A 461,373-nucleotide genomic window follows, 5' to 3' on the forward strand; every position below is an offset into this window, starting at 1 on the left:
TTTGCGGCGCATGTCTTTATGGCTGTCGAGGGCCATTTCAAATGCCTTGCGTATTTCTTTCTTGTCGCCCTTTTGTAAAGTTGATTTCGAAGCACGCAAAAGGGCACGATACCGCTTGAGGATTTCCTGTTTTTCTGCCTCTAAATCAATTACTAAAGTGTTCTTCATTTGTATTTTCTAGGTAAAATTATCGTATTTTAAGCTATAAAAGATTATATTCGATTATCGTTGAAACGAATATATAAAATTAGCTTTAACTTTGTACTAGGCATAAATTTATGAAATATTCACGTCTTTTTATTCTGATTATTGTCATGTTTCTTGGCACGGCCGTGAAGGCCCAGGAAGCAGGAACGCCTCCAATTTGGCCAAAATTGGGTAAAAACGACACCATCCGCGTAGCGGCTACCAACGATAACGGCTACATGATACCTTGGATTGGCCTGCAGGAAGTAGTAATTTATGGCCAGCGCATTTGGAAGTCGGCGGCCGACCAAGCAGCCTACAACCGGTTAAAATACAACGTTTTAAAAGTAATGCCTTATGCCCTGTTTGCCAAGCGCCGCTACGAGCAACTGGAACGCGATTTGGCTACAGTTGCCGACAAAAAGGAGCAGAAACGATTGGTTAAAGAATGCGATGCCGAAATTAAGCGGATGTTCAATACCGAAATCAAGGAACTGACGATTACCCAGGGACAGATCCTCACCAAACTGATTGACCGCGAAGTGGGGCGTACCACTTTCGACATTGTGAAGCAAACTAAAGGGGGCTTTGCGGCGTTTTCTTATCAGTTGATCGCAAGAGTGGTTGGCCATAATCTAAAAAGTACCTACGATGCTTCGGTAGACCGGGATATTGAGTCGATTATTGTCAGCTCGGGCTATTACCAAAATTAAATCCATGAATCCTGACCAAACCATATACCCATTTAAAGTGAAGCTGCTAAATGGGACCGAAAAAACATTAGCAGATTATAAAGGAAAAGTATTGATGGTGGTTAACACCGCTTCGGGTTGCGGCTTTACGCCACAGCTTAAAGAACTCCAAGAACTGCGTGAAGCCTACCAAGACAAAGGCTTTGAGGTTTTGGGTTTTCCATCAAACGATTTCGGGAAGCAAGAACCGCTAGACGGCAGCGCCATTGGCGAGTTTTGCGAAGTCAACTATGGCGTTCAGTTTCCGATTTTCGAAAAAATTATGGTAAGAGGGAGCCATGCGCATCCTTTGTTCAAGTTTTTGAGCGATAAAAAGCTGAATGGCAATCTGAGTTCTACACCCAAGTGGAATTTCCATAAATACCTCATCGACAAAAATGGTAAAGTGGTTGATTATTTTTATTCCTTTACCAAGCCGAACGCTTCGAAGGTGAAAAAGAAAATCCAGCGCCTGTTGGAAGAGAAATGATTGGGGGAGAGTGATTGAATGAAAGAATGATTGAATGACTGAATGATTCAATGAAGGAATGAGGGGAGGATTGAATTGAGAGAATTGCATTCACACCTTTAAAATCCAATCCGTCAAAACTATAAAATATGAAGTTAGATATACTTGTTTTTGCCGTGCATCCCGATGATGCGGAATTAGGCTGTTCTGGAACAATTTTAAAACATATTGCCTTGGGCAAGAAAGTGGGTATTGTTGATTTTACCCGTGGCGAGCTGGGTACCCGTGGCTCGGCCGAAATACGTGATGAAGAAGCCGCTGAATCGGCTAAAATACTGGGATTGCATGCCCGGGAAAATCTTAGGCTAAAAGACGGCTTTTTCAAGAACGACGAAGCCCACCAGCTGGAAGTGATTAAAATGGTACGCAAATACCAACCCGAAATTATCCTGACCAATGCCTTGCACGATCGTCATCCAGACCATGGAAGGGCGGGAGATTTGGCCAACGATGCCATATTTTTGTCGGGCTTAAGGCGGATTGAAACCACACTTGATGGGCAAAAGCAGGAGCCTTGGCGTCCTAGATTGGTATTGCAGTACATACAAGACCGCTACATCGAGCCTGATATCCTGGTTGATATTACCGAGGTGATGGAGCAAAAAATTGCTTCGATCAGGGCGTTTAAAACCCAATTTGATAGTCCGGATAACAGCGAGCCTCAAACCTATATCTCGTCGCCCGAGTTTTTGGAGGCCGTCATTTCGCGGGCCCGCGAGTTTGGCAAAAGTATTGGCGCCACCTATGCCGAAGGCTTTACCTCGAGAAAACTGTTGGGCGTAACCAACCTTTTTGAATTAAAATAGAATACTTCCTTAACAAAAAGGCCCGATCTGCATTGCAAATCGGGCCTTTTTGGTGTTGTTAAGCTGTTAGTAGCCTGGATTTTGTACTAAGCCTTTGTTGGCGCTCATTTCGCGATCTGGAATTGGGAAAACCAATTTGGGACTGTTGTAAGGAAATGCGCCGATTGAACGTTTGGTACGTTTGTAATCGTGTAGCCTAAAGCCTTCGAAAGCCAGCTCTTTGTCGCGTTCGGTTAAAATAATGTCTAACGTAGGCACAATGGTTCCTAATCCTGCTCTAGCCCTTAAGGCATTGATATCGTCGGCAGGCGTAGCGCCAACTGAGGTGCCTAACCTAAAATTGGTTTCGGCGCGGACCAGGTATTGTTCTGTAATTCTGCATACCGGTATGTTGTCAAAGAAGTTGTACCATTTTCTGGTAAACAAGCCCGATTTTGCACCATTGCCATCGTAAATCATATCGGTTCTACGCTTGTCGGTGGTGCTGTACGAATTGTAAAAAGTGGTGTTGATGCTGGCATCTCCACGGCCAACCTTACCGCCAGTCGAGTTCAGGTAGCTCGAATAGAAAGTAGCCAAACCATCATTTGCCGAACCTGCATTACTTTGGTCGTTTTGCTGGATTTCGAAAATGCCCTCGTTAGAGTTTTTTACCCTAAAAGGAGTTTCCAGCGAAGCGGTAATCAGGCTGTACGGGCCATTAGTGATGATGTCGTTTGACAAGTCGCGGGCCAACTGGAATTTGCCTTCCTGCAAATAAACCCTCGCCAAAAATGCCATGGCGGCGTATTTGTCGTCTACCGCGCTTAATTTGGTGATAGCGGTTTTTAAATCGTTTTCAACGGCAGTATACACATCGGCTACGGTGCTGCGCGGAATGTTTTTAATCACATCGTCGGTTGTTTTGATGGCCTTGGTCATAATAGGCACGCCAAGATTGGTGTTAGGCGTAGTCGGATCATACGGCAAAGCCCATAGTCTTACCAATTCAAAGTGCATAATGCCACGGATAAACAGGGCCTTGCCTTCGATTACATTTTTGGTATTGGCATCGGTTACTACATTTAGGGCGCTAAGTACCGTGTTGGCCACATTAATGGCTTTATAGGCAGAATTCCAGGTACGGCCCACATCGGCATTCGTTGAAATGATCGATTTGTTAGAGATGTCCCTGTAAGTACTGAAAGAACCAGTCCAGTTCAGGTAACCGTCGTTTGCATAAAGATCGGGGATAAAAACAAGGTTGGTTCCGTATAAATCGCCGGTGGCCAGTACCGTATAGGCGCCTATCAGTGCATTTTGCACGTCGGCCGTGGTACTGAGGGCCACATCAGAAGAAATAGACTGCTTAGGCTGTATATCTAGTTCTTTTTTGCAGGACGTGATGCCTAGTAGGAACAGGCCTGCAATCAATATATTTTTATTAAAGCTTTTCATAATTCTAGTTTTTCATCAATTAAAATCCAACATTTAAACCAAAAGTAATGGTGCGTGCCTGAGGCGGGGTATAGAAATCGTGCCCAAGCTGTACGCTGCCCGCAAAAGTGGTATTGATCTCTGGATCGTAGCCGGTATAATGAGTGATGGTAAATGGATTTAAAGCAGAAACATATACCCTGAGGTTCTGCATTTTATATTTCTTTATAAAAGCCTTAGGTACGTTGTAGCCCAAAATGATGTTTTTTACCCTCAGGTATGAACCTGATTGTACATATCGCGAAGATGGCCTGGTACCGTTTGATTCGCCGAAGCGAGGCTGCGGGATGGAGGTAATCTGTCCAGGGGTTCTCCAGTAGTCCATTTGATCAACGGTTTGGTTATCGAAATAATCGCCGTTTGCCGATTGGAAACCGCCTGCTGCGTTATACAGATCGTTGCCATACACAAACTGGGTTTGGATATCGAGGTCGAAGTTTTTGTAAGAGAACCTGTTGCCAAATCCGCCAAAGAACTTCGGATTAGGATCGCCGATTTTTTGGTTTTGGGCTGCGCTGTAGTCATTGGTGGTGGCGGTGCGACTGGCATCTACGTAGTAAAGCGCATCGCCATTGGCAGGATCAACTCCGGCATAAGCCTTGCCATAGAAATAGCCAAACGGCTCGCCTTCCGAAATTCGGCCCAAATACCTGCCGCCTGGAAAAATAGGCTGGCCAGCCAATCGGGTAATCTTGTTCCTGTTGAACGAAATGTTAAAAGAGGTTGACCATTTAAACTCGCCAACAAAGTTTTTGCTGTTGAGGGAAATTTCCAAGCCTTTGTTTTCCAAGTCGCCAACGTTTTGGGTAATCGAAGTAAAGCCGTTGGTGGCCGGAATAGGTACGTTTAGCAAGAGGTCGGTGGTTTTTTTCTTGTACACCTCGAATGAACCGCTTAAACGGTCGGCAAACAAGCCAAAGTCTAAGCCAAAGTTAAGGTCGGAAGTATTTTCCCAGGTCAGGTTAGGGTCGCCCAGCTGGTTAGGTAATGTGCCCGCCACACCGGCATAATTTACGCCTCCATATAAAGTACGCGAAGCAAAGTTGCCGATTTCGGCATTACCGGTTAAACCGTAGCTGGCTCTCAGTTTCAACATCGAGATCCATTTGGCGCCTTTCATAAAATCTTCTTCATTCATGATCCAACCCAAAGAGCCGGCAGGGAAAGTTCCGTATCTTTTGTTGCTGCCGAACCTAGAAGAACCGTCGGTTCTGATGGAAGCACCAACCAAGTATTTTCCTTTGTATTTGTAGTTGGCCCTAGCCAGGTAAGAAACAAAAGTATAGGCCGTTTCGAAAGAACTACCGGCCGATATTTTAGCTGCACTGGCAATTTTTTCAAAACGATCAGAAGGGAATCCGGTACCGGTAACTGTTCCGTACCTGAATTTGGTATCTTGGAAAGTAAAACCAACCAAGGCATTCAGGCTGTGGTCTTCATTAAATGCCTTGTTATAGCTCAGGGTATTATTGGTGTTAAAGTTGATGGATTTGGCCAGATAATTATAGCTATAGCCTGCGGTACTGCCACCGTCTTGGGTTTTGGCACCAAGATACTGCTCTTCTTCCAGGTTGTTGAAATCGAAGCCGTACTCGCTTTTGAACACCAAATCGGGGGTGATTTTTAAGCCGGCATAAGCGGTAGCCAATGTTCTGTAGGTAGTTGACAAGTTGCTGCCGTTTACCTGATCTATCAAGCCGTTATAATATACGGTGTTGTTGTTCAGCTCGCCAGTAGCTGGATCGTAGATCGGCTGGATAGGAGGCAGGGCATTCAACTGCAAGGGGTTAGAGAAGAGGTTGTCATTCGATACCCTGTTATTGTCGGTTTTCGAAATGTTGATGCTGCCGCCCAAGTCGAGTATTTTAAAGGCTGTATGGTCTATGGTAACCCGGCCACCTGTACGTACAAAGCGGTTGCCGATAATAATACCATCGTTGTTGTTGTAGTTGCCCGATACCATAAAACGGGTTTTGGCATCGCCGCCGCTTACATTGATATTGTACTGCTGGTTGTGGCCACGCCTAAAGGCCGCATTGGCCCAATCGGCATCATAATTGGTATCCCAATCGTTTACGGCATTGTTGTCGCCCCAAAATTCGGAAGCATTGGCATAACCATCATAGCCTACGTTTTTGAGCGATTCTTCAAGCAGTTGCCTATATTGTGCCGCATTGAGGAACTTGCCTTTTTTGGTGGGGTCGCTAAACCCTGCAAAATAGCTCAGATCTACCTTGGTTTCACCTGCTTTCCCCTTTTTGGTGGTAATGATCACTACCCCATTAGATGCCCTGGCTCCATAAATGGCCGAAGCGTAAGCATCTTTCAGTACCTCCATCGATTCGATATCGTCTGGATTGATGGCCGCCAAAGGATTGTCGGGTTCGGTATAGCTGCCCAAGGCATCGGTTACCACTGGTACACCATCTATTACAAACAGAGGTTGGTTGTTGGCCGAAATAGACGAAATACCACGCACACGGATTTGCAGGGCCTGACCCAGCTTACCGCTGCTCGAGTTTACGAAAACGCCAGGCGCATTTCCCTGTAGCGCACTTTCGATGGTGGTTAAAGGTTTGTCTTTGATGTCGGCTACGCCAAGCTTGGCAATAGAGCCGATTACATCTCTTCGGTTTTGCGTACCGTAGCCTACTACGACCACTTCGCTAAGATCGGAAGCCTTTTCTCTTAAAGCAACATTCATGGTATTTGACGACCCGATAGGTTCTTCTTGGTCGGTAAATCCCAGATATTTGAATACCAAAAATTTTGCATCGGCATTTACCGAGATGCTGAAGTTTCCGTTGACGTCAGTCTGAACGCTTTGCGCGCTGCCTTTTACCGATACAGTTACCCCGGGAATTGGGTTTTTATCGTTATCGCTGGTTACCTTACCGGTAATGGTTCGGTTTTGGGCCATGGCAATACTGCTCAGACTGCAGATGATTGCACACAGCAACAGTAGTCTTTTTTTCATAAAGGTTCAAGTTTTTAGTTGATGATTCCATATAGTTTAGTTATACAATTTACAAAAAAGTAGTGACAAGAATGTTACACTTGTTAAAATGAAAAGAAATTGAACAACAAAAAGGGGTGAAATCTGTTATCCATCTTAAAACCCCTTGTTATGTCCAATTTTTTCTCTTCCGTAAAAAACGCCTACAAACTTTTCAAATCTGTAGATTTTGACCAGCTTAATGCCCTGTCAAAAAAGGTGAATTTGGCACAAATGCTCGAAGCTGCCGGAAACCTGAACGAAGAACAATGGCAGGGATTGATGAAATTAATGTCGACCCAAAGCAAAAAGAAACCTTTGCCAGCCATAGAAGGCGATTTTTACCATTTGGGAGATGAAGCGCTCAAAGATTCAGACCGGGCTTTGCAGTTGGAGGTACGCGCTTTTTTAGAAAAGGAAGTAAAGCCGCTGGTCAACCAATATTGGCTCAAGGCCGAGTTTCCTTTTGAGCTGATCCCGAAAATAGCCACCTTGAATATCTGCGGACTCACTTACAAGGGTTATGGCTGTGCCGGTAAGTCCAACTTGATGGAAGGTATTTTAGCCATGGAAATGGCTAGGGTTGATACTTCGATGTCTACTTTTTTTGGCGTGCAAAGTGGCTTGAGCATGGGCTCTATCTATTTGCTGGGCTCTGAGGCACAGAAACAGGAATGGTTGCCCGATATGCAGCAGTTCAAAAAAATAGGCGCTTTTGGCCTTACCGAGCCCGAAGTAGGTTCGGGCGCTGCCGGAGGCTTGGGCACTACGGCTAAGCGACAGGGCGATAAATGGCTATTGAACGGCCAAAAGAAATGGATAGGCAATGCTACGTTTGCCGATGTAACCATCATCTGGGCCAAAGATTTAGACGACCATCAGGTGAAAGGCTTTTTGGTACGAAAAGGAGCCCCAGGTTTTACCGTAGAAAAAATAATGGATAAAATGGCCTTGCGCATTGTGCAGAACGGCCTGATTACTTTAACCAACTGCGAAGTAGACGAAGCAGACCGCCTGCAAAATGCCAATTCGTTTAAAGATACGGCCAAGGTGCTGCAAATGACCAGGGCAGGAGTGGCCTGGCAGGCGGTAGGTTGTGCCCGTGGCGCTTATGAGGCCGCTTTGGCCTACACGCAAAAACGCAAACAGTTTGGACGGCCCATAGCCTCCTTTCAATTGATTCAAAACCACCTGGTCGAGATGCTTTCGAACCTAACAGCCATGCAAACGCTGTGTTTCCGCTTGTCGCAGCTGCAAGATCAGGGGATGCTGACCGATGAGCACGCTTCGTTGGCCAAGGTTTTCTGTTCGATGCGTACCCGCGATATCGTGAGCCGGGCGCGGGAAGTAATGGGAGGCAACGGAATTTTGCTGGAACATGATGTGGCCAGGTTTGTGGCCGATGCCGAAGCCATTTATTCGTACGAGGGCACCAAAGAAATCAATACATTGATTGTAGGCCGGGCCATTACCGGTTTTTCTGCATTTGTTTAGTCCATGAAAAGCACTGTAAATTGATAGAGCGTTGCTAGCTAACCTTCCTGAATGCCAAATTGTGAAATTTAAGGCCTTTTGGCATGGGTAAAATTACGATTGGCGCCTGCTCCATGTTTTTTCAGCATTTCTTCTTTCTTAATAAATTTCGTTCAGCGATTTTTTTCAATCCTAATTTTCGTAATCCGATTGCGCTAGGGTACATAAAACGTTTTAATAGTTTTATTTAAAAGAATATTAATTGTTGTTTGTTGTCGGTTGTGCAAACATTTAGGGGGATAAAAATAGATGTTCAGCATAAAATTTGGCTCAAATATACATTTTAAGGGTATTTGACAAACGTTTGCGTTAACTGAATGATTAATTCCATTTCCTTTTAACTAATTAGGACTGTTTTATTTTCTCAAACAGAAAGGCTACACCGGCGAAAAAAACACAGTTGCTAAACAAGGTCTGCAAAAAATGCAATGACTGGTCATTGTCAAAAAATCGAACATATTTTTCTGCTTTTCCTACTAAGTTGTTCAGTGCCAATGTGGTAAAAAGGCAAGGGCTTGGCCTGCACTGCTGAAGCTATTTTAGCTAAAACCGAATAAATATTAACAAACGTTTGCGTAGTGTATGATGAACACAAAATTGTTTTTAATAAACAAATTGCATTATCAAACGAAAGTAAAATAACTGTCGATTAAATATAAAATAACAGTTGATGCACTTCCGATTGAGAGCAGTACTACAAACCAACCAACCAACAACCAACCAACTTAAACCAACCAATATGAAGAGAAATCTACTTTCCCGCCTTGTGCGCCTTTTGATTATACAACCTCGGTTGAGGCCCGTGTATAATTTCCAGCTCCTGTAGCCGTACCAACCTTAAAAGAGCTACTGGTTCTTTTTGATTACGATCCACTTATTAACCAACAATAAAAATGACTAAAATTTTTACGTGCATTTGCTGTTTCTTTTTAGTAGCTGTTTTTGGACCGAAGTCTGTACGCGCCAATCGTTCAGATGACCGCGTTGCCAAGGCATATTTTGCTTTCCAACAAGATACGTCCAAAAAGGTAAAAGCTACCTATTCGTCAACAGCCGATACCATCGGCCAAATGATCAGAACTTTACAGAAGTTCAAAACCAACCGCGACACCATCAATGTGCGCTCGTCGGCACCGGTTCCGAATCTGTCCCTGCAACAGATTATCAAAGGAAACCTTGCCGGCGTATACGTACAAGAGCCAAACGGCGAGCCGGGAACCGAACAAAGTATGATTGTTCAGGGTGCCTCTGGTCTTTTGTTCTCTAAAAAAGACATTTATGCCTTGCAACCAGCTGTCTATTTAAATGGCGTGCCATTGGTTCAAGACAATCCTTTTGCATTCGATATCCAAAAATACGATTACAATAGGGTTGGACCGGCTACCAACCTGCTTTCACAAGTGAGCATTGACAACATTCAATCGATTGTTGTGGTAAAAGACCCTTATGAATTGGCCAAATTGGGTCCGAATGCCGCAAACGGTGCTATTTATATTACAACCAAGAATGCCAGGGCTGGAGTTAGGGACATCAGCCTCAATTCTTATTTTGGTTATGTAGCCGCACCAAAAGTAAATACCGTGAACGGCGTTTACGAAAACAACTTCAGAAAACCGTTTTATCAGAAATATGCCACAGCCAGCAATTATGCCAGCTACGCTTCTTATTTGAGGGATTCGACCAACACGGCTTACTACGGCCCTTCTAACTGGAACGACCTTTATTATCAAAGTACGCCTACCTTTTCGGCCGATTTGGGAATTACCGGTGGCAGCGACCGTGCCAACTTCAGGTTTTTTGGCTCGGGTACTAAAAATGCGGGCAATGCCGACGATACCAACATCGACAGGTACAACTTGTTTTTTGGCATCAACATGGCTCCGTATAAATGGCTTACCGTATCAAGTACGGTAAATACCGCCCGTTTAGACCGCAACAGGAACAAAAGCTTAAGAGATCGTTTTGCAGAAACCAGATACATTCCCGATTTGAGCAGTCCGCTTTCGCCAAATGCTTCTATCTATTCGGGTTATTTGCAGGAAAGTGCACGCAACGTTGACGACAACCGCTCTAACATTTTAAATGGCAACCTGAGCCTGAGCGCAAAAATCAACAAAATTGTAATTTCTACCAGCTTGGCTTTCGATTATAACGAAGGCATCCGCGATTATTTTACACCATCTACCTTAATGGACGGCGTAAGTTACGTGTCTAACTATTTTGGTTACAGCCAACGTTTGTTGCTCAACAACTTTGCTACTTATAAATACGAGATCAATGCTAAACATACCATCGATTTCGAAATCGGACAGAGCTTTCAGGGCGATACCTATAAATACAACTATGCCAGGGCCTACAACGGACCAAACGACTATGTAAAATTGAACATTGTAGATGGTAACGCTGGCAGCGGCGATTATTTAAATACCTTAGACGCCAATGGCTTTTATGTATTCAGGTATATCGATAAGGAAAGAAACAACCTGTTTTCTTTATATGCTTCGGCAAAATACAAATACAAGGATCTCTTAACCCTAAGTGCCTTGGTGAGAAGAGATGGCTCTTCTAACGGACAGCCTAACAGCAGATGGGTAACTACTCCGGCCTTTAATGCCGATTGGAACCTGAAAGAGCAGTTTTTGAAAGGCAATAGCATTTTTGACAAATTGCATGTAAGCGCAGGCTGGGGCCGTACGTTGCGCATTTTCCAAGACGACCGCTTTGCTGCCGGTCCACAATACCGCTCGGAAAACGGCTGGTTCGAAGAGCCGACCATTCCTGGCTACGGTGGCCGTTTAGGGATCAACAGACCTTACGACAGTGGCTTTATCGGCTACAACATCAGCCTTCCTTATGCAGAGCGAACCAATCTGACTATTGATGCAACCACCCTCAAAGGCAGGTTAAACGCGGCGCTTACCTTGTATAACCGCAATGATAAAAACCAGGTTATCGGAATGCCGGTGCCACTTGAAACCGGTTACAGTGCCAACTACCAATCGGGTATGGACATCAATAACAAAGGTGTAGAGCTTTTGGTAAATGGCGTGGTCATCGATAAGCCAAAATCGCTAAGCTGGAGCACTGGCATCAACATCAACTATAACCGTAACGAACTGACCGCATTGCCTAACGGTGTAAAAGAGCTGATTTATAACAACGACAATAAATTGGTAGTGGGCAAACCGGTAGGCAGCTATTGGCTATACACCAACAACGGCATTTACAATACCAATGCCGAAGTTCCGGCCGGAATGACTTTTAACGGTATTCCGATGAAAGCCGGCGATCCGAAATGGGTTGACTACAACGGCGATAACAAAATAGACAGCAAGGACAAAATATTGACCGGAAACAGACAGCCGAAATTTGTTGGCGGATGGAACAATACCTTGAGCTATAAAAACTTCGACCTGAATTTCAATTTCATCTTTGCCTTGGGCCAAAAATCGATTAATCAGTATGAAGCCACCAAATATGGTTTCGTAAACCGCGAAGCTGGCAACGACATCAACTCGGTAAAAGAGGTTTCGTCGTGGCAGACATTCAGCAATGAAAAATCGTACCCGATTTATAATCCTTGGAGCGATGTAGATGCCTACCGTACCGATCAGGATTTGTTTTTGGAGAATTCTTCATACCTCAAACTAAGGTCGATAACCCTGGGCTACGATTTTGGCAAAACGGTGCTCTTTAACAATAATGGCAAGGGCGTGAGAAGAGCTTATCTCTATGCTACGGCAATGAATTTATTTACCATCACCAAGTTTACCGGCGTTGATCCAGAACTGGTTAACTACAACGGCTACTACGATGGTGCCAATCTAACCATTCCAAGAACATTTGTACTGGGCTTTAAATTGGATTTGTAAAAATAGGAGGCGTTGCGATGGCTTCATCGGCGCTGCAAAAAAATAATAAACAGATGAAAAATATGATCAATAAAAGGAACGGTTTTTATCAAATCTCTATTGGAATGATGTTATTCCTTATTGGTTTGGGCAATTTCTCCTGTAAGAAGATTGACGATGTACAGTCGACCAGGCTGGCCACCGAAGAAACCAATTGGAAAACCTTAGAAGATGCCAAGGCCAACTTGCTGTCGGTTTACGGTTTGATCCGTTCGGCCACTGTGTCTGACAATACGCACTGGCTGATGGGCGATTTGAGGCAAGGCGATTTTGCCATTACCAATCGTGCCGATTTAAAGGCCATTGTAAACGGTCAGCTGAATGCTTCTTATCCGGTAATGAACAGGATTACCAACTGGAGAAGGTTTTATGCAGCCATCAATGCCGCTAGCTTGTTCATTGAGCGCTCAAAAGAAATCTTGGCACTCGATCCGCGATATACGCAACTGAACAACAACGTAGATGTGGCCCAAGCCCGAATGATCAGGGCCTTTGCCTACTTCTATATGGTAAGGATCTGGGGCGATGTGCCTTTGCTTACTTCATCGCACGATGGCGAGTTTGTGAAGGTGGCCAGAACATCAAAAGATAAAGTATTGGCTTTTTGTACCAACGAATTGTTGGCGGCTGCACAAGTGGTGCCATTCAGGTATGGCGGTACCGATCCGATTATGCCGGGTTTATATTATGGTGCCAACTGGCCAAGCTGGAACGGTATTGTGTTTACCCGTTTGTCGGCCTACATTATTTTGGCTCACATTGCCGCTTGGCAAGGCAACTATATCGATGCCGCCAACTATTCGAAATTTGTGCTTGACAACCAGTCGACCCAGTATTTTGTGGATGGTGCCAACCCGCTCGACTACATCGATATGGCGGCCTTAACCGAAAACCAGAACAACTATAGTCCGTTTGCCTACAAGAGGGCAACGCTGATGGTAGGTTTCCCATTCGAAGCTGGTAACGGATTATCGACCTCAAACGGCCATATTGAACAGCTTACTTTGGCTGCGCCATATATTCCGAAAGTACAGCCAGAAATGTTTGTGCCTAAAGACAGCATCCTTAAAATATTTACCGATCCGAAAGACCTTCGTTTCAGCATTGACCCAATCAGTGGGCTGTATCGGAAAAACTATTTCACCAATTTCGAATCAGAGCAGCCTGTTTTCAGCAAAATCAAGGTTATCTACCCAAGCAATACTGCAGGAAATGTAACCTTGTTCAGCTCGTCGATGGTGTTTAGCCGTATGGAAGAAATCACCTTGCTAAGGGCCGAAGCGCTAGCCGTATTGGGGCAACGTGAAGCGGCCATCAACGCATTGAACAAAGCGGCCAACTTAAGAGGCCCGATCGTTTACTTGTCGGCTTCTTCTAAAGACCTGATCGATGCCATTTTCGAAGAGCGCAGAAGAGAATTGATGGGCGAGGGCTGGAGATGGTACGACATTGTAAGGTACAACAGGATCAAAAACAGCAACGGCGTTTTTGCAACCAAGAACGGCGTACCGATGAGCTTTAAGCAATTCGAAGCTGCTGGTGGCATCTACTGGCCGGTATCGCAAGATGTAATCAATGCCAACTCGTTGATTACCCAAAATCCTTATTGGCAATAGTTAACAGATTAAAAGAGATATCAGATGAGAAATACATTATATAGAAATTGCGCATTTGTTCTTTTAGGACTGTGCAGCCTGTACATGAGCGCCTGCAAGAAAAGCGAATCGGAATATTACAACTATAAAAATACCGTTCAAACCTTCAATGGTTCGGCACTCGATTACCTTAAATCGCAGCCCAACACCTTCGATTCGTTGCTGCTGGTTTTGAACCGTATTCCGGTGTTGAGAGATTCTGTGGCCAGCGGCAAGGTTACCTTGTTTGCGCCGGTAAACAAAAACTTTGAAGCCTCTATCAAATACCTGAATATGCAACGCAAGGCAGAGGGTAGGCCACCGATTTATTTGAGCACGGCCGATATTAACGAATTGGGCTTCATGACCTGCAAATACATCATCAGGGGCAACCGAACCACCGATGCCTTTGCCAGCAGCGTAGATGGCTTGCTGCTCAACTCGATCATCATCAACTACCCGATGCAGATCAGGTATGTAAGGTTGAGCGCTTCGGGCTATCAGGGCGGCGGACCAGCTGTACTTAATTTCAGCGACACACACGGTTCTAACTTCGAGGATTTCTGGACCACGACCACCACCAATGCCGTAAATATCAAAACCAACAATGCAACGATCAACATTCTTTCGCCGCTGCACAACTTTGGTTTTAGCGAATTCACAGACAGATTAGACCAATAGCTTAAGATGATGAAAAATACGAGATACCTATTCCAAGTATTGCTAACCTTAGCGGGAGGCAGCCTACTTTTTTTATCGTGTAAAAAAAATCTGCCAGATGCAAGATTATCGCTATCTAACGATACCCAGTTTACACAATACATTTACCAGCCGGTTTTGGGCAGGAATACCTTGTTCAGCAACAATTTCCAGTATGGCAACTCAAGCAGGCCATTGGATTTCAAGATCGTGAACATGCGTACGTTTACCGGCGAACCGGCTCCCGAGCTGACCAATTTTTATCCGGTAACGGTTTGGAAAACGGCTTACGATGGTACAGAGAAATCGCTGGCCGAGATTGAAGCCAAACGTACGACCGAAAACCACCAGTTGTTTGAAATCAGGCCGCATTCTGGCGAGTTCTTGATGTGGGGCGCCGCCAATTCGAACATGGTTAAGGCCCAGCCAGATTCGGGCTATGTGTTCGATGTGGAGATGTCGAACTCGGGTGGCAGGAAATATTTTCAAAAGTTCCGTTTGATGCCTTTGCGCGAACGTCCGTATGAGCCTTCTAACCTCGATCCGATTACGGGCCAGGCCACTTCGGTATCGGTTAACCCTACCGGGATGAACATTACAGGTACCAGAAGCGGACAGCCATTGAGCTCTAACGACGTACAGGTGCTGTTTAACAAGGTTGGTAACGGCAACAGCGTGAAGTTCAAATTTGTAGACACTTTGTTCAACCCGATCAATCCAGACAAGTTTGCCGCTACCGATTGGAGCAATGTAGTACACGGATTTAACATGGTTAAAGATGCTTCTGGCGCAAAATACGACGTGGCTTATCCAATTCCTTGTACCAGCTATCCTACCAAGTACACCACCTCGTCGGGCGACCAGGCCAGGGCGGTGTTCAGGTTTAACAGACAGGCTTTTGGCAACGTGCAGCAGCAGTGCTTTATCGCGCTCAACTTCAATATTTACCAAAAAGGCGACTGGGAGATCACCTTCTGGTTTAAGCGCGACAAACCAAAATTCGATAATGATTAATGAAAACAAATAGATCACCACAAAACATATTTCCAATGAAGTATTTTTACAGCATAGCTATTTTATTGATTTTTGGTTTTCAGCAAGTTGCCTTTGCCCAGCAAAAAATCGCAGTAAGCGGCGTAGTTCTTGATGGCAGCATGAAATCAAAAGAAACCATACCCGGCGTTAGTATTATTGCCGATGGAAAGGTTGTAGCACAGACCGATGCCGATGGCAAGTTCAGGGTTACCGTTTCGCCCGATGCAGAATTATCTTTTAAATACATTGGCTATAAAACCGCAGTGGTTAAGGTAGCCAACAGAACCAATATTACCGTAACCCTAAGTGCTGATAATACCACGCTAAAAGAGGTAAACATTACTTCGGCGGGTTACATCAGCAAATCGAAAACGCTCTCTACGGGATCAAGCGTTAAGATTTCGGGCAAAGAGCTACAAGGCCAGCCGGCCGGCGACGTGATTTCGCTTTTGCAGGGTAAGGTGGCAGGTTTGAATATCCAGAACAATACCGGTGCACCTGGTTTCAGGGGTTCGGTGGTTATTCGCGGTATTTCCAATATTAGCCTATCCGGATCGGGCAACAGCACTTTCTTAACTCCAACTTCGCCATTGTATGTAATTGACGGGGTGCCGGTTGACGACAATACCAATTATTCTTACGGATTTCAGCAAGCTGGTCCGGGTGTTTCTCCGGCCTCTCAAATTCCTGCAGAAGACATTGAGGATATCGAGGTATTGAAAGATGCGGCAGCAACAGCACTTTACGGCTCGCGTGGTGCCTACGGGGTAATTTTGATCACCACCAAACGTGGTAATTCTAAAGTGCCAATTGTACGCTACAGCGGTGCGGCTTTCCTTTCTACTGTGCCACAGCTCCGCTCTGTAATTGGCGGTAAAGGCGAACGTTTGCTCAGGATTGACCAAATTATGCGTTATGACACTACGGCCAACCATGCCATAGGCTTGATTAATGGTACGCCGTTTTTGGCCGACAGCTTAAACGCCTATTACAACAACTCTACCAATTGGCAGTCTTATTTCTATCGTCCAACGTTTAACCAAACCCATAACCTTAACGTTTCTGGTGGCGATGTGGCCTTTAACTATAAGGTAGCCTTGGGTGTATACGACGAAACAGGTATCCAAGAAAATACCGGCTATTCTCGTTACAACGTGAACATGAACATGACCTATAACCCCACCCGAAAGTTCAAGCTGATTGGCCAGTTGAACAACTCCATACAGAAGCAGCAGACGGGTAGTGGCAACGGATTGATTAACAGTGGGGTGGCCTCCGGGGGCAATTCGTCGTCGCTGTTGCCGGCGCCATCGCTCTATTCGTCGGTAAACTCGGTGTTGGGGGCCTTAAAAACAGATAACGACAACAAGATCTTAAATACTTTTGCGACGATTAATGCCGAATATGAGCTGATCCCTAATTTAAAGCTGGCTACCTTCTTAAACTATACCAACCAGTCGAGTACTAAAGACAACTTTTCTCCAGGTGCCTTAAACAGCAACCAATCGCAGTACTATACCTACAACGACCGTTCTACCAAGTTGTATAACCGTAACCAGTTGCAGTACGTGTATTCGATCAAGGAAAAAGACGAAGATGCACACAACTTTACCGTGTTCGCCTTTACCGAGCTTAACTCTTCGTTCTTCAAGGCCGACGCCATTTTGAACCAAAGAGGGGTAAACGACCAATTGCGCGGTCCGTTAACCAACATGACCGATTACCTGACTTCGTTGGGTGGAACGATAGACTACAACGATTTTAGGTCTATTGCTTTTGCCGGTCAGTTCTCTTACAACTACAAACAGAAATACGTATTGGACTTTAACTACCGTGCCGATGGAGTTTCTACCAATGGTCCGAACACTGGATTTAAACGCAGCCCAGCCGTTGCTTTGAAATGGAACTTCAACAAAGAAAAGTTCATGGAAAAACTAAAATGGCTTGACTATGGCGATATCCGTTTGAGCTACGGCTCTAACATCCAGCCGGTAGGAAGCATTTACGATGCCTATGGCCGATACAATGCAGGCGACAGGTACAACAATTCAAATACGGTAATTCTTGAGTTGGGCAGGTTGCCTAACTTGAGCCTGCAGCCAACCAAGGCTACTACCTATAACTTGGGTTTCGACCTTGGTCTTTTCCAAAACAGGTTCTCGGTAGCTTTTGATACCTATTACAAACAAAACGACAACATTTACCAAGAGAAAGCCTTGTCTGGAACCAACTCGTTTCAAACCATTGCTTCAAACGAAATCAGCAACGTAAACTATGGTTGGGAGTTTCAGGTAACTGGTCGCCCGTTAAGCAACAGCAGTCCATTTAAATGGAGCTTGTCGGCAAGTTTGGCCATCAACCGCGAGGTATTGGCGGCTTTGCCGGATAAATTGCGCGAGAAGATCTATGAAGATGCCTCAAGCTTGGATCAGGATACCTATTACCGTTTAGGTCTGAACTCGCTTTCAAATTACCTGTTCAATACCAAAGGTGTATATGCCACCAACAAACAGGTGCCGGTTGACCCGATTACAGGTTTGCCTTACCGTGTAGGTGCCAACGGAAGACTGAACTATTTCAAAGCAGGCGATCCGATCTTTACCGATTTGGATGGTAACTATGTATTGAACGATTACGACAAGGTAATTGCAGGTAACTCGCAGCCACAGGTTACTGGTGGTATTACCTCATTCTTGCAGTACAAAAACTGGAGCTTGGAAATCAATGCCTCTTTCACCTTCCAACGCGACATTTTGAACAATGCCTTGGCTAGTCAGTTGTTAAACTTTAACAATCCAACCGCCCTAGGTGCTTTGGTGCCACTTTCTGAGTATAACTATTGGTTGGCCAATGGCGATGTAGCCAAATATGGTAACCCATTGGATTTCATTAGGTCTGGTATCATCAATCCGTTCAGGTATTCGCAAACCTTGTTTCAGGAAGATGGATCGTACTTTAAGCTGAATGCGGTAAAGCTGTACTACAGCCTGAACCAAAAGTTCACCCAGAAATTTGGCATGAACAGGGTAAGCTTAAACTTTACGGCCTCTAACTTGGGCTTCATTACCCGCTACTCTGGCCCTAACCCTGAAAACGTAACGGCTTTGGGTAGAGATAGCTCGGGTGGCTATCCGCTGTCTAAGCAGTTTGCATTTGGTTTAAACATTGAGTTTTAATCTTGGAAATTATGAAAATGAAAAATATTAAATATGTATTGGCACTGGCAGCTTTGTTTATGGTGGCGCCAGGATGTAAAAAATTCCTTAACGTAACGCCAATAGATGCTTTGTCTGGAAATAATTTCTGGCAAACCAGGCAAGACGTTGAAGGTTTTACCAATGGTCTTTACACCAGGTTGAGAAATAAAGTGGCTACGGGAAGCGACCGTATGTTCTTTCCTGCGCTCGACATCAGGTGTAACTTTGTAAAGGTAATCAGCATGGAGAGCAGCGGTACCAACAGTTTTAATAATCTGATCAGCAATAACCTTAAACCGGTAATTTCTGGTACCACCAGGTACGATAATGCCCTAAAGCAGCTGATGGATTGGAAAGGCTTTTACGATATCGTGGCAGCCGCCAACATCCTGTACACCGAAGTAGACAAGGTTCCGTCAAGCAACCTTTCGCAAACTGATAAGCTACGTTATAAAGCCGAAGCTGTTTTTATGCGTAACTTGGCCTATTTGTTCATTACCAAATTGTATGGCGATGCGGTTTATTATACCGAAGCCTATCACAGTACAGCTTTGCCACGCAGTCCGCAGCTTGAAGTGCTTAACAAGTGTATCGCCGATATGTCGGCTGCCAAAAACAATTTGCCAACGGCTTATTCAGACGTGTCGCTGAGCGGCTTCAGGCCAACCAGGGCCAGTGCAGTAGCTTTGTTGATGCACCTGAACATGTGGGCCGCCGCCTGGGACACAGCCGATAAGAGCAAATACTATAAAAACGTACTCTTGCTAGCCGATGAAATGGCTACCTACACCAATTACAGCCTATTGCCGGTAACTACAGAAAATACCCTTAAAATTTTCAAGGGCCGTAGTTCCGAAAGCTTGTTCTCGGTGTTGCAGGAAGCCAACTATGGCGAGAGCTTTGCGTTAACGGCCAACTATTCTTACTACTTCTCGCATTATCCTTACCAAGGAACCGTGTCGAAAACAGCTAGTTTCCTGTCGTACGATAAAGATTACATCACCAAACTGTTCCCGGGAGGTACGCCCGATGCCAGGTTAACCACTTGGTTCGAAAACTATGGCGCAGACAACGGAACCTTCCAGTTCAAAAAATTCATCAATACCTATACAACCGGTACCGGTTCGTCTATATCGATTACCAACGACGACAGTGCGGTTATTTTCAGGTTGCCAGATGCCTTGTTATTGGCCGCAGAAGCCGCTGCCGAATTGGGCAACGAAGATGCAGCCAAAGGCTATGTAAACCAAGTACGCACTGCGGCGGCTGCACCGTCAATTACCTCAACAGGCGAAGAGCTAAAAGCCGACATTTTTAAAGAAAGATGCAGGGAATTGATAGGAGAGGGCCAGTTTTTCTTCGATTTGGTACGCACCAAAAGAGTTACCAATCCAGATTTCTCTAAAAACCCGATCAGCGTAAGCAACTTTAATGCGGGTGCCTGGACTTGGCCTTTAACCATCAGCGCCACCGAACGTACGGCAAACCCTTATTTGGTTGGAAATAATTTTTGGAATTAAAAGCGATATAGAGATGAAAATGCAAAACAGAAATAAAACACTATTGTTGATGCTGGTGTCGGCGTTATTGCTGATGGCCAGTTGTAAAAAATATTATTTTGATACCGGTGTGCACGATGCCAAATACAACGGCACCATATTGCAATACCTCAAATCGAAACCTGCCTTGTTCGATACCACCGTTAGGGTAATTAACCTGGCGGGAATGAATGACGTAATAGACAAGGAAAACGTAACTTTCTTTGCGCCGCCCAGCGGTTCGATATTCAAGTCGATTAAACGCCTGAACATTTACCTGCGCACCACTGGCAAAGACACCGTTTCAAAACTGGAGCAGATCAAGCCGGCCGTTTGGAAAAACACGCTTTCGCAATATGTTTTTAAGGGTTCGTATTTACTGAAGGATTACCCGCAGCGCGATACGCTTTCTTATATCGCCTATCCGGGTCAGGGTTATGCTTCTTATGGAGGCAGGATCATGAACATCGGCGTTATTTTTAACGACGCAGGTGGTGTAGCCTATGCAGGTTACCGTCAGTTGTATCTGGCCTATATTCCCGATTTGTCTAATCCGCAGGTAGCATTGGTTAATATTCCGGTAGCTACGTCAGATATCCAGCCTACCAATGGCGTGCTGCATGTACTGAACAGGAACAAACATAATTTTGGCTTCAACACCGATACGTTCATTGAACAGGTTGTTTCAGCCGGAATATTACCCCCAGGTCCATAAATCAATTTTACGTAAACTCATCAGAAAATGTTAAATTCTATCAAATATAAATCTGCCTTAGCCATTTTAAGTGCGCTGGTGCTTGTTTTGGCGGTTTATTCTTGTAAAAAAGAAACACAGCTGGCGCCAGACCCTTATGCGGGCGGCAAGCAGCCATTGGGCATTACCTTTATCTCTAAATCTACGGATCCGGATATCGTTACTGCAGGGGCAACACTTAGTTTAAAAGTAAACGGGTTAATGAAGTTCAAAGACAATTTTAAGCTTTATGTGAACGAAATCGAAGCCGAAGTAGTGAACTATACCGATACTACCGTTTCGTTTAAAGTGCCACTCACCGCAAGTACGGGTAGCATGTGGATTACCGCGCAGGGCCAAAGCTTTTTCGGACCGATTGTTAAAGTAGGGGGCAAGGTGGCCGTAGACGATCAGTTCAAAATCGTGAATGGCGCATCGAATAGCAGCGGCGCAAGTACCGTTTTCGATATCGAGCAGCTACCTACCGGCAGGTTCTGGCTTGGTGGCGCCTTCAATAACTTCGAACTCAAAGGAACCGACAAGGTGCCTAACGGTGGCATTGCCCAAATTGATGCTGGCGGTACTTACATCACTACCGATATCAATTTTGGAAAAGGTGCTGGCGGCGGTTTCAAAACCATTTACTCCATCAACAGGATTACAAGCGGTGCGCAAAACGGGAAATATATCATTGCCGGAAGTTTTACCAGCTACAACTCTACCAGACCCAACAGGCAAACCCTCAATAACATTGCAAGGTTAAATGCCAATGGTACATTAGATACGATCAAAACTGCCGATAAAGACGCCGCAGGAAATTCGTTGGTGCCAATTGTAAACCCTAAACCAGCAGAAACCTGGAAAAATGGCGATACCGTTTCGGCCTTTAATGCCGGAGTTGACGGTACCGTTAGAAAAACCTTTGTATTTGGCGAGCAGATCTACATCATCGGCAATTTCCAGAACTTTAAGCGCATGTACATTCCAAATTCTAGCTACGACGAGAAAGTTTACGACGTAACCAAGATGAGGCAATTGGTAAGGGTAAATTCGGACGGAACGATGGATTCTACCTTCCACTACAATAAAACTACCCGTCAGAGTGCGGCAGGAGCCAACGGTGCCATTATGGATGCCATGATGCAAGCCGACGGCAAGCTGATTTTGGTAGGCAGCTTCAGTACGTTTAACGGCGTACAGGCCAACCACATCGTGCGTTTGAACCTCGATGGCAGCGTAGACAATACCTTCGCGGCAGGTACGGGTGCAGATAACGACGTGTATGCGATCAGGTACAATGCCACTACCGACAAAATTATGCTCAGCGGCTCGTTTGCCAGTTTCAACGGCAAGCCTCTATCAGGTTTAGCCCTGCTCAATGCCAATGGCAGCAATGTAGCCACGTTTACTACGCAGGCTGTTACAGGTGGTATAGCCACTTTTGCGGGCCAGCTCAACAATGGCAAAATATTGGTGGCAGGATCATTTACCAAATACGGCGATTACCTGCGCCAGGGCTTTATGGTCTTAGAAGCAAACGGGCAGTTGGCCGTGGGCTATAACAATACAGGTGGTTTCCAAGGACGTGTTTACGATATGATCGAAACGCCGATGGCCAGCGGATCGCAGGTCATCTTGGTTGGCGATGTATTGAGGTTCAATACCATATTGCCTCACAACGTACTTAGATTGATCATTTCAAATTAACCTCTTAATTTATACGGTTATGAAAAAAATTATAAAATCGGTTTTTAACTTCAAAACATTGGGCATGGGATCCCTATTGGGTTTCATTTTGCTGAACGCGGCCTGTAACAAAGATTTCGATAACGTGCTGCCGCAAAAGTTTAAGAACGATACGGCTGGAATTGGCAACAATGCTAAAAAAGTGCTTTACATTATTGTAGATGGCATGCGCGGCTCGGTAGTAAGGTCTATCGCGCCACCTAACCTAAGCCAGGTAACCAGCAAGGCCATTTATTCTTACGACGGTTTGGCAGATTATCAGCTCAATCCAATTACCAATGCGGCGGCATGGACCACCATGACTACCGGTGTTGACTATACCAAGCACAACGTAACCAGCGAAAGCTTTGCTGGCCTTAACGTGCAGAATACGCCAACTATTTTTACGCGATTGAAACAAAGTTTGGGTAATATCAGAACAGTTTCTTTTGCCTCCACAGCAGCATTTAACGATAACTTGGCAGCGGATGCCAGCTTAAAGCAAAACTTTGCCGACGATAAATCGGTTAAAGATGCAGTGGTAGCCGAGTTGACCACCAATAACCCATCGATGCTGGTGGCCCAATTCCATAGCGTAGAAACCGCAGGCGCAGCAAATGGCTATACCGAAAGTGTGGCAGCCTATACTTCGGCCATTACTACTTTAGATGGCTATATTGGAGAGATATTGGCCGCATTAAGGGCAAGAAGCACTTATGCTGGCGAGAATTGGCTGGTTGTAATTGCCTCAAACAAAGGTGGTGCAAGCGTTTCGGGCGGTTTGCCAGGCTCTAATATCTTTAATGATGCCTCAAGAAATACTTACTTGGCTTTCTATAATCCAAAATTCAGTCCTACGCGTGTAGACCAGCCCAACATCAACAGCTTGCCTTATTCGGGTTTTGCGCCAAACTTTTCGGGTAACAACAGTGCTTATACCGCTGCGGTGGCCAGCAACAATACCCTTGGCGATTTTGGTACAAGCGGCGAATTTACCGTAATGGTCAAAGTGAGAATGGACCACGCTTCAACCTCTTATCCTCCATTTGTTGGAAAAACACCCGATTTTAAAAGTGGTAGCGGTACAACCGGCTGGGTTTTCTTCTCGGCAGGAGATACCTGGACCATGAAAGTGTCGGGTACTGGAACCCAGATTGCTGGCGATAAGGTAAGAGATGGTATTTGGCATACCTTGGCCATGCGTATCTATAACAATGGTACACGCAAAGCTAAAATTTATACCGACGATAAGATGAGTGCCGAATTGAACCTTGGAACAGCCAACATGTCGGCACCAACCGTTCCGTTTACCATTGGCCACATCAACTCAACCGAATCAAACGGAACCATCAACGTGCTGATCAAAGACGTGGCCATTTACAACATTGCCATTCCGGAGGCCGATTTGATCCCTTACATGAGAAAAACGGTAAAACAGCCAACCGATTTATATTACAGCAATTTGATCGGCTACTGGCCATGTGATGATAATCAAGGAAGTGTAATCAGGGAAGCCTCTGGTAAAGGTGTCAACCTCAATTATGTAGGCGCGCCAAACTGGAAATCGTTCAGCGATATTTCTCCATACATCTCTCCAGAAATTTCGCAGGCCGCTTACCAGGCCGTGCCTAACGGTGTTGATATTCCTGTTCTGATTTACAACTGGATGAACATCGCCGTGCCATCGCAATGGAATTTGATGGGCAAGCTTTATGCACCAACAGTTAATTATTCAACCAAATAATAAAATGCTATACGATGAAATTTAATCATTTAACTAAATTGTCTGTGCTGATTTTATTATTGGCCACAACAGCCTGTAAAAAATACGGCTACAATATTCCCGATGGCTATACCGATAGTTCAGGTAATGTAGCCAACGGCAAAATAGACACCAATATGGCGATTATCGACAAATCGATGTACGCCAAGGCACGCGTGTTTCCTGGTTTGGTAGACCAGTCTGAACCACGTGTAAAAGATGCCAAGTTTACCTTGGATCTTAACTTTACCGATCAAACTTCTGATAACCTGCGCATCAGCGTAGCGCCTCAGCCTCAGTTTAGTACAGGCTACTATGCGGCACCCGGCGAATTGTTAAAAATCGTAGTTCCAGCTGGCATACAGGGCTTGGGTATTCAAATTGGTGGCCAAACCGATAACTTGGGAGGCAAATATCCTTTGCTTAGGGATCCTGTAATTTTTACCCGTCAGCAATTATATCCGGGTACCAACTACATCCGTAACCTTTATGGCGGTACCATTTATATTAATGCGAGCTTTGCCTATCCAAATCCGGTAGAGTTTACCATTTCTGGTGCCTGTGTTTCTCCAGATTTTATCCTGGGCCAAAGCATCGATGCCGATTGGGTTGCGAAAGTTAAAGCATCGCAGGTTCCTTGGCTCGAGTTTAGGAGCAAGCGCGTAATTTTCTTGATGCCTAGGGATAAGGTTATAGCTACTTTCAGCTCATCAGAGCCTTTAACCAACCCAACAGCCGTATTGAGCAAATGGAACGATGTATTTGAATTGGACTACAACGGTTGGATGGGCTTATCAGACAATGCCGCCGATATCAGGGACAGGAGTCCGCAGGGTGCTTGGAGAGGCGTATTGGATATCCAGCTATCGGCTGGCTATGGCCACTCAGGTTTCCCGTTTGTGGGTACCAACGATGCCGAATGGTTCAGTGCCTTTTCGAGCTTGAAGAAAATTTCGACCAGCAACGGCATGTGGGGCAGTTACCACGAATTTGGGCATAACTGTCAGCAAGGCAAGGTATGGAGCTGGAGCACTTTGGGCGAAACCACTAACAACCTGTTTAGCTTTAAGGTAGCCAACAGGATTGGTGCCGATTACAACATCCTGCATCCGGCTGTATCGAGTGGCTTCCCGCAGGCTATTGCCTATGCCAGCGGAACCGGTACCAAGAATTTTGATTTGGATGCCGCCATGAACGATCCGTTTAAGCGCATGACGCCTTTTGTACAGATTTTCGAGAAATACGGCTATGGTGCGATGACTTACCTTTATTCGCAGGCCAGACACGCCGAACGCTTAAACACCAGCGATATCACCATGCACAATTTTGTGTACGAAAAGCTGTCTGATTATACCCAAACCGATTTGGCCTCGTTCTTCGATGCTTGGGGTATTTTGATAAGCGATCCGGTAAGGGACAAAGTTGCGGCTAAATACCCGGTATTGGCTACGCAGATCTGGACTTACAATCCGTTGAACAGAACAGGTGGTACTGGTGCAATTCCACCAATAGTTTATCCTTTCGTGTCGAGCATCTCAAACAACCAATCGTCAGAAGGTTCCCCAGCCAACCTGTTAGATGGCAATACTGCAACTTATTGGCACTCGCAATATAGTCCGGCATTAACCAATGCCACGGCTTTCCCGATCAATATCGTGTTAAAAGTGGGCAGATTACCAATCCAGGTAAAAGGTGTAACGTTAACACAACGTCAAAACAGCAATTCTTATGCAAAAGACATGGAAGTGTTTATCAGTACAGATGGGACGAACTATACCACCATGGGAACATTTACCTTGCCTAACAACAATGCCAAATTCGACTATAATTTTCCTACGGGCATTCAAACCGCTAGGTACGTAAAGTTGGTCATCAAAAATCAATATACCACAGCCAATACCTATACGTCATTGTCTGAATTTAATATCATTAAACCTTAACCGAAATGATGAAAAAATATTTCAACTATACACTTTTGGCCGGTATTTCGCTTTCGGTATTGGCTATTGCGGGTTGCAAAAAATATGATAATCCACCACCTGTATTCGAAGAGCTGAAGCCGATTAACGACGTGCAGCGAAAAGTGCTTGTCATCAGCATTGATGGTGTTACCGGCAGCGAAATTAAAGCTATTGCGCCAACCAACGTGGCCACCTTGCAGCAAACTTCCAAATATTCGTACGAAGTGCAAAAAAGTGGCATAGCTACCGATGCCTCTTCATGGGCCAGCATGGCTACCGGCGTAAGCTACGCTAAGCACCAAATTGGTACCGAAACTTTTGAAAGATTGGCCGATCCAACCGGCGACGACCATGCTCCGGTAACTTCGTACAGGAATGTTTTAGACTACATTACGCAGTTTAAAGCAACCAAAACTGCGGTGGTAACACCTTGGTCAAATCTTCGCTATTACCTTAGAAATGCAGATTTTGCTCCAGTGGTAAGTACAGATTTAGCCGTAAAGGATAGTACGGTTAACATCTTGAGCAAACAGGATAATGTAGGTGCCATCTTCGTCAACCTTAGAGATGTGGAAGTGGCGGGTGCCAATGGCGGATTTTCGGCCAGCAATGCCAATTATAAGAATGCCATCGTAAAAGCCGACGAGTATGTAGGCAATATCGTAACGGCCTTAAAAGCCAGAAAGAATTACGCCAAGGAAGATTGGCTGATTATTGTGACTACGAACCATGGCGGTAGCAGTACCAATCCGCAGTCCGGATTTATCATTGCTTCAAACCCAAGGCTTAAACAGGAGGAACTCAAAAAAAGAGGCTTTAATACGGTTTTGTTTAATGGAACCACTATTGGCGCGAGTGTGAACAATGATAATGGTCTTTATGATTCTGGATCAAATAAGGACTTTACTGTACAAATGCAAGCTAAATTTAATGTGGATACTTATTATGTGGGCTTCTTATCAAAAAGTACTGCCATTAATAGTTCTACACAAACAGGGTGGATGTGGTTTCAAACCGATTCAAAAAAATGGAACGTTTCTTTTGGTGGTGCCAACAATGGTTCAGGTATTGGCAGACAGGAAATTGGTGCTGGAGGCGTAGTTTTTGATGGCAACTGGCATACCTTAACCATGACCGTGAAATACGTAAATAGTACGACCAGAACAGCAACCATTTATACTGACGGAAACCAAAATACGTCGATCAACATCAGTAACCATAAAAATTTATCTACTCCAGAGAAGTTAACGCTTGGCTATAAACAGTTTTCTGGCGGTACCGGATTGAGCTTTCAGGGTGCAGAACTCATGTATTTCAACACCGCACTTGATGCGGCTACCATCAAGGCAAATGTAGGCTTGAAAGATGTGACCCAACACCCTAATTATGCCAACCTGATTGGTTATTGGCAGAATAATGAAGGCACCGATGCCTACATTGCCAATAAAGCGCCAGGAGGTTACGATATGTTGTTGTATGGTGCTTATACCTGGAAAGCAATGGGTACAGATGTGCCAGCTTCGGTTATTGCCGACCCAAATGCGACCGGCAAGTCGATCGCTTTAACACCAACTACCGTGGGTGCTAATATGTTGTATTGGATGAAGATCAAGATCCTGCCAGATTACGGTCTGGATGGCAATCCGTTCTTGAACCAATTTGAGTTAGAATTTTTAAAGTAGTTTAAAAATAAATTTAGGTAAAAAAGTAAAGCCCCGACCAATTGGCCGGGGCTTTTTTATGGGTGCGTACGAGGCAATTTACAATTGAGGCAATATTTTTTCCATCACTTCCATACCCTCGTCTATATGTTTTGGCTCGATACATAAAGCGGGACGGAAACGAATGGTTTGGTTGCCACATCCTAAAAACATCACGTTGTTGTCCATGCCTTTTTGGATAAAGCTGTTGCGCATTTCCTTGCTCGGGAAATCGAAGGCGCAAAGCAGGCCTCGGCCACGTACATTGCTCATTTGACTGTGTTTGGCAGCCAAAGCCTCCAGTCTGTCTTTCAGGTAAGCACCAACTTCGGTTGCGTTTTTGCACAGCTGGTCGTCGTGTACAATGTTCAGGATTTGCGTAGAACGAACCATGTCTACCAAATTGCCACCCCAGGTAGAATTGATGCGCGAAGGCACTTTAAATACGTTGGTTTCAACTTCTTCCACTTTTTTGCCTACCAAAATACCGCAAACCTGCATTTTTTTGCCAAAAGCAACAATATCTGGTCTTGCTTTCTCACTAAAATGTTCGTGGCACCAGAATTTGCCGGTCAGACCAACGCCGGTTTGCACCTCGTCGAAAATCAGGAAAGCCTCGTTTTCGTCGGCCAATTGGCGAAGCTGGGTTAAAAATTCTTCGCGCAAGTGGTTGTCGCCACCTTCCGATTGGATAGGCTCGATGATGATGGCGCAGATATCGTCTTTATGGTCGGCAAAGGCTTGCTTAACCTGGGCAATTGATATTTCTTCGGTTGAAATAGCCGTTTGAAGATTTTCGCCGCTTAATGGGAATTTTACTTGGGGTACCGATACCCTTGGCCAATCGAATTTGGCAAACCATTTGGTTTTGTCGGGCAGAGTATTGGTTAGGCTCAAGGTATAGCCCGAGCGACCATGAAACGCTTTTTCAAAATGCAGTACCTTAAATCCCTTTTCTGCGGTATAGCCTTTGGCAAAATTTTTCTGCACTTTCCAGTCCATGGCCACTTTAATGGCATTTTCAACAGCTAAGGCGCCACCTGCAATAAAAAAGGCATGTGGCAGGTACGAAGGGATGCCAACTTTGGCAAAAGTGGCTACAAATTCGGCATATTGCTGGGTGTAAACATCAGAGTTAGAGGGGTTGGCCAGCGCCGCCAATAAAAGGTTATGTTTAAAGGCTTCGTCGTTAATCATTTTCGGATGATTATAGCCCAAGGGAACCGATGCGAAACAGGTAAAGAAATCGAGCAGCTGGCGCTTGTATTTAGAATCGTAAATATAAGCACCGTTGCTTTTCTCCATATCGTAGGTCAGGTCGAAACCATCGGCTAGGATATGTTGCTGCAAAGTTTGGGTTACTTGGTCTGGCGCTACACTAAGTTGATACATAAAATTTATATTTTGGTGTTGTCCAAAAGTAACGAAATGTGCCAAATTATCAAATCTGGGCACTTTTTTGAGAAAAAGGGCAAAAACTAGGTTTAAACTGTTTAAAGTATGATTCTAGACAAAAAGCAAAATCGGACTAAACATATGTGGAAAACTTTTTGGGCAGATTCGCGCTTGCTAACCGCTAAGTAAGGCAGAGAATGGGTTTGTTTGATGGGTTAAACCATTAAGGAATTAAGAGCTTTGCGAGTTTGAGCATCAACTATGGGCCATCAACTATAAACCATCAGCCATTGACTATCGGCTATTAGCCAGAAGCTAGGAGATGGCCTTGTAAAACGCATCCTTGTAAACATCGCCTAGGGCGATAACCTGATCGGCAATGTAAATGCGGTTGCGTTCAATGCTGCTGATTTTGTTTAGCGCTACGATAAACGACTTATGCACCCTCAAAAACTGAGTGCTAGGCAACTGTTCCTCGGTTTTTTTCATGGTTTGCAAACTGGTAATCTTTTCAGTGTGGGTACAAATAACGATGTAGTTTTGCATCCCTTCTACATAAACAATATCGGCTGTATTTACCCGTACCAATTTGTATTCGGTCTTCACAAAAATATGATCTGTTTCTTTTTCGCTTGGTGCAGTTAATGCTGAAGACTGGCTGTCTGTTGCGAGTGCCTTCAGTACAAATTGGGCCTTTTCGGCGGCTTTATAAAACCGTTCGAAAGAAACAGGTTTCAGCAAATAATCTATCGCGTTGTTTTCAAATCCTTCCAAGGCATATTCGCTGTAGGCCGTGGTGAGGATAACCTGACATTTGGTCCCAACAATCTTCATAAACTGCAGGCCGCTCAGTTCGGGCATCTGAATATCGAGAAAAATCAGGTCTATGCCACCCTCCATTACCTTGTTGAGCGCTTCGAGCGGATCGGTGGTACTATGCACCAGTTCCAAAAAGGGCACTTTGGCTAAATGATGCTTTAATACATCAATGGCAAGGGGCTTATCATCAACAATGAGGCAACGGATCATAGCGCTATTTTAAGGTCGATGGTAAAGGTACTATTTTGTTGGTCAATGCGCAGTTGGTGCCTTTGCGGATAAATCAGTGCCAGGCGCCTTTTTACGTTGGCCAAGCCTATGCCTCCGGTTTTGTCTTTGCGCGAGGTATTGATCTTGTTTTTGACAAGCATGCTAAATTGTTTGTCGGCAATGCTCAATTCAATTTGGATAGGCTCGTCCGCCTCCTTAAAAACACCATGTTTAAACGCATTTTCGATAAAGTTGATTAAAATAAGCGGTGCAATTTTTTGATCTTTCACCTCGCCTGTAACCTTAAAATTGATGAATGATTTTCCTTTTTGCCCCATGCGTTGCAACTCGATTACATTTTCCAAGTAGGCAATTTCCTTGGCTAGGGGCACATCCGCATCGTCGCTTTCGCGCAACATGTAGCGTAAAAGTTCAGACAGTTTGAGCAGGGCTTCGGGGGCTTCTTCGCTTTGCTGCTGCGCCAGCGCATAAATATCGTTAATGGTATTGAACAGGTAATGCGGATTAACCTGCGATTTGAGAAAAGCCAATTCGGTTTTGAACTGTTCTTTTTCGGCAATTTCCTTCTCCATACGCAGGGTTCGCCAATCCATCAAATAGCTGAGCAAAAGCGCCAAAAAGATGTTGAGGAAGTTTGAACTCAGCACCACCATGGCCGCAAAAGAAAAAGTGAGGTCGAGCTCGTAGCTTTTCCAACCGATTAAGGGGAAAAAATGCTGTTCGAGATAATAATAGAGCGGCGTAAAAACAAGTATGGCGCCTACGAGGGAAACGATGTATTTAAAAATGTTGCCTTTTTTAAGGAACAACGGAATAAGCAACAGGTAATTGACATAGAAAAAAGCCGCTGCACAGGCCGTTTGGATCAGCTTAACCGGCAAAACAATCCGTAGAAACAAACCCCACGCAATTTGTGTGCCCAATACGCCGGTACCCAAGGCTACCAACAGCACCTGTACGAACACCAATAGCCAATAGCCGATGTGCAAATAAATGAGGGTTTGTTTCTTCATGTGCTAAAAATAGGCTAAAAACGATGGGTTTGTCAAATGGTTTATATCAAAGGCCAAATTTCATTGACAAAAGGCCCAATCATCCACACTTTAAGCCTAGGCCCTAAAAAAGCTTGTCGTCAACAAGTTTTAGCCTCTTGTCAATCGCTTTTGTGGCGAGGTTTCAAACCTTTCACCTTTGAGGCATCAACAACAAAATAAACAGATGAAAAAGCAACTCCTAATTTTCTTTACGGTTTTAAGTCTAATGGCGAAAGCGCAAACAAGCTCTCAACAAGCCAAAAACATCCAGAAGTTTATCCAGGTATGGGGATTGATCAAGTATAAATCGCCACAAGGCATTGCCGGGAGCTTCGATGCCGACAAGGTTTTTCTAACAAACATGGCTTCGATAAGCCAAGCAGACGAAGCATCTTGCAACGAACAGCTGTTGGCCCTGTTAAAGGAAAATACAGCGGGTGTGGTAAAGCCTGATCCGGTGGCTGACAAATCCTTATACCTTAACCAAAATTTGGATAATCGTTGGATCAAAGCCTATCCCAAAAACCTGCAGTGGGCATTGCAGCGGCTTATCGATTATCGCAATGCAAGTGGCAAGCACCATTATATTTCTACAACGGGAAAAAATGATGGACTGGTGCCCAACGAAGCTGCTTATGCCGACTACGATTTTAAAAATGAAGCTATGAATTTGCTGGCCTTGGCCAAAGCTTGGGCGGTTATCGAGTATTTGTTTCCCTACAAATATGTAATCGGCAAAAATTGGCAAGCTGTATTGGTCGAATCTATTCCGATGTTTAGGGCTGTTGATTCGAGAATGACTTATGAAAAAGCTGTGCTGACGCTCGAAAATGCCATTAACGACACCCATGCGGCCGGTATTTTAAACCAATTGAAAACCATGCCCCAAATTTTTAAGCTGGTTTATTATCCGCCGTTCGACTATGAGGTAAGCCAATGGAAAATTGTGGTGAAAGATATGCTGAACGATTCGCTGGCCCAGGTTTCGGCCCTTAAAAAAGGCGATCAGATTTTGGCCATTAACGGCATCAGCAGTGAGCAATGGCTCAAAGCGCATAGTGCCTTGCTGCCTGCCTCGAACGATGCCATCAAACAACGCCATTTATCAACCGATTATAAGGGAAGGGCTTTCGCTTTTGCCGATTTGCCCGCCAAAACCTTGGCTGTAAAAGTGCGGAGAGGCAACAGCCTGTTGAACCTGCAGTTAGAAATGCTGGAACGGCGCAATTCCAAACAGGTAGAATTGATCAATACTTATTTCAGGGCAAAGTATAATGCTGAACAGGCTTGGAAAGGTTATGAAGAATTAGATGGGCAAATAGCCTTGATCAGGGCAGGGCGCTTTTATGAAAGGAGTTTGCCACAAGATGAAGAGGCTGAAATAACCTTTTCGAAACAGCTGAAAAGCAAAAAGGCCATCATTTTCGATATGCGCGAATACCCACAGGCTCCCGGACTGTTTTATTATTACCTGCCCAAGGCCTTGGGCAAACCCGCTTTTAATTTTGGTCGCTACTATCGTTCGGCTTTGCAAAATCCAGGCGCATTTGTAAGCGAAGAGGCCGTAGAAACCTTCATGAGCAAAGACATTAAACCCATAGGCGATTTGTACAGTGGCCAAATCATTATCCTAACCAGTCAAAACACACAAAGCATGGCCGAGTGGTTTAGCATGATGCTGAGGCAGTTTAACAAAAATACAGTGGTTATAGGCAGCCAAACTGCCGGTGCCGATGGCGACGAAAAGCAACTGAATTTACCGGGTGGCTATCAGTTTGTTTTTACGGGCAATGGCATTTTTTATCCAAACGGAAAGGAAACACAACGAATAGGCATTATTCCAGATATCGAATTTAAGCCAACAGCAACCGAAATTGCTTCAGGTACCGATGCACAATTGCAAAAGGCACTTAACTACATCAACAAAATTAAGTAAACACAAATGCTCACCTTAAAGCTAGCCCAACATTTGGGTTAGCTTTTCTTGCATACCCCAAATACCCAATAAACCACCGGTGTGGATAGCCAATATTTTATCATCTTTTTTGAAGAAACCTTTACCGGCCAAATCGTTGATGGCAAAGAACAGCTTAGCGGTATAAACCGGATCTACCAACAAGCCCGTTTGACTTACAAAAGCGGCCATAAACTTTAAAAGCTGAGGCGTGGTTTTGGCATAGCCACCAAAATGGTAATCGGTATGTAGGGTTAGCTGGTTTAAATTGGATTCGTATTTGGCTATCTCATCGGCTATAAAATCGCCGTTTTTGAGTACGGGAACTACGTGTAGTCGAGTGGGGAGCTGTTGTGCATTAATTCCTTGCAACAGGCCGGCTGCGGTAGTGCCCGTACCAGCCGCGCAAAAAATATGGTCGTAGGCTAGGGGCAGTTCATCGATGATGGCTGCGCAGCCCCTTACGGCTTCGGCACTGGCTCCGCCTTCGTCAATAAAATAGGCATCTTCTTGATGGAAAAAATGTTTGTCGAACAGGCTTCGCTTGTCTTGGTAGCTTTCCCTGTCTACAAAAATCAGCTGCATGCCGAATAGTTTGCAGAGCAGGAGCATTTCGTTCTCAACAGCTTCACCCCGAACAAATGCCGTAGCCTGAAAACCATGCCTTGAGGCCGCGGCGGCTGTAGCCACCAAATGGTTGGAATAAGCGCCGCCAAAGGTTACCAGATGCTTTTGGCCCCGTTGCTGGGCATCGGCCAGGATATATTGCAGCTTGCGCCACTTATTGCCAGAAATATAAGGGTCGATCAGGTCGTCGCGCTTTACCCAAATTGGATGGAGGTGCTCAAAATGAATGGCCTGAACCGGACTGTAAATCTGCATAACAAAAAAAGCTCCTCCAAAGAGAAGCTTTTTTATCGAGGTTTTAAAATTTTAGGCTATTTGCCAAAACCAAAGCCTATACCTACGTTGGCATAGTCGTATTTGGCCGTGGTGTAAGAACCGTAAATCCTGAAAAAGGCCATATTAAGCTGAAAACCTAGAGAGGCCCTAAATCCGTCCAAGTTATTTTTGATGGAAATAGGATCGGTATAGGTAGTAGTTTGATTGGGATTGAGTACCGTTGGGGTAGAAAACTCGTAATTGCCCAAAGCTTTTAGGCTAGACGACGAACTGTTGTAGCCTACGCTGGCAAAAGGAGTAAAGAACAAGATTTTTTTAGAGATAATGGCTTCGCTATTGAAACCGTTAACCTTGATGTCGAGCTCTTGGTTCGAGTTTTGCGCATTGGTGTTTACATGCAGCGGCAAGCTGTAGTTTAGGCGGGTAAAGCCCAAGGCAACGGCAATGTCGAAAGGCATCAGCTTTTGGCTTTTGCCCATCAAGAGTGGAAACAGCTCCACTTTGGCACCCGCACCAAATAGGTCGATTTTTCCGGCATCGCTACCCAATTTTACTTTGGGTACATAACGCAAAGACACATCGATGTTTTTAGGCAAGCCCATGGTGAGCTGTATTTGTGGCGAAGGCACAAAATGGATGCCTGTACCTTGTGGCAGTTTAAAGGTTTGAGTGGTTGGTGTTCCGTTCGAGTATATCTCCATGGTGGCGCCTTGCTTGTCGTTGCCAAAAGCGGTAGGGCCTGTACTAGGGCCTCCCGTAACCGGTTTGATGTTCTGCAGGCCAAGCGTATTCACATCGTAGCTGCGATCGGCCGTAGGCACAAAGGCTGCGGTAGCGGTAATGCGTAGGTCGAAGCGCAAAAATCCTTTGCTCTTGGCGGTAGTGTTCCAGCCCGAATTGAGGCCTACACCCAATCCTTTGAACAGGGGATTCATGTAAGCGTTGATGAGTTTGGTCGCATCTTCGGGGCCCGATTTAAATAAGCCTTCTACATCTTGCTGGGCCAGTAGCCTGACCGGAAATAAAAATGCGCTTAGGATAAATAAAATCTTAAGCGCAGCTAATTTTGTTTTCATTTTTTTCTATATCTGTTTGGTTTTAAGGCCGAAAGTATATCTTTCTAATCAGATAAGGAAAAAAGTTTAGAATAATCTTAACATTTTGAGTAAAGTTTTTCATGCGCCCGCCTATTAGTTCAGTTTTACAACGGTATGTCAACAAATAGCGAGCCAATTTGTTTTTTTCGGGATTATCAAATTGTTAATCCTATTTTTGCACCATGGAGAACCATCAAATTGAGCAGGAAGAAGAGCAGGATCTATTTGAGCATTTTAATATTGTTGTTGATAAAGGACAGTCGCTGTTGCGTATTGACAAGTTTTTAATGCACCGGATAGAGAATGCCTCGCGGAACCGTATTCAGAATGCCATTGATGCGGGCAATGTACTGGTGAACAAGAAAACAGTCAAATCGAGCTATAAAGTAAAGCCCTTCGACGAGATTTCCATCGTATTTGCCCATCCGCCACGCGATACCGAGGTTTATCCAGAAAATATTCCGCTTAATATCGTTTATGAAGACGACGATTTGCTGGTGGTGAACAAACCTGCCGGCATGGTGGTACACCCTGGTTTTAACAACTATACTGGTACTTTGGTCAACGCCTTGGCCTATCATTTTGAGCAGCTGCCTACCTTGCCTGGCAACGACGGCAGACCCGGATTGGTGCATCGCATCGACAAAGATACTTCTGGCCTTTTGCTCATCAGCAAGAACGAAATCACCATGACCAAACTGGCCAAACAGTTTTTCGACCATAGCATTACCCGTAAATATGTGGCCCTGGCCTGGGGCGATATTGAAAAAGATGGCAGGATAGAAGGCTATATTGGCCGAAGCCTGAAGAACAGGATTGTAATGGACATGTATGATGATGAAGAAAAGGGAAAATGGTCGGTTACCAATTATACGGTGCTCGAGCGCTTGGGCTATGTAACGCTGATCAGTTGCCAGCTGGAAACAGGTCGTACGCACCAAATTAGGGCGCACATGCAACATATCGGCCATCCGCTGTTTAGCGATGCCAATTATGGTGGCGACAAGATTTTAAAGGGAACCACGTTTAACAAATACAAACAGTTTGTGGCCAATTGCTTTGAAATCATGCCACGTCAGGCCCTGCATGCACAAACCTTGGGTTTTATCCACCCGAGTACCCAAAAATACCTAGAATTTGAAGCCCCTTTGCCGGCTGATTTTGAGGCTGTTTTAACCAAATGGCGTAACTATGCCCAACAAGCTTAACCCATGATGTCGTCCTACATTTTGCATAACGATGAATTTTTTGCGGCCGATGAAGCGATCATCAAGGCGAGCAACCGTGCATTTAAGTTCGGCGATGGCTTGTTCGAGTCGATGCGCATGTGCAATGGCAAGCTGCAATTTGCGGCTCTGCATGCCGATAGGCTACGGGCTGGAATGAAGGCTCTAAAAATGGAGGGCTACGCTTTGCTCGACGATTATTTCCTGAAACAAAAAACAGCCGAACTGCTCAAAAAGAACAGGCTTAATGGCAATGTGCGTTTCAGGTTGGCGGTTTACCGCGATGGTGAAGGCCTGTACACTCCGCAAAGCAACAAGATAGGCTATGTATTGGAAGCCATGCCTTTGGAAGGACCTTTTTATGAACTGAACAAAAAGGGACTGATTATCGATGTGTACGACGAAATTGCCAAGCCCATTAACAAATTGGCCAATTATAAAACCAGCAATGCCTTGCTCTATGTGATGGCGGCGCTTTTTCAGAAGCAACACCGCTTAGACGAAACCTTGATTTTAAACCAAAACGGGTTTTTATGCGAGAGCATGAGCTCGAATGTATTTGTGGTTTACCAAAAACAGATCTATACACCGGCGCTATCAGAAGGTTGCGTAGCGGGCGTAATGCGCAATGTGGTGCTGCAGTTAGCCAAAACCCATCAATTGCCCTTGATAGAGGCACAAATTAGTCCGGAAATTTTAAAGGAAGCCGAGGAAGTATTCGTAACCAATGCCAGCAGTGGCATACGTTGGGTAATGGGCTATGGCAAAAAACGCTATTTTAACGAAGTAGCCAAAATGCTGAACGAAAAGCTGAATGCCTTGATTGTTTAGTTGGTTCATTGGTTCATTGGTTCATCAGTTCATTCGTTCATTGATGCATTAGTTTATTGGTACGCTAGCGTGTTTCATTAAGAAAAGCTTAAGCTATTGACCCTTTAACCCTCCACCTTCCATCCTTTAACCTTTTTACCTTCTCGTCCATCCTATATTTTACAGGATTAAATTGCGGTTAGTCAAATATTCCTCGTAGAATTTTAGTATTATTGGTTATACACAAAATGAACCGATATGAAAAAATTACTCATCATCGTTATGGCCTGCTATGGCCTAAACGCTCGTTCGCAGGTGAACGAAAACAGAAACTACCTGTATCTCTATTCCGATTCTACCATTTATGCACAAAAAGTACGCTTACGGCCTAATTTTTTAGGCAATTGGGTATTGAGTGCCGATTCGAGAAGCGTACCGACAGCACAGGTCAAATTCTTCAACAATGAAAGGGGCTTCTTTGCCAACACCCGACAGCTCAACTTTTTTGGTGAAGCATCGTTTGCCGAAAGGATTATCGAAGGAAAAATCAACCTTTACCAGCAGGTTATTTATGAAGATGTGCTTTACGAGGGGGTCGATTATCGATTTAGTGGCTTTAGGCGGGAGCCGGTCAGCAAGCGTATGTTCTACAACAAGGGCTTTGCCGATTTGAAAAGGGTCAATTATGCCAACCTGAGCACCGATATGGCCGATAATCCGCAAAGTTTGGACCTGCTTAAAAGCTACAGGAAAAACATGAATACCGGCACGGCGATGTATGTAGCTGGGGGCGCTGCCATTCTTGCGGGTGTAATTACCTTGGTAGCTGGCGATCCCTTTAAGCAAAACGGCAGTACCAACAGGGGCATGCCGACCTATAAAGATCGCAGCTATACTCCTAGCTTTGTATTGCTAGGATTGGGTACGGGTTTAAGCGTGGGCGGTTTTCTGATCCAGCGGTCGGGTGCCAGAAACATGGAAAGGGCTATCGACAATTATAACTATAACCGATAGTTTTTTGGATAACAGGCAGTGTCATTTCGGCCTGTCTGTTATCATTTAAAGGCGTATGCCTCGTAAAAATTCTTCGATCGGCATGCGCTTTTTACCTTCATATTGGATGTCGGTTACCTTTAAAAAGCCGTCTTTGGTGGCAAATTTCAAGAAGGTTTTGCCATCGGTTAAAAAAGCACCAGCAGAAATTCCGGGTTCTTTTTCTTCCAAAACAGCGCCGAATATTTTTAGAGCCTTGTCGTTAAAAGTGGTAAAAGCGGTAGGGTAAGGGCTGAGGCCTCTAATGTGGTTGTAAACCGTTTGGCTAGGCTGGTTCCAATCGACCTTGCAAAATTCCTTGAAAATTTTGGGTGCCATTTTAAGCTCGTCGCTTTCTGGCTGCGGTATCTCGTTATAATCGTTGGCTTCGATGGCCTTTACAGTCCTCACCAATAAATTAGCACCCAAGTCCATCAGTTTATCGTGCAATGAACCTGCACTTTCGTCGTCGGTAATGGCTACGGCATCCGAAAAGATGATATCGCCGGTATCAATTTCGTGTTTCAAGAAAAAGGTGGTTGCGCCACTTTCCTTTTCGCCATTAATGATAACGTGGTTAATAGGAGCTGCGCCACGGTATTGGGGCAGTAAAGAGGCGTGCAGGTTAATGGTGCCTTTGGGTGGCATGTTCCAAACCACTTCGGGCAACATCCTGAAAGCCACCACCACTTGCAGATCGGCCTTAAAGGCCTTCAATTCTTCAATAAATTCTGGATCTTTTAGTTTCAGAGGCTGCAATACTGGAATCCCTTTTGCAACAGCATATTTTTTAACAGCACTTTCGCTTAGTTTTTGTCCACGACCGGCAGGTTTGTCGGCGGCAGTTACTACGGCAACAACGTCAAGTCCGGCCTGTAGCAAGGCATCTAAAGAAGCAACGGCAAATTCGGGCGTACCCATAAAAACTATTTTCATCAGAATGTTATTTATGCTCAGCAACCGAAAACCGGGGCTGTTCCATACAAAAATAACTAAAATTCGTTCAAATTTCTCTTGTTTCTATGGTTTCAACCGAAGAAGTACTCCTGCGTTTTTTGAAAAAGGCGAATAATGATTAAAAAAATTATTTGCTACTCAAGCCCGCAAAAGCCTTTTCGAAAGTAGGCAAATCAAGCCCTAATAACTGGCCTTGTTTAACCACGTAGCCCGTTAGCGATTCGAGTTCGGTTTGTTTGTTGGCCATAAAATCGCGGTGCATGGAAGAGGTAGCTGTATCGGGCAGAGATTCGTAGTGCGCCATCGACTTGTCCATAATAGCTGCATCAACGGCTATGCCTTTGGCCTTGGCTAGGGTAGTGACTTCGGTAATCAGCTGGGCCAAGGTTTCGCGGTTTGTTTGTAGCAATTGCCCAACGGGTTGGTCAAAATAGGACGTGGCCGTAGCCAGCGACGAAAGAAAAATGAATTTCTGCCATATGATTTTCGAAATCGTGGTGGTAAGCGTGGCTTCAATGCCGGCCTCTTGCAGCAAATGTTCAAGCTTGGTAAGCCGTTCGTCTGTAACCTGCTCTATGCCAAAAAAAAGTTTCTGCTGATGGCCAATGTTCTCTACCACGCCGGGTTCTTTGATCGCCGAAACGATATACACGCAACCCGAAGCCACAGTGGTTTGAGGCAACAAGGTCCTGATTTTTTCGGCGCCTTCAATGCCATTGAGTAGTGGCAATATTAGGGTTTGTGGGCCAATGCAAGGTTTTAACTGGGCAATGATTGTATCTAGGTCGTAGTTTTTTGTACAAATGAGCACATAGTCGGCCAAGCCGATTTCGTTGGCTTTGTCGGTAGCCAGGTAGGGTTGGGCAATGAACGATTCTTCGCCTTTGATGACCGTTAAGCCTCGTTCCCTGATTTGTTCGAGATGCTGACCACGGGCAATAAAAGATACCTGAATAGCGCTGTTGGCGTATTTTTTGGCCAATAGGCCTCCAAAATAACCACCAACCCCACCAATGCCTGCAATAACTATTTTGGTTTGATCGGTCACTTTAACAAGGGTTTAGCACGGTTAATAACTTACTTTTGGAGCGCTTTTTTGATAGGAAAAACAGGTTGCTGAAAGGTAATTGTTCCCTTGTCCGCAACTTGCCTGTTTTATGGATAGAGCAAGTATTTTTTACGCATCTGTTTGTACTTGCTTAATCCGGGTTCCCAGCTTGCGCGGATTTCTTGTTCAGATTTTCCGGCAATGAGTTGCTGTCTGAAGGTATCTACGCCAACCAAGCGCTCAATAGTGCCCATTTCTTTGCTCAGCTTGCTGTTAAAGAAATCTTCTTTCTTGGGCGAGGCTTTGTACAATTCGATCATCCAGCTTAGGTTTAACATTTTTGTCTTCCTAAAGTTTGAAGTATCGTAATTTCTCAGGTCAAGTCCGTAGCAAACCTGGTCTTGAAACAAAGGCGTTTCGGCCATGCCTTTGATACTGGTTGGGGTATAAGAGAACGAATAAATGCCTTTGTAGTAAGGGGCGCCTACTACGGTAAAGGGAAATTGTGTGCCACGGCCGTGGTTGAGGTAGGTGCCTTCAAACAAACAAGTGCTTGGGTATAACAAAATAGCTTGCGCCGTATTGAGGTTGGGCGATGGTTTTACCGGCAGCTCATAAGGCATATCGTGATTGTAATTGGCATTTTTAATGATGTACAGCTTGCATTTGAGCTTGTCTTTGAGCCAGCCTTCGCCATTTAGCATTTGGGCATATTCGGCAACCGTAAGGCCGTGTACAATAGGAATAGGCTGCATGCCAATGCCAGATTTGAAACGTGGATCCAAAATCGGACCGTCTACATAAAAACCGTTAGGGTTAGGCCGGTCCAAAATCATCAGCTCCTTGTTGTTTTGGGCACAGGCTTCCATCACATGTTGCAAGGTGTTGATGTAGGTATAAAAGCGTACGCCAACATCCTGAATGTCAAAAACCATGATGTCTATATCCGCCAGTTCTTCTTTGGTCGGCGTGCTGTGTTTGCCATATAGCGAAACCACTTTGATGCCTGTTTTGGTATCAACGCCATCGTCGACATGAACGCCAGCACTGGCATTGCCTCTAAAACCGTGTTCAGGGCCGAAGATTTTTACAATATTAACGCCACGTTTCAACAGGCTGTCTACCGAGGTCTGCTTGCCAATTATAGATGTTGGATTAACCACCATGCCAACGCGTTTGCCTTTTAAAAGGGGCACATATTTTTCGGTTTGTTCGGCTCCGGTTTTCAGTCCGGGTTTTTCGGCAGCTTTTTTTGCCTGGCGTTCTTGTGCGCAGGCACCTAAGGTTAAAACGGCAAATACGAAAGTAAAAACAGCAGCAAACTTCTTCATTAATCAGGTTTTTTAAAGATTTATGTGCGAGTTCAAAATTGAATCAGCACTTTTGCTAAGTTACAACTTATTACAAAACTTGAATATAGAATATTTCATTGCGAGGCGGATGGCCATCAAATCTGAGCGGACTTTTTCGAAGCTCATTGTGCGCATAGCGATTGCCGGCGTGATGCTTAGCCTCGCCGTAATGATTCTTTCGGTAGCCATTATCAAGGGGTTCAAAACCGAAATCCAGGACAAGGTTCGGGGCTTTATCGGCGATGTGCAGATTTACCGCTTCGATTTAAACGGCTCTTTCGAAAAATCGCCTTTTGTGCCCAACGATACCACGCTCAGGTACCTCAAAAACAATAATGCCTTGGCTTCCTTTTATCCCTTTGCCACCAAACCGGCCATCATCTCGGCCAATGGCGAGGTAGAGGGCATCAATTTTAAGGGGGTGGATGCCAGTTACGATTGGCGGTTTCTGAAAAAGCATTTGGTGAGTGGGAGCGTCCTCAACTTTGCCGATAGTGGCGCCAACCAGATCATGATATCGAACTATACGGCCAATCGCTTGAAGCTGAAAACTGGCGATAGTTTTCTGATGCATTTTGTACAGAATCCACCCAAAAAACGGAAGTTCAAAATTGTAGGCATTTTCAGTGTGGGTATCGAGAATATCGACAAGAACTTTGCCGTTGGCGACATCAATATCATCCGGAGCGTAAACAATTGGGCCCCCAACCAGATGGGTGGGATTGAAGTCAAGGTGAAGGACTTTTCGCAACTTAAAACCACCGCCGACGATGTTTATGCCAATTTGGAACTCAAGTTGCGTTCGCGCTCGGTAAAGGAAAGCACGCCCGAAATCTTCAACTGGCTTTCGTTGCTGGATGTAAATACCAAGGTACTGCTGGTTTTGATGATGATTGTGGGCGTAATCAATATGGTAACGGCTTTGCTGATTATGATTTTAGAACGTACTACTATGATTGGCTTGCTTAAATCGCTGGGCATGGCTAATGTGGGCATCATGAAGATTTTTCTGTACAATGCCATCTACCTGGTGGGCATAGGCTTGATACTGGGCAATATTTTGGGACTTGGACTGGCCTTTTTGCAACAGTATACGGAGGTGTTTAAACTCAACCAAACCAATTATTACCTTTCATACGTGCCTATAGAAGTACATTTTATTGATGTGCTGCTGCTCAATTTGGCCACCATCGTGGTGTGTTTCTTGGTATTGCTGGTTCCATCGTTGCTGGTAAGTAGAATCAGTCCGTTAAAGGCCATTAGGTTTAAATAGGCTTGTTGGTATTCTTCACCAACGGTTTTAGCTAAATACTTGATGAAATAGCTTGTTGGTGAGGAACACCAACAAGGGCAAGCCGAGGAAATGAGGTTTAAATAGGTAAGCCTCCGTTGGTGTTCTTCACCAACGTTCTAGCTAAGTACTTAATGGTAGGCTTGTTGGTGGGGAACACCAACAATTGCAATAATAATTTCAATATGAGGCTTAAATAAATATGCCTCCGTTGGTGTTCTTCACCAACGTTCTAGCTAAACACCTAATGGTAGGTTTGTTGGTGGGGAACACCAACAATTGCAATAATAATTTCAATATGAGGCTTAAATAAACATGCTCCCGTTGGTGTTCTTCACCAACGATCTTGCTAAATACGTAATGGTAGGCTTGTTGGCGAGGAATACCAACAAGGGCAAGTTGAGGAAATGAAGTTTAAATAAGCAAGCTTCCATTGTTGTTTTCACCAACGGTTTAGTTAAATGCTTGATGAAATAGCTTGTTGATGAGGAACACCAACAAAGGTAAACCAAGGAAATAAGGTTTAAATGAGTAAGCTTTCGTTGGTGTTCTTCACCAACGATCTTGCAAGGTTGTTAAGGCAATACTAACCCTTTTTATCTATTTTCAGGTTCTTGGCCAGGCGATCTATAGCCTGTACCATTCTTTCCACTTTGGCTTCTTCGTTTTTGGCACCGTCAATCCAGCTGATAAAAGCCTGTTGTTCCTCCTTGTTGCACTTTTGGTAGGTTTTAAGGGCAAGCGGTTCATCTTCAAGACATAGAAGAAATTCTTCTTCGGTGCTGAGTGCGCTTTCTGCCAGTGCAACAGTGTCGCTGTACAAAACCAGGTCTACCCACGCACCCGCTTCTTTGCCAATGCGTTTCCTGATTTCGGCCTTCACCGGTAAAAACAGGCTGCCGTTTTTCATGGGCATCAGGTTTACATTGTCGAGCTGGTAGCTGTCTATCCAGCCGCTGATTTTAACCATGCCAAAATAGCCTCTTTTTTCTTTCGGTATTTCCGAAATTACGATAAACGTCCAGCCACCTTTGCCCGGCATTTTGTTTAAAAGGTATTTCTGGTTGATGATTTCGTGTGGCATTTTGAAAGGGGTTGGCCAAAGGCTGAACGAAGTTCCGAAAAAATGCCACGAGATGGAAATGTTTTTTTGGAGTGAAGCACAGGGTACCAATTAACCTATTAGTGGGCTCCATTAACGTTTTCTTAACCTTTGGCTTACCCTTAACCTAATATGGGGCTCCTAGCTTTGGGCAATTTTATTTCCCATTGTGATGAAGAATATTCTATTTTCCCTATTGTTGTGTTGTGGTTTGTCGGCGATGCTTAAAGCGCAAGAAAACCACGTGATTGTAATCAGCGTTGATGGCCTGAGGCCAGAATTTTATATGGATCCGAACTGGGCCATGGTCAATTTGCGCCAGGCCATGCAAACGGGTTCTTATGCCCAAGGCGTTCGTGGTGTTTTTCCAACAGTTACCTATCCTTCGCATACCACCATTTTAACGGGCGTAAAACCATCAAAACATGGTATTTACTACAACACGCCCGTAGAACCATTGGGCATTAGTGGCAAATGGTACTGGGACTACTCGAGCATTAAAGTGCCCACCATTTGGAGTGCGGCCAAACAGGCTGGTTTAACCACGGCTTGCGTAGGCTGGCCGGTAACGCTAGGTGCGCCTATTACCTATAACCTGCCCGAATATTGGTATCTGCCCAAAAACAAAGGCGAGCAAAACGACGAAATCAAGGCCTTGGCCGATGTAGCCAATCCCAAAGGTTTGTTTGAAGAAGTACAGGAACTTGCCACGGGCAAACTGGGCCAAGGCGGAGCCGATTTGGACTATTATTCGAGCGACGAAAACAAATCGCGCATGGCTTCTTACCTGATCCAAAAATACAAGCCTTCGTTTTTGGCCATTCACATTGCACAGGTTGATCATTTTGAGCACGAAGAAGGCAGAGAGGGGCCAAAGGTAAGATCGGCGGTAGCTGGTGCCGACAGGGCTATCAAAACCATTATCGATGCAGTAGAAAAAGCCGGCATTAAAAAGAACACCACCATTATTGTAACTGGCGACCATGGCTTTGTAGACGTGCATACCCAAGTAACGCCTAATGTGCTGCTGGCCAAGGCCGGTTTGTACGATCCTGCCAAAAAAGACAGCTGGAAAGCCTATTTCCATGCCAGTGGCGGCTCGGCATTTTTGCATTTGAAAGATCCAAAAGACAAGGCTACGCTGGATAAAGTCAAATCGATTTTGAACGGCTTAACAACTGGTCAAAAACGTTTGTTTAAAGTGGTAGATAGGACCGCGCTCGACGAGGTAGGTGCCGATCCGAATGCCGCATTGGCCTTAACTGCCGAACAAGGCGTTTCTTTTGGCCCATCGGCCGAAGGCGAGCTGGTTAAACCTGGAAAAGGAGGTACGCATGGCTACTTCCCCGATTTTAAGGAAATACAAACCGGATTTGTCGTTTTTGGCAAAGGCATTAAACCAGGCGTAGTGATCCCACAAATGGGCGAAGAAGACATTGCACCCATCATTGCCAAACTTTTGGCCTTCGATTTCCCATCGGCTGATGGTGTTTTGTACCAAGGTTTGTTTACGAAGTAATTTCTACCCAATCCTTGCTTTGCAGGCCTGCAAACTCCGATCGCAGGGGCAGGTCGAGGTAGGGATAGGTTACTTTAGAAAGGTATAATCCGGTAGGGTGGGCAGGCTCTAGCAAGGCCGGTGGCGTTTTGTTGATCAGGTAGCTTTCAAATTCGGCTACGCTCAATTCGTTCCGGCCAATTTTAAGCAACTTGCCCATAATAATCCTGATCATCTTGCTCAAAAATCGGTTTGACGAAATATGGAAACGGACATGTTCGCCATTGGCCGAGCTGAATAGTTTGGCATCGCGTACGTAGCAGAGCGTATGTTCGTTTTTGTCGGGCGAAGTGCAAAGCGCCCTGTAATCTTTGTACTGCGGCAAAAGATTTGTCGCTTTTTTCATTTCGGACAAATTCAGGTCTTTATGTCGGTAAAAAGTACTTTGCTGACTTAAAAACGGGTCTTTGTAGGTATGCAGGTAGTAGTCGTACTGGCGTTGCACGGCATCGAAGCGGGCATGGCGCTTTTCTTCAACCTTAATGATGTCGAAAACGGCAATGTTGTGTGGCAATATGGTATTGAGCCTGAATTGGAGGTCGTAATCCCATTCATAAGGCAGGTCTACATGGAAAAAAAACTGACTGGCGTGTACTTGCGAATCGGTTCGGCCACAACCCACAACGGTGAGGGGTGTTTTAAAGATCTGGCTGAGCTTGAGCTCGATGACTTCTTGTATGCTGTTCGCTTTGGGATGTTTTTGCCAGCCATTGTAGTAATGGCCATTGTAGCCGATGTGGAAGAAATATCTCATGCCCCGCAAAGATACACTGATTTTTGACGAGTAATAGCCACAGCCTAATAGATTTTGGTATTATAAATCTGTTAAGCTGTGGCAAAAAATATCCTATTGGCTTTATGCTTCTAGTTTTACTAATTTCTTTAAAGCCAAACTGGAACCATAATGCAAGCCATCGTGCGATACGATAAACGTGACTGCATCTTTAACGCTTTGAAGGCTTAGGCCCGGATAGGTAGAAATGGTGTAAGGCGAATAATTGTCGAATTTGTTGGTTTTAAGGTCGGCTTCCAACTGGTCGATGGTACTGAGCAGGTAAGTCTTCATCTGGCTTATTTCTTCATCGCTGAAAGGCCTTTCAGGCTTAGAGCCATTTTTGTAAAGGTCGATCAGGTGTTCTTCGATAACGAAAGGATTGCCTGATAAGCGGTAGCATAAAATTTGCTGACTTACCACCAAATGGCCAACCTGCCAGGCCAGGTTGTTGTTAAAGCCTTTAGGGATGTGGTTCAACTCTGCTGTTGTAAGATCAGCGATAGTGCTCAGTAATTTGTTGCGCGAGGCGCGGATAACTGCTATGATTTTTTCCATTGTTTTTTAATTGTTAAGCATGGGTTTAAAGCGATTGTCTTTGTTTCTCAGGTCCAAGCCGCCTTCGTATACCGATTTGAGGTTGACCAAATAAAACGACCAGCCTCCGTGGCAGCCTAAACGGATATATTTTTTGCTGTTATCGTCGGTAGGGATATTCTTTTGGGTGAGGGTAACTACAGTATATTCGTTTTCTTCGGTTAATGTAATGTTGACGAGGCAGCTTCCGGCAAAGGTAAATTCAAAAAAAGTCTTGCCGTCGGCTTGTGTTACTTCGCCTTTCTCCATATCCTCGTAAAGAAACCAGCGCCAAACGTAGCGATTGCCAACTGTAGCCAATTGCGTGGCATCGATAGGCTGATTGTCGGCGGCCAAATAATCGGCTTCGCTTAAAAACCATTTTTCTATTTCTTTAGTAGCCCAGGCCTTGTAAATGGCTTGCCTATCGGCCTTAATGGCTATTCGGAGCGTAAAAGAGGTCCAGTCGAAATTTTCCATTGTTTATTTTTTAGTTTTTGTTTTTTTGCCGTTTCCCAGCCACAGTAGCCCATCGATAATCATTTGGTTTTGAATATCATTGTCGAAGGTGTAGGATAAGGTTTTAACATCTTTGCCGTATTTGTGTTCATAGTCCATATCGTTGTGGCCCATGTTTACGTAAATCATCTTGTAGTTTTTATTGCTCCATACCACCGGATAATAGCCGTTGTGCCAAATTTCATGTGCTTTAGGGCCCGTGCCCAAAGGGAAACTGGTCGAATCGATGCTGAGCAAAATATCGATATCGGGGTTTTTGCGCAGGTCTTTTTCCCATCTGTACCACTCGTTGGGTTGCGATGTAAAGGTTTCGGGTAGCTTTTGGGTTGCCGGATGTTTGCGATTAACCCTCAAAACGGCCGAAGTTGGTCGCCAAGTGTTGCTGCCGTATTGACCAGAACCTAAAAATTCGTTGTGGTACCAGTTCCAATTTTGTTCGTAGGCAGAAGGAGTGAGGGCAAAGGCCGAAAAGTGGAAGCCCATCCATGCGCCTCCGTTTTTCATATAGTTTTCGAAAGCAAGGCGTTGTTCGGGTTTTTCTGGCCGGGTGTCTAAAAAGAGCACGACTTGGTATTTGGCTAGAAATGTCGCATTTAAATTGTTCCAGTTGGCGGTAGAGTCGTAAGTGAAGCCATATTTTTCGGCCATTTTAGGAAACCACTGGTTGGCTTCGTGTACATAGCTTACATGGGCCATGTCGTTTTTGCCGGTGTAAAAGGCAATCACATTGAATTTCGATTTTTTTTGCGCATAGATACTGTTTACGGAAAGGATACAGCAAATAATCAGGGCAAGGGCTAACAGTTTGTTTCTGGAGGATCGTAGCATACGTGAATTGGGTTAAGTTGATAAAATAAAGATACTGTTTTGGCGCATCAAGAACGAGAACAAATAAAAAAGCTTGCCACCTTAACGATGGCAAGCTTATGATGCGGTTTTTTTGCTATTTGGCGTTTTTAACGTAAGTGTTAAGCCAAGTGTTCATTTCCCAAAGCATGTGCAGGATGTTTTCCTTGCCACGGTAGCCATGTGCTTCGTAAGGCAGGAACACGAAACGCGTAGTGCCGCCAAAGCCTTTAATGGCATTGAATAAACGCTCGCTGTTGATCGGGAAAGTACCTTGGTTGTCGTCCATTTCGCCGTGGATCAATAAAATTGGTGTTTTGATTTTATCGGCATAGCTAAATGGGCTCATTTCATAGTACAACTGAGGCGCTTCCCAATAGGTACGGTCTTCGTTTTGGAAACCGAAAGGCGTAAGCGTTCTGTTGTAGGCACCGCTGCGTGCAATACCCGCTTTAAACAAATTGGTATGTGCCAACAAATTGGCCGTCATGAAGGCGCCATAGCTGTGGCCGCCTACTGCCATGCGGTTTCTGTCGCCCACGCCCATTTCGCTTAATTTGTTGATGGCCGCTTCGGCGTTCAGTTTCAGCTGCTCTACAAAGGTATCGTTAGGTTTTTTGCCGTCTTTGGCCACAATCGGCATTTCGGCATTGTCTAAAATGGCGTAGCCTTGGGTTACAAAAAATAATGGTCCACCAGAGCTGATGGTGGTAAACCTGTCTTGAGAACCACGTACCTGGGCCGCGTCGGTAGCCGAGTTGAACTCGCGTGGGTAAGCCCAGATCAGTACAGGCAATGGTCCGTCTTTGTCTTTGTTATAGCCTTTTGGCAAATACAAATCGCCGGTCAAATCAATGCCATCGGCACGTTTATACGAAATTTTTTGTTTCATAACCCCATCCAACTGCGTATAAGGATTGGTGAAATTGGTAATCTGTCTGTCGGCAACGCGCAAAATCAGGTTTTTGATGAAATAGTTTGGTACCTCTTTTTGACTTTCCCTGCGGGTAAGCAATACCAGTTTTTGAGGATCTAAAACATCGGTTACCATTTCGAAAGATCCCGGTTGGCAGCGCCATAGGATTTCCGATTTTTTGGTGGCCAAGTCAAATTTGGCCAAGAAAGGCAAATCTCCCTTTGCCGAAGCGCCCGTAGTGTTGTTGAGCAACAATTTGGTGCCATTGTCGGTGGTCAGAATTACCTGGCGACCGTATTTGTTCTTTTCGGTAACTGGCATGCCCGGATTGTTGTAGGCATCGGTGGTATTCAGTTCGTACAAGGTTTCTAAAGCTCCGGTACTCGGATTAAAACGGCTTAATTTCGACACCTGTTTGATCCTCGAATTTTCCCTTACCAAAGCCAAAGAAGCATTGCCCCAGCTGATGCCACCATAACGCATCTTGGTTTTTAAAAGCTCTTTTGGCGTAGCGTTAAAAGGTGCCGAAAGCGATAAAACCTGATCGTGGTATTCTACATTCTTTTTAATCAAGCCACTGTCTAACGGAACGGCCCATACAATGGTAGCAGGTTCGTCATCGCGCCAATCGAAACCTCTTGGCACATTCTGAACGTTATCGTTGCCCGATGGACGCACTTCGGTTGAAGGCAAATCGGCCAGTTGCTTAACCACTTTTCCAGTCCTGTCGGTAATGTTTACTACCGAAGGGAAGCCTCCCGCCGAAACCAGGTAAGAAAAAGGTTTTTTAATGGTTCTAACCATCATGTAGTTTTTGTCGGGCGAGAGCGAAATACCGCTGTAAATGGCTGGCTTGCCAATTGGGGTTTCTACGCCACCTTTGTTTTGCACCAGCTGTGAAGTGGCAAAAAACTCGAATAATTGCTCATCAAACGGCGATTTGATCAAATCCTGCAATGTAGCACTTGGCGCAGCCTTGCCCAGGTTTTCCTGAATGGTTGGCCCTTTTGGCGTAAGCGTACGTTTTGGTGCTAAGCTGGCGGCTTTGGTGGCTACGCGGTAAAGCAGCGTATTGTCGTCAACCCAGGTAGCGCCACCACCCATAATGGCATTGATGGGCTGTTTGTTGATTTTGGTTGCCTTGGCCGTGGCTACGTCGATTACGTAGAGATCAACCCGGTTTTGGGTAGTCTGCGTAAAGGCAATTTTGGTTTCGCTTGGGCTCCAGCTTACGTTGCCTGCATACAGAGGCGTAGGCAAGCCGAGAACCGTGGCCGTTTTACCTGTTTTAATGTTTTTAAGGGTGAAATTGTTGATAAACGTTTGCCTGCTGGCCGAGTAGTTGTTCGGATTGATACGCATGCCGGCAATGCGATATTCGGGCATGGCCAGCTCCTCCACAGAAGGGTAAGAGTTACGTTCGCTGAACAGCATCCATTCGGCCTTGCTGTCTATGCTTACGCCTGGCGTTGGCTTGGCCAGCAACAGATCGGCAATTGCTTTTGGAGGCATTTGGTAGCTCACGGCATCCTGCGCATAAGCACTTCCGCCAAGGGCAATCAAGAATAAATTGAGTAGTAGTTTTTTCATCAGCTTTAAGTTGTTTTTAATGTTGATGAAGCAATCATGCGAAATTGTGCACGATGTTTCATTTGAATAAGGATAAGTTTTCGGTTAGAACCCGCCAAAACAGGCTCTTAAACTTACACATTGTTTAAATGATTATCAATTTGTATCAAAAATTTGATGAAATCGGCCTAAGGTTAAATCCGTTGCTTATATAAAGCACCAAATAATTTTGATGGCCTGTAACTAAAAAAGGCTGGCCTGTTCAAACCATTGAAGAACAGGCCAGCCTCTTGGGAAGGAATCGTTAGCGACTCGACTTCGGTTTGTAATGAATAAGCTCTAGCATTCTGGCGAGCTCTTTTTTCATGTCATCTGACAGTATCATGATTATTTGTGCAAGGCTTTAGTGCCTATACTCCTATAAATAGTGCTGTACAAATAAAAATGACTGTTTTTTAAAAACTTTTTTTGATTTCCTAAATCTTGGTTAACGAAAGTCGGGCACTTGATGGTATTTGTGGCATGTTTAGCTGCGGAAAGGGACTAATGTCTTTGAGTTGGATGATGTAATTGGTGCCATTTAAAGTAATTGGTGCCAAATCTTTCTGTCCGTTGGGTACAGCACCGCCGATGTAGAGATTTAGGTTTTTTTCGGAGCCTATGCTCAGGTCTTTGATTTTGAGTGTTACCATTCCGTAGCCTGCTGAAACGCAATCGGCATTGATCGGGCATCGGCTGTCTTGTACGGTGGTTAAAGCAACCGTTACTATAACGTTTTCTCCTTGTTTAAACTCGTAGGTTTGGGCTTGGCTTACCATAAACTGGGTAGAGAGATCGGCAGTTTTGTCTTTTTTGCAGGCGATGGCCATAATCAGCAAGAAAAGTGCAAATAAGCTTCCTGGAAGCGGGTTTTGTTTCAATATTTTCATCGGGTTCGGATTTAGAGTTTGCTTAGCCTGAGCTGAACGGTTTTTTCGGTGGTATTAATACCTGGATATGGAGTAATGTCGCTGAGCTGGATGATGTAATTGCTGCCGTTGATGTTGATCTTGGCCATATCCTTTTGCTCTTTGGGCAGGTTGTAGCCAGTGTATAAGGTCAGCTTTTTTTCTTTTGCAATGCCCCTGTCCTTAACCGTTAGGGCTACTTTGCCCCATCCTGCAACCGCACAAAAGGCATTGGGTGGACAGCGCGTATCTTCGATGGCGGTTACGGCAAGCTGAACGGCCGTTTGACCGTTGGGCTGCAGTTCAAGGGCCTTGTTGTTGGCAATGGTATAATTGCCCGAAAGATCGGCAGCCTTGTCTTTTTTGCAGGCCAGCAAAGCAATGGCCATGGCAAAGGCCAGCAAGCCGCTTGCAAAGATTTTTTTCTGTGGGGTTTCCATAGTTGGGGTTTATTTTTTCTTACCGGTAAAATTGAACCGGAGGTTAAGGCCTGCCGTATTGATTTTGAGGTTTTTTTCGCCCATGCTGCCAATGGTTGGCTTAAAATAAGGCTCGAAAATAATGGTATTCCTGCCGATGCTTTGGCTAAGTCCTATTGCAATAATCGCGCTATTGGCAAAATCGAAGCCCTTAAATTTGCTCTCCTCGGTTTGTTTTTCAATGGGAACGCTTTTAACAAAAGCAGCCGAATTTTGAACGGTATAGTCATAAGTATAACGTTGTAATAAATAGGAGTTGGAATTGATACCAGTTGCCAGGTAAAAATTCTTCTTTTTGCCCGGATAGAACTTAACCGTAATCGGAATGTCTATGCTCAGCAATTGGGCATTGACCTTGATGTCGCTGATGCGGCTTTCGCTGCTCATCACATTGTAGGCCATGGCCTGGCTTGAAACGTCGCTGGCCAAGCTCCGCGGAACGGAATTGCTATTGTCGTAAGAAAGCCTGTTCTGGCTGAGGCCGGCACCCACGCTTACCGATATGTTCGGGCTCACCTTGATGTTGGCATTTACCCCGAAACCTGCATTAATTTTGGCCGCATTATTGGCGTAATAGTTTACAAAAGTGCCGGTATACACATCGAAAGAATTGCTAAGTTCCTGCTGTTTTTCTTCTTTTTTGTGGTTGCTGCTGGCCATCAAAACCTTGCTCTGCTCTTGCAAAAACTCTTCGGTGGTTTTTTTCGGAGGCGTATTGTCTTTGGGCTGCTTGGCCGGCTGGTCGGTTACCGCGGCAATAACAGATTGGTTTGCTACAGGATTTTGGGCTGGCTGATTGGCAATAACCTGTTGCGGAGATGTTACATTTTTCGAAATGCTATCTTTTTGCGCCAGTGCCGCATTGACTGGCACAATGCTTGGATTTTCTTTGGGGTTTTTCGCCATTTGATGAGCAAACCTTAAATCCTGATTTGGCGAGGTTCTTTTTTGCTGACCTGGCTTTGGCTTGGCTACAGTTGAAGCGCCTTCGGTTTGTACAGGCGAATTTGGGCTTAAGGTATTGTCGGTTTTGTAATCAGGTTTTTCTGTTTTTGGTGTTTGTACCAGTGGATCGTTGTGTTCTGTTTTTGGGGTGTTTTTTTGCGTAAACAAGAAGAGGCCAGCCACTACCAAAATAGAGGCCGCAATGCCCGAAAGCCACCAGATAGGCAGTTTTTTGCTTGGGGCTTCAGGATATTTTTTGCGCAGTTCGGCCCAGCCGTTTTCACTTAGGCCATCATCCACATCTTCAAACAGGGCTTTAATATGCCTTGTTAGTTCTTCATCTTGCTGCTTCATCGTGTATAAATTGAATAATTGCTCAATAAACTCTTCAGGGCCTGTTTGGCCCTGGTCAGGTAAGTTCTCGACGAGCTTTCGGGGATATTCAGCATCTCCCCAATTTCTTTGTGGCTGTAGCCGTCTATTTCGTATAAGTTAAAAACCAAATGTTGCGTTTCGTTCAGGTTCTTCATCAGGTGCAGGATGTCTTTGGCCGAAAGCTGGTCGATTGCCGAATGATAGGTGGTCTGTACTTCGGTATCTACCATCTCTATCGCCTGATTGAAGCGCATGTTTCTTCTTTTGTGGTCTAGTGAAGTATTGACCAATATTTTCCTGAACCAGGCCTTGAAATCGGCGTCTTCCCTGAAAGTATGCAGCGATTTAAAAACCTTGATAAAAGAATCGTTCACCACCTCTAAAGCATCCTCCTTATTGATCAGGTACCTCGAAGCTACCCCCAAAGCGTAGCCATAGAACTGTTTGTACAGCAATTCCTGAAACTGCAGATTTCCATCTTTGCAGTTCCTCAATAAGTCGTTAAGAGGAGTTGCCTGTGGCTGGGCCATTTATTATCTGATGCGCTTTAAACGATATTGGTAAAGTTTGTTTCCATTTTCTGCCGTATAAGGCAAAGAACGGGTCAAAATTAAGCTATCTCCCTGGGCTTTGTATGTAAATAAACCGCTTAAAATCAAATTCCAGTCAAAATCGGCTGTCCATATATTTTCGTCATTGAAATTTACCATGGCATCGGTCGAATTCATGAATACAAAGGTACCACTGCCACCTTTAGCACCTTTTAGCGTTTTGTATTTTCCGTTGCCAAATAGAATCTTAGATTCATAATTCGTCTTTTTTCCGTCAATCCTAACGATGAAAGAGCCTTCATAGGTGCCATTAAACACTTCCGTACCTTTTTCTTTTTTACAGGCTGAAAAAGTGAAGACCAGGATAAGTAGGTAGATTAGTTTTCTCATATATGGTTGGTTTTATTAGCTATACGCACATGGAGCCCTAAACGCTACAGGCTTTTCTAAAAAAGAACAGATAGATGGACCGTATTTGGCCAGCCTACCCTTTATATTTTGTAAATTTGCCGTTCAATATTACAATGGTGTCTTTAGAACAACTCAAATTAAGCAAGCCTTTGAACTCGGTAATGACCGAACTGGGCTATTTAAATGCCAAGGAAATACAGGCTAGAAGCATGTCGCGCATTATTGGCGGACAAGATATTATTGCCGTAGGGCCAGAAGGTGCGGGTAAAACCACTACCTATGTGCTGGCTACTTTAATGCGCATCAAATATGGGTTCGAAGAAGCGCCAAGAGCCCTGATTTTGGTGCCTACCAAAGAAAAGGTAGAGGAGGTGATGGCCCAGTTCGAACTACTGAATAGGAACCAAACCATCCGTATTGTAGGCATCCATGCCGATAACAGCATGGAAAACCAGGTAAACGAGCTGACCGATGGCTGTGATATCGTAGTGGCCGTTCCGTCGAGAGCTAGGGCGGTTTACTTGAAACTGGGCCTCAATACCAATAAAATCCAGCTGATGGTTATTGACGATGCAGCCGAAATGGTAAAACAGGGCATGCAACTGCCGATTAACGAACTGGCCAACAGCATCCAAAAATGCCAGCACCTGGTGTTTACAGAGGTGATGCACGAAAAGCTGGAAAAAATGATCAGCGCCTTTATGCGTTTTCCAACTTTGATAGAGGTAGAAGACCTGGGCGAGAACCAAGTAGAAACCCAACCTCAACTGTTGTATCAGGTGCCTAATTTCAGAACAAAGCTCAACCTGCTCAACCTTTTGCTTAAAGACAGCGAAGTGTTTGACAAGGTAGTCGTTTTTGTAAATACCCGACTAACCGCACAAACTTTGGCCAAAGACCTTTTTGATGGGAAGGCCAGCGATATTTTTGTATATAAGCCCCTGTTTTTTGACGAAGCCGGTTTTGACGATGTCGAAGCGTTTAAGGCAGAACCCAATGCCCGAGTGCTGATTGTAGCCAATGAAATGTTAAGCGATTTTGATTGGAAAGGCATTCCGTTTATATTCCATTTTGAGTTGCCTGCCCAACGAGAAACCTATCTGCAGCGCATTATCAAGCAACAGGATTCGGAGGAGGTGATGGCCATTACTTTTGCCACCGATCTGGAATTGCCCGAAGTACGCAAAATAGAACAGTCTATTGGTCAGAAATTAGAAATAGCCGAATTGCCAGATGATTTGCTGATTGAAGAAACCACCAAGGAAAATGCTTCAAAAAAGCAACTGAGCAAAGAAGAAGCCGAAGAGGAAGCTTTTCGCAAAGCGGCCTTTCACGAAAAGAAGAAAAGCAATGCCAAAACCAGCAATTTTGGTGCTGGCGAAAAAGCCGTGATGAGCAAAAAGAAGAAGCACGGATAAGAGATCATACTTTCGAAGTTTTTAAAACTTCGAAAGTATGGCGCAATTTATTTTTTAATCGGCGATTTGCGTTGCCTTTTTGGCCATTTTATCTAAATATTTGCTTGGAAAAATGGCGTGGTTATTCTTCACCATTTTTTCCATCAGTTCCTTAACATGGGCCTGTACTTTAGCTGGCAAACTGTAAAAAGTTAGGTCTACCTGTGTTTTTCTTTCGCCATCTAATACGCCGTTCTGGTGCCTGATGGCCGATTTTTGTCCTTTGTAGTAGACTAAAATCTTCAAGCGGCCATCATCGTAGCCATTATTGCCAAAAGTGCCGTACACCACAATCGGCTCAATCAAGCCATCGCCATCCAAATCGGTAAACTCGCAGTATTTGGTCCAGAACCAGATGGAACTTTCGATGGTTGCGCCCTTGGTGTCAGGCAGTTTAAAATCGTTGATTTCCCATTTTTTGGTCGCAACCCCTTTATCTACTTTAAAGTTAAAGGCTTTGATGGTATTGTTGATGGTGTCTTTAGCCTTGATCTTGTCCGAACTCTCTGAAAGCGCCACGTAATAGGTGCCACTTTTGTCGCTATAGGTATAGGCCCTAAAAATAGGGAAGTTGATGAGGTTTTTCTTTTTGAAGGCCGGCGTAAAAAAATCGTCGGTTTCGGCTTTGGTCAGGGTATGGCTATGGGTGCTGTCGCTTTGCGCACTGGCCTGTAGCATCAAAAAGGCCATGCAAAGGAGAACGTACAATTTTTTCATGTGGATAGGTTAAGTACGGTAAATTTAAAGTTTTTTGGCCTCGTTCCAATATACGTCCATTTCGGCCAGGGTCATGTCTTGCAGGGCTTTGCCGTTTTCCTTGGCCTTGCCTTCTAAAAACTGGAAGCGCTTAATGAACTTTTTGTTGGTTTTTTCGAGCGCATTTTCGGGATTGATGTTGATGAAACGGGCATAATTGACCAACGAAAAAAGCAGGTCGCCAAATTCGCCCTCTGCCTTTTCGGTATCGATGGTTTCGTTTTCGGCAATGTTAAACTCGTCCTTAAATTCTTGTAGCTCTTCTTCAACCTTGGCCCAAACTTGTTCTTTTTCTTCCCAATCGAACCCTACGCCACGCGCTTTTTCCTGTATGCGGCTGGCTTTAACCAAGGCCGGCAATGAGCCCGGTACGCCTCCTAAAACAGATTTATTGCCTTCTTTAAGCTTGAGCTGTTCCCAGTTGCGTTTTACATCTTCTTCGCTGTTCACCTCTACATCGCCATAAATATGCGGATGCCTGCTGATGAGCTTGTCGCATACGCCGTTGAGCACATCGGTAATGTTAAACTGGTCGGTTTCGCTGGCAATGCGCGCATAAAAAACCAGGTGCATCATCAAATCGCCCAGTTCTTTTTTCACTTCCTGCATATCGCCATCCAAAATCGAATCAGACAGTTCGTAGGTTTCTTCAATGGTCAGGTGCCTCAGGGTTTCCATGGTTTGTTTTTTGTCCCAAGGGCATTGTGCGCGCAAGGTATCGAGCACGGTAAGCAATCTTAAAAAAGCGGTATCTGGACTTTGGGTAGCTGGTGGCGGAATATTGGCAGGCATATTAGTGGATAATGTTGAAAGTAATCATAATCGTGGTGAGCAAAAGTACGATAAGTCCGAACAAAAACATGATATCGGCGAAACGTTCCATTTTCTTGGCGTGCAGCGAAGTGCTCTTCATGCTCAAAAAAGAAAGCAGGCAGCTGGCCATAAACGAAATAACGGCCAGCGCGGCGCCTTCGTCTATGTAGGTGGACTGGCTGAGCTTTGAAATCTTGACTGAAGTGAGCACAATAAAGCAAAATCCCAGTAAATTGGCCGATGTGCTGAGGATGTGTGGCGATTTGCTTTCGTTTTCTTTCATGTTATTCGGCTTCTTCGAGCTTTATTTTTTTGGTTATTCTGTAAACTTTTCGCTTGCGCGGATGAGGTTTCTGCTCCTCGCCGAGTAAAAGTCCCCATGGGGTAAGGCCATCAACCCTTTCGAAAATGATCTTGAGCATGGCCAAATAGGGAATACATAAAAACATACCCGAAATGCCCCAGATCATTTCGCCCACTACAATGCCAATAAAGGCAAACAGCGCATTTATTTTTACTTTCGAACCAACCACCAAAGGCATCAGCAGGTTGCCGTCTATGGTGTGCACGCCCACAAAAGCCAAAATCACAAACAAGGCTTTGGCTGCGCCGGCGGTGGCAAAGGTGATGAGTGCGCTAATGAGCAAGGCAGTAGAAATGCCCAGGTAAGGAATGATGTTGAAAATACCGGCAATGAGGCCCAATAAAATGGCATATTTTACGCCCAGCAAAGAAAGGGTAGTGATCATGAGCGTTGAAACAATCAGCATTTGGAGAAAAAGCCCGGTGATGTACTTTTTGATGATCCACTGTATTTCCCTCACAATTTCGGTTACTTTGGTTTTATGTTTTTCGGCAAAAACAGTCGTCAGGAAAGTAAACAGCAAGCGCCTGTAATTCAACACGAAAAACGTAAACAATAAGGTAAACGCCAAAAACAGCAGGCTCGAAGAAATGGTAAGCAGGGTAGAGCCCACCAGGGTTGCGCCGGTAGCCAGGGCTTTTTCAGCGCTGTTGCTCAGGTAGGCCTCCTGATTGGTGGCATTGACATGGAAAGTTCTCGAAATCCAGTGTTGTATATCATGAAAAGCGGCGGTCAGTTGTTTAACCAGCAATGGCCAATCGGCCCAAAGCTCGCTCAGTTGCGTGCCAAAAAAATACATGATGCCATAAATCACGGCAATCATCACAATCACAGATGTGATAGAAGACAAGCCACGTTTAAACCTGAGCCTGCGTTCTAAAAAATTGGCCAAAGGCAACAGCAGAAAAGCCATGAGCAATGAAAAAAGCAAAGGCGATAGCAGGCTTTTTCCCAAAATGGCCAAATAGCCGATCATGATAATGGAGAGGAGTGCCAGCGCTAGCCGGGCGACAAAAGGTAAGGAAACTTCCTTCATAGCTGGTAAATTTGAAATAAATATAGATGAAAATTCAGTAGACTGAAAAGAGTTGTTGGTTTGGTGAATCTTTTTTGCTACTTCAAAACAGCTAAGTGCAGCGAATGGTTTTGGTAAAGCTAAAACTGGCAATTGCCAATGAAGCTATTCCTTAATCGCCCTGATCATTTCTCTTTTGCCCGGTGCGCCAGGCAATTTTTCGATACGCATGCCACAGGCTTTGAGGGCTCTTTTTAGGTTTCCGGTGATGGCATAGCTCACAAAAACGCCTCCCAATTTGAGGAAGCTACATGCGTGGGCAATCAGCTCGTTGGTCCACATTTCGGGTTGGTGCCTTACCGAAAAAGCATCGTAGTATAACAAATCGAATTGCTGATTGGTGTTAAAATCGGTCAGGGTAGTATGGGCAATGCTCAGACTGCAAAAGCTAGAAAGTTGTTGTTTGCTTTGTAGTGCCTGTTCGTAATGGCTTGTAAATTCTTGCCAGCTTGTTGCCGGAACATAGTCGTTGTAGCCCGTTTGGCTAATGGTAGCTAAAGGCAAGGGAAATGCTTCGATACCGACATAATTGAGTGGTTGCTGTTGTTCTTCGCAATGGGCCTTGCTTAGGATGAAATTCAATCCGGTGCCAAAACCAACCTCGAGCACACTGATGGCCTGACCCTGATTTAAACCGACGGCAAATTTTAATCCAGCCTCGATAAAAACGTGCCTGCTTTCTTGCAAGGCGCCATGGGCAGAGTGGTAGTGCTCGCCAATGGTTTCGTTAAACAAGGTGTTGGAGCCATCGGCGGTTTTGGTTAAGATATTCATATTGCAAAGTTGCTAAAAAACAGTCGTTATCGATTATCTTTAGGGTATGAATATAGAAAGCTTTAGAACGTTTTGCCTCAGTTTGCCTGGAACAACCGAAGGCATGAAATGGGAACATCTTTGTTTCATGATCGAAGAAAAGATGTTTGTGATTATTGCGTTGGAAGAGGGAAACAGCTTTTCTACCAAATGTGAACCGGAAGAGTTTGAGGAACTGACGGTAAGAGATGGTATTCATCAGGCTTCGCACATGGCCAAGAGGCAGTGGGTACAGATTGATCGTTTGGATATCCTGACGGAAGAAGAATTGAAGAAGAGGGTGTTGACATCAAGGGCACTAGTGTTAGCTAAGTTGCCTAAAAAGATACAGGAGAAGTATAGATAATGTTAGCCACAGCTTAGCAGATTTTGGTTGGTTTCGGGTTAATAAATGAATTAGATAATTAAAAATAATCCTTTACCTGTGGCCGTAGATGTAAATAGGGTTAGCCACAGATTGACAGATTTTGGTTGATTTCTGGTTAATAAATGAATTAGATAGCTAAAAAATAATCCTTTAATCTGGGGCTTTGAGTATAAATGATGTTAGTCGCAGATTAATAAATTTAGCTTTTGGTTAAATAAATAAACTAAATAGCTAAAGATATAATCCTTTAATCTACGGCTGTGGAATATGAGTAAAGTTTAGGCTTTTGCTTCATTAATTTTTCTTATCTTGTTTTTATCATCTCTAAAGCCCCTTATTTTTTAAGCTATGGCAAGAGATATGTACCAATCGGATTTTTACCCGCTCCAGGATGAAACTTACGAATTGATAGGCATTGCGATGGAAGTTCACCGCATTTTAGGTAGCGGTTTGTTAGAAGTTGTGTATAAAGATGCAATCGAGTATGAATTACGTCAAAGAGGAATTGTATACCAGAGAGAGAAGGAGTTTTTAATCGCCTATAAGGACATTATTCTTCCGCATGTTTTTTATGCTGACTTTCATGTTTACAACCGGATTATTCTTGAAGTAAAATGCAAGGCCGGAATTGTAGAAGAACATTATGCCCAAATATTGAATTACCTTGCCGTTTCTGGGATGAAAGTCGGCCTTATTGTAAATTTTCATGCAAAGTCGCTACAATATAAGAGAGTAATTAAGTAGCCGGGTAATGTTAGTGACAGCTTGATAAATAAAATTATAATCCTTTAGTCTGTAGCTGAGAATATAAATGGCATTAGCCACAGATTGACAGATTTTGGTTGGTTTCTGTTTAATAAGTGAATTAGGTAGCTAAAAAATAATCCTTTAATCTGTGGCCGTAAATGTAAATAGGGTTAGCCACAGATTAACAGATTTCAGTGCCCTGCTCACTAACTAGAATATAATTTTTTAATCTATGGCCCATTAAGTTGATGCTATAAAAAAAGCCTCCTAATTGTTCGGGAGGCTTTTGTTTTGTTTAATGTTTTACCAGAGTCTTATTCTATCTTCTGGTTTTTTATAGAGTTTATCTCCAGGTTTCACACCAAAAGCATCGTACCAGGCATCCATGTTTACAGGAGCGCCAATGGTTCTGTACGGGCCCGGCGAGTGCGGGTCGGTTTTGATCAATTGGGCGGCCGCTTCTGGCAAAATATTGCCTCTCCAAACCTGGGCCCACGATAAGAAGAAACGCTGATCAGGGGTAAAACCATCGATTTTTTCGTTGCTTTGGCCTTGTTTGGTCATTTTGAAGGCGGTATAGGCCGCATTTAAGCCACCTAAATCGCCAATGTTTTCGCCCATGGTCAATTTGCCCAAAACGTGAATGGTATCAACCACCGTGTAAGCGCTGAACTGATCGCCCAAAGCTTTGGTTTTGGCATTGAATTTTGCACGGTCTTCGTCGGTCCACCAGTTTTTAAGGTTTCCTGATCCATCGTACTGGCTTCCGGTATCGTCAAACCCGTGGCTCATTTCATGTCCGATTACCGCACCAATACCGCCATAATTCACCGCGTCATCGGCATTTGGGTCGAAGAACGGGAACTGCAAAATTCCGGCAGGGAACACGATTTCGTTCATGGTTGGACTGTATGAAGCATTTACCGTTGGAGGCGTCATGCCAAAACGGGTACGATCAACTGGTTTGCCCAAACGGTTTACCATTTCATTGTAGCCCCATGCACCCGCATTGCGCAGGTTTTGGAAATAGGTGCCCCTGTTGATCACCAAGCCATCATAGGTTTGCCATTTGGTGGTGTAACCCACTTTAGGCGTAAAGGCATGGAGTTTTTCTAAAGCTTTTTTCTTGGTGGCATCGCTCATCCAATCCAAGTTGTTGATCCTGATTTCGAAAGCCTTGCGCAGGTTTACAATCATTTGGTCCATGCGCACTTTTGCATCTGGCTTGAAATATTTGGCCACGTACAATTGGCCTAACAATTCGCCAATGGTGCCATCGGTTAGGGCCGACATGCGTTGCCAGCGTGGGGTTTGTACTTTTTGTCCGGTTTGTGCCTGGGTAAAGGCAAAGCTGGCTTTTACAAAAGGCGAGCTCAGGTTATTGGCTGCGCCTTTTAATACGTTCCATTCCAAATAGGTTTTCCAATCGGCCAACGGAACCGAAGTTAGCATGCCGTTCAGGTTTTTGAAGAAAGAAAGCGAGTTAACCAATACCGTATCCTGGCCATTTACCTTAAGCTTAGGCATCAAGGTTGTCCAGTTGATGTTTGGCGTGATTTTGTTGAATTCGGCAACGGTCAGCTTGTTATAGGTTTTGTATTGGTCGCGCATTTCGATGCGACTCATCTGGATTTCGGCCAATGCCTTTTCCAGTTTGAAAACAGTTTCGGCTTTTTGTGTCGCCACAGCCTCGGTATTGCCAACCAAACTGAACAGCTTCACCATGTAAGTATGGTAGGCTGCCCTGATTTTTTGGCTTTGTGGATCATCTTTTAAATAGTAATCGCGATCGCTTAAAGTAGTACCGCCCTGCGAAACGTTAACCAGGTATTTGGTTACGTTTTTTCGGTCTTGGCCAACCCCAAAACCAAACATGCCACCGCCAACACCCGAAGTGCGCATATAGGCAATTTGGTCTAAAAGCCCCTGTACGTCTTTTACTTGTTTGATTTTTTCAAGATCGGCTTTGATCGGCGTATAGCCCAGTTTTTCGATGGTCACACTGTCCATGGCGGCTGCGTAGAAATCGCCAACGCGTTTGGTTACCGAACCTGCATGTGCATTTTTGTCGGCCGCTGCCGCTTCTACCAAGCCTCTTACCGCTTGGGCATTAAATTCGCGGAGTTCGTTAAAAGATCCCCAACGTGTTTCTTTGGCCGGAACAGGGTTGTTTTTGATCCAGGTTCCGCTGGCATACTGATAAAAATCGTCGCCCGGCTTCACACTCAGATCCATATTTGCAGGGTCGATGTATTTTTTGGGTGCGTTCTGCGCCGAAGCCACAAAACTGCCCGCCAGGATACCCGCCGCCGCAAAATAACTTTTCAATTGAATTTTCATACTTTATGGGATATAATTAAAGATGAAAATTAAGAATTACCCAATAAACTAAGGCATGATAATAGAAATATTACTTGTTGAACCAGTAATAGATTTTGCTTAAGCCAATTTTGCGGAAAATGTCAATATTAAATATTGTTAATCTGAACGATTTCATTGTTTTAGCTTTTATATTTATTTAACATATTTTAACATCTTTTATTGTATGGCGCTAAAAATCAGTGATGAAAAAGCCACTTTTTAGTGATTTAATATGTAATTTTGAATAATTCTAAATTAGAAATGGAAAAACACGAACATCCTCCACATACAGACGGCTGCTGCAGCCATGAGCAAACGCACAGCCACGATGATGGGCACGACCACGACCATGGCGATGCTTCATCCATTAAAACCTATTTGCCGGCTATCTTAAGTTTGGTGCTGCTATTGAGCGCCATTGCCTTCGATCATTTTAAACTGGTTTTTTTTACGGGTTACTTGCGTACGGGCTGGTATTTGCTGGCTTATGCCATTGTGGCCCTTTCGGTGATTAAGGAAGCCGTACTTACGATAGCCAAGGGCGATATTTTTACCGAGTTTTTATTGATGTCGCTGGCCACCATTGGCGCTTTGGCCTTGGGCGAATACCCTGAAGCCGTAGCTGTAATGCTGTTTTATACCATCGGCGAATTGTTTCAGGGTGCTGCGGTCGATAAGGCCAAGCGAAACATCAAAGCCCTGCTCGATGTAAGACCCGATCTGGCCAACGTACAACGCAGCGGCAAATTCGAAACCGTAAAGCCCGATACTGTAGCCATAGGCGAAACCATACAGCTCAAAGTGGGCGAAAAAGCTCCGCTGGATGGCGAATTGCTGAGCGATAGCGCCAGCTTCAATACGGCTGCCCTAACGGGAGAAAGTACGCCAAGAACCATTCGCAAAGGCGAAGCGGTGCTGGCAGGTATGCTCAATCTCGATCAGGTGGTTACGCTAAAAGTAACCAAGAAGTTTGCCGATAGCGCCCTGTCGCGTATTTTGGAGATGGTGCAGAACGCCACTTCGCGCAAAGCCAAAACAGAATTGTTCATCCGCAAGTTTGCCCGTGTGTACACGCCCATCGTTTTCTTTTTGGCGGTAGCATTGGTGGCTTTGCCTTATTTCATCGTGGCCAACTACGATTTTCAGACCTGGTTGTACCGGGCGCTGGTGTTTTTGGTGATTTCATGCCCTTGTGCCTTGGTTATTTCTATCCCTTTGGGCTATTTTGGTGGCATTGGCGCAGCTTCTGCCAACGGTATCCTGTTTAAGGGTTCTAATTTTCTCGATGTAATTACCCAGCTTAACGTGGTGGTGATGGACAAAACCGGCACGTTAACCCAAGGCGTATTCAAGGTAAAAGAAGTAAAGGCCGAAATTGACGAAGCTAGGTTTATGGCCTTGTTGGCTTCTTTAGAATCGCAGTCTACCCATCCCATTGCCAAAGCCATTGTAAGCCATTATGGCGATAAGCAGCTGTTGGCTGTAACCGAAGTGAAAGAAATTGCGGGCCATGGTTTAACAGCGCTTATCGATCAGCAACAGGTAGGTGCAGGCAATGCCAAGCTGCTCAAAAAACTCAATATCGATTATCCTGATTTTATCAACGAACAGGTAGAAACCATTGTGCTGTTGGCTGTGGATGGCAAGTATGCGGGTTACGCCATTATTGCCGACGAAGTAAAAGCCGATGCTAAGCAGGCAGTTGACGAGCTGCATGCCAACGGGATTAAGCAAGTGGTGATGTTAAGTGGCGATAAAACGGCCATCACGCAGAAACTGGCTAAAGAATTGGGTATCGACCTGGCCTATGGCGATTTGTTGCCCGAAGATAAGGTAAGCAGGTTGGAAGAAATCAAAAAAGACCCGGCAAACCAAGTGGCCTTTGTGGGCGATGGCATTAACGATGCACCCGTACTGGCACTTAGCGATGTGGGTATGGCCATGGGGGCCATGGGTAGCGATGCAGCTATTGAAACGGCCGATGTGGTGATCCAAAACGACCAGCCGAGCCGGATTGTGACGGCTATTAAAATTGGCAAAGCGACCAAGCGTGTGGTTTACCAGAACATTGGATTGGCCTTTGCGGTCAAAGCGGTGGTGCTTGTTTTGGGCGCCGGTGGCCTTGCAACCATGTGGGAGGCTGTTTTTGCCGATGTTGGCGTAGCATTTCTAGCGATTTTAAATGCAGTGAGAATTCAAAGGATGAAATTTTGAATTTGCTATTTATTTTAGTAAATTTGGTTTGTGAGCGAGCATGTTAAATATAAAACCCCCGATGATAACGAAAAGGTGTGGCAGTTCAATGATATTGACCTGTCGCTAACCTATAGCTATGCCCATTACCTCAACTGGCTTTTTGATGATCGCGTAGAACTGATTAAGGGCAAAGTCTTTAAGATGAGCCCTGCGCCATCGCGCCTGCATCAGGAAATTTCGAGAAACCTGTTTCTTCCTATCGCCAATTTCTTAAAAAATCAGCCCTGCAAAGCTTATGCGGCTCCTTTCGATGTCCGTTTTCCCAAAGAGAGCAAGGCCAACGAGGCTATTTATACCGTATTGCAACCCGATATCTGCGTGGTTTGTGATAAATCCAAGCTCGATGATAAGGGCTGTATCGGCGCTCCTGATCTCGTTATCGAAATCCTTTCGCCGGGCAACAACAAAAAAGAACTGTTGTACAAATACCAAATTTACCAAGAGTTTGGCGTAAAAGAATATTGGGTGGTAAGCCAAAGCGATCAAACCGTTTTAATCTACAGTTTAGTCAATGGCCATTACCAGCCTTCAAAAATCTATACTTTAGGCGAGTTTGTAACTTCGAGCGTTTTGCCGGGCTTTGGCCTCAACCTCGACGAAGTATTTACTGATTTGTAGGCAAATCCTGTCCAAATTGCAAAAGGTAGCCGTTATTGTCGTAAATGGCAAACTCGCGCATGCCATAATCGAAATCTTCTAACGGGTAGCAAACATTGACCTGGTCTTTAAGCTGTTCCCAAATTTCATCCACGTTAGGCGTATTGAAATAAAAAGAACCCGTAAAAACAGCTTTTTCAAAACCGATATGTTCATTGGGCAGACTTACAAAGATTTGCACTTCGTCTTTTTGCAAACAGGCCCAAAAAGTGGGCTCGTCAGTTAGGCAGGTAAAACCGAGCGTTTGGGTGTAAAATTCGATAGTTGATGCAAATTGGTTGGTATAGAGGAAAGGGGTTAGTCGATCAAGTTTCATGTTGAGCTTTTAGTTGTACTAAGCTACAAAATTGTTCGAATAACACTTGCGAAGTTTTTAGAACTTTGCAAGTGTTTCTCTCGCTTTTCTGCTTTAAAAATTCCTGCCAAAATCGTATTTTTGTAGTTTAATCGACACAAATATACATGAGCATTTCCACAAAATACGACCCTACGGCCGCAGAAGACAAATGGTACAGCTATTGGCTAGACAAAAAGTTTTTTCATTCAACACCCGATGAACGTGAACCTTATACCATCGTTATTCCGCCACCAAACGTAACCGGCGTATTGCACATGGGCCACATGCTCAACAACACCATTCAGGATGTACTGATCCGCAAGGCCCGTATGCAGGGCAAAAACGCTTGCTGGGTAGCTGGAACCGACCATGCTTCTATTGCCACCGAAGCAAAGGTGGTAGCCATGCTTAAAGAAAGGGGCATCAGCAAAAAAGACCTGAGCCGCGAGGAATTCTTGAAATACGCTTGGGAATGGAAAGAGAAATACGGGGGCATTATTTTGGATCAGCTCAAAAAACTGGGTGCCAGCTGCGATTGGGACAGGACCCGTTTTACCATGGAAGAGGATTTGTCTGAAGCAGTAATCGACAGTTTTATCCATTTGTACAAAAAAGGCAATATCTACCGTGGCGTACGCATGGTAAACTGGGATCCGACAGGCAAAACTGCCGTTTCCGACGAAGAGGTTATCCGCAAAGAGGTTAACCAGAAGCTGTATTATATCAAATATGAGGTAAAAAGTGAAGGCGAGCCTTCAGCCTTTCTGACCATCGCCACAACGCGTCCGGAAACCATCATGGCCGATAGTGCGATCTGTATCAACCCTAACGACGAGCGCTATACGCATTTGCATGGCAAAAAGGTTTTTGTGCCTTTGATCAATCGCGAAATTCCGATTATACAAGACGAATATGTGACCATGGAATTTGGTACAGGCTGCCTAAAAGTTACGCCTGCGCACGATTTGAACGATTATGAACTGGGCGTAAAACACAAGCTTCCGGTTATCGATATCTTGAACGATGATGGTACTTTAAACGATAAGGCTGAAATCCTGATTGGCGAAGATCGTTTCGTGGCCCGTAAAAAAATTGCCAAAGTGCTTGAAGAAAGCGGGCATTTGGAGAAAGTGGAAGACTATAAATCGCAGGTAGGTTTTTCTGAGCGTACCGATGCGGTTATCGAGCCCAAACTTTCGCTGCAATGGTTCAGTAAAATGGACCAGCTGGCCAAACCAGCCTTGGAAGATGTGCTGAATGGCGAAGTAAAGCTGATTCCAGAAAAATTCATCAACACCTATCGCCACTGGATGGAAAACGTGAAAGATTGGTGTATTAGTCGCCAATTGTGGTGGGGACAACGCATTCCGGCTTGGTATTTCCAGCATGAAGAGCCGGTTGTAGCCAAAACAAAGGCAGAGGCTATTGAAGAGTTGATCAATCGCGTACCTGAGCGTCGCGAGTGGTCTGAGGAATCGAAGGCAGGCTTTAGGAAACAAGCTGAAGAGTTTATTACACAGGACGAAGACGTGGTTGACACCTGGTTTTCGTCGTGGTTATGGCCGATTACGGTTTTTGATGGTTTTAAAGATCCTCAGAACAAAGATTTCAACTATTACTATCCAACCAACGATTTGGTAACTGCGCCGGAGATTTTGTTCTTCTGGGTGGCCCGTATGATTATGGCTGGACGTGAATTTACTGGCAAAAAACCATTTACCAATGTTTATTTAACCGGCATTGTTCGCGATAAATTGGGCAGAAAAATGTCTAAATCGTTGGGCAATTCACCCGATCCGATTGGACTGATCGAAAAATACGGTGCCGATGGCGTAAGGGTAGGCATGCTGATGTCTTCGCCGGCTGGTAACGATTTGATGTTTGACGAAGCTTACTGCGAACAAGGCCGTAACTTTGCCAATAAAATCTGGAATGCCTTCCGCTTGGTAAAAGGCTGGGAAGTTGACGAAACTTTGGCCAATCCAAATCAAAAAGCTATTGCTTGGTTCGAAAGCCGTTTTAGCGAAGCTTTGGCCGAAATCGAATCGAACTTTAAACAGTATCGTTTATCAGAAGCCTTAATGGCAACCTATAAATTGGTATGGGACGATTTCTGTGCCTGGTATTTGGAAATGATCAAGCCTCAGTACCAACATCCGGTTGATGCGGAAACAAAAAAAATAACCATCCAGTATTTTGAGCAGATTTTAAGATTGTTGCATCCTTTTATGCCTTTCTTAACGGAAGAGTTGTACCACGACGAGCTGTTTGGCGAGCGCGCCGAAATGGATTGTTGCATCGTAGCCGATTATCCGGTTATTGGACAGGTTAACGAGATTTTGCTTAAAGAAGCCGAATTGGTTAAAGGACTGGTTTCAGAAATCAGAAATGTAAGGAATAAGCGCCAGATTTCGCCAAAAGAAGCTTTGCCATTGGCTATTAAAGTTAATTCTGGCCTCGATTATAAGGCTTGGGAAAACATCATCTTTAAATTGGCCAATATCGAGCAAATCGAGTTGGTTAATGATAAGGTTGCAGGTGCGGCCAGCTTTATGGTGGGCAACGACGAATTCTTCATCAGCCTAGGTGGCAATGTAGATGCCGAAGCAGAAAAAGAGCGCTTAACCAAAGAATTGGAATACCTGCAGGGCTTCCTGAAATCGGTTGACGCCAAGTTGAGCAACGAGCGTTTTGTACAAAATGCAAAACCTGAAATCATTGCCAATGAACGCAATAAAAAAGCCGATGCCGAATCTAAAATTGCAATCATTACCGAGAGCCTAGCGGCTATGGAGGCTTAGTATGAAAAAAATAAAATTAGGTCTTGCAGGTTTGGCTTTGTGTTTTGTGGCCTGCCAAAGTAACCAGAAACAGCCAGAAAAGGTCGATACGTTGCTGTTGGACACTACGATTACGGAAGATGTAGCAACACCGCCTCCTCCAGTTTCGGGTAGCGAGACGAGTCTGAAGCCAAACCCGAATGCCATTTTGGTAAGTTGCGATGGGGTAGGGAAGATTACTTTTGACGATACCTACGAAACGATTGAACGCAAGGCCGGCAAAGCGAATGTAGAACTCGATTCTATGATGGTTAACGGTGTGTTTCAGCATGCTTTTGTTACCAAAGTTTGGAAAGGTACGGCCGGAGAGCTTACCATCAATTGGCAGGAAAGCAAACCTCCCTATCAAACCATTCAGAATATTATTATCGATAAACCTGGCACCACTTATGTGTTGCAGAATGGCATTAAATTGGGCAGTTCGCTATCGTTGTTTAATAAACTGAATGGCAAACCGGTAATGCTGATTGGCTTTGCGGGCAAAAATGCTGGTACTTTAATGAGCTTTGACGGGGGCAACCTGATGGCGCAGATTCCTTGTGTGAGGGGAGTTTTTGCCTTGCCTCCGATGAAATCGCACCCTAAAGAGGTAGATGCGGTACTGACGCCAAACTTGGTTCAATCTGACCAAACGGCTTTTAAGATTTACGATCCTACATTGGTTAAAATCATTATCAACTCAAAAAGATAAGACATGAAGAAACTAGCAATTATGCTTTTGGTAGCCGTTTTGGCTGCTTGTTCCAACAAAAAAGCAACAGAGAACACCAATAGCTCTACTATTTTTATTGAGCAAAAAGTAAACGAATTTATTGCCGAAAATCCAGATTGGACCAAAGACCAGGCTACCCAGGACGCCACTACCGATAAGTTTAAGCATTGGGCCATAAACTTGAGCAACGAGCCGGAGTTTTTGAAGGACATGCCCTTAAAGCTCAAAAGCTTAACCGATACGTTGGTAAGCGGACAAACCTTTAAGCTGGCCACTTTTGTGGGTTATAATGACAACGCCAGGCCTAAAGGCTCGCTGTTAAATTACATCCAGCTTCAAATAAACGGTATTATGCCCGATGATATCGTAAAAACCGTAGCAATCGACAAGAATTATACGCTTACCGGCAACTTGTATAAACAAGGCAAAAGAGCCGATGTAAAGTTTGTGAATGTAGCCGACTTTAAAGGTTATGACGTTGGTAAATACACTTTCTCTATTACGGCGGTAAAGCCATTGTAGTTTACAACAGGTTTTTGCCACAGATTGACAGATTAGTTTTGGAAAGCCAGGGTGTTAAGCCTGTTCGTCAGTTACTTTTATAAGTTAACAATTCCTTTAGTCTTTTAGCTTTAGCCTTTGGTCTTTTACCCACGCATCAGTTGGTGTTCTTCACCAATTCGGATTTGAGTATTGTTTTAGCCACAGATTGACAGATTAGTTTTGGAAATCCAGGGTGTCAAATCTGTTCGTTAGTGGTTTTCCTTCCACAGATTAACAATTCCTTTAGTCTTTTAGCTTTGGCCTTTGGTCTTATTACCGCGCATCAGTTGGTGTTCTTCACCAATTCAGATTTGAGTATTGTTTTAGCCACAGATTGACAGATTAGTTTTGAAAATCTAGGACTGTCAAATCTGTTCATCTGTAGCTTTTATCGTATAGGTTAAATAATGCCTTTAGTCTTTTAGCTTTAGCCTTTGACCTTTATTGTAATTAAAATATCATTGCTCAGGCTATTAATTCTGAATGAAAAATCTTATTATTGGTTAGGTTAAAACGTTTAATCTGTCTAACATCAACTTTTCACTCATTCATTAAGCGTTCTGAGATGGATAACACTAGAAGAACATTTATCAAGCAATCAGCATTGCTTGCAGCCGCTACTTATGCCGGTACGCTCAGTACAAGCGCAAAAAGCTATAACCGCATTATAGGCGCCAACGATCGGGTTCGTGTAGGTGCAGTCGGGTTTTCGGATCGATTTAGGGAAACGCTTTTTCCCTGTTTTCAAAACCACTACAAAGAACTGAATTTTGACCTGGTTGGTCTTTCCGATCTTTGGGCTTACCGCAGGGATCTGGGTACCGCCTTTATCAAAGAAAAAACGGGAAGCGATATCAAAAGCTGTCGCAACAACGATGAACTGTATGCCATGAAAGACTTGGATGCGGTCATTATCAGCACGGCCGATTTTCAGCATGCCCTGCATACCATAGAAGCCGTAAAAGCCGGTTGCGATGCCTATGTAGAAAAGCCCTTTGCCGAAACCATGGACGATGCTAAAGCGGCCTTGAAGGCGGTAAAAGCCAGCAATAAAATTGTACAGATCGGTTCGCAGCGCCGCAGTGGCGAAAATTATAAAAACGCAGCGGATTATATCCAACAGGGTAAATTTGGAGCCATTACAGCCGTAGATTTGGTATGGAATGTGAACCAGCCTGGGCGTTGGCGCAGACCTGCCCTGGTAGCCAAACTCAAACAAGAAGACATCGATTGGAAACGCTTTTTGCTCAACCGTCCGGCCGATACCTGGGACCCTCGTAAATATTTGGAATACCGTTTGTTCTGGCCTTACTCGTCGGGTATGCCTGGCCAATGGATGTCGCACCAAATTGATACGGTGCACTGGTTTACGCAACTGCATCATCCGCGTAGCGTAGTGGCCAACGGTGGCATCTACACTTGGAAAGACGGTCGCAAAAACTGGGATACCATGGTGGCTGTATTCGATTATGGCAAGCCCGATACTAGCGATGGCTTTCAGGTTACCTTTACCTCGAGGATGCAAAACAGCGTAGGCGATGTAGGCGAAGTGTATTATTCGAACGGTGGAGAGCTCAACCTCATCACCAATAAAGTTTCGCCAAAAGGAGGCTTGGGCGAGAAGGAAGCCGCGGCTATGGGTATGAAAGCCAATTTATTAGGCAATTTCGACCTTTCTAAAACTGAGATCAAGACAGCTACCGGTGCTAGCATGGGTGGCGATCCTTTAACTTCGGGCCACATGCGCAACTGGATGGAATGCATACGCAGCCGAAAAACGCCAAATGCGCCGGTTGAAGCAGGTTACTACCATTCCATAGCCAATATCATGACCAATGCAGCGGTACATACCGGTGCAAAAGCCACTTTCGACGAGCAAAAACAGGAAGTAATGGCCAACGGCAAGATTTTCAAATACTAAATCCAAATATCTACCTATCATTGATAACCCCAATATGATGAAGCTGAACACGATTACCTTAGCACTTTCCCTGCTTGGCCTAACCACGGCTGTACAAGCACAGAAATCTACCCCTTTGTTTGATGGCAAAACCCTAAATGGCTGGAAACCCATTGTGGGCTCGGCGCCTTATGCCATAGAAAACGGCATGATTGTAGGCACGATGGCCAAAGGTTCGCCCAACTCTTTCTTGGTAACCGAAAAAGAATATGGCAATTTTATTTTAGAGCTGGATGTGAAACTGGAAGGTACCGAAACCAACTCGGGCATCCAAACACGTAGTCATTTTAACCCTGCCGGCAACCAAGGCAAAGGCATGGTGTATGGAAGGCAGGTTGAAATAGACCCGTCGGCGAGAGCTTGGACCGGCGGTATTTACGACGAAGCCCGCAGGCAGTGGCTTTATCCGTTAGAACTTAACCCGAAAGCCAAATCGGCTTACAAAGTAGAGGAATTTAACCATTATAAAATCGAATGTATCGGCAACGAAACCAAAACCTGGGTAAACGGTATTCCGGTGGCTTATGTGATCGATACGGTTGATAAAACCGGATTTATCGGCTTGCAGGTGCATGGCATTGGCAACAACCTCAAACTGGATGGCAAAAAGGTGTATTTCAAGAACATTCGCATCCAAACCGAAAACCTCAAGCCAGAGGCCTTTCCAAAGGGGATTTATACCGTTAATTTTACACCCAATAGCCTGTCTGCCTACGAAAAAGCCAATGGTTATAAGTTGTTGTTTGATGGTAAGACCAATGCAGGTTGGGTTGGAGCCTATAAAACTGCATTCCCGGCAAAAGGCTGGAGCATTGCCAATGGCGAGCTAACGGTATTGCCATCCGATGGTGCAGAATCAACCAATGGTGGCGATATCGTGACCAAAGAGGAGTTTTCGGCCTTCGATCTTTCATTCGATTTCAAATTGTCTGAAGGTGCCAATAGTGGCGTAAAATACTTCGTTACCCTGTCTGAAAAAAATACCGGATCGGCCATAGGCCTCGAGTATCAGGTGTTAGACGATGAGAAGCATCCGGATGCCAAATTAGGCAGGGATGGCAACAGAACATTGGCTTCGCTGTACGATTTAATTACCGCTAAAAAAGAAGCCCGTTTCCTGCATCCAATCGGCGCTTGGAACAGTGGCAGGGTAGTGGTTTACCCGAACAACAAGGTAGAACATTACCTGAATGGCGTAAAAGTATTGGAATACACCAGGGGATCTGAAGAATTCAGGAAACTGGTAGCCTTGAGTAAGTATAAGGTTTGGAAAGATTTTGGCGAAGCGCCTAAAGGGCATCTCTTGTTGCAGGATCATGGAAATCGGGTGAGTTTTAGAAGCGTCAAAATCAAGACTTTGTAATGCGCCGTCGTACTTTTATTCAAAAATCGGCCCTGTTGGGCTCGGGTTTGTTGCTGTCTGATCGTTTGATGGCCAACTTGGTGGCCGAACCTATTTCCATGGCCATGATTGGCTGTGGAGATCGGGGCAAAGGCGTGCTTTCGGTTATCAAAGCTATGCCCGAGCTCTTTAAAATAAGTGCTTATTGCGATGTGCTCGATTTTAGGTTGGCCGAAACCAAGCCTTATGTGCCGGCATCGGCCGAGGCGGTAAAAGACTACCAGCAAATTCTCGACAATAAAAATATCCAAGCCGTATTTATTGCGGTGCCCTTAAACCAGCATTTTAAAATTGCAAAAGATGCCGTGCTGGCAGGTAAGCACGTATATGTAGAGAAAACCATGACCTACAATGCTAGTCAGGCACTCGAATTGAGGAAACTGGTTAAGCAATACCCCAAACAGGTATTTCAGGTGGGCTACCAATATCGCTATTCGCCCCTGTATTTTAAGGTAAAAGAAATGATCCAGAGCGGCTATATCGGCAAGGTTTCGCAGATAGATTGTCGTTGGGACAGAAACGGCAATTGGCGCAGGGCAGTGCCCGATCCGAGTTTAGAAAGGCAGATCAACTGGCGCATGTACAAGGAATACTCTGGCGGACTGCCTGCCGAACTGCTTTCGCACCAAATCGATTTTATCAATTGGGCATTCGAAACACAGCCCAGCGAAATTTTGGGAACCGGAGGGATTGACGTCTTTAAAGATGGTCGTGAAACTTATGATAACGTTCAGGCCGTTTTAAGGTACAAGGAGGCAGGCATGATCGGTAATTTTGGGGCTACTTGTGGCAACGCGCACGATGGCTACCTGTTTAAAATCAAAGGTACTAAAGGCACGGTTTCTCTGCTCACCAACACGGGTGTGTTTTATCCCGAAAAGGCTTTGGCCAAAGAACTGGGCATTGTAGATGGCGTAACCAGCGCTACCAAAATTGCACCCAATGCCGACGGTGGGATCCCTATTTTAGACAAGCCTACCATAGACGGAACCAATTATGCCTTGAAAGCTTTTTACGAATCGGTAACAGCAGGCAATATGCCCGTTTCAAACATCGATACAGGCACCAAGGCCGCTATTTGTGTGTCCATGTGCAACGAAGCCATATATTCGGGGCAGCGCCAGCTTTGGAAAAAGGAATACGATTAATAGAGGCTGTTTACAGTGCTTGATAATTGGGTAGCTCGGCCACAAACAAAAAACGGCCGTTGCTATGGTCTATTTGTGCATGGTAATGCTGCAGACCGTTGGTTACCACCAGCCAAGGTGCTTTATAAACCGAGTTGTAGCGTGCCGCTTGATCGAAAGTAGCCTGTGTAATGGCCACCGATGGTGCTTTGCATTCGATAACCATCAGTTTTTCGCCAGCAGTGTTGTAAACTAAAATATCGCTTCTTTTACGCGTTTGGTTAAGACTGAGGCCTCCTTCAATTTGGAGCAATGCGGTAGGGAAGCCCTTTTCCTTCACCAGAAAACGGATGAAATGTTGCCTTACCCATTCTTCGGGCGTTAACACCAAATGCTTTTTGCGGATTTCGTCGAAAATAAAATAGGTATCCTCTTTTTGCGTAATCTTAAAAGGGTGGGGTGGCAAATTAAGGGGCGTAGGGTTAAAGGGCATTTTTCAGTTCTCGGTTTCCGGTTGGAAGTTTTCAATTCTCAGTTAACAGTTCTCAATTCCCATATCTCACATCTCAATACGCAATACTCAAATCTCACCGACAAATATACTACCTCAAATCTAATTTAAATCGTAATTTTACGGCAATGAGCGCGGTTGATATCCTAAAAGACTTAAAGGCCAGAAAATTCAGGCCATTGTACCTGTTGCAGGGCGAAGAACCCTATTACATTGACCAAGTGCTTGATTACATGGAAAAACATGTGCTGAGCGATGGCGAGAAAGGCTTTAACCAAACGGTACTTTATGGCAAAGACACCGATATGGCCACCATTTTAAATGCAGCCAAACGCTACCCGATGATGGCCGAATACCAGCTCATTATGGTGAAGGAAGCGCAAGACCTGAAATGGGCCAAAGAAACCGAAGGCAGCAGCAAGGAGGCCGAAGTAGCGCTCAATTATTTTGAGAAGCCCCTGCCGAGCACTATTTTGGTATTAGCCTACAAGTATGCCAATTTCGACAAGCGCAAAAAAATTTACAAGGCTATTGCCAATAACGGCGTGGTTTTTCAGTCGGACCCGGTTCGCGATTACAAATTAATGCCTTGGATTGAAGACCATATCAAGGAAAAAGGCTACAAAATTGCTCCTCAAGCGGCTGCGCTAATGGCCGAATACCTGGGCACCGATTTATCTAAAATTGCCAACGAAGTAGAGAAGCTTTGTTTGAACATCAGCAAAGACGCCACGATACAAACAGACGATATCCAACGTAATATTGGCATCAGCAAAGAGTACAATGTATTCGAATTGCAAAAGGCGTTGGCCACGCGCAACGTGCTCAAATGCAATCAGATTGTGAACTATTTTGCCGATAATCCCAAAGCCAATCCCATGGTGATGGTGATGGCCAATTTGAGTGCTTATTTTACCAAAATCCTCAAATACCATTACCTGCCCAATAAAAACGATGCGGCCAAAGAACTGGGCGTAAATCCGTATTTTGTGAAAGATTATGAAACGGCTGCCCGGACATTCAGCATCGGAAAAACTTTCGACATCATCAGCATACTCCGTACCTACGATTTAAAAAGCAAGGGTTTAGATAGCACCGGAAATACGACCGACGGCGAACTGTTAAAAGAAATGTTGTTTAAGATGATACACTAGTTTATTGGTTCATTAGTTCATTGGCTGATTGGTTATTGTTAAATTGCTAGCTGAGAACTGCCAACTGGAAATTGGTTCATTCAAAACTCACCCATTCTCTAATTCACTCATTTAATCATTCACTCATTCAATTATCCCCATGCTAAAAGGACTTCGCACTATCGTTTATCACGTTAACGATTTAGAAAAAGCCAAAGAATGGTACCAACAGATTTTTGGCATCACGCCTTATTTTGATGAGCCTTTCTACGTAGGCTATAACGTTGGTGGTTTCGAACTCGGCCTCGATCCAGATCCTTCGAGCTACCAAAACGGCAATCAATCCATTACCTATTGGGGGGTAGACGATATCAAGGCAACCTTCGAAAAGATAGAAACTTTAGGTGTTAAGGTACACGAAGCGCCTAAAAATGTGGGTGGCCCGATTTGGGTAGGCAGCATTTACGATCCATTTGGCAATGTAATAGGCTTGATCGAAAATCCGGAGTTTGAGGGGTAAGTCTATAGTCCATGGTCTATAGTCCATAGTCAACAGTCTGTAGTCTATATGCTTTACAGATTAACAATCCAGCAATCCCACAATTTAACAATTGGACAATCCAACCATTAAGCAATTGAACAATTAATCACCCTCAAAGTCAAATCCCAACGGGTGATTTTCGCCTAAATATTTCTAGACATTGTAACTACAAAGTTATTGGCATGGCGATATAATTGGCCCTTGGGTCATTTATATTTACTTGTCAATTAACTTATTATTACATGAAAAGAAATTTACTAACCATTTTACTGGCAGTGGGCGCTATTACCCTGACCCAGGCACAAGTAAGGCCACAAGGCGGTGGCGCAGCCGATACTACCCGTAGGGCACCAGGCGCTGCCTTGGGATCGGGCGTAAGGGCACAGCCTAAACCTTATAACCAGGTGATTACCGATAAGGCACTTACCCGAAAGGGGATGATTACCACCCACAAAATTGAAGACAAATACTATTTTGAAATTGCCGATACCACTTTGGGCAGGGACATTTTGGTGGTAAGCCGCATTTCAAAATCGGGTACCGAAGTTCGTGCGGCGCAGGGCTATGCCGGCGATGTGATCGGCAGTACGGTAATCCGTTTCGACAAGGGGCCTAACAACCGCATTTTTATGCGCAAAATCAGTTTCAAAACGTACAGTCCGGATAGTACAACGGCCATGTACCAGAACCTGAAAAACTCGAGCATTCAGCCTATTGCGGCTTCTTTTAACGTGGCGGCCTACTCGCCCGACAAAAACGGCAGTGTGATTGATGTGACCGATTACATCAACAGCGACAACGATATTTTCTATTTCAGCTCGCCAATGGCCAAAACCCGTTTCAGGTTGGGTAGTCAATTGGCCGATCGCAGCTATATCCAAAACATCCGCAGTTTCCCAACAAACGTAGAAATCAGTACGGTTAAAACCTACAGCTTATCGGCGGCAACTACAAGTGGTTTTGGTGGCGGTGCGCCTGCTGCTGCTGGCGGTGCCGGTGGCTCAACAGGATCTGCAACCATAGAACTCAATACTTCGATGGTAATTTTGCCTAAGGTACCGATGAAAGCCCGTTACGCCGATCCGCGTGTAGGCTACTTTACCGTGGGTTATACCGATTTCGACCTCAATCCGCAAGGAGTGAAGGAAATCGATTTGATCAAACGTTGGAGGTTGGAACCAAAACCTCAGGATTTGGCCAAATACAAACGTGGCGAATTGGTTGAACCGGCTAAACAGATTGTGTATTACATCGATCCGGCTACGCCAAAAAAATGGGTTCCTTACCTCATTGCCGGTATCAACGATTGGCAAAAAGCTTTTGAGAAAGCCGGCTTCAAAAATGCCATCGTAGGCAAAATGGCGCCAACCAAAGAGCAGGATTCGACTTGGAGCATAGACGATGCACGCCATTCGGCCATTGTTTATAAGCCTTCAGAAATTGCCAATGCCAGCGGTCCGAGCATTTCCGATCCACGCAGCGGCGAAATCATGGAAAGCCATATCAACTGGTACCACAACGTCATGAAGCTGGTGCACGATTGGTATATGATCCAAACGGCTGCGGTTGATCCGAGGGCGCGCAAAGTTACTTTTAGCGACGAACTGATGGGCGATTTGATCCGTTTCGTTTCTTCGCACGAAGTAGGCCATACCTTGGGCTTGCTGCACAACTATGGTTCAAGTTCAACCGTGCCGGTAGAAAACCTGCGCAACAAAAAATGGGTAGAAGAAAACGGCCACACGCCTTCTATCATGGACTATGCCCGTTTCAACTATGTGGCGCAACCTGAAGACAACATCACCTCGAAAGGTTTGTATCCGCGTATTGGCGATTACGACAAATGGGCCATCGAGTGGGGTTACAAATACCTGGATGGAAAAGGCGCAGGCGATGAAACGGCTACCTTGAATAAAATGGTGATCGAATCGGCTAAAAACAGACGTTTGTGGTTCGGTACCGAGTCTAATCCAGATGATCCGCATTCGCAAAACGAAGATTTGGGCGACAACGCCATGAAAGCCAGTGATTATGGTATCAAAAACCTGAAAGTAATCTTGCCCCAATTGCCTGCCTGGACCAAAGAGCCTAACGAGGGCTACGAGAATTTGGCCAACATGTATGGCCAGTTAACTACACAATTTGGCCGCTACATGGGCCACGTAGCCAAAAATGTGGGCGGTATTTACGAAAATCCGAAAACCGTTGAGCAAGCGGGCTCAATTTACGAACGCGTACCTGCAGCCACGCAAAAAGAGGCCATGGATTTCTTGAACAGGCAATTGTTTGTAACGCCAAAATGGATGTTAACCCAATCAATTTTGGATAACATTGACCAAAATCCATTAGAGGTTGTTTCGAGATTGCAAGGCTCTACCTTGAGCCGTTTGTTGAGCAGCAATACCTTGAGCAAACTGGTAGCGGCCGAAGCTACGGATGGAGCCACGGCTTACAAAATTACCGATTTGTTTGGCGATTTGAACAACTCGATCTTCACCGAGCTGAAATCAAACGCTACGATCGATGTATACCGTCGCAACCTGCAAAAAGCCTATGTTGATAAGCTCATTGCCATTGTTAAGCCAGCTGCGCCTGCTCCAACAGCGGTTAATGCCGTTTTAACCGGCAGGGGAGGCAATATTCCAACTGGTTTATCGGCTTCGCAAAGCGATGTGGTATCGGTGGTTAAAGGCCAATTACGCGATTTGGATAAAACCATCAAATCGGCAGCAGGTTCGCAAGGCGATACCTTAAGCAAATACCATTTGCAGGATTTGTCAGACCGCATCGAAGCGGCGCTCGACAGCAAAAAAGACTAAGCGTTTTTTAATCCATAAAAAATCCCCATCCTAATACAATCAGGATGGGGATTTTCTGTTTTGGTGTTTTAAGGATTGCTGTCTAAAACCCAGGTTTCAGCTGTTTTTAAGACGGTATCTTCTCCAGCAACAGGCTTTACAACAACATCAGGTGTAATTTTGCCGATGTACTTTTTCATATTGCGATCGGCAACATACGAACTGGCCAGGTACAAAAAGGAGCCGTCTGGAAGCGGATAGCCCGTATTGGCTGTGGTATAGCCTCCGCTTTGCTCGCCAAACAATTTGGCATTCTTTTTTCCGATAAACGAAACAGTGGTCATTTCGCCGCTGCTGCTGGTCCTTGGCCCAATGAGCACGGCTACCTTGCTGTTGGGGTTTTTGAGCTCGTAAGGCTGATCTATCTTCACGGTAATGCCTTTGCCGGCGCCTTCGCCTTCTTTGGTATAGTACCATGGGGTTTTACTTTTGCCTTTAACAAAGTAGCCCAAGGTTCCTCGGCCTATAATTGGGCCCAGGCCTGCAATCATGGGGTGCATGTTGCCGCCGGTGTTCGGGCGCAGGTCAACAATCCAGCCTTTGATAGTATTTTCAGTATCCAGTTTTTTGATAAAGCCCTGTATCTCGTTGGCAAAAGCCTTGCCTGTTTCGGTATCGGTAGAACCATAGCTGGGCACCATAATGTAACCAATATGATTGTCGAGCAATTTAAAGGTAGGTTTTTGCTGACTGGTGTTGCCGCTTGCATATTGCTGTGCTGCTACTTTGGGCTGAAAAAAAGAATGGTTATCGCCGGCTGCCCGTAATTTTTGCAACATAAAATTGGTCAGCATCTGTGCATCGGCAGTGGTTTCCAGGCCTTTGCCCAACTCTTCGATATCGGCATTGATGGCCCCCCAGTTGAGCGAATCCGTATAAATAGAGTTATCTTTAATAATGGCATTAACTACCGCAATATAGTTTTTCACTTCTTTGCTGGCAGGCTTGCTATTGGCTTGGGCGCTTTCAAACGCAATGTCGTCAAACCAAGTTGATCCGGCCCCCATCGAATAGCCTCCTAGGACTAGCCTTTTAGCCGTTCTGTCTAAGATCAGGGTCATCGAATATTTTTTCCAGTCGTTGGTTCCTTTTACAGGTTCGTTTTGGCTTCCGAGGTTCACAAAGCCAACGCTTTTGTTCTTGTCGTCCCAAACCTGGCACCAAATGGCCGCGCTGCCCATCAGGTTTTCGGTCTTGAGATAAACGCTGATGGTTGCCCTTGAGGTTTTGTCGAGGTTGAGTGGGATGGTTTGCGAAAAAGACGCAAATTTGCTAGGTTCTACGCCTTCGTTGGTGCTGATTTTTAACGAAGAACTGCCCGAAAATTTAATGTTATCGTCTATTTGAACGGTTGAACCGGGTATTTCTTTGATAGCCCAGCTTTCTGGCCATTTGGCATTTTCCTTTTTCTCATCGAAAGAAGTGTTTTTGATTTGGGCGAAAGCCGTTAAGCCGATGAGCCCGAGTAAGGAGGTAAGTAGTGTTTTTTTCATGCGTTTAGTAGCTTTGGTATGAAGACAACGTCTATTTCTTAGAAATCTTTTAGCCTGATTTGTTACGATAAAAAAATGCCCCAATTCTGTGACAGAAAAGGGGCGAAGTATGAGGGCAGATCGTTTTGTTTAATGCGAAGCCAAATATTCGTCGAGGTTCTCTAGGCCTGCGGTAAAGCCTTCTTTAAAGCCCATGCCGATTATGGTGTTCATGTCTTCTTCCTTGTCGAAGGTAATTTCGATGTAAACCTTGGTTTCGTCGCCTTCGGCCTTGAAATTCTTGTCCCAGTGCATGATTGGAAATTCAAGATTAGGCGTACCGTTTTCATCGCAAAAACCCGCCGAACTGTTGATGTGGCTTTCTGGATTTACGGTGTGGTAATCAACCTTGCACCAATGGCGTTCGCCTTCTGGACCCACCATGCAATAGAGCCAATGGCCGCCGCTTTTGCAGTCCATGGTTTTGGTTTCGGCCTTGAAAGGCTTAGGTGCCCACCATTGGTCCAGAATTTCGCTTTCGGTCCAGGCCCTCCATACGGTAGCTAGGGGAGCGCCGAACGACCTGGTTACGGTTAGTTTTTTGTTTTCGGTGTCTTTTGAAAAAACAGCTTCTCTCTTTGTCATGATTTTTTAGGTTTTAAATTTTCCAATAAGTTGTCTAGTTGTTCGAAACGCGTTTCCCAAAGTTTGCGGAACTGCTCCATCCAAAGGTCAACTTCTTTCATTTTCTGAGGGTTGAAATGATAATAGATTTCCCGCCCATTTTGTTTTTGTTCAATGAGCTGGCATTCGTTTAATATTTTGATATGCTTGGATATGGCCTGCCGGGTACTGTCGAAATTTTCGGCAATGGCATTGGGGGTCATGGCCTGCAGGGCAAGTAGCCCAATAATGGCGCGGCGGGTAGGATCGGCAATGGCCTGAAAAACATCTCTTCTCATGGTATATCTTTAATTTGCAACCGTTCAGTTGCAAATATAAATGCAACCGATCGGTTTCGCAAATATTTTTTGAAAAGATTCTAGATGACAGGTGATTTTAACCGCCTAAGGCACCTGAGCATGGCGAAAATTAGGATAGGCAAGAGGTCTTGTGGTTAATTAAAGGCGTTTCAAAATTTGATAAATTCTTCTTTTAAATGTTTTGATACGTTGATCCAATTTGTAGAATTTGTTATTTTGAGTTTGACGTCGCATTCAGTTTCGATGACATGGAGAATATGTCGATATCAATCTAAATACGTCCATTCCCTAGGTTTGGGCGAATAGAGAAAATGACCATTGCTATCCCAATGAACTTCGGTAGCACTTCTGTAAATAAGGACAAAAGATAGCTTTTCGGGTTTGATGTAAAGTCTTTCTAATTTGTCAATCCCAATTTCTAGAATGTTTTCTACTTGCATCAGAATTAGTTTTGTTGCTTTTAACTGTAGATATCTTTTTGTCAAAAATAGATTAATTCTAGCTAGTCAGGTAAAAAATGCTCCATTCAGAAAAAGCAATTCGTAAAAGACGCATTGCTTTTCTATTTTAGAAATATGTGAAAGCTGTGCTTGCATTTGCTATTTTTGTAGGCACAGTGCGAAAGGATAGCTTACCTTACTTTCGCTAAACGATAAAAACACATTTAAAACAAGTATAATGCAATATTGGCTAGTCAAATCGGAACCTTTTAAATACAGTTGGGAGAAATTTAACCAAGACGGACGTACCTTTTGGGATGGCGTACGCAATTTTCAGGCGCGCAATAACCTCAGGGCCATGCGAGAAGGCGATTTGGTGCTTTTTTACCACAGCAACGAAGGCAAAAATGTAGTAGGTATTGCCAAAGTAGTGAAAGAAGCCTATCAAGACCCAACCACCAGCGATCCGAATTGGGTGGTAGTCGATTTGGCGCCGGTACAAAGTTTGGCTAAGCCAGTGAGCCTGGAACAGATCAAAGCAGAAGAAAGCCTTAAAGACATTTCTTTGGTGCGCCAGGGTCGTTTGTCGGTGATGCCTTTAAAAGCAACAGAATTTGATAAGATTCTCGAAATGGGAAGCTAGTGCAGTCTTTAGTCTTTAGTCGATAGTCCATAGTCTTTAGTCGATAGAGCATAGTGTATTGACAGATTACCTTTCAAAAAGTGGAAGGAGTTTTCAATTGGCAATTTTCAGTTGGCAGCTCTCCATTGAACAATCCAACAGTTTAACAATTTAACAATGGAGCAATCGAAAACAATCATCAATGCATTTCCGAAATCTTTTTCTTGCTGGTCATTAAGCCGATGCTCATGATCAAACTGGTGCCCAGTACCACTACAAATAAGAAAGAAGTGCCAATTTCGGGCAGTTTCATGCTGGCAGGCAAATTATAGTACAACAAGATGCTGATTAGTCCGCGAGGCGTAACAAAGCCTTCAGGCATCACGTTTTCCCTTCTAAAGAGCAACAAATATACAAACCTGATGACGTAAATGCTCAGCAAAATCAGAAAGCCATTAACCAGTACATTTTGGTTGTTCAGTTCGTAGATGTTAATGGTAAAGCCAAATATCACGAAGAAGAAGGTACGGATAATAAAGGCACTCTCGGCCGAAAGCTGATGCAACTGGGACAGGTCCTTGGCCAGGTTTTCGTACAAAAACACCGTTCTGAACCAGGCATGTCTAATGGTATCGGCGTTGTTTAAAAAGAGGCCAAAGGCCAAAATCAGTACCAGTGACGAAAGGTGGTGCGATTGTCCGATGGCATAAACCAAAATCAGGATGGAAATAATCAGGAAGAACTTGATGTGGTGCGAAATCCTGCCCATCAGGTACAGCAAAAATATACAGGCGATTACCGAAAATATAATAACGATGGCCATGTCGAGGCCCAAAGTGGCAAAAGAACTGGCCGAAATATGGGGATTGGAAACAGCAAAGTTGAAAATGATAATGCCCAAAATATCCGAAAAAGAGCTTTCGTAAATGATAAATTCCTTACTCTTTTTGCCCAGTCCGGCAACAGAGGGAATGGCAATGGCCGAGCTGATGACGCTAAAAGGTACGGCATTAACCAAACAGAGGTAAAGTTCCTTGTCTGTTACTTGATAAATGATAAAGGTAATGCAGGCAATGGTAGCCAAAAGGATAAAAAAGGCCGAAAAAAAAGCACCTTTGATGATTTTGTTCTTCTCGCGGTCGTATTTAAGTTCCAAAGAACCCTCAAAAACGATTAAAATCAGCCCTACGGTGCCCAAAGTGGGTAAAATGCGCAAGAAATTGAAGGTTTGCAGGTGCAGGTTATCTACCAGCAGGCGTAGGCCGATGCCCAACAGCAGGAGCAATAAAACCGAAGGCAGCTTGGTTTTGCTGGCTACCAAATCAAACAGATAGGAGAAGATTACCAATCCGCTTAAAATAATCAAAGTAGTGTAGGTCGTCATGCCGTTTTCGTTGTTAAGCCGACCAAATGGTCAGGATTTATTCCTTAAAAAATAGGGCCTTGAGTTCGCTAGCGTCGTTGGGTTCCATTTTGCCGCCTAAGATTAAACGCAATTGCCTGCGGCGCAAGGCCCCGTTAAACAATTCGATTTCTTCGTTGGTTTCTGGTTTCAACTCGGGCACAGGGATGGTTCTGCCACTTTGATCAACCGCTACGAAAGTATAATAAGCTTCGTTCGACTTCGCTCTGCTGCCAGAAGGGATGTTTTCTGCCCAAACGTCTAAACGTACCTCAACCGAAGTGTTAAACGAACGGGTAACCTTGGCCTCAATGGTAATTACATCGCCCAGTTTAATGGCCTGTTTAAAGGAAACATTGTCAACCGAAGCCGTAACCACAATCCTGTTGCAGTGCTTTTGTGCCGAAATAGCCGCCGCGATATCCATCCAATGCAACAAACGTCCGCCCATTAAATTGTTAAGGGTGTTGGTGTCGTTGGGTAATACCAGCTCGTTCATGATCGTGAACGAATCTTTAGGGCTTTTAGCTTTTATACTCATAATGGCTGCAAAAGTAGATAAAAAAGATGGATTTTATTGTATTTTTTGGCAAAAGCCATCCGTCTAATTATGGTAAAGAAAGGCGAAATACTTGTTTGCCAAGCCTTAAATTGCTAAAATAGTATACCGTTTAAAACATAAGCCACTCTTTCCTGTTACCCTTATTTAGCCTTTAAAAATATGCAAAACCCAACGCTGATCCAGTATTTCCATTGGTACTACAATGAAGCCGATAATTTGTGGACGAAAGTAAAAAAAGAGGCTGAAAATTTGGCCACCATGGGCATCACAGGACTTTGGCTTCCGCCTGCCTATAAGGGCACGAATGGCACTTTTTCTATAGGCTACGATACCTATGATTTGTTCGATTTGGGCGAGTTTGACCAAAAAAACAGTACGGCCACCAAATATGGCACGAAGCAAGAATACCAACAAGCCATCGAGGCTTTGCACCAACATGGTTTGCAGGCCATTGCCGATACCATCTTTAACCATAAAGCCGGGGGCGATGAGCTTGAAAAGGTGAGCGTAAGACGGGTAAACAAAGAAAACAGGAACGAATTTACCTCTGATGTGTTCGAAATCGAGGCCTGGACCCGGTTTACCTTTCCGGGGCGCAAAGGCCAATATTCCGAATTTATTTGGGATCACCGATGCTTTAGTGGCGTAGATTGGGCCGAAGACCTGAAAGAATCGGCGATTTTTATGATCGAAAATGGCTATGGCGAAGGCTGGGAAAAAGTACCCTCCAACGAATTGGGCAATTACGATTACCTGATGTTCGACGATATCGATTTTAGGAATCCTGCCGTACGCGAAGAGCTTAAGTATTGGGGCAAATGGTATTACGAAAACACCAAGGTTGATGGTTTCCGCCTGGACGCCGTTAAACACATCTCGCCCGATTTTCTGATCGAATGGATGGACGAAATGGAGCAGGAATGTGTCCGAAATTTCTACTTTGTGGCCGAAAACTGGGATATTCAAGATGTAAGCGATCTCGATCAATACCTCGAAATTACCGGTGGCCGCACCCAGCTGTTCGATTCGTTGCTGCACCATAACCTTTACCTGGCTTCTACCGAAGGCAAGGATTACGATATGAGCCGTATTTTTGAGAATACCTTGGTAGGCAATAGGCCCGAACTGGCCGTTACTTTTGTGGATAACCATGATTCGCAACCGATGCAGGCGCTTGAATCCTTTGTCGATTATTGGTTTCGCCCCTTGGCTTATGCACTGATTTTATTGCGTGTGCAAGGTACGCCCTGTGTGTTCTTTACCGATGTGTATGGCGCCAGTTATGAAGACAAAGCGCAACATATCGATTTAGCTACGGTTGCCGAATTGCCAGTTTTGCTAAAAATCAGGCGCGATTTGGCCTATGGCGAACAGCAGGATTACCTTAACCATGCCAATTGTATCGGCTGGACCCGAACCGGCGATGCCGAACACGAAAACTCAGGTTTGGCGGTGCTCATGTGCAACGGCGACGAAGGCTTTAAGGAAATGCAGGTAGGCAAGGCTTTTGCGGGTCGGGTTTTTGTAGATGCCTTGGACAAAAGACAAGAGGAAATTACAATTGACGACAATGGAAATGCCACTTTTCTGTGCAATGCGGGCAGCGTAAGCGTTTGGGTGCCCAAAGAGGCCATGGCCTAAGCTATCAGCAACAAATGGTGTCTGTAGGCTTTGGAGCTTCGGTCTGTTCTTCCTTTTTTTGTTGGTTCTTGATTTCGATCGAGTTGTTTTTTTCGTCAATGGCGAGCCAAACAATGCCGGTACCGATCAAGGCGGTAATGACGACTATCCAGGTAAACGAATTCAATATCTTTTTGGTGAATTTGTAGCCTCCGCCAGGCAGGTAAGGACTTTTCTTATGTGCTTTGTTGTAAGCATCGATGTCGAATTGGAAGGGCGCTATGCCTAAAACAGAACGTTCATAATGATATTCTTCCCGATGGATTACATACTTGGAGTTGCTCTGGTCTATTTTCTTTCGGGTAGCTCTCGTAAAATGCAAGGCGATGCCAATGATCAATAAGCTTATCATGCCCGAGCAAATGAGGTAGGAGGTAGGATTGATTTTGGTGCTCAGCGTAATAAAGCTACCTATCAGGCCTCCGAAAATGATGATGGTGGTTTGTAAAATGGTTTTGAGTACGCCAATGGCATCTTGCGTGTGCGCAATTTCGGCATCCTGGTTGGCGCGCATGCCATCAAATGCCTCACGCTTATGGGCAATATGGATATCTATTTTTGCCTGGTCATCAGCAACAAGTTTTGGGATGTCGGCAGATTCTTTCTTTTTAGTCATGGACTTTAAGCGCTAAAGATCGCACCTAAAATAACAGAATAGCAGTAGATTTGACAGTCTGGAAATGCTCTATTTTTTTACATTTGAGATGTTGGCAAAGCCGATCAGCTCATCCCAACGGCCACCTGGTTTGCGGTAATAGGCCAGTATCTGATAGGTGTTGCCGGTTTCGAAAAAAGAACCCTCAAAAACGGTATCGTCAAATTTGCCGTTGCCATCAACCCAAACGTATTTGAAGTCGTAAACGCCTTGTTTTACCTTGATGTTGCCGTAAAAGCGCTTGCGACTGGTATCGTAAATGAGCCTGCTGTCTTCGTTGATGGCATAATTGTTAAACCGGCCAACTACATAGGCATTGCCTTTGGCGCTTGGCGGAACTGCGCTTAGGGTAAAAAGCACATTGGCATAGTCGCTATCGGTAATGTTATCGCGACCGTCTTGGTTACGTACAAAAAAATCGCCGTTTTCGTCAAATTGGTTGCTGTATCGGGCAGTACCGGTGGCCTGGTCGGCAAAAAGAATCACATTAATGGAGGAGTCGCGGTAAATATCCTGCACATGCTCGGCTTTGTACCTAAAGCTCCTGATGTCAAATTTGCGGAACTCGTTGCCTGCCCAAAACTCGTTGGTGCCCAATTCGTTGTAGGTGAGGGCTCCGGGTTTTACAAAGGCAGGTTTGGTATTGATAACGGCGGTTTGCGGAATACCGTTTTGCATCACCACCGCCTTTACCTGCAGGTAAGGGTTTTGGATAGCCATTTGATGAAAAATGCTAAAGCTTACCCGCTGTTTGCTGTTGCGAAATTCTACCTGACTGCTTGGCAGCAACTCGGCACCGATATTGGCCAAATTGTCAACAACATAAAAGCGTTGCGTAATGATTACGTTTTCAGGCTTGTTGCTCTCATAAACCTTGAGCAGGTAATTGCCACTTATTTTAGGCTTGATCTGCTCGTTAGGCAAGGAAATTTGATAATGCGTAAATTTCTGTAGCGTATTAAAGGAATAGCGATAACCAAAAATGATATCCTCCTTAAACGATTCTACGTAATCGAGTTGGTTGAGGTTAGATGGCTTCCAATCGTAGGTACAGTGCTCAATGCTGTAGCTGTAGTTTTTGTTGCCACCACGCAAGTCGTCAAAGCCAAAAGTGAGTGTTTCGCCGGTGCGCAATGTAATCACCGGAAAGGATTGTTCTTTTTTGCTGTTGTAGCATTCAACCGTTTTGATGAATGGCTGATAGATTTTATTGTCGTAAACTACGCTTGCATTTTGGGCAAAAGCGCTTGTGCATAAAACGATTATAAAAGCTATCAGGCCTAATTTCTTCATCAAATTGTCTTAAGATTCGAGTTCCATGATTTCGGCTGCTAGTTCTTCCCATACTTTTTGGGCATGGTCTAGCAAGGCTTTTTCGGCCAGGTAATGTTTATTCGCCTCGTCCAGTTTATGCTGGTTCGAAAATATTTCTTCTTTGGCCAGTTCGGCTTCTGCTGCCTTTACGCTTATTTCGAAAGCGGCAATTTCCTCTTCGGTTCTGCGTAGCTTTTCGTTCAGCTTTTTCAATTGCTGCTGAGCATTGGCAGGCGCGGGTTCGGCCACTTTGGTTTTCTTTTCTTCGCCCGTTGGCTTAACCGGAATAGGTTTTGGCGCCGGAATAACACGTTTACTGTTCCACTCTTCGTATTCGGCGTAAGTGCCTGGATATTCCTTGATCTTTTCTTCTTCGATGAACCAGATTTTGTTGGCCACGTTGTCTAGGAAATACCTGTCGTGCGATACGGCAATAAAAGTGCCTTCGTATTGTTGCAAGGCCTGAATAAGGATGTTAACCGACTGGATGTCCAAGTGGTTGGTGGGCTCATCCAAAATCAGGAAATTCGAATCGGTGGTCAGCGATTTGGCCAAGGCTACCCTCGATTTTTCGCCCCCAGAAAGCACCCTGATTTTTTTGAATACGTCATCGCCGGTAAACAAGAAGCAACCCAAGATTGAACGCAACTCGGTATCGGTATGTTTTGGCGCAAAAGCCTGCAATTCTTCTAAGATGGTATTGTCTAGGTGCAGCGATTCCAATTGGTGCTGCGCAAAGAAAGTCGTGGTTACGTTATGGCCGGTTTCGCAAGAACCTTCAAATTTCTCGGTGCCCGCAATCATACGTAATAAGGTCGATTTACCTTTACCGTTGGCGCCAATCAGCGCAATTTTATCGCCTTTTTCGATTACCGCATCGGCATGCTCCAAGATATCGATGTTCGGATAGCTTTTAGAGGCATTTTCGATGCGCACCACATGGCGGCCCGAGGGTTTGGTAAATTTAAAGCTGAAGTTTACCGTTGGATTGTCGTCGTCAACATCTTCTACACGTTCCATTTTGTCGAGGGCTTTCATCCTCGATTGAGCCATTTTGGCTTTGCTGGCCTTGGCCTTAAAGCGTTCGATCAAACGTTCTTCCTGCTTGATTTTGGCTTGCTGGTTTTTAAACTCGCCTCTTTGGATCTCGCTGCGCAAAGCTTTTTCTTCCAAGTAGAAAGAATAGTTGCCCGCATAAACGGTCAGCTTGCCTTTGCGCGATTCGACGGTTTTATTCACGATTTTGTCCAAGAAATACCTATCGTGCGAAACGATGACAATGGCGCCTTCAAAACCGCCCAAATAGTTTTCGAGCCATTTGATGGAAGGCAAGTCCATGTGGTTGGTCGGCTCATCCAGCAAGAGGATATCGGGCGTTTGCAACAGGATTTTGGCCAGCATCACGCGCATACGCCAACCTCCCGAAAAGGTATTCAAAGGGCGTTGCTGATCGGCGGTGCTGAAACCCAAACCCGCCAAAATTTCATTGGCGCGGTATTCGATGTTATAGCCATCAAGCGCCTCGAATTCTTGTTGTTTGTCGCTCAGTTTATTTAAAACCTCCTCGCTGTAATCCGTTTCGATTTTTTTGAGGAGTTCTTCAATCTCGTCGTGCAGTTGGTTCTGGCGCTCAAAAGCCTCCATAGCCACGTGCAGAATGCTGTGATGCGAATCGTACGACAACAAATCCTGGTTCAGGTAGCCAATCTTGATGTCTTTCGCCATCGAGATGCTGCCCGAAGAAGGTGTGTATTCGCCCACAATAAGTTTAAGCAAGGTAGATTTGCCGGTTCCGTTTGCACCAATCAATCCCACACGGTCGCCTGGCTTAATGTGCCAATCGGCTTCGTCATATAAGGCCCTAGAGCCAATTAAAAAAGTTAAATCGTTTATAGAAATCATTTCGGCGCAAAAATACAAATTAAATTGGCTAATTCCCGATTGCTTTAAAGGTTAAAATTGCTTTGATAGCTAAATTGTTAGCTTAGTAAACTAATCGCCAATCGCTATACGCCTTACACTTTACGCATTACGCTCTGCTCCATACGCACTACACAAAAATTTGGAATTTAAAAAAATGTTCCTACCTTTGTACTGTAATAAAAATAATTACAGAATGAACAACGGAAGATTCTCCATCGCATTGCATATTCTGGTCTTGCTCGACAAGGCCCAGGGCGAATTGGTATCGTCTGAATGGCTGGCGGGAAGCATCAACATCAATCCGGCCATGGTACGCAAAGAGCTGATCAGTTTGCGCCAACACGGCTTTGTGCAAAGCAAGGAAGGCAAAAACGGTGGCACCACCTTGGCCAAAAAGGCAAGCGACATTAGTTTGGGAGCCATTTACGAAAGCGTAAGGCAGCTGTCGCTGTTGGGGCATCAGAAAAACACGCCTAACCCGCGATGTCCGGTAGGCAAAAATATCAATGCCCATTTAGACGGCCTATACAACGATACTGAGCGCGTGTTGATCGATCAACTGAACAAGCAAAGCCTGGCCGATTTTAGTGCCAAGTTCGTCTGATATTTTTTTAAATAAAACTGTAACAAAATTATTTACAATATAAAATCAAAAACAATGAAAGTAGCAGTAATAGGGGCCACAGGTTTTGTTGGCCAAAACTTAACAGCAGAATTGGCCAATCGTGGCCATCAGGTAATTGCCATTGCGCGTAACGTAGGTTCGGTAGCTCAAAACGATCAGGTAACGGCAAAAACCGCCGATGTAAGCGATGTTGAATCTTTGGCCGATGCCTTGAAAGGTGCCGATGTAGTGGTAAGCGCATTTAACGCAGGATGGACCAACCCAAATTTGTATGCCGATTTTATCAAAGGATCTGAAGCTGTGCAAGCGGCTGTAAAAACGGCTGGTGTACCTCGCTTAATCGTGATTGGCGGTGCCGGAAGTTTATTTATTGATGGACACCAATTAGTAGATGGTCCTGATTTTCCGGCCGAATACAAAGCCGGCGCAACGGCAGCCAGGGATTATTTGAACATCCTTAAAAACGAAAAGGAAATCAACTGGACCTTTTTTAGTCCGGCCATAGAAATGCATCCGGGTATTGATACCGGCCGTACCGGCAATTACCGTTTGGGTTTAGAAAATCCAGTGTTCAACGCCGAGGGCAGAAGCATACTTTCTGTACAGGATTTAGCGGTTGTTATTGCCGACGAGGTAGCGAGCAACCAGCATGCCAAGCAAAGGTTTACCGCGGCCTACTAAAAATAAAAAAGCCAGCTTCGCACCTAATGAAGCTGGCTTTTTAAAGTTTCCCTGTGTTTAATTAAAAGTAGATGCACTGCGAATCTTCTTCAGAGTAGCCATCCTTGCCTGCGCAATAGCTAGCCCAACTGCTGGGGCTGCAATCAGGTACGTTAACCGGGTCGCCAATTAAGGCTACATATCTGGTACGGCAGTACATCACTGCCCGATCGCCGCCAATATGGCTGATGGTTTCGCCATCGCCGCCCATTACGTTTTTCATTTCAGCTTTGCTGAGCAAATTTACTTTTTTCATGTGGAGGGTCTTTGTTGAAGTTGTTGCAAGGGTATGCGCCATTGCTCGCTGTTGAACATAAACCAATTGTTCCTATGTAAAATCTAACTTATCCAAATGTTCTTTCATTTCAAAGCGACGGAAACGGATGTAAAAAAATAGAGCATTTTGCCGATTTGTGCAGATTTTTTTTTTCTTCAATAAAAGACAACAAAATCGTTCTTATCTTCGTTGCATGTATCGGCTAGTCAAACCTGTATTTTTTAAGTTCGACCCAGAAAATGTCCACTATTTTGTGGTTAAACGTCTTAAATGGTTCCACGATTATTTTCCATTGGGCAAAACCATTCTGCGCAGCAGTTTTGATATCCATTTAAAGGGATTGGAACGCGAGGTTTTTGGCCTCAAATTCAGAAATCCGGTGGGTTTGGCGGCAGGTTTCGACAAAAATGGCGAATATGTGGAGGCCCTGAGCAATCTGGGCTTCGGCTTTATCGAAGTAGGAACCGTTACGCCATTGCCTCAGCCGGGCAACGACAAGCCGCGGATGTTCAGGTTGGAAGAAGATGAAGCCCTGATTAACCGCATGGGCTTTAACAACAAAGGGGTCGACGTTATGGCCGAACGCCTGCGTTTATTGAAACAAAAAGAGCCTCAAATTATAGTAGGTGGCAACATTGGCAAAAACAAGAGTACGCCAAACGAAGATGCCACCAGCGATTACATCAAGTGCTTTGATCGTTTGTTTGATGTGGTTGATTATTTTGTGGTGAACGTAAGCTCGCCCAATACACCCGGATTAAGGGCTCTGCAAGAAAAAGAACCGCTTAAGGAACTGCTCCATACCTTGCAGCAACGCAACCGCAAAAACGATATTTCGAGGCCAATCCTGCTTAAGATAGCCCCCGATTTAACCAACGAACAATTGGACGATATTGTGGAGATTGTAAAGGAAACCGGCATTGCCGGCGTCATTGCAACCAACACTACGATTGACAGGAACGGCTTGTACACCGAAGAAAAGCTGAAAAGCGAAACCGGTGGTTTGAGTGGCAAGCCTTTGGCCAAAAGATCTACCGAGGTTATCCGTTACCTTTCCGAAAAATCGAATAAATCATTCCCGATTATTGGGGTAGGAGGCATCCACTCGCCGGCCGACGCCCAAGAAAAAATAGATGCAGGCGCTGCTTTGGTACAGCTGTATACGGGTTTTATTTACGAAGGGCCTGGGCTGATCAAGAGAATCTGCAAGGCTTTGGCTTAATTATTCGCGTGGCTTAAATTTTTATTCCCTTTTTCTCGGCTAATCAAAACTGGTCTTGTTGCCTGCCAGCTGATTTTTTAGGACCAGATAGGTAATAGCAGACCCAAAGGATTATTTGTTGATTTTCTTGATCGCTTTTTCAACGCGCAGGCGCTTGCTGTCTTTTTCAATTTCGGGCAAACGTGCCGTTAGTGTGCTGACGAAAATGCTTTTGTTTTGTTGGTTGATAATGGGCAAGGCATTTTCGGCATACATGGGCAACTGGTTGGTCGGGCACTTCAGCAGCCTTTCGTTTAACAGGGCAAAAGCATCGTCGGCATAGGTAGGCACAGCACAAAGCTTGATTAAAATGCCTACGCAGTTGTCGTTTGTAATGACCGAGCCTTTATCTGCACAGGCAATGATTTTAGGCAGGGCCTGATAAACCGCTTTTAGGTTTTCGTTGGCCACGGCATTTAAAGCTGTCATGGCACCCCATTGCAGGCGGTTGTTTTTATGGTCGAGCAGGGCCAGCAAAGCCTCGATGTGCGGGGCAACGAGTTTAGGATTCAATTTGCCGATTTCATCCAGGGTTTTGATGCAGTCGCTCTGGATATCCTTGTTTTTGTGGTGGAGGTTTTCTACCAATATCGCCACGGCCTTTTGATCGCCATTGGCTACAATCTGTTGGGCTAATTCCTGATTGGGAACTTCGTCCCTTCTGCCTAAAGAGGAGGCTAGTTGTTCGATTATTGACATGTTTGTTGATTTATTATTAGTTCATTGGTCACTGTTCTATAGCTGCTCATCACAAGACTATTGACTTTAGACTTCAGGTACTTGACCAGGCATCCATCGGCCATTTTCTTTGGCTATATCAATTGTTTTTTGCCCATGCTCGGTCATCAGGCCTTCGCTGGTCAGCCTAGCCACGCGGTCGCGGTTAGATTGGCTCCAGTTGCTTCTGGGCTTGCGGGGCGAAAATCTTTGGTAAAAGCTTTCCTCGCTTCTTTTGTTGGTTAAAGAATCTATCCAGCCGAAACATAGGGCTTCCTCAACCGATTCGACATAGCTTACGCAAGGCGTTTTGCTTTTTTTATGGTAGAGGATGAGGCATACTTCTACAGCCGACTGATTGTTTTGTGCCAACCAGTTGCGCCATTCCTGTCGGGTTTTGGCATAAAAAGTAGCTACGCCTCTATTGGTTTCTGCTGTATTTTCCATTGGGTTTTGATGAAATCGTCAAGCAAAAATAAAGGTGCTACTGACAACCCTATGGCAGACCTATTTTGTAGTGGAGAAAAAATAGCGATTTGCTATTTCGGCTCCTCTTCAAGGCCAATCATCCAGTTGATGCCGAATTTATCGGTCAGCATGCCAAAATAGGCGCTCCAAAAGGTCTGGCTCATCGGCATGGTTGCCTGTCCGCCAGCGGCAAGCGCATTGTACAGGCGGTCGGCCTTGGCTTGGCTATCGGTACTGATCGAAATGGAGAAATTGTTGCCCTGGGTAAAGTTCGGCGACCACACATCGTCGGTATCACTGCCCAAAAGAAAAGTTTCTTTGCTGATGGGCAGGGAAACGTGCATGACCTTTTCGCCTGCTTCGGCTGACATTGGTGGCATCCCTTCTTGTGGCGGCATGTCTTTGAAAAAGCCGATAAACTGAAACTCGCCACCAAAAACCGATTTGTAAAACTCGAAAGCGGCTTTGCAATTTCCCTTAAAAGTGAGGTATACGTTTACTGTTGTCATTTTTTTAAGTTTGATAGGTTAAGATAAGAAACTTTGTTTTCAATTAGATGAATTTCGCCTTTTGAAACAAAAAGCTCGTGCCTTACGCCCTTAAACAATACTAATGAGGAGAAGGTTCAGGTAGCGATTTCTTTGAGCCATGCCTTGGCTTGCTGGGCATCGGTAAAGCTTTTCATGGGTATGGGAGGTTTTTTGAGCCTGAACAAGATATTCATGATGAATTTAGACAATCCCGGTTGGGCAACCATGGCCATAGCCGAATAGATTTCCGGCAGTTTGGCCGCAGAGAATTTTCTGGTTTCGGCATCGGGTACCGGCGAGTTTTTTAAATAGATGAGCAATGGAACGGGCTTGTTGTTGGTCAGTTGCTTAACCAGCTCCACGTTAGCGGCAATTAAGGGTACAGTCCGTTTAATGCTTTTCGACAGTGAAACCAAAATTCCGTCTTCGAACCAATAATCGGCAATTTCGCCTTTGATAATTTCTTTGTCTGTGGGGTAATGCTGCATTGTTTTGAGAGGGCGATTTGTTGCTTGCCAAGTTCAATAGCCTAAAGTTAAGCTTAATTTTTGAAGTAGGAGAGTGGCATTCCTGAACGGGGTGTTGGTTTAAAAACACAAAACGCACCCATAAGCAATTATAGGTGCGTTTCAAGTCTTTGTGGTTTGTTGTCAATGCGGAAACTTATCGCCCACCAGGTTAAGCTGTATGCCGTGCTCCAGATAGGCCTTGGCGCCGTCCAATACCGTGGTAAAGCCTCCGGTATTGTCCATTACAGCTTTAATCAGTTCGTCGGCATTCAGATCAAAGCCGTAATTCTTGATTTCTACATAAGTGGTATCTTCCGTTACTGCCGTAAATTCATAATCGACATTGACAGCGGGCTGGCCCCATTGGGTGGCTATTTTCTTATTGGCAATGATTTCTTTTACCGAAACCTCGTTGCTTACCTTGTACATTTCCCATTCCCAAGTAACGGTTTTGCCTTCTTCCAGCTTGCCCGACGATTTGGTGAACCAGAATTTGGTGGTGATGGCGGGATCGATAAATGCCTCAAAAACTTCTTTTGCAGGCTTTCTGATCAGCATCTGCGTAACAATGACTACTTTTTCCATGGTTAATCAAATTAATTTTGCTCAGGTTCAAGATAACCTTTTAGTGCGGTATGTAAGAAATAGGTCCAGCCTTCCACAAAATTGTTTTTGGCAAAACCAGGTCCGTTTTCGGCGATGGTTTCCAAACCGGTGTGCGTAATTCGCAGCAAGGTTTTTTCGCCTTGGTCAAAAAGCTCCCAGCTTACCACAGAATTGCCTGGGTAATTGTCGTAACGCCAGCTGTAAGCTATTTTTTTGCCTTCTTCTACCTCGGTTACTTCGCAGAGGTGCAGGTATTGCGGGCCTTCTTCCGGTCCGCCCATAAAATCGAACTTAAAGCCAACTTTGGGTTTGAAGTCCTTGAGCTGGAAATACCAGTTTCTCATTTCGTTTACATCGGTAATGGCTTTCCATACTCTGTCGGCTGGTGCGGTAAATGTTCTTTCTACAATGACGGGTTTGTTGCTCATGGTTGGTTTTGTTTAGGGTAAATACTAGGGTTTTTGGTTGAGGTGTCTTTCCAGGTCGTCGAGTTTGTTGTTCCAGAACGTTTGGTAGCGCGCTATCCAATTGGCCACTTCCTGCAGCTTTTCGAACCGCATTTCGCAAAATCTTTCGCGGCCATCCTGCCTGATGTTGAGCAGGCCGCATTCGTTCAATATTTTGATGTGCTGCGAAATGGCTGGTCTGCTCATGTCGAAATGATCGGCAATGGCGTTTAGGTTTAACGATTGAAAAGCGATTAGGTTTATAATTTCTCTTCTAGTGGGGTCGGCAATGGCCTGAAAAACATCTCTCCTCATAATTATGTAAGCGTTTGCTTACAAATATATGTGTAAGTATTTGCTTACGCAAGTTTTATTTTAAGAAAATAGCTGGGGCATGGAGAGCATGTGTGGGATTTGCAAAAAAAAAAAGCATCCTAGAGTAATCTAGAATGCTTTAAGTCTTTTTTAAAAAGAAAACTGACTAAGCTTTAGCTTCTAATTGAGCCAAGATAGCGTTGTTTTTAGCCAATTGGTCTTTTGTAGATTGCTTAGAACGGCTTCCTAACTCTAAGTTAGTAGCTAACTTTAGGTTTTTCACCTCTAAACGAGAAACAGTTTTATTGTATCTGTCTTTTCTTTTTAATCTTGTTACTGCCATGGTAATGCGCTTTATTTCTTTTAATTATTTTAATCTTGAGGTCGAGAGCGGATTCGAACCGCTGTACAAGGTTTTGCAGACCTCTGCCTAGCCACTCGGCCACTCGACCCTTAAAAATTCAAGGTTGCAAAGTTAATAATTAAAAATTAGGGTTCAAAGCAAATTGAATTTAATTTTTTATTAGGAGGGTTAAAATGCAACAGAAAGTTTTGGCGCCAGTTTAGCCTCGTTTAATTTCGGAGCAAAAAATAGCAGCGCTTACCGCTACATTTAACGACTCTGCTTCGCCAATGCGCGGAATGGTAACCGGAATGGTGATTTTGTTTAACAGGGCCTGGCCAATGCCATGTCCTTCGTTGCCCAATAAAATCAGCCCTTCGTTGCCCCAATTGGTTTGGTAAATGTTCTGTCCGTTAAGCAGGGCGCCAAAAACCGGCAATTTGGCATTGGCCAGGAACGAATCGAGCGGGGTATAAATCACGTTGACCCTGCATAGCGAGCCCATGGTCGACTGTACGGTTTTGGGGTTGTAGGCCTCCACGGTATTTTCCGAACAGATTACGTTTTTAATGCCAAACCAGTCGGCGGTGCGGATAATGGTGCCGAAGTTTCCCGGATCCTGGACGTCGTCTAAAACCAGCGAAAACTGGCCTTTTAACGTAGCTATATCCACTTCCTGCTTGGTGGGAATATAAACCAGCGCCAAAACGCCCTGCGGATTTTGCAAGGTACTAATCTTCTCCAGTTCAGCGTTGTTTACCTCAAATAACTTTATATTTGCGAGATTTTTGGGCAACTGGGAAAAGTAGGCGGGCGTATAATAAATGCTGTGGATTTGGTAGCTTGAGTTTATGAATTCTGTGATAGATTTTATACCTTCAATCATAAAAATTCCGCTTTCTTTGCGGTACTTCTTCTGATGTAGCGATTTTATAAAACTGATTTGAGATTTTGAAAGCATACAAATACAACTATAGGCAACAGGTACAAATTACTGCAATATTACTATTTATTTTGGTGTTTGTGGCAGGATGCTCCTCAACAAAGTACATCGAAGACTACCAGTCGATCGTTAAAAAAGTTGAAATAGACAGTGTAGGCAAGGCTTTCGAAGAGCAGGCTTATAACTATGTGCAAAAAGACATCAGGCCGGCAGGCGGTTTGGGCATCAATGTGGCCATCTACAACATGTTCAACACCAAAAACGGCAAATACAAAACCAGCAACATCAAGCCTTTGGGTTCGCCACCGCCTATTTTAGACAGTACGCTGGTCGAAATTTCGCGTACGCAGATCGAAAAGTACCTGAAGAGCAAGGGCTTTTTTAAGGCCAAGGTCAAATCGCAGATCGACATCAAAAACAAAAAGGCCCACCTCAAATTTATTGCTGATCCAGGTCCGGCTTTTATGGTAAACAAGCTGAGTTACCAAATACCTGATACCGCCGTAAAAAACCTGTATTTTTCGCATAAGGTCTTGTTTACGCACCTGCATGAAGGCATGCAATACGATGAAGATTCGTTGGTTTATGAACGGGAGCAGATTTATCAGGTGATGCGCCAAAACGGATATTTTGATTTTGTGAGGCCCTATGTGCGCTATGAACCCGATTCGGGCCTAAACGCGAGCAAGGTAAACGTGAAACTGATTATCGACAACCCCATCGACAGCCTTTACACCAAACATAGAGTTTATACCATTGGCGAAACCAATATCATTATTGCTCCAAATTCTGATGGTTTTACCGATTTGGATAAGCTGGGCGATTCGCTCAAAGTGAAAAGAACGATCCGGGGAATCAAATTTACCGATTTGTCTAAACGGTTTAGGCGAAACCCCATTGTGCGCTACGATTTTTTAAGGGAGGGCGAAATTTTCGATATCAGCAAGGAACAGCTCACCTATGATAGGCTTTATCAGCTCAACGTATTCAAAAACGTAAAAATAGATTATACCAAACCTAAAGACAGCAGCAATAAAGTAGAACCGGTATTGTTGTTAACGCCACAAAAACGGCGGAGCAACCGGATAGAGGGCGAGATCCCTTTTAACGGCGGTACGGTTGGCTTTAACTTGAGCAATACGTATACCGACAATAACTTTCTGAAAGGTGCAGAGCGTTTCCAGTTCCAGATTAAAGGTGGTTTGCAATCGAGGACAAACGGTGGCAAGTCGATTTTTTCGGATATCTACCAGCGCGATTTTTCGGTAAGTGCCAGTTTGAGCGTCCCCCGATTGATGGTGCCTTTCGGTATTCCGATGATGGGCAAAAACGGGATGCCTTATACCACTATTTCTACTAGTTATCTGTATGCCTTGCAAAAAGACATTGCGGTAAGGCGGATTTTTATCAATTCCATTTCTTACGATTGGGTAGAAACCAAATCGAAGCTCCACTCGTTAACCCCGTTAAACTTTGAATATCGTTTTGGTAACGTTCTCATCGATACCAATAGTTCGAACCCCAATGCCGAAGTGAACAAAAAACTACTGGCTAATAACTTTTATAATATTTATCTGCTAGGCAGAAAGGATTTTACGCTTGGCGTAAAATATACCTATTCGCTTAATGCAGATAAGCTGTTAGACAATCGGTCTTTTGTTTATTTCAGGGGCAGCATTGACATGGCGGGTAACCTCTTGCAGTTGGCCACCAGGGCTTTGGGCAATAAACACGATCCAGCCAAAGGCGATTTCGGAACCGTATTCGGTCTGCCGTTTAACCAGTATGTACGCCCTGAAATCGATGTGCGTTGGTATAAAAACATTGGGGTAGACAAGCAGTTTGTGGCCAGGATCAATGCAGGTATCGGCTATGCGTATGGCAACTCTACCACCATTCCTTTCGAAAAAATGTTTTATGCCGGTGGCTCGAGCGGTATCAGGGCATGGCAAGCCAGAACGCTGGGACCAGGTAATTACAACAGGTCTGTTTTGCAGACACCAGAGTTAAGAAGCGCGCTTTTTGGGTTGGACCAGTTGGGCGAAATGCGCATTGAGAGCAACTTTGAATACCGGACCATGCTTACCAACAAATTTTTTGGTGGCAAGCTTAAAGGAGCCGTATTTGTGGATATGGGCAATATTTGGAACCTTACCGACGACGAACTGCAGTCGGGGGCCAAGTTTAAACTGAAGGATTTCGGAAAGCAGATTGCCATTGGTACGGGCGTAGGCTTAAGGTACGACGTACAGTTCTTTGTGTTCAGGTTCGACCTGGGCCTCAAAGTAAAAGATCCGCAGTTTGAAGGCAGCGAGCAATGGGTAATCGGCAAATTCTTAAGAGGAGGCAGCGATTTTAAAGCCCAATACAACATCGCACATAGTCCAGACCGCTACCGCTTTATGCAATACAACTTCGGTATTGGTATGCCGTTTTAGGGGGTTGGTTCATTGGCTCATTAGTTCATTGGTTCATTGGTTCATTGGTTTATTGGGGTGTTGAGCTTAACTGTCAACTGCCAATTGCTAACTGTGAACTGCCAACTGAAAACTGCCAACCATGAACTGTAAAGTCGCTAAATCAAATTCTTCAGGTAGTCAAAAGTAGTTTCGAAGAAAGTAGAGATGTTGAGGCCGTTGCTGTAGCTGAAGAAGAAGAAAACCAGCAACAGAATAATGGCTATATAAATGAAACGCTTAAAGGCAAAGGCCAGGATAATAATAATCAGAGGGATAACGATCAAGAATATCCTGCTGATGGTAAAGGGATTGAGGTCGCCGTCTTTTTTGTACACATACAACAGCTTGCTGTGCGTGCCGTTGTCGTTTTGGTGCTTGATGTACACAAAAGTAGATTTGTCTATCTGCAAGGGAATAACGGCCACGCCACCGTTAAAGCTCAGCGATTGGGTAAAGCCACTGATGCTGAACGTGTAAACGCCATTGATGTTTTCTATCGGATTGCCCAACGAATCGGCCGCAATAATGGCCAGCTTGCTGTTTTTTAACAGACTTTCCTTAACCAAGAAATTATTGATATCGGTATGCTGCGCAAAGCAGGTACCCGAAATAAAAAGAAGCAAAGCAGCAAGCAGGTTTTTCATGTCTAATGTTAAAGCCAGTTATTCTAAAGATCGTTTGTTGTAGATGAGATACCCTAAATGTAGCAAAACGCCGTTTCTTTTTGCAGGATCGTCATATAAATTATAGCTGAGGCTTATCGGGCCAACAGGGGTGTGATAAACCAGTCCGGCCGTGCCTGCATAATGCCAGCGCCTAAAGGCCTTTGCATATTTTACCTCCTGCAGACCGGTTTGTTCAAATTCCTTGTAAGGCAGGAATAAGTAGGCCTCTAGTCGCAAATCAAGATTTCTTTTGATGTTGAATACGTTTTTGAGCCCTCCCGCGGCGTAGCTCGTTGCCCTGAACTTCTCCAGAAAAAGCGATCTGCTGTCTTGAAGCGGATAAAAAGCCGGAGCCGCCAGCAAGGTAGAATAGTAGTTGAAATAAAGCGGTTGCGAAGAAATCACGCCCTCTACCAAATAGCCCAAGGTATAATGTTTGGTATGGAAAAAGTAATGTTCGTCGCTCAGCTTCAGATGAAACCATTCCCTAAAAGTACGCTCAATCTCCAAACTCCTCGTAAAGCTGGTATTGCTTCTGAAAATGTTGCCAGGCGTATAGTTTTCCTTGCCGGTGGTAAAGTTTACACTGAAGAAAAAACTGTGGCCACGGTCGGCATATTGCTTGCGGTTCAACGAGTTCTGCTCAAAAAGCACGCTTGTTCTCAGTCCGTTAAAAACAGTTCTGTCCAAAACATCGCCAACCTGAAAGGTATTGGTAGGGCTATAGCTGTCGTTGTTGTTGATGAACGAGCCTATCAATGTAATTCTGGCATTGCGGTTTAAAGGCATGCCCAGTTTGAGGTCTATTTTCCTGTCGCCCTGTTCTACATAGGTAGGATGGGGGTTTTCGATAAAAATTTGGCTGGTATTGTAGTAGTTCCAGTGGTTGTAGGTGAGTTCGGTTGCCAAAAATAGAGGCAGGCCAGAAGGATAGTCGACACGGCCGCTTACCTGGGCCGATTCGTAAAACCTGCCCGAATAGAAGTTGGCCCCAAAAGTATAAGCCTTACGGTTCAGGTAGTTGTACTGCAATCCCAAGTAAACATTGCTGATCGGCCTTGAAGAAATATTGCCTCCAAAATCGATCTTGAAGCTTTTTTTAGGTCGGGCCACAATTTCGAAAGTATAGCTGTCGGTAGGCGGATTGTAGCTTATTTTGGGATAAACGGTTTCAAAAGTTTCGTCGGCCACCAATTTGTAATAGCCCCTTTTGATATCGGTGAGGTTAAAGGTAGTCTGGTCGCTTTTAAAAAGCCTTTCGATATATTTTTTCTGTTGCGAGTTTACCCCCGAAACCACCACGTTGCTAAAAATCATGTCGGGTTTGCGCTGGTTAAAGTCCATGCGCTTGGTCAGGAGCTCTTGGGTGCTTACCCTCCTGGCAATCTTGCTTTTAATGCTTTCCATTTCGGCCATGGTTGCATCGTAGCCACGTTTGATGAGCTCGGCTACAGGCACAAAATTGGTCGAGCTGAAATTTGTCAGGTCCGGCTGGATGTAGGTGCCGTTTTCGCCCACCAAGGTAGAGTCGGACTTGGCCAAAAACATATATACCAAAAAGCGGTTCAGCAGGCGGTCGTCGTTTTTGGGGTATTCGTTAAATGTTTTGGACGATACGTTTGCACCGATAATGAAATCGGGATTGAACTCCTTTTTCATCACGTCGGCCGGAAAGTTGTTGTAAATGCCACCATCAAATACATATTTATCATTCAACTTAATAGGACGGTAAATCAGCGGAACGGTCATGGTGGCTCTTACTGCTTCGGCCAAATTGCCGTTGCCCACCGTAATGCTCTGTTGCGAAAGCACATCGGATACCATGCAGCGATAAGGCACGAAAAGCTGGTCGAAATTGTCTTTGGAAATGGCTGATGCCTGCGAAAACAACTCCATCAGCGCAAAATTAAGCGGAATGTCGTTAATAAGGTTAGACCTGAAGCTCAGCCTAAGGCTAGTATCTATGGAAAGCTTGGCGGTAAGCACCGAAGCATTTGGACTTGTTTTTTGAAAATAATAGCTGTAATCGCTTTTGTAACGGCCGTTTACCCAATCCTGAAAATCGGCGCTCAAGGCAATTTTCTCCATTTGGCTTGGCGAGTAGCCCGCGGCATACATGGCGCCGACAATGCCACCCATCGATGTACCGGTAATGTAGTCGATGGGAATGTGGTTTTCTTCCAAAGCCTTTAATGTGCCAATATGGGCTAGTCCTTTGGCGCCTCCGCCACTAAGTACCACGCCAACTTTTTGCGCCTGGACTTGCAGTGCCAAAAGTATGAAGAGCAAAACATATAGCTTTTTAGGGTCCATCACCCTATAAAAATATTGTTTTTCTTTCAAATTAATTCAAAAGCGAGATGGAATAGGTTAAATAAGACGCAAAGCTGACCCAAAGAATATAAGGTACAAAGAGCCATCCCGCTGTTTTATCTATGCGGTAAAAGATAAAGGCATTGATGATGATGGTTAACAACAAGAGGCCGATTTCAATCAAGGCAAAGCCGATTTGGTGCTGGTAGAAGAACAAATAAGACCACATGAGGTTAAGCAGCAGTTGCAGGATATAAATGCCGACTGCCCATGAATAACCCATGGTGGTTTTGCGTTTTTTCCAAACTAGGTACGAAGAAATGCCCATCAGGATATAGAGCAGGCTCCAAACCGGACCAAAAACTGCGTTGGGCGGATTAAAGGCAGGTTTGTTGATGGTCAAATACCAGGTTTTGACGGAATCAAGCGTAAGCATGCTGCCTAAAAAGCCAACAAACAAGGGAATAAAAAGGCAGATGAGAAAAGGAACAAATTGGAATTTACTGGTTTTCTTAGGCATGAGCTAGTTTTAATTGGTTAATAGCTAACAAACCAAAAGAAACGTTGTTTTGTAACAAAATTGAAAATTAATCGAGCCAGATTAAGGGATGCCTTACGGGTAAATTTCTAATGATTTCCTCGTTTTTGGGGTTATGTTCGGCTGCTTTCCAGGTGTTTAGCCAATCTTTTTGCTGATAGGCCATCGCGCCAAACAAAATCGATGGCTGGGCTACCGGCCAGCTTTCCCAATGCATCACGTCTTTGGCATAAGGCCATTTGTCTTTGTCGGCCAAAAATGGGTAAAGAAATGCAATCCCTTTTTGTATGCCAAGTCCATCAGCAGTTTGGTAATGCCACAAATTATCTTGTGGGGTACTCAGCAATTGGCAAATGGTAGCCAGGGCATCGAGGTTAAAAATCGAGTAGCCATAAGGTTTGGTGCGTTTGAGTTCTAAAGGCAGGCTGCCGTCGCTGGTCATTTGTTGGGGAAGGATTACCGTTTTGTAGCGTTCCTTGCAAAAATCGATCAGTTGCTGGTTTTGGGTAAATTTGGCAAAACAGGCCACCTGCATTACCCAGCAAGTGCCGTGGTTATTTTTGGCGTTCATTTCGTCTTTGCCATATTGGTGTGTAGTAAGCCATTCCAGATATAGGGCAAACCAGTTTTTGGCACCATTAATCGTTTGCTTTGGCAAAGCCTTTGATTTTTGCATGGCCAACATGCCCTGTACCACTTCCATCAATTGGATGGTGTCGATAATGCCGATGCCCCGCCCGGTGGCCACCCCTTTAATGGCTTGGGCATACAACAGGTTGGGGTTCATCTTAGTGTTGGCATTGATAAACCAGGCGTTGAGGTGCAATACGGCCTGTTTTACATAGTTGTCGTTGCCCGTAAGTTGGTAGGCCGATGCTAAGGCACCGATAATCTGGCTAAACCTGATCATAGCCTGACGGTGCGCTACAAAATTCTGCGGATTGGTAAGCCCATCTTTTTGGATATAGGCACCATTCGGGTTCTCGGGATTTGGCCACCAATAGTCGCCTTCCGAATAAAAATCGTGCAAACCGCCAGCGCTCCGCTCGGCGCGAAATGCGGTAACGGTAAGCGGTTTTTGCTGCATGGCCCAGTTGGCCTCTTTTAAAACCTGTTGGCGAAGGGTAGCCGTGATTTCGCTTTTAAAATCGTCGCTTTTAAAACTGCTGCAGACCAAACCAATTGCCATAAAAATTGTTAGGTAAAATCTACGAAAACCGGGCTTCGGCACAAAAGATGGAACAAATTTCATTTTAAGGGTTTTTTGGTAGGCCATGAATAAAAATGCGTATATTTCGTAAATATCTAATTAATTAAATTAAAAGAAAAATAACCCTGTTTCGGCATATAAACCAATGAACTACAAGCGCCTTCAAGAAGAAGTTGAAAAACACGTGCTGGCCTATTTCAGTACGCACCACGACGAAAAACTTGTTTACCATAACCTAGACCATACCCAAGATGTGGTAAAAGCCACCGTGCAGATTGTCAATCACTACCAGCTAAACGACAAGGATTTTTTTATTGTTTATACAGGAGCCTGGTTTCATGATACCGGCTATTTTGAGGCGCCCACTAACCACGAGCAGAAAAGTGCAGAACTAGCAGGCGATTTTTTGAAGGAACATGAAGTGCCTGCCGAGGTGAGGGATGCCGTGGCGCAGGTGATCTTGGCTACCAAAATGCCCCAAAAACCGACCAACCAGCTCGAGAACATTTTATGCGACGGCGATCTTTTTCATCTGGGTGGCGAAAATTTCAGGAAAAAGGGCAAGCTCATGCACAAGGAAGTAGAGCTGCTTTACAACAAACACATCAGCAAAATAGAATGGCGCAAAAAGGACATCGCCTTTCTCGAAACGCACCAATACCATACCGATTACTGCAACCTGTTGCTGAACGATCAAAAAGCCAAAAACCTAGCCAAGCTCAAAGCCAAACTGATTGAAGACGAAGCCGAACTAGGTTTGGCCAATATCAACGAGGCAATTGCCGACGAAGCTCCAAAACAGGAAAAACTGCGTAAAAACAAAGACAAGGAGCGGCCTGACAAAGGCATTGAAACCATGTTCAGGATTACCTCGGGCAATAACCAGCGCCTTAGCGATATGGCTGACAACAAATCGCAATTGCTCATTACCGTTAACTCTATCATCCTGTCGCTTATTGTGAGTTTGGTGCTCAGAAGGCTCGAAGACAATGCCTTTCTCATCGTGCCCACCTTTATTTTGCTCATGGTAGCGCTTTCGTGCATTATTTTTGCCATTTTGGCTACCAGGCCTTCCATTCCCAATGGGGTATTTACCGATAACGACCTCGATCGCAAAAAGGTAAACCTGCTTTTCTTTGGCAATTTTTATAAAATGGCTCTGCAGGATTATTCGAGGGGAATGGTGAAAGTGATGAACGATAAGGAGTTTTTGTACGGCACGCTCATTACCGATGTGTACTCGCAGGGCGTGGTGTTGGGGCGCAAATACAAACTGTTGCGCACGGCTTATAACATTTTCATGTACGGATTGATTACGGCGGTGCTGGCCTATGTGATTTCTTACGTTGCTTACGGTAAATTAGACTAAAAATGCCCGATACCAAAGTTGAAGATGCTTTTTTTGATAGAGATTTAAGCTGGCTTACCTTTAACCAAAGGGTGCTGCAGGAGGCCGGAAGAACCACCGTTCCTTTGCTGGAACGCATCAAGTTCCTGTCTATTTATTCGTCAAACCTCGACGAGTTTTACCGCGTGCGCATGCCGGTGCTCTTGGCCTTGGCCAAATTGCGCAAAAAGGAAGACAACAGCGTTAATGTAGACGAAAGCCTGCTCGACAGGGCCAACGAGGCCATTCAATTGCAGCAACAGGAATATGGCAGGATCTTAAAAACAAACATTATTCCCGAACTGAGAAGCCACCATGTGCAGCTCATTTACGACGAAAAAATACCCGTCCAGCTGGATGAAGAAATAGAACGCTACTTTCTGAGCCAGGTATTGGCTTTCTTGCAGCCTGTTAACCTTGCCGAGGCCAAATCTTCTTTCTTCCCCAACAACAACGAACTTTACCTATTGGTTAACCTGACCGTGGGTACGCAGGAAAAGACTTTTATCCTGAACATTCCATCCAATGAGCTGCCTCGCTTTTATAAGGTGGCCAAAGGCGATGAAACTTTCATCGTTTTTTTAGACGATATCATCAGGTGCAACCTGAAGCGCCTGTTTAAAGAGGCTACCATTACGGGTTGCTTTAGCTTTAAGATTACCCGCAACGCCGAAATTGACCTGAAAGACGAATATGCTGGCAATTTGGCAGAACAGATCGAGAACCAGTTGCAAAAACGCGACTTCGGTTTGGCCACCAGGTTTTTATACCAGCCCGGTATACCACAGGCTACGCTCGATTTGCTCACCGAGAAGCTGAACCTGCAAAATGCCAACCTGGTTGAAGGTGGCTGCTACCACAACCTGAAGGATTTTTCTTCGTTCCCGGTGAGCATGGCCAGTTTATCAAATGCTTCGTGGCCTAAAATTGCCTATCCGCCTATCGTAAAAGACCAATCGATTTTTGATCAGATTTTGGCGAAAGACATCCTCATTAACCCGCCGTACCAATCGTATGATAGCGTATTGCGCTTTTTTAACGAGGCCGCTACCAATGCCGACGTAGCGGAAATCTATGTAACGCTTTACCGCGTGGCCAGCGATTCGAAAATTGTAAATGCCCTCATCAGCGCGGCCAAAAACGGCAAAAAGGTTTTTGTGTTAGTTGAGCTCAAAGCTCGTTTTGACGAAGCCAATAACATTAAATGGGCCAAGAAAATGAAAGAGGCCAGCGTGGAAATCATTTACAGCGTAACCGCGCTAAAAGTACATGCCAAAATTGCATTGGTTAAAAGAAAGATAGGTTTGAGGACGGTTTATGCCGGACTTTTTGCCACCGGAAACTTTAACGAAACCACGGCCAATTTTTATACCGACCACATCCTGATGACGGCCCACCAGGGCATGCTCCGCGAAATGGAACTGGTATTTATTTTTCTGGCCAAAAGAGAGAAGCCAACCAATCCAGATCTAATCAAGTTCAATTACCTTTTGGTGGCCCAATTTAACCTGCAGCAGGCCTTTTTGGCTTTGATAGACCGCGAAATAGCCCAAGCCCAACAGGCAAGACCCGCTTCTATCATTATCAAATTAAACAACCTCGAAGAAAAGATACTCATTGGCAAACTGTACGAAGCCTCGCAGGCCGGTGTCAAAATACAGCTCATTGTACGCGGAATTTGCAGGCTCGAACCCGGCGTAAAAGGCATGAGCGAAAACATTACAGCCAGAAGAATTGTTGACCGTTACTTGGAACATGGCAGGGTATTTGTCTTCCACAATGGCGGTAAGGAAGAGATTTATTTGGGCTCGGCCGATTGGATGAACAGGAATATTTACCGTAGGATTGAGGTTTGTTTTCCGGTTCTCGACCAAGAGATTAAGGATGAAATCAAATCGATGATTAACCTGCAACTGGCCGATAATGTACAAGCCGTGGCTTTAGACAAAGACCTGAATAACGTTCCGATTGTGGCTAAAGGCGAACCCGAGCAGTCGCAATACCGTATTTATCAATTTTTAAAGAGTAAGTATGAAGAACAGCATCGCTAAAAGATATGAGTTGTTATGGGTAGCGCTGGCTTTTTTGGCCACCATGCAGCTGTCGTGCGCGCAAACCAAAAGTAAGGGGCCGGCAAGTCCCCCGGGCTACGACCTGAGCAAACCCAAAAAATACAATATGCCCGATGTGTTGCAGGAAATATCCGGAATTGCCTTCGACAAAGGCGATAACAGGATTGTTTATGCCGAACAAGACGAGGAAGGCAAGATTTTTCGGCTGCCCTTAGGTTCTAAAAACGAAAGCGCTACCAAGTTTGCCGGCAAAGGCGATTATGAAGACATTGCCATTAGCCAAGGTTGGGCCATTCTGTTAAAAAGCAATGGCCATTTATATACTTTTCCGCTCAGCGAAACCCAAAAGCCAGAAGCGGCCAACGTGCAAAAACTAGAGAACATGTTGCCAAAAGGCGAGTACGAAGGCATGTTTGCCAATCAAAGCACTGGCGATTTATATGTGCTTTGCAAAGATTGCAAGGTAGACCGTGGCAAAAAACAAGCTAGTGGCTATATTTTTTCGCTCCAAAAAAACGGTACGGTCAAACCCAAAGGCACTTTTGTGGTCGATGCCAGCCAGGTAGACAAATTATCTGGCAAAAGAAAGGGTATTTTCCATCCTTCGGCCTTGGCCATGAACCTGAAAACCAACGAATGGTATGTGGTTTCGAGTGTAAACAAGGCGCTTATCGTTACCGATGCCAACTGGAAAATCAAAAACGTATATCACTTGAGTTCGAATATATTTAACCAGCCCGAGGGCATTGCCTTTGACAAGGATAACAACCTGTACATCTCTAACGAAGGCAGCGAAACCCAGCAAGGCAATATTTTGAGGTTCGATTATAAAAAACCTTAAATTTATAGCAACAACCATTTTCTGTTAACGTTCAAATAGCCAGCATGTTGAAAAAAGTTACCCTATCTGTTTTTTTATTGTTTGCAAGCTTGTTTGGCCTGGCCCAAGAAGAGGTAAAGTACCGTGTTATTTTAATTGGTGATGCCGGCGAAATGAATACCGGCCAAATGGAATCGCTTAAAAATGCAGCCAAACATGTCATCAAAGGCAAAACAACCACGCTTTATTTGGGCGATAACATTTACCCAACGGGAATGGCCATTCCGGGTTTTGGTGATGAGCAGGAAACCATCAAAATATTGCAGTCGCAGTTTCAGCCCATGCGCGATGCTGGTGCAGCGGTTTTCTTTGTGCCAGGCAACCACGATTGGGACAAATCTGGTCCCAACGGATTGGCCAAGATCAAAAGGCAGAGCGAATACCTCGAATCGCTGGGCGATCCTTTGCTCAAGCTCATTCCATCCAACGGTTGTCCAGATCCCATCGCCATCAGGCTAACAGATAAACTCACCATTATTGCCTACGACAGCGAGTGGTGGCTTTTTCCCTACAATAAACAAAATCCGGCAGCCGATTGCGATTGCCAAACCAAAGATGCTGTAATTACCCGCATGAACGATTTGATGGAGCAGAACCGCGACCGGATGATTTTGTTGGCTTCGCACCATCCATTTCAGAGCTACGGTGCGCACGGCGGTTATTTTACCTGGCGCAACCACTTGTTGCCCTTAACCTTGCTCAACAAAAACCTGGTTATTCCTTTGCCGGTTATCGGTTCGGTTTATCCTTTTTTGCGCTCTACCTTGCTAAGCCCTGAGGATTTAAACCATCCGCTGTACAAAGACATGATCAAAAGCGTGAACAGTGTTTTCGGCGAGAAGCCAAATGTGGTGTATGTGGCGGGGCACGAACATGGCCTGCAGCTGATCAAAAGCAAGCAGTTGCAGATTGTAAGTGGTGCCGGTTCAAAATGGTCGCCTAATAAAAAAGGCAAAAATTCGCTTTTTCACGAGTATCGCCAAGGCTACGTTATTGCCGATCAGTTGCTCAACAACGATATGCGCTACGATTATTATGTGTATGCCGATACTGGCGTAGTGAAGGTTTTTAGCTATACCCAGCCCTACAAAGAGGTGGTGGCGGCCAAAAAGAACGAGTATAAAGTAATTAAAGCCGACAGCATCAGCATCAAAGTCCATCCTACCTACGATAGTGTGGGCAAACTCCACCGCTTTTTATTTGGCGAAAACTATCGCAAAGACTACGCCATGGAAACCAAATTTCCGGTGTTGCGTATTTCCGAGTTTAAGGGAGGCCTAAAACCTACGCAATTGGGTGGGGGCAACCAGTCGCGCTCGTTAAGGCTCGAAGATAAAAACGGCAAGGAATGGGTGCTCAGAAGCGTGGAGAAATACCCTGAAGTGTTGTTGCCACAGGGATTGAGGAATACGTTTGCCAAAGACATCCTGAAAGACAACATGTCGGCCCAACACCCTTTTGGCGCCTTGGTGGTGCCTCCTTTGGCCGAAGCCGTTAACGTGCCCCATAGCAACCCGATTATTGCCTGGGTATCGCCAGACCCTAATTTGGGCGATTATATGAATGCCTTTGCCAATACGCTTTGCCTGCTCGAAGAAAGAGAGCCTTTGGGCAATTCAGACAATACCACCAAAATGTTCAAGAAGCTAGACGACGACAACGACAATACCTACGATGGTGCCTTGTTGTTGCGCGCGCGTGCGCTGGATGTGATGCTGGGCGACTGGGACCGCCATGAGGACCAATGGCGTTGGAAGCCTGAAAAAGGACAGAAAGGTTCAAAATACCTGGCTGTGCCGAGAGATCGCGACCAGGTTTTCTTTAGTTCTGATGGTTTTATCCAGCGTTATGCCCAAGGTTCGTCGTTTTTGCCGATGATGCAGGGCTACGAACGCAACATTAAACGCATCAACTGGTTTTTATGGGAAGGCAGGGCCATGAACAGTCGTTTGCTGTCGCAGTTTAGCGAAGCCGAATGGAACCAAATCATCAAGGATTTTTGCGCCAAACTTACCGACGATGTATTGGAACAGGCCTTGCGCAGGTTGCCCGAACCTAACTATACCTTGCGCCATGATCAGTTTCTCAAACAAATGAAAGAGCGTCGTGCGGCACTGCCGAAACTGATGAACGAATACTATCATTTCTTTAACCGCATTGTCGACATCCAAACCAGCAACAAAAACGAGCGGGTAGTGATTACCGATTCTGCCGATCGGCACCTGAAGATCCAGATCCATAAAATTGCCAAAGACGGCGATATCAAGGAAGAAATCTTTAGCCGTACTTTCGATCCGAAGGTAACCCAAGAAATCCGTTTGTACGTAAAAGATGGCAACGACAGCGTTATTTTGAACAATAAAAGTTCTAACATCAAATTGAGGATTATTGCCGGAGGAGGCAAAAAAATCTACGATGTACAAAATGCCAGCAGGAGCGTGCAGCTTTTTGGCCTCAAAAACAAGAAATCGACCTTTGCGGGCAATGACGTAGGCAAGCTCAACAAAATACTTTCTACCGATACTTCCAATGTATCTTATTTGGGCAAAGACCTGTACAGCCGCTATTCGCTGTTGCTCAATGCGGGCTTCAATGTTGATGATGGCTTGCTGATGGGCCTGAACTATAAAATTACCAATCCGGGTTTCAGGAAACAACCCTATGGCAACCAACAGAACTTCTCGTTTCTGCACTCGTTTGCTACTTCGGCTTTTCGTTTTAACTACAGTGGCGACTGGCTACAGGCCGTAGGCAAAGCCGATTTGGTGTTGAAAGCCGATGCCTTTGCGCCCGACAATACCCAGAATTTTTTTGGCATGGGCAACGAAACCACGTTTAAGAAATCGGGCAACGAAGTGAAGTATTATAGGGCCAGGTTCAGTATCTACCAGACCGAGGTATCGCTCAGGTGGCGCAGGCCGAAATCAACCTTCACCGTGGGGCCTATTTTTCAGTTCTATAAGTTTGACCAAGAGGACAATGCCGGCAGATTTATCAACAACACGTCACAATTGCACTCTTATGATAGTTTAACCGTTGATAAAGACAAACTTTACACCGGCGTAGCAGTCAACTTTACCAATAATACCCGCGACAACGAGATTTTGCCGACACTGGGCAGCTACACCGATTTTAAGTTGGTGGGCTACAAAAGCCTGAACAAATATGCCAGTTCCTTTGTGCAGTTTACAGCGAATATTGCCTTGTACAAGAACTTGGACGGCAGGGCTAAATTTGTACTGGCCGATCGTTTTGGTGGCGGTATTACCATTGGCAAGCCTTCGTTTTACCAGACTTTGTTTTTGGGCGGACAGGGCAATTTGTTGGGCTACAGGCAGTTTAGGTTCTCTGGTCAGCATAGTTTTTACAACAACTTGGAGCTGAGGGCCAAACTGGGCGATTTTGTAAGCTACGTGCTCCCGGGTCAGGTAGGCCTATTGGGATTTTATGATGTGGGCCGCGTTTGGAAAACCAACGAAACCTCAGACTTATGGCACCACGGCGTAGGTGCCGGTGTATATTTTGCCCCAGCATCCCTAACCATTTTTAGGTTAGTGATGGGTTATTCGAAAGAAGGATGGTATCCTTATGTTTCGATGAACTTTAGATTTTAATTAACGAGAGATGAATACCAATATTATTCAGATCAACAGAAATGAATGCGTAGGCTGCCAGGTAGAATTTACCCTGTCGTTCAGGCCTTTGATTGCCTACCTCAAAAACAGGCTCAAAACCGAACAGACTTTAAAGGCAGAGTTTTATCGCTTTTTGCTCGAGAAGATAGAACGCGAAGAAGCGTTGAGAAACGATATCCAGGTAGAAGAACTGGGCAAGTACAAAGACACGCTCGAACTGATTTTTACCATCCTCACGCCTTTAATGGCCAACGAAAAAGACCTGTTTTGGGCATTGAGTACGCCTGTGCCCGACAAGATTTTTTTCAGCACTGATTCTTTTTACGATTTTCTGTCCTTCCACATTGAAGAAAAGCGCCAAAACGGCGAAGAATATCCAGCATCGAAAGAAAAGCAGCAGATGCAGTTTATTTACCGGATGATTCTGGAAAGGTTTTACAACTATACTTCCATTTCACGACACGAAATCCTGCATTCGTACACCAATCCGAAAACAAACCTTACACAGTACTACAACATCAATGCCGATACCCAGTTTATCGATATCCAGTACGACGGCGAACTGCCCGAACTCAATTTTGAGCAGGTAGCCAGCCTCATCCAAGACGGTACCGAGGTAGAGCTCTTGCAAAAGATCCTGCCACTCAGCAAATTCAGGTTCGACGGCTTTACGGTAATCTCGCTAAGCGATGTAACCCTGCAGCATTCTATTGACGGCATCCGCAATGCCCTGGTTAACCATACCTACGAAAACGAGGCCTATGAGCATGTAATACAGGCCCTGAAAACCCTGGCTGGCGATGGGCATATCGAGTTTGGATTGCTGCCTTTTTTGGTGGTAAACGACAAATTTGTGTTCGACAACGAGCAGAATTCGCAAAGCATTCTCCTCAATTCGGGCAAAAAATACAACTTACAGGAAGAATCGTTTTATGCCTTGGTGAAGGAATATCAAGACAATCCACGTCCGGTTTTTTTCAATAATCTCGACGATGAAAAGATACAACGATTTCCCTTTCTCGAGGTGTTGAGGAAAAACGGTATCCATTCTTATTCGTTCCTGCCTGTTTTTTACAACAACCAGCTGGCCGGGGTATTAGAAATCTACTCGACCGAGAGTTTGGAAGTAGATGAGAAACTGTTGTCGCGTTTGCATTCGGCCATGCCTTTGCTGGGCCAGTTGCTGCAATACCGCATCGAAGAGTTCAATGCCAAAATGGATGCCGTGCTGAAAGACAAATTCACTGCCCTGCAACCCTCGGTACAATGGAAATTTAACCAGGTGGTATGGGATTTCCTGAAAATGAGCAAAGAGAAAAAGAAAGCGGTCGAGATAGAAACGGTTACCTTTAAAGACCTTTATCCGCTGTTTGGTGCCATCGACATCCGCAACTCGACGGTAGAGCGCAATTTTGCCTTGAAAGAAGACCTGAAAGTGCAACTGGCCATGCTGATTGAAAGCCTCAACGGCCTGCGTGCTATTGTTTCACTCGATTTGCTCGATAAGATTTTGTTCAACTGCAAGGATTGGCTTAAACGGATCGAAGAGTTCATCAGCTCGAGCGAAGAAACGCTGCTCAACGAATTTCTGGAACTGGAGGTTTATCCGGTATTAAAACATATCGAAAAAGGCCATCCGCAGGCTGCGGCCTTGGTGCAGCAATATTTCGCGGCGATTAATCCTGCCGATGGCATTGCTTTCGAAAACAGGAGAACGCTCGAAACTTCCATGCAGTTCATCAATACTTCCGTTAGCGAATATTTGGACGAAGCCCAACAGGCTTTGCAGGCTACTTATCCCTGCTATTTTGCCAAATTCAGGACCGATGGGGTAGAATACGACATTTATATTGGACAGGATATCGCGCCTGACATACCTTTTGATTTGTTGTACCTCAAAAATATCCGTTTGTGGCAATTAACGGCCATGGTAGAGGTGGCGCGTTTAACCAATGGATTGGTGAGCCAAATGCCAAGGGCTTTGTTGACTACGCAACTGATTTTTGTCCACTCTAACCCGATTGATATCAGTTTTAGGAATGACGAGCGCAGGTTCGACGTAGAAGGAGCTTATAACATCCGCTATGAGGTAGTGAAGAAAAGGATAGACAAGGTTTTGGTAAAAGGCACTAACGAACGCCTGACCCAACCCGGCAAAATTGCCCTGGTTTATTTCAATGCCTACGAAGCCAACGAGTACCTCGAGTATATCAAGTATCTGCAAGAACAAGGCTTTTTAAACAACGACCTCGAAACCCTCGAATTGGAGGAACTGCAGGGCGTAAGCGGGCTCAAGGCGCTGCGGGTAGGGGTAAACTACATGTCCTGCGATTTTTACGACGAGCAGTGGACCAAGCTGAAAAAGACCATCAAGAAGAGCCCATTGAAGAAAGAGAAGGCATAGGTTTTGTTAGATTTGATTTGTACACCTATAGGCAGACAATTTCTATTTGGTTTGCCAAAGAAAGGGAGTATGAATGACCCTTTGGATAAGGAGAGTATAAAATAATGAGCTTTAATGAAATACTATTGCTTTTAATAGGGATGGCCTCTCTTTTATCTTGTACTTGGCTATTGTTCCATATGTTTAGAGAAACGAAAGAAGGATATAAAAGTGGTTTTGGCAATGATATAAAAATATATGTAGGATGTATTTTCGGAATTATATTGGGGATTGTTTTGATATTTAAATCGTTGTTCTAAAAAATAATGCTCCTTAAGCCAACAATAAATCAGCGATGAACAGAGCATTCATAAAAGATATAGAAAAACAGTATATAGATGCAGTTAAATTTTATGAAGAAGAGATAAGGGGAAGCAATGTTCCTGATGTTGATTGTTTTATAAATTTAGCTTTTTTGTATTGGTCTTTTGCAACTGAACAAATTGAGTTTAATGATCCTAATAACATACCTGATGAATGGAGTGTAATTGGAGAAAAGAACTTCTTGCCGACGATAGATAAGGGTTTGAAAAATTATCCTGATCATTTAGAGCTGGTTTTTTGGAGGCGATACCTATCTCATAGACTTTATTTTACATCTGATTTCACGGAGAATGATTGTAAGGCTATATTGGAAACGAACAGAAACCAAGGTGTCCTGGTACCTTATTTTTTTCTTTACTTATTTGATAAAGAAGCTTATGCTGATGAAATAGTTGAATTGAGGAGGGTATGTAATGAATTGCCTACTGCGAAAAATCTTTATATCAGCACTTTTATTGGGAAGTGATTTCTACATCTTCCTAATTTGTCAGGATTTGCCAATCTACCGGAAGGTAGGCAATCTCAAATAGAAGAAACTATTAGCTTGTTTGTCGGCCATAGGTTTACAGATAATCGATTTCAAGGATAAATTTCATCCAAAAACCTCCTTTTCGCCCATCTAAAGCCCATTTAATTTTATCTGACAAATAAATGATATGCATCATCAAAATCATTTCTACATTTGCTTAACGGTGTTAGATTATTTTATATCATTTAACCGGCCATGGGAAGTAAAGAAAGAATCCAGCGACAAAAAGAAGATACCCGCAAAGGGATATTGGATGCGGCCTTGCAGATTGTGAAGCACGAGGGTTGGAATGCGCTGAGCATGCGGAAGATCGCAGATGCCATTGAGTATACCGCGCCTATTATTTACGAATACTTCCCCAACAAAGAAGGCCTATTGATAGAACTGACCCGCCAAGGCTATGCCATTCTGGGCAAAAAGATTAAAAAAGCCCAAGACAGCGAAACCGAACCGGCACAGCAACTGGAAGCCATGTGGATGGCCTACTGGCAATTTGCCTTCAACTGCAAGGAAATGTACCAGCTGATGTACGGTGTTGACATGAACTGCTGCGAGCTCAAAAAATCGTTGCCCGAAGCAGAATATACAACCAAGCTTTTTTCAGATGCCATCGACAAGCTCGTTACCAAAGAGCCGCGACCAGAAGATATCATCTGTTTAAAATATTATACTTTTTGGTCGGTTATACACGGCCTGATATCGATCAACCTAACACAAAAAGGTACCAACGAAGAAATTAATCAGCAGATTTTGAGGGGCGCTATCCAGGCGATTATCAGAACCATCAACGATTAAAATTTTTTCGACTTCTACTTAACACTGTTAGATTAATTTATTAACGTAAAATAAACATTCAAATCCCAATAATCATGCAATATATCTCCAATTTCACTCCGTTACTTAACAATGTTAAGTTATCTAACTATGTTAGATTTTTTGCCTTAGCTACAGTCTTGTTCTTGGCAAGCTGTGCAGGCAAACAAGAGCAGGCCCAGGTTGCCCAAGCTCCGTCATTACCTGTAATTACCATTAGCCAAGGCTCTCAAGAAACATTTGTTGACTATCCGGCTGCTATAGAAGGTGCTGCCGACCTAGAAATCCGCCCGCAGGTTTCGGGTACCATAGACCGTATTTATGTAAACGAGGGCCAGTTGGTGAACAAGGGCCAGTTGTTGTTCCAAATTTCGCCATTGCCGTTTAAGGCCCAACTCAATAATGCCAAAGCCGCTTTGCAGGCTGCACAGGCTGCGGTTTTAAATGCACAGTTGGAAATAGATAAGCTTACCCCATTGGTACAGAACAAAGTGGTTTCTGCTTTTCAATTGCAAACGGCAAAAACTGCACATCAAATTGCGGTAGCTAACGTAGAACAGGCTAAAGCCAGCGTAAACAATGCCCAAATCAATTTGGCTTATACCGAAATCAAGGCACCCATTAGCGGTTACATTGGCCGCTTGCCCAAAAAACAAGGCAGTTTGGTTGGTCCGGCAGATCCAGAAGCGTTAACCAACCTTTCCGACGTGCACGAGGTACATGTGTATTTTTCTTTGGCCGAAACCGATTTCATCAATTTCAATGCTAAATACGAGGGCAATTCGGTAAACGAAAGGCTCAAGCATTTGCCTCCGGTTTCGTTGGTCTTGGCCGACCAGACTTTATATCCTGCCAATGGCAAAATAGATATGGTTGATGGCCAGTTCGACAAAACTACCGGCGCCATTACTTTAAGAGCCAGTTTTCCTAATGCCAAAGGCGTATTAAGATCGGGCAACACCGGCAAGGTAAGGTTGGGCATGGCGCACAACAACGTGTTGTTGGTTCCACAGGCATCGACCATCGAAATACAGGACAAAGTATTTGTATATGCCGTTGGCAAAGACAACAAAGTAAGCAAACGTCCCATTAAGGTGCTGGGCACAAGCGGTACCAATTATTTAATACAAGATGGCCTAAAATCGGGCGAGCAGATTATTGCCAAAGGTTTCGAGAGCTTAAAAGAAGGCGACTTGATCCAGCCAGAAATCAGCAAACCCGTAACTGCCTATAACGCTACAAAATAAGACAAAATTATGTTCAAAATATTTCTAAACAGGCCGGTACTCGCTACGGTCATCTCTATCCTATTGGTTATACTTGGGGTTTTAGGGCTGTCTAAATTGCCCTTGCAGCAATTTCCTGATATAGCGCCACCGGCGGTTCAGGTCATGGCTTTCTACCCAGGTGCCAACGCCGAAACGGTATTACGTTCGGTAGCGCCATCGCTGGAAGAATCCATCAACGGTGTCGAAAACATGAGCTATATGAGCTCTACGGCCAGTAATGATGGTTCGTTGGTCATTACCGTTTATTTTAAATTGGGTACCAATCCCGATCAGGCCGCTGTAAACGTACAAAACCGCGTGGCCCAAGCCACCAGCCAATTGCCTGCCGAGGTGGTGCAGGCCGGTATTACCACAGCCAAGCAACAAAATAGCTTGATTATGGTGGTCGATTTGTTCACTGACGATGAGCAAAACTACGACCAGACTTTCTTGGCCAACTATGCCCAAATCAACATCATTCCTGATATTAAACGTATTCCGGGTGTAGGCTCGGCAACCATTTTTGGTGGTAACAAAGACTACTCGATGCGTATCTGGCTCAACCCTGCTAAAATGGCGACTTACAACCTGACGCCAAAAGAAGTGATGGGCATTATTCAGGATAAAAACCTGGAAGCGGCGCCTGGCAAGTTCGGCGAGAGCAGCAAAGAGGCTTTCGAATACGTGATTACCTACAAAGGCAAGCTCAACAAACCAGAAGAATATGGCGATATGGTGATCAAAGCCAATCCCGATGGTTCGGTATTAAGGTTGAAAGACTTGGCCAGAATTGAATTTGGGGCCTATTCGTACACCAACTTCACCCGTGTAAACGGCAAGCCCGGGGTTAACATCGGTATCGTGCAGCTGGCGGGCTCCAACTCGAACGAAATTCAGATCGCGATAGACAAGCTGATGCAAAAACTATCAAAAGACTTTCCGAAAGGCGTAAAACATCTCATTTTATACAATACCAAATATTCGTTAGACCAGTCTATCGATCAGGTAATCCACACCTTAATCGAGGCATTTATCTTGGTGTTTATCGTGGTTTTTGTGTTCCTGCAGGATTTCAGGTCGACCCTCATTCCAGCCATAGCTGTGCCGGTGGCCATTTTGGGAACTTTCTTCTTTATGTGGATTTTTGGTTTCTCTATCAATCTGCTTACCCTGTTTGCATTGGTGTTGGCCATTGGGATTGTGGTAGATGATGCCATTGTGGTGGTAGAGGCGGTTCATGCCAAAATGGAACACCGGCATTTGCCTCCTAAAGCGGCAACGGCTTCGGCCATGAGCGAGATTACCGGTGCCATTATTTCCATCACCCTCATCATGTCGGCGGTATTTTTGCCGGTAGGCTTTATGGAAGGCTCAACAGGCTTGTTTTACAGACAGTTTGCCTTTACCCTGGCTATTGCCATCGTCATTTCGGCGGTAAATGCCTTGACTTTAAGCCCTGCGCTGGCGGCCTTGTTCTTGAAAGAGCACAATCCGGCTACTGGCGAAAAGAAAACCTTTAAGCAGAAATTCTTTGCTGGCTTTAATTCCGGTTTCCAAAAAATAACTGATCAATATACCAACGGCCTTAAATTTCTAATCAAGTTCCGTTGGGCTACCATGGTGGCATTGGTTGCGGTAATTGTGGCTACAGGCGTGATGATCAAACGTACGCCATCGGGTTTTATTCCTTCAGAAGACCAAGGTTTTATCGCTATTTCGCTGTCGATGCCTGCCGGTGCTTCGTTAGACCGTACAACGGAAGTCATCAAGCAGTTGGAGGGTATTTTGGGATCGATGGAATCGAAACAAACCTTGATGGGACTTTCTGGTTTCAACATGCTCACCCAGTCGTCGAGCCCTTCGTCGGGTGTGGCTTTTGTATTGCTGAAACCAACCAAAGAGCGCGGAAAAATCAAGGATATCGATGGCATTATGGGCGAGGTACGACAAAAACTGGCCGCCATTAAGGGTGCCAATTTCTTTGTGTTCACTTTCCCAACCGTGCCGGGTTTCAGTAACATTGACGGTTTAGATATCGTATTGCAAGACAGAACGGTAGGCAAACTGGACAAGTTTAGCGAAGTTTCGTCCAATTTTATTGGCGAGTTGATGAAACGCCCGGAAATTGCGGTAGCCTTTACCTCGTTCAGGTCTGATTATCCCCAGTTGGCCATGGAGCTTGACGAGGTTAAAGCGGCCCAGCTAGGCGTAAGCGTAAGAGATATCCTACAAACCATGCAGGCCTATTTTGGTAGTGCCCAAACTTCCGATTTCAACCGTTTTGGCAAATATTACCGCGTGGTGGTACAAGCCGATCAGGAAGACAGGGCCAATCCGGCAGCCATGGATGGCGTGTTTGTCAAGAACAACAGGGGCCAAATGGTACCTATCAATACCTTGGTGAAATTGACTCGGGTTTATGGTCCAGAAACGGTATCACGTTACAATCTGTTCAGTTCCATCGGCTTAAATGCCATTGCCAAACCGGGTTACAGTTCGGGCGATGCCATTAAAGCGGTAGAAGAAGTGGCTGCCAAGCATTTGCCGGGTGGTTATAGCTACGAATTTTCGGGGATGACCAAAGAAGAGATTTCTTCGGGCGGCCAGTCGGTGGTTATTTTTATCCTGTGCCTGCTGTTTGTTTATTTCTTGTTGTCGGCGCAGTATGAGAGCTATATCCTCCCTTTTTCGGTTATCTTGTCTATTCCAACCGGTATATTCGGCGTATTTGCAGCTATCGGTTTTACCGGTATCTCTAACAATATTTATGTGCAGGTAGCCCTGGTGATGCTGATTGGCTTGCTGGCCAAAAATGCCATTCTGATTGTAGAATTTGCCATCCAGCGCAGAAGAGCCGGACAAACCCTGCTGTCGTCGGCCTTGGAGGCGGCCAAATTGCGCTTGCGCCCGATTATCATGACTTCTTTGGCCTTTATTGTAGGGATGATCCCGATGATGAGGGCTACAGGTCCATCGGCATTGGGTAACCACTCCATCAGTATCGCAGCCGCTGGCGGGATGCTTTCGGGGGTACTGCTTGGCGTATTCTTTATTCCGGTACTTTTTATCCTCTTCCAGTTTTTACAGGAAAAAATCACGGGTGCGCCTACAAATGTGCACCACGAAGAAAATCATCATTTAGTTCACGATGGAAAATAACCAAACTACCACGCAAGAGCCTTCGCCACTCGAAGAGTTTTTGCCCCTCGTTTCTTCATGGTTGAAGAAATGGTATAACTAAAATTAGTATAAATAACAGATGAAAATATTGATAAATAGCTTTTTGGCCCTGCTGATTTTGGCCATAAGCAGCTGTAGCCTCACCAAAAACATCGCCAACCCCATGAAGGATGTGCCGATGAACTTTAGGGATGGCAATACAGATACCAACAGCATCGGTGCGTTGCCGGTAAAGGATTTTTTTGCTACGCCGACCATCCGCAATTTGATTGATAGCGCCTTGTTGCGAAACATCGACCTACAAATGGCACTGAAAAACATCGAGGCCTCGGAGCTGATGCTGCAAAGGGCAAAAATGGGCAATGTGCCCCAGCTGAACCTACAGGTTACGGCCAGTTCTAACCGTCCGTCGGATAACAGCTTGAACGGATTGAGCACTTCGCAGTTTTTAAAAACTACACATATCGAAGATTTCAATGCCAATTTAGGCTTGAGTTGGGAAGCCGATATTTGGGGCAAGATCAAGAAACAAAAGGAGGCCGCTTATGCCGGTTACCTGCAATCGGCCGAAGTAAAGAAAGCGGTGCAGACCCGTATTGTAGCCGAGGTGGCTACGGGCTTTTACCAGTTGCTGATGTTGGATGCGCAATTGAAAGTGGCGCAGCAGAATATCGAGCTGAATACCAATACACTTAAAATGATCAAAATGCAGTTTGATGCCGGTCAGGTGAGCTCGTTGGCCATTCAGCAGGCTGAAGCCCAGTTGCTGAACGCTACTCAATTGATCCCGCAGCTTACCACAGCCATCAGCATTCAGGAAAACGCGCTGAGCGTATTAACCGGCAAGTTTCCAACGGCCATTGAGCGTGCGGCTACTTTAGCACAATTAACCGTTCCCGATCAGTTGGCCGTAGGGGTACCCGCAAATTTGTTGAGCATTAGGCCTGATGTAAAAAGCATGGAATTGGGCCTGAGAATTGCCAATGCCAAAGTGGGCATAGCCAATGCCATGATGTACCCCAGCCTAACCATTTCGGCCAGTGGAGGTTTAAATTCTTTTAAGGCCAGCAATTGGTTTAACATTCCGGCATCGTTATTTGGCGTAGTGGGAGGCGGCATTACGCAACCTATTTTTCAGCGGAAGGAATTGAAAACCCAGTTCGAACTGGCTAAAATAGAAAGGGAAAAATCGGTGTTGCAGTTTAGACAGACCGTCATTGGGGCCGTTGCCGAAGTTTCGAACGAGCAGGCCAAGTTGATCAATCTCAAAAACGAATATGCCACCGTGCAAACCAGGGTGCAAACCTTACAGTTGGCTGTTAAAAACGCAGACCTGCTCTTTAAAAGCGGGATGGCCAATTATTTAGAGGTAATTACCGCCCAAGGCAATCTGTTAAGAGGCGAATTGGATTTAACCACCATTAAAACGGCACAGCTTAATGCCGGTGTGGCTTTATACCGTGCATTAGGCGGCGGTTGGCAATAGGCATTTAATCATCACACAATAAAAACCATAGCTTTTCGCTATGGTTTTTTTGTTTAACCCTGGGTTAATTAAATTCTAGAAAATATAAATTATATTGGCTAGCGATTTTAATCTACCTAAACCAACAAAATGAAACATCGATTACCAATGCTGACAGCCCTGCTGCTCATTGTTATGGCTAATGTGGCCAACAGTCAAAACCTTGTACCCATTAAAGAAGTCGACAATACCATTGTACAGCCCATTAACTGGACGCGATTTAAGAAAAAAATACCTCATGATGACTTGGCCAATACCGTAAAAGCTACGTTGTTAAATGTCAATAAATTTGCACTTGGCGCTTGGTATCGCGACCTTAAAAAGTACCAGACAGATTCGACGGGTTATCTCGACCTGAAAAGCAAATCGAAGGTAAACGAATACAGGTATCGTTTCCCTGCCGGAATGGCTTTTGGCTTGGCTATCGCTATCAAAACCGGCATATACGACCCTAAAGTAACAGGTCAATCGTTACAGGAAGCTCAAGAAAAAGCAGTTCTGATGATCAAATCGGTTGCCTACGACCATAAAATCAATGCTACGCGAAGTGTTTGGGGTGGGGATTGGCAGGCCGCCCACTGGGCTTATTATGCCGGATATGGCGCTTGGCTTTTATGGGAAGATTTTGCACCGAAAGACCAGTCCAATATCATCCGGATGATTGTGGCCGAAGCAGACCGGTTTTTGCCAACCAAGCCACTTTATTACAAGGATAGTACTGGAAAGGTAATCTTTAAGGGAGATTCCAAAATAGAAGAAAATGCCTGGAATGCAGAATTGCTGTATTTGGCGGCCGAAATGATGCCAAAGCACGCTCATGCCGGTAAATGGCTTTATAAAGCGGCCGAGTACCTCATTGCTGCCACAGCTTTGCCTTCTGATTTGAAGAATTCCAAAATCATACACGGACGTCCGGTAAGCAGCTGGGTAGAGGGTTATAATGTAGAAGAACCGGGGTTTGTGATTAACCATGGCATTATTCATCCTACTTATAATGCACTCGCTTCGATGATCAATGCACCGATTGTGTTTTCGTTGGTTGGGAAGCCGACACCCGAAGCCGCCCGGTTTAACCTTGATAAAATTTATTACTCGGTAACTTCCTATCGCTTTTCATCGCCTCCTTACAAGGCTCCTGGAGGGACCATGTATCAGGTTGGTAGTCCCGAGGTTTATTACCCAGAGGGTTCTGATTGGGGTTTAGGGGTTTACGATACCTATGCCAATCTCGATATTGCCGCTTTTACTTACGGTTGGGATGATAAAGCGCTTAACCATAAAGGAAAATATTGGGCAAAACTGCACACCGATAAAGTATGGGCACAGCAGCAACGCTTTGCCGATGGGCATACCTATACCGGCGATGACGAAAACAGCTATCCGGGTAGGGAAGAAGCTATTGCCACCAGAATGGCCTCGGCTTGGATGACCATGTGGCTACAAAAACAAGTACCGGCAGTTTATGACAATAAACCCATTGAGCAATAAGTGCATTTGCTTTTAAATTGTCGTAATTTGACAAATAAAATGAGGAGGCTAAAATCAGTAGAAATATGAAAATCTTTAAATATTCGATACACTGTTTGTTGTTCTTGCCCGTGTTTGCCTTTGCCCAATTGGCGAAAGTAGAGAAGGTGATGGATTCATGCATCAATCAGCGCAACTTTAACGGGGCTGTGCTCATTGCCAAGAACGGCAAAATCGAATATTTGAAATATACGGGTTTGGCCAACAGGCATTACGATATCAAGTACGGCGAAACCACAAGGTATCAGATTTGGTCGCTCACCAAAACGTTTACCACGGTTTTGATAATGCAACTTTATGAGCAAGGCAAAATCAACCTCGATTCTACGATTTCAGCCTATATTCCCGATTATCAGGGAGAAGGAGCGAAAAAAGTCACGGTCAGAAACCTACTTACCTACAGCAGCGGCCTGTTCCATAAAGACATCAGCACCCCCGAAATGATCCACGAAGCCTACAACAAAACCATTTGGGGCCTCGACGACTTCATTAAAAGATACCTTTCCGAAAAATTGATTGATACGCCGGGTACCAAGTTCTCGTATAACAACGGCGATTTTATATTGTTGGGCAAGATTGTCGAAAACCTTTACCACAAATCCTTTGAGCAAGTGTTGAGGGAGAAGATTTTGATTCCGTTGAAAATGACCGAAACGGATTTCTATCACCACGATGACATCGTCAAAAACATGGATGAGGGTTATTCGCCCCGCGAAAACAACGTGAAGGAAGTTTACATGCCCACAAACGTATACATTGATAATTTTTACTCGGCAGGTGCCATGTATTCTACGCCAAAAGACCTGCTCAAATTTGATCAGGCCATTTTCAACCATCAGATCCTCAAAAAGGAAACCGTACAGCTCATGACAACTAGCTACCCGAAACTGGGCGATGTAGCCTTTGGATTTTGGGTTTATCCGATGAAATTTGGCAAGGTAGAAACCATTTTAGCCGAAAGACAGGGTGGAGGCTATGGACATACGGCCAATTGGGTACACTTAATTGATAAAGGACTAACTTTTATACTCATTTCCAATACCACCGAAATAGACGAGCTGAACAAAATGCGGATGAAGGTGATCGGCGCTTACCTGGGGCAATAAACCCTAGGCTTTGACCAAAGCGCTCCTTATTTTTTGCATTTGACGAGCAGGAAGGGCTGGCTTTCTTGAATGGGAATGATTTCGAACAGTCCGTAAGGGCCAAATTCTGCGTGGACCGATTCTTCGTCATAAAAGAACATTTGCACGCCCTCGAATATTTCATAGCGGTCTTTGCTTAAAAACTTGCCTTGTGCATAGGTAGGAGCTGTTTTGGAAATGGCCGTAAATACCATATAACCATGCTCGGCTAGCTGGTTATAACAATCGCTGATGAGTTTTTTTCGGTCTTTGTCATCCAGCAAATGGATGAGGGCGTAGCAAAACAGGCCATTGTATTTGTTATTGTCGAAAGGCATGTCGGTTACCGAACCCTGATAGATGTTCATGGCTGTTCCGTAGTGTTTTCGAGCCATTTCGATAGCTGTTTTTGAAATTTCGATACCGGTTACGGCCATGCCGTTAGCTACAAAAAGCTGGGCATTGCGTCCGTAGCCCACTCCAGGAACCAATACGTTTTTTACTGATTTTTCAAGAAAAAAGTCCTTGGTCAGTACGGCCGATTGTGCAGGTTCGAAGCCCCACATTTCCTGTTTTTCGCTAAAGGCCTTTTCCCAGAATGCGGGTTTTTCGGTTTCGTTTGCCATGAGTTATTGCTATGATGTTGCATTTGCAGTTTAGGAAGAAACCTTAAATATTTGAAAAACTTGTCCTAACTTGTTGAAATAATCGCTTGGAGCTCTGTTTCGAGGTCGGGCAATTTAGAAACGATGATATCCCAAAGATGTCATAGTCTACACCAAAATAATCGTGGATTAACCGGTTACGCGTATTTGACATTTTTCGCCATTCCACGTTAGGATATAGCGATTTAAACTCGGGGTCAACTTTGGCGCTAGCTTCGCCGATAATTTCTAAGCTTCTGATAAGGGCTCTTGATAGTACAGGGTCGTTAACCACATGATCCTTTTCCTTTCCTTGAGTTGCACCAAGTACAAAGGAAACCTCATCAAGCATGTGTTTGAGCAACTCTATGTTAGATGGCAACACGTTCAGCTTGTTTTAGGATGTGTGAGCCGATGTATTTATTCAAAGACTGTGGAGTTACCACTTCAACTTTCCTGCCTAACAAATCCTCTAAAAAGAATGATAGTTCCATAAAATTATCATAGTTCTTCTGTTCGGGAACAAAATCAACCAAAAGATCTATGTCGCTTTCTGCATTGAATTTTCCAGTAACAAACGAGCCAAATATACTTAGGGTCGAAACACCATAAGATTTCAACTTCTGGCCATTGGCCTTAAGCAATGATATTAACGTCCGTTTATTTTGAACTGCAGGTTGCATAATACAAAGTTACTAAATTATCACCATTGTAACCATTGTTAAAAGGTTAAGGCATAATCGAAAACTTTCTTAAACAAAAACCGCCTCTAATTTCCATTAAAGACGGTTGAATATTTTAAGTGTTCCCGAAGGGATTCGAACCCCCATCATCAGAACCGGAATCTGACATTCTATCCATTGAACTACGGAAACAGAATTGGCAAATATAGCTAATCTGCTGCTTAATTTGCTCATCGCTTTTAAAATCGTCGCTTAAAATTGCCATAATTTTAGAGCAAAGCCCAAAAAGCAGTTTGATTTGGCACTGGGGAATGTTTCGGTTTCTTAACTATTATTTAACCTCAAAAAGGATATTTTGAACCGATTATAGTTTGCATTCTGAAAAGAAAAAGCCATTTTTGCAAAAAAAAGACGGAATAGATTGCTTATGTAAATTTAAAATTTAACGGATTATGGAAGAACTGCTAGTAGAAGAAGTGTTGCAACTAATAGAAAATGAGAGCGATAGGCAGTTAAAGGCGTACCTGAACGAGCTGAATATATCCGATGTAGAACAGCTCATCGACGAACTTCCACAATATGCCGTTAAGTTTATAGAAACCCTTTCTACCAAAAGGGCAGTCAATGTATTCCGTATTCTCGATTTCCCGACGCAGGAAAGGATCATCAAAAAACTGCAGAGCAACAAACTGACCGAAATCATCAGGCAACTGCCTCCCGACGATAGGACGGCCTTACTGGGCGAACTGAAGGGCGATGCAGTAAAAAAACTGCTCATTTTGCTGCCCGACAACGACCGGATCGAAGCCCTACACCTGTTGGGTTACGAGGAAGACAGCGTAGGCCGTTTGATGACCCCCGATTTTATTGCGGTTAAAACCGATTGGACGGTTAGCCGTGTGCTTTCGCATATCCGTCGTTATGGCAAAAACTCCGAAACCATCGATGTGGTGTATGTAATTGACAAAGACGGTGTACTGCTGGATGATATCAGGATCAGGGAGATTTTATTGGCCGATCCCGAAATGCGTATCGGCGATTTGACCGATAACAGGTTGATTTCGCTCAACGTAAACGACCCGCAGGAAGAAGCCATTAACGTGTTCAGGATGAACAACCGGGTGGCCCTGCCTGTGGTCGACGATCAAAATATCTTGTTAGGTATTGTAACGGTTGACGATATTTTGTGGATTGCCCACGAAGAATATACCGAAGACATGCAGAAAATAGGGGGTACCGAGGCTTTGGACGAACCTTACCTCGATATGCCGATTTTTAAGCTGGTCAAGAAAAGGGCAAGCTGGCTAATCGTGCTCTTTTTGGGCGAAATGCTTACTGCAACGGCCATGCAACACTTCGAGATCGAACTCTCCAAAGCGGTGGTGCTTTCTTTGTTTATTCCACTGATTATGAGTAGCGGAGGCAATAGCGGTTCGCAGGCTTCAACGCTGATTATACAAGCCATGGCTTTGGGCGAAGTAACCTTGGCCGAATGGTGGAAAGTAATGCGTCGCGAAATTGTTTCCGGACTTTTGCTGGGCGTAACCTTAGGAACGATAGGCTTGGTCAGGATTGTTTTGTGGCAAAGCCTCCATATTTACGATTATGGTACGCATTGGTTCCTGTTGTCGGTTACCATTTTCTTTACGCTGATTGGCATAGTACTTTGGGGAAGTTTGATAGGCTCGATGATGCCGATTATCATGAAAAAACTGAAGCTCGATCCGGCCACATCTTCAGCGCCTTTTGTAGCCACCATGGTCGATGTAACCGGTATTGTCATCTATTTCAGCATTGCGGTGCTGATTTTGAGGGGAACGTTGCTTTAGTTCATAAGTTCATAGTCTTTAGTCGATAGTCCATGGTCTATAGTTTATGATGCATAAATTATGGCGAATTTCTAGACAATCAGTCTTTGCATAAAAAAATCCCATAGGCAGTGCCTACGGGATTTTTAAATTAGTTTCCTATTGGTGTTGTCGTTAACAGGCTTTAGGTTTATACGTTAAACCTGAAGTGCATAATGTCGCCATCTTCCACTACGTAGGTTTTTCCTTCTACGCCCAGTTTTCCGGCTTCTTTACAAGCATTTTCTGAACCTAGTGTTACAAAATCGTTGTATTTGATTACTTCGGCACGGATAAAGCCTTTTTCAAAATCGGTGTGGATTACGCCAGCCGCCTGTGGAGCGGTAAAGCCTTTGGTAATGGTCCAGGCCCTTACTTCTTGCACACCAGCGGTAAAATAGGTGTACAAGTCCAGTAGGCGATAGGCGGCTCTGATCAATTTGTTAACGCCCGATTCGGTCAAGCCTAAATCGGCCAAAAACTCCTGGCGCTCTTCATAACTCTCCAATTCGGCAATCTCCGATTCGATTTTTGCCGAAATCACCAAAACTTCTGCATTCTCGTCGGCTACGTTTGCTTTAACTAACTCCACGTATTTGTTGCCGGTCACTACCGAGCCTTCGTCAACGTTACAAACGTACATCACGGGTTTTTGGGTCAATAGGCCCAAATCGCTGATGAAATCGAAATCTTCTGCTTGCAAAGGAGCGGTACGAACCGATTTTCCAGTTTCGAGGTGTGCTTTCACCACGCTCAAAATATCAAAGGTCTTTTTGGCGTCTTTATCGGTTTTGGCTTGTTTTTCTACTTTTTGGATGCGTTTCACCACAGTGTCCAAATCTTTAAGCTGCAATTCGGTATCGATGATTTCGCGGTCGCGGATAGGATCCACAGAACCATCAACATGGATCACATTGCCATCGTCAAAGCAACGCAGCACGTGGATAATGGCATTGGTGGCTCTAATGTTGCCCAAAAATTGGTTGCCCAGTCCTTCGCCTTTCGATGCGCCTTTTACCAAACCGGCAATATCAACGATTTCGATGGTGTTAGGTACCACTTTTTGCGGATTCACGAGCTCGGCAAGCTTGGTTAAGCGATCGTCGGGTACGGTAATTACGCCCACATTGGGCTCGATGGTACAGAACGGAAAATTGGCCGCTTGTGCCTTTGCGTTAGATAAACAGTTAAATAAGGTTGATTTACCCACATTTGGTAAGCCAACTATACCACATTGTAATGCCATTTATGTTTTGATTTACGATTATTGTTCAGTTTTTCAGTTAGCAGTTCTTGGTTGATTGGTTTAGAAAATAAATATCTTCCACCTCCCGTCTTTTCACCCTGCTACCTTTCACGGCCGCAAAGATATTAATTTTTAAGCCCTTTCCCTAGTGTTTTGTAATGGGCAAAAATTAATTATGCTTATCTTTGATTGTAAATCATAATGCCCAAAATAATGGAAAACGAAGAATTAACTCCTGAATCATCAACCCACCCGCAGCTGATTGTAAGCGAAGAAATGCGCAGCTATCTTTATGAGATGGCCAAATGGGCTACCTTTTTAGCGATCGTAGGCTTTGTTTTTACAGGACTAATGGTCGTTAGTGCTTTTACCATTGGAGCCGCTGTGGGTACAAATCCAGAATTAGCCTCCTTAAAATCTATAGCCGCATTGGGGGGCGCGGGTCTTACCCTGGTTTGCCTGTTGTACGCCTTTGCTATTTTTTATCCAAGCCTGCTGCTTTTCAAATACGCTTCGCGTGCTAAGTTAGGGGTTTTGTATGGCGACCAAAATAGCCTGAACGAGGCTTTGTTGAGGTTGAAATCGCTGTTCAAGTATTGGGGCATCATGACCATCGTGCTGATTGGCTTTTATATCATTGCGCTATTTTCTACCGTAATGACGATGAAAGGTTAGCCGAAAGCCCACATTAGCCTCAAAAATTTAAGATGCAAAAAAAATCCCTCAATGTGACTTGAGGGATTGTAAATATTGGTGGTTCTTAGTAAGAAAAATCGTCGTTTTCAGATTTGGTTACGTTATATTCTGCGTTTTCAGAATATTCGTAGCGTTTTTCCACAACTTCCTGATGTGATTTGATGTAATCGATGGTTTCTGACAGGCCTTCGGTGAACTTCTCGAAATCTTCTTTGTATAAAAAGATTTTGTGTTTCACAAAAACGCCGTCTTCCAATCTTTTTTTGCTTTCTGTTAAGGTAAGGTAGTAATCGCCTGAACGTGTCGCTTTTACATCAAAAAAATAAGTCCGTTTACCTGCTCTTACCTTCTTGGAAAAAACCTCTTCTCTCTCTTTGTTGTCAAAATCTCCCATTGTTGTGTGTAGTGTTAGTTTTAGGTTGTCGTAAATATAAAGCAATAATTGTCAAAGTTCAAAATAGAATAACGCAGTTTTTGGTTTTAGTTAAAAAACTGAACTTTATGCTACACGCATGGGTACGGGCGTTTTTTACGGCGGATTAGCTGTTTTCTTCTTCCAATAGTTGGTTGTCGTACATTTCGGCGTAGGCACCCCCTAAATCGAGCAGTTGCTGATGCGTGCCCTGCTCAATAATCCGGCCTTCGTCGAGCACAATAATTTTGTCGGCGTTTTTGATGGTCGATATGCGATGCGCGATCAAAATACTGGTTTTGCCTTTCATAATGGCGCCGAGGTTGCCTAAAATTTCTTCTTCGGTTTTGGTATCTACCGCCGAAAGGCAATCGTCGAAAATGAGGATTTTGGGTTCTTTGATCAGGGCCCGTGCAATAGAAACCCGCTGCTTTTGTCCCCCAGAAAGCGTTATGCCTCTTTCACCCAACATGGTTTCAAATTTAAGGTCAAAATCGATGATATTCTGATAAACGGCTGCATTTTTCGCGGCCTGTTCCACTTGTCCGGGCTCAACTTGGTCTAAGCCAAAGGCGATGTTGTTTTTGATGGTATCCGAAAACAGGAAAACTTCTTGGGGCACAAAGCCTACCTGGTTGCGGTAGCTGTGCAGGTTTAGGCCCTTCAATTCGTTGCCATCGATCTGTATGCTGCCCGAGTCGACGTCGTACATGCGCATAATCAGGTTAGCCAAGGTCGATTTTCCGGAGCCGGTTCGGCCAATGATGGCTAAAAACTGTCCTTTCTCTATCTCAAAGCTTACGTTTTTAAGCGCTTCGATGCCGGTATCGGGATAGGTAAAGCTCACGTTTTTAAAGCTGATCTTGCCTGTAAAGTCTTTTTCTACAGTGTTGGCCGAGCTGATATCGGGCTTCAATTGCAAAAATTCGTTGATGCGCTTTTGCGAGGCGGCCGCGCGTTGGATAAGCGTAGTGACCCAGCCCAACATGGTTACCGGAAAGGTAAGCTGGTTTACATAAACGATAAACTCGGCAATATTGCCCGCCGTAATCGAACCCTCGATTACCTGCTTGCCTCCAATGTACACGGTTAGGGTAGTGCTAAGCCCCACGAGGAGGAGCATCGACGGGAAGAAAAGTGCTTGTACTTTAACCAAACCCATCGAATTGTTCTTGTACGATTGGCTTTCTTCGGCAAAAACATCCTGGGTGTGGTCTTCCCTAACGTAAGATTTGATGACCCTGATGCCCGAAAACCGTTCCTGTACAAAACTCGACAGGCGCGAAAGCTGTTCCTGTATCTTTTCGCTGCGCTGGTTGATGATGGTATTGACATAATAAATGGTCAGTACCAAAATGGGGAGGGGCAACAAACAGTAAATGGCCAAAGTGCTGTTTACCGAAAACATGAAATAAATAATCAGGAAAAACAGTACCGTAGTATTAATGGTATACATGATGGCCGGACCAACATACATCCTTACCCGGTTTACGTCTTCAGTAGCGCGGTTCATCAAATCGCCGGTATTGTTGCGGCGGTAAAAACCGAGGCTCAGCTTTTGGTAATGCGCATAGATTTCGTTCTTCATGTCGAACTCGATGTGCCTCGACATGAGGATGATGGTTTGGCGCATGAAGAAAAGAAAAAGCCCGCGCAACAGGTAAAGCACCAAAATAAGCGCGCCAAAAAAGAAAAGGCTGTTGCTGAAAATATCGTACATCACCTGCTGGCGCTCAAAGCCGTTGCAGAGCTGGTAAATGGCAATGTTCTCGGTAATGAGGTTAAAGGCATGTCCAACCACCTGTGCCGGAACGACCCCAAAAATGTTGGATATCACCACGAAGATCACCCCCGGAATAATCCACCATTTGTATTTGTAAAAGTATTTGTTTAGAAATAGGAGGTGCCTCATGTATAGGCAAAGTTAGCCAAAAGACTTTTCTTTTTTTCGCACTTTACATAAAAACAACGTAAAATAATGGTTTTTTTGTTTTAATTTTGTCCGTATCATTTCAAGAAATTTGTATGTCTGGTAACAGTACTATCGTTCCTTCAGTTTTAGACCAATTAAGTGCATCAGGCCACAAAAAAGTGGTTTTTTGCAATGATCCAGATACCGGATTAAAAGCCATTATTGCCGTACACGACACCACGTTGGGCCCTGCTTTGGGCGGTACGCGTATGTGGACCTACAACTCTGAGGCCGAAGCGCTGGAAGATGTGCTGCGCCTTTCTAAGGGCATGACCTACAAATCGGCCATTACCGGATTGAACCTGGGCGGCGGTAAAGCCGTGATCATCGGCGACCCGAGAAAACAAAAAACAGAAGCTTTAATGCGCAGCTATGGCCGTTTCATCAAAAACATGAATGGCGAGTTCATTACGGCCGAAGACATGGGGACTACCACCAGGGATATGGAGTACATCCGCATGGAAACCAATTATGTTACCGGCGTTCCCGAATCGTTGGGTGGTGCGGGCAACCCTGCGCCATATACGGCAAAAGGGGTGTTTTTGGGCATCAAGGCTTGCGTTAAGGAAGTTTTTGGTACCGATATGCTGGCCGGAAAATCGGTGGTGGTACAAGGTATTGGCAACGTAGGCGAACATTTGGTAGAACTGTTGCGCCAAGAAAACGTAGAAGTTTACATCAGCGATATCAACCAAGACCGTTTGCAGGAAGTGGCTCGTAAATACAAGGCTAAGCCGATTGATGCCGACAAGATATTTACCATTGGAGCCGATATCTATGCGCCATGCGCCTTGGGGGCAACAGTAAACGACAAAACCATCAAAACCATGAAATTTGCCATCATTGCAGGTTCGGCTAACAACCAGCTGGCCGATGAGCAGGTACATGGACAATTGTTGCTGGAAAAAGGCATTTTATATGCGCCAGATTACCTGATCAATGCCGGTGGCCTGATCAACTGCTATGCCGAACTGACCGGTTTTGGCAAGAAAAGAACCATGCAACTGACCGAAAATATCTACGACGCTACCCGCGAAGTGATCAAACTATCAAAAACAGAACAAATTCCGACCAATTTGGCTGCCAGCCGCATTGCCGAAAAAAGAATAAGCGACATCAAAAAAATCAAATCCTCATATTAATTAAACGGTAAAAATACCAATCGTTCTTACATTCATGTTAAACAGAAGGCACCTCCGAATCAAAGTCCTGCAAAATATCTTTGCTTGGCACATGACAGACAAAAAAGACATTGTAAGCAATCAGAAAAAACTGATGCAAAGTATCGACAATGTTTATGAAATGTATATCCGTATGTTGGCCCTTTTGGTCGACGTAACCGAATATACCGCCCACGATGCACTGGAGAGAGCCAACAAGCACCTGCCAACTGCCGAAGATTTGAGCCCGAACCAAAAACTGCTGCACAACAGGTTTGCGGTTATCTTAAAAGAAAACCCAGAATATGTTTCGGCCGTAAACAGGTATCAGGTAAACTGGTTTGCCGATCCGGAATTGGTTAAATCGATCTTCAACAAGCTGAAGACCACCAAAGAGTACGAAGCTTATTTGGCCGAAGAGGCCGAAGAAACCCTGGAAAGCTCGAAAGAAATCATCAAATTCATCTTCCGCAAGCTCCTGCTCAAAAACCAAAATATCATCCAGGCATTTGAAGACAAGTTTATCAACTGGCCGGTAGATAGGGAAGTGATGCAGGGCATGATTGCCAAGACCCTGAAGAACTTTACTTTCGAAGATTCGTTCAAGAACAAGTTGACGCCAATCAGCGCCGACTGGGACGAAGACAGCAAGTTTGTGAAAGACCTGTTTGCCTATACCCTTAAAAACGACGATAAATATCAAGAACTGATTGCCGAGCGCACCAAAAACTGGGAATCGGAGCGTATCGCTTTGATGGATACCATTTTGATGAAGATGGCTATCTGCGAGCTGATGAATTTCCCGTCAATTCCGGTCAAAGTAACCATCAACGAATACCTGGAGCTTTCAAAAGATTACAGTACGCCGAAAAGTAATTCGTTTATTAACGGTATCTTGGACAAGATTTTGAACGACCTGAAAAGAACAAATAGTATCAAAAAAATTGGCCGTGGCCTTATAGAAGACTAATATCCATGAAAAGATTATTGATCGCTGCCTGTGTGGTAATCGCTTTTACCGCCTGTAACAGAAGCAAATCTGATACCATTGAACAAAAAGCAGAAGCGAGTGGCGTGTCGGCTACCGGTGCACCAACTGTGCCTGCCGCCGATGCACCCAAAGTGAAGTTTGAAAAGGAGATTTTCGATTTTGGACAAATTACGCAGGGCGAAAAAGTACATTATGAGTTTAAGTTTAAGAATGAAGGCAAAACACCGCTGATCATCACCAATGCCAGTGCTACTTGCGGTTGTACGGTTCCAGAATATCCTGATGGACCGGTAAAACCAGGCGAAGAAGGCGTCATTAAAGTGGTGTTTAACAGCGAAGGCAAAATGGGCATGCAGGATAAGGTAGTTACCCTGATTTCGAATGCAAATCCCGACATCCCGAAACTGCACCTGGTAGGCGAAGTGAAAGCGAGGCCGTAGTTAGCAGTTTACGGTTAGCAGTTTTCAGTTGGCAGTTTACGGTTTGCAGTTGTATAAGTTGCCACTTTAACAATCCAACAATTTAGCAATAGAACAGTTTCAACAATAGAACAATTTAACAATAAATCAATTTTAACAATTCAACAATAAAACAAAAATAATGACATCAACAGTATTATTACAAGCAGCCGGTAACCAGCTTACGGGTATGGTTATTCCGATGGTTTTGATCATGATCGTTTTTTATTTCTTCATGATTAGGCCACAGGTAAAAAAAGCCAAAGACCACAAGAAATTGGTAGAAGAACTTAAAATCGGCGATAAAATCGTAACTACCGCTGGCATTCATGGCAAAATTGTTGGCAGCAACGATACTACTTTTTTGATTGAAGTAGAAGGCGGTACCAAAATCCGTTTTGATAAAACAGCCATTTCTTTAGATGCAACCAAAGCTGCTGCGCCTAAAGCATAATTGTTTTTGAATGATAAAAAGCCGCTCTTCCGACAAAGGGGAGCGGCTTTTTTTGTATTTTTACCTCCATGCCATTGATCAAGCTAAATAAACTGGAAAGAAAGCGTTTGGGAACGCTCATTGCCTGTTTAATCTGTGCCATAGGCGCTTGGCTGTTCATGGCATTGAATGGCAAGTACAAATACGTAGCCAAAACGGAGCTTCTGTATAAAGACGAGCCTCAGAACAAGGCGTTTAAGCCTTTGCAACCTGATCGGGTTAACCTGCAGGTAGAAGGAACGGGCTGGCAGCTGCTGTTTTCGCGCCTGCGCATCAAACCCCAATCTATTACCGTAAGCTTAGAAAAGCTCAACAATCGCAGTTACATCCTGTTTTCAGACCAGCTGGAACAGATCAATAAGCAATTGGAAACCTCGCAAAGGGTAATTTCGGTAAAGCCGGATACGCTTTATTTCGATTTTTCTAAACGCACCATTAAGCGCATTCCAATTAAATTGGTGTCCGACCTCAGCTTTGTAAAGCAGTATGGTATTGCAAGTCAGGTACAGCTTACGCCTTCGTACGTTAATATTTCTGGTCCGCAGGAAGAACTGGCCAAAATTAGCCAATGGTATACCGATACCCTGAAACTGGCCGATTTGCAACAAACCGTCAATACCCGGCTAGCCATTAAGCAAACCAATTCTAATAATGTAAGCGTTTATCCCAGCAGCGTTGGGGTAAAAATACCGGTTGATGAATTTACCGAGAAAACGGTTGATGTGCCCTTAAAAATCATCAACAACAGCGATTATTACGATGTAAAGCTTTATCCCAAGAAAGTACAGGTCACCTTCATGGTGGCGCTTTCGAGCTATCAGGAAGTGGATGAGGATTTTATAGAGGCTACTTTAGACCTTAACGAATGGAAAAACCTGCATCACGATAAACTAACCGTCAAACTGACCCGTTTTCCCGAATATTGCACCCTGGTAAAGGTGGTGCCGCGAAAAATCAATTTTATCATCGAAAAATAATGCTGAAGATAGGAATAACAGGTGGCATCGGCAGTGGCAAAACCACGGTTTGCAAAGTATTCGAAACCTTGGGCATCCCGGTTTTTTATGCCGATACCGTAGCCAAAGAGCTCATGGTAAGCGATCCTATTTTGATAGCCGGCGTCAAAAAGGCCTTTGGACAGGAGAGCTACGCGGCAAGTGGTGCACTCAATAACAAGCATATTGCGCAGATCGTGTTTAACAATCAGACAGAACTCGATAAGCTCAATGCCTTGGTGCATCCGGCCGTATTCAGGGCTTTCGATAGCTGGGCAAAAAAAGTGCCTTCAAATGTTCCCTATACTTTAAAAGAAGCGGCTTTGTTGTTTGAAAGCGGTTCTTATCAAATGTGCGACAAAAATATACTGGTAACGGCGCCGCTCGAGCTTAAACTGGCCAGGGTCATGCAACGCGATGGTGCTAGTCGCGAACAGGTATTGGCCCGTATGGATAAGCAATGGAGCGACGAGCAAAAAAGCAAAATGGCCGATTACTTTATCGGAAATACCGAGCATCAATCCATTATCCTGCAAGTATTGGCGCTTCACGAACAGTTTTTGAAGCTTTAATCATCCACACATGTCAAATTCTGTTGCAATTCTCAACGATTTTATCGTTCAAACCAAAATTGGCCTCTTCTGTAGCTACGGCAACTTCTACCTCGATCCAAAAGAACCTGTGGTGGAAGCGGTTATTTCGCACGCCCATGGCGACCACGCGGTAAGTGGCAATCAAAATGTTTATTGTACGGCGCCCACCGCGGCTTTTATGCAACACCGTTATCGCAAATTTGCGGCAGCGCACTTTCATTTAAAGGCCTATCACGAAGTTTTTAACCTCAAGGGCGTAGCCATCAGTTTTTATCCGGCCGGACACATGTTGGGCTCGGCACTGGTATTAATGGAATACAAAGGCGTGAGGTATCTTTATACCGGCGATTACAAGCTGGAGGCCGATTCGACCTGCGAGCCTATCGAATTGGTGCAGGCCGATGTGCTGCTGACAGAAACTACATTTGCCACTGCCGAAACCAAACATCCCGATGCGGTTGAAGAAATCAAAAAACTGAATGCGGTGGAGGCCAATATCATGCTGGGTGCCTATGCCTTGGGCAAGAGCCAACGCCTCATCGCTTTGCTTAACGAGCACTGTCCGCAAAAACGCATTTTGTTGCACCATAGTATCATGCCCTTTGCCCGGTTATACGAAGAAATGGGCGTTAAGCTTGGGCAATATGAAGTGTACGACAGAAAGGTGATGAAGCAAAATCAGGCCAATATGGTGTATATAGTGCCTCCAATGGTATACAATAGCTACTTCAGGGCAATCAATGTCATCAGGGTTTTTGCAACGGGATGGAAAAATCTGCAAAAAAATAACGAAATTCAGCTCTACATTTCAGACCACGTAGATTGGGATGCAATTTTAGAGACGATAGCTGCCGTAAAACCTAGAGAAGTATGGACCACCCATGGCAGCGGAACAGCGTTGCAAACTTACCTCGCACCAAAATTGGTCGTTAAATTGCTTAATCAATGAGAGAAGGAACCGACTATTATCTTAACGAAGATGGGTTAATGGTTTTTACGGCCGAATATCACCTTAAAAGGGGGTATTGTTGTAAGAACAAGTGTAAGCACTGCCCGTGGAATTATGGGAAAGATAATAGCCGAAAAAGAGCTTCTGCTACCCAGTTTGAAAAACGCGATCCAAACCATGCAACTACAAAAGGAGATTAAGGCTTCAAAATTTGAAAATGTTTTCCAGCAGGCACTGGTTAATCTGACCTATACCTATTTTTGGAGCAGCCAGAAAGTAAAAGACATGCTGAATGTGTACGACATTACGCAGCAGCAATTCAATGTGCTCAGGATATTGAGAGGGCAGCACCCAAGCCCCTCTACCATCAACCTCATCAAATCGAGGATTTTGGATAAGATGAGCGATACATCCAGAATCGTTGACAGGCTTATTCAGAAAGGCTTTGTTGAAAAAACCGTCAATGTACACGATAAGCGTGCCGTGGATATCATTATTACAAGCAAGGGGCTGGCCCTGTTGCGAAAAATGGATAAAGAAGTAGATTTTTCTACTTTCATTGTCAACAGCCTTACCGAAGATGAAGCCGAACAGCTGAATGTTTTGCTCGACAAAATGAGAGGCTAGTGCCCGTGTCCGGCGCTGTAAAAACCAATTAAGGCAATCCCGATACCTAATAGTACGGCCAGCATTTTACGTTTGTTGATTTTGTGGTCGGCACTCGATTCGAAAAGAATGGTGGTAGAAATGTGCAGGAATATGCCAATTACAATGCCCATTATCTTGTTGTAGTAAGGTTCCATGCCGCTAATGCTGCCATTGCCGAGGCTGGTACTGAAATAATAGCCTGCTGGAGCCATAATGGCAAATAAAACAATGTAAAAGATTATTCCCTTGGCCTTAAAATGGTTTTGCATCAAGATGCTGGCCAAGGCAAAGGCCGCTGGGATATGGTGCAGGGCAATGCCGAAAATAAGTTCATTGTTGGGGTCTTTGGCCAAAGGCATACCTTCTAAAAAAGCGTGCAGGCAAAGGCTGATCATAATGCCCCAGGGAAAAACGTGTCCATCGTGGTGCTTATGGATATGGCCATGTTCTACGCCTTCCGAAAACTGCTCCAAAAATATCTGCAGCAAGAAACCGATCAGGATAAATATGCCGATTTCGCCCTTGTCGCTGCCACTGTAGGCATCGGGGATCAAGTGAAGCACGGTAATGGCAAAAAGGTAGGCCCCACTAAAGGAAAGGATAAGCTTAAGCAGTTGCGACTTGTCGTTTTTGACCATAAAAATAGCTGTCCCTCCAAAAAAGGCACAAAAAAACAAAACAAGGAACTTCCAGATTTCCATTACTGCGCAGGTTTAATTTTTTGGTAAATAAAAAAAGTAAAAAAGCCAATAGAAGTACCCAAAAGCGCACCTACAAAAGTATCGATAGGGTAGTGTACGCCAACATATACCTGTGCAAAGCTAACCAGCAGGGCCCAGGCCAAGCCCAAAGGCAAAATAGGTTTCCATTTTTTATAGAATAGGCAAATCAGAAAAATGGCAATGGCAAAGTGGTTGGTGGCATGCGACGAGGGGAAGCTATAGCCGCTGCCGCAAGGTACCCTGTGGATGATATCGTGAACCAAAGTAGGTTCGTTGCAAGGCCTGAGCCTGGCAACGGCAGGTTTTATGAGCCTCGAGGCAATCAGATCGCCCATGGCAAAGGTGGCCAAAATCATACCGATCATGTAATAACCGGTTTTTTTGTATTGCCTGATACAGAAAACAACAATAAACAGGTATAATGGCGACCAAAAGAAACGATTCCTGACCAAAGGCATCAGCCAGTCGAAAAAATCATTGCTTAGGCCACGATGAACTTTTAAAAAAAGCTCGGCATCAAACTGTTGCAGTGTTTCGATCATGCTTTTTTGCAAATGAGGATTAACCGGTCAGACTTCATCTCGTCAAAAGGATCTAAACCATAACTGCCAAAAGTTTCGGTAATCACCAAGCCGCTTTTTTGGAACATGCGTTCAAAATCGGCCAAAAAGAAAGCCTGTACGCGCTCCTCAAAAGCGTATGTTTTCAGGCGGTGCTCAAAGTTGATATGCTTGATGATTTTGCCTTCCGATACGAATTTTTTAAGGTGGAATTCGATGCCGTCAACCGTTTTGGTTTCTTGGTGGGTCAGGTTCTTGATGATTTTTTGCGTATTGAAATAATCGATTACCAAGGTGCCATCGGCTTTCAGTCCCTTTCTAAATGCCTTTAGCGCATTCACATGGTCTTTTTCGGTGTCAAAATAGCCAAAGCTGGTAAACAGGTTCAGGGCGATGTCGAAATAGTTGATGTAAGACAGCTTGCGCATGTCGTGCACGTAAAAATGAAGGTTTTTCTGCTCAAACTGCTGCGCATATTTGATGCTCTGTTCAGAGAGGTCAATTCCGGTTACGTCGTAGCCTTTCTTGTTCAGGTAAATGGCATGGCGACCACGGCCGCAGGCAATATCCAGAATACGGCTATTGGCTTCGGGCCTCAAATGGGCGGATAGATTGTCTATTAAAAATTCGGCCTCCTCATCGTTACGTTGACTGTAAAGGATGTGATAATAAGGAGAATTAAACCAATGTTGAAACCATTTACGCTGCATTACGCTATTTGTTGACGTTTTTTGATAAGGCAAATATAGTATTTGTAGAACAGCAAATCTGATTTTATTTCTCAAAATGCAAATCAGTTGCTTTTAAAAATTACCTTGGCATGTGTTTAATTGGCATTCATTAGGCAAAAAATTACTATTTTTGGAAAAATCTACAACCTTGACATTAATAAAATCTATTTCTGGAATTAGAGGCACCATTGGCGGAAAGGCCGGCGATGGGTTGACCCCAATCGATATTGTTAAATTTACGGCCGCCTATGGTTCGTGGGTGATTAACAAAACACAAAACAAAAAAATCGTATTAGGCCGCGATGCCCGCATTTCGGGTACCATGGTTAATAATTTGGTAATCGGTACCCTGCAAGGCCTCGGCATTGAGGTGATCGACCTGGGCTTGTCAACCACGCCTACCGTTGAAATTGCCGTGCCGCTCGAAAAAGCCGGAGGAGGCATCATTTTAACGGCCAGCCATAACCCAAAACAATGGAACGCGCTGAAACTGCTGAACGAAAAAGGCGAGTTTATCAGCGATGCCGACGGCAAAGAAGTATTGGAAATGGCAGAAAATGCCGATTTCGCTTTTGCCGATGTCAATGAACTGGGCAAGGTAACACCGAACGATACTTACCTACAAAAACATATTGATGCCATTTTGGCTTTGCCGTTGGTAGATGTAGCTGCCATTAAAAAGGCTAATTTCAAAATCGCCATCGACTGCGTAAATTCTACCGGTGGTATTTTTGTGCCGGCTTTGTTGAAAGCCTTGGGCGTTGAAACCGTTTATGAACTTTATTGCGAACCAAACGGCGAATTTCCGCACAATCCGGAGCCTTTGCCAGAGCATTTGACCGAAATTTCGAAAGTAGTGCAAGCCAAACGTGCCGATTTGGGCATCGTGGTAGATCCTGATGTTGACCGTTTATGTTTTGTAAACGAAGATGGCAGCATGTTTGGCGAAGAATATACCTTGGTAGCCATTGCCGATTATGTGCTTAAAAATACACCGGGCAATACCGTTTCCAATCTTTCGTCGACCCGTGCCCTGCGCGATGTAACAGAGAAAGCCGGTGGCCAATACAACGCTGCTGCGGTAGGCGAGGTCAATGTGGTGAACCAAATGAAGGCTACCAATGCCATTATTGGTGGCGAAGGCAATGGAGGCGTAATTTATCCAGAATCGCATTATGGCAGGGATGCCTTGGTGGGTATCGCCCTGTTTTTGTCGCACCTGGCCAAAGTAGGCACGACCATTTCAGTGTTGAGAAGCTCGTATCCGGCTTACCATATTTCGAAAAACAAAATTACGCTTACCCCAGAAATGGATATCGATGGTTTGTTGCTGAAGGTACAAGAGAAGTACAAGAGCCAGCCACACAGCACCATCGACGGGTTAAAGATAGAGTTTGAAAAAGAATGGGTACATTTGCGCCGTTCGAATACCGAACCGATCATCCGTATTTACAGCGAAGCCGAAAACGAAACTGTGGCCGAGAATTTGGCCAACAAGATCATTACAGATATTAAAGAAATATTACAACTCAATTAATACCAAGCCAAATGAAAAGGGTTTATTTAGATAATGCGGCCACTACGCCTTTAGATGAAGCAGTAATTGCCGAAATGACCAATGTAATGCAGAATTTCTACGGAAATCCATCGGCTATACACGCATTGGGACGCGAGGTAAGAACCTTGGTAGAAAAAGCAAGGAAAACGGTAGCCGGACTTTTGAACGCATCGCCTTCCGAGATTTTCTTTACTTCTGGAGGTACCGAGGCTGATAATACAGCCATTCGTTGCGGCATTGCCGCTTACGGAATTAAACATGCCATTACTTCTAAAATTGAGCACCATGCCGTTGAGCATACCTTAAATATGTTGCTAAAGGATGGGGTAATCGATAAATTGAGTTTTGTAAATATCGATAGCAAAGGCAATGTCGACTATAACCATTTGGAAGAACTGTTGCAGACCAATGGCCGTACTTTTGTATCGTTGATGCACGCCAACAACGAGTTGGGTACATTGACCGATATGGAGCGTGTAGGCGATATCTGCGAAAAATACGATGCCATTTACCATGCCGATACCGTGCAAACCATGGGGCACTATGTGCACGATGTACGCAAGCTGAAGGCACACTTTATTGTTTGTGCTGCGCACAAGTTGCACGGACCCAAAGGTGTGGGCTTTTTGTATGTAAACAGCAATATCAAAATTCCGCCAATGATTTACGGTGGTGCACAAGAGCGTAACATGCGTGGGGGTACCGAAAACGTGTACGGCATTGTAGGCTTGGCCAAAGCCTTAGAAATTGCCTATGCCGAAATGGAAGCCCACCAAACCCATATCCAAGAACTGAAAGACTATTTAAAGGCACAACTGATTGCCGAAATACCTGGCGTAGCCTTTAATGGCGAAACCGATGCCGACAAGAGCCTTTATACGGTGCTGAACGTTTCTTTCCCTGAAATGGACATGGCCGATATGTTGTTGTTCAACTTGGATATCAATGGTATTTGTGCATCTGGGGGCAGTGCCTGTTCGTCGGGATCGAATATTGGCTCGCACGTATTGAACGGCATCAAGGCCGATCCTAACCGCCCAGCCGTACGTTTTTCTTTCAGCAAATACACCACCAAGGAAGATTTGGACTATGTGATTGAAAAAGTGAAAATGGTGGTCAAGCAAAGCGCCTTGGCTTAGTTGCCCAACAAACTGATTATCATTTCATGAAACGCTGTATTGCCTGTTTGATCATTGCCTTGAGCTTATTAGCAGGCAACAGCAGTTACGGGCAATCTGCGCTGGTGGCTAAAGTGTTGGCGCAGCTCCAAATAGAGAGCAACCAATGTAACGAAGAGCTGATAGCGGAAAAGCCATTGCCTTACCATAAAGAGTTGTCGGTAGTTGTGATTCCGAAGTATAACGAAAAGGAGGAAGAATTCTTTTCGCTCGATAGCTATATCCTTGTGGTCAATAACCAAAGCGGGAAGATCATCAGCAAATACTTTGAAGAAGGGACAACTAATGGCTGGACGTCGGATGCCGTAAGGCTGGAAAGCATTTTTATTGATACAGCCCCTTACAAGGTTAAAGCCGGCGTAAACGCATTTGCCATTAAACTTGCTTTTAGGGGAAGTTCAAATCCCAACCCTTACAGCAGCGAGCTGATTTCTATTTTCGAGCCTAGGGGTGCCAAAATCAAGTGTCTGTTGAAGAATTTTGACAGTGAAACCTCGACAGGAGAGTGGGATATGCACTGCGCAGGCGAATTTAACGAAGAAGTGAAAACATTAAGCTTTTCAAAGACTGTTTCGCAGGGCTACTACAACATCATCGTCAAAAACAAAATCAGGCATATAGTGAGCACCAAGGTAAACGATGATTGTAAGAAGAAAATAACTTCGAAAACAACTACAAAAATATTAAGGTTTAAAAACGGAATGTACCAATAAGTCTAAATATTTAAGACAAAAAAACCTCATAGTAATCGACTATGAGGTTTTTTTGTGGGAATGAATTTGTTTAAAAAACGGTATAGTCGCCCGAGGCATCAATTGGGCCTGTAGTTTCTAGCAGACTGATCTGAAAATCGTTTACGGTGATGGTTGATGCCGTTGCAGAAGCCGACGAATAGGTGAAGCCGGTTACATGAACATCGGGACTGTCAACACCAATTACAGTGTTCGTACCAGTGCGGAAAGAGATTAAAAATTCCCAGCCATACATCGGATGCGTTCTAGATCCCTGAAGAATTATTTTCTTCTTGGTAATCATGCTGGTTTTGGCAGAGGCTGCATAATTGGGCATCAATACGCTTGAAAGCGCAAAAAATAATGCCGCTAATAAAATTAACTTTCTCATCGTTTTAGTTTTAGGTTAATAATTAAACAACTGTTATACAAGTTAACGTTTAATTATTAAATGCAGGGATTTGATTTGATAATGAACAAGATAGCTGTTGTGGCTGTTCATTTTCTGTTCAGCAAATTCACGAAGGATTTTGGTGGCGGTGCTTGCCAATGATTTGCCAAACAAAAACCCTGCAATTTATGGTTACGGGGCTTTTGTGGTTAGGGTTTTATCCTTTTAAGCCTATTGCCTTCATCTGTCGATGACAGGCTATAAATACGGGTTACGTTAAGGCTATCGCTTACATAAAGCCTGATTTTAAAATCGCCGATGGGATTCTCGCTTCTTCCAAGTATGGTGCCTTGTGCGCTGCTTAAATAATTGCCTAGTTGCGGCCGGTCAATTTCCCACTTGATGTTGCTTTCGCTTCCATCATTTTCAATTTTGAGGATGGTTGCCGGTATGCCGAAGTTCCTGATGTTGACGATAACGTACTTTCTTTGGTAGGGATGCTGTATAATTGGGCTTAAATCGGGCTGGAAATGATGGCTTACGCCATTGATTTTATAAAAGCCCATTTCGGGTAAACGGATGCCTTTGATCTGGTCTTTATCGCCTTTAACAGCTTCTATGAGTTCTTTCTTGCTCAATGTGATGCGAGGTAAAGTGTCTTTGTTCTTCAAATAAAACGCTTCGATTTTTTCTTTCCGTTCAACACCCTCCGGATTGACTTTAATTGCCGTAAAAGTGATTTGGCTGGCTTCTATTTTTTCTGGCTTCAGGTAAACGGTGCTATAATAATCGGCATTGCTGGTCGCTTTGATAAAATCACTGGTTTCGAGGTTGCTGAGCTCATCAATCAGTTCGTTTTGTTCTCTTTCTATCCGGTCGGTATAGGCTTTGGCCATGCGGTACGAACGTATTTGGTGGGCAAAAAACTGAAGTCCGACCATGAAGACAATCAATAATGGAATAAGCAGGAAATATAGACCAGGTTTGGCTACGGCCTTTTCTTCTTTTACCACGGATGTATCCGACCACCTGTCGTGCCAGCCAGTCCTCGAAAAAGCAAAAGAAAAGGGCTCAAAAGGAATGTATCTGCAAAGGGTTCGCAAAAATGTAGTCTTGAAATCTAATTTGTTGCCCTCATTTTTAATAACCCTCGTACCTGTAAGCAGCTTGCCGGCCGAAGTTTGAAAAGCCAGTTCAAAGCCGAGGTAATAAACAAACCTGAAAAGTCCTGCTATAAAAAAGAACCCCATTCTTTCGCCAAGCAGATCGGATAGCGATAGGGCGGCTTGCTTTACCCATTCTATTTTGAGCAGGTAACTGAAAAGTGCAAAGAGCAAGAGCAGGGCTACAATGGTATCGATCAGAAAATTGAATAGCCGTTGTCCGGCTGAAGCAGCCACATAATAGTTCTCGTCATATTTTTCGCTCTGTTCGGTTTTTAAGGTCTTTTGTTGGTTGAAATAGCTAAGCATGCGAATGGCAATCCAAACCCACAGCACATGGCCAAGCATAAGAACAATGGTCGATAGGTTAAATTGATAGAACAGCTTTGGCAAATTGCCTATAAAGAGCGAAAGCCTGTAGCCAAGGATAACCGCAAAAGAAAATCCGAGCAATCGGGTTTCTTTGCCTTTGTAGGCCAGGTAAACGAATGCCCCGATCAACAGCATTAAATTGATAAGCGAGGTAATAGGGATGTCTCTGATGGCTCTAACGGTGCTGTAGAAATCGAAAGCCACCAATAGGTTTTCAATGATCCAGCTCAAGGGGAAACTTGGCAAATGTACACCCACATCGGCAAGAATGCCAAATACGGCCGTAACAAGGCACAATAAGGTAATTCTGGTTCTCATCTGTTTGGTTTGTTCAAACATAAAGATTTATTTGCTTTTTAAGTAGTCGATGTCCCCACCCTCAAACAATGCCCGTTCTTAAGTTGTTATAACCTTACATCAAAGCATAGTTGTTATGGAAAATTACAATGAAAAAAGGAGAACGGTTAAAAACGACCTGATAGACGTTGATGCTGAAAAAGATATGCCGAGAAACGAAGAAAACATTGAAAAAAACAGTTCTTCGAACATCACCAGCAAATTTGAGAAAAAACACGGGCGTACCAACCAGGCCTTTGGCGATGGACACGAACCTGGCACTATTCCAGGCAGTGGCGTTTAATCAGAATATTTAACTAAATTTAAACCACGGGATTTTACTTTCGTGGTTTTTTGATTTTCATCCTCATGCACAGAAGACAATTTATCCAAAACTCGGCATTGGCTTTAGCCATGCTCGCCTTATACAGGACAGATCTTTTTGCCAGCCCTAGCTGGGCACGCGCCTATGAATTTAAAGCCTTGCGCAACGATATTGGCATTTTTACCGAACAGGGCGGTACCATTGCTTGGTTAAACGGCAACAGTGGCTTTGTAGTGGTCGATGCGCAGTTTCCAACTACGGCACCTCATGTGATAGAAGAGCTCAAGAAACTGGGCGACAAGCCTTTTAAATACCTTTTAAATACGCACCACCATGGCGACCATACAGCCGGCAATATTTCGTTCAAGGGCTTAGCCGAACATGTGGTAGCCCATCAAAATTCGGCGGTTAACCAAAAATTGGCGGCCGAAAAGTCCAATAGCTTGGATAAACAACTGTTGCCCGATACCACTTTTGGCAAAGGCTGGAAAGCGCCGGTAGGCAAGGAAAAAATCAGTGCCTATTATTATGGCTCTGGCCATACCAATGGCGATGTGGTGTACCACTTCGAAAATGCCAATATTGCCCATGTTGGCGATTTGGTGTTCAATCGTCGCTATCCTTACATCGACCAAGACAATGGGGCGCATATTGGCAATTGGATCAAGGCCTTAGACCAAATTAGCAACCAGTTTGATAACGATACGCTGTTTATTTGGGGCCATAGCCTCGATCCTGAAAAAGTAACCGGCAATAAGGCCGATATCAAGGCCTTTCAAAATTACCTGCAGTCGTTGCTGACTTTTGTAGGGGGCGAAATCAAGGCCGGTAAAAGCAAGGAAGACATCCTGAAAGCGACCAGCATACCCGGCGCACCCGAATGGAAAGGCGATGGCATTGCCAGAAGCTTAACGGCCGCCTACAAGGAGTTGACTACGGGCTAGGTGTTGGTTGGTAGTCCATAGCCCATAGTTCATGGTTTATAGCTAATGGGCTATTGGTTATTCAGTTTTCTTAGAGGGATGTGTGTAAGGTAGTAAGCCGGTGATTTCTTCGATAAATTTTCGGTTTTCAGTTAACATTTAACAATTTGTCAATTAGCAATTCAACCATTTAACAATTCAACCGTCCCAACAATATCGCAATAACAACAATCCATCAATTAAACAATCACCCCAAGAACACCAAATTTAGCTGCAATTTATAAACGTTCTATATTGAAAATTGATGGGCTATTTTGTTGATTTTAAGGAAAATCAATGCGCTGGGCAAGTATATTTGTAACACGTAATTTACTTTGTTATGGACGATTTCCTCGCCGCCCGTTCACAGATGGCCCTTTCGCTGGGCTTCCACATCATTTATGCTTGTATAGGTATGGTGATGCCGTTTTTTATGGCGGTTTCGCATTACAAATGGCTTAAAACCAACAATGAAGTTTACAGAAACCTAACCAAGGCCTGGAGCAAGGGCGTAGCCATTTTCTTTGCAACCGGAGCCGTTTCGGGTACCATGCTGTCTTTTGAACTGGGATTGCTCTGGCCCAAATTTATGGAGCATGCAGGGCCTATTTTCGGCATGCCTTTCTCTTTAGAAGGCACAGCCTTTTTTATTGAGGCTATTGCCTTGGGCTTTTTCCTGTACGGATGGAACAAACTGAACAAGTGGTTTCACTGGTTTACCGGAGTTGTGGTTGGTGTAAGTGGCTTGGCTTCGGGTATTTTGGTGGTAGCGGCCAATGCCTGGATGAACAGTCCGGCGGGTTTCGATTATGTAAACGGTCAATACCTCAATATCGATCCCATTCAGGCCATGTTTAACAAGGCTTGGTTTACGCAGGCCTTGCACATGTGTTTGGCTGCGTTTACAGCTACGGGTTTTGCAGTAGCCGGTGTGCATGCACTTATGATCCTGAGGAAGCAAAATCAGGAGTTTCATTACAAGGCTTTCAAGATTGCTGCGGTTTTTGCCACCATTGGGGCTTTGTTGCAACCGATTAGTGGCGATATTTCGGCCAAAGATGTGGCCAAAAGGCAACCAGCCAAATTGGCGGCCATGGAAGCCCTTTATCATACCCAAAAGCCGGCACCTTTGCTCATTGGCGGTATCGTTAACGAAGAAAAGAAAGAAGTAAAAATGGCTTTTGAAGTGCCTGCGGCTTTAAGCTTTCTGGCACATGGCGATTTTAAGGCCGAGGTTAAAGGCCTCGACAAAATCCCCGAAAGCGAACATCCACCGGTAGCTGTAACGCATTATGCCTTTCAAATGATGGTGGGCATAGGCAGTTTATTGGTGTTGCTATCGCTTATTTATTATGTGACCTTATGGCGCAAAAAGGCCATTATCGATCGCCGATGGTTGTTAAAACTCTTTGTGGCCGCTATTCCGCTAGGTTACATCGCTTTGGAAGCAGGGTGGGTAGTTACCGAGGTAGGTAGGCAGCCATGGATAATTTATGGTGTGATGAAAACCAAAGATGCAGTAACGCCAATGCCGGGTATTGCCTGGTCTTTTTACTTGTTTACGGCCATCTATGCTTCACTTAACCTGATTGTGATCTTCCTGCTTTACCGGCAGATCAAAATGGTACCAATCTTATACAGTCAACAACCTCAAGAACAATAGCCATGCAGTATGTAGTCATTTCTTTCTTGTGCCTAGCTATTTTGCTTTACTTTTTGCTAGGTGGCGCCGATTTTGGAGCAGGCATTATTGAACTTTTTACCTCGTCTAAAAACAGAAGTAAAACCCGTAAAACAATGTACCATGCCATTGGTCCGGTTTGGGAGGCCAACCACATGTGGCTCATTATTGCCATTGTGATTCTGTTCGTGGCCTTTCCGCTCATTTACAGTACCATGTCTATCTACCTGCATATTCCATTGGCCGTGATGCTCATCGGCATTATTGCCCGCGGAACAGCTTTTGTATTCAGGCATTACGACGCGGTAAAAGACCAGATGCAGGAGGTATACAACAAGATTTTTGTGTATTCGAGCTTTATTACGCCCTTGTTTTTAGGCATTATTGCAGGTAGCGTACTTTGCGGACAAATAGACACTGACCCACATAATTTTGTACAGGCCTATATTTGGGGATGGCTTAACCTTTTTTCGGTGGCCGTAGGTCTGTTTACTGTGGCTTTGTGCGGCTTTTTGGCGGCTATTTACCTCATTGGAGAGTGTAAGGAAGAGGAAGATAAAAAACGCTTCATCAAAAAGGCGAAATTCATGAACGTAGCGGCCGTGTTGTTTGGTATCGTTGTTTTCTGGGCAGCCTATTCGGAAGGTGTGCCTTTGGTTAACTGGGTATTTGAAAACCCCGTAGGGCTTGCAGCGGTAAGCTTGGCCAGTCTTTCGCTGGTTTTGTTATGGTATTTGTTGCTCAAGGGCAAAACAAAGGTATTACGTATTCTGGCGGGTTTTCAGGTGACCATGATTTTATTGGCCATCAGTTACGCGCACTTCCCTAATTTCATCAGGCTCAGAAATGGGAGCGCCATTTCGCTTTACGAGGCTATAGGTCCGGCAAAAACAGTTCAAACCTTGGGTTGGGCCTTGTTATTGGGCAGTTTACTCATTCTGCCGTTTTTAGGCTACTTGTTTTATAAATTCCAGAAGAAAGAAGAATAGTAAGAAGACTAAAGACCAAAGCTGAAAGCATAAAGATGGATTTTTCGATCATCCATAATGTACTCTTGGCTTTGGTCTTTAAGCTTTGGTCTTTCTGAGTTGGTCGGGATGTGGCATCCGATTATCTAAATAATAGAGCCGGATTTGAAATCCGGAGTTATTTTAGTCGGGAAAGCATTTCCCGACTAGCATTTATTTAATTGGCAAAGGAAAATGTGGTGAATCCAGTTTGCATCTTGCTTTCGACTTTCTTATGTTTTTGTTTTCTTTGAGTTGGTCGGGATGTGCCATCCCGATCGTTCTAGCTTTGGATTTGCAATCCAATCATAAAACCGACTTGAAAGCCAGACTTAATTTAATCGGGAAAGCATTTCCTGCCTGGCCATCTATGTAACTGATGAGCGAAAATGCGACTAATTTACCTTCTGCCTTTATTCCTTCCCGCCTTCTACCTCTTCTCCACCTGCATCAAAGCCTCGTCTTTGCCATCTACATAGTTTTTAATCGAATAGCTTACCGCTACATCAGGTTTTAAAGGTCCTTTTTTGCCTTTCCATCTTTCCCAATATTTGGTAGAGTAGGCCACTATGATTTTCGATTTGTGCAAAGCAAATCCCCTCACCTCGCCATAACCATTAATCAGGCCTGCACTGGGTTGGCCAACAAGGGTAATGTTCAGGTTTCTTTTCAGGTCAACGGCATTCATCACAGCCGATGAAAAGGTCGTTTTGCCAATCAGCACGAAAAATTTGTTCTTTTGGTTAAGGTAGCTTGATTTGATTTGTTCCATAAAAGGCCTTAAAATGCCCGAATTTCCACCACTGTTGTAGCGGAGGTCGAGCACAATTTTTTCGGGCTTGTATTGATTGATGCTGGCAAACAGCTCGTCGTTGAATTTGGCAAAAGGGTAGTTTGGCATTTCCCTGCATTCGCCATAGTTGAAATACAGGATTTTTTTGTCGGCGCTATAATCGAACCAGTAATTTCCTTCTTTTCTCTTTGAAAGTAGGCTATTGCCCGACCTGACCAAAGGCAGTTTCGCAGCATTTTTGCCGGCTACCGAAGCAATGTCTGCTTTTGCTGTTTGGCCTTTGGCTGTATTAAAAACAAAGGCGACTTTGGAATCATCGTCAATAAGGCCTAAACCTTTAAGCAATACCGGATTGTTGAGGTAATGCACCAGATGGTCGTCAAAATAAGAAGGGTTTTCATGCAGGATGATTTCCTTGAAACGGGTAATCACTTCGCTTACCGGATGGCCATTTATGCTTTCCAGCTTGCTGTTCAACAGTGAGGCATGAGCCGAATCGATGCCTGTTACAAACAATCCTTCCTTAAAAACCTCGAACTGGATAGGCAGGGTTTTCGTAAAATCGACCTCTATAAAAGTATGCTCGTCGCCTATAGATACGGTCAATCTAAACAGTTCGGCTACAAAGCGATCCCAATCGAGGGAGTTAGACCTCATTAAAATCAAATCGACCTTGTTTTCGAACTGGGCCCGGTTTATTTTGGCAAATAAGTTGGTATGTTTTTCGGGAAGCGTTTTTTTCAGGAATTCGAGGTCTTGTACAAAATCTTGCTTAGTAAGGGATTGCGCCCAGCTGCCAAAGCTGCACAAGGCTAAAAATAGGATAGGGAGTATTGTTTTTTTCATGATTAGGTTTTGGTTATCCAAAAGACAAGGCTTTTGTGGAAACGTTGCACCCAATAGCCGAAAAATTAAAATTTATACTTGCCCATTTGCTCGTCTACCTTCAAATAAGCTGGCAAGGCGGCCGAGCCATACCAATTGAACAGTTCGGCATCCAATAACTTGGCCTTTACTGCCGGATCTGTAGCCAGCATTTCTTTGGCTTCGTCCAGCGATTTGGTGTTGAGGATAAAAATGCCCCTATAGCTCTTGTCGTTCTTGCCCAAAGGCCCGGCAACAATGAGCTTGTGCTGCTGTACCAGTTTGCCCATATTGGCCATGTGTCCGGCAAAGAGGCTATCGGTTTTGGCTTTGGTTTCGGTGGTATTGCTGCCGGTTTTGAGGATGACCAATACATACATCTTCATGCCGTAATCGTCGGCACCATACTCTTTTGCTAGTTTTTCATTGTATTTCGGATTGGCCTTTTTCTCTTGGGCACCTACATAAGCACAGGTACACATCAGCAACGTGGCTAATAAAATTCTTTTCATGGCGGTTATTTAGATTTTAGTTCTAGTCCAAGTTTTTTTCCTGCATCCATTTGGCCAGTTCGGCTTTTAGCGCTTCGCCCATTTTTTTCTGGTTGGCAGGATCCTGTAAAAAAGTCTTGCTCACCCCGTTGTCGCCAATTTCCAGTAAAACCCTGTATTTGGCGGTATTGATGTTTTCGTCGAGGCTATAAAATGCCTTTTTGCCCGTAGTTTTGCAGGTGTAATCGTTTCTTCCGGTCGAGCTGTCGAAAAGAACGCCACGGTTTTCCAGGTCGGTGGCCTTGCTGATGGCCGCGATTAATCGTGCGGCCAATTCCTTGTTTTCGGCTTCCTGGGCATCGCCTTCGTGTATATAGCCCCAAATGGCGTGGCGCTTGGTGCCCCCGTTGTTGTGCACGGCGATAAATACGGTTGGCTTCAATTTATTCGATTCCTGCAATTCGTAGGCGTAACCAGATATTTTGCCGTCTATAATGGCCGAAGTATGCTCAATTACGGTATTGCTGCCTAAATCGGGATGGTGGAGGCCCTCTTGGTGCAGGCTCCAAACCTTGTGCTCGTTTAAGGCTGGTTTGCTGGCCATGGCACCTTCTATGATGTCGTTACAGGTGGCCGCTTCACTAAAATCGGTTCCGGTATCGGTTTGGTGAGAGGGTTGCCATACCACAACAGTTTTAGGCCTCAATGGCACGTGGCCAAGACTGGTGCAAAGGGCTAAGCCCAAGGTGGCTAGCAGTAACTTGTTCATAAAAGGGCGATTTGGTGAAAACTAAAGATAGCAAATCTCCAAATATGCTGGCAAAGAAAAAGCCCGATCGTTTGACCGGGCTTTTTTATGGTTTTATTTGGTGGCTAATAATTTACATGCAATGCAGCAATTTAGCCATTCAACAAGTGAATTAATCTCAATTAATTCTTCATCATTTTCAAGAAAGTAGCCAATTTGGCTTTCATCTGTCTTCTGTCTACAATGAAATCCAAAAATCCGTGCTCCAATACAAATTCAGAGGTTTGGAAACCTTTAGGCAGGTCTTTTTTAATGGTTTCTTTGATCACGCGCGGTCCGGCAAAGCCGATCAAAGCGCCTGGTTCGGCAATGTTGATGTCGCCCAGCATGGCATAAGAGGCCGTTACGCCGCCGGTAGTTGGATCGGTAAGCAAAGAAATATACGGAATTTTAGCTTGGCTCAACAAGGCCAATTTAGCCGAGGTTTTAGCCATTTGCATCAAAGAAAAGGCTGCTTCCATCATCCTGGCACCGCCTGATTTGGAAATCATGAGGAAAGGCACCTTGTGTTTAAGGCTGTAGTCGATAGAGCGGGCAATTTTCTCGCCTACTACCGAGCCCATCGAACCGCCGATAAAAGCAAAATCCATACAGGCAATCATGATTTCTTCGCCGTCAATTTTGCCGTGTGCAGCCCTGATGGCATCTTTTAAGCCTGTTTTGGCTGTGGTTTCCACAATTCTTTCGGTATAAGGCTTACTGTCAACGAAGTGAAGCGGATCGCCCGAAGTCAAGTTGCCGAAAAGTTCGGTAAACTCGTTATTGTCGAAAAGAACCTGGAAATATTCTTTAGAACCTATTCTGAGGTGGTAGTCGCAGTAGTGGCAAACGTACTTGTTTTCTATCAAATCTGCGCTGTGGAGTGCTTTTTTACAGTTCGGACACTTGTTCCACAAGCCGTCTGGCGCTTCTTTTTTTTCTTCTGTTGAGGTACTGATCCCCTTTTTTTCTCTCTTAAACCAAGCCATGTTACTTTTAAAAAATGCGAGTACAAAGAAACAAAAAAATATTTTAAGCGGTAGTTTTAATTTCGCCTAAATATAATTTGTGCAAGTAGCCCAGAACGCGAACAGCTAAATCGATTTTAAAATCACGTGGTCGCGATTTTTGTTTTCAAATAGAAATTGTGCTTTAAAATATAATTGTATATTAGCCGATGATATTGTAAAAAGTACACTAAGTTAATTGTTTAATACCGTTCAGGTTTAAGCGGTATTTTTTAAAATTTTTGCTAAATTCGAAAATCAACAAAACAAATATAAAATGAGTTTAAAAGGCTATAAAGGCGTAATTTACGGAGCAGCCGTTCAGGAGTTGTTTGAACAGGCTAAAAAACATCAATTTGCATTGCCAGCGGTAAACGTAACGGGTACCAACACCATCAATGCGGTAATGGAAACGGCAAAAGCGGTAAACTCGCCGGTAATGATCCAGCTTTCTAATGGTGGCGCGCAATTTTATGCGGGCAAAACCTTAAACAATGATAACCTGAATGCTTGTGTATTGGGTGCGGTTTCTGCAGCCAAACACGTTCATTTATTGGCCGAGCACTATGGCGTAGCGGTAATTCTGCATACCGACCATGCCGCTAAAAAATTGTTGCCTTGGATTGACGGCCTTTTAGACCATGGCGAGAAATTCTTCGCCGAAACCGGCAAGCCTTTGTTCTCGTCGCACATGTTGGATCTTTCTGAAGAACCGATCGAAGAAAACATGGAAATCTGCACCAAATACCTGGAGCGCATGAGCAAAATGGGCATGACCATCGAAATCGAGCTGGGCGTTACCGGTGGCGAGGAAGATGGCGTAGACAATAGCGATGTAGACAGCTCTAAACTCTATACCCAGCCTTCTGAAGTGGCTTATGCCTACGAAGAACTGAGCAAGGTGAGCGACAGGTTTACCATTGCGGCCGCTTTTGGTAACGTACACGGTGTTTACAAACCAGGAAACGTAAAGTTGCAACCGATTATCCTGAAAAATTCGCAGGATTATGTGAAGGAAAAATTCGGTTTGAGCGCCGAAAAACCTATTAATTTCGTATTCCACGGTGGTTCTGGCTCTTCTCAGGAAGAAATTAGGGAAGCCATTTCTTATGGTGCCATCAAAATGAACATCGATACCGATATGCAATGGGCATTTTGGGAAGGCATTTTGGCTTATTACAAAAAGAACGAAGCCTATCTGCAAGGCCAAATCGGCAACCCAGAGGGCGAAGATAAGCCGAATAAAAAATACTACGATCCACGCGTTTGGTTGCGCAAGGGCGAAGAGGAGTTTGTAAAACGCCTAACCGTTGCCTTCGAAGATTTGAACTGTATCAACGTACACGAAAAATTGTAAACGGCAAACATTTCGCCAGCTAAAATGTTTAAAGAAAGCGTGACAGTAGAATTACTTGTTGCGCTTTTTTTATGCCCATATTTATTTGCAAATTAGTACTGCAAAACCCTTGCCATGAAAAGTAGAAAAAAGAAAAGCAATCTGTTTGAAGATTTTGCCAATGCCGCTACCCGTTTTACCGGCAGTTCTTATGCTTTTTTAGCCGCTACGGCCATTGTGGTGATATGGGCGGTATCGGGACCGATTTTCAATTATTCAGAAACCTGGCAGCTGGTGATCAATACCGGAACCACAATCATTACTTTTTTAATGGTGTTCCTGATCCAGAAATCGCAAAACAAAGACAGCAAGGCCATCCAGCTGAAGCTGAACGAGCTCATTGCCGCACACGAGCAGGCCAGTAACCGCATGGTTGATATCGAAGACCTGACCGAACAGGAACTGGACCAGCTGCACAAGTTCTATGCAACATTGGCTGTATTGGCCAAAAAAGAAACGGATATCCACTGCTCGCACTCGATAGATGTGGCTGAGGAGCTGAACGAACTGAAACTGCTGAAAATCAAAGGCACTAAAAAAGATAAAAAAAATGGACACACTTCAAGTACACAAAGCAACAACTAAAGAAGAACTGGAAAAGGTTTTCGCTATCCGTAAGATCGTTTTTGTACACGAACAGGGCTGTCCGCCAGAACTGGAATGGGAAAACGAAGATGTATCGACCCATTTTCTGGCTTTATCAGACCATCAGCCTTGTGGCGCCTGCCGTTGGCGCAAAACCGATAAGGGTTATAAATTGGAGCGTTTTGCGGTGCTGAAGGAGTTTAGGGGACAAGGGGTTGGTCGCGCCCTGATTGCCACCGCGCTTGACGACCTACCACCCGATGCCAATTATATTTACCTCAATTCGCAGCTGGATGCCATGAGCCTTTACGCCAAGTTTGGTTTTGTTGCCGAAGGCGAACAGTTTGAGGAAGCCGGCATACAGCATTTCAGGATGGTGAAAAAAGTTTAGTGTGAGGCACCCCGTTTTTCATCATTTTTGACCTTGTTGAGGTAGCTGAATACCCACTTTCTTTTAGTTTTGTCGGCCAAGGAGGCTTGTAATCCTTAAATATAGCCAAATGCCAGAAGAAAATAGCAAATGGTTAATGAAATATCTTGCCCGAATAAGCCATGGCATCCAACCATTTTTCTAGATCGAGACTTAGGTTTTCGCCTTTCGATTGCAAATAGGCCATCAAGTCTTCGGTGGCCATGTTGCCCGTCAGGTCGTCGGTAGCCATAGGGCAGCCACCAAAGCCTTTTAGGGCACTATCAAAACGCTTGCAGCCAACTTCGTAAGCGGCTTCAATCTTTTCTAGCCGAGTTTGAGGCGTACTGTGCAAATGGATGCCGATTTCGGTTTGCGGAAAGCTATTCATCAATGCCGGCAAAATGGTTTTGATTTTTGCTGGCGATGAAACGCCTGTAGTATCGGCCAATGCCAGGATTTTAACGCCTCGATTAACCAGTTCGTGGGCCCAATGCTGTACGATTTCGGTATTCCACTCGTCGCCATAAGGATTGCCAAAACCCATAGAAAGGTAAACAACCGCAGTTTTGTGATGCTGGTCGCATAAATTAAGCATTTCTTCAACCGTATGGAGCGACTGGGCAATGCTCGAGTTCGTATTGCGCTGTTGGAAGGTCTCAGAAACCGAAAAAGGAAAGCCGAGGTAAGTAATGGCCTGATGCTGAACGGCTTCTTCTACGCCCCTTAAATTGGCTACAATGGCCAATAGTTTAGACTTGGTATGAGCCAAATCCAGTAAATCTAACACTTCTCGGGTATCGCGCAATTGCGGAATGGCCTTTGGCGAAACAAAACTGCCGAAATCGATGGTGTCAAAGCCTACCTGTAGCAGCAGATTGATGTATTTGGCTTTAACTGCGGTAGGAATAAAATCGTGCAGACCTTGCATGGCATCGCGTGGGCATTCTACAAGTTTCATGGGCTAAGGGTTATAAGGTTGGAATGTTGTAATGTTGGGATACGGTCTGTAATTAATGTTGCTTTTTCAGTCGGCGATTAAGCTAATAAGCCAATCAGCTAACTTTTTTGGTCTTCTGCTTCGAGTTTGTCGGCTTTTACAAATGGCCTGATGATTAACCGAGTGCCTCTGTCGTAGCTAAAATAGCTCCAAACCCAGTTTACAAAAACCACCAGTTTGTTTCTGAAGCCAACCAAGGTCATCAAGTGCACAAACATCCAGGTAAACCAGGCAAAAACGCCCTGAAAACGGATTTTGTTGATGTCGACAACGGCACGGTTGCGGCCAACAGTAGCCATGGCGCCTTTATCAAAGTACTTAAAGTCTTCGGTGGGCTCGTTGTTGATGATGTGCATCAGGTTTTTGGCCAATTGCTTGCCCTGCTGGATAGCGGCCGGTGCCACTCCCGGATGGCCATTTGGGGTTTCATCGGTAATCATGGCCGCCACATCGCCAATGGCATAAATATTCTGATAACCCTCTACGCGGTTAATTTTATCTACTTTTAAGCGATTGCCACGTACAATTTTCTCGGTATTGAGGCCATCGAGCACCACGCCTTTTACACCGGCACTCCATATTACGGTTGAGGAGGCAATCGTCCGCCCGTCAACAAAAGAAAGCACCTTGCCGTCGTAAGCCTGTACGCGGGTTTCGGTGTACACGGTTACGCCCAGTTCTTCGAGAAAGGCCTTGGCTTTTTGCTGCGCCTGTACAGACATGGCGCCTAAGAGCTCAGGCGAACCTTCCACCAGGTAAATGTTTACTTTATGGATATCCAGTTCGGGATAATCGTTTTTCAGTACGTGTTTTTTAAGTTCGGCAATGGCACCGGCAGTTTCAACGCCTGTTGGTCCGCCGCCAACTACCACAAAGTTTAACAGTTCGGCTTCCTGTTCTGGCGTTTTGGCGATGAGCGAAGCCTCTAGGTTCTGCAAAATGAGGCTACGCAGGTTTAAGGCTTCTGGAATAGACTTCATCGGCATGGCATTGTGCTCTATTTCGGTCTGCCCAAAGAAATTGCTGGTTGATCCGGTAGCGATGACCAGATGGTCGTATTTGATTTCGCCAATGGTGGTTAACAGGGTGTTGTTTTCGGGAATTACCTTTTCTACTTCGGTTACCCTAAAAGTGAGGTTTTTTTGTCCCTTGAATATTTTTCGGATAGGAAAGGCAATCGAATCGGCCTCCAGTCCGCCAGTAGCCACCTGATAAAGCAGGGGTTGAAAAGTATGGTAGTTGTGCCTATCGAGTATAGTAACCTCTACGTTTTTCTTACGGAGCTTTTTGGCCAGCTCTATGCCACCAAAACCGCCACCAACAATGACTATTTTCTGCTTTTCGTTGTTCATATCTGATAAACCCATGAGCTTCGTATTTAGTTTAGCAAATATAGAAGATACTTTAGCATTGTTGCTTAAACCAGTTTAAGAACAGCGCGTTTATGGTAATTTGATTGCAACAAAAAAGGCCCCGAAATTTTCGGGGCCTTTTGAATATGTTTTTCAACCTATTTTTTCTTTTCGTCTTTCGACAAGTCGATTACGATAGGAGTTGAGATACACAATGATGAGTAGGTACCGATGATACGTCCGATTAACAAGGCAAAGATAAAGCCACGGATGCTATCGCCACCAAAGATGAAGATAACCATCAATACGAAGAATACCGTTAATGAGGTTAGGATGGTACGGCTCAAGGTGCTGTTCAAGGCAAAGTTGATCAGGGTATTGCGCTCCTCGCCATATACGTCGGCTTTGCCAGTTTCGCCCAATTTCTCACGGATACGGTCAAACACAACCACGGTTTCAGTCATGGTATAACCCATTACCGTTAAGATGGCGGCGATGAAATCTTGGCCAATTTCCAATGGGAAAGGCAACACGCCATCCAAAATGGTGTAGAACGAAAGTACCAACAATACGTCGTGGAACAAGGCGATAACCGCACCCAAACCATATTGCCATTTTTTGAAACGTACCAAGATGTAGATAAACATCACGATACACGAGAACAAGATTGCTCCGTAAGCGCCATAAATAATGTCGCTGGCAATGGTAGGCGTTACTTTTTGTGAACTTTCGATGCTGTATTTTGCACCTAGTTCGTCCAAGCCTTTTCTCAAAGCGGTTTCAACTACTTTATCAGCATTTTGATCTTGGTCGTTGATATGGAAAGGCGTGGTAATTTTTAACGAGTTGTCGGTTCCGGCTGTTTTGACCAAAGCTTCTTCGCCATCGAAATTAGTCGTCAGCTTTTTAGCTACGTCTTCGGTGTTCATGGCTTTGTCGAACTTCACCATGTAGGTTCTGCCTCCTTTGAAATCGACACCTAAGTGCAGACCGCCGTTTTTAACATAGAAAACAACACCTAATACGATAATTAGCGAAGAAATGATGTAATAAAGCTTTCTGCGTCCAACAAAGTTGAAGGCAATGTTCTTGAATGCATTTCTGGTTACGCTGTTATCGAAAGAAATCGATGCTTTTTTGTTTAGCAAGCCTTCAAAGATGACGCGAGAAATGGCTACTGCCGCGAACAATGAAGTTACAATACCTACCATTAAGGTTACAGCGAAACCACGAACTGGTCCTGTACCGAAAATAGCCAGGATAAATCCGAGGATGAACAAGGTTACGTTAGAGTCGATGATAGACGACATGGCGTGTTTAAAGCCTGCTCTAATGGCCACGGCAGTGCTCTTGCCATGGGCAAGCTCTTCACGCACACGCTCGAAGATCAAGATGTTCGCATCTACCGACAAACCGATGGTCAATACGATACCGGCAATACCAGGAAGGGTTAATACCGCATGGAAAGCGGCCAAAATACCCATGATAAAGAACAAGTTGATTACCAAGGCCAAGTTGGCAACCCAACCCGCTTTGTTGTAGTACATGGCCATAAAGGCTAAGATTACAATAAAGGCAATGATGAACGAAGCCAAGCCGCTGTGGATAGCTTGCTGACCCAATGAAGGACCTACCACGAAATCTGAAACGATTTTGGCAGGAGCAGGCAATTTACCGGCCTTTAAAATGTTGGCCAAGTCTTTGGTATCTTCTTGGGTAAAGCTTCCAGAGATAGAAGAAACACCGTTAGGGATTTCGTTCTGTACGGTTGGAGCTGAATATACGGTGTTGTCTAATACAATGGCAATGGCTTTTTTGTTGCTTGGATCAGCTGCGGCGTCGGCAGTGATTTTTTTCCATTTGGTAGCACCTTCAGAAGTCATGAACATGGTTACCTCTGGTCTGTTTTGCTGATCGAAATCGGCACGGGCGTTGGCAATCGCATCGCCGCCCAAATCAGGTTTGCCGTCTAGCGAAGTTACTTTAATGGCATAAAGTTCGAATAGTTTAGTGCCAGTTCTAGGCTTGGCGCTCCACATGAACTTCATGTTGCTAGGAATAATTGGCTTTACTTCGGCTTTGGCAAAAAAGGCATTTACTTTAGCCGTGTCTTTTTGCATGGAAATACCTACTACGGCACCAGGAATAAACGACATTTGGCCAGCTTCATTAGGCGCTACTGCAGGCTGCAATAAGGCAAACAAAGGGTTCTTTTTAGCTTCGTTAATTGCTTTGGTGGCTTTAGAAGTATCGGCAGTATTGCCTTTAGTAGTTAAACCAGCCAATTTACCGCCTTTTTTGGTGGTATCGCCGGCAACGGCAAGCGTAGTGGCAACCGTATCTTTAACAGCAGCGGCCAAGGTTTTGTTGATGTTATCCAAAACGCCATAAGTTTCGTCGTTTTGGTAAACTTGCCAGAACTGCAATTCGGCCGAACCTTGCAATAGCTTGCGTACACGCTCTTTGTCTTGGATGCCCGGCATCTCGATGAAGATACGGTTCGAACCTTCTTGCTTCTGCATGTTCGGACTTACCACACCAAAACCATCAATACGGCTACGCAAGATGATGAACGAACGGTCGATGGCGCTGTTGGCTTCTTTAGACAAGTAGTTTTTTACTTCAGAGTTGCTCGAGTTGCTTTTTAAAACGGTCGAGTTATCTTGGTTGGCAAAGAAATCGGCCAATTTTCCGTTAGGTACAAGTTTTTCGTATTCGTTAACAAACAAAGAGATGAAATCCTTTCCACCGGTGTTCATTTGTTGCTGTGCGTTTTTCAATGCCTCGTTAAAGTTGGCATCGGTAGGGTTTCCCGCTAAAGATTTGGTCAGCTCTGCCAACGAAATCTCCATGGTAACGTTCATACCACCTTTTAAGTCAAGACCAAGGTTGATTTCCTTGCCTTTTACTTGTTGATAGGTTAGGCCTAAACCCGGATAAACCGGAACGGTAGCCATCGAATCTAAATAGGCTTTTTCCTTAACGGCATCGCCTTTGGCATACTCTTTGGCTTTTTTCTCTACATTATAAGTAACTAGATTAAACGAAAGTGAATACAGACAGACAATACCCAATAGTATTGCCATAAATTTAATAAAACCTTTACCTTGCATTTGTTTGACTTTTGTATATAATTTTTTCTATAGTATGCTGTTTTTAAACAAGTCGGCAAATCTAATTATTTTTTTAAATAATAGGACTTCTTATTGTAATTTTATTAAGGAAGCTTGGCTATAGGCGTTGCAACGTTGAAAAAGTATAGCTCAGGGCGTTTTTTTCGTCGGGCGAGTGGCTTTCTTTCTCGGTTTCAGCCCATTCGTTTGCATTAATTTCGGGGAAAAATGCATCGGCTTCGAAAGATTGGTGCACCGTGGTGAGGTAAATTTTTTGTGTCAAAGGCAAAGCCGCTTTGTAGATTTCGGCACCGCCAATTACAAACACTTCATTTTCTGCAGTACACAGGGCAAGGGCTTCACTAAGGCTGTTCACTACTTCTACGCCTTCGAGTTGCAAGCCGTTTTGGCGGGTAATTACAATGTTGCGCCTGTTGGGCAAGGGTTTGCCGATGGAATCGTAGGTTTTACGGCCCATAATAATGGTATGCCCCGAAGTTATTTGCTTAAAATGCTTGAGGTCGGCCGGCAGGTGCCACAGCAACTGGTTGTTTTTGCCGATGGCACGGTTTTCGGCTATGGCTACGACTATAGATAATTGGTTCATTGGTTCATTGGTTCCTTGGTTCACCTGGTCTGCTAGGCCGACGGGTTTCTGCCAATGTATTTAATATATGCGTTTAACTTAAAATGGATAGTTTCTAGCTCTTTTAAAAGTACATTATAGTTGTCCTCATCAACTAATTTTCTATACTTCATCTTCCTCAAAAAGGATTTGGTTTCTACTATTGAACCTCGGCTATAATAGCAGAAGTTCTTGTTTTCCTTGTAATGAAAGCGACCATAGCCTTCAGCAATGTTGGCACTTATTGAGTCGGCGGCATTGCAAACTTGTTTGCCAACGGTGTCTTTTGCAAAGAAATCCCATTTCATGGTGATATCCCAAATTTTGTTCGAGAAATCTTCGGCAAGCAAATAGACTTCTAAATCTTCAATTTTATGATAGCTCATACCTTTTAATTTTAATAACCGAATCGCTGTAGGGTGATTATGATTAATAAATGGGGATGAACATATATTTTTAATTCATGTAGGCACTAATGAACTAGTGAGCTCATGAACTAATGAACTTTTTTATACCGCAACAACGCCTTTAATATGCGGATGTGGATCGTAATCTTTTAAGGTGAAGTCTTCGTATTTAAAATCGAAAATGTCTTTAACGGCTGGGTTGATTTCCATGGTTGGCAATGGTCTTGGTTCTCTGCTCAGTTGTAACCTCGCTTGTTCAATGTGGTTGTTGTACAGGTGGGCATCGCCGAGGGTATGGATAAAATCGCCGTACTGCAGGCCACATACCTGAGCAACCATCATGGTCAGCAGGGCATAAGAGGCAATGTTGAAAGGTACGCCCAAGAAAATATCGGCGCTGCGTTGGTACAATTGGCAGCTCAGTTTGCCTTCGGCCACATAAAACTGAAAAAAGGCGTGGCAAGGCGGCAAAGCCATGTTTTCTACTTCGGCTACGTTCCAGGCCGAAACAATGATCCTTCGCGAATCAGGATTGTTTTTGATCATGTTTACGATCTGGCTGATCTGGTCGATCTTTTCGCCATCGGGCTTAGGCCACGAGCGCCATTGCGAGCCGTAAACCGGACCTAAATTGCCTGCTTCGTCGGCCCATTCGTCCCATATCCTTACGCCGTTGTCTTTGAGGTATTTGATGTTGGTATCGCCACTCAAAAACCAGATGAGCTCGTGAATGATAGATTTGAGGTGCAGTTTCTTGGTGGTTACCATCGGGAAGCCCTCTTGCAGGTTAAAGCGCATCTGATAGCCGAAAACGCTAATGGTGCCTGTGCCGGTACGGTCGTGCTTCTGCGTGCCGTGATCGAGCACATGCTGCATCAAATCTAAATACTGTTTCATCTATTTGTTTTTTGTTTTAGCCATCAGATGGAGCCTTTGATGATTAAAACAACTGTTTAATCACGGCAGGTTCATCAACTACAAAGTTAAGCAATTTAAGAGCCTTTGTGCCTGATGTTTTTTTAACATGGGGTCATTTTTCCAATTCGCGAAAAAATAAATTAGCTTTGGCTCTCCAATAACCGTGATTATGCTTAAAAAAGTAGTGCTTTCTTTTGTGGGCTTATTGTTGGCTTCGGGTGTTTTTGCACAATCGCCAAAAGCACTGCAATTGTCTGCCGCTGCCTTGGCCTTAACCAAGCAAAAGGTGGTTTATGATCCTGCTTATTTTAAAATTCCCTATCCCAATGGCGATGTGCCTGCCGGAAAAGGCGTTTGCACCGATGTGGTTATTCGGGCTTACCGTACCTTGGGCACCGACCTGCAAAAAGAAGTACATGAGGATATGAAGCGCAATTTTAAGCTTTATCCCAAAGATTGGGGACGCAAAGAACCCGATCCGAATATCGACCATCGTAGGGTATACAACCTGATGGTGTTTTTTGCCAGAAAAGGAACTAAACAGGCCATGAGCAAAAAAACGGAAGATTACAAGCCGGGCGATATCGTGTGCTGGAACCTGAGCGGCAATATTTCGCATATCGGTTTGGTGGTCAATAAAAAATCGGCCGATAACAAAAGGTACCTCATTGTACACAATATCGGCAACGGGCAAGAACTTTCAGACTGTCTGTTTTCGTGGAAAATCATTGGCCATTACCGGTATAAAATTTAAAATCGTCAATTTAAATGCTCGCTTTTGCCAATGCCAAAATCAATCTAGGACTGCTGCTTACCGAAAAGAGAAGCGATGGCTACCACAATTTGCAAACCGTTTTTTATCCGGTTAGGCTGCATGATGCGGTAGAACTGCTTGATGCCGAAGCAACTTTTTGCACGGTTAAAGGGATTGACATACCCGGCGATGCGCAGGATAATCTTTGTTTAAAGGCTTTTAAACAATTGCAGGCCGATTTTGGCTTGCCCAACCAGCAAATCGTGTTGCTGAAAAACATACCGGTTGGCGCGGGCCTTGGAGGCGGTTCGGCCGATGCGGCCTTTCTGATCAAGCTGGTGAACGAAAAGTTTAAACTGGGCTTAAGTACAACAAAAATGGAGGATTACGCGCGGGCCTTGGGTGCCGACTGTGCTTTTTTTATTGCCAACAAGCCGGTATATGCCACTGAAAAAGGCGATCAGTTCGAGGCACTAGAAATGGATCTTTCCAACTATTTTATGGTGCTGGTTAAACCGCCGGTACACGTTTCGACAGCCGAAGCCTACCGCAACGCTAAAGTAAAACAGCCTGCGGTTTCGCTCAAAGAGTTGATACATTTGCCCATCAGCCAGTGGAAAGAGCAAATATTTAACGATTTTGAAACTTCTGTTTTTGCGCAATATCCGCAAATTGACGAAATAAAAACAAAGCTTTACGCCGCAGGTGCTACATTTGCGCTGATGAGCGGTAGTGGTTCATCGGTTTTTGCAATTTTTGAACAGCCGGTTTCCCTGCCCGAACTCGAGCAAGAGAATGTGGTTTTTTACAATGTTTAAGAAGGTAAAGGGTTGAAGAAGGAGGACTGGAAGGTGGACGAAATTCAGACTATCAACCCCAGACTATAAACTATTGGCTATTGACCATCGACTATGAACTATCAACACCCGATAATAACACAATATGGAAATTAATCTCAGCCGCAAAAGCGGGAAATTCAATTTTGAAGCCGTAAACGAAAACGGATTTACGGTGCAGTTAGATGCCAAGCCTGCCATCGGTGGCGAAGGCAAGGGTTTTAGGCCTATGGAAACGCTCTTGGTTGGCTTGGGTGGCTGCAGCGGCATCGACATCGTTAATGTGCTGACCAAACAGAAAGAACCTTTAAACGACATTAAAATCAATATCAAGGCTACCCGCAAGGATGAAGAAATGCCTCCGATTTTTGATGTGATCAATATCCATTTCGACTTGTATGGCGACTTGAGCGTGACCAAGGTAGAAAGGGCCATCCAAATGACTTTTGATAAATACTGTTCGGTTTCCAATATCCTGAGCCGTTCGGCAACCATAAATTTTACTTACGCCATTAAATAAAGCTGTAGTGCCGTAAACGCTTTTCGCAATACGCTCTACGCATTACTCAATACTCACTATGCTATACGCAACACCCATTACCCAATCATGAAAAACGAAAATTTTGAAACCATAGCCATCCGCACCCAAACCGAAAGAAGCAGCCACAAAGAGCATTCGGCACCCATTTACCTCACATCGAGCTATAAATTTGACGATGCCGAAGAAATGCGCGCACTTTTTGCCAACGAGAAGGAAGGCAACGTTTACAGTCGCTATTCGAACCCGAATACTTCTGAGTTTATCGAAAAAATGTGCCTTTTGGAAGGTGCCGAAGACGGCTTTGCCACCGCAACAGGCATGGCAGCCATTTTCACGACTTTTGGTGCCTTTTTAAAAAATGGCGACCACATTGTGTCTAGCCGTTCGGTTTTTGGCTCAACACACCAATTGCTAACCAATGTTTTCTCTAAATGGGGCGTGACTTTCGATTATGCCGATTTAGACAAACCCGAAGATTGGGAAGCTTTGATCAAGCCCAATACCAAGATAATTTTTGTAGAAACGCCGTCAAACCCGGGCATCGACATTATCGACTTGGAGTTTTTGGGTGCTTTGGCCAAAAAACACAATGTGCTTTTGGTGGTTGACAACTGTTTCGCTACGCCTTATTTGCAACAACCGATTAAATTGGGGGCACATATTTCTATCCATTCGGCTACCAAATACATCGATGGGCAAGGCCGTGTGCTAGGAGGCATTATTTTGGGCAGTAAGGCACTTGTTACAGAAATTGTTGCATTTGCCCGTCACAGTGGACCATCTTTGTCGCCTTTTAACGCCTGGATTTTGTCGAAAAGTTTAGAAACGCTTGCGGTTCGCATGGATCGCCATTGCGAAAACGCCTTGAAAGTGGCCGAATATTTAGAGAAACATCCTCAAATCAAGTTGGTCAAATATCCGTTCCTGCCATCGCATCCGCAATACCAGATTGCCAAAAAGCAGATGAAACAGGGTGGAGGCATTGTAACCATCGTGGTAAAAGGCGGGGTTGAAGGTGCTCGCAAATTTATGGACGGCCTGAAAATGTTTTCGATTTCGGCCAACTTAGCCGATACCCGATCTATCGCTACGCATCCGGCAACGAGTACGCACAGCAAGCTTACCGAAGAAGAACGCAACATCGTGGGCATTGAGCAGGGCTCTATCCGTCTTTCGATAGGTTTGGAGCATATTGATGATATCCTGGCCGATATTGAGCAGGCTTTGGCTTAGTTCATGGGTTAAATGATTTCAACAAAAATACAGTGCCGGGTTTCGATCCGGCATTTTTTGTGAAAAGTGGTCGATGGTCTATCGTTAGAAACCATTGAGTTTTGTGTCCTTTGCAAGATTTCCTATCCGGCTTTGGTCTTTTGCCTTTAGACTTTTAGCTTTACTTAACATGAACGACTGCGAATTTATCATTTCAGAGCTTCAATCGTTGTCAGACCCGGCGTACCGTCAAAAAATGCTGCGTTTTGGTATCGATAACTCAAAAGCTTTGGGCGTAAGCATGCCCAAGGTGAGGGCGCTGGCTAAGCAGATCCGTAAAAACCAGGCCTTGTCGCTCGAGCTTTGGGAAACCGGAATTCATGAGGCAAGAATTTTGGCCACCATTATTGGCGAGCCCAAATTGGTCAACGAGCAACAGATAGATCGCTGGACAAACGATTTTACCTCTTGGGATGTATGTGACCAGGCCTGCGGCAATCTGTTCGTCAGAACGCCTTATTTTAAGCCGAAGGTTTTTGAGTATGCCAAAGCTGAAAAGGAATTTGTGAAGCGTACGGGCTTTGTGCTCATGGCCGAGGCGGCCGTTCATCTCAAAAAAGAGCCCGATGAAACTTTTTTGGAGTTTTTTCAGCTCATCGAAAGGGAAGCCTGGGATAACCGCAATTTTGTGAAAAAAGCCGTTAACTGGGCATTGAGGCAAATGGGTAAGCGCAATGCTCGGCTGTATTATCATGCCATTACCACCGCCGAAAACATCCTTGCCCAACAGAACAAAAAAGCCAACTGGATTGCGCTTGATGCCCTGAGGGAGTTAAGAAGCAAAGGACCTAAGGCAGAGCCGAAAGACTAAAGCGGAAAGACCAAAGGTGGGTTGAGGGTTGAAAGGTGGAAGGATGGAGGGTAAAGAGGTAGAAGGTAAAAAACGAGTCTAATACATTTGTTAAGTCGCTAACTTTCTGACTTCCAGCTTACTGACTATAGGCTATCAACTATAGGCTTCCTAACTATGGACCATCAACTATGGACTATGGACTATCGACTTCCGACTAAAAGACTAAAAGACTAAGAAATATAATCCCGATCTTCGTCGCTCAAGGTAGATTTGTTCTCCACGGGCTGATGCTTTTCTATTTCCGTATCGTAGCTGCTGAGGGTTTTCTTCGGCCTTCCGGCAATAAAGCCTAAAATAAAGCCAATCAGGATGCAAACTCCGATTACGATGAGCTTTGAGATGTACACCTCTTTTCCGATGATGAAATCGAAGGGAACGGCCTCTCTATTGATGAGCAAAAATGTAGTTAACAATGCGGTAACAACGATGATGAAGATGGTTTTTGCTTTCATAAGTTTAAAAACTGTAGTTGAATATAAACTCTAAGATAGGGTTTTGGTTGTAAACTTTGTTCACAAATACGGCTCTTACGCCCAAATCTATAACAGGCTGATAGCGCAAAAGGTTTAGGCTGCTGCGCAATTCGAGGCCAAAAGTCTTGGGTTGTGCCAGATTGGTTTCAGTGCCGATGTTTTCATAATGGCTAAAAAATCCGCCCCTCAAGTTGCGGATGTAAGCAAAAGGCCCAATTTCAGCATCCGGAAAGGCAATCGGAAAACGGTAGTTAAGCAACAAGGTGTTTTTCAGTTCGCTCCTGGCCCTGATTTGTCCGTAGCCATAAACCGTCGCAATTTCGGTATTGCCTTTCAGTACCCCGCTGCTTTGCTGGTAGTTGAAGCTGGCCACGAATGAATGGTTTTTCAGGAGGCCGGGAAAGTAAAGCGCACTTTCGAAAGCAATCAGGTCGCCGTTAAGGTGCTGGTCGAAGGGCTGGTTGTAGTAGCTAAGCGTAACCGATTGTGCCCATTGAGGCGCTACATTGCGCTCGGCGGCCCGTAGACTATGGACAAAGCCCAAACGGTAGCTCATCGGGAAATTAAGTGTTTTGCTGAAAATGGCGGCTTCCTGCGGCGCAAAATTCCTTTGGGTAAAGCTCGTTCCCACCTCTCCCAAAAAACTGTAGTTGTGGTTGTAGGCATTGATGCTTAGCGGAACGCTGGCTTTCAGTTCGAGCCTGTTTTCGCGCCAGTTGGCCTCTTGTATTTGTCCGGCAAGGCGATAATAGGCCAGGCGCGGACGGTTCCTGAAAGTAGCGCTCAGTACCGGATAAAGGCTTTTGTAGGTCAGTCCGGCATTGTATTCCAGTTTTCTTAAATCGCTGTGGTAGCTCACACCGCCAAAAAAATCGACAATGTTGAGCAGGTCGTTCGATTTGAGTGCGATGCCCAGCCTGTCGTCGTCGTCAACCGTTGGACTGATGCTGTGAAACGAAAAAGCATGGGCCAGCGGACTGTAGGTGGTAGAAGTGTAGGCGCTGTCTGGAATTTGCCTAAAAACATCGCCGGTATTTTCCTGTTTTTCGGCAGCTTCGCCAAAATATACAAAATGGTTGGGCTGCACTTCTTTTGGCTCGATTGGAGCTGTTGCAATCTCGTAGCCCATCAGTTGGTAGTTGTTGAAAAATATCGATTGGCCATCGTTGCTCGGGCTCGGATTAAAAGCGCCGTATTTTGCTGACGTTAGCGCCACGATTTTTTTATCGGCAGGCATAACCCCATAAATGTTGTCAAGTCCGCTTAGATGGGCGTTAAATGCGATTTTATCGCCAATAAATACCGGCCTGCTCAACTGCTGATTCGTTTCTTTGATCAATTGCACGGTTTCGCCCTTTTCATTAGCTAGCCAAAGCGACTTTCCTTTTTCGCTTACGCCAACCCAGCTCCGCTGCGAACCGTCGGTATTGAGGGCCGGGGTTTGCAAAATCAGATTTTCGGGATTGCTGTAGGTCTTCGTTATTTTGCCGCTGGCCACATCGATGGCCACCAGATTGAAGTTGTTGCTCAGGTCTGCCTGTACGGCCAGCAATTTTTTTCCGTCGCCCGAAAGTGTTGGCGAAAACAGCCTCGTCCTGAAGGTAAGCTGGCGTCTGGTCTTGGTCGAAAAATCGTAAAGGCAAACCACGCTGTAGTTGCGTTGCTTGTAGCGGGGGTCGTACCTGATCTCATCCCAAACCAGCAGCTGGTTGGCATAGCTGAACCAGGGCTGTTCCTGATAGCCGATTTTGAAAAGTTTTTGCTCGCTCTTGTCGGGGTTCAAAACCACAAAACCAGCCACCTCGTCCTTGCTCTGTTTAAGGGTTAAAAGTTGTTGGTTGGGCAGGGCAGTTGGTAGGTAGTAATTGGTGGCAATTTTCGATGGCCGGTTCAAACTTTTGTAATCGCCGTGTGGGGTCTGCTCGTCTTGCCTTTGCCAATCTTTTTTCAGCTGCTCCAAAACATGCGCGTAAAATTTTTTGGTATTGTAGCCCGTGTATTTTTTCAGGCTCTGCGAAAAAGGGTAGAAGCGGAGTGGCCGATGGTGGATGTCGGCGAGCAGACTGTCGACGATTCCTTTTCCAAATTCTTGGCGTAGCTGCGAGGTGAGCAGGTAGCCCAATTGGTAGTAGCCTGGGGTCTGGTCTTTGTTCGATCCGAAGTAGGCTTTCGAGTAGGAAAAATTTTGTCCGCTTAGCAGCGAAGTTCTGAAAGGCATGATCCACGAAGGTTGCCTGCCACGGCCCGCGTGGGTAAGCGAAGTTTCGGTGCTCACCGCATCGCCTTCGAAGAACCAAGTTGGGATGCTTGCCCCCAAATAGGCGAAGTAGATTTCTTCCGGAAAAGGGTGGGCCTGGCCTCTGGTTATTTTGTCGAATTGGGCCACGTGCCTAAGCTCGTGGACGGCTAAATTATTGAGCCAATCCTGACTGTCAAATTGCTGGGGTGGGGTGGTGTTGAATTGCGACTTTTTGGGGGCCAGTTGAACGAAGCCATTGGCAATGGTTCCGCGGTTCTGAAACACGATGGGGATGCTCGTTTTTTGTCGGTCAAAATCACGTCCAACATAAGGGTAGATATAGGCGATGGTATTGGCCATTCTTTGTGCTTCTTTTTCGAGTTCGCTCGGATAGATAAGCCGGAAGCCGTTGCTGTTAATTTGGCGCCATTTTACACTAAGTGGATTTTGTTCGCTGTCGAAAATCTGCGAAAAACCATGAAGTGAAATAAAGCTTAAAGTTATAGTAGTTAATATATTGATTTTCAGTTTATTTAATTGTTTATTGAGCTTCATTATGGTTTTATGCTAAAATTTTTAGTTTTTTAGGATTTTGTTTGGGGGATTTATTTTAAATTTTAATTCAACTTAAATTATTTAAAATATTGATTTATATTGTTTTATGTGAAATATATAAATCAGGTTTTTGTGATGAAATTTGTATGTGTTTATGCTGTTTGATGTGTTTTTTAACAGCTTTAAAGAAATCAGAGAACGTTTTTAAAACTTGCTATTAAGGTACACTTATTCCATCGGATTTTAAGCAAATTTTTTCGTTAATTTTTTAAACATGTATACGTTTCTTCACACTCCTACCCTAGAGCTAAGTTTGTAAAATGGATGAAAAATCGCTAGAAAATGATGCCTATTTTTGTCAGTGAAGGCAGGGTGTTTGGATTAGTTTTTGAATTGAAAACCTCATGCCGAATAGCTTTAAAATCTCGTATTTTTTGGATGGTTTATTTGGGTCTTCACTGACAAAAAATAAAAGCTAAAGCCTGTTTTTTGAGGTCTGAAATCGAGTGCTTTTTGGGGTGGTGAAACTGAGTTTTATCAGATGTTTTTTAGTAAAGAAAGGGTGAGCGAAATTTGTTGAATGTGCCGATTTTTAAAGGCGATTTAGTCGCTTTGCTAAAGCGGAAATGGAACGGAAATTGGGATTTACTGTTTGGGTTTTAAGGCAAAAAGTTGGTGCGGTCTGACACTAGGTGTTATCGTTTGTACTTCAAAAAGTGAGTAGCTTGAGATGAGGGATTCAGGTAAAAGATGGTCTTTTAGGTGGGGCTTTAAAGGACGGATTTGGCAGGTAAAATGGCTGGATATGACGATTGATTTTCGGGTAAATAACGGCTTTGGGCGGACGTAAAACATGGTAAAAACGAGATGCCATGACGACGTTTTTTAGTCAAAATGAGGGTTGTTTTGTAGGGTAAACGTTGCGATTTTTTAGGGGAAAAAGTGGTTGCCGTGGTGAAGAAATGATAAAAAACAGCTTATAAAGCAACGTTTTTAAGTAAAAATAAGCCTCATATCGGCATTTCCTGCCGATATTTTGACGTAAGTAATTCTTTTTTCGAATAAAACCGGGCTAAAATCGGCACTTTAAATGGCCTTTTTAGAGCGATTTAAAGGAAGAATGTCACGAAATCCAGCGGTTTTTCTGCCTAGATATGGGGTTTTTGCGAGAAGAAAAAGGATAGAAATCAGGCCTTGTTGCGACGGTTTTTATAGATGGGATAGATGAAAACAGCAGCTAAAATAAGCAGGGAACCAAGGTAAAAACCACCGGTCATCTGCTCTTTCTGGCCGAATAAAATAAAGGCCAAAACGATGCCGTAAACGGGTTCCAAATTGGTAATCAAAGCCACCCTAAATGCCGATAAAGTTCGCATCACCGACACTCCCGCAACGTAGGCTAAAGCCGTACAAACAGTGCCTAAAATCAGCAAATAAAACCAGTCGGTTAAGCTTAAATTGAAGGTTTCTGTAAGCAGGCTTTTATCGAATAAACGGTAGATGCTGATCCAGAAAAAGGCACCGGCAAGCTCGTAAAATCCAATGATGCTGGGGTTGTTTTTCTGCACCAAAGTAGAGTTGATGGTAGAAAAAAAACTGGCTGCAACTGCCGATAGCAAGCCGAAAATAATGCCAGTGGTGTACTTAGTTTCGAATTTAAAGATGAGATAAATGCCCAAAATAATGAGCAATCCCACAAAAATGTCGCCTTTAGAAATGGCATGTTTTTTAATCAAAGGCTCTAAAATGGCGATGAAAAGCGTAACGGAAGACAGGCAAATAAGGCTTACCGAAACGTTGGCTACCTTGATGGAATGGAAGAAAAAGATCCAATGCGTAGCTACAATACTGCCTGTAAAAAAGAATTTGAGAAACTGTGTACGCGTTACCCTGATATCGGTTTTGCTGAGCTTAAAATAGGCAAATAGCGTAATGGAGGCAATTAATACCCTGTACCATACCATTTGTACGGCGCTGATGGAAATTAAAGCACCCAGAATGCCTGTAAAGCCCCAAACAAAAACGGTAAGGTGTAAAATTAAGAGGTTTCGGTTGTCGTGATTAAGTGTTTTAAGGCTAGGTTTCATCTTATTTTGGTGCTCTTCGCAGCAAATATAAGCCTAGTAAACCAAAAAAGAGCGTAGGCAAAATCGTTGCGGCCAAAGGAGGCAGTCCGCCCTTGGTCGAAAACATCTTGGCAAACTGCGTCAAAACGATATAGGCAAAACTCAAAATAATGCCGATTCCGAGTGGCAAGCCCACGCCGCCACGTACTTTTCGAGAAGATAAGGCTACGCCGATTAAGGTCAATACAAAGGCCGATAGAGGTTGCAGCCAGCGCTTGTATTGCTCAAAAAGCAGGTCGCTCATAATGCCAGAGCCCCTTATTCTTTCTTTTTTGATCTTGTCTGAAAGTTCCTTGTTGCTCATGCTTTCGAACACGTTCTGGTAGGCCGAAAAATCGTTGGGCCTCATATCCAGAACCGTATCTTTCTGCTTGTTGGTGGCATAAACCATCGTTTCCTTCAGCCCATCTACATTCCTGATGGTGTAGTTGCTCAGTTTCCAGCTTCTTTTTACCGAATCCCAGGCAATCTGCTCGGCCCACAGCTTTTTCTTCAGGACATCGCCTTTAAATTTATCTAGCGAGAAACGGTAGCCGATATTGGTCTTATTGTCGAAATTATCGATAAAGATATAGGTATTGCTATCCACTTTCATGTGGATCCCGGTTTTGATATAAGGGTCGTTTTTGTTCACCACTTCGTTTTCGAACTTGTTTTTGATCCTGTTGGTGTAGGGCAATACATAGAGGTTAGACAACAGGTTGAGCGAAAAAATGATGAAAGCCGAGATAAAATAAGGCCTTAAAAAGCGATTAAAGCTTACGCCGCCACTTAAAATAGGCACGATTTCGGTCTGGTCAGCCATTTTAGCCGTAAAGAAAATTACCGCAATAAAATTGATCAGGGGCGAGAGCATGTTTACGTAAAACGGTATAGAACCGGCATAATACTGCGAAATCGTTTGCCAGATGCTCATGTTGTTCTCCAAAAAATCGTCGAGTTTTTCCGAAAGATCGAAGATGACAATGATCACCACAAAAATAACCAGGGTATAAACAAAGGTGCCCAGGTATTTGCCAATGATGTAGCCGTCGATAATTTTAATGCGCTGCCTGATGAAGTTCATTACAATTTATTCCCTAATATACTCACCATTTTATTCTTCCAAGCGTAAAACTCGCCCGAAATGATTTTTTCTCGTGCTTCTTTAACCAGCCAAAGGTAAAAATGCAGGTTGTGCAAAGAAGCAATCTGTGCGCCCAGCATCTCTTTCGAGTGCATTAAATGCCTTAAATAGGCTTTAGAATAAACTTGGTCGGCCAGTAAATCGCTTTCGGCATCGATTGGAGAAAAATCGTTAGCCCATTTCTTGTTGCCGATGTTGATGATGCCGTTTCGGGTAAACAACATGCCGTTTCGGGCATTTCTGGTCGGCATTACGCAGTCGAACATGTCAACGCCAAGCGCAATGTTCTCCAATATATTAATAGGAGTGCCCACGCCCATCAGGTAACGCGGTTTGTCTGTAGGCAGGATATCGCAAACCACTTCGGTCATCGCATACATTTCTTCGGCAGGTTCGCCTACCGATAAACCGCCAATGGCATTGCCTTCGCGACCCATCGAAGCAATAAATTCGGCCGATTTCACCCTTAAATCCTTATAAACCGAACCCTGAACAATAGGAAAAAGCGTTTGCTCATAGCCGTATTTAGGTTCGGTGGTGTCTACGCGCTCGCAGCAACGTTTAAGCCATCGGTGGGTCATGTTGAGCGAGTTGGCCGCGTATTTGTAATCGCAAGGGTAGGGCGTACACTCGTCAAAAGCCATGATAATATCAGCGCCAATGCTTCTTTGGATGTCCATGGCGTATTCTGGCGTAAACAAGTGCTTAGAGCCATCAATGTGCGAACGGAAAGTAACGCCTTCTTCCTTGATCTTGCGCACTTTGCTCAGCGAATACACCTGATAGCCACCGCTGTCGGTTAAAATAGGCTTGTCCCAGCCAATGAATTTGTGCAATCCTCCGGCGGGCTCTAAAACCTCCAATCCCGGTCTTAGGTATAAATGATAGGTATTGCCCAAGATGATTTGGGCTTTGATATCTTCTTTAAGTTCTTTTTGGTGCACTGCTTTTACCGTTCCGGCAGTGCCTACAGGCATAAAAATGGGGGTTTGTATTTCGCCGTGGGCAGTGGTAATCACGCCCGCCCTGGCTTTGGATGACGGGTCTTTGGCCTGTAAATCAAATTTCATGCTGTTCTGTGTTTTGCTGGCCACAATGGTTTCGTGGCCGGGTATTCCTCTTCAAAAATCCGACAAAAATAGCAAGAATATTCCTTTTTATGGTCATTGCGCCGTGTTGTTTTGAAGCTGAGCTAGAAACAACGTTCAAAACCTTCAATAATTATGCGTTTTTTGAACATGGCCTTAATTTTTTATCAACATCAAGCTGGTTTACAGATTAAAAATGAGAGCTTTGCTAGCTTTCAGAAATACCATCGTGGAATTAAATATATTAGAGATTAGCCTGCTCGGCGCTTTTGTTTTTTGTTTTTTGGTCCAGCTCTATTTTAGCTTGTTTGTGCATGCCAAACTGGCCAGCTATAAAATAGACGAGATCCCTGAGCGCGCGGTTAATCCCATTAGTGTTATTGTATGCGCCCGCAACGAAATCCAGAACCTGGAAAAATACCTCGCAAGCATTCTAAATCAGGATTATCCCCAGTTTGAGGTAGTTGTAGTAAACGACCGCTCGTGGGATGGAACCGGCGATTTTTTAGAGCGATTGGCCAAGCAGCATAGCCATTTAAAGGTGGTTACCGTGGCTGAAGGCGAAAAGTTTATTGCCGGAAAAAAGTTTGCCGTTACCATGGGCATTAAGGCCGCCAGCTACGAATGGCTGGTATTTACCGATGCCGATTGCGAGCCTGCGTCGGCCCATTGGCTTATGGGCATGCAGCAACCGGCTGATCAAAACATTGAAATTTTGCTGGGCTATTCGCCTTATTTTAAGAAACGGAGCCTGCTAAACTGCCTGATTAGGTTCGAAACTTTTTTTACGGCGGTTAACTACCTTGCCTTTGCCCTCAAAGGCATGCCTTACATGGGTGTTGGCCGAAATATGGCCTACAAAAAATCGCTTTTCTTTAAAAACAAAGGCTTTGCAACGCACATGCACATCCCTTCTGGCGATGATGACCTGTTTGTAAACGCTCATGCGCATGCGCATAACACGGCTATCCAAATTCATAAGGAAACACATGTTTGGAGTGAGCCTAAAACTTCTTTTTTTGATTACCTGCGCCAAAAGAAGAGACACGTAGGCGCTGGCAAGTTCTACAAGCCCAAACATAAATTCGTTTTATCGTTGCAGATTGCCGTACAGTTTTTGTTCTATATAATAGGTATCGTGCTGTTGTGCCTGCCGGCTACGCTGTATTTGGGTATCGGTATTTTTGCGTTGAGCATTATCATCAGAAGTTTTGTTTATCCGCGCCTGCTCAAACGCCTCAATTATGGCGAATTAAGCTGGTGGTTCCCGCTATTGGACCTCATCTTGTTTGTTTTTCTGGTGCTTAATGCCTTTCTGTCTATATTTGTGAAAAAAGTAAAGTGGAAATAAATCGCTGATCATGTCTGATATTAAACCAACCATCGTTTTCAAGTATTTTAAAAACCTTACCGACAAGCAGATCGCCCAGTTTGAGCAATTGTACGATTTGTACAGTTTTTGGAATGCGCAGATTAATGTCATTTCGAGAAAAGACATCGACGAGCTGTACGAACGCCACATCCTGCATTCGCTGGGCATTGCCAAGTTCTGTACTTTTAAAGCGGGCGAGAAAGTGCTAGACGTAGGTACGGGAGGCGGTTTTCCGGGTATTCCTTTGGCAATCTTGTTTCCTGAAACGCAGTTCCATTTGGTTGATTCGATTGGGAAAAAAATCAAGGTGGTTACGGAAGTGGCTGCCGCATTGGGCCTGAATAATGTAAAAGCGAGCCATTTAAGGGCCGAGCAGGTAACTGATCAATATAATTTTGTAGTATCGAGGGCGGTAACGCGTTTAATCGATTTTTACCCTTGGATACGTGGCAAATTTGCCAAAGAAAACATCAATGCCATCCAAAACGGCATCCTTTACCTCAAAGGCGGAGATTTGACCGAAGAAATCAAGGAATCTAAACTGAAGGCAGAACTGCATCCGCTTTCGGCTTATTTTGAAGAAGATTTTTTTGAAACCAAATATGTGGTGTATATCCCACAATAATTAAGGTTATTTAATGAAAAAAGCCCGTACCGATTTTATCCGTGCGGGCTTTTTGCTCATGATTTGTTTGGTTTTAAGGCTGGTTTTTGGTCGGAAGCAATTCTAAGGTGATGGGTTGTTTTGCCTCTTTTTTGGTTTCTTTTACGCTAGGCTTAACCGTAATCCGTGGGGTTTGCTGGTCGACCTTTGAGCCAAGGTTTTGATATACCTCTTTGCCTAGAGCGCTTTTTAATCTTTCCTGAGGCTCTTTTACCGTAATTGAATATGAGACTTTCGAATCTGGTTTAGTGCTCTGAAATGCCTGTTCAGTGCCCATTGCTGCAATCTGTTTTTCTTTGGCCGACTTGATGTAGAGCTGTTTCATGGCATTGTCTGGGTCTGTACTGGCTATGCTTACGCTTGGTAAGGCCGCTACTTTAGCCTTTAAATCCGCTTCGTCGTTGTTCCCTTTTTTATCCTCTTTAATTACAGGAGGTGGAAACTTGATTACATCACCTTCTTTCAACTTGATTGGCCTTGCTTTACGTGCTTTTGCTTTGCTAGGTCGCTCCTCAATTGGGGGTGGTGGCGTTACTTGATCGGCTTTAACAACCGGGGGCGGAAATTTTACGCTGTTTTTGGCATAGGCTGGTGGCGGTTGAACGGCAGGTGGTCTTGGGAGTGTTACTTTAGTAAAGTATTGAATGTTTTTTCCGGTGATTTCAACGGCGCCATTTTGCCCTTTGTCGCCGTATTTGGCAATAGCCTTTTCTCTTGATAGATTTTTGATGCTTTCGGCATTAGAAACCCCGTAAAAGGTTGACAGGTCTTCTACTGCTTTGCCATTGATTAAAATGTATCTTTTTTCTCGTAGAACAGGTTTTCTGGTTGTTTTGTCTATCCCATACCTTGTATAAAACTTATCATCGGGTTTAACGATTGGTGGCGGAAACCTAACTTGGTCTTCTTTAACAGTTGGGTTTTCGCGCACCGGTGGCGGTACCAATTCCAAGTATTTAAGGTGTGTTCCAGTAATTTCTACGGCGCCATGTTTGCCTTTATCGCCATATTTCTTCACTGCATTGGCTACGTTAAGGTAGCTAATGCTATTGGCCTGCGAAACACCATGAAACTTGGCTACATCTGCAACGGGTTTGCCATTAATGACGATGTGCCTTTTGTCGACAATAACTGCGGTTTCACCCTTCGATTTGGAATACTCGTTTCTTGGATAGAATGTTTTCCCTTCTGATTGCGCAGGTTCTTGTACAGCCACGGTTTCCACTACTTGGCCTTGAGCAGCTTTATTTTTCTCCGGAAATAAATCTACATAGCCATAGTCTTTGGTAAAAGCCATCGTCGAGGTACAGAGCATTGCGCCACCCAAGGGGAGGGCCAACAGCAGCTTGAGCCTGGCCCAACTCGTTGTTCTCTTTTTGTTTAACATGTTAATTCTCCTTTTTAATATTGATTGATTGAAAATTTGGTTCGTCAGTTTTTGGGGCACAATGCCAAAGGAGTTTTCGATCAGAAACATCACATAATCGTGTTTCTGCTGATTGTTGGTGGTGCTTAATTCGTCGGCAATGTATTCGTGCAGTAGCTTAATATCCTTTTTGATGAAATAGATAATCGGATTAAACCAGCATACGATTTGCAACAGCTCAAAAAACAGCACGTCTAAGGTGTGCTTTTGCTTGATGTGGACGAGTTCGTGCTTCAACACCACCTGTTTTTCGGCCATTTGCGGGTGGATAAACAGAAGGTTGAAGAAAGAAAACGCCTCTTTTTCGTCCTTTAATTCTACAATGGTAAAGCTTTTATTGTAGTGCTTTTTCGCGTTGATGGATAGTTTTAAAATCTTAAGGATGGCCAGTAGCAGCTTAAATGCAAAGCAAATGGCTATACCGATGTAGAAAATATAGAAGTAGTCGGTAAGCTGGAATGTAGGCTCCAGCTTTGCCACCGGTTGTAAGGCAACAAGATTAACATCCTGTACAATTGCTACTTCTTCATAGGGAAGGCTGGGCCTGAGGTAGCCTATTTGCAAGATGGGCAGGGCAAAGGCCGTAAAGCTGCTCGCCAACAGATAATAGCGGTTGCTGTTGTAAAAAGTCTGGTTTTGCAATAACAAACGGTAAAATCCGTAGAAAATGATCAGGTAGAGGTTTGCCTCTAGCAAATAGTACAACCAGTCCATGTTATTTGTTGTTTTTAAGTTTTTCGGCCAATGCAATCAGCTCGTCGAGCTCGTTCATGTCCATGTTTTTTTCTTTCACTAAAAAAGAAACCAGGCTTTGGTAGTTGTTTTCGAAATAATTGTTCATCACCTTGTCGAAGGCAAAATGCTTGTACTGGGCCTCGCTGATGAGCGGAAAGTAGATGTGCGTATTGCCTATGGCCTTATGCGAAATAAAGCCCTTGGTTTCTAAAACCCTGATTACCGTTGATACCGTATTGTAAGCCGGCTTTGGCGGATCCATCTTGTCGATCACGTCTTTTACAATGCCTTCTTGCATTTCCCACAAAATCAGCATCACCTGCTCTTCGGCTTTTGTTAACTCTCTCATTCTATTGTTTGCTTATTACTTAATCTAAATTTACCACTATTTTTATAGTTAACAAACTATTTTTATAGTTTTATTGTAATTTACTGATTTATAAGGTAATAAAATTAATTTATTAATCTGGAATAATTCATTATTTTAGATTTAATGAGTTTAACGCATCAAATTGCACTAAGCCTGATCAAAGGTGTAGGCCCTATGTTGGCCAAGAATCTGCTGTTTCATTTCGGCAGTGCCGAAGCCGTATTCGCGGCCTCCAAACAGGAGATTAAGCAGGTTGAGGGCATAGGAGAAAAGACGGCTCATGCAATTTTGGCAACAAATGCGTTGGCTCTTGCCGAGAAACAGCTCGAGTTTATCCAAAAGCACAATATCAAGGTGTTGTTTTATCGCGATGAAGCTTACCCTAAACGGTTGCGAAATTGTTATGACGCCCCCTTGCTGCTTTATTATAAAGGTACTGCCGATCTAAATCATCGTCGCATCGTAAGCGTAGTGGGTACGCGCAATGCCACCGCATATGGCAAACAGCTTTGCAAGCAACTGATCGCCGCTTTGTTGCCTTATGATGTACTGGTGGTAAGTGGCTTGGCTTTGGGCATTGATGCAGCGGCGCATAAAGAAAGCCTAGCGCAAGGCTTGCCTACGGTGGGTGTGCTGGCGCATGGCCTCGATCGTATCTATCCGGCCATCCATCAGGAACTGACCCAAAAAATGGCTCGGCAAGGTGGTTTATTGACCGAGTTTTTACCGGGCACCAATCCCGATCGGGAGAATTTTCCGAAACGGAACCGCATCATTGCCGGCATAAGCGATGTGACCATTGTGGTAGAAGCCTCGATTAAAGGGGGTGCCCTGATTACGGCCGAATTGGCCAATTCGTACAACAGGGATGTTTATGCCTTTCCGGGAAGAACAAGCGACGAATTTTCTGAAGGCTGTAATTTTTTGATCAAAACCAATCGGGCGGGGCTGATCAACCATCCGCGCGACCTGATTTATTACCTGGGCTGGGACGATGAGCCTGTAGCCAAAAAGGAAATCCAAATGCCCATACCATTGAATAAGGAAGAACAGGTTGTTATGGAGTTGTTACGCGAGGGGCCAATGAGTACCGACGAGCTTGCTATCCAATCGGATACGCCTCAAAGCAAGCTAGCCATGGTGCTGCTTACCCTCGAAATGCAGGGAATTCTGATTTCGCTACCAGGCAAAATTTACAAGCTGGCCTAATTTTATAGTATAATTGTCTACCGATTTTATAGATTATGAAATAAAATTTCTTAAAACGGCTGATTAAAAAATAATGTTCCAAATAAATATTAGTTTATAAAATACTAATCGTCATTGCGTAATTTTGCGACATGTGGTATAACAATATTTTAGAGACCATCGGCAATACGCCTTTGGTTAAATTAAACAGCATTACGAAAGAAATACCGGCAACTGTACTGGCCAAAATCGAGACGACCAATCCTGGCAACTCGATCAAAGACCGTATGGCGGTAAAAATGATAGAAGATGCAGAAAAATCAGGCAAACTGAAACCTGGGGGCACCATTATTGAAGGTACTTCGGGCAATACAGGCATGGGTCTGGCTATGGCCGCCATTATCAAAGGCTATAAATGTATTTTTACCACTACCGACAAGCAATCGAAGGAAAAGGTTGATGCCTTGCGTGCCTTTGGGGCCGAGGTGATTGTTTGTCCAACCAATGTTGATCCCGAAGATCCACGTTCTTACTATTCGGTTTCATCGCGTTTAGAGCGTGAGGTGCCTAATTCGTGGAAACCTAACCAATATGATAATCTTTCTAATAGCCAGGCGCATTACGAGCAAACCGGCCCTGAAATTTGGGCACAAACCGAAGGCAAAATCACTCATTTGGTGGTTGGTGTAGGTACCGGCGGCACTATTTCGGGTACTGGAAAGTACTTGAAAGAGAAAAACCCTAAAATAAAGGTTTGGGGTATAGATACTTATGGCTCGGTGTTCAAAAAATATAAGGAAACCGGCATTTTAGATAAAAACGAGATTTATCCTTACATTACCGAAGGCATTGGTGAAGACTTTTTGCCGCAGAATGTAAATTTTGATGTGATTGATGCCTTTGAAAAGGTAACAGATAAAGATGCGGCGTTAATGACCCGCGAAATTGCGCGCAGGGAAGGCATTTTTGCAGGCAACTCGGCGGGTGCAGCCATTGCCGGATTATTGCAACTTAAAGATTCGCTGAAACCAGACGATGTCGTTGTGGTTATTTTTCACGATCATGGTAGCCGTTACATGGGTAAAATGTATAACGAAGATTGGTTGCGCGAACGTGGTTTCTTGAAAGACGAAAAACTAACGGCCCGCTCTATTTTGGCCAAACGTTCTAACCAGGAGGTGGTAACGCTCGATTGCGAGAAAACGATTATCGAAGCCATCAATATCATGAAAACATTGAGCATTTCGCAGCTTCCGGTTACGCAGCAAGGCATGGTGATTGGCAAGGTAACGGAAAGCAATGTACTGGATTCGTTGCTGGAAAATCCATCGCTAAGGTCGAGCCCAGTTAAAGAAATCATGACGGCTTCTTTGCCCTTTGTAGACCTGAATACATCGATAGACAAAATTTCGGCCATGATCAATAAAGACAACAGTGCCGTTTTGGTAGAAGACGAGCAAGGCAAATTCGAAATCATTACCCAATACGATATCATTGAAGCTATTTCAGGTTAATTATCCCGTAAATAGTTTACTTATGGAATAAAAAAGCCCCGAATGTAAATTCGGGGCTTTTGTTTTAAGGTTTCCATCCTGGTTTGGCTAGTTTTTGGGGGCTCAAATTTGGCCTTTAACGGATTATAAATCCGCAGTTAGTTTAGTCGGGAAATGCTTTCCCGACTAGTTTGATAACAATTCCCCTCCACTGGAGGGGTGCCTGCAAGGCGGGGTGGTCTTTTGTCTCCTGGCAGGAGGGTGGTGTTTTTTATACTTAAGAGCAATACAAGACAAACACTTGCGAAGTTTTTAAAACTTCGCAAGTGTACGCTCTAAAACTTCACAAGTGTAATCCAAAAAGAAAGCCCCAACAATATATTGCTGAGGCTTTTTTTTATGTTTTTTTACGATTAATGGCTTGGTCCAGAGCCTTCAACGCGCTTGATTTGTGCGCCAAGGGCACGCAAGCGGATGTCGATGTCTTGGTAGCCACGCTCAATTTGCTCGATATTGTAAATGGTCGAAGTTCCTTCGGCAGACAAAGCTGCAATCAGCAGGGAAACGCCGGCGCGGATATCGGGAGAGGTCATGCTGATGCCTCTTAATTTGTATTTTTTGTCGATACCGTTTACCGTGGCACGATGCGGATCGCAAAGAATAATTTGTGCGCCCATATCAATCAGTTTATCCACAAAGAACAAACGGCTTTCGAACATTTTCTGATGGATAAGCACTGAGCCACGTGCCTGAGTAGCTACCACAAGCACAATGCTCAACAAATCAGGCGTAAAACCTGGCCAAGGGGCATCGGCAATGGTTAGAATCGACCCATCGATAAAAGTATCGATTTCGTAATGCTTTTGCGAAGGGATATAAATATCGTCGCCACGGCGCTCTAGTTTGATGCCGAGCTTTTTGAAAACTTCCGGAATAACACCCAATTCGTCGTAGCACACGTTTTTGATGGTGATTTCAGACTCGGTCATGGCTGCTAAACCAATAAAAGAGCCGATTTCGATCATATCAGGCAACATTCTGTGCTCGGTACCGCCTAGTTTGGTTACGCCTTCAATGGTCAGGAGGTTAGAACCAATACCCGAAATTTTGGCACCCATGCGGTTCAGCATTTTGCAAAGTTGCTGCAAATATGGCTCACAGGCTGCATTATAAATGGTGGTAGTGCCTTTAGCTAATACCGCTGCCATTACAATATTGGCTGTCCCGGTTACCGAAGCCTCATCTAAAAGGATATAAGCTCCTTTTAAATTGGTGGCATCTACGTTGAAAAATGCTTTTTTAGAGTCGTATACAAATTTGGCGCCCAATTTCTCGAAGCCTAAAAAGTGGGTGTCCAATCGGCGACGGCCAATTTTATCGCCCCCTGGTTTAGGAATGGCCGCCTTGCCAAAACGGGCCAAAAGCGGACCAACAATCATGATGGAGCCACGCAAGCCACCGCCTTTTGCCTTGAAAACGTCAGACTGGAAGAAATCCAAGTTGATGTTTTTGGCTTCGAAGGTATAAGTGTCTTTGTTCAGGCGTTCTACGGTTACGCCCAAATCGCCCAAAAGTTCGATCAGTTTGTTTACATCCTTGATATCGGGAATATTGCTGATGGTTACCTTTTGGTCGGTTAACAAAACGGCAGATAAAATCTGAAGCGCCTCGTTTTTAGCTCCTTGCGGAGTGATTTCGCCCTTTAATTTCTTGCCACCTATAATTTCGAATGCATTCATCTTTCTAGTTTTTCTTATCTGGATTTAACAAAACAGGGTTGGCATCGTGTTGCCCGCCCAATTTTGCCTTTAACGTTAGTGTCTTTGTTTAGTGTTGTTGTTGCGACCTTTATTGTTGCGGTTTTTGTTGTTGCGGTTGCGGTTATTGTTGTTATTGTTCGATCTGTTGGCCTGTGGCTTAAACTCTACCTTGTTCAGGTTTACGTTTTCTTCCAAAGCCAAAGCCCCGCCCGAAAGGTCTTTGAGGTTTTTGAGGATGGTTTCGTCGGCCACATTGTCCTTGTTCCACTGCACATAGGCCATTTTCATGAAATTGGCAATGCCTTGTACCATGGCCGATTTACGCTCCGGATTTTCTTCTTCCATCGCTTTCGAAATCAGTTTTTCCACTGTTTTGCCATAGTGTTTATAGGCGATTTTTTGTTGCGGATAGCCAATATGCTCAGGCTTAAACTGCGAATCTTCTGGTGTTGGTTTAGGATATGGGCTGTCTACATCGATTTTATAATCGGAAATGATGTGCAAATGATCCCATAATTTATGCTTAAAGTCGGCCACATCGCGCAAATGCGGATTTAAAAAGCCCATCAGGTCGATTACGGCCTGTGCATATTTATTGCGCTCCTCTTTGGTCGGCAAATCGATAATGTACTTAACCATGTTTTGTACATTACGGCCATATTCTGCTAAAATGAGGTCGCTACGGGTGGTGTTATAATCGAAATTCATTGTTATTTTTTGAACGCTAGCTCTTTAGTATGAGCCATTTGGCGCTTTATTGGTGTAAATGATGGACAAAGATAATTCTTATTTCACAATTCGCAATTTAGCAAATTTTAGTAATAATTGTTTGTTGCCCAAGCCTTGAAAAAATACGGTCGCTTTTACATCGGGCAAAGTGCCTTCGAGGTTCACGATTTTGCCAAAACCGAACTTTTCGTGTTCTACGTCCATGCCGTTTTGAAACTCGTTGGCGGCGTTTGGTGTAAAGCCTGCCGTCGGTACGTGCGCTTTTGGTAGCATAGCCGTGGTTTTTGGCCTGATTACCGTAGTGCTTTGGCTAGGTTTTGGTGTAAATTCACGTTGTTGGCTCCAGGTTTTGCGCTCGCTGTCGAAACTGTTTTCGCCGAAGCTGTTTTTGGCGGGTTTGGCTATTTCGAGCTCTAAATACGAAGGATTGATTTCGTTGATGAAACGGCTCGGTTCGCAAGAGGTTAAAGTGCCCCAACGGTAACGCGAAGTGGCGTAAGTGATGGTCAATTTCTTCTCGGCACGTGTAATGGCCACGTAAAACAGCCTGCGTTCTTCTTCCAAGTCGGTTCTTGAGGTTAGCGACATTTGCGAAGGGAAGAGGTTTTCTTCCAAACCCACAATATAGACGTTTTTAAACTCCAAACCTTTGGCCGAGTGGATAGTCATTAACGAAACCGTGTCTTTGTCTTTGTCGTCCTGACGGTCGTCGTTGGTTAACAAGGCAATATCCTGCATAAAAATGGCCAGGCTTCTGTCTTCAATGTCTTCGCGTTCGGCAAATTCCTTGATACCGTTCAGCAATTCTTGGATGTTTTCGTAGCGGCTGCGGCCTTCCACGCTGTCGTCGTTGTGCAGTTCTTTTAAAATGCCCGAGTGCTGTGCAATGTAAAGCGCGGTTTCGTAGGCATCGAGTTTTTTCGACTCGGCCGCAAAACTTTGGATCATCGTGGCAAAATCGCCCAGCTGGCCGGGTACGCGGCCGTCTAAATACTGATGCGGATTACAAATCACCTGCCACATGCTAATGTCGTGCTGGCCGGCTGCCGCAGAGATTTTCTCCAAGGTGGTATCGCCCAAGCCACGGCGAGGGTAGTTGATGACCCGTTTAATGGCTTCTTCGTCGGCCGGATTGAAGGTAAGACGGAAATAGGCAATCAAATCCTTAATTTCTTTGCGTTGGTAGAAAGAAAGGCCACCATATATTTTATAAGGCACATTGAGTTTGCGCAAGGCTTCCTCCATGGCCCTGCTTTGGGCGTTGGTACGGTATAAAATAGCAAAATCCTTATATTCCAGGCCTTTGGAAGTACGGTCTTGCACAATAGATTCGGCTACAAGCTTGCCTTCTTCGTTATCGGTAAAAGCTCTTGAAACCTTGATCCTGTCGCCTTTTTCGTTGTCGGAAAATACGTTTTTCTCCAACTGGTTTTTGTTGTTGGCGATGATGCTGTTGGCCGCTTCAACGATGTTTTGGGTAGAGCGGTAGTTCTGCTCCAGCTTGTAGACCTTTAAATCGGGATAATCGCGCTCAAAGTTGAGGATGTTCTGGATGTTGGCACCACGGAAAGCATAGATACTTTGGGCATCGTCGCCCACTACGCAAATGTTCTGGTGCGCGGCAGCCAGTTTCCTGACGATGGTATACTGCGAAAAGTTGGTATCCTGATACTCGTCTACCATCAAATACTTGAATTTGTGTTGGTATTTGTTTAAAACGTCGGGATGGTCTTTGAGCAGGATATTGGTTTTGAACAACAAATCGTCGAAATCCATAGCGCCAGCCTTGTAGCAGCGTTTGGCATAGGTTTCGTAAATCTGGCCCAGCAAAGGACGTTTATTGCCGCTATCTTCAGCCTGAATCTGGCTGTTTTCTTGATATTCGGTATACGAAACCAAATTGTTTTTGGCCGATGAGATGCGGTTATACACGATATTGGCGGCATAAAGCTTATCGTCGAGCTGCATTTCTTTCAAAATGGTGCGGATTAGGCTTTTGCTATCGTCGGTGTCGTAAATGGTAAAATTAGATGGATAGCCTATTTTTTCGGCTTCCACGCGCAAAATCTTGGCAAATACCGAGTGGAAGGTACCCATCCAAATGTTTTTGGCCTCGCTGCCCACCACCTTGCTGATACGCTCGCGCATATCTTTACTGGCTTTATTGGTAAAGGTAAGCACCAAAATATTAAAGGCGTCTGTACCTTTTTGTATCAGATGTGCTACTCTATAGGTAATTACACGGGTTTTGCCTGAGCCTGCGCCGGCCACAATCATCACTGGTCCCTGGGTGTTTTCTACTGCTGCTCTTTGCTGCGGGTTTAATCCTGCTAAGTAATCCAAATCGGCTCCTGTTTTAAAGCCCAAAAATAGCAAATTATGCGCGCTTATGAAAAGGTGTTGGTAAGTTAAGCGTAAACACTTGCGAAGTTTTTAAAACTTCGCAAGTGTTGCCACATTAAAACTTCGCAAGTGTACTATGCTAAAACTTCGCAAGTGTTGCTACATTAGAACTTCGCAAGGATATCAGCTAAAAATGTGCGTGTATGCCAAATGTTGGCGTAAAGTTTTCGAGTGCCAGGCGCAGGTTGTTGGTTTTGGGGTAATTATAGCTCGAATTGGCGTCGTAATAGTTTTGGTGGAAAAACGATATTACTGGAAACGAGAACTCGATGCCCAGCTTGTTGTTGAAAAAATAGGCCACGCCTGGGCTCAGGCTGGCGCCGATTCCTTTCAAACGGCCGCTGTTTCTGATCACGTAGCCATCATCGTCGATTAATTTGGTGCTGATGACCTGAAAAGCAAGGTTAGCCTGCCCGAAAATCTTCCAATGTTCTTTGATATCGAAGTACTTGCGGGCAAAGGCGGCGATGCCAAAATTGAATTCCCTGGGGCCTGATGCATTTTCGTAATAACCTCCTTCTTCGTTCCATCGCGTGTAATCTACGCCATGTAGCTTAGACAAGCTTAACGGAAATTCGACACCCAGCGCAAAGTTTTTGTTAAGGAAATAGCCGATTCTGGGGGTAACGGTAAAATTGTTCAGGGCACTGCTTTCGCCTTTTGTTTTTGAGGTGCCAAAGCTCAGGCTGCCTCCGGCTAGGCCCTGACCTCTGTCTGTTTGGGCCCGCGTACCCCATGCAAGGGTGCATAGCAAAGCCATTAAGATAAGTTTTGGTTTCATTTGGTTGTGTTTTGTGTGTAATCAATTATAGCAAATTTTAGGCCTAAAAACAAAAAAGGCCAAGCAATGCTTGGCCTTTAAAAATATGGAAGAAAGATCAGTAGCCTTTGGCGCTTTGGGCGGCTTTTAGGTTGGGGTTTTTATCCAATGCTTTTTGCGGATAAGGCATCCATACAAATTTGGCCTGCCAAACACGGGTTTGCACCGGACTATTGGTGATATCGTAAGTGGTTTTCATAACGTTTTGGGCAATGTTCCAACGTCTGATATCCCAGAAGCGCTGCCCTTCGGCGGCCAATTCGATCCTGCGTTCGTTGCGGATCAATGTTCTGAGCTTATCCTTGTCGTTATAAGTGGCTTGGTTCACTGCTGGCATGCCGGCACGGTCGCGGATATCGTCTAAAGCGGCATAAATAGTAGCATCTGGTCCGCTCAATTCATTCTTCGCTTCAGCATAAGAAAGCAGGATTTCTGCATACCTGATGATGGCAAAATCTTGCTCTCCATCCCAATCGTTGGCAATGTAAGCCGGATCTACCAGTTTTTTAAAGTTATAGCCGGTTACGCTGTTGTTGCCGCCACCTTTGCCCCAGGCAAATTTGTAGCCATTGTTGAAACGGCCCCAAGGTGCACCTGGAAACAATACGCTGGCATATAAACGGGTATCCCTGTTTTTGAACTCGTCGGCATAGGCCGCATTTGGGGTACCGTTGTTGTAATTGGTGGCTCTGGTAGTAGCGCTAGGTGGCGTAAAAGTATTTCCTGTTTTATCCCAATAGGCATTAATCAATTCTTGGGTAGGAGTGATAGAGCTCCAGCCACCCAAATCGCTTGGCGGGAAAAGGGTTCTCAGACCGTTGCCGTAATCGTATGAAGAATTGGTGATGTTTTGCGAAACCAGGATGATTTCTTTGCTGGTGAGCTCGTTGGCTGCCCAAAACTGCTGTTCGTAGCTGGCCAAGCCCTTGTAGAATTTGTCTTTCTCGGCATCGTTGGCAAAAGTTACATAAGGGCTGAAATCATCTTTCAAATCATCGGTAGTAAGCGTGGTTTTTCTGTACAAGGCATAACCTGCACCCATTACTTTTTGGGCACTGGTTACTGCATCGGCCCATTTTTGATAATGTAGTTGGATTCTTGTTAACAGTGCCCAGGCGGCACCACTGGTAATCCTGCCGGTTTCGGTGGTAGCGCCACCCGCATAGCTTGCAGGGAGGTCAACCAAGGCACTTTGGATTTCGGCAATGGCAAAATTGATGACATCGGCTTCTGGGGTTGGCGCTATTGCAGTTTCCTGCGGATCGGTATACGAAGTTTTTAGCAAGGGAACAGGGCCGAACGTTTTGGCCAATTCGAAATAGGTGAAAGCCCTCAACACCCTAGCCTCGGCAATGAAACGTTTTTTCAGGGCATCGCTCATTGGCGCTTTGTTGATGTTGTCTAAAAAGTAGTTATACCTGCGGATATAGATGTAACGGCTGTTATAACCTTGGTCTAGTGTGGCATCGACATTGCCCGCCGCAATCGGGGTAGCATTGCTTTCCCAAGGATATTGGGCATAGGCATTATCTGAAGCACCGTCGTCATAGGCATAATTAAAGGCATTGTTTAAGTAGCCGTAACATCCGTTTAGGGCTAATTGCGCATCTTTTTGCGATTTCCAGAAAGAACTGCTCGACAACTGGTCTTGTGGCACAAAATCGATGGCCGATTTCTTGCACCCGCTCAACGAGTAGGTGGCAAGGGTTATCATTGATATATAGAATATTTTTTTCATGGCTATTTACAGAGTTAGATTGATACCAAACGAATAAGTTTTTAATGAAGGGTATGACGCACGCGAAGATGGAACCTCTGGGTCAAAATCCTTCAGCCTTTTATCGCCGCGGATGGTGAACGGATTGTTGCTTGAGGCATATACCCTTAAGCCACCGATTTTAAGCTTGCTGGTAATGTTTTTTGGCAGACTGTAGCCTAGGGTAATGCTCTTGATCCTGAAATAATCGGCATTGAATAACCAAAAATCAGACTGTTTAAGGTTTTGCGTATTATCGGCAGAAATCAACACCCTTGGATAAGGCGCATTCGGGTTTGGATTTTCTTTGGTCCATCTTTGCAACACATACGATTTTACGCCGGCACTGTTAAAAAAGGCTTGCGAAGCTTCCGATTCAAGATAAACTTTGACATCGTTTACGCCTTGGCCAAGCAATGAAAAATCGAAGCCTTTGTAGTTGGCCGATAAGTTGATGCCGTAGATGAAATAAGGAACATCGTTGCCCACGATCACGCGGTCGTCGCCATCGATCTTGCCATCGCCGTTTTGGTCAACGTATTTAATGTCGCCAGCTTTGGTACCGGTCGATTGGAAAGCGTGTTGGGCTACTTCAGCATCTGAAGCAAATAAGCCGTCTGATTTCCACATGTAGAACGAACCGATGCCATAACCCACGCGGTTGATGTAATAGCCACTAGGAGGGGTTTCGTTTGCGCCACCCAAATCAATAATTTTATTCCAGATCTTGCTCACGTTGCCACCAACCGAATAGCTGAAATCGCTGATTTTGCCATTGTAGTTTAACGAAAGCTCAAAGCCCCTGTTTCTAACCTTGCCTAGGTTGATGGAGGGAGCTTGATTTTTAGAAGGATTGTTATCTACAATCAGACCTGCTTCGTCAGGAATGCTTGGGTTTTGCAACAAGATATCCTTGGTTAGGCGGTCAAATACATCAGCCTGAATGGTTAGCGAGTTGAAAAGTGTGAGGTCTACGCCAATGTTGGTGGTATTTACTTTCTCCCAGCTCAACAAAGGATTGTACAATTTGGCAGGAAACACGCCATCTTGTTTGCTTTCGTCTAAAATTGAGCCCGTTCCGGTAGTTAAGCCGTCGTAGAAATCGTAAGAGCCTACGTTGTTTACGTTACCCGACTTGCCCCATGATGCACGCAGCTTCAATTCGGTAATGGATTTGATATCCTTCATGAAATCTTCCTGCGAAATACGCCAAGCGCCCAAAAACGAAGGATAGGTACCCCAGCGATGGCCTGGTGCAAACTGTGAAGAAGCATCGGCCCTAATGGTCGATTCGAAGATGTATTTATTGTTATAAGTATAATTTAACCTGCCGAAATAAGATTCGAAAGCACGTTGGTCTATGCCTCCAGAAGCCGTTGTGTTTAACGGATCGGACGAACCGCCGTTAATGGCGTTCAAATCGTTGTTTACGAAATTCTTGCGGATCGTTCTGATGGTGCGGTTGTTGGTGTTTTCATACGAACTACCGGCCAAAATTTTGAAATAATGTTTATCTATCGTTTTCTCGTAGGTTACCGTTGCCTGTGCCAATAAACGGCCAATGTTTTGCCACGATTCGTCGAGCTGGTTGGTGGTAACTGCCGTACTTGCAATCGGAACCCCTGTAAAATAGTTAGGAATAGGGTTCATGGTGCTGGTGAAGCCACTGTTTAACGAATTATAAAAGTTATAAGAGAAGAGGCCCGAAATGTCGAGGCCTTTAATTGGGGTATACGTTCCGGTTAAGTTGCCAATAAAACGATTGGTATAGTAAGAACTTCTGCCGCCTTCTTCTAATTTACGTACGGTATTTCCGGTAGCCAGGGTGGCATCGATCAGGCCGCCGTTTACGCTGCCCCAATTGCCGTTGCTTTGCCTGTTTACCAATAAAGGCACCTGTCTGGATAGCGACACGAAGTCGATGTTGCCTTTATCGTTGTTAAAACCATCTCTGATGTAGGAAATGTTGGTTCCTACCTTGAATTTTTCGCTAACCTGCGCGTCGATGTTGGATCTGAGCGAATAGCGCTTGAGGTCTTTGCCCGGAATCAACGAGTTTTGATCGAAATAGGCACCGCCAAGGTAATACCTGATTTTGTCGCCACCCGAAATATTGATAGCATGTTCCATCATCGGTGCGGTTTTCCTTAAAGTTAAAGCGTACCAATCGTTGTCTGGATAGAGATCAGGGTTAGAATGGTTTTGGATCTGTGTTAAGGCCGTTTGCGAGAAAATAGGCGTTTTTCCAGCATTGGTGGCCGCTTCGTTGCGTAAAATGGCATAATCGTAAGAACCTACAAAATCGGGCAGGTAGGTGGCCGATTGGGTACCATAATAAGCATTGTAGTTGATCCTCATGGCGCCATTGCCTTTTTTTGTCGTCACCAAAATTACACCATAAGCAGCCCTTGAGCCGTAGATGGCCGCGGCCGCGTCTTTAAGCAGGGAAATGTTTTCTACATCGTTGGTGTTGATACGGGCAAAATCGCCAGCCGAAACAATCACGCCGTCTACTACATAGAGCGGTTCGGAAGTACCCAAGTTGCCGCGCCCCCTAATGTTGACCGAGCCCAGGTCGCTGCCCACATCGCCAGGTGCCGATTTAATGGCCACCCCAGGTACTGCGCCCTGTAAAGCATTGGTTAGGGAAGTAACTGGTCTGTTGATGATGTTTTTGGTGTTTACGGTGGCCACCGATCCCGCCAAACTCACCTTCTTTTGTGCGCCGTAGCCCACTACTACCACTTCGTTTAAGTCGTTGGTCGAGCCTTGCAGCATTACATTGATTTCGGTTTTGTCGCCTATGGCAATATCTTGGGTAATAAAGCCGATAAACGAGAATGTTAAGGTAGAATTGGCAGGCACGCTGATGAGGTACTTGCCATTTGGATCGGTGCTAACACCGGTCAAGCTTCCTTTGATCTGGACACTTGCGCCGGGTATCGGCAATCCATCCTTGTCTTTTACGGTGCCGCTTACCTTAACCTGTGCGTAGGTTAGGAGCGAGAAAATAACGAGTAAACCCGTTAAAATCATCTTTTTTGATAGATTTTTTTTCATTGGAATAAGTTTAGGTTAGTAAGGCTGTTTGCGCGCAAACAGCCCTTGGAGAATTAAGGTATAACCTAAATTTTGGATTGAAACGAGCCAAGCCTACGCAAACGATTGAGTAAACCAAAAGGCAATTGTCTTAATTTTTAATTAAGGAAAGGCTAGTGAGCGAATATTAGCAGAAATGCAATTTTGATTAGCGTGACTACTTTTTTAGTTGTTTTGATGGCTAAATCGTTTTTCTAAGTTTTACGCAAACGATTGCGATTGGTTAAAAGCGTACAGGCTAAGGTTTACATCCATTCTTCGCTGCCACTCTCTAACTGGTAAAGCCAGTAGTTAACCAGCTGTTTGATTTCGGTGTAGTTGCCATACTTAAAGCGGATAATACCGGCTGCAGTATGCAGGTGCAAATGCCCAACATCTACGCTTTTGTGCCAGGGAAACTGAAAGGTGGTGATGGACTGTATCTTGTGCGAAAACACGATTTCATTCGAAATGTCCCAAATTCCCTTTTGTTTCACAATGAAATCTTCACTAACCCTTAAGCGGTGCTTGGTGTAGCTGATATAAATCATCAAAAGCCCAACCACAAAATAGGCAATGGCCAGCGGGTAAAAAGGCCACAATTGCGGCATATTCGAAGCCAATAACAGATAAATGCCAACAGGTATGACGAGGTTAAAGAAAATGGGCAGATTTAAAAACCTGAAATTTGGAATAAAGAGCTGTCCTTGAGGGGGTGTTTTTCCAAGGATAAGTTGTAACAATGCCTCTTTTTCGGCAAGGTTGCAACCCGGAACTTCCAAGTTGGATTTGTGGAGCTCCTTTTCGCTCTGTTCCTTGCCGGCATGCGCCTGCCTGAGCGTCAAATTCATGAAATTGAACTTTTTCTGAAAGTAGTTTTGGCTATAGGCAGTAATCTGCACCTTTTTGGGGCTCAGTAGCGTATGGTTGCGCGAAAAAAGTCCGGAAGCAATCAGCAAGGAACCGTTTTGTTTGCTGATCTGAAAATCAAAATACTTTACAAAAGTGCGGATAATGTTGGTGGCCAATAGGATAAAGAGTACCAAAACAATTAGCAAGCTTACCGAAAAAGCCGTAATTCCCTTTTCCAGTACGTTTTCTACCTGCCCGTTGTCGGTATCGAAAGCCTTGAGCAGTTCTTTGATGTTGTGGAAAGCCGCAAAGGCAAAACCGATAAGCAAAGCCAGGCTCCTGCCATAATTAGAAGTTAGGCCTACCTTGAACAAAGTGCCAGCGCTTATTTTAAGTAGTGGTACTGCAGGGGCAGGAGTGGCAAGTTCTTCTGTTTCATGGGGGTGTACACTCGGCTTGTGATTAAGCAGCTTTTCCTTTAAATGGTAGGCGCTTTGCTCGTCAATGGCCTTAATGCCAACCTCCTTGCTTTCGGTGCCCGCGGTATCAATATGCAGACTGTAAATACCGATTACCTTTTGCAACAAAGACTGGTTAATGTTAACCTGTTGTATCTTATCAAGCTGTATGGTGAGCTGGGTACGCTTAAAAATGCCCTTGTTAATCACGAATTCCTGCTTGGCCTCATCTAAAAAGAAGGTAAATCTGCGGTAGCTCAAATAGCCAAACACAAGCGAAATAACCAATATAGCGCCAACTAAAATCACAAAATATAACATTTGTTTGTAGTCGGTCTTAAAAACCATGAGGGCAATTGGCACGATAAGCGCCCTGATGATCTGCTGGAGCATATTGCCGGTCATGATGATGATGCCCGTTACCGATTGCCGCTGTGGCTGACTAAAATCCTGGTTCATTGTGCTTCGGTTGCAGGGGTTTCCATTAAATCGAGGCGTTTAACCAATGCTTCTTTAATCACCCTGGCTTTGGCTATCGGGATGCCCGCAATGTGCATGTGGCCGCTCTGTCCGCCAGCGGTAAACAGCTGCAGGGTAGCCAATCCGTACATCCTCGAAAAAAGGCCTTCTTCCAAAGCCACGTGCTGTATCCTGTTTAAGGGGATAATCGTAGTGGTTTCGGCAATGATGCCACTTTTATACATGATGTCTTTTTCGCGCAGGGCAAAGCCTCTCTTTTTAAAGCTGGCACGGTAAAGCACAAATAGCAAAATCCAAAACAAAAGATAGGCGATGCCAATGGGTAGAAGGTAGTCGCGTATTTCTTCATTAAAGAAGAAAAGAACTGTCAATGCACTGCTTAGCAATACCAAACAGATCAGCAGGTTGATCAGGATAATCTTCCAATAGCTGGCATGCGGTGCATTCAACTTGGTTTCTTCGTATTTGGGCAGTTGATCTAAATCGATCGTTTCGTTTGCGAAATTGAGCATTGCAATAAGCTAATGAGGTTTGTTGGGCTAATATAGCAATGAAAATGAAGAATAAGATGCCTAACGCACCACGATCATCTTTTTTGTAGCCGAATACTGGCCCGATGAGGATACGATTTTGTAGATGTAAATGCCGGGAGAGAGATAGTGCAGGTCTAACTGTACGGTATGCTTGCCGGTATTCAGGTATTCGCTTAGTACGGTTTGCACTACTTTGCCTTGCAGGTTGTAAATCTTGAATTCTATTTTGTCCGAAGCCGGCATTACAATGTCGACCGAAGTCAAGTCCCTGCCAGGGTTGGGATAGTTTTGCGTAACCACGAACTGCAAAAAGCGCTCGGCAATAATTTTGTTGATGGTATCGAAAAGTACAAAACTGATCAGCCTATTGCCCCTTGCGTTAGGGTGGATGGCATCCTGGTACAAGGTAAAGTCACGGCGCATAACCGCATTGATATCGGCCAGATAGATGTTATATTCTTTAACCAGCTTCTTGTAAATGTCGTTGATGAGCCTTACCTGTACGTTTGCCCTTCTCAAACGCGCATCTTGGCGGTCGTCGAAGTTTTGCAACGTACACACAATGGGCACCAGGTTCTGGTTCAGCGACTTGACGATAAAAGTACGCATGTTAGCCTCTGTTTCGGCTATTTTTTGTTTGCCCGCCTCAATATCTAGGGCATCGTTGGCCCCCATTAAAATAACGATAAAGCCGGTTTTGCCAAAAATGGCGTTGTCTATCCTCAACAGGCCTTTGCCGGTGGTTTCGCCCGGAACGCCGTATTTCTGTACGTTGATGGTTTTGCCGGTATAGCAGTTTAAGAAATTGGTGGTCAGGTACGACTGAAAATCCAAGCCATTTACGCCTGCGACCGTGCTTGCGCCAAAGGTGACCACATTTACGCTGTCTTTAGCATAATATTTGGCAGATTCCGGACAGCTGGCACCAGTAATCTGGGCAGTTGAACGGAAACAAAAACCTAATAAAATTGCAAAGCATAGCGCTAATGCCCGAAATCTCATCCCTTTTAAATTATTATAGCGCAAAAATAAAGCTATTCGGCCACAAATATATAATTATTACAAATGCTATTTATAAGCTTGATTTACTTTTAGTTAAAGTTGACAATTAAGCCAGATGGCAATTGTTTTTTAGCAGGCTTTGGCAAAAAGCATATATTTGTTTAAAAATATAAATGATATGCAAGAAATCAAGAATTATGTTGAGGCGAATAAGCAACGCTTTTTAGACGAGCTTTTCGAATTATTGCGTTTTCCATCGGTAAGTGCTGATCCAAAATATAAAGGCGATGTTTTAAAAACGGCCGATTTTGTGGCGCAAAAGCTAAGAGATGCCGGTGCCGATAAAGTAGAAATCTGCGAAACTGCCGGTTATCCAATCGTGTATGGCGAAAAAATCGTTGATGCCAGCTTGCCAACGGTACTGATTTATGGCCACTACGACGTGCAACCACCAGATCCGCTCGAACTATGGCATACGCCGCCTTTTGAGCCTACGGTACGCGATGGCAAAATCTATGCCCGCGGTGCCTGCGACGACAAAGGACAATTCTACATGCACGTCAAGGCATTTGAGCTGATGATGCAAACCAATACTTTGGCCTGCAACGTTAAATTCATGATTGAAGGCGAAGAAGAAGTGGGATCGGCCAATCTGGGCATCTTTGTCAAAGCCAATGCCGAGCGCCTAAAAGCCGATGTGGTGTTGATTTCTGATACCTCGATGATCAGTATGGAAAACCCATCGATCGAAACCGGTTTGCGTGGCTTGGCTTACATGGAAGTAGAAGTAATTGGCCCGAACCGCGACCTGCATTCTGGTGTTTATGGAGGTGCAGTGGCCAACCCGGCTACCATTTTGTGCAAAATGATTGCTTCGCTGCACGATGAGAACAACCACATTACCATTCCTGCATTTTACGATAAAGTAGTTGAACTGAGCGATGAAGAAAAGAAAGCCCTCAATTCGGCGCCGTTCGATTTAGACGAATACAAAAAAGACTTGGATATCAAGGCCGATTGGGGCGAAAAAGGTTATTCTGCATTAGAACGTACCGGCACTCGCCCAACCTTGGAGGTAAACGGCATTTGGAGCGGCTATATTGGCGAAGGTGCCAAAACCGTATTGCCAAGCAAGGCCAATGCGAAGATTTCGATGCGTTTGGTGCCTAACCAAAACTCCGACGAAATCAGCGAGATCTTTACCAAGCATTTCGAGAGCATTGCGCCAGACTATGTAAAGGTTAAGGTTACTGCGCACCATGGCGGCGAGCCGGTGGTTACCCCAACCGATAGCGTGGCTTACCGTGCGGCCGAAAAAGCCATCGAAGACAGCTTTGGCAAAAAGCCAATTCCAACCCGTGGCGGTGGCAGTATTCCAATCGTGGCTTTGTTTGAAGATGTTTTGGGCATTAAATCGGTATTGTTCGGTTTTGGCTTGGATAGCGATGCCTTGCACTCGCCAAACGAAAAGTACGATATTTTCAACTATTATAAAGGCATAGAAACCCTGCCTTTGTTCCATAAATACTACGCCGAATTAAGCAAATAATCGGCAAACCATCATGTGAGCTAGCCGTTTCTGTATGATGGTTTAAATTAACCTGAAACCTCATTTAAATGATATACGATTTAAGTGAGGTTTTGTATTTTTAGTCCATGCCTCCAGTCAAAAGAAAAACAGTAAGAAAACCGCAACCAAAGAAGAAAAAAGGATGGTCGCTCCACCTTAAATTTGCCATTGCGGGCTTATTGCTCATTCTTTTGTCGCCGTTTTATTATGGCTACATCCTAAAAATTGCCAGTGCTACCTGGTATTGGTTGCGCCATCCGGGCGAAGACAAAAACTACCGGACCTACGAAAGCTTCAACATCAAAATTCCTAAAAAATACACGATCCACGGCATCGATGTGTCGTATTACCAAGGGCGCATCGATTGGCAAAAGGTAAAGAACATGGAAGAAGACGGCGTCAAGGTTTCTTTTGCCTTTATCAAAGCTACAGAGGGGTTGTTGATTGTGGACCCCTGTTTTCAGCGCAACTGGCGCGAAGCTCCCAAAGCTGGTCTAAAAGTAGGTGCCTATCATTTTTTCAGACCCAAAAAATCGGGTTTATGGCAGGCTAATTTCTTTTTGCAGACGGTGAGTATCGAAAAAGGGGATTTGCCTCCAGTGGTCGATATCGAAAGCCTCGATGGCGTATCGCCGGCACAGATGCGCAAGGAACTGAATGCCTTTATCATCCAAATAGAAGACCGTACCAAGGTAAAACCGATTATTTATACCGGCCTGAAATTCTATCAAGACTATTTGCAGGGCTATTATCAAGATTATCCATTTTGGGTGGCCCATTACCATCAGCCCAAGCTTAGGCTCAACGAAAAAGACTGGAAGTTTTGGCAACATTCAGACAAGGCGCGCATCAACGGCATTAACCATGTAGTCGACTTCAACGCCTTTAACGGCGATAGTTTGGCTTTTGACAGACTGCTTAAAAAGTAAAAGCAGGTTGCCTACCTGACGGATAAACAAGCAAATCTACACAGGCAAGACCTAAATGGTCCATTTCTCGCAGGTATCCAGAAATTTTTGGTCGGCATCGGCACCAATACCTATGCTTTCCGGCACGTCGAGCATAAAGCCGTCGTAGGTGAGCCCACCAGTTACCGGGTCTACCAAATGTCCCAATAGGCAGGTATCGAGGTCGAAAAAGACTACATTGGGGCTAGCCAAGGCAAAATGCAGGTTGGCCGTAAGCGCAATGCGACTTTCGAGCATGCTGCCAATCATACATTTTACACCTTTTTGCAAAGCTTCTTCATGTATTTTTTGGGCTTCTAAAATACCGCCAGATTTGGCAAATTTAATATTCAGGTATTCGCAAGCCTGTGCATTGATCAGTTTGCGCGCATCATGGTGGTTATAGCAGCTTTCGTCGGCCATAAGTTTAATGGGCGAGTTGAGATTCAGCTCGGGCAGGCGATCGTCGTACCAGGTACGCATCGGCTGTTCGCAGAATTCTATGTTTTGCGACTCGAGTTCGCCCAAAGCCAGCAAGGCATCGTCAAAGCTCCAGCCCTGGTTGGCGTCCAAGCGCAACACCATTTCGGGGCCAACCGCTGCCCTGATCTGTTTGACGCGTTCGATATCATCGTGCACTTTTTTGCCCAATTTGATTTTGAGGATTCTGCAACCGTTCTTTTGGTGCTTCAAAGCCATCAGCGACATTTTTTCGGGCGTATCGATCCCAATCGTCATGTCGGTTTCTATCGCACGTTTGTGCCCGCCCAAAAATTTGTACAGGGGCAAGCCTGCATTTTTGGCTGCAATATCAAACAAAGCCATGTCGAATGCACTTTTAATAGTTGCATTATGGTCGGCATAAGCCAACAGGTCTTGCATGCGTTCCGGTATTTCGAGCGGGTTTTTGCCTTTCCAGATCAGCGCAAAATCTTTGGCCATCGCGATGCAGGTATCTTGGGTTTCGCCCACAATCATCGGAAAAGCCGAACATTCGCCAATGCCATAAATGCCCGAATCGGTGTAGATTTTAACCAATACATTCTGCGCAAAGTGCATGGTGCCCGTAGCAATTACAAAAGGCTCCATCGGTATGCTGAAACGGTAGATTTCGGTGTGGGTGATTTTCATTTTTTTAGGTACTGGACAATCGCTGTAAGATTTGGGAACTAATGTAAAAAACAAAAACTAAATAGAAACAGGTTTGTAGATAATTGATAGCTTTACACCTTAAATTGTGACAATTGCCATAATTTATTGCCTCACATTTCGTATCCGTTAGCTCAAACCCATGCATAAAGAACCCAATAGCCTGATCAACGCTTCGTCGCCTTATTTGTTGCAACACGCCTATAACCCGGTACAATGGTACGAATGGGGGCCAGCGGCCCTGGCCAAGGCCCAAGCAGAAAACAAGCTGATTTTGGTGAGCATTGGCTATTCGGCCTGCCATTGGTGCCATGTGATGGAGCATGAAAGTTTTGAAAGCCATGAGGTGGCCGAGGTGATGAATCAGCATTTTGTGTGCATTAAGGTAGACCGCGAAGAAAGACCCGATATAGACCAGATTTACATGCTGGCCGTACAATTGATGAACGGCAACGGAGGCTGGCCACTAAATGCCATCTGCCTGCCCGATCAGCGCCCTATTTACGGAGGTACCTACTTTAGAAAGCCAGATTGGATCAATATCCTGCTTAATTTGGCTGCTTTGTGGAAAGACGAACCCCAAAAGGCAACCAACTATGCCCAAAGATTGACTGATGGTATTCAGCAAGCCGAACAGATTATTCCTTTTCAGGGCAAAATCGATTTCTCGCCAACCCAACTCGCCGAAATTATAGAACCTTGGAAACGACATTTCGATATTACCGAAGGCGGCTACAACCGTGCGCCAAAGTTTCCGCTGCCCAACAATTGGAGTTTTCTGTTGCGTTATGCTTTTTTAACGCCCGATGAAGCGGTTTTTACGGCAGTTTGCACTACCCTAGAAGCGATGGCAATGGGTGGCATTTACGATCAGATAGGAGGCGGTTTTGCCCGCTATTCGGTCGACGACAAATGGCATGTGCCCCATTTCGAAAAAATGCTTTACGATAATGCCCAGCTCATTGGGCTATATGCCGAGGCCTATCAGTGCCTCAAGTTCCAACCCTTTGTGCAAGTGATTGTTGATACGATTGATTGGGCCTTTAGAGAGATGAGCGCACCAAACGGCCTGTTTTATTCGGCTTTAGATGCGGATAGCGAAGGGGTAGAAGGCAAGTTTTATGTATGGGACAAAACGCAATTCGACGAAGTAGTTGGCGAAGAAGATGCGGTTTTGCTGGCCGAATATTTTAATGTAACCGAAGCCGGCAACTGGGCCGAAGAGGAAACGAATATCCTGAGAAGAACGCTTAGCGATGAAGTGATCTTGGCCAAATACGGAATAGATGAAGCAACCTTGTGCGATAAAGTGGCACTGGCCAAGGCCAAGCTACTCGACGAAAGGAGCAAACGGGTAAGGCCCGGCTTGGATGATAAATGCCTTGTGGCTTGGAACGCCATGATGATTAAGGCTTTGGCCGACACTTCCCAAATATTAGACCATGAATTGTATTACGAACGTGCTAAACAGGCGGCAACTTTTATCCTGAGCGATATGGTGGCGCCAGGCGGTGGTTTGTACCGCAACTACAAGAACGGAAAGGCCAGCATTTCGGGCTTTTTAGACGATTATGCCTTTATGATCGAAGCGCTGATTGCCCTTTACGAAGCAGATTTTAACGAGAAATGGTTGGTTGAAGCCAAGATATTGACCGATTATGTGTTGGCCAATTTTGCGGATCCAACAAACGATATGTTCTTTTACACCGCTGGAAACGGCGAAGAGCTCATTGCGCGTAAGCACGAGGTAATGGATAATGTAATTGCGTCCTCTAATTCGGTCATGGCCCAAAACCTGCAAAAACTGGGATTACTTTATGACGATGAAGCCTATAACCAAAAAGCATCGGCCATGTTGGCTGCGGTATTGCCGAGAATCAAGGCTTACGGTTCGGCCTACTCCAACTGGTGCATCCAATTATTGAACGAGGTGCACGGCCTCAACGAAATTGCCCTAACCGGCATGACCATCGAAGCTGTGAAAAAAGAATTAAATGCCCAATATATTCCGAATAAAATGATGTTGGGTGGGGCAAAAAGCAGTCTTCCCCTTTTAGCAGGTAAGCTGAGCGAAGAAACGAAAATATACGTTTGTCGAAACAAGACCTGCCAGCTGCCGGTAGCTACGGTTGAAGAGGCGTTAAAATTGATCAATTAAGACAAAATGAATATCAGGTCAAGTCCAGTGCTTTTGTTAGGATACTTTCTTAGTCTTTATTTCTGTTTTATCCTACCTTATCAATTCACTTCGTTGTAATAATTAAAGGGCTATGAAACAGGCTCTTTGTTAATTGGAAATTCAATTATTTAATCATTGATTAAATTCCATTTTTGGTTATGGAAAATAACATTGTTTAACATCTGATTCTTTGAAATGTAACAGATTTAATACGATATTCAATAACCGAAAAACCAATAAACTATGAAAAACAACGCTCTCATGGCCAAGCTATGGCCTGTCGGGTTATTCAAGCCCCTGAACTATCTTGGATTTATCCTCCTGTTATTTGTGTCGATTTGTATTGGCTCTTGTAAAAAGGACTTGCTAGTACCGTCAAAAAAAATAGTAGAAACCAAGGAAAAGATCCAAAACATCAGCTACAACGAGTTTCTGTCATCCATCAACCTTGACAAGATGGGTTCGCTAAAGCCTGTCATTGCCAATGCGGGAAATGCGAAGAATACAACGATGTCGGTTGGAGAAACTGGACTTAGTTTCGTGTTGGATATGGGGAATGTAAAGAAGCTCGTGCTGGGCGATACCGTAAGCTATGTTTTGGCCTTGAAACCCAAGACACCCCGAGCCATACATTTCGAGAATATTACGATCCAGACTGTTGGCGGAAATACAACGGCTTTCCTAACCACTTATATTCCAACCAAGGAATGGATAGCCGACTGGCACGGCCAAAAGCATCTCCCTTTTAAGGGCGAGATATATGCCAGTAGAATCAATCTCGCTGACTTTCCACAGCTTAGGGAACAAACCAATACCCAAGGCTCTCAGGGCAAGGTAATGTCTGCGGGCACATCCCAGGTTCTTATAAACAATAACAAGATTAGTTTGTTGCCGGGGGAATGTGAGATATATGATGTTTATGTTGTTACTGCATATCCCTGCAAATATGGACATTGGACTAGGGCTGAATGTAATTATTATGACACCTATGGGAATTGGGAAGTTCGCTCAGACGATTATCCGCCAGGCTATAATATAAGTGTTACAACAGTTGTAAATTGCGCACCTCCAAACTCTCCACCTACGGGCGATGGCGGTGGAGGTGGGGGTGGTGGCACTACCCCAAATCCGCCAGGAGGCTATGACCCATGTGGCAGTGGAACTCCAATGCCTGTTGTTTCAAAAGCGAATGGAAATGGTTTGTTGAAACTTGCCGGAGTTCCGCCAACTGATTGTGATGGGGGTACTTTACCACCAGTTTTGGAGCCAGAACAAAGTTTTTTTTACTCTGATGAGGAAGTTGAAGAAATCGTAAATACGATGGCCGACCCCATAACCGGAAATGGGATAGAGCTTTACCTCATATTGAAATATAGAAATTCCAAAACAATCAATATGAGCAGGTACAGTGTTGCAAGTAGTAGCATTGAAATAGGTGATTATACATTAACACCACATTATGACCAAAACAATAAATTGGTGTTTTATGCCGGTAGTCGATTGGCTAGTACGGTGAGAAATGGTATAGAGTATATCATTAGACCAGACCAAGTCAATAATTTTAGAAACAATGTCAAATATTATACGAGCGCTGCTGACTTAGTTTATATGAATGGTATTCCTGATAGAGGAATGATCCAGATGATGTCAGGAGATCGGATTAGTGGATTATTAAACTTATGGGGCGAGGCATTAAAATCCCCTTTCTATTGGTCATATTTAATAGATTGTTTTCTTATTTCCCCAAGTCACCCAAATGTGCGCTCTGCTGTGGAAGAGTCTATTCCCGCTGGAGCCTCATACACGAAATCTACATTGGAGATTGGACAACAAATGCATAGAAACTACAAGTTAGCCGACGTAAAACCAGGGCTTGCTATTAAAGAATATAGACTTCCAAGTGGTAAACGAATTGACTTTCTTGATATTGAAAATGCAACAATATATGAGCTTAAGCCTAATAACCCTCGTCAAATAACAGCTGGGAATAAGCAATTGCAGGAATATCTAGAAGAACTACAAAGAATGCCTCAATTTAGTGGCATTAATTGGAAAAAGGTTTTAGATTTATATTGATGATGGATAGTAAAGAATTTAAAAACGTTTTTGACGAAGTGGCAAAGTCTCATGGTTTTTCAAAGGCTTTTGGGGCTTGGTTTAAAGAAAGCCCTGAGGCTATTTTAGTGCTTGAGCTTCAAAAATCAAAATTTGGAGATTATTACGAGTTAAATATCAAAATATTTGTCCAAGGAATGTTTGGTAACACTCATCATATTAATAAGAATTTAGCCAAGAAAGAAATGGGTGATATATTTACTAGACAACCTCAAGAGTTTAGTAGGATTCTTAATTTTGATGAGCCTATAACTGATGAAAAGAGAAAAGAAGAATTGGAAAGGCTGTTTTTAGATTATGTTAATTCTTTTACAAATAAGGCCTTATTTAAAGCCGGAATAAAAGAATTAGCAGACCATGGGTTAGTTTTTTTGCTTCCAGCTGTAAAAGAGCAGTTGTTGAATCTTAATTAATAAATCAACTTGAACTAGATATGAAGATAAATTTAATAGCTAGTTTTCTATTATTGTTGTCTTTTCTTTCTCAAGAAAAGCCTTTGAGTGAAGTAGTTCATATTACTCCACCTAAGAAAAGTGAAAGCATGGATTGGGTTGAGCATTACAAGTATATGCTAAAGAACTATCGAAGCTCTCCGGCAATGGATGGAACGACCAAATGCTTTAATAAAAATGGAATAATCATAACTTTTTGGGATAATATCTTATGGGATGATTATTTAAAAAAGCAGGTCAAGAATCTTTCAGAAATGAAGGCCTCCAAATTAGAGACATTAGAGGAACTCGGTATGAGTAATGATATAGACAAGGCAGAAATTATTAAAGTGAACGATATTGGATTTTTTATTAGCTGCACCCATGTTGCTGGTGATGAATATCGTTACAATTTTGATTCTGAATATAGAAACTACAAATCTATAAGCGGTAGAGTAGTATGCAAGAAGCAGGATCGAAAAAAGGCAGAGAAAATTTTCAATGATCTACTAAAAAGCATAAAGTTTAAATAAAGTACATCACTAAACTTTACTTATTACATAAATGAAAATACTGAAACTGTCTATTGTGATGAAGAATCTGGTTGGATTTGTACAGGCAATCCAGAAACTTAAGGAAGAGGTGTAGAGTTTATTGTAAATTGTATTGCATTTATTGATGATTACGATTATTTAACTTGAATATGGATAAAACCTGTTTATTATAGAGCTTTCTATAAAATAATAAAATAAGCCTAATTATTAGTTTAACATTATTTCTTTCCCTCTTTTATGAAAAGCGGGGTATTTGCCCACCAAAGAAGAACAGATAAATGAATTGAAATGAGTTTTATCCGAACCTAGAAGCCCTCATCTTTATCTCCTGCTCGGTTGAGCTCGTCGATGCGTTTTTTGATACTTGTGATGATTTCGTCTTCCTTGCTTTTTTTAGGTTTCATAACTGCTTTCATTTCGGCCCTGAACTGTTTTTCGTCGAGGTCTGATCCAGCAACAAATAGGTTTACCAAGAGGCTTTCGTTGGTGGCGACAATGTTTACATAAACGGCTCTCATCAAAACGATCGACATGGTGATGCACGCCAATATCGTTCTCATGCTTTCTGTGGCATAAACCAGTTGAAAAATCGCAATTACGCAAAATACAATCGAGTATATCCTGGTAAACCACACGGCGTACTTCCGGTCTGGCGATATTTTGCTGATTTTGCGAATCAAGGTCGTTACGATGAAAACCAAAAGATCGTTGATGATAAAAATGGCCAATAGGTTGGCTATGAAAAACAAAAAATAATAGAGTGATTGGCTAATGGCAGGCTGGTAGGCATCTACTTTTTTGAATAACCAAAAGCCAAGCTTAAGCAGCAGGTAAAACTCTATGGTGATGAACACGAACATCGCCAATGAATACAGCAGGTTTTTCATTCCATTCATCTTTGTTTTTTATTCGGGTGTTTCGGCGGTTAGGAATAATCAAACCGATAGGCTAAGATAAGTGGATTTTGACATTGTTTTCTTCCTGTTTCTGATTCTTGTCGCTTTTCCTGCAACAATTAATGATGGTTTTTTGTTAGCCTAATAATTAACCTATATTTGCCGAAATAAAACTTGCCAACTGCCTGTATTACGGTTGCCGGCAGTAGAATTTATAAATTAAAACAAAACAGAACAGAATGAATATCAATTCAAACACCGTAGTGTCTATCACTTATGAGTTGCACACTACTACACCAGAAGGTCAGCAAGTTTTTGTTGAAAAAGCAAACGAAGAGAACCCTTTAGTGTTCTTGTTTGGCGTAGGCATGATGCTGCCAAAATTTGAAGAGCATTTGCAAGGCTTAAAAGCAGGCGACGAGTACAGCTTCGAGCTTTCTCCGGCAGAAGGCTATGGCGAAATCGATCCAGCTGCCCACGTTGATTTGCCTATCGATATGTTTAAGGAAGCCGGAGGCGATTTGCCAAGTGTTGGCGATGTAATTCCGTTGCAAGACAATCAAGGTAACCATTTCCGTGCAGGTGTAACCGGTGTTCACGAAGAATATATTTCGGTTGACTTGAACCATCCAATGGCTGGCAAAAACCTTATTTTTTCAGGAAAGATCCTAACCGTTCGCGAGGCAACTGCCGAAGAATTGAGCCACGGTCACGCACATGGTGCTGATGGCCACTCAGGTCACTAGGCTGTCCTCATCAACAAAAAGGGCGTTGAAATCATTTCAACGCCCTTTTTTATATAGTTTTTTCTTAATTATGTTTGTCGGCCTTGCCGCATTTGTCGCAAATGCCATAAGCAATTAAGCTAATCGTATTGGCCGTAAAACCATCAGGAATGTTGATGGTAGGCACTTTGGTTTCCAAACAATAGATTTTATGGCAATTGGTGCAATTGAAATGCAAATGTTCGTCGTGGTGGTGGTGTGCCGTGCAGGCCGACGAGCAGATGGCATAATTGGCCGTGCCGTTAAAATCGATAATGCGGTGCAGAATGCCCTTGTCTTCGTAAGTATTGAGAATACGATATAAGGTTACCCGGTCTATCTCCTTGCCCAATTTCTTTTCCAAATCAGGTTGCGAAATGGCTGCTTTGTCGGCCGCAATCTCTTCGAGCACACGCACCCGTTGACGCGTGTTTTTGAGTTGGTTTTCCCTTAAAATATCTACAGGATTTCTCTTTTGCATGGTTATAGTGCTTTGCCTGCCATTAAACTTATCGGCGGACTGTCCATGGCATTGGCCGTGCTTAATTTCAAGGTTCCTTTAATTTTTACCGTTTGGTAGGTGAATTTAATGGGTTCGGTCAGTTCAACCATCACCATAATCGGCACGCCGTTTTTGCCGCAAAAGAAACATTGGTTAATTGGTAGCGTAGAGAGCATGAATTTAGTTTGTTTCATGCCGTCTTTAATCGGCACGATATAGCCTTCCAATTCGAAGGGCTTGTTGGCATGTTTTTTTATCTCGTTTCCAAAAATGGCATACATCTCGGTGTCTTTAACGGTTTTAAAGTCAACGCTGCCTATAATGTCCCAGTTTTCTGAAATGATCTGATCGCTAGGATCGTGTTGCGCCTTGGCTGCAAATCCGAAGCCGGTTAATAATAAAAGAATGATGCTTAGTTTTTTCATCTGTGGTTTTTAGTTTTTGGCAAGTATTTTAGAAATATTAGAACGGTAAGCCTGTAAGGCCGGTATGATCGCTGCAAATATACCGATAGCCAGCCCAGTAAGCAAGAGGTAGCCCTCGGTAGGGATAAAAACCAGTCCGCTGAGCTTGGCCTGGCTGCTTTCCTGGTAATGGGCAATCAATTCTAGTGCCAAATGGCCCAAGCCCATGCCTACGATGGTACCTATAACGGTCAAGATCAATCCTTCGAGGATAACAATGACAAATAGTTTAGTTCGCGAGGCGCCCAAGGTACGCATAATGGCCAAGTCGTAGCTTCTTTCTTTGAGCGAGTTGTACAGGTTTACAAATACGCTGATGGCCGCGATGAGCATAATCAAGATGGCAAACCACTGCAAGGTATCAACGCCAACCCCAATCAAAGAAAAGAGACGGGTGCTCTCCATTGCTGGTGAGGCCGATTGCAAATTGGTAGCCTGGTTCACCATTCGCGGAAACATGACCACCGACATTGGCGAGCGGTATTGGATCAGTAACGAAGTAATTTCCTGACCCTGAATTTCACTTGTTGGATCGGGTGTTGGCGCATCGTGATGTTCGTGCGCACCCGCTTTTTCGGGTTCTTCGTGCATTTTCCAAACACTGGCAATATTGGTCAAAATCAAATTTTCGGTTACATTGCCCTGTGGCGCCAAAATACCTACTACTTTATAGGCGTGGTCTTTGTGCACATCGGAGTTGTTGGTTAGACCATGTGCCCCGAAAAAAGTATCGCCTACCTTTAAATTTTGGTTTTTGGCCACTGTGGCGCCAATGGTGGCTTCTAAATCGGCTTTCCAGAATTTTCCGTCCTGTACCTTTAATTTGTATAGGCTGATGAAGTTGGTATCGGTTCCTACAATGCGCACCCCGTTGTAGTTGTCGCCCAAGGCTAGGGGCGTAGCACGTTTTACAAAAGGATTATGCGCCAGTTCATTCGCCTCCTTGAGCGGAATATTACCCGTAGGGAAGTCGATGTAGTAGATGCTGCTTAAAATGAGCTGCAAAGGACTGCCTTTGGCCCCAACTACCAGGTCTATATCTTTTGAGTTGTTGTTCAGCTTTTCTTCAATTTGGGTCGAAGCCAACAGCAAAATGGTCAAAATACCCATACCGAAGGCAATGAGCATGATATTTAAGGCCGATGAAAGCGGTTTAGCTGCTAAACTCTTCCAACTTATTTTAAAAGGGCTCATGTCAGGTCGTAAGTATGGGTAAAGGCATCTTTCACTCGTTTATCGTGGGTGGCCACAATCAGGGTAGCCTGGTTTAAGCCCGATTGTTGCAACAGCAGCTCAAGCACCGCTTCAGCATTCTTGTCGTCGAGGCTCGAAGTAGGCTCGTCGGCAATTAACAAGGCAGGTTTATTGATAACGGCCCTGGCAATAGAAATGCGCTGCAGCTGTCCCTGGCTCAGTTCGTTGGGATAGGCGTTTTTTTTGTGCAGCATATCCAACGATTTCAGTACCTCGTCAATACGTTTGTGGTTTTCGGGTAGTTTGGCAAAACTTTGGGCCAGCAATAGGTTTTCGGCTATGGTTAGGCTTTTGATGAGGTGTGGCCTCTGGAAAATAATACCGATCTGCCTGCCCCTAAAACGGTCGAGCGCCTTCGGCGAAAGTTGGTAAATAGCAGTGTCGCCTATGCGCACTTCGCCGGCAGTAGGTTTTAAAATGCCCGTTAAAATATGCAACAGGGTGGTTTTGCCACTGCCAGACTGGCCCAGCAATAGCCATTGCTCGCCGTTGTTAATCTGCCAGTCCTTAAAACTGAGCTGTTGGTTGCTATTGTAGCTATGCGCTACAGCTTGGATTGAAATCATTTAATAAACAAAAAGACCATTGAGCCTTCCGCTTACAAAAATAGTATATGCAATTAAATTGCATTAAAAATTGTGTAAAGGATTTGCTACTGCCTGAATAAAAAAATCCCATCAGGTTTTAATCCGATGGGATGTATAGCTTCAAAGCTTGATTGCTTATTTATACATTTCTTCGCGCTGCTTGGCTACATCGCTGTTGTTGATGTACTCGTCGTAAGTCATCAATTTATCGATGATGCCGTTAGGCGTAATTTCGATGATGCGGTTGGCAACAGATTCGGTCAAGGCATGGTCACGAGAAGTGAACAACATGGTGCCTTTAAAATCGTTCATGCCGTTGTTTAGGGCGGTAATCGATTCGAGGTCCAAGTGGTTGGTTGGCTCGTCGAACATCAGGAAATTGGCTTGTTGCAACATCATTCTTGAGAACATGCAGCGCATTTTTTCGCCTCCCGAAAGCACTTTTACGTTTTTAAGCACTTCTTCGCCCGAAAACAACATACGGCCCAGGAAGCTCCTTACAAACTGCTCGTCGGCATCGGTACCCGAATATTCGCGCAACCAATCGACCAGATTTTCGTTCTTGCCTTCAAAATAAGTTGAATTGTCGTTCGGGATATCAGCGGTGCTGATGGTTACGCCAAACTTGAATTCACCGGTAAAATCTTTGTCGTGGCCTGCCAAAATATCGTAAAAGGCAGTAGTAGCCAAGCTGTTTTGTGATAAAACGACAATTTTATCGCCCTTGTTCACCATAAAGCTGATGTTTTTGAACATCACTTCGCCATTGGCCGTTTTGCTCAGGTTTTCTACCTGCAAAATCTGGTCGCCAGCCTCACGGCCTGCATTGTTGAACATAATGGCCGGATATTTTCGGCTCGAAGCCTTGATTTCCGAAATATCGATCTTATCCAATGCTTTCTTACGCGAAGTAGCCTGTTTAGATTTAGAGGCATTGGCACTAAAGCGCTGGATAAATTCCTGTAGCTCTTTTACTTTCTCCTCTAGTTTTTTATTCTGATCGCTGCGTTGTTTCAGGGCCAATTGGCTCGATTCGTACCAGAAAGTATAGTTTCCGGTATAAATGCTCATCTTGCCAAAGTCGATATCAACGATGTGCGTACAAACGGCATCTAAAAAGTGCCTATCGTGGGAAACCACCAAAACAATGTTCTGGTAGTCGGCCAGGAAGTTCTCTAGCCAGGCAATGGTATCGATGTCCAAATCGTTGGTAGGCTCATCGAGCAACAGGATATCCGGGTTTCCGAACAAGGCCTGGGCCAAAAGCACGCGTACTTTTTGGTTACCATCCAATTCCTTCAGCAATTTGTAATGGTGTTCTTCTTTAATGCCCAAGTTGCTCAACAGGGTAGCGGCATTGCTCTCCATGTTCCAGCCGTCTTTTTCGGCAAAAAGGTTTTCCAGCTCGCCGGCGCGTTCGCCATCTTTCTCCGTGAAATCTTCTTTCAGGTAAATGGCGTCTTTTTCCTTCATGATGTCGTACAGTTCCTTGTGACCCATCATAACGGTTTCGATGACCGAAAATTCGTCAAACTCGTAGTGGTTCTGCTTTAATACGGCCATGCGCTCGCCGGGCGTAAAGGCTACGCTACCGGTAGTGGCACTTACATCGCCAGAAAGGATCTTGAGGAAAGTAGATTTACCTGCGCCATTGGCTCCAATTACACCATAGCAGTTGCCATGGGTAAACTTAAGGTTAACTTCTTCAAAAAGAGTACGTTTACCATAACGCAGGGATAAATTAGAAACTGAAATCATGTTGCTGAAAAATAAGCTGCAAAGGTACGTATTTTTTTTGCTTATACCTAGGCTTTTGCACTTTGCAAGGGATTATGGCCAACAAAAAAGGCAACCTTTTTGAGATTGCCTTGCTATGATGGATTTTAATGTCTAGTTCCAGTTGAAACGTCTATGGCCGTCGTTGTTTGAGAAAGAAATCTCGGTAGCCACTTTAAATTCTGAAGCCACACCTTTACCTTCGTACATGGCAGGAACCCAGTCGATTACAAAAGCCTTGCTTTTTCCAGATACGCTGATGCTTCTTTTGATTTTGTCGAAAATGTAGTTGACCTGGTATTTTGCCTGTCCGTTGGCATCTACTTTAGCCACGATTTCGAGGTTGGTTGGGGTAGCGTACTGCATGTGGGGCTGCGGAAAAACATCTGAAATCTCTTTTTTAAGGAAAGAAACATATTGATCGAGCGGACATACCGGAACGCTGATGCTTGCATTTTTTACTGCTTCAGGATTTTTGTCCACAATAACGATTTCGGCTTTTTTGATGGCCACGGTGTCGATGAACAAAATCTTTTTCTGGTCGTAGTTATATCTTAAAAAAAGGCTTTTATCGCTGTTGAAGCAATACCAGTTGCCCGTTCTTTTGTTGTCGGTATAGCTGCCTCTAATGGTTACATTATCTTTGGTGTTCTGCACAGAATATGCACCATGTAATTCGTTTTTTTCGTTAACGTGATAAATCAGTTTAGAGTCATCAATGAGTTTAGCTTCTTTCTGGATACCATCGATTAAGGTGAAAGAAAACAGAGAAGCTCCCAGAACCAAAGAAGACAGAATTAAATTTTTCATTTTTATTTGGGTTAGTTTAGTATTTAAAGTTACTTATTTTAGCAAATCCAAACAAGTTTTATGGATAAAATTGAATTGAAAACTATTTTGGCCCAAACCATTGGCAAAGAAAAGGTAGTCTACTTGTCTAACATCGTTGCAAATCACCATATTCCAGTTAAAGAGCTTATCGACCTTACTTTTGATCGCGATGATAAAGTTTCGTTCAGGGCGGCCTGGATATTGGAAAATGTTTACGTTGGCCGACTGGAAGATTTTTTGCCCGCTACAAGCTATTTTTTGACACGTTTTGCTTCGCAAAATAACCTTTCGTGCAGGAGGCATTACGGCAAGATATTGGCCCTCATGACCAAGAAAAATGCACCAAAGGCCATTAAGGATATACTTGCGCAACATAACTTAGATTCTTTGGTCGAAACTGCATTTGCCTGGCTTATCGACGAGGAAGTTCCGGTGGCCATCAAATCGCATGTGCTCAATATTCTGGCAAATTTAAGCGCAAAGCAAGATTGGATCAGGGACGAACTGCTCCAAACGATGGATTACCTGGTAGACAAAGAGAGCATTGCCTTTTTTGCCAAAGTAAAACAGATCAGGAAACAGCTGAAGGCTAGTTCATAGTCAATAGTCCACAGTCCACAGTCAATAGTCGATAGTCCATAGTCGGTTTACAGCTATGATTGAGCAATCAAACGATTTAACAATTCAGTAATCAGGCAATTCAACAGTTTAACAATTTCACAATTCAGCAATTCAACAATTAACAATACAAAGATAAATCGCACTAACGAAATGCCTATTTTTGGACCCATGAACAACACATACGAAATCATATCAAGAATAATTAAAAACCGCAGGAGCATTTTTCCGGCAAGCTATACAGAGAAGGAAATCCCGGTTGAAGTCATTGAGCAGATTTTGGAAAGCGCCAATTATGCGCCTAGCCATAAACTTACCCAGCCGTGGCGTTTTACCGTAATCAGAAAAGGAGGAAAGGCCAAATTGGGCGAAACCCTGGGCCAGCTTTATCAGGCAAATGTGCCAGCAGAAAAGTTTATGCAGAAAAAATACGACAGTTTTGGCGAAAAAACGGCTCAAGCTTCGTGTATTTTGGCTATCAATATTCAATTCAGTCCCGATAAACTGCCTGCTTGGGAAGAAATTGCCGCCACTGCCTGCGCCGTTCAAAATATGGCATTAACTGCCGAAGCCTTAAACGTAGGTGCTTATTGGAGTTCGCCACCATTGATCGATCATTTAGGCGATTTTTTGGGATTAGCGCCAAACGAAAAATGCTACGGACTGTTTTACATGGGCTATCACGAAGAAGAGTCGCGCGAAGCCAACAGAACCCCAATGGCCGAAAAAGTAACCTGGATTGAGGGGTAGTCGATAGTATACAGTCCACAGTCGATAGTCCATAGTCTGCAGTCGATAGTTGATTATGGTTAATGGCTGTCGCGATTCCTAATTTTAATCGGTAAAAGCTGATTAGCTGCTAACCTTCCAACTTTTCAACATTACAACATTCCAATCTACCAACTTAACATTCGCATGAGCATCAAATCCTCCTTATATCAACTGTGTTTAGCTTTTGTAGAAAAACGTATAGAAACAGCCAAAACTGCTTTGCAACAGGCAAGGGAGGCCAGTAACGATGATACCAAAAGCAGTGCGGGCGATAAGTTCGAAACCAGCAGGGAAATGGCGCAACAGGATATCGAGCGCAATATGCGACTGCTAAGCGACGCAGAGGAGCAACTGAAAGGTTTGGAGCTGATTAAGGAACTGGCGCCAACCACGCAGGTAAGAAACGGCAGTTTGGTATACACCGACCAGGGCAATTTTTACATGAGCATCAGCGCCGGACAATTACAGCTCGACCAAACGGTTTATTTTGCCATTTCGGTAGCATCGCCTATAGGCAAATTGTTTGTCGGCAAACAGAAAGGAGAGCAAGTAGATTTTAACGGCAAGCAATACCGGATTGAAGCGATCTTATAATTAACTTTAAAGTTCGCACTAGGCCAAGAATGGCCTGCAAAACTTTGGAAGTAAGTGCAAATCGAAGTGCAACACTTCCTTTTGTCCTGTCGAAACAAGCAAGGGCGCAGAAGTGAAGCAATTAAGCCAGTTACTTGGCCACTAACAATCACACGACTTGGTCTTGCGCAACAGCAGCGTAGATTTAGCAGTTGCAACAAAGGTTTGCCTCCTTGAATTTTTGGTCAATTTTGTTTCAAGACAAAAGGACTAGCCCGCCGGCAATGAGGCATGGAAAGTAATTAATTAGAATAAAACTTCTTTCTTGTATAAAAAAGCCCCCCGATTTTACATCGGGGGGCTTTTTGTTAGAAACTATTCTTGATGCTGTTGCTCAATGTTTTTGGGCTCCAATAGCCACTGGCAATAATCCTTCTGATGGTAAACAACGGGTCTTTCTCGTCGCGTTTGGTCGCTAACTGAAAAGCCATTCTGAAACCACGTTTTTTAAGTTCCGGGATGCCTTCTGCGTTCCACAAGCCAAAAGGGTAGGCAAACTCGGTCATTTTTTTGCCCGTAATTTCTTCCAGTTTTTTGGTAGGCTTGTCCAACTGTTCTTCCCAGTCTTTGCCGGCATATTTTTTAAAGTTTTTGTGGTCGTAGGTATGGCTTCCGATCACGTTGCCTTCGGCTGCCAATTGCTTGATCTGGTCGGCGCTCATGTAATCAACAAACTTTCCTTTTTTGCCAATAGAAACGGTCATGATAAAATAAACCGCTTTGTAGCCGTATTTCTGCAAGGTTGGACGAACAACTGTAAATTGGTCAAGGTCGGTGTCGTCAAAAGTAAGCATGATCGGCTTGCTAGGCAAGGGTGCGCCGGTATTGAGGTAGGCGTAAAGCTGGTCTGGCAAAATGGTATGGTAACCGCTATCGGCCAGCATTTTGATCTGGTCTTTAAAGTTTTGGATTTCTATAATATAGTCTTTGCCCACTTTTCCATCGGTTGGCCTCCAGTTACGCACCTGGTGGTAACACAAAATAGGCACTTGTTTGCGCGCCAAAATGGTTTTGGCATCGGCTACTTTGATATTGCCGGTTGCTGTTTTAGGGGTAGTATCTGCTTCAGGACTGGTTGCCTGTGCGTTTGCTGTACTGTCGCCTCCGGCCTTGGTGGCGCTTGGCTGCGATTTGGATTGGCAGCCTAGGGCTAAAATCAGCGAAGCTGCCAAAAGTGATAAGAAAGTTTTTCTCATGGTTAATATTTATGTTACAAAACTATGAAAACGAGAGGGATTTGATGACAAAATTTTTAGGGTGTGGATAAAAATAGGTGATTGGTGACAAAAAAATAGGCGAATCCCAATTTTCCCATCTTTTTTACAATTAAAACTATGGCCAACAGCACATTTTAGATAAATTAGGCGCTTCAATTTATCAATCAACTATGTAATGAAAAAACTTTACTTCCTTTTGTTTTTTGTTTCCCTGTTGGGCGTACAGGCTTTTGCGCAAACCAAAACCATATCGCTAACAGAAACTACCCCCGCTCCTGAAAGAGCAAACTATCAAGCCGCTGCCCGTTTCTCGCCAAATAAGTTGAGGAAAATTATTTATTCGACGGCTGTAGATCCGCATTGGCTCAAACTGAGCAACCGTTTTTGGTACCAATACGAAACACCAAACGGCAAACAATGGTATATTGTAGAGCCGGCTGCCAGAAGCAAAAAAATGCTATTCGATCCAGCCAAAATGGCGGCGCAGATTACCATGATCATCCGTGATCCTTTTGATGCGCAACACCTGCCTATCGAAAACCTCAAGTTTGCCAAAGACGAAAAAAGCATCACTTTCGAAGTGAGAAGCACAACCGACGAGGTAAAACCTGACAGAAAAGATAAAAAAGCAGCCGATTCGATGCAAAAGAAAATCTATTCTTTCAACTACGAACTGGCCAGTCAAAAATTGACCGAAATACCCAACTACCAAAAACCTAAGGCCAAACCTTCTTGGGGCTCGGTAGCGCCCGATTCTTCGGCCATTATCTTCTCCCGCAACTACAACCTGTATTGGATGGACAAAGAGAACTACAAAAAGGCGGTTAAAAACGAAGAAGACAGCACCATTGTAGAGCATCAATTGACCAAAGACGGTGTAAAGTTCTATTCGTACGGTAGCGACGGCGACGGCGAAAACAACGAAGAAAACATCAAAAACAACAAAAAAAGACGTGGTGCTTATGTATTGTGGTCGCCAGATTCGAAGTATTTTGTTTTAGACAGGACCGATTCGCGCCAGGTTAAAGACCTTTGGGTCATCAACAGTGTTTCGGCCGGTCGTCCAACTTTAGAAACCTACAAATACCAGATGCCAGGCGAGAAAGAAGCGCCGATTGACGAGTTTGTGCTGTTCGATTTTGCCAAGAAAACCTACAAAACCATCAATACTACTGCTTTTAAAGACCAAAGCATTTCGGCTTGGGGCAAAGAATCGCTAAACAAAGACCGCGATAACGAGTTCCGTCCGTCTATTTGGTTGGGCGATAACAGCAAGTTCTATTTTGCCCGCACCAGCAGGGATTTGAAACGTATCGATATCTGCACCATCGATATCAATACTAGTAAGGTAACCACCTTGATCGAAGAGCGTTTCAATACTTATGTAGAAGTACAACGTCCAGGTTTGATTGATGGAGGCAAGGAAATTATCCATTGGAGCGAACGCGATGGCTGGGGCCATTTCTACCTGTTTGATGGCAATGGTAAATTGAAAAACCAGATTACTTCAGGCTCTTTCCACTGCGAAGGCATCGTTAACATCGACCAGAAAAACCGTGTGCTTTACTTTACGGCCAATGGTCGCGAAGCGAAGGAAGACCCTTATTACCTACATTTGTACCGTATCAATTTTGATGGTACAGGCATGAAATTGCTGAACAGTGGCGATTTTGACCATCAAGTAAACATGAACGACGAGAACAAGTTCCTTGTCGATAACTTCTCTCGCGTAAATACCGTTCCTAAATCTGTTTTGTTGGATAATGAAGGCAACAAGGTGATGGATTTGGAAACTGCCGATTTGTCTTTGCTGATGGCTACCGGTTACAAGTTTCCTGAGCCTTTCAAAGTAAAAGCCGATGATGGTGTAACCGATTTGTATGGCGTCATGTACAAGCCTTTCAACTTCGATCCGAACAAGAAATATCCGATTATCGAGTACGTTTACCCAGGCCCACAAACCGAAGCGGTAAACAAATCGTTTGGCCGTGCCATGGACCGTGTTGACCGTTTGGCACAACTGGGCTATATTGTAATCACTGTGGGTAACCGCGGTGGCAACCCGGCGCGTTCTAAATGGTATCACACTTATGGCTATGGCAACCTGCGCGATTACGGTTTGGCCGATAAAAAAGCGGCAATCGAGCAACTGGCCGATAAATATTCGTTTATCGATGCCAACAGGGTAGGTATTACCGGTCACTCGGGTGGTGGTTTCATGTCGACTGCGGCTATGTTGGTGTATCCGGATTTCTTTAAAGTGGCAGTTTCGGCGGCGGGTAACCACGATAACAGCATCTACAACCGCTGGTGGAGCGAAAAGCACCACGGTGTAAAAGAAATTGTTTCAGCCAAAGGCGATACCACTTTCAAATATTCGATCGACAAAAACCCTGATTTGGCTAAAAACCTGAAAGGACATTTGTTGCTGATGCACGGCGATATCGACAACAACGTACATCCGGCCAACTCTATCCGTGTAGCCAATGCCTTGATCAGGGCTGGCAAAAGGTTCGATTTTATGATCGTTCCGGGTCAGCGCCATGGTTTTGGCGACATGACCGAATATATGTTCTGGCGCTTGGCCGATTATTTTAACAATTACCTGCTCAACGATTTTTCTCAGTCTGTAAACGTAAACATTACCGAAATGGACAGGGAAGTGGAACGTAAGCAATAACATCAACAACAATAAGCCTCGAATTTTCGAGGCTTATTTGTTTTAAAACCTTATTTTAGGTATTCCTTAACTCGCTAAACACATGAAAAAACAATTACTTGTGCTGTCGGTAGGCATGCTGGCTTTGGCCTCCTGCCAATCGTCAGGTCAAAAATCGGCAGGTATAGAGGCCGATTCGGCATCGCTCAAAGCCATTAACGATTCTGCCTTTGCCAAACACATCGCGGTGCTGGCTTCCGACGATTTCGAAGGTCGCAAACCATTTACGGCCGGAGAAACCAAAACCATCAATTACCTGAAAGGCGAATTCGAAAAACTGGGCCTGAAACCGGGCAATGGCGATAGTTATTTTCAGGAAGTGCCTATGGTTGATATCAAATCGACCCCAGCCGGAGCCATGATGATTAAAACCGTTGCCGGTAATACAGGTACGGCTTTAACCTACCTCGACGATTTTGTGGCTGCTACCCGACATGTAACCAACCAAGTAAAAGTAGAGAACTCGGAAATGGTTTTCGCCGGTTATGGCATCGTGGCACCTGAATACAAATGGAACGATTACGAAGGTTTGGATGTGAAAGGAAAAACCGTTGTGGTGATGGTAAACGATCCGGGTTTTTCAGATACGACCTTGTTTAAGGGCAAAACCATGACCTACTACGGCCGTTGGACCTACAAGTTTGAAGAGGCAGCCCGTCAAGGCGCTACTGGAATTATCATCATCCACGATACGGCGCCGGCAAGCTATCCTTGGAGCGTAGTGAGAAGTGGCTGGTCTAAATCGAAATTGTATTTAGCAGCGAAAGACAACAACAGCTCGAGGGCATTGATGGAAGGTTGGATTACCCAGGATATGGCGAAAAACCTATTTAAGCTGGCCGGAAAATCGGAAGATTTGATGAAACAGGCCGGCAAACCAGGCTTTAAACCAGTCGATTTGGGGCTCAAAGTATCGCTAACCATTAACAATACCATCAAAAAATCGGTTTCTAATAATGTGGTGGCGGTTTTGCCGGGCACCAAGCGAGCTGATGAATATTTGATTTATTCGGGCCACTGGGACCACCTGGGCAAAGGCGAGGCCATTAATGGCGATTCGATTTACAATGGCGCGGTTGACAATGCCACCGGAACAGCGGCCTTGTTGCTCCTGGCCGATGCCTTTAAAAAAGCCAAGCACCAACCTGAGCGTTCTATCTTGTTTATTGCCTTAACAGGCGAGGAGCAGGGTTTGTTGGGCTCAGAATATTATGCTTCGCATCCTTTGGTACCAGTAAACAAAACGGTTGCCGATATCAACATCGATGCGATGGAAGCTTCGGGCATGACCAAAGATATTGTCGTAGTGGGCTATGGCCAGTCCGAATTGGAAGATTACCTGGCCGAGGCTGCCAAAAAGCAAGAGCGCGTGGTAGCCAAAGATCCTAACCCGTCTGCTGGTTCGTATTTTAGGTCAGACCACTTCAATTTTGCCAAAGTAGGTATTCCGGCATTGTACACTGGCAACGGTATTAACAATGTAAAACACGGCGAGGCCTGGGGCAAGGCGCAGCAAGAAGATTATACCAAAAACCGCTATCATGCACCTGCAGATAATTTTGAACCTGCCAAATGGGATTTTTCGGGTATGGTGGCCGATTTGAGGTTGTTGTTTGCTGTGGGCTATCGTCTCAGCAACGAAAGTACTTTTCCGGGATGGAAAGAAGGCTCCGAATTTAAGGCCATCAGGGCCAAGAGCATGAAATAGAAATTACGTAAGTATATGATTAACCCCTCGTTTATTGCTAAACTGAGGGGTTTTTTATACAGAGTAATCAAAAATGAAAATTAAAACCGATGCTCGGATTGAATGAGTCGGTTGCAAAGGTGAACGTTTCGGTAGTTGGAACGCTCAAACCATTCGATACATCCTTTGGCTTTGTCTTGCGGTAGCTGGCCAATGGGAAGCTAAATTCGATAGCCCATTTTTTGGATGGGAAAAAGGCAAAACCTGGCGATAGGGCAGCGCCGTAAGAAGTTAGTTTATAGCTATCTTCGCTGCTAGAATTTATCGGAGCGCTATAGAGAGAATGGCTAACCGCTTTGCCAAAACCAATGCCAAGGTTAAACTCGCCAAAGAATTTGAACTTATCGGCTACATCAACATATTTTCTTACAAAAGGTTCGATGCTGAAGACATGCTGCTTAGCGGTTTGTGTGGCCAAAATAATAGCCGAAGAAGCGGTATTTACCGTGTTAACTGTCGATTTGCTACGAGAATAGCCAGCCCCGAGGCCAATGGCCCAATTATCGGCAACAAGATAGCCAAAACGAGGTACAATGTTAAAAGCCTCTGCTTTTTGTTCAGTGCTAAAAGTTGGACTGGTGGAAACGATTTGGTTGTTTTTATTGGAAGTAAATCCAATTGAACCGTTGATAAAGCTTTTTCCTTTTTCTGTTTGTGCGCTTGCGCCATAGGCCAAAAGGCACAGCGCGGCCATGATGAATAATTTAGGTTTCATTTGTGTGTTTTTGTGTTAACCAAGTTTAGGCATAAAAAATGAAAAACAACTATGGATGTAGTTGTTAAATCTTTAACTATCTGTAAATCAGATTAAAAATTTTCGGTTATATTTTTATGTCCGTACACTAAGCCATGAGGAGAAGCAAATTGGCCCAAGTTTATTTAACCGTAATTTTGATGGCCTTAAAGCCAAAATTCCCCTCGGTATCGGTTCCTTCCAGCCATGCGGTATAAGTGCCTTTGCGGTCGCTGGCAAAGAAATGGGCGTTTGCCTCTCCGTTTTTATCGGTAACGATGTTTGGCATCCAGTACAAGGTGGACCGAAGGTCGGGTGTTTTATTGGTTTTGTTGGCTACGGTATATTTCGGGCTGTAGAAAATTTTGTTGTCGCCATAGGGCAGGGGCTTATAGATATACATGTTGGCCGCTTTTTTGAGGAAGGGGCCAGAGCCGGTTTTGGTGGTTATTTCTATAAACGCATATTCTGTATCATCCATCGGATTTAAAAATTGCATGCGGTACCGACCTGCATTTCGGGCGTGTTTCATAATCTCTATGCCCTGTACATCTTCGGCTGTATAATAGTCGAGGTAATATTTGAGGTGCTGGTAATGCGCATCGGTAATCGGCCAATCGGAAGGAGAGTAGAAGAAATCTACATCAACGCCATCGATAACCAGCTTTACAAGGGCAAAATTGACCATAAATTCTTTGATGTTGGTTCTGCGCTTAAAGCCCATCCTAAAGCCCTTTACGTTCTCTTCCAATACATTGAGCAACGTTTTTTTATTCAGTTTCTCCAAATCGGCTTCAGAAAAGGTTTGGTCTGCCTCGCCTGGTCCATTCAGGTTTTTAGAACTTTTGACTACTTTTTTGCCCGTTATTTTAACCTCGCGCAAGCCAATGCCACCACCTCGGTAGGTAGAAGCCTGTCTTTGGCTCGTAATCATTTGCTTGCTGGCGCTATCCGGGGTTTCTGGCATGGCCGTAAGGGGTACGATTGGAGCTGCAAGGGCTATAGCTGGTCGTTTAAATTCATTCATTTCGATGCCTAAAGTACCCCTGTTGCCTTTGGCATTAAGTGCTTGGATTAAAAAAGACAAGCTGTCCATTGCCGGAAAATTCCTGAACACAAATTCTCCTTTGTCGTTGGTTACTGTATCCATGACCATAAAGCCTTTGCGGGTGCTGAGCAGGGTAATCTTCCCTTTTGCAATGGGTTTATTGGTGATGTTGGTTACTTTGCCGCTTACCGTAAATTCGCTTTCGGCTTTAAATGTTGGCTTTTTGTTCAGGTCCCACTGGTAACTCACCCAGCCTTGGGTAAGCATGAGCGCTTCGAGTTCTTCTTGCTGCTGTGCGTTTGAAACATTGAAGTAATGGCCTGGGTTTTCGATTTCGCCTTTCAGGTCGGAACTCAGCAGCAGGTAATTCAGGATATTCTGGTCGTTTAAACTGTCTTTTTTCACCTGTCCGTCGTCGGTAACGGCCAAAGAAAAAGAACCCGCAATGGGTTTCCCGCTTTGGTCGGTTATTTTAAGATGGATCGGGATGCTATCTCTCACCGTAAAACTTTGGTTTGTGGCAGTCATTTGTACCTTAAGTTCGTCGTGATGATTGATAAAGAAATTGCGCTCGTTCAGCGTTTGTTGCTGCTCGTTTTGAACCAAAATCTGGCAAACCCCAGTAGGGAAGATGTTTTTGGGCACCCGAACAATTTTGTAGGTAGAATTGGGCTTGATTTTGGCCAAGAAACACAATACGCCCCTCGACTGGCCTAAAATGGTAAGTTCTTGGTTGGGCAGATCTGAAAGGATGGAGATACCGATCGAATCGCCGTTCAGGTTATTGTTTAGCCTGAGCGTAATGCCATTGGGCTGTGTTTTAGGCAGGGGCTGACTGCCATTGCCAATGGCTGATTTGTAGTTGGCTACATAAATTTCGCCGGTTTTGGGGGTAAAATCAAAATAGCCCATTCCCATGCTGTTCGATTTGAAGGTGGCCACTTTCTGCTGTTTGGAATCCAGAATGTCGCCCTCTACAATGGTGCCCTTGCCATTGATGTTGAGAGCCTTAAAGGCAAGTTTTTGTTGACGTTCGGCAATCCAGGTGCCACCTTCTGGCAAAAACTGCAGGTCGATTAACGGTTTTTTACTGCTGTTCGGGGCATTGCTCTTGGCGTTTTGCGTTTTGGCCGTCGCTGTGCTTGGGCCGGTTGGCTGCGTTGGGGCAATATCCAGAATTTGGATTTCTTTTTTAAACAGAAAGGTATCGCCAAAGTTCTGCATCCAGTTGGTGTAGGCCCTAAAAGTATAGGTACCCGCTTCATATTTGTTGGGGTCGATGGCCAAACCAGCCCAGGTTAAGCCGTATTGCGTAGGCAGACTCACCGTTTGCACCACCTGTCCTTTTTTATCGATCATGTCTACATAAATCAATGCGCTGGTTGTTGAATAATTGAGCAAACTGGCGTTAATCAGGTAGCCCTTAAACCAGATGGTATCGCCCATGGCATAAACCGGCTTGTCTAATTGCATGTACAGTTTTTCTCTTGGCGCCGCTTTGCGTACGCTGTCGTACTGCACCATTTCCTTGTAGTTGATTTGTTGGGCCTGGCCCGATAAACTGATAAAGAACAAAATCAGAGATAGGAGAAAACGGCTATGTTTGGTCATGGACTATGGGATGTATCAAACTAAAATACAAAATTGTTTATGATTTTTTGATGAAGAACACTTGCGAAGTTTTTAAAACTTCGCAAGTGTATCTCATGCTTTTGCTGGTGTTTTCAATGGCAAATTTGTCAAAATTGAAATAGGTAATGTCGTTGGTGAAGAACACCAACGATAGCGCGTGGTTTTTAGCCTGCAATTTAACAAGACTGCCTGCGGAGAATACCAATGATGACTATAAATCCAGGAGGATGCTTTTGCTGGTGTTCTATAATGGCAAATTTGTCAAAATTGAAATAGGTAATGTCGTTGGTGAAGAACACCAACGATAGCGCGTGGTTTTTAGCCAACAACTTAACAAAACTATTGGCTAAGAATACTGGCGATGGCTGTAAAGGCTATGGAGGGTTTTGGTTCACTTTTAGCTTTTGCTGGTGTTCTTCACCAGCAAATTGAGGCAACTCTCTTGTGGAGAACACTTGCGAAGTTTTCAAAACTTCGCAAGTGTATCTCGAAGTATAGCGCATCAAAAAGCCCTTCGGGAGATTTCCCGAAGGGCTTGCTTTTAAAATAGCTGGAGGATTTTAATCCGCTTTTTCGTTTAAGAAAACAAACTGATGGTCGAACATGTCGAGTTTGATTTTACTTTCCTTGTCAACGGTTCCGGCCAAAATAGATTTAGACAATTCGTTCAATATTCTTTTTTGGATGACACGTTTTAAAGGTCTGGCGCCAAACTGTGGGTCGTAGCCCAATTCGGCCAACCAATCGAGGGCTTCTTCGCTGGCTTCGAGGGTAATGCCCATCTCGGCCAAGGTTTTTTGCACCTGTTTGAACTGCAGGGCCACAATATCCCTGATTTCTGTTCTGTTGAGTGGAGTAAACATGATCAGCTCGTCGATACGGTTCAAAAACTCCGGACGGATGGTTTGCTTCAAAAGCTCAAACAATTCGTTTTTGGTTTTGGCAATCACTTCATCGCGGTTTTCATCGTCCAGGCTTTTGAAATTATCCTGGATCAGGTGCGAACCGATGTTCGAAGTCATGATGATAATGGTATTCTTAAAGTTTACCACACGGCCTTTGTTGTCGGTTAAACGTCCATCGTCAAGTACTTGCAACAAGATGTTGAATACATCTGGGTGCGCTTTTTCGATTTCGTCGAGCAACACCACCGAATAAGGTTTGCGCCTTACCGCCTCGGTTAGCTGGCCACCTTCATCATAGCCTACATAGCCCGGAGGCGCTCCAATCAATCGCGAAACGGCATGTCTTTCTTGGTATTCGCTCATGTCGATCCTGGTCATGGCGTTCTCGTCGTTGAACAGGAATTCGGCCAAGGCTTTGGCCAGCTCGGTTTTACCAACACCAGTGGTGCCCAAGAAAATGAACGATCCGATGGGCTTGCGTTTATCCTGCAAACCGGCACGTGAGCGACGGATGGCATCGGAAATGGCCTCAATGGCTTCTTCCTGACCAGCCACGCGTTTGTGTAGCTCATCTTCCAAGTGCAATAATTTTTCACGCTCGCTGGCTACCAGTTTGGTTACCGGAATGCCGGTCCAACGGGCTACCACGCCTGCAATATCGTCGGCAGTAACCTCTTCTTTCAGCATTCTGCTGTCGCTTTGCTGGCTTTCCAAATCGGCTTTTAGTTTTTCAACCTTATCTTGAGCCTCTTTGATTTTGCCATAACGGATTTCGGCTACGCGGCCATAATCGCCGGCACGTTCAGCCTGCTCGGCTTCCAGTTTGTACTGCTCGATCTGCTCAATCTGATTGTTTACCGCATCAACCAAGTCTTTTTCGCCTTGCCATTTGGCTTTAAACTCATCGCGCTCGGCCGAAAGGTTGGCAATTTCTTCAGAAAGCTCTTTTACTTTTTTATCGTCTTTTTCGCGTTTAATGGCTTCGCGTTCAATTTCCAAGCGCATAATTTCGCGGTCTAGGGCATCTACGTGCTCGGGTACGCTGTCCATTTCCATACGCAGTTTAGAAGCCGCCTCGTCCATTAAGTCGATGGCCTTGTCGGGCAAGAACCTATCGGCAATATAGCGTTGCGACATTTCTACGGCGGCAATAATGGCTTCGTCTTTGATCCTCACCTTGTGGTGGGTTTCATAGCGTTCTTTCAAGCCACGCAAAATAGAGATGGCATCTTGGGTATCAGGCTCCTCAACCATTACTTTTTGAAAACGACGCTCTAAAGCTTTGTCTTTTTCGAGGTATTTTTGGTACTCGTCCAGCGTGGTTGCGCCAATGGCACGCAATTCGCCACGGGCCAAGGCTGGTTTTAAAATATTGGCCGCATCCATGGCACCTTCGCCACCACCTGCGCCAACCAAGGTGTGAATCTCATCGATAAACAAGATGATATCGCCATCGCTTTGCGTTACCTCTTTCACTACGGCTTTTAAACGTTCCTCAAATTCGCCTTTGTATTTGGCTCCTGCAATCAAAGCGCCCATGTCTAAAGAGAATACGGTTTTCGATTTCAGGTTTTCCGGAACGTCGCCTTTAATGATCCTAAAGGCAATGCCTTCGGCAATGGCGGTTTTACCAACACCAGGTTCGCCAATCAGGATAGGATTGTTTTTGGTACGGCGCGAAAGAATTTGGATCACACGCCTAATTTCTTCATCGCGGCCAATTACCGGATCGAGCTTGCCGCTTTCGGCATACTCATTCAGGTTGCGGGCATATTTGCTCAAAGCCTGGTAGGTTGCCTCGGCATTTTGGTCGGTTACCCGACTGTCGCCACGCAATTCGGTAATGGCTTTTTTAAGGTCTTTTTCGGTTACGCCCTGATCTTTCAATAGTTTGGAAGTAGAGTCGTTAACGGCCAAAATACCCAATAAAATATGTTCTACGGCCACAAATTCGTCTTTAAACTCTTTGAGGTAAGACTGGGCTTTTTGCAGGGCCGAGTTGGCTCCCGACGACAAATAAATATCGCCACCAGAAACCTTTGGTAATTTTTCTATAGCGGTGTTGAGGTTTTGTTCCAACACGTTAAGGTTCACGTTCAGTTTCTTTAAAACATAAGAAACTACGTTTTCATCAACCGATAGCAGACCTTTTAACAGGTGTGCTGTTTCGATAGCCTGCTGTTGATTGCCTTGTGCTATTTCGGAAGCCTTTTGTATGGCCTCTTGTGCTTTTATGGTAAAGTTGTTGAAGTTCATATTCCCTTTTAAATCAAAACAAATGCCATTGCCGTTTTGCTTCACCAATCGGAAATTTTGTCGCTATGTTTCGGTTTTTATTGACTAATTGTCTGTAAGTTAGTGATTTATACTGAAAAAATGTCTTGTTTTTGGCAATTTACCGAAGTTCTAGGCGATGGTTTCCGGCAGGTAACCTGATCAGTCCCGCTTGGACGGGTTTGCCGTTTAAATAGGCTGTCTGTGTTTTGGCTATCGGAATATCGACACTTGCCGTTGCATTGGCCGGAACCACAAAATGATAGGTGAGTTGCTGTCCTTTTTTCTCCCATCCCGACACAATTTGACCATAGGGACCATTGTGCGTAGCTTCAAAACTTTCCAATCCTTCAACTACTTGAGGTTGCAGCAAAATATGCTGGAAACCCGGTTGCGTTTCGTCGGGCTTGATGCCTCCAAGCGATTTATACCACCAGGCACCGATTTCGCCAAACATGATGTGGTTGAGCGAAATATCGTTTTTCGATTGGATGTTCCAGTTTTCGTACAGTGTAGTGGCGCCGTTTTCAATCCACCAGCCCCAGCTCGGAAAGGTTCTCTGGCTGGCCAGTTGATAGGCAACCTCGCCAAAACCATTATTACTCAACGCCGACAAGATGGCCTTGGTGCCCAACAAACCTACGTCGAGGTGGAAGTTATCTGCTGCGACCCGTTTGGCCAGGTTTTCGGCTACGCGGTGCTTTAGGTCGTCGGGAACCAAGCCCCAAAACAAAGGCACGCTCAGCTCGGTTTGTAGTCCCGAACCATACAGGCCTGTGGCACGGTTGAGGTATTTGGCGTTAAAGGCATTTTTAATTTGAGCCGCCAGGACCGAATATTGCTGATAGTCGGCAGTTTTACCCAAAATTTTTGCCGTTTTGGCCAAGATCAGCGCATCGGCGTAATAGTAGCAGGTAGAAGTAAGCTCGACCGGCGATACGGATTTTACAGGTACCCAATCGCCCAAGCCCCAAGTGGTTAGGCCACTTGGATAGGTTTCGTTAATATGGTTTACATAACGGCGGATATTGTCGTAATTGTCTTGCAGGATTTTTGTATCGCCGTAAAACAGGTAAATGTTCCAAGGGATAATAGCAATGGTACTGGTCCAATCGGGTCCGTTGCCCCATTCGTAACCCCAGCCGTCGGTAGGGATAATGGAAGGCAAAACCCCATTAGGCTGTTGTTCATCGCGATGGTCGGCCAGCCATTTTTCGTAAATGGTGATGCCGTCAAAGCTGTACAGGCCGGTTTCTATGGCAATTTGCGCATCACCAGTCCAGCCGTTTTTCTCGCGTTGCGGACAATCGGTAGGGTAGCCAAAAAGATTAGACAGGTAAGAGTTATTGGTGGCAAACTGTAATTTTTCGATAAAAGGATCGCTGGCTTTGATGCTTCCTGCCACGGGTACGTCGCTGTGCATAAAATAGCCTACCAAATCTTCTTTAACCAATCGAATAGGGACACTGCTGCTGACCTCTACATATTGAAAACCCTTGTAATTGAAATGAGGCATGAAGCTTTGTTCGCCTTTGCCGTTTAAAATGAGAATGTCGGTTTGGAATGGGTCTTTATCGTCGGTAGGGCGGTAATGCACATCGATATTAGACAAGTCTACATGCCCGTTGGGATAAAGTCTTTCGCCATGTTTGAGCTTAACCACGGTGCCGGCAGGACCATGCAGCTTGATTTTGCTCACGCCCGAAATATTGCGCCCCAGATCGAAAACATAAGTGGTATCGTCAAATTTTTTGAGGCTAATGGCCTTGATTTCTTCTACGTTGCGTACCGGATGCATGGCTTGGGCCACAATTTGTGAGGAAGGTGCAGAACGGAAAATGACGTTTTTCCATTTGCTATCGTCGAAACCAACCGTATTCCAGCCCGCTTGCTCCAAACGCGAATCATAATGTTCGGCCGTATAAATGCTGTTGAAAATGATAGGACTGAGGTCGGTTTTCCAATCCTTGCCCGATTTAATGATTTCTACGCTGCCATCGGTATAGGTAATACGTAAATCCAGGCAAAATGTGGGTCTGTTGCGCCAGGGAGCACGGTCAAAATACCATACGGCCGTCGATTGATGATTGTACCAGCCATTGCCCAACAACACACCAATGGCATTTTTTCCTTGCTGAAGCTGCTGGGTTACATCGTAGGTTACGTATAAATTCCTCCTGTCGAAACGCGTGTACATCGGGTCGAGCCTGTGGTTGCCTACCTTTTGCCCGTTGAGCGAGAGTTCGTATAAGCCTGCGGCAGCGATGTAGGCCCTGGCCGATTTGATTTGCTTTTTAGCTTCGAAAACTTTCCTGAAATAGGGAGCAGGTTTAAGTTTGGCGTTCTCATTATCGGCAATCCAGGCGCCCTGCCAGTTTTTGGAGTTCATCATGCCCATTTCGAAGCTGGCTATTTTTACCGAACTGGATTTCTTTTGGTGCTGGTCGGCGATATCAATCCGCCAATAATATTTAGTAAAAGGTTTTAGTTGCGGGCCCGAATAAGATTTGAGCTGTGCACTGGTCTGTAGCCATCCGGTAGTCCATACATTGGCTTTGCCTTGTGCCAAAGCCAGCGAGTCAGTACCCAGCATTAACCTGAAGGCAGTTTGTTTGGCGCCGGTTCTGGTATCGGCCATTTGCCAGGTAAAACGCGGATTGGGGTTGTCTAATCCAATCGGATTAACCAGGTATTCTGTTTTTAGCGCAGTTGCGGTAAACGATTGGGCATAAGAATTGGCCATAAAGCTGGGAAAAATGAGCAACAGGAAAGTATGGAGAAATCTTGACGGCATGGCAATAGGTTTAATTTCTAACTAAGGTATTAAAATTTATGTTCGGCAGCGAGATTATCCCAAACAACTAAAAGTTTAGATTAAAATTCTTATATTTAAGTGCCTAACTATTAACGATATGAAAAAGCGTCTCTTTCTGCCGGCACTTGTTGCAGTTGGTTTTATAGCGTTGTCTGGTTTTTTGCTCAAAGACGACGGGCCATTAAGCTCCTTTATCGAAAAGCTTGAGCAGTACACCAGTAAAAATCCGCAAGAAAAAGTGCATCTGCATTTGGATAAACCGTATTACAGCATTGGAGAAGACATTTGGTTTAGTGCCTATGTGGTTAATGCCGAAGAAAACAAGCTATCGCTTTTAAGCAAGGTGCTTTATGTAGACATTGTTGATGAAAAGGGGAAGGTTAAAAAAACACAGGTGCTTCCTTTGGAAAACGGTTTGAGCAATGGCAATATCGATCTTTCTGATACCACGTTTAGGGCAGGAACCTATCAGTTGAGGGCATACACCAATTGGATGCGCAATTTTGACGACGCCTTTTTGTTCAGGAAAGAAATCAACATCGGCGATGCGCTTTACGATAAGGTAATGGCCGACACCAAGTTTGAGCTGAACCCAAGCCCCAACGGAACCGCACTAAAAGCTACGCTCAGCTATACCAATTTTGACAACGAGCCCGAAATTAATAAAGAAGTAAGCTACAACCTGGTTTACGAAGGCAATAAATTGTTTAGCGGCACGGGCCGAACCGATAGCAAAGGTATAATTACCGTAAATTATAACCTTAAAAAAGACTATACGCTTAGCAAATTGTTGCTCAATACGGTGTTTAACAAAAACGATGCGATCAAAGTAGCCAAAACTGTTGCGGTAGTAAATCAGGCCAAAACAATCGATCTGCAGTTTTTTCCGGAAGGAGGAAATTTGGTCAGCGGAATCCGCTCGAAAGTGGCTTTCAAAGCGGTTGACGAAAACGGAATGGGCACGGCTGTTGAAGGCTATGTACAAGATAAGGAAGGTAAAAAGGTGGCGGCCATCAGTTCAGAACATTTGGGCATGGGACTTTTTGCTTTTACGCCTGTGGCAGGGCAGCAATATACGGCTGTAATTGCTAAAGATGGCGAGCAAAAACGCTATCAGTTGCCTCAAGCCATGGCTACGGGCTATGTGTTGAGCTTAAATCATTTGGACGATGAAAACCTGTTGTTGCGCATCAATTGCTCGCCAGCATTGGCACAAGATAATGAAGTAATTGTGGTGGCGCAGTCAAACGGCATTATCAAATACACCACCAAAATCAAGCTGGATAAGGAATCGGTTTCTTCCAAATTGCCTAAAAACATGTTGTCTGAAGGCATTGTGCAGTTTACGCTTTTTACCGCCAACATGTCTCCCTTGGCCGAGCGATTGGTATTTGTTCATCGGAATGATGGTCTTCATGTGAAGTTTAGCACGCCTAAAGAAAGCTATGGCAAAAGAGAGCAAGTTGACCTTGCCTTGCATGTTGAAGATGCCAAGGCAAATGGAGAAGTGGGCAGTTTTTCGGTATCGGTGGTTAACCAAGACAAAGTGAATCAGGTAGAAGATAACGAAACCACCATTTTGTCTAACCTGTTGCTAACTTCCGATTTAAAGGGAAACATAGAAAAACCCAACTATTATTTTACGGCCATCGATGCCACCAAAATCAGGAATTTAGACCTGCTGATGCTTACCCAAGGCTGGCGCAGGTTTAAATGGAGCGATGTGATGCAGCCAGAAGGCCAAGCCAATTTCAAGTTTAATGCCGAAGCCAGTTTTGCCATCCACGGTACCATTGTGAACCTCAATAATAAGCCTATTCCTTATGGCAAAATCAACCTGTTTGTACCCAGTACCTTGTTGCTGATGGATACGGTGGCCGATGCCAACGGCCGTTTTGTGTTCGATAATTTGGTTTTTCCGGATAGTACTACAGTGATTTTACGCGCCAAAAATGCCAAAGAGCGCAATAATGCTCAGATCTTGATCGATAACAGAGTAGGCTTTTCAAGTTTGCCCTTGGCTAAAACCAATGGCGCAAAAGATGCCGTATTTGTAAGCTACCTTGCGGCTGCGCAGCAAAGATTTAGCGAAATGGGCAAATATGGTTTGATTAATGGCAGCATTTTGCTCAAGCCGGTAGAAATCAAGACTTCCAGAAATCCACCTATTTATAAATCGGCGCTTCCTGCTATCAGTCCACCCGATTATACCATAACGCCAGATAAGCTCCAATCCTCCACCAATGTGCTCAACTTTTTTACGGGTATGGCTGGGATTTCAGTGAGAAGCAATATCATTTATGGACGTAGAAAAGCGATGGAAGGGCCTATGCTGTTGCTGTTGGACGGAAGGCCAATTAAAGATGCCACCATGATCGATCCCAGTACTTTGGCCGGCATACAGATCGTTAGGGCAGGGGCTTATTCTTCGGGCATAGGACTAAATCTGCAGGAACCTGCTGATCCGGTTGTCGATGGCCCACAGTATAAAGGCCTTACCAACGTGATGAGCTCGGCTTATGGAATTGTATTTTTTACCACCGATTGGAGGGCCAAACCAAAACCGGCTTTGGGTTTAAGCAGACTAAAAGCCGGCTATACCTTAACCAAGGAGTTTTATGCGCCTGTCTACGATGTGCCTGAACAGCATAAGGAAATGGCCGATCTGAGGTCGACGATTTACTGGAAACCCGACCTGATTACCGACGATAGGGGCAATGCCCACCTCAAGTTTTTTACCGCCGACGAGCCGGGCAAATACCTGGTAACCTTAGAAGGAGTGGGGCTAAGCGGACAACTGGTTAGAAAGAACTACAGCTTTACGGTAAAATAAAATGCTAAAGTTTTGAAGCCAAGTTGTCAATACTGTTTTAACGATAAATTAACTACAATATTTAACCTGTTTCTCAACCATTATGAAAAAATCACTCTTTGTTGTTGTTGCCTTTATCAGCTTAAGTGTTTTTGGTGCATTTGTGGCCAAAGACGACCTGCTTGATTCTTTATTGGAGAAACTGGAGCAGTTTACCGCCAATTCGCCCCAAGAAAAAGTACACTTGCATTTAGATAAGCCCTACTACAGCGTGGGCGACGATCTTTGGTTCAAGGCCTATGTGGTTAATGCCGAAGAAAACAAGCTTTCGTTGCTGAGCAAAGTGCTCTATATAGATGTGGTTGATGAAAATGATTCGGTCAAAAAAACTTTGGTGCTGCCCCTGGAAAATGGTTTGGCCAACGGCGATATCGATCTCTCTGATACGGTATTTAGCGCCGGAACCTATCAGCTCAGGGCTTATACCAATTGGATGCGCAATTTTGACGATTCCTTTTTGTTCAGGAAAGAAATTACCATAGGCGATGCATTTCATGACAGGGTATGGGTTGATACCAAATTTGACCTCAGTCCAACGGCCAACGGAACTTCGCTAAAAGCCACGCTGACCTATACCAATTTCAACAACGAGCCCGAACGCAATAAAGAGGTCAGCTATAATTTGATTTACGAAGGCAACAAGCTGTTTAGCGGCACAGGCAAAACAGATAGTCAAGGCATAATTACCGTTAATTACAACCTGAAAAAAGACTATGCTTTTAATAAGCTGTTGCTCAATACCCTGTTTAACAAAAACGATGTGGTTAAGGTAGCCAAAAGCACACCTGTAGTAAGCAGCGTAAAGGCCATTGATGTGCAGTTTTTTCCCGAAGGTGGAAATCTGGTCAACGGTATCCGTTCGAAAGTGGCCTTTAAAGCGGTTGACGAAAACGGAATGGGTACAGCTGTGGAAGGCTATGTAGAAGATAAGGAAGGCAAAAAAGTGGCAGTCATCGGTTCAGAACATTTGGGCATGGGGCTTTTTGCCCTAACGCCGCTTGCAGGCGAGCGCTACACTGCCGTAGTTGTTGCCGATGGCATACAGAAACGCTACCAATTGCCCCAGGCGGCTACAAAGGGCTATGTATTTAGCCTAAGTCATTTAGACGATGAAAATTTGATGATGCGCGTAAACTGCTCTTCAGATCTGGCTCAGGATAATGAGTTTGTGGTGGTTGCCCAATCTAATGGGATGGTTAAATACACCACCAAAATCAAACTGGATAAAGGAACGATTTCTTCTAAATTGCCGAAAAACGAATTGCCAGAAGGCATTGTTCAGTTTACGCTCTTTACGCCAGACATGATGCCTTTGGCCGAAAGATTGGTCTTTGTTCGTCGAAATGACGGTTTAAAGGCTGCCATGAGTACCCCCAAAGAAAGCTATGGCAAGAGAGAGCAGGTTAATCTGTCGCTCCATGTAGAAAACTCCAAGGCAAAGGGAGAAGTAGGCAGTTTTTCGGTGTCGGTGGTTAATCAAGACAAAGTAAACCAGATCGAAGATAACGAAACGAGTATTTTATCTAACCTGTTGCTTACTTCCGATCTAAAAGGAAATATAGAAAAGCCGAATTATTATTTTACGGCTGTTAATCCCACCAAAGAAAGACAGTTGGACTTGTTGTTGCTTACCCAGGGTTGGCGCAGGTTTAAGTGGGAAGAGATTATGCATCCAAATGGCCAATCCCATTTAAAATTCCGTCCAGAGGAAAGTTTTGCCATCAATGGCACCATTGTTAACCTCCACAACAAGCCCATTCCTTATGGCAAGATCAACCTGTTTGTGCCCAGTACCTTGCTGTTGCTAGATACGGTGGCCGATGCCAATGGCCGTTTCGTATTTGACAACTTGTTTTTTCCGGATAGTACCACGGTTATTTTACGCGCCAAAAATGCCAAAGACAGAAACAATGCACAGATCTTAATAGATAACAGGGTAGCCTTTGCGAGTTTGCCAAACGAGAGGCCGAAAGGAGGCGCAAAAGATTCCGTATTGGTCAAATACCTGGCGGCTACCGAGCAACGTTTCAACGAATTGGGAAAATATGGCTTGAAAAACGGAAAAATCATGCTTAAAGAAGTGGTGGTTAAAACATCCCGAAATCCGCCTATCTATAAGTCGGCATTGCCCACAATTACACCAGCCGATTATACCCTTACGCCAGATAGGCTGCAGACTTCGGGCAGCGTAGTTACCTTATTGATTGGAATTCAGGGCATAAATATCAGGCATAATGTTATTTATGGCCGAAATAAAGAAATAGAAGGCCCCATGTTGCTTCTGTTAGATGGAAATCCGATATCGGATTTGAGTGGCGTCGACCCCAGTAATTTGGCAGGTATCCAAGTAATTAGAGGGGGACTTTATGCTACGGGCGTAGGACTTAACTTAAAATCACCTTCAAATCCTGTGCTTAGCTTGCCCAAAGGAAGATATTTATCGAATGAGATGTCGGCTAGGTTTGGAATTGTATTCTTCACCACCGAATGGAGGCCAAAACCTAAACAACCCCTTGGGTTTAGTAAATTAAAAACTGGATATGCCATGGCCAAAGAGTTTTATGCGCCCGCCTATGATGTTGCCGCTCAAAACAAGGATATGGCTGATTTAAGGTCGACCATTTATTGGAAACCCGATTTGATTACTGATGAAAAAGGCAATGCCAACTTCAAGTTTTTTACCGCCGACGAGCCGGGCAAATACCTGGTTACTTTAGAAGGTGTAGCCTTAAGCGGACAGTTGGTAAGAAAGAGCTACAGCTTTACGGTAAAATAAAAAAAGCCCCTCAATTTTTGAGGGGCTTTTTTTATGATTTAGTCTTGGCTATTAACCCAATACTTCTTTTAGTCTTTTGGTTTGGTGGTCTGCCAGTTTTTGCAGCGGACCAGCGGCCAACATTTTCATCATCATGTTCAAATCGGCCGAAATAATGTGTTTGGCCGTAGTGCCTCCGTTGGCGTTGGGTTCCACTGTCCATTTCAGTTCTACATCAAAAGGTGCTTTTTCTGAAGGAACGGCCACAATTTCGCTGTTAGGGATGCGGTTAGCAATTTTGATGGCCAATTTTGCCATGTTTTGGATGGTAAAGCTGGCTTCATCGGCTGTAGACGACCAATTATAGATGTTTTCGGGCATTAACTGTTGGTGATTGTTCAAATCTTCCAAAAAATTATAAACCTTGTCTATAGGCAAATCTAGTTCAACGGTACTTTCAATAATGGTCATAAGTATGTTTTTCTTTTAGGTCTCGAAAAATCGTACCAAATTTTGTTATTCTGCGTCAATGGCAATGTCTTTGCCCCAAATTGCTGGAGCTTCGCGCCATTTGTTCAACAAATTGATTTCGTTTTGGGCAATGAAACCGTGCTCGGCCGCATAGCTGATCAACGTAGGATAGTTAGATAAGGTAGAATAACGGCATTTGGCGTCGGCAAAGTTTTGGTCGGCTTGGTCAAATCCATAAGTGAAAATAGCCACCAAACCCGCTACCGATAAGCCGGCGGCACGCAAAGCCTCTACAGCCTGCAGGCTGCTTTTGCCAGTAGAAATCAAATCTTCGATAACCACTACGCGTTGGCCTTCAATAATTTCGCCCTCAATCAAGCTTCCGGTGCCGTGCTCTTTGGCTTTAGAACGCACGTAGATGAAAGGAAGGCCCAGCTCTTGGGCAACCAAAACACCTTGCGGAATTCCGGCAGTAGCCACACCTGCAATCACGTCAACTGCACCATATTCTTCTTGGATCAGTTGCGCAAGCTTTTGGCGGATGTAGGTTCTAACGGCAGGATGCGACAATGTAATTCTGTTATCGCAATAAATAGGAGATTTCCAACCCGAGGCCCATGTAAATGGATTATTAGGTTGTAATTTAATTGCTTTAATTTGTAATAAAAATTCAGCTACCTTTAATTCAATATCACTTTTATTATACATGGCCCAAAAATACAGAATTTATATTAACGATAACACCTTGTTTATCGCAGATACTGTACCCAGACAAATAGATAAAATCCAACAGCTTGATACAGAGGATTTTGATTTTCAAACATTTTATAGAAACCTCAAACTGAGCAAGCAGAAAAATTATGTGCTGATCAGCAAAAAGCCCCAAGAACTTTTTCAGGCCATCAAGAAAAAGCTGACCATTATCAAGGCGGCCGGCGGACTGGTAGAGAATGCCAACGGCGAATTTTTATTTATTTTCAGAAATAAAAAGTGGGATTTGCCAAAGGGAAAGGTAGAAAAAGAAGAAAAAATCAAAACTGCTGCCGTAAGGGAAGTAGAAGAAGAATGCGGCGTTAAAATAGAAAGGCGCGATGACCGGCTCTGCAAAACCTATCACGTTTACGAACTAGGCAACAAGCTGATCCTCAAACGTACCAGCTGGTATAAAATGTGGGTAAAAGGCGCACCTAAACTCATACCGCAGAAAGACGAAGGCATTACCAGCGCTGTTTGGGTTAACCCTTTGGGCATTCAGGGCAAGATCAAAAATACCTATCCCTTGATTTTGGATGTGCTAAAGGCCGAAAACCTGGTGTAAAATAAAGCGAAAAATAGCTGGAATTGTTTCCTCGCTTAATTCTTTCCAGTCGCCTATTATAAGAATGCCAATGCTTCTTGAGGTACAAAAGGAGCCACATTGCCTTTGTTGCGTAAAATATCGCGAACAATGGTAGAGCTAATGGCCGAAAATTCGGGTTTGCTGAGCAACAGGATGGTTTCTACATCAGGCATCATGGTTTGGTTGATTTGGGCAATGGCGCGTTCATATTCGAAATCGGCCGCCGAACGTATGCCCCTGATCATGTATTTAGCCTCTATTTTGGCACAAAAATCAACCGTCAGTCCTTCGTAAAGCTGTACTTCTACGTTGCTGGCCGATTGAAAAACGGTTTTGACGATTTCTTCCCTTTTTTCGGCCGACAAAAAATTCTGCTTCGAGCTGTTCAGACCAATTCCTACCACAATGCGGTCAAATAAGGGCATTGCCCGCTTCAAAATATCGACGTGAGCAATGGTAATCGGATCGAATGAACCTGGAAATAGCGCTATTTTCATAACCAAATATATCACTTTGTTAACGAATGGGAAAGATTTGGCTGCGAACAGCCGTCATTTTGCTCATGCCAGGGTCTTGATTTCATTCAAATGGGTAAAAAAAAGAAGCAATCGGCTAATAAATCATTAGGATTAAATTGTTCGATTACGCTAATTTTAATCAACTAGATTTTTGAAGATGAAAAAAATATACTGGATACTGGTCTTGCTGTTTCTGATGGGTCGCGAACAAAGCATGGCTATGGTGCGTTTGCCTTCGGTTATAGCGAGCAATATGGTGTTGCAAAGGCAATCGAACGTCAATTTATGGGGCTGGTCTGATCCGGCCGAGAAAATCTATATCACCACATCGTGGAACAACAAAAAAGATTCGGTAACCGCCGATGGCAATGCACAATGGAAAATCAATATTCCTACGCCAGTAGCAGGTGGGCCTTACACCATTACCATCAAGGGCAATAACCAAATTGTGCTGTCTAATATCCTTATCGGCGAGGTTTGGGTATGCGCTGGCCAATCGAACATGGAATGGAGCAGCTATCAGGGCCTCAAGCAAATGTTAGATGAGCTTCCCAACAGTGCAAACGATCAAATTCGGTTATTTCAGGTGGCCAAAACCACAGCAAGCAATCCGCAAGACGATTGTGTGGGCCAATGGAAAGTGTGCGGACCAGAAAGTTTGAAAGGTTTTAGCGCCATCGGCTATTTCTATGCCAAGAAACTGCAACAAGAGTTGGGTGTGCCAGTAGGTGTGGTCAATGCCAGTTGGGGCGGTACGCCGGCAGAGGTTTGGACGGCAGGGGCTGTTGTGGAAGACAATCCGGTATTGAAAAATGCTTCGTCCAAACTCGAAAAATCGATTTGGTGGCCTACGCAACCGGGGCGTACCTATAATGCGATGATCAGTCCGCTAACCAATTTGGCCATTGCCGGGGTAATCTGGTACCAAGGCGAAAGCAATACGTCGACTAACAGCACGTACCAGGCCTTGTTTACAGCTATGATTGCCGACTGGCGGAAGCAATGGCAAAAAGAATTTCCTTTTTACTTTGTGCAGATTGCGCCTTACAAATACAATACTGCCCTTATCGGGGCCTTGCTGAGAGAACAACAGGCCAAATCGCTGGCGCTTTCAAACACAGGCATGGTGGTGATTACCGATCTGGTAGATGATGTAAACAATATCCATCCCCAAAATAAACTGGAAGTTGCCAACCGATTGGCCAAACTTGCGCTGTCAGAAACCTATAAAAAAGATATGGGCATAGTGAAAAGCCCCATGTTTAAGAAAATGGAGCACGCTGGCAACAAGATGGCACTGTATTTTGATAACGCGCCAAACGGCTTCATGGTAAAGGGCAATGCCCAGCCTAGCGATTTTTACATTGCCGGCGACGATCAAACATTTCTGCCTGCCGAAGTAAAGCTGGAAAAAGACAGGATTGTGGTTTGGAATAAAACGATCCAAAAACCGGTAGCCATAAGGTTTGCGTTCAGCAATACCGCTATGGCCAATGTGTTTAGTAAAGAGGGCCTGCCAGTAACGCCGTTCAGGACTGACGATTGGAAAGTAGAAACTACAGCGGTCAAATAACCGGGTCGAAAAAACTGAAGGAAGAATTGCCGTATTTTCTGGTATGCGAATAGCCGGGTTGTTGATCTAATTTAAGCAGTGGCGGATGCTCGACAATGAGCACGCCCTTGGGTTTGAGCAATTGGTTTTGAGCCACCAGTTGTGGCAACAGCGGAATATTGGGCAAATCGTAGGGCGGATCGGCAAAAATAATATCGTAACTGTTGTGTTCTTGCGCCAGGTATTTGAAAGCATCGGCTTTTTGGGCGTCAATTTCGCTGAGCTTGTATTTGTCGGCAACAGACTTGATCCAGGCTACGCAACCCGGGTGCTTGTCGACCGTTCTTACTTCCTTAATGCCACGCGAGGCAAATTCGATGCTTACGCTACCCGTGCCGCTAAACAGGTCGAGCACCGAGCATTCTTCAAAATCATAAGTGTTGTGCAGGATGTTGAACAGCGCTTCTTTGGCCATGTCTTTGGTTGGCCTTACCGGTAGTTTGGCAGGCGCGTTCAACTGTATGCCTTTTAATTTTCCGCCTATTATTCGCATTGATCTAGCGCTAGTAAATTGCTGTAGTAATGGCTGGGCATATCGTCCAGAATGCTTTGGTTTAGCTCGGGCTGTCCGTTAACAAATTGAAGCTGTGCAAAATATTTAGCCAGGCAATTGTAGCGCTCGTCGCCTTCGTGCACAATACCGCTTAAGAACAGCGAAGTTGCTTTCGCATCGATATCAAGCTGATTAAGCATCAACAAAAGATAATAGTTGAACTCGTCGAGGTTGTCGATTTCATAGTTTTGCTGAAAAACCACCTGCTTGTTTTTGAGGTAAAGTACCTGAAAAGAGTTGGCCGTAAAATCAAGCAGCAAGCCGGTTTCTCCAATATTTTTGGCCAAGGCCAACAAGCCTGCATCCAAGGTAAACAATTGGCTCAGGTTAAAGCTGTTCAGCGTATCTTCGGCAGTTTTGGAGAGGGCAAAAACGGTGGTAAATCCAAAATGGCTATGGGCCTGCTGGTAGAGGCTACCGGTATGCGAACCAATAAAATAAGGCGTATGGTTGGTCAATAGCTGTTCGCTATACAGATCGTTCGGAACCGCAATCACATTGGGCGTATGCACGGCCACTTTTACTTTTTGATAGGGCAAAGTAAGGTAATGGTCGGTTTTTAAGCGGTCGCTCAGTTTTTGAAGCCCATTTTCGCATTCCTGCTCGTCAAAAACAGCATTTACCTGTTGGGTTTCCTTATTCACGATGGCATAAGAAAAACTATCCTGGCCTACTTTGATCAATAAATTACAGGACGATGCCGTAGCGGGATCAAAATTGGGGTCGAGTAATAAAATGCTGTTGCTGCTGTTCATGTACAGACAAAAATAATTCTTTTTTCTATAAGAAGCGGTTTAAATTTTTGGCGACGAAAATGAACTTGGCTTGTTTGGGCCTAGAGGATGCCTAAAACCTTGTCAGCAGACAGGCGATAATGTTTAAACAAATTATTAGATAAATTTAACCGCTTTCTGCCAATACCGTTGCATCTTTGCTAAATGGATAAAGCCCACCTCATCGCCCAGTCGTATCCTTTCGAGCCAACCGACGAACAATTGGTGTTTTGCGCCAAGGCCAGCGCTTTTCTGGATAATCAGCGCACCGAAAAGTGTTTTGTGCTGCGTGGCTATGCCGGTACGGGAAAAACCACTTCGGTGGCGGCTTTGGTAAGGGCTTTGCCACAGTTCAGGCTGAATGTGGTGCTGTTGGCGCCTACGGGCAGGGCAGCCAAGGTAATCAGTTCGTATACCCAAAAAAAGGCCCTGACCATCCATAAAAAAATCTACCGTAAAAAAAGCGCCGTGAGCACCGAAATGGCTTTCCAGCTGGCGCCCAACCTGGCCAAAAACACCTTGTTTATTGTAGATGAGGCCTCTATGATTGCCGACGAATGGAACCAACAAAATGGGTCATCGTTTTTGAGGGATCTGATCGAGTTTGTTTATCAGCCCGGTGCCGATGGGAAGGATAAAAACTGTTCGTTGCTGTTTGTTGGCGATACGGCCCAGTTGCCTCCGGTAGGCAGCATCGATAGTCCGGCATTGAACGAAAAATACCTGAGCGATAATTTTCACCTCAACGTTGTTGCCGTCGAGTTGAAAGAAGTGGTGCGCCAGGAGAAAAAATCAGGTATTTTAGCCAATGCCACCATGTTGCGCAAACTGATTAACAAATACAGCGAGGCACAAAAGGTTTTGCCAAAGTTCATCACCAAAAATTACAAGGATATTTTTAGCATGACGGGCGTAAAAATGGTGGAGGGACTTGAATATGCCTATGGCAAATTCGGCTTGGAAAATACCTTGGTGGTTTGTCGTTCCAATAAATCGGCCAATGTGTACAACAACCAAATCAGGAGCCGGCTGCTTTACCGCGATGAAGAACTCAGTGGCGGCGATCAGCTGATGGTGGTGCGCAACAATTATTTTTGGCTTCCCGATAATCAGGAAACGGCCTTTATTGCCAATGGCGATATGGCCAAGGTAATCAGGGTACGTAGGGAAGAAGAGCGCTACGGCTTGAGGTTTGCCGAAGTGCAGCTGGAGTTTTTGGATTTTCCTGAAGTAGGTAGCGTCAGTTGCAAGGTTATTTTAGACACCCTACAGGCCGAAACGCCCAATTTACCCTATACGCAAAGCAAACAGCTTTTTGAAGGCCTGATGCTCGATTATGAGCACATCAGCAACAGAAAGGAAAAGATGGAAGCCATTAAGCAAGATCCCTACTACAATGCTCTGCAGATTAAGTTTGCCTATGCCGTAACCTGCCACAAGGCACAAGGCGGCCAATGGGATGCCGTATTTGTTGATCAGGGCTATTTAACCGATGACATGGTGGATATGGATTTCTTGCGTTGGCTGTACACTGCGGTAACCCGAACAAAAAAAGAGCTTTTCTTGGTTAATTTCTCCCCAAAACTTTTTGCTACGCAACAAGAAATAGATTAGGCCAAGGGGAGGAGGATGGTAAAGGTTGTGCCTTTGTTTTCCTCGCTTTTCATGAGCAACGTGCCCTTGTGTTGGACAATGATGCGTTTAGAGATATGTAGGCCCAAACCCACCGATTTTTCGCCCTTTAGACCGGTACGGCCCGCCTTAGAAAACTGATCGAAAACATGTTGCTGCAGTTTTTTCGGAATGCCGATTCCATAATCCATAATGGCAATGCACACGTTTTGCTCATGTACGCTCAATTCAATATCAAGCGGCTGTTCGGGGTCCGAGAATTTGAGACCGTTGCTGATCAGGTTGTCTATTACCCTTTCCATTTTAGAGCGGTTGATGTAGGCGAAGGCATTTTGGTCGGCTCCGATCAGGTTGAAGGTCCTTTGCTGGTTGCTGCTCCATTTTTCTAAAATCGACTGCAAAAAAGGAGCAACGGCTATCCGTTCGGTCTGCATAACCGGTTGGTCTAGCTTAACCGCCTCAATCAGGTCGTTAATGATTTCCTTGGCCTGGTGGGCTGCTGCCGAAATCATTCTGGCTTCGCTGTGCTGTTTGTCTTCGGCCAGCAGCAACTTGCTCAATGTTTCGATGTTGTTTAACGGATTTCGGAGGTCGTGCGCCACAAAAGCGAGAATTTCTCCTTTTTGGGTGTTTAAATGTTGTATTTCCTCGTTCTTTTCCTCCAGTTGCTTCAGCCTTACGAAATGCATCGACTTGAAATAATAGCTGTATCGTGAAGACCCCATCAAGATAAAACCTAAAATAAAGGCCGCAATTACGTTCATGATTTTTTCCTGAAAAGCAATTTTGGGCAATACCATGCTCAGGATAAACACGATGACCATAAAAATGGCAATGCCTAAAATTTCGCGGTATTCGATGGCGAAAAACAGGCTTACGCTTACAATGCCAATCAAAAACATGGTCAGCGTATTTTTGGTGTTGTGCAGCGAAACGGTATAGCTTACTCCAAAAGAGATGAGCAACACAAAAATAATGAAGCAGATGGTGAGCAATCGCCTTTGCAGAATGGTCCATTTGGTCGATTGGAGGGCGATGGTACTGAGCAGGTAAAAGATAAATGCGCCCGATAGCTGTATCCAATTGGCCAGAGAATGCTCGGCGTAGTTCTGTATCTTGATTACATCGGTATAAAAAACAAGACTTGCCAGCCGGGAGCAAAAAGCAATGACGAAAATAATCATGCTCAATACCTTAATTTGCCTCAAATTGGCCAAACTATAGAATTGCTTAAATGCAGCAGCGAATCTTTGAGGTGTCTTATACGTAAAAAAAGCTAGCAAATGACAACGGTTAGGGAAACCAAAAATACAAAAAACGATGGTGGCCGTGTGTAAATGTTCTGAAACTTTACAAAAAGGCCTGCTAAAAAAAAATGTCACCAACTTTGGTGACATTTTTTTCGCATCAAATAAATAAATAAAAAGTCTTTATTACTTATCCTGTTACTCTAACGTTGCTTGCTTCAGGGCCTTTTTTGCCGTCTTTAACTTCAAATTCAACTTGTTGGCCTTCTTTTAAAGATCTTAGTCCTGAAGATTGAATGGCAGAATGGTGGCAAAAAATATCCTTGCCGCCTTCCTCTGGTGTGATAAAACCAAAGCCTTTTGCATCGTTAAACCATTTTACTGTACCTGTCATAATTTGTTTTTATTAAATTGAATAGTGAAGATAACGATTTCGATAGAAAAGCCTAAAAAAAATTAACACAATTACATTTAAACTATATAAAGCCCATCAAAAAACGGCTTTTTAAAATCATTTGGAAAAGTCTTGCGAGCCTTTGTTCAGTTGTGGCGGTTTGATAACGAAAATGCTTGTACCACAGGTTGTTCAATAAAAAAGGTGCAGCCGTAAGACTGCACCTCACAAAAAAACTCCCTCAAGTAGATTCTACTCTTATTATTAATACGTTTGATTTGCGAAAAAGGTTTCCAAAACCCCAAAATATTTATAGCTATTTTGTTTAATCTGGAAAAATTATCCTAATCTCCTCATCGCCAATGCTGATGTTGCGCTCTTTGTAAAGGCCGCCGATGGCTTTTTTAAAAGCGCTCTTGCTAATTTGGAAACGTTCGTAAATGTCTTCCGGAGAGCTTTTGTCGCCTAACGGAATTTTGCCACCCGCTTCCCGCAGTGCTTTCAGGATAACGTCTTTGGTTTCCAAAATGTGGCCATAACCCATCGGCTGCAGGCTCAGATCTATCTTATTGCCAATGCGTATTTTCTTGATCCATCCCTTCCGTTGGTCGCCGGGCAGTAAATGGGCAAAAAGTTCGTTGTGGTACAACAAGCCAATGTACCTGTTGTTGATGATGGCATTATAGCCCAAATCGGTTTTTTCGCTGATGAGCAGGCTCACTTCGTCGCCTTCTTCAAAATCAAAATCTTCTTCTTCGATAAACCTGTCGAGCCTCGACGAAGCCATCAGGCGCCTATCGCCGTCAAGGTGCAGGTACACCACATAACCCTCGCCTTTGTGCATGGGCCTTTTTTGCTCACGCACGGGCACATACACGTCTTTACCGATGCCCAAATCCAAAAAGGCGCCATTCTCGCCCGAATCAACCGCCGTGAGGTAGGCAAAATCGCCCACTTCGGCAAAAGCATCTTGGGCTGTGGCCATCAAATCGCCGCTTTTGCTGGCGTAAACGAATACTTCGAGGTTATCGCCCACTTGCACGTTCTTGGGTACTTCGCCAAAGGGCAGCAAAACTTCGCTGTTGCCGTCTGATAAGCTTAGGCCATCTGCATTCTTGCCCACTATCCGTAAGGTATTGTATCTTCCTATTTCCATGTTTAAATCAGTTAAGCCATTTTCTTCAATAGCTGTTGCGGCAAAGTTAAGGATATTTAACCGCTATGCAGTTTTTAAAATTATCGGCGCGTTAATTTGCAGGATAGAAAAAATAATTATTTTAGACGCGTAACTGAAAACTTAAAAATCAATTAATGAACAATTCTATTCCTACTTTTTTCCTTGGCGATGAATATTTTATCGATGAGAAGGTGAACTTTTTGAAGTTCACAAACGAATACAAGGTATACAACGAACAAGGCGCACAAATCGGGATCATCAAGCAACGCATGAGCGGCTGGCACAAGTTCCTCACTTTGCTCATCAATAAGGGCATGATGCCTTTCCACCTGGAAATAACCGACGTAAACGATCAGTTGCAGGCTACCATTAGCAGGGGATGGACATTTTGGATGTCGAAAATTACGGTTACCGATCCGGCAGGAGTAGAAATTGGCCTCATCAAACAAAAATTCAAGTTCTTTAAGCCTACTTTTACTATTGACGATGCGGCCACCGGCGAAAACATTGCACAGATAACCGGCGATTGGAAAGCCTGGAACTTTGTAATCAAAGATGCCAAAGGAACCGAAATGGGTAAAATCAGCAAAAAATGGGCAGGCGCATTGAAGGAAATCTTTACCACAGCCGATAAATACAACGTGTCTATTGACCCCAATTATGCAGAAAATAAACAGAAAGTAGCTATTGTGGCCACAGCAATTACCATTGATATGGTGCTGAAAGAGAGCAAATAAGCAGGGGTTTTAATGGTTTTGCTGAAAAATGGCTTTTGCAGCGTTATTTTGACGATTTTGAGCAAACATATTTGGAAAAGCAGTTGTTGTAATAATAGTTTTTACAAATAACTGAGCCATGTATACAAAAACAGTAGAAAAATCAGCAAAAGCGACAACAGATTTGTCGAGTAAAGCTGCCCCAGAACCTCAAAGCGCTCACGCTACTCCGGTAGTAGAAAAATATGTAGAAAAACGTAAGGACAAGGCCGAAGAGCAAAGCCAGAAAGAGCAGGAAACTGCCTCTCAAACCAAAACGGTTTGGGACGAATGGGTGAGCTACAGATACGCCATTCTTTAAGTTAAGAAAGACTTGCGAAGTTTTTAAAGCTTCGCAAGTCTTGTTGCTAAACTTCGCAGCGCTTTATTTGGCGCTTCGCTCTGGCTCGTAATGCAACCCTGGCGATAGCCAATACAATAAGATCATTCGAGAATAACGGTAGTTGAATGGCGAAAATACCAAGGTAGAGCCGAAAAGCAGCGCTACAAAATACCATAGGTTATCGTATTCCAGTTTAAGCCCTAAAATATAGGCGGCAACGCTGATGGTTACCATTTCGGCCACGTTCATGGCATAGCTCACAAACATCGATACATAGAAATAGCCAGGTTCGCGCTCAAATTTCAATTGGCAGTGCGGACAAAACTCATTCATTTTTTGAGCCTTAAAGCCATAGGTAGCACCCGTAAATACTTTTCCAACCCTGCAGCGTGGGCATTTTGCATTGGCAAAACCATGCCATTGAGAGATATATAATCCTTTGGTGTCTTTATTTTGTTCCATGTGGTGTTGTATTTAATTTTCTGAATTTTTCGGGCGTAATGCCTTCGTATTTTTTAAAAAACTTGATGAAGTACGATTGGTCTGCAAAATTGAGCTTGGTCGCTATTTCGGCTACCATCAGGTCGAGGTTGATGAGTAGGCGCTTGGCTTCCAAAATAACACGTTCTCTGATCAGCGTGCCCGCCGATTGGCCCAAAAAATCGTTACAAAGCGCATTTAAGTGGTTGGGCGTAATGTAAAGCAGGCTTGCATACTGTTTGGGCAACCTCAATTGGGCATAATTTTGATCAATAAGGCGCTGAAAATTTTTCAAGAGCGTGTGGTTGTACGAGCTGCCCGGCGCGGTGTGCATCACGTTGGTGCTTCGGGCTACCTCTATAAACAAACGAAGTAGCAAAGTCTTCACCAGATCGTCGTTAATGGGCTTTTCGTTTTGGCCTTCCTTTAAAATATCCTCAAAAATGGCTACCAGTTTGGCCTGCGTTTCAGCCGGCAGCAAAATAACCTGCGAGTCGGGCTGACCGTTAAAAAAGCTGAAGTTTTCGAGGTAGTTGGGCTGTAGCAAAAAGCTGCTCAAATAATCGCTAGAAAAATTGATGATATAGCCATCAGGTACGGTTTCAAAATCCCAGCTGTGCACTTGCCCCGGCACCATAAAATAAATCAGGCCTGGCTTTACGCCAAAACGCTTAAAATCTATCTGTTGGCTGCCGCTGCCTTGCGTAAAAAAAACAAGATGAAAAAAAGAGTGGCGGTGTGCCGAATGCAGGTGCTGATGTTGCTGTGCATAATGGCCAAAACGGCTTACCAGAATGCCGTCATTCTTGTAGGCCTTAAAGTTTTGGATATCATAAACAGGAATATCATTTTTCATATACAAAGATACCAGTTTCGCGAACGCCAACAAAGGTGTTATCTCTACTAAAAATGGTACTTTTTACTTTTTGTATATGTTTTTATGTCTTTATTTTGCTCAAAAATGGCTAAGTAAAGGTAAAATCTATGGCTTCGCTGTTTTGTTGGATGATAGTTAGCGGTATGGCCTTTGCCGGAAACCGGCTTTGGTGCGAGAGGATCAGGTTCATGATGTAATCGTTGGAAGGATAGGGCTCCATGGCTGATTTAAGGCTTTCCAAATCGTTTACGTCGGCATAGTTAGCAATATAGCCCATTCCGTAAAATTTACCTTTTTCTACCCAAATGCAGCTTTGCTCGTCGTCGGTACGGCCTTGGTCAACCAATATAAACGAGGGCAAAAGGTCTTGTAATTGTTTAATGGCCTGATCTACGCGATAATTGTAGTCTTCGGGCGCTTCCTCGCCAATACAGGCACCATTGCACTGTTCGCTGGCATGGTGCGTACAGGCTTCTTTTAGGGTTTGGATAAAGCAGAGTTTTTCGCAAAGCGAATGTTGAGCTACCAGCTTTCTCAATAGTTCATGTCCTTCGAGCAGGTAGTTGAAACTGTACAAGGCATGGCTGTCTTTGCGATGTTTGTCTATGCCTAAACGGATATAGCCATTTTGGTCTTCGAAATGATAGAGCGAATATTTTTGCTCAAAGCGCTTCATGGCGCGGTTGTTGGCTGGCCATAGTTTTTTGATTTCGCTGGCTTCTAAAATAAAAGCCATGAGCTCGGTGCCACAGCTCACAAAGTCGATGTGGAAAATGCTTTTCAGGAAATTTTGCCGTTGCTGGCTGATGCTGTGCCCCGTAAAATGCGTACAGACCCGTTTTTTAAGCTGTTTGGCCTTGCCCACATAAACCACTTTGCCTTTTTCGTTTTTAAAATAATAAACGCCAGGTGTGTTGGGCAGCTTGTCTATGGCTTCGCGCAACAAATTAGGAGGCAAAACCTGTTCGCGCGAACCTTTCTTCAACGTATCGGCAATTACGCCAGCCTGGTCTTCGTTTACAATCATGCCCAATAGTGTAGCCGTAGCTTCGGCATCGCCGGCTGCCCGGTGGCGGTTGTTGATGGTAATATTCAGGGCTTTGCACAATCTGCCCAGACTATAGGAAGCCAAGCCTGGAAAAACCTTGCGACTTAGTCTAACGGTGCAGAGTTTTTTTACCTGTAACTGGTGGCCACAGGCTTCGAGGTGATGGCGCACAAAGGAGTAATCGAAATTGACGTTATGCGCCACAAAAATCTTGTCGTGCAGCAATTCGTAAATATGATCGGCCACTTCCCTGAAATCGGGTGCATCGGCCACCATATCATCATTAATGCCGGTTAGGGCCTGGATGTGCATCGGAATGGGCTGATGCGGATTGATGAGTGTTTCGAAACTGTCTACCACTTCTTCACCATTGTGAATGTATATGGCAATTTCTGTAATGCCATGTGCGGCGGCATAGCCTCCGGTGGTTTCAATATCGACAACTGCGTATAACATTTTTGATTTGTGTGGAAACAAATATATGCTAAAAAAATTAGTAAATCAAGTGTAGGATTAAAGAACAAAACCTAAAGTTGTTCGAGCCGATTATGGCAAGGGCCAATAAAAAAATCAAATGGAACATACTAAAGTGTTTATTCAAGCGTCTATATATCGAGAGCGTTAATTTAGATGACGGGGATAGGGCTTAGGCCTTCTATCTCCGTCTCTTTTTTAGAGCTATTCGGAGTAAAAAAAAGATTTTAATTTTTGCGATAATTAGAAAAAATAACCGTCTATTTGTTGCGAGAGCGTTAATTTAGATAACGGGGATGGGACTTCTAGTCTTGTCCCCGTTTCTTTTTAGGCATAAAATACACATTATTAGGTATTTTGTTGTTCATCAGCTGTGCCTATCTTCACTGTTCATTATCAAAGTATGCAACAGAAAACCATTGCCTTTTTGTTTTTTATGTCGTTTTTATTGTTCTCTTTTGCCTGGGAGCGTGTAGAAATAGACCCAAACGTGTCGATAGCCTTTCCCAAAAAGCCCGAAAAGAAAATCATCGATGGCAAGGAAATTTGGATAGCCGAGCTCGATTCGACAGTCAATATGTTTGTTATCGTTACCGATTTCGAAAAACAGGGTGTTGATGCAAGTATGATGGCCGAATTGCTTAAAAAGGAAAAGACCTACACAGATTTGAAGAATGGATTTGTGCTGGGGGCCGGCAATGCGGTTGCGCTTAAGGATTCGATCTGTACTTTTAAAGGCAAGCCTGCCTACTATATTAAAATGGATATGCGAGGCGAGAAAGAAGACTTGAACAAGTCGCAATTAATGAATGTTTTTGTGGGGGCCAAAATGTATGGGCTTTGGTTTTTGGAAAAAAACGGCACCAACCATGAGGCTGAAAAGCTCAAATTTTGGAATTCGTTGGTTGTCAAATAAAGAAAAAATCAGTTGTTGTACAATAAAGTTTCTAAACGAACGTCTATATATTCGAGAGCGTTAATTTAGATGACGGGGATGAGGCTTAGCTTTATCCCCGTTTCTTTTTTTAAAATACAGCCAGCAAAGCGGAAACAGGCAGATCAGCCCCAAAATAAATCCTCCCAAAGTATCGGTAAACCAATGGGCGCCCAAATAAATCCTGGAAGGGGCAATCATAATCACCAAAAAAGCCGAGATCACCGTAACCACGCGACGTGTGGCTTGGGGAATGTTTTTTAAATGGCGCATCAAAATAATGAGGAAGCCAAAAAAGAGCACATAAGAAAGCACATGTCCGCTCGGAAAGCTCTGAAAACGGTTTATTTCTACCAAGCGCACATAGAATTCGGTTGGACGGGGGCGGTTTACGTAGTTTTTGACCACCAAGATGAGCAATCCCGAAAAAAGGATCTGGGCAATGAAAAAAGCTTCACGTTTGTATTTGTAGTAATAAAAAATCAGCGCCACTATAATCACCGATAACAGGGAATAGGGCAGTTCACCAAAGAAACTGATGGCCAGCATGATTTTATCCAGGGCATCGGAATGGTATTTTTGTACGGCCAGCGAAATTTCGAGGTCGAATTTTGGAATCGGATGGTGGGCCACAAAAATACTGAGCCAAACAAAACAGGCAATCAGCACAAAAAGTACGGTTAAGAGTAGGTTTCGTTTATACTGCATCAGAACTGGTGTTTAGCCAAAGCTAATCATTTATACCGAAGCTATAGAACCGAAAACTTCAACCTGCGGTTTTAACATTGGTTTTTATTCGACCGTTATCCATTGATAGGCTTCGGCTTGCAACGTAATTGGAATGGTAATTTCGTAGTTCCGGTTAAGCTTGTACGGTTTTTGCGGACCGCCGTTGATGCTGATTTTGGCACTTTGGGTTAAGCCGGTATAATAAAGCGGTACTTTTACAGTACGGGTTATTTTTTCCTTCAGCGGATTAAACACCATGAGCAATGCTTTTTGTTTGAGCTGCGGATTGACATGAAGCCAGCCATCCCAGTCGCGGCCATCGGCCCTGCGCAAGTGAATGAGATCGCTGTTTAAGATTTCACGGTATTTTTTGTACCAATTGATAACTTCGACTACGGTTTTTCTGGTTTCTTCGGTATCGTACAGGCGAGGACCCCGGTAACAGGCCTGCACGCCGGCACCGTAATATTGCATCATCAGTTGCTTATAATCGGAAAGATGTTCGGCCAAAGGTTCTAAAATGGCTTCGGGACCGCCACCTTGGTATTTGGTTAAAGGCACAAAACCCCAGCTCATGGATGGTGTTTTTTCCCAATTGCCGTCAAAGATGTTTTGCCTGTTTAATATTTTCTGCTGTTCGCGGGGCAAAGAGAAGTTAACTTCGCGGTAGCCTAACGAAACCTTATTGGTGCCATCTAATAGGTACCAGTCGGGCGCATTGATGTAAATACCGTTTTCGTTGCACCACCTGTACAGTTCCTTTTGTATTTCCATTTGTTTCCACTGCGAATCGTCTTTTCCCGTATGGCCCGGATGCGTAGTCGATGCGCAAATGTCGCCTGGGTAGGGGCCGTCGTTTTCCCAGATGTTGAAACCTGTTTTGCTTAAAAAATATTTGATTTTGTCGCGGTAGCCCAAGCCCCATTTGCTGCCAAAACATGGAGCGTTGCCGAAGAACGAGCCTCCAATTTTTCCGGTTTTGGGGTTAACCACATCGTCTTCCTCGCTAATATGGCGCGAGCTAAAAAGCGAATAGCTGCCAATTAGTATGCCTTTGCTGTGTGCAAAATCGGCTATTTTTTTCCAATGGCTAATGTTTTTGGCCGTGGTGTCTTCCATGTTGCAGTGGCTGCCAAAGCTCATGATCAAAGCCTCGTAGCCGGTGTTGGCGCATTGTGTTATGGCATTCCATACTTCGTCGTCGTTTTTGCTGACCAGGTGCATGAAAATCGGGTTTTGCGTGGTCCATGGCGCAATGGTGCGATACATTTTCCGGATCATCAATCCCTTTCTTTCACGGTCGTAGGTATCGATCAGCAGTTCGTGCGTACGGATCGAATTCAATGTTTCGTTGGGCATTAACGTAAGTCCGGGGGCATTCTCGGGATAGATTTCCAATAAAACCGGGCTTTTGTAATCGTAGTTTACCTGCGAAGTGTAAGTCGTGTCTTTATGCCAATGCGTGGTTTGATCGCTAATTTCGTACTGCATGGAGTTGTTAAAGGCATAGTTCGATTCGATATAAATGCCATGCTGTTTCTTCATTTGAGCTTCGGTGCCTACTACGGCGCTTTCCTCGTCAACAATCCCTAAAACTTCATTTATCACACGATCTATTTTAATGGCTTGGCTGCTGTTGTTCTGCACAGAGAGCCATTTGACGATGAGCGGCAGGCCATCATAAAGCTCGTAATGTATGGTTATTACGATGTCTTTTAAGGCCGGGTTGGTGCTTTCCAGCTCAAAAGACAGGTGTTTGCCTGTAGCCTGTTTGCGGTTCAATGTCCAAGTGTTGGGTTTCCAGTGCAGATAAGGCTTGATGTTTTCGATCTTGAAATTTTTGTAAACAAAATCCGCCTGGCCATGCAGCTGTTTCGTCCATTGGGGCAGGTAATAAGCATTTTCGGTTTGTCCGTAAAGCCCACCTACTTGGTAAACCTTGCCATTGATGGTGATTTTTGCTTCGGGCTTTGGCGAACGCAACAATTGCTGGCCGTTGCTCATATTCTTGTAATCAATGCAGGCCAAGCCTGGCGATAGGGCAAATTCGCGCCTCACATAGCCGTTGTACAGGATAATTCCCTGTTTGTTGGCCGTGTAATAAATGCCGGCCTTTTGTGCGTTTGGTGCAACCAGCCAATCGGTCTGGCTCTGCTTTTCTATAGCTGCGGTGTAGGGCAGGGGTGTTTCTTGGGCCTGTAAGCCTGAAAAATGGAAAACCAAGCAGGCAATGATCAATATTTTGTTAAAGTTCATGGGTAAAAGTAGATGAGCTTATTTTTCGGCTTTATAAATTACACATATTTCGTTGATGCCTGGTGGCGCTGTAGCTTTTAGCACTTTGAAACGGAGTTTGGCGGCTTTATAGTGCTGAGCTAAACGGATTACTTTGCAATCGCCCATAGGCTCGTCGCCGAGGTAAATGGTTTGCCACTGTCCATCTTGCAAAATGTCTACGCTGTACTGCTGGATGCGGGGCGCCCTGATTTGCGAAAAGCCATCTGCCAGTTCCTTGGTATCCTGATATTCGAAAATGCTGATTTTATTGAAGGCCTGGCTTGGGGCGAGTTCCATTTCTACGCTGGCCAAAGTATCTTTCGAGAGCCATTTGCTGTCTAGTTTGCCATCGTTAATGGCGTTTGCTTCCAAGCGCTTGCCTTTTTCTTCGCTGGTGCTGGTAGCGGTTGCCGGGCGATTAAAAGAAATAAACTGGCCGTTTTTGGGCAGGGGTTTATTTGCCGAGAGGCCCAATCTTTTGCCCAAGCCAATCACTGCATCGGCTTCGTAGGCCCTGATACGACCGGTTTGATCGGGCGGCACATTGATAACGAGGCTATTGTCGTTGTCGGTGCACCAATAAAAAAGCTCTTCCAGCTCATCAAGATCTCTGGTAGGCAATTGCGCCGATTTCTGGAACCAATTCCAGCGCTTGCTCAAGCACAGCGTATGTTCAAAAGGCAGGTAATACGACTGGCCGTTGTGCAGGTACTGTTTTTTGTCGAATTTGGTAATGAGCTTAGGATCCCAAAGCCTGAAATCGGAAGGGAAATACTGGAAAAAATATTTGTTGTCTTCGGTCATGTTCGAGGGCAACGTGAAGTTTCTTTTCCCTGCGGTGCTTTCAATGGTGTGGTTTACGCTGACGGCACAGGCTGGGTTGTATTTTTTGACCAGTTTGTAAATCTGGTCGATGCCCCAATCGTTAGGTTTCCTGTCCCAGCCGCCATCAAGCCACAGCTCGCAAATATTGCCATAATTGCTAAACAGTTCGGTTAACTGGTTCAGCATGTAGTCTATGTATTTTTGAGGATTTTTGTCTTTGTAGCTTGGTTCGTGCCTGTCCCACAGCGAATAATAAATGGCAAACTGTATGCCGTACTTTTTGCAGGCATCGGCCACGGCTTTAACCACATCGGTTTTTACCGGCGATGAAGCTACATCATAATCAGTGTATTTGCTGTTCCACAAGCAAAAGCCATCATGGTGCTTGGTAATGAGCAGTACATACCTAAAACCGGCTTCCTTTGCTGTGCGTACCCACTGCTCGGGATCGAGCTTGCTGGGGTTGTAGCTCGAAGCGGGCAAAGTGCCGTCAGACCATTCGGTTTCGTTAAAGGTGTTGATGCCGAAATGGATAAACATGCCATAGCCACGTTTAATCATTGCTTTTTGTGCCAGGTTGGGCTTCGTATCGGGAAGTTGCTGTTGTGCCCAGCCATTATTCAGGGCAAACAAGAGCAAGAAAAACAGAGAGATTTTTTTCATAGGATAGGTGTTGGTTGGCTATGGACAATAGGTTTGGCAATTTTTAAAGTTAGGCGCATAAATGTTGAAATACTAGAAATAAATTTGCGTTTTATGGTTTTATATTAGCTATTTTAGTAATTATAGGTATGATTTATGGTAATTATGGCTCTTTCTTGCTATAATTGGCCAAGTGTTATATTTAATGGCCAGTGCGCATGAAACCTGTTTTTGCTAAAATATTAGAAGGTTCAGAAAACGAAGTCTACAAGACTAAGGTCGTAGACAGTCCATATTTTTCAACAACGTTCCATTTTCATGTCGAATGCCAGATGAGCTATATCGTGGAGAGCAGCGGACGAAGGATTATTGGCGATAGCATAGATACGTTTGAACACGACGAACTTACGTTTATTGGCGCTAACCTGCCTCATGTTTGGCATAACGACGAGCGGTATTTTGAGGCGGTAGAGCCTTCGTCGCACGCGCGTTCGGTAACCTTGTTTTTCGATGCCGATAAATTGATAACGGCTTTTGAGGGCATGGTAACCATGCAGAAACTCAAATCCATCCTGCAAATTGCCCAACGGGGAATGAAATTTTTTGGGCAGACCAAAGAGAAGCTCAAAGCGCTGCTGTTGCAACTGGCTGCTGAAGAGGAAGGCTTTGAACGGATGATTTTATTGCTTAAAATCCTCGACACCCTGTCTAATGCCGAAGAATATGAATTGTTGTCTGGTTTGGGCTATACCAATAACTACCAGCTTAAAGACAACGACCGCATGGATAAGGTATTCAAATACGTGTTTGCCAATTTTTCGGCCGATATACACCTTGATACCGTATCGGCGCTCATCAACATGAACAAACAGGCATTTTGCCGCTATTTTAAGAACCGTACGCAAAAAACCTTTGTCGAATTTGTAAACGAGGTACGTATCAGCCACGCCTGTAAGCTCATGGCCGATGGCGAACAGCAGATCAGCAGCCTGGCCTATGCCTGTGGCTTTAACAGCCTCTCTAATTTTAACCGCTTTTTTAGGGAAGCCAAAGGCCTTACCCCGCGCGAATACAAGAAAATAATGGCCGATAATAAATTGGCCGCTTATCAATAGTTTTGGAGTCGATTTATAAATAAAAGCCCCAATTGCAGGGCCTTTATTTGGCTTTTATTGAGCGTTATTCCATATCGTTGCCGGAATGGCATCTTCGCAGGGGCATTTGGTCTTGTTTACGATAATCAGCTTAATAGACGACGAAACCTGTGTGGCATATTCTTTAAAGCCCTCGTCGTTCATGGTACTTCTGGCGTAAGCGGCGGCCGCGCAAAACGACCAAAGCTGTGCATCTTTTTTATCGGTCAGCATTTTGGCTTTATAGCGCTCGGCCATAGCCGAATAGGTTTTGTATTGCTCGCTATTGGTGTTCGTGCTGGTACTGCTCAGTTTAAGGGTGTAACGGCTGCTCGAAACGTTGGCTTTGAAAGTCTGTATGGTTTGCGGATCCATTACCTCGATGCGGTAGTCTATTTTTGAAGCTGGGTGGATAAAGCTGAAAATATTATCGGCTACTTTTGTATAAACAGACGTCCGGTTAGGTTCAATTAAGGTCAGGCTGCTGTTTTCAAAATTGATGGTTACCGTGTAATAGCCATCAGCGGTGGTATATTGGCCTGAAGTTGGCTTGATTTGTGCCTTTGCTGTACTACATACGGCAATGAAGGCTAAGATGAAGAGCGTTCTCATGGGCATTGTGCTTTTTTACTGTTGGCATCGGCAAAGTTGTTGGCATCGTTGCAGCCATAGGTGCGGGCATAATATTCCCAATTCTTTTTGCAGGCGGCAGAAAGCCTATTTGGAATTTCGATGTTGTATTTTTTGCCGGTAGGACAAGTGTAGCTGTAGGTGTAGGTAGAATTGTCAACCTTTTTGGTTTCTTCTTCGGGTTTTTCTTCAAAGAGCTCGCAGCCCATTGCCAGCACTGGAAGTGCAAAGGCAAAGAATAAAAATTTTTTAGTTTGTTCCATGTTCCGATTAATTGTTTGCCAAAACTAACCGTATCGCAACAGCGGGTAAATACTCAATTTTAGGTATTTTTTGCATAAAATTCATTTAAAGCTAAATAGAGGAGGGTATGCGATGGCTGTTAGGGCGATGGATGGGATAAGACCAAAGTTGATTAGAAAAAATACGGCTTAATGCTATATTTGTTTCAGATCAAACAGGATGCGATTAAATACCTTAACCGATAAGCAGCTCGTTGGGTTGCTGAAAGAAGACAACCGTGATGCCTTTACTGAAATCTACAACAGGTACAGCAAGGATTTGGCGCGCTATACGGTGGCCAGTTCGAGGCTGCACGATTTGGACGAAGCCAGTGACATTTTGCACGACCTGTTTGTATGGCTATGGGAGAGGAGGCAACAGCTGGATGCCGAAATGCACCTTAAAAGCTACCTATATGCGGCAACCCGCCACCGGATTATCGATCATATCAGAAAAAACAGCCATCATCAGCGTTATGCGGCCTTTTTGCAGGCCTTAGCCACCAGCTATGCCCAAAGTGCCGATCAGCAACTCGAAGCCAAGGAACTGCAAAAAACATTGGAAGATTCATTGGCCAAGTTGTCGCCACGCATCCAAGAAATTTATCGCTTAAGCAGACACGAGCACCTCAGCGTAAAACAAATAGCCGAAAAGCTGGGTATTACTGAGCAAACGGTCAAAAACCAATTGACCACGGCGCTCAAGTACCTGAAAGAAGCCCTGCCGGTACTGGCTTTTTTGTTGATGAAGTAGCCCGATTTTCGGGACGGCTAAATTTTTTTCATTTTCTCATAGTACCCATGCTAACTTCAAGCGCTCATAAGGAAAGGCGTTTATGAAAATTGATCAATTATTAGACAGGTACCTTAAAGGCGAGGCGAGTTTGGAAGAACAACAGCTGGTTGAACAGTGGTTGGAAAATCCGGATCAGGCCGCTACGGTTTGGGATGAGCTCGGTGCGAGCAACCAAGACGAATGGCTGCAAAAGCTCTATTGCAGGATAAGCAATACCATTGGTGCCGAAAACAAAAAGATAATCAAATTTAAGAGCTGGTTGAAAGTGGCGATAGCCAGCGCGGCCGTATTGGCTGGCTTCTTGCTGACTTTGTTGCTCTGGCCTAAGCAAAAACAACCTGTAGCTATTGCCAGCTGGACTACCGTTAGCGCAGCCCTAGGCGAAAAACACTACGTGATGCTGGAAGACAGCAGCAGCGTATGGCTCAATGGTGGCGCAAGCATCAGGTACAATACTGCCCCGGGCCATAAAAACAGGGAAGTATACCTCAGTGGTGAAGCTTATTTTGATGTTAAACATCTTCCACAAAGGCCTTTTATGGTGCATACAGGCAAAATAACCACTACTGTATTGGGCACCGCCTTTAACATCAGTGCCGATAAATTGGGTAGCCAGGTAAAGGTTGCCGTAACTCGTGGCAAGGTACAGGTTGCCAAAGCCGGCGAAGTATTAGGACTGTTAACGCCTAATCAGCAAATTGTTTATGAGCAGCGGCGTCAAAGCTATGTGCAAAGCCATATAGCTACCGAAGTAGTACTGGACTGGCTGCCTGATGACCTCTATTTTGATAACACCACTTTTGGCGAAGCCGCGCTTGCCCTAGCAAAGCAATACAATGTGCAAATCAAGTTTGGCAACGAAAAGCTGAAAAACTGTCGCTTTACCGGCACAATCAAAAAAGACAAAACCCTGGATCAGGCCCTCAGGGTGATATGCGAGTTTAACAAGGCCACTTACAAGATCAAAAACAATACCGTTGCCATTTTCGGTGCCGGATGCGAATAACCAACTTAGCTAAAACACGAACCAGAAAAGAAGATAGAAACCCCGAAAAGGGATGGCAAGGCCATAAAAAACTGCGAACCGACGGCAATCGGCCCGCAGGCTTCCTGAAAACAGGATGTTTTAAATCATTTTGACAATCAATAAAACTTTTAAAAATATGAAATTTTCTGCAAAACAGCAGCAAGGTTTGGCTTGGCATAGCGCAGATTCGCTCCGCTTTGTTCCGCCTTTTATCATACAATTTATGCGCATTAGCTTATTAATATTTGTTTTTTCATTTGTTGGACTGCAATTGCTTTTTGGCTTGACACTTAAAAGCCAGGATATCAAAGCAACGCCGGTAACAGTGGGACTGAACAACGAACCGATACACAAAGCGCTCAAAAGAATAGAGAAACAAACCCAGTTCCGCTTTTTTTATAGAAAAGACGATATCAAGGCCATGCCTATTTTAAGCCTGCCTCCAGCAAGTAGGACCGTAGAGCAAACCTTGGACGAGATTTTTCAGCAAAGCGATTTTACGTTTAGACAAGTAGAGGACAACATCCTGATCGAAAAGAAAAAAACAGATCAGGTAGCCGAACGGAGGTTTACAGGCAAGGTTTTTATAGAAAATACCAAAGACCCCGCCATGTACGTGCTTGTAGAGCTTTTAAATAAAACCGATTCGGCACTGATTGGCCACGGCTATACCGATACTACGGGTACCTACAATATTTCGGCCAAGCAGGCTACGGCAATGATATTACGCGTTTCGGGCTTGGGCTATCAGGTTTATAGCAGAGAGCTGCGCGATTCGGGCGAGCGGGTCAATGTAGAGCCCGTTTATTTGAAGCCGAGCATCAACAACCTCAAGGAGGTAACCATTTCTTCATCAAAACCCTTAATTCAACGCAAATCAGATCGTTTTGTGGTGAATGTAGCCAATAGCAGCCTGAGCATCAACAACACGGTTTGGGATGTGCTTAAACAGGTGCCTTTGGTTAATGCCGACGATAATGGTTCTTTGTCTATTTCTGCCAAGCAGGGTGCTATCGTCTATATCAACGGACGCAAATCGAACCTAAGTGGCCAGGCCTTGTTCAACTATCTCAAAAGCCTGCCAAGCACCACACTGAGCGATATAGAAATTGTGACTACACCCGGTAGCGAGTTTGATGCATCGGGCAATGCCGGAATACTGAATATTGTGTTCAAAAAGCGCGAAAGCGATGGATATCAAGGCTCTCTAGCCTTAACAGACCGTCAGGCTACCTATAATTCGCAACAGGTTAGCGGTGCATTCAACTACCGCCAAAAAAGTCTGGGCATTAATGTTACGCCTTACCTTAACCGCGACAGGAAGTTCATTGCCGAAAGACATGATTTCGATTTTAGGGGCGCGGCCACCAATCAGATTTTAAATTTGTCGGCATTGGATAGAGACGAATTCCGTACTTACTATGGAGGTAATTTGGGCGTAGAATATGGTATTGGCAAAAAACAGGTGCTGGCGGCTACGCTCAACTATAATCCGAACCATCAGACTTTAAATTGGATCAACAACAACAGCTTTATCGACAAAACAACCAATCAAATCGATTCGAGCTTCGTTTTTACCAACAACAGCAAGATCAAAGGCCATTCGTTAGATGCCGGCCTCAACTATAGTTTCGACCTCGATACCTTGGGGCAGAGCTTAACGGCCAGTGCCGATTATTTCGAATACAGCAATAACACCAACCAGCGCACTTATGCCACGGTTGTGGAAACCAACGAAGTAAGGCGAAACGAAATTGCGGTTTTACCACAGCAGATTAAAAACTACACTTTTGCGCTCGATTATAAATTGCCCATCGGTAGCCAAATCAAGCTGAAATTGGGAGCAAGATCATTTAATACGGCTACCGAAAACAACCTTTATTATGCCGTAGCCAACGCAAGTGGCATTTATGTAAAAGACGAATTGCGAAGCACCAACTACGCCTACAACGAGCATATCAATGCGGCTTATGCCAGTGCCGATTTTAGCCTGGGCAAGCAATGGGGCCTAACCACGGGGCTAAGGCTCGAACAATCGAGTACCAAAGGCATAGAAACCACCAAAAATGAAGTAGCGGTAGATAAAGATTACCTGAATTTGTTTCCTACGCTGGCTATTAGTTATGCGCCAAATACGAACCATAATTTTTCGTATACCCTTTCCAAAAGGATAGAACGTCCTGATTTTTGGCAGCTTAACAACCTGAGGGTTTATCATAACCCTACGCAGTATGCCGAAGGAAACCCTTTTCTGCAATCGTCTTATATTTTAAAGAACGAATTGAGCTATACCTTAAAAGGCGCTTATATCTTTTTGCTCAGCCATGCCCATATTACCAATAGCTTTTCGCAGTTCTTGCTGGCCAACAACAACAATAATATTACCAGGATTGTTTGGCTCAACTATGGAACCGGCAATATAGCCGACTTTACCTTTATTGCCAATTTTAAAATGGGCAGGTACATCAAATCGTCGCTTACATTGGCCGGCAACTACACCCGCTACAAAGGACAGGCAGCCGATGAGCTGATTGACAACAGCGGTTTTTCGGGAAGCGTTAAAATGAACAATTCGATTATCCTTTCGCAAAAGGGCCAGTTTTCGGCCTTTGTTAACCTCAACTATCTCGCACCCGTTGTGGCCGATATTGGCGAAGGCAGCAGGGGTAAAGCCAGGGGAGATCTTGGCATCGGCTTCAGAAAAACGGTGCGACAGTTTGTGTTTACGCTATCAGGTGCCGATCTGCTCAAAACATCGGCTAACAAATCGATTATTAATTCGAGATACGTCATTACCAACAACAACAATTATTGGGATGCCAGAAGCGTTTCTTTCAACATCAGGTATAATTTTGGCAACAGCAAGCTCAAAAAGAACAAACCTACCGAAAATGCGGCGCAGGAAATCATTCAGCGTACCAGCATCTAGCCATTTGTAGGTTAACAGGAGAAGGCCAGCGAACAATCGTTGGCTTTTTTGTTTGGATAGCAAAATCCCATCAAAAGCATCGTTTTCAGCTCCGTAATACATTAATTACCTAAGAAATGACTTTTTAAGGAGCAAAGGGCTTCGCAATAAAAAATAAGTAGGCTATATTTACCCTTAGGCCAAATAGCTTATGAAAAAAATACTTTCTATTGATGGTGGCGGGATAAGAGGCATCATACCCGGGATGTTGCTCGTAGCGCTCGAAGACAAATTGAAGCAGGAGAGCAAAAATCCCGATGCGGCCATTGTAGACTATTTCGATTTTTTTGCCGGAACCAGTACCGGTGGCATTTTGACTTGTTTGTTGCTCTGTCCATCGGAAGACCACCCAACCCGACCTAAATTTTCGGCGAGGGCTGCCCTGGATCTTTACCTCGAACATGGCAACGAAATCTTTAAAATGAGCCTGCTTAAACGCATCAGAGCCAAGCTGGGTTTAGCTGGCGAACGCTACAACAGCCAGGTTTTTGAAGGCATCCTGAAAAAGTATTTTGGTCATACCAAGCTAAGCCAGCTCATTAAGCCCTGCATCATCAGTGCCTATAACATCGAGTTGCGCAAAACGCATTTTTTCAGACAGCAAACAGCCATTACTCGTGGCGAGAGCCGGGATTTTTACCTGAAAGACGTATGCAGGGCCACTTCGGCAGCGCCTACCTATTTTAGCGTGGCCGAAATCTATTCGCTGGCCAATGTGCGCTATCCCTTGTTAGATGGTGGTGTTTTTGCTACCAATCCGGCGTTAAGCGGACTGATCGAAGTAACCAAAGCCTACAACCAGACCAAAATAAACGATATCCATTTGTTTTCTTTGGGCACAGGCCGTTCAAGAAGGTCGTACGATTACGATCATTTTAAAAAGAGCAGTGCCATGGCCATAGTACCTGCACTGATCGACATTATGATGAGCGGCGTAGCCGAAACCAGCGATTTTTTTCTGGAACAGCTTTTCCACTCGGTAGGGAAGGAAAAAAACTACATCCGTATAGAACCCGATAGCTTAGAAAGCATCAAGGAAGGTTTAGATGCGGCCAATCCATCCAACATTAAAAAATTGGTAGCTCTTGGCGACAGAACCGTTAGCGAGAACGATTTATTGCTCACCCAAATAGCCTGCTTCCTGATCGAAGAAGAAAAGCGCAGCACCAGCAAAATGCCCTGGGATTTTTTGAAACACCGTAATTAGGCTTGCAGTTGGCAATGCTCGGTTGACAGTTGCCGGTTTTCAGTTGGCAGTTCTCAATTTTCAGTTCACAGCCAAGCCTTGCCAACAATTTAGCCATTAGCCATTTAAACAATTAAGCCGTTTAACAATCGAACAATTGAACCATTTAACAATAGCAGCAATTGAACAATGGCCAACAATTAAAACAATCAACTAAGAAACCTGCTCTTCAACCGTAGCGTCGGGTGCATTTTTCTTAACCGATTCGATTCCGTTGTCCCTTCCCGAAGTGCTTTCGTACATCTGGCTGTTGCCAATAATCTCGCCATTGCCGGCTTTCAGTACGAAGTAATGCTTGTCGTTGGTTGAGGTTTTCCTTTCGTAACGGTTATCGTCGGGCGAATTTTTTTTAACCGATTCGATCCCATTGTTGCAGGAAGCCTTGCTTGAGTAGCCCTGACTTGTTAAAATGATTTCGCCATTTCCAGCTTTAAGATTAAACTGAAAATCTCCATTGCTTCTGGTTGAGATGACAAATTTTCCCATAGCTCTAGTTTTTAAAAGGTAAGTTTTCCAATTAAAAGTAAAAAAATAAGTGCTAAAATGCAAGTGCTATTTAACCTGGTCGCGGTCTAGCGATGAACTTTCCTTGGTGTCTTTCATGCCCACATAAACAAGCAATGAAAGGAAGATGCAAGCCGTAATATACCAGTAGTAATACGACTCGTGGCCCCAATCTTTAAACTGCAGGGCAATGTATTCGGCAGTGCCCCCAAAAATGGCAACAGTTAAGGCATAAGGCAAGCCAACGCCCAAAGCGCGTATCTCGGCCGGAAAGAGTTCTGCTTTTACAATGGCATTGATGCTGGTATAGCCACTTACAATAATGAGGGCGGCCATCAGCAAAAAGAAAGCCTGCCATTGCGACGAAGTTTGGCTCAAGGCAGTAAGCAACGGTACAGTGCCTAAGGTGCCCAAAACACCGAAGCTAATGAGCAAAGGTTTGCGGCCAATCCGGTCGGATAATGCACCAAATACAGGCTGCAGACAAGCAAAAATAAACAAGGTGGCAAATGACATCAGTGTCGACTGTTCTTTACTCATGTGCACGGTATTGACCAAAAACTTTTGCATGTAGGTGGTATAGGTGTAAAAGGCCAAAGTACCGCCCAGTGTCAGGCCAATAACCTTCATAACGGCTTTGGGATGTTTGAGCAATTCTTTAAGGGTTCCTTTTTGGCTGGGTTTTAGGTGCGCCTGATTTTCGAAGGCTTGGGTTTCTTCCAGGTTTTTTCGGAGGTAAAGCGCAACCAGCGAGAGTATAGCTCCAAAAATAAACGGAATGCGCCAGCCCCAGGCCAATATTTCGGCTTCGGTTAAAAACAGTTGCTGCAAGGCCAATTGTATAGCAAGCGCTAATAGCTGTCCACCGATTAAGGTTACATATTGAAAGCTCGAATAAAAACCACGTCGATTTTTGCTGGCCATTTCGCTCAGGTAGGTCGCAGATACGCCATACTCGCCACCCACACTCAGGCCCTGCATCAAGCGGGCGGTTAGCAACAAGATGGGCGCAAAAAGACCAATGCTTTGATAGGTTGGCGTAAGTGCAATGAGCAACGAACCCAACGACATGAGCAGTACGGAAAGGGTCATCGACTGTTTTCGGCCAATTCTGTCGGCAATGCGGCCAAACAGATAACCACCTAATGGGCGCATCAAAAAGCCCAGAGCAAAAATACCAGCCGTGTTGAGCAGCTGCACCGTTGGGTTGCCTTTTGGAAAAAACGAAGCCGAAAAGTAGATGGCAAAAGCGGTGTAGGCATACCAATCGTACCATTCTACCAAATTTCCTATCGATCCACCAAATATGGCCTTGAGCTTTTTGGCAGAAATCTGGTCGTGGTTGGTGGCAACAGGATCTTTCATTACGCTAAGATATTACATTAAACGGATGAACAGGCGCAACTGGATTAAACTATTAAGAAGTACTTAGGTAAAAAAATGGATAGGGGGGCACAACTTTGCCCAAATGAACGATATTAGTGCTATGATAAGTGCGTCAATTCAGGATAAGGCAAGAGTGGTAGAAATACTCAGCACTTCTTTCGATCAGAACAAAAGCGTAAACCAGTTGGTCAAACAGGATGGCAGGCGGTTGCAGCGCATCAGAATGCTGATGGAGTATGCTTTTGACGAATGTATGGAGTTTGGCCAGGTAATTATTTCCAAAAACCGCGACTGTTGCGCGCTGGTACTTTTCGACGAGCGAAAACGCTTCAGCTTCCGTTCGCTTTTCAGAGATCTGAAACTCACTTTTTTCATATCGGGGCTTGGCAATATTGGTCGGGTAGTGGCCAAAGAAAAAATGGTGAAGCTGGCCCATCAGGAGCTTACCCAGGGCAAACCGGCCTATCACCTTTGGTTTATAGGAGTCGATCCATCGGTGCAGGGACAGGGCGAAGGTTCGCACCTGCTGACCTCCTTATTGGCCGAAAGCAAGGCATTGGGCCGTTTGTTGCTCCTGGAAACCTCAACCGAAAAAAACCTGCCGTTTTATGCTAAATTCGGATTGAAGATATACAAGGAAATAGACGCAGGCTATCCGATTTACCTGTTGAGCTATTGATTTTTTAACTCTCAAATGTTTAACTTAAGCGTTCAATTACCCCTTTATGAAAGTTAAGCGCATTGTGGCCAATATCCACTCGGCAGAACTGGCCAAAGCCAAGGTTTTTTATCAGGATATATTGGGACTTGATTTATTGATGGATCAGGGCTGGATGACGACCTACGGCAACAGCAATAAAATGGATGTACAGCTCAGCGTCATGCAAGAAGGCGGATCGGGAACCGAAACACCAGATCTTTCTGTGGAAGTAGATGATGTTGACGAGGCCTTTGAATTGATGCGTACCTCCCAATTCAGCATCGAATACGGCCCAGCTAATGAACCCTGGGGCGTACGCCGGTTCTATGTACGCGATCCATTTGGCAAATTGGTTAATATCCTGATGCATTTGTAGGTAATAAAAAGAAATTCTAAATCTTGTTCATCTGTGGCTTACTCATGTTTTAAGCATGCTTTGCCGATATAACCTGCCACATAATTTTTTGCATAGCTATAGTTTTATCCGAGCTAACTCTTATTTTTAAGTAAAAATAACTGTCTTGAAAAAAAACTGTCGTTTCGTCGCATTTTGCATCCTGTTGCTTTCGCTGTATGGTTCAGTCGCCTTTGCTCAAAAAGCCAAGCCCGATACCGTAAGGGCCGGCATCTATGTAACCAGTATCCACGACATCAATTTTAAGGACAAAGAATACACGGTCGATTTTTGGCTTTGGCTCAAGTACAAAAACAAGGATTTCGATTTTGTAAACAACCTCGAAATTCCGCAGGCTAAGTCCGTCAGCAAGTCTTTTTCTACCCTCGACAGCAGTGGCAACCGCATGTACCTGCTCATGAAAATCCAGTGCGTGATGAAAGATTCGTGGGCCATCAATAATTTTCCCTTCGATAAGCAGGCGCTCCGCCTATCTATAGAAAATTCGCAGTTTGATAAAGACGCGCTTGTTTTTGTGCCCGATACCGTAGGCAAGCAATACGATCCCAAGTTTACGCTGCGGGGCTGGAATATCGATAGCCTGACCCTGAAAAGCGGCATCAAAAAATATGAAACTGCCTTTGGCGACGAAAGCATTAAGCCTGCGCATACCGAATACAGCAGCTTTAAGGTGAAGATCAATATCAGCAGAGATGCTTTTGGCCTGTTCCTGAAAATGTTCCTGGGGATGTATGTGGCATTTTTTATCGCGCTGATGTGCTTTTTTATCCACGCCGACAGCATCGATTCGCGCTTTGGACTGAGCGTAGGTTCGCTCTTTGCCGTTATTGGCAACAAATACATTATCGATGGCGCTTTGCCCGATTCGAGCTCCTTTACCTTGGTTGATATGCTGCATGGCCTCACGCTGATTTTCATCTTGGTGGTGATTATCTGCACGGCCATTTCGTTGCAAATGATCAAAAAAGGAAAAGATGCCAAGGCCGATCGCCTCGACCGCAGGTTTTTCTTATTGCTGCTGGTCGTTTATGTACTGCTCAACGCATTTTTAATCATCAGAGCAGGCGTACTGCATTAAATGCCAAAAACGATTATGAATTTATATTTGTCTTCCTACTTGTTTGGAAATGAAACAGACCAGCTTGCCGAGCTTTTGCCACCAGGCGCAAAAATTGGACATATCAACAATGCAAAAGACTGGATTGGTGCCGATGAAGCCAGGAAGCGGGAGGAACTGATGCAGGAAATGGCTTTCTTGGAAAAACTGGGCTTCGAGAATGAGCATGTGGATTTGAAGGATTATTTTTTTCGGGAAGAAGCTTTGGATCAAAAGTTGGCCACCTTAGACGGCGTATGGGTTTCGGGTGGCAATACCTTTGTTTTAAGGCAGGCCATGCAGCTGAGCGGATTTGACACGATCTTCCAAAAACTACGTCAGCGCAGGGATTTTTTATGGGCTGGCTATAGTGCCGGTGTATGTATCTTATGCGATTCGCTCAAATACATTGCCGAGGTCGACGATCCCAACCAACTCCCATACGAACAGCTTCAAACACCCATTTATGCCGGCTTGGGTTATTTCGATTACGGGATTTTGCCACATTACCAATCCAACCATTTCGAATCGGAAGCCATGGCCAAGGAGGTGCAAAAATGTATCGACAATAAATGGCTGTTCAAGGCATTACGGGATGGAGAAGTACTCATTATAAAGGAATAAAATTTGGCCGGTGCGTTGCATCAAAATCGGCCAATAACCTAAAAATCAGAATATGGAGCTTCGCAAATTAAGCATACAAGATATAAAGGCCTTATTAATAGCTATAAATAATGCTTTTGCCGATTATATAGTGCCCTTTCAGTTAAACGAGGAACAGTTGCAATTTAAAATAGCCTCAGAAGATATTCGACTGGAATGGTCGGTAGGGGTTTTTGAGGCCGAAGAAATTGTTGCTTTCATCATGAACGGCGTTAGAAACGTAGATGGAAAAATAAACGTATACAATGCCGGAACTGGCACTTTGCCTGCCTATCGCGGACAAGGTTTGGTCAGTAAGATGTACGATTATATTTTGCCTTTTTTGAAGGAAAACGACGTAAAACGATTGGTGCTGGAAGTCATCGAAGGCAATCAATCAGCTATCAGGGCTTATCAAAAAAATGGATTCTCTATACAGCGGAAATTGTTGTGTTTCAATGGTGTTTTAACAAGTGGAGCTGTTTCAAATCGGGTTGCCATACAGGCATTAGCTACCCCTGATTGGGCTGTTTTTCAATCATTTTGGGAGGTTGAGCCAAGCTGGCAAAACGCCATCTCTAGCATGGATGTAATTAAACCACAGACTTTTGGCGCATTTTTAGGGGAGGAATTGGTAGGCTATGCGCTTTTCAATCCCATCAATAGGCGATTATATCAGCTTGCCGTAAAGCCAGCATATCGCCAACAAGGAATTGCCACCAGAATTTTAGCTGAAATACAAAAACAAGCAACCCAGGAAAAAGTGCAGCTGAACAATGTAGACGAAGCTGCAAAAGGCCTGAAAATAGTTTTGGAAAAGCAGGGCCTGACAAACTTTATCAATCAGTTTGAAATGGTTAGGGAGTTGTAGTTTAATAAAACTTTATAAAAAAAAATCCCTGAAAATGTTGTTTTTCAGGGGTTTGTGGAGCCGAAGGGGTTCGAACCCTTGTCCAGTTGTGTTCTAAATTATGCCTTCTACATGCTTATTTCCCAATTAATTGTCGGGAGGAGACGGGCTGGAAACCGACCTTGTCTTTCTCCTTAGGTACTTTGTTTCGCCATTGCAGCGTACCATGCAACAGCTAGCGTTGTTATTTCGATGCCCCGGTTTCTAGCCTAACAATGCGGCAGCTAGAGGGACAAAAGCTTGCGTAATTCTAAATTAAGCAGCTAAGGCGTAGTTATTTTCGCCAATTATTGTTTGAACGTTATCTTTTAAGTGCTCTCCGTACAACGCACTGCATGCTTACATACTCAGCGCCACCCTGTCAAATCCAAAACGGCCCCAACTGTAAGTTTCCGATTCTGGGCTTGTTGCGGTACAACAAGCAGAATCGGATAACAAAGATACAAAATAAATGCCAAACCAAGCTGAGGGCAGGCTTTTTTATTGTTGGAAAAATCACTGCAAAAGGCCTGCATAGGACCAAAACACCTCAGAAATAACAGAAATATAGACGTTTTTCTTTTAGGGTATAAAAGTTCCAGCTGATGGAGATTTCGTGGGTTGAACCGGCGTAACCAGCCAATTTGCTCGTGCTATGGTCGTACGAATAGCCCAGCCTTAACTGTTGGCTAACCAATACCTCGGCCATGCCAATGAGGGCATTATTGCTATTGAAATCTCCTTGCAGGGCCGGCTTTTTGTAAAGTTTGATGCCGGTTCTATAGCCTGCGCCCAGCCAAACCACCTGCTTGAACAAGAAAAAAGCATTGATGTCCATCACCGTTGGGCCTTTGATATCGTCTTTGATCAAAAAGAAAGGCTTAAAGTCAATGACATATTCTGCCATAGGAATCAATACGCCACCGGTTAAATAAAAATGGGGCTTCGGCGTTGGAAAGTTGTAATCTAAAGATCTTTTGTCCAATATATATTTGCCTATCAAGTTGTTAACCGATGCACCGATATACATTTTGGGTGTAGAGAAAAACACGCCTGCGTGCATGTCGGGCACTATTTGTTTGACCGTGCCGCTTGGAATGTAATTATCTTCCAAATCTGTCGGGTTGAGCATATCTCCATTTAAGCCCGATTGCATCACGCCAAGACCTAGGCCAAAGGCAAGCTTCGAAGTTCCTTCTTCATTAATCGGAAAACGGTAGGCATAGTTGGCAAAGGCCGAAATATTTTTCTGGGCACCCAATTGCTCCGCACTCATTACCATTGATAAGCCAACACGCTCGTTGGGCATGAGTGCATCGGCTGCCAAAGTAAAGCCTTTCGGAGCGCCATTCACGCCAGTCCATTGGTTCCTGTAGGTCGCGTTGATGTTGATGCGTTCGCGATACCCTGCGTAGGCCGGATTGATATAAATACCATTGAAAATATATTGGCTATACTGCGCATCTTGCTGGGCAAAACACGGGACCGCCAGGCACAACATTAAAATAAGCTTAGTCAATTTCCACATATTAATCTTTTATCAATGTAATCCAACCTGTACTGCTTCTCTCGCTTCCATCTTTCTCTTTGATCTTCAGCAAGTAGTAATAGGTACCCTCATTAAGGCCGTTTCCGTTCCAATCGTTCTTGTAAGGGCCATTGCTCCTGTACACTTCATTGCCCCATCTGTTAAAAATAGACAGGGTATTTTCGGGATGAAGCTCTAGCCCAACTATCTTAAAGACATCATTTTTGCCATCGCCATTTGGCGTAATTACATTAGGCACTACGACTTCGCCAATAATTTCCTTCACATCTGTAGAGATGTTATTGGCCAAATTCGGATCGGGCTCAAGCGCGGTTACAGTGGCAATATTGATCACTTTCTCTGCCTTAATTGCGGTAGTTTTTAGCGATAAAACCATTTTTTGGCCATTTGCCAATAAAGGTATCTTCCACGAAATGACATTGTTCACAACGGTAACGTTGTCCATTGGATCGCCAATAATGCCAATGTACTTTAGGTTGCTTGGCAGTTTATCTACCACTTCTACTCCAGTAGCATCGATATTTCCGTTATTCTGCACAGAAATCTGATATTCGAAGGCCTCACCCGGCCCTACATATCGTTTTTCCGAAATTTTATGGACTGCTAAGTCCGCATATTCAATTATTAATAAAAAACCATCCGATAGATCCGACTTACAGCCATCGGCATTGATGGCAACCACTTGGTATAAACCCGCTACGCTAGCGGTATATAGGGGGGCGGTAGCATTGGCTATAGGTTTCCCATCTCGATACCATTGGAACGAGGAAAGTCCAGCCTGATCTCTTACTGCGAATTTGACCGAAGAACCCAAACGAATCCTAACAACAGTAGGATTTGCCTGTGCAAATGCCCAATTGGCCAGCAGCAAGAAGAACGCCAGTAATATGTACCGTTTTACGTTCAACCTAGTGGTCTGTTAGCAAAAACTATTGGACAATAATGGTAGGTTTAACTGGTTTTGGCGTTACGGTTACGGTTTGTGTCGCAGTAGCTGTAACTTCACATCCATTATTATCGCCCGATTTTAACACACCGGTATTAGCAGCCGTTTTTACATATTTTACCGTTGCACTGAAAACATAAGAGCCGGCACCAGTTGTATTTAAGGTAAATTTGTTGACATCGGTCTTTGAGCCATCATCAGTACCTATTCCAGAAAGTGGAGCTACTGCAGTTCCATTTTTTGTGGCTGACCATACGTAAGCATACTCTATGCCTGCTGGCAAGGGCTGAGCTGGTGTAGCGGTAGCCGTGATGATAGAACTTAAACTTGCATCGCCACCACAATACGAAGCATTATTTGCAGCTAAAGCGAGTGTTTTACTTGGCAATTGGTAAACCTGGAAAGGATCTGAAAGATCTCCCCAACATCCGGCAACCGATTCTATCCTGCTGGTATAATTGTGCACACCAGGAGAAAGATTGTTTGGTGTAACATAGTTGGTTTCGTTGGCTGTTCCGGTATAGGTTTTGTTCGCTACTTCAACGCCTTCTAAATACCAATGAACCTTATCTCCGTTTGTTAAGGTGCTTTCTTCAGGGCTATGCAGTGTTGCAGTGCCGCCATCGCATAAATAAACTGGGTAGTAAGTTTGCGCCTTACTTGTTGCATTCATGCCAAGGATGATGATAAATGCCGCTAGGATTGTTTTGATAAATGTTGCTTTCATTGTTTTGGATGATTTTTTATTAATTATTTAATTGAATATGTGCTTTTGTAGGTTTGGGCTGGACATTAACGGTAACACTTGCATTCGTTGCCTGATTGCAGCCCGTGGCCAGATCTTTAACCGATACTAGCTTGTAGATAAGTACACCGGCACTATTTACAGGTATGGCCACTGTAGCCGTGTCTGACCCCGAAGCTGTAGTAACCGTTTGCGTGCTGCCGTTGTTAATCGTATAGCTAAATTCATAAGCGCCTATGGCACCAGCGCCTTTAAAACTAATGGCTGGATTATCGGTAGCATCAACACAAACGCTCAGCGGACCATCTGTGGTGGCGGTTGGCAAAGCATTAGCCCTCATGATCACATTGGTTTGCGTTCTTTTGGTATTCAGCGTTTTAATATAGAAAGTTTGTATGCCAGAAGAGGATAGGACACCGCTAACTGTACGATTTCCACCAGCATCTTGTGGGCTTAAGCCTAATGGAAGTGCCGAGTTCTCAAATTGTGTACCGTCTGCAGATAATGGGTAACTAACGGCAACAATGTTGCTCCCTTGGCATACTTCCTGACCATTAACCGTATTGTACTTAATGTTGTTGCAAAGGCCAACGCCCGATGCGGCACCATTTAAGCATTCTTCGTCTGCATCTACAGGGCCTAGGGCATTATTGCCTGTCGCATCAGGGTCGCTTACATCGGCAGGCCTTAATATGCTCGCTTTGGTGTTGCTGAATATTTGGGTATAGCTTCCTGTAAAGGTGGCTACAATAACGATGTCGATGGTGCCTTGGTTGGGCATGTTAAGTGTAGCCGTGTAGTTCTGTGCTCCTGTAACGGCATTGTTTACGGCTACGCCAGGACTTTGATTTGCTGTTGCTACAGAGGTGATAGTTAATCCGGCAGGCAGCGAAATCGCTAAACGCGATCCGTCAGCCGCCGAAGGGCCGGCATTTTGTGCCCTAACGGTATAAGTAATTGTCCGGTCTGAAAAGTACTTGGATAAATCTGGGCTGATCGATTCTATCTTTAAATCTGCCTGGAATATTTCGATATTGACCAATTGGGTGGTTTTGCCACTTTCGATATAGGTCCAGGTGTCCATCGAACGCTCATCGCCAAATTGATTACTATTGCTATAAGCGCCAAACTTGTGCCCGTTGGTATTGCTGCTTACTCCGGTTAAATTGGTTACCGGATTGGAACTATTGCTGCCAGCTACCCCCGCATTGGTAATATTTGCATCGTCCCAGTAAACAATATCGCTATATTCTGACGGATTGGGATTTGCAGGGTTAACATTGTAACTCGTATTATTCTCTATTAATTCGATAATCAAACCTTGTGGGTTGATTTCCATATCTATGTAGGGAAAGTGAACTTCTGCCGACCGTAAAAAAGTTTGTACCTGCGGTGAGATCGGCCCTGGCTGCAAGAAATTTCCATTGGCATCCTTGGCATCCCAAAATACTTCGTTAGTGCCCGCCACGGCAGAACCATTGATCACTCGGTTGGCGCCATTGGCCAAGGGGATGGTAATTTGATAGCTTCCTGATGCCGAAGCCGTAAAAGTAATTTTTGCCCCTTTATAACTGATCTTGTTCTCGGTACCTTCAACACCAGTAAATTTCAAATCGGTAATGATGGGCAAAACGGCTGTTTTTTTGAGCCAGGTAGTTTGATTGGCGGCGCTTATATAGGCCGGCCCCGTTTCTGGAAGATCGGCATTTGGCCTGTTATAAAAAATCTTATGGGTTTTGTTCAGGACATCGTCGGGTGTTCTCGGGTCGTGAAGGCCAGAAAGAGCCGCCATTGTCGATGCATTTAAACTCTTGTAAGTGGCTACGCCACCTACGGCAAAGCCATTGTTGTTAGAGAAAAATGTAAAGGCCCAACCATTGTTGCCATTGGTTTTTACTCGATATGCCCGCCCGTCTTCGGTAAGGATATAATTGGTTACATAAAAGCCTTTTGCACTATTGGTAAAGTTGTTTCTAATTCCAAGATTTAAAACATTGGTGTAAACACGACCGGTTAGCCAAGCTGTGCCCGCAGTGTTTCTTACCGATACATCCCATGCGGCTATATAATTGATGGTGTTGCCTGCAGATTGGGTCCAGTTTCCATCGGCCAAAACATCTGGCGCAGTGATATCGCTACTGCTGCCATTGCCTACAGGCGCCAGAAATTCTACCATCCAAACGCCCGCGCGCGCTGCAGAAACCGAAATGGTAATGGGCGTATAACCTACACCCGGCCCCGAAAGCTCTGCTGTTCGATTTGGAATAAGCCCAACACCGGCGCTCACATTATAGGTGGTCGAATTCCCATCGGGAGAGGTCACGATAATCCGTCCGTTGTTTACCCCAATAGCACTTGATGCCACCGCGATGGTTTCACCTGATTTGGCATAAACGAAATGGGCGCCTCTGGTTTTAAAAGGAAATCGGTCTGTGTAATTAGTGCCATCTATGTTGGCATAAAGAAAGGCTCTATTGCCTTGTGCGCCAGAAGGGTAAAGGTCTTTGCTGCCTTCTGCAAAGGTTTTTAGGGCAAAACACGAAAGTGCAATAAAGGTTAAGCAACACAGCAAAGACCGTGAAGTTAGCCGTGATAGCTTCCATATATTTAGAACCCTAACGCAATACATATTTTAAAAAAAGCATGTACTGCAAGAGCGTAAACGTCCTAAACCAAACATAAATAGGGAGATGTGTGCGTATTAATAGTTCTCTCTCCTAAAGTAGGAACAAAAATTGATATAGGGTAATATTTTCTACATTTTGTGTAAAAAATTACATCACTATCTGGAATAATTGTAGAATATTTTACACAATATTTTTAATTATTTAACTTTAGGTTAAGAAAATAGATTTGGCACGAAAAATATAGTGTTTTTTTTCAGCTTACGCTAATATGGCTTAAGGATGGAAGTGTTTTTGTAACAAAAACAACGATAAAAGAATTTGATGGGAGATGAAGTCTTTGGGCTAACAGATTTCTTAAAATCCAATGGAGAAACCGCCGTTCTGTTCTTGAACAAGGAATGGAAAGGTTGCCGATTCCTTGTGGGAAACAACAGCTCTGCAATTCGTGGGAGCTGGCCAAAGATTGCTAAGCCTTAAAGAATAATTTTCCTAGCGGTGCTGCACCGATTGATGCTGTTTTGGAGGGATCATCGATGAAAGGGTTTGAAGGTTATCCTTTTGCATATTGAACCCTAGTGACAATCCCAATGGTAAGGTACTTTTGAGAAGTCTTTATTGGCAAGGTCGGTTGGGTCGATGAAGAAGTTAGCCACTCCTGTATCGCCCCACATGATGTGCTCGTCAGAATCTAGTTGAAACAATAGCAGGTAGTTGCTTTCCGGTCCTTTTTTCTCTTGAATGTTATCAGAAACAATCCTCTTGGTTACCTATGCGAAAAACGTCTGTACCTGCGCCAAACCTTGTACCATTTCTTGTTGTTGGGATAATGGCGATGGCTCGTCCGATTGTTGAAAAATATAGCCACGGCCAGCAAGATAACTGCGCCAGAAAATACCGGACTTAAAACATACAGATAACCCAATGCATGGATTTTAGGAGAACCAATATTGGCAATTAAAGCCGTAGCGCCACCTGGCGGATGCAGGGTTTTGGTAATCTGCATTAAAACGATGGAAACAGATACAGATAAGGCCGACGAAAGCCAAAGCTGTCCGGGTATTAGTTTGTAAATGGTTACGCCAACTAGGGCACAGATCACATGGCCGCCAATCAAATTCCTGGGCTGGGCTAAAGGACTGTTGATTACGCCGTATATCAAAACAGAAGAAGCGCCAAATGAACCAATCAGAAATAAATTATCTGAGGCCGTAAAAAACTGGCTGCTCATCAAGCCGATTAGCCCGATGCCAAAAAACGATCCTAAAAAGGTCCATAGGTGCTCTCTGAAATCGATTAAAGTTTCTTTGTAAACAATGTAGCGTGCTTTTCTTACCTGGCGATGTATTTTTTTGATCATTGGCGCAAATTTACGATTTAGAATATAGAAATAGTAGACTTTAGCCGAATTTTAATAAAAAAGCCTCCCGATTTTCAGGAGGCTTTTGTTGTCAGTTGTTGTGCTGGAATAAATTTGGACAGTGTTGTTCTTACTCGCAAATCAAGCCATGCACTATCGACTATAAACCATTAGCCTAAAGCGTTCTTCCAGGATATTCCGTTAAAGCTTTTTCCAGGCAATCCATCGCGGCGTTCAGGTCGGTAGTATTCAATACATAAGCCATTCTAACCTCGTTCTTGCCTGTGCTTGGGCTCGAGTAAAAGCCCGTTGCCGGTGCCATCATTACTGTGGCATTGTTGTATGCAAAGCTTTCGAGCATCCATTGGCAGAAGGCATCCGCATCGTCGATCGGCAATTTGGCCACCACATAAAAAGCGCCACCCGGATTAGGGCAGAAAACGCCTTCCATGCTGTTTAAACGGTTAACCAAAGTATCTCTGCGCAAGGTGTATTCCTTGTTTACTTCCTCAAAATAGCTATCTGGCGTATCAACAGCAGCGGTTCCGGCAATCTGCTCCACCATACCCGGACTTAAACGGGCCTGTGCAAATTTTAATCCCGAAGCAATAACTGCCGCGTTTTTGGTGATTAGGCAACCCAAACGAGCTCCACAAGCGCTGTAGCGTTTAGATACGGTGTCCATGACCACCACGTTTTCGTCTAATCCGTCCAAGTGCATCGGCGAGATAAATTCGCGGCCATCATAACAGAATTCGCGGTAAGCCTCGTCAGAGAATAAGAACAAGTCGTATTTCAGGCACAATGCTTTTAAGGCTTCCAGTTCTTCTTTCGAATACAAATAACCGGTTGGGTTATTCGGGTTGCAGATGATGATGGCCTTTGTTTTTGGCGTAATCAATTTCTCGAACTCGGCAATAGGAGGTAAGGCGAAACCATTTTCGATGTACGAAAGGATGGGCTTTACCACCACGTTGCTCATACAGGCAAAACCGTTGTAGTTGGCGTAAAAAGGCTCAGGGATAATAATTTCATCACCCTCGTTTACGCAGGTCTGCATGGCAATGGTAATGGCTTCAGAACCGCCAACGGTTACCAAAATGTTTTCGGGCTTAATGTTGTAGCCCAGTTTGTTGTAATATTCGGTGAGTTTGGTTCTGTAGGCCAAAGTACCTTCAGACGGCGTGTAGGCCCAAACATTAAAATCTATATTCTTTACGGCACTAAGCATGCCTTCTGGCGTAGCAATATCTGGCTGACCAATGTTTAAATGGTAAACTTTTTTACCCGCTGCCTTGGCCTTGTCGGCAAAAGGAGTGAGTTTTCTAATCGGGGAAGCGGGCATTTGGAGCCCTTTTTCTGATATTTTTGGCATGGCACAAAAATAAAAAACCCCGTTGGATTAACGGGGTTTTTGTTTAAATATCTTCAAGAATTTTACTTGGTCGATCCATTTACCGATTCGCCTTTGATGTAAAGCACCTTGGTGGTTGTCCTGGCATTCGAAGTCAGGGTAATCGCTTTATTAAAAGGAAGCGGTGAGCCGGCAGGGGTTAAAGTTACCTTTACAAAACCCTTTTCGCCTTTTTTAACAGGGGTTTGGGTGTATTCCGAAACGGTACAGCCACAAGTGGTTTCAACCTTGGAAATAATCAGCGGGGCATCGCCTTCATTGGTAAAATTAAAGGTAAAGCTAACCGGTTTGTTCAAGACTACTTTGCCAAAATCATGGGTTTCGGTTTCGAACTTAAACTCTGCAGGCTTGGTCTGTGCCTTGGTGGCAAATCCTATGCCGAGCATCAACGTAAATAACAAAATTAAATTTTTCATCTTTCTTCGGGTTTAAACAAATTTAATTGTTTTAAAGCTTAATACAAAAACTATTCCAAACTATTCTACTATTTAAATTACATTGGAGTGTTCGGCGCTATTTAGAAAGAATCGTATCTTTGTGGCCTAACCAATACCGCTTATGATGTCAAATAGCAAGCTAATGACCAATCAGATTGATGCTTCAGAATTGAGTTTCGACGACTTTAAAACCATAGTAATCAACGACTATAGGATAGCAGTTGAGAGCCGTCAGGCGAGCTTGCTAGGTCGAAAGGAAGTGTTAACTGGTAAGGCCAAGTTTGGTATTTTCGGCGACGGCAAGGAGGTGCCTCAATTGGCTATGGCCAAGGCTTTCAAAAATGGCGACTGGCGTTCGGGTTATTACCGCGACCAAACTTTTGCCTTTGCTACAGGTATCGCTACACTTAAAGAATTTTTTGCGCAACTGTATGCCAATCCAAGCGTTGAAGCCGATCCTTCTTCGGCCGGCCGACAAATGAACTGCCACTTTGCTACACGTTCGCTAAACGAAGACGGCTCTTGGAAAGACCTTACGCAGGTCAAAAATTGCTCGTCTGATATTGCGCCAACCGGCGGACAAATGGCCCGTTTGGTAGGTTTGGCCTATGCTTCAAAGTTGTTTAGGCAAAACCCCGAACTCGATTACCTGAAGAACTTTTCGGTAAACGGCAATGAGGTTGCCTTCGGAACCATCGGCAATGCCTCAACTTCAGAAGGCGTGTTTTTTGAAGCCATCAATGCTGCCGGCGTTTTGCAGGTGCCGATGGCCATTTCGGTTTGGGATGATGCTTATGGCATTTCGGTTCCGGCCAAATATCAAACCACTAAAGAAGATATTTCTGAGATCTTGAAGGGATTTCAGCGCGAAGAAGGCACCAACGGCTACGAAATATTCAAGGTAAAAGGATGGGATTATCCCGCTTTGTGCGAAACCTATCAAAAAGCTATCGAAGTATGCCGTACCGAACATGTACCGGTTTTGATACACGTAACAGAGGTAACACAGCCACAAGGACACTCTACCTCGGGCTCGCACGAGCGTTATAAAGATAAGGACAGGTTAGCCTGGGAAAAAGAGTACGATTGTATTGTGCAGATGCGTAATTGGATGATCGAATCGGCCATTGCGACCGACGAAGAATTGATCCAGCTGGAAGATGAAGCCAAAAAACATGTTCGCGAAGTGCAAAAAGAGGCATGGAACGAGTTCTTGGAAAGCATTAAGGAAGAACAGGCACAGGTCATCAATATGATCAATGCTTTTGCCAATGGCAATCCGATGCTGACTAAAATCGCGTCGCAATTGGCTTCTACGCCCGATGCATTGCGAAGAGAAGTGATGAATGCAGCCAGAAAAGCCATTCGCCAGAGCGTGCATGAACCCTCTTCAGCGCGCGACATACTGGTAAAATGGTATCAGGAACAAGCTGGTGTTAACGAAGAAAAATATAGCTCAAAACTATTTACCGATGGCAAGGAAAGTCCATTTGCGGTAGAAGTTGTAGAGGCCATTTATACCGAAAACAGCAAAATGATTGATGGCAGGGAAGTATTAAACGCCTGCTTCGATTCTAATTTTGCCAGAGACCCACGTTTAGTAGCTTTTGGCGAAGATTTGGGCAATATCGGCGATGTAAACCAAGGCTTTGCCGGTTTGCAGGCCAAATATGGCGAATTGCGTGTAACCGATACAGGCATCAGGGAAATGACTATTGCCGGGCAGGGTATAGGCTTAGCCATGCGTGGTTTGAGGCCTATTGCCGAAATCCAATATTTAGATTATTTGCTGTTTGCCCTCAACGTGTTGAGCGATGATTTGGCCAGTTTATCATATCGTACCAAAGCCGGACAAAAAGCACCGGTAATTGTGCGTACCCGCGGACACCGTTTAGAAGGTGTTTGGCATTCGGGTTCGCCAATGGCCATGATTTTGGGCTCTTTACGCGGCATGCACATTTGTGTACCGCGCAACATGACTCAGGCGGCAGGTATGTACAATACTTTATTCAGGTCGGACGAGCCAGCTTTGGTGATCGAATGCCTCAATGGCTACCGCCTCAAAGAGAAGTTGCCTGAAAACGTAGGTAGCTTTACCGTTCCTTTGGGCAAAGCCGAAATTTTGAGGGAAGGAACCGATTTAACCGTGGTAACTTATGGCTCTACCTTGCGTATCGTAGAGGAAGCTGCCGAAGAACTGGAGCAATTGGGTATCTCGATCGAAATTATCGATCCGCAAACGCTCTTGCCATTCGATACCGATCAGGTTTGTGCCAAATCGCTGCAAAAAACCAATAAATTGTTGGTTATAGATGAAGATGTTCCTGGAGGCGCAACCGCGTTTATCATGCAGCAGGTTTTGGAAGAACAAAAAGGCTATTATTGGCTAGATGCACAGCCGAAAACCCTAACGGCTAAGGCTCATCGTCCGCCTTATGGTTCTGATGGCGATTATTTCAGCAAACCATCAACAGACGACGTGATGGAAGCGATTTACGATATCATGCACGAAAGCAATCCAGAGAAATTTCCAAAATTGTTTTAGCAGAGACTTGCGAAGTTTTCAAAACTTCGCAAGTCTGCATAGGAAAGAGACCCTGAATTAAGTTCAAGGTCTCTTTTTGGTTTATAAACAAAATTGCCATCAGGCTATAGGCCATGGTCTATGGTCTATAGGCTAAAAACTAAACTAATGCTTCTTCTCGCCCTTGTACAATTTTTCGCCGGCCTGTATGGCTGTGGCCAAATCGTTTTCTTCGGGTGGAATAGGGCAGCGGTAGCCCGAGCTGTAGGCGCAATAAGGGTTGTAGGCTTTGTTAAAATCGATTTCGATTTTGCCGTTTTTAATGGTTTTTAGATCTAAATCGATATAACGGCCCCCTCCATAAGTGCTTTTGTTGTTGGTTTCGTCGGTAAAAGGCAAAAACAAAAGGTCTTTATATTGGGGATGCTGTAACAAGGCAATGCTACGGTACAAAGTCATGCTCAGGGTCTGGCCATTTAACTTAAAATCTACTTTTGCATAGCGAATATAGTCAGCGGTGGTACCTGCATAGGTTGGCATTTTAAAGGTTTTCTCGTTGTTGAGTAACGAAACTTGGGCCTGCACCCGATAAGTGCTGTCTGGCTTAAAGAAATCGAGGTTAGCGAGGTCGGCTTCTTTTAATGGCGAACGTTCTTCCTTCAAAAAATCGGCTTTGTAGGCTTCGCGATGCTTGGCTATGGTTTGCTGATAATTTTGGGCACTGGCAGTTATGCTAAATAGGAGCAGGAAGGAGAGAAGGTATTTCATAAGCCAAATATAGCTTTATTGTTCATGAGTTCATTTGCCATTTGCTCATTAGGTTAACCGCAAAGAAAGAGGAAGTATAACACAAGCAGGTTAAGACTTCGGTTCTTTGCAAAATCGTTGTGTACTTAAAATTGAGCTGTATTTAAAAGAAAGCCCGGATCAAATCCAGGGCTTTTTAGTTTATTGAATAAGGTTGACTGCCACAGGTAGGCTTCATCTTTAACCCGTTGGTGAAGAACACCAACGGTAGCAATTGGTTTATTTCGAATCTCGTGATGCACTTGTTGGTGTTCTCCGCCAACAAGCTCTAGTTTATCAAATAAGATTGCCTGCTACAGCTAGGCTTCGTTATTCCTCCTCGCCATGAAAATTTTTGAGCTATGAACCATCAACTATGAACCATGGTCTATCGACTAACAACTTATAACTTCGCGCTTCGCTGCCTCAACAAATGATCGGCCAATACCAAAGCGCCCATGGCTTCTACAATAATTACCGCTCTAGGCACCACGCAAGGATCATGGCGGCCCTTGCCTTTAATCTCGGCCGCTTCACCAGCCGCATTAATGGTTTGTTGGTTGTGCATAATGGTAGCGACCGGTTTAAAGGCCACCGTAAAATTGATGTCCATGCCATTGCTGATGCCACCTTGAATGCCTCCCGAAAAATTGGTCAGTGTAGAAGGTTTGTCGCCGGCTATGAAAATATCGTTATGTTCAGATCCACGCATTTCGCTGCCTGCAAAGCCCGATCCGTACTCGAAACCATGTACGGCATTGATGCTGAGCATGGCCTTGCCCAAATCGGCATGGAGCTTGTCAAAAACAGGCTCGCCCAAGCCAGCCGGACAGTTTTTAATCACACAGCCTATTTTGCCACCTACCGTATCGCCGTCTTTGCGTACCGAATCGATAAAATCGATCATTTCTTTGGCCGTGGCCGGATCGGCACAACGTACAATATTTTCTTCGCGGATGGCCAGTGCTTCTGCCAGGTTATTCGAATCGAAATTTGGCGCATTGATTTGTCCAACGGCAGTTACATGTCCAAAAATTTCGATGCCAAAATGCTTGAGCAATAATTTGGCGATGGCTCCGGCCGCTACGCGTGCAGCGGTTTCGCGCGCCGAAGAACGGCCGCCACCACGGTGGTCGCGGATGCCGTATTTGGCATCGTATGTATAATCGGCATGCGAAGGACGGTACACATCTTTATTGTGTTCGTAGTCTTTTGAGCGTTGGTCTTCGTTCGGAATCAGCAGACTGATCGGCGTTCCGGTGCTCTTACCTTCAAAAATGCCCGAAAGCACTTGTACCGTATCACTCTCTTTGCGCTGCGTGGTAATTTTCGATTGACCGGGCCTGCGTTTATCCAATTCCGATTGAACAAAATCAAGGTCTATGGTCAATCCTGCCGGACAGCCGTCTATAATTACGCCGATGGCTACACCATGCGATTCGCCGAAGGTGGTAATCTTGAATAACTGTCCGAATGAGTTTCCTGCCATTTTTAAGAGTATTGAGTATGGCGTATAGTGTATCGAGATACGCTCGCCATACGTTATGTTTTAATTTAACGCATTACGCAAACCGCACTACGCTGTACCAATGTTAAATCCAGCTTTCGCCAGGTCTTCCCAAAAATAAGGATAAGATTTATCAACTACGTGTTGGTCTTCGATTTCTACCTCGGCAATTTTGAGGGCCAAAGGTGCAAAAGCCATGGCCATGCGATGGTCTTCGTAAGTACTGACGCTGATTTTTTCTGGAAAATGCAATCCAGAGCAATCCAATTTATAGCTGAAATTTTTCTCGATAAACTTAACCCCAATCTTGGCCAGTTCGGTTTGCAGTGCCAACACGCGGTTGGTTTCCTTGATTTTAAGGGTTTCTAAGCCCGTAAAAGTAGCATCGTGGCCTAAAGCGGCACAAATAACCACTACGGTTTGGGCCAAATCTGGACATTCTTTCATGTCGAAGATCTTTCTTTCTACCTGTTTAGGCTCTTTTTTTAGCCATACACCACCGTTTTTAAACTGCGAAGTAATGCCAAAGTTGGCCATGATTTCGGTGATTTTGCTATCGCCCTGCAAGCTGTAGCCATTGAGGCCTGGCAAAAATATTTCGGCTTCATCAGCCAATGCGGCAATGGAATACCAGTAGGAGGCCGCGCTCCAATCGGGTTCTACATAAAGCTTAGCAGGCTTAAATTGCTGTGGTGCAATGCTGATTATGTTCTCATTCCATTCGTGTGTAATACCTGTCTGCTCCAACATGGCCAAGGTCATTTCTACATAAGGCTTAGAAGTAAGTTCGCCCTCTATTTCCAGGCTAAGGCCCTGAGGCAGAGCGGGAGCAATCATTAACAGGGCCGAAATGTATTGGCTGCTGATGTCGCCTTTGATTTTTACGTTGGCTTGGCTTTGTTCAAAAGGGCCACCGATGTGCAGAGGAGGGAAGCCTTCGTTTTCGGCATAGCTGATTTTAGCGCCGATGCTTTGGAGCGCTTCCACCAAAATGCCGATTGGCCGTTGTTTCATGCGTTCGGTTCCTGTCAACAGAAAATTGCCCTGTTGCAGGCTCAAAAAAGCGGTTAAAAAACGCATGGCCGTGCCCGCAGGACCGATATCGACGGTTAGACTTGAGCCGTTAGTTTCCTTTGGACTTTGGACTACTGACTTAAGACTGCCCGCAAGGGTAACGGTATCGGCAGCTACAGAAAGGTTCTCTACGCCAACGGTTCCTTTGCTGAGCGCCGAGATGATCAATGCCCTGTTGCACTCGCTTTTGGAGCCGGTTAGCCTGATTTCGGTATTGATTTGTTTGTTGCCTTTGAAAGAAAGCAATAGGTTTTTAGACATTTTTTGGGTTGAATGAGGTGAGCTATGATCCAAAGTCGCCACCCCGAAATGCGCTCGGGATGACGTATGGCTATAATTAGGCTTTGGCTTCGGCGTGCGCTTCGGCAGCAATTCCTTCTTCGGCTTTGCCTGCATTCATGATTTCGGTCTGTTTGCGGATCGATTCGCCGTGGATCAATTCCAATAATTTTTCGGTGAAGTTCAAATCCAATTTCAGGGCTTTGGCAAATGCGGTACGTTTTTTCATGATTTCGTCCCAGCGGTTTACCTGTAAAATGGTTACGCCATTGTCTCTTTTGTATTCGCCAATTTTTTGGGTAATGCCCATACGCTCAGCCAATTTTTGGAATACCAGGTCATCAATTTTATCAATTTGGGCTCTCAAATCGGCCAATTTATCGGTAAAGTCTTCGTTTTTCGATTCAGGTTTACGTAGGGTGAAATTGTTAACGATGTCGGCCAAGGCAGCTGGAGTTACTTGTTGCTTGGCATCGGTCCAGGCTACCGAAGGGTCAATGTGCGATTCGATCATCAAACCTTGCATATCCAAATCCAATGCTTTTTGGGCTACGTAAGAAATCAGGTCGCGGTTGCCGCAAATGTGGCTCGGATCGTTGATGATAGGTAATTCTGGACATAAAGTTTTCAATTGGATGGCCATTTCCCACATCGGTTCGTTACGGAAAGCACTTTTCTCAAAAGAAGAGAAGCCACGATGGATGGCACCCAATTTGGTGATGCCGGCTTTGTTGATGCGCTCTAAAGCACCGATCCATAGCTGTAAATCAGGGTTAACCGGATTTTTAACCAATACCGGGATATCAACGCCTTGCAAGGCATCGGCAATTTCCTGTACGGTGAACGGGTTTACGGTAGAACGGGCACCAATCCATAAGATATCAACACCAGCGGCTAAAGCTTCTTCAACGTGTTTGGCATTGGCTACCTCAACGGCTGTAGGCAAACCGGTTTCTGCTTTGGCACGTTTTAGCCATTCCAAACCAATACTCCCGATGCCTTCAAATTCTCCCGGACGGGTACGAGGCTTCCAGATTCCTGCTCTTAATACGCTTACTTTTCCGGTCGCGGCCAATAAATGTGCGGTAGATAGCAACTGCTCTTCGGTTTCTGCACTGCATGGTCCAGAGATTAATAAGGGTTCGTTTTTGACGTTGATCCAGCTGTTCAGAGGTTGGATGTTTAATTGTAATTTCATTTTTCGGGGGTTATTGGGGTTTTATAATTCTTTTAATTTAATGCTTAACCAAATCTTCGGTTACACTTTGTCGTTCTTTTGGTATTCGCCCATGATGTTGAAGTTCACGGTATATTTTAAGGCCTTTCTGATGGCCGTATCATAGTTTTCCATGTTGGTCCATTCCATGTCTACGTAAAAGTAATACTCGTTTCTTTTGCCCAGCACCGGCATAGATTGTATTTTGGTTAAGTTTACGTTGAGCTCGGCAAAAAGGTTGAGCACTTTAGCCAAGGCGCCTACATGGTTGCCTACCTGAAAACAGATCGAAGCCTTGTTGATTTCCTTGATGTCTTCGGTTTTGTCTTTTTTCAAAATAAGGAAACGCGTAAAGTTCTTTTTGTTCGATTCGATGCGGCGCTCGATGATGTTCAAACCATACAATTCGGCGGCCAAAGTATTGGCAATGGCCACGGTATCTTTTAGTTGCTCGTCCCTGATTTTCTTGGCGCAGGCGGCGGTATCGTTGCTTTCAATGACCTGAATGGCAGGGAAATCGTCAAAAAAATCAACACATTGTCTGATGGCGATTGGGTGGGAAGTGGCAAATTTTACGTCTTCGAACTTAACACCAGGCAGGGCCATCAAATGCAGCTGGATAGGCAGGTAAACCTCGCCGGTTACCGCAAAATTATATTCCCTGATCAAGGTATAGTTGGGCAACAAACTGCCGGCAATAGAGTTTTCTATGGCCATGATGACATAGTCGGCTTCGCCTTTTTCTAAGCTCTCGCAAGTTTGCTTAAAAGAGTTGCATTCGATGGTTTCGATGTCTCTGCCGAAGAATTTGAATGCGGCTTCTTCGTGGAATGAGGCCTTGATACCTTGGATAGCTACCTTTGTTTTTGGTGTTTTCATTGACATTTTTGCGTTAAAACAAAAAAGTCCCGGCGGTATGCCGGGACTTTTTATATACAAATATTCTTGTTATGTTTTTTGCATACTAGTCCCGGCTCTTACTAAAGTAGTAAAAGTAGCCGAACCAATATGTAGTAGTTAAATTCATTTTTTGCTTTATGGTGTCAAATGTACACACCCGAATTTAATTTGTCAAGGGTGAAGTGAAAATAATTTGAACAAAATTTAATTTTGTTGTTTGGGTGGTCTTTTCTCGGTGGTCAAAAAATAAGCTTATTGCAGTGCTTTTACCGCTTTTTCAACAAAGGATGGAGGGAACTCTCCAAAATAGCTGCTGTACTTTCCGGTTTTGGATAGGGCCACGAAACTTAGGCAAGGATAGGGGTGCTTGAAAAACGATTTTTCTACCACAGCTTCAGGGTCTTTGATCCATTTGTCTGGATTGTTGCCGGTCAAGCCATCAAAATCTTTGTACACAAAAATGATATGAGCATCTAATTTCTTTTGCAGGCCACGGTAATAGGAAGCGAAGTTTGAAAGAGAAATCGTTTCGTTGCACTTGTCTTTTCCCGGATAATAAATAATGACCAGGGGTTTTTCGGTGCCCATTTTTTTGCCGCTTGCTTTTTCCAGGGTGGAAATCAGTTTGGCGTAGTCAGCAAATTGTCCATTTTCTTCTCTCTCAATCAGTTTGCGATGGTTTGCAGAATCGCCAATAATATCCAATACCTGATTGGTCGCACGTTGCTCTTTAAACTTTTTTTCGCTAATGGGTTTGTTCCTGATATCAAAATATTTGGTGCTTTCGTTTTGCTGGGCAAAGGCAAACATGCCGAAAAAAGCCATCTGGAACAGTAACAGGGCAAGTGTTTTCATGAGCGCTAATTTGATGCAATATAGTGTTTCCTTTTGACGGCTCAAGGCTTCGCTGGTTAAGCGAATGGCGTTAGGCGAATGGCCAATAGTCCATGGACCATGGTCTATAGACTAGCGGCGTTTTATAGGTTTGAAAAACAACGTTGGTGCTTATCGGCAATTCCAGTCCCTCTTTTCGCTTTACTCCATTGCATTCCGTGTTCGCTGCAATAGGGTTTATTTAACAAAGGCAATGGCGTTATTGTCCCTAGGTTACCATCCGCCCTACGGGCACCTCTCTATGGGAAGGGAAGGTAGAATTGTTAAACTGCTGAATTGTTTAATTGATAGATTATTTAAACTGTAAACTGTAAACTGCAAATTGAGTCCACAAGAACTATTTTTGGACTATAGACTATAGACTAACAGACTATCGACTAAAGACTTTCTTTCTTCCCCTGCTGCTCAGCCTCTCTAAGTTCTCTTTGCATCACCTTGGCAATTTGGGTGCTGCCGTCGTGGCTCCATCCCGGAGGATTTACCACATATTTGACCTTATCCCAAAAAGTTGGTGCTTTCTTCACATCCTGTGCCAAGGCAACCCACTCGTGGAAAACGATATTGCTGAATCTCGAGTCGTCGGGTTGTTTGGTTAAACCGTATTTGATTTCTTCCTGTGGTACTTCTGCCTGAAAAGTGCCGAACCACCTGTCCCATAAAATGAGTACCATGCCCATGTTTTTGTCCAAATAGCGAACATTACTGGCATGGTGTACCCTGTGGTGCGAAGGGGTTACGAAAATATACTCGATAATAGGGTGCAGTTTGCCCACGGTTTGGGTGTGTACAATGTTGCCATAAATTTGGGTTACCAAATAGGCAAAAAGCACATCTAAGGCATTAAAGCCCATAAAAGCCAAAGGCAGGTAGAAAAATACCCGGTATAAAGGCTCAAACACCGTAGAGCGGAAGCCCGTGGTGAGGTTAAAATATTCTGACGAGTGGTGGGTAACGTGCATGGCCCAGAAAAAGCGCACGTAATGCCCCACGGTATGCAAAAACCAGTATAAAAAGTCCTGCGCCAGGATCAAAACGATCCAATAAAGCCAAACATTTTCGATTTGGAACAAGCGGTAATTTTCGTAGCAGTACTGCAACAGAAAAAAAGTAGCCGTTTTCATGGTCAGGTTAACCAAAACCGCGGCCAACATGAGGTAAATATTGTTTAAGGTATCTTTTTTGGTATACAGTTTACGGTCGTGGGCATAACTAAAATACATTTCGACCAAGGTGAGTACAATTACCCCTCCAAATAAGGTGCCTACAGAAATATCGCTGCCGGTAAATGTCATACTTCGTTCTTAACTTATAATGAATTGTAATATTTTAAGCTTTCCAGGATATCGGCATCTGTCACCTTGCAATTGTAGGTACATTGGCCGATTTTATCTAGCAGAGAAAATAGGATAAAGCCTGCTTCGTTCTTTTTGTCGCTCTGCATCAGCTCAACCAGCTGTTTAAAGCTAGTTTCCTTGATCTGGTATTTGGGGTAGATGCTTAATATATAATCGCTAATGTCTTTGAGTTCTTCTTGGCTGAGGTTACAATATTTGGCCGATAGAAATGCTTCGCAGATCATGCCAATGGCAATGGCTTCGCCGTGGGTTAAAGGTGCCTTGTCGTTGGTTAAGGCATAGCTTTCTACTGCGTGGCCAATGGTATGACCATAATTCAATATTTTGCGCAGGCCTTTTTCAAAGGGATCGGCGGTCACTACCTCATGTTTAATCTCTACCGAACGGTAAATGTCGTCAGATGAAACGGTTTGGTAAGCTACTTTTTTAAGCGCCTGGTAGTAAGCTGCATCTACAATCAAGCCATGTTTGATCATTTCGGCAAAGCCCGAAAGCATTTCTCTTTTCGATAGGGTTTGCAAGAAGGCATTCTCAATAAAAACGGCTTGTGGCAAGGCAAAGGTGCCCACCATGTTCTTCACGTTGTCGATGTCGATGCCGGTTTTGCCACCCACCGAAGCATCAACCTGCGAAAGCAAAGTAGTTGGAATATTGATGAAATCTATTCCTCTTTTATAGGTCGAGGCAATAAAGCCGCCCATGTCGGTAATCACGCCGCCGCCCAGGTTAATCATCAGGCATTTGCGGTCGGCACCAAAATCCAATAAGGTTTTCCAAATGCCGATGCAAAAGTCGATGTTCTTGTTTTCTTCGCCCGGATCGGTTTCAATGATGTCGAAATCTTCCAACTCGTCAAGGTACTCCCTAAACAAAGGCAGGCAAAGCTCAGCAGTATGGCTGTCGGCAAAAACAAAGACCTTGCTATAGTTGCGTTGCGCCAAAAGCTCTTTTAGAGGAGCCAGGCCTGATTCGAAATAAATGGAATGTCCGTCGCTGTTTATTGCCTTCATTATTCGACTTCGATTGTTTTGCCCATAAATTCTACCTTGTCGCCTTGGCGAACTTTCAGTCGTTTTCGGCGGTCAACCGTACCGTTGTACTTGACCAAGCCGTCTTCCACAACCATTTGCGCCTCGCCACCGCTTTGTACCAGCGAAACAGCCTTTAAAAGGGCTATTAGTGGAATAAATTCGCCTTCTAATTTGAATTTTATCATTGCGGTGCAAATTTACAATTATTTGCAGAGTGTTTTAGCTAAAGAATCATTGTTATTTATATTTTTGCACTCGTCTGACCAAGTAAAATACACTTCAATGGAAACACACCCCGCAAGAAAAATCAATTTTGACAATACAGAAATCGCTTTCCGCAACAAATCAAACGCCGAACTTAACCAGGCTTATTGGCTGTTCAAAATCATCGGCAACAACTTCCTTACCAAAATAGGTCCTCCGATTACCAACTTCATGCTCAATATTGGCTTTCCGATTAAAGGAGCCATCAAAGCAACGATCTTTAAGCAGTTTTGTGGCGGAGAAACCATTCAGGATTGCGAGCATACCATTGAACAATTGCATTTGGGTAAAGTGGGTACCATTTTGGATTATTCGGTAGAAGGCGAGGAGGAAGAAGAAGTATTTGATTTTACTTGCGAAGAAATTATCCGCACTATTTTAAGGGCCGATGGCGATCCGCGCATCCCGATTACCGTATTTAAGGTAACCGGTATTGGCCGTTTTGCCTTGTTGGAAAAGCTAGATGCCAAACAAACCTTAACTGCCGATGAAACCGCAGAGTTTGAACGCGTGAGAATGCGTTGCGAAAAAATCTGCCAAACGGCTTTTGATAAGCAGGTTCCGGTGATGATCGATGCCGAAGAAACCTGGATCCAGGATACAATCGATATGCTGGCCTTGGAAATGATGACCAAGTTTAACCAGCAAAAGCTGATCGTTTACAATACCTACCAAATGTATAGGCACGATAAATTGGCCGATTTACAAGCCGATTACCTCATTGCCAAAGAAACCGGTTTTATTTTGGGCGTAAAAATGGTACGTGGGGCCTACATGGAAAAAGAGCGCAAGCGCGCAGCCGAAATGGGCTATCCATCGCCAATACAACCTGATAAAGCCAGCACCGATAAAGATTACGACGAATCGTTGAGGTTTTGTGTGGATCACATCGACCAGATTGGCTTTGTTTGTGGCACGCACAACGAGGAAAGCAGCCGCCTGCTCACCGAACTGATGGACGAGAAGCAAATTCCGCATAGCCATTCGCATGCTTTTTTTGCACAGCTGCTGGGCATGAGCGATAACCTGAGCTTTAACCTTTCTGATGCCGGCTATAACGTGGCCAAATATGTGCCTTATGGACCAATTAAAGCCGTAATGCCTTATTTGTTTAGAAGGGCGCAGGAAAATACTTCGGTTGCCGGACAAACCGGCAGGGAGCTGGGCCTCATCAGCAAAGAAAAGGCGAGGAGGAGGATTTAGTCGATAGTTCATAGTCTTTAGTCGATAGTCAAAATTCCAAATGACCAATCAGCTAATGAACTAATGAACTATATCCATAGTCTTTAGTCCATGGTCCATAGTCAAAATTCCTAATGACTAACGAACTAATGAGCCAATGAACTAATGACACCAATGAACTAATAATCATTACTGCCTTTTGCAAAGCGCATCACTTCATTCCTATAGCTTACGCCAATCTGTATGGGTTGATAAGTGGTTTCTATCGTATTTCCGTTAATGGCAATGATCGATTTGATGGGCACGATGTAGGAGCGGTGCACCCTTAAAAACTGTTGTGTAGGAAGTTTGCTTTCCAGGCTTTTCATGCTGTTGGAAGTGAGCAAGATCTTGTCTTTTAAATGGATTTTGACAAAATTTTGCAGGCTTTCGATTAATAAAATCGCATCTAAATCTACCCTAACCAATTTATTCTCGACCTTAAAAAACAGATGGTCTGTTATAGGGTTTTGAGCTGTAGTGGCTTTTTGGTTCAGGCGTTCGTTTATCTTTTCTAGCGCATTAAGCAGACGAGGCATGGCGATAGGCTTCAGCAGGTAATCTACTACACTGAGTTCGTAGCTTTCGAGGGCATATTTGTTAAATGCGGTGGTAAAGATAACGAGTGGTGGCTTTTTTAGCGATTTGAGAAAATCAATCCCTGACACCATGGGCATTTTAATGTCCAAAAACATGAAATCAATTTCCTGTGTGCAGAGTATTTCGTAGGCCTCCATGGCATTGGCACAGGCTTTTGCCAAATGATAGTTGGGTAATGCCGACATATAGCTTTGGATCAGCTTGCGCGCCTGTGGCTCGTCGTCTACGATGATATAATTGATCATTTGTTGATGAGAAGATTCACGGTAAAGATATTGCCTGCGGTAGCAATATCCAATTGATAACGGTTTGGAAAATAATGTTCCAGCCTCTTTTTCACGTTTTGCAGTCCTATGCCGCCAAGGGTTGATTTTGTATCGGTTAAAAAAGCATTGCTTGCCCTAAATCGGAGCTGTTTTTCATCCTGCTGAAGCTCGATGTCGATTTTGATTTGATGATTTGGCAGATTGCCACCATGCTTAAACGCGTTTTCTACAAAGGGCAGCAACATAAAAGTTGGCAAATGGTAGTTGGGATAGCTCTGGTTGAGCGAAAAGCTGATCTGGGCATCTTCTTCAAATCTTACCTTCTCGATATTGATATAGCTGCTTAGCAGTTCGACTTCTTTTTCAAGGCTGATGTATTCTTTTTCGCCATCGTATAGGGAGCTGCGCATAAAATCGGCCAAACGGCTAAGCAGGTCTACCGATTTTTCCTTTTCGTTTTGTACAATGAACGACTGCAGGTTGTTGAGGGTATTGAAAAAGAAATGCGGATTGATCTGTGCTTTTAAAGTGTCGAGTTGCAGTTTCGCATTTTCCTTCAGCATCCAAGCCTTTTGCTGGCTCGACAGATAAACATAGCGCATAAATTTGATGCTGAGCGGTACATAAACGATGACAATCAGGCTAGAGAGGCCACTAAACAAAATGCGGGAAAGAGAAATCGTCTTGAATTGCGTTTGGTAAAGCTGTTCCCAGAACTGTCCGCCGGCCACTGTGCTGTTGTGCAGGTTATACCAGTTGATAACGAGCGAGAGATGGTAAGTTCGGAGGATAATGGCCGTTGCATAGAAAACAACCAGCGACAAAACGGCCCAGAACCATTTTCGTTGGCTAAAAAGTGGCCAGATCCAGTAGGCCAGGCTGTAGTACAGAAAAGTAACGAACACGGCGCCTACCAGCGTTACCCAATAGTGCTGTTCGGGGGTAATTTTGACCACCATGCTTTCGTCTAGCCAAAAGAAAAGATAAAAAAGCCAAAAACCGAAGTGCAGTGCCAGTCGGTAGGGCCATTGCGTAAAGCTCTTCTCCCAAATTCCTTGTATCCAGTTCATCGTTTGAAACTAGCCAAAAGCCTCCTGATTTCCTAAAATAGATGACGAATGCGATGAAAATCGTGATAAGTATGCCTTTTCAGGGTGCGAATGAAGATAAAGATTTGAAGAGAGGCTTTTATACGCTTGTTCGGCACAGCTAAATGACTTTTAAGCGGGTTAGTCAATTAAATAGGGAAGTGGATGCAACCGAAAATAGTTTTGGCTAAAACAAAGATAATTTCATGAAAAAGTACTTTCTCCTTTTGTGTTGCGCTTTCACCCTGCCATCAATGGCGCAGGTGAGCCAAGTGCTTCCGAGCCGTCCATCCGCAGGCGATACCATCCGGCTAAGTTATGACCAAACCTCGGCGACAGCCAAATTGAAAGGCACATGGCCCATTTATGCGCGCATTACGCGATACCTGCAGGATGGTTCGGTAAAAAAACAGCATTTGACATTGAACAATATCGAAGGCAGGTTACAAACGTCTTTCGTGTTGCCTAAAGAAACGGCTTCTTTCAAGGTCGATTTTTATACGTTGAACAAAGACGATGAACCGGCGGGCGAAAACAGGTTGGTTTATGAAAAAGATAGTGGCAAACCGGTAAAAGGTGCTTACCTGGATTCTTTTTTCAGCGATAAGGTTGATAGCTTGTTCCGATTGGAGATTGCTGGCCACCCCGATCATTATTATGCCTATGCCCGGATGATGAACGTAGTGGCGATGATTAAGTACCCTGAAAGTGGCAAAGCCCAAATCAATAGTTTTTTGCAGGATTTGGAACGTTTGGCCGTACAACATGCTGAAGCTAGGAACGATGCTGGCTTTATGGCCGCCAATTGTGTCGGACTGGCAAAAACCAATCGCTTGAAAGAAGCCAAAGCCTATCTCTACCAATTGCTTGATCAATATCCTACAAAGGCCGAAACTGCTTTCGCCTTTAGCATTTACAACTATGAAAACTACAAAGCCAGCAATTTGCAATTAGAAGAGGATGTACGTGCCAAGCTCAAAATGATCTATATCGATTATCCGAATGCAGCCATTTGTGCCGATGCGAATGCTTTCGAATACCTGCGGACTGATGCCGGTATTCCGACCAACTTTTTCGAAAAAGTGATCCAGCCTCTGTTGACTACAGATCAATTGCCCTATTATGCCTTAGGTAATTTGCCAGAACTGTACATTAGTCGCAATGAAAAACTGGATACGGCCAAGCAATTGTTGCGAGATGCCATTAAACGCTTTCAGGACGGCAACATTCAGCACCAGTTTAGGCTAAACAATGGACATTATCAAATGTATGTGTCTAATCTTTTGCTGGATTTAGCCAAAGTTAACGCCCTGCAACGCGATTTTCAGGAGGCCGTTGTTCATTTATCGGCAGCTATTCAGGTTGTTGAAGGACATAGCGCCGAAGGCAATTTTATGCCAGAAATGCTCAAACAACGGGCAAAATCCTTCGAAGCGCTTGGTCAGCTTAACCTGGCGCTGGAAGATTACAAGCGCTTGTATCAAATAGGAGAGGCAAACGTAGCTCAAGACCTGGAGCGCCTGTATCCGCTTTGCAACGTAAAACAACAAACTTTTGCCGATTTCTTAGCCGCGCTCAAAGCTAAAGGAGGCCAGCCAAAGGCTCAAAATCCGGCCATCAATTTTACCGGCACAGATATGCAGGGCAATAAAGTGAGCCTTTCCGATTTAAAAGGCAAAATAGTAGTGGTTAATATTTGGGGAATTGGTTGCGGGCCTTGCATTGCCGAAATGCCAGAACTGAATAAATTGGTAAAAGAGTATGCCAATCGTAAAGAGGTGGTGTTTTTGGCCATTACGGCCGATCCGAAAGCAAACCTGCTCAAGTTCTTTAAAACCAAAAAGTTCGATTATAAGGTAATTAACCAAGTAGCTAATGTTGCTGAAATTTTCTATACCAACGCTTTGCCGGTGCATGTTGTTATCGGAAAAGACGGGGCAATAATCAATCGGTCTATCGGTGCCAGAGCAGATATCAAAACTTATCTCAAATCGGTAATCGATGCCAGTTTATAGCCTATTTCAATACAAAATAGCCAAGGGCAAGCCATGCCAAACCCTTGGCTAAAAAGAAAATGAAGCCCCAGAAACCAAGTCTTTTGGCCCATTTTTTTATTTTTTCTGTGCTTTCTGGTTTCATATGCAATAAAGGCCGGTTTTGGGTTGGCCTACAGTTCGTTGGCTGCCAGCTTTCTCACCGAAATGATTTTGTAGGCCTTAATGCCGTCGGGCATTTCCCAATTGATCAAATCGCCGGTTTGGTAGCCCAGCAAAGCAATGCTGATGGGGGCAAAGATAGATACTTTTTGCTGTTTTATATCGGCATCTTTGGGCAAAACCAATTTAAAGACAAATTCCTGACCGTTATCGGTACTTTCGATCTTAGTCTCTGTATATAAGGAAACTACGTCGGCTGGCAACTGGTCGTCGTCGAATATTTTGGCGTTTTTGATTTCTTCCCTCAGGCGCTGTTTGTTGTAGTCGCTCATGATGGCTTTTTCTAAGTGTTCGCTCAGAAATTTGTAGTCGCTTTTAGACAATAAAATGGATTTGGTGTTCATCTTGAAAAAAATTAAAGTGAATAGATGGCCCAATGCAAAAGCAGGGCAATAAAAAAATAAGAGGTGGTTATCCCCCGAAATCAAGAAAAAAGATGTAGGATCCGGGGTTTATTGAATGAAGTCTTTGCTCTGTTTAAGGGCGATGGGCTTCAATGAAATGCCAGCAAAAGGCAGTTGGTCAACGGCAATAGGCATACTCGTCCCGTTCTTCGGATTGAAGAGGCGGGCAATTGTTTGAAGTATGTTCCTTTTGCTCATGGCCACAAATATGGCTTTGTTATTTGTGAAAAGCAAAAAAAGCAAGAAACTTTACAAATGAAGGATGTTGCTTAAAAAGCCAAAGCCCGCATTTGTGTTGCAAATACGGGCTTTGTTATGATTAAAAATAAGGCTTTGGATTAGGCCAAATCGAAACGGTCGAGGTTCATCACCTTGTTCCAGACAGCTACAAAATCGGTTACGAATTTTTGTTGCGCATCGGCACTGCCATAAACTTCGGCCACGGCTCTCAATTCGGCATTCGATCCGAATACCAAATCGGCACGGGTAGCAGTCCATTTGGTTTCGCCGGTGTTGCGGTCGCTGCCTTCAAAAAGCTCCTTGTCGTCGCTTATGGCTTTCCAAGCTGTGCCCATATCGAGCAGGTTGATAAAGAAATCGTTGGTCAGTACCTGTTTGCGCTTGGTGAAAACGCCATGTTGGCTTCCGTCGAAATTGGTGCCCAATACGCGTAATCCGCCCAGCAATACGGTTAATTCTGGCGCAGTAAGCGTTAATAGTTGTGCCTTGTCAATCAGCAAAGCTTCTGTCGAAACCGGATATTTGGTTTTTCTGTAGTTGCGGAAACCATCGGCGGCCGGTTCTAAGAAAGCAAACGAATCGATATCGGTCTGCTCTTGAGAGGCATCTGTACGGCCCGGCGTAAAAGGTACTTCAGTGGCATGGCCTGCATCTTTGACGGCCTTTTCTACACCCGCACATCCAGCTAATACGATCAAATCGGCAAGCGATACTTTTTTGCCTCCACTTTGTGTTGCATTAAACTCGTTTTGGATAGCTGTTAACTTATCCAATACCTTTGCTAATTGTGTAGGGTTGTTTACCAGCCAGTATTTTTGAGGCGCCAAACGAATACGTGCGCCGTTGGCTCCGCCCCGTTTATCCGAGCCACGGAAAGTAGAAGCCGAAGCCCAGGCTGTAGATACCAGTTCTGAAACCGATAGGCCAGAAGCTAGTATTTTCGCTTTTAAGGCTGCGCTGTCGCCACCATCAATCAAGGCATGGTCTACTGCCGGAATTGGATCTTGCCAAAGCAGTTCTTCGCTCGGTACTTCCGGACCTAAATAGCGTGATACTGGCCCCATATCGCGATGGGTAAGCTTAAACCAGGCGCGGGCAAAGGCATCGGCAAATTCATCTGGATTCTCGAAGAAACGTCTGGAGATCTTTTCATAAGCTGGATCGAACCTTAACGAAAGGTCGGTGGTGAGCATGGTTGGCAGCTGTTTTTTCGAAGCATCAAAAGCATCGGGGATTATTGGGCTGGCATTTTTGGCTACCCATTGGTGCGCACCTGCCGGACTTTTAGAAAGCTCCCATTCAAAATTGAATAGGTTTTCGAAGAAATTGTTGCTCCATTGCGTAGGGGTGGTAGTCCAGGTCACTTCCAAACCACTGGTAATGGCATCTTTGCCCACGCCGGTGCCGAAAGTGCTGGCCCAGCCTAAGCCTTGGCTTTCCATGCCAGCTGCTTCTGGTTCTTTGCCCACATTGGTTGCCGGACCGGCGCCATGTGTTTTGCCAAACGTATGTCCGCCGGCAATCAGCGCCACGGTTTCCTCATCGTTCATAGCCATACGGGCAAAAGTTTCTCTAATGTCGCGGGCAGCCGCAATCGGGTCTGGGTTTCCTGCCGGACCTTCTGGATTTACATAAATCAATCCCATTTGTACGGCGCCAAGCGGATCTTCGAGGTTGCGATCGCCACTATACCTTTTATTGTCGCCGAGCCAAGTTGTTTCGTTGCCCCAAAATACATCTTCCTGCGATTCCCACACATCTTCGCGCCCGCCAGCAAAGCCAAAGGTTTTAAAGCCCATCGATTCGAGGGCTACGTTGCCGGTTAGGATCAACAAATCGGCCCAGGATATTTTACGTCCGTATTTTTGCTTGATTGGCCAAAGCAATCTTCTGGCCTTGTCTAAGCTCACATTGTCTGGCCAGCTGTTTAAAGGCGCAAAACGTTGCTGTCCGGCTCCTGCGCCACCGCGGCCATCGCCCACGCGATAGGTACCTGCGCTATGCCAGGCCATTCTGATAAACAATGGACCATAATGGCCAAAATCGGCTGGCCACCAATCCTGCGAGTCGGTCATCAGGGCATGAAGGTCTTTTTTTACCGTATGGAGGTCTAGGCTTTTAAACGCCTCGGCATAGTTAAAGTCTTTGTCCATAGGATCGGACAAGGTAGAGTGTTGCCTCAAAATATTGAGCTTCAACTGATTTGGCCACCAGTCGCGGTTCCTGGTGCCGCCACCGCCTATATTTTGTTGATTGGCTCCGTGAAAAGGGCATTTGCTTTCGTTAGCGTTGTTTTCCATGTTTAATGCGTTTTAATAATCGAACAGTTATTTTTTGTAAACTACTTGTCTCCAAATGCTTGGTGCAAAGCCTGCAAAAAGCTTTCAAATGCTATTTTTTGCTTTGTTGACCGAGGTAAAGATAGCCGGGACGGTACCCACTATCAAACTGCTTTTCTCTATGTGCGTATAGGCAAAAGCTATTTAACCCTAAACGGTTGTTTGCCGCTCAGTAAATCCCAGAATAATAAAAAATCGCTCATCAAACTATAGCCGGGATATTTAAAGGTGGCGGGTTTGTTCTTTTCGAAGAAAAAATGGCCTACCCAGGCAAAGCCATAACCGATAAAGGGAATGGCCACCAAAAAACGCCAGTCGTGGAATAATATAGTCGCAATCAGCGCCAAGATTAGCAATGCCGTTCCAATAAAATGCAACGCTCGGCTCGTCGAGTTTTGATGTTCGCTCAAGTAAAAAGGGTAGAACTCCTTTAGGGATGTAAATCTTTTTTCGTTCATTTCTTAAAAATTAACCGTTAATTTTCGATATTGAAGCATCTGAAAAAAAGCTTTTCTAAATTTATGAAAAAATATTTACTCTTTTTGTTCTTACTTGTTGCGGCAACGGCTCACGGCCAAATGGTAATCAAGGGACAGGTGATTGATGAGAAGAGCAAGGGGCCTTTACCGGGCATCAGTATTTATATCAACAACAGTACGATAGGCACCATTACAGATGCTGAAGGAAAATTTAGCTTAACCGTGCCCTTTTCCGGAAAGATGGAATTGGTGGCATCGCATGTGGCTTATCAGAAAAAAACGGTTTTGATAGAGCCAGGCAAGAATGACGGGGTGCTTATTCCTTTAAAGCCGGAAGATAAGACCCTCAATGAAGTGGTGGTCAAATCGACTAGAAACAAGGACGACAACTTTAAAAAATGGGGCAGTTTGTTTACTCAGATCTTGTTGGGCAACGATGGCCATCTGCGGGCATACTGTAAGATCAAGAATCCAGAAGTGTTGGTTTTTTATTACGATAAGGAGAGTACCAATCTGAGGGTTTTTGCCAAATCGGCTTTACTTATTGAGAACGGTTTTACCGGCTACCTTATTAAGCTCGACCTCGAAGATTTTAACTATACGTTTAATAACGACATCATTTCTTTCCGATATTCGAGTTTCTTTGAAGACATGAAGCTGGGTAAAGCAGACTTGGCCCAAATCAAAAGAAATCGAAACTATGCTTATTATGGCTCTAAAATGCATTTTATGCGTTCAGTGTACGACAATAACCTAACGATGGAAGGGTTTGCCCTGTACGCTTACAAAGCCATAAAAAATAAGGAAAGAGCGCGGGTGGCTGGCATCATCCAGCAAAAAATAGGCGATGGTGCCAAGGCGGATTCCTACTATTACATTAATAACCTGTTTAAAAGCAAAGATACGGTTGAGTATTACAAGCAGATCATGAGGCAAGACGAAGTGCTGGCCTATGATACCACTTATCTGTCGGCGAGGCGATTGGCCACCTTAAACAGGGCTTTGGGTACCGTTGCCTTTAATTTTAAGGATACCTTGTTGGTTACTTACAAAATCCCTTTGGCTAATTACAATAGTTATATGACCGATAAAAGCAAAGTGCCACCTGGCGAAAAGCTCAAGATCAAAGACAAGCTAACCTTTATGTATTTTATCGAGAATGGAAGCATTAACATCGAGAAAAACGGCTATTATCCCGAAACTAACCTCTTTATTTACGGTGATATGGCCGATAGGCGGATTTCGCAACTGTTGCCTTGGGACTTTGAACCCGATAAAGGGAGTTAGCAATTTACAGTTGGCAGTTTACAGTTAGCAGTTCAAAGTTGGCGGTCGGTTATAAAATTCCGTGTTGTTGCAAAAATACGCGCAGTTTTTCGGGATGCACATCCATTAAGAGCGTGTGCAAGCCAGTTTTTTTGGCGCCTTCAATGTGTTGCGGACTATCGTCTATAAACAAGGTTTCGTTCGGATTAAGGTTGTTTTCTTTGATTACCTGCTCGAAAATATTGACGTTGGGCTTACGTAGCTTCATGTGTTGCGAGAAATAGGCCTTTTCAAAATGACTGTCGTAGTTCTCCATGTTGAATTCCTTTCTCAGGTAATTGATGATCCAGTTATAATGGATTTCGTTGTTGTTGCTCAATAAAAAGGTACGGTATTTTTCCTTCACGTCGAGCAGCACCTGGTGGTTGCCTTCAGAAACGCCGATCAAAAGGCTGTTCCAGGCTTCGTCAATTTGGGCATCGCTCAGGTGTGGGTTGACTGTGGCCACGCGGATGCCATCGCGAAACTGATCGGGGCTAATGCCGGCTACTTCAAAATCGTCGAAAAGGCTGTTGTGGCTCTGGTGGGCAAAAAACTGTTCGGCATTATGGATACCGAGCTGTAAGAGTGCGTTTTGGGTACGTTTAAAGTTGATTTCGAAGATTACGTTGCCATAATCGAAAATAATATTTTTTATATTTTCCATAAAAAGGGTTTCCAAAATTCGTTGCAAATATGTAACATTGCACTCGCAAAACCTAATTGGTTTTTCAGGGCCTATAGCTCAGTTGGTTAGAGCGCCGGACTCATAATCCGTCGGTCCCAGGTTCAAGTCCTGGTGGGCCCACTAATAAACCGTCTTACAAAGAAATTTGGAGACGGTTTTTTGTTTTTTCTGCTACCGATTACTATCAGCAATCATGTTTCATATCAAATAAATCGAGTGTATCTGGCTCGGCAACTTCGGTTTACTCCTGTTTTTAAGAACAACGGCCAGAGATAAACCCCCACATGTTTATGATATTCTAAAAATTGCTTATTATTACTACTAGTAACCATAACATTTCAATGAAGTTAATTTTCTCACTGCTGCTGCTATTAGGTGTATCTCAAGGCGTTAATGCTCAAACAGAACCTATTGATAAAGGATTTCCTGTTATCTCTCACAGGGATACGCTTTTCCATATTAAAAATAAGCTCGGTTCCTTGCCTGCAACAGAACGGGCACAAAGGAGCTCTGAAAAAATAGAGCGATTGGCGGAGGATCTGCTATTCCTCCCTGATTCTGTAAAGATCAAAAGCGATACCGTCGTTACAGATGTAGCTTATAAAGGCGATATACTCATCAGCTTATCCAATGCGGATGCAGGTTCAGTTGGAATGGATAGAAAAGTACTAGCCCAAACCTACAGGCAGATAATCATTAAAAATGTCGAGCAGTACAAAAAAGAAACCGATCTGACCGAGCTGCTGAAAAGAGCTGCAATGGGATTGCTAATCCTGTTTTTACTGATACTCTGTATTTTTTACCTGAATAAGTATTTTAACAGGTTTACCGCCTGGCTTGGTATTAAGGTGAAAGATAAACTTGGTAATATCAAAATCAAGGACTATGAACTGATCAACCGTGAAAATGAACTGCTGCTCATCAACAGGGTTTTGGGATTGCTTAAGCTTTTCCTTATCGTTATGTTGGTCTATGTTGCCCTACCTCTAATATTTCAGCTTTTCCCCTGGACAAAACCATGGAGCGATCGCCTGATCAGCTTTGTACTGGTTCCGCTTAAAAGCATGTTTGGTGCTATTGTAAATTTCATCCCGAACTTTATTAAAATATTGGTCATTTTCTTTGTATTCAGATACCTTAAAAAAGGCATCAGGTTTCTATCTCATGAAATAGAGACAGAAAAACTTAAAATAACAGGGTTTTACCCTGATTGGGCAAAACCTACCTATAATATTGTAAGAATTGTATTGGATGCCTTTATGCTTGTGGTCATCTGGCCATCCATTCCTGGTTCTGATTCCGATATATTCAAGGGGGTTTCGGTATTCTTGGGCTTGCTGATTTCTTTCGGTTCTTCTTCTGCAATCAGCAATGGCGTTGCAGGCATGGTAATTACCTATATGAGACCCTTTGCCATCGGCGATACGGTTAAGATTGGCGACGTTGAAGGAGATGTTTTAGAGAAGTCGCTATTGGTAACCCGACTGGTGACCGTTAAAAATGAAATAGTAACAATCCCCAACAGCGCAATACTTAATGGCAATACCATAAATTATTCCAGTCTAAGTAAAAAGGGAGGGCTTGTGCTTCATTCAAAAATTACCTTGGGTTATGACATTCCGTGGCAAACCATCCATAAATTACTGATTGAGGCAGCATTGGCTACGGAAGATATTATCAAAGAGAAACAACCTTATGTATTTCAAAAGAGCCTCGATGATTGGTATGTTACCTACCAGATCAATGCCTATACCTCAAAACCCGAAAAAATGGGCCGTATTTATTCAGAATTACATAAAAACATACACGATGCATTTGACGCTGCGGGTGTCGAAATCATGTCGCCACATTATAGGGCTATTCGTGATGGCAACGAAAGCACGATAGGAAAGGGCGAATGACATGATAACGATTGATTTCAAATATCAATAATCGATAGAATTATATCCATCGAAACAAAAGGTAGGCATATACTAAAAGAAAGAAACGGATTTTACATTATGGTAAGGTTTTTTAAAGGTATGTTTCTGGTCTTGGTGTCGCTCCAATTTATGGGATGTGTCAACTTTAGCTATAATAGTTATGGTATGGTGAGAGGTAAATTTATACCTAAATCGTTGACTAAATATAGGGCTAGAGAATCAACTATTGATACAAACAGTATCTATGTAAATAAGGAAAATAAGTTCTTTTACAAATTCTATAGTAATAACAAGGTTTCCATTACTCACTACAAAGGATCTAGCTTAACAATTGAAGACATCAATCCTTTGAAAGGAAAAATGGGCTATTTCTACCAGGAAAACGACAAGGTTGTAACCTTTATTTTGGTGAAAACTGCAAGGGCCTTTTTTAATAAAAGCTACTTGAAGATAGATTCGATGGGAAATCTCATAGAAGTCTATTTTGATACGAAGGGTGTTTATAAAAAACAAAAACTGCCTGAAGCAACACCCCAGCTCAATCCGGATTGGTAATGTATAATGTTACGGGCCACAAATTCTTCACTAGGGTAAAATATTTTTGACTTACCTACGTAAAAACTACATGTTTTGCGTAAAAAAGGCTTATGGAACCCATATTAACAAAAAATGAGATCAATATAGAGTTGGCGAGGAGAGATCATTTTCTGCTCTTACAATATGGATGAATATAAGAGAACTTCGGAACGGGATAGAATAGAACGTTACGGAGTAAAAATTTAAGATTTGAAAAAATGTGATTATGTTGCTTCTGTAAGTCAAAAATGGAGATTTTCGTCTATAAGAGGGCGGTCAAAGTAGGAGACTCATAATCAATCGGTTTCAGGTGGCTTTTTTGCTACATCAATTTTTTCTTGCCTAAACAAAAATCAGGTTATGCGTAATGGCAAATACCATCAGTGCTGATGAGGTTCTTGTATTTGTTTTTTTCCGGAGGTTGCGCTTGTGGTTCTCAACGGTATGGTAGGAAATAAAGAGCTTTTGAGAGATTTCGGGAGAATTAAAACCTTCGGCCATCAGTTTTAGGATTTCTCTTTCGCGGGTACTGACCATGAGAGGCTTTGTATCCATCATTCGATGCTCCTCTTGTTTATGGTACTGTATTTCGTGGTTATTGTGGTCAATTACCGAAAAAAAAGGCTGGTTGGCTATACGGAAATGCGGTAAATCATAAACGATGTAAAGACTGCTTTCAACCTGGTTCTTTTCGTTGATGTAGGTATCAGGCACTTGAATCATTATCCAAGTATATTTTTTTTTGGCATTTAGCGCCCGGGCATAGACATTGACCTTAACGGCTTTTCTTTCGGCCTCGCTCATGCTGGGATAATTTTCGCCAATGAAACGTAGTGCTTCTAGTACATAGGGCTTGTCTTCGGGCAAAAATTGAGCTAGGCAGAATTCTGGATCATGGTTTAGCCATTCCCGTTTCGTATGAGGGGTCAACTGGTTAATGTTTTCGCTAACCCATTCAATTCTCTTATCGATGTGATTGGTGATATACCCATAAAATGGCCCAATGGCAAAATTCTTGGCTTGATCAATGGTTTTAGCAAACAGGTTGTAGTAGTTGATTTTGCAGCTATTGCTAACTTTCATTTTTGCTAAGAACTTTGACGGGTTGATGGGTTTTGGTTTTTTCATGATCCGGTTACTCACTATTTAACCGACACTTTCAATGGTGAGCTCGGGGGGAGTTGACCCAATAATTTCAACAATAAACCCAAATGGTTCATCGCTAGGTACAACTAGCTAAGCCAAAGTCGCTTTCTGTCTTTTTAGCATAAAAAAGGTACTAACCGATATTGCAATTAAGAATGGAATGGCGTAATCATCCAAAGGGCAATCATAAACGGTAATGGTTACGGCATTCCAAGTAGCACCTGAAAGAGGCCCTGGAACGCCTTCTATGTAGCATCGGCCAACTGTAACGTAGGTAAAGCAAAGCGAACCGCTCTGCACAATAGGATCAGAATTGGCATAGGTATACCTTCCTGATATAGGCGGAGCGGCTGTACGGGTTTGAAAGATATCTCCAGTAAGATGGTTTAGGCAAGCCTGCCCATCAACTGGAACTGCTGCAAAAACAGGTACGGTAAATAAAAGCATCGCCAAGCAAATAGCCAATAGTTTGGTTGTCATGAAGTGTGTTTAAAAGTAAAGCGGGATGCTTTTTGGTTTGAGCGCGTTGCTTTGGGGATGGTTCTACAAAAATAGTGTACTTGTTGGTGGATATAAATGATAGATATCTGTCATTTTGTGTCAATCGCGATAAGGCCCATAAAAAAGGGGGAAATCAATTGATTTCCCCCTTTTGCAAAGAATTTGGCTTAGCTTAAAACACTTTTAAGCCTACAGATAGGTTAAACAGGTTGGTTTTTTCCTGCAATTGTTTGTTGATTTTGGTAAAACCCCTGCTGTAACGCGCATCTAGGGTGAGGTTGCCAATATCTACACCAGCATTGATTACGCCGCCCACATTCAGTTTTTTATAGTCGAACCCCGCGGGACCTACAGCTTTGTTTAACGTATAGTTGAGATCGGGGCCTGCCGAAATCCTGAAGTTAAGCGCATCGGTGTTAATCAGCTTGTAGCCTACCATTAACGGCAGATTAAGCTGATGGAACTTGGGCGTATAGGTTTGGGCCGCATAATTGTACGAGCTCTTAAAGGTTACATAGTTAAGCTCGGGCTGAAAATAAAGCGAGGTGCCAATCCTGGCAAAAGCGCCCAAATTATAGCCTATCTTTCCTTTTTTGTCGGTAATGGCACTTAGGTTGCTAGGCAAGCTGGCATAGTTTAACCCGGCTTTGAGGCCAAAGCTGGTTTCCGAAGTTTGGGCTTTTGCAGCAACAGTTGCCATCATCATAACGGCAATCATTAAATAAAACTTGTAAGTTTTCATACTTTTTTAAATAGTGGATTAATTGTTTTTTGTGATTTGATAATATGACAACAACCTGGGCACGTACCCCTACGTACACAAGAAAAAAAAGTATAATATTTGCTAATAAGCAATCTTACAGTGGGTTATGAAGCTGTTTTTTAATTAGGGAAGTTTTTTGAGCAAAGCTTTAAAGCTGTCTACCACCAAATTGGGCTCGTCTACCATGATATAATGACCAGCGTTTGCCGTGGCGATATGCGTAAAATCATTAACTCCAGCTTTTAAAAGCTCGTGGGCATCGAACCATTTCTTTCTGTCGGCGGTTGAATGTAAGGCATCTGTTTTCGTGCTCGAAATCACCGTTACAGGTACATGAGGTAAGTTGGGGAGCGTAGCCGTATAGTTCGAATCCTCTATGAGGCAGCTGGCCTCTAAGGCCCCGCCAAAATTTGCCCCATAGGCGTTCTTGAATTCGTTATAAATTTGCTCTTGATCGGTTGTTGAAGGACGATTGTAATACTCGTGGGAGGGGTCGATAAACAACAGCGCCGCAACTTTATCCGGATTTTTGATGGCATAATCCCTAATCACCATGCCACCCAACGAATGTCCAACCAGGATCACTTTGCTGTGGTTTGCAAATTGTTCGATAAGCTTGGCCAATTCGGCGCTCAAGGTGCTGATGTTTCTGGGCTTGGGGCCAAGGGTCGATTTTCCGTAGCCAGCCCTGTCGTAGCTTAACACATCGGAGGTAGCGGCGATGCTGGAAATGACATTTTTTTGGTTCCATACGTCATGACCGTCGCCAAGGCCAGATTCAAATACCACCAGGTATTTAGATTGTCGGATCAAGGTATAGGCCGCTAATTGATGGGTGCCCAAATTGACCGAGGCCTGGGTTAGGGTTTGTTCGTCTGTTTTTTTAGTTGGGCTGCTTTTTTTGCACGAAACAAGCAAGAACAACATCGATACAAAGAGGATAAGGTTTTTTGTCTTTTTCATTTTTTTGAGAAATTTTTAGACAAAAGACCGATAAAAGCAAGGGGCGAGCGTTCTGGTTTATCAATCAGAACCTGTTTTTGCCAGCTTGTTTCTTTTATATTCGGAAGGTGTTTGCCCCGTCATCTTTTTGAACGTGGTGTTAAATACCGTTTTAGAGCTGAATCCCACTTCAAAAGCAATACCCAACAGGCTCAAATGGTCCATTTTGGGGTCGAGTATCAGTTTTTTGGCTTCTTCTACGCGGTAACGGTTAATCAGCTGGTAAAAGTTTTCGTTAAAGCCATTGTTAATGACGTACGAAAGCTGGTGGCTCGACATGTTCAATTGTTCGGCGAGCTTGATCAGGTTCAGGTCGTCGGCGAGGTAGGGTTTGTGTGTTTCGATCAGTTCGCGCACTTGGGTTTTAAGTTCTTCCAGTTTGTCGTCGGGCACTAATTTTTTCTTTTCCAATTCCTGCTGCGTGGTTTCGGCTATGATGGCCTTGAGTTCTTCCTGCTCGCCTAAATTGTAAGGGAAGATTTCTTTTTGCCTCAGCCATTGGTAAGCGATGTAGAGCACACCGGTTAAATAAAGCAGACTGGTTAAATCATCAACTAGGGAAGAAGTATCGGAAAGCTTAAAAAGAATATCGGCTAGCCAGAAAAATGCCAATACCATTACCCCAATGCAAAGGTTTTGCAGCCACTTCAGCTCAATGTACTCGATAGAAGAATTGAGCAACAGGATATTTTGGCGATGTTTGGCTATTTTTTGATAGGCCAGGACACAATAAACCGTTAGTTGCAGGCCGAAAAGGAGGTTGAAGATATGCTCGGCGCTGTCTTGCTGTGCTGTAGTTATCGTTTCGGCAGGTATTTCCTGGTCTAGAAATAGAGAAGCAACGATAATCAGTAGCATCAAAAATGCAAAAGCAAAATGCAGGTAATCCCTATGTTTCCAACTGCTGAAAGGGGTGGCATAAAAGCAAACGCTCAGGTAAAAAATGGGTGCAATGGCAAAGTTGGCGATACCCAAAAATTGGAACAGCAAGTCGTTTTCGTTAAACAAACCAGTGCTTAACCCGATATTTTGGAGCACAATCAGAAAGAAACATGTTACAAATGCACCAAACCAAACATTTGCCCTTTTGTTGACGCGATAAGGATTGCAAAAGATAACAAAGGCAAGCAAAAATGTAGATCCAAGAAGTATCGAACTGATCAATTGGCTCATGAAGCAATGATTTGATGATTGATAGGCAAAGCTAAAGATTGGAACTCGCGCCCGAAAACGGATTTGAATATTTTCTCCTGCCAAACAACCGGACTTGGCCAAGGAATCAATCTTATCCTTTTGCTCTATTTTTTTACATCTATCCTAATCCGTTTGATAATGAGTAATTTAACTGATAGTTAATTATAAAACTTAATCGGAAAATTATGAAAAAATTAATTGCTGCATTTACATTGGTAATTGCGCTAGGGCTAGGCCTTAGCCAAAGCGCCAAAGCCACCGACGGACTGATCCAAAAGAAAGCCGGACTGTTTGCTGAAAAATTGTCTACTTCTTACCCGGAAGGCGTGTTGATTGGTCCAGGCTCCACTTATTATTCGTCAACGGGCTCTTTGTATTTTGCCTGGTATGGCGACCCGCTTCCTGCTGGTGCTTACTATTACATCAACGACTACAACATCGAATACCAAAGTGCCGGATTTCCAGGCAGCGAAGGCAATGCCATTAATATTCCCATGTCGGCATTTGGTGGCCCGGGTACGTACTGGGTTGGCATTGTTTATTGGGATAGCGGTGTTATTTACAATTATGTAGTGCCGGTTACGGTTAATTTATGGTAAGCTGGTCACCATCGAACGATCAAAAGCACCTTTTACACGAGGTGCTTTTTTTGCTTTGTGCAAAATTGTTTGAAATCTATAATTATTGCTTTGAATCTTATAGCCGGATTTTAGGCGATTGATTGTAGCTTTGTTAGTAACAAAACTTAATTAATAATTTATGATACAAGCCAAAGGTTATGCAGCGCAAACTGCAACAACAGATTTAGCACCCTGGGATTTTGAGCGCAGGGAAGTTGGGCCACACGATGTTCAGCTGGAAATATTATACTGTGGGGTTTGTCACTCAGACCTCCATCAAATTAAAAACGACTGGTTTCCGGGTATTTTCCCAATGGTGCCAGGCCACGAAATTGTGGGCCGTGTAATTAAGGTGGGCGACCATGTCAAGAAATTCAAATTAGACGATTTGGCCGGTGTGGGCTGTATGGTCGATTCGTGCCAGGTTTGCGAAAACTGCAAAGACGGATTGGAGCAATATTGCTTTGAAGGAAATACACAGACCTACAATAACAAAGACAGACAAGGCGTGCCTACTTATGGTGGCTATTCGAATACCATTGTGGTACGCGAAGAATTTGTGCTGCATATTTCCGATAAGCTGCCATTGGCTGCTACCGCGCCCTTATTGTGTGCCGGTATTACCACCTATTCGCCGTTGCGCCACTGGAAAGTAGGCAAGGGCCATAAATTGGCCGTTTTAGGCTTGGGTGGCTTGGGCCACATGGGCGTAAAGTTTGGCGTAGCTTTTGGTGCCGAAGTTACGGTACTGAGTACTTCTCCATCCAAAGAAGCGGCGGCTAAAGAATTGGGCGCGCATCATTTCGTGGTAACTTCAGATCCTGAACAGCTAAAAGCGGTTAGGGGTTCTTTCGATTTTATCTTGGATACGGTTTCTGCCGAGCACGATATGAACATGTACCTGTCGCTTTTAAAAACCAACGGAACACATATTTGCGTAGGCGTACCTTCAGAACCTTATGCCGTACAGCCGTTTGCCTTGTTGGGTGGCCGTAAAAGTTTGGCCGGTTCTGGCATTGGAGGTATTCCTGAAACTCAGGAAATGCTCGATTTCTGCGCCGAACATAATATCGTGTCGGATATCGAAGTGATCGACATTAAAGACATCACGGCTTCTTACGAGAGAATGCTGAAAGGCGATGTGCGCTATCGTTTTGTGATTGATATGGCTACGCTCTAAGCGCAGTTAAAAAGCTAAAAGCCCCTCCTGTAAATGAGGGGCTTTTTTGTTGGTTCTGTAAAGGAAGTCCAGTAACCTGTATAGCTTAATAAAGCGTGTAGGTTTCATGTCAAGCCATACACCTGCGAAGTTTTAAAACCTCGCAGGTGTTGTCGAAATTAGTTTCTGTTCCAAAATGCAGGCGGTTCTATGCCCAGACTGCGCAGGTAAACGGTGCCCTGTGCGCGGTGATGGATTTCGTTGTCGATAAAATACAGGAGCGACGAAAAAACCACGCCTTCGTATAGGCCAAATGTCACCACGTTTTCTTGGAACCTTGCTGTCGAAATTTGAGGCAGGAAAGTTTCGATTTCTGTTGTTCCGGCATCAAACAATCGCAATAAAGCCTCTTTGTTTTGGTCTGCCTCTTCAATAACATGGCCGTTAAGGCTGCCGGCATGGTCCCAGTTGTCGGTAGCAATGCCACGCACGCCAGGTCCAGAAATATCGATGATCTCTTTGACCATTTGGGCAAAGGTGCGCATGCCGCCAATGCTGTGGGTAAATAATTTGTCGGCCGGAAATGCCTCGATTACGCGTCGGGTTAATCGGCGATGGCCCAGCCACTGGTTTAACATGTCATTGCTCGAAGCGAATACCGGAGATTCTGTAGCGGTTAGGTTTTGTGTTTCCATGATTAAATTTTAGCTATTGTTTGTGATTTGATCTTTTTGTTAATACAAAGAAACAGCGCGCCACTGACAACCCTATGTCAGCCCTTTTTGGGTTGTTCAATTTTTTTTCAAGCGCCTTAAAAATTATAAATCGGCAATAAAATTTGGTATATTGAATTGAATCAAGCTCCAGGCTATAAATCAGTGGTTTAATTGGAGAAATATATAGGCTAAAATATTTTTTTTAATATTTTTGGATTATTAATCATCCTTAAATCGTTCATATCCTTGCTCACTAAACAACTACCCCCTCAAAGGGCTATAAAATCGGATTCTGATCTGGTTATAGACCTTTTAAGCCGAGTTTATCCCATAGGGGATGAACTCAAAAAAGAAACCTATGCCAATATGGTTGCTTTTGAATATCCAAAAGGCCATGTTTTGGTTAAAGAGTATGCCATTTGCCATTATGTGTACTTTATCAAAAAAGGAGCCTTGATGGGCTGCACCACACATAAGAAAAAGCATATTGTAACTTATATCTCGGTAGAGAACGAATTTGTAAGCTCTATCTCTGGCCTTTATGGTAATGGTGCCTCTAAAGAAGCCATTATAGCTGTTGAAGATGTAAGCCTGGTGGCCATACCGGTTAATGTGCTTCAAGGGTTTTTTCTGCGTTATTTCGAACTCAATTTCATTTTCAGGGTCATGCTCGAGCAGTATTACATGGATGCGCAGGAGCGTGCACATATTGTACGCGTAGGCAGTGCCAAAGAGCGCTATCTTTATTTTATCCAAACCAAACCGGGCTATATGGAACGTTTGCCCTCAGAGTTTGTGGCTTCGCTGCTCGACATGAAACCCCTAACGCTGGTTAAAATTCAGAAGCAATATGCGCTTTCGCTTAAAAAGGATAAGGAAATGGAGCAACTTTGCAAGCAAATAGAGCGCCACATGACCGAAAAACAGGCCTTTAAAGACAAAAACCTCAGCCTTAAGTCGCTTTCGGAGGCTTTGGGTTTATCGCCACACAAGCTGTCGTCTATCTTAAATAACCAGTACCAACAGAATTTTATGGATTTTGTGAATACCTATCGCATTGCCGATTTGAAAGAACAGATTGCAAAGCCCGGGTTTATGCAGAGCTATACCATCGAAACCTTGGCACACGATGCAGGCTTTGCCTCGCGCAGCGCTTTTTACAACTCGTTTAAGAAACTGGTAGGGCAGAGCCCGTCGGCATACGTGAAAAACCAAGGCTATTAGCCTAGCAGGCAAATTGTTTGCCGAAATTTGTACTGATTTATAACTATGGACAAATTTGGCCTTACTTCCTTTCCTATATAACTATAGGTTAATTAACTTCGTTTTGTTATTCGCAATCAACGCTCTTATCTCCTTGAAAGCGAATTAGAAAAGATTATCCTATAAAATAATTTATAATGTCTCTCAACAATTAACCAGCTATTGTTTGCAATAGCTGGTTGTTACCTACATCTAGCTGGGTTCTGCTTCGAACCGCAAACAAGCCATATCTCGTGCTGAGCAACTTTATCGGTTATTTTTTAGTCAGGAAACCAATTTTAATTAAAAATAAACCAAACTAAAAAACAGAGTTATGAACGGAAACAATTTTATTGGAGAAGTGAGGTTGTATGCGGGCGATAAGGCACCCGATGGCTGGGTAATATGTGATGGCAGGGCCTTGGATATCAACCAATACATGGACTTGTACGTGATGTTAAGGGAAACATTTGGGGGCGATGGCCAGTATTTTAATGTGCCCGATTTGCGCGGACGTGTGCCGGTGCATGTAGGCAATAAAACTGACACGGTTAAGCTGGCCCTGGCGGATAAAGCTGGTGCCGAATCCGTGGCGCTTAGCGCGGATAATCTGCCTCCTCATAGCCATTCGTTCTATGTGACTGAAAACAATGGGAACTCGAATCTGGACGAATATGTTTTTATATCCACTACATTGGATGGTAATAAAGCGCCAATCTCTACCTATAGTGCTTACGATGTGAACAAAAAAGTGAAAATGAGTGCCGACTCCATCGTGAGTACGGGTGCTGCAACCTCGGCGCCAACCCTGCAACCATTTTTGGCCATGAATTATATCATTTGCTATGAAGGCGTAATGAGTATTGTAGAGAACTATATCGGCGAGGTAAAACTATTCCCGTTTTGGAATGACCGTTTGGCCAAGGATTGGGTACAGTGCAATGGCCAAATATTGCCGATCAATAGTAGCACGAAGAATTTGTCTACCATCTTGCTGACCCAATATGGCGGCGACGGACAAACCAATTTTGGCGTACCCGATTTAAATGGAAGAACACCGGTTGGCGGTTCTCCAAACGATCCTCTTTATGCTTTTGGAAAGAAATTAGGCGCGATGGCAACTACGCTTACGCACAATAACATGCCTGACCACAGACACGATGTGAGGGTAGCCGATGGGGATGGTACCGCCGTGTCGCCTGAAGGTAACTTGTTGGCTACTGTAAAAAATGTAGCACCTGGAACGCATTACCTTAAAGGAGACCCATCTGGAAACCTGGCGACGATGGACGAGAACACAGTGGGTAAAACAGGCGGTGCAACACCTGTGAGTAATGTACAGCCGGTAATAGGGCTTGTGTTAGCCGTTGCCTTAAATGGAATTTATCCATCAAGATCATAATATTTAACCATTAACCAGACACAATCAAAATACTATGGACGCTTTTTTAGGAGAAATAAGAATTTTTGGTGGAGACTTCGCTCCAAGAGGATGGATGTTTTGCGCCGGGCAAGAAATGCCTATCAATACACAGTTTAATCCGCTTTTTCAGGTGCTTCAGTATAATTATGGAGGCCAAACTGGCAAAACCTTTAAATTGCCGGATTTGAGGGGCAAGGTGGCGCTGGGTGTAGGACAGGCGCCGGGTTTATCTAACTATACCATTGGTCAAGCCGGTGGTGGAAATTATAAATTATCAACTCTACCTCCACATAGCCACGATCTTTGGGCGAGTAGTGGTACGCCAGACAGCGCAAATCCGAAGGGCAATGTATTTGCTTCGCTTCCGAGAGGTTTGTTGAAATATGGCCAGGCAGCTACCAAATCATGGAACTTGCATCAGGCCACCATTGAACTAGACCAGCATAAAACAGAAGAAACCAGCAATTTACAACCCTCTCTTGCGGTGAACTACATTATTTATGTTGTTCAAGTATAATCCACAATATTTAATTTATTAACGCTCAAATTTATCATTAGGCTATCTCATTAAACAGAGGTAGCCTTTATGCCATCTATCAAATACCAAACTAACGCTCATGAAACTGAAACTTTACCTCTTATTACCACTGCTCCTTATTTCTGTTTGGGCCATTGGCCAGAACTCCATCATTTATAAGGATGTTTATCAAACTACTCAGGTTGTCCTGAACAAAAATGGGTCGCTATACAATGGGAAGGTATCTTTTTCAGGTGTGGGTACCGATAGTTTTGGTACAACCTATACTTACAATATTCGTTGGTGCACCAATTACAATAACCAGGGCTTTAATGCTTGGGTAATGGATTCTGATCTGGACCATCCAACCTGTCAAACTGGAAATGCCTATTACTACAATAAAATCAATACAGATGTACCGCCACCGCTCACTGTAGGTGCCTGGGTAGAAGTGGTAGGCAGCCAGTTGCAACTGAGCGGGGATGGGCTTTTTGGTGCGCCTGTGTTAACTACGGATGCGCCAAGTGCAATAGGGGTAAATAACGCTACCATGGGAGGCAATGTAACCTATAATGGCGGCGCTACTGTTACCGAGCGTGGGGTAGTTTATGCCACAAGTCCTACTATGCCAACCCTAGTCAACAATAAGGCTAGCCTAGGTAGTGGCAACGGCGTTTTTTCTGGAACGCCCAATAGCCTGGCTGCAGGTACAACTTATAATGTAAGGGCCTATGCCATCAACTCGTTTACCGATGTAAGCAACGGACAGGTTTATACTTTTACGGGATATGGCAACCAACAAAGCTTTACAACTTTAACCCCTACAATTACGGCAACGGCTGTTTCGGCCATTCCGGCAAGCAATTATGGAACGGCTTCTAGTCCCGGTACCTTTACGGTTGCTGGTGCCAATATGTTGGCAGGCATTTTAGTGGCGGCGCCTGCGGGCTTTGAAGTGAGCTTAAGTGCGGGTAGTGGCTACGGTACTAGTGTTACAGTTGGAGCTGCGGGTACCATTAGTGCAACAACGGTTTACGTAAGGTTGGCCGCCAGCAATAACGAAGGAAACTATAGCGGTACCATTAACCTGACCAGTAATTCGGCGGTAAGCAAAACATCGGCGATTGGTACAAGTACGGTGAATAAGCTCAACATTACGGTAAAGGCCAATAACACCAGCAAAAATTATGGCACGTTGCTCAATTTTGCAAGTGATGGCAGTGCGGTTTCGATTACCGCAGGAAGCTTGTCGAGTGGCGCTTCGATTACTGCTGCTACCTTAACAAGTGCAGAAGCGGTTGCTACTGCCAATGCAGGAACCGGTAATATATCCATCAATAATGGTTCGGTTGTGATTAAAAACGCTTCAAGCGTAGATATTACAGCTAACTACAACATTACCTTGGCCTCCGGTACCTTAACCATTAATCCGGTTACTTTAACCTATACAGCCACCTCGGCTTCGAGGGCTTATGGCGCATCAAACCCGGTCTTTTCGGGTACGATAACAGGTTTTGTTTTGAGCCAGACCCAAGCCACGGCTACTACAGGTACCTTGGCCTTTACCAGTGCGGCCACCACAAGTAGCAACATCGGCACTTATGCCATCAATGGAAGTGGCTTAACGGCCAATAACGGCAATTATGTATTTGCTCAGGCAGGCACAAACAATACTGCCTTAACCATTAACACGGCCACCTTAACTTATTCGGCCAATGCCGCTTCGAGAGCTTACGGAGCTTCCAATCCTGCTTTTTCGGGCACGGTAACAGGCTTTGCCAACGGCGAAACCCTGGCTACAGCTACCACGGGCACCTTGGCTTTCACAAGTGCAACCACAACAAGCAGCAATGCGGGCTCTTATGCCATCAACGGCAGTGGTTTGACGGCCAACAACGGCAATTATACTTTTGTACAAGCAGCAGCAAACAGCACCGCTTTGAGTATTTCTCCTGTTTCATTGACTTATACTGCAGATCCGGCCTCGAGAGCTTATGGCGCTTCCAATCCCGCCTTCTCGGGTACGGTAACGGGCTTTGTATTGGGGCAAACCCAGGCTACGGCTACCACAGGTACCTTGGCCTTTACAAGTGCAGCCACAACCAGTAGCAATGTTGGCTCTTATGCCATCAACGGCAGTGGTTTGACGGCCAACAATGGCAATTATACCTTTGCTCAAGCCGGTACAAACAGTACGGCTTTAACGATTACCTCAAGTACTTTAACGTATACAGCCAATCCCGCTTCGAGGGTTTATGGTGCGTCTAATCCGGCCTTTTCAGGTACGATAACAGGTTTTGTACTGGGGCAAACCCAGGCTACGGCCACCACGGGAACTTTGGCCTTTACTTCGCCAGCCAATTCGGTTAGTCCTGTTGGGCAATACAGCATCAACGGATCGGGATTAACAGCTAATAACGGAAACTATACTTTTGTACAGGCATCGGGTAATGCCACCGCACTTACCATTAATCCTGCGCCACCTGTTGTGATTGGCACCAGCAACGCCACCTATACCGAAAAAGGTCCAGCGGTTGCGATCAATGCGGGAATTATAGTGGACGATGCCGATAACACGACCTTGGCAAGTGCCAAAATAAGTATATTCAGCAATTATGTGGCTGGTGAAGACGTATTGAGCATGTCGGCTTCGATAGCTGATATTGTGGCTTCATTTGATCCTGTTACGGGAGTATTAAGCCTTAGCTCTGCTGGAGGGGCTACTATAATCGAATTTCAGCAAGCCTTGCGCTCGGTTAAATATGCGAATACCTCCTCCAATCCGTCCACTTTAAACAGGTGGGTAAGCTTTACCGTTAACGACGGGGTGCTCAACAGCGTTGCCTCGAACAGCCAGGTTATCGTGATTTCGGTTAACGATGCACCGGTTTTGGCCGGCACAAGCGTGCTCAGCTATACAGAAAAAGATCCGGCCAAGGTTGTCAACGCTGCGGTTACGGTAAGCGATGCCGACAATGCCAATCTGGCCAGTGCCAAGGTGGTTATCGGCACCAACTACGTATCGGGGCAGGACGAACTTCAGTTCGCCAACGTGCCGGCCACCATGGGCGACATTGCCGGCACCTTCGATCCGGCCACCGGAACGCTTGCGCTGACCACGGCCACCACGGCCACCCTGAGCCAGTTCGAGGCGGCCCTGCGTGCGGTCAAGTACATCAACCATTCGTCCAATCCGTCTGTCTTGGCAAGAACCATCAACTTTACGGTCAACGATGGGACAGTCAACAGCAACGTGCTTTCGAGCACGGTCAACATCATTGCGGTTAACGATGCGCCTGCGGTTGTTGGCACGAGCAACGCCACCTATACCGAAAAAGGCCCAGCAGTTGCGATCAATGCGGGGATCGTGGTTTTTGACGTAGACAATGCCTACCTCAGTTCGGCAAAGGTGTCAATCACCAGCAACTATGTCGCAGGCCAGGATGTGCTGTCTTTGGCCAGCAATCCGGCCACCATGGGCGATATCATAGGTACTTTCGATCCCGCCACGGGCATGCTGAGTTTGAGCACGGCAGGAGGTGCTACGCCGGCCCAGTTCGAGGCGGCCCTGCGTGCGGTTAAATATTCGAATACCTCCTCCAATCCGTCCACATTAAACAGGTGGGTAAGCTTTATCGTTAACGACGGGGTGCTCAACAGCGCTGCCTCGAACAGCCAGGTTATCGTGATTTCGGTTAACGATGCACCGGTTTTGGCCGGCACAAGCGTGCTCAGCTATACAGAAAAAGATCCGGCCAAGGTTGTCAACGCTGCGGTTACGGTAAGCGATGCCGACAATGCCAATCTGGCCAGTGCCAAGGTGGTCATCGGCACCAACTATGTATCGGGGCAGGACGAGCTGCTGTTCGCCAACGTGCCGGCCACCATGGGCGACATTGCCGGTACCTTCGATCCGGCCACTGGAACGCTTGCGCTGACCACGGCCACCACGGCCACCCTGGGCCAGTTCGAGGCGGCCCTGCGTTCGGTCAAGTACATCAACCATTCGTCCAATCCGTCTGTCTTGGCAAGAACCATCAACTTTACGGTCAACGATGGGGCTGCCAACAGCAACGTGCTTTCGAGCACGGTCAACATCACTGCGGTTAACGATGCGCCTGCAGTGGTTGGCACGAGCAACGCCACCTATACCGAAAAAGGTCCGGCAGTTGCGATCAATGCAGGGATCGTGGTTTTTGATGTAGACAATGCCTATCTCAGTTCGGCAAAGGTGTCAATCACCAGCAATTATGCCGCAGACCAGGATGTGCTTTCGCTGGCCAGCAATCCGGCCACCATGGGCGATATCATAGGTACTTTCGATCCCGCCACGGGCATTCTGAGTTTGAGCACGGCAGCAGGTGCTACGCCGGCCCAGTTCGAGGCGGCCCTGCGTGCGGTTAAATATTCGAATACTTCTTCCAATCCGTCCACATTAAACAGGTGGGTAAGCTTTATCGTTAAAGACGGCATGCTCAACAGCGGGGCCTCGAACAGCCAGGTTATCGTGATTTCGGTTAACGATGCACCAACTGTAGCAAATGCCATACCTGCACAAAATGCAGTAGAAGATTCGCCATTCAGCCTTGTTTTTGCGAGCAATACTTTTCAGGATTTGGATGGCGATGTTCTCACTTATACGGCCAGGTTGGCTGGTGGGGCGGCCTTGCCGAGTTGGTTAAGTTTTGATGGAACCAACAGAAAGCTGAGTGGTACGCCAAATCATGCCGCAGTGGGTACGTTGGCTGTCGAAATTATAGCTAACGATGGCAATGGCGGAACAGGAACTGCATCTTTTAACTTGGTCGTTGCACCCATTCCTTTGGCTAATATCACTTATGTAAGTCCGCAAAACCTGTCGATTAATGTGGCCATAACGCCAATAGTGCCTACCAATTCGGGCGGATTGGCAACATATAGCATTAGTCCGGCATTGCCTAATGGATTGAGTTTTGATCCGGTAAGTGGTACCATAAGTGGTACGCCAACTGTGGTATCATCAGCAACGGTTTATCAAGTCAATGCGACCAATGCCAGTGGAACAACTCATTTCAATTTAACTATCCATGTTATCGGCAATCAGGCTATTACATTTGCGGCACTCCCCAACCAGACTTATGGCGATGCTCCTTTCGATCTGACGGCTACCGGTGGCAATTCAGGCAATGCGATAAATTATACCAGTTCCGATATCAGCGTAGCGACCATTAGTGGCAACAAAGTAACCATTGTTGGAGCCGGAACTACCACCATTACAGCCAATCAGGCTGGAAATGCAGATTATACCGCTGCACCGGCCATACAACAATCGCTTACGATAGATAAAAAGAACCAGGCCATCAACTTTGGTACCCTGGCTAACAAAACTTTCGGCGATGCTCCCTTTGATTTAACGGCAACGGGCACCAATTCAGGAATTCCACTTACCTATACAAGTTCAAATACCAATGTAGCCACGATAAATGGTGATAAAGTTACCCTGGTTGGAGCTGGTACAACAAACATTACGGTATCGCAGGCAGGCAATGCCAATTTCAATCCGGCAACCGATGTGGTGCAGCCATTAACGGTACTTAGTCAAGATCAAACCATCAGCTTTGGTGCCTTGGCCAACAAAACTTTCGGCGATGCGCCTTTTAACCTAACGGCAACTGGCGGTGGGTCTGGAAATCCGATTACTTATACCAGCTCGAATACCACTGTAGCGACTATCCAAAACAACGTGGTTACCCTAGTAGGCGCCGGAACGACTACCATTACGGCATCGCAATTAGGCAATGCCAACTACAACGGAGCAACAAGTGTAACCCAAATCCTAACAATTGATAAAGCCCTTGCGGTTTTAAGCTTGAATGGCTTGACACAGGTTTATGACGGCTCGGCAAAAACGCCAGCAGTCAATGTATCGCCAAATGGGATAGCCGGAATAAGTTTGAGTTATGACGGTCAGCCAACTGCTCCAAAAAATGTTGGTACTTATGCTGTGGTGGCAACTTTGAACAATGCCAATTACACGGCCGTAGATGCCACAGGAAACCTGACTATTAATCCTTTAGCAATTGCGGTTAATGCCGATGCGAAAAGTAAGGTTTACGGCGATGCCGATCCTGTGTTAACTTACACGTTCAGCCCGGCATTGGTAACGGGTGATAGCTTTACCGGTTCGCTTTCAAGGTCAGCCGGAGAAAACGTAGGTGATTACACCATCGGACAGAATACCTTGGTGCTGAACAGCAACTATACCCTGAATTATACCGGTGCCGACCTGACCATTGGCAAGAAAGCTGTCAATGTTATAACCGATGCGAAAAGCAAGGTTTACGGCGATTCAGATCCAGCATTGACCTACACGTTCAGCCCTGCGTTGGTAACGGGCGACAGCTTTACCGGTTCGCTTTCAAGGTCAGCTGGAGAGAACGTAGGCACTTACGCCATCAACCAGAATAGCTTGGCACTGAATGGCAACTACACTTTGAACTATACCGGTGCTGATTTGACCATCGGTAAGAAAACAATAACAGTAACCGCCGATGCAAAAAGCAAGGTCTACGGCGGTACCGATCCGGCACTGACTTATACCTTCAGCCCTGCATTGGTAAGCGGCGATAGCTTTACGGGCTCGCTAAGCCGTACAATCGGTGAAAACGTTGGCACCTATGCCATCAACCAGAACACTTTGGCGCTGAACGGCAACTATACGTTGAACTATACCGGTGCTGACTTGACCATCGGTAAGAAAACCATAACGGTAACTGCCGATGCGAGAAGCAAGGTCTACGGCGATACCGATCCAGCACTGACCTACACTTTCAGTCCGACACTGGTAACCGGCGATAGTTTTATAGGTACGCTAAGCCGTGTAACAGGAGAGAATGTAGGTACCTATGGCATCAATCAGAACACTTTGGCGCTCAACGGCAACTATACCCTGAATTATACCGGAGCGGATTTAAGTATCGGCAAGAAAACGGTTAGCGTTATCGCCGACGCGAAAAGCAAGGTTTACGGCGATTCAGACCCTACGCTGACCTACACGTTCAGTCCTGCACTCGTAACCGGCGACAGCTTTACCGGTTTGCTAAGCCGAGTAACTGGCGAGAACGTAGGAACTTATACTATCAATCAAAACACCTTGGCACTGAACGGAAACTATACGCTAAACTATACCGGTGCAGATTTCAGCATCGGCAAGAAAACGGTTAGTGTAATCGTCGATGCGAAAAGCAAGGTTTACGGCGATGCCGACCCGGCATTGACCTACACGTTTAGTCCTGCGTTGGTAACCGGCGATAGCTTTACCGGTTCGCTTTCAAGGACAACAGGTGAGAACGTAGGAACTTATGCGATCAATCAGAACAGCTTGGCGCTGAACGGCAACTACACTTTGAACTATACCGGTGCTGATTTGACCATCGGCAAAAAGACAATTAATGTAATCGCTGATGCGAAAAGCAAGATTTACGGTGATACCGACCCTGTACTGACCTACACGTTTAGTCCTGCGTTGGTAATCGGCGATAGTTTTAGCGGTTCGTTAAGCCGAGTAACTGGCGAGAATGTAGGAACTTATGCCATCAACCAGAACAATCTGTCACTCAGTGGCAACTACACCTTGAACTATACCGGCGCTGATTTGGCTATCAGCAAGAAAGACATCAGCGTCATCGCCGATGCGAAAAGCAAGGTCTACGGCGATGCAGACCCTATATTGACGTACAGTTTTAGCCCAGCTTTAATAACTGGCGACAGCTTTGCGGGTTCGTTAAGCCGAGTAACCGGCGAGAACGTAGGAACTTATACCATCAACCAGAACACCTTGGCGCTGAATGGCAACTATACCTTGAACTATACCGGTGCCGACCTGACCATCGGCAAGAAAACTATAGCGGTAATCTCCGATGCAAAAAGCAAGGTCTACGGCGATGCAGACCCTGTACTGACTTACACTTTCAGTCCTGCATTGGTAGCTGGTGACAGCTTTACGGGTTCGCTAAGTCGCGTGGTAGGAGAGAACGTAGGAACTTATGCCATTAACCAGAACAGTTTGGCATTGAACGGCAACTATACGTTGAACTATACCGGTGCTGATTTGACCATCGGCAAGAAAACGGTTAATGTTATAGCCGATGCAAAAAGCAAGGTCTACGGCGATGTCGACCCAGTACTGACCTATACCTTCAGTCCGGCACTAATCGCTGGCGACAGCTTTACGGGTTCGCTAAGTCGCGTGGTAGGAGAGAACGTAGGCACTTATGCCATCAACCAGAACAGCTTGGCACTGAACGGCAACTATACTTTGAACTATACTGGTGCAGACTTAACCATCGGCAAGAAAATCATAATGGTAACTGCTGACACAAAAAGCAAGGTCTACGGCGATTCAGATCCAGCATTGACCTATACTTTCAGTCCAGCTTTAATAACTGGCGACAGCTTTACCGGTTCGCTAAGCCGGGCTATAGGCGAGAACGTAGGCACCTATGCCATCAACCAGAACAATCTGTCAATCAGTGGCAACTACACTTTGAATTATACCGGTGCAAATTTGACTATCGGCAAGAAAACAATTAGCATAACCGCCGATGCGAAAAGCAAGATTTACGGCGATGCCGATCCGGCGCTGACCTACACGTTTAGTCCTGCGTTGGTAACCGGTGATGGTTTTACAGGTTCGCTTTCAAGGACAACCGGTGAAAATGTAGGCACTTATGCCATCAGCCAAAACAATCTGTCAATCAGTGGCAACTACATTTTAAATTATACCGGTGCAGACTTGACTATCGGCAAGAAAACAATCAGCGTTATCGCCGATGCGAAGAACAAGGTTTACGGCGATGCCGATCCTGTGTTGACCTATACTTTCAGCCCTGCGTTGGTAACCGGTGATGGTTTTACAGGTTCGCTTTCAAGGACAACAGGTGAGAACGTTGGTACTTATGCCATCAGCCAGAATAACCTGTCACTCAGTGGCAACTACACCCTGAACTATACAGGCGCAAACCTCAGCATCGCTAAAAAAGCATTGGTTATTACCGCCGACAACAAAACAAAATTCTACAATCAAGCTAATCCTGTATTAACGGCAAGCTATTCAGGCTTTGTAGGTACAGAAAATGCTTCGGTATTAACCAGCCCGGTAAGTCTTGCTACCACTGCAACACTGTCTTCTCCAGCTGGAACTTACCCGATTACCGCCAGTGGCGCCGTAGCGCAAAACTACGCCATCAGCTACATGCAGGGAGCCTTAACCGTGAGTAGCACCTCGCAGACCATTAGCTTTGCGGCCTTGGCTGATAAGCTTTCTACCGACGCGCCATTCCTGCTTACGGCAACGGCCAGTTCGGGTTTAACGGTTAGCTATGCCAGTAGCGATGTAAGTATCGCCCGTATGATCAATGGCAATCAGGTGGAAATCTTGAAAGCAGGTACCGTAAACATTACAGCAAGCCAAGCTGGAAATGCCAATTATACGGCTGCGGTTCCAGTGGTGCAGACCCTGAAAATTATCGATAATCCGGCACCTGTTATTACCATCACCAGCAACTTGGGCAATAGTATCAGTAAAGGCGAGACGGCTAAGTTAACGGCAACTGGTGCTGTAACTTACCAATGGGCAACGGCAAATGGTATCATAGCCGGACAAAACGGAGCCATGTTAACGGTTCGACCATCGTTAACCACCACTTATACGGTTACTGGAAGCAATATTTATGGCAGAAGCAGTACGCAAAGTATCACCATTGAGGTAAAAGAAGATTTCAAAACCTTAAATGCCACCAATATCCTTTCGCCAAACGGCGACGGTGTAAACGATTATTGGATTGTCGAAAACATCGATCTCTATCCAAACAACTCGGTTACGATTTTTGACCGCGCCGGAAAAACCGTGTTTAAGACAAAAGGCTATAAAAACAATTGGGATGCCACGCTTAACGGCTCGCCATTGTCAGAAGGTACCTATTATTACATTATCGATTTTGGCGCTGGCTTCGGCACCAAAAAGGGTTTTATTACTATAGTAAGGTAAGCGCAAAAGCATTGGCATGTTCAATGAAAAAGGGGTATCCGTTAATGGATGCCCCTTTTTATTTGCTTATATTTGGTTAATAATACCTCCTATGGATTACCAAACTTTCGAAATCAGCCCCGAACTCAATGCCTTTGTTAAATGTGCCTGGACCTTGGAAAGCCCTGCTTCGGCTACCGAACAGCGGCAAACAATCGTACCGGATGGTTGTATGGAAATGATTTTCCATTATGGCGATTTGTATAGGCAATACCAAAACGAAGTGGAATTTATCATGCAGCCCCGTTGTTTTGTTTTCGGACAGATTACCTCCACATTGTCTATCGCACCCACCGGATCTACCGGAATTTTTGCCTTGCGCTTTAATCCCGAAGGCTTTTTGCCTTTTACCCATTGGAGTGCACAGCAATTGGAAAACAAAGCCGTGTCCTTGACTGAATTATTTGGTGAGGCTGGTCTGCAGCTGGAAAAAGAAGTGTTGGCAACCACCAGCACGGCCGATAGAATAAAACTGGCCGAATCTTTCCTGCTTCAGAAACTACAGGAAACCGAAACGGTCAACAGTTTAGTCAAATCTTGCGTCAATGCTATGCTCGAACTGAATGGCCAGCTTTCTGTTGGTCAATTGAGCGAACAACTGAATATCAACCGGAGGCAACTGGAACGCAAATTTGCTACAACCGTTGGGTTAAGTCCAAAACAACTGAACAAGATCATAAGATTGCAAACGGCCCTAAAAATGCTGGCCGAAAAACGTTTCGACAACCTAACCGATTTGGCCTACGAAGCAGCTTACTACGATCAGGCGCACTTTATCAAGGATTTTAAAGAGTTTACAGGACTTAGTCCGAAAAAATTCTATGCAGACAACCTGCAGCTTTCAAAGCTATTTGTAGGCACTGCATAAGCCTGTCGCATTTTTACAATTTTTTGCCTTTGCTGATGCGCAGCTTTGTTCAGTAAAATTTAAGCTGAAATATCATGAACATACACATGATGGTTTCGTAATCATTAAAAAACTATACTCTAATGAAAAAAATTAGCGCAGGCCTGGCATTGGCCTTGATGACAACCCTGGTTTTTGCTTTTAAGGCAGGAACTGCAGATTTAGACAAAACCAAATGGCTGATTGGCACTTGGGAACAAAAAACAGCTCGCGGCAGCGTGTTCGAAACCTGGACAAAGGCCTCTCCAAAAGAGTTTCATGGCAAAAGCTATGTGCTTAAGGAAAAAGACACCCTGGTTTTCGAAAACATCAAACTGGTACAACAAACCGATGGACTTTTCTATATTCCAACGGTAAAGAACCAAAACGGAGGCAAGCCCGTTAGTTTTAAAGCCAAAACGGTTTCGGCAAGCGAAATGGTTTTTGAAAATCCTGAACATGATTTTCCGCAACAGATCAGCTACAAGCAAATCAACAAAGATTCGCTGGTGGCCGAAATCTCGGGAACAGTAAAAGGCAAATTCAAAGCGCAAAAATTCCAGATGCGCAGAAAGAATTAACAAGCACTTGAATAGGATGGAGGCCTTATTCCGATTTATATCGAGGATAAGGCTTTTTTGTTTAGGCAGGCTCCGAAACCTCCACCGGATTTACGGTTTGTCGATGCATATTGCCCCAATCAGACATGGCTTTCAGCATAGGACGCATCGTTTCGCCCAAGGCCGTTAAACGGTATTCTACCCGGGGCGGTACCTCCGGATAGACCAAACGCTCAATTACCTTATCGTTTTCCAGCTCACGCAGCTGCGCCACCAACATGCGTTCAGAAATACCATCAATGTTCTTTCTCAGTTCGCCAAAACGCCAGGTGCCATAAGACAACCTGCACAAAATAGCAGGTTTCCACCGGCCACCTAAAACATGTAGCGAATAGGCCATGCCACAGCTGTCGTTAAGCTGCTTTTCGTTAATGGCGTTGGTTGAAGTCTCTTTTCTCATTACTTACTTTTTTGTTAGTACCTAACAATTTCTTGTGTACAATCAAATATAGAAGAAAGCTATTTAGTTTTGAAGAAAAAAATAAAAACATGAAAAAACTAGCAAATAAAATTGCCTTGGTAACCGGCGGCAGCCGTGGTATTGGCGCGGCCATTGTTAAAAGATTAGCAGCCGAAGGCGCCACCGTGGCTTTTACTTACCACAGTTCACCCGAGAAAGCCGAGGCCTTGGCGCAAGAAATCAATGCCAATGGAGGCAAGGCCCAAGCCATAGCGGCCAACAGCGCCGATGCTCTTGCCGTAACTGCTGCGGTTGAGCAAACCATTGCCCAATTTGGCGCACTCGATATCTTGGTCAACAATGCCGGAATCTATGTGGGTAAGGCATTTGAAGAACACAACCTGCAGGACTATGAAGATATCATGGCTGTAAACGTAAGAGCCGTTTATGCAGCTTCGTTGGCTGCGGTAAAACACCTGCCTGCTGGTGGCCGTATCATTAATATTGGCAGCAATATGGCCGAAAATGCAGTTGGTCCGGCTGGAACATTGTATGTAATGAGCAAAGCAGCGGTTCACGGCCTTACGCGTGGCTTGGCCAGAGATTTGGGCAGCAAAGGCATTACCGTAAACACCGTACAACCCGGTCCAATTGATACCGACATGAACCCTGCCAATAGCGAACTGGCCGATTTCTTGAGGCCTCGCATGGCATTGTCGGAGTATGGAACAGGAGCCGATGTAGCCGGTTTGGTGGCTTTCTTGGCCAGCAACGAAGGCCAATACATCACGGGTGCCGCCCTAACCATCGATGGTGGCTTTAATGCTTAGTAAAAGCACTTGCGAAGTATTCCAAATTTCGCAAGTGTGATTTGCTGGTTCATGGGCTAATTAATGCTGTCCAGCAGTATTGGCTGTTTTGCGGCTATGGCTTTTCAGGTATTTCAGATAAAGCTTTCGCGTATCCATTTGTTCATGTTTGCAGGCGGGCTGTACAGTGGCCATCAACACTAAAAGTAGGGCAAAGGGCAGTTTTTTCCGGTTCATGGCTTAAGGTTGGATATGGTGGCTGCAGGATTTTGTTAGTTTGAGATTGATGAAATGCGCAATCGCGATGAGCAGGCCACCCAATGGGATCAAATAGCTTTCCAATCCTTCAATCAAGTGGCCTAAGGCAATGAAGCAAAAGCCCAGCATCAAAATCACAAAGGGCAATACCCTGCGGTGTTTTTGATAGGCACTGGATAAAGCAATACAGGCCAGTGCAAGCGAAAGGACAATCATGCTCAGCTCTATCATGGGATTGGCCAAGAACTCGAGCCCTACAATAGGTAATAAGGTAAGAACAATGGGAAGTAGCGCACAATGAATGGCGCAGGCTGCCGAAGCCGACATGCCGACCTTGTCGAACAGTTGGGAGTTGATGGGAAATTTCATACCACAAATATAAATGCAATTTTGTTGCATTTGTAAAATAATGTGTATATATTTGAGCCTCATCATTATTAATAGTTAAGTTAAGCAATGTGGCAGTGGATACTGTTGCATTGCTTTTTAATTTTTAAGAAGAAGACTAATTATTGATAAAAGCAGGCAAAATATAGTTTTCTACTATTTTTTCTGGTTGCCATACTCGGCCGTTTCTAAAATTGCCCGAGGTAATTACAATCACCATATCCAATGCCGGCAAAATAAAAATATATTGTCCGCCAGCACCGCGTGCTTCGATTGATTCCAGCATGCGGTTACCAACCTTGTAGCTATAATGCCACCATAAGAAGCCATAGCCGTTTTTTTCGGGATGGTTTTCCAGGTTGAGGTAGTTTTTGAACGAGGCATTGACCCAAGCTCTGCTAATGAGCTGCCGGCCTTGCCATTGGCCCTTATTGGCATACAGCAATCCAAATTTGAGCATATCGCGCGAGCGCATAAAAATACCGCCTCCAAAATAAGGGTTGGCCTTTTCGTCTTGCTGAATAATGTAATTGCTGATTGCCAAAGGCTTGTACAGATTTTGGTCGATGAAATCTAAAGTGCCTTGTTTTAATTTATGGGCCAGTACGAAACCCAGCAAATAGGGGTTGGCCGATCCATAATTGGCGTGGGTACCTGGGTAATTGATCATTGGGGCTGCCAGTACGGTTTTTGCCCAATCAGGCGTGGGCTGGTAGTTGTCTTCGGCAGCAGCCGATTTACGCTCTATGCCAAAATCTACTGCATCAATACCTGAACTCATCGTGAGCAGGTTGCCCAGGCTAATGGCTTGTTTGCGTGGCTCCTGCATCAGGCTTTGATAAGATGAAGGCAGCAAATCAACCAGTTTCTGGGCAGTATCGCGCAATATATGCCGGTCAATGGCCATGCCGATCAGTGCCGACGAAATACTTTTGGAAGCCGAACGCAGATCGTGTGGCGTAGCAGCATCATTGCCTCCAAAATAGGCTTCGTAAAGCAGTTTGTTGTTCTTGGCAATCAGCACGCTGTGTGTATTCGTAATTTTGTTGGCGTTGATGCTGTCGACCATTTTTTGCAAGTAGCTTTCGTCGATTTTGAGGCCGGTTTCTTGGAGGCTCAAGGTGCTTAAGCCATCGTTCAGTTGCTGTGGTCGCTCATTGGAATAGCGGGTTGGTTTGGAGCCCGATTTCAAATCCCAGTCCTTGGCCGAGGGTTTCAATGCTAATGTTGCCAATAAAAGCTTCCCGATTTTAATTTGCAAAGGGATGCGTTTGTCTTCCAGCTTGCCGTTTAAAGCAAGGCCTGTCCTAAAATCACGGAATGAAATATGGTCGCCCGATTTCTTAAAATCATAACAGAAAAAGCCTGGATAACGTACTTCCGAACTAAAGGCATAAGCCTCAAAATTTTCGCCGTCGGCATTTTCTATGCTCAGGTAAAGCCGTGAATTGAAGTTGGAGGCAAGCAATATGTTCCAGTTGGTAGTAAATTCCATTTTGGCATCGGGCAACAATTGGAGGTGGTAAAACCATTGTCCAGACTTGATGAAACCAGTTATCGTCTTTTCTTTTTGGTTCCAAGATCCCCTGAAAACCAAACCCTCGCCCAGTTTTACCTGAAAAGTTTTGCCTTTTACGTATGAAAATCGCTGTTGGATGCTGCCATGCAATCCGCTTAGCTTGAGCAATGCGGTACGGGCATTGAGCAATTGGATGCTAAGTTTTGGACTAAAGGCCTGTGGTTGGGCTAATTCACTTTCCCAATGCCCTTCATAGGCTTTCATGTTTTGCGCATTGGCTTGCCCAAAAGGCATGAGGCACAGCAAGAAGAAATAGATGCTTATTTTTTTGGATGTCATGTTTGCGTATTTGATGAGGCAATACTAGCGAGTTGGCCTGCCAAAAAATAGAACATTTTTAACGTCGCATCATTTTCTTATAGCTTAACGGACTGATACCCGTTTCTTTTTTAAACCGCCTGATGAAATGGCTTTGGTCGGCAAAACCACAGCTATAGGCAATTTCGGTTAACGAGGCATCGGTTAACAACAAATGGCTGGCCTTTTGATGCTGCAGCTGGCGGAGGTACTGACCAATAGATGCCTTAAAATATTTGGGAAAATCTCTCGAAAGGTGCGAAGGATGCACATCGGCCAGGGCAGCCAGTTTGTTCAGACTCAAATCTGCATAGTCGCCATGATGCAAGGCTTCTTTTACCCTTTTTACCCATTTGGGAAGACCGTTGCTGTCTAGCTGCCGCTCTTTGTTCAATAGCTCAAAAGCCCTTAGCAACTGTGCCTCTACCGCCAAAGGGGTAATAGAATCGTTGATTTTGCTTTCGAAGTAAAGTTGTTGGAAAATGGATTTGAGCATGGGATTATGCAGTTGCAGGCTTCCCTCGATAGCATGCAGCTTAAGTTCAAATTGCTCAGCAAAAAACGGACTCAGCTCTACATGCAAGCCTTGTACAAAGCCTCGCCCTTTAACATTGTAATGGGCATCTTGCCAATGATGGTAGAGCAGGGTACCAGGAAGGCATTCGTAACGCTCTTTTTTATTGGCTTCGAGCATGCTTCCCTGCAAAAGAAAAGTAAAGTAGGGGTTTTGATGGTAATGCCAATCTACCTTGTCTTTGGTGTATTGGGTATCTGTAATTACCAATCCAGGCAGGTTAATGACCTTGTGGTGTGCACCAAAAAAAGTTCCCGTTTGTAGTTCAAGCATTTTGCCTTTATTAGTATTGTGTAGCGTTAGGCGTATTGCGTTTTGTATCATATCGTCCTACGTCCTACGTACTACGCCATTCGCCATACGCCATACGCATATCGCTATACCTTTAGATAAATTTAAGCTTTGTTGTTACAAACAGGAACAAGTTTTAAAATGTGGAATTAAGCTTGATTTTACTTGTTGAACAGCACGCCTCACAAAATGAATAAACTGAATGCACTGTAGAGGCCATTCTGGGCGGTCTGTACTGTTAAAGGCCATTTTTTTTCGATATTTTTAAGGAGTTGGTCTGATGTTTTACCACCAATATGATGATCAGCCTGCTTTTAAAACGAGGTTAACAAAATGACATGGCATAGGCTATTGCTTAGGTTTAGGGTTTCCAGGTCGTTGCTGTCGCTATTGGCTATTTTATTGCTTGCGGTTATGGTTTGCATTTTGGTGTGGCTGTGGTTCGATTATAGAATGAAACAGCTGGAAGATCGGCAGGAGCAACCCAGTTTTAAAGAGCAACCCAATTTTTGAGCCTTTCGCCAAGCTTTTACTTGCCGTTGCTAAAATTTTGAAAAAGACCAAACTTTCTTAGCGCTTATTTGTTTAAAAGATAATTATTTAACCAAAAGGTAAAAAACATGAAGTTAAAGCATATAGTGCCTTTATTGCTACTTACGGGGGTGTTGGCACAAGGTTGCGTAAGCAACAAAAAATACGCAGAACTGCAATCCAACAATACCAAATTGCAACAAAGTAACCAGGAACTGAACCAGCGCCTGCAAGACAGCGAAAAGGAAGTATCTGGGTCTAAAATCAGGATTAAGGGCTTGGAAGAACAGCTCGCCTCCGAGCGTTCTAACGTAGCTGCTTTGCAAACAGCGCTCAATAAATGCTTGGCTTCGAGCAATCAGGGAAATGTGAACATCTCCAAACTGGTTGATGAGATCAATAGCTCGAATAAATACATCCAGCAATTGGTTAATGCCAAAAACAAAAGCGATTCACTCAATATGGTGCTTACCAATAACCTAACCCGTTCGTTAAGCAGGGAAGAAATGAGCGATGTTGACGTGCAGGTATTGAAAGGCGTGGTTTACATTTCGCTATCCGACAATATGCTGTATAAATCGGGTAGCTACGAAATTTCTGACAAAGCTGGAGCCACCTTGGCCAAAATAGCCAAAATCATTAAAGATTACCAAGGCTATGATGTGCTGATAGAGGGTAACACCGATAACGTACCGATTAGCAAACCCAATATCAGGAACAACTGGGATTTAAGTGCGCTGAGGGCTTCGTCGGTGGTGCAATCGCTGCAGAACAATTATGCGGTAGATCCCAAGCGTTTAACCGCTGGCGGCAGGGGCGAATACAATACCGTGGCCAGCAATGATACCGATGCGGGTAAAGCCAGAAATAGGCGCACGCAGATTATTATAACCCCAAAACTGGATCAATTTATGGAGTTGATAGGTAAAGCCCCGGAAGCACCTGACAAGCCATAATCGATTTAATAGTTAGTTAATAGTTAAAAGCCTCCCGAAATTCGGGAGGCTTTTTTTATCTGTTGGCTTATGATTCGGCCGGAGTTTCTTTTTTGGCAGGTTTGGCTGCTTTTGGAGCGGCAGGTTTTTTAGGCGCCTGAACAGCTTTGGCTTCGGTGCTTGTAGCTACCGTTTCTTTTGGCTCGGTTTCGGGTTGTAGATCGAGCTCTTTAGACAATTCCTTGGCAAGCTTAATGGCGCTTCTTTTGATGGTTTTGTCTAGTTTCTTAGAGCTTTTTCCAAATTTGCCGACTACTTCCTGTAAAGCCTTGGTTAAATCTGCTTGAATATCTTTTTTGGCGTTCTTTCTAGAAATCTTTAGGAGCGTTTTTACTTTGTGCTTTTTCATGAAATCAATTAGGAGTTTTTTGTAAAATTAGGCTATTGAGCCTTTAAATCCATATTATGTTTATGTTAAGCGGACTTTTTGGAGTTAACATAGATTTTGTTTGGGTTAAAATAGTCCCTTCCTCCTGATGAGGTAAACCCCCAGTGCACTGGCGCCAAGCACCCAAGCCCAAGCATGGTCGTCGATGTCGCAATCCATTACATAGGTAGCCTGAAGACCGTCTACAAAACTTACCGAACAGCCGGTAAGTAATCCCGCAACGTTGGTATAGGAGCCAGGGCAAACCTTGCAGGCAACCGTGCCAGTGGCGGCCGTCCAATAGCAGGTGGCCGGATCGGTTAAGGTAACGTTTGGACTTGCATAATAAATAGGAGTAGAGCCAACCAAGAGCGCCAAAACCACATTTAACAAGCCCGGATCAACCTGCGAAGTGTAAAGTGTGTTATTGGGCAAAAGACAGCCCGTTTGGGCGTTGGCGTTTAAACTCAAACAAATTAAAAAAAGTCCTATTATGTACCTTAAACGTAGCATCAGCATTAATCTTATGCCTACAAATAACCATAGATAAGGCCATATTGTATACGTTCTTTTTGTTCAAGTTGGCGTCGTTTTTTAAAGTCTGAACAAAGCTGTTCATTAGGGTTTGTTCTTGTTCACTTTTTGTTTTTAAGGGTTTATGATGCTGTTGGAAACAATAGCCTGGAAACTGAAAAGATTGGAGTTGATCTTTTTCTCGTCGAGCAGGCAAAGCACCGTATATCGGTATTCGTTGGCCTTGTCTATGTCTTTTGTTTCCAAGTAGGTTCTGATCAAAACCTGATAGGCAATCATCTGAAGGGCCAAACAATGGTTTTTCTTATAGCGCTCTACACTTTCGTGGCCATGCAGCAGTGCCAGTTCATAATTGCCCTTGTTCAGGTATTGTTGAGCCAGTACCAATTGTTGCAAGTCTTTGGCGCAGGGGCTGGTATCGGGCCTGAGTGGGTGTTCGTGGATATGGTTCAATATGCGTTCCAGCTGGTCGGCTTTTTTGGTGTTGCCGCTGTTGGCATAGGCCAAGGCCAGTACATGGAGCATATAAATGGAATAATAGTCGGAAATAGACCCTGATTGCTTAAAATTCTTGATCGAATTGATCAGGTCAATCACTTGTGGCAAATTGCCGTTCAGCCAGTTTAGCAGCAACAGAAAGATGCTGCAGGCATATTGTGGCGCACCCGACATTTGCTCCAATAGCGCCTGACCATTGTTTTCGAGGTCGAATTGTACCCAAGCCGGGTCTTCGCTAATGTTTTCGCCGTTGAGCAGCTGCAATAGCAAAGCGCCAAATGTAGCGGGATGTACAGGCCAGTTTTTGAGTGGATGCGTTGCCGGGTCAAATTCTTCGATATGCTGTTGCAGTTTGCTGGCCTGCAGCGAAAAACTGTCGAAAATAAATACCATCGAATAATAAATGGCTTTTACTTCTTCGTCTTGGCTTATTTCGCTAAAAATTTTGAGCAGGTTGCAATAGCTCGGATCAATAAAATCGATTTCGGCAAACTTCCTGAGCAGTTCCTGATGGATATTATGTTTTTTAAGTCCGTTTAGGCTTTCGGGCTCGTTTTGAAGCTGGTAATTAAACTGCTCGGCCATAAATAGCATCAGCTGATTGGTTTCCCAACGGCCCAACTTGAGGTTCAAAATCGATATGATCGGATCGAAATCGCCATTTTTGATGGTAAAGAAGGTAGCCCATTTCAAAAGAGGGAGGGCCAGTTTATTGTTGCTGTAGCCCGAAACAATCGCCTCGAAAAATGCCGGGCTCATCTGGTCCTGATGACGTTCCAATGTTTCCTTGAACAAAAAGTACTCGAAAATATGTGGATGGATAAAACGGACCAGTTCTATCGGAAATCCGTGTTCGTGGTGTTGTTCTTCAATCAAAAGCCCGTCAAGCAGCAATTCCATGTAGGCATCCCTGAAAACCGTAAACTCGTCCATCAGCAGGCTCTTGTCTATCCGGTTGCCCTTCAAGCCATAGTCGCTCAATTGGATCAATTGCTTGCAAAGGATCAGTTTTTCTACCGAATGCTTAGACGAATAGATTTTTTTAGAGAGATGTTGTAGGGTCATTTCGTAGAAAACGAGATTGGTTCGGTACTCGTTTTCCGGATAAAGGCTTTTCAGCTCATAATAATAGGAGATGTGGAATGGATATTTGAGCTGGTATTTTAGTTCCGAATTAAGGCGCTTGCTAGGAAACGAACTGATTTTGCTGAACAAAATGTCTACTTCGGCCTCGGTAAATGTCGGTACGTTCGATTGTTCTATCGACCTGAAATAGCTTCCGGCAAACCATTTGCTTTTCAGGTAATGCGAATGACGGATGTTTTGATAAAAACGTTTCCAGGCGTAAGAGCGCATGCTCAGCACCAGTTTAATGGCCGGACTGCCCTCCAAGTCGCAAAGCATTTTGACAATGCTGTCGAATATTTTGGGTTTGAGGCCATTTCTTCTTAAAATTTCATGGAAGCCGTCGAAAATGAGCACCAATTTTTTGCCGTTTTTGGCATATTGTTCATTAAAATAGGTAATGATGTCTTTTTCTGTAGATAGCCCTAAGAGTTTTTGCAGGTCGGTTTCCAGGTTCTGCGATTCGGTCTCTACGTTAAAAACCCTTTCGGCGTGTAAGAACAGTACCACATCTTGCGCATATTTTGCACCGGGCTTAAGAAAGAGGTTTTGTACCAAGTGGCTAAGCAAAATACTCTTGCCATAGCCTGCCTGGGCAATAAAAGCCGTAAAAATATAATTGGACGAATAGAAATAGTTAAAATCGTGTTCGGCAAATTTCCTGTTGATGGTAAGGTGGTAGGGGATTTCGCTCTGCGTAATTACACGCTTGATGGTGCTTTCTGAAAGTGTTCTGGCCTTTGCAATCAAATAATCCCAATCCTTGTCGCCGGTATATGGACTGCCATTAATGGCGGCATCGGTTACTACGTGCGTGTCGTCGTTCTCTACATATTCTAAAAGGGTGTTGATGGTAAACTTGGAGAACTGATGGTGAATGGTGGCAAAGCCGAATAACCTTTTAATGGTGGTTTCGCTAATGCTTTTGTTTACTTTTTTGCTGATGGCTAATGCAATAACCTGGCAATCAGAAGGACAGACCACACGGATTCCAACTTTTTTTAGAATTAAATGCCTGAGTTCATCTAAAATAAATTGAGTCATTTTTTTAGCGTGTTGCAATCGATTTCACGCGAAGATAAGACTTAACTTAAAAGAAAATCAATGTTCAGAATTATAGCGCTATTCAGGACTTATCTGCCATTTTTGGTCAAAAAGTGCCCTAATGCGCTATAATAGAGAAATATGGCCTTGTTCAACTGGTTTTTGTTCGGTTGTGAACAATACAAAATGAATAAAATGAACAATGGCAGTATATGGCTGTGTTCTAATGAACAAGTCGAATGGCAAAGCAAAGTGGTTTGCTGCTTAAAATTGCATCAGAATAACGCAATATAATCCCTATTTTATGAAATCGATATCTACTTTTAACCTTCGGTCTATTAGATGGATCGCTTTTCTGCTACAAATTACCATTATAACGCTGCTATTTTCCAAATCGTATGCGCAAACCAGAATTTATGCCACAACTGCTACGGTAAAGTCTGCACAGGTAGACGATGCAACAAATGCAACAAATGGCAGCAATACTTTCGCTACGGTTAAATCGTACGGGGGTGCGGCGCTAGGTTTAGGCAAATATAGCGGAGAGCTGGAGCTTCAGTTTGCTTCAACCATACCGGCCAATACCACTACGTTTTTGCGCATTGACGGAGATGCCTCCTTACTCAATGTACTGTTGGGTGGCAATTTGGGCAGCGCCCTGGCATCGGTGGTCGGGAATGTAGCACTGGGCGACCATTATTTTGAGGTCGGGGCCCGGAACTCTTCCGGAAATACGGTGGTCTCCGGGATAAGTAGCTCAGGATTTGGAAATGCCGATCTGCGTCTGATTAAGGATGCGAACGGCTTTTTTTATTTGGCGATTACGCCAAGCCAAGCCTATGATAGGGTATACCTTAAAGATAGAACAGATGCTTTACTGTTAAGCTCGCCATATAGCACCAAAGTTTATTACGCTTTTTATACTTCGGGTACAACTGGTTGCGCCAGTGCATTTGCCACCAGCTATGAAGGCAGCGGCCTTACGGTCGATTTGTTGGGCTTGGGCAAGGCAGGGGTAACCAATCCTCAATTTGCCATTGATGCCGACCAGACCAATTTCTCTGAAATCAGTTTGGGCGCTTTAGGGGTTGCGGGTTCTATCAGTCAAACCGTATATTTCGCTATTCCATCGCAGGCCGGTGATGAGTTTAATATCCGGATGCGCGTTAATCCTGCTTTGTTGAGTGCCGGATTGCTGAACAATACCCAGGTAACCGCCTATAACGGCAATACGCAAGTATATACGACCAACCTGAACAATCTATTGAGCCTCGATTTGCTGGGACTGCTCAATGCCGGTCAGGTAACCAATATTCCATTTTCGCCTGGTCTGGCTTTCGACCGTGTAAAAATAACGCTCAATTCCTTGCTGAATGTGGGCTTAACCCAAACCATTAATTTATATGGGATAACCAGTACTGCACCAAGGCCAACGTTTACAGCACCACAGTCAAACGCAGTGAATGCCTGCTACAACAGTACAGCCGTGCTGGGCGCAACTACAGGTGCAACCAACGAGCTTCGCTGGTACGATGTAGCCGATGGTGGCAGTGCATTGGCCACCAGTGCAACTTTTACTACCCCTGCTTTAACAGCCAATACAACTTATTATGTGGCGGCCAGAAGGATTGGCTGTACAGATGAATCAGTAAGGGTGCCGATTGTGGTTACGGTTAATCCGCAAATTACTTTTGCCACGACTACCTTAGCCAATGGGACGATTGGTTCGGCCTATTCTAAACAAATTACGGCAGCCACCGGTGGCACACCAGCCTTTACTTATGCCTTGGCTGCGGGCAGTAACCTGCCTGCTGGTTTGGTGCTATCAGCCAGCGGACAAATAGGGGGTACGCCAACTGCAGCGGGTACGTTTAATTTTAATATTACGGCAACCGACAGCAAAGGCTGTACGGCTACGGCAGCTTATACCTTAAAAATAACGCCAACTTTGGTTTTGCCAGGGGCAAGCTTGCCTAATGGAACTGTTGGAACATTATATCCTACGCAGGTAATTCCGTTGGCTACGGGAGGAAGCACGCCTTATACTTATGTAGCCACCAATTTGCCTCCGGGTTTAAGCTTTAATCCGGCTACCCGGGAAATCACCGGCACGCCAACCCAATCGGGCACTTTTGTAGTGGGCGTTAATGTAACCGATGCCGATGGCAATACCACCACTACCAATTATACCGTTGTGGTAAAAGATCCATTGGTGCTGGCTACCACCACGCTTTCTGACGGAACGGTCGGCACGTCTTATCCAACCCAGATTTTGTTGCCTGCAACCGGAGGTACAACACCTTATACTTATTCGGTGAGCAACTTGCCTCCAGGATTGAATTTTAATCCAACTACGAGGGAAATCACCGGAACGCCAACAACGGCAGGAACTTATACGCTAACGTTAAATGCAAGCGATGCCGATGGAAAAACGGCTACGGCCAACTATACCATTAAAGTGGTTGATCCGCTGGTGTTGCCTGCCAAAACCCTGGCCGATGGCAATGTGGGTGTTGCTTATCCTACAGAAACCATTCCGGCAGCTACTGGTGGTACAGGACCTTATACTTATGTGGCCAGCAACTTGCCTCCAGGGTTGAGCTTTAATCCGGCTACCAGACAAATTACAGGAACGCCAACCCAATCGGGTAATTACAGTATCGGCGTAACCGTAACCGACGGCACGGGAAAAACCGCTACCAATACCTATCCGGTAAAAGTAATAGGAGCTTTATCGTTGCCTACAGCTACTTTGGCTAATGGTACCGTTGGTGTTCCTTATCCAACCCAAACCCTGCCGGCAGTAAGTGGTGGCACTGCTCCTTATACCTATGTGGCTACCAATTTGCCTCCGGGTTTAAGCTTTAATACCACAACAAGAGAAATTACAGGAACGCCAACACAAGGCGGAACTTATACTTTATCGCTAACTGCTACTGATGCAAATGGCAATAAGGTAAATACAGATTATACCATCACCGTTGGTGTCAATCAGCCAGTGGTAGCCAGCGCGACTATTTGTAGTGGCAGCGCAACCTCATTAAGCGTAAGCAACTTGCAGGCTGGTGTAACCTACAACTGGTATGGGCCAACCGGCAATACGCCATTGGCAACCAACAACGCCGGTGTATTCAATACCGGAACTTTAACCAGTACCACTACGTTTTATGTAGAAGCTGTTTCTGGAACAGCGGTGAGCGCACGTACTGCAGTTGCGGTAACCATTAATCCGGCACCAGCCGCGCCAGTGGTGACTACCAATAATCAGGTGGTTAACAGTGGCCAAAGCACCGTGCTACAGGCTACAGCCAATAGTGGCGATGTGATTAAATGGTACAATGTGGCTGCTGGTGGTACTGCATTGGGTACAGGACCAAGCTTTACTACACCTGCATTAACTACCACCACTACTTTCTATGCCGAAACCAGTAACAGTACAGGCTGCGTAAGCGCTAGCCGTACGCCAGTGGTGGTAACCGTATTAAATGGTCCGGTTAATCCGAATTGTAATGCGGCTACCAACCAAAACAGTGGTATCATTGGTGTTTGCGTATTGTGCAGCATCAGCGGTCCAGGAAATTCTACTGATGCCGACCTCACCAATTATACCAGGATCACCTTGGCAGTTGGCGTAGGCGCAACGGGCTATCAAAGGTTAATTTTCCCTAATGTTGGTTTGGCTACCGATAGCATCCGTTTAGACTTGGCAACGCCAACAGGTCTATTGGATCTATCGGTGCTGAGCGGAATCACCATCAACGTAATGAATGGTTCGAACGTGGTAACCAGCTACCAACTGAATTCGGCCTTAATAGATCTGAAACTATTGGCAGGCAATCGCTTTAAAGCAACTTTCGCTGCCGGACAGTCTTACGACAGGGTAGAAGTTAGGTTTGGCGCAACTGTTGCCGCCTTAAGCAGCCTTGATATTTATGGTGCCGAAATTATTTATCCTAAACCAACTGTAGCCGCTTCGGGCTTGAATATTTGTGCCGGAAGCACCACTACCTTAAATGCTACGCCAAATGGGGGCACTACCTTAACTTGGTACGATGCAGCCGTTGGTGGCAGCGTAGTTGGCAATGGGAACAGTTTTACAACTCCAGCACTGGCTACTACTACCACTTATTATATTGAAGTAAGCAAAGCAGGCTGTGCCAATGCCGAGCGTGTGCCGGTAACTGTAAACGTGGTACCTGTATTGGCAGTGCCTACTGTGGCCACTGTTCCTGCAAGTTGCGAAGGTTCTACTACGGTACTAGCGGTAACCAATCCTGATCCAACCCTCACTTATAACTGGTATGAAACAGCTGCTGGCGGAACCCCAGTGTTCAGCGGTGCTAATTTTACCACGCCGGCTTTAACAGCCACCAAAACCTATTATGTAGAAGCCGCCTTGTCGGGATGCGTAAGTGCAACCCGTGGCGCAGTTACGGTAACGGTTAATCCGCGTCCGGTAGCGCCACAGGTTCAGGTTTCTTCTTCAACCATTAGCCCAGGACAGACAGCCATCCTTACGGCAAGCTCTTCAGAAGCTAATGTGATATTTAACTGGTACTCGTCGGCTACAGCTACCGCACCAGTTTATACCGGCGCAACTTTTGTAACGCCGCCACTAACAGCTACCACTTCTTATTTTGTAGAAAGCACCAACACCTTGACCGGATGTAGCTCTGCAAGTCGTATTCAGGTAACGGTAACTGTTGATGGCAACGGATCGAGCAATCCGGTACCTTGCGAAGGCGCCATCAGCCAAATCAATGGGGTAACAGGCGTGGCCTTATTAGCGGGTGTATCTAATCCTAGCTTGGCCATTGACAACGATACGCAAACTGGTTCTACCTTATTGATGCCAGTAGGTGCCTTGGGCGCCTCGGTTTACCAAAGACTAGCATTTGGAAGCGTTTCGAATATTGGAGATACTGTTCGCGTCCTGATCAACTCGCCGGGCAAATTATTGTCGGCTAGTGTTTTGGGTACGGTTCAGGTATCCACCTTGAATGGGGGTGTAAGCAACAACGATGTGTTGCCAAGTAACAGTCCGCTCATCAGCTTAGAATTATTAAGTGGCAATACCCAAGCCTTGTTAACCTTTGTGCCTGCTGCCCAATTTGATGCGGTAGAAGTCAGGTTGAATTCAGGCGTGCTGGGTGCCTTAACTTCATTAAACGTAAACTATGCACAGCGTGTAATTGCAGCGCCAGAAGTAATGGCCGCTAACGTTACCGCCTGCCTAACACAAACTGCGGTACTGACGGTGAAAAATCCGAAAGCCGGATTAACCTATAAATGGTACGATGTCGCTGGCGTTTACCAAACCGGCAAAGACGGTGTAAGCTTTACTACACCTGCCTTAACTGCTGATACCAGGTATTTTGTAGCGGCTAGCAGTGCATCAGGTTGTGTAAGCTATAAAACAGCAGTTAACGTAACCACTACGCCGGCTCCTGCAGTTCCAGAGCTATTGGCCAGTAACGTCAATACCTGCGCAGGCAACAATGTGTTGCTACAGATTAAAAATCCAATCGCAGGCATTACTTACAAATGGTACGATGCTGGTGGTACTTATCAGGTAGGTAAAGATGGTGTAACCTTTACGGCTATCGCTGTTGTGGCCAATACCTCTTATTCTGTAGAAGCCGTAAATGCCTGTGGCTTGGCTTCGGCAACCAGAGCTACTGCCACCATTACTGTAGGCTCGGTAGATTTGCCGATTGTTACGCCTGCTGCTGTAACCGTGGCTCAAAACAGTCCGGCTATCTTAACCGCAAGTTCAAGCACTGCTGGTGCAACCTTTAGGTGGTACGACTTACCAGTTGGTGGCACTTTATTGGCCAGCACCGCCACTTATGTAACCCCACCTTTAGCTGGAACAACTACGTTTTATGTAGAAGCTACTGTTCCAGGTCCATGCCCGGCTTCTGGTCGTGCCTCGGTTGTGGTAACGGTTATTCCGAACGGAACAGAACCTACCCCTTGTGGTGCCGCTACGGTACAGCTTGCCGATGGCGTTACCGGTGTAGCTTTATTGGCCGGTGTTTCGAACCCAGGTTTAGCAGTCGATAACAATATTCAAACTGGTTCTTCATTGCTGATGCCGGTAGGTGCCTTGGGTGCCTCGGTTTACCAACGTGTAGGTTTTGCAGGTGGCTTGTCTAAGGTAGGCGATACCCTGAAAGTGGTATTGACCTCGCCAGGCAAATTGTTGTCGCTGGCCGTGTTGCCAACATTAACCGTAACCACCTACAACGGTGCAACCAGCAATAACGACGAAATGGTGGTAAACAATCCACTGATCCACTTGGAATTATTGAGCGATAACAGTGCCATCATCCTTACTTATGTACCAACCGCTGCATTTGATGGCGTAGAAGTAAGGTTAAATTCAGGATTAATAGGTGCCTTAACCTCAATCAACTTCAATTATGCACAAAGAATAAATGTAGCGCCTCAAGTAGCCGTTGCTACTGCCAGCGCTTGTCAAGGCAGTGCAGCTACGCTCAATGTTAAAAATCCTCAAGTTGGTGTAACGTACAGATGGTATCTGGAAACCGTTTATCAAGCTGATGGAACTACCTTCAACACACCAACTTCATTGGTTGCCGGTACCTACAACTATTATGTAAAAGCTTTTGTAAATGGTTGCGAGAGTGCACCTACCAAAGTGGTCGTTACGATCTTGCCTCCACCTGCGCCACCAACTCCAATTGCTGGAAACCCAACCACTACCTGTATCAATTCGCCGGTAACCTTGGGCGTACAGGCTGTAGCAGGTGTTACCTTTAACTGGTACGATGCCAGTGGTAACCTGTTGGTATTGAACAATAGCAATTATACTACGCCAGCCAACTTGGCCGCCGGTACTTACGATTTCTTTGTAGAAGCCGTAAATAGCAACAGCTGTGCCAATGCAAGCCGTACAAAAATCACCATTACGGTTAAACCGTCGGCCACTGCTGCTGATGTACAGGTAAGCGGTGTGAACAACATCTGCAGTGCAGGTACCACTACTTTAACGGCAAGTTCAACCACGGTAACCAATCCGGTATTTATTTGGTACAGCGATGCGGCCTTAACCAATGTGGTTTCTACACAGGCTACGTTTACTACTCCGGCACTTTCGGCTACCACCACTTATTATGTAACCGTAAGTGGCACCAACAAATGCGCCAATGCTCCAGCAGATGCCAAAACGGTAACCATTACCATTAATCCTTCGGCTACTGCGGCCGACATTAATTTGGCAGGTGTAAGTACCATTTGCGCAGGTTCGACCGTTTCGTTGACCGCAAGCTCAACTACGGTAACCAATCCGGTGTTTACCTGGTATAAAAATGCAACCTTAACCGATGTAGCCTATGTAGGCGCTAATTTTGTTAGCCCTCCTTTAAATGGTAACACCACTTATTATGTAACCGTAAAAGGCGATAACAAATGCGAAAACAAACCAGCAGATGCACAGGTGATTACCATTACGGTTAATCCGTTGGCTACTGCAGCCGATATCCTGGTAAGCGGACCAACCAAAGTTTGTTCAGGTAGTCCAACTACGCTCAATGCAAGCTCAACTACGGTAACTAACCCAGTATTTACCTGGTACAGCGATGCCGCCTTAACCAATGTGGCTCATGTTGGTGCCGATTTTACAACGCCACCGTTAAGCAATACCACGACTTATTATGTAGTGATTAAAGGCGATAACAAGTGTACCAATGGCGTTGCCGATGCGAAAGCTGTAACCATCACTGTTAATCCATACGCTACTGCGGCCGATATCAACCTGAGCAACATGACCATTTGTGCCGGAAATTCGGTAAGCCTCATGGCTTCGAGCTTTACGGTAACCAATCCGGTATTTACCTGGTACAGCGATGCCTCGTTAACCTCGGTGGTATTTGTAGGACCAACCTACCTGATCCCATCTTTAAGCAGCACTACTACATTTTATGTAACCGTAAAAGGCGACAACAAGTGCGAAAACAAAGCCGTTGACGCCAAAGTAGTTACGGTAACCGTAAATCCATTGTCGGGCATGACCGATATCATCTTGACTGGAAATACAACAGTCTGCAACGGATCTGCAGCGGTTATTGCCGCCACCAGTCCAACGGTAACCAATCCGGTATTTACCTGGTATGCCGATGCGGCCCTCACCAATTTGATTTACATTGGCCCATCGTTTACCAGTCAGCCGTTAAGTGCTACCACTACCTTCTATGTAACCGTAAAAGGCGATAACAGCTGTGCCAACAGCCCGGGTAGCGCCAAGGCCATCACCATTACGGTGAAACCAGTTGCCGATGCATCGGATATTACCGCCAATAATGCTACCATTTGCCAAAACGGTACCGCTACGTTAGTGGCCAGTACCACTACGGTAACCAATCCGGTATTTACCTGGTACAACGATGCTGCCCTTACTTCGGTTGCGTTTGTTGGGGCTTCGTATACTACCGGAGCACTGGCTGCTACCAAAACTTATTATGTAACCGTAAAAGGCGATAACAAGTGCGAAAACAGCAGTTCTACCGCTAAAATGGTAACGGTAACGGTTAATACGGCAGCCACTGCGGCCGATATCAACCTGAACCCGGCCACGGTGAATATCTGTGGTACCGGTACGGCCACCATCACGGCCAGTAGCTTAACCGTAACCAATCCGGTATTTACTTGGTACACCGATGCTTCGTTAACAAACGTAGCCCAAATAGGTGCCGTATTTGTAACGCCAACATTAAGTGCAACTACCACTTATTATGTAACCGTAAAAGGAAGCAACAAATGCGAAAATACCCCGGCAAATGCCAAAACCATTACCATAACCGTGAGGCCAAATGCAACGCCTGCCGATATCTCGGTAACGGGTACAACCACCATTTGCGAAAACAATACCACTACGCTTACCGCGAGCAGTGCTACGGTAACCAATCCGGTATTTACCTGGTACAGTGATGCCGCTTTAACCAATGTGGTTTCTAACCAGGCTTCGTTTACCACAACGGCACTAACGGCCAACACCACTTATTATGTAACCGTAAAAGGCGATAACAAATGTGAAAACGTGGCCGGAAACGGAAAAGTAGTGGCCATTACCGTAAACCCTCGTCCGGTAAATCCAATTGTATCTAACACTGGAACAAGTATTTGTGCTGGCGATGGAACTACCTTAACCGTACAAAATGCCGATCCGACAGCTACCTACCAATGGTTCGATGCTGCGGTGGGCGGTACAATGGTAGGAACAGGTGCAACATTTAACATCTCCATTTTAAATACCACCACCGATTATTACGTACAGGCAGTAAGCGCCAATGGTTGTGGCAATGCCAGTGGCAGGGTTAAGGTAACCGTAACAGTTACCCCAAGGCCAACCACGCCGGTAGTAGCTACCAACAACGTCAATGTATGTATTGGCAATAGTACCGTATTAAGTGTAAGCAACCCGCAAAGTGGCGTAACCTATACTTGGTATAACGCAGCAGTGGGAGGTACCGCAGTAGGCAGTGGCGCTAGTTTCACTACGCCAGCTATTGCGACCAATATAACGTACTATGTAGAAGCAAGCACTGGCTCTTGTATTTCTCCTGCCAGGGCGCCTGCAGCTATCATCGCCATGCCGGTACCGGTGGCGCCAGTTGGCGTATCGGCCAACAACAACCCGATATGCTCAGGCAGTACCGCGGTATTAAGTGTGAACAACCCTGATGCCAACCTGGTTTACAGATGGTATGCCAACAGTTCGGGTGGCGCTATGCTTGCCGAAGGAAACAGCTTTACCACACCGGCCTTGAATGCTACTACAACTTATTATGTAGAAAGTGTTTCGAAAGCAGGTGGCTGCGCAAGCAACTCGCGTACCGCCATTACGGTCAATGTATTGCCAGTGTTGGCCATTCCAGTAGTGAGGGTAGAAAGCACGACGGCCAATAGCATAACCTTTGCCTGGAACGCGGTAGCTGGAGCTACGGCCTACGAAGTTTCGCTCAATAATGGCAATACTTGGGTATCGCCAACCGGCGGACCTACCGGTACAACTTATCAGGCCTTAGGCTTGCAACCTGGACAAAGCGTAACCATTGTAGTAAGGGCCAAAGGTCAGATCGATTGCCAAACCAGTGCCAATTCAGCACCGGTAACCGGCACCGCCAGCAATCCTTTTGCCAACGAGCTTTACATACCGAACACCTTTACGCCAAATGGCGATGGCAAGAACGATATCTTCTATGCCTACGGCAACCTGGTGAGCAAGTTTAACATGAAGATCTATAACCAGTGGGGTCAGTTCCTGTTCGAATCGAACTCGCTCACCACCGGATGGGATGGAAGGTTTAACGGCACCATGCAGCCAAACGGAGTTTATGTGTATACCATCGCAGTAACCTTTGCTGATGGCACCACTAAGACTTATAAAGGAACAATAACATTGCTCAGATAGCATTAAACAAAATTGTGAAATGGTTTTACCTAACAAGAAACACATGAAATACGTAAGAATAGTAATGCTGGCATTCGGACTAAGTTTTGGAGTACAGCAAGCACAAGCACAGATAGATCCACATTTTTCGCAATATTATGCTAACCCGCTTTGGCTAAACCCGGCCCTGACCGGGGTTACCGATGGCGATTATCGGGTAAATGTAAATGCCAAGCAACAATGGGATGCATTGAGAAACGGCTACCTCACCGCTGGTGCCTCTTTTGATATGGCTCCCGTTAAAAACCTGTCGCTGGGCGGTATCATCATTAACCAGAGGGCAGGCGATATTGGCTATAACCAGCTCAGCGCCTTGGCTTCGGCGGCCTATCGCATTCGCTTTGGCCAAAGTGGCGAGCAGATTATCAATTTCGGGATGCAGGCCGGTATCATCAGCAAGAGCCTCGATATCTCTAAAATCACCACAGGTAGCCAGTACAATCCTATACTAGGTTACGATCCGAGTATGCCTATGTCTGACGATATTTCTTCGTCGAGCTATGTGGCGCCAGATATCAATGCCGGTATCATGTTTTTTGACGGCAGCACCAATAAAAAAGTAAATGTTTTTGCCGGTGCCAGTGTATCGCACCTTACCAGGCCCAAAGATAAGTTCATAGCCGGCGATAATCCGCGCCTGCCTATGCGCTTTACCGGACATGGCGGGGCACGCATCAAGGTTAACAATATGTTGGATATCACGCCCAACTTCATTTACCTGAAACAAGGAAATGCCCGCGAAATTGCGGCCGGTGCCTATGCGCAGATGATGCTCAACGCCGAATCGGATATTTTGTTCGGGTCGAACTATCGCGTTGACGATTCGGCAATTGCTTTTTTAGGGGTTCATTTTAAAAGCATGGTTATCGGGGTAAGCTACGACTTTAATACCTCGAGCCTCAACAAGGCAACAGGCGCCAGGGGCGGCTTGGAACTTTCTGTATCGTTTACCAGCAGAAAAGGTATTGTTGGCCCTAACTTCTTCTGTCCACGACTTTAATTTTTTGAGATATGCGCTATTTAAAAACAATTTTGATCCTATGTTGCAGCCTTTCATTTGCCCAGGCCCAGATGACAACAGATAACAAGAGGGTAGCCGATGTCTACTTCATTAACAAAGAATATTATGCGGCCTCAGAATATTATAAGCGGGCGCTGCAGATATCGCCAGACAGTGCAGGCTTCGTGGTGCCTTATGGCTTCGAAAAGCGGATACAGGAAGAAAGTCCCCGCAAAGACGATTACGAGTATGCCGTATTTCAGCTGGCCACTTCGCTCAGGCTGTATAAAAATTTTAAGGATGCCGAAAAATGGTATGTAATCGCCAATGGCTTCAGTAATCCCAAGTATGCGCTGAGTGGTTATTGGTATGCCGAATGTTTGCGTGCCAATTTCAAGTTTGACGAGGCCATTACCGCTTTTAATGCCTTTGTGAACAAGTACAACGTAAACGATGGCTATAAAGAAAAAGCTAGGACAGAAATCGAGTCGTGCAGGTTTGCATTGAACGAAATCAAATATCCCAGGCTCTTCAAACTAAACAGGCTACCGGCCGAAGTAAATACGGCGGGTTCCAATTATGCGCCTGCAGTAGGCAACCAGACTTTTTATTTCACTTCGTCGAGGCCGGTAAGGACCAATGGCAAACCCGAAGTACTTTCTGGAGGTAACAGCAGGGTGGTGAGAAAAGACAACCCTTATATCAATGCTATTTATGCAACCTCGGCCAAGCCAGAAAGCCCAGACGCCGAAGTAAGCCGGGTAGGCGTTAACGTTAAGCAGATGGAAGTGGCGGCACCTACATTGCATCCCAACGGAGGCTTTATGTATTTTACCGCCTGGATTAACAAGGAAGACAAAAAACGCAGCATTTACGTATCTAGCCGTATGGCCAATAATCAATGGTCTGATCCGGTAGCTTTGGGTGGCGAAATCAACGTGAATGGCTTCAACTCCATGCAACCTTATATTACCAAAGATGGCAAATACCTTATCTTCGCTTCCGATAGGCCGGGAGGTTTTGGCAAATACGATTTGTGGTATGCCATCATCAGGCCCGACGGCACCACCGGTAATGCCATGAACATGGGCGATAAAATCAATACCAAGGAAGACGACGAGGCGCCTTACTATAATCCTAAAACCCGTAAGCTGCTTTTCAGCAGTACAGGCCGCATTGGCATAGGCGGTTTTGATTTTTATGAATCAGAAGGCGATTTTACCGATTGGACCACGCCAAAAAACATGGGCTATCCTTTCAACTCGGCCAAAGACGATATGTACTTTACGCCAACAGACGACGAAGACAAGGAAGGCTACATCAGCTCCGACCGCGAATCGCTATGCTGTTTGGAAATCTTCAAAATCAGGAGAGAAACCTTAACCATCAGTGGCAAGCTGATCGATTGCGCCACCTTAAAACCATTAGAAGGTGCCACTGTTACCATTACGGGTGCCGATTTTACCGAGCAAACCACTACTTCCGACCAAAATGGCATGTACCGATTTGGCATCAGCTCTAACCGCGGTTTTCAGGTCAATGCGGTAAAAGACAGCTATTTTGCCAAAAACATCAGCTACAGTTATGAACAGCTGGCCAGTGTCGACACCCTAAAAAGTGCAGAGCTCTGCCTAACGCCGTTTAAGGTGAACAAGCCTATTGTGCTGAATAATATTTTCTATGAATTCGATAGTGCCGAACTGACCGATTCGTCAAAGGTTACGCTTAACTATTTGTACGATTTGATGGTGGATAACAAGAACATCGAAATCGAATTGGGCGCCCATACCGATAATATCGGCACAGAGGCCTATAACCTCGACCTGTCTAACCGCAGAGCCAAATCGTGCGTCGATTATTTGGTAAGCCGGGGCATCGCACCAGAACGCATGACCAGCAAAGGCTACGGCTTTAGCATGCCGGTGGCCCCCAATAAATTGCCCGATGGCAAAGACAATCCCGAAGGCAGGGCGCTCAACAGGCGTACCGAGTTTAAGGTAACCAAGAAATAGTTAGTTAGTTGATAGTAATAAAAAGAAAAAGGAGATTCACATCTCCTTTTTTTATGACTAAAAATTATTGGTTAAATAAAAGAGGTTGACTTGAATACCGGCACGTTTACCTGTTTGCTATCAAGCAGGTTGAGCTTGTGGTAGCTGTATTCCTCTACTTTCTCGTCGTCTTTAAGCTCTTTATAAATGCTGATGATGAGGTTGTAGGTAAACAGTTCGTTAATGGCCAAGTCGTTGCGCTTGTAGATTTTAATGCACTCGTGCGCATATTGCAGCGCCGTGGCGTAATCCTTTCTGTTTTTGCTCTGTTCGGCTTTTAGCGATAAAAATACCGATTGTGCATACAGCGTTGGATTTACCCTCGATTCGTCGGCGTACAGCTGTGTCAGTATTTTCTCCATTTGGTCTGTCTTTTTGCTAGGATTTGTTCGTGCACAAGCCTGGGCCATCAGGTTGAGCAAATAGATGGAGAAGAATTTACGCGTTTTCATCAGCTTCGGATGCTCCCGCAAAATAGCCGATATGATTTTTGTGGCCTCTAATGGCGAGCCATAAAACAGGTTGAGCAAGAAAATCAGCAAGTAACTGATCACTTGTCGCATGTCGGGCAGTTCCTTGTTCCTGATGCCGTTTATTTTGCCGCCATACTTAAAATCCTCTATCTTTTGCAGGTTTTGGTTTTCGGCAATGGCAACGTCTTTAATGCGCAGGTAAATCAGCTTAATCGTTTCGTAGGGATTGATGTCCCAGTTTTTCGCTTCGCATTTTAGGCCTTCCATTTTTTCGAGTCGCTTCAGTATTTTGGCCTGGTTCAGGCTCAGGCAATCGAAAATAGCCAGGATGGCATGGTAATAAAGGGCGGTTTCTTCGCTGTCGGCAACATCGATCAAACATTTAACCGCATCCTTGTAGTACGAATCGATAAAATCAAAATGGATAAACTGCTTCATCAGCAATTTGTGCAGCTGCTGTTCCTTGATTTGCTGCAACAGGTTCGGATCCTTCTTGTTTCGGTAATTGAGGTTTTCGGCAATAAAGTAAATCAGGTAGTTCTTTTCGTAATTGTTCAGCTTAAGGTTAAGCACGGCGTCGATTTCGCGGAACTTGTTGAGGCGTACCAATAGCCTTACCGACCATTGCAAAAGCTGAAACCGCACATGGTTGCCCACATACTCCTGATGCACCAGCTCAAAGAAACGCTCGTCCATTTGCTGGTTAAACAGCTCGTACAGTTCGGTAAATAAGAAATATTCGAATACATGGGGCTGTATAAAACGTACAAATTCTGACGGAAAGCCGCTTTTAACATGTTTTTCTTCCATCAATATGCCATCGGTGAGCAGTTCCATGTAGGCATTCTTAAAAACAGGCAGTTCCTTGATCAGGTCGGTTTTGGTTACCGAGTAGCCCCGCCGACCGTAATTGGTGAGGTGGATGATCTTTTTGCAGAACAACACCTTTTCCGTAGCATAGGTCGAATTGTAAATTTTTTCCTGGATAAAGCGGGAAATGATTTCGTAATGGATAATATTGGTATACGAATCAAAGGCGGGATATTCTTCCTTCAGCTGATAGTACCACTGGATCTGGAACGGGAATTTGAGCTGGGCTTTCAAACTGTCGCTGATCTTGGTAAAATCGAGCGGGCTCATTTTCTGGAAAATCTGTTCAACCTCTATTTCGGTTAGTGGCGGAACGTTTGAACTGTCGTTGAGGTTAAAATAATTGCCTGGAAACCATTTGCTCTTCAGGAAATAAGAATAGCGCATCTTGTCGTAAAAACGGTTCCAGGTGGTCGAGCGCATGCCCAGTATCAGTTTGATGCTTTCATGCTGGTCGATATTGGTTACCAGGCTGATGATGCTTTCGAATACTTTTTGCTTGGTGGTTTTGTTGATGACCAGTTCAGAAAAACCATCCAGGATGATGATGAATTTGTGGCCATGTTTAAGCCACTGGTCGTTAAAATAGGCAATAAGATCGGTGTGTTGGGGCAAACCAATCCTGGTTTTGATGCGTTCTTCGAGGCTTAGTTCTTCCAGTTCTTTGTTAAACAGGTAATCTGCGTTTAAAAAGAGTACGATATCCTTTTTAAAGGGCGCATCCTCGTCTATAAACATCTGTTGTACCAAATGGCTCAGCAAAATACTTTTTCCATAGCCCGGTTGCGAAATAAAGGAAGTAAAACTGTACTTGCTCGAGTGGAAAAACATGAGATCGTGCTTGGCAAACTTGCGCGCAATGGTCATTTCGTAGGGAACGCTGCACCTGTTGCGGATGTTCTGCAGGGTAAAGTAGGTAATGCGCTGCGCCCTGGCCCGCAGTTGTTCGAAGGCATCTTCGGGCACCTGTTCTAGATCGAGTGCCTTTTTGCCGATGTTCTGTTCATCGGCCATGCCTACATATTCCATCAGGGTGTTGATGGTAAACTTTGAAAATTCGTGTTTGATTTCGGCAAAACCGAAGAGCCGTTTGATGGTGGTTTCGCTGATGTTCTTTTTGAGTTCCTTCTGAACAGAACTGGAAATTATCCTGCAATCGGAAGGACTAATGACCTTTATGTTCGTTTTGATGAGGATAAGCCGTTTTAATTCTTGTAAGAATAGGGGATTTGGCATAAGGAGATACGTTATTTTTGAGCTTTACCACTAATATACCATTATAAAATGCAAAAATTAAATGCGAAAATGAACAAAGAAAACGGCGTTTTTGAGGCGTGGGTGGACAATGAACAGATTTTCAGTGTTTTAATGGGCATTCAGAACGATTTTTTAATTCTGAATTAAATTTTTTGTGTAAAAAAAATGAACATGATGAACGAAAAGAATGGCTCTGCGCTTTGGAAAGGCGTTTTGTCAAAAAAATGATCCTTTAAAAAAGTTTAATCCTGAAATAAAGCCTTTCTATCCCGAAATTACCCCTGTTCGTATAAGAAAGCGTTAAAAATAAAGCCGATTTGCAATATTGACCAATAAATTCCATCTCAAATTTACTGTGTTATGAATATTCAACTTGGCCAAATCTTAAAGAAACTGAGAAAACAGCAAAATCTCAACCAGCAAGAGGTTGCGAATTATTTATTTGTAAGCAGGCCTACCTATATCAGGTATGAGAGAAATCTGGTAGAAACGCCTCTGTCGAAGCTTTTTGCCTTGTCGTCTCTTTATAATTTTGACATGGTTGATTTGGTTAAGCTTATCGATTCGTGCCGCCCGATAGAAGACCTGGATACGATGCTGGCCGATATCGATCCCGATATCTCCTTCAAGCGTTCATAAGTCAAACGCCCATCCCTTTCCCACTTGCTTATACGAGCACTTGTTTTGGCTATATCAGTCGGCCGTTTTAACTGATAAGAAATAAATAAAGTTGCATAATACAGCTATTTTGTACATATTTAGAGGGATTATAAACTAGAGATGTACAAGTGCATTATAATTGACGATGAGCAACATGCGATAGACGGACTGAAAAAATACATCGATTCGGTACCCGAGCTTACGTTGATTCAAAGCTATACCGATCCGTTAAAAGCCTTAAAATCCATTACAGAAGGCGAAGCCGTAGACCTGATCCTCATGGATGTTGATATGCCCAAAATTACAGGCATAGAACTTTCTAAGGCCATCAGAAGCAAAACAGACAAGCTGATTTTTACAACTGCGCATACCAAGTACGCCTACGATGCCTTTGAGGCCGATGCAGATGCCTTTTTGTTGAAGCCTTATACGCTGGGCAAGTTTGTAATAACGATTAACAAATTATTTCCAGGCGAAAAACAAGGCGATGCCGTGATGGAAAAAGAGGATTTCTTTTTTGTGAAAAGCAAGGAAGAAAGTCCCAAAATCATCAAAATCAAGTACAAAGACGTTATTGCCGTCGAGAGCAAGCTCAACTACGTGATGATCCATACGGCAACCAAAAACATATTAACCTACATGTCTTTGACAGAAATGGCCAAAATATTGAACAACAACGATGATTTTATCCAATTGCACCGAAGCTTTATCGTGAGAAAAGACCACATGGAAAGCATCGATGGGAATACCATTAAAATGATCAATGGTGTCCAGATTACGGTTGGCGACCATTACCGCAAGGAATTTACCGACTTTATCAACGTAAGATTGATCAAGGCGGGAAAGAAGAACTAATCCCGCCAGTCAATTTTATTTTTGGAAAATCCCTGTTAAAGAACTTGTGGCAGTCATAGCAGTGGTAGGATCTGTATCAACGGTTGTACCCCTGCCTGTGGCCGCTTTAACAGATTTGTAAACAAACAATGTATTTGAGCTGATTTTTAGTGCTTTGCGTTTCATAATATTTAAATTTTTATTGAAACTAGCCTAGTATGTTGTGCTCAAGAAGAAACTTATATAGAAAGGATAATATCCTATACAAAAAGGTATAAAATATGGAAAGAACTAAGCTCAACTGGTTTGCTGCAAACAGGATCCACATCCTGGTCTGGATACTGTTTATTTTTTACGAAGCCATTATCATCGGCATCCTCTACAACTTCTCCAATCCGGTTACCTATATCCTGCATTATTCCATCAATATCCTTTTCTTTTATGTACATGCTGATTGGGCCATGCCCTGGAGTACCAAAGACCGCCTAAACGCGATATGGAAACTGCCTATTATAGTGGTGGTGCAACTGTGCATTTATGTGCTTTTGCACTATTTGGCCGATGAATTTTTGATTTTGATCAAAATTATCAAGTGGAACGGACCTTATAAGCTCGATTCTACCTTTATGCTGAAGAATTTTTATCGGGGCATTTATTTTATGGGTTTTGCCACGGGCTATTATTACATCAAAACCTATTTGAAAGAGCGCAAAAAAACAGAGGAACTAGAAAGGGAGCGGCTAAACAACATCATCTTGCAACAGCGCATTACACAAGACCTGGTGCAGGCGCAAAATGCTTTTTTAAAGGCGCAGATCAATCCGCATTTCTTGTTCAATACACTTGATTTTGTTTACCACAACGTGAATGCGCACTCTCCGCTTGCCGGCGATGCCATTATCAGGCTGTCGCAGATGATGCGTTATGCCATCGATTCGGAGCAGGTGGATGTTCGCTTGGGCGAAGAAATAGAGCAAGTAGAAAACCTGCTCTATCTAAATCAGGTAAGGAAAGACAAACCGCTCAATCTCGAATTTTCTTATACCGAAGATGTTAAAAAGCTGCATCTCATTCCCTTGGTGTTGCTTACCCTGGTCGAAAACATCTTTAAGCATGGCGATTTAAGCGACGCAGCACATCAAGCCCAGATCAATGTAGCGGCGGTAGAAGATACTTTTTACCTCGAAACAGATAACCTCATCAATCCGAAACCAAGCAGCCACAGCAATAATTCAGGCTTGCTCAACATCAAGCAGCGTTTGCAATATGCCTATGGCGAAGACGTTGATTTTAGCTATGGCGTAGAAGACCAGAACCATTTTGTGGTGAGGCTGTTTATTCCACTGGCAAAGCTGCAAGTGCCCGCTTCGTCTGCAACGCCCTTAACAGGTAATGATAAATAATGGTTTCGTGTACCCGCTGATCGTTGCTAAAAAGCCGATTGACGTGCATGTGGATCAGGTCGGTAAGCAATCGCTTCTTGTCTGCTTCGTTGCTGCAGCTGCGCATCAGCATTTTAAAGTGTTTAAGCAGTGCTTGTTTGGCCAATTTGGGCAAAGGCATTTTTAATTCGGCCGCCCTCTTCTTAAAATCGTTAAACTCGCTGTTGATGCGTTTAAAATTATCCACGTCGATGTTCATTTCCAATGCAAAATTCTGGGCTATTTCCTTTGCAAATGCAAGCTGGTCGTTAATATTTGGAATGGCCTGTGCATAAAGCTCTAATAATAGGGAGAGCGTAGCCAGGTAAAGCTTTTCGTTATCCTCGCTTTTGCCGGTTAAATAGAGGATGTAACGGCTGTCGGCACAAAAGTATTGCTCTACCAGATCCATTCTGGTTGCGCCATAGCGCTCGGTTTCCTTGTGGTAGGTCCTAATTTTGTAATCCTGGATCAGCCCGAGTGTTACTTCATTGGCAATAAGTTCCCTAAATTCGTTCAATACTGCATAAGCATCGGCTTTTTTGTACAGCTGTACCCTAAAGCGAAGGTGCGAACTAGGCTCGTTGTACCTGATGAAAAACCATTTTCTGAATTGCTGCTGGTTGTTTTTTAAAAACGGACGGATAAAATGCTGCAAAACCATATTGCTTCGGCTCGGGTGGAGATAAAGCTCAAAGTAAAGCCATTCTCCGCCAGGCAATTCCAAAACGGGTGGATGGGTTTCGTTGGGGCGTGCCTTTCCGATGTTTGCATAAGGCCTGTAAATGGTTTCCTGATGCGTAAAACTGGCAATAAACTGGGGCAGAAATGCCTTGCCGGTTTCGCTATGTACAACCGATGTGTGGTCGATTAAGCCCTCCTGAATATAAATTTCCTGCTCGCAACATTGTTTGCCGTACAATATAAAGGCCTGCAGGTCTTCGTCATTTGCCGGGTCGAAGCATAAAATATTGTCGCTGGTGCCGGCTTTAAAAATGCTATCGATCTGATTGGTAGCCAGCCAATCTTTGAGGTGTTTTAAAGCGACTGTGGTTTGCTTCTCCTTAAAAAAAGCTGTCGGTATCAACCAACTTGCCGGCGAAAGGATGATATCTTTAAAACTTACCCGCGGATAATGGGCCAGGTGCGGAAAGAAATCCTGTAGCTTAAAATTCAGGTTGCCATATAAGCCCTGGTATTGCAAATCGCATAATAAACGGTAGGCAGAAAGATCAGAACGGCTATAATTGTAGGCGGAAGGTATTCTGGGAATTAATCTTTTGTTGAGTCGTTTGGAGCGCAGCACGATTTCCTGCCCGCAAATAGAAACCAAGATGTCGTTGAGGTCTAAGGGCTGTGCACTTGCCGACCAGGTTAATATGGGCAGTTCGTGGTCGTACAGCATTTTGCGACGGTTTACATTGTCAACCCGCTGTTCGGCCTGATAAGCCAAATCAAAAAAAAGTACATCGGGATTAGCTTCTTTTTCAAGCTGTGCCAATTGCTGGCCATAATTTTCTATTTGTTTGTTGGCCAGTGTAAAACGACCTAACAGTGCATTTGCGGTACAGCCCCCGATTTGGGTAATCACCGGATTGCCCTCAAAAAGATGAAAAATCAGGCTAAAAGAATTAGACAATTGCAAAGCACTTGTTGGGGTGTTTTCCTTAAAATTCTCCAACTGGATGGGTGCTTTGCTCATCATTTGGTTCAGCAAAAAATGTTGTAGAGGACCATAGGCAATCTGTAAGGTGCCGTTGCCTTTTTGCTGACCTTCCTTAATATTGGCAATCAATTTGTCTTGCTGGCGCTGCTGCTCAAGCTGGCTGTAGCCTATGCCTATTTCGGGGTCCATGGCAACGGCTAGGCTAACCTCTTTTTGTTCGAATTTTTTGAGGAAGGCCTGTTTAAAATCGCTTAAATCGCAGTTGATGGCCGGTTGGAGGTGTTGCGTAAGAAAACCGACGAGCTCTGGCAGCTGTTTAAGGTATTGCTGCTCAAAGGCTCCATTGACGAGTTTGCGTTCGGCAATGATGTATTCGCTGGGCAAGCGCTTGGCCTGTTGGTTTATCCTGCTGAAATAATCTTCACCAGTAATGTTCGGAAAGGCATCGGTGCAGATCAGTTGCAGGTCGATCAGTTGCATCAATAACTGGTTGGTATTGCCCTTGTCCATTTCAAATTGTTGCCACATCAGCTCGTGGAGGGTGTGGAGCGGTGTGGGATAGTGGCAATGTTCAAGCAGTGTTTCCAGTTCGGGCATGCGCGCTACGGCGGCCAATTCAAACCCCTGGTTTTTAGAACATACATACCTGATTTCTTCGCCGATTAAATAGAATGAGGAATTACTTAAATAGTATTTGGAATATTTGAAAGCCTTTTTTACGTTTTGGGTGTATATTTCTTTTTGGCTCCAATCGATAAAGTGATGGGGATAAATGGCTTCGCTGATTTGGATAGGCCGTGTTGGCGCCTTCGCTACCGGAATAGGTACAACAGTTGCAAATGTTCCAAATGGAGTGGCCCTATATTTGGCCCGATTAAAGTATTTCCAAATGGTAAAGCGGGCTTTTTCGGGAAGTTTGGCAATTTCGTCTGCTTCGAGGCTTGCAATGGTTTGGTAAAAAGCTGGAGAAGATTCGTTGATTTTCTCTTTCAGTTCTTTCCATTTGTCTTCAAGACGGTCTGTTATTCCGAACGCAGGGGTGCGGCATAGAATAAGTTCATTAGGGCTAATTTTCATGATTGCTAAGTCATTTTATTGAACGGTAAAATTACTAGAGTTGGCTTGTGTAAAGGGCAGATGGAGGACTCGTGTTATAACAAAAGGTTGTATCGGATCATGATTGAGGATTGTAAATTCCTTGATACAATATTAATGTTAAATTTAGATGATTAGCCCGTAGCTTGCTAAACAGAGATAGGTATGACAAATCACTACCGCTTTTGCAGTCTGCTACGTGTAGAGAATTAGCAGTAAGCTTTGGTTACGAAACAATCAAAAAAAGCGCACCGACTGGTGCCGATGCGCTTGACTGTTAAGCCTAATTTTGCTCAATGATGCCGTATTGTATTTCCCTGTCGGGTATGGGAAAAGTATATTTCTTGTCGTTGGGTGGCAGCGTATAAGTTTTCCCGCCGTAAGTCCGGGTTAGGGTAATGGCCAATTTGGGGTCTTGGTTCAATCGCCGAAGATCGGTCCAGCGAAGGCCCCGGCCGACCAGTTCTTTACGCCGTTCTGTGAGGATAAGGCTCAGTGCAAGGCTTGCGGTGCCGGCACTTTGGTTAACGTAAGTGCCCGTTTTCCAGCGTTTTTGCAACAAGGTGTTCAATTCGTTCATCGCTCCCTCAATATTGTTGCGCCTGGCTTTGCATTCGGCACTGATGAGGTAGAGCTCGTCGGTAGTAAGCCCTTCGTAGCCCGTAAAGGAAACCGAGCTGTTAGTGCCATCCCTGAAATAGAATTTACGACGCAAATCGTTGCTGTGGTACAAACTGGCCAATCCTGCATCTATTTTAATAATACCAGAAGTGAAGAAAGCATAAGAAAGCTTTTTGTTGTAGAAGATAACTTCGTCTATCCCGTTTGGCAGCACCTGACCAAAAGGCGTGGTTGTGGCCACAGCGGTGTTGTAATCTATCAGGCTCCGGCTAATATTCAGTGCTTTTTCGGCGTAGGCTTCTGCCTGGGGGTAATCTTGCATAATCAGGTAAACCCTGGCCATTAGCGCAAGAACTGCCTGTTGGCTTGGCCTGTTTTTGGTGACTGGTTTGAGGGGCAAAAGTGCAATCGCATCCTGTAAGTTTTTAAGTAATTGTGCGTAACTATAGCTTAGTGTTTGGCGTGCAGGTCTTTCGTTAACATCAGAACTTAAGGGAACAGGAAGGCCGGGGTAGCTGTCGGCATGCTCATCATAAGGCTTGGCAAACAGTTGCAGAAGGTTATGGAGAGCCATGGCTTTATAAAAATAGGCGCTTCCCTTAATGGCGTTGTAGGTGTTTTGTGTAGCCGGATTGATTTCTATTTTGGCCAAGGCATCTAATACCACATTGCTATAAAAGATTTGTTGGTATGGCGTATTCCAGTCGCCAACCGTATTGCCCTGGTAAGCATCATCGGCCCAAAAATACCCGCCGCTTTGTACCGCATCTATTTTTAAGGCGCCACCTTCCAGCAAGCTGTAATCGTCGGCTACAACCGTGGGCAGGGCCGGAGCTGAGTTCATCACGTTAATATTGTCTAACAAAGCCTGTAAATCGGTCAATGTGCTCGGAACCAATAGCGATTTTGCGGGTCTTTCATCCAGAAAATCCTTGGTACAGCCTAAGTTCAAAACTAAGCTGCAGGTGATAAAGAAAAGGCATAATTTTTTCATGGTCATTGTGTTTAGGTGTTTATAAATTCGCGTTCAATCCGAAAAAAAGGTTAAACGGTGGTGGACCGCTGTTCAGGAAGTAGGGATCTTCGCTGCTTTTGTTGGCTTTGTACAACAGCCCAAGGTTACGGGCATAGCTGTACAGGCGAAGGTTCTTGAAAGGCGTTCGTTTCAAAAGCCGGGCAGGCAATTCGTAGCTCAGGTTAATGTCTTCCAGACGGATATGGTCGCCTTTGGCCACCAATATGCTAGCGCCGGTATAAAAACTATCTCTGCGGTCGTTGGCCACGGCTGGTACAGCGGGCACATGGGTAAGGTTTTCGTCGCCAGGCTGTTGCCAGCGAAGCATATAATCGCCATGGCTGCTGCTCAGGCCCAGGTCTCGCCCGTAAATGATGCTATTTGTTCGAACGTAATAACCTAATTTATAGCTGATGGTAGCCGAAAGCTCAAAGCCTGCATAGCTCAACGTATTGCTGAAAGCGCCAAATTGAGTAGGGCGGGCACTGCCGCTATACAGCAGTTTTTCGGGGGTATAACTGTTTAAGATAGACAGGTAATCCTTGCTGGGTGCTCCGTTCAAATAGCCGAGCGGATCGCCTGTTGATGGATCTAAACCAGCCCATTCGTAGCTGTAAACCGCATATAAGGGCTTGTTGAGCATGGGCGTGCCGTAGGGCAAATAACTAGCAGCCGAGGTAACTGCACTGTATTTGGTTACCTTTTCGCTGATTAGGCTATAATTGAAACGGGTTTGCCAACCCAATTGTCCCTTTAGGATTTGAATATTCAGGTCAAGGTCTAAGCCACGGCTTTTGGTTTGCGCATAGTTGCCCTTGAAGTTCGATATGCCACTAGACGGTGGAAAAGAAACATTTGAAATGAGATCAAGTCCTTTTTTATCATACACATCGACGTTGCCACCCGCACGATTGTTAAACAACTTAAAATCGAGGCCCAGATTTACAATTTTCACCTTTTCCCAGCGCAAAGAGGGGTTGGGTGGATTAACCACTTGGGCATAAGATTGTTTGGTGAGATTGTTGCTTGCAAAGGCGCTGGCCGGAAAATAACGGGCCGTGGTATAGGCCGAAAGGCTCTTGTCTATATTTCCGTTATAGCCATAGCTCATTCTCAATTTGAGATAGGAAATCGGCTTAAAAGCATAAAAACTTTCGTCAGAAACAATCCAACTAGCGCCCAACGAATACAGAGGGACGCCTTTTTGGTTGGTTTTTACGCCAAAAAGATTGCTACGGTCTGAACGAGCGCTACCGGTTAAAAAATAGCGGTTTTTATAGCTGTAATTCGCATTGGCATAATAAGATACAAAACGGTCGGTTAGGCCATCCTGACTGTCGCGGTTTTCGATATTGAGGCTGTTGGCCGGTACGTTGTAGCTTGGAAAAACGCTCACATAATCTACAATGGCACTGGTGGCGTGCACATCATCATAACCATACAGCCGGTATTGGTTGCTTTCGCTTTGCAAGGCTTTCAGTTCGTAGCCTGCCAGTGCACTCAGCCTATGGTTTTGCCATTGTTGTTTTACATTTACTTGTCCCCTTAAGCTATGGCTTTCGGCTTGGCTAAAGCCTTGATCCATAATGCCACCCAAAGGAATGGGGCGGGTTAAGCTGCCGTCGGTGTTTACTTTGGTAAAGGTATTGATGAGGTTACGCGTGTAATAGCTTTCTAGCGGTGCATCATCTTTGCTTTTGGTAGTACTTAGGCCATATTGATATAAAACTTCGGCGCTGAGCCAGTTGATAGGCTTGTAGTTAAGGCCCATATTTAAACGATAATCTCTTAAGTGACTGCTGTTGTCCCTAAGTTTTATTTCATCTATCGGGCGATTTTCCCAATCGAGCAGTCCTTTATTCAGCGAGGCGTTTAGGAAGCCTTGTCTTTGTGTAGGAACCGGAATAGGTGTTCCGTTTTCATCGGCCAGCATGGCGTAGGGCTGTTTGTAGGCATAAGCATTGCCGTTGTTCTGGCGAACACTTTGCACCAGCAAAATATCGGTATTGAGTTGCAAACGCTCTTTTAAGAAGCTCCAGCTTTGATTGGCCTTTAGCGTTAGCCTGTTTTGTGCATTGCCCTTTAGGCTTTCCGAACGCTGATCGTAACCCAAGCTAAACGCATACCGCTGTTGGGTGCCGCCACCATTAAGGCTAAGGTAATATTGCTGGCTAACCGCTTGTTGATACAAGTATTTGCGCATATCGTTCCTCACATCGTTGGCGCGAAGCAGGTTGAGTTGCTGTTCCAGTTCTGTATTGCTGATTTTGCCGTCGCGTTGGGCAATAAACAGCTCCACTGCGGCCGGTAATGCGGTGTGCGAAACGTTGTTCAAGTCGTTCAGCTCATCGTTTTTGTAGTAACCCGCCTGAAAAAGCTGTCGCTGGATATCGATATAAGTTGAACTGTTGATTTTGTTGGCGTAAAACAGGTCAGGCCTTTGCGTCAAGCCAAAGTTGCTGTTAAAACTGAGTTGCATCGGCTTGTTGTATTGGCCTTTTTTGGTGCTGATGACGATAACGCCATTGCCGGCCCTGGCACCCCATATCGCTGAGGCTGCGGCATCTTTCAGTACGGTAATGCTTTCTACGTCGTTTGGGTTAATAGCATTCAGGTCGCCGTCGTAGGGAAAATTGTCGAGCACCACCAAGGGATCGGTATTGGCGCTGAGCGTACTTTGCCCGCGAATGCTGATGTTCAGCTTGTTGGGCGCATTGCCTACCTGCGTAAAAATCAGGCCAGGAACCACGTTTTCCAATCTTTCCAAAATGGTAGGGCCTATTCTTCTGTTCAACAGGTTTTGCTCAACTACGGTAACCGAGCCCGTGCTGTGCTTTGGTTTTAACTGCTCGTAACCGGTATGGATAACAACTTCCTGCAGCTGTTGATTTTCGGGTTGGAGTTTAATCGTTATTTCTTCGGCCGACGGAATTTGAAGCTCGATTTGCAGTTTTTGATAGCCCACGTAGCTAAAGTTAAAATGGTACCGGCCCGCTGGCAGATTGATGGTAAACCGGCCCGAGGCATCGGTGTGAAGGCTAAGTTTTCCGTTGTCTTGTTGGATGCTCACGCCAATTAAAGGCTCGCCGTTTGCCGCAATGACCCTGCCTTTCAATTGGGCGCTGCCAGTGAGGGCAATGGCCCATAAAAGCGCTAATAAAATGTATTTCATAGGTTAAGTTAAATGAGGTTTATAATTCTTTGATGTTGACAATAGGACAGGAACCTATCTTTTCTACCAAGGCCAGGTCATAAGCTTTTAAGGCCTTATTGATGGATTCGAGGTTGCCCATATCGGCTTGCAAAGAGAGTGTGATGGGTGCTGTATAACCCGTTTCATCAATCAAAGGCAAGTCGATGTTTTGGAGATAATAAGTAGCCAGAGGCCTAATCAGTTGCGTAAAATGCTGGTTTTGGATTTGCAGGCTTTGGCCATCTACCTTTAAAAAGCTGTCGCTGTTGGCATGGGCTGCAAATTTGACGGTGTCAGAGGTTCTAACCAAAGCCAAACAGGCCTGTTGCCGGTAGCTGGTGCTGGTTTGGTACTGTGGCAGATAAATGGCCAAAAACCGACGTATGCTCTCGTAAAAAAGCTTAGGTTCGCTCTGGTCTGACGCTACTACCACCTCAAAACAGTAAGTGTGCTTTTTGGCCCAATCTTTCAATTTGGTTTTGGCTATGCCAGTACTCAGCTGACTGCTGTCCTTAAGCATAAAAACCATGTTTTTGTAGCCAAAATTTCCATAATCGCGATAGGCGATAGCGAACAAATTCATTAAGCTCAGGTTGGTGGCGGTTAGGCGCTTGCCCTTCAGTGTATCGTTGGGATAAATGGCGTAACCCGCACTTAGGCCTTCGATAAAGCCAGAAAAATAGCTGTAGCCTTTGAGATTTTGTTCAAAAACAGGTGCATTTTGGCTCAAGAAGAGGTTTTGGCTATTTAGGTCTAGTCTGCTATCGTGTTTCATTTCAAAGCTCTGGTGCTGTTTGGCCAACATCTGTTCAAGGTGTTGCGCATCTATGGCTTCATAACCTGTAATGGCCCTGACTACACCGTTTTCGTCTATCCACACGTAATGAGGCAGGTATACATGCGGAAACAAACGATGCAACCGTTCATCGTCGCTTACCAAAGGGATGGTGGCATGTTTAGCTTTTTGTTGTTGGAGAAAGGCCTTAACCTGTGCCGATTGCTGATAAGTAACTGCCAAAAACTGCACCTTGTCTTTGAACTGCTGTTGCAACTGTTCCATTTTGGGAAACATCCCTATGCAGGGGCCACACCAGGTAGCCCAAAAATCGATGATGAGCAGTTTGCCCCTAAACGACGAGGTAGCTAGGGTTTTTGTTGGAAAATTGATGACGCTATCCAAGCTGAGTGCTGGAAGAACCTGCCCAACCTGCAGGCCTTTACTGATAATATCGATGGCTTGTTGCTGTTGTGCGCTTGCCCAAAAATTAAGGCATAGCAAAGCCAGTACAACCAAAAGTGTTGATTTTTTCATGGGTACAATATTTTAGTCTAGGGCAAATAAAAGCCCTTAATGAATAGTAAAGGAGCTATTTTGTGTTGTAAAATGCTGGTCCACAATCATTTTGTGAATAAGTAATTGATGGGTAAACTAAATGATTTGCTACCTTTAAATAGCAAGAGTAGAAGCTTTATTCGGGAGAACAGATAACCAAACTGATGAGAATTCTAAAGGCAATGCCGGTCGCATCAGCTCCACCCTTTTTTAATACCGTTTGGCTTTGCCTAGGCAAAAAAAGAGCAGTGCGAAATCCGGTTTTTATGTTCTTAATCATCAGTTGCTTAAGCGCTAAGGAGCTTAAATCAAATTTAATGAAAAATATTTTAAAAGGACAAATAAGTCCTAATATTTTTTCATTAATATTTTCACTTTGGTAGGGTGGGAAAACAATACAGAAATCAGCAATACCTGCAAAAAGTAGGGAAGAAGCTCGTAGAAATTAGGGAGAGGCTCAATATTACCCAAGAAAAGCTCCAAGAACTGACTGGTTTTGATACCCGACAGATTGGGCGCATCGAAAGAGCCGAAACCAATTCATCCATCAGCAACATCAAGAAAATTGCCGACGCACTGAAAGTGAAGATGAGCGAACTGCTAGATGTATAGCAACTAAAATAAAAAAGGCCGACATGATTGCATGTCGGCCTTTTTGTTGGTTATAACCGCTTAGAAGTTCGGTTTCAATACATATTTGTCGTAGAACCTGAAAATGTGCTCTGCCGCATCCTCGGCTGTATCAACCAGCCTAAACAGGTTCAAATCTTCGGCGTGGATGTTATGTTCTTTCTCGAGCATGTGGGTTTTGATCCAGTCAACCAAACCGCCCCAATAGGCCGTGCCTACCAAAACAATCGGGAAACGTGCAATCTTGCCGGTTTGGATCAAGGTAATGGCTTCGAAAAGCTCATCCATGGTACCCATCCCGCCTGGCAACACCACAAAACCCTGCGAATATTTCATAAACATGACTTTCCTCACAAAGAAATAATCGAATTCCAACAATTTGTTGTGGTCGATATACTTGTTGTGGAACTGCTCAAAAGGCAAATCGATGTTTAAGCCTACCGACTTGCCACCGTTCATGTGGGCGCCCTTGTTACCGGCCTCCATAATGCCTGGTCCACCACCGGTAATTACGCCATAGCCGCGCTCGGTGAGCAAGCGGCCACATTCTACCGCAATTTGATAGTAGGGGTTGGTTTCGGCCGTACGTGCCGAGCCAAAAATACTTACACAAGGGCCAATCTTGGCCAATTTCTCAAAGCCGTCAACAAATTCGGCCATGATTTTAAAAATCTGCCAGCTGTCGGTTACTTTTATTTCTTGCCAATCTTTATTGGCAAAAGCACTTCTTATCTTTTCTTCACTTGTCATTCTATATTCTGTATAATTTAAAACTTGGTTTGTTGATCTGTTTTCTTGCTGATCAGTAATAAGCTTACAAAGGTAATCAATCCGTTCACCAAAATCAGCTCTACGCTAAAAACGTAGCCTCCAAGAAGTTTGGCCGAATATTTATCTAAGAAAAAGCAGGCGATTGGCGCCAATATACAAACAAATGGAACCAATTTATCGTGTAATCCACGGTTTTTAACAAAGAGGCCAAACGAGTAAAGGCCTAAAAGCGGACCGTAGGTATAAGAGGCTATTTTAAAGATCAAACTCACTACAGACGAACTGTTGAGGGCATTGATCACCAATATCACCAAAAACATGAGGATGGAAAATGCGATATGCACCATGTGTCTTTTCCGCACCGTGTTTCCCTTATCGAGGTTTTCTTTCTTGTTCATGCCTAAAAAATCGACGCAAAAAGAGGTGGTTAGCGCAGTTAAAGCACTATCGGTTGTGGCAAAGGTGGCCGCGGTCAGCCCCAGCATAAACACGATGGCCGGTAGGGTGGCCAAATGGTTCAGCGCTATTTCAGGAAAGAGCAAATCGGTTCTTGGTTGGTGGGTAACGTGGTCTAGCGGAATGCTGATGCCGTTTTTGGTGGCAAAAATATACAACAAGGCACCTACGCTTAAAAAGAAGATGTTTAAAACCACAAATATTCCGGTAAAGGTAAACATGTTCTTTTTGGCTTCGCCAATGGTCTTCATGCTCAGGTTTTTTTGCATCAAATCCTGGTCAAGTCCCGTCATGGCAATGGTTACGAAAATGCCGCCGATAAACTGTTTGCTGAGGTAAAATTTATTCGTTAAAAAATCGTCGAGGAAGAAGATTTTTGAATAGCTGCTGTTTTTGATGGTTTCGAAGGCCTGTGGGATATCGAGATTTAAGCTGCTACACACAAAATAAATGGTCAGAAACACAGACAGCACCAAAAAGAACGTCTGCAAAGTATCTGTAATGATGATTGTCTTTAGCCCTCCTTTAAACGTATATGACCAGATGAGTCCCAATGAAATGAGTACGGTTGCCCAAAAAGGAACGCCATAGCTGTCGAATATAAAGCGCTGCAACACAATAACAACCAGGTATAGCCGTGTAGCCGAGCCCAAAGTACGGCTGAGCAAAAAGATGGAGGCAGCGGTTTTATAGCTAAAATACCCCAACCTATGCTCGATATAGCTATAAATGGAGGTTAAATTCATCCGGTAATAAAGGGGCAGGAGTACGGTAGCAATGATGACAAAACCGACCGCATTGCCCAGCACGAATTGAAAATACTGAAACTGGTTGCCTGCCGGGGCACCTACTTCGCCAGGTACCGAAATAAAGGTTACGCCTGAGAGGGCGGTGCCGATCATGCCAAAGGCCACCAAGTACCATTTCGAATTGCGGTTGGCAATAAAAAAAGAAGCGTTGTCTGAGTTGTTTCTGGATGTAAAATAGGCTACGCCGATCAACAAGGCAAAATAACCCAATAAGAAAGATAAAAGTATCGCGGGACTCATAATTTATATTTAGCTTCTAAATGTAAGTATTTACAGGTTTAAATCAAGAAAGCGTTGGTAAATTGTTGGTTCATTAGTTCATTGGCTCATCAGTTCATTAGTTGATTGGGGGGCTATCCTTGTTTAAGTTCAGCGTGGCTATCATCAATTTGTTCCTATTGACTGCCGACTAACTTTTAATTAAATTTGTAAATGAATTTTTCTTCCCAGCTGCTCGAAGATGCGGTAAACGAATTTGCAAAACTGCCTGGTGTAGGGCAAAAAACAGCTTTGCGTTTGGTGCTGCATCTGCTCAACAAAGAACAGGAGGAAGTATCGCATTTTGGCCGTACGCTAATTCGGCTAAAGGAAGAAATCAAGCACTGCCAGGTTTGCCATAACATTTCAGACCATAATATCTGTAGCATTTGCAGTGCGCCGAAAAGGGACGGAGAAACCATTTGTGTGGTAGAAGATACCCGCGATGTGATGGCCATCGAAAACACCAACCAATATTTTGGGGTTTACCATGTGCTAGGCGGCCTGATTTCGCCAATGGATGGAATTGGTCCTTCCGACCTCAATATCGACAGCTTGGTGCAACGTGTATCTACAACGTCGGTTAAAGAAGTGATTTTGGCTTTAAGCGCCAACATGGAAGGCGATACCACTTTGTTTTATCTCCATAAAAGACTAAAGGATTTTCAAATTCCGATAACCACCATTGCCCGGGGCATTGCCTTTGGTGGCGAGCTGGAATATGCCGACGAAATTACGCTCGGCCGTTCCATTCTTACCCGGGTACCTTATGAAAATTCACTGATCAAGTAGCGCATCATCAAGCATATTTAAAAAACAGCAATGAACTTTAAGCACAAGACTGTCATTATTACTGGAGCCTCATCGGGCATAGGCAAGGCATTGGCCGAAGAATTGGCCAAGCGTGGCGCAAATTTGGTACTTGGCGCCCGCCAATATGTAACCCTATGCGAAATTACGGCCGAAATTGAGCAAAAATATAGTGTTAGGGCATTGGCCGTACAAGCCGATGTGAGCAAAGAAGAAGACTGTGCACAGCTGATTAAACAAGCCTTACTTACCTTTGGCCAGATCGATGTGCTGATCAATAATGCAGGCCTTTCGATGCGGGCCCTGTTCAACGACCTCGATTTGTCGGTGCTCAAAAACCTGATGGATGTTAACTTTTGGGGAACCGTTTATTGCACAAAATACGCCTTGCCCGAAATTCTGAAAACAAAAGGCGTGATTGTTGGCGTATCTTCTATTGCAGGCTACAGGGGCTTGCCGGGCCGAACAGGCTACTCTTCGTCTAAGTTTGCCATGAATGGCTTTATGGAATCGTTGCGTACCGAACTGCTTAAAACTGGCGTACACGTGATGGTGGCTTGTCCGGGCTTTACCACTTCCAATATCAGGGTGGCGGCCTTGTCGAAAGATGGCCATGCCCATGGCGAAACCAGTATGGAAGAAGGCAAGATGATGACTGCCGAGGAAGTGGCCAAACGTATCGGCGATGGCATCGAACAGCGCAAACGTACGCTTATCATGACTAGTCAAGGCAAGCTCGCGGTGTGGATGAACAAGCTTTTCCCGGCATTTACAGATAAAAAGGTGTTTCAGTTATTTGCCAAGGAGAAAAATCCGCTCATCAAATAATTGAATTGGCAGTTTTCAGTGGGCGGTTCTCCTAGTTGGCAATTAGCAGTTTAACAAACCAGCCAATTAGCAATTTAACAATACAGCCATTCAGCAATTTCACAATCCAGCAATTGAACAATTTAGCCAGTCGCCCAAAGCGCTGAAAGCTAATCGCTCAGTATTTCTACCAATTTGATAGAGCCGTTATTGTTTAAAATGAATTTGCCACTCAATTTTTTGGTGTTCGATTGTAAAGCCTGTTCAAACTCGCTGCACAAATTGCCACAATCTATATTTACCTTGTTTAGAATGTTGTAGCCTGTATTCGAATTGCCGTTTACGCATTTTACGCCACCCAGTTTCAGGTCAATATCAAAAGAATCGTCGGGTTTGGCTTTTGTTTTCGAAAGCACCTGCCTTAACTGAAAGGTATGTTGGAAGCCATTGCCTTTTGCAGCCTTTACTTCGGCATCGGTAACCAAAAGATCGTAGATGTAGCCTTCTTCATAATCAAAGCCAACAATAGGCTCATTTAAAGGTTTCCATTTATCGCCTCCTATTTCATCGCCCTGTTGCACAGAAAACACCAACGTAGGGTGGGTGGTTATGGCTGTCTGCTTAAATTGGTTAATGCGAAATTGGATGGGTTGCTCTTTTTTTTCGCAGGAAGCGAATAGCGTAGCAAAACAGGCTAAAAGAATAAAAAGCCTTTGAAGCGTTGTAAGTTTCATTTAGTTAGTTGTGTTACCCAAAAATAAGCGAATTTTTAATCAAAACAACTAAGCGCTTAGTGAATTTTGAAATTTATTCTTATTTAGATTTTTTATTCCCTGCAAGATTAGATTTGTGCAGATGTCACCATTTCTATCTCGCTTAGTTTCGAGAGGTCTATGGTGGTAAGGCCGTTATCGTCGTGGTAAAAAACAGGTGCAAATTTGGCGTCGTAAATAATGCTTTCGTCTAGATAGGAGGCACGGCTATGCACGGTCTGCGAAAAAGTATCGTCAAAAGCCTGCAGCAAGACGATGAGTTCTACCTCGGCATCCATCAGTTCTTCTTTCGTTTTGCCAAAAAGCGGACTGTCTTCGTTAATAGGGTGTACTACGGTCCAGCTGAGGCTCAAAAGCCCTATTTTGCTTCTTTCGAGTTCGAGGGGCATAAACCTGCGCACTTTTTGGCCTCTAACCATTTCATTATAGGTAAAAACCAGCTGTACGGCGATTTCAATCAGTTGGCTATTGCGAAAATTGGCTAGTCTGAACATCAGGGCAGTTGTATTTTTGTAAGGTGCAACGACCATGTTTTTGCTGTACAGTATTTTGGCATTTGGCCTCGAAAATCGTCCGTAAAGCAATCCTGTAGCCAAAGCAAAAGCCAATAGGCCCAGCATCGATTCGAAGGCGGCAATGCAGCTGGTTATGAAGCCGCTCGGACTAATATGGCCGTAGCCTACGGTAGAAATGGTTTGGGCAGAAAAGAAAAAGGCATCAAAAAAATGGTCGCGCGGCGTAACCCCATCGGTACCTTTCAGGTTTTCGATGCCTACGCCAACATAAACAAAGGCAAATAAAATGTTGACAATGAGCCAGGCAATGACGATCACGGTCAAGAATTTGCCCCACGACATGGAAATGAGCCAATTGTAGGTGTCGGAGCTCCGGAAAAAGGGGAGGCCTATGCGTTTGATATTCGAGCTGCCATTGGCATTCATCATGCGCTGGTCTTTGCCCATGGGCCTGTTGCCAAAGCCCAAATCATCTTCCTGATGTAATTTCCGTTTAATAAAAGACATAATTCCGAATAATTTTAAGAAAGATTTTGCAAATAATAAAAACTATTTCATCTTTGCTTCAGAATGATTCAAGTAAACGTAAATAAAAACTGGTGGTGGCATAACGCAATAGCGTGATGTGACCTTTTTTTTTGTACGTTTATTTTTTAAAAAATATATAGAAGGTTGCTCATAAGGCAACCTTTTTTATTTGATACCCATGAAGAAAATACTTAACCACTTATTTGAAAACAAGACCTTTAGCCGTGAAGAGGCTAGAAAAATACTCACTTCCATTGCATTGGGCGAGTTCAACAGTTCGCAGATTGCCGCTTTTATTACGGCTTACTGCATGCGCAACATCACGGTAGAAGAATTGCAGGGCTTTAGGGATTCAATGCTCGATTTATGCCTAAAAGTAGACTTCTCAAGTTTTGAACTGGTTGACCTCTGCGGTACCGGTGGCGATGGAAAAGATACTTTTAACATTTCTACCCTGGCTTCTTTTGTGGTAGCCGGTGCGGGGCATCAGGTGGCCAAACATGGCAATTATGGCGTGTCTTCAGGCTGTGGCTCTTCTAATGTTATGGAATATTTGGGCTATAGCTTTACCAACGACGAAGACAGCCTGAAACGAAGCTTAGACAGGGCGGGCATCTGCTTTTTGCATGCGCCCTTGTTTAATCCGGCTATGAAAACCGTGGCACCGATCCGCAAGGAACTGGGCGTGAAAACATTTTTTAACATGTTGGGCCCCATGGTTAATCCCGCTCAGCCCAAAAACCAGATCGTGGGCGTTTTTAGCCTCGAACTGGCCCGTTTGTATGCCTATTTGTACCAACAAACCGATAAGAACTATACCATTATCCATGCAGTTGATGGCTTTGACGAGGTTTCGATGACCTGCGATTTCAAAACCTTCAGCAAAAAAGGCGAGGTATTGACCCAAATCAGTGATTTAGGCTTTGAGGAGATTGGTGAGCAGGAAATCAAAGGAGGCGATACGGTAGAATCATCAGCCAGGATTTTTATGGATATCCTGAATGGCGAAGGTACCGATGCACAAACCAACGTGGTACTGTGCAATGCGGCCTTGGCTATCCAAACCATTAAACAGGGCAGTTCTTTTGCCGATTGCTATTACGAAGCAGAAGAATCGTTGCTGGCCAAAAAAGCCCTGCATAGTTTTAAACAGTTGCTCAATTAAGCCATGGAAGCGAAACTTAAGATCTGTGGCATGCGGGAGGCCGCCAACATTGCTTCGGTAGCCGAATTGCAACCCGATTATATGGGATTTATCTTTTATCCCCAATCGCCACGTTGCATTAGCGAGGTTTCGGCCGAATTGATTAAATATGTGCCACCAAGCATTAAAACCACGGGCGTTTTTGTAAACGAAGAATTGGAAAAGGTCATTGCCTATGTAATCAAGTACAATTTAAAGGCGGTGCAGCTGCATGGGCAAGAAGATGTGGCTTATTGTGCTGCGCTTGCCGAAACAGGCGCGGAGGTGATCAAGGCATTTGGCATTGGCGAGGATTTTGATTTCGAGCAGCTCAAAGCTTATGAACCTGTGGTCGATTATTTCCTTTTCGATACGCAAACTCCCGTTCACGGGGGCTCAGGCAAGGTATTCGACTGGACTTTATTGGCCAAATACACCTTGGATAAACGCTATTTTTTGAGTGGCGGTATCGGGTTGGAACAAGTAGAAACCTTGAAACAATTGAACGATCCGCGCTTGTACGCCATCGATGTAAACAGCAAGTTTGAAGTGGCACCGGGCCTGAAAGACGTAACCCAACTGAAAGAATTTATAACATTAATGAATAACTAACGTCCCCGCTCGGTTTTAGAGGGAGGAGAAAGAAAATATGATGAACTATTTTGTAAACGAAAGAGGCTATTATGGCGATTTTGGTGGCGCTTACATCCCCGAAATGCTTTACCCCAATGTGGAAGAGCTGAGGCAGGAATACCTCAAGATTTTAAACGAAGAGAGTTTTCAGCAAGAATTTAGGGCCTTGCTCAAAGATTATGTAGGTCGGCCATCGCCTTTGTACCTGGCCAATCGCCTTTCGCAAAAGTATGGTGCCAATATCTTTTTGAAACGCGAGGATTTGAACCATACCGGTGCGCATAAAATCAACAATACCATCGGACAGATTTTATTGGCCGAACGTTTGGGCAAAAAGCGCATCATCGCCGAAACCGGTGCCGGACAACATGGCGTGGCCACGGCAACAGTATGTGCCCTACGCGGTCTGGAGTGCGTGGTTTACATGGGCGAAGTGGATATCCAACGTCAGGCACCCAATGTGGCCCGTATGAAAATGTTGGGCGCAAAGGTCGTTCCAGCTACTTCGGGCAGCAAAACCCTGAAAGACGCTACCAATGAAGCCATGCGCGATTGGATCAACAATCCGGTTGATACGCATTACATTATTGGTTCAGTAGTTGGCCCACATCCTTATCCCGATATGGTGGCCACTTTCCAATCGGTTATTTCTGAAGAAACCAAAAAGCAATTGTTAGAACAAACTGGTAGCGACCTGCCAAATTATGTACTGGCTTGCGTAGGTGGCGGCAGCAATGCCATGGGCATGTTCTATCATTTCATTAACGATGAAAGTGTAAAACTGATTGCCGTAGAGGCTGCAGGCAAAGGCGTAGACAGCGGTTTTTCGGCAGCTACTACTTACCTGGGCAAAGAAGGCGTGTTGCATGGCAGCCGGAGCATCTTGATGCAAACACCCGATGGACAAGTGGTAGAGCCACATTCGGTTTCTGCCGGATTGGATTACCCAGGCATTGGTCCTCAGCATGCACATTTGTTCAAAACGGGTCGTGGGCAATATGTTTCCATTACCGACGACGAATCGTTGCAGGCGGGCTTGTTGCTTACCCAATTGGAAGGCATTATTCCGGCCATAGAAAGTGCCCATGCCTTGGCTTATTTAGAAAAGATGCAGTTTAAGGGAGGCGAAAACGTAGTGGTTTGCCTTTCGGGCCGTGGCGACAAGGATATGGAAACTTATATGAAATATTTTAATTTATAGTAGAACGATAAGCGTAGTGCGGTGCTAAGTTTACGCCATTCGCCGTGCGCCATACGCTATACTCATTACGCAATACCCCATCACATGAACCGTTTACAACAACTTTTTCAGCATAAAAAGAAAGACATTCTTTCGATCTATTACACTGCAGGCTATCCGGCTTTAGACAGCACTTTGAAAATTGCACAGGCATTGCAGGAATCTGGAGCCGACTTTTTGGAAATAGGATTTCCCTATTCAGATCCTGTAGCCGATGGTCCGGTAATTCAGGCCAGCAGCAAACAAGCCTTAGATCAGGGCATGACTTTGCACTTGCTTTTTGAACAATTGAAAGACTTGCGTAAAACCGTTACCATTCCTATTTTATTGATGGGCTACGTAAACCCGGTATTGCAGTTTGGTGTTGCCAATTTTTGTAAGGCCTGCGCCGAAGTAGGAGTTGATGGTTGTATCATTCCAGACCTGCCGATGTACGAATATGAAGAACTGTACAAAGACGAATTCGAGAAAAACGGACTGAGCAATATTTTTTTGGTTACGCCGCAAACTTCTGAAGAACGTATCCGTAAAATTGACGGCTTAAGCAATGCCTTTATCTATTTGTTGTCTTCATCGGCCACAACTGGCAAAAACCTCGATGTTTCAGCCCAGGCAAAGGCTTATTTCTCTCGGATTAAGGCTATGGAACTCCACAATCCGCTGATGATTGGTTTTGGTATTTCTGATAAGCAAACTTTCGATTCGGCTAACGAATATGCCAGTGGCGCCATCATAGGCAGCGCTTTTGTCAAATGTTTGGCACAGGGTGATGTAGCAACACAGGTCAAAGATTTTATGAAGGAGTTCAGACCGTAAATCCAATTCCCCTCCACTGGAGGGGTGCCTGTAAGGCGGGGTGGTTTTATCACGAATGTTAGTGTTTTTCGTTGCCTATTGGACTTGGCTCGGTGCTTGTTGGTGAAGAACACCAACAAGTGCTAAGAGGAACGAAGCAATTCCCATCAATGAATTATGCCATCAACGAAGCAATCCCTAGTTAATATATGTATGCTGTCGTTGGTGTTCTTCACCAACGATCAAATTAGCATAAGTTTTGTCCGTCAAAACACAACAAGTGCAATATGGATTTCAAATCCAAAGGTATTGGGGTCGAGATGGCACATCCCGACCAGCGTCGGACTTTATGAAGGAGTTCAGACCGTAAATCCCATTCCCCTCCACCGGAGGGGTGCCTGCAAGGCGGGGTGGTTTTATCACGAATGTTAATGTTTTTCGTTGCCTATTGGACTTAGCTCGGTGCTTGTTGGTGAAGAACACCAACAAGCGCTAAGAGGAACGAAGCAATTCCCATCAATGAATTATGCCATCGTTGGTGTTCTTCACCAACGATCAAACAACGAATCTACCTTAGCCCAATAAAGATATCCACTTCGGCATCCTGCGGGTTCTGTGCCTTTTCGCCATATATCTCAAAATCGGTTTGAAAAGCCCTAGGCAGATCCGAATTCCAGATTTCGGTCCAAGCGTTAAATACAGTGCCCTCATGTAAATTGCCTTTGGCCACATACTTGGCATAATTGGCTTCGTCTATGTTTTTGCCAACTAATCCAGCCGGAATATAATCAAGGTTGCTTACCTGATAGCCCAATAAGGTTGTGTAGGGGCGGGTATGGTCTTTTTCGTAATCGGTATAAAGGCAATAAATATCCTGACTTACTTTATTGGTAATTTGGCCGGCTATGTTTTCGCTTAAAAATCGGTGCCAAAGGGCCGGAATATCCTGTGCCGACTGGCCGTTTTCGTTGGTGGTTCTGATGCTGATGCCGATAACGTAGAATGGTTTAACGCTTTGAGTGCTCATGGGAATTTGATTTTGTTGAGCTCAAAAATAAAACCGCCGAGTGACAGCCTTATGTCAGGGCTGCTTCGTAATTTTTTTTGCAGATTTCAATGTATTCTTCCAAGGTCAATTGGTGCGGTTCAAAAGCCTCCTGCAAAACTTCAAGATTGGTCATCCGATCCATACGGAAAGCCCTGTAGTCTTTTCTTAGCCTGCACCAGGCAATCAACAGCCAGTTTTCTTGGGTACTGTTGTAAATGGCAAAGGGCTCAATAACCCTTTGCGTAGTTTGTTTGCCTTCTAAAGTGAGATAATTGAGCCTTATCAGCTTAAAATTGGTCAGCGCCAGCTGGATGCACGACAAGTAACTGCTGGTATGGTTGCTTTCGTCGTGATGGGCAAAAATAGTGCGCTCGGCCAACAGGTTGGCTTTGTCTTTGGTATTGTAGCGCAAAACCGACTTGATTTTGTTGATGGCTTCGATGTATTCGCGAACAAAAGAAGAATCCTTGTTTTGGCGGATCAGCTGTTCAGCGGTAACCAAAGCGTTGGCTTCGCTCTCGGTGAGCATAATGGGTGGCACCCGATAGCCTTCCATAATGGAGTAGCCCTTGCCCGGATCAGTTAAAATAGGTACGCCCGACTGTTCCAGTGCCCTGATATCGCGATAGATGGTGCGGATGCTTACCTCGAATTTTTCGGCCAATTCGGTAGCTGTAAGCAGTCTTTTGGTCTGCAGTTGCGTTAAAATGGCTGTTAAGCGAGGCAGGCGTTTGGGGTTGTTGGACATTGTTGCAGGCTTTTGAATAGGCTTTTGCGAATATAGCTATTGTGGCAAACAAAGTTCATCGTTTTTGATGAGGTCTTTTAATGGTATTGAGCAACTCGCCGGTTTGTTTGATCCGCGCATTGATTTCGTTATCGTACTCGTGGGTGCCTTCTTCAACCGCTTTATACATGAGTTCGTAGGTTTTGATGTTTTCCTCGCAATAATGCCTGAGCACCTTGTTGCGCTTGGCAAATAGGGGATGAATGCCTTGCTTGTCCAGTTCGTCTAAGATTTCAATTCCTCTTTTCCAATAATAGATCCCTACGTCTTTAATGTCTGATAACGATTTTTCCCGACCTGCAGCCGTGGTGTCTATCGGAAAGATATTCAAAGCCAGGCTTTCTACCGAATGGAAATCGGTCATGAGCTTATCATAGGCTACCTGGTCAAAATCGGGGTCGTCTGATGGATTGTCTGCTTTGGCTAGGGCCGGTGGTGGCATAACAATTTGCACTTCGTTAGTCTTTAACTGGTCGTAAGTTACGCCCGAACAAACCAAAACAACCAAGGCCAGAAAACCGATGGAAAAATATTTAATGGCAGGCTCCTGCGTTCTTTTCAGGCTGGGCACAAAGGCAAAGCCGATGACGAACCCCGAAAGGAGGCCGCCGATGTGTGCGGCATTGTCGATATCGCCTTTTAAGCCGTAAATGAGGTTATAGGCCACAAAAATACCCATGCTGATCAGCAAAGCCTTGCGTGCCTTTTGCTCTACCAAACTGGTGCAAAGCAAGGCCAACAATACGCCATACAGCCCGAAAATTGCACCCGAGGCGCCGGCACTGATGGTCAACTCGTGCCAACTTAAGCTGGTGATGCTGGCCACAATGCCGGTTAACAAATAAGCCACAAGAAATCTCGACCTGCCCAGCATCGGCTCTAAAAAGATAGCAACATACACCAGGGCAAACATATTGAACAGCAAATGGACAATGCCGATGTGCAGGAAACAGTTGCTGAGCAACCTCCACCATTGGCCGTTTAAAGTTGCCGGACGGAAGTTGGCGCCCCATTGCAACAGAATTTCGGACGAAGGATTGAGGATACTGGCGCCATTGATGGTCATGAGCACAAAGCCCCCCACATTAAGCCAAATGAGGATCGGCGTAATGAAAAAGCCTTGTCGAGGCATAAAGAACTTGAAAAAATCGACGAAATCTTCCTTAGCTGTTGAGGGTGGCAGTTTCAGAAAATCATCTTCTTCCGGAGCCAGCTCAGGTTGCAGGGCTTCAAACTTTTGTTGCAGTTCTTCGGCAGTAAATTGCTGTTTAGCATCATCAAGTGCCAAAATAAAGGCCACGACGTTCTTTTTGTTTTTTCCAAAATCAAACATTTCCGAGCCTAGCGAACTGCTAGTTAATGTTGCTGTTTCGCCTTTGATCAGTAATTTGATTTCGAAATTGCTTTTAAAAAAACCGTTGTCGGTATGGACAATAAAACCGGTTTCGCTCATAAACATAAGGTTGAGGCCTTGTGTTTTTGCGGCTTCCACGGCTGCGGCTAAAAATGGTTGGGCTTCGAGAGGCGAAACCCGAAGTTCTTCGGTGTGTTTGGGGGTAAATCCAAATGCCATGAGTTGCGTAATTTAGGGTAGTTGATCTGGTTAAGGTTTAATGGCTACAAAAATTTCGACTTGGGCATTGCTCCAGTCTTTGCTTTGTTCGCCGTAGATTTCAAAGTCGTAGGTATAAGCGCGGTTCAGGTCACTGTTCCAAATAGCTGTCCAGGCATCGCTCATGCAATTGGGCATTTGGCCTTTTGCCATCAGCTTTACATAGTTGCCAGTGGCGATTGATAAACTGCTCAATCCAGCAGGTACTGGTGTCGTTTCGGGTACTTTGCATCCGATAAAGTAGGAGAAGGGCTGGGTGTGGTCGCCTTCATAATCGAAATACACCGCATAGATTTCGTCGCCTAGCTTTTCGGGTAAGAGTTCGGCTATGTTTTCGGTTTCGAATTTTTGCCATAAGTGGCCACAATCTATAGCCGATTGCCCATTTTGGTTGGTGGTTGGGTGTGCAAGCTGCAGACCGATTAAGCGAAAGCCAGGGATGGAATTATGGGTCATCGGGTTCGAGTTTTTATGCTTTTTAAGTAAATAAAGCCCGCTATTCCTGCCAAAACAGAAGCGCATAGGATAGAAAATTTGGCTTCAACCACAAACAATGGGTTTTTGAACGAAAGCAAGGCGATAAAAATAGACATGGTAAATCCGATGCCGGCCAACATGCCCACCCCAACAATGTGTTTCCAATTGGCTCCCGAAGGCAGTTTGGCCAATTTCATTTTCACGGCCAGCCAAGAGAAAAAGCTGATGCCTATGGTTTTGCCTACAAACAATCCGGTTATAATGCCCAATCCCAAAGGCGAAACCAGACCATCGATCATTTCCTTTTGGAAGGTGATGTTGGTATTGGCCAAGGCGAAAATAGGCATGATGAGGTAATTGACCGGAAGGGTGAGGCTATGTTCCAGTTTTTCGAGTGGCGATTCGACGGCCGTGTTGTTGGTTGGGATGGTAAACGCCAGCAAAACACCCGCAATAGTGGCATGGATACCCGAATGATGGACAAAATACCAAAGAAATATGCCTGGTACCAGGTAAAAGATCAACCGTTTTACCTTGAAATAATTGAGCAACAAAAGGAAGGCAAAGATACCGCCTGCGATAAAAAGCTCCGTCCAGTGGATTTTTTCGGTATAAAAAACAGCAATCACCAAAATGGCACCGAGGTCGTCGGCAATGGCCAAAGCTGCGAGGAATATTTTAAGCGAAGGAGGCACGTTTTTGCCCAACATGGCAATGATGGCCAAGGCAAAGGCAATATCCGTTGCCATCGGGATGCCCCAGCCCGAAGCTGTTTCTGTACCTTGGTTAAAGAGGAAATAAATAAGCGCCGGAACAATCATACCACCCAAGGCCGCCAGCACCGGCAAAGATGCTTTTTTAACGCTGGAGAGCTCGCCTTCCAAAAGTTCGCGCTTGATTTCCAAGCCGACCAGCAAAAAGAAAATGGCCATCAACCCATCGTTTATCCAGGCCGAAATGCTGTAGCTTATCGATATGGAACTCGTTTGAAAACCAAATTCCCTTGCCAAAAAAACAGCGAAATTGATAGACTGGCTTGAATTGGCAATGCACAAGGAAATGATTACGCAAACCAATAAAAGTATGCCACCCACTTTTCCCGATTGGAAGAATTTTTTAAAAATATTGAGATTGATCTTTTTGGCCATGCCCTAAAAATAAAGAAAAGAAAGCGTTTTTCGGTACAAGATTTTAAGCATGTTGTTTGCAGTAGCGTATTGTTTTGCACTTCGAATGCGATTAATCAGGCATAAAAAAACCGCTCCAAAAGAAGCGGTTTTGATAAGATTGGGTAGTTTGTTTATTTAAACAAGCTGGCTCTCAAGCTGATTTCGAAAGTACCATTGGCCGAACCTTGCAGGGCAGAGGTTTCGGTGGTGTAAAAGCCCATGATAGCCAGCGAATTTTTGTAATTGATGCCTGCACCAAACGAAGCACTTTTGGTGGTATGGTACATGCCCATGATGAATATTTTCTCGGCAAAAATGAAATTGGCTCCGGCATCCACAATGTTCTCGTAACCTTTAATGCCCCTAAAAGCCACTTTCGGTTCGATTTCGAGTGCATTAACGCCCGTTCCGGTACCAAACTTATAGCTGGCCGCTGCATAAAACTGCGAACGGTCTACATTGTTGTTGTCTTCCTGCTTAATCAGGCTCCTGATGTTAGGCAAGGCCGCCTCGATGTTGAGCTTGTTGCTGGTATAGGCTATCCCAAAATCGCCATCAAATAGCGAACCTTTATTATTGAACTGGGCAATAGACATATCGGTAGGATCGCCGTTTACCTCGCTGTAGTCGATACGCTCGTTCATGATGCCAACGGATGCACCAAAATTAAGTTTTTGGTTGTTGTCGTTCAAGGGCAGGTGATAGGCGTAAGTAGCTACGGCTTTGGTGCGTTGCAATGAGCCTGCTTTTTCGTTAAATACGTTAAGTCCCAAACCCACCTTGTTCATTTTATAATCGGCGGTGATGGATTGCGTACTTGGCGAACCCGGAATGTTGCTCCATTGCTTGCGGTAATTGAGGTTTACGTTTAAACCGTCCATCATTCCAGCAAAAGCCGGATTAGCTTGGTATTGGTTCAAAAAGTATTGTGAGGTTAACGGGTTGAGCTGTGCCTGGGCAGTTGTGGTGCCCAGTATGCTCACTGCCGAACTAAGCAATAACAGTCCAATTGCATTGCTCAAAAATTGATATTTTTTAAAATTGATCTTCATTGGAGTGTTGCGTTTTAGTTTCTAACAATGGTAATGTAGCCTTTAAATGGAGTGATGTTGGTTCCAAACTCGAGGATGTAGTAGTACGTGTCTGAAGCCAATGGCGTACCGTTGTAGGTACCGTCCCATTCGTTGGCATAACCTTTTTTGGTGTATACTTTTCGGCCAGACCTATCGAAAATGGTCAAGGTATTGTTCGGATAATAATCGATGTTCTGGATCACGAATTTGTCGTTTTTGCCATCGCCGTTAGGGCTCATGATGTTAAGCGCTTTTACCTGATAATCGTCTTGTACCTGAATGGTAATGCTCTGTGTAGTGGTACAGCCCGAAGCATTGGTTCCGGTAACGGTGTAGGTAGTGGTTTGTTTTGGCCTGATGGTTAAATTGGCACTTCCTTGTCCGGCAATTACATCTGTTAGTGGCGACCAGGTATAGGTGCTTGCACCGCTGGCCGAAAGTACGATTGAGGTACCTTTAGAAACTACTGCCGAAGAAGTATTGCTCGTAATAACCAAGGCAGGCATTGCATTGATAACTACGGTAGCTGTTCCGCTTTGCGCTTGATTAGTATAGGCATCGGCTACGTTAACCAAAGCATACACAAATGTTCCGGCAGTATTGGTAGGCGCGTTTAAAGTTGCAGTAGTGTTATTGCTGGTAATGGTTCTGTTTGCACCACCATTAATGGTATAGGTAAAGGTATAAGGTGCAGTTCCTGCCGCGCCAGTAAAGGTAACCACAGGCGAGGTACCATTTAAGCAAACCTGTGCATTTCCGGCTAGGGTAGCAGTTGGCAACGGACGTACAATTACAGTTGCCGTTCCGGTTTGTGCCTGGCCACAGTTGGCATCGCTTACATTAACCAAATTATAGGCAAAAGTACCTGCCGCATTTGTTGGAACGGCTACGGTTACACTATTGCCACTGGTAGTGGTTACGGTTTTGTTGGTGCCACCGTTAATGTTGTAGGTAAAAGTGTATGGTGCAGTTCCGTTGGCGCCGGTAAAGGTAATTAGGGGTGCTGTTGCATTCACGATCACTGCTGTAGAACCCGAAATACTCGCAGTAGCCAAGGTGCGAATGGTAACAGTTGCCGTACTGGTTTGCGCCTGACTGGCATTGGCATCGGCAATGCTTATCAAATTGTAGGCAAACGTACCGGTAGCATTTGTTGGTGCAGCTAGGGTTACGCTATTGCCACTGGTGGTCGTTATGGTTCTGTTTGTTCCACCATTAATATTGTAGGTGAAAGTAAAAGGAGCCGTACCCACAGTAGCTGTAAACGTAAGGTTAGGTGTTGCTGCATTTTGACAAACAGCAGTGGTGCCGCTAATGTTGCCAACAGGCAATGGATTAACCACAATGGTTGCGGTTCCTGTTTGCGGTTGACTGCAATTGGCATCGCTTACGCTAAGCAGGTTGTAGTTGAACGTACCTGCTGTAGCCGTAGATGCGGTAAGCGTAACGCTGTTGCCACTGGTTGTGGTAATGGTTTGGTTGGTACCGCCATTCATGTTATAGGTAAAAGTATAAGGGGCAGTTCCGTTGGCTCCGGTAAAAGTAACTACTGGTGCCGTTGCATTAACCGCGGTTGTTGCGGTACCGGCAATAGTGGCGGTAGCCAAGCTGCGAACAGTAATCGTAGCCGTACCTGTTTGTGCCTGACCGGCATTGACATCAGAAACGCTCACCAAGTTATAGTTATACGTTCCAGCGGTATTGGTTGGTGCTGCTACTGTTACGGAACTGTTGGTGCCATTTGTAGTTATGGTCTGGTTAGTTCCACCATTAATATTATAGATAAAAGTAAACGGTGCGGTTCCGTTGCTTCCCGTGAAGGTAATATTCGGTGCGGTTCCGTTTAAACATAAAGCCGTAGTTCCTGTAATGCTGGCAACAGGAATAGGATTGATTTTAATGGTTGTAGAAATGTTTTGTGTTTGAGTGCTATAAGCATCTGTAATACTAGTAACCGTGTAAACAAATGTGCCTAAGGTATTGGTAGGTACGCTTACTGTAGCGGTATTTGTGGTAGTGGTTAAAGTTTGGTCTGCACCACCATTAATGTTATAGGTGAACGTAAATGGAGCAGTTCCAGTAGACGCCGTAAAAGTAATTACAGGAGAAGTTGCATTTACTGGAACAGAAATATTGCCACTTAGCGAGGTAGTGGGTCTGGCATAGATATGCAAATTAGCTGTCCTGTAATTGATAACATAATTGGTGTTTAATGCCAACGTACCTTGCTGTATAGCATAATCTCCAGAAGTTTCGCCAGCATCGCGAGTTAAGGCGCCCGTAAAACTATCAGCCCCTAATAACATAGGCGTTGCAATATAGGTGAACATCGGATCTATTGTTCCTTCAACTTTTGTTTTGGCATCAGCCGTTACTGTAATGGTTTTAGGCGAAATAGTCAGTACCTGTTGCTTAGGTGTTGCCGGGTTAAAGAAAGTATCTCCAGGTTGATTGGCGGTAATCGTTACTGTACCTGCTTTTAAGATATGGATATCATTATTGTTAATGGTTGCAATATCGGTATCGCTGCTGGTATAGGTAATGTTGATGCCTGTGTTGTCGCTCGTGGCTCCTGCCGTTAGATCTGGATCGCCATAAGTTGCTTGCCTTGTAGCGGCAAAAGTAATGTTCTGGTCTTTCTTAACGGTTGAGTCGTCCCTGGTATACCAGATAGGAGAAGTAATGATCCTACTTCCATCGGCTTCAACAATATCTGCATAATAATAACCTGTAGCCAGATTAGCCAAGGCATTGTCGGTGTAACTTAAAGTTGAACTTGTACTTGTAGTCAATTCTACCGGGTTAACGCCGCTTCCAGGGGTTCCGTATAAAATCTTAATACTGGTTACCGGGCTCGTGGTAATCGTACCTACGGCTATCTCTGGCGCGCCTGAGGTTTTGAATATACTTCCTACAGGCTGTTTATTGATGGTGAAAACAACTTTGGCCGCAGAATCTTGTGAGGCATAGAAGCGCATTTTTTTGATGGCATCCAATAAGTCGTTTTCGGTAAGAGCCGGAGCGAGTACCACTAACCTCGACCGCGTATGTTTACCAAAGGTTAGGTTGTGGTTGTCATGGTCAATATTTGCCCCAAGGTGATAGCCTCTGGCAAGCATCCGGTTATAATAACTCAAATAGCTCATCGAGCTTGCCGGATCAGAATAAGTAACATTGGTAGAAAAGGCAGGGCCGCTCTCTAAAGCTGTACCAACAATCGCGCTATCAGCACTTAAATCGTAAGTTGCCGAAATGTTATTAAAGTCGGTGGTGTTAGGATGGGCCAAGGTAGCTATGGCATTTAGGCCGTGTCTGTTAATCATCCTGAACAATCCTGTAGGACCTGTGTAAGTGCTTTTAGGTACATAGATCTGGTTTTCGCCAGGTTCCCAGCCTATCAACGAATCGATACCGTAAACAATTACGTGTCCGCCTCCGCTGATTACACCCCATTCCATTCCGTGCATAGCCACAAAAGTTGAGGTTGTAGCATTTTTAGCGGCGTCTATGCCTGGCTGCCAATTAGCCAACGACATGCCTGCTTGTGTATGATTATGCTCGGATATGCCCAAGAAATCCATTTTCATGGCCGTTTTGGCAAAGGCATAATCGTCTTCCGGTTTTTTGGTTAAATCGTCTTTATTTCCGTCAGAATAACTGCTGTGGCTATGTAGATTGCCATAGTAGAAATTAAGTTTATTTACGTCAAGGACACCTGTTTTAAAATTCCCTAAAAGTGGTTGCGCAGTTAAATACAATGGTCCGCCGCTGCAGGCGCTGTTTACTGCATAAATAAAGAAATAGTAATTGGTGTTTTGTGTTAAGTTGTTTCGAGTGAACGAAGTACCTATTCCTCTTTTTACGACAATGCCACCACCCAATTGATCGCCAACATTATAAATGGTTTGATTGGTTGGGGTAGCGGTTAAGGTACTATTGGTACTCATTACCACCAAATATTCATCTGTTGATGCAGATGCGGTGAAAGATGCCTGAATAAAATTATAATTAGAAGCGGTAATGGCAAAGTTTGTAGGCTGTGCCGATGGGGTAGTACATGGCAGCAAGGCTTTTGTTGCTTGCGAGGCAGTTAAAATGCTTGTAGTCAGATATTTTGGTCCGCCGGTGCAAGAAAGATTGTTCAATGGAACAATAAAATAATTATAAGTAGTAGAACTGGTTAAGCCATTGTCTGTAAAGGTATTCGTTACGATTTTGTTGATGACCGTACCACCACCAAGAGCAGATCCGATAGCATAAGCGGTACCATCTACAGGCACGGCGCTTAATGTTGCGTTTAAGCTCCTTATAATTAGGTATTCATTGGCATCTGTCGATTTGGTGAAGCTTGCCGTAATGCTGCCTGTGGTAACATTGCTAAAGTTTAACGCTGTTGCAGGGGTGCTCGGAGCTGCACAAACAGGTAGGTTTGGCGGAAAATGCACGCCTAATCTGTCAGGGTCGTCATCGTCAATTGCATTCTGAACGGTTGCAAGAGGCGTTCTCGTCCAATCCGCATCAATGTAAGTCGGGCTAGGAGCCGTTACATTTAAGCTTCTTACATAGGAAACGTCTTTTGCATTGACCCCCTGGCCAAAAGCATCGATAATATTGTTGTTTGCATCGAGTAGCGCTACACCGTCGTTGCCGTTAAAGTTGATTACAAGGTTGTTGTTCATTATCGCACTAGCAGGCGTTAAATAAGGAACCTCGGTGCCATTGCCTGTATTGCCCAATAACACTGTTCCGTTGGCAGGAATCGTAAAGTTTAGATTTACAATCTGCGATGGCGTACCGGTAATATTGATGTTGCCTGCATCGCCCGAAATGTTATAAAGCGCAAGTTTTAGTTGGGGAGAAGCCGTGTTGATCGGCGCATTGCTCAGGTTGGTTAATTCTATCCATTTGTTTACTGATGTTCCCTCGTAGTATTGACTGATAATTACAGGTGCACTTACCAAAGGTGGATTAGCTGTTGTAGCATCTATACTAGCAACAGTGGTTTGTAAGTTGCCAGCGTTGTCTTGGGCAACTACATATAGGGTATAAGCCGTGCCTACTGCTAGGCCTGAAATTGAAGCACTGGCATCGGTATTGGCTATATTGGTAAAAGATCCTGATTTTAAGGCTGCTGAACCTGTTCCATCCTGAGCTGCTTTAACTTGTGCAGGTGTTGGCGTGGTGCCGCCAGCTAAAGCTAAAACATAATAGGTAGTACCCGCTTCGTTGATATTGTTTGCAAAATCTACGGAAGTAGTGGTAACAGCTGTTCTTTTTGGATAGGTTGCTGCCGTTGTCGGTGGGGTAACATCGCCTGTTACACCTGTTCCGCTCAGGCTAATATTTACATCTGTTGCACCATTACTAGCGTTGGTAAGGGTTCCATTAGCCAATCCGTTAGCAGTAGGGCTAAAGCGGACATAAACTGTCGGGGAAGCCATGGCTTCGGTTGCCGTAAAACTGATTGACGTACTAAAAGTAGTTCCGTTTTTGGAAATCTCGTAAGGAATAGTAGCATTCACGCTTACATTCGAGGTCAAGTTGCTACCTCCTAATGTGTAGTTCTGTGCGGCAGAGCTGGTACCTGTATTTTGCGAACCAAAAGAAAATGCGGTAGCATTGGCATTTAATGTTGGCGTAGTTGCTAAAGATGTAGCTGTAACAGTTAAATCATCTATAGAGATCTTAGGCCTTGATCCCGAAGCCGTATTTGAACTGGTTCCATTATGGTAATAAAACCTGATCACGGCGCTACTTACATTATTGAATGCGCTGGGCAGGGCTACATTAATATTGCCTGAACCAGCCACATTATTGGTAAAATTTAGTACTTGAGCCGAAGTTAGTTCGGTAAAGTTTGTCCCGTCTATGGATGTGTAAACTCGTAAGGAAGCATTTCTGTTTCCTGTAGAGTTGTTCACTACGGCCCAGTTAAAACTTAGGTTTCCGGCATTCACTCCCGAAAAATTCACCAAGAAGTCAATAGCGACAGCGGTACTGTTCTCAGCTGTCCCAGTACTTAATAATTGGATGTTTTGGGTTCCTTTTTGTACTCCTCCGCTGGTACCCGTAGAAAAGGTAGCGGTGGAAGTAGTTGTTTTTATACCGTCGGGAATAGTTCCCGTTGCATTTACTGGAACCGATTTAAAAGGAGCAGCTCTCGTTCCACTGGCAAAATTGTTTGCCCAACCCGCAATGCTGGCGAAGTTTTCGGTGTAAGTTAAACCCGCTTGACTGGCCATTGGCACAGGTGTTTGTGCTTTGGCAAACTGGCAGATTAACAAGAATGTAATTAGTAAAAGTTTTCTCATATACATTAATTTAACGGTCAAATGTATATGCAAAAACCAGATTTCAGTGTTAACTTGTTGTTAAATAATTGTTGTGTGGAAAAATAAATGTAATTTTTCCTTTATCTTAACGTTTCTGGAAATTTGCTAATCATAAATTTTTTGAAACCAGAGGTATTACGGAATTTTATTTTAGAATCTCAGTTTTTTGCTGAATTGGCATACCAAAAGCATGGACAAATCATTGATCGATAAAAATCTACTTTCAAAAAAAGATAATAGAATCATTATGCTTTAAAGTCATATTTCATTTTACCTTTTCTACTTCAGCGCCATTTCAAGCAGAATCCCATCAAGATTTGCTTAAAATTAAGACTTTTATGTCTTAATTTCAGAATCGTAATATCCTTCCAAAACGCATGTTCATCCAGCGATTCGATACGTTCGTCCTGCGAAAACCACTATTGGGCAAAAAATTTTATTATTCAGATTTTTCTTTAGAACTTGGGGTTGTAAAATACTGGGGCGAACAGATTTGGTTATTCCGTTTTTGAATAGAAAATGCAATTAATGTAATTCAAAATTATATAGGTAGCATAATACCCAATTGAATCGCTCAGTATAAAAATAAAACCTATCCTATGAAAAGAAACAGAAAATTGAAAGGGCTTTTTATGGCCTTTCTCCTCCTTTTGAGTGTACAGGCTTTTGCCCAAAGGCAGAATGTAACATTTGCTCCGCCCGAGGCTTCTGCATTGATTAAATACATCAATTATCCTGTCGACTATTCTACAGGAGTGCCCAATATTTCTATCAATCTATATACCGTTGTGGCTGGCAATATTACGATGCCACTCACACTTTCTTATCATGCTGGTGGTTTGAAAGTAAACGAACGAGCATCTGTAGTTGGCCTTGGCTGGAAGCTTAGGGGTATTCCAGAGGTTTCAAGAACAATCAATGGAAATAACGACTTTCTCCCACAAGGATATCTTAACAATCCATATAAAGGAACAGGTAATTCGAATGAATACTACATGTCGCTTTACAAGGGTCAACTTGAAGAACAGCCTGATGAATTTTATTATTCGCTTTTGAATACTAGTGGAAAGGTGTATAGTAACAATGCTACGGTTCCGTATGACAATTATGGTATAGATTTTTCGCAGTCCACCGAATCAGTCATCAACTGTATAGATGCCGAAGGAACAAAATATAAAATGGGTATTTATCCCTTTATGGACTGGTCTGCAGGATCAAGCTTTTCTCCTTCTACCATATCTTCCTGGAAATGTAGGGAAATAGTAGGTAAAGGAGGGGCGGATACGATCAAGTTCGATTATTATACTCCATTAAAGAGAAATCGGTATCGGATTAAGGAATATATAGAAGTAATAGATGATGCAAATCTGGGTTTCGGAGATAATATAATGACCACCACTTATCAGCAAAAACCATTGTTTGATGGTGTACATTTCGACGCAGAAGATAAATACAACCTAGATTGGAAAATTGTCTATCCTCGAATATACGATTATAGTTACGGTAGCTTACAAGGCTCAACGCAAGGCCGTTATTTTGTGACGGGCTCTACTCAAATGGAAAAGTATGGTGTGCCTTCAGATGCGAGTAGCGTATATGACACCTACGAAGAAACACAAAGTTTTATTAAGCAGATAGATGCCAGGGGAGTGCGGGTTGTTTTTTATAATAAACTTAATACCGAACAACTTGATTCTATAAAAGTATTCGATACAGAAGGAAAAGTCATAAAAAATATAGCATTCACTTATCAGGGAGGCAATACGCCAGTTTCAAGCGACCGCCCATCAGACAGGAACCTTTTGACGGCTGTACTTTTTAAAGATGCCTTAGGTGCGGTAATTGAAAAATATCAATTTAATTATGAGCCCCTGTTGTTTCCTTTAGGCGTTAAGCGCGCTGATCCGTGGGGCTATTATGGCAAGGGTGCGCTTGCCATACCTTTTCCATTAGATATGGCGAGTTCTGTGCCAAGACAGACTATTGAAGTAGCACAACAATCAACAACCGTTTATACCTGGATGGCTGATGTTGGCCTGAACAACTATTATGATGCCACTTTATTACCTTATCAGACCTACAATATAGAAATAGGTGGCTATGATACTTCGAATGATGAGGGACATGTGGAGGAGGGTGTGCTTAAAAAGATTACATTGCCTACGGGAGGGAGTACAGAATTTGAATATGAAGTTAACAGGTATCGTGAAGAGTTTACAGATTCGTTAAAAGAAGCTAGTGGACTTCGGATAAAAAGTATTAAAAACTTTGACAGTCAGCATATACTGCAAATGCAAAGATTATATAAATATGGAGAGAATGAAGATGGGTACGGTGTAGGTAAAACCGTTAATCGAGATAAAAATTACTATCAAGAAGATAGGGTGCAATACCTGCCCGTAAAAAATCCTGTCGTTCCGATTGTTGATCAAGATCATAACGTGAATTATGACGGAAGGAGTTACCCGCTTCCAATAACAGGAGGTTATTTACGCAAAAGAGTTTATAGCGCAACGCCACTTGAAAACCTGAGCTTCACTGGTGGAGCACCCGTACTTTATAATAAGGTTACCGAATATGTAGAAGAAAATGGATTGCAAACCGGCAAGACAGAATACGTGTTTAATGCCCCAACTTCTTGGGGAGAACAGACTGAATTTGATAATACAGGCATCAGTTTTCCGGTAAGTAATGAGTGGATAGAGAATAAAATGATAGCCAAAAATCTATATGCCTATCAAAATGGCGAGTTTAAATGGATACAGAAATCGAATTATGAAAACTTGCCTTATCTATCTCCAACTACTGTTTTATTTCGTATGCCTTACAGATGGGCCTCAAAGCTCGTTTATTATCCGGATGAGTATACTGAAAATGACCTAATTTATGGGGGATGGTATTATCCTGAGGGTATGGCAAGCAGGATAATAAAATCGGGAAGATTGTTATTGGCAAAAGAAACCGATACAATTAGGGAGCTTAGTAACCTAAGCAATGTTATGGCACTAAAAAAAGAGTATAGTTATTCGCCTACCCTTACTTTTCAGCCTCAAACTATAAAACAGCCCCTTAGCAATGGAATGATAAAGAAATCTATGTACAGCTATTGGTATGAAAAACCTGAACAAGTCCTAGAAACATTAGAGGATAATGGAACGATATCATTAACAAGTGCAACTTATAGTCAGTACCATCCTGATAATAGTTTGCTCAAAATATTTGTGGCCAATCTACCTGCTCTTGTACCGTTTTCTAGCTTTAATCCTGTTGCTGGTGCCGATTCGAGATACGAATTAAAAATACAAAATGATAAGCTCGGTAATGGTTATAAAGTAAATCAGGTTTCAGCTAATGGAAAAATAGAGGCATGTTATCTCTATAGCTATAATAAAATGTACCCTATTGCAGAGATCAAAAATTCGGATTATGCAACCGTGGTAGGCTTGTTAGGCGGACAGATTGCCGTGGATGCATTTTCTAAACTTTCCAATCCCGATAAAGTGGCCATCGACGCCTTTTTGGCGCCCCTAAAAACTGGTCTTCCCCAGGCATTGATCACTAGCTATTCCTACAAGCCGCTTGTAGGTCTGGCCAGCCAGACGGATGCCAAAGGCATGACGACGTACTACGAATACGATTCTTTCCAACGGTTGAAGCATGTCAAGGACCAAAACGGCAACATCATCAAAAGCTACGACTACCACTACAAGAACTAACGCCCCATGAAAAACACCAGATTATTCCTTTTGGCCTCGCTGCTCCTGTCGGGAACAGCCATGGCCCAGCAGCATATCACGCTGTCCGGCTATTCCGGACAGACGGAAATCAAAGCCACGGGCAGCGTCACCCTTGCCGACGGCTTCCAGGTTCCCTACGGCAGCAGCGTTCGCATCTTTACCGGGGCGAGCTTCCAGCTCTGCAACCCCCTGGCATCTTCGCCGAGCGCCAACCAGAACTACGTGCTTTCGAGGGTATTCAAGATCGCAGGGGTAAACAGCGCGAACATCAATGCCCAGCGCAACGTATGCGAGGAGAACCAGACCGTCCAGTACATCGACGGGCTGGGCAGGCCCCTGCAGACGGTAACGGTACAGGGTAGCCCATCCTTTGCCGACGTGGTGCAGCCCATCGTCTATGACGCCTTGGGCCGCGAAGCGGTAAAATACCAGCCATACACCATTGCAAGCAACGGAGGGGCCTACAGGCCAAGTGCCGTTGCGGAGCAACTGGGATTCTATGCCGGCCAGCCGGTTGGTTCCAGCATCAAACAGACCTCGCAGCCCTTTTCACAGACGGTTTTCGAGGCCAGCCCGCTGAACAGGGTGCTGGAACAGGGTGCTCCGGGGGCGCCTTGGCAGCCCTACAGCGCCTCCATTGCGGGTTCGGGCCATACGGCAAAGCCGGGCTACGCCATCAGCGACGCTACTGATGCCGTGAAGCTCTGGACGATCAGCGTCTCGGGAGCTGCCACCACGGCGAACTACCAGCCGGGCACGCTCTACAAGACCGTTTCGAAGGACGAGAACTGGACAAGCGGCAAAGTCGGAACCGTGGAAGAGTTCAAGGACATGGAGGGCAGGGTGGTGCTCAAAAAGGTCTGGGAAACCGAGAGCGTAGCGCTGTCAACCCAGTACCTGTACGACGACATGGGCAGCCTGCGCTACGTGCTACCCCCGGCAGTCATGGTAAATAGCTTTATGGAGGTAGATGATATATTTAAAGGCTACATCTACGGCTACCACTACGACGGCCGGAGAAGGATCATCGAAAAGAAGATCCCGGGCAAAGACTGGGAGTACTTGATTTATAACAAACTGGATCATCTTGTATTAACACAAGATGGTAATCAACGCATTAATAATCAATGGTCATATACTAAGTACGACGCAATGTCACGTCTAGTATCCTCAGGAATATATACGGATAATGTAAATACAACTCGTCTCTCCTTGCAAGGAGTGTTAAACGAACAAATCAACTTATGGGAAACACGTGCTGATGCGGAATACAACGAAGTGTCTTTTCCTCAATTAGGGATAGAACAACTTACCATAAACTATTATGACAATTATGATTTTACGGGTAATTCTTTTGGACAACCCTCGGGAATGCAGGCCTTGTCAATGCATACTAAAGGATTATTAACGGGAACTAAAACTAAAATACTAGGGACTGATATTTTTATGTTAACTGTAAACTATTATGATTTAGAAGGAAGGATAGTACAGACTAAAAGTGATAATCACCTTGGTGGGATTGATATTTTAGATAATACATGGAGCTTTACGGGAGAGTTAACCGCTAATGTTAGAACACATAGTACTCCACATCCTTTTGGAGGACCAACTGGTGCTACCACTATAATATCTAATCGTTATGATTATGATCATATGGGTAGAAAATTAAGTACAATAGAAAGTATTAATGGACAGAATGAGGTTGTGTTAAATAAATTTGACTACAACGAACTGGGCCAGCTAAAGCAGAAAAACCTGCATAGTACGGATGGGACCAGCTTTCTACAAGCTACCACCTTTGCCTATAACGAGCGCGGCTGGATGAAGAACAGCACTTCCGACCAGTTCAGCATGCAACTGAATTACGAAGATGGTACAATACCCCAATTTAATGGTAACATTGCTAATCAACAATGGGGTATTGGAAGTTCATTGCCTAATAATTTCACTTACAGCTATGACAAACTAAATAGATTGATAAGTGGGACTAGTTCAGGTGCCATAGTTTTAAATGAAACCATAGCTTATGATGTGATGGGGAATATTGACAAGCTCAACCGTGATGGAACGGGAGATAAAAAATATTACTATTATGATAATAGTAATAGACTGAGGTACGTAGATGGGGTGACCGGGGTTTATAGTTATGATTATAATGGAAATGCTATTTTCGATGGAAGGAATGGGGTACAAATCAGCTATAATCAATTCAATTTGCCCGTTGGTATTTCCAAAATTGGGCTAGATCTTGTTTATACCTACGATGCTAGTGGAGTGAAATTGCGAAAAGAAGATAGTGCAACAGAAACTGAAATAAATTATGTTAAGGGAATTCAATATAATTTAGGTGATATAGATTTTATTCAAACAGAAGAAGGAGTAGCTCGCAACAATAATGGAACGTACAATTATGAGTACAATTTAACAGACCATCTCGGCAATGTAAGGGCTACTTTTTATAAAAATCCGACTACTGGTCAATTGGAAATTCTGCAACGTGATGATTATTATGCCTTTGGTTTAAGGAAATCTGCACAATCTGGCAATAATAAGTACCTTTATAACGGCAAGGAGTTGCAGGAGGAGCTGGAACAGTATGACTACGGGGCAAGGTTCTATGACCCGGTGATTGCGAGGTGGAATGTTATAGATCCGCTTGCAGAGAAGATGAGAAGATATTCGCCATATAATTACGCTTTCAACAATCCGATAAGGTTTGTCGATCCGGATGGGATGGGACCAACAGATTGGGTTAAAAGTGGAAATACTTGGATGTGGGATGCAAATATAACTTCTGCCGAACAAGCAGCAGAAGCTGGTTACAGTGATTATAAAGCGCCAGGATCTGTGATAAATAGTGCAAAAATTGGACCAGATGGAGCAGTTGGAAATATCCTTCTGGGAGATGGAGTCGCAACATATATAAGAAATGAGACTTCAGAAGCAAAATCTTCTGGTTTATGGGATTCGTTTGTAAGTTGGCTTGGCAGTTTTAAGTCGAAGGATGGTGAACTTGGCAGTGGTTGGCATATGTTTAATAATAGCAATGGGATGGGCGAAGATCCTGATGCTCATTTAAAACCAAATGCAAAGAAAGTAGATAATTTGGGAGATATATCTGGGTTGCTGAGTTACGGGGGACAATTAAGAACAAATAATGCTCCGATGAAATTTATTAATCCTTTAGATATTTTTGGCGCCGCAGATAATGCAAGCCAAGGCGCATTACTTAAATACTTAACCACGCAAGCGGGAGCTAGTTCTGATACATCGGTTCTGACAAACCTTGTTGTTGATGATACAAGACTTGATACACTGCCTCATGATCAATGGGAAAAGAAAAGTAAGGCAGGAGGAAGCGGTTCGGCATTGTATAGAAATCCAGATGGAACATTAACTAGAACACCAAAAGTGGTTCAGGTAAATGGCAAACTTTCGGTTAGAGATAAATGAAGAAAATTTTTTTAATTATTGGTTTAGTTACGCTTTTGCTGGTAATAATATTCTTAGTCATAAATGAAGGATATTATTACAGGCTTTTAAATAAAAGTGGAGAGATTTATAAAATAAACTCTAAAGGTAATTTTGAGGGCAAAAGCAGGATTTATAAAGATGGAAGAAAAATCTTCGATGGATATTTTAACAATGGAAAGCTAGAAGGGTTAGCTCACACATATTATGATAATGGCAATATCAAATCAAAGACATTTTATAAAAACGGTATTATCGAAGGATTTGAATATAAGTACTATCAGAATGGAAAAGTGAGCTTCAAAGGACTATGGAAAAATGGGATATGGTATGGTAGTCAGCTATATTTTTCAGAGACAGGAAAGTTAAATGAATATTGGGTAAGAGATTTTAGAAGTATGCCTAACGATTTCTTTTACATTTTTTACAATAATGGTAAAATTAGAAAGATCTTAGGAACAGTTGTGAGTGGAAATTTAGCGATTTACAATAAGGATATACCAATAGTGCTTCAGAACAGACATGCATATAAAGATATAGAAGATTTATATGTAACTGTTGCCTGTCCACCCCATTTAAAAACATCAGTAAGAGTTCAAGTAAATAATAAAACATATGATATCGACAGTCTTACCACAAATACATTAAAAGCTAGTAAGGCGTTTGAAAAGCCTGGAAAGTATCTAATTAAAGTGTTTGGAATACTAAAAGATAAGGATCGAGTTTTGAAAGCTGATACGGTGACATTAGATATTTCCAAGATTTGAAAAATTGATTTCAATTCCATGGCCTGGATTCGCAGGCCACTAAATTAGGCAGTGGAGGTAGAGAGCTGTTAAAACCTATGTTATCAGAAAAAACAGCTTTACAAGAGTTAAATCATTCCTAAAATGTAAGACCAAAAGTTTTTCCATCTTTACACTATTTAAATAAAAATGAACAATAAAAAATATATAGGGATGACTGTAAATGAACGACTTTGCGTTGCTAAATTATACGATAAGTTTTATAAGGCGGTTGAGGAAAAGAATGTTGAGGAAGCTGTCTCAATGCTAAAGAAAGTAGAACTTACAGAAGAATCAATCGACCCTATTTTAGAAAGTGTAGGTTTGTTTAAATAACTTATACTACCCTTCATGTGATCTAAGCCTTTGTGCTTAGGATTTAGAGGTGGGAAATTGGATTTGCAATCTTGACCTTTGAGTTACATACTAATTAGTTTTAAAGATTGATGAGCACTATAGCCCTGTTTAATTAAATGTTGAGGCTAAGTCTCAACATTTTTATTTTTAAAAATAATCCTCAATATTTCCTTTGCCCTCACGTACTACCTCAAAATCACCGCCTGTACAGTCGATTACGGTAGAGGCCTCATTGTCGCCGTAGCCACCATCAATTACGAGATCCACCAGGTCTTCGTATTTTTCGTGGATCAGTTCCGGATCGGTAGAATATTCGATCAGTTCGTCGTCGTCCTTAATAGAGGTAGAAATAATCGGATGACCCAAAGCCTCTACAATCTGTCTGGCAATGTTGTTGTCGGGCACGCGTATACCCACCGTTTTTTTGTTCGAGCTCAACAGCTTGGGCACGTTGTTATTGGCATTAAAAATAAAGGTAAACGGCCCGGGAAGCGCTTTTTTCAATACCCTGAAAACCGTCGTATCGATAGGTTTGATGTAATCTGAAATATGCCTCAAATTTGAACAGATAAAAGAAAAATTGGCCTTTTCCGGTTTGATGCCGCGGATCCGACAGATTTTTTCGATGGCTTTTTGATTGGTAATGTCGCAGCCCAAGCCATAAACCGTATCGGTAGGATAAATGATCAATCCGCCTTTTTGCAGTACCTCTACCACTTGTTCGATGGCCTTCGGATTCGGATTTTCAGGATAAATTTTGATTAGCATATGTAAAAATAACAAAATTACCGCGCCGCTTGTTTAACATCGTAAGATTATAATTACATTTAATAGACGGTTCATGCTCGCTTAACGCTAAAGCATTTGCTACTTTTGGACAAATCGGTTTGTATTGATTTCAAAATTTTAGAAACAGCATTAAAACGATAGATTATGAGAAAAGCTTTTGTTGCCATTGCCGCATTCTTGGTGGCGCTCACCATTATGTTGGGACTTACTTACGCACCGCTGTGGTGGTTGTTTATTTTTACCGGACCTTTTGTGGTGCTCGGCGTATACGATTTGTATCAGCCTAAACACAGTATCGTCAGAAATTATCCCGTTTTTGGTCGCCTCAGGTATTTTATGGAAGAATTGAGGCCTAAAATCTACCAGTATTTTATAGAAAGCGATACCAATGGCAAGCCTTTTAATCGGCTTAACCGTTCGCTAATTTACCAGCGCGCCAAAAAAGACAACGATACAATTCCCTTTGGTACCCAATTAGACGTTTACGAAAACGGCTACGAATGGCTGAGCCATAGTATTGCCGCTATTAGCCACCATGAACTGGATTCCAATCCACGGGTACTGGTGGGCGGACCAGCATGTACGCAGCCTTATTCGGCCAGTATTTATAACATATCGGCCATGAGTTTTGGTTCGCTCAGCCAAAATGCCATCCTGGCTTTAAATGGTGGTGCCAAAATGGGCAATTTTGCCCATAATACTGGCGAAGGTGGCATTAGCGATTACCACAGCGGTCCGGGAGGAGATCTGATCTGGCAAATCGGAACGGGTTATTTTGGTTGCAGAAACCACGACGGCTCTTTCAATTACGATGCCTTTGCAGAGCGCTCCAAAACGCCCAATGTAAAAATGATCGAAATCAAGCTTTCGCAAGGTGCCAAACCCGGCCATGGCGGTATTTTGCCGGCTAAAAAAGTAACGCCTGAAATTGCCCGAATCCGTTTGGTCAAAGAGGGTTTCGATGTGATTTCGCCACCGGCCCACACTGCATTTTCTACGCCTTTGGAAATGATGGAGTTTGTAAAAAAACTACGTACCCTGTCTGGTGGCAAGCCAATAGGTTTTAAGCTGTGCATCGGTCGCAGGAGCGAGTTTTTTGCCATCTGCAAAGCCATGATCGAAACCGGTATTTATGTAGATTTTGTAACTGTTGATGGGGGCGAAGGTGGTACCGGCGCCGCGCCACAAGAATTTTCTAATGCAGTAGGTATGCCTTTGCGTGAAGGCGTGGCTTTTGTATACGATGTGTTGAGTGGTTTCGGACTGAAAAAACATATTAAAATCATTGCCTCGGGCAAAGTAGCTTCGGGTTTCGACCTGGTGAAAAACATTGCCTTGGGTGCCGATTTGTGCAACTCGGCCCGTGGTATGATGTTTGCCCTGGGCTGCATCCAGGCTTTAGAATGCAACAGCAATACCTGTCCAACTGGTGTAGCCACCCAAGATCCAAGTTTGATGAAGGGGTTGGTGGTGGAAGACAAAACGGTACGCGTATTCAATTTCCATCAGGCTACCGTGCAAAGTGCGGTCGAATTGTTGGGCGCTGCGGGTCTACGTCATCCTTACCAGCTCACCCGTGCCTACATTAACCGCCGTACCTCGCAAAATATGATGCAGAGCTATATCGAAACCTTTCCTTACATACCGGAGGGAAGTTTATTGCAAACGCCATATCCTTTGCAACACGAATTGGGCATGGCTTTGAGCACATCGGCCAGTTTTGCGCCTACCGATTACAAAGTTTCACTGGTCGATTACCAGCATGCTAGTGCACATCACGAATAAAATTGATTTTAAACAGCGCTTACCTCTAAATGGCTAAAACAATTCATAAAGACATCAAAATCATTCCGTTATTATTGGTGTTGCTGTCTTTTTATTACCTCGCAATCTTCGACAAACAATACCCCAAGCTGGTATTTGTGCTGATGGTACTCTCGATTGGTTCTTTGTATTTTTTTATTATCAGGGGCAATTTGTCGCTTAACCTGTTCAAAAACATCAGAAAGCAGGAGGGAAGGGTTTTGTTTTTTCTGGTCGCAAATGCAGTGCTGCTAATTGTGGTGATGATAGACGAGCTGGAGTTTGATTATAAAAACCTTGCCTTGAATATTGCTTTTATGGCGATGAAAGCCATTTTTACCTTGGAGATTTTGGTGGCTTACCTCATCAATTTTTCTAAACTGGAAGAGCCTGTGCTTATAGAGGAATAAAAATACGACTTAAAAGAAAAACCCGTTCTGCACTTACAGAACGGGTTTTTTATGTAATAACTGGCAAGCAGTTGTTTGACGAGCTTAAAACTCGGCTCCTTTCGGAAACCTAGGGAAGGCAATTACATCCCTGATGTTGGTCATACCGGTTACGAAAAGCACCAGGCGTTCAAAGCCCAAGCCGAAGCCGGCGTGTGGCGCCGAACCGAACCTGCGGGTATCTAAATACCACCATAGTTCTTCTTCCGGGATGTTCATTTCGGCCATGCGCTCGGTCAATTTGTCCAAACGCTCCTCACGTTGCGAACCGCCAATCATTTCGCCAATGCCAGGGAATAGAATGTCCATAGCGGCTACGGTTTTGCCGTCATCGTTCATGCGCATGTAAAACGATTTGATGTCTTTTGGATAATCGGTTAGGATAACCGGTTTTTTGAAATGCTTCTCTACCAAATAACGCTCGTGTTCCGACTGTAAATCTGCACCCCACTTGTCAATCAGGTATTTGAATTGCTTTTTCTGGTTCGGTTTCGACGATTTTAAGATTTGTATCGCTTCGGTATAAGTTAAGCGTTCAAAATCGTTGGCTAAACAGAAATCTAGTTTCTCCAATAAAGAAAGCTCGCTTCTTTCTTGTTGGGGCTTTTGTTTTTCTTCTTCCAGCAACCTGTCGTTTAAGAAAGCCAATTCGTCTTTGCAATGGATCAAGGCATAATTGATGACGTATTTCATCATGTCTTCTGCCAATTGCATGTTGTTTTCCAGGTCGGCAAAGGCTACTTCCGGCTCAATCATCCAGAATTCGGCCAAATGGCGAGTGGTATTCGAGTTTTCGGCCCTAAACGTTGGTCCAAAAGTATAAATCTGTCCGAAAGCCATGGCTGCCAATTCGCCTTCCAGCTGTCCAGAAACGGTCAGGTTGGTAGAACGGCCAAAGAAATCTTCCTTAAAGTCAACTTTCCCGTCTTCGGTGCGTGGCGTATTGTCGAAATCCAAGGTGGTTACCCTGAACATTTCTCCCGCACCTTCGGCATCGCTGGCGGTAATTACAGGCGTGTGCATATAAACAAAGCCTTGCTCGTTAAAAAACTGGTGGATGGCAAAAGCCAAGGCATGCCTTACCTTAAAAACAGCATTAAAGGTATTGGTACGGAAACGCAGGTGCGCCTTTTCCCTTAAAAACTCTAAACTGTGTTTTTTAGGTTGCAAAGGATATTCTTCTGCATTGCTGTCGCCCAATATTTCAATGTGACTAGCTTTGATGTCGACCTTTTGGCCCTTGCCCAATGATTCGACCAAGGTACCCTCAATGGCAAGCGCAGCACCTGTCGTAATGCGTTTAAGCAATTCTTCAGGCGTATTGGCAAAATCTACTACAATTTGGATATTACCCATGCAAGAACCGTCATTTAAGGCTATAAACTGGTTGTTGCGGAAGGTGCGTACCCATCCCATTACTTTAACTTCGGTGTTAAATGCAGTAGACTGCAGCAGGTCTTTGATTTTTTCTCTCTTGATCATTGCGGATTGCTTTATAAGGGGGTCAAAAATAAGGATTTAAACCTAAATCCCGATGGCTTTTGTGCATTGTTTTTTATAAAATACATTTTTTCTTTGTGGCTAAATATGTTTAAGTTTGCTTTCCGCTAAATCCTTATTAAATTTTGCAAATTCTCGGTAAAAAGTTAGATGGCAGTCGACTTATCGGTACACCTGAATTATTTTCTTTAGAGGAGAGGATATTCAATACCGTATGTATCATTGCCTTTATTACCATGTGCTTTGAGGTGCCGTTCAACTTTTTTATCGGCTTGGCGGTTCCTGCAGGGCTCTGCATTTTCGGCGTGGTTTTTTCGGCCTACATGTATTACCTTTCTCGCTTTAGGCGCAAATCGTCTTTGGGCATCAAGGTATTCTGCATTGTCTGCAACTTGGCCTTTGCCGTCAACTATTTCTATAATTCGGGCATTTACGGGCCAAACCTGTTGTTGTTCAGTCTGGTTTTTCTGATGGTTATTGCGGTGATACCCAAGGCGCATTTCAAGATCTGGATCCCGATCAATATCCTATTGGTGTTTGTGATTTTAACCTTCGAGTATTTTTATCCGCAAGCTGCGCCTGACGTCTACATCAGCAAGGTGAGCAAAGTAATCGATTTTGGAGTAACCTATTTCGTAGTGGTCATTTTAACGTACTTTGCCATCAGCTATATCCGTAAAAATTATGATGCCGAGCGTTTTTCTGTCGATGAAAAAAACAAGGCCATCGAAGAACAGAAACTGGAACTGGAAAGGATCAATTCTGAAAAGGACAAGTTGTTTTCGGTGGTGGCGCACGATATCCGCATGCCGCTTAATTCCATCCAAAGCTACTTGGAGCTGTTGGCAGAAACCGACCTGGAGGAAGAAGAGGGTGCGAAGATCAGGAAACAGCTGCTTCAGGTAACCAAAGATACCTCGGCCATGATAACCAATGTACTGTCGTGGTCTAAAACACAAATGGCGGGTTCTCGGGCCGATTTGGCACCCATGAACGTAAAAGATGCGTTGATGAGTGGGCTGAACATTGAAAAAAGCATTTCGCAGCGAAAAGGAGTGAGGCTTGAAATTGTTAGCGAAGACAATCTGCATATCATTGCCGACTACCACATGTTTCAGCTCGTGGTGCGCAACTTGGTAAACAACGCCATTAAATTTACGGAGAAAGGCGGCCAGGTTATTGTCAATGCAAAACGACTAGCCAATGTGGGGTGCATCGAAGTGCGCGATAACGGTTTGGGCATCAATCCCGAACAGCAACGCAAGCTTTTTCAGCTCAAGGCTTCGTCAACTTATGGTACCAACAAAGAAAAGGGGGTAGGTTTGGGCCTGTTGCTGTGCAAAGAATTTACCGATTTGCAGGGCGGTACCATCGCTTTTGAGCCCAACGGCAATAAAGGCTCTGTTTTTATGCTCAGCTTCGCCTTAAGCGCTAATTAAGCGGTAGGGTAACGTAAAAGCTGGCCCCGGTATCTTTTCCTTCGCTGGTTGCCCATATTTTGCCCTTGTGCAATTCAATTAGTGTTCTGGCGATGGAAAGGCCAACGCCATGGCTATATTCCTTGTGGGTTGGAATGGCACTTAGTTTGGCAAACTTGATAAATAGTTTGCGCATATCGGCTTCGCTTAGTCCTTGGCCTTCGTCTTTAAACACAATCATCAGGTTTTCATCCGCCTTGCTCAGCTCAATGTAGATTTTGGCGTGCGGATAACTATAGGTAATTGCATTGCTCAACAACTGGGCAAAGGCATCGCGTAGCCTTTTGGCGTCCCCAGTCACAAGCGTGCTGGTGCTGCTGTTCAGGTATACTTTTAGATGTTTTTGTTGCAGCCTCAGGTCAAAATCGCTGATTACGAGCTTCAATAGGTCCTGTATGTTCACTTCCTGCATGCTGAGCCTAAAATTGCCGTTTTCTATCTGCGAAACCTCCATGGCCTGGTCTATATTGGCCAAGATGTTGCCGGTGGCTGATTTGATCCTGTCGGCAAAATTGTTTACAATGTCGGCGTCGTCTATTTTCTTTTTGATGATTTCTGTGGCCAGTGAAATGGTGGTATTTGGATTTTTAAGGTCGTGCGCCAGTTTATTGGTCAAATCGGTTTGTACGTAGGCAACTAGTCTGGAACTTAGACGCATCTCCAGAAAATCGATCACTAAGGCAGCCAGCGATTTGAGCATGCCCAGTTTTTGTGAGGCTATCTCTTGAGGCCTGGTATCAAATACGCTCAAGGCGCCAATGGCAAGGCCTTCGGGACTGAGCAAGGGCACGGCCAGGTAAAAAGCAATGTTGTTCGCTGTTAAAAAGCGGTGGGCAGCTGTTGTTCGAGCTTGATTAAACAAGGTCGGTTCATTTGTTGAGATAGCCAATGCCGCCAAGCTTTCTTCGCGTGGGATGTCGTTCGCGTGAAGCGCACCGATATTGCTTTTCACAAAAACATGGTCGCTGTCTACAAAGCTGAGCTGGGCCATCGGGGCATCAAACAACTGCGCGGCCAATTGGGCGATGTTGTCGAATGGGTTTTCGGGCGGGGTTTGAACGATGCTGTAGCTGTAAAGCTTTTGTAGGCGAAGATGTTCGTGTGTTGGAATCGGAGGCTGCTGATTGGCTAAATTGTTCATGGATCCTACATTGCGTATACTGGGTTCCTTACAAAGATAAAAAACTGATTTGCTTTTAGATATTTGTTGTTTTTATTTTTTAGGTCTATTTTTTTTGATGTTTTTTATTTTATATCAGTATTTTTCTTGTTTTTTATTGATTAATTTAAATTATTTTATTTTTTTATTTGTGTTTTTGGTTTTTTTATGATTTTATTTGATTTTTTAATCTTAAAAAATGTGTTTTTTTTTATTTTGTTGATTTTATTTAAAAATATTGAGTATAAATTATGGAAAAATGATTTTTTATGTATTTTTTGTAATTATTTATTCTATATTTGTTCTGTTCATGCAAAAAGTACATTTATATTTGGTTTGATTAAAGCTCTGGTTGGATGGCCAGAGCTTTTTCATTAAAAAAGATCAAAAATATTAGCAAAAAACTTAACTAACCTAACAACTATAAACAAAAAAGACCAGCTCGATTATTCGGCTGGTCTTTTATTTTGAAGCAAGGCCTTAAAAACCTTGTTCAATCTGATATTTTATTAAGCTAGTACTTTGCTTACCAAGTCTGCAGCTTCTTTCAATGCGATGGCTGAGTAAACTTTCAATCCCGATTCGTCGATTAGTTTTTTCGCTTCTTCGGCATTGGTGCCTTGCAAACGGCAGATAATTGGAACCGGAACATTGCCGATTTCTTTGTAGGCATCAATTACGCCTTGTGCAACCCTGTCGCAACGTACAATACCGCCAAAAATGTTAATCAAAATGGCTTTTACGTTTGGATCTTTCAAGATGATGTTGAAAGCGGCCTTTACGGTTTGTGCATTGGCCGTACCGCCTACGTCTAAGAAGTTGGCAGGTTCGCCACCGGCAATTTTAATGATATCCATGGTTGCCATGGCCAAACCAGCACCGTTTACCATACAGCCCACGTTGCCGTCGAGCTTTACATAGTTCAGGTTGCTTTCGCTGGCCTCAACTTCTGTAGGGTCTTCTTCGGTTTTATCGCGCATGGCGGCGTAGTCTGGGTGACGGAACAAGGCGTTCTCATCCAAGTTTACCTTGGCATCAACTGCAATGATTTTATCGTCGCTGGTTTTTAGAACCGGGTTGATTTCGAACATGGCAGAGTCGGTTTGGTCATAAGCCTTGTACAATGCCGAAACGAATTTTACCATTTCTTTGTGCGCAGCGCCGCTTAAGCCCAGGTTGAAGGCAATTTTACGTGCCTGGAAGCCTTGAAGGCCAACTTTAGGGTCGATTTCTTCTTTAAAGATCAAGTGCGGCGTGTGTTCTGCCACTTCTTCGATATCCATACCGCCTTCGGTACTGTACATAATAATGTTAGTTCCATTGGCACGGTTCAACAAAACGCTCATGTAAAACTCGCTGGTTTCAGACGGACCTGGATAGTATACGTCTTGCGCTACCAATACTTTGTTTACTTTCTTGCCTTCGGGACCAGTTTGAGGAGTTACCAATTGCATACCCAAAATATCGGTTGCTCTTTGTTTAACCTCGTCCAGGTTCTTGGCCAGCTTTACGCCACCGCCTTTGCCTCTGCCACCTGCGTGGATTTGGGCTTTAATTACAACCCAGTCAGAGTTATAGTCGGTTTTCATTTTTTTGGCGGCTTCAACAGCTTGGTCAACTGTATCGGCAACGATGCCTTCTTGGATGGCAACGCCAAAACTTTTTAGAATTTGTTTACCTTGATATTCGTGGATATTCATTGCTCAAAAATTTGCCCAAATCTACAATTTCAAAAGCTTTATGCCAATAGCAACGGCCTGATTTTTTAATAATTGTTGCTTTTGTGTTCGAGAAATTACAAAATGCCTAATTGAGCCGAAATAAGGCTTGTTAAGTTGGAATTTGTCTTGCCAAAATAACCCGGCCGTTTTTAAATTGCAGTTCCAAAATATCTGGGTCGACGTTGCCCGTGCTCGATATGAAGCCAATATCATAGTACCACAGGTCTTCATCGTCTTCATTGCCGTTTTCGTGGCCTAAAAGCTGCTTAACTTGTGTCTTGGTTTTTCCGATCAGGATTTGGCTGCTGATAAGATCTTTAGTGAGTTCATATCGCGTGTCGGGCTCATTTTTCCATTTTTCTTTGTCAAAATCGCGATTTGGATAGGAGGTTATTCCAAATAAGAACAGCATGGCAAGTGCCAAGTAGATAATTGGCGTGCTGGCTAGGGTAAGTAGACCTATAACCATTCTCTTTTTGGTTATATTTTTTATCGACCGGAAAAGCAGGCTCCAAAATAAGCATATCCCCAGTGCTAGAAAGAAAAGGATAAAATAGACTTCGATGCCCATATTAATGAGTTAAATGTTAAAATTGACTTAATCTGTGGTCATGCCAAATGCAGCTAGCATTAGGTTTACGATAATTTTTTAGTCACAGATTATAATAATATCAAAATAATCAAACTTGCCATGATGCGTTTGCCTGTTGGTTTGTGGTACGGTTTGCGGATGAGGGCTTAGACCTCAGCTTTTTGATGGTCTTGCCAAATTTGGATTGCATCTTTCTCCAATAACCGGCAAAGTGTACGTGCCCGGCTCTAAACAGCCTTTGGTGCGCAAACCATACGGTTAAAATGGTGCCATAGTAAAAGCAGGTATAAAAAACATAGGAAAATCCTCGAACCAACTTGTTTTTGTGCTGATAAATCAGGCAAAGGCGTTCCAGCTGAAAGTCGATGTGGGCCGCTTCATCAATCAAAATGTCGGTGCAGATTTGTTTAAGCAGTTTACATGCGGTAGCATCCTTTAAACATTGGTAAAAAACCTGCGCAGTGCTTTCAACGGTGATTACGGCAATGGTCCAGAATTCCATATCCTTGTTCAGTCCACGTATTTTTCTGAACAGGCTATCGCCCCAATCTTTTTTAATTCTTGGTTCACCGATACGATCGAGGTACTTGCCCAGGTTTTCGCCATGTTTCTGTTCTTCTTTGATAAACAGCCTGATGGCATCCGTATAATGCGCATCGTTTAGTTTTTTGGCATGTTTGGTGGCGGCATTGATCAGGTTAATGCCTTCGGAGGTTTCGCCCAATTGCCAAGCCTGTAGCGAAGCCAGTATTTCTTGTTTTTCGGTAGGAGTTAATGTAGGGCTGATGGTCCAGTCAATCCGTTCTTTTTGTAGGTTCTGGTCGAAATAAGCTTTCCAATAGCTAGAGGTTTTCATGGTTTAGGTTTTAGGTTAGGGAAAAGAGAGCGTTAATTTTGGGGTGGAGCGCATCATTTAACCGATATCTTTATTACTGAAAGTATTGGTGTGTTTGCCAATCGCGATAGTTCCAAGACAGCCAGGTCGTATTGGTGTAGCGTTCTTTGAAATCGGCAATCCTTTGATCCAGTCGCTTGTTAAAGGCCAGTTCTGCTTCTTGTTGCTGGGTCAGTTTCTCGGTTGGTGTAGTTTGGGTCGTGCTGTTTGCAGCCGTGTCGATGGCAAATGGCCAAAATTCAGAATGCTCTAAGGCGCTGTATAGCAGTTTTCGGTTTTGGTCTAATAGCGGAAGTGTTTTGTCGGAAAGATCGGTCAAATGGTTAACGTCTATACCAGATGCCTTTTGGTTTTTCAGGTTATATTCCACAATAAAGACATCCCAGTTTGCAAAACAGCAAACAAACAGCAGCGCATACCAAACCATGCCGTTTGCCTTGCAAAGAAAAAAGAAGGTTTTTCGTTGCGCTACTTTTAAATACACCGTAATCAGGCCAACCGTACAGAGCATCAAGAAAATGGCTACACCGATCCGTTTGTAGGTAAGTCCGTACATCAGCACATAATTGTAATCTCTCAAGCCAACCGAAAGCACCAGGAATGTGTTTTGAACAATCCAAATGAAGGCCAATAGCTTAAGCGTTTTGTTTTTGCGGTAAAAATTAAGGTTGCCATTAAAGAAATAGAGGATAACGATCATGGCCAACACAATGCTGAAAATCAATATGTTTGTGCCGTCGTGCAGTTCTGTGGCGTAATGGGCAGCGCTTGCGCTTTGGGTATTGAGCCAAAGGGTACTTAGGTCTATCAGATTTAAAAACAGCAACAACAGATTGAGCATTGCAAAACAAAGTATACCAATGATGTTTTCTGTTTTAAGCGCCATTTTTCTCTTGATGAAGCTACCCAGAAAAAGATCGGCGAACTCGTAAACAAACGTGTTTTTGTTGCGTTTCCGGTTGCGTATCAATTGCTCTTTACACTTGAGTTCGAGTGCCTCAACTCCATTTCCTTTCAGTCCAAGCAAAATAGCGGCGGTAAACAAGAGGCCGATGATCACGTGGACGACACGCTCAATGCTCAAGTCGGCAAAGAAGAAGTTGTAAATGTGGGTGAAGAATGCAGACAGGCCATCGGTAAGCCGGCTCAGGTATTGGGCAAAAACTTCGTTGGCATTGCTGTACAATGCCGTGAACAGCAAAAGGACCAGGATAGGCAACACCACGTATTTAATGGGCTTGCCCAAGGGTTTGAGCGAAAAATTACCGATACGGATATTGATTAACCGTTGGATAAGGTTAAATGGCGAGGTAAACAGCTGCATCAGGAATGAAATAATGGCGGTAAAAACACTCCTGATCAACTGCGCATGGGCAAATCCCACAAACACGGCCAAGCTGATGTACCAGGTAAACACGGTAAGGACCGACTGGTTATAAACCACCAAAGCACCGGCCAGCAAATGCAAGGCACCCGAGGTAAAGAGTTTGCGACTTTTAAGAATTCCCTTGTCGAACAGCAATGCGATGCAGATGAATACCGAGTAGAGGAGAAGGTTGAGCGCCAGTCTTTCCATCCAGAAAAGAAAGGTAAAAAGCAGTCCGCCGACAATAATGGCGAGCAGTTTGAAATCTAATTTTTGTTCCATTTGAAGAGTATATTGAGTATTAAAGTTTTAAAGATGAAGCGCAAGGGTGGCGCAGGTCAGCGAGAGCGGAATGTTGAGGAGCATAATACCGATTGAAATCAAGACTTGCTTTCGGTCTTTGGCTTTGATGAGCAGTTCGATAAATAGCAGCAACAGCATAATGCCGTTAGCAGCCGTAGCAACAACGAGGTAGAATAGGCCCATGGGCATCAATGCCTCGAAACGAGTAATGCAAAAGAGCAGAAAAATGCCTATTCCGATAATGGCCGAATACCTGGCAAGTTGTTTTCCGCTTTCGGCGACGAAGTTTTTGTTGGTTGTTTTCATGTTTGAAAAGTGCTTTGAAATTCAAAGTAAAAAATCAAAAAAAATTAAATCCCTTTAATCATCTTTTCCAAGGCATCTAAATGCGCCTTAAAATGCTGTCTGCCCAAGTCGGTAATCATATAGGTGGTATTGGTTTTTCGGCCGATAAAAGATTTTTGTACCTTGATGTATTCGGCCTGTTCCAAGGTCTGAAGGTGAGAGGCCAGATTGCCGTCGGTAAGCTCAAGCAACTGTTTCAGTTCGTTAAAACTGACGCGCTCGTTCACCGTCAATACCGACATTACGCCAAGCCTGATCCTGCTGTCGAATATTTTGTTTAAAGCCTCTATCGGGTTTTTCATCTCTTCAATTTTTGTTTTCAGTGGCAATGAAGCCATCATGATCTAACCATTCATTCCGCTGCATAATATCGAATAGGACAGTTTCATGAGCTAAAATTATTGGGCTCTTTCGTATTTAAGGTACATAATAATGCCGTAAATAATATGCAATGCGCCAAAGCCGATGGCCCAAAAATAAAGGCCATAGCCAACATAAAACGTAGAAATGAGGCCTAAAATCACTTGGCAGATGCCCAAAATCCGAATATCGGAATAGGTGTACTTGCTGGCATTGATGAGCGCCAGTCCATAAAACAACAAGCAAAGTGGCGCAATAAGGCCTACGCTGTTGGCGTATTGAAACAACAGGGCAAGTATGAACAGGCCCCCCGCAACAAGTGGAATGGCCAGGTTAATGACCAGCATTCTGGTTGTTCTGTCCCAAATAGGGAGTTTTTTCTTTTTGCTTTGTCGGTAGGTAAACAGAAATCCTCCCACAAGAGCTATAACCAACACCAGAAGACCCAGTTTCAACAAGTTGAATTCGACAGTTATATCGGCATCAACGCCATAGCCATAAGCGCCTGTGGTATAGGCTTCGAGCTCCCTGTGTGCAAAAAAAGCGCCACCCAATGCCGTTAAGCCTGCAAATACGCCAGATAATCCGCTTAGCGAGATGAAGCGTGAAGAGCGGTCCATCATTTTTCTAATGTCGCTCAGGGCATTCAGTTGTTCCTCTTGGTTACTCATGCTAAAAGTACTTTGTTTTTCAAAGTTAAATAGAAAAATCAAACCTGCAAGTTTTTTCGAAAAAATAAAAAAGACGATTTTGTGGCAGCTGGCAAATTCAAAATAGCCTGTTCCTAATTTATAAAATAACTAACTTTGCCGCATGCTAAAAGCGACAGGAATAAAGAAAGCCTACGGAAGCCTTCCCATTTTAAAAGGAGTGGATTTTGAAGTGGCCCAAGGCGAAATCGTAAGTATCATCGGTGCTTCGGGCGCTGGCAAAAGTACTTTGCTGCATATTTTGGGCAGTTTAGACAAGCCCGACGAAGGTACGGTTGAACTGAAAGGCACCAAAATAAACGAGCTTTCTGGCGATCTGCTTAGCGTGTTTAGGAACAAGAACATCGGTTTTGTGTTTCAGTTCCATCACCTCTTGCCCGAATTTACCGCATTGGAAAATATCTGTATTCCGGCCTTTATCGCCAAAACAAACAAGAAAGAAGCCGAGAAGCGGGCGCATGAACTGCTGGAACTGTTTGGCCTCAATGGTAGGGCAGACCATAAGCCAAACGAACTTTCGGGCGGCGAACAGCAGCGTATTGCTGTGGCACGCGCACTGATTAATAATCCCGCCATTGTTTTGGCCGACGAGCCTTCGGGCAATCTTGATTCGGCAAATGCCAATGCCTTGCATCAATTGTTTATCAGTCTGCGGGACAATTTTAAGCAGACTTTTGTCATTGTAACCCATAACGAAGACCTGGCTCAAATTAGCGACAGGGTAGTAACCATGAAAGATGGTTTCATTATTTAACATTAGAATTTGAAATTATTAATTACCGGCGGCACGGCCATTGCCGCATTGAAACTGCTCAAGGCATTCGAAAATAGGGAAGCAGTATTGGCCGATTACGGAACGGTGCCCATGCTCAAATCAGCAGCCTACCAAATGATCAGCCTGGGCAAAAAAAACGAAGAAATTGTTGCGCACAACATCCTAAATATTTGCTTAGACGAGGGCATCACTACGGTTTTGCCACTTTACAGCTTTGAAATAATTGCGCTCGCGAAAGCCAAAGTATTGTTTAGCGAATTTGGCATACAAATTTTGTTGCCCGACGACGAAGCGTTGCAACTTTACTTTAACGAAAGCCAAACCCCTAAATTAAACGACTGGGCGGTTTACGACTCTGGCAAACTTTTGTATGCCTCTACCGACAATCCGGTTTGGCAAACACAACAAAACAATCTTAACGGGGCGTTTACTTGGGCTAGCGGTCAACCCTTCTTAATTACCATTTAATTCAGGTTATGGCATTTGAAACTCTTCTCCAACACAAAAAGGCTTTTGTTTTTGGCCTCGACGACGTGCTTTATCCCAAAAAAGACTACCTGTTGCAGGTTTACTACCTGTTTTCAGAATTTATGGCCTATACCGAACAGCTTGATTCTGGAGCTATGATTGCTTTCATGCAAAACGAATACCTAAGCAACGGTGCCGAGGCTATTTTTGATAAAACGGCTACGCAATTTAGTATTGACAGCAAGTACAGGCATAATTTTGACCTTTTGCACGAAAATGCAAGACTTCCCTTAAAGTTGCTGCTTTACAAACAGGTTTTGGCTTTTATGCAGGAAATCGTGGTGGAGAGAAAACAGATTTTCATTCTGGCCGATGGCAATCCTGCTGAAGAGATCAATAAAATCAAACAGGTGGAGTGGAACGGTCTGGAGCAATACCTGAAGTTATATTTTACAGCAGAATTTGAATCGAAGCCTTCGCCGGCGAGCATCAATTTCCTAAGCGAGCAAAATGGGCTGTCTATAGATGATATGGCAATCATAGGCGCAAACAAAAGAGATGAACAGTTTGCGGCGGTTCTCGAGATAGAATATTTTGATGTAACAAAACTATTGTAAAAAAAAATCCGTTAATTAGTACTCGATTAACTTATTTAAAATGAAACTCAAACCACTCTTCATTTTGGCTTTGCTTGCCGTGATATTTGCATCTTCTTGTAAAAAAACCAAGGTAACGCCTACACCAACACCTGTCACGCCAACGCCAGAACAGCCGCCAGTTACGCCAACCGTATCGAGGGCAGACCTGACGCGCGACTCTATTTTTCTCTACGCCAAACAAATTTACTTATGGAGCGATGCGCTGCCTACTTACGAGGTATTCAATCCGCGTAAATATACTTCTGGCTCTTCAGATTTAGCTAACTATAACAGCGAACTGTATGCCATTACCCAGCTTAAAATTAACCCGAGTACCGGAAAACCTTATGAAGCTAGTTCTAGCTCTGGTTCTTCGAAATATTCTTATATTCAGGATATCACCACCAAAAATCCTACAGCCTTTGTACAAACCGAGAAAAGTTCGGTCGATTTGGAAGGAAACGGCAATGACCTGGGCGTAAAATTGGGCGCTTATGGCACAAGCTCGTCAACAGATGCTTTCGCGCTTTTCATTACCGCTGTTTACCAAAATTCGCCAGCGGATAAAGCGGGAATGGTAAGAAGCGACCGCGTGACCAAAATCAATGGACGTTCCATCGGTTCAAGTTTTGCCTCTGATGTAGATTTTATCAATACGGCATTTAACGGCACTACCATTACCTTAGAGGGTACAAAATATGTGGATGGCGTAGCAGGCGCTGCATTTACGGTTTCTTTAACCAAGGCCGTTTATAAAAGCAGTCCGATTTATGCGACAAAGGTATTTACTGCCGGAAGCAAGAAAGTTGGATACCTGGCTTATGCACGTTTCTCGAGCATGGCTAACTCTCAAGCTGCTTTCGATGCGGCGTTCAGTAACTTCAATACTAACGGAGTAACCGATTTGGTTATCGATTTGAGGTACAACGGTGGTGGCTATGTCAATACAGCCCAATACCTGATCGACCAGATTGCGCCTTCGAGCGCAAACGGACAAATGATGTTTGCCGAGTATTACAACAGCTTGATGCAAAGCGGACAGGCTACAATATTATCTAATCAGCCTTTGCTTGATGGCAACGGAAAAGTGCAATACCAAAACGGTAAGATTGTTACTTATGCCAATGTATCGTATACCGTAGCCAACAATACAGAGAAATTCAACAAAACAGGGCCTTTGCAAAATGTGAAAAACATAGTTTTCATCGTTTCGGGCAACACCGCTTCTGCCAGTGAATTGGTCATCAACTCGCTTAAGCCTTACATGACCGTAACTTTGGTAGGTACCAAAACCTATGGCAAACCGGTGGGCTTTTTCCCTGTAACTATCGAAAACAGATATGATGTTTATTTTTCTTTGTTCCAAAGCAAGAATTCGTTGGGCCAAGGTGATTATTTTGATGGCTTTACGCCAGACATCGTAGATACTTATGACGATCCGTTGCGTAATTTTGGCGATCCAAAAGAGAATTACCTGGCCAAAGCGCTTAACTCAATCGCACCTAGCGTAACTGTTACGGCCAAGGCCAATATCTCGATGTCTATCCAAGGACAAAAAGTAAGTGCCCAGAGCCTGAGCCCGATGAGGCCCCTGGTTGATGGAAACGAGTTTGTAGGGATGATAGAAACCAAGCATACCTTAAAGAAATAACCTTAAAAAGACCGCAAATAGCGGTCTTTTTTATTTGTTGCTAACTTTTATTTTACATTTAGTTTATAAAAATTCGTGTTGGTTTTTTGCCTAATTAGCAAAAAATAATTAAGCTTGTTATACACAAAACACGAATACACTATGACTAGCGAATTGATAGAAAAGGAAACAATTGATGTATCCAAAATCGTACCTGCCCAAACTGCACTTTCTGAAGAATTGACCAATCGCCTAACGGCTGCACAACGGTTGGGAAATGAATTCAAGGCTAAAGCAACCATTGAATTCAATACGGTTGACGGACCCAAAAGAGTAAATACAACGGTATGGTCTGTTACCGAAAAATATATCCAGCTTAAAAACAACATCCACATTCCGATCAAATCGGTAATCGATATCGACTTTTAAAGAAAAAGCCCGTTCCAGAAATGAAACGGGCTTTTTTGTAGGATGAAAAATATTATTGCTTTTTCATTTGAAGGCTTTCCCTAAAAATGGCCTGAATGTCTCTTTGCTTATCAATGTTGATGATAACCTCTTGGATGGTATTGGCTGCATCAATAAAGAACTGCTTGTTGATATTCTGGTACTCGTCAGTAGCTTTATGATAGTCTTTATGGTCTTCTACGCCAAAATAGATAAAAGGAATGTTCTTGGCATTAAAAGCGCCTTGGTCGCTTTGGTTGGTCCAATCGTCGTGGCCCAATTTAGGGTCGTCGTGGCCCAAAAGTAATTTAAGGTTCGGATTGCTAGAAACCAGGAAGGGCTTAAGCTGTGGATATTTAAACGTACCTGTAGCATAAAGCTCTTGTTTGTCGTTATGGCTGATCATGTCCATGTTAATGTTGAGCTTTATTTTTTCGAGCGCAACTGGTGGATTGGCTACAAAAGCCTTAGCGCCCTGAAGCCCCATTTCCTCGCCATCGAAAACGGCAAAGATAAGCGTGTTGTTAGGTTTGTTCTTTGAAAAGTATTTGGCGAACTGCAAAAGTCCGGCAACACCAGAGGCATTATCATCGGCGCCGTTGTAGATTTCGTTTTTGATGATACCTACATGGTCGTAATGCGCCGAAATTACAATAACGTTATCGGTCTTGCCCTGAATATAGGCAATCAGGTTTTTGCCCTGTATAGCAGCGCCTCCGTTGCGACCTTTGATTTCGAAAGCCTGCTCATAGCTGCTTTGGCCAGGGTATGGTTTAATCCCGATTTCCTTCAAACGGCCGGTTATATAGGTTCTGGCCATTTCGGCACCTTTGGTTCCGGTTTTGCGGCCTTCGTAGGCGTCAGAAGAAAGCACTTCCACGTCTTTTAGCAGTTGCGTACTTGTTTTATCATTCCCTTGTTGCGTTTTAACTGAGCCACAGCTCATTAATAAGGCTAATGGAAGCAGGAATATTCTTTTCATTGATTTTGGTTTTGTTTGAACACTAAAGGTAAAGATATTGTAGGACAAAATATGCGTTTGAGTTTTGTAAAAACTTAGTTTGGGCCTCCGATGTTGTAAGATTAATCTTAATTTGGAGTATTAATTCAACATAAAAAACAGCATATGGAATATAGACGTTTAGGAAAATCGGGTTTACAGGTCAGTGCGCTTTCTTTTGGAAGCTGGCTAACTTTTGGCAACCAGATCAGCGACAAAACTGCCGACGAACTGATGGGGATTGCCTATGATGCCGGTGTCAATTTTTTTGACAATGCAGAAGGCTATGCCGAAGGTAAATCGGAAATCGTAATGGGTAAAATCCTCAAATCCCAAAAATGGGACCGCGAATCTTTTGTGGTATCAAGCAAGGTATTTTTTGGTGCCGAACATAAAGGTCCAAACCGGATGGGCTTATCGCGAAAACACGTAATTGAGGCCTGCAACGCAGCCTTGAGCAGACTGCAGGTAGATTACCTCGATTTGTATTTCTGCCACAGGCCAGATAAACAAACGCCAATAGAAGAAACGGTATGGGCCATGAATACGCTTTTGCAACAAGGCAAAATACTTTACTGGGGTACTTCAGAGTGGAGCGCATCAGAGATTATGGAAGCTATCAGCGTAGCCAAACAATATCATTTGATTGGACCAACTATGGAACAGCCCCAATATAATTTGTTTGAGCGTCAAAAGCTTGAAAACGAATACCTGCATCTGTTTAAGGAGCATGGTCTGGGTACTACCATTTGGTCGCCATTGGCTTCTGGACTGCTTTCGGGTAAGTATTCGAGTGGCGATGTAAAAGACACGCGCTTAGCGCTAAGCGGACTAGAATGGCTAAAAGATAGGGTAATGGCAACCGAGAAACTGAAAAAGGTTGAAGCGCTTAAAAAACTAGCCGAAAAGATGAACCTTCCCGTGGCTAAATTGGCTTTGGCCTGGTGTCTTAAAAACCCAAATGTAAGTACGATGATTTTGGGTGCTTCTAAACCTGCGCAATTGAAAGAGAATTTAACTGTTTTAGAGGTCGTTCCTCTTTTAACCGATAAGGTAATGGAGAGCATCGAAAAAATTATGGGTACTAAACCTGTACTGCCTCCATTTTAGACCTACTTTTTGGTTATAAACGAATAAGCTCTGGCCTAACTGTCAGGGCTTTTTTGTGGGTGTGAAGTAAGCAAGGAGCTTTGGTCTAAAATAACCCGGCCCAAGCGCACAACTTGGGCCGAGTTCCAAATAAATTATCCGACAAGAGCGTCTGTTTTAATTTAGATGAGGGGTAAAATGACTTAGCACCCAAAGTTGATTAAATCGTCCGGATTATTTAAATGTTTTATATAGAAGCATATAAATCTTATACGAAAGTCTCATTTTTCGATATGAAACCTAATGTTAAGACTTAGGCACAAAACCCTATTCGGTTCAGGTTTTGTACTGTTGCTATCTATTAAATTCGAAAACCCCCAAGGTTGCTACCGTACTTTCTGGATCGTTTGAAGAAGGAGCACTGCTAAATATAGCGGTGCAGGTTTGCTCATCGCTATAGCTGCATTTGTAGGTATTGGGTCCGAGTTCACCTTCTTCGACCCGCTCAAGATTGGCGATGGGTTCCCAATCCCAGGTAGTTGGAGAATGCATTACTTTGCCATAGTAGGCAGATTTAGGAGCTTTAAAAGCGCTTTGCGTAAAAGCGAGTGCAAGTGCGGCAATGCACACCAATGCACTGATTTTGTAGTTTTTCATAATGTTTAAGTTTTTTGATTGATAAATAAGCTGGGGACTGAAGTTTCAACTATAAATGTTGTGTTTTTTCTTACCTCCTTTCTTGATAAGTACAATGGCCAAAATAGAGAGCGTTAACCAGAAAAGATTGAAGTAAAAGTGTTCGCTCCAGCTGGTGTTTTCGAGCAGGCCACCGCAAGAACAAGGTACAGTGCCGAATACCTTGGTTATTACCAATCCAATGTAGCCCGTAAACAACAGCATCAATGAAAAGGAAAGGTAAAACCCATATAACCTGGTGCGGACAGCAACCAGCAACGCTGTGGCTACCAGCTCAAAAAATGGCAACAGAAAAAGCAGGGCAACAGCTAAAGCATGTGGCAATGGCTGGTTAAACATTGACCATTTGAAGCTTTTGATATCTATCAGTTTTGTAGCCAATGTATAGCACCAAAGAAAGATAAAGGCCAAAGCTGCCAATTGGATAATTTGTTTTTCATAGGTAGATGAAATCCTCATTTTCGAATTGGTTAACACAGTACTGGTAATTTATAGCTTACGTCGAAGCTCAAAGAGCCCTTCGCCACATTGTCTGACGAAAAGTAGGTTTTGTCGGAGCCTCTGATTATTTTTTCGGCACCATATTCCTGACCTTCGAAATTGGGGCTGTTAAAATAAATAGGCAAACGATTAATCAGCGCAAAACCGACTCGGCCTGCGGCGTAATTGATAAAGTCAGATCCCATCTGTTCTAAGTATCGGGTCTGGTTCGGGCTGAATTCAAACTTGCTTCTCATCCAATTCCTGAAGTCAGTAATGGCTGCTGTTGCTTCCATGGCAAGCAGGTTGTCTTTTAGCGCATACAGTTCTGTTTGCAAGAGCTGTATGGACGCCGCGTTAAAGGGTAGTTTTTTCATGGCGTTAATCGGTTAGGTGAATTCGATACCCAAAACTAAACTGGGAAAATATGCTTTTGCAAACTATGGAAGCAGTTTTTTAACGAGACGGTGAAAACTGCCAATGAGGCGGTTGGTTTAGGTGAGGAAGATTGTTTTACGGTTGAACCAAACTTTTGATTTATGAAAAAAATCCCTTAGCTTTCTATTGCCTATTTCAAGAAAAACATACCTATGCGAACCAAAATTAATGGCCAACGGTATTTGTCTCTATTGTTTTATGTGATCTTAGTTCCTTATTCCTCTCACTTTCTTATTTCCATAAGGGCAAGGGATTCTTTATATCATCGCCTGCAAAACAGGTATTATTGGATTGCGCTGATTTATACCCTGTTTCTATCTTATGGAATTGCATTTGGCATAGCTAAACTCTCTGCTTTTTTAGACACACACCCAAAATTGGCCAACAATAGCTTAGGGCGTGTAACTTGGCAGTTGTTGCTGGGCCTGTTGTTTCCAACAGTTCTTATTATTGGGTTTACCGCTTTTTATTTTTGGTTTTTTGGAGAAAATATCGTGGATAGGGGGTATTTTATATTTGAATTGCCTATTGTAGTGCTTTATTTGGCGATTATCAACGGATTTTATCTATTGGTTTATTTTAATAACCAAGCTTGGGCAATGAAGCGGAATTATTTGCAACAAAAAGAATTATTGTCAAAAGACAAGAGGGTACTGATTAACCATAAAGGGGGGCAATTGTCTATCAAGGTTGTCCAAATAGCCATTATCGCTCAGGTTTATCAGGTTAATTGGATGGTGATGCGTAGTGGAGAAAGCTATATCCTGAACCTTTCTTTAAAGGAAATCAACGCTTTGCTTAGCGGTTACGACTTTTTCCAGGTTAACCGCAAACAGATCGTGAATAAGGAAGTAATCAAGAAAATTACTGCCCGTTCTTTTGGCAAATTAGAATTGACACTCCATGTACATTACGAAAACCAGGTAACCGTAAGCAAGGATCGCGCAAAGCGATTTAAGGAATGGCTGGCTAAAGATTGAGTATCTTATTTAGACTTTCAGTGTTCGGCACCTGAAGTATCTTCCCATTTGTCGGCCTTTTGATGCTCTTTTTTGGCATAATCCTGAGCTTGTTCGTGGACTTGTTTATTGGTTTTGGCCGAATTGCTTATTTGTTTTTTGTTAATGCTGTATGGCTGACCATCTAAATTTTCTGCAGCTGGTTTTGCCTCGCTTTGTTTTTTAGCCAAATCATGGAGCTTTGCTTCTTGGTCGTGGTTTTTGCCCAAACCGGCTATATTTTCGTTGTATTCCATAACAAATGCTTTTGGTTACGCCCCCATAAAAACAATACAAAAGGCTAAAGGTTTGGGGAGATTAAAAGCTGTAGGTTGTTAGATGAGTTTGGCCAATTCGGTTGGCAAAAGTGGTTTTTTCAGCAGTTTAATAACATAAGGGTTGGCTTCGGCTTTTTGGATATCGCCAAAATCGAGGGTAGAGGAAAGCATGGCTACCGGGCAGGTATCGGTAAATGATTTGGGGAAACGTTTAAATTCTTCCAAAAAATCAAAACCATCCATATCGGGCATTTGGATGTCCAATAAAATAAATTCCGGCAACTGTTGCTGGTCCTGCAAATGTTTGCGCAGGTATTCCAAACCAGCTTCTGCCGAGTTACAGATGATGATATCTTCAAATAAATGTGTAATATTGATCAATTTGGAATTGATTTTTAAATCAATCTCATTATCATCGATCATCATTACTCTTTTGGGTTTATTTGACATTTGGAATAACGATTTTAAATGTAGTACCGCGGTTGACGTCGGAATTTACCGAAATCCGGCCGTCAATTTTGTTGAGTGCTTCTTTAACGATAAATAAGCCCATACCGCTGCCATGGTGTACTTTGCCTTTAAAAAACTGGGTAAAAATTTTCTCGAGATGTTCGTTTAAAATGCCCATTCCATTATCGGTAATGTTAATTTGAACGGCCTCCGGAGTTACTTCTACATCAATATTCACTTTTTTGTTGAGTTCGGCCGCCCTTTGGTATTTAATGGCATTCGAAATCAGGTTGCCTAATATTACTTCTATCCTAAACAGGTCGCCACGAAAGCTAACGGGCTGATCTACCTGAACGATAAATTGCGTATCCTTATCGGTGTAAGCATACACTTCGATCAGTTCCTTGATCAGCTTTTTAAAGTCGACCTCGTTAATATCGGTAACGGTTTTATTGTTTTTGTAGTATTGCAACGTTTTTTGGATATAATAGTCGAGCTTGTTTGAGCAAGTTTCGATCAGGCTCCAATACTCGCCACTCGAGTTGTAAAGTCCTTCCATTTTTACCAGGTTAACAATGCCGATTACCGAAACCAAAGGTGCCCTCAGTTCGTGCGAAATGCTATAGATAAAACGGTTAAGCTCGTCGTTTGTTTTCTCCAATTCGGCCATTTTGTTGCGCAGGTCAATTTTGGCCTTGTAAGCATCGTAGGCATTCTTGATGGAGTTGTGCAGCTCGAGGTCGTTCCATGGCTTGGTAATGTACCTGTAAATATCGCCATGGTTAATGGCATCGGCCAAAGCCTCAATATCTGTATAACCGGTTAAGAGAATGCGTACCGGATCTGGAAAGGTGTCTGTAATGCTTTTGAAAAACTCAACCCCAGTGGTATTGGGCATTTTCTGGTCGGCAATAATTACATGCACAGCCACACTTTGAAGTATCTTTAATCCTTCAGCTGCAGAAATAGCGGTATAAATCTCGTACTGTCTTCTGAAACTTGCCTTGAAGGCCTGTAAGTTATTTTCTTCATCGTCAATGTATAAAACTCTTACACTCGGAGACTTCATTTTTGCAGCTGGTTTATGGATTTACATTTAAGGTAATAATAAATTCTGTACCTTCATTGGGTTTAGATATAACTTCTATGTGACCTTTGTGTTTCTCAATGATACTGAATACGATAGAAAGACCAAGGCCAGTGCCTTCGCCAATATCTTTGGTGGTAAAGAAAGGTTCGAAGATGCGGTGTTTCACTTCTTCGGTCATCCCGATGCCCGAATCCTTGATGCTGATCTTTACTTGCTGGTCTTCGTACCAGGTTCTGATGGTCAAGAATTCTTCTGCTCTCTGTTCTGCTTTGGTTTTTATGGCCTGTATGGCGTTGGTTACCAAATTCATAAAAACTTGGTTGATTTTGCCAGGCAGGCAGTCTACTTTCGGCAAATTGCCATATTCTTTGATTACCGTAAGGTTATCTGGCAAACTGTTTCTTACCAGTACCAAGGTCGATTGAAGTCCCTCGTTCAGGTCGATTGGCTTCATGTCTGTTTCGTCAACGCGACTGAAATTGCGGAGGCTACGGATGATTTCGGCCGTACGTTTGGCACCTTCGCTAATGCCCGAAAGGAGCGACGAAATTTCATTGTTCACAAAATCGATATCGATCTGTTTCTTGAAAGCTTCAATTTCCTCAACCTGTTCTTTAACATCTTTATCGAAGTCAATGTTTTCGTATTTCGTAATAATTTCCTTCAAATCGTTGATGTCGAGCTCCAAAGGCTTGATGTTGGAGGTAACAAAGTTGATCGGGTTGTTGATTTCGTGGGCAATACCGGCCGTTAACTGACCCAGTGCAGCCATTTTTTCGGCATCAACCAGTTGCGATTGCGTATCCTTTAAGTTGGTTAGGGTTACGTTGAGGGTATCGTTGGCATTTTCGAGTTCTTCCGTTCTTTCTTTTACCTTCTTTTCCAAGACGATGTTTTGCTCACGGATGAGCTTTTGATTTTCTAACGAGGCATTCAGGGCCTGGGCCTGGGCTACTTCGTTTTCCTTTTTAAAGAAGTTGATCTTATCGGCCAAGGCAAACGAGAGCAACATCACTTCGATGGCCGACGAAATCTGCAACAGGTAAATGGTAAAGTTGTTGTAAGGAATGGCACCATAGTCTTTCATCACAAAAAGAATGGCTCCAACCAGTAGCACCGACCAGGCCACCAGGTAATAGCCCGCTGGCTTGAAGTGCTTTTTGAAGTATACAAAACTCGCGGCAGCCAAGGCCAAAATCGTTCCAGAAATAGTAAGGAACTGCATAAATAGAAAAGCCGCATAAATGCCGAACGTACACAGTACAACCAGGTTAAGCAGGGTTAAATAAAAATAGATAACAATGAGCCTGTGCCAAAGCTTAGAGAATACCTTGGTGTTGAGGAACGAAAGCGTGAACAAGCTGGTAAATACCAGCGCCATGCTCGAAAAAAGAACTACGGAATAGGTGTTTGCCGTGCTTCCTTCGGGGAAAAAATATTTGGCAAAATAGCCTTGTATGGAGATTTGGGTTAGCCAGGTGAAAAAGATGTAGAAAATGTAGTAGAGGTAGCTTTTGTCTCGGATGATGATAAACAGAAACAAGTTATATACGAACATAACCACCATAATGCCTGTATACAACCCAAAAATGATGCTTCTTAACGAGAAATTCTCTAGTAGCGCGCCTTCGTCGATGATGCTTACGGGTGCCAGAAAAGTTTCGTTGGAACGGAGCTTGAGGAAAAGTTCGTCGTTAGTAGCCAATGTGGGAGGCAACTGGAATATTTTGCCCAACGTTGCGCCATTGTTGGCGTATGGAAAGCTGCTGAATGGTTTAATTAGTTTGACTTCGCCAGTAGGATAGACCACGTAAAGTTCGGCCAATGCCAAACGCGACTGGTCTATAAACAGCAATTGACCGCTGAATTGCCTGGCTGTTTTTGGACTGAATTTGATCCAATAGCTGGCCGTATCCAAGCCGTAGTTGAGTACATCTTTATCGGTTGCCGTAAACTTTTGGCGCAATACCTGGTTCAGGTCGGCTTTGTTGGTGCCGTCTCTGTAATAGGCTATACTGAAAGTATTTTGTAAAATACCTTTATCGGCATCGGAGGCCTTTGCCCTGAAATTGCCGACAGTAAGAAGGAGGAACAATAACAGGTATACCGTTCTTTTCATAAGCCTATAAGGTTAAATCGAAATGCAGGGTGATTGTTTCGCCGGTTTTAGACTGGATTTCTTGTTTGGTAATGGCATTAGCGCGCATGTTCATGGCAATACTCCTTTCGGGTTCGTGTGTAAGAGGTAGATTCTTTACATCGTCAATCAAGATAGAAGTTGCCGTTAAATCTTCTTTCGGATAATAAAACTTGCCATTAATGCCAATTTCGTTAATTACCCTAAAGCCACCGCGGATCGAGTTACGGTAAGTAGCAGGAGCACATAAACCAAACAAAGTGTCAAGCTTGATCATGTCGGCATAAGCTACGCAGGCGGTGCTCAAGTGCATGCTACCGATGCCAAGTCCGGCAATGTCCCATGAGTTCCAAAGGCCGCAAAGTTCGCCGGTACCGGCATCTGTTCTTTCGTCTACCATTTGGTAAATCCTTTCGTCCATGTAGCCAACGGCGTCTTCAATGGGCAGTGGATTTTTCCGGTTGGCCTGATGGATACGTCCACCGGCCAAGGCCCGTCCGCCTTCTTCGGCAGTAACCAAAATCACAAATACATCCGGATTAAGTACCCAGTCTATTTTTGCCGAGGTAATTTGGGTAATACCAAAAATCTCGAGAACATGGGTATGTCCTTCAATAAATTTCATGCACGCTGCGCGGTCGTCAACAGCCCTAAAGGCCTTGAAATATAAATTATCTATATGTGGCCTATGCTCTTCCAATGGAGAATATTTTATCTGTTGTTTTTCTGATGGTTCTTTCTGGCGATGGGCTGGCCTTGAAAAGCCTGAACATGAATATGGCCTGTTCATCTGCCTGTAAGCCAAAAATATGCTTAAACTGTTGCTCGGCTTGGCTTAATTGGGCCTTGCTTTCTGTTGGCAAAGGTAAGCTGTTTTCGACAGAGTTTTTATAGAAAAAGATCAAAGGCACGTTAATCGGGTGTACCTGAAGGTCTAAGCCCGTGGCGCCCAGCCAAAGCTTTTCGGCCGCCATGCCTCCTTCAATAAACGATTTGATTTCACCCTGTGGCATGGTAATTAAACCTACAGCGCTCGAGGCCATGAACTGCATCATGGAAAGGCGCTTAAAGCCACTGCCACCGTTAATCTGCTGCAAAAAGTTGATCATCCTTCTGTCTTTGAGCAAGCGGATGCCAATTTGGTCGTTATTGCCCAAATCGAGGGTGTGTATGCCGATGCCATCTTCGGTTGCATTGACCTCGTCCAAGTTCCAGCGCATTTCACGTTGGATAAAATCAGTATGGGCGTCGGGTATAAACATCCTTAACAAATCGGCGTGGGTAGCAATCATGCCCAGGTTTTTGATCATTTCCGGATCGGTAATCCATTTCAGCTTGGCGTTCTCGGTTTGTTGTACCAAGCGGCTTAAATGCGCCAAGGTATCTTGGTCAAGCTCTTGCTTCGGACTGATTTTCCGATTGGTATGTCTTAACGAAATTTGGCTGGCCAATTCTCTTTCTACCTCCGTAGGCTGATAACCTCCGGTAAAACTAAACCAGGCAATATGTTTTGGCGCCAATTGTGGCGTAAGTTGCCAGTTAACCGCCAAATTTAAGGTGGCTGCCTTGAGCAACAGGTTTTCTATGCTGGCCCCCAAAGAGGTATAAGAAGAAATAAACTGTGGATCTAAATAGGCCTGGGCAACCTGCTCTTCTAAAAACAAGTGTAACAGGCCATTTTGGTAATGCCAGCGCCAAGGCTGGTTATTGCCTCCAGATGGGGCCTTTTTAGCTGCTTCGATCAGTTGCAATAGCACTTCTTCGCTGATATTTTGCTGACCGGGTTCGAAAGCCAATCTGTGTACGCTGATAAATTCTTCAATTTCTTTCTCGCCAAGCAATACCGGGGCGGGAGAGGTGCTTTGAGTTTCGGCTGGCTTCGGATCGCTGATCAGTTCGTCCATGTCGAGGAAGAAACGGCCCGATACTTTCAGCAGGTTCAATAATATTTTTCTCGAAAGATCGGCAGTAATGCCACCACCGTAAGTAACTGCACTGGCTAGTTGCGGCCAGGTAGAAATGGTGCCCATAATCTCAACAGCCGAAGCTTTCATACGTGGCGACAAGGTTTCTACGCCGGTAACTGCAGTAATGTATGGAGCTCTTTCATCGAGCGTGGTCAGCGTTTTGTATTTGCTCATGTCCAAGTGGTCTACCATGCCATGCAAAACGGGTCTTTCAGGCTCAAGGTCAAATCTTTCGATATCGATGGTGCCGCGGTCGCTGCCCTCCATTAAAACCGGGATGCCCAAAGCCTTGGCCTTGGTGCGTGCGTTGATTTTGATATCGAAACTATCGCATTCGTCAATCAGCAGGTCAAGTTTGCCATTTTCGGTCAAAAACTTATCGAGATTATCTTCAGTAATGCCTTCTTCAAAACAAACCACGTTGAGGTAGGGGTCTATTTCGGCAATTTCGCGCGCAACAATAACTGTTTTCTTGATTTTGAGATTGTAAACGCCTGTTCTGATGCGATTGATGTTGCTGAGGTCGAGCTCGTCGAAATCGGCAATGCGTAATTCGCCGAAGCCTCTTTCCATGGCAAGGGTCAATGAAACCGATTGCCCTACCGAAAGCCCCATTACCCCAATTTTCTTTTGAGCCAGTGTTTGTTGCTCCTGTGCGGTAATTTTATGCTTGTTGCGGTTGGTGCGGACAATGGCGAAATCTGCTTCGTCTAATAAATGCACCAGTTTATTGGCCCATGGATAGTATACCCAAACCCCAAATTCTTCGGGTTCAAGTCCGCCAAAATGTTTAGCTACGGCATCTGCCAATACGCTTGGGGGCATAAAAACAATGGTAGGCTGCAAACATTTGATCAATTCTTCTACTTGGCCCTTAATATGGTCGTAAACTTGTAAATTTGTCCTGCTTTGAATAAGCACTTCAAATGCATTTTTTTGCTCTTGATCCAGTAGCCTGAAGAACACAGGTTTATAGCTATTTTGATAGGCTAGTGTTTGTTCGGTGAGCTGTGAGAGCAATGGGTTGAAACCAGTATTAGACTGCATTTTTGGTAGTAAAATAGTAACTTGTTAATGATAAAATACGGATAAATGTTAAAACAACTAAATTAGTCTTTTAAGAGTTATAATAAAAAAGTATTTTTATCTTTTATTAACATCCCGATGAGCACAAATATCCTATACGTAGACGACGAACCGCACAACCTGAGCGCCTTTGCGGCAACCTATCGCAGATTGTACAAAATTTTTACGGCCGAATCTGCTGAAGATGGCAGAAAAATACTAGATAAAGAAGATATCCATATCATTATAACCGATCAGCGGATGCCTAAAACCACTGGTGTAGAGTTTTTGGCCTCCATTTTAGAGGAACACCCCGATCCAATCAGAATGATTTTAACGGGCTATACAGACATTGATGCGGTAATCGATGCCATTAACAAGGGCCAGGTTTATCGCTACATCCAAAAACCTTGGATGGAGGAAGACTTGCGCATCAACATAGAGAAAGCCATCGAAATTTATACCTTGAGAAAAGAAAACCGGGAGCTTACCGAAAAATTATTGGTTGCCAACAGGCAATTGGAATTTATCGCGCGCCAAAATCTGTTGTCGTAAGCTAATTTGTTGCAGGCTAGCCAAATTGCTTAACATTTCTTAACAAACAAATCCGTCGTTTAGTTTTAAATAAATTATTATTATTGTAAAACGCTGTCTGTTTTTTTCGGGACAGTTAACGCCTGGATGAAGAATTTTTGCCTTTTGGTTCTGCTTTTTTTGCTTTTTGGTCCGTTTAAAAAGGCTAGTGCCCAAAATATTTCTAACGAAGGGACTGATTTTTGGGCTGTTTTTCCTACGCATGTGCCCAGCGGAAACAGCTTGGCCAATATGGTGGTCTTTATTTCTTCTAAAGATAACAGTTCGGGGAAAGTAATTGTAGGAGGGCAGACCTTCAACTTTACGGTAAAAGCCAATTCAATTGCCCAGGTAGCCATTCCGCGAAACCTGGCTTACATAGACGATATTAATGCTGGTAAGGTGTTGACCAATAAGGGAATACATATTGTAGTTGATGCCGGTAAGCCCAAAGTAGCTGTTTATGCACACATCTATGCCACAGCTAGGTCGGAAGCTTATTTGGTTTTGCCTCTCGAATCGCATGGCAAGCGGTATTATGCCATGAGTATTGATGGACAGGGAGCCCCAAATACTTCGGTGAAAAATGGTATAGGTGGCATGTCTTTTTTAACGGTAGTGGCCACCGAAGACGATACCCATATCAATATCAAAAAACCGCAAAGTGCCACCGTAGAGAAAGTTGACTTGCCCAAGGCGGGCGACGTTTACGAAATGCTTACTGACCTTGATTTAACGGGTACGCTGGTAGAGATTGATGAAACAGCCTCGTCTTGCAAAACCATGGCTGTATACTCGGGCCACTCTGGCTTGGCCCTAAATATGGGTTCATATGATCCGCTTTTGCAACAATTATATCCAATAGCAAGCTGGGGAAGGACCTATGGCGTAGTGCCTTTTTATAAGAGGGCATCTTTTTTTAAGATTTTACCTTCTGAAGATAATACTACGATTAAGGTTAATGGTGTGGTTGTAGCTCAAATTAACCTTGGTGATGTCTATAAAATAGAACGTTCAAACGATGCGATGATTATTCAGGCCGACCATCCCATTTCGGTAGCCCAATTTACCTATTCGCAAGACGAAATCGCAGCTTCATTTACTGATAACCTGTTGGGCGACCCAGATATGGTGATCTTAAACCCCATCGAATACAATATCAAAAACATCACGGTGTTTTCGTCAAATTTGGAAGCCATACGGAATAAATACATCAATATCTTTATGAAGACCAATGCCCGGGCCTCATTTAAAGTAAATGGTAAAATTCCCACTGAGGACTGGCAAACGCTTTCTTACGACCCTACTTATTCTTACATACAGATCGAAGTCTTTGATCAAAGCCTGACGCTCAGCGCCGATGACGGCTTTAATGCCATTGCCTATGGCTTTGGTAACCACGAATCTTATGCCTATTCTGCAGGTACCAACCTGGCCACCAGTCAGTTTTTGACCATTAAAAACAGGGTTACCAATGCCGAAGGGAGTTCGGCCTGCATCGGGCAACCTTCTGATTTTAAATTGACCTTGCCTTACCTGCTCACCAGGATTGTATGGAAGGCCGAAGATGGTAGCATTTTATTTGATGATCAAAATCCCACGCCTACACAGAGTGTTGTTTCTGGACAAACGCTCTATACCTATTTGGCACCGGTAAATAAAACATTTGACACGGTTGGCCAGTTCAAGCTCTCGGCATTGGCCTCGTTTCCGAAAGGTGCGGGAAGCTGTTTTAGTGGCGAGATTGAATTGTTATTTAATAATATAAATATAGATCCATTGCCTAAGGCAGATTTTACTGTGGCTGCAGCGGGCTGTGCCGATAAGGAAATCGCCTTTACGGATAAAAGCATATCAAATGTAGCTCAAAAAAGCATTACCAAGTGGCAATGGGATTTCGGGGATAATTCTCCGGTTGCTACCGAACAAAATCCAAAACATACCTATCAAACAGACGGTGTGTTTACCATCAAGTTATTTGTTGGTGCAGAAAATGGTTGCTTATCCGACGTTGTCGAAAATAAAATCACGATCTATCCTAAAATTAAGCCCAAGTTCGATGCCAGGCTAACCACCTGTATCAACACTGATGTGAGTTTTAAGGATCAATCGACCATCACTTCAGGCAATATTGTCAAGTGGACCTGGGATATGGGCGACCAAAAAGGAACTTTGCAAAAAACAAATGCCTTTAATTACAAATACGATACGCCAGGCGAGTACACGGTAACCCTTGTGGCCGAGAGCGATAAAGGATGTACAGCTACCTATACCCAAAAAATAACGGTTACTATTTTGCCCACTAGTGATTTTGTATTGCCTGCTGTGTGTTTGGCTGATGCTCAGGCTGCTTTTGCAAACAATTCGACGGATTTTGACGGCACAACCACAAACCTTACTTATTTATGGAACTTTGGCGATCCAACTTCTGGCATATTAAACACCTCGACACAAAAAGACGGCAAGCACAAATACAATGCAGTTGGCAATTACAATGTTACGCTAACTGTTTTTAATGGCAATGGCTGTAGTGTAAGCCTGGTAAAGCCTTTTGTGGTAAATGGCTCGTCGCCAAAAGCAGATTTTGTAGTAGGCAGTAATTTATGCAGCAACCAAGCTTTTTCGGCCACCAATGCAGCTACTGTCGATTTTGGAAGCATTACTAGGATCGAATGGTATATTGATGGCGTAAAATATAGCGAAGATGAAAATCCGTCGCCAGGCAAACAATACGACTTTAGTTACCCTGCATTTACAGCGCCCTTAACCAAAACCATCATGCTCGAAATGGTAGCTTACTCGGGTGGTGTTTGTTCAAATAGGGCCTCCAAGCCAGTTGTTTTATTGGCTTCTCCCGTGGTAACATTTAATACCTTAGCTCCGCTATGCTTTAATACGCCAGTTACGCAACTCGAAGCCAGTGAGGCATCGGGTTTAAGTGGTACGGGTGTTTTTAGCGGAGATGGGGTGATGGCCGACGGCCAATTCAATCCTCGGATTGCAGGGGTAGGGAAGCACAGCATTACCTATACTTTTACGGCCACGAATGGATGTGTTGATTCCAAAACGCAGGTTATTGAGGTTTATCCGATACCAACAGCAGGTACCGAACCAGATGTTTACGTGTTTATCGGAGGACAAAAAGAATTAAAGGCCACTGCAAGCGGTGCGGGACTAAGCTACAAATGGACGCCGTCAACGGGCTTAAGCAGTGATGTAGTATTGAACCCAATTGCCAGTCCGCAGGTCGATACCAAGTACACTTTAACAGTTACTTCGAACCAAGGCTGCAGCGAAACCAGCGAAGTTTGGGTGCATGTACTGCAGAATATAGAGGCACCCAGTAGCTTTTCGCCAAACGGCGATGGAATTAATGATGTATGGAACATCAAGTATTTGGATACTTATCCCAATGCTACTGTCGAAATTTTTGACAGAAACGGACAAAAAGTATATTTTAGCAAAGGATATGCCGTACCATTCGACGGAAACTATAACAACAAGGCTTTGCCGGTAGGAACTTATTACTATGTGATAAGTCCGAACAACGGCAGAAAAAGTGTAACAGGAGCGCTCACCATTATTAGGTAATTTTGAAAAGAAGTATTTGTATTTTAGGAATAATAATGGCCCTGTCGGTAACGGCAAGTGCACAGCAACGACCACAATATACCCAGTATATTTTTAACAATTACCTGCTCAATCCGGCACTTAGTGGCATTGAAAATTACATGGACGTAAAAGCAGGCTACCGTAAACAGTGGTCGGGCATAAACAATGCCCCGCAAACTACCTTTTTGGCAGCACACTGGAACCTCGGTAGCGATTACCTTTGGAAAAATGCGCTTTCTATGCCCGATAAGGAAGACAACCCGATGCGCGACAACTACATGCAGAACTACACCGCTTCGCCGGCACACCATGGTATGGGCGTGGTGATGGTGCTTGATAAGGTTGGACCAATTTCGAGGTTCGACGCCAGTTTAACTTATGCTTATCATTTGCAGCTATCCGGAACTTTAAACCTCTCGGCTGGCGTGGCTGCCGGTTTAACCCGAATCGGGCTTGATGTCAACCAACTTACTTTTGAAAATCCCAACGACCCGGCTATCAACAATACCATCGTGAGTCAGGTAAAACCCGATTTATCGCTCGGGCTTTGGCTTTATGGCGCTCGTTTTTTTGCCGGTGTTTCTGCGCAGCAGATTTTGCCTCAAAAATTATCGTTTACCAACGATCCCAAATACAACAGTGGCAAGGAAGTGCCTCATGCTTTTCTTACCGCAGGCTACAAGCTGTTCTTAGACGAAGAGATTTCGGCCATTCCTTCTTTCATGGTCAAATATGTAAGTCCAACACCGGTTTCGGTTGATGTGAATTTGAAGGTTTCTTTTAAAGATCGCTTTTGGGTGGGCGGAAGCTACCGCCACAACGATTCTTTTGCGGCTATGGCCGGTTTAAACATCAGCAGGCTGGTAAACCTCACTTATTCTTATGATTTTACAACTTCTGAACTTAATAACGTGAGTTATGGAAGCCATGAAATCGTGCTAGGCCTACAGCTTAACAATGTTTACAAGGTGATGAGCTCTATGCGGATGTGGTAGCTTTTTTCGGATTTACAGGTGGCAGTTGGCAACGAGCAATTAGCAGTTGACAGTTGTCGATTAACAGTTCATTCAACAATTGAGCAATTCAACAATGTTGAAGTTGAGCTATTCAGCCCTGCAACAATTTAACAATTAGGCAATTAAACAATCCAACAAAGAACTAAAGCTCTTTTCTCAACCTGGCTACCGGAATATTCATTTGCTCACGGTATTTGGCTACGGTTCGGCGGGCAATGTTGTAGCCTCTTTCCTTCAGGATTTCGGTCAGCTTTTCATCGGCCAAAGGTCTGCGTTTGTCTTCGTTGCCAATGCAGTCTTCCAATATCTTTTTCACTTCCTTATTCGATACTTCTTCGCCGGTTTCGGTTTGGATAGCCTCAGAGAAGAAAGATTTGAGCAGGAAGGTGCCAAACTCGGTTTGTACGTATTTAGAATTGGCCACCCTCGAAACGGTCGAAATATCCATGCCTATTTTATCGGCAATGTCTTTCAAAATCATCGGACGCATTTTGCGCTCGTCGGCCGTTAAAAAATATTCGTATTGGTATTGCATGATGGCGTTCATGGTTTTCAGCAAGGTTTGCTGTCTTTGCTTAATCGCATCGATAAACCATTTGGCCGAGTCGAGTTTTTGTTTCACAAACTGAACCGCCTCTTTCATTTTTTTGTCCTTTTGCGAAGCTTTGTCGTAATGCTCGAACATATCCATGTAAGAACGGCTCACTCTCAGTTCGGGTGCATTTTTTGAGTTGAGGGTCAGGATTAAGGTACCGTCGTTGTTGGAAATATGAAAGTCGGGAATAATCTGCAACTGTTTGGTGGTCACCTGGTTCGAATCGCCTGGTTTAGGGTTGAGCCTCAGTATTTCGGCCACAACTTCTTTCAGTTCTTCGCTGGTTAGCCCTACAGATTTTTCCAGTTTGTCGTAATGCTTGCGCGTAAATTCATCCAAATGGTGTTCAACAATGGCAATGGCTTTTTTGATGATCGGATTATTGGTGTCTTTACGTTTCAATTGTAGCGACAGGCACTCTTGCAGGTCTCTGGCCGCAATGCCCGGAGGATCAAAGCTTTGGATTACCTTAAGCATTTCGAGCACATCTTCTTCTTCCACCATCACGTTTTGCGAAAAGGCCAAGTCGTCAATCATCGAAGTAATTGGCCTGCGCAGGTAGCCATCGTCGTCAAGGCTTCCAATAATCTGCTTGCCTACAATAAAATCGGTATCAGAAAGCGGTACAAGGTCTAACTGTTCCTGCAGGCTTTCAAAAAAAGTGCTTTCAATGGCAATTGGCGTTTCTTTTTTGTCTTCGTCGTCGTCGCCGTTATTGTAAGAAGTGCTGTAATCGTTGGTATTGTCGTCTTGAAGGTAATCTTCTACGTTAAATTCGTCGCTGCCCATGTCGTCGCCCGAATCCTGGTTGTAGTCGTCGTTGTCTTCGTTCAGGTCGTCATATTCGCTTTTGGGCTCGTCGGCCGTCATCAGGCTGGGGTCTTCCAGCGCCGGATTGTCTTCCAATTCTTCTTTAATACGGGTATCTAAAGCAACAGTAGGCACCTGTAGCAGTTTAATGAACTGGATCTGCTGGGGTGATAACTTTTGTAATAGCTTTTGCTGTAAATGTTGTTTTAGCATATTTGATGTTTGGATACGAATCGTTGCCAAAAATAAGCATTTGCTTTAGATTATTGAAGTATGGGCGGTCTATTCTTTGAGAAATAGTTAATTATTTCAACTTAAATACTTGCATTGATGTTAAAGTTTGCTATTTTTAATTCACTTAATTAAACAAGATTGTTCATCTAAAAACTGCTTATGGGCTTTGTTAAAGAATTTAAAGAATTTGCTGTTAAGGGCAATGTAATGGACTTGGCAGTCGGTGTAATCATCGGTGGTGCATTTGGTAAAATCATTGATAGCGTTGTAAATGATTTGGTTATGCCTTTGGTGGCGGCCATTATCGGCAAGCCAGATTTTAGCAATATGTACTACGTGTTAAAAGGCAATGTAAATGCTGGTACAGCCTTGGCCGACGCAAGAAAAGTAGAAGGGGCTGTTATTTTTGCCTATGGTAACTTCATTACCGTGGCTATTAACTTCCTGCTGTTGGCACTCGTTATCTTTATGATGGTAAAAGCTATTAACGCAATGAAGCGTAAAGAAGAAGAGAAAGTTGCCGCTGCGCCACCTGCACCTAGCAACGAAGAAGTGCTTTTATCGGAAATCAGAGATTTGCTGAAAAACAAATAAGAATTACAGACTTCAAAAAAAACGTCATTCAGGTAAGCTGGATGACGTTTTTTGTTTTAAAAGGTTTTCTTCACCGTTGGGTCCGTTACGATGATGTAATCGCCTAGGTCTTTATAGCTGTTCCAGTTGGGCTGGCTAAAGTCGTCGGCCGCAAACGAAGAAATATTCAGGATTTTGAGCTTGGGTGCATATTTGTTCAGTTTGGCCAAGGTGCCCAGCTTTTCGTCGCTATGAAAACGGCCATTTACCTGAAAAATCTTTTTGCCCTTGTTGTTTTTGGCATAAGTGGCTATGCTCCAGGCCATGGTGGCATCCCAGAAATTTTGCGTTTGGAATACCTTCATGCCACCCATGCCATGGCCGCCCAAGGTTTCGATAAACTTGTCGTAGTAGCGTCCGGTGGCCGTGTCTATGGGCAAGGGAGCGATAAAGCGTTTAGAGCCTTCGGGCAACTGTTTTAAAGCCTCCAATCCCGATTTGGTAACCACATTGCTGTACCTAGCCGCCCCATTGGCCCCAATTACATCCAGTTTGTTGGTTTTTGCCCATTCGATCATCGGCCTGTAGTCTTTATAATTATTCCATGCACGGCCTTCCTTGATGAAATTCTTCTCGCTGATGATGCCGCTGAGGTATTCGTTAATGACCGGTTGTACATCGGTGTGGAACATTTCCAAGGTCAGCGCCGCTTTGCCTGGATAGGCCAGTGCGATTTTCTTGAAGATCTCGGCCTCTAAATAATGGCCTACAGAATCGTTGTGCTCTTCGCCGAAGAAAAGGACATCGGCCTTGCCCAAATCATTAACGATATCATCGATACTGATGAGCTTTTGCTTTTTAACATCGTAGATTTTGTAATGGCTCGAAAGGTCTTGCGAAAAGCCCAGCAATGGCAAGATAAAGGCCACAACAAGTAAAAGGTGTTTTCTGGTCATCTGGTTTTTTTGTGCTAAAGTAAACATTTGTCGGCTATACCTCAAGTAGGCAGTGGCCGTTTGCCGTCTAATATTTGGAGCCTGGCACAGGTTGTTGCCGTGGTGTCGGCAAAATTGGCTAATTTGCAATTGTCCGCTTCCTTTTTGAATTGGGTTTTCGCGACTTTAATTGTTTTAATAATTTTACCGATTAATTAATGCTTTTTACCGATAATTGGCCTGCAAACAGGAGAATGCCATTGGCTGGCATTGGCACTTGCACTACCTTTGGTGTATAATAATTGAAGAAACAAATGGAAAACAATAATAACAATACAAATGTGACTAATCGCTCGGGCAAGGTTTGGGCAGGATTAATCATCATCGTTGTAGGCGCTCTCATTCTGCTAGACAACGTTGGCCTCGATTTACCACGCTGGCTTTTTAGCTGGGGCAACATTTTAATCGTGATTGGTTTGCTGGTTGGCTTTAAGCACAACTTTAGGCACAGTGGCTGGTTTATCATGATATTGATCGGTTCTTATTTCAGTTTGGAAAATTCCTTTGGCGATACCATCAACTTCTCGAAAATCGTATTTCCCTGTCTGATTGTTGCGCTGGGCCTATTTATTCTCTTTAAGCCAAAAAGTACTTATCAAGACCATGCCGAAAGGTGGAAAAGAAAAAACGACCGATGGAACAGGAGAGGCGACAGGTGGAACAGGAGATTTGGCAATGAGCCTCATCAGTTTAGCGGCGAAGAACCCATAGTGGCCTCGGAAGAAGAAAAAAAAAATAGCAGCAACGATTACCTCGAATCGGTAAATGTTTTTGGAGGCTGCCATCAGGCCGTGTTCTCTAAAAACTTTAAAGGCGGCGAAATTGTAGCGGTGTTTGGCGGCTGCGACCTGAACCTTACCCAAGCCGATTTTGAAGGCGAAGTAACCATTGATGTAACCGCGATTTTTGGAGGCACCAAGATTGTTGTTCCTCCGGGATGGAGAGTTAAATCTGAAGTAACCGCAGTATTTGGTGGCTTAGACGATAAAAGAAGCATTCAGCCTTTGGCAGAAGGGGTAGACAAAACATTGATCATTAGAGGGATCGCGTTGTTTGGCGGGGTGGATATCAGAAACTATTAACAGGGTCTTTTACCTAAAACTCAGCCTGTGACAATTACTCCATTATCAGTTAGGCAAATTAAGCTGGCCTGTAGCGTTTTCTTGGGAGGCTGGATAGCCGCATGGTCAGCCATGCTTTATTTCACCTTAGATTTTAATTGGCAAATTGCCTTGGCCGATAGCATTGTAAGCAATGGACTATTGGCCATTGGCTGTATTGTGCTGAGCAATATGCTGGGCTATTACCAGCCCAAAAAAGAACGGTTGCTGTTTTTGCTATTGCTTACGGCGGTACTTACCCTGGTGGCCGTGCTTTTATCCAAATACGGCTTGCACTATCTGTTTGGCAAACAGAAGGATTATCTCCGTTTTTTGGATTTTTCTTTGCCGTTTAGGGCGCTGGTTGCCTTTTTGTGCCTTACCTGGTGCGCAGTGTCTATTATTTTGTGGTACCGGATAGAAGAACAGTCGGAAACACAGGAACGCCTGCTTGCAGCGCAAAACTTGGCCAAAGAAGCAGAACTGAACAAATTGAGACACCAGTTGCAGCCCCACTTTTTGTTCAATAGCCTCAATTCGGTGTATGCGCTTACCATTGTTAATCCAACCGAAGCCGGCACCATGATTACCAAGCTGGCCGCTTTCTTGCGTGGCACCCTAAAACGCGACGACGAGGTTTGGGTAAACGTAGCCGACGAAATGGAATACATCCAGCTTTATCTCGATATTGAAAAAGTACGGTTCAGCCATCGCCTAAACATCGATGTGGAAATTGCTGAAGAAACCCTGGGCTTATGCCTGCCGGGCACCTTGTTGCAACCTATTGTAGAAAATGCCATCAAGTTTGGCCTTTACAATACCTCGAACGCCATTACCATTACCATTAAAGTAAAACTGGAAAACAAGGCCTTGGTTATTTGCGTAGCCAATCCTTTTGACCCCGAAATGAGGGCCAGCAAGGGTACGGGATTTGGCCTTTCGGCCATACGGCGCAGGCTGTACTTGTTATTTGCCGACAGTAATCTTTTGCAAACCGAAACAAAAGACAATAATTTGTATATTACCACACTTAAAATACCGCAGAAAGATGATAAGAACGATATTAATTGACGATGAGGCATTAGCACGCGATGTGGTAAAACATTATTTGAAAGATTATCCCGATATTGAGGTGGTAGCAGAATGCTGCGATGGCTTTGAAGGCCTGAAAGCAATTACCCAGCACAAACCCGATTTTATCTTTTTGGATGTACAGATGCCAAAGATCAGCGGTTTTGAAATGCTGGAACTGGTAGAAAATCCGCCAGCCGTTATTTTTACCACCGCTTTCGACGAGTACGCCATCAAGGCTTTTGAAGTAAATGCGGTTGATTACCTGCTCAAGCCTATCGAAAAGATCCGTTTTGAACAGGCCATGCAAAAACTGCCGGGCAAACTGGCCAAAGAAGAAAACAGCAGCAACGAACTGCTGGAAACCGCTTCTTTATCGCCTGCACAAAACAGCCGCATTGTAGTAAAAAGCGCTGGTGTCATCAAGATTATTCCGGTTAGCGAATTGCATTACATCGAGGCTGACGACGATTATGTAAAGCTCAGTACTTCTGAAGGCAATTTCCATAAGAATAAAACCATGGGGTTTTTCGAGCAGACTTTAGATCCTGCGCAGTTTATCCGCATTCACCGTTCTTACATCATTAACCTGGCTCAGGTCACCAAAATAGAACTGAAAGAGAAAGACAGCTACATTGTGTTGCTCAAATCGGATATCTGGCTGCCGGTGAGCAAAACGGGCTATGTAAAACTGAAAGCGGCTTTGGGCCTTTAAGGCGAAAGGACAGTTGGCTTGAGGCCGATAAGCTTGTTGATAAAAATAAAAAGAAATCATTTTTGCATTTGTAGAAAAATCGCGTTATATTTGCACCTCTTATTTAAAAAACTTAGTTAAGATATTATACAGTTATGAAAAGAACTTTCCAACCTTCGCAAAGAAAGAGAAGAAACAAACATGGCTTCCGCGAAAGAATGGCTACAGCAAACGGTAGAAGAGTATTAGCTTCTCGCCGTGCAAAAGGAAGAAAAAAATTATCAGTTTCTGACGAGCGTCGTCATAAAGCATAATTTTTGATTGCATCGCCTCAATAGGGGAGTTAGCAGATCAGCTATGCTGCCAAACTGCAATCAAAAATGAATAGATTTAACAAAGAAGAACGGTTGTGTAGTAAGAAATATTTAGACTTACTATTTAAAAACGGTTCTTCTTTTTTATTATATCCCTTTCGCATTACCTTTCTGCTGGTAGCCGAACCGCACAAATATCCCGCACAGGTGGTCATCAACGTAGCCAAAAAGCGCTACAAACATGCGGTTGATCGAAACCTGATCAAAAGACGTACCCGCGAAGCCTATCGCCTGCAGAAAGAAGCAAAGCTTTATCCTTTTCTAAATCAGCCCGACCAGTTGTTGCTGCTGTCTTTGCAATACGTAGGCAAAGCCAAATACGATTATAGCGTTTTTGAGAAGAAGCTTTCGGGCGCGCTCCAAAAATTAGTTTCCCAAATCCAGCCAGCCGATGAAATTCATTAAGCAATTGTTTTCTTGGCTTTTCCTGGGCATTATTAAGCTCTATCAGCTCTTTTTGTCGCCTTTGTTGGGGGCAAGCTGCCGTTTTACGCCTACCTGTTCGCAATATGGGGTGGAGGCTATTAAAAAGCACGGACCGTTTAAGGGCGGATGGCTTACGCTGAAACGCATTGCCAGCTGCCATCCCTGGGGCAGGCACGGCCATGATCCGGTTCCTTAGAGGGGGTAGTCCATAGTCCATAGTCTATAGCCCGTGGTCTTTTGCCCTCAACCTTCCGCCTTCCACCTTCTACCTTTAGTCTTTAGTCTTTAGTCTATGGTCTATGGTCCATCAACAATTAAAAGATTATTTATCATTAACCCCAAGTCTTTGCCCTTTAATCTTTACTTTTGTGCCTGAAAATGGCTACAATACTTCAAATAGAAACGGCTACGCCGGTTTGCTCGGTTGCTTTGTCGGTAAATGGAACGACTGTTGCGCTTAAGGAGCAGGCCGGTCAGCATATCCATGCGGCCAACCTCACTTTGTTTATCGACGAAGTGTTGCAAATGGCCAAACTCAGCTATGCCCAATTAGATGCCATTGCCATAAGCAAGGGCCCAGGTTCTTACACCGGATTAAGAATTGGCGTATCGACGGCCAAAGGCCTCTGCTTTGCCTTAGACAAGCCCTTGATTGCTATTGGAACCCTGCAAATGATGGCCAATGGCTTTTTGGAGAATCATCCTAATTATGGCGGATTGATCTGTCCGATGATCGATGCCCGACGAATGGAGGTTTTTACTGCCGTATACGACAACAAATTGCAAAGCTTAGAAGCCGTAAATGCCAAAATTATAGACGAAAAAAGCTTTGTATTAGAGCTGGACAATCATTTTGTAACCTTTATCGGCGACGGGGCAGCCAAATGTGCTCCCGTGTTGGAACATCCCAATGCCCATTTTTCTGCTATAAATTTCAATTCGGCCACTTACATGAGCAAGCTTGCCTACGAGGCTTTCCATCGAAAAGCTTTCGAAGATGTAGCCTACTTTGAGCCGTTCTACCTGAAAGATTTCGTATTTACCACGCCGAAAAACAAGCTTTAGGTTATCTGAGTATATAGACTATGGTCTATGGTCCATTAACTATTGCTTTTGCACTACCATTTCCTGAAGAACTCGTACATGCTCCTGAAAAAGCCTTTGTATACCTTTTCGCCGTTTACGCCTGGCATGGTACTCAGGTTTTGCGGATGTTCTACCGTACGGCCAAATTTAATGCCCATACCCAGGTAAAATGAGCCACCCACATAGCCGCTGCCCACGCTTGCATCGCTTTGGTTAATGCCTTTGCCCAGCGAAATGGTTTTGCCAATATTGTCGGTGCCTAAAAAGAATTCGAAATTTGGCGTTTGGTACATGGCCTGCAAACCAACCATCATAAAATTATTGAAATTGTATAAGGGTGTTACGCTAGCGGCAAACTTGTCGATCTTAAAAGTGTTGACCAAAGCTACATCGCCACCTGGGTGGAAAAGATTTTTGGAAACGATAAAACTAGGTTTGTAGAAGCCGAAGGTTCTGGAAACCAGAAAATCCGCTTTGGCATTGGTCGCGGCAAAGAAGCCTTTTTGCTGGTCTATGTCTCGTGCCATGTCGGTAATTTCTTGGTTGATTTCCGAATTGCTGCGGGTAGAAAGCTCATAAATGCTTTTGAGCTGATTGAATTTTGCCACATGCGAGCTTTTGCTCCATCTGATAAAACCTAAATCCTTGATGTTACCCATAATGAAATAACCCGACTTGGAAGTATAGGTCGTGCCCAAGCTAATAGATATCCCTGGGTTTTTAAAGGTGGGAATAAAGGTGTTCTTGTTGATTTCGTCGCTTTGTATAAAGCTGCCTTTGTAGGTGCCGTTAAGGCCAAGGTCTAGGCGGTCGTTAAAAGTATCAGCAAAAATATAAGAATTGTCTATGCGGATCGAATTGTAAGTAATGCCGCTCAACAGGCTTAATTTGACACCAAATGCCAATCTTTTGTCCCAGTTTTCTCGAATACTTACACTAAACTGATGGTACGATTGGGCGTAGCCCTTATCGTTGAAGATATCGGTGTAAGGTACGTCCTGGAAGCGTTTGTAGGAATCGAAAATAGCTAGCGATTCGTTGGTGTAGGCTACCTGTGCATCCGATCGGATCTGCCAGGCAAAGCCGATTTCCTGGTTGTACTTGTAAGAGTTGAAGATCCTGAAAGTAAGTACATATAAATTGGTCTGTTGATAGAGTTTGTTGATGGCTCCTGTACCGATAGGCAGGTTTCGGGTATCGTTTACCTGTTCTTGGGCCAGTTTCCTCAGTACATCCTGCGCACTGCCTCCGCCTGCCGCGTTGAGCCCTAAATTGGGGAAAAGAAAATTGGAGGCGTATTTGCCCGAACTATCCAAGGTAAAGGCCTTTACTGCCGGATTTTCAAACGCATCGAACAGGGTTCGGGTATTAAACAGGGCGTATTGCTGCGCATGGAGTTGGCTAAACAGGCAGCTTAATCCGAACAATAGGAGGTATTTTTTTTTCATGGCCACTAGGGAGTAGTTTGCAAAGTATCGGCCTTGGCAGTAACTGCTTCCGGCTTTTTATACAAAAGCAAATTAGTCAAAAACTTTCCATTATCACCCGCTAGTTGATAACAAAAAGAATCAAAAGTTCTTAGCCCGTTTTTCGATTGATACTGTTTGTAATAAGCCGGTTTGAGGTTGCGCCCAAAAATATCATTGGCGTTTTTGTTGCCTACATAGAACGAAATCGTGCTCGAAGAAGAAAGCTGGTCGGCCAGGCCTTGGTAGGCGTCGTCGTTAACCAACAGCTGGTTGTTTTTGTAGCTGTTTAAAAACACCTGTACGCTGCTGGCATTGTTGGCCATCACCAAATAATTGTCTATGATGGTGAAGAAGGGCCGTTCGAATTTTTTGAAAGGTTCGCCAAAATAGCTATAGGGGATATTGTTTTCCTTGAAAATCCTGATGTCGGGTGCATAAGAGGCGCTGATGTCCAACAAAAGCTGGTTAACCTTTTCGCCGTTGCTGAGGGCGATTGCGCCAAATTTCTCGCCGGTATTCAGCTGAAAAGCAATCAGTTCGTTTTTGAAATACTTCGGAAAAATCTGGTCCAGGTCCAAGCCGTATTTTTCTCGGATGTTTGCTGTTGTTTTGCCAATTTTTTCGCCGTCCTTTTGTTTGGCCACCCAATGGTCAAGGTCCTTTTTCCAGCTCGCATAATCGCCAATGGCATAAAGGCTGTAGTTGGCTGTTTTATCCGGAACGATGGTATTGATGCTGATTTTCTGCTCTTGGATTTTCGAAAACAACTGATAATAGCTGTTGGCATCGTTAACCGTGGTGCTGCCGTTGAACAACAGTTTTTCCCTGCTGAAATTATAGCTGAGCGAAGCATAGCTGTTTTGCTTGTTAAAAATGCCCAACTCGCCGTTAAGGTTGCTGTTCAATATTTGCTGCAACAGCAAAGGCATTTTATTGAAATTAAGGTAAAGGCTGGCCAAAGTGTTTTTGCTGAAACGGCTGTTGGCTTTAATGTAGGCCGTAAAATCGTGGTCTACCGCAGTTTTAGGGTGTAGCGACTGCTGGATGGCTTCCAAGGTATTCGATACCATCACCAGCTGGTCTTCAATGGCGATAAAGCAAGTTGTGCTGTCTGCAAAACTCAATTCGTAGCTTGTTCCCGTTTGTTTGATTTTGGCGTTTTTGATGCCTAAATCAGGCAAAGAGATCTTCTTTTTGATGCTGGACTTAAGCTGCGTGCTCACGATAAAATCGATGGTATTGTTGGTTCCAGGCACAAAAGCTACATAGATCTTTTGGCCTTCAATCAAGCGGTTGATTTCGGGCTGATCGATGAGATTTGCCTTTAAAGACCTGATCGAAGCCGTCTTTGTTTCGCCAAGCAGGGGCTGAAAAAGGTTTTGGCCACTGAGGATTTCGTAAAAGCTCTTGTCGTTCTCAAAACTGAATATTACTCCAGAATTGGCAACGGCGGCATTCAAGGATAAATCATTGGCATTGGCTTCGGTATTCAGGTTAGAAAAATATACATAGACCATCGCTATGATTCCGAGCAATAAAACACTGAGTATGATGTAAATTCTTTTCATGGTCTTCTTCACAAATTTAATTTAATTTTGCGATTACAGAGATTATAAGGGCATTTTCTTAATTTAGCAATCGTATAAAGCCGATAACTCATGAATAAACGGATCATCCTCACTGCAGCTTTTTTTGGAGCATTGGCAGTTGTACTAGGTGCTTTTGGTGCGCACGGACTTAAAAACTCCATCAGCGCCCTTGATTTAGCCATATGGCAGAAAGGGGTAGAGTACCAGTTTTACCATACTTTTGCCCTGTTGTACCTCTCTACCTTTGCTCGCTATAAAAACAAGCTTATCGGATTTGCTTACGTGTTTTTTACCTTGGGCATCGTATTGTTCTCGGGTTCACTATATCTATTGGCACTAAAAGACAGTTTCCATCTCGCTTTTGCGGGCTTCATTGGTCCGATTACGCCAATTGGTGGCCTGTGTTTTATTTTGGGCTGGATTAGCCTATTTATGGCCGCATTAAGAGATAAATAATGCAATTTGCCGAGCCTACCGATTTTGCTGAAAGAGAAACCCTCTTTGTGGAAGTGATATTGCCCTTATCGCTGGCCATTAACTATACCTATAGGGTTCCTTATGAGCTGAACGACCGCATTGCGATAGGCAAAAGGGTAGTGGTGCAGTTTGGCAAGCATAAGATGTATACGGCGCTGGTTAAAAGCATTTGTACGCAACCCCCAGAATTTTATCAGGCCAAGTATATTATCGACGTCGTGGATGATATACCCGTAATTAACGAAAAACAGTTCGAGTTTTGGGATTGGATCGCATCCTATTATCTCTGCAACGAAGGCGATGTGATGTCGGCCGCCCTGCCTACCGGACTGAAACTGGCCAGCGAAACCATTTTGGTGATCAGAGAGGAATTGCCCGAAGAACTGGTGCTGAGCGAAAAAGAAAACCTTATTTTTCAAGTGTTGCAAAAACAGCAGCGCATGAGCATAGACGATGTAGTTGAATTACTGGGGCAAAAAACCGTTTATCCCATTATCAATTCGCTCATTGCCAAAGAAATTATTTTTGTGGCCGAAGAGGTGGTCGAAAAATACAAACCACTGCTCAAATCCTTCATCAAACTCAATCCTTTTTATAAAGACCAGGAAAACCTGAAACAGCTTTTTGCCATTTTAGAGCGGGCGCCTAAACAATTGGATGCCTTGTTGGCTTACCTCAAGCTGTCGCGAACCGATCAGGCTGTTCCAAGGCAACTGTTACTCGAAGAAAGCGCCTGTGGACAAGCGGCCCTCAAGGCCTTATTGGATAAGGATATTTTTAGCCTGGAAAAAAGACAGGTAAGCCGTTTAAATCAGATGGGCGATGAATTTGAAGTGAATTTTGAACTCAGCCCTGCGCAGCTGCATGCCTTTAACGAAGTGCAGCAAGGCTTTGAAGAAAAAGACGTGGTGCTGTTGCACGGCATTACCGCATCGGGCAAAACGCAGCTCTACATTAAACTGATAGAAAAGGCCATCGCCAATGGCGGACAAGTATTGTTCCTGTTGCCCGAAATTGCATTGACTACCCAAATTGTAGAACGCATTAAGCAGTATTTTGGCGATAAAATTGGGGTTTACCATTCTAAATTCAATGATAACGAACGCGTTGAAATTTGGAACAAAGTGGTAAACGGAGCTTACCAAGTGGTGCTGGGCGCCAGATCTGCTGTTTTTCTGCCTTTTAAAGAACTCAAACTGATTGTGGTTGACGAAGAACACGAAGCTTCGTACAAGCAGCACGAGCCCGCGCCCCGCTACCAAGCCCGCGATGCTGCCGTTTTTTTGGCGCACCTGCATCAGGCCAAAGTGGTACTCGGATCGGCAACGCCGTCTATCGAGAGTTTTTACAATGCGCAAACCGACAAATATGCGCTGGTTACCTTGAACGAAAGATTTGGAGGCGTACAATTGCCCCTGCAACAAGTAGTAAGCATTGCCGAAGAAACCAAGCGTAAAAAAATGACTTCTTATTTTACCAGCGTGCTCATCGACGATATGGCCACGGCGCTTGAAAATAAAGAACAGGTTATCTTATTCCAAAACCGTAGGGGCTATGCCACCATTTTGATTTGCGCAACCTGTGGCTATGCGCCTAAATGCGTAAACTGCGATGTAAGCCTTACTTACCATAAAACCAGTGGCAAGCTGCACTGCCATTATTGCGGCTACCACCAGTCGAGTATTAACATTTGTCCGGCTTGTGGTTCGGTGCATATCGAACAAAAAGGATTTGGCACCGAAAGGATAGAGGAGGAGCTGAGCCTTATTTTTCCCGAAGCAAAAATGGCCCGTCTGGATTTGGATAGCACCCGCACCAAAAACAGTCTGCAACAAATCATCTCCGATTTTCAGGATAAAAAAACGCAGGTGCTTATTGGCACGCAAATGGTAGCCAAAGGGCTCGATTTTGATAATGTGAGCCTCATTGGCGTGATCAATGCCGATACCTTGCTCAATTACCCCGATTTTAGGGCATTTGAACGCAGCTACCAGTTGTTGGCCCAAGTTGCCGGAAGAGCGGGCAGGAGAGATAAGCAGGGGAAAGTATGTATCCAGGCCTACGACGAGTCGCATCGGATCATTAAACAGGTGATGGAGAACGACTACCTGCAAATGTATGCCGACGAAATGGACGAACGCAAGCAATTTAACTATCCGCCATTTACCCGTTTGATTTTTGTAAACGTAAAACACAAGGATGCCAATGTGCTTCAATTAGCCTCCAATCAGTTGGCCAGTGCACTTAGGCAACAGTTGGGGAGCAGGATCTTAGGACCAGAACAGCCCTTGGTAGCCCGCATCAGAAACTACTACATCAAGCAGATCATCATTAAAATAGAAAAGGTAGCCCCTGTACAAAAGGTGAAAACCATCTTAAAAGATACCATTAGGGATTTTAACGCCCAAAAAGACTTTAAGAGCGTGATTACGCAAATAGATGTAGACCCTTATTAGTTTCGGCCTACCAAATGAACCTGTATGCCTACCGAAACAGGGTTAAGCAAGAATTCCCATTTGTTGTATTTTACAAAAGTACGTGTGTTGCCCGCATCTTGTTGGGTGGTTTCTTGGCGTTCGTACGAATAGTAGAAATCCAAACTTGTTTCGGCAAAAATAGAGATGTTTTTAACCGGATTTATCTTGATGCCTAGCACGGGTGCAAAAACGAAGCCGTTTTTATCTGCATCGGCCATATAAGGCAGGCTGTTGCTTTTGGTATTGTTGCTCTTGATTTCGCCCGTAAAGCGGTTGGCACGGAAACCTGCATCGGCACCAAAATAAGGTTGTATGGTGGCGTAGTTGATGCTTTTTTCAAAACCTAGCTTAAACGAATAATCAGTTGATTTTCCAGTGGCAATTTCGCAATTGGTGCACTGGTTAAAGAAGCTAGCGTTGCTTCTGAAATAATTTCCGCTTAATCGATAACCGATTTGGTTGTCGTTAAATTTGATAAGAACACCATTGGCATAAGTATGGGTGTAATCTTGAGAGTTGACCTGGTTTAATATTTTAGGCATCTGCATCAAACTATAGGCACGCAATCCGATGCTGTAGTTGTAGTTGCCGTCTAATTGTGCAAAAGCAACCGATGAAACCAATAAACAAAAAACACTCGCCAAAAATCTTTTCATACTATAATAGGAATATATATCGATTTCAAAAGTAGAAATTATTTGGCGATTTACTAGTACATCTGTAACTGTTTGAACATATTTTTTGAGCCTTGTGGTTTTGTGGATAATTTTTGGGATTGATTTTGTGTTGGTTATCGGCAAATAATCGCCAACACGAAATAAAAATAACCCGATTTACTGTTTAAACCCTTATTTTTGGAACAAGATGGCGTATAAGTTTGTAGATAATTACCGAGAACAGGGAGCAAGAAAGAAACTGGTTGTATTATTGAGGGAAAGAGGCATCGGCGATGAGCGCGTATTGAAAGCCATAGGCAAGGTGCCTCGTCATTTCTTCTTCGACGAAACTTTTTGGAACCAGGCCTATAAGGACATTGCTTTTCCGATTGGCGATGGACAAACCATTTCGCAACCCTATACCGTAGCTTACCAAACAGAATTGCTGCATATCCAAAAAGGCGATAAGGTATTGGAAATCGGTACCGGTTCGGGTTATCAGACTTGTATCCTGCTGGAACTTGGCGCCAAGGTTTACACCATCGAACGTCAGGCCAATTTGTATGCACATACCATTAAAGTGTTGCCGGGCATGGGCTATAAAGCCAATTTCTTTTTAGGCGATGGCTCTAAAGGCATTGAAGAACATGCGCCCTACGACAAGATTATTGTGACCGCCGGTGCGCCCTTTGTGCCCGAACTGCTTTTGAAACAGCTGAAAATAGGAGGTATCCTAGTTATTCCGGTAGGCGACGAAAAATCGCAGAAAATGCTCACGGTAATCCGCGTAAGCGAGAACGACTACGATAAAATTGAACTAGACACTTTCCGCTTTGTGCCTCTGGTAGGCGACCAGGCTTGGTAATCCGTTAGCTGATTAGTTTATTGGAGGATTGGCTTATTGTTGGATTGTTAAACGGTTGAATTGCTGAATTGCTAAATGGTTTCATTAGATAGCCTAACTGCTAAGCGCCTATTGCCTGCTTAGTTGTTGTTTTGGCCCATAAGATGTTGTTCGTCTAAAGAAAGCTTTATTTACTTTGGTCTTTAAGCTTTAGTCTTTCAGCTGTAGCCTCTTTGACTATCGACCGTGGACTATCGACTAACAAACTTTCAGCTGTATCCTCTTTAACTATCGACTGTGGACTATCGACTATGGACCATCAACCAGCAAACTAAGCCCTAAAACTTCAAGGCTCTATCCATTTCGCGCTTGCTTTCCCGCTCTTTGATGCTGTCGCGTTTGTCGAATTCCTTCTTGCCCTGCGCCAAGGCGATTTCGATTTTGGCAAAGCCTCTTTCGTTGGTGAAAATACGCAAAGGCACAATGGTATAGCCTTTTTCTTCGCCCTTAACCTTCAGTTTTTTGAGCTCTCTTTTTTGCAAAAGCAAAACTCGATCTCTTTTGATGTCGTGGTGGTAAAAAGAGCTATGGCTGTATTCGGAGATGTGCAGGTTTCTTACATACAGGTTGTCGCCAATAAACATACAGAAAGCGTCGGTCATATTGGCCTTTCCCTGCCTTATCGATTTGATTTCGGTGCCTAGCAAAGCAATGCCGGCCACAAAACTCTCCAAGATGTGGTAATCGAAATAAGCTCTTTTGTTTTTGATCTGTATATCCTTTGACATAACGCAAATATCGGTATTTATTAGCTAAAATCCTCATTTGTTCGCTTTCCGCTTTAAATACTTAAAAAGTTGTTTGAGAATTTTTAAATGCAACTATATTGCATTTGATATGTTTGACTTCTATATTTGCATCAAAGTTGCTTTTTGGTATGACTGATTAAGGTAAGTCAAAATATATAAAATACTATTATTGATTTATTTTTTAGATTAATCTAAATTTATATTTTTGCAAGACTAATATTTGATCATGAAAAGAATTATCCTCCCTGTTTTGTTTATTTTTCTGTTTGTAGAAGCAAACGCGCAGCTTATTCAAGTAAGCGGTAAGATCTCAGATGGCAAAGAACCTATACACAAGGCAAGCGTGCAGTTGGTAGGTCTGGGTATTGGCGCAGTAACCGATAGCTTAGGCGGTTTTGTATTGGCAAAGCTGGAACCGGGCAACTACACGCTTAAGGTGAATGCCATAGGCTATAAAACGCTAACAATGCCGATTCAGCTACAAAAAGATACGCTGTTCTTGCCTATTGTTTTAGCAACCATCGATGAAAAGCTGAATGAAGTAGTGGTTACGGGCACGCAAAAAGAAATCAAACGACTAGAAAGTCCGGTGCCGGTTGAGATTTATACCGCTCAATTTTTCAAGAAAAATCCTACGCCCAGTATATTCGACGCTTTGCAAAATGTGAACGGTGTAAGGCCTCAGCTCAACTGCAACATTTGCAATACGGGTGATATCCATATTAATGGCTTGGAAGGGCCTTATACCATGGTGTTGATAGATGGAATGCCAATCGTGAGCAGTTTATCAACGGTTTATGGTTTGTCGGGCATCCCGAATGCACTGGTAGAACGGATTGAAGTGGTTAAAGGCCCGGCTTCGTCACTGTATGGGAGCGAGGCGGTAGGGGGCTTGATCAATATCATTACCAAAAAGGTACAGAATGCCGCCTTGTTCTCGGCCGATGCCATGGCTACCGGTTATGGCGAGTACAATACGGATTTGGGTTTTAAAGTGAATGTATCGCCAAAGGTGGCTGTGCTTACCGGCATTAATTATTTCAATTTTCAAAACAAGGCTGACCATAACCACGACGGTTTTACCGATGTAACCTTGCAAAACCGGATTTCGCTGTTTCAAAAATGGAATATCGACCGTCAAGACAACAGGCTGTTTTCGCTAGCTGGTCGTTTTTTGTATGAAGACAGGTGGGGTGGAGAAATGAATTGGAACAAATCTTACCGAGGCGGAAACGAGGTGTACGGTGAAAGCATTTACACCAAAAGGTTCGAACTGATTGGCAATTACCAGTTGCCCATCAAGGAAAAATTTTTCTTGGCTTTTTCCTTAACCCATCACGACCAGAACAGCAGGTATGGCGATGTGCCTTACCTCGCGCAACAAAATATAGCCTTCAGTCAGCTTACCTGGGACAAGAAAATTGGCCTGCACGATTTGCTTTTCGGTTCGGCATTGCGCTACACCTATTATGACGACAATACGCCAGCAACAGCTTCCGCCGATTTGGCCAATCAGCGTAACCAACCCGAGCGTACATTTTTGCCGGGCATATTTGTACAAGACGAAATGAAATTGAGCAAAGCTCATTCGTTATTGGCTGGTTTAAGGTACGATTACAACTCGATACACGGCCATATTTTAACACCGAGGTTGGCCTATAAATGGAGTGTAAACGAGCAAAACATCATCAGGTTGAATGCTGGGACAGGATTTAGGGTGGTCAATTTGTTTACCGAAGATCATGCGGCCTTAACGGGCGCACGTGAGGTGGTGGTGCACGACCAGCTAAAGCCTGAGCGTACCTATAACGTGAACCTTAATTATTTAGCCAAGGTTTATTTGGATAATGGCTCGTTTTTTGGCTTCGATTTGTCAGCCTTTTATACCTATTTCAACAACCGGATTGTAGGCGATTTTGAAACCAATCCCAATCAGATTATTTACAACAACCTGAATGGCCATGCCGTGAGCAAAGGCTTAACCGGCAACATAGACATGGCTTTGGCTAACGGCTTAAAGGCAAATATCGGTTTAACCTACCAGGATGTAAGCCTAACCGAAAATGGAATCAGGAAACAACAGCTGTTAACCGAGAAATTTTCGGGTACATGGGCCGTTTCGTATAAAATCAATAAAATACATTTGGCTATCGATTATACGGGTAATGTATATGGGCCGATGCGTTTGCCCTTGTTGGGGGGCTTAGATCCGCGAAGGCCTTTTTCGCCAACCTGGAGCATCCAGAATATCCAATTCACCTATAGCGGTTTTAAGCGTATTGAAATTTATGGTGGTGTTAAAAACCTCCTGAACTTTACGCCAAACAAAGGAACTCCATTTATCATCGCACGTGCGAATGACCCTTTTGATAAAAACGTACAGTTTGGGGCCAATGGACAGGTCGTGCCAACGCCCGACAATCCTTATGCTTTGACTTTCGATCCTAATTATGTGTATGCACCCAATCAGGGCATCCGGGGATTTTTAGGTGTTCGCCTAACCATCAATTAGCATGAAGAAGCTGTTAGTGATATGGGTAATGCTTTTGGGGTTGGGGCCTGCGAAATCCCAATCGCGGGCTTTTGGCTTTAAGCAATTGGATAGTTTGCAAAAAATAGCGCAACGCAAGGTGCTGGTATTTGTTTATACTGATTGGTGCAGCTATTGCAAGGCGATGGAACAGCAAGTATTTAATGCCCGGACAATACAAGAAGAACTTAAACAAAACTATTATTGGATTGCCTTGAATGCGGAAGAAAAGTCGCCAATTAGCTATCGTGGACATACCTTTGTTTTTAAAGCCAGCAAAGGTGTCCATGAATTGGCGATAGCCCTAATGTCTGATGAAAAACAAATGGCTTTTCCGTTTTTAACCATTCTCGATGCAAATAATCAAATCTGCTTCCAGTACGAAGGGTTTATGAATGTTGCCGAACTCAAAAAAGTGCTTGCCTATTTTAAGCGTTAGCGCACAATAAGCACGGGGATATCCACTTTGTGCCTTACCGAATCGACCGTTGTGCCGAAAATAAGATCTTTAAGGCCCTTGTGCCCATGCGCACCCATCACCAATAGTTCGATGTTGTTTTGCTTGCTGATGTTGGCAATGGCCTTTGCGGTGCCACCAAAACCGATGTGCGTACTCGATTCGTAGCCTAAATCCATCAGGTTTAACCTGTATTTTTCGAGATTTTCGGTGTCGGTTTGTGTTTCGTGGTCCATTGCTTTTTGGCCATGGTAGCGAGCCACTGCAGTTTCTACCACATGGATAAGGTAATAATGAGCATTTTTCCCACCTTGAATCAGTGCGTGTCTGATGGTATTTCGGTCATTGGCCGAAAAATCTACCGTAATTCCGATCTTATGGTAGCTGATTTTTTCAATATTGCTAATGGCCAAAGCATCACCGTGTGGCACATTGCCAACACGCTGTCTTTTACTGATGAGCGGATAGATAAAAATGTAAACCAACAGCAAGGCCGTTAAAATAGCCACAGGAATTACAATTACATCGATATACCAGCCACCAGCTGTTGCTCGCCAGGTACTGATTTCTTCGATCACCAATTTAATGTTGAGGCTTACAATGACAATGGCGCTTGTCCAGGCCAATAGCTTGACCCAAGGTTTAATGGCAAAGCCTTTCATTTCGTTTTTGTCGGAAGTAAGGTGGATGAGCGGGATAATGGCAAAACCCAATTGCAGACTCAGTACCACCTGGCTTAAGATTAACAAGCCTCCCAAGGCATCGTCGCCAAAAAAGAGGATGGTACAAAATGCCGGAATAATGGCCAGTAAACGGGTAATCAATCGGCGTAGCCAAGGTTGTATTCTTAAGTTCAAATGGCCTTCCATGATAATTTGACCAGCCAAAGTTCCGGTTACGGTAGAGCTTTGTCCGGCAGCAATTAAGGCGATGGCAAAGAGGGCGGGGGCAACCGAACCAAAAATATTGTTCAACAAGCGGTGTGCATCCTGTATTTCCGCTACATGATGAAAACCGTTTTTAAAGAAAGCCGCCGCCGCTAGGATCAAAATGGCTGCATTGACAAAAAATGCCAGATTTAGTGCAACCGCTGTGTCGACAAAATTGAATTTGATGGCCTCTTTAATGCCTTTGTTGTCGCGTTCAAATTTCCGTGTTTGCACCAAAGAGGAGTGTAGGTACAGGTTGTGTGGCATTACCGTGGCTCCAATAATGCCGATGGCAATGTAAAGTGCCTCGCCCGAAAGCAACGAAGGCTCAAAGCCCTTGGCGATTTCTTTGAGGGAAGGTTCTACGATAAACATCTCTACCAAAAAAGAAATGCCAACGATAAATACCATGGATACGATAAAGGCCTCCATTTTGCGCATGCCTTTGTTGAGCAGGAAAAGGAGCAATACGGTATCGAATATGGTAATGGATATGCCCCAGATTAATGGAAGGCCGAACAAGAGGTTCAAGCCGATGGCCATTCCGATGATTTCGGCCAAGTCGCAGGCAATAATAGCGGTTTGGGCCAGAATAAACAGCGGAAAATTTACCCATTTCGGATAGGCATTTCGCGAAGCCTGAGCCAAATCGAGCCCTCTTACAATGCCTAATCGCGCGCTGAGCGATTGGAGGAGCAAAGCGATGAGGTTAGACATGAGCAGCACCCAAATGAGCTGATAGCCAAACTTGCTACCCCCGGCAATGTCTGTTGCCCAGTTGCCGGGGTCCATATAGCCCACGCTTACCAAGTAAGCCGGACCAATAAAGGCCAAAATCCGTTTCCAGCCGGTACGTTTATTGGTTACCACACTTTGGTGTACTTCGCTTAACGACTGCTTTTGGTCCATGTTATTTGCTGATTAAAATGTGTTTGGCTACTTCGCGGCTAATGCTTTGCTTGTTATTATCGACCAAAAGTTCTACCGATCCATCAAAATCTGTGATGGCAACGATTTCTATTTTTTTGCCCAAGGTAAGGCCTAGTTTTTCTAGGTGCTTTAAAAAGGGTGAAGAGTGTTCGCTTACGCCTGTGATGGTGCCTTTTTCGCCCACTTTTAATTTGTTGAGCTTGATGAAGGCCAAATCGGCAAAGTTTCCGTTTTTATCGGGGATGGGATCGCCATGCGGGTCTACTTTGGGAAAATCCAGAAAAGCATCCAAACGCTCGATCAATAAGGCTGAGTTGATGTGTTCGAGTTCTTCGGCTACTTCGTGCACTTCATCCCATTTAAAAGAAAGTTTCTCTACCAAAAAAACTTCCCAAAGCCTGTGTTTCCTTACGATATTGATAGCGGTTAGCCTTCCTTTTTCGGTTAAGGTAACGCCCTGGTATTTTACGTAATCTACCAATTCCTTTTCCGATAGTTTTTTAAGCATATCGGTAACCGAAGCTGCCTTGGTTTGGATGCGCTCGGCAATGGCGTTTGTTTGTACAGGATTGCTGATTTCTGAAAGGTGATAGATGATTTTCAGGTAGTTCTCTTCGGTGTAGGATTGCATTTTTGTTTGCCTAATGATTATTTTAGACAAATCTAAAAAATAAACAATAAAATTAAAAGTAATATTATTGAAGCTTTATAGAATAAAATTTGGCTAATCGGCGTTAGTATTCTACCTTTGGGTAACAAATGAAACATTTATGGCAACAGAACTAGACAAAACCGATTTTAAAATACTGAAGCTGCTTCAAGAGAACGGCAGGATGACCAATTTGCTATTGTCGCAAGAAATTGGTCTATCGCCGGCGCCTACCTTAGAGCGCGTACGTAAACTGGAAATGTCGGGTTACATCAAAAGTTACCATGCTTTGGTTGACGAAGAAAAGTTGGGCTTAGGCATCAAGACCTTTATTCAAGTTCAGTTGGATTTTCATAAAAACAATACCATCCAGATTTTTTTGGATGAAGTGAACCAAATCAACGAAATTACAGAATGCCATCACGTTACCGGCCAGGCCGACTTTCTGCTGAAGGTTTACGTGAATGACATCAAGGCTTACGAAAGATTGATCATGGATAAAATCAGCAAGATTTCTGTGGTGAAAACTTTCCAAACCATGATGATCATGTCGACCACCAAGAAAGAACCAATCGTGCCTTTGGAGTACTAAGCCATTTTGCTCACCACCTAAGGGCGCTAAGATAGGGGCTAAGCTTTGGATTGACCATGTTTTCTAAGGCGTCTTTGGCGGTTTTGGCATTGCCTACGTGTCTTTTAGTTTACCATCTAAGACCGCTAAGATAGGCTAAGCTTAAGGCAATGATGGGTTTCCTTAGGTGCTCTTAGACGTCTAAGGTGGTTTCGGATTGGTTTTGGTTTAGAAAGGCGGATAATATTCGTTTATAAATGGTTTCTTGCCATTTTGCACAATATTGGTGCAGTTAAAATTAATTAGTAAGCCTTTTGGAACCCGAAGTATCTTCATATAGGTCAGTATTTGTGCCTCGTGGATAGGCAATATCTTTTCAACTGCTTTGAGCTCTAGGATAAGAAAATCCTCAATCAGTAAATCTACTCTTAGCTCTGTATCGAGCAACATGCCTTTGTAAGAAATAGTAACAACTTGTTCAGCTATAAAAGAGATATTTCTTAGTTGCAATTCTCTAGTCAGACATTTGTGGTAGACCTTTTCTAACAAACCAGGCCCTAAAGCTCGGTGTACTTCAATACAAGCACCGGTTACCTGATACTCCAGGTCGTCTATGAAATTTTTATCAATCATATTAAATGAATTTTAAAATGATCAATAGAGAGATACTCTAATATAAGAATTAATTAGGATTCTTACTACGATGACATTAGAGTAGACCAAACTGTATAATAGCAATTTTAAACGCCTTTTTGAGTTCTCCATCTAAGAACGCTAAGATGGGCTAAGTTTTATGTTGATGATATTTTCTTAGGCGACCTAAGGTGTCTAAGGCGGTACTTCTATTGCTTGAATGCAACTATTGAGGTCACCGCCTAAGAATGCTAAGATAGGCTAAGTTTTATGTTGGCTCTGTTTTTCTAAGGCAACCTAAGGTGTCTAAGGCGGTTCTGATATCGCTTAGACGATTTGCCAATCAATAGGCGTTAATCCTTCCTTTTGTAAGATTTCATTGGCTTTGGCAAAGTGTTTGGAACCGAAAAAACCATTGTAGGCCGAAAAAGGAGAAGGATGGGCTGCCTTGAGCACAAAATGCTTTTGGGTATCAATCAGGCTTTCTTTTTGTTGCGCATATCGGCCCCAAAGTAAAAATACCAGTCCGGTTCTTTTTTCCGACAGTACCGAAATAACATGATCGGTAAAAGTTTCCCAGCCCCTGTTCTGGTGCGAGCCGGCTTCGTGTGCGCGTACCGTAAGTGTTGCATTGAGCAAAAGTACGCCTTGATCGGCCCAGGCTGTTAAATCGCCGTGATTGGGAATCTTATACTCGGAAAATTCTTCAGCCAGTTCTTTGTACATGTTTTTGAGCGAAGGCGGTACGACAATTCCTCTTTGTACAGAAAAAGACAAGCCATGTGCCTGGCCCTGTCCGTGGTAAGGGTCTTGGCCCAAAATCACCACCTTTACCTTATCAAAAGGCGTATGGTTAAAAGCGTTGAAAATATCGGCATTTTTGGGATAAACAGTAAATCCTTTCTGCTTTTCTTCCAGCAAAAAGGATTTGAGGCTTTTCATATAAGGCTTTTCAAATTCGCCTTCCAATACATGTAGCCAGCTCGGCTCTAAAGCTGTTGCCATCTATTATTTGGTTTTTGCTTTAGTTGTGGCAGGGGCCGAAAGGATAGTTACCATGTCTTTTTCCAACGATTCTTTTGGATGCTCGGTAATGCGACCAATTTCTTTCCCCTTTTTGTCAGTAAAGATGAAAGTAGGAACACGTTCGATTTTCAGGTTGTCGATCAATCCGTTTTCGGCATGTTTGCTGCCATCAACAGCGATAAAGGCAATTTTGTTTTCGTCGATTTTAAGCTTGTCCATGATTTTGAGGAAATGTGGCACCTGATATTTGCTGTCGCCGCACCAAGTACCCAACACAATGGTTACTTTTTTATTCTTCAAAAGCTTGGCCAACTGCTCAAATTGGGTAGAATCGGCGACGTAAGAATTATAGTTGGCATCGTAGCTCTCCTTAAACTCAGGGAAAGTGGTAATGCCTTCTCTTGTACATTGGTTAATCATGACTTGTTTATGTCTGTTAGGGTCTTCCATTTTTTTGTTCAATTCTTGCGCGCCTGCGTTCATCGCGAATAAAAGCATCAGAGCAGCTAGTATATTTTTCATTTGTTTAATTTTTAAGCGTTGGTCGGTAACGACGATTTTGATACTGGATTTATTTGATGAAATTATGAATTTAAAATCTAAATTTTGGTATTTAAACACGATATTTGCGAAAATATTATAAAACTATGTCGAATTTAATACGTCTCATTATAGGTTTTGCTTTTGTGGGTGCTGCGGTTACGCTGATGGTTTTTGGCTATTGGGGCTGGGGAATACTCTTGGTGTTTTTAAGCATCTTTTTGTTCATCACCTATTTCTACAACGAAAACATGCTGATTGCCCAATGGTACCTGCGCAAAGACAACATGCCAAAGGCCGAGCAGTTTTTGGGACGCATCACCAATTACGAAAAACAACTGAACCGTGTACAGCACGGCTATTATAATTTATTGATTGGCCTGATCGAATCGAGAAAGGCACCAATGAAATCGGAGAAATATTTTAAAACCGCCTTGAGCCTGGGCTTGCACATGGACCATAACGTGGCCTTGGCCAAGTTAAGTTTGGCAGGTATTGCCATGGCGAAAAGAAATAAAAGAGAAGCTCAAATGTACTTGGCAGATGCCAAAAAAGCAGATAAAAACAAACTATTGGCCGATCAGATCAAACAAATGAAAGACCAAATGGTACTGATGGACAAACAGCAGATCAGGTATAGTCGTTAGTCTATAGTCCATAGTTTTTAGTCCATAGTCTGAAGTCTTTAATTTAAAGTCAAATGGACTTGGGACTAGCGATTTTAAGAACTAAAGACTATTTATCGCTCAGGCGATCGAAATTCTCATCGTATTCAACAGCGTTTCTGCTGATGATATCATCGTCGAGATTATCGTTTTTACGGCTAAAGAATAGCTCTTCTGCTTGTATGCGCTTAATCAGCTGGCGGATCAACGATAAATCGAAGGTGTCTTTGCTGAGCTTAATGCAATATTCGTTTTCTGTAATTTCTAAGCTTGAACTGTTCATTTTACGGATCGTTTAAATTTTCAAGCTAAAATTAAAAAAGGCTTGCTGCATTTATTGCAACAAGCCTTTAAGTTATTATTATGCTTTTGTTAAGCGAACCAGGCTTCAACCTCAGCTTTGCTCGGCATGGCCAGCTCCAGCTTTAGTTTTTTGCGCATACCGCCCAAATCGTTAAATACTTTGTTTGGATTGCCTGCTTTCAATTCTTCAACGGTATTAAAGCCCATTTTGCGGATAACCGGAACCCAGTCGGCCGCTACACCTGCATCAACAAAATCCTGGTCGGTGGTAACTTTTGCCTTTTTCTCCGGACGCATCTGCGGGAAGAACAATACCTCTTGAATAGTCGATTGGTTGGTCATCAGCATCACCAAACGATCGATACCGATACCCAAGCCTGAAGTAGGAGGCATGCCATATTCCAGGGCACGCACAAAATCGTCGTCCATGGCCATGGCTTCATCATCGCCTCTGGCAGCCAGTTTCAACTGTTCTTCAAAGCGCTCTTTCTGGTCAATCGGATCGTTAAGCTCTGAGTAGGCATTGGCAATCTCCTTGCCGTTTACAAAAAGCTCGAAACGCTCAACCAAGCCATCTTGGGTACGGTGTTTTTTGGCCAATGGTGTCATTTCCAAGGGGTAGTCGGTAATGTAGGTAGGCTGGATCAGGTTGGCTTCCACTTTCTCGCTGAACAACTCGTCGATCAGTTTGCCACGGCCCATCGAAGCATCAACCTCAATGTTCAGGCTGGTGCAGGTTGCCCTGATTTCGTCCTCGCTCATAGCCGATACATCAATGCCGGTATATTTTTCAATTGACTCGTACATGGTTAGTTTCTCGTACGGCCCTGCAAAATTGATTTCGTGTTCGCCCACTTTTACCACAGGATTGCCATGGATAGCCATCGCCACTTTTTCAAGGCATTCTTCCACCATAGCCATCATCCAGATATAGTCTTTGTAGGCCACATAAATTTCCATCGAGGTAAATTCAGGGTTGTGGGTACGGTCCATACCTTCGTTTCTGAACATTTTGCCAAACTCGTAAACACCGTCAAAACCAGCTACGATTAGCCTTTTGAGGTAAAGTTCGTTCGCAATGCGAAGAAACAATGGCATATCCAAAGTGTTGTGGTGCGTAGCAAACGGACGGGCAGCGGCTCCGCCATGTACAGCCTGTAAAATAGGAGTTTCAACTTCCATCCAGCCTTGGCTATCGAAATAGTTGCGCATGGTGTTGATAACCTTCGAGCGGTTGATGAAGATCTGCTTGTAATCCGGATTAACCGTTAAATCAACGTAACGCATCCTGTAGCGCAGTTCTGGATTGGTAAAGCCATCGTAAACATTGCCATCGTCATCGCGCTTTACAATTGGCAAAGGACGCAGCGATTTAGAAAGTACGGTCAGTTTTTTAACGTGTACAGAAATTTCACTGGTTTGGGTGGTAAAAACATAACCTTCAACACCGATAAAATCGCCGATGTCTAACAGTTTTTTAAATACGGTATTGTAAAGGGTCTTATCTTCGGTTGGACAAAGTTCGTCGCGTTTCAAATAAATCTGGATACGGCCTGTTGCGTCTTGTAGTTCGGCAAAAGAGGCGGCGCCCATAATATTGCGGCCCATAATTCTTCCAGCAATGCTGATGGTCTTATAAGCGGTCTTATCTTTTTCGTAGTTGGCTAAAATATCTGCGGCGTGGGCATTAATCGTAAATGTTTCTGCCGGGTAAGGCTCGATTCCTAATTCGCGTAATTGCTTTAAAGATTCGCGACGTAATATTTCCTGTTCTGATAATCCTATACTCATTGGATGGTATTTTTTTGCAAAAGTAAGTATTTTGGCTTTAGGAAGTGAATTTATAATTCGGTTTTATCTAATTGTCTGTCACTTTAAAAAGGGTATTTCGCATTTTCGAAAAATACCCTAGCGTAGCCAAGCCAATCTTTTATATTTGAATGCACTATCTATCTACTTATGAAAAAAATTCTTGTCGGCATTTTGGTATGCCAAGCGCTGTTGGCCAGCGCCCAAAAAATCAAATCGCCCATTATGGGTTGGGCCAGCTGGAACAATTATCGGGTAAACATCAGCGAAAATATCATCAAAAAACAAACCGATGCGCTGGTTTCGTCGGGCTTGGCTGCCTTTGGCTATAAATATGTGAACATAGACGACGGCTACTTTAACAATCGCTATGCCGATGGCAGGTTCAGGTTGGACAGTATCAAGTTTCCGAACGGCATGAAAGTCGTGGCCGATTACATCCACAGCAAAGGCCTGAAAGCAGGTTTTTATTCGGAGGCCGGTGCCAATACCTGTGGCTCTATTTGGGATGCACAAAAAGGCGGTGTAGGTGGCGGTTTGTTTGGCCACGACCAGCAGGATGTCGACCTTTTTTTAAAGAGCTGGGGTTTCGATTACCTGAAGGTTGATTTTTGTGGCGGATTGGAACAAAAGCTCGATGAAAAAGAACGATATACCGCTATAGGCAATGCCATTAAACGCACAGGCCGTACCGATATCAATTACAATGTTTGCCGCTGGCAGTTTCCCGGAACCTGGGTGACCAGCCTTGCCAATTCTTGGCGTATTTCTGGCGATATCAACCCCAGTTGGAAAAGCATATTGAGCATCATCGACAAAAACACTTTTTTGGCGCAATACGCCAGCCAAGGGCATTACAACGATATGGATATGCTGGAAGTTGGCCGTGGGCTGAGCTATGAGGAAGACCAAAGCCATTTTAGCATGTGGTGCATCCTGTCGTCGCCTTTGATATTGGGCAACGACCTGACCAAGCTATCTGAGCAAACCAAAAACATCCTCACTAACGCCGAGGTAATCGCGGTAAACCAAGACACGACGGGATTGCAGGCCAAACTGGTTTCAGACAATCATGCGGGGTTACAGGTGTGGGCTAAACACCTCGATGGCAAGCTCAGCAACAAACGGGCAGTGGTTCTTTTCAATGCCAGCGAAAAAGCCGAAAAAATGAGCATAAGCTGGAAACAGCTACATTTAAAGGGCAAGATTAGCGTAAGAGATTTATGGAAACATGAAGACTTGATTGTTCAAGGCGATACTTCCTTTACGGCTACGGTGCCAGCACATGGCGTGGTGATGTTAAAAGTAATCGGTACTACAAATGTGTTGCAAAGCATTTTCGAAGCCGAATATGCTTATATGAACAACTATGGTCTTTTAGAAAAGACAGTGGTTAAGCCCAATCAGGCCAATGTGGTTAAGGGCCGGGTTTTTAGCGGAGGCGCAAAGGCCGTGTCGTTGGGTGGCAACCCCGACAATTGGATTGAGTTTAGGGATGTTTTTGCCCCTAAAACAGGCAATTACTCATTAAAAATTAGCTACTTCAGCGAGATAGATCGCGAAATGTGGATAAGTATAAATGGGCAATCTGTTCCTTTAGGCAAGCTCAATTCCGGCTCGTTGGAGCGGGTGGCCGATAAATTGATAAAGATTAAATTAAATAAGGGCAATAACAGCATCAGGTTTTACAATGCCACCGGATTAATGCCCGATTTGGATAAAATAACAGTAAACGTAAACGAATAATGTGTTATTGACGTGCATAAAAAAAGACAACCTGTTCGGGTTGTCTTTTCTTTTTTAGACTCTATTAGTCTGCTTCTACTCCTTCGCTGTACATGGCATTGATGGCCTCCGCATATTTCTTTTCTACCACGCGGCGTTTTACTTTTAGCGTAGGGGTAATCTCGCCTTCGTCTATGCTAAAAGGATTGCGTTTGATCTTGAAATTCTTGATCCTTTCAAATTTAGCCAGCTCGTTCGAGATTTTTTTGATGTCTTTCTCCATCCAGTCGATGATTTCCTGGTTGTCGATGAAATCGCTTGGCTCCTGGAAAAAAGATTCTTTCAGGTTAAAAGTTTCCTGCAAGGTTTCCTTATTGGGAATGATGATGGCGGTAATGTATTCGCGCTTATCGCCAATTAAGAAAAGCTGATCTATTTTAGGGCTTTTGAGGTAGATGTTCTCTACCGGAGTAGGGTACACGTTTTTGCCATAGGCATTAACGATCATGTTTTTTAAGCGATCGGTAATTTGCAGGTTGCCTTTATAAAAACGGCCTATATCACCGGTGTGGAACCATTTGTCTTTATCAATGGCTTCGGCGGTTTCGGCAGGCTTGTTAAAATAGCCTTTCATTACGCAATGGCCACGTACAATGATTTCGCCTTCGGCACATTCAAAGTTCTCGTTAAAGGTATCGTGGGTTTGGATGTTGATCATTTGCTTGGTTTCTACATCCTGTATGCCCACTTCGATGCCCGGAATAACACGGCCAACCGTACCATAAACCTGACGGTGATATTCGGTTACAGCCATCACAGGCGAGGTTTCTGTCAATCCGAAACCTTCCAATATCTTAATGCCCAAGTCGCCAAAAAATTCGCCTACGTTTTTAGGTAAGGCGGCACCACCCGAAATCATGAATTTTAAACGGCCGCCCGTTTTTTCCTTGATCTTGCTGAATACCAGTTTCTCGGCAACGGCTTTTTGCGCACTCAGCACCAGTCCGGCGCTTTTGCCTGCTTCTTTGGCCTGGCGGTATTTTTTACCTGTTTCTAGTGCCCAGGTAAATATTTTGGCTTTTAAACCACCGGCAGCAGTACCCGATTTGATGGCTTTGTCGTGAATGCGTTCCAGCAAACGAGGCACGCAGTTCATGACCGTTGGCCTTACCTCGCCCATGTTTTTGGCCAAAAGCTCTAGGCTTTGGGCAAAGGCAATTTTACAGCCCTGTGCGCAGCAGACGTGGTAGGTAGCCGTACGTTCGAAAACATGCGAAAGTGGTAAAAACGATAAAAATGTTTCGTGTTCATTGATGACCGGAATTTGCTCCAGGCAAACTTTTACGTTTTCCACAAAATTGTAATGGGTAAGCATTACGCCCTTTGGTGTGCCCGTAGTACCCGAAGTATAAATTAAGGAAGATACATCTTGGGGCATCAATCCGGCCCTGCGCGCTTCAATGGCCTGACGTTCTTCGTTGCTTACGGTTTTAGCCAAAACGGTATCGTAGTTGATGATTTCGGCCTTGATATCGTCTGGGATTGCTATTTTCTCGTAATCTTTAAAGGTTGGGATAATGTAGCGCAATTCCTGACAGTTGCCAGCCACCTTCAGTACTTTACGCATTAGAAACGGGTTGCCGATTAACAGCGATTTGATACCCGAATCGTTGATGATATAGGCTACTTCCTGCTCTGACAAAGTAGGGTAGATGGATACATTAATGGCTCCGATTTGCTGGATGCCTTGGTCGTAATAAACATATTCCGGCGAATTTTCGATCATGAGGCCCAACCTGTCGCCTTTGGTGATGCCTTTTTCCAAAAAGAAGGCCGAAACAGCATCGGCATTGACAAGGGTAGTCGCAAAGGATATTTCTTCCCAATCGGTATTTTTTTTGTGGATGAGGAAGGTTTCTTCAGGTTTATGGATATTCTCTACTACGTTTCGTAATAAGGAAGGGACCGTAGAAAATTCGTTAAATGAGACCATGTATTAATTTGTTTGGGTTGTTTTGAACTCGCAATAATAAAGCTTTTGCTTTAATATATCAACGCTTAAATAAGCACTTAGGTTTTTAATGATGGCAGAACGGCCAAATAAAGTGCACTTATAAAATGTGCGAAAGTTTTCATTTTTATTTTTTTTATTGAAGTTTTTCGAGGTTTTCCTCCAGTGCCGGCCACAGCTTG

386 protein-coding genes, 3 tRNA genes and 1 other RNA gene (2 of these 390 running past the window's edge) are annotated in these 461,373 nt (G+C 44.1%); 176 read left to right on the forward strand and 214 right to left on the reverse strand.

The window, feature by feature from the left end; translation table 11 throughout:
• Positions 1-168, reverse strand: partial view of a RelA/SpoT family protein gene (locus VRU48_RS00225; RefSeq protein WP_330105921.1) — the 5' end (the start) only. 2,043 nt of this gene lie to the left of the window's left edge; 168 of the gene's 2,211 nt are visible here — the first part of the coding sequence; it begins with the start codon at positions 166-168; its stop codon lies off the left edge, out of view.
• 110 nt (positions 169-278) lie between these two features.
• On the opposite strand from VRU48_RS00225, the gene VRU48_RS00230 reads away from it, so the two are divergent.
• From VRU48_RS00230 to bshB1, 3 genes are all read left to right on the forward strand, one after another.
• Positions 279-899, forward strand: a complete 621-nt coding sequence (locus VRU48_RS00230) for a DUF4294 domain-containing protein (protein ID WP_330105922.1) — start codon at positions 279-281, stop codon at positions 897-899.
• A gap of 4 nt (positions 900-903) precedes the next feature.
• Positions 904-1,407: a glutathione peroxidase gene (locus tag VRU48_RS00235; RefSeq protein ID WP_330105923.1), complete on the forward strand. Its 504-nt coding sequence runs from the start codon at positions 904-906 to the stop codon at positions 1,405-1,407.
• A 128-nt stretch (positions 1,408-1,535) separates the two neighbouring features.
• Positions 1,536-2,252 (forward strand): bacillithiol biosynthesis deacetylase BshB1, encoded by a 717-nt coding sequence (gene bshB1, locus VRU48_RS00240; RefSeq protein ID WP_330105924.1) that lies wholly within the window; start codon positions 1,536-1,538, stop codon positions 2,250-2,252.
• 66 nt (positions 2,253-2,318) lie between these two features.
• On the opposite strand, the gene VRU48_RS00245 is transcribed toward bshB1, so the two are convergent.
• Both VRU48_RS00245 and VRU48_RS00250 read right to left on the reverse strand, forming a co-directional pair.
• Positions 2,319-3,689: a RagB/SusD family nutrient uptake outer membrane protein gene (locus VRU48_RS00245; RefSeq protein ID WP_330105925.1), complete on the reverse strand. Its 1,371-nt coding sequence runs from the start codon at positions 3,687-3,689 to the stop codon at positions 2,319-2,321.
• 19 nt (positions 3,690-3,708) lie between these two features.
• Positions 3,709-6,705: a SusC/RagA family TonB-linked outer membrane protein gene (locus tag VRU48_RS00250; protein ID WP_330105926.1), complete on the reverse strand. Its 2,997-nt coding sequence runs from the start codon at positions 6,703-6,705 to the stop codon at positions 3,709-3,711.
• A gap of 150 nt (positions 6,706-6,855) precedes the next feature.
• Between VRU48_RS00250 and VRU48_RS00255 the strand changes: the two genes are divergently transcribed.
• The 12 genes from VRU48_RS00255 (at position 6,856) to VRU48_RS00310 (ending at position 28,133) form a co-directional block, all read left to right on the forward strand.
• Positions 6,856-8,217, forward strand: a complete 1,362-nt coding sequence (locus tag VRU48_RS00255) for an acyl-CoA dehydrogenase family protein (RefSeq protein WP_330105927.1) — start codon at positions 6,856-6,858, stop codon at positions 8,215-8,217.
• A gap of 932 nt (positions 8,218-9,149) precedes the next feature.
• Entirely contained in the window at positions 9,150-12,128 is a 2,979-nt protein-coding gene (locus VRU48_RS00260) for a SusC/RagA family TonB-linked outer membrane protein (RefSeq protein WP_330105928.1), read from the forward strand.
• A 104-nt stretch (positions 12,129-12,232) separates the two neighbouring features.
• A complete protein-coding gene (locus tag VRU48_RS00265) occupies positions 12,233-13,783 on the forward strand; it encodes a RagB/SusD family nutrient uptake outer membrane protein (RefSeq protein WP_330105929.1) in 1,551 nt (516 codons plus the stop codon).
• 24 nt (positions 13,784-13,807) lie between these two features.
• Positions 13,808-14,482, forward strand: a complete 675-nt coding sequence (locus tag VRU48_RS00270) for a hypothetical protein (RefSeq protein WP_330105930.1) — start codon at positions 13,808-13,810, stop codon at positions 14,480-14,482.
• Between the two features lie 6 nt (positions 14,483-14,488).
• A complete protein-coding gene (locus tag VRU48_RS00275) occupies positions 14,489-15,514 on the forward strand; it encodes a DUF5007 domain-containing protein (RefSeq protein WP_330105931.1) in 1,026 nt (341 codons plus the stop codon).
• Between the two features lie 35 nt (positions 15,515-15,549).
• Positions 15,550-18,711, forward strand: coding sequence for a SusC/RagA family TonB-linked outer membrane protein (locus VRU48_RS00280; protein WP_330105932.1), 3,162 nt, complete (start codon positions 15,550-15,552; stop codon positions 18,709-18,711).
• A gap of 11 nt (positions 18,712-18,722) precedes the next feature.
• Positions 18,723-20,252 carry a RagB/SusD family nutrient uptake outer membrane protein gene (locus tag VRU48_RS00285; protein ID WP_330105933.1) on the forward strand — a complete coding sequence of 510 codons (1,530 nt, stop codon included), beginning with the start codon at positions 18,723-18,725 and terminating at the stop codon, positions 20,250-20,252.
• A 19-nt stretch (positions 20,253-20,271) separates the two neighbouring features.
• Positions 20,272-20,985 carry a fasciclin domain-containing protein gene (locus VRU48_RS00290; RefSeq protein ID WP_330105934.1) on the forward strand — a complete coding sequence of 238 codons (714 nt, stop codon included), beginning with the start codon at positions 20,272-20,274 and terminating at the stop codon, positions 20,983-20,985.
• A 27-nt stretch (positions 20,986-21,012) separates the two neighbouring features.
• Entirely contained in the window at positions 21,013-22,710 is a 1,698-nt protein-coding gene (locus tag VRU48_RS00295; RefSeq protein ID WP_330105935.1) for a DUF5008 domain-containing protein, read from the forward strand.
• 19 nt (positions 22,711-22,729) lie between these two features.
• Positions 22,730-24,472 carry a hypothetical protein gene (locus tag VRU48_RS00300; RefSeq protein ID WP_330105936.1) on the forward strand — a complete coding sequence of 581 codons (1,743 nt, stop codon included), beginning with the start codon at positions 22,730-22,732 and terminating at the stop codon, positions 24,470-24,472.
• Positions 24,473-24,486: 14 nt separating this feature from the next.
• Positions 24,487-26,430: a M60 family metallopeptidase gene (locus VRU48_RS00305; RefSeq protein WP_330105937.1), complete on the forward strand. Its 1,944-nt coding sequence runs from the start codon at positions 24,487-24,489 to the stop codon at positions 26,428-26,430.
• A 5-nt stretch (positions 26,431-26,435) separates the two neighbouring features.
• Positions 26,436-28,133 (forward strand): alkaline phosphatase family protein, encoded by a 1,698-nt coding sequence (locus tag VRU48_RS00310; RefSeq protein WP_330105938.1) that lies wholly within the window; start codon positions 26,436-26,438, stop codon positions 28,131-28,133.
• A 78-nt stretch (positions 28,134-28,211) separates the two neighbouring features.
• Here VRU48_RS00310 and lat read toward each other — a convergent pair whose 3' ends face one another.
• The 3 genes from lat to VRU48_RS00325 form a co-directional block, all read right to left on the reverse strand.
• Positions 28,212-29,543: an L-lysine 6-transaminase gene (lat, locus tag VRU48_RS00315; protein WP_330105939.1), complete on the reverse strand. Its 1,332-nt coding sequence runs from the start codon at positions 29,541-29,543 to the stop codon at positions 28,212-28,214.
• 318 nt (positions 29,544-29,861) lie between these two features.
• Complete coding sequence (locus tag VRU48_RS00320; RefSeq protein ID WP_330105940.1) at positions 29,862-30,575, reverse strand: LytR/AlgR family response regulator transcription factor; 714 nt, start codon at positions 30,573-30,575, stop codon at positions 29,862-29,864.
• Positions 30,572-31,609 (reverse strand): sensor histidine kinase, encoded by a 1,038-nt coding sequence (locus tag VRU48_RS00325; protein WP_330105941.1) that lies wholly within the window; start codon positions 31,607-31,609, stop codon positions 30,572-30,574. Before VRU48_RS00325 ends, VRU48_RS00320 begins: the two co-directional genes overlap by 4 nt.
• A 205-nt stretch (positions 31,610-31,814) precedes the next feature.
• Between VRU48_RS00325 and VRU48_RS00330 the strand changes: the two genes are divergently transcribed.
• A complete protein-coding gene (locus tag VRU48_RS00330) occupies positions 31,815-33,566 on the forward strand; it encodes a S41 family peptidase (protein WP_330105942.1) in 1,752 nt (583 codons plus the stop codon).
• Between the two features lie 21 nt (positions 33,567-33,587).
• Here VRU48_RS00330 and VRU48_RS00335 read toward each other — a convergent pair whose 3' ends face one another.
• Together VRU48_RS00335 and VRU48_RS00340 are read right to left on the reverse strand one after the other, a co-directional pair.
• Positions 33,588-34,466: a 1-aminocyclopropane-1-carboxylate deaminase/D-cysteine desulfhydrase gene (locus tag VRU48_RS00335; RefSeq protein ID WP_330105943.1), complete on the reverse strand. Its 879-nt coding sequence runs from the start codon at positions 34,464-34,466 to the stop codon at positions 33,588-33,590.
• Between the two features lie 56 nt (positions 34,467-34,522).
• Positions 34,523-35,563, reverse strand: coding sequence for a DUF6588 family protein (locus VRU48_RS00340; protein WP_330105944.1), 1,041 nt, complete (start codon positions 35,561-35,563; stop codon positions 34,523-34,525).
• A gap of 203 nt (positions 35,564-35,766) precedes the next feature.
• Between VRU48_RS00340 and VRU48_RS00345 the strand changes: the two genes are divergently transcribed.
• The 3 genes from VRU48_RS00345 to VRU48_RS00355 all read left to right on the forward strand — a co-directional run bounded on the left by VRU48_RS00345 (position 35,767) and on the right by VRU48_RS00355 (position 38,634).
• Entirely contained in the window at positions 35,767-36,792 is a 1,026-nt protein-coding gene (locus VRU48_RS00345) for an RluA family pseudouridine synthase (RefSeq protein ID WP_330105945.1), read from the forward strand.
• 3 nt (positions 36,793-36,795) lie between these two features.
• Positions 36,796-37,641, forward strand: a complete 846-nt coding sequence (locus VRU48_RS00350; protein WP_330105946.1) for an aminotransferase class IV — start codon at positions 36,796-36,798, stop codon at positions 37,639-37,641.
• Between the two features lie 237 nt (positions 37,642-37,878).
• Positions 37,879-38,634 carry a hypothetical protein gene (locus VRU48_RS00355; RefSeq protein WP_330105947.1) on the forward strand — a complete coding sequence of 252 codons (756 nt, stop codon included), beginning with the start codon at positions 37,879-37,881 and terminating at the stop codon, positions 38,632-38,634.
• Positions 38,635-38,679: 45 nt separating this feature from the next.
• Here VRU48_RS00355 and fmt read toward each other — a convergent pair whose 3' ends face one another.
• The 3 genes from fmt to VRU48_RS00370 all read right to left on the reverse strand — a co-directional run bounded on the left by fmt (position 38,680) and on the right by VRU48_RS00370 (position 41,988).
• Complete coding sequence (fmt, locus tag VRU48_RS00360) at positions 38,680-39,588, reverse strand: methionyl-tRNA formyltransferase (protein WP_330105948.1); 909 nt, start codon at positions 39,586-39,588, stop codon at positions 38,680-38,682.
• A 148-nt stretch (positions 39,589-39,736) separates the two neighbouring features.
• Entirely contained in the window at positions 39,737-40,657 is a 921-nt protein-coding gene (locus VRU48_RS00365) for a ketopantoate reductase family protein (protein WP_330105949.1), read from the reverse strand.
• 107 nt (positions 40,658-40,764) lie between these two features.
• Positions 40,765-41,988, reverse strand: coding sequence for an exo-beta-N-acetylmuramidase NamZ family protein (locus VRU48_RS00370; protein WP_330105950.1), 1,224 nt, complete (start codon positions 41,986-41,988; stop codon positions 40,765-40,767).
• Positions 41,989-42,067: 79 nt separating this feature from the next.
• Between VRU48_RS00370 and VRU48_RS00375 the strand changes: the two genes are divergently transcribed.
• Positions 42,068-43,282 (forward strand): ABC transporter permease, encoded by a 1,215-nt coding sequence (locus tag VRU48_RS00375; protein WP_330105951.1) that lies wholly within the window; start codon positions 42,068-42,070, stop codon positions 43,280-43,282.
• A gap of 604 nt (positions 43,283-43,886) precedes the next feature.
• On the opposite strand, the gene VRU48_RS00380 is transcribed toward VRU48_RS00375, so the two are convergent.
• Positions 43,887-44,384, reverse strand: coding sequence for a YdeI/OmpD-associated family protein (locus tag VRU48_RS00380; RefSeq protein ID WP_330105952.1), 498 nt, complete (start codon positions 44,382-44,384; stop codon positions 43,887-43,889).
• A 190-nt stretch (positions 44,385-44,574) separates the two neighbouring features.
• Here VRU48_RS00380 and VRU48_RS00385 point away from each other — a divergent pair, with 190 nt between their 5' ends.
• A complete protein-coding gene (locus tag VRU48_RS00385) occupies positions 44,575-45,921 on the forward strand; it encodes an alkaline phosphatase family protein (RefSeq protein ID WP_330105953.1) in 1,347 nt (448 codons plus the stop codon).
• On the opposite strand, the gene truA is transcribed toward VRU48_RS00385, so the two are convergent.
• The 10 genes from truA to VRU48_RS00435 form a co-directional block, all read right to left on the reverse strand.
• Positions 45,911-46,714 (reverse strand): tRNA pseudouridine(38-40) synthase TruA, encoded by an 804-nt coding sequence (truA, locus tag VRU48_RS00390; RefSeq protein WP_330105954.1) that lies wholly within the window; start codon positions 46,712-46,714, stop codon positions 45,911-45,913. The two genes, VRU48_RS00385 and truA, sit on opposite strands and share 11 nt — an antisense overlap.
• Positions 46,715-46,816: 102 nt before the next feature.
• Positions 46,817-47,290, reverse strand: coding sequence for a DinB family protein (locus VRU48_RS00395; protein WP_330105955.1), 474 nt, complete (start codon positions 47,288-47,290; stop codon positions 46,817-46,819).
• A 6-nt stretch (positions 47,291-47,296) separates the two neighbouring features.
• A complete protein-coding gene (locus VRU48_RS00400; RefSeq protein ID WP_330105956.1) occupies positions 47,297-47,788 on the reverse strand; it encodes an SRPBCC family protein in 492 nt (163 codons plus the stop codon).
• 3 nt (positions 47,789-47,791) lie between these two features.
• Positions 47,792-48,655, reverse strand: a complete 864-nt coding sequence (locus VRU48_RS00405) for a ThuA domain-containing protein (protein WP_330105957.1) — start codon at positions 48,653-48,655, stop codon at positions 47,792-47,794.
• Positions 48,656-48,770: 115 nt separating this feature from the next.
• A complete protein-coding gene (locus VRU48_RS00410) occupies positions 48,771-51,179 on the reverse strand; it encodes an alpha/beta hydrolase family protein (protein ID WP_330105958.1) in 2,409 nt (802 codons plus the stop codon).
• Positions 51,180-51,634: 455 nt separating this feature from the next.
• Complete coding sequence (locus VRU48_RS00415; RefSeq protein ID WP_330105959.1) at positions 51,635-52,087, reverse strand: hypothetical protein; 453 nt, start codon at positions 52,085-52,087, stop codon at positions 51,635-51,637.
• Between the two features lie 11 nt (positions 52,088-52,098).
• Entirely contained in the window at positions 52,099-52,545 is a 447-nt protein-coding gene (locus VRU48_RS00420; RefSeq protein WP_330105960.1) for a hypothetical protein, read from the reverse strand.
• A 9-nt stretch (positions 52,546-52,554) separates the two neighbouring features.
• A complete protein-coding gene (locus VRU48_RS00425; protein ID WP_330105961.1) occupies positions 52,555-53,883 on the reverse strand; it encodes a hypothetical protein in 1,329 nt (442 codons plus the stop codon).
• Positions 53,880-54,434 (reverse strand): RNA polymerase sigma factor, encoded by a 555-nt coding sequence (locus VRU48_RS00430; RefSeq protein WP_330105962.1) that lies wholly within the window; start codon positions 54,432-54,434, stop codon positions 53,880-53,882. Before VRU48_RS00430 ends, VRU48_RS00425 begins: the two co-directional genes overlap by 4 nt.
• Before the next feature lie 3 nt (positions 54,435-54,437).
• Entirely contained in the window at positions 54,438-54,845 is a 408-nt protein-coding gene (locus VRU48_RS00435; RefSeq protein ID WP_330105963.1) for a hypothetical protein, read from the reverse strand.
• 134 nt (positions 54,846-54,979) lie between these two features.
• On the opposite strand from VRU48_RS00435, the gene VRU48_RS00440 reads away from it, so the two are divergent.
• Positions 54,980-56,284, forward strand: coding sequence for a DEAD/DEAH box helicase (locus tag VRU48_RS00440; protein ID WP_330105964.1), 1,305 nt, complete (start codon positions 54,980-54,982; stop codon positions 56,282-56,284).
• Between the two features lie 54 nt (positions 56,285-56,338).
• On the opposite strand, the gene VRU48_RS00445 is transcribed toward VRU48_RS00440, so the two are convergent.
• The 5 genes from VRU48_RS00445 to mnmC2 form a co-directional block, all read right to left on the reverse strand.
• The gene (locus tag VRU48_RS00445) at positions 56,339-57,040 is read right to left on the reverse strand and encodes a M949_RS01915 family surface polysaccharide biosynthesis protein (RefSeq protein WP_330105965.1); all 702 of its coding nucleotides are present in this window, start codon (positions 57,038-57,040) and stop codon (positions 56,339-56,341) included.
• Positions 57,041-57,064: 24 nt separating this feature from the next.
• Positions 57,065-57,871 carry a nucleoside triphosphate pyrophosphohydrolase gene (mazG, locus tag VRU48_RS00450; RefSeq protein ID WP_330105966.1) on the reverse strand — a complete coding sequence of 269 codons (807 nt, stop codon included), beginning with the start codon at positions 57,869-57,871 and terminating at the stop codon, positions 57,065-57,067.
• 1 nt (position 57,872) lies between these two features.
• Positions 57,873-58,175: a hypothetical protein gene (locus VRU48_RS00455; protein WP_330105967.1), complete on the reverse strand. Its 303-nt coding sequence runs from the start codon at positions 58,173-58,175 to the stop codon at positions 57,873-57,875.
• A gap of 1 nt (position 58,176) precedes the next feature.
• Positions 58,177-59,292, reverse strand: coding sequence for an AI-2E family transporter (locus VRU48_RS00460; protein ID WP_330105968.1), 1,116 nt, complete (start codon positions 59,290-59,292; stop codon positions 58,177-58,179).
• A 144-nt stretch (positions 59,293-59,436) separates the two neighbouring features.
• A complete protein-coding gene (gene mnmC2 / locus VRU48_RS00465) occupies positions 59,437-60,105 on the reverse strand; it encodes a tRNA (5-methylaminomethyl-2-thiouridine)(34)-methyltransferase MnmC2 (protein WP_330105969.1) in 669 nt (222 codons plus the stop codon).
• A gap of 46 nt (positions 60,106-60,151) precedes the next feature.
• On the opposite strand from mnmC2, the gene VRU48_RS00470 reads away from it, so the two are divergent.
• On the forward strand, positions 60,152-60,490 hold the full coding sequence (locus VRU48_RS00470) for an MmcQ/YjbR family DNA-binding protein (protein WP_330105970.1): 339 nt from the start codon (positions 60,152-60,154) through the stop codon (positions 60,488-60,490).
• Between the two features lie 369 nt (positions 60,491-60,859).
• Complete coding sequence (locus VRU48_RS00475; protein ID WP_330105971.1) at positions 60,860-61,255, forward strand: GxxExxY protein; 396 nt, start codon at positions 60,860-60,862, stop codon at positions 61,253-61,255.
• Between the two features lie 306 nt (positions 61,256-61,561).
• Here the strand turns inward: VRU48_RS00475 and VRU48_RS00480 are convergent, their stop codons facing one another.
• Positions 61,562-63,598: a M13 family metallopeptidase gene (locus tag VRU48_RS00480; protein ID WP_330105972.1), complete on the reverse strand. Its 2,037-nt coding sequence runs from the start codon at positions 63,596-63,598 to the stop codon at positions 61,562-61,564.
• A gap of 282 nt (positions 63,599-63,880) precedes the next feature.
• On the opposite strand from VRU48_RS00480, the gene VRU48_RS00485 reads away from it, so the two are divergent.
• Both VRU48_RS00485 and VRU48_RS00490 read left to right on the forward strand, forming a co-directional pair.
• A complete protein-coding gene (locus VRU48_RS00485; protein WP_330105973.1) occupies positions 63,881-65,833 on the forward strand; it encodes a heavy metal translocating P-type ATPase in 1,953 nt (650 codons plus the stop codon).
• Between the two features lie 30 nt (positions 65,834-65,863).
• The gene (locus tag VRU48_RS00490; RefSeq protein ID WP_330105974.1) at positions 65,864-66,493 is read left to right on the forward strand and encodes a Uma2 family endonuclease; all 630 of its coding nucleotides are present in this window, start codon (positions 65,864-65,866) and stop codon (positions 66,491-66,493) included.
• On the opposite strand, the gene VRU48_RS00495 is transcribed toward VRU48_RS00490, so the two are convergent.
• On the reverse strand, positions 66,480-66,848 hold the full coding sequence (locus VRU48_RS00495; RefSeq protein ID WP_330105975.1) for a VOC family protein: 369 nt from the start codon (positions 66,846-66,848) through the stop codon (positions 66,480-66,482). The genes VRU48_RS00490 and VRU48_RS00495 overlap by 14 nt on opposite strands.
• 146 nt (positions 66,849-66,994) lie before the next feature.
• Between VRU48_RS00495 and VRU48_RS00500 the strand changes: the two genes are divergently transcribed.
• The 6 genes from VRU48_RS00500 (at position 66,995) to VRU48_RS00525 (ending at position 75,474) form a co-directional block, all read left to right on the forward strand.
• Entirely contained in the window at positions 66,995-69,670 is a 2,676-nt protein-coding gene (locus VRU48_RS00500) for a valine--tRNA ligase (RefSeq protein ID WP_330105976.1), read from the forward strand.
• Between the two features lies 1 nt (position 69,671).
• Entirely contained in the window at positions 69,672-70,400 is a 729-nt protein-coding gene (locus VRU48_RS00505; RefSeq protein ID WP_330105977.1) for a hypothetical protein, read from the forward strand.
• Between the two features lie 3 nt (positions 70,401-70,403).
• Positions 70,404-70,943 (forward strand): hypothetical protein, encoded by a 540-nt coding sequence (locus VRU48_RS00510; RefSeq protein ID WP_330105978.1) that lies wholly within the window; start codon positions 70,404-70,406, stop codon positions 70,941-70,943.
• 586 nt (positions 70,944-71,529) lie between these two features.
• Positions 71,530-72,885, forward strand: a complete 1,356-nt coding sequence (locus tag VRU48_RS00515; protein ID WP_330105979.1) for a Gfo/Idh/MocA family protein — start codon at positions 71,530-71,532, stop codon at positions 72,883-72,885.
• 37 nt (positions 72,886-72,922) lie between these two features.
• Positions 72,923-74,287, forward strand: coding sequence for a 3-keto-disaccharide hydrolase (locus VRU48_RS00520; protein WP_431311627.1), 1,365 nt, complete (start codon positions 72,923-72,925; stop codon positions 74,285-74,287).
• A complete protein-coding gene (locus VRU48_RS00525; RefSeq protein WP_330105981.1) occupies positions 74,287-75,474 on the forward strand; it encodes a Gfo/Idh/MocA family protein in 1,188 nt (395 codons plus the stop codon). The genes VRU48_RS00520 and VRU48_RS00525 overlap by 1 nt, the downstream gene beginning before the upstream one ends.
• A gap of 10 nt (positions 75,475-75,484) precedes the next feature.
• Here VRU48_RS00525 and VRU48_RS00530 read toward each other — a convergent pair whose 3' ends face one another.
• Positions 75,485-75,946, reverse strand: a complete 462-nt coding sequence (locus VRU48_RS00530; RefSeq protein ID WP_330105982.1) for a type I restriction enzyme HsdR N-terminal domain-containing protein — start codon at positions 75,944-75,946, stop codon at positions 75,485-75,487.
• Between the two features lie 146 nt (positions 75,947-76,092).
• Between VRU48_RS00530 and holA the strand changes: the two genes are divergently transcribed.
• The 3 genes from holA (at position 76,093) to VRU48_RS00545 (ending at position 80,457) form a co-directional block, all read left to right on the forward strand.
• Positions 76,093-77,118, forward strand: a complete 1,026-nt coding sequence (gene holA / locus VRU48_RS00535; RefSeq protein WP_330105983.1) for a DNA polymerase III subunit delta — start codon at positions 76,093-76,095, stop codon at positions 77,116-77,118.
• 139 nt (positions 77,119-77,257) lie between these two features.
• Entirely contained in the window at positions 77,258-77,617 is a 360-nt protein-coding gene (locus VRU48_RS00540; protein ID WP_330105984.1) for a VOC family protein, read from the forward strand.
• Positions 77,618-77,880: 263 nt separating this feature from the next.
• On the forward strand, positions 77,881-80,457 hold the full coding sequence (locus VRU48_RS00545; protein WP_330105985.1) for a zinc-dependent metalloprotease: 2,577 nt from the start codon (positions 77,881-77,883) through the stop codon (positions 80,455-80,457).
• A gap of 68 nt (positions 80,458-80,525) precedes the next feature.
• Here the strand turns inward: VRU48_RS00545 and VRU48_RS00550 are convergent, their stop codons facing one another.
• The 4 genes from VRU48_RS00550 to VRU48_RS19620 form a co-directional block, all read right to left on the reverse strand.
• Positions 80,526-81,989 (reverse strand): S41 family peptidase, encoded by a 1,464-nt coding sequence (locus VRU48_RS00550; protein WP_330105986.1) that lies wholly within the window; start codon positions 81,987-81,989, stop codon positions 80,526-80,528.
• Positions 81,990-82,118: 129 nt separating this feature from the next.
• Entirely contained in the window at positions 82,119-82,613 is a 495-nt protein-coding gene (locus VRU48_RS00555) for an SRPBCC family protein (RefSeq protein WP_330105987.1), read from the reverse strand.
• A complete protein-coding gene (locus VRU48_RS00560) occupies positions 82,610-82,930 on the reverse strand; it encodes an ArsR/SmtB family transcription factor (protein ID WP_330105988.1) in 321 nt (106 codons plus the stop codon). The genes VRU48_RS00555 and VRU48_RS00560 overlap by 4 nt, the downstream gene beginning before the upstream one ends.
• Before the next feature lie 287 nt (positions 82,931-83,217).
• Positions 83,218-83,391 (reverse strand): hypothetical protein, encoded by a 174-nt coding sequence (locus tag VRU48_RS19620; protein WP_431311605.1) that lies wholly within the window; start codon positions 83,389-83,391, stop codon positions 83,218-83,220.
• A 238-nt stretch (positions 83,392-83,629) separates the two neighbouring features.
• Between VRU48_RS19620 and VRU48_RS00565 the strand changes: the two genes are divergently transcribed.
• Positions 83,630-84,034 (forward strand): EVE domain-containing protein, encoded by a 405-nt coding sequence (locus tag VRU48_RS00565; protein ID WP_330105989.1) that lies wholly within the window; start codon positions 83,630-83,632, stop codon positions 84,032-84,034.
• A 178-nt stretch (positions 84,035-84,212) separates the two neighbouring features.
• On the opposite strand, the gene VRU48_RS00570 is transcribed toward VRU48_RS00565, so the two are convergent.
• Both VRU48_RS00570 and VRU48_RS00575 read right to left on the reverse strand, forming a co-directional pair.
• Positions 84,213-85,397, reverse strand: a complete 1,185-nt coding sequence (locus VRU48_RS00570; protein WP_330105990.1) for a cation:proton antiporter — start codon at positions 85,395-85,397, stop codon at positions 84,213-84,215.
• A 37-nt stretch (positions 85,398-85,434) separates the two neighbouring features.
• A complete protein-coding gene (locus tag VRU48_RS00575; protein WP_199136593.1) occupies positions 85,435-85,956 on the reverse strand; it encodes an acyl-CoA thioesterase in 522 nt (173 codons plus the stop codon).
• A gap of 180 nt (positions 85,957-86,136) precedes the next feature.
• Here VRU48_RS00575 and VRU48_RS00580 point away from each other — a divergent pair, with 180 nt between their 5' ends.
• Positions 86,137-87,618 (forward strand): alpha-amylase, encoded by a 1,482-nt coding sequence (locus tag VRU48_RS00580; protein ID WP_330105991.1) that lies wholly within the window; start codon positions 86,137-86,139, stop codon positions 87,616-87,618.
• 4 nt (positions 87,619-87,622) lie between these two features.
• On the opposite strand, the gene VRU48_RS00585 is transcribed toward VRU48_RS00580, so the two are convergent.
• From VRU48_RS00585 to VRU48_RS00595, 3 genes are all read right to left on the reverse strand, one after another.
• A complete protein-coding gene (locus VRU48_RS00585) occupies positions 87,623-88,273 on the reverse strand; it encodes a hypothetical protein (protein ID WP_330105992.1) in 651 nt (216 codons plus the stop codon).
• Between the two features lie 69 nt (positions 88,274-88,342).
• Positions 88,343-89,605 carry a type IX secretion system plug protein gene (locus VRU48_RS00590; RefSeq protein WP_330105993.1) on the reverse strand — a complete coding sequence of 421 codons (1,263 nt, stop codon included), beginning with the start codon at positions 89,603-89,605 and terminating at the stop codon, positions 88,343-88,345.
• Between the two features lie 9 nt (positions 89,606-89,614).
• On the reverse strand, positions 89,615-91,528 hold the full coding sequence (locus VRU48_RS00595; RefSeq protein WP_330105994.1) for an ABC-F family ATP-binding cassette domain-containing protein: 1,914 nt from the start codon (positions 91,526-91,528) through the stop codon (positions 89,615-89,617).
• A gap of 214 nt (positions 91,529-91,742) precedes the next feature.
• On the opposite strand from VRU48_RS00595, the gene VRU48_RS00600 reads away from it, so the two are divergent.
• Both VRU48_RS00600 and VRU48_RS00605 read left to right on the forward strand, forming a co-directional pair.
• Complete coding sequence (locus VRU48_RS00600) at positions 91,743-92,153, forward strand: Rrf2 family transcriptional regulator (RefSeq protein ID WP_330105995.1); 411 nt, start codon at positions 91,743-91,745, stop codon at positions 92,151-92,153.
• A gap of 54 nt (positions 92,154-92,207) precedes the next feature.
• Positions 92,208-92,855, forward strand: coding sequence for an NAD(P)-dependent oxidoreductase (locus tag VRU48_RS00605; protein WP_330105996.1), 648 nt, complete (start codon positions 92,208-92,210; stop codon positions 92,853-92,855).
• 61 nt (positions 92,856-92,916) lie between these two features.
• Here the strand turns inward: VRU48_RS00605 and VRU48_RS00610 are convergent, their stop codons facing one another.
• A complete protein-coding gene (locus tag VRU48_RS00610) occupies positions 92,917-93,150 on the reverse strand; it encodes a hypothetical protein (RefSeq protein ID WP_330105997.1) in 234 nt (77 codons plus the stop codon).
• A gap of 214 nt (positions 93,151-93,364) precedes the next feature.
• On the opposite strand from VRU48_RS00610, the gene VRU48_RS00615 reads away from it, so the two are divergent.
• The gene (locus tag VRU48_RS00615; RefSeq protein WP_330105998.1) at positions 93,365-94,393 is read left to right on the forward strand and encodes a quinone-dependent dihydroorotate dehydrogenase; all 1,029 of its coding nucleotides are present in this window, start codon (positions 93,365-93,367) and stop codon (positions 94,391-94,393) included.
• A gap of 111 nt (positions 94,394-94,504) precedes the next feature.
• Here the strand turns inward: VRU48_RS00615 and VRU48_RS00620 are convergent, their stop codons facing one another.
• From VRU48_RS00620 to VRU48_RS00665, 10 genes are all read right to left on the reverse strand, one after another.
• Positions 94,505-95,131: a HEAT repeat domain-containing protein gene (locus tag VRU48_RS00620; RefSeq protein WP_330105999.1), complete on the reverse strand. Its 627-nt coding sequence runs from the start codon at positions 95,129-95,131 to the stop codon at positions 94,505-94,507.
• 66 nt (positions 95,132-95,197) lie between these two features.
• A complete protein-coding gene (locus tag VRU48_RS00625) occupies positions 95,198-95,596 on the reverse strand; it encodes a YdeI/OmpD-associated family protein (protein WP_330106000.1) in 399 nt (132 codons plus the stop codon).
• 92 nt (positions 95,597-95,688) lie between these two features.
• Positions 95,689-96,126 carry a VOC family protein gene (locus VRU48_RS00630; RefSeq protein ID WP_330106001.1) on the reverse strand — a complete coding sequence of 146 codons (438 nt, stop codon included), beginning with the start codon at positions 96,124-96,126 and terminating at the stop codon, positions 95,689-95,691.
• Between the two features lie 116 nt (positions 96,127-96,242).
• Entirely contained in the window at positions 96,243-96,635 is a 393-nt protein-coding gene (locus tag VRU48_RS00635) for a DUF7793 family protein (RefSeq protein WP_330106002.1), read from the reverse strand.
• 162 nt (positions 96,636-96,797) lie between these two features.
• Entirely contained in the window at positions 96,798-97,241 is a 444-nt protein-coding gene (locus VRU48_RS00640; RefSeq protein ID WP_330106003.1) for an SRPBCC family protein, read from the reverse strand.
• Between the two features lie 11 nt (positions 97,242-97,252).
• On the reverse strand, positions 97,253-97,690 hold the full coding sequence (locus VRU48_RS00645) for an SRPBCC family protein (protein ID WP_330106004.1): 438 nt from the start codon (positions 97,688-97,690) through the stop codon (positions 97,253-97,255).
• A 24-nt stretch (positions 97,691-97,714) separates the two neighbouring features.
• Entirely contained in the window at positions 97,715-98,023 is a 309-nt protein-coding gene (locus VRU48_RS00650; RefSeq protein ID WP_330106005.1) for an ArsR/SmtB family transcription factor, read from the reverse strand.
• 166 nt (positions 98,024-98,189) lie between these two features.
• The gene (locus VRU48_RS00655; RefSeq protein WP_199136627.1) at positions 98,190-98,366 is read right to left on the reverse strand and encodes a spore protein; all 177 of its coding nucleotides are present in this window, start codon (positions 98,364-98,366) and stop codon (positions 98,190-98,192) included.
• 38 nt (positions 98,367-98,404) lie between these two features.
• Positions 98,405-98,475 (reverse strand) — tRNA-Cys (locus VRU48_RS00660).
• Between the two features lie 111 nt (positions 98,476-98,586).
• On the reverse strand, positions 98,587-99,327 hold the full coding sequence (locus VRU48_RS00665; RefSeq protein WP_330106006.1) for a TrmH family RNA methyltransferase: 741 nt from the start codon (positions 99,325-99,327) through the stop codon (positions 98,587-98,589).
• Between VRU48_RS00665 and tamL the strand changes: the two genes are divergently transcribed.
• Positions 99,318-101,747, forward strand: a complete 2,430-nt coding sequence (tamL, locus tag VRU48_RS00670) for a translocation and assembly module lipoprotein TamL (protein WP_330106007.1) — start codon at positions 99,318-99,320, stop codon at positions 101,745-101,747. The genes VRU48_RS00665 and tamL overlap by 10 nt on opposite strands.
• A gap of 137 nt (positions 101,748-101,884) precedes the next feature.
• Here tamL and VRU48_RS00675 read toward each other — a convergent pair whose 3' ends face one another.
• From VRU48_RS00675 to VRU48_RS00690, 4 genes are all read right to left on the reverse strand, one after another.
• Positions 101,885-102,412: a hypothetical protein gene (locus tag VRU48_RS00675; protein ID WP_330106008.1), complete on the reverse strand. Its 528-nt coding sequence runs from the start codon at positions 102,410-102,412 to the stop codon at positions 101,885-101,887.
• An 18-nt stretch (positions 102,413-102,430) separates the two neighbouring features.
• Positions 102,431-104,707 carry a patatin-like phospholipase family protein gene (locus tag VRU48_RS00680; protein ID WP_330106009.1) on the reverse strand — a complete coding sequence of 759 codons (2,277 nt, stop codon included), beginning with the start codon at positions 104,705-104,707 and terminating at the stop codon, positions 102,431-102,433.
• A gap of 70 nt (positions 104,708-104,777) precedes the next feature.
• Entirely contained in the window at positions 104,778-105,266 is a 489-nt protein-coding gene (locus VRU48_RS00685) for a TspO/MBR family protein (protein WP_330106010.1), read from the reverse strand.
• A 67-nt stretch (positions 105,267-105,333) separates the two neighbouring features.
• Complete coding sequence (locus VRU48_RS00690; protein WP_330106011.1) at positions 105,334-106,473, reverse strand: alginate lyase family protein; 1,140 nt, start codon at positions 106,471-106,473, stop codon at positions 105,334-105,336.
• A gap of 166 nt (positions 106,474-106,639) precedes the next feature.
• Here VRU48_RS00690 and VRU48_RS00695 point away from each other — a divergent pair, with 166 nt between their 5' ends.
• From VRU48_RS00695 to VRU48_RS00750, 12 genes are all read left to right on the forward strand, one after another.
• Positions 106,640-107,863 (forward strand): Pycsar system effector family protein, encoded by a 1,224-nt coding sequence (locus VRU48_RS00695; RefSeq protein WP_330106012.1) that lies wholly within the window; start codon positions 106,640-106,642, stop codon positions 107,861-107,863.
• A gap of 2 nt (positions 107,864-107,865) precedes the next feature.
• Positions 107,866-109,932: a polyphosphate kinase 1 gene (gene ppk1 / locus VRU48_RS00700; protein WP_330106013.1), complete on the forward strand. Its 2,067-nt coding sequence runs from the start codon at positions 107,866-107,868 to the stop codon at positions 109,930-109,932.
• The gene (locus VRU48_RS00705; RefSeq protein ID WP_330106014.1) at positions 109,913-110,794 is read left to right on the forward strand and encodes an SdiA-regulated domain-containing protein; all 882 of its coding nucleotides are present in this window, start codon (positions 109,913-109,915) and stop codon (positions 110,792-110,794) included. The genes ppk1 and VRU48_RS00705 overlap by 20 nt, the downstream gene beginning before the upstream one ends.
• Before the next feature lie 44 nt (positions 110,795-110,838).
• Entirely contained in the window at positions 110,839-114,447 is a 3,609-nt protein-coding gene (locus VRU48_RS00710) for a BamA/TamA family outer membrane protein (protein WP_330106015.1), read from the forward strand.
• Between the two features lie 10 nt (positions 114,448-114,457).
• On the forward strand, positions 114,458-116,872 hold the full coding sequence (locus VRU48_RS00715) for a GAF domain-containing protein (RefSeq protein ID WP_330106016.1): 2,415 nt from the start codon (positions 114,458-114,460) through the stop codon (positions 116,870-116,872).
• A gap of 334 nt (positions 116,873-117,206) precedes the next feature.
• Positions 117,207-117,701 (forward strand): hypothetical protein, encoded by a 495-nt coding sequence (locus VRU48_RS00720; protein ID WP_330106017.1) that lies wholly within the window; start codon positions 117,207-117,209, stop codon positions 117,699-117,701.
• 258 nt (positions 117,702-117,959) lie between these two features.
• Positions 117,960-118,559 (forward strand): TetR/AcrR family transcriptional regulator, encoded by a 600-nt coding sequence (locus VRU48_RS00725; RefSeq protein ID WP_330106018.1) that lies wholly within the window; start codon positions 117,960-117,962, stop codon positions 118,557-118,559.
• A 74-nt stretch (positions 118,560-118,633) separates the two neighbouring features.
• On the forward strand, positions 118,634-119,824 hold the full coding sequence (locus tag VRU48_RS00730) for an efflux RND transporter periplasmic adaptor subunit (protein WP_330106019.1): 1,191 nt from the start codon (positions 118,634-118,636) through the stop codon (positions 119,822-119,824).
• A 9-nt stretch (positions 119,825-119,833) separates the two neighbouring features.
• Entirely contained in the window at positions 119,834-123,004 is a 3,171-nt protein-coding gene (locus tag VRU48_RS00735; RefSeq protein ID WP_330106020.1) for an efflux RND transporter permease subunit, read from the forward strand.
• Positions 123,005-123,104: 100 nt separating this feature from the next.
• Complete coding sequence (locus VRU48_RS00740; RefSeq protein ID WP_330106021.1) at positions 123,105-124,511, forward strand: TolC family protein; 1,407 nt, start codon at positions 123,105-123,107, stop codon at positions 124,509-124,511.
• 129 nt (positions 124,512-124,640) lie between these two features.
• Positions 124,641-126,038 carry a hypothetical protein gene (locus tag VRU48_RS00745; RefSeq protein WP_330106022.1) on the forward strand — a complete coding sequence of 466 codons (1,398 nt, stop codon included), beginning with the start codon at positions 124,641-124,643 and terminating at the stop codon, positions 126,036-126,038.
• A gap of 65 nt (positions 126,039-126,103) precedes the next feature.
• A complete protein-coding gene (locus VRU48_RS00750) occupies positions 126,104-127,183 on the forward strand; it encodes a serine hydrolase domain-containing protein (RefSeq protein WP_330106023.1) in 1,080 nt (359 codons plus the stop codon).
• Positions 127,184-127,209: 26 nt separating this feature from the next.
• Here VRU48_RS00750 and VRU48_RS00755 read toward each other — a convergent pair whose 3' ends face one another.
• The 4 genes from VRU48_RS00755 to VRU48_RS00770 form a co-directional block, all read right to left on the reverse strand.
• A complete protein-coding gene (locus tag VRU48_RS00755) occupies positions 127,210-127,827 on the reverse strand; it encodes a class I SAM-dependent methyltransferase (protein WP_330106024.1) in 618 nt (205 codons plus the stop codon).
• A 43-nt stretch (positions 127,828-127,870) separates the two neighbouring features.
• Positions 127,871-128,197 (reverse strand): HepT-like ribonuclease domain-containing protein, encoded by a 327-nt coding sequence (locus tag VRU48_RS00760; RefSeq protein WP_330107744.1) that lies wholly within the window; start codon positions 128,195-128,197, stop codon positions 127,871-127,873.
• 19 nt (positions 128,198-128,216) lie between these two features.
• Entirely contained in the window at positions 128,217-128,528 is a 312-nt protein-coding gene (locus VRU48_RS00765) for a nucleotidyltransferase family protein (protein ID WP_330106025.1), read from the reverse strand.
• 120 nt (positions 128,529-128,648) lie between these two features.
• Positions 128,649-128,720, reverse strand: a tRNA-Arg gene (locus VRU48_RS00770).
• Between the two features lie 260 nt (positions 128,721-128,980).
• On the opposite strand from VRU48_RS00770, the gene mgtE reads away from it, so the two are divergent.
• The gene (gene mgtE / locus VRU48_RS00775; protein WP_330106026.1) at positions 128,981-130,357 is read left to right on the forward strand and encodes a magnesium transporter; all 1,377 of its coding nucleotides are present in this window, start codon (positions 128,981-128,983) and stop codon (positions 130,355-130,357) included.
• A 169-nt stretch (positions 130,358-130,526) separates the two neighbouring features.
• Here mgtE and ychF read toward each other — a convergent pair whose 3' ends face one another.
• Positions 130,527-131,621, reverse strand: coding sequence for a redox-regulated ATPase YchF (gene ychF / locus VRU48_RS00780; protein WP_330106027.1), 1,095 nt, complete (start codon positions 131,619-131,621; stop codon positions 130,527-130,529).
• 213 nt (positions 131,622-131,834) lie between these two features.
• On the opposite strand from ychF, the gene VRU48_RS00785 reads away from it, so the two are divergent.
• Entirely contained in the window at positions 131,835-132,296 is a 462-nt protein-coding gene (locus VRU48_RS00785) for a hypothetical protein (RefSeq protein ID WP_330106028.1), read from the forward strand.
• A gap of 85 nt (positions 132,297-132,381) precedes the next feature.
• Here the strand turns inward: VRU48_RS00785 and VRU48_RS00790 are convergent, their stop codons facing one another.
• Both VRU48_RS00790 and VRU48_RS00795 read right to left on the reverse strand, forming a co-directional pair.
• Entirely contained in the window at positions 132,382-132,711 is a 330-nt protein-coding gene (locus VRU48_RS00790; RefSeq protein ID WP_199136674.1) for a DUF3276 family protein, read from the reverse strand.
• 145 nt (positions 132,712-132,856) lie between these two features.
• Positions 132,857-134,641 (reverse strand): ABC transporter ATP-binding protein, encoded by a 1,785-nt coding sequence (locus tag VRU48_RS00795; RefSeq protein ID WP_330106029.1) that lies wholly within the window; start codon positions 134,639-134,641, stop codon positions 132,857-132,859.
• 113 nt (positions 134,642-134,754) lie between these two features.
• On the opposite strand from VRU48_RS00795, the gene VRU48_RS00800 reads away from it, so the two are divergent.
• The 9 genes from VRU48_RS00800 (at position 134,755) to VRU48_RS00840 (ending at position 140,967) form a co-directional block, all read left to right on the forward strand.
• On the forward strand, positions 134,755-135,843 hold the full coding sequence (locus tag VRU48_RS00800; protein WP_199136678.1) for a Glu/Leu/Phe/Val family dehydrogenase: 1,089 nt from the start codon (positions 134,755-134,757) through the stop codon (positions 135,841-135,843).
• A 34-nt stretch (positions 135,844-135,877) separates the two neighbouring features.
• Positions 135,878-136,831, forward strand: coding sequence for a transcription antitermination factor NusB (gene nusB / locus VRU48_RS00805; RefSeq protein ID WP_431311606.1), 954 nt, complete (start codon positions 135,878-135,880; stop codon positions 136,829-136,831).
• A gap of 5 nt (positions 136,832-136,836) precedes the next feature.
• Positions 136,837-137,292 carry a DUF1573 domain-containing protein gene (locus tag VRU48_RS00810; protein WP_330106031.1) on the forward strand — a complete coding sequence of 152 codons (456 nt, stop codon included), beginning with the start codon at positions 136,837-136,839 and terminating at the stop codon, positions 137,290-137,292.
• 160 nt (positions 137,293-137,452) lie between these two features.
• Positions 137,453-137,764: a preprotein translocase subunit YajC gene (gene yajC, locus VRU48_RS00815; protein WP_330106032.1), complete on the forward strand. Its 312-nt coding sequence runs from the start codon at positions 137,453-137,455 to the stop codon at positions 137,762-137,764.
• A gap of 68 nt (positions 137,765-137,832) precedes the next feature.
• Complete coding sequence (locus VRU48_RS00820; RefSeq protein ID WP_330106033.1) at positions 137,833-138,780, forward strand: CdaR family protein; 948 nt, start codon at positions 137,833-137,835, stop codon at positions 138,778-138,780.
• The gene (coaE, locus tag VRU48_RS00825) at positions 138,780-139,370 is read left to right on the forward strand and encodes a dephospho-CoA kinase (protein ID WP_330106034.1); all 591 of its coding nucleotides are present in this window, start codon (positions 138,780-138,782) and stop codon (positions 139,368-139,370) included. The genes VRU48_RS00820 and coaE overlap by 1 nt, the downstream gene beginning before the upstream one ends.
• Positions 139,371-139,380: 10 nt before the next feature.
• Positions 139,381-140,340, forward strand: coding sequence for an exonuclease (locus tag VRU48_RS00830; RefSeq protein WP_330106035.1), 960 nt, complete (start codon positions 139,381-139,383; stop codon positions 140,338-140,340).
• A complete protein-coding gene (locus VRU48_RS00835) occupies positions 140,337-140,540 on the forward strand; it encodes a C1orf53 family protein (RefSeq protein ID WP_330106036.1) in 204 nt (67 codons plus the stop codon). Before VRU48_RS00830 ends, VRU48_RS00835 begins: the two co-directional genes overlap by 4 nt.
• Positions 140,455-140,967: a MarR family winged helix-turn-helix transcriptional regulator gene (locus VRU48_RS00840; protein ID WP_330106037.1), complete on the forward strand. Its 513-nt coding sequence runs from the start codon at positions 140,455-140,457 to the stop codon at positions 140,965-140,967. The genes VRU48_RS00835 and VRU48_RS00840 overlap by 86 nt, the downstream gene beginning before the upstream one ends.
• Here VRU48_RS00840 and VRU48_RS00845 read toward each other — a convergent pair.
• Genes VRU48_RS00845 through VRU48_RS00855 form a run of 3 tightly spaced genes read right to left on the reverse strand, consistent with a single transcriptional unit; the run spans position 140,964 to position 142,980 of the window.
• Positions 140,964-141,689 carry a ZIP family metal transporter gene (locus VRU48_RS00845; RefSeq protein ID WP_330106038.1) on the reverse strand — a complete coding sequence of 242 codons (726 nt, stop codon included), beginning with the start codon at positions 141,687-141,689 and terminating at the stop codon, positions 140,964-140,966. The genes VRU48_RS00840 and VRU48_RS00845 overlap by 4 nt on opposite strands.
• Positions 141,689-142,252 (reverse strand): phosphatase PAP2 family protein, encoded by a 564-nt coding sequence (locus tag VRU48_RS00850; RefSeq protein ID WP_330106039.1) that lies wholly within the window; start codon positions 142,250-142,252, stop codon positions 141,689-141,691. Before VRU48_RS00850 ends, VRU48_RS00845 begins: the two co-directional genes overlap by 1 nt.
• The gene (locus VRU48_RS00855; protein ID WP_330106040.1) at positions 142,249-142,980 is read right to left on the reverse strand and encodes a class I SAM-dependent methyltransferase; all 732 of its coding nucleotides are present in this window, start codon (positions 142,978-142,980) and stop codon (positions 142,249-142,251) included. The genes VRU48_RS00850 and VRU48_RS00855 overlap by 4 nt, the downstream gene beginning before the upstream one ends.
• A gap of 169 nt (positions 142,981-143,149) precedes the next feature.
• Here VRU48_RS00855 and glmM point away from each other — a divergent pair, with 169 nt between their 5' ends.
• From glmM to VRU48_RS00870, 3 genes are read left to right on the forward strand one after another with little or no spacing between them, the layout of a single operon-like run.
• Positions 143,150-144,538, forward strand: coding sequence for a phosphoglucosamine mutase (gene glmM, locus VRU48_RS00860; protein ID WP_330106041.1), 1,389 nt, complete (start codon positions 143,150-143,152; stop codon positions 144,536-144,538).
• 11 nt (positions 144,539-144,549) lie between these two features.
• Positions 144,550-145,698 carry a cysteine desulfurase family protein gene (locus VRU48_RS00865; protein WP_330106042.1) on the forward strand — a complete coding sequence of 383 codons (1,149 nt, stop codon included), beginning with the start codon at positions 144,550-144,552 and terminating at the stop codon, positions 145,696-145,698.
• 26 nt (positions 145,699-145,724) lie between these two features.
• Positions 145,725-146,450: a PA3715 family protein gene (locus tag VRU48_RS00870; protein ID WP_330106043.1), complete on the forward strand. Its 726-nt coding sequence runs from the start codon at positions 145,725-145,727 to the stop codon at positions 146,448-146,450.
• 70 nt (positions 146,451-146,520) lie between these two features.
• Here VRU48_RS00870 and VRU48_RS00875 read toward each other — a convergent pair whose 3' ends face one another.
• Together VRU48_RS00875 and VRU48_RS00880 are read right to left on the reverse strand one after the other, a co-directional pair.
• Positions 146,521-146,859 carry a hypothetical protein gene (locus VRU48_RS00875; protein ID WP_330106044.1) on the reverse strand — a complete coding sequence of 113 codons (339 nt, stop codon included), beginning with the start codon at positions 146,857-146,859 and terminating at the stop codon, positions 146,521-146,523.
• A 209-nt stretch (positions 146,860-147,068) separates the two neighbouring features.
• Positions 147,069-148,712 (reverse strand): RDD family protein, encoded by a 1,644-nt coding sequence (locus tag VRU48_RS00880; RefSeq protein WP_330106045.1) that lies wholly within the window; start codon positions 148,710-148,712, stop codon positions 147,069-147,071.
• A 115-nt stretch (positions 148,713-148,827) separates the two neighbouring features.
• Here VRU48_RS00880 and VRU48_RS00885 point away from each other — a divergent pair, with 115 nt between their 5' ends.
• The 4 genes from VRU48_RS00885 to VRU48_RS00900 all read left to right on the forward strand — a co-directional run bounded on the left by VRU48_RS00885 (position 148,828) and on the right by VRU48_RS00900 (position 152,687).
• Positions 148,828-149,034 carry a hypothetical protein gene (locus tag VRU48_RS00885; RefSeq protein ID WP_330106046.1) on the forward strand — a complete coding sequence of 69 codons (207 nt, stop codon included), beginning with the start codon at positions 148,828-148,830 and terminating at the stop codon, positions 149,032-149,034.
• Positions 149,035-149,099: 65 nt separating this feature from the next.
• Complete coding sequence (locus tag VRU48_RS00890) at positions 149,100-149,999, forward strand: MBL fold metallo-hydrolase (RefSeq protein ID WP_330106047.1); 900 nt, start codon at positions 149,100-149,102, stop codon at positions 149,997-149,999.
• Between the two features lie 358 nt (positions 150,000-150,357).
• Positions 150,358-151,680, forward strand: a complete 1,323-nt coding sequence (locus tag VRU48_RS00895) for a cytochrome ubiquinol oxidase subunit I (RefSeq protein ID WP_330106048.1) — start codon at positions 150,358-150,360, stop codon at positions 151,678-151,680.
• A 2-nt stretch (positions 151,681-151,682) separates the two neighbouring features.
• Positions 151,683-152,687, forward strand: a complete 1,005-nt coding sequence (locus VRU48_RS00900; RefSeq protein ID WP_330106049.1) for a cytochrome d ubiquinol oxidase subunit II — start codon at positions 151,683-151,685, stop codon at positions 152,685-152,687.
• Between the two features lie 448 nt (positions 152,688-153,135).
• On the opposite strand, the gene VRU48_RS00905 is transcribed toward VRU48_RS00900, so the two are convergent.
• The 4 genes from VRU48_RS00905 to accD form a co-directional block, all read right to left on the reverse strand.
• Positions 153,136-154,344 carry a S41 family peptidase gene (locus VRU48_RS00905; RefSeq protein ID WP_330106050.1) on the reverse strand — a complete coding sequence of 403 codons (1,209 nt, stop codon included), beginning with the start codon at positions 154,342-154,344 and terminating at the stop codon, positions 153,136-153,138.
• 65 nt (positions 154,345-154,409) lie between these two features.
• Complete coding sequence (locus VRU48_RS00910; protein ID WP_330106051.1) at positions 154,410-154,874, reverse strand: YciI family protein; 465 nt, start codon at positions 154,872-154,874, stop codon at positions 154,410-154,412.
• Between the two features lie 22 nt (positions 154,875-154,896).
• Positions 154,897-155,622: an N-acetylmuramoyl-L-alanine amidase gene (locus tag VRU48_RS00915; RefSeq protein WP_330106052.1), complete on the reverse strand. Its 726-nt coding sequence runs from the start codon at positions 155,620-155,622 to the stop codon at positions 154,897-154,899.
• A 161-nt stretch (positions 155,623-155,783) separates the two neighbouring features.
• On the reverse strand, positions 155,784-156,629 hold the full coding sequence (gene accD / locus VRU48_RS00920; protein WP_199138530.1) for an acetyl-CoA carboxylase, carboxyltransferase subunit beta: 846 nt from the start codon (positions 156,627-156,629) through the stop codon (positions 155,784-155,786).
• A gap of 295 nt (positions 156,630-156,924) precedes the next feature.
• Here accD and fbaA point away from each other — a divergent pair, with 295 nt between their 5' ends.
• The 3 genes from fbaA (at position 156,925) to VRU48_RS00935 (ending at position 159,019) form a co-directional block, all read left to right on the forward strand.
• Entirely contained in the window at positions 156,925-158,004 is a 1,080-nt protein-coding gene (gene fbaA, locus VRU48_RS00925; protein ID WP_330106053.1) for a class II fructose-bisphosphate aldolase, read from the forward strand.
• A gap of 114 nt (positions 158,005-158,118) precedes the next feature.
• Positions 158,119-158,628: a low affinity iron permease family protein gene (locus VRU48_RS00930; RefSeq protein WP_330106054.1), complete on the forward strand. Its 510-nt coding sequence runs from the start codon at positions 158,119-158,121 to the stop codon at positions 158,626-158,628.
• Complete coding sequence (locus VRU48_RS00935) at positions 158,594-159,019, forward strand: GNAT family N-acetyltransferase (RefSeq protein WP_330106055.1); 426 nt, start codon at positions 158,594-158,596, stop codon at positions 159,017-159,019. Before VRU48_RS00930 ends, VRU48_RS00935 begins: the two co-directional genes overlap by 35 nt.
• A gap of 133 nt (positions 159,020-159,152) precedes the next feature.
• On the opposite strand, the gene VRU48_RS00940 is transcribed toward VRU48_RS00935, so the two are convergent.
• The 6 genes from VRU48_RS00940 to VRU48_RS00965 form a co-directional block, all read right to left on the reverse strand.
• The gene (locus VRU48_RS00940; protein WP_330106056.1) at positions 159,153-159,998 is read right to left on the reverse strand and encodes a hydroxymethylglutaryl-CoA lyase; all 846 of its coding nucleotides are present in this window, start codon (positions 159,996-159,998) and stop codon (positions 159,153-159,155) included.
• A gap of 98 nt (positions 159,999-160,096) precedes the next feature.
• Positions 160,097-161,404 (reverse strand): NAD(P)/FAD-dependent oxidoreductase, encoded by a 1,308-nt coding sequence (locus VRU48_RS00945; RefSeq protein ID WP_330106057.1) that lies wholly within the window; start codon positions 161,402-161,404, stop codon positions 160,097-160,099.
• 143 nt (positions 161,405-161,547) lie between these two features.
• A complete protein-coding gene (gene secDF / locus VRU48_RS00950) occupies positions 161,548-164,502 on the reverse strand; it encodes a protein translocase subunit SecDF (protein ID WP_330106058.1) in 2,955 nt (984 codons plus the stop codon).
• Between the two features lie 118 nt (positions 164,503-164,620).
• Positions 164,621-165,109, reverse strand: coding sequence for a dihydrofolate reductase (locus tag VRU48_RS00955; protein WP_330106059.1), 489 nt, complete (start codon positions 165,107-165,109; stop codon positions 164,621-164,623).
• Positions 165,110-165,141: 32 nt separating this feature from the next.
• Positions 165,142-165,513, reverse strand: a complete 372-nt coding sequence (locus VRU48_RS00960) for a four helix bundle protein (RefSeq protein WP_330106060.1) — start codon at positions 165,511-165,513, stop codon at positions 165,142-165,144.
• A gap of 123 nt (positions 165,514-165,636) precedes the next feature.
• Positions 165,637-166,431 carry a thymidylate synthase gene (locus VRU48_RS00965; protein ID WP_330106061.1) on the reverse strand — a complete coding sequence of 265 codons (795 nt, stop codon included), beginning with the start codon at positions 166,429-166,431 and terminating at the stop codon, positions 165,637-165,639.
• Between the two features lie 190 nt (positions 166,432-166,621).
• On the opposite strand from VRU48_RS00965, the gene VRU48_RS00970 reads away from it, so the two are divergent.
• The 5 genes from VRU48_RS00970 (at position 166,622) to VRU48_RS00990 (ending at position 170,666) form a co-directional block, all read left to right on the forward strand.
• The gene (locus tag VRU48_RS00970; protein WP_330106062.1) at positions 166,622-167,206 is read left to right on the forward strand and encodes a DUF1287 domain-containing protein; all 585 of its coding nucleotides are present in this window, start codon (positions 166,622-166,624) and stop codon (positions 167,204-167,206) included.
• Positions 167,207-167,220: 14 nt separating this feature from the next.
• Entirely contained in the window at positions 167,221-168,024 is an 804-nt protein-coding gene (gene ispE / locus VRU48_RS00975; protein WP_330106063.1) for a 4-(cytidine 5'-diphospho)-2-C-methyl-D-erythritol kinase, read from the forward strand.
• A 124-nt stretch (positions 168,025-168,148) separates the two neighbouring features.
• Positions 168,149-168,562 (forward strand): OsmC family protein, encoded by a 414-nt coding sequence (locus VRU48_RS00980; RefSeq protein WP_330106064.1) that lies wholly within the window; start codon positions 168,149-168,151, stop codon positions 168,560-168,562.
• Between the two features lie 87 nt (positions 168,563-168,649).
• Positions 168,650-169,816, forward strand: a complete 1,167-nt coding sequence (locus tag VRU48_RS00985) for an O-succinylhomoserine sulfhydrylase (protein ID WP_330106065.1) — start codon at positions 168,650-168,652, stop codon at positions 169,814-169,816.
• A 169-nt stretch (positions 169,817-169,985) separates the two neighbouring features.
• Positions 169,986-170,666 (forward strand): DNA alkylation repair protein, encoded by a 681-nt coding sequence (locus VRU48_RS00990; protein ID WP_330106066.1) that lies wholly within the window; start codon positions 169,986-169,988, stop codon positions 170,664-170,666.
• 212 nt (positions 170,667-170,878) lie between these two features.
• Here the strand turns inward: VRU48_RS00990 and VRU48_RS00995 are convergent, their stop codons facing one another.
• The 5 genes from VRU48_RS00995 to tgt all read right to left on the reverse strand — a co-directional run bounded on the left by VRU48_RS00995 (position 170,879) and on the right by tgt (position 178,297).
• Positions 170,879-171,160, reverse strand: coding sequence for a hypothetical protein (locus tag VRU48_RS00995; protein ID WP_330106067.1), 282 nt, complete (start codon positions 171,158-171,160; stop codon positions 170,879-170,881).
• Between the two features lie 4 nt (positions 171,161-171,164).
• Entirely contained in the window at positions 171,165-173,975 is a 2,811-nt protein-coding gene (locus VRU48_RS01000) for a TolB family protein (RefSeq protein ID WP_330106068.1), read from the reverse strand.
• Positions 173,976-175,162: 1,187 nt separating this feature from the next.
• Entirely contained in the window at positions 175,163-176,062 is a 900-nt protein-coding gene (locus VRU48_RS01005; protein ID WP_330106069.1) for a DMT family transporter, read from the reverse strand.
• Between the two features lies 1 nt (position 176,063).
• Positions 176,064-177,167 (reverse strand): LptF/LptG family permease, encoded by a 1,104-nt coding sequence (locus VRU48_RS01010; RefSeq protein ID WP_330106070.1) that lies wholly within the window; start codon positions 177,165-177,167, stop codon positions 176,064-176,066.
• Positions 177,167-178,297 (reverse strand): tRNA guanosine(34) transglycosylase Tgt, encoded by a 1,131-nt coding sequence (gene tgt / locus VRU48_RS01015; RefSeq protein ID WP_330106071.1) that lies wholly within the window; start codon positions 178,295-178,297, stop codon positions 177,167-177,169. The genes VRU48_RS01010 and tgt overlap by 1 nt, the downstream gene beginning before the upstream one ends.
• A gap of 214 nt (positions 178,298-178,511) precedes the next feature.
• Between tgt and VRU48_RS01020 the strand changes: the two genes are divergently transcribed.
• Together VRU48_RS01020 and rsmG are read left to right on the forward strand one after the other, a co-directional pair.
• Positions 178,512-179,666 (forward strand): glycosyltransferase, encoded by a 1,155-nt coding sequence (locus VRU48_RS01020; RefSeq protein WP_330106072.1) that lies wholly within the window; start codon positions 178,512-178,514, stop codon positions 179,664-179,666.
• A 10-nt stretch (positions 179,667-179,676) separates the two neighbouring features.
• Entirely contained in the window at positions 179,677-180,312 is a 636-nt protein-coding gene (gene rsmG / locus VRU48_RS01025; RefSeq protein WP_330106073.1) for a 16S rRNA (guanine(527)-N(7))-methyltransferase RsmG, read from the forward strand.
• A 73-nt stretch (positions 180,313-180,385) separates the two neighbouring features.
• Here rsmG and VRU48_RS01030 read toward each other — a convergent pair whose 3' ends face one another.
• Together VRU48_RS01030 and VRU48_RS01035 are read right to left on the reverse strand one after the other, a co-directional pair.
• Positions 180,386-182,491 (reverse strand): M56 family metallopeptidase, encoded by a 2,106-nt coding sequence (locus tag VRU48_RS01030; protein ID WP_330106074.1) that lies wholly within the window; start codon positions 182,489-182,491, stop codon positions 180,386-180,388.
• A gap of 1 nt (position 182,492) precedes the next feature.
• A complete protein-coding gene (locus VRU48_RS01035) occupies positions 182,493-182,861 on the reverse strand; it encodes a BlaI/MecI/CopY family transcriptional regulator (RefSeq protein ID WP_330106075.1) in 369 nt (122 codons plus the stop codon).
• 144 nt (positions 182,862-183,005) lie between these two features.
• Here VRU48_RS01035 and dprA point away from each other — a divergent pair, with 144 nt between their 5' ends.
• Positions 183,006-184,091, forward strand: coding sequence for a DNA-processing protein DprA (gene dprA / locus VRU48_RS01040; RefSeq protein ID WP_330106076.1), 1,086 nt, complete (start codon positions 183,006-183,008; stop codon positions 184,089-184,091).
• A 131-nt stretch (positions 184,092-184,222) separates the two neighbouring features.
• Complete coding sequence (locus VRU48_RS01045; RefSeq protein WP_330106077.1) at positions 184,223-185,584, forward strand: pyridoxal-phosphate dependent enzyme; 1,362 nt, start codon at positions 184,223-184,225, stop codon at positions 185,582-185,584.
• 392 nt (positions 185,585-185,976) lie between these two features.
• Here VRU48_RS01045 and murA read toward each other — a convergent pair whose 3' ends face one another.
• The 9 genes from murA to VRU48_RS01090 form a co-directional block, all read right to left on the reverse strand.
• On the reverse strand, positions 185,977-187,302 hold the full coding sequence (murA, locus tag VRU48_RS01050; protein ID WP_330106078.1) for a UDP-N-acetylglucosamine 1-carboxyvinyltransferase: 1,326 nt from the start codon (positions 187,300-187,302) through the stop codon (positions 185,977-185,979).
• Positions 187,303-187,377: 75 nt separating this feature from the next.
• Positions 187,378-188,031, reverse strand: coding sequence for a DUF4290 domain-containing protein (locus VRU48_RS01055; protein WP_330106079.1), 654 nt, complete (start codon positions 188,029-188,031; stop codon positions 187,378-187,380).
• Positions 188,032-188,109: 78 nt separating this feature from the next.
• The gene (locus VRU48_RS01060; RefSeq protein ID WP_330107745.1) at positions 188,110-190,395 is read right to left on the reverse strand and encodes an ATP-dependent helicase; all 2,286 of its coding nucleotides are present in this window, start codon (positions 190,393-190,395) and stop codon (positions 188,110-188,112) included.
• A 187-nt stretch (positions 190,396-190,582) separates the two neighbouring features.
• On the reverse strand, positions 190,583-191,236 hold the full coding sequence (locus VRU48_RS01065) for an outer membrane beta-barrel protein (RefSeq protein ID WP_330106080.1): 654 nt from the start codon (positions 191,234-191,236) through the stop codon (positions 190,583-190,585).
• Positions 191,237-191,333: 97 nt separating this feature from the next.
• Entirely contained in the window at positions 191,334-193,013 is a 1,680-nt protein-coding gene (locus VRU48_RS01070) for a RagB/SusD family nutrient uptake outer membrane protein (protein ID WP_330106081.1), read from the reverse strand.
• A gap of 6 nt (positions 193,014-193,019) precedes the next feature.
• On the reverse strand, positions 193,020-196,091 hold the full coding sequence (locus VRU48_RS01075; protein ID WP_330106082.1) for a SusC/RagA family TonB-linked outer membrane protein: 3,072 nt from the start codon (positions 196,089-196,091) through the stop codon (positions 193,020-193,022).
• A gap of 284 nt (positions 196,092-196,375) precedes the next feature.
• A complete protein-coding gene (locus tag VRU48_RS01080) occupies positions 196,376-197,878 on the reverse strand; it encodes a PH domain-containing protein (RefSeq protein ID WP_330106083.1) in 1,503 nt (500 codons plus the stop codon).
• Positions 197,875-198,411 carry a PH domain-containing protein gene (locus VRU48_RS01085; RefSeq protein WP_330106084.1) on the reverse strand — a complete coding sequence of 179 codons (537 nt, stop codon included), beginning with the start codon at positions 198,409-198,411 and terminating at the stop codon, positions 197,875-197,877. Before VRU48_RS01085 ends, VRU48_RS01080 begins: the two co-directional genes overlap by 4 nt.
• 60 nt (positions 198,412-198,471) lie before the next feature.
• A complete protein-coding gene (locus tag VRU48_RS01090; RefSeq protein WP_330106085.1) occupies positions 198,472-199,434 on the reverse strand; it encodes an SGNH/GDSL hydrolase family protein in 963 nt (320 codons plus the stop codon).
• A 178-nt stretch (positions 199,435-199,612) separates the two neighbouring features.
• Here VRU48_RS01090 and VRU48_RS01095 point away from each other — a divergent pair, with 178 nt between their 5' ends.
• Together VRU48_RS01095 and VRU48_RS01100 are read left to right on the forward strand one after the other, a co-directional pair.
• Positions 199,613-200,983, forward strand: a complete 1,371-nt coding sequence (locus tag VRU48_RS01095) for a dipeptidase (RefSeq protein WP_330106086.1) — start codon at positions 199,613-199,615, stop codon at positions 200,981-200,983.
• Positions 200,984-201,090: 107 nt separating this feature from the next.
• Entirely contained in the window at positions 201,091-201,933 is an 843-nt protein-coding gene (locus tag VRU48_RS01100; protein ID WP_330106087.1) for a glycoside hydrolase family 25 protein, read from the forward strand.
• Positions 201,934-201,984: 51 nt separating this feature from the next.
• Here the strand turns inward: VRU48_RS01100 and VRU48_RS01105 are convergent, their stop codons facing one another.
• Positions 201,985-203,082, reverse strand: a complete 1,098-nt coding sequence (locus tag VRU48_RS01105; RefSeq protein ID WP_330106088.1) for a mandelate racemase/muconate lactonizing enzyme family protein — start codon at positions 203,080-203,082, stop codon at positions 201,985-201,987.
• A gap of 160 nt (positions 203,083-203,242) precedes the next feature.
• Between VRU48_RS01105 and VRU48_RS01110 the strand changes: the two genes are divergently transcribed.
• The 4 genes from VRU48_RS01110 (at position 203,243) to VRU48_RS01125 (ending at position 208,358) form a co-directional block, all read left to right on the forward strand.
• A complete protein-coding gene (locus VRU48_RS01110) occupies positions 203,243-205,258 on the forward strand; it encodes a thioredoxin domain-containing protein (protein WP_330106089.1) in 2,016 nt (671 codons plus the stop codon).
• Positions 205,259-205,522: 264 nt separating this feature from the next.
• Entirely contained in the window at positions 205,523-207,355 is a 1,833-nt protein-coding gene (locus tag VRU48_RS01115; protein WP_330106090.1) for a hypothetical protein, read from the forward strand.
• Positions 207,355-207,807, forward strand: a complete 453-nt coding sequence (locus tag VRU48_RS01120) for a DUF4304 domain-containing protein (RefSeq protein ID WP_330106091.1) — start codon at positions 207,355-207,357, stop codon at positions 207,805-207,807. Before VRU48_RS01115 ends, VRU48_RS01120 begins: the two co-directional genes overlap by 1 nt.
• A 20-nt stretch (positions 207,808-207,827) precedes the next feature.
• Complete coding sequence (locus VRU48_RS01125; RefSeq protein WP_330106092.1) at positions 207,828-208,358, forward strand: hypothetical protein; 531 nt, start codon at positions 207,828-207,830, stop codon at positions 208,356-208,358.
• 326 nt (positions 208,359-208,684) lie between these two features.
• Here VRU48_RS01125 and VRU48_RS01130 read toward each other — a convergent pair whose 3' ends face one another.
• Entirely contained in the window at positions 208,685-209,266 is a 582-nt protein-coding gene (locus tag VRU48_RS01130; RefSeq protein WP_330106093.1) for a hypothetical protein, read from the reverse strand.
• A gap of 248 nt (positions 209,267-209,514) precedes the next feature.
• Here VRU48_RS01130 and VRU48_RS01135 point away from each other — a divergent pair, with 248 nt between their 5' ends.
• On the forward strand, positions 209,515-210,021 hold the full coding sequence (locus tag VRU48_RS01135; RefSeq protein ID WP_330106094.1) for an FKBP-type peptidyl-prolyl cis-trans isomerase: 507 nt from the start codon (positions 209,515-209,517) through the stop codon (positions 210,019-210,021).
• Positions 210,022-210,085: 64 nt separating this feature from the next.
• Here the strand turns inward: VRU48_RS01135 and VRU48_RS01140 are convergent, their stop codons facing one another.
• The 6 genes from VRU48_RS01140 to VRU48_RS01165 form a co-directional block, all read right to left on the reverse strand.
• On the reverse strand, positions 210,086-210,520 hold the full coding sequence (locus VRU48_RS01140; protein WP_330106095.1) for a Fur family transcriptional regulator: 435 nt from the start codon (positions 210,518-210,520) through the stop codon (positions 210,086-210,088).
• A gap of 2 nt (positions 210,521-210,522) precedes the next feature.
• The gene (locus tag VRU48_RS01145) at positions 210,523-210,966 is read right to left on the reverse strand and encodes a hypothetical protein (protein ID WP_330106096.1); all 444 of its coding nucleotides are present in this window, start codon (positions 210,964-210,966) and stop codon (positions 210,523-210,525) included.
• A gap of 9 nt (positions 210,967-210,975) precedes the next feature.
• A complete protein-coding gene (locus VRU48_RS01150) occupies positions 210,976-212,199 on the reverse strand; it encodes an ABC transporter permease (protein ID WP_330106097.1) in 1,224 nt (407 codons plus the stop codon).
• The gene (locus VRU48_RS01155; RefSeq protein WP_330106098.1) at positions 212,196-212,825 is read right to left on the reverse strand and encodes an ABC transporter ATP-binding protein; all 630 of its coding nucleotides are present in this window, start codon (positions 212,823-212,825) and stop codon (positions 212,196-212,198) included. Before VRU48_RS01155 ends, VRU48_RS01150 begins: the two co-directional genes overlap by 4 nt.
• A 156-nt stretch (positions 212,826-212,981) precedes the next feature.
• Entirely contained in the window at positions 212,982-214,604 is a 1,623-nt protein-coding gene (locus VRU48_RS01160) for an ABC-F family ATP-binding cassette domain-containing protein (RefSeq protein WP_330106099.1), read from the reverse strand.
• Between the two features lie 132 nt (positions 214,605-214,736).
• Complete coding sequence (locus tag VRU48_RS01165) at positions 214,737-215,432, reverse strand: hypothetical protein (protein ID WP_330106100.1); 696 nt, start codon at positions 215,430-215,432, stop codon at positions 214,737-214,739.
• 60 nt (positions 215,433-215,492) lie between these two features.
• Here VRU48_RS01165 and VRU48_RS01170 point away from each other — a divergent pair, with 60 nt between their 5' ends.
• The 3 genes from VRU48_RS01170 (at position 215,493) to VRU48_RS01180 (ending at position 217,436) form a co-directional block, all read left to right on the forward strand.
• A complete protein-coding gene (locus tag VRU48_RS01170; RefSeq protein WP_330106101.1) occupies positions 215,493-216,053 on the forward strand; it encodes a hypothetical protein in 561 nt (186 codons plus the stop codon).
• A 189-nt stretch (positions 216,054-216,242) separates the two neighbouring features.
• Positions 216,243-216,821: a nitroreductase family protein gene (locus VRU48_RS01175; protein WP_330106102.1), complete on the forward strand. Its 579-nt coding sequence runs from the start codon at positions 216,243-216,245 to the stop codon at positions 216,819-216,821.
• A gap of 165 nt (positions 216,822-216,986) precedes the next feature.
• On the forward strand, positions 216,987-217,436 hold the full coding sequence (locus VRU48_RS01180) for a 3-oxoacyl-ACP synthase (RefSeq protein WP_330106103.1): 450 nt from the start codon (positions 216,987-216,989) through the stop codon (positions 217,434-217,436).
• 347 nt (positions 217,437-217,783) lie between these two features.
• Here VRU48_RS01180 and VRU48_RS01185 read toward each other — a convergent pair whose 3' ends face one another.
• Complete coding sequence (locus VRU48_RS01185; protein ID WP_330106104.1) at positions 217,784-218,671, reverse strand: polysaccharide deacetylase family protein; 888 nt, start codon at positions 218,669-218,671, stop codon at positions 217,784-217,786.
• A 196-nt stretch (positions 218,672-218,867) separates the two neighbouring features.
• On the opposite strand from VRU48_RS01185, the gene VRU48_RS01190 reads away from it, so the two are divergent.
• A complete protein-coding gene (locus VRU48_RS01190) occupies positions 218,868-221,372 on the forward strand; it encodes a S9 family peptidase (RefSeq protein WP_330106105.1) in 2,505 nt (834 codons plus the stop codon).
• 82 nt (positions 221,373-221,454) lie between these two features.
• Positions 221,455-223,119, forward strand: coding sequence for a M28 family metallopeptidase (locus VRU48_RS01195; RefSeq protein ID WP_330106106.1), 1,665 nt, complete (start codon positions 221,455-221,457; stop codon positions 223,117-223,119).
• 67 nt (positions 223,120-223,186) lie between these two features.
• Here VRU48_RS01195 and VRU48_RS01200 read toward each other — a convergent pair whose 3' ends face one another.
• From VRU48_RS01200 to VRU48_RS01215, 4 genes are all read right to left on the reverse strand, one after another.
• Positions 223,187-223,873 carry an outer membrane beta-barrel protein gene (locus VRU48_RS01200; RefSeq protein ID WP_330106107.1) on the reverse strand — a complete coding sequence of 229 codons (687 nt, stop codon included), beginning with the start codon at positions 223,871-223,873 and terminating at the stop codon, positions 223,187-223,189.
• A 160-nt stretch (positions 223,874-224,033) separates the two neighbouring features.
• Positions 224,034-226,550, reverse strand: coding sequence for a hypothetical protein (locus VRU48_RS01205; RefSeq protein WP_330106108.1), 2,517 nt, complete (start codon positions 226,548-226,550; stop codon positions 224,034-224,036).
• A gap of 581 nt (positions 226,551-227,131) precedes the next feature.
• Positions 227,132-229,732, reverse strand: coding sequence for an ATP-dependent chaperone ClpB (gene clpB / locus VRU48_RS01210; protein WP_330106109.1), 2,601 nt, complete (start codon positions 229,730-229,732; stop codon positions 227,132-227,134).
• A 139-nt stretch (positions 229,733-229,871) separates the two neighbouring features.
• Entirely contained in the window at positions 229,872-232,544 is a 2,673-nt protein-coding gene (locus VRU48_RS01215) for an alpha-L-rhamnosidase (protein ID WP_330106110.1), read from the reverse strand.
• Between the two features lie 118 nt (positions 232,545-232,662).
• Here VRU48_RS01215 and VRU48_RS01220 point away from each other — a divergent pair, with 118 nt between their 5' ends.
• Positions 232,663-235,398: a carboxypeptidase-like regulatory domain-containing protein gene (locus VRU48_RS01220; RefSeq protein ID WP_330106111.1), complete on the forward strand. Its 2,736-nt coding sequence runs from the start codon at positions 232,663-232,665 to the stop codon at positions 235,396-235,398.
• An 82-nt stretch (positions 235,399-235,480) separates the two neighbouring features.
• A complete protein-coding gene (locus VRU48_RS01225) occupies positions 235,481-238,213 on the forward strand; it encodes a hypothetical protein (RefSeq protein WP_330106112.1) in 2,733 nt (910 codons plus the stop codon).
• A gap of 51 nt (positions 238,214-238,264) precedes the next feature.
• Here VRU48_RS01225 and VRU48_RS01230 read toward each other — a convergent pair whose 3' ends face one another.
• On the reverse strand, positions 238,265-238,663 hold the full coding sequence (locus VRU48_RS01230) for an SRPBCC family protein (protein WP_330106113.1): 399 nt from the start codon (positions 238,661-238,663) through the stop codon (positions 238,265-238,267).
• A 45-nt stretch (positions 238,664-238,708) separates the two neighbouring features.
• Positions 238,709-239,371 (reverse strand): orotate phosphoribosyltransferase, encoded by a 663-nt coding sequence (pyrE, locus tag VRU48_RS01235; RefSeq protein WP_330106114.1) that lies wholly within the window; start codon positions 239,369-239,371, stop codon positions 238,709-238,711.
• On the opposite strand from pyrE, the gene VRU48_RS01240 reads away from it, so the two are divergent.
• Positions 239,370-239,981, forward strand: a complete 612-nt coding sequence (locus VRU48_RS01240) for an NUDIX hydrolase (RefSeq protein WP_330106115.1) — start codon at positions 239,370-239,372, stop codon at positions 239,979-239,981. The genes pyrE and VRU48_RS01240 overlap by 2 nt on opposite strands.
• A gap of 56 nt (positions 239,982-240,037) precedes the next feature.
• Here the strand turns inward: VRU48_RS01240 and coaD are convergent, their stop codons facing one another.
• The gene (coaD, locus tag VRU48_RS01245) at positions 240,038-240,499 is read right to left on the reverse strand and encodes a pantetheine-phosphate adenylyltransferase (protein WP_330106116.1); all 462 of its coding nucleotides are present in this window, start codon (positions 240,497-240,499) and stop codon (positions 240,038-240,040) included.
• A 178-nt stretch (positions 240,500-240,677) separates the two neighbouring features.
• Here coaD and VRU48_RS01250 point away from each other — a divergent pair, with 178 nt between their 5' ends.
• Complete coding sequence (locus VRU48_RS01250) at positions 240,678-242,093, forward strand: sialate O-acetylesterase (protein WP_330106117.1); 1,416 nt, start codon at positions 240,678-240,680, stop codon at positions 242,091-242,093.
• On the opposite strand, the gene VRU48_RS01255 is transcribed toward VRU48_RS01250, so the two are convergent.
• Both VRU48_RS01255 and VRU48_RS01260 read right to left on the reverse strand, forming a co-directional pair.
• The gene (locus VRU48_RS01255) at positions 242,086-242,625 is read right to left on the reverse strand and encodes an RsmD family RNA methyltransferase (RefSeq protein WP_330106118.1); all 540 of its coding nucleotides are present in this window, start codon (positions 242,623-242,625) and stop codon (positions 242,086-242,088) included. The genes VRU48_RS01250 and VRU48_RS01255 overlap by 8 nt on opposite strands.
• The gene (locus VRU48_RS01260; protein ID WP_330106119.1) at positions 242,616-243,440 is read right to left on the reverse strand and encodes a DUF3822 family protein; all 825 of its coding nucleotides are present in this window, start codon (positions 243,438-243,440) and stop codon (positions 242,616-242,618) included. The genes VRU48_RS01255 and VRU48_RS01260 overlap by 10 nt, the downstream gene beginning before the upstream one ends.
• 183 nt (positions 243,441-243,623) lie before the next feature.
• On the opposite strand from VRU48_RS01260, the gene VRU48_RS01265 reads away from it, so the two are divergent.
• A complete protein-coding gene (locus tag VRU48_RS01265; protein ID WP_330106120.1) occupies positions 243,624-245,072 on the forward strand; it encodes an ATP-dependent DNA helicase in 1,449 nt (482 codons plus the stop codon).
• On the opposite strand, the gene VRU48_RS01270 is transcribed toward VRU48_RS01265, so the two are convergent.
• The 3 genes from VRU48_RS01270 to VRU48_RS01280 all read right to left on the reverse strand — a co-directional run bounded on the left by VRU48_RS01270 (position 245,069) and on the right by VRU48_RS01280 (position 247,887).
• Entirely contained in the window at positions 245,069-246,274 is a 1,206-nt protein-coding gene (locus VRU48_RS01270; protein ID WP_330106121.1) for a sensor histidine kinase, read from the reverse strand. The two genes, VRU48_RS01265 and VRU48_RS01270, sit on opposite strands and share 4 nt — an antisense overlap.
• A gap of 253 nt (positions 246,275-246,527) precedes the next feature.
• Positions 246,528-246,731: a cold-shock protein gene (locus VRU48_RS01275; protein WP_199139091.1), complete on the reverse strand. Its 204-nt coding sequence runs from the start codon at positions 246,729-246,731 to the stop codon at positions 246,528-246,530.
• A 325-nt stretch (positions 246,732-247,056) separates the two neighbouring features.
• Positions 247,057-247,887 carry a CvfB family protein gene (locus VRU48_RS01280; RefSeq protein WP_330106122.1) on the reverse strand — a complete coding sequence of 277 codons (831 nt, stop codon included), beginning with the start codon at positions 247,885-247,887 and terminating at the stop codon, positions 247,057-247,059.
• A gap of 155 nt (positions 247,888-248,042) precedes the next feature.
• On the opposite strand from VRU48_RS01280, the gene VRU48_RS01285 reads away from it, so the two are divergent.
• Positions 248,043-248,645: an LURP-one-related/scramblase family protein gene (locus tag VRU48_RS01285; protein ID WP_330106123.1), complete on the forward strand. Its 603-nt coding sequence runs from the start codon at positions 248,043-248,045 to the stop codon at positions 248,643-248,645.
• Between the two features lie 118 nt (positions 248,646-248,763).
• A complete protein-coding gene (locus tag VRU48_RS01290; RefSeq protein WP_330106124.1) occupies positions 248,764-248,985 on the forward strand; it encodes a hypothetical protein in 222 nt (73 codons plus the stop codon).
• 63 nt (positions 248,986-249,048) lie between these two features.
• Here VRU48_RS01290 and VRU48_RS01295 read toward each other — a convergent pair whose 3' ends face one another.
• The 3 genes from VRU48_RS01295 to VRU48_RS01305 all read right to left on the reverse strand — a co-directional run bounded on the left by VRU48_RS01295 (position 249,049) and on the right by VRU48_RS01305 (position 251,867).
• Positions 249,049-249,468 carry a DUF983 domain-containing protein gene (locus tag VRU48_RS01295; RefSeq protein WP_330106125.1) on the reverse strand — a complete coding sequence of 140 codons (420 nt, stop codon included), beginning with the start codon at positions 249,466-249,468 and terminating at the stop codon, positions 249,049-249,051.
• Positions 249,455-250,342, reverse strand: a complete 888-nt coding sequence (locus VRU48_RS01300; RefSeq protein WP_330106126.1) for an AraC family transcriptional regulator — start codon at positions 250,340-250,342, stop codon at positions 249,455-249,457. The genes VRU48_RS01295 and VRU48_RS01300 overlap by 14 nt, the downstream gene beginning before the upstream one ends.
• Before the next feature lie 109 nt (positions 250,343-250,451).
• Entirely contained in the window at positions 250,452-251,867 is a 1,416-nt protein-coding gene (locus tag VRU48_RS01305) for an exonuclease domain-containing protein (protein ID WP_330106127.1), read from the reverse strand.
• 421 nt (positions 251,868-252,288) lie between these two features.
• Here VRU48_RS01305 and VRU48_RS01310 point away from each other — a divergent pair, with 421 nt between their 5' ends.
• Complete coding sequence (locus tag VRU48_RS01310; RefSeq protein ID WP_330106128.1) at positions 252,289-252,801, forward strand: hypothetical protein; 513 nt, start codon at positions 252,289-252,291, stop codon at positions 252,799-252,801.
• Between the two features lie 60 nt (positions 252,802-252,861).
• On the opposite strand, the gene VRU48_RS01315 is transcribed toward VRU48_RS01310, so the two are convergent.
• The 3 genes from VRU48_RS01315 to VRU48_RS01325 all read right to left on the reverse strand — a co-directional run bounded on the left by VRU48_RS01315 (position 252,862) and on the right by VRU48_RS01325 (position 257,313).
• A complete protein-coding gene (locus tag VRU48_RS01315) occupies positions 252,862-253,527 on the reverse strand; it encodes a phosphatase PAP2 family protein (RefSeq protein WP_330106129.1) in 666 nt (221 codons plus the stop codon).
• Positions 253,528-253,611: 84 nt separating this feature from the next.
• Positions 253,612-255,804: an alpha-galactosidase gene (locus VRU48_RS01320; RefSeq protein WP_330106130.1), complete on the reverse strand. Its 2,193-nt coding sequence runs from the start codon at positions 255,802-255,804 to the stop codon at positions 253,612-253,614.
• An 18-nt stretch (positions 255,805-255,822) separates the two neighbouring features.
• The gene (locus tag VRU48_RS01325) at positions 255,823-257,313 is read right to left on the reverse strand and encodes an alpha-L-fucosidase (RefSeq protein WP_330106131.1); all 1,491 of its coding nucleotides are present in this window, start codon (positions 257,311-257,313) and stop codon (positions 255,823-255,825) included.
• A gap of 311 nt (positions 257,314-257,624) precedes the next feature.
• Between VRU48_RS01325 and VRU48_RS01330 the strand changes: the two genes are divergently transcribed.
• On the forward strand, positions 257,625-258,407 hold the full coding sequence (locus VRU48_RS01330) for a helix-turn-helix domain-containing protein (RefSeq protein WP_330106132.1): 783 nt from the start codon (positions 257,625-257,627) through the stop codon (positions 258,405-258,407).
• A gap of 54 nt (positions 258,408-258,461) precedes the next feature.
• Here the strand turns inward: VRU48_RS01330 and VRU48_RS01335 are convergent, their stop codons facing one another.
• The gene (locus VRU48_RS01335) at positions 258,462-259,037 is read right to left on the reverse strand and encodes a hypothetical protein (protein WP_330106133.1); all 576 of its coding nucleotides are present in this window, start codon (positions 259,035-259,037) and stop codon (positions 258,462-258,464) included.
• Positions 259,034-259,318 (reverse strand): hypothetical protein, encoded by a 285-nt coding sequence (locus VRU48_RS01340; protein ID WP_330106134.1) that lies wholly within the window; start codon positions 259,316-259,318, stop codon positions 259,034-259,036. Before VRU48_RS01340 ends, VRU48_RS01335 begins: the two co-directional genes overlap by 4 nt.
• Before the next feature lie 199 nt (positions 259,319-259,517).
• Here VRU48_RS01340 and VRU48_RS01345 point away from each other — a divergent pair, with 199 nt between their 5' ends.
• The 4 genes from VRU48_RS01345 to VRU48_RS01360 all read left to right on the forward strand — a co-directional run bounded on the left by VRU48_RS01345 (position 259,518) and on the right by VRU48_RS01360 (position 265,334).
• The gene (locus tag VRU48_RS01345) at positions 259,518-260,090 is read left to right on the forward strand and encodes an RNA polymerase sigma-70 factor (protein ID WP_330106135.1); all 573 of its coding nucleotides are present in this window, start codon (positions 259,518-259,520) and stop codon (positions 260,088-260,090) included.
• Between the two features lie 82 nt (positions 260,091-260,172).
• Positions 260,173-261,138, forward strand: a complete 966-nt coding sequence (locus VRU48_RS01350; protein ID WP_330106136.1) for a FecR domain-containing protein — start codon at positions 260,173-260,175, stop codon at positions 261,136-261,138.
• A 157-nt stretch (positions 261,139-261,295) separates the two neighbouring features.
• Entirely contained in the window at positions 261,296-264,088 is a 2,793-nt protein-coding gene (locus tag VRU48_RS01355) for an outer membrane beta-barrel family protein (RefSeq protein WP_330106137.1), read from the forward strand.
• Positions 264,089-264,278: 190 nt separating this feature from the next.
• Positions 264,279-265,334: a patatin-like phospholipase family protein gene (locus VRU48_RS01360; RefSeq protein ID WP_330106138.1), complete on the forward strand. Its 1,056-nt coding sequence runs from the start codon at positions 264,279-264,281 to the stop codon at positions 265,332-265,334.
• Between the two features lie 192 nt (positions 265,335-265,526).
• Here the strand turns inward: VRU48_RS01360 and VRU48_RS01365 are convergent, their stop codons facing one another.
• Together VRU48_RS01365 and VRU48_RS01370 are read right to left on the reverse strand one after the other, a co-directional pair.
• Positions 265,527-265,859 carry a YegP family protein gene (locus VRU48_RS01365; protein ID WP_330106139.1) on the reverse strand — a complete coding sequence of 111 codons (333 nt, stop codon included), beginning with the start codon at positions 265,857-265,859 and terminating at the stop codon, positions 265,527-265,529.
• 66 nt (positions 265,860-265,925) lie between these two features.
• Complete coding sequence (locus tag VRU48_RS01370; RefSeq protein ID WP_330106140.1) at positions 265,926-267,242, reverse strand: MFS transporter; 1,317 nt, start codon at positions 267,240-267,242, stop codon at positions 265,926-265,928.
• A 103-nt stretch (positions 267,243-267,345) separates the two neighbouring features.
• On the opposite strand from VRU48_RS01370, the gene VRU48_RS01375 reads away from it, so the two are divergent.
• The 5 genes from VRU48_RS01375 (at position 267,346) to VRU48_RS01395 (ending at position 270,987) form a co-directional block, all read left to right on the forward strand.
• Positions 267,346-267,942 carry a GNAT family N-acetyltransferase gene (locus VRU48_RS01375; protein ID WP_330106141.1) on the forward strand — a complete coding sequence of 199 codons (597 nt, stop codon included), beginning with the start codon at positions 267,346-267,348 and terminating at the stop codon, positions 267,940-267,942.
• Between the two features lie 46 nt (positions 267,943-267,988).
• Positions 267,989-268,339, forward strand: a complete 351-nt coding sequence (locus VRU48_RS01380; RefSeq protein WP_330106142.1) for a VOC family protein — start codon at positions 267,989-267,991, stop codon at positions 268,337-268,339.
• A 145-nt stretch (positions 268,340-268,484) separates the two neighbouring features.
• A complete protein-coding gene (locus tag VRU48_RS01385; RefSeq protein ID WP_330106143.1) occupies positions 268,485-269,456 on the forward strand; it encodes a ligand-gated ion channel in 972 nt (323 codons plus the stop codon).
• Between the two features lie 15 nt (positions 269,457-269,471).
• On the forward strand, positions 269,472-270,098 hold the full coding sequence (locus tag VRU48_RS01390) for a Type 1 glutamine amidotransferase-like domain-containing protein (protein WP_330106144.1): 627 nt from the start codon (positions 269,472-269,474) through the stop codon (positions 270,096-270,098).
• 52 nt (positions 270,099-270,150) lie between these two features.
• Positions 270,151-270,987 carry a GNAT family N-acetyltransferase gene (locus VRU48_RS01395; RefSeq protein WP_330106145.1) on the forward strand — a complete coding sequence of 279 codons (837 nt, stop codon included), beginning with the start codon at positions 270,151-270,153 and terminating at the stop codon, positions 270,985-270,987.
• A 52-nt stretch (positions 270,988-271,039) separates the two neighbouring features.
• On the opposite strand, the gene ssrA is transcribed toward VRU48_RS01395, so the two are convergent.
• From ssrA to VRU48_RS01440, 9 genes are all read right to left on the reverse strand, one after another.
• Positions 271,040-271,406, reverse strand: a transfer-messenger RNA (tmRNA) gene (gene ssrA, locus VRU48_RS01400).
• 149 nt (positions 271,407-271,555) lie between these two features.
• Complete coding sequence (locus tag VRU48_RS01405) at positions 271,556-272,533, reverse strand: PorP/SprF family type IX secretion system membrane protein (protein ID WP_330106146.1); 978 nt, start codon at positions 272,531-272,533, stop codon at positions 271,556-271,558.
• 1 nt (position 272,534) lies between these two features.
• Positions 272,535-273,461, reverse strand: a complete 927-nt coding sequence (locus VRU48_RS01410) for a T9SS type B sorting domain-containing protein (RefSeq protein WP_330106147.1) — start codon at positions 273,459-273,461, stop codon at positions 272,535-272,537.
• Positions 273,462-273,483: 22 nt separating this feature from the next.
• Positions 273,484-274,227 carry a hypothetical protein gene (locus tag VRU48_RS01415; protein ID WP_330106148.1) on the reverse strand — a complete coding sequence of 248 codons (744 nt, stop codon included), beginning with the start codon at positions 274,225-274,227 and terminating at the stop codon, positions 273,484-273,486.
• Positions 274,228-274,246: 19 nt separating this feature from the next.
• Positions 274,247-276,817 carry a hypothetical protein gene (locus VRU48_RS01420; protein ID WP_330106149.1) on the reverse strand — a complete coding sequence of 857 codons (2,571 nt, stop codon included), beginning with the start codon at positions 276,815-276,817 and terminating at the stop codon, positions 274,247-274,249.
• Between the two features lie 627 nt (positions 276,818-277,444).
• Complete coding sequence (locus tag VRU48_RS01425) at positions 277,445-277,627, reverse strand: DUF1963 domain-containing protein (RefSeq protein WP_330107746.1); 183 nt, start codon at positions 277,625-277,627, stop codon at positions 277,445-277,447.
• A gap of 8 nt (positions 277,628-277,635) precedes the next feature.
• Positions 277,636-278,229 (reverse strand): HPP family protein, encoded by a 594-nt coding sequence (locus VRU48_RS01430; RefSeq protein ID WP_330106150.1) that lies wholly within the window; start codon positions 278,227-278,229, stop codon positions 277,636-277,638.
• A 175-nt stretch (positions 278,230-278,404) separates the two neighbouring features.
• On the reverse strand, positions 278,405-279,604 hold the full coding sequence (locus tag VRU48_RS01435; protein ID WP_330106151.1) for a pyridoxal phosphate-dependent aminotransferase: 1,200 nt from the start codon (positions 279,602-279,604) through the stop codon (positions 278,405-278,407).
• 62 nt (positions 279,605-279,666) lie between these two features.
• Positions 279,667-280,059, reverse strand: coding sequence for a DUF1573 domain-containing protein (locus tag VRU48_RS01440; RefSeq protein ID WP_330106152.1), 393 nt, complete (start codon positions 280,057-280,059; stop codon positions 279,667-279,669).
• Between the two features lie 142 nt (positions 280,060-280,201).
• Between VRU48_RS01440 and VRU48_RS01445 the strand changes: the two genes are divergently transcribed.
• Positions 280,202-282,625 (forward strand): alpha-ketoacid dehydrogenase subunit alpha/beta, encoded by a 2,424-nt coding sequence (locus VRU48_RS01445; RefSeq protein ID WP_431311607.1) that lies wholly within the window; start codon positions 280,202-280,204, stop codon positions 282,623-282,625.
• 144 nt (positions 282,626-282,769) lie between these two features.
• Here VRU48_RS01445 and VRU48_RS01450 read toward each other — a convergent pair whose 3' ends face one another.
• From VRU48_RS01450 to VRU48_RS01490, 9 genes are all read right to left on the reverse strand, one after another.
• Positions 282,770-283,372 (reverse strand): DUF1684 domain-containing protein, encoded by a 603-nt coding sequence (locus tag VRU48_RS01450; protein ID WP_330106154.1) that lies wholly within the window; start codon positions 283,370-283,372, stop codon positions 282,770-282,772.
• Positions 283,373-283,793: 421 nt separating this feature from the next.
• A complete protein-coding gene (aroC, locus tag VRU48_RS01455; RefSeq protein WP_330106155.1) occupies positions 283,794-284,879 on the reverse strand; it encodes a chorismate synthase in 1,086 nt (361 codons plus the stop codon).
• Positions 284,880-284,966: 87 nt separating this feature from the next.
• On the reverse strand, positions 284,967-286,232 hold the full coding sequence (gene aroA, locus VRU48_RS01460; protein ID WP_330106156.1) for a 3-phosphoshikimate 1-carboxyvinyltransferase: 1,266 nt from the start codon (positions 286,230-286,232) through the stop codon (positions 284,967-284,969).
• A 76-nt stretch (positions 286,233-286,308) separates the two neighbouring features.
• A complete protein-coding gene (locus VRU48_RS01465) occupies positions 286,309-287,448 on the reverse strand; it encodes a chorismate mutase (RefSeq protein ID WP_330106157.1) in 1,140 nt (379 codons plus the stop codon).
• Between the two features lie 60 nt (positions 287,449-287,508).
• Entirely contained in the window at positions 287,509-288,345 is an 837-nt protein-coding gene (locus tag VRU48_RS01470; protein WP_199141094.1) for a prephenate dehydratase, read from the reverse strand.
• A gap of 273 nt (positions 288,346-288,618) precedes the next feature.
• A complete protein-coding gene (locus VRU48_RS01475; protein WP_330106158.1) occupies positions 288,619-289,221 on the reverse strand; it encodes a hypothetical protein in 603 nt (200 codons plus the stop codon).
• Positions 289,222-289,637: 416 nt separating this feature from the next.
• The gene (locus tag VRU48_RS01480) at positions 289,638-290,552 is read right to left on the reverse strand and encodes a sterol desaturase family protein (RefSeq protein ID WP_330106159.1); all 915 of its coding nucleotides are present in this window, start codon (positions 290,550-290,552) and stop codon (positions 289,638-289,640) included.
• A gap of 14 nt (positions 290,553-290,566) precedes the next feature.
• A complete protein-coding gene (aroB, locus tag VRU48_RS01485; protein WP_330106160.1) occupies positions 290,567-291,625 on the reverse strand; it encodes a 3-dehydroquinate synthase in 1,059 nt (352 codons plus the stop codon).
• Positions 291,625-291,831: an RNA-binding S4 domain-containing protein gene (locus VRU48_RS01490; protein ID WP_199141090.1), complete on the reverse strand. Its 207-nt coding sequence runs from the start codon at positions 291,829-291,831 to the stop codon at positions 291,625-291,627. Before VRU48_RS01490 ends, aroB begins: the two co-directional genes overlap by 1 nt.
• A gap of 97 nt (positions 291,832-291,928) precedes the next feature.
• On the opposite strand from VRU48_RS01490, the gene VRU48_RS01495 reads away from it, so the two are divergent.
• A complete protein-coding gene (locus tag VRU48_RS01495) occupies positions 291,929-293,113 on the forward strand; it encodes a proline dehydrogenase family protein (protein WP_330106161.1) in 1,185 nt (394 codons plus the stop codon).
• A gap of 158 nt (positions 293,114-293,271) precedes the next feature.
• Here the strand turns inward: VRU48_RS01495 and VRU48_RS01500 are convergent, their stop codons facing one another.
• Positions 293,272-293,976, reverse strand: coding sequence for a LytR/AlgR family response regulator transcription factor (locus VRU48_RS01500; RefSeq protein ID WP_330106162.1), 705 nt, complete (start codon positions 293,974-293,976; stop codon positions 293,272-293,274).
• On the reverse strand, positions 293,973-295,067 hold the full coding sequence (locus VRU48_RS01505; protein ID WP_330106163.1) for a sensor histidine kinase: 1,095 nt from the start codon (positions 295,065-295,067) through the stop codon (positions 293,973-293,975). Before VRU48_RS01505 ends, VRU48_RS01500 begins: the two co-directional genes overlap by 4 nt.
• Positions 295,068-295,291: 224 nt before the next feature.
• Between VRU48_RS01505 and VRU48_RS01510 the strand changes: the two genes are divergently transcribed.
• Positions 295,292-297,100, forward strand: a complete 1,809-nt coding sequence (locus tag VRU48_RS01510; RefSeq protein WP_330106164.1) for a TlpA family protein disulfide reductase — start codon at positions 295,292-295,294, stop codon at positions 297,098-297,100.
• Positions 297,101-297,252: 152 nt separating this feature from the next.
• On the opposite strand, the gene VRU48_RS01515 is transcribed toward VRU48_RS01510, so the two are convergent.
• The 4 genes from VRU48_RS01515 to VRU48_RS01530 all read right to left on the reverse strand — a co-directional run bounded on the left by VRU48_RS01515 (position 297,253) and on the right by VRU48_RS01530 (position 300,742).
• On the reverse strand, positions 297,253-297,645 hold the full coding sequence (locus VRU48_RS01515; RefSeq protein ID WP_330106165.1) for a GreA/GreB family elongation factor: 393 nt from the start codon (positions 297,643-297,645) through the stop codon (positions 297,253-297,255).
• A gap of 108 nt (positions 297,646-297,753) precedes the next feature.
• Complete coding sequence (locus VRU48_RS01520; RefSeq protein ID WP_330106166.1) at positions 297,754-297,903, reverse strand: hypothetical protein; 150 nt, start codon at positions 297,901-297,903, stop codon at positions 297,754-297,756.
• A 140-nt stretch (positions 297,904-298,043) separates the two neighbouring features.
• On the reverse strand, positions 298,044-300,245 hold the full coding sequence (katG, locus tag VRU48_RS01525) for a catalase/peroxidase HPI (RefSeq protein WP_330106167.1): 2,202 nt from the start codon (positions 300,243-300,245) through the stop codon (positions 298,044-298,046).
• 179 nt (positions 300,246-300,424) lie between these two features.
• The gene (locus tag VRU48_RS01530) at positions 300,425-300,742 is read right to left on the reverse strand and encodes an Mpo1-like protein (RefSeq protein ID WP_330106168.1); all 318 of its coding nucleotides are present in this window, start codon (positions 300,740-300,742) and stop codon (positions 300,425-300,427) included.
• Positions 300,743-300,805: 63 nt separating this feature from the next.
• Here VRU48_RS01530 and VRU48_RS01535 point away from each other — a divergent pair, with 63 nt between their 5' ends.
• A complete protein-coding gene (locus VRU48_RS01535; RefSeq protein ID WP_330106169.1) occupies positions 300,806-302,050 on the forward strand; it encodes a carboxypeptidase-like regulatory domain-containing protein in 1,245 nt (414 codons plus the stop codon).
• A gap of 49 nt (positions 302,051-302,099) precedes the next feature.
• Here the strand turns inward: VRU48_RS01535 and VRU48_RS01540 are convergent, their stop codons facing one another.
• The gene (locus VRU48_RS01540) at positions 302,100-302,735 is read right to left on the reverse strand and encodes an HAD family hydrolase (RefSeq protein ID WP_330106170.1); all 636 of its coding nucleotides are present in this window, start codon (positions 302,733-302,735) and stop codon (positions 302,100-302,102) included.
• A gap of 67 nt (positions 302,736-302,802) precedes the next feature.
• Here VRU48_RS01540 and VRU48_RS01545 point away from each other — a divergent pair.
• The 3 genes from VRU48_RS01545 (at position 302,803) to VRU48_RS01555 (ending at position 305,233) form a co-directional block, all read left to right on the forward strand.
• Positions 302,803-302,876, forward strand: a tRNA-Ile gene (locus VRU48_RS01545).
• A 221-nt stretch (positions 302,877-303,097) separates the two neighbouring features.
• Positions 303,098-304,657 carry a mechanosensitive ion channel family protein gene (locus VRU48_RS01550; RefSeq protein WP_330106171.1) on the forward strand — a complete coding sequence of 520 codons (1,560 nt, stop codon included), beginning with the start codon at positions 303,098-303,100 and terminating at the stop codon, positions 304,655-304,657.
• 186 nt (positions 304,658-304,843) lie between these two features.
• Entirely contained in the window at positions 304,844-305,233 is a 390-nt protein-coding gene (locus VRU48_RS01555; RefSeq protein WP_330106172.1) for a hypothetical protein, read from the forward strand.
• 363 nt (positions 305,234-305,596) lie between these two features.
• Here the strand turns inward: VRU48_RS01555 and VRU48_RS01560 are convergent, their stop codons facing one another.
• The 5 genes from VRU48_RS01560 to VRU48_RS01580 form a co-directional block, all read right to left on the reverse strand.
• Entirely contained in the window at positions 305,597-306,337 is a 741-nt protein-coding gene (locus VRU48_RS01560) for a response regulator transcription factor (RefSeq protein WP_330106173.1), read from the reverse strand.
• Positions 306,338-306,490: 153 nt separating this feature from the next.
• Positions 306,491-306,880: a hypothetical protein gene (locus VRU48_RS01565; protein ID WP_330106174.1), complete on the reverse strand. Its 390-nt coding sequence runs from the start codon at positions 306,878-306,880 to the stop codon at positions 306,491-306,493.
• A gap of 193 nt (positions 306,881-307,073) precedes the next feature.
• Positions 307,074-307,643, reverse strand: a complete 570-nt coding sequence (locus VRU48_RS01570) for a porin family protein (protein WP_330106175.1) — start codon at positions 307,641-307,643, stop codon at positions 307,074-307,076.
• Between the two features lie 144 nt (positions 307,644-307,787).
• On the reverse strand, positions 307,788-308,627 hold the full coding sequence (locus VRU48_RS01575) for an alpha/beta fold hydrolase (RefSeq protein WP_330106176.1): 840 nt from the start codon (positions 308,625-308,627) through the stop codon (positions 307,788-307,790).
• A 60-nt stretch (positions 308,628-308,687) separates the two neighbouring features.
• The gene (locus VRU48_RS01580; RefSeq protein ID WP_330106177.1) at positions 308,688-309,704 is read right to left on the reverse strand and encodes an AraC family transcriptional regulator; all 1,017 of its coding nucleotides are present in this window, start codon (positions 309,702-309,704) and stop codon (positions 308,688-308,690) included.
• A gap of 341 nt (positions 309,705-310,045) precedes the next feature.
• On the opposite strand from VRU48_RS01580, the gene VRU48_RS01585 reads away from it, so the two are divergent.
• Positions 310,046-310,459, forward strand: coding sequence for a hypothetical protein (locus VRU48_RS01585; protein ID WP_330106178.1), 414 nt, complete (start codon positions 310,046-310,048; stop codon positions 310,457-310,459).
• A 160-nt stretch (positions 310,460-310,619) separates the two neighbouring features.
• The gene (locus VRU48_RS01590; RefSeq protein ID WP_330106179.1) at positions 310,620-311,660 is read left to right on the forward strand and encodes an NAD(P)-dependent alcohol dehydrogenase; all 1,041 of its coding nucleotides are present in this window, start codon (positions 310,620-310,622) and stop codon (positions 311,658-311,660) included.
• Positions 311,661-311,818: 158 nt separating this feature from the next.
• Here VRU48_RS01590 and VRU48_RS01595 read toward each other — a convergent pair whose 3' ends face one another.
• The gene (locus tag VRU48_RS01595) at positions 311,819-312,334 is read right to left on the reverse strand and encodes a DinB family protein (protein ID WP_330106180.1); all 516 of its coding nucleotides are present in this window, start codon (positions 312,332-312,334) and stop codon (positions 311,819-311,821) included.
• A 387-nt stretch (positions 312,335-312,721) separates the two neighbouring features.
• Between VRU48_RS01595 and VRU48_RS01600 the strand changes: the two genes are divergently transcribed.
• The 6 genes from VRU48_RS01600 to VRU48_RS01625 all read left to right on the forward strand — a co-directional run bounded on the left by VRU48_RS01600 (position 312,722) and on the right by VRU48_RS01625 (position 327,070).
• Positions 312,722-313,579, forward strand: coding sequence for a helix-turn-helix domain-containing protein (locus VRU48_RS01600; RefSeq protein ID WP_330106181.1), 858 nt, complete (start codon positions 312,722-312,724; stop codon positions 313,577-313,579).
• A gap of 352 nt (positions 313,580-313,931) precedes the next feature.
• Entirely contained in the window at positions 313,932-314,999 is a 1,068-nt protein-coding gene (locus tag VRU48_RS01605) for a phage tail protein (protein ID WP_330106182.1), read from the forward strand.
• Between the two features lie 34 nt (positions 315,000-315,033).
• Positions 315,034-315,537, forward strand: coding sequence for a phage tail protein (locus VRU48_RS01610; protein WP_330106183.1), 504 nt, complete (start codon positions 315,034-315,036; stop codon positions 315,535-315,537).
• Between the two features lie 100 nt (positions 315,538-315,637).
• The gene (locus VRU48_RS01615; protein WP_330106184.1) at positions 315,638-325,564 is read left to right on the forward strand and encodes an MBG domain-containing protein; all 9,927 of its coding nucleotides are present in this window, start codon (positions 315,638-315,640) and stop codon (positions 325,562-325,564) included.
• 91 nt (positions 325,565-325,655) lie between these two features.
• Positions 325,656-326,471, forward strand: a complete 816-nt coding sequence (locus tag VRU48_RS01620) for a helix-turn-helix domain-containing protein (protein WP_330106185.1) — start codon at positions 325,656-325,658, stop codon at positions 326,469-326,471.
• Between the two features lie 122 nt (positions 326,472-326,593).
• Positions 326,594-327,070, forward strand: a complete 477-nt coding sequence (locus VRU48_RS01625) for a DUF6265 family protein (RefSeq protein ID WP_330106186.1) — start codon at positions 326,594-326,596, stop codon at positions 327,068-327,070.
• A gap of 61 nt (positions 327,071-327,131) precedes the next feature.
• On the opposite strand, the gene VRU48_RS01630 is transcribed toward VRU48_RS01625, so the two are convergent.
• The gene (locus tag VRU48_RS01630) at positions 327,132-327,509 is read right to left on the reverse strand and encodes a winged helix-turn-helix transcriptional regulator (RefSeq protein ID WP_330106187.1); all 378 of its coding nucleotides are present in this window, start codon (positions 327,507-327,509) and stop codon (positions 327,132-327,134) included.
• An 89-nt stretch (positions 327,510-327,598) separates the two neighbouring features.
• On the opposite strand from VRU48_RS01630, the gene VRU48_RS01635 reads away from it, so the two are divergent.
• Positions 327,599-328,339 (forward strand): 3-oxoacyl-ACP reductase family protein, encoded by a 741-nt coding sequence (locus VRU48_RS01635; RefSeq protein ID WP_330106188.1) that lies wholly within the window; start codon positions 327,599-327,601, stop codon positions 328,337-328,339.
• 60 nt (positions 328,340-328,399) lie between these two features.
• Here the strand turns inward: VRU48_RS01635 and VRU48_RS01640 are convergent, their stop codons facing one another.
• From VRU48_RS01640 to VRU48_RS01655, 4 genes are all read right to left on the reverse strand, one after another.
• On the reverse strand, positions 328,400-328,555 hold the full coding sequence (locus VRU48_RS01640) for a hypothetical protein (protein ID WP_330106189.1): 156 nt from the start codon (positions 328,553-328,555) through the stop codon (positions 328,400-328,402).
• 3 nt (positions 328,556-328,558) lie between these two features.
• Positions 328,559-328,945 (reverse strand): MerC domain-containing protein, encoded by a 387-nt coding sequence (locus VRU48_RS01645; RefSeq protein ID WP_330106190.1) that lies wholly within the window; start codon positions 328,943-328,945, stop codon positions 328,559-328,561.
• 136 nt (positions 328,946-329,081) lie between these two features.
• Positions 329,082-330,821: a serine hydrolase domain-containing protein gene (locus VRU48_RS01650; RefSeq protein ID WP_330106191.1), complete on the reverse strand. Its 1,740-nt coding sequence runs from the start codon at positions 330,819-330,821 to the stop codon at positions 329,082-329,084.
• 58 nt (positions 330,822-330,879) lie between these two features.
• Positions 330,880-331,686 carry a helix-turn-helix transcriptional regulator gene (locus VRU48_RS01655; RefSeq protein WP_330106192.1) on the reverse strand — a complete coding sequence of 269 codons (807 nt, stop codon included), beginning with the start codon at positions 331,684-331,686 and terminating at the stop codon, positions 330,880-330,882.
• Between the two features lie 638 nt (positions 331,687-332,324).
• Here VRU48_RS01655 and VRU48_RS01660 point away from each other — a divergent pair.
• Entirely contained in the window at positions 332,325-333,191 is an 867-nt protein-coding gene (locus VRU48_RS01660) for an OmpA/MotB family protein (RefSeq protein ID WP_330106193.1), read from the forward strand.
• Positions 333,192-333,258: 67 nt separating this feature from the next.
• Here VRU48_RS01660 and VRU48_RS01665 read toward each other — a convergent pair whose 3' ends face one another.
• The 3 genes from VRU48_RS01665 to VRU48_RS01675 form a co-directional block, all read right to left on the reverse strand.
• Complete coding sequence (locus VRU48_RS01665) at positions 333,259-333,579, reverse strand: hypothetical protein (RefSeq protein ID WP_330106194.1); 321 nt, start codon at positions 333,577-333,579, stop codon at positions 333,259-333,261.
• Positions 333,580-333,684: 105 nt separating this feature from the next.
• Positions 333,685-334,032, reverse strand: a complete 348-nt coding sequence (locus VRU48_RS01670) for a hypothetical protein (RefSeq protein WP_330106195.1) — start codon at positions 334,030-334,032, stop codon at positions 333,685-333,687.
• 213 nt (positions 334,033-334,245) lie between these two features.
• Complete coding sequence (locus tag VRU48_RS01675; RefSeq protein ID WP_330106196.1) at positions 334,246-336,798, reverse strand: tetratricopeptide repeat protein; 2,553 nt, start codon at positions 336,796-336,798, stop codon at positions 334,246-334,248.
• A gap of 304 nt (positions 336,799-337,102) precedes the next feature.
• On the opposite strand from VRU48_RS01675, the gene VRU48_RS01680 reads away from it, so the two are divergent.
• The 3 genes from VRU48_RS01680 (at position 337,103) to VRU48_RS01690 (ending at position 350,284) form a co-directional block, all read left to right on the forward strand.
• Positions 337,103-347,233 (forward strand): Ig-like domain-containing protein, encoded by a 10,131-nt coding sequence (locus tag VRU48_RS01680; RefSeq protein ID WP_330106197.1) that lies wholly within the window; start codon positions 337,103-337,105, stop codon positions 347,231-347,233.
• A gap of 43 nt (positions 347,234-347,276) precedes the next feature.
• Positions 347,277-348,272 carry a PorP/SprF family type IX secretion system membrane protein gene (locus VRU48_RS01685; protein WP_330106198.1) on the forward strand — a complete coding sequence of 332 codons (996 nt, stop codon included), beginning with the start codon at positions 347,277-347,279 and terminating at the stop codon, positions 348,270-348,272.
• 71 nt (positions 348,273-348,343) lie between these two features.
• Positions 348,344-350,284, forward strand: a complete 1,941-nt coding sequence (locus VRU48_RS01690) for an OmpA family protein (RefSeq protein WP_330106199.1) — start codon at positions 348,344-348,346, stop codon at positions 350,282-350,284.
• 71 nt (positions 350,285-350,355) lie between these two features.
• Here VRU48_RS01690 and VRU48_RS01695 read toward each other — a convergent pair whose 3' ends face one another.
• Positions 350,356-352,902, reverse strand: coding sequence for a hypothetical protein (locus VRU48_RS01695; RefSeq protein WP_330106200.1), 2,547 nt, complete (start codon positions 352,900-352,902; stop codon positions 350,356-350,358).
• 381 nt (positions 352,903-353,283) lie between these two features.
• Here VRU48_RS01695 and VRU48_RS01700 point away from each other — a divergent pair, with 381 nt between their 5' ends.
• Both VRU48_RS01700 and VRU48_RS01705 read left to right on the forward strand, forming a co-directional pair.
• Entirely contained in the window at positions 353,284-353,562 is a 279-nt protein-coding gene (locus tag VRU48_RS01700) for a helix-turn-helix domain-containing protein (RefSeq protein WP_330106201.1), read from the forward strand.
• 141 nt (positions 353,563-353,703) lie between these two features.
• Positions 353,704-354,438, forward strand: a complete 735-nt coding sequence (locus VRU48_RS01705; RefSeq protein ID WP_330106202.1) for a LytR/AlgR family response regulator transcription factor — start codon at positions 353,704-353,706, stop codon at positions 354,436-354,438.
• A gap of 15 nt (positions 354,439-354,453) precedes the next feature.
• Here the strand turns inward: VRU48_RS01705 and VRU48_RS01710 are convergent, their stop codons facing one another.
• Positions 354,454-354,603, reverse strand: a complete 150-nt coding sequence (locus VRU48_RS01710; RefSeq protein ID WP_330106203.1) for a hypothetical protein — start codon at positions 354,601-354,603, stop codon at positions 354,454-354,456.
• Positions 354,604-354,698: 95 nt separating this feature from the next.
• Between VRU48_RS01710 and VRU48_RS01715 the strand changes: the two genes are divergently transcribed.
• Complete coding sequence (locus VRU48_RS01715) at positions 354,699-355,820, forward strand: sensor histidine kinase (RefSeq protein ID WP_330106204.1); 1,122 nt, start codon at positions 354,699-354,701, stop codon at positions 355,818-355,820.
• Here the strand turns inward: VRU48_RS01715 and VRU48_RS01720 are convergent.
• From VRU48_RS01720 to VRU48_RS01735, 4 genes are all read right to left on the reverse strand, one after another.
• Entirely contained in the window at positions 355,753-358,581 is a 2,829-nt protein-coding gene (locus VRU48_RS01720; protein WP_330106205.1) for a lantibiotic dehydratase, read from the reverse strand. The genes VRU48_RS01715 and VRU48_RS01720 overlap by 68 nt on opposite strands.
• A gap of 301 nt (positions 358,582-358,882) precedes the next feature.
• Positions 358,883-360,214: a RagB/SusD family nutrient uptake outer membrane protein gene (locus VRU48_RS01725; protein WP_330106206.1), complete on the reverse strand. Its 1,332-nt coding sequence runs from the start codon at positions 360,212-360,214 to the stop codon at positions 358,883-358,885.
• A gap of 19 nt (positions 360,215-360,233) precedes the next feature.
• Positions 360,234-363,407, reverse strand: a complete 3,174-nt coding sequence (locus VRU48_RS01730; protein WP_330106207.1) for a SusC/RagA family TonB-linked outer membrane protein — start codon at positions 363,405-363,407, stop codon at positions 360,234-360,236.
• A gap of 19 nt (positions 363,408-363,426) precedes the next feature.
• Complete coding sequence (locus VRU48_RS01735) at positions 363,427-364,740, reverse strand: TlpA family protein disulfide reductase (protein ID WP_330106208.1); 1,314 nt, start codon at positions 364,738-364,740, stop codon at positions 363,427-363,429.
• A 405-nt stretch (positions 364,741-365,145) separates the two neighbouring features.
• Between VRU48_RS01735 and VRU48_RS01740 the strand changes: the two genes are divergently transcribed.
• Positions 365,146-365,373, forward strand: a complete 228-nt coding sequence (locus tag VRU48_RS01740; RefSeq protein WP_330106209.1) for a helix-turn-helix domain-containing protein — start codon at positions 365,146-365,148, stop codon at positions 365,371-365,373.
• 60 nt (positions 365,374-365,433) lie between these two features.
• Here VRU48_RS01740 and VRU48_RS01745 read toward each other — a convergent pair whose 3' ends face one another.
• Entirely contained in the window at positions 365,434-366,141 is a 708-nt protein-coding gene (locus VRU48_RS01745; protein WP_330106210.1) for an LOG family protein, read from the reverse strand.
• 17 nt (positions 366,142-366,158) lie between these two features.
• Entirely contained in the window at positions 366,159-367,667 is a 1,509-nt protein-coding gene (locus VRU48_RS01750; RefSeq protein ID WP_330106211.1) for a sodium:solute symporter, read from the reverse strand.
• Positions 367,668-367,859: 192 nt separating this feature from the next.
• On the opposite strand from VRU48_RS01750, the gene recR reads away from it, so the two are divergent.
• The gene (gene recR / locus VRU48_RS01755) at positions 367,860-368,477 is read left to right on the forward strand and encodes a recombination mediator RecR (RefSeq protein WP_330106212.1); all 618 of its coding nucleotides are present in this window, start codon (positions 367,860-367,862) and stop codon (positions 368,475-368,477) included.
• 30 nt (positions 368,478-368,507) lie between these two features.
• Positions 368,508-369,323 carry an SDR family oxidoreductase gene (locus VRU48_RS01760; RefSeq protein WP_330106213.1) on the forward strand — a complete coding sequence of 272 codons (816 nt, stop codon included), beginning with the start codon at positions 368,508-368,510 and terminating at the stop codon, positions 369,321-369,323.
• Between the two features lie 149 nt (positions 369,324-369,472).
• Here the strand turns inward: VRU48_RS01760 and VRU48_RS01765 are convergent, their stop codons facing one another.
• Positions 369,473-370,036 carry a DUF4377 domain-containing protein gene (locus VRU48_RS01765; protein ID WP_330106214.1) on the reverse strand — a complete coding sequence of 188 codons (564 nt, stop codon included), beginning with the start codon at positions 370,034-370,036 and terminating at the stop codon, positions 369,473-369,475.
• Positions 370,037-370,143: 107 nt separating this feature from the next.
• Entirely contained in the window at positions 370,144-371,097 is a 954-nt protein-coding gene (locus VRU48_RS01770; RefSeq protein ID WP_330106215.1) for an ion channel, read from the reverse strand.
• 199 nt (positions 371,098-371,296) lie between these two features.
• Here VRU48_RS01770 and trpD point away from each other — a divergent pair, with 199 nt between their 5' ends.
• The 4 genes from trpD to trpA all read left to right on the forward strand — a co-directional run bounded on the left by trpD (position 371,297) and on the right by trpA (position 374,990).
• Positions 371,297-372,283, forward strand: coding sequence for an anthranilate phosphoribosyltransferase (gene trpD, locus VRU48_RS01775; RefSeq protein WP_330106216.1), 987 nt, complete (start codon positions 371,297-371,299; stop codon positions 372,281-372,283).
• 3 nt (positions 372,284-372,286) lie between these two features.
• A complete protein-coding gene (locus VRU48_RS01780; RefSeq protein WP_330106217.1) occupies positions 372,287-372,913 on the forward strand; it encodes a phosphoribosylanthranilate isomerase in 627 nt (208 codons plus the stop codon).
• A gap of 37 nt (positions 372,914-372,950) precedes the next feature.
• Positions 372,951-374,135: a tryptophan synthase subunit beta gene (gene trpB / locus VRU48_RS01785; RefSeq protein WP_330106218.1), complete on the forward strand. Its 1,185-nt coding sequence runs from the start codon at positions 372,951-372,953 to the stop codon at positions 374,133-374,135.
• An 84-nt stretch (positions 374,136-374,219) separates the two neighbouring features.
• Complete coding sequence (trpA, locus tag VRU48_RS01790; protein ID WP_330106219.1) at positions 374,220-374,990, forward strand: tryptophan synthase subunit alpha; 771 nt, start codon at positions 374,220-374,222, stop codon at positions 374,988-374,990.
• A gap of 547 nt (positions 374,991-375,537) precedes the next feature.
• On the opposite strand, the gene VRU48_RS01795 is transcribed toward trpA, so the two are convergent.
• From VRU48_RS01795 to VRU48_RS01825, 7 genes are all read right to left on the reverse strand, one after another.
• The gene (locus VRU48_RS01795; protein WP_330106220.1) at positions 375,538-375,996 is read right to left on the reverse strand and encodes a GyrI-like domain-containing protein; all 459 of its coding nucleotides are present in this window, start codon (positions 375,994-375,996) and stop codon (positions 375,538-375,540) included.
• Between the two features lie 49 nt (positions 375,997-376,045).
• Positions 376,046-376,765, reverse strand: a complete 720-nt coding sequence (locus tag VRU48_RS01800; protein WP_330106221.1) for a helix-turn-helix transcriptional regulator — start codon at positions 376,763-376,765, stop codon at positions 376,046-376,048.
• A 55-nt stretch (positions 376,766-376,820) separates the two neighbouring features.
• Positions 376,821-378,377, reverse strand: a complete 1,557-nt coding sequence (locus VRU48_RS01805) for a rhomboid family intramembrane serine protease (protein WP_330106222.1) — start codon at positions 378,375-378,377, stop codon at positions 376,821-376,823.
• 30 nt (positions 378,378-378,407) lie between these two features.
• On the reverse strand, positions 378,408-378,872 hold the full coding sequence (locus tag VRU48_RS01810; protein WP_330106223.1) for a GyrI-like domain-containing protein: 465 nt from the start codon (positions 378,870-378,872) through the stop codon (positions 378,408-378,410).
• Positions 378,869-380,041 carry a Na+/H+ antiporter NhaA gene (nhaA, locus tag VRU48_RS01815; protein WP_330106224.1) on the reverse strand — a complete coding sequence of 391 codons (1,173 nt, stop codon included), beginning with the start codon at positions 380,039-380,041 and terminating at the stop codon, positions 378,869-378,871. The genes VRU48_RS01810 and nhaA overlap by 4 nt, the downstream gene beginning before the upstream one ends.
• A gap of 152 nt (positions 380,042-380,193) precedes the next feature.
• The gene (locus VRU48_RS01820) at positions 380,194-381,114 is read right to left on the reverse strand and encodes a PorP/SprF family type IX secretion system membrane protein (protein WP_330106225.1); all 921 of its coding nucleotides are present in this window, start codon (positions 381,112-381,114) and stop codon (positions 380,194-380,196) included.
• A 14-nt stretch (positions 381,115-381,128) separates the two neighbouring features.
• Positions 381,129-387,446: a T9SS type B sorting domain-containing protein gene (locus VRU48_RS01825; RefSeq protein WP_330106226.1), complete on the reverse strand. Its 6,318-nt coding sequence runs from the start codon at positions 387,444-387,446 to the stop codon at positions 381,129-381,131.
• 620 nt (positions 387,447-388,066) lie between these two features.
• Here VRU48_RS01825 and VRU48_RS01830 point away from each other — a divergent pair.
• The 4 genes from VRU48_RS01830 to VRU48_RS01845 all read left to right on the forward strand — a co-directional run bounded on the left by VRU48_RS01830 (position 388,067) and on the right by VRU48_RS01845 (position 395,796).
• Positions 388,067-391,183, forward strand: a complete 3,117-nt coding sequence (locus VRU48_RS01830; protein WP_330106227.1) for a hypothetical protein — start codon at positions 388,067-388,069, stop codon at positions 391,181-391,183.
• 6 nt (positions 391,184-391,189) lie between these two features.
• The gene (locus tag VRU48_RS01835; RefSeq protein WP_330106228.1) at positions 391,190-394,657 is read left to right on the forward strand and encodes a DUF6443 domain-containing protein; all 3,468 of its coding nucleotides are present in this window, start codon (positions 391,190-391,192) and stop codon (positions 394,655-394,657) included.
• On the forward strand, positions 394,654-395,442 hold the full coding sequence (locus VRU48_RS01840) for a toxin-antitoxin system YwqK family antitoxin (RefSeq protein ID WP_330106229.1): 789 nt from the start codon (positions 394,654-394,656) through the stop codon (positions 395,440-395,442). The genes VRU48_RS01835 and VRU48_RS01840 overlap by 4 nt, the downstream gene beginning before the upstream one ends.
• Positions 395,443-395,610: 168 nt before the next feature.
• A complete protein-coding gene (locus VRU48_RS01845; protein WP_330106230.1) occupies positions 395,611-395,796 on the forward strand; it encodes a hypothetical protein in 186 nt (61 codons plus the stop codon).
• A gap of 168 nt (positions 395,797-395,964) precedes the next feature.
• On the opposite strand, the gene VRU48_RS01850 is transcribed toward VRU48_RS01845, so the two are convergent.
• Entirely contained in the window at positions 395,965-396,585 is a 621-nt protein-coding gene (locus VRU48_RS01850; RefSeq protein WP_330106231.1) for an L-threonylcarbamoyladenylate synthase, read from the reverse strand.
• A 165-nt stretch (positions 396,586-396,750) separates the two neighbouring features.
• Here VRU48_RS01850 and VRU48_RS01855 point away from each other — a divergent pair, with 165 nt between their 5' ends.
• A complete protein-coding gene (locus VRU48_RS01855) occupies positions 396,751-398,391 on the forward strand; it encodes an FMN-binding glutamate synthase family protein (protein ID WP_330106232.1) in 1,641 nt (546 codons plus the stop codon).
• Between the two features lie 29 nt (positions 398,392-398,420).
• Entirely contained in the window at positions 398,421-398,819 is a 399-nt protein-coding gene (locus tag VRU48_RS01860; RefSeq protein ID WP_330106233.1) for a hypothetical protein, read from the forward strand.
• Between the two features lie 84 nt (positions 398,820-398,903).
• On the opposite strand, the gene asnS is transcribed toward VRU48_RS01860, so the two are convergent.
• The gene (gene asnS, locus VRU48_RS01865; protein ID WP_330106234.1) at positions 398,904-400,340 is read right to left on the reverse strand and encodes an asparagine--tRNA ligase; all 1,437 of its coding nucleotides are present in this window, start codon (positions 400,338-400,340) and stop codon (positions 398,904-398,906) included.
• 143 nt (positions 400,341-400,483) lie between these two features.
• On the opposite strand from asnS, the gene VRU48_RS01870 reads away from it, so the two are divergent.
• The gene (locus VRU48_RS01870; protein ID WP_330106235.1) at positions 400,484-401,797 is read left to right on the forward strand and encodes an ATP-binding protein; all 1,314 of its coding nucleotides are present in this window, start codon (positions 400,484-400,486) and stop codon (positions 401,795-401,797) included.
• Here the strand turns inward: VRU48_RS01870 and VRU48_RS01875 are convergent.
• The 8 genes from VRU48_RS01875 to VRU48_RS01910 all read right to left on the reverse strand — a co-directional run bounded on the left by VRU48_RS01875 (position 401,790) and on the right by VRU48_RS01910 (position 409,248).
• Positions 401,790-402,977, reverse strand: a complete 1,188-nt coding sequence (locus VRU48_RS01875; protein ID WP_330106236.1) for a GAF domain-containing sensor histidine kinase — start codon at positions 402,975-402,977, stop codon at positions 401,790-401,792. The genes VRU48_RS01870 and VRU48_RS01875 overlap by 8 nt on opposite strands.
• Before the next feature lie 527 nt (positions 402,978-403,504).
• Complete coding sequence (sucC, locus tag VRU48_RS01880; RefSeq protein ID WP_330106237.1) at positions 403,505-404,695, reverse strand: ADP-forming succinate--CoA ligase subunit beta; 1,191 nt, start codon at positions 404,693-404,695, stop codon at positions 403,505-403,507.
• Between the two features lie 130 nt (positions 404,696-404,825).
• Positions 404,826-405,185: a hypothetical protein gene (locus VRU48_RS01885; protein ID WP_330106238.1), complete on the reverse strand. Its 360-nt coding sequence runs from the start codon at positions 405,183-405,185 to the stop codon at positions 404,826-404,828.
• Positions 405,186-405,396: 211 nt separating this feature from the next.
• The gene (locus tag VRU48_RS01890; protein ID WP_330106239.1) at positions 405,397-406,164 is read right to left on the reverse strand and encodes a ferritin-like domain-containing protein; all 768 of its coding nucleotides are present in this window, start codon (positions 406,162-406,164) and stop codon (positions 405,397-405,399) included.
• A 73-nt stretch (positions 406,165-406,237) separates the two neighbouring features.
• Entirely contained in the window at positions 406,238-407,851 is a 1,614-nt protein-coding gene (locus VRU48_RS01895; RefSeq protein WP_330106240.1) for a DUF4153 domain-containing protein, read from the reverse strand.
• A 27-nt stretch (positions 407,852-407,878) separates the two neighbouring features.
• A complete protein-coding gene (locus tag VRU48_RS01900) occupies positions 407,879-408,178 on the reverse strand; it encodes a hypothetical protein (RefSeq protein WP_330106241.1) in 300 nt (99 codons plus the stop codon).
• 44 nt (positions 408,179-408,222) lie between these two features.
• Positions 408,223-408,519, reverse strand: coding sequence for a winged helix-turn-helix domain-containing protein (locus VRU48_RS01905; RefSeq protein ID WP_330106242.1), 297 nt, complete (start codon positions 408,517-408,519; stop codon positions 408,223-408,225).
• A gap of 96 nt (positions 408,520-408,615) precedes the next feature.
• The gene (locus VRU48_RS01910) at positions 408,616-409,248 is read right to left on the reverse strand and encodes a hypothetical protein (protein WP_330106243.1); all 633 of its coding nucleotides are present in this window, start codon (positions 409,246-409,248) and stop codon (positions 408,616-408,618) included.
• A gap of 142 nt (positions 409,249-409,390) precedes the next feature.
• Here VRU48_RS01910 and VRU48_RS01915 point away from each other — a divergent pair, with 142 nt between their 5' ends.
• From VRU48_RS01915 to VRU48_RS01935, 5 genes are all read left to right on the forward strand, one after another.
• Entirely contained in the window at positions 409,391-410,041 is a 651-nt protein-coding gene (locus VRU48_RS01915) for an ABC transporter ATP-binding protein (RefSeq protein WP_330106244.1), read from the forward strand.
• Positions 410,042-410,050: 9 nt separating this feature from the next.
• Positions 410,051-410,530 (forward strand): ATP-grasp domain-containing protein, encoded by a 480-nt coding sequence (locus VRU48_RS01920; RefSeq protein ID WP_330106245.1) that lies wholly within the window; start codon positions 410,051-410,053, stop codon positions 410,528-410,530.
• An 8-nt stretch (positions 410,531-410,538) separates the two neighbouring features.
• Entirely contained in the window at positions 410,539-411,147 is a 609-nt protein-coding gene (locus VRU48_RS01925) for an HAD hydrolase-like protein (protein ID WP_330106246.1), read from the forward strand.
• 40 nt (positions 411,148-411,187) lie between these two features.
• Positions 411,188-412,819: a S41 family peptidase gene (locus VRU48_RS01930; protein WP_330106247.1), complete on the forward strand. Its 1,632-nt coding sequence runs from the start codon at positions 411,188-411,190 to the stop codon at positions 412,817-412,819.
• Between the two features lie 141 nt (positions 412,820-412,960).
• Positions 412,961-413,227 (forward strand): hypothetical protein, encoded by a 267-nt coding sequence (locus VRU48_RS01935; protein ID WP_330106248.1) that lies wholly within the window; start codon positions 412,961-412,963, stop codon positions 413,225-413,227.
• 52 nt (positions 413,228-413,279) lie between these two features.
• Here the strand turns inward: VRU48_RS01935 and VRU48_RS01940 are convergent, their stop codons facing one another.
• Positions 413,280-414,227: a M28 family peptidase gene (locus tag VRU48_RS01940; RefSeq protein ID WP_330106249.1), complete on the reverse strand. Its 948-nt coding sequence runs from the start codon at positions 414,225-414,227 to the stop codon at positions 413,280-413,282.
• Positions 414,228-414,371: 144 nt separating this feature from the next.
• On the opposite strand from VRU48_RS01940, the gene VRU48_RS01945 reads away from it, so the two are divergent.
• Complete coding sequence (locus VRU48_RS01945; protein ID WP_330106250.1) at positions 414,372-415,355, forward strand: potassium channel beta subunit family protein; 984 nt, start codon at positions 414,372-414,374, stop codon at positions 415,353-415,355.
• 333 nt (positions 415,356-415,688) lie between these two features.
• Here VRU48_RS01945 and VRU48_RS01950 read toward each other — a convergent pair whose 3' ends face one another.
• The 3 genes from VRU48_RS01950 to VRU48_RS01960 are packed head-to-tail and all read right to left on the reverse strand — an operon-like array spanning position 415,689 to position 416,887.
• Entirely contained in the window at positions 415,689-415,991 is a 303-nt protein-coding gene (locus VRU48_RS01950; RefSeq protein ID WP_330106251.1) for a hypothetical protein, read from the reverse strand.
• A 45-nt stretch (positions 415,992-416,036) separates the two neighbouring features.
• Positions 416,037-416,489, reverse strand: a complete 453-nt coding sequence (locus VRU48_RS01955) for a MauE/DoxX family redox-associated membrane protein (protein ID WP_330106252.1) — start codon at positions 416,487-416,489, stop codon at positions 416,037-416,039.
• Positions 416,490-416,500: 11 nt separating this feature from the next.
• Complete coding sequence (locus VRU48_RS01960) at positions 416,501-416,887, reverse strand: hypothetical protein (protein WP_330106253.1); 387 nt, start codon at positions 416,885-416,887, stop codon at positions 416,501-416,503.
• A gap of 660 nt (positions 416,888-417,547) precedes the next feature.
• Between VRU48_RS01960 and VRU48_RS01965 the strand changes: the two genes are divergently transcribed.
• Positions 417,548-417,928 (forward strand): LytTR family DNA-binding domain-containing protein, encoded by a 381-nt coding sequence (locus tag VRU48_RS01965; protein WP_330106254.1) that lies wholly within the window; start codon positions 417,548-417,550, stop codon positions 417,926-417,928.
• A 17-nt stretch (positions 417,929-417,945) separates the two neighbouring features.
• On the opposite strand, the gene VRU48_RS01970 is transcribed toward VRU48_RS01965, so the two are convergent.
• From VRU48_RS01970 to VRU48_RS01995, 6 genes are all read right to left on the reverse strand, one after another.
• A complete protein-coding gene (locus VRU48_RS01970) occupies positions 417,946-418,203 on the reverse strand; it encodes a hypothetical protein (RefSeq protein ID WP_330106255.1) in 258 nt (85 codons plus the stop codon).
• Positions 418,204-418,281: 78 nt separating this feature from the next.
• Complete coding sequence (locus VRU48_RS01975; RefSeq protein WP_330106256.1) at positions 418,282-418,674, reverse strand: response regulator; 393 nt, start codon at positions 418,672-418,674, stop codon at positions 418,282-418,284.
• Positions 418,664-419,743 (reverse strand): hybrid sensor histidine kinase/response regulator, encoded by a 1,080-nt coding sequence (locus VRU48_RS01980; protein ID WP_330106257.1) that lies wholly within the window; start codon positions 419,741-419,743, stop codon positions 418,664-418,666. Before VRU48_RS01980 ends, VRU48_RS01975 begins: the two co-directional genes overlap by 11 nt.
• A 13-nt stretch (positions 419,744-419,756) precedes the next feature.
• On the reverse strand, positions 419,757-421,883 hold the full coding sequence (locus VRU48_RS01985) for a sensor histidine kinase (protein ID WP_330106258.1): 2,127 nt from the start codon (positions 421,881-421,883) through the stop codon (positions 419,757-419,759).
• A 4-nt stretch (positions 421,884-421,887) separates the two neighbouring features.
• Positions 421,888-422,601 (reverse strand): hypothetical protein, encoded by a 714-nt coding sequence (locus VRU48_RS01990; protein WP_330106259.1) that lies wholly within the window; start codon positions 422,599-422,601, stop codon positions 421,888-421,890.
• Positions 422,588-424,915 (reverse strand): Rv1355c family protein, encoded by a 2,328-nt coding sequence (locus VRU48_RS01995; protein ID WP_330106260.1) that lies wholly within the window; start codon positions 424,913-424,915, stop codon positions 422,588-422,590. Before VRU48_RS01995 ends, VRU48_RS01990 begins: the two co-directional genes overlap by 14 nt.
• 117 nt (positions 424,916-425,032) lie before the next feature.
• On the opposite strand from VRU48_RS01995, the gene VRU48_RS02000 reads away from it, so the two are divergent.
• From VRU48_RS02000 to VRU48_RS02010, 3 genes are all read left to right on the forward strand, one after another.
• Positions 425,033-425,488 carry a response regulator gene (locus VRU48_RS02000; protein WP_199141872.1) on the forward strand — a complete coding sequence of 152 codons (456 nt, stop codon included), beginning with the start codon at positions 425,033-425,035 and terminating at the stop codon, positions 425,486-425,488.
• 126 nt (positions 425,489-425,614) lie between these two features.
• Entirely contained in the window at positions 425,615-429,097 is a 3,483-nt protein-coding gene (locus tag VRU48_RS02005; RefSeq protein WP_330106261.1) for a PKD domain-containing protein, read from the forward strand.
• Between the two features lie 2 nt (positions 429,098-429,099).
• Positions 429,100-430,113, forward strand: coding sequence for a PorP/SprF family type IX secretion system membrane protein (locus tag VRU48_RS02010; RefSeq protein WP_330106262.1), 1,014 nt, complete (start codon positions 429,100-429,102; stop codon positions 430,111-430,113).
• A 163-nt stretch (positions 430,114-430,276) separates the two neighbouring features.
• Here the strand turns inward: VRU48_RS02010 and rpoN are convergent, their stop codons facing one another.
• A complete protein-coding gene (rpoN, locus tag VRU48_RS02015) occupies positions 430,277-431,752 on the reverse strand; it encodes an RNA polymerase factor sigma-54 (RefSeq protein ID WP_330106263.1) in 1,476 nt (491 codons plus the stop codon).
• A 180-nt stretch (positions 431,753-431,932) separates the two neighbouring features.
• Between rpoN and mscL the strand changes: the two genes are divergently transcribed.
• A complete protein-coding gene (gene mscL, locus VRU48_RS02020; RefSeq protein WP_330106264.1) occupies positions 431,933-432,367 on the forward strand; it encodes a large conductance mechanosensitive channel protein MscL in 435 nt (144 codons plus the stop codon).
• Positions 432,368-432,423: 56 nt separating this feature from the next.
• Here mscL and VRU48_RS02025 read toward each other — a convergent pair whose 3' ends face one another.
• On the reverse strand, positions 432,424-433,302 hold the full coding sequence (locus tag VRU48_RS02025; RefSeq protein WP_330106265.1) for a ChaN family lipoprotein: 879 nt from the start codon (positions 433,300-433,302) through the stop codon (positions 432,424-432,426).
• A gap of 293 nt (positions 433,303-433,595) precedes the next feature.
• Here VRU48_RS02025 and VRU48_RS02030 point away from each other — a divergent pair, with 293 nt between their 5' ends.
• The 7 genes from VRU48_RS02030 (at position 433,596) to tsaB (ending at position 438,071) form a co-directional block, all read left to right on the forward strand.
• Positions 433,596-434,423 (forward strand): LiaF transmembrane domain-containing protein, encoded by an 828-nt coding sequence (locus tag VRU48_RS02030; protein ID WP_330106266.1) that lies wholly within the window; start codon positions 433,596-433,598, stop codon positions 434,421-434,423.
• A gap of 27 nt (positions 434,424-434,450) precedes the next feature.
• A complete protein-coding gene (locus tag VRU48_RS02035; protein ID WP_330106267.1) occupies positions 434,451-435,512 on the forward strand; it encodes a sensor histidine kinase in 1,062 nt (353 codons plus the stop codon).
• Complete coding sequence (locus VRU48_RS02040; protein WP_330106268.1) at positions 435,490-436,227, forward strand: LytR/AlgR family response regulator transcription factor; 738 nt, start codon at positions 435,490-435,492, stop codon at positions 436,225-436,227. Before VRU48_RS02035 ends, VRU48_RS02040 begins: the two co-directional genes overlap by 23 nt.
• Before the next feature lie 134 nt (positions 436,228-436,361).
• On the forward strand, positions 436,362-436,520 hold the full coding sequence (gene rpmH / locus VRU48_RS02045) for a 50S ribosomal protein L34 (protein ID WP_008241331.1): 159 nt from the start codon (positions 436,362-436,364) through the stop codon (positions 436,518-436,520).
• A gap of 66 nt (positions 436,521-436,586) precedes the next feature.
• Positions 436,587-436,985, forward strand: coding sequence for a ribonuclease P protein component (gene rnpA, locus VRU48_RS02050; RefSeq protein ID WP_330106269.1), 399 nt, complete (start codon positions 436,587-436,589; stop codon positions 436,983-436,985).
• Positions 436,972-437,202: a membrane protein insertion efficiency factor YidD gene (yidD, locus tag VRU48_RS02055; RefSeq protein ID WP_199140932.1), complete on the forward strand. Its 231-nt coding sequence runs from the start codon at positions 436,972-436,974 to the stop codon at positions 437,200-437,202. Before rnpA ends, yidD begins: the two co-directional genes overlap by 14 nt.
• Positions 437,203-437,384: 182 nt before the next feature.
• Positions 437,385-438,071, forward strand: coding sequence for a tRNA (adenosine(37)-N6)-threonylcarbamoyltransferase complex dimerization subunit type 1 TsaB (tsaB, locus tag VRU48_RS02060; protein ID WP_330106270.1), 687 nt, complete (start codon positions 437,385-437,387; stop codon positions 438,069-438,071).
• Positions 438,072-438,124: 53 nt separating this feature from the next.
• Here the strand turns inward: tsaB and VRU48_RS02065 are convergent, their stop codons facing one another.
• Positions 438,125-439,540 carry a DUF5723 family protein gene (locus tag VRU48_RS02065; protein ID WP_330106271.1) on the reverse strand — a complete coding sequence of 472 codons (1,416 nt, stop codon included), beginning with the start codon at positions 439,538-439,540 and terminating at the stop codon, positions 438,125-438,127.
• Between the two features lie 5 nt (positions 439,541-439,545).
• Positions 439,546-441,129, reverse strand: coding sequence for a hypothetical protein (locus VRU48_RS02070; protein ID WP_330106272.1), 1,584 nt, complete (start codon positions 441,127-441,129; stop codon positions 439,546-439,548).
• A 90-nt stretch (positions 441,130-441,219) separates the two neighbouring features.
• Here VRU48_RS02070 and VRU48_RS02075 point away from each other — a divergent pair, with 90 nt between their 5' ends.
• Positions 441,220-441,606 (forward strand): DUF423 domain-containing protein, encoded by a 387-nt coding sequence (locus VRU48_RS02075; protein ID WP_330106273.1) that lies wholly within the window; start codon positions 441,220-441,222, stop codon positions 441,604-441,606.
• Positions 441,606-444,083 (forward strand): replication restart helicase PriA, encoded by a 2,478-nt coding sequence (priA, locus tag VRU48_RS02080; RefSeq protein WP_330106274.1) that lies wholly within the window; start codon positions 441,606-441,608, stop codon positions 444,081-444,083. Before VRU48_RS02075 ends, priA begins: the two co-directional genes overlap by 1 nt.
• On the opposite strand, the gene VRU48_RS02085 is transcribed toward priA, so the two are convergent.
• Positions 444,080-444,760, reverse strand: coding sequence for a hypothetical protein (locus VRU48_RS02085; protein WP_330106275.1), 681 nt, complete (start codon positions 444,758-444,760; stop codon positions 444,080-444,082). The two genes, priA and VRU48_RS02085, sit on opposite strands and share 4 nt — an antisense overlap.
• A 208-nt stretch (positions 444,761-444,968) precedes the next feature.
• On the opposite strand from VRU48_RS02085, the gene VRU48_RS02090 reads away from it, so the two are divergent.
• Complete coding sequence (locus tag VRU48_RS02090) at positions 444,969-445,625, forward strand: protein-L-isoaspartate(D-aspartate) O-methyltransferase (RefSeq protein ID WP_330106276.1); 657 nt, start codon at positions 444,969-444,971, stop codon at positions 445,623-445,625.
• A gap of 317 nt (positions 445,626-445,942) precedes the next feature.
• Here VRU48_RS02090 and smpB read toward each other — a convergent pair whose 3' ends face one another.
• Positions 445,943-446,392, reverse strand: a complete 450-nt coding sequence (smpB, locus tag VRU48_RS02095) for an SsrA-binding protein SmpB (protein ID WP_199140940.1) — start codon at positions 446,390-446,392, stop codon at positions 445,943-445,945.
• A 247-nt stretch (positions 446,393-446,639) separates the two neighbouring features.
• Between smpB and VRU48_RS02100 the strand changes: the two genes are divergently transcribed.
• Positions 446,640-448,925, forward strand: a complete 2,286-nt coding sequence (locus tag VRU48_RS02100) for a TonB-dependent receptor (protein ID WP_330106277.1) — start codon at positions 446,640-446,642, stop codon at positions 448,923-448,925.
• A gap of 1 nt (position 448,926) precedes the next feature.
• Entirely contained in the window at positions 448,927-449,382 is a 456-nt protein-coding gene (locus VRU48_RS02105; RefSeq protein ID WP_330106278.1) for a thioredoxin family protein, read from the forward strand.
• Here VRU48_RS02105 and VRU48_RS02110 read toward each other — a convergent pair.
• On the reverse strand, positions 449,379-451,238 hold the full coding sequence (locus tag VRU48_RS02110; protein ID WP_330106279.1) for an Nramp family divalent metal transporter: 1,860 nt from the start codon (positions 451,236-451,238) through the stop codon (positions 449,379-449,381). The genes VRU48_RS02105 and VRU48_RS02110 overlap by 4 nt on opposite strands.
• Position 451,239: 1 nt before the next feature.
• A complete protein-coding gene (locus VRU48_RS02115) occupies positions 451,240-451,890 on the reverse strand; it encodes a metal-dependent transcriptional regulator (protein WP_330106280.1) in 651 nt (216 codons plus the stop codon).
• A 139-nt stretch (positions 451,891-452,029) separates the two neighbouring features.
• Here VRU48_RS02115 and VRU48_RS02120 point away from each other — a divergent pair, with 139 nt between their 5' ends.
• Entirely contained in the window at positions 452,030-452,500 is a 471-nt protein-coding gene (locus VRU48_RS02120; protein WP_330106281.1) for an Lrp/AsnC family transcriptional regulator, read from the forward strand.
• A gap of 207 nt (positions 452,501-452,707) precedes the next feature.
• Here VRU48_RS02120 and VRU48_RS02125 read toward each other — a convergent pair whose 3' ends face one another.
• The 3 genes from VRU48_RS02125 to VRU48_RS02135 all read right to left on the reverse strand — a co-directional run bounded on the left by VRU48_RS02125 (position 452,708) and on the right by VRU48_RS02135 (position 454,660).
• Positions 452,708-453,112 (reverse strand): GxxExxY protein, encoded by a 405-nt coding sequence (locus tag VRU48_RS02125; RefSeq protein WP_330106282.1) that lies wholly within the window; start codon positions 453,110-453,112, stop codon positions 452,708-452,710.
• Between the two features lie 327 nt (positions 453,113-453,439).
• The gene (gene ung / locus VRU48_RS02130; RefSeq protein WP_330106283.1) at positions 453,440-454,117 is read right to left on the reverse strand and encodes a uracil-DNA glycosylase; all 678 of its coding nucleotides are present in this window, start codon (positions 454,115-454,117) and stop codon (positions 453,440-453,442) included.
• A 3-nt stretch (positions 454,118-454,120) separates the two neighbouring features.
• Positions 454,121-454,660, reverse strand: a complete 540-nt coding sequence (locus tag VRU48_RS02135) for a thioredoxin family protein (protein ID WP_330106284.1) — start codon at positions 454,658-454,660, stop codon at positions 454,121-454,123.
• Between the two features lie 125 nt (positions 454,661-454,785).
• On the opposite strand from VRU48_RS02135, the gene VRU48_RS02140 reads away from it, so the two are divergent.
• Positions 454,786-455,325: a DUF2892 domain-containing protein gene (locus tag VRU48_RS02140; RefSeq protein ID WP_330106285.1), complete on the forward strand. Its 540-nt coding sequence runs from the start codon at positions 454,786-454,788 to the stop codon at positions 455,323-455,325.
• An 88-nt stretch (positions 455,326-455,413) separates the two neighbouring features.
• On the opposite strand, the gene VRU48_RS02145 is transcribed toward VRU48_RS02140, so the two are convergent.
• Both VRU48_RS02145 and lysS read right to left on the reverse strand, forming a co-directional pair.
• Entirely contained in the window at positions 455,414-455,626 is a 213-nt protein-coding gene (locus VRU48_RS02145) for a hypothetical protein (RefSeq protein ID WP_199141479.1), read from the reverse strand.
• 89 nt (positions 455,627-455,715) lie between these two features.
• Positions 455,716-457,437 (reverse strand): lysine--tRNA ligase, encoded by a 1,722-nt coding sequence (gene lysS / locus VRU48_RS02150; protein WP_330106286.1) that lies wholly within the window; start codon positions 457,435-457,437, stop codon positions 455,716-455,718.
• Between the two features lie 168 nt (positions 457,438-457,605).
• Between lysS and VRU48_RS02155 the strand changes: the two genes are divergently transcribed.
• Positions 457,606-459,201 carry an alpha-galactosidase D gene (locus tag VRU48_RS02155; protein WP_330106287.1) on the forward strand — a complete coding sequence of 532 codons (1,596 nt, stop codon included), beginning with the start codon at positions 457,606-457,608 and terminating at the stop codon, positions 459,199-459,201.
• 64 nt (positions 459,202-459,265) lie between these two features.
• On the opposite strand, the gene VRU48_RS02160 is transcribed toward VRU48_RS02155, so the two are convergent.
• Together VRU48_RS02160 and VRU48_RS02165 are read right to left on the reverse strand one after the other, a co-directional pair.
• Positions 459,266-461,173 carry an AMP-dependent synthetase/ligase gene (locus VRU48_RS02160; protein WP_330106288.1) on the reverse strand — a complete coding sequence of 636 codons (1,908 nt, stop codon included), beginning with the start codon at positions 461,171-461,173 and terminating at the stop codon, positions 459,266-459,268.
• Positions 461,174-461,250: 77 nt separating this feature from the next.
• Positions 461,251-461,373, reverse strand: the 3' portion of a protein-coding gene (locus tag VRU48_RS02165) for a hypothetical protein (RefSeq protein WP_330106289.1). Its footprint extends 72 nt past the window's final position; the window shows 123 of its 195 coding nt (coding positions 73-195); the start codon falls outside the window, past its right edge; the stop codon is at positions 461,251-461,253.

The sequence above is a fragment of the Pedobacter albus genome (assembly GCF_036324255.1).
Lineage (GTDB): Bacteria > Bacteroidota > Bacteroidia > Sphingobacteriales > Sphingobacteriaceae > Pedobacter > Pedobacter albus.

What these genes read in the sequence shown, in the direction of transcription:
- VRU48_RS02155 (WP_330106287.1), top strand. Translation starts at nt 457,606, where the DNA reads ATGAAAAAAATTCTTGTCGGCATTTTGGTATGCCAAGCGCTGTTGGCC.
- VRU48_RS01575 (WP_330106176.1), bottom strand. Translation starts at nt 308,627, where the DNA reads ATGAAAAAGACAAAAAACCTTATCCTCTTTGTATCGATGTTGTTCTTG.
- VRU48_RS01840 (WP_330106229.1), top strand. Translation starts at nt 394,654, where the DNA reads ATGAAGAAAATTTTTTTAATTATTGGTTTAGTTACGCTTTTGCTGGTA.
- VRU48_RS01935 (WP_330106248.1), top strand. Translation starts at nt 412,961, where the DNA reads ATGACTAGCGAATTGATAGAAAAGGAAACAATTGATGTATCCAAAATC.
- VRU48_RS01345 (WP_330106135.1), top strand. Translation starts at nt 259,518, where the DNA reads ATGCGATTAAATACCTTAACCGATAAGCAGCTCGTTGGGTTGCTGAAA.
- VRU48_RS19620 (WP_431311605.1), bottom strand. Translation starts at nt 83,391, where the DNA reads ATGCAAGTAGAAAACATTCTAGAAATTGGGATTGACAAATTAGAAAGA.
- VRU48_RS00555 (WP_330105987.1), bottom strand. Translation starts at nt 82,613, where the DNA reads ATGACAAAGAGAGAAGCTGTTTTTTCAAAAGACACCGAAAACAAAAAA.
- VRU48_RS01125 (WP_330106092.1), top strand. Translation starts at nt 207,828, where the DNA reads ATGAAGATAAATTTAATAGCTAGTTTTCTATTATTGTTGTCTTTTCTT.
- VRU48_RS01560 (WP_330106173.1), bottom strand. Translation starts at nt 306,337, where the DNA reads ATGAAAGTTAGCAATAGCTGCAAAATCAACTACTACAACCTGTTTGCT.
- VRU48_RS01515 (WP_330106165.1), bottom strand. Translation starts at nt 297,645, where the DNA reads ATGAACACCAAATCCATTTTATTGTCTAAAAGCGACTACAAATTTCTG.
- VRU48_RS01885 (WP_330106238.1), bottom strand. Translation starts at nt 405,185, where the DNA reads ATGGTTATAGGTCTACTTACCCTAGCCAGCACGCCAATTATCTACTTG.
- VRU48_RS01835 (WP_330106228.1), top strand. Translation starts at nt 391,190, where the DNA reads ATGAAAAACACCAGATTATTCCTTTTGGCCTCGCTGCTCCTGTCGGGA.
- VRU48_RS00370 (WP_330105950.1), bottom strand. Translation starts at nt 41,988, where the DNA reads ATGAAGAAGTTTGCTGCTGTTTTTACTTTCGTATTTGCCGTTTTAACC.
- VRU48_RS01710 (WP_330106203.1), bottom strand. Translation starts at nt 354,603, where the DNA reads ATGAAACGCAAAGCACTAAAAATCAGCTCAAATACATTGTTTGTTTAC.
- VRU48_RS02160 (WP_330106288.1), bottom strand. Translation starts at nt 461,173, where the DNA reads ATGGTCTCATTTAACGAATTTTCTACGGTCCCTTCCTTATTACGAAAC.
- VRU48_RS00275 (WP_330105931.1), top strand. Translation starts at nt 14,489, where the DNA reads ATGATGAAAAATACGAGATACCTATTCCAAGTATTGCTAACCTTAGCG.
- asnS (WP_330106234.1), bottom strand. Translation starts at nt 400,340, where the DNA reads ATGATCAAGAGAGAAAAAATCAAAGACCTGCTGCAGTCTACTGCATTT.
- VRU48_RS00340 (WP_330105944.1), bottom strand. Translation starts at nt 35,563, where the DNA reads ATGAAAACAAAATTAGCTGCGCTTAAGATTTTATTTATCCTAAGCGCA.
- VRU48_RS00550 (WP_330105986.1), bottom strand. Translation starts at nt 81,989, where the DNA reads ATGAAAAAAACACTACTTACCTCCTTACTCGGGCTCATCGGCTTAACG.
- VRU48_RS00295 (WP_330105935.1), top strand. Translation starts at nt 21,013, where the DNA reads ATGTTAAATTCTATCAAATATAAATCTGCCTTAGCCATTTTAAGTGCG.
- VRU48_RS00710 (WP_330106015.1), top strand. Translation starts at nt 110,839, where the DNA reads ATGTTGAAAAAAGTTACCCTATCTGTTTTTTTATTGTTTGCAAGCTTG.
- VRU48_RS01205 (WP_330106108.1), bottom strand. Translation starts at nt 226,550, where the DNA reads ATGACCAAACATAGCCGTTTTCTCCTATCTCTGATTTTGTTCTTTATC.
- VRU48_RS01285 (WP_330106123.1), top strand. Translation starts at nt 248,043, where the DNA reads ATGAACAATTCTATTCCTACTTTTTTCCTTGGCGATGAATATTTTATC.
- rnpA (WP_330106269.1), top strand. Translation starts at nt 436,587, where the DNA reads ATGAATAGATTTAACAAAGAAGAACGGTTGTGTAGTAAGAAATATTTA.
- VRU48_RS02030 (WP_330106266.1), top strand. Translation starts at nt 433,596, where the DNA reads ATGGAAAACAATAATAACAATACAAATGTGACTAATCGCTCGGGCAAG.
- VRU48_RS00735 (WP_330106020.1), top strand. Translation starts at nt 119,834, where the DNA reads ATGTTCAAAATATTTCTAAACAGGCCGGTACTCGCTACGGTCATCTCT.
- VRU48_RS00580 (WP_330105991.1), top strand. Translation starts at nt 86,137, where the DNA reads ATGCAAAACCCAACGCTGATCCAGTATTTCCATTGGTACTACAATGAA.
- VRU48_RS00440 (WP_330105964.1), top strand. Translation starts at nt 54,980, where the DNA reads ATGGTGTCTTTAGAACAACTCAAATTAAGCAAGCCTTTGAACTCGGTA.
- coaE (WP_330106034.1), top strand. Translation starts at nt 138,780, where the DNA reads ATGCTGAAGATAGGAATAACAGGTGGCATCGGCAGTGGCAAAACCACG.
- VRU48_RS01510 (WP_330106164.1), top strand. Translation starts at nt 295,292, where the DNA reads ATGAAAAAGTACTTTCTCCTTTTGTGTTGCGCTTTCACCCTGCCATCA.
- VRU48_RS01150 (WP_330106097.1), bottom strand. Translation starts at nt 212,199, where the DNA reads ATGAGCCCTTTTAAAATAAGTTGGAAGAGTTTAGCAGCTAAACCGCTT.
- VRU48_RS01665 (WP_330106194.1), bottom strand. Translation starts at nt 333,579, where the DNA reads ATGAAAAAGCACAAAGTAAAAACGCTCCTAAAGATTTCTAGAAAGAAC.
- yidD (WP_199140932.1), top strand. Translation starts at nt 436,972, where the DNA reads ATGAAATTCATTAAGCAATTGTTTTCTTGGCTTTTCCTGGGCATTATT.
- VRU48_RS01750 (WP_330106211.1), bottom strand. Translation starts at nt 367,667, where the DNA reads ATGAGTCCCGCGATACTTTTATCTTTCTTATTGGGTTATTTTGCCTTG.
- VRU48_RS00395 (WP_330105955.1), bottom strand. Translation starts at nt 47,290, where the DNA reads ATGGAAAAAATCATAGCAGTTATCCGCGCCTCGCGCAACAAATTACTG.
- secDF (WP_330106058.1), bottom strand. Translation starts at nt 164,502, where the DNA reads ATGCAAGGTAAAGGTTTTATTAAATTTATGGCAATACTATTGGGTATT.
- VRU48_RS01020 (WP_330106072.1), top strand. Translation starts at nt 178,512, where the DNA reads ATGAGAGCTTTGCTAGCTTTCAGAAATACCATCGTGGAATTAAATATA.
- VRU48_RS02005 (WP_330106261.1), top strand. Translation starts at nt 425,615, where the DNA reads ATGAAGAATTTTTGCCTTTTGGTTCTGCTTTTTTTGCTTTTTGGTCCG.
- VRU48_RS00705 (WP_330106014.1), top strand. Translation starts at nt 109,913, where the DNA reads ATGAAGAACAGCATCGCTAAAAGATATGAGTTGTTATGGGTAGCGCTG.
- VRU48_RS00745 (WP_330106022.1), top strand. Translation starts at nt 124,641, where the DNA reads ATGAAACATCGATTACCAATGCTGACAGCCCTGCTGCTCATTGTTATG.
- dprA (WP_330106076.1), top strand. Translation starts at nt 183,006, where the DNA reads ATGAGTTTAACGCATCAAATTGCACTAAGCCTGATCAAAGGTGTAGGC.
- VRU48_RS00955 (WP_330106059.1), bottom strand. Translation starts at nt 165,109, where the DNA reads ATGAACCAATTATCTATAGTCGTAGCCATAGCCGAAAACCGTGCCATC.
- VRU48_RS01375 (WP_330106141.1), top strand. Translation starts at nt 267,346, where the DNA reads ATGAACGATATTAGTGCTATGATAAGTGCGTCAATTCAGGATAAGGCA.
- VRU48_RS00915 (WP_330106052.1), bottom strand. Translation starts at nt 155,622, where the DNA reads ATGAACAAGTTACTGCTAGCCACCTTGGGCTTAGCCCTTTGCACCAGT.
- VRU48_RS00255 (WP_330105927.1), top strand. Translation starts at nt 6,856, where the DNA reads ATGTCCAATTTTTTCTCTTCCGTAAAAAACGCCTACAAACTTTTCAAA.
- VRU48_RS02120 (WP_330106281.1), top strand. Translation starts at nt 452,030, where the DNA reads ATGGCAACAGAACTAGACAAAACCGATTTTAAAATACTGAAGCTGCTT.
- VRU48_RS01195 (WP_330106106.1), top strand. Translation starts at nt 221,455, where the DNA reads ATGAAAAAACAATTACTTGTGCTGTCGGTAGGCATGCTGGCTTTGGCC.
- VRU48_RS01600 (WP_330106181.1), top strand. Translation starts at nt 312,722, where the DNA reads ATGGTTGCTTTTGAATATCCAAAAGGCCATGTTTTGGTTAAAGAGTAT.
- VRU48_RS01925 (WP_330106246.1), top strand. Translation starts at nt 410,539, where the DNA reads ATGGCATTTGAAACTCTTCTCCAACACAAAAAGGCTTTTGTTTTTGGC.
- VRU48_RS00380 (WP_330105952.1), bottom strand. Translation starts at nt 44,384, where the DNA reads ATGCCACACGAAATCATCAACCAGAAATACCTTTTAAACAAAATGCCG.
- VRU48_RS01065 (WP_330106080.1), bottom strand. Translation starts at nt 191,236, where the DNA reads ATGAAACCAAAACTTATCTTAATGGCTTTGCTATGCACCCTTGCATGG.
- mazG (WP_330105966.1), bottom strand. Translation starts at nt 57,871, where the DNA reads ATGCCTGCCAATATTCCGCCACCAGCTACCCAAAGTCCAGATACCGCT.
- VRU48_RS01090 (WP_330106085.1), bottom strand. Translation starts at nt 199,434, where the DNA reads ATGAGATTTCGGGCATTAGCGCTATGCTTTGCAATTTTATTAGGTTTT.
- fmt (WP_330105948.1), bottom strand. Translation starts at nt 39,588, where the DNA reads ATGAAAATAGTTTTTATGGGTACGCCCGAATTTGCCGTTGCTTCTTTA.
- VRU48_RS02100 (WP_330106277.1), top strand. Translation starts at nt 446,640, where the DNA reads ATGAAAAGAATTATCCTCCCTGTTTTGTTTATTTTTCTGTTTGTAGAA.
- VRU48_RS01645 (WP_330106190.1), bottom strand. Translation starts at nt 328,945, where the DNA reads ATGAAATTTCCCATCAACTCCCAACTGTTCGACAAGGTCGGCATGTCG.
- VRU48_RS02025 (WP_330106265.1), bottom strand. Translation starts at nt 433,302, where the DNA reads ATGACCAGAAAACACCTTTTACTTGTTGTGGCCTTTATCTTGCCATTG.
- VRU48_RS01660 (WP_330106193.1), top strand. Translation starts at nt 332,325, where the DNA reads ATGAAGTTAAAGCATATAGTGCCTTTATTGCTACTTACGGGGGTGTTG.
- VRU48_RS00760 (WP_330107744.1), bottom strand. Translation starts at nt 128,197, where the DNA reads ATGCTTGATGAGGTTTCCTTTGTACTTGGTGCAACTCAAGGAAAGGAA.
- VRU48_RS00715 (WP_330106016.1), top strand. Translation starts at nt 114,458, where the DNA reads ATGAATACCAATATTATTCAGATCAACAGAAATGAATGCGTAGGCTGC.
- VRU48_RS00890 (WP_330106047.1), top strand. Translation starts at nt 149,100, where the DNA reads ATGCACAGAAGACAATTTATCCAAAACTCGGCATTGGCTTTAGCCATG.
- VRU48_RS01080 (WP_330106083.1), bottom strand. Translation starts at nt 197,878, where the DNA reads ATGAACCAGGATTTTAGTCAGCCACAGCGGCAATCGGTAACGGGCATC.
- VRU48_RS01500 (WP_330106162.1), bottom strand. Translation starts at nt 293,976, where the DNA reads ATGATCAATTATATCATCGTAGACGACGAGCCACAGGCGCGCAAGCTG.
- VRU48_RS01680 (WP_330106197.1), top strand. Translation starts at nt 337,103, where the DNA reads ATGAAATCGATATCTACTTTTAACCTTCGGTCTATTAGATGGATCGCT.
- VRU48_RS01225 (WP_330106112.1), top strand. Translation starts at nt 235,481, where the DNA reads ATGAAAAAATCACTCTTTGTTGTTGTTGCCTTTATCAGCTTAAGTGTT.
- VRU48_RS01625 (WP_330106186.1), top strand. Translation starts at nt 326,594, where the DNA reads ATGAAAAAAATTAGCGCAGGCCTGGCATTGGCCTTGATGACAACCCTG.
- lat (WP_330105939.1), bottom strand. Translation starts at nt 29,543, where the DNA reads ATGTATCAACTTAGTGTAGCGCCAGACCAAGTAACCCAAACTTTGCAG.
- VRU48_RS01540 (WP_330106170.1), bottom strand. Translation starts at nt 302,735, where the DNA reads ATGGAAAATATAAAAAATATTATTTTCGATTATGGCAACGTAATCTTC.
- VRU48_RS01000 (WP_330106068.1), bottom strand. Translation starts at nt 173,975, where the DNA reads ATGAAGCTCAATAAACAATTAAATAAACTGAAAATCAATATATTAACT.
- VRU48_RS00655 (WP_199136627.1), bottom strand. Translation starts at nt 98,366, where the DNA reads ATGGCAGTAACAAGATTAAAAAGAAAAGACAGATACAATAAAACTGTT.
- aroC (WP_330106155.1), bottom strand. Translation starts at nt 284,879, where the DNA reads ATGGCAGGAAACTCATTCGGACAGTTATTCAAGATTACCACCTTCGGC.
- VRU48_RS01940 (WP_330106249.1), bottom strand. Translation starts at nt 414,227, where the DNA reads ATGAAAAGAATATTCCTGCTTCCATTAGCCTTATTAATGAGCTGTGGC.
- VRU48_RS00855 (WP_330106040.1), bottom strand. Translation starts at nt 142,980, where the DNA reads ATGCAGCGTAAATGGTTTCAACATTGGTTTAATTCTCCTTATTATCAC.
- VRU48_RS01955 (WP_330106252.1), bottom strand. Translation starts at nt 416,489, where the DNA reads ATGAGGATTTCATCTACCTATGAAAAACAAATTATCCAATTGGCAGCT.
- VRU48_RS00640 (WP_330106003.1), bottom strand. Translation starts at nt 97,241, where the DNA reads ATGGAAAAAGTAGTCATTGTTACGCAGATGCTGATCAGAAAGCCTGCA.
- VRU48_RS01215 (WP_330106110.1), bottom strand. Translation starts at nt 232,544, where the DNA reads ATGCCGTCAAGATTTCTCCATACTTTCCTGTTGCTCATTTTTCCCAGC.
- VRU48_RS00820 (WP_330106033.1), top strand. Translation starts at nt 137,833, where the DNA reads ATGCCATTGATCAAGCTAAATAAACTGGAAAGAAAGCGTTTGGGAACG.
- VRU48_RS00485 (WP_330105973.1), top strand. Translation starts at nt 63,881, where the DNA reads ATGGAAAAACACGAACATCCTCCACATACAGACGGCTGCTGCAGCCAT.
- rsmG (WP_330106073.1), top strand. Translation starts at nt 179,677, where the DNA reads ATGTCTGATATTAAACCAACCATCGTTTTCAAGTATTTTAAAAACCTT.
- VRU48_RS01805 (WP_330106222.1), bottom strand. Translation starts at nt 378,377, where the DNA reads ATGGCATTTGGATTTACCCCCAAACACACCGAAGAACTTCGGGTTTCG.
- VRU48_RS00405 (WP_330105957.1), bottom strand. Translation starts at nt 48,655, where the DNA reads ATGCTACGATCCTCCAGAAACAAACTGTTAGCCCTTGCCCTGATTATT.
- VRU48_RS01440 (WP_330106152.1), bottom strand. Translation starts at nt 280,059, where the DNA reads ATGAAAAATTTAATTTTGTTATTTACGTTGATGCTCGGCATAGGATTT.
- lysS (WP_330106286.1), bottom strand. Translation starts at nt 457,437, where the DNA reads ATGAGTATAGGATTATCAGAACAGGAAATATTACGTCGCGAATCTTTA.
- VRU48_RS01620 (WP_330106185.1), top strand. Translation starts at nt 325,656, where the DNA reads ATGGATTACCAAACTTTCGAAATCAGCCCCGAACTCAATGCCTTTGTT.
- VRU48_RS01175 (WP_330106102.1), top strand. Translation starts at nt 216,243, where the DNA reads ATGAACAACACATACGAAATCATATCAAGAATAATTAAAAACCGCAGG.
- VRU48_RS01295 (WP_330106125.1), bottom strand. Translation starts at nt 249,468, where the DNA reads ATGGAACAAAATAAAGACACCAAAGGATTATATATCTCTCAATGGCAT.
- VRU48_RS00980 (WP_330106064.1), top strand. Translation starts at nt 168,149, where the DNA reads ATGGAAATTAATCTCAGCCGCAAAAGCGGGAAATTCAATTTTGAAGCC.
- VRU48_RS00560 (WP_330105988.1), bottom strand. Translation starts at nt 82,930, where the DNA reads ATGAGAAGAGATGTTTTTCAGGCCATTGCCGATCCTACCCGCCGCGCC.
- aroA (WP_330106156.1), bottom strand. Translation starts at nt 286,232, where the DNA reads ATGTCTAAAAACCTATTGCTTTCTTTCAAAGGCAACAAACAAATCAAT.
- sucC (WP_330106237.1), bottom strand. Translation starts at nt 404,695, where the DNA reads ATGAATATCCACGAATATCAAGGTAAACAAATTCTAAAAAGTTTTGGC.
- VRU48_RS01450 (WP_330106154.1), bottom strand. Translation starts at nt 283,372, where the DNA reads ATGAAATACCTTCTCTCCTTCCTGCTCCTATTTAGCATAACTGCCAGT.
- rpmH (WP_008241331.1), top strand. Translation starts at nt 436,362, where the DNA reads ATGAAAAGAACTTTCCAACCTTCGCAAAGAAAGAGAAGAAACAAACAT.
- VRU48_RS01570 (WP_330106175.1), bottom strand. Translation starts at nt 307,643, where the DNA reads ATGAAAACTTACAAGTTTTATTTAATGATTGCCGTTATGATGATGGCA.
- VRU48_RS01145 (WP_330106096.1), bottom strand. Translation starts at nt 210,966, where the DNA reads ATGAAAAAACTAAGCATCATTCTTTTATTATTAACCGGCTTCGGATTT.
- VRU48_RS01765 (WP_330106214.1), bottom strand. Translation starts at nt 370,036, where the DNA reads ATGAAACTTACAACGCTTCAAAGGCTTTTTATTCTTTTAGCCTGTTTT.
- VRU48_RS01380 (WP_330106142.1), top strand. Translation starts at nt 267,989, where the DNA reads ATGAAAGTTAAGCGCATTGTGGCCAATATCCACTCGGCAGAACTGGCC.
- VRU48_RS00755 (WP_330106024.1), bottom strand. Translation starts at nt 127,827, where the DNA reads ATGGCAAACGAAACCGAAAAACCCGCATTCTGGGAAAAGGCCTTTAGC.
- VRU48_RS01910 (WP_330106243.1), bottom strand. Translation starts at nt 409,248, where the DNA reads ATGAGTAACCAAGAGGAACAACTGAATGCCCTGAGCGACATTAGAAAA.
- nusB (WP_431311606.1), top strand. Translation starts at nt 135,878, where the DNA reads ATGTTAAACAGAAGGCACCTCCGAATCAAAGTCCTGCAAAATATCTTT.
- VRU48_RS00540 (WP_330105984.1), top strand. Translation starts at nt 77,258, where the DNA reads ATGCTAAAAGGACTTCGCACTATCGTTTATCACGTTAACGATTTAGAA.
- VRU48_RS02135 (WP_330106284.1), bottom strand. Translation starts at nt 454,660, where the DNA reads ATGAAAAATATACTAGCTGCTCTGATGCTTTTATTCGCGATGAACGCA.
- VRU48_RS01315 (WP_330106129.1), bottom strand. Translation starts at nt 253,527, where the DNA reads ATGCAGTATAAACGAAACCTACTCTTAACCGTACTTTTTGTGCTGATT.
- VRU48_RS01610 (WP_330106183.1), top strand. Translation starts at nt 315,034, where the DNA reads ATGGACGCTTTTTTAGGAGAAATAAGAATTTTTGGTGGAGACTTCGCT.
- recR (WP_330106212.1), top strand. Translation starts at nt 367,860, where the DNA reads ATGAATTTTTCTTCCCAGCTGCTCGAAGATGCGGTAAACGAATTTGCA.
- VRU48_RS01135 (WP_330106094.1), top strand. Translation starts at nt 209,515, where the DNA reads ATGAATATCAATTCAAACACCGTAGTGTCTATCACTTATGAGTTGCAC.
- VRU48_RS00545 (WP_330105985.1), top strand. Translation starts at nt 77,881, where the DNA reads ATGAAAAGAAATTTACTAACCATTTTACTGGCAGTGGGCGCTATTACC.
- VRU48_RS01430 (WP_330106150.1), bottom strand. Translation starts at nt 278,229, where the DNA reads ATGATCAAAAAAATACATCGCCAGGTAAGAAAAGCACGCTACATTGTT.
- VRU48_RS01900 (WP_330106241.1), bottom strand. Translation starts at nt 408,178, where the DNA reads ATGAAAACAACCAACAAAAACTTCGTCGCCGAAAGCGGAAAACAACTT.
- mnmC2 (WP_330105969.1), bottom strand. Translation starts at nt 60,105, where the DNA reads ATGAATATCTTAACCAAAACCGCCGATGGCTCCAACACCTTGTTTAAC.
- VRU48_RS01850 (WP_330106231.1), bottom strand. Translation starts at nt 396,585, where the DNA reads ATGCTAATCAAAATTTATCCTGAAAATCCGAATCCGAAGGCCATCGAA.
- VRU48_RS01760 (WP_330106213.1), top strand. Translation starts at nt 368,508, where the DNA reads ATGAACTTTAAGCACAAGACTGTCATTATTACTGGAGCCTCATCGGGC.
- VRU48_RS00475 (WP_330105971.1), top strand. Translation starts at nt 60,860, where the DNA reads ATGGCAAGAGATATGTACCAATCGGATTTTTACCCGCTCCAGGATGAA.
- trpD (WP_330106216.1), top strand. Translation starts at nt 371,297, where the DNA reads ATGAAGAAAATACTTAACCACTTATTTGAAAACAAGACCTTTAGCCGT.
- VRU48_RS01475 (WP_330106158.1), bottom strand. Translation starts at nt 289,221, where the DNA reads ATGAAAACACTTGCCCTGTTACTGTTCCAGATGGCTTTTTTCGGCATG.
- bshB1 (WP_330105924.1), top strand. Translation starts at nt 1,536, where the DNA reads ATGAAGTTAGATATACTTGTTTTTGCCGTGCATCCCGATGATGCGGAA.
- VRU48_RS01700 (WP_330106201.1), top strand. Translation starts at nt 353,284, where the DNA reads ATGAATATTCAACTTGGCCAAATCTTAAAGAAACTGAGAAAACAGCAA.
- VRU48_RS00800 (WP_199136678.1), top strand. Translation starts at nt 134,755, where the DNA reads ATGTCTGGTAACAGTACTATCGTTCCTTCAGTTTTAGACCAATTAAGT.
- VRU48_RS00725 (WP_330106018.1), top strand. Translation starts at nt 117,960, where the DNA reads ATGGGAAGTAAAGAAAGAATCCAGCGACAAAAAGAAGATACCCGCAAA.
- VRU48_RS00850 (WP_330106039.1), bottom strand. Translation starts at nt 142,252, where the DNA reads ATGATCGAAACACTGCAACAGTTTGATGCCGAGCTTTTTTTAAAAGTT.
- VRU48_RS01655 (WP_330106192.1), bottom strand. Translation starts at nt 331,686, where the DNA reads ATGCTTGAACTACAAACGGGAACTTTTTTTGGTGCACACCACAAGGTC.
- VRU48_RS00250 (WP_330105926.1), bottom strand. Translation starts at nt 6,705, where the DNA reads ATGAAAAAAAGACTACTGTTGCTGTGTGCAATCATCTGCAGTCTGAGC.
- VRU48_RS00880 (WP_330106045.1), bottom strand. Translation starts at nt 148,712, where the DNA reads ATGAGAACCAGAATTACCTTATTGTGCCTTGTTACGGCCGTATTTGGC.
- VRU48_RS01055 (WP_330106079.1), bottom strand. Translation starts at nt 188,031, where the DNA reads ATGAATTTCGATTATAACACCACCCGTAGCGACCTCATTTTAGCAGAA.
- VRU48_RS01415 (WP_330106148.1), bottom strand. Translation starts at nt 274,227, where the DNA reads ATGAAAGCAACATTTATCAAAACAATCCTAGCGGCATTTATCATCATC.
- accD (WP_199138530.1), bottom strand. Translation starts at nt 156,629, where the DNA reads ATGGCTTGGTTTAAGAGAGAAAAAAAGGGGATCAGTACCTCAACAGAA.
- VRU48_RS01855 (WP_330106232.1), top strand. Translation starts at nt 396,751, where the DNA reads ATGAGAAAAGCTTTTGTTGCCATTGCCGCATTCTTGGTGGCGCTCACC.
- mscL (WP_330106264.1), top strand. Translation starts at nt 431,933, where the DNA reads ATGGGCTTTGTTAAAGAATTTAAAGAATTTGCTGTTAAGGGCAATGTA.
- VRU48_RS01795 (WP_330106220.1), bottom strand. Translation starts at nt 375,996, where the DNA reads ATGAGCACTCAAAGCGTTAAACCATTCTACGTTATCGGCATCAGCATC.
- VRU48_RS01535 (WP_330106169.1), top strand. Translation starts at nt 300,806, where the DNA reads ATGAAAAAATATTTACTCTTTTTGTTCTTACTTGTTGCGGCAACGGCT.
- VRU48_RS01035 (WP_330106075.1), bottom strand. Translation starts at nt 182,861, where the DNA reads ATGAGAGAGTTAACAAAAGCCGAAGAGCAGGTGATGCTGATTTTGTGG.
- VRU48_RS00330 (WP_330105942.1), top strand. Translation starts at nt 31,815, where the DNA reads ATGAAAAAGCAACTCCTAATTTTCTTTACGGTTTTAAGTCTAATGGCG.
- VRU48_RS00650 (WP_330106005.1), bottom strand. Translation starts at nt 98,023, where the DNA reads ATGAGGAGAGATGTTTTTCAGGCCATTGCCGACCCCACTAGAAGAGAA.
- VRU48_RS02140 (WP_330106285.1), top strand. Translation starts at nt 454,786, where the DNA reads ATGTCGAATTTAATACGTCTCATTATAGGTTTTGCTTTTGTGGGTGCT.
- VRU48_RS00420 (WP_330105960.1), bottom strand. Translation starts at nt 52,545, where the DNA reads ATGGAAACCCCACAGAAAAAAATCTTTGCAAGCGGCTTGCTGGCCTTT.
- VRU48_RS01265 (WP_330106120.1), top strand. Translation starts at nt 243,624, where the DNA reads ATGGATAAAGCCCACCTCATCGCCCAGTCGTATCCTTTCGAGCCAACC.
- VRU48_RS01730 (WP_330106207.1), bottom strand. Translation starts at nt 363,407, where the DNA reads ATGAAATACATTTTATTAGCGCTTTTATGGGCCATTGCCCTCACTGGC.
- VRU48_RS00290 (WP_330105934.1), top strand. Translation starts at nt 20,272, where the DNA reads ATGCAAAACAGAAATAAAACACTATTGTTGATGCTGGTGTCGGCGTTA.
- VRU48_RS00620 (WP_330105999.1), bottom strand. Translation starts at nt 95,131, where the DNA reads ATGTCAATAATCGAACAACTAGCCTCCTCTTTAGGCAGAAGGGACGAA.
- VRU48_RS00445 (WP_330105965.1), bottom strand. Translation starts at nt 57,040, where the DNA reads ATGAAAAAATTGTACGTTCTCCTTTGCATGGCCTTTTTGATGCTACAG.
- VRU48_RS01185 (WP_330106104.1), bottom strand. Translation starts at nt 218,671, where the DNA reads ATGAGAAAAACTTTCTTATCACTTTTGGCAGCTTCGCTGATTTTAGCC.
- VRU48_RS00470 (WP_330105970.1), top strand. Translation starts at nt 60,152, where the DNA reads ATGAATATAGAAAGCTTTAGAACGTTTTGCCTCAGTTTGCCTGGAACA.
- VRU48_RS02065 (WP_330106271.1), bottom strand. Translation starts at nt 439,540, where the DNA reads ATGAAAAAAAAATACCTCCTATTGTTCGGATTAAGCTGCCTGTTTAGC.
- VRU48_RS00570 (WP_330105990.1), bottom strand. Translation starts at nt 85,397, where the DNA reads ATGACGACCTACACTACTTTGATTATTTTAAGCGGATTGGTAATCTTC.
- VRU48_RS00685 (WP_330106010.1), bottom strand. Translation starts at nt 105,266, where the DNA reads ATGCCTAAGAAAACCAGTAAATTCCAATTTGTTCCTTTTCTCATCTGC.
- VRU48_RS01110 (WP_330106089.1), top strand. Translation starts at nt 203,243, where the DNA reads ATGCATAAAGAACCCAATAGCCTGATCAACGCTTCGTCGCCTTATTTG.
- VRU48_RS01715 (WP_330106204.1), top strand. Translation starts at nt 354,699, where the DNA reads ATGGAAAGAACTAAGCTCAACTGGTTTGCTGCAAACAGGATCCACATC.
- VRU48_RS01690 (WP_330106199.1), top strand. Translation starts at nt 348,344, where the DNA reads ATGACAACAGATAACAAGAGGGTAGCCGATGTCTACTTCATTAACAAA.
- VRU48_RS01010 (WP_330106070.1), bottom strand. Translation starts at nt 177,167, where the DNA reads ATGAACTTCATCAGGCAGCGCATTAAAATTATCGACGGCTACATCATT.
- VRU48_RS00905 (WP_330106050.1), bottom strand. Translation starts at nt 154,344, where the DNA reads ATGAAAAAAACAATACTCCCTATCCTATTTTTAGCCTTGTGCAGCTTT.
- VRU48_RS01605 (WP_330106182.1), top strand. Translation starts at nt 313,932, where the DNA reads ATGAACGGAAACAATTTTATTGGAGAAGTGAGGTTGTATGCGGGCGAT.
- VRU48_RS01530 (WP_330106168.1), bottom strand. Translation starts at nt 300,742, where the DNA reads ATGAACGAAAAAAGATTTACATCCCTAAAGGAGTTCTACCCTTTTTAC.
- VRU48_RS01960 (WP_330106253.1), bottom strand. Translation starts at nt 416,887, where the DNA reads ATGAAAAAACTACCCTTTAACGCGGCGTCCATACAGCTCTTGCAAACA.
- VRU48_RS01305 (WP_330106127.1), bottom strand. Translation starts at nt 251,867, where the DNA reads ATGTTATACGCAGTTGTCGATATTGAAACCACCGGAGGCTATGCCGCC.
- VRU48_RS01550 (WP_330106171.1), top strand. Translation starts at nt 303,098, where the DNA reads ATGAAGTTAATTTTCTCACTGCTGCTGCTATTAGGTGTATCTCAAGGC.
- VRU48_RS00515 (WP_330105979.1), top strand. Translation starts at nt 71,530, where the DNA reads ATGGATAACACTAGAAGAACATTTATCAAGCAATCAGCATTGCTTGCA.
- priA (WP_330106274.1), top strand. Translation starts at nt 441,606, where the DNA reads ATGCAATTTGCCGAGCCTACCGATTTTGCTGAAAGAGAAACCCTCTTT.
- VRU48_RS01390 (WP_330106144.1), top strand. Translation starts at nt 269,472, where the DNA reads ATGAATTTATATTTGTCTTCCTACTTGTTTGGAAATGAAACAGACCAG.
- VRU48_RS00305 (WP_330105937.1), top strand. Translation starts at nt 24,487, where the DNA reads ATGAAATTTAATCATTTAACTAAATTGTCTGTGCTGATTTTATTATTG.
- VRU48_RS02000 (WP_199141872.1), top strand. Translation starts at nt 425,033, where the DNA reads ATGAGCACAAATATCCTATACGTAGACGACGAACCGCACAACCTGAGC.
- VRU48_RS01190 (WP_330106105.1), top strand. Translation starts at nt 218,868, where the DNA reads ATGAAAAAACTTTACTTCCTTTTGTTTTTTGTTTCCCTGTTGGGCGTA.
- VRU48_RS01130 (WP_330106093.1), bottom strand. Translation starts at nt 209,266, where the DNA reads ATGAAAAACCTGCTGTATTCATTGGCGATGTTCGTGTTCATCACCATA.
- VRU48_RS01950 (WP_330106251.1), bottom strand. Translation starts at nt 415,991, where the DNA reads ATGAAAAACTACAAAATCAGTGCATTGGTGTGCATTGCCGCACTTGCA.
- VRU48_RS00965 (WP_330106061.1), bottom strand. Translation starts at nt 166,431, where the DNA reads ATGAAACAGTATTTAGATTTGATGCAGCATGTGCTCGATCACGGCACG.
- VRU48_RS01270 (WP_330106121.1), bottom strand. Translation starts at nt 246,274, where the DNA reads ATGATTATTTTCGTCATTGCTTTTTGCTCCCGGCTGGCAAGTCTTGTT.
- VRU48_RS01780 (WP_330106217.1), top strand. Translation starts at nt 372,287, where the DNA reads ATGGAAGCGAAACTTAAGATCTGTGGCATGCGGGAGGCCGCCAACATT.
- VRU48_RS01445 (WP_431311607.1), top strand. Translation starts at nt 280,202, where the DNA reads ATGATGTCAAATAGCAAGCTAATGACCAATCAGATTGATGCTTCAGAA.
- VRU48_RS00615 (WP_330105998.1), top strand. Translation starts at nt 93,365, where the DNA reads ATGTATCGGCTAGTCAAACCTGTATTTTTTAAGTTCGACCCAGAAAAT.
- trpA (WP_330106219.1), top strand. Translation starts at nt 374,220, where the DNA reads ATGAACCGTTTACAACAACTTTTTCAGCATAAAAAGAAAGACATTCTT.
- VRU48_RS01675 (WP_330106196.1), bottom strand. Translation starts at nt 336,798, where the DNA reads ATGACTCAATTTATTTTAGATGAACTCAGGCATTTAATTCTAAAAAAA.
- VRU48_RS00885 (WP_330106046.1), top strand. Translation starts at nt 148,828, where the DNA reads ATGGAAAATTACAATGAAAAAAGGAGAACGGTTAAAAACGACCTGATA.
- VRU48_RS01800 (WP_330106221.1), bottom strand. Translation starts at nt 376,765, where the DNA reads ATGTCCAACAACCCCAAACGCCTGCCTCGCTTAACAGCCATTTTAACG.
- VRU48_RS00595 (WP_330105994.1), bottom strand. Translation starts at nt 91,528, where the DNA reads ATGATTTCTATAAACGATTTAACTTTTTTAATTGGCTCTAGGGCCTTA.
- katG (WP_330106167.1), bottom strand. Translation starts at nt 300,245, where the DNA reads ATGGAAAACAACGCTAACGAAAGCAAATGCCCTTTTCACGGAGCCAAT.
- VRU48_RS00690 (WP_330106011.1), bottom strand. Translation starts at nt 106,473, where the DNA reads ATGGCAATTGGTTTGGTCTGCAGCAGTTTTAAAAGCGACGATTTTAAA.
- VRU48_RS00750 (WP_330106023.1), top strand. Translation starts at nt 126,104, where the DNA reads ATGAAAATCTTTAAATATTCGATACACTGTTTGTTGTTCTTGCCCGTG.
- VRU48_RS00785 (WP_330106028.1), top strand. Translation starts at nt 131,835, where the DNA reads ATGGAAAACGAAGAATTAACTCCTGAATCATCAACCCACCCGCAGCTG.
- nhaA (WP_330106224.1), bottom strand. Translation starts at nt 380,041, where the DNA reads ATGGCCAAAAAGATCAATCTCAATATTTTTAAAAAATTCTTCCAATCG.
- VRU48_RS00530 (WP_330105982.1), bottom strand. Translation starts at nt 75,946, where the DNA reads ATGCCCTTTAACCCTACGCCCCTTAATTTGCCACCCCACCCTTTTAAG.
- VRU48_RS01705 (WP_330106202.1), top strand. Translation starts at nt 353,704, where the DNA reads ATGTACAAGTGCATTATAATTGACGATGAGCAACATGCGATAGACGGA.
- VRU48_RS01160 (WP_330106099.1), bottom strand. Translation starts at nt 214,604, where the DNA reads ATGATTTCAGTTTCTAATTTATCCCTGCGTTATGGTAAACGTACTCTT.
- VRU48_RS01980 (WP_330106257.1), bottom strand. Translation starts at nt 419,743, where the DNA reads ATGAAGTCTCCGAGTGTAAGAGTTTTATACATTGACGATGAAGAAAAT.
- VRU48_RS00960 (WP_330106060.1), bottom strand. Translation starts at nt 165,513, where the DNA reads ATGAGCTATCATAAAATTGAAGATTTAGAAGTCTATTTGCTTGCCGAA.
- VRU48_RS00970 (WP_330106062.1), top strand. Translation starts at nt 166,622, where the DNA reads ATGCTTAAAAAAGTAGTGCTTTCTTTTGTGGGCTTATTGTTGGCTTCG.
- VRU48_RS01005 (WP_330106069.1), bottom strand. Translation starts at nt 176,062, where the DNA reads ATGAAACCTAGCCTTAAAACACTTAATCACGACAACCGAAACCTCTTA.
- VRU48_RS00585 (WP_330105992.1), bottom strand. Translation starts at nt 88,273, where the DNA reads ATGACTAAAAAGAAAGAATCTGCCGACATCCCAAAACTTGTTGCTGAT.
- VRU48_RS01915 (WP_330106244.1), top strand. Translation starts at nt 409,391, where the DNA reads ATGCTAAAAGCGACAGGAATAAAGAAAGCCTACGGAAGCCTTCCCATT.
- ispE (WP_330106063.1), top strand. Translation starts at nt 167,221, where the DNA reads ATGCTCGCTTTTGCCAATGCCAAAATCAATCTAGGACTGCTGCTTACC.
- VRU48_RS00505 (WP_330105977.1), top strand. Translation starts at nt 69,672, where the DNA reads ATGAAAAAAATAAAATTAGGTCTTGCAGGTTTGGCTTTGTGTTTTGTG.
- VRU48_RS01165 (WP_330106100.1), bottom strand. Translation starts at nt 215,432, where the DNA reads ATGAAAAATTTAATTCTGTCTTCTTTGGTTCTGGGAGCTTCTCTGTTT.
- VRU48_RS02040 (WP_330106268.1), top strand. Translation starts at nt 435,490, where the DNA reads ATGATAAGAACGATATTAATTGACGATGAGGCATTAGCACGCGATGTG.
- VRU48_RS01970 (WP_330106255.1), bottom strand. Translation starts at nt 418,203, where the DNA reads ATGGAATACAACGAAAATATAGCCGGTTTGGGCAAAAACCACGACCAA.
- aroB (WP_330106160.1), bottom strand. Translation starts at nt 291,625, where the DNA reads ATGAAGGCAATAAACAGCGACGGACATTCCATTTATTTCGAATCAGGC.
- VRU48_RS01405 (WP_330106146.1), bottom strand. Translation starts at nt 272,533, where the DNA reads ATGTGGAAATTGACTAAGCTTATTTTAATGTTGTGCCTGGCGGTCCCG.
- VRU48_RS01985 (WP_330106258.1), bottom strand. Translation starts at nt 421,883, where the DNA reads ATGAAAAGAACGGTATACCTGTTATTGTTCCTCCTTCTTACTGTCGGC.
- VRU48_RS01490 (WP_199141090.1), bottom strand. Translation starts at nt 291,831, where the DNA reads ATGATAAAATTCAAATTAGAAGGCGAATTTATTCCACTAATAGCCCTT.
- VRU48_RS01355 (WP_330106137.1), top strand. Translation starts at nt 261,296, where the DNA reads ATGAAATTTTCTGCAAAACAGCAGCAAGGTTTGGCTTGGCATAGCGCA.
- VRU48_RS00875 (WP_330106044.1), bottom strand. Translation starts at nt 146,859, where the DNA reads ATGAGAAAGTTAATTTTATTAGCGGCATTATTTTTTGCGCTTTCAAGC.
- VRU48_RS00835 (WP_330106036.1), top strand. Translation starts at nt 140,337, where the DNA reads ATGAGAGAAGGAACCGACTATTATCTTAACGAAGATGGGTTAATGGTT.
- VRU48_RS01370 (WP_330106140.1), bottom strand. Translation starts at nt 267,242, where the DNA reads ATGAAAGATCCTGTTGCCACCAACCACGACCAGATTTCTGCCAAAAAG.
- VRU48_RS01140 (WP_330106095.1), bottom strand. Translation starts at nt 210,520, where the DNA reads ATGCAAAAGAGAAATCCTGTAGATATTTTAAGGGAAAACCAACTCAAA.
- VRU48_RS01945 (WP_330106250.1), top strand. Translation starts at nt 414,372, where the DNA reads ATGGAATATAGACGTTTAGGAAAATCGGGTTTACAGGTCAGTGCGCTT.
- coaD (WP_330106116.1), bottom strand. Translation starts at nt 240,499, where the DNA reads ATGAAAATAGCGCTATTTCCAGGTTCATTCGATCCGATTACCATTGCT.
- VRU48_RS00840 (WP_330106037.1), top strand. Translation starts at nt 140,455, where the DNA reads ATGGGAAAGATAATAGCCGAAAAAGAGCTTCTGCTACCCAGTTTGAAA.
- VRU48_RS02085 (WP_330106275.1), bottom strand. Translation starts at nt 444,760, where the DNA reads ATGAAAAGATTTTTGGCGAGTGTTTTTTGTTTATTGGTTTCATCGGTT.
- VRU48_RS01045 (WP_330106077.1), top strand. Translation starts at nt 184,223, where the DNA reads ATGTGGTATAACAATATTTTAGAGACCATCGGCAATACGCCTTTGGTT.
- VRU48_RS01640 (WP_330106189.1), bottom strand. Translation starts at nt 328,555, where the DNA reads ATGAACCGGAAAAAACTGCCCTTTGCCCTACTTTTAGTGTTGATGGCC.
- ppk1 (WP_330106013.1), top strand. Translation starts at nt 107,866, where the DNA reads ATGCCCGATACCAAAGTTGAAGATGCTTTTTTTGATAGAGATTTAAGC.
- VRU48_RS00795 (WP_330106029.1), bottom strand. Translation starts at nt 134,641, where the DNA reads ATGAGGCACCTCCTATTTCTAAACAAATACTTTTACAAATACAAATGG.
- VRU48_RS01890 (WP_330106239.1), bottom strand. Translation starts at nt 406,164, where the DNA reads ATGAAAACCTCTAGCTATTGGAAAGCTTATTTCGACCAGAACCTACAA.
- VRU48_RS00940 (WP_330106056.1), bottom strand. Translation starts at nt 159,998, where the DNA reads ATGAAACTTGTAGAATGCCCACGCGATGCCATGCAAGGTCTGCACGAT.
- VRU48_RS00845 (WP_330106038.1), bottom strand. Translation starts at nt 141,689, where the DNA reads ATGGAAATCTGGAAGTTCCTTGTTTTGTTTTTTTGTGCCTTTTTTGGA.
- VRU48_RS00720 (WP_330106017.1), top strand. Translation starts at nt 117,207, where the DNA reads ATGAACAGAGCATTCATAAAAGATATAGAAAAACAGTATATAGATGCA.
- VRU48_RS00995 (WP_330106067.1), bottom strand. Translation starts at nt 171,160, where the DNA reads ATGAAAGCAAAAACCATCTTCATCATCGTTGTTACCGCATTGTTAACT.
- VRU48_RS01290 (WP_330106124.1), top strand. Translation starts at nt 248,764, where the DNA reads ATGTATACAAAAACAGTAGAAAAATCAGCAAAAGCGACAACAGATTTG.
- VRU48_RS00460 (WP_330105968.1), bottom strand. Translation starts at nt 59,292, where the DNA reads ATGAAGGAAGTTTCCTTACCTTTTGTCGCCCGGCTAGCGCTGGCACTC.
- VRU48_RS00865 (WP_330106042.1), top strand. Translation starts at nt 144,550, where the DNA reads ATGAAAAGGGTTTATTTAGATAATGCGGCCACTACGCCTTTAGATGAA.
- ung (WP_330106283.1), bottom strand. Translation starts at nt 454,117, where the DNA reads ATGGCAACAGCTTTAGAGCCGAGCTGGCTACATGTATTGGAAGGCGAA.
- VRU48_RS01650 (WP_330106191.1), bottom strand. Translation starts at nt 330,821, where the DNA reads ATGACATCCAAAAAAATAAGCATCTATTTCTTCTTGCTGTGCCTCATG.
- VRU48_RS01770 (WP_330106215.1), bottom strand. Translation starts at nt 371,097, where the DNA reads ATGTCTTTTATTAAACGGAAATTACATCAGGAAGATGATTTGGGCTTT.
- VRU48_RS00495 (WP_330105975.1), bottom strand. Translation starts at nt 66,848, where the DNA reads ATGAAACTTGATCGACTAACCCCTTTCCTCTATACCAACCAATTTGCA.
- VRU48_RS00590 (WP_330105993.1), bottom strand. Translation starts at nt 89,605, where the DNA reads ATGAAGAAATTAGGCCTGATAGCTTTTATAATCGTTTTATGCACAAGC.
- VRU48_RS01070 (WP_330106081.1), bottom strand. Translation starts at nt 193,013, where the DNA reads ATGAAAAAAATATTCTATATATCAATGATAACCCTTGCCACCTACTCG.
- VRU48_RS00480 (WP_330105972.1), bottom strand. Translation starts at nt 63,598, where the DNA reads ATGAAAATTCAATTGAAAAGTTATTTTGCGGCGGCGGGTATCCTGGCG.
- VRU48_RS00930 (WP_330106054.1), top strand. Translation starts at nt 158,119, where the DNA reads ATGAAAAGTAGAAAAAAGAAAAGCAATCTGTTTGAAGATTTTGCCAAT.
- VRU48_RS00525 (WP_330105981.1), top strand. Translation starts at nt 74,287, where the DNA reads ATGCGCCGTCGTACTTTTATTCAAAAATCGGCCCTGTTGGGCTCGGGT.
- VRU48_RS01590 (WP_330106179.1), top strand. Translation starts at nt 310,620, where the DNA reads ATGATACAAGCCAAAGGTTATGCAGCGCAAACTGCAACAACAGATTTA.
- tgt (WP_330106071.1), bottom strand. Translation starts at nt 178,297, where the DNA reads ATGAAATTTGATTTACAGGCCAAAGACCCGTCATCCAAAGCCAGGGCG.
- VRU48_RS00520 (WP_431311627.1), top strand. Translation starts at nt 72,923, where the DNA reads ATGAAGCTGAACACGATTACCTTAGCACTTTCCCTGCTTGGCCTAACC.
- VRU48_RS01725 (WP_330106206.1), bottom strand. Translation starts at nt 360,214, where the DNA reads ATGAAAAAATTATGCCTTTTCTTTATCACCTGCAGCTTAGTTTTGAAC.
- VRU48_RS01735 (WP_330106208.1), bottom strand. Translation starts at nt 364,740, where the DNA reads ATGAAAAAATCAACACTTTTGGTTGTACTGGCTTTGCTATGCCTTAAT.
- VRU48_RS00665 (WP_330106006.1), bottom strand. Translation starts at nt 99,327, where the DNA reads ATGCTTTCAAAATCTCAAATCAGTTTTATAAAATCGCTACATCAGAAG.
- VRU48_RS00235 (WP_330105923.1), top strand. Translation starts at nt 904, where the DNA reads ATGAATCCTGACCAAACCATATACCCATTTAAAGTGAAGCTGCTAAAT.
- VRU48_RS01310 (WP_330106128.1), top strand. Translation starts at nt 252,289, where the DNA reads ATGCAACAGAAAACCATTGCCTTTTTGTTTTTTATGTCGTTTTTATTG.
- VRU48_RS01615 (WP_330106184.1), top strand. Translation starts at nt 315,638, where the DNA reads ATGAAACTGAAACTTTACCTCTTATTACCACTGCTCCTTATTTCTGTT.
- VRU48_RS02145 (WP_199141479.1), bottom strand. Translation starts at nt 455,626, where the DNA reads ATGAACAGTTCAAGCTTAGAAATTACAGAAAACGAATATTGCATTAAG.
- VRU48_RS00625 (WP_330106000.1), bottom strand. Translation starts at nt 95,596, where the DNA reads ATGGAAAATACAGCAGAAACCAATAGAGGCGTAGCTACTTTTTATGCC.
- VRU48_RS00265 (WP_330105929.1), top strand. Translation starts at nt 12,233, where the DNA reads ATGATGTTATTCCTTATTGGTTTGGGCAATTTCTCCTGTAAGAAGATT.
- rpoN (WP_330106263.1), bottom strand. Translation starts at nt 431,752, where the DNA reads ATGCTAAAACAACATTTACAGCAAAAGCTATTACAAAAGTTATCACCC.
- VRU48_RS00870 (WP_330106043.1), top strand. Translation starts at nt 145,725, where the DNA reads ATGAAACGCTGTATTGCCTGTTTGATCATTGCCTTGAGCTTATTAGCA.
- VRU48_RS01585 (WP_330106178.1), top strand. Translation starts at nt 310,046, where the DNA reads ATGAAAAAATTAATTGCTGCATTTACATTGGTAATTGCGCTAGGGCTA.
- truA (WP_330105954.1), bottom strand. Translation starts at nt 46,714, where the DNA reads ATGAGATATTTCTTCCACATCGGCTACAATGGCCATTACTACAATGGC.
- VRU48_RS00945 (WP_330106057.1), bottom strand. Translation starts at nt 161,404, where the DNA reads ATGGGTTTATCAGATATGAACAACGAAAAGCAGAAAATAGTCATTGTT.
- VRU48_RS00985 (WP_330106065.1), top strand. Translation starts at nt 168,650, where the DNA reads ATGAAAAACGAAAATTTTGAAACCATAGCCATCCGCACCCAAACCGAA.
- VRU48_RS00790 (WP_199136674.1), bottom strand. Translation starts at nt 132,711, where the DNA reads ATGGGAGATTTTGACAACAAAGAGAGAGAAGAGGTTTTTTCCAAGAAG.
- VRU48_RS01820 (WP_330106225.1), bottom strand. Translation starts at nt 381,114, where the DNA reads ATGAAGATCAATTTTAAAAAATATCAATTTTTGAGCAATGCAATTGGA.
- VRU48_RS01635 (WP_330106188.1), top strand. Translation starts at nt 327,599, where the DNA reads ATGAAAAAACTAGCAAATAAAATTGCCTTGGTAACCGGCGGCAGCCGT.
- VRU48_RS01335 (WP_330106133.1), bottom strand. Translation starts at nt 259,037, where the DNA reads ATGAGAACGCTCTTCATCTTAGCCTTCATTGCCGTATGTAGTACAGCA.
- VRU48_RS00425 (WP_330105961.1), bottom strand. Translation starts at nt 53,883, where the DNA reads ATGAAGCAGCAAGATGAAGAACTAACAAGGCATATTAAAGCCCTGTTT.
- VRU48_RS02090 (WP_330106276.1), top strand. Translation starts at nt 444,969, where the DNA reads ATGGCGTATAAGTTTGTAGATAATTACCGAGAACAGGGAGCAAGAAAG.
- smpB (WP_199140940.1), bottom strand. Translation starts at nt 446,392, where the DNA reads ATGTCAAAGGATATACAGATCAAAAACAAAAGAGCTTATTTCGATTAC.
- VRU48_RS00900 (WP_330106049.1), top strand. Translation starts at nt 151,683, where the DNA reads ATGCAGTATGTAGTCATTTCTTTCTTGTGCCTAGCTATTTTGCTTTAC.
- VRU48_RS01105 (WP_330106088.1), bottom strand. Translation starts at nt 203,082, where the DNA reads ATGAAAATCACCCACACCGAAATCTACCGTTTCAGCATACCGATGGAG.
- VRU48_RS02115 (WP_330106280.1), bottom strand. Translation starts at nt 451,890, where the DNA reads ATGCAATCCTACACCGAAGAGAACTACCTGAAAATCATCTATCACCTT.
- VRU48_RS00320 (WP_330105940.1), bottom strand. Translation starts at nt 30,575, where the DNA reads ATGATCCGTTGCCTCATTGTTGATGATAAGCCCCTTGCCATTGATGTA.
- VRU48_RS01360 (WP_330106138.1), top strand. Translation starts at nt 264,279, where the DNA reads ATGAAAAAAATACTTTCTATTGATGGTGGCGGGATAAGAGGCATCATA.
- VRU48_RS01260 (WP_330106119.1), bottom strand. Translation starts at nt 243,440, where the DNA reads ATGAACAGCAGCAACAGCATTTTATTACTCGACCCCAATTTTGATCCC.
- VRU48_RS00935 (WP_330106055.1), top strand. Translation starts at nt 158,594, where the DNA reads ATGGACACACTTCAAGTACACAAAGCAACAACTAAAGAAGAACTGGAA.
- VRU48_RS00635 (WP_330106002.1), bottom strand. Translation starts at nt 96,635, where the DNA reads ATGCAGCATTACCCCACAGACAAAGAAATTATCAAAGGCGAAATTGCC.
- VRU48_RS01095 (WP_330106086.1), top strand. Translation starts at nt 199,613, where the DNA reads ATGCAAGAAATCAAGAATTATGTTGAGGCGAATAAGCAACGCTTTTTA.
- VRU48_RS00310 (WP_330105938.1), top strand. Translation starts at nt 26,436, where the DNA reads ATGATGAAAAAATATTTCAACTATACACTTTTGGCCGGTATTTCGCTT.
- murA (WP_330106078.1), bottom strand. Translation starts at nt 187,302, where the DNA reads ATGAATGCATTCGAAATTATAGGTGGCAAGAAATTAAAGGGCGAAATC.
- VRU48_RS01180 (WP_330106103.1), top strand. Translation starts at nt 216,987, where the DNA reads ATGAGCATCAAATCCTCCTTATATCAACTGTGTTTAGCTTTTGTAGAA.
- VRU48_RS02105 (WP_330106278.1), top strand. Translation starts at nt 448,927, where the DNA reads ATGAAGAAGCTGTTAGTGATATGGGTAATGCTTTTGGGGTTGGGGCCT.
- VRU48_RS00895 (WP_330106048.1), top strand. Translation starts at nt 150,358, where the DNA reads ATGGACGATTTCCTCGCCGCCCGTTCACAGATGGCCCTTTCGCTGGGC.
- VRU48_RS02075 (WP_330106273.1), top strand. Translation starts at nt 441,220, where the DNA reads ATGAATAAACGGATCATCCTCACTGCAGCTTTTTTTGGAGCATTGGCA.
- VRU48_RS01435 (WP_330106151.1), bottom strand. Translation starts at nt 279,604, where the DNA reads ATGCCAAAAATATCAGAAAAAGGGCTCCAAATGCCCGCTTCCCCGATT.
- VRU48_RS01965 (WP_330106254.1), top strand. Translation starts at nt 417,548, where the DNA reads ATGAAGCGGAATTATTTGCAACAAAAAGAATTATTGTCAAAAGACAAG.
- VRU48_RS01340 (WP_330106134.1), bottom strand. Translation starts at nt 259,318, where the DNA reads ATGGAACAAACTAAAAAATTTTTATTCTTTGCCTTTGCACTTCCAGTG.
- clpB (WP_330106109.1), bottom strand. Translation starts at nt 229,732, where the DNA reads ATGAACTTCAACAACTTTACCATAAAAGCACAAGAGGCCATACAAAAG.
- VRU48_RS01255 (WP_330106118.1), bottom strand. Translation starts at nt 242,625, where the DNA reads ATGCGAATAATAGGCGGAAAATTAAAAGGCATACAGTTGAACGCGCCT.
- VRU48_RS00910 (WP_330106051.1), bottom strand. Translation starts at nt 154,874, where the DNA reads ATGAAAAGAATTTTATTAGCCACGTTGCTGATGTGTACCTGTGCTTAT.
- VRU48_RS00280 (WP_330105932.1), top strand. Translation starts at nt 15,550, where the DNA reads ATGAAGTATTTTTACAGCATAGCTATTTTATTGATTTTTGGTTTTCAG.
- VRU48_RS00990 (WP_330106066.1), top strand. Translation starts at nt 169,986, where the DNA reads ATGAACGACTGCGAATTTATCATTTCAGAGCTTCAATCGTTGTCAGAC.
- VRU48_RS01565 (WP_330106174.1), bottom strand. Translation starts at nt 306,880, where the DNA reads ATGACAACCAAACTATTGGCTATTTGCTTGGCGATGCTTTTATTTACC.
- VRU48_RS00415 (WP_330105959.1), bottom strand. Translation starts at nt 52,087, where the DNA reads ATGAAAATATTGAAACAAAACCCGCTTCCAGGAAGCTTATTTGCACTT.
- VRU48_RS01275 (WP_199139091.1), bottom strand. Translation starts at nt 246,731, where the DNA reads ATGACAGGTACAGTAAAATGGTTTAACGATGCAAAAGGCTTTGGTTTT.
- VRU48_RS02125 (WP_330106282.1), bottom strand. Translation starts at nt 453,112, where the DNA reads ATGATTGATAAAAATTTCATAGACGACCTGGAGTATCAGGTAACCGGT.
- VRU48_RS01155 (WP_330106098.1), bottom strand. Translation starts at nt 212,825, where the DNA reads ATGATTTCAATCCAAGCTGTAGCGCATAGCTACAATAGCAACCAACAG.
- VRU48_RS00645 (WP_330106004.1), bottom strand. Translation starts at nt 97,690, where the DNA reads ATGAGCAACAAACCCGTCATTGTAGAAAGAACATTTACCGCACCAGCC.
- VRU48_RS01325 (WP_330106131.1), bottom strand. Translation starts at nt 257,313, where the DNA reads ATGAAAAAAATCTCTCTGTTTTTCTTGCTCTTGTTTGCCCTGAATAAT.
- ychF (WP_330106027.1), bottom strand. Translation starts at nt 131,621, where the DNA reads ATGGCATTACAATGTGGTATAGTTGGCTTACCAAATGTGGGTAAATCA.
- VRU48_RS00575 (WP_199136593.1), bottom strand. Translation starts at nt 85,956, where the DNA reads ATGAGTATAAAAGCTAAAAGCCCTAAAGATTCGTTCACGATCATGAAC.
- VRU48_RS01075 (WP_330106082.1), bottom strand. Translation starts at nt 196,091, where the DNA reads ATGAAAAAAAATCTATCAAAAAAGATGATTTTAACGGGTTTACTCGTT.
- VRU48_RS01995 (WP_330106260.1), bottom strand. Translation starts at nt 424,915, where the DNA reads ATGCAGTCTAATACTGGTTTCAACCCATTGCTCTCACAGCTCACCGAA.
- VRU48_RS01830 (WP_330106227.1), top strand. Translation starts at nt 388,067, where the DNA reads ATGAAAAGAAACAGAAAATTGAAAGGGCTTTTTATGGCCTTTCTCCTC.
- VRU48_RS01350 (WP_330106136.1), top strand. Translation starts at nt 260,173, where the DNA reads ATGAAAATTGATCAATTATTAGACAGGTACCTTAAAGGCGAGGCGAGT.
- VRU48_RS00765 (WP_330106025.1), bottom strand. Translation starts at nt 128,528, where the DNA reads ATGCAACCTGCAGTTCAAAATAAACGGACGTTAATATCATTGCTTAAG.
- VRU48_RS00695 (WP_330106012.1), top strand. Translation starts at nt 106,640, where the DNA reads ATGAACTACAAGCGCCTTCAAGAAGAAGTTGAAAAACACGTGCTGGCC.
- VRU48_RS01220 (WP_330106111.1), top strand. Translation starts at nt 232,663, where the DNA reads ATGAAAAAGCGTCTCTTTCTGCCGGCACTTGTTGCAGTTGGTTTTATA.
- VRU48_RS01685 (WP_330106198.1), top strand. Translation starts at nt 347,277, where the DNA reads ATGAAATACGTAAGAATAGTAATGCTGGCATTCGGACTAAGTTTTGGA.
- VRU48_RS00410 (WP_330105958.1), bottom strand. Translation starts at nt 51,179, where the DNA reads ATGAAAAAACTACTACTCAATTTATTCTTGATTGCCCTTGGCGGAAGT.
- VRU48_RS00605 (WP_330105996.1), top strand. Translation starts at nt 92,208, where the DNA reads ATGAAAGTAGCAGTAATAGGGGCCACAGGTTTTGTTGGCCAAAACTTA.
- VRU48_RS00260 (WP_330105928.1), top strand. Translation starts at nt 9,150, where the DNA reads ATGACTAAAATTTTTACGTGCATTTGCTGTTTCTTTTTAGTAGCTGTT.
- VRU48_RS01120 (WP_330106091.1), top strand. Translation starts at nt 207,355, where the DNA reads ATGATGGATAGTAAAGAATTTAAAAACGTTTTTGACGAAGTGGCAAAG.
- yajC (WP_330106032.1), top strand. Translation starts at nt 137,453, where the DNA reads ATGACATCAACAGTATTATTACAAGCAGCCGGTAACCAGCTTACGGGT.
- VRU48_RS02070 (WP_330106272.1), bottom strand. Translation starts at nt 441,129, where the DNA reads ATGAAAAGAATTTACATCATACTCAGTGTTTTATTGCTCGGAATCATA.
- VRU48_RS01465 (WP_330106157.1), bottom strand. Translation starts at nt 287,448, where the DNA reads ATGAAATTACAATTAAACATCCAACCTCTGAACAGCTGGATCAACGTC.
- VRU48_RS00385 (WP_330105953.1), top strand. Translation starts at nt 44,575, where the DNA reads ATGAAGAATATTCTATTTTCCCTATTGTTGTGTTGTGGTTTGTCGGCG.
- VRU48_RS00300 (WP_330105936.1), top strand. Translation starts at nt 22,730, where the DNA reads ATGAAAAAAATTATAAAATCGGTTTTTAACTTCAAAACATTGGGCATG.
- pyrE (WP_330106114.1), bottom strand. Translation starts at nt 239,371, where the DNA reads ATGTATAATAAAAGTGATATTGAATTAAAGGTAGCTGAATTTTTATTA.
- VRU48_RS00285 (WP_330105933.1), top strand. Translation starts at nt 18,723, where the DNA reads ATGAAAATGAAAAATATTAAATATGTATTGGCACTGGCAGCTTTGTTT.
- VRU48_RS01720 (WP_330106205.1), bottom strand. Translation starts at nt 358,581, where the DNA reads ATGAAAATTAGCCCTAATGAACTTATTCTATGCCGCACCCCTGCGTTC.
- VRU48_RS01905 (WP_330106242.1), bottom strand. Translation starts at nt 408,519, where the DNA reads ATGAAAAACCCGATAGAGGCTTTAAACAAAATATTCGACAGCAGGATC.
- VRU48_RS01170 (WP_330106101.1), top strand. Translation starts at nt 215,493, where the DNA reads ATGGATAAAATTGAATTGAAAACTATTTTGGCCCAAACCATTGGCAAA.
- VRU48_RS02110 (WP_330106279.1), bottom strand. Translation starts at nt 451,238, where the DNA reads ATGGACCAAAAGCAGTCGTTAAGCGAAGTACACCAAAGTGTGGTAACC.
- VRU48_RS00350 (WP_330105946.1), top strand. Translation starts at nt 36,796, where the DNA reads ATGATGTCGTCCTACATTTTGCATAACGATGAATTTTTTGCGGCCGAT.
- VRU48_RS01200 (WP_330106107.1), bottom strand. Translation starts at nt 223,873, where the DNA reads ATGAAACCTAAATTATTCATCATGGCCGCGCTGTGCCTTTTGGCCTAT.
- VRU48_RS00500 (WP_330105976.1), top strand. Translation starts at nt 66,995, where the DNA reads ATGAGCATTTCCACAAAATACGACCCTACGGCCGCAGAAGACAAATGG.
- VRU48_RS01250 (WP_330106117.1), top strand. Translation starts at nt 240,678, where the DNA reads ATGAAAAAAATATACTGGATACTGGTCTTGCTGTTTCTGATGGGTCGC.
- tsaB (WP_330106270.1), top strand. Translation starts at nt 437,385, where the DNA reads ATGGCTACAATACTTCAAATAGAAACGGCTACGCCGGTTTGCTCGGTT.
- VRU48_RS00345 (WP_330105945.1), top strand. Translation starts at nt 35,767, where the DNA reads ATGGAGAACCATCAAATTGAGCAGGAAGAAGAGCAGGATCTATTTGAG.
- VRU48_RS00830 (WP_330106035.1), top strand. Translation starts at nt 139,381, where the DNA reads ATGTCAAATTCTGTTGCAATTCTCAACGATTTTATCGTTCAAACCAAA.
- VRU48_RS00740 (WP_330106021.1), top strand. Translation starts at nt 123,105, where the DNA reads ATGAAAATATTGATAAATAGCTTTTTGGCCCTGCTGATTTTGGCCATA.
- VRU48_RS01810 (WP_330106223.1), bottom strand. Translation starts at nt 378,872, where the DNA reads ATGACCCATAATTCCATCCCTGGCTTTCGCTTAATCGGTCTGCAGCTT.
- VRU48_RS00430 (WP_330105962.1), bottom strand. Translation starts at nt 54,434, where the DNA reads ATGGCCCAGCCACAGGCAACTCCTCTTAACGACTTATTGAGGAACTGC.
- VRU48_RS00610 (WP_330105997.1), bottom strand. Translation starts at nt 93,150, where the DNA reads ATGAAAAAAGTAAATTTGCTCAGCAAAGCTGAAATGAAAAACGTAATG.
- VRU48_RS00400 (WP_330105956.1), bottom strand. Translation starts at nt 47,788, where the DNA reads ATGGAAAATTTCGACTGGACCTCTTTTACGCTCCGAATAGCCATTAAG.
- VRU48_RS01115 (WP_330106090.1), top strand. Translation starts at nt 205,523, where the DNA reads ATGAAAAACAACGCTCTCATGGCCAAGCTATGGCCTGTCGGGTTATTC.
- holA (WP_330105983.1), top strand. Translation starts at nt 76,093, where the DNA reads ATGAGCGCGGTTGATATCCTAAAAGACTTAAAGGCCAGAAAATTCAGG.
- VRU48_RS00355 (WP_330105947.1), top strand. Translation starts at nt 37,879, where the DNA reads ATGAAAAAATTACTCATCATCGTTATGGCCTGCTATGGCCTAAACGCT.
- VRU48_RS01240 (WP_330106115.1), top strand. Translation starts at nt 239,370, where the DNA reads ATGGCCCAAAAATACAGAATTTATATTAACGATAACACCTTGTTTATC.
- VRU48_RS01895 (WP_330106240.1), bottom strand. Translation starts at nt 407,851, where the DNA reads ATGGAACAAAAATTAGATTTCAAACTGCTCGCCATTATTGTCGGCGGA.
- VRU48_RS00230 (WP_330105922.1), top strand. Translation starts at nt 279, where the DNA reads ATGAAATATTCACGTCTTTTTATTCTGATTATTGTCATGTTTCTTGGC.
- VRU48_RS01280 (WP_330106122.1), bottom strand. Translation starts at nt 247,887, where the DNA reads ATGGAAATAGGAAGATACAATACCTTACGGATAGTGGGCAAGAATGCA.
- VRU48_RS01825 (WP_330106226.1), bottom strand. Translation starts at nt 387,446, where the DNA reads ATGAGAAAACTTTTACTAATTACATTCTTGTTAATCTGCCAGTTTGCC.
- VRU48_RS00675 (WP_330106008.1), bottom strand. Translation starts at nt 102,412, where the DNA reads ATGAAAAACCTGCTTGCTGCTTTGCTTCTTTTTATTTCGGGTACCTGC.
- VRU48_RS00565 (WP_330105989.1), top strand. Translation starts at nt 83,630, where the DNA reads ATGCAATATTGGCTAGTCAAATCGGAACCTTTTAAATACAGTTGGGAG.
- VRU48_RS01470 (WP_199141094.1), bottom strand. Translation starts at nt 288,345, where the DNA reads ATGAAAACACCAAAAACAAAGGTAGCTATCCAAGGTATCAAGGCCTCA.
- VRU48_RS01230 (WP_330106113.1), bottom strand. Translation starts at nt 238,663, where the DNA reads ATGACCATTATTGAAAGTACCGTTGAACTAGATTTGCCTATAGACAAG.
- VRU48_RS00270 (WP_330105930.1), top strand. Translation starts at nt 13,808, where the DNA reads ATGAGAAATACATTATATAGAAATTGCGCATTTGTTCTTTTAGGACTG.
- VRU48_RS00245 (WP_330105925.1), bottom strand. Translation starts at nt 3,689, where the DNA reads ATGAAAAGCTTTAATAAAAATATATTGATTGCAGGCCTGTTCCTACTA.
- VRU48_RS00730 (WP_330106019.1), top strand. Translation starts at nt 118,634, where the DNA reads ATGCAATATATCTCCAATTTCACTCCGTTACTTAACAATGTTAAGTTA.
- trpB (WP_330106218.1), top strand. Translation starts at nt 372,951, where the DNA reads ATGATGAACTATTTTGTAAACGAAAGAGGCTATTATGGCGATTTTGGT.
- VRU48_RS01975 (WP_330106256.1), bottom strand. Translation starts at nt 418,674, where the DNA reads ATGTCAAATAAACCCAAAAGAGTAATGATGATCGATGATAATGAGATT.
- VRU48_RS00325 (WP_330105941.1), bottom strand. Translation starts at nt 31,609, where the DNA reads ATGAAGAAACAAACCCTCATTTATTTGCACATCGGCTATTGGCTATTG.
- VRU48_RS01875 (WP_330106236.1), bottom strand. Translation starts at nt 402,977, where the DNA reads ATGAACAATTTAGCCAATCAGCAGCCTCCGATTCCAACACACGAACAT.
- VRU48_RS01365 (WP_330106139.1), bottom strand. Translation starts at nt 265,859, where the DNA reads ATGGGAAAATTTGTCATCTCAACCAGAAGCAATGGAGATTTTCAGTTT.
- VRU48_RS01555 (WP_330106172.1), top strand. Translation starts at nt 304,844, where the DNA reads ATGGTGAGAGGTAAATTTATACCTAAATCGTTGACTAAATATAGGGCT.
- VRU48_RS00630 (WP_330106001.1), bottom strand. Translation starts at nt 96,126, where the DNA reads ATGACAACAGTAAACGTATACCTCACTTTTAAGGGAAATTGCAAAGCC.
- VRU48_RS00510 (WP_330105978.1), top strand. Translation starts at nt 70,404, where the DNA reads ATGAAGAAACTAGCAATTATGCTTTTGGTAGCCGTTTTGGCTGCTTGT.
- VRU48_RS01085 (WP_330106084.1), bottom strand. Translation starts at nt 198,411, where the DNA reads ATGCTCAATTTCGCAAACGAAACGATCGATTTAGATCAACTGCCCAAA.
- VRU48_RS00435 (WP_330105963.1), bottom strand. Translation starts at nt 54,845, where the DNA reads ATGAGAAAACTAATCTACCTACTTATCCTGGTCTTCACTTTTTCAGCC.
- VRU48_RS01395 (WP_330106145.1), top strand. Translation starts at nt 270,151, where the DNA reads ATGGAGCTTCGCAAATTAAGCATACAAGATATAAAGGCCTTATTAATA.
- VRU48_RS01630 (WP_330106187.1), bottom strand. Translation starts at nt 327,509, where the DNA reads ATGAGAAAAGAGACTTCAACCAACGCCATTAACGAAAAGCAGCTTAAC.
- VRU48_RS01860 (WP_330106233.1), top strand. Translation starts at nt 398,421, where the DNA reads ATGGCTAAAACAATTCATAAAGACATCAAAATCATTCCGTTATTATTG.
- VRU48_RS01595 (WP_330106180.1), bottom strand. Translation starts at nt 312,334, where the DNA reads ATGGAAACACAAAACCTAACCGCTACAGAATCTCCGGTATTCGCTTCG.
- VRU48_RS01330 (WP_330106132.1), top strand. Translation starts at nt 257,625, where the DNA reads ATGAGCTATATCGTGGAGAGCAGCGGACGAAGGATTATTGGCGATAGC.
- VRU48_RS00810 (WP_330106031.1), top strand. Translation starts at nt 136,837, where the DNA reads ATGAAAAGATTATTGATCGCTGCCTGTGTGGTAATCGCTTTTACCGCC.
- VRU48_RS01100 (WP_330106087.1), top strand. Translation starts at nt 201,091, where the DNA reads ATGCCTCCAGTCAAAAGAAAAACAGTAAGAAAACCGCAACCAAAGAAG.
- VRU48_RS01320 (WP_330106130.1), bottom strand. Translation starts at nt 255,804, where the DNA reads ATGAACTTTAACAAAATATTGATCATTGCCTGCTTGGTTTTCCATTTT.
- VRU48_RS01745 (WP_330106210.1), bottom strand. Translation starts at nt 366,141, where the DNA reads ATGACAAGTGAAGAAAAGATAAGAAGTGCTTTTGCCAATAAAGATTGG.
- VRU48_RS01520 (WP_330106166.1), bottom strand. Translation starts at nt 297,903, where the DNA reads ATGAGCAAAAGGAACATACTTCAAACAATTGCCCGCCTCTTCAATCCG.
- VRU48_RS01930 (WP_330106247.1), top strand. Translation starts at nt 411,188, where the DNA reads ATGAAACTCAAACCACTCTTCATTTTGGCTTTGCTTGCCGTGATATTT.
- mgtE (WP_330106026.1), top strand. Translation starts at nt 128,981, where the DNA reads ATGGAAGAACTGCTAGTAGAAGAAGTGTTGCAACTAATAGAAAATGAG.
- VRU48_RS01300 (WP_330106126.1), bottom strand. Translation starts at nt 250,342, where the DNA reads ATGAAAAATGATATTCCTGTTTATGATATCCAAAACTTTAAGGCCTAC.
- VRU48_RS01695 (WP_330106200.1), bottom strand. Translation starts at nt 352,902, where the DNA reads ATGCCAAATCCCCTATTCTTACAAGAATTAAAACGGCTTATCCTCATC.
- VRU48_RS01845 (WP_330106230.1), top strand. Translation starts at nt 395,611, where the DNA reads ATGAACAATAAAAAATATATAGGGATGACTGTAAATGAACGACTTTGC.
- VRU48_RS00600 (WP_330105995.1), top strand. Translation starts at nt 91,743, where the DNA reads ATGAACAACGGAAGATTCTCCATCGCATTGCATATTCTGGTCTTGCTC.
- VRU48_RS00455 (WP_330105967.1), bottom strand. Translation starts at nt 58,175, where the DNA reads ATGAAAGAAAACGAAAGCAAATCGCCACACATCCTCAGCACATCGGCC.
- VRU48_RS01495 (WP_330106161.1), top strand. Translation starts at nt 291,929, where the DNA reads ATGGAAACACACCCCGCAAGAAAAATCAATTTTGACAATACAGAAATC.
- VRU48_RS01030 (WP_330106074.1), bottom strand. Translation starts at nt 182,491, where the DNA reads ATGGACTGGTTGTACTATTTGCTAGAGGCAAACCTCTACCTGATCATT.
- VRU48_RS00335 (WP_330105943.1), bottom strand. Translation starts at nt 34,466, where the DNA reads ATGCAGATTTACAGTCCGGTTCAGGCCATTCATTTTGAGCACCTCCAT.
- fbaA (WP_330106053.1), top strand. Translation starts at nt 156,925, where the DNA reads ATGAGTTTAAAAGGCTATAAAGGCGTAATTTACGGAGCAGCCGTTCAG.
- VRU48_RS01480 (WP_330106159.1), bottom strand. Translation starts at nt 290,552, where the DNA reads ATGACATTTACCGGCAGCGATATTTCTGTAGGCACCTTATTTGGAGGG.
- VRU48_RS01505 (WP_330106163.1), bottom strand. Translation starts at nt 295,067, where the DNA reads ATGAACTGGATACAAGGAATTTGGGAGAAGAGCTTTACGCAATGGCCC.